This window comes from Arthrobacter sp. J156, assembly GCF_056172865.1.
In genome coordinates, this window is sequence record NZ_CM149650.1 from 1,020,158 (window position 1) to 1,476,046 (window position 455,889).

At 70.5% G+C, this 455,889-nt stretch carries 404 protein-coding genes, 8 tRNA genes, 3 rRNA genes, 1 other RNA gene and 2 pseudogenes (2 of these 418 only partly in view); 170 read left to right on the forward strand and 248 right to left on the reverse strand.

The features are described from left to right. The 9 genes from AC0QR5_RS04715 to gltX all read right to left on the reverse strand — a co-directional run. On the reverse strand, positions 1–954 hold the 5' portion of the coding sequence (locus tag AC0QR5_RS04715) for a hypothetical protein (RefSeq protein WP_430970709.1). It extends 162 nt beyond the left edge of the window; only the first 954 of its 1,116 coding nucleotides appear in the window; the start codon lies at positions 952–954; its stop codon lies off the left edge, out of view. 39 nt (positions 955–993) lie between these two features. Beyond that, positions 994–1,848, reverse strand: coding sequence for a polysaccharide pyruvyl transferase family protein (locus AC0QR5_RS04720; RefSeq protein ID WP_329860872.1), 855 nt, complete (start codon positions 1,846–1,848; stop codon positions 994–996). Further along, entirely contained in the window at positions 1,838–3,061 is a 1,224-nt protein-coding gene (locus AC0QR5_RS04725; protein ID WP_329860873.1) for a glycosyltransferase family protein, read from the reverse strand. The genes AC0QR5_RS04720 and AC0QR5_RS04725 overlap by 11 nt, the downstream gene beginning before the upstream one ends. A gap of 128 nt (positions 3,062–3,189) precedes the next feature. Continuing rightward, a complete protein-coding gene (locus tag AC0QR5_RS04730; RefSeq protein ID WP_329860874.1) occupies positions 3,190–3,813 on the reverse strand; it encodes a hypothetical protein in 624 nt (207 codons plus the stop codon). A gap of 1 nt (position 3,814) precedes the next feature. After that, entirely contained in the window at positions 3,815–5,827 is a 2,013-nt protein-coding gene (locus tag AC0QR5_RS04735; RefSeq protein ID WP_329860875.1) for a glycosyltransferase family 2 protein, read from the reverse strand. Between the two features lie 713 nt (positions 5,828–6,540). Continuing rightward, positions 6,541–6,613, reverse strand: a tRNA-Glu gene (locus tag AC0QR5_RS04740). Between the two features lie 50 nt (positions 6,614–6,663). After that, positions 6,664–6,736 (reverse strand) — tRNA-Glu (locus AC0QR5_RS04745). 62 nt (positions 6,737–6,798) lie between these two features. Beyond that, positions 6,799–6,870 (reverse strand) — tRNA-Gln (locus AC0QR5_RS04750). Positions 6,871–7,008: 138 nt separating this feature from the next. After that, complete coding sequence (gltX, locus tag AC0QR5_RS04755; protein WP_329860876.1) at positions 7,009–8,523, reverse strand: glutamate--tRNA ligase; 1,515 nt, start codon at positions 8,521–8,523, stop codon at positions 7,009–7,011. A 127-nt stretch (positions 8,524–8,650) separates the two neighbouring features. On the opposite strand from gltX, the gene AC0QR5_RS04760 reads away from it, so the two are divergent. Further along, positions 8,651–9,331, forward strand: a complete 681-nt coding sequence (locus tag AC0QR5_RS04760) for a hypothetical protein (RefSeq protein ID WP_329860878.1) — start codon at positions 8,651–8,653, stop codon at positions 9,329–9,331. Here AC0QR5_RS04760 and AC0QR5_RS04765 read toward each other — a convergent pair. The 7 genes from AC0QR5_RS04765 to AC0QR5_RS04795 all read right to left on the reverse strand — a co-directional run bounded on the left by AC0QR5_RS04765 (position 9,328) and on the right by AC0QR5_RS04795 (position 17,812). Further along, complete coding sequence (locus tag AC0QR5_RS04765; protein WP_329860880.1) at positions 9,328–9,606, reverse strand: hypothetical protein; 279 nt, start codon at positions 9,604–9,606, stop codon at positions 9,328–9,330. The genes AC0QR5_RS04760 and AC0QR5_RS04765 overlap by 4 nt on opposite strands. Position 9,607: 1 nt before the next feature. Continuing rightward, a complete protein-coding gene (locus AC0QR5_RS04770; protein ID WP_329860881.1) occupies positions 9,608–10,369 on the reverse strand; it encodes a fumarylacetoacetate hydrolase family protein in 762 nt (253 codons plus the stop codon). A gap of 3 nt (positions 10,370–10,372) precedes the next feature. Next, a complete protein-coding gene (gene galE / locus AC0QR5_RS04775; protein ID WP_329860882.1) occupies positions 10,373–11,503 on the reverse strand; it encodes a UDP-glucose 4-epimerase GalE in 1,131 nt (376 codons plus the stop codon). Between the two features lie 72 nt (positions 11,504–11,575). Then, a complete protein-coding gene (locus AC0QR5_RS04780; RefSeq protein ID WP_329860883.1) occupies positions 11,576–12,664 on the reverse strand; it encodes a branched-chain amino acid aminotransferase in 1,089 nt (362 codons plus the stop codon). Positions 12,665–12,728: 64 nt separating this feature from the next. Then, positions 12,729–14,417, reverse strand: coding sequence for a hypothetical protein (locus AC0QR5_RS04785; RefSeq protein ID WP_329860884.1), 1,689 nt, complete (start codon positions 14,415–14,417; stop codon positions 12,729–12,731). Positions 14,418–14,628: 211 nt separating this feature from the next. Further along, positions 14,629–15,687 (reverse strand): 3-isopropylmalate dehydrogenase, encoded by a 1,059-nt coding sequence (locus AC0QR5_RS04790; protein WP_329860886.1) that lies wholly within the window; start codon positions 15,685–15,687, stop codon positions 14,629–14,631. A 43-nt stretch (positions 15,688–15,730) separates the two neighbouring features. Then, complete coding sequence (locus AC0QR5_RS04795; protein ID WP_329860887.1) at positions 15,731–17,812, reverse strand: hypothetical protein; 2,082 nt, start codon at positions 17,810–17,812, stop codon at positions 15,731–15,733. 128 nt (positions 17,813–17,940) lie between these two features. Between AC0QR5_RS04795 and AC0QR5_RS04800 the strand changes: the two genes are divergently transcribed. The 4 genes from AC0QR5_RS04800 (at position 17,941) to AC0QR5_RS04815 (ending at position 23,205) form a co-directional block, all read left to right on the forward strand. Further along, on the forward strand, positions 17,941–19,128 hold the full coding sequence (locus tag AC0QR5_RS04800; RefSeq protein ID WP_329860888.1) for a sensor histidine kinase: 1,188 nt from the start codon (positions 17,941–17,943) through the stop codon (positions 19,126–19,128). Beyond that, on the forward strand, positions 19,128–19,814 hold the full coding sequence (locus tag AC0QR5_RS04805; RefSeq protein WP_329860889.1) for a response regulator transcription factor: 687 nt from the start codon (positions 19,128–19,130) through the stop codon (positions 19,812–19,814). The genes AC0QR5_RS04800 and AC0QR5_RS04805 overlap by 1 nt, the downstream gene beginning before the upstream one ends. 105 nt (positions 19,815–19,919) lie before the next feature. After that, positions 19,920–20,675, forward strand: a complete 756-nt coding sequence (locus tag AC0QR5_RS04810; protein WP_329860890.1) for an ABC transporter ATP-binding protein — start codon at positions 19,920–19,922, stop codon at positions 20,673–20,675. Position 20,676: 1 nt separating this feature from the next. Next, on the forward strand, positions 20,677–23,205 hold the full coding sequence (locus AC0QR5_RS04815; protein WP_329860891.1) for an FtsX-like permease family protein: 2,529 nt from the start codon (positions 20,677–20,679) through the stop codon (positions 23,203–23,205). A gap of 72 nt (positions 23,206–23,277) precedes the next feature. Here AC0QR5_RS04815 and AC0QR5_RS04820 read toward each other — a convergent pair whose 3' ends face one another. Genes AC0QR5_RS04820 through AC0QR5_RS04830 form a run of 3 tightly spaced genes read right to left on the reverse strand, consistent with a single transcriptional unit; the run spans position 23,278 to position 26,264 of the window. Continuing rightward, entirely contained in the window at positions 23,278–24,012 is a 735-nt protein-coding gene (locus AC0QR5_RS04820; RefSeq protein WP_329860893.1) for a DUF6270 domain-containing protein, read from the reverse strand. A gap of 37 nt (positions 24,013–24,049) precedes the next feature. Then, entirely contained in the window at positions 24,050–25,603 is a 1,554-nt protein-coding gene (metG, locus tag AC0QR5_RS04825; protein WP_329860922.1) for a methionine--tRNA ligase, read from the reverse strand. Further along, entirely contained in the window at positions 25,593–26,264 is a 672-nt protein-coding gene (locus AC0QR5_RS04830; protein ID WP_329860894.1) for a hypothetical protein, read from the reverse strand. The genes metG and AC0QR5_RS04830 overlap by 11 nt, the downstream gene beginning before the upstream one ends. Before the next feature lie 148 nt (positions 26,265–26,412). On the opposite strand from AC0QR5_RS04830, the gene AC0QR5_RS04835 reads away from it, so the two are divergent. Continuing rightward, complete coding sequence (locus AC0QR5_RS04835) at positions 26,413–28,488, forward strand: heparinase II/III domain-containing protein (protein ID WP_329860895.1); 2,076 nt, start codon at positions 26,413–26,415, stop codon at positions 28,486–28,488. Positions 28,489–28,575: 87 nt separating this feature from the next. Here AC0QR5_RS04835 and serA read toward each other — a convergent pair whose 3' ends face one another. From serA to ilvD, 5 genes are all read right to left on the reverse strand, one after another. Continuing rightward, complete coding sequence (gene serA / locus AC0QR5_RS04840) at positions 28,576–30,174, reverse strand: phosphoglycerate dehydrogenase (RefSeq protein WP_329860896.1); 1,599 nt, start codon at positions 30,172–30,174, stop codon at positions 28,576–28,578. A gap of 197 nt (positions 30,175–30,371) precedes the next feature. Continuing rightward, positions 30,372–31,397 (reverse strand): ketol-acid reductoisomerase, encoded by a 1,026-nt coding sequence (gene ilvC / locus AC0QR5_RS04845; RefSeq protein WP_329860897.1) that lies wholly within the window; start codon positions 31,395–31,397, stop codon positions 30,372–30,374. A gap of 26 nt (positions 31,398–31,423) precedes the next feature. Next, positions 31,424–31,942: an acetolactate synthase small subunit gene (gene ilvN / locus AC0QR5_RS04850; RefSeq protein ID WP_329860899.1), complete on the reverse strand. Its 519-nt coding sequence runs from the start codon at positions 31,940–31,942 to the stop codon at positions 31,424–31,426. 2 nt (positions 31,943–31,944) lie between these two features. Further along, on the reverse strand, positions 31,945–33,825 hold the full coding sequence (locus tag AC0QR5_RS04855) for an acetolactate synthase large subunit (RefSeq protein WP_329860900.1): 1,881 nt from the start codon (positions 33,823–33,825) through the stop codon (positions 31,945–31,947). 260 nt (positions 33,826–34,085) lie between these two features. Then, positions 34,086–35,789 (reverse strand): dihydroxy-acid dehydratase, encoded by a 1,704-nt coding sequence (gene ilvD / locus AC0QR5_RS04860; protein WP_329860901.1) that lies wholly within the window; start codon positions 35,787–35,789, stop codon positions 34,086–34,088. 101 nt (positions 35,790–35,890) lie between these two features. Between ilvD and AC0QR5_RS04865 the strand changes: the two genes are divergently transcribed. Both AC0QR5_RS04865 and AC0QR5_RS04870 read left to right on the forward strand, forming a co-directional pair. Continuing rightward, entirely contained in the window at positions 35,891–36,379 is a 489-nt protein-coding gene (locus tag AC0QR5_RS04865; RefSeq protein ID WP_329860902.1) for a hypothetical protein, read from the forward strand. A gap of 217 nt (positions 36,380–36,596) precedes the next feature. After that, the gene (locus AC0QR5_RS04870) at positions 36,597–37,559 is read left to right on the forward strand and encodes a hypothetical protein (RefSeq protein ID WP_329860904.1); all 963 of its coding nucleotides are present in this window, start codon (positions 36,597–36,599) and stop codon (positions 37,557–37,559) included. Positions 37,560–37,744: 185 nt separating this feature from the next. Here AC0QR5_RS04870 and AC0QR5_RS04875 read toward each other — a convergent pair whose 3' ends face one another. Then, positions 37,745–38,701 carry a 2-hydroxyacid dehydrogenase gene (locus AC0QR5_RS04875; protein WP_329860906.1) on the reverse strand — a complete coding sequence of 319 codons (957 nt, stop codon included), beginning with the start codon at positions 38,699–38,701 and terminating at the stop codon, positions 37,745–37,747. A gap of 150 nt (positions 38,702–38,851) precedes the next feature. On the opposite strand from AC0QR5_RS04875, the gene AC0QR5_RS04880 reads away from it, so the two are divergent. The 8 genes from AC0QR5_RS04880 to AC0QR5_RS04915 all read left to right on the forward strand — a co-directional run bounded on the left by AC0QR5_RS04880 (position 38,852) and on the right by AC0QR5_RS04915 (position 48,044). Next, positions 38,852–38,927, forward strand: a tRNA-Lys gene (locus AC0QR5_RS04880). A gap of 78 nt (positions 38,928–39,005) precedes the next feature. Then, the gene (bcp, locus tag AC0QR5_RS04885; RefSeq protein ID WP_329860907.1) at positions 39,006–39,491 is read left to right on the forward strand and encodes a thioredoxin-dependent thiol peroxidase; all 486 of its coding nucleotides are present in this window, start codon (positions 39,006–39,008) and stop codon (positions 39,489–39,491) included. A gap of 57 nt (positions 39,492–39,548) precedes the next feature. Next, positions 39,549–39,630, forward strand: a tRNA-Leu gene (locus AC0QR5_RS04890). 124 nt (positions 39,631–39,754) lie between these two features. Then, on the forward strand, positions 39,755–41,554 hold the full coding sequence (locus AC0QR5_RS04895; RefSeq protein ID WP_329860908.1) for an ABC transporter substrate-binding protein: 1,800 nt from the start codon (positions 39,755–39,757) through the stop codon (positions 41,552–41,554). 85 nt (positions 41,555–41,639) lie between these two features. Beyond that, a complete protein-coding gene (locus AC0QR5_RS04900) occupies positions 41,640–43,127 on the forward strand; it encodes a malate:quinone oxidoreductase (protein ID WP_329860910.1) in 1,488 nt (495 codons plus the stop codon). Positions 43,128–43,224: 97 nt separating this feature from the next. Then, positions 43,225–46,356, forward strand: a complete 3,132-nt coding sequence (locus tag AC0QR5_RS04905) for an efflux RND transporter permease subunit (RefSeq protein ID WP_329860912.1) — start codon at positions 43,225–43,227, stop codon at positions 46,354–46,356. Between the two features lie 103 nt (positions 46,357–46,459). Continuing rightward, positions 46,460–47,572, forward strand: coding sequence for an LLM class flavin-dependent oxidoreductase (locus AC0QR5_RS04910; protein ID WP_430632871.1), 1,113 nt, complete (start codon positions 46,460–46,462; stop codon positions 47,570–47,572). 1 nt (position 47,573) lies between these two features. After that, positions 47,574–48,044, forward strand: a complete 471-nt coding sequence (locus AC0QR5_RS04915) for a MarR family winged helix-turn-helix transcriptional regulator (RefSeq protein WP_329860924.1) — start codon at positions 47,574–47,576, stop codon at positions 48,042–48,044. A 115-nt stretch (positions 48,045–48,159) separates the two neighbouring features. On the opposite strand, the gene AC0QR5_RS04920 is transcribed toward AC0QR5_RS04915, so the two are convergent. The 7 genes from AC0QR5_RS04920 to AC0QR5_RS04950 form a co-directional block, all read right to left on the reverse strand. Continuing rightward, the gene (locus AC0QR5_RS04920; RefSeq protein ID WP_329860925.1) at positions 48,160–48,966 is read right to left on the reverse strand and encodes a transglutaminase-like domain-containing protein; all 807 of its coding nucleotides are present in this window, start codon (positions 48,964–48,966) and stop codon (positions 48,160–48,162) included. A gap of 87 nt (positions 48,967–49,053) precedes the next feature. Beyond that, positions 49,054–50,211, reverse strand: coding sequence for a cysteine desulfurase family protein (locus AC0QR5_RS04925; protein ID WP_329860927.1), 1,158 nt, complete (start codon positions 50,209–50,211; stop codon positions 49,054–49,056). Further along, positions 50,208–51,149 carry a carboxylating nicotinate-nucleotide diphosphorylase gene (gene nadC, locus AC0QR5_RS04930; RefSeq protein ID WP_329860929.1) on the reverse strand — a complete coding sequence of 314 codons (942 nt, stop codon included), beginning with the start codon at positions 51,147–51,149 and terminating at the stop codon, positions 50,208–50,210. Before nadC ends, AC0QR5_RS04925 begins: the two co-directional genes overlap by 4 nt. Further along, entirely contained in the window at positions 51,142–53,067 is a 1,926-nt protein-coding gene (locus tag AC0QR5_RS04935; protein WP_329860931.1) for an L-aspartate oxidase, read from the reverse strand. Before AC0QR5_RS04935 ends, nadC begins: the two co-directional genes overlap by 8 nt. After that, on the reverse strand, positions 53,064–54,353 hold the full coding sequence (nadA, locus tag AC0QR5_RS04940) for a quinolinate synthase NadA (RefSeq protein WP_329860933.1): 1,290 nt from the start codon (positions 54,351–54,353) through the stop codon (positions 53,064–53,066). The genes AC0QR5_RS04935 and nadA overlap by 4 nt, the downstream gene beginning before the upstream one ends. Positions 54,354–54,418: 65 nt before the next feature. Beyond that, positions 54,419–55,204: an NUDIX hydrolase gene (locus AC0QR5_RS04945; RefSeq protein ID WP_329860935.1), complete on the reverse strand. Its 786-nt coding sequence runs from the start codon at positions 55,202–55,204 to the stop codon at positions 54,419–54,421. A 104-nt stretch (positions 55,205–55,308) separates the two neighbouring features. Next, a complete protein-coding gene (locus AC0QR5_RS04950; protein WP_329860937.1) occupies positions 55,309–55,782 on the reverse strand; it encodes an Lrp/AsnC family transcriptional regulator in 474 nt (157 codons plus the stop codon). 234 nt (positions 55,783–56,016) lie between these two features. On the opposite strand from AC0QR5_RS04950, the gene AC0QR5_RS04955 reads away from it, so the two are divergent. From AC0QR5_RS04955 to AC0QR5_RS05000, 10 genes are all read left to right on the forward strand, one after another. Continuing rightward, a complete protein-coding gene (locus AC0QR5_RS04955; RefSeq protein ID WP_329861028.1) occupies positions 56,017–56,997 on the forward strand; it encodes a thiamine pyrophosphate-dependent enzyme in 981 nt (326 codons plus the stop codon). Continuing rightward, positions 56,990–58,027 carry an alpha-ketoacid dehydrogenase subunit beta gene (locus AC0QR5_RS04960; protein ID WP_430970708.1) on the forward strand — a complete coding sequence of 346 codons (1,038 nt, stop codon included), beginning with the start codon at positions 56,990–56,992 and terminating at the stop codon, positions 58,025–58,027. The genes AC0QR5_RS04955 and AC0QR5_RS04960 overlap by 8 nt, the downstream gene beginning before the upstream one ends. Continuing rightward, positions 58,020–58,349, forward strand: a complete 330-nt coding sequence (locus tag AC0QR5_RS04965) for a biotin/lipoyl-containing protein (protein WP_329860941.1) — start codon at positions 58,020–58,022, stop codon at positions 58,347–58,349. Before AC0QR5_RS04960 ends, AC0QR5_RS04965 begins: the two co-directional genes overlap by 8 nt. 3 nt (positions 58,350–58,352) lie before the next feature. Continuing rightward, on the forward strand, positions 58,353–59,168 hold the full coding sequence (locus AC0QR5_RS04970) for an alpha/beta fold hydrolase (RefSeq protein WP_329860943.1): 816 nt from the start codon (positions 58,353–58,355) through the stop codon (positions 59,166–59,168). Between the two features lie 138 nt (positions 59,169–59,306). Then, positions 59,307–59,978: an META domain-containing protein gene (locus tag AC0QR5_RS04975; RefSeq protein ID WP_329860944.1), complete on the forward strand. Its 672-nt coding sequence runs from the start codon at positions 59,307–59,309 to the stop codon at positions 59,976–59,978. A gap of 151 nt (positions 59,979–60,129) precedes the next feature. Continuing rightward, entirely contained in the window at positions 60,130–61,641 is a 1,512-nt protein-coding gene (locus AC0QR5_RS04980; protein WP_329860945.1) for a fumarylacetoacetate hydrolase family protein, read from the forward strand. Continuing rightward, positions 61,628–62,287 (forward strand): GntR family transcriptional regulator, encoded by a 660-nt coding sequence (locus tag AC0QR5_RS04985; protein WP_329860946.1) that lies wholly within the window; start codon positions 61,628–61,630, stop codon positions 62,285–62,287. Before AC0QR5_RS04980 ends, AC0QR5_RS04985 begins: the two co-directional genes overlap by 14 nt. A 24-nt stretch (positions 62,288–62,311) precedes the next feature. Then, entirely contained in the window at positions 62,312–63,817 is a 1,506-nt protein-coding gene (hpaE, locus tag AC0QR5_RS04990; protein ID WP_329860948.1) for a 5-carboxymethyl-2-hydroxymuconate semialdehyde dehydrogenase, read from the forward strand. A gap of 27 nt (positions 63,818–63,844) precedes the next feature. Next, on the forward strand, positions 63,845–64,942 hold the full coding sequence (gene hpaD, locus AC0QR5_RS04995; RefSeq protein ID WP_329860949.1) for a 3,4-dihydroxyphenylacetate 2,3-dioxygenase: 1,098 nt from the start codon (positions 63,845–63,847) through the stop codon (positions 64,940–64,942). A gap of 105 nt (positions 64,943–65,047) precedes the next feature. Further along, the gene (locus tag AC0QR5_RS05000) at positions 65,048–65,776 is read left to right on the forward strand and encodes a phosphoribosyltransferase family protein (RefSeq protein WP_329860950.1); all 729 of its coding nucleotides are present in this window, start codon (positions 65,048–65,050) and stop codon (positions 65,774–65,776) included. Between the two features lie 105 nt (positions 65,777–65,881). On the opposite strand, the gene AC0QR5_RS05005 is transcribed toward AC0QR5_RS05000, so the two are convergent. From AC0QR5_RS05005 to AC0QR5_RS05015, 3 genes are all read right to left on the reverse strand, one after another. Further along, entirely contained in the window at positions 65,882–67,222 is a 1,341-nt protein-coding gene (locus AC0QR5_RS05005; protein ID WP_329860951.1) for an MFS transporter, read from the reverse strand. 120 nt (positions 67,223–67,342) lie between these two features. Next, entirely contained in the window at positions 67,343–68,788 is a 1,446-nt protein-coding gene (hpaB, locus tag AC0QR5_RS05010) for a 4-hydroxyphenylacetate 3-monooxygenase, oxygenase component (protein ID WP_329860952.1), read from the reverse strand. Positions 68,789–68,841: 53 nt separating this feature from the next. Beyond that, positions 68,842–69,384 (reverse strand): flavin reductase family protein, encoded by a 543-nt coding sequence (locus tag AC0QR5_RS05015; RefSeq protein ID WP_329860953.1) that lies wholly within the window; start codon positions 69,382–69,384, stop codon positions 68,842–68,844. A 167-nt stretch (positions 69,385–69,551) separates the two neighbouring features. Here AC0QR5_RS05015 and AC0QR5_RS05020 point away from each other — a divergent pair, with 167 nt between their 5' ends. Next, positions 69,552–70,286 (forward strand): IclR family transcriptional regulator, encoded by a 735-nt coding sequence (locus AC0QR5_RS05020; RefSeq protein WP_329860955.1) that lies wholly within the window; start codon positions 69,552–69,554, stop codon positions 70,284–70,286. Between the two features lie 16 nt (positions 70,287–70,302). Here AC0QR5_RS05020 and AC0QR5_RS05025 read toward each other — a convergent pair whose 3' ends face one another. The 3 genes from AC0QR5_RS05025 to AC0QR5_RS05035 form a co-directional block, all read right to left on the reverse strand. After that, positions 70,303–71,571: an MFS transporter gene (locus AC0QR5_RS05025; protein WP_329860957.1), complete on the reverse strand. Its 1,269-nt coding sequence runs from the start codon at positions 71,569–71,571 to the stop codon at positions 70,303–70,305. 101 nt (positions 71,572–71,672) lie between these two features. Then, complete coding sequence (locus AC0QR5_RS05030) at positions 71,673–74,681, reverse strand: SMC family ATPase (RefSeq protein WP_329860958.1); 3,009 nt, start codon at positions 74,679–74,681, stop codon at positions 71,673–71,675. Next, positions 74,678–75,838 (reverse strand): exonuclease SbcCD subunit D, encoded by a 1,161-nt coding sequence (locus AC0QR5_RS05035; RefSeq protein ID WP_329860960.1) that lies wholly within the window; start codon positions 75,836–75,838, stop codon positions 74,678–74,680. The genes AC0QR5_RS05030 and AC0QR5_RS05035 overlap by 4 nt, the downstream gene beginning before the upstream one ends. 63 nt (positions 75,839–75,901) lie before the next feature. On the opposite strand from AC0QR5_RS05035, the gene AC0QR5_RS05040 reads away from it, so the two are divergent. Continuing rightward, entirely contained in the window at positions 75,902–76,801 is a 900-nt protein-coding gene (locus AC0QR5_RS05040; RefSeq protein ID WP_329860961.1) for an ADP-ribosylglycohydrolase family protein, read from the forward strand. 103 nt (positions 76,802–76,904) lie between these two features. On the opposite strand, the gene AC0QR5_RS05045 is transcribed toward AC0QR5_RS05040, so the two are convergent. From AC0QR5_RS05045 to clpS, 8 genes are all read right to left on the reverse strand, one after another. Beyond that, positions 76,905–77,909 carry a 3'-5' exonuclease gene (locus AC0QR5_RS05045; RefSeq protein ID WP_329860962.1) on the reverse strand — a complete coding sequence of 335 codons (1,005 nt, stop codon included), beginning with the start codon at positions 77,907–77,909 and terminating at the stop codon, positions 76,905–76,907. 10 nt (positions 77,910–77,919) lie between these two features. After that, positions 77,920–78,621 (reverse strand): DedA family protein, encoded by a 702-nt coding sequence (locus AC0QR5_RS05050; RefSeq protein ID WP_329860963.1) that lies wholly within the window; start codon positions 78,619–78,621, stop codon positions 77,920–77,922. A gap of 117 nt (positions 78,622–78,738) precedes the next feature. Beyond that, positions 78,739–79,386 (reverse strand): RdgB/HAM1 family non-canonical purine NTP pyrophosphatase, encoded by a 648-nt coding sequence (gene rdgB, locus AC0QR5_RS05055; protein WP_430970707.1) that lies wholly within the window; start codon positions 79,384–79,386, stop codon positions 78,739–78,741. Then, positions 79,383–80,144, reverse strand: a complete 762-nt coding sequence (gene rph / locus AC0QR5_RS05060; RefSeq protein WP_329860965.1) for a ribonuclease PH — start codon at positions 80,142–80,144, stop codon at positions 79,383–79,385. The genes rdgB and rph overlap by 4 nt, the downstream gene beginning before the upstream one ends. Positions 80,145–80,168: 24 nt before the next feature. Next, positions 80,169–81,029 (reverse strand): MBL fold metallo-hydrolase, encoded by an 861-nt coding sequence (locus AC0QR5_RS05065; protein ID WP_329860967.1) that lies wholly within the window; start codon positions 81,027–81,029, stop codon positions 80,169–80,171. Beyond that, the gene (gene murI / locus AC0QR5_RS05070) at positions 81,026–81,952 is read right to left on the reverse strand and encodes a glutamate racemase (protein WP_329860968.1); all 927 of its coding nucleotides are present in this window, start codon (positions 81,950–81,952) and stop codon (positions 81,026–81,028) included. Before murI ends, AC0QR5_RS05065 begins: the two co-directional genes overlap by 4 nt. Before the next feature lie 64 nt (positions 81,953–82,016). Beyond that, positions 82,017–82,595: a DUF2017 family protein gene (locus AC0QR5_RS05075; RefSeq protein ID WP_329860969.1), complete on the reverse strand. Its 579-nt coding sequence runs from the start codon at positions 82,593–82,595 to the stop codon at positions 82,017–82,019. 3 nt (positions 82,596–82,598) lie between these two features. Continuing rightward, positions 82,599–82,895: an ATP-dependent Clp protease adapter ClpS gene (gene clpS, locus AC0QR5_RS05080; protein ID WP_329861029.1), complete on the reverse strand. Its 297-nt coding sequence runs from the start codon at positions 82,893–82,895 to the stop codon at positions 82,599–82,601. A gap of 99 nt (positions 82,896–82,994) precedes the next feature. On the opposite strand from clpS, the gene AC0QR5_RS05085 reads away from it, so the two are divergent. After that, entirely contained in the window at positions 82,995–84,308 is a 1,314-nt protein-coding gene (locus AC0QR5_RS05085) for a nicotinate phosphoribosyltransferase (RefSeq protein ID WP_329860971.1), read from the forward strand. A gap of 9 nt (positions 84,309–84,317) precedes the next feature. Next, positions 84,318–85,010 carry an isochorismatase family protein gene (locus AC0QR5_RS05090; RefSeq protein WP_329860972.1) on the forward strand — a complete coding sequence of 231 codons (693 nt, stop codon included), beginning with the start codon at positions 84,318–84,320 and terminating at the stop codon, positions 85,008–85,010. A gap of 6 nt (positions 85,011–85,016) precedes the next feature. On the opposite strand, the gene AC0QR5_RS05095 is transcribed toward AC0QR5_RS05090, so the two are convergent. The 6 genes from AC0QR5_RS05095 to AC0QR5_RS05120 all read right to left on the reverse strand — a co-directional run bounded on the left by AC0QR5_RS05095 (position 85,017) and on the right by AC0QR5_RS05120 (position 92,464). Next, a complete protein-coding gene (locus AC0QR5_RS05095) occupies positions 85,017–86,798 on the reverse strand; it encodes a DEAD/DEAH box helicase (RefSeq protein WP_329860974.1) in 1,782 nt (593 codons plus the stop codon). Positions 86,799–86,910: 112 nt separating this feature from the next. Then, positions 86,911–87,213, reverse strand: coding sequence for a DUF3039 domain-containing protein (locus AC0QR5_RS05100; protein WP_430632849.1), 303 nt, complete (start codon positions 87,211–87,213; stop codon positions 86,911–86,913). Between the two features lie 48 nt (positions 87,214–87,261). Beyond that, positions 87,262–88,833, reverse strand: a complete 1,572-nt coding sequence (locus AC0QR5_RS05105) for a transporter (protein WP_329860976.1) — start codon at positions 88,831–88,833, stop codon at positions 87,262–87,264. Beyond that, positions 88,815–89,594, reverse strand: a complete 780-nt coding sequence (locus tag AC0QR5_RS05110; protein ID WP_329860977.1) for an ABC transporter ATP-binding protein — start codon at positions 89,592–89,594, stop codon at positions 88,815–88,817. The genes AC0QR5_RS05105 and AC0QR5_RS05110 overlap by 19 nt, the downstream gene beginning before the upstream one ends. Positions 89,595–89,707: 113 nt before the next feature. Continuing rightward, a complete protein-coding gene (locus AC0QR5_RS05115) occupies positions 89,708–90,613 on the reverse strand; it encodes a tetratricopeptide repeat protein (protein ID WP_329860978.1) in 906 nt (301 codons plus the stop codon). A 51-nt stretch (positions 90,614–90,664) separates the two neighbouring features. Next, positions 90,665–92,464 carry a hypothetical protein gene (locus tag AC0QR5_RS05120; RefSeq protein WP_430970706.1) on the reverse strand — a complete coding sequence of 600 codons (1,800 nt, stop codon included), beginning with the start codon at positions 92,462–92,464 and terminating at the stop codon, positions 90,665–90,667. A 163-nt stretch (positions 92,465–92,627) separates the two neighbouring features. Between AC0QR5_RS05120 and AC0QR5_RS05125 the strand changes: the two genes are divergently transcribed. From AC0QR5_RS05125 to AC0QR5_RS05140, 4 genes are all read left to right on the forward strand, one after another. Further along, positions 92,628–93,959, forward strand: a complete 1,332-nt coding sequence (locus tag AC0QR5_RS05125) for an AI-2E family transporter (protein ID WP_430632844.1) — start codon at positions 92,628–92,630, stop codon at positions 93,957–93,959. Positions 93,960–94,408: 449 nt separating this feature from the next. After that, positions 94,409–95,104: an endonuclease NucS gene (gene nucS / locus AC0QR5_RS05130; RefSeq protein WP_329860983.1), complete on the forward strand. Its 696-nt coding sequence runs from the start codon at positions 94,409–94,411 to the stop codon at positions 95,102–95,104. A 50-nt stretch (positions 95,105–95,154) separates the two neighbouring features. Beyond that, complete coding sequence (locus AC0QR5_RS05135; protein ID WP_329860984.1) at positions 95,155–96,390, forward strand: N-acetylglucosamine-6-phosphate deacetylase; 1,236 nt, start codon at positions 95,155–95,157, stop codon at positions 96,388–96,390. 233 nt (positions 96,391–96,623) lie between these two features. Continuing rightward, positions 96,624–96,827: a cold-shock protein gene (locus AC0QR5_RS05140; protein WP_329860985.1), complete on the forward strand. Its 204-nt coding sequence runs from the start codon at positions 96,624–96,626 to the stop codon at positions 96,825–96,827. Between the two features lie 63 nt (positions 96,828–96,890). Here AC0QR5_RS05140 and AC0QR5_RS05145 read toward each other — a convergent pair whose 3' ends face one another. The 21 genes from AC0QR5_RS05145 to argS form a co-directional block, all read right to left on the reverse strand. Beyond that, positions 96,891–97,322 carry a DUF2550 domain-containing protein gene (locus tag AC0QR5_RS05145; RefSeq protein ID WP_329860986.1) on the reverse strand — a complete coding sequence of 144 codons (432 nt, stop codon included), beginning with the start codon at positions 97,320–97,322 and terminating at the stop codon, positions 96,891–96,893. 7 nt (positions 97,323–97,329) lie between these two features. Next, positions 97,330–97,614 carry a F0F1 ATP synthase subunit epsilon gene (locus AC0QR5_RS05150; protein ID WP_329860988.1) on the reverse strand — a complete coding sequence of 95 codons (285 nt, stop codon included), beginning with the start codon at positions 97,612–97,614 and terminating at the stop codon, positions 97,330–97,332. 2 nt (positions 97,615–97,616) lie between these two features. Next, positions 97,617–99,077, reverse strand: a complete 1,461-nt coding sequence (atpD, locus tag AC0QR5_RS05155) for a F0F1 ATP synthase subunit beta (RefSeq protein ID WP_329860989.1) — start codon at positions 99,075–99,077, stop codon at positions 97,617–97,619. A gap of 51 nt (positions 99,078–99,128) precedes the next feature. Continuing rightward, the gene (locus tag AC0QR5_RS05160) at positions 99,129–100,019 is read right to left on the reverse strand and encodes a F0F1 ATP synthase subunit gamma (RefSeq protein WP_329860990.1); all 891 of its coding nucleotides are present in this window, start codon (positions 100,017–100,019) and stop codon (positions 99,129–99,131) included. Positions 100,020–100,088: 69 nt separating this feature from the next. After that, on the reverse strand, positions 100,089–101,726 hold the full coding sequence (gene atpA / locus AC0QR5_RS05165; RefSeq protein WP_329860991.1) for a F0F1 ATP synthase subunit alpha: 1,638 nt from the start codon (positions 101,724–101,726) through the stop codon (positions 100,089–100,091). 101 nt (positions 101,727–101,827) lie between these two features. Continuing rightward, positions 101,828–102,643: a F0F1 ATP synthase subunit delta gene (locus AC0QR5_RS05170; protein ID WP_329860992.1), complete on the reverse strand. Its 816-nt coding sequence runs from the start codon at positions 102,641–102,643 to the stop codon at positions 101,828–101,830. Then, positions 102,643–103,194, reverse strand: coding sequence for a F0F1 ATP synthase subunit B (locus AC0QR5_RS05175; RefSeq protein WP_329860993.1), 552 nt, complete (start codon positions 103,192–103,194; stop codon positions 102,643–102,645). Before AC0QR5_RS05175 ends, AC0QR5_RS05170 begins: the two co-directional genes overlap by 1 nt. Positions 103,195–103,245: 51 nt before the next feature. After that, complete coding sequence (locus tag AC0QR5_RS05180; protein ID WP_329860994.1) at positions 103,246–103,461, reverse strand: ATP synthase F0 subunit C; 216 nt, start codon at positions 103,459–103,461, stop codon at positions 103,246–103,248. Between the two features lie 91 nt (positions 103,462–103,552). Beyond that, positions 103,553–104,359 (reverse strand): F0F1 ATP synthase subunit A, encoded by an 807-nt coding sequence (gene atpB, locus AC0QR5_RS05185; RefSeq protein ID WP_329860995.1) that lies wholly within the window; start codon positions 104,357–104,359, stop codon positions 103,553–103,555. 93 nt (positions 104,360–104,452) lie between these two features. Beyond that, a complete protein-coding gene (locus AC0QR5_RS05190) occupies positions 104,453–104,686 on the reverse strand; it encodes an AtpZ/AtpI family protein (RefSeq protein WP_329860996.1) in 234 nt (77 codons plus the stop codon). Continuing rightward, positions 104,673–105,194: a Cg1360 family ATP-synthase-associated protein gene (locus AC0QR5_RS05195; RefSeq protein ID WP_329860997.1), complete on the reverse strand. Its 522-nt coding sequence runs from the start codon at positions 105,192–105,194 to the stop codon at positions 104,673–104,675. The genes AC0QR5_RS05190 and AC0QR5_RS05195 overlap by 14 nt, the downstream gene beginning before the upstream one ends. 49 nt (positions 105,195–105,243) lie before the next feature. Next, positions 105,244–106,347, reverse strand: a complete 1,104-nt coding sequence (locus AC0QR5_RS05200; RefSeq protein ID WP_329860998.1) for an MraY family glycosyltransferase — start codon at positions 106,345–106,347, stop codon at positions 105,244–105,246. Then, entirely contained in the window at positions 106,344–107,096 is a 753-nt protein-coding gene (locus tag AC0QR5_RS05205) for an L-threonylcarbamoyladenylate synthase (protein ID WP_430632839.1), read from the reverse strand. Before AC0QR5_RS05205 ends, AC0QR5_RS05200 begins: the two co-directional genes overlap by 4 nt. 21 nt (positions 107,097–107,117) lie before the next feature. Continuing rightward, complete coding sequence (prmC, locus tag AC0QR5_RS05210; RefSeq protein WP_329861000.1) at positions 107,118–107,981, reverse strand: peptide chain release factor N(5)-glutamine methyltransferase; 864 nt, start codon at positions 107,979–107,981, stop codon at positions 107,118–107,120. Between the two features lie 4 nt (positions 107,982–107,985). Beyond that, entirely contained in the window at positions 107,986–109,068 is a 1,083-nt protein-coding gene (gene prfA, locus AC0QR5_RS05215) for a peptide chain release factor 1 (RefSeq protein WP_329861001.1), read from the reverse strand. A gap of 145 nt (positions 109,069–109,213) precedes the next feature. After that, entirely contained in the window at positions 109,214–111,250 is a 2,037-nt protein-coding gene (gene rho, locus AC0QR5_RS05220) for a transcription termination factor Rho (RefSeq protein WP_329861002.1), read from the reverse strand. Between the two features lie 282 nt (positions 111,251–111,532). After that, positions 111,533–112,486 (reverse strand): homoserine kinase, encoded by a 954-nt coding sequence (gene thrB, locus AC0QR5_RS05225; protein WP_329861003.1) that lies wholly within the window; start codon positions 112,484–112,486, stop codon positions 111,533–111,535. A gap of 8 nt (positions 112,487–112,494) precedes the next feature. Then, positions 112,495–113,595 (reverse strand): threonine synthase, encoded by a 1,101-nt coding sequence (thrC, locus tag AC0QR5_RS05230; protein ID WP_329861004.1) that lies wholly within the window; start codon positions 113,593–113,595, stop codon positions 112,495–112,497. Next, positions 113,596–114,903 carry a homoserine dehydrogenase gene (locus tag AC0QR5_RS05235; RefSeq protein WP_329861006.1) on the reverse strand — a complete coding sequence of 436 codons (1,308 nt, stop codon included), beginning with the start codon at positions 114,901–114,903 and terminating at the stop codon, positions 113,596–113,598. 6 nt (positions 114,904–114,909) lie between these two features. Next, entirely contained in the window at positions 114,910–116,424 is a 1,515-nt protein-coding gene (locus AC0QR5_RS05240; RefSeq protein WP_329861008.1) for a diaminopimelate decarboxylase family protein, read from the reverse strand. A 1-nt stretch (position 116,425) separates the two neighbouring features. Further along, positions 116,426–118,069, reverse strand: a complete 1,644-nt coding sequence (gene argS / locus AC0QR5_RS05245; RefSeq protein ID WP_329861009.1) for an arginine--tRNA ligase — start codon at positions 118,067–118,069, stop codon at positions 116,426–116,428. Positions 118,070–118,187: 118 nt separating this feature from the next. Between argS and AC0QR5_RS05250 the strand changes: the two genes are divergently transcribed. The 12 genes from AC0QR5_RS05250 (at position 118,188) to AC0QR5_RS05305 (ending at position 127,367) form a co-directional block, all read left to right on the forward strand. Beyond that, positions 118,188–118,907, forward strand: coding sequence for a DUF4129 domain-containing protein (locus AC0QR5_RS05250; RefSeq protein ID WP_329861010.1), 720 nt, complete (start codon positions 118,188–118,190; stop codon positions 118,905–118,907). Next, positions 118,904–119,416, forward strand: coding sequence for a hypothetical protein (locus tag AC0QR5_RS05255; RefSeq protein WP_329861012.1), 513 nt, complete (start codon positions 118,904–118,906; stop codon positions 119,414–119,416). The genes AC0QR5_RS05250 and AC0QR5_RS05255 overlap by 4 nt, the downstream gene beginning before the upstream one ends. Continuing rightward, complete coding sequence (locus tag AC0QR5_RS05260; protein ID WP_329861013.1) at positions 119,413–120,447, forward strand: AAA family ATPase; 1,035 nt, start codon at positions 119,413–119,415, stop codon at positions 120,445–120,447. Before AC0QR5_RS05255 ends, AC0QR5_RS05260 begins: the two co-directional genes overlap by 4 nt. Positions 120,448–120,449: 2 nt before the next feature. Beyond that, a complete protein-coding gene (locus AC0QR5_RS05265) occupies positions 120,450–121,802 on the forward strand; it encodes a DUF58 domain-containing protein (RefSeq protein ID WP_329861014.1) in 1,353 nt (450 codons plus the stop codon). Beyond that, the gene (locus tag AC0QR5_RS05270; RefSeq protein ID WP_329861015.1) at positions 121,799–122,368 is read left to right on the forward strand and encodes a hypothetical protein; all 570 of its coding nucleotides are present in this window, start codon (positions 121,799–121,801) and stop codon (positions 122,366–122,368) included. The genes AC0QR5_RS05265 and AC0QR5_RS05270 overlap by 4 nt, the downstream gene beginning before the upstream one ends. A 206-nt stretch (positions 122,369–122,574) precedes the next feature. Beyond that, positions 122,575–122,647: transfer RNA gene (locus AC0QR5_RS05275), tRNA-Arg, on the forward strand. Positions 122,648–122,804: 157 nt separating this feature from the next. Continuing rightward, on the forward strand, positions 122,805–123,410 hold the full coding sequence (locus AC0QR5_RS05280) for a biotin transporter BioY (RefSeq protein WP_329861016.1): 606 nt from the start codon (positions 122,805–122,807) through the stop codon (positions 123,408–123,410). Beyond that, positions 123,407–124,624, forward strand: coding sequence for an ANL family adenylate-forming protein (locus AC0QR5_RS05285; protein WP_329861017.1), 1,218 nt, complete (start codon positions 123,407–123,409; stop codon positions 124,622–124,624). Before AC0QR5_RS05280 ends, AC0QR5_RS05285 begins: the two co-directional genes overlap by 4 nt. Beyond that, on the forward strand, positions 124,617–125,762 hold the full coding sequence (locus AC0QR5_RS05290) for a thiolase family protein (RefSeq protein ID WP_329861018.1): 1,146 nt from the start codon (positions 124,617–124,619) through the stop codon (positions 125,760–125,762). The genes AC0QR5_RS05285 and AC0QR5_RS05290 overlap by 8 nt, the downstream gene beginning before the upstream one ends. After that, complete coding sequence (locus AC0QR5_RS05295; RefSeq protein WP_329861019.1) at positions 125,759–126,445, forward strand: energy-coupling factor ABC transporter ATP-binding protein; 687 nt, start codon at positions 125,759–125,761, stop codon at positions 126,443–126,445. Before AC0QR5_RS05290 ends, AC0QR5_RS05295 begins: the two co-directional genes overlap by 4 nt. After that, positions 126,439–127,035 (forward strand): CbiQ family ECF transporter T component, encoded by a 597-nt coding sequence (locus AC0QR5_RS05300; RefSeq protein WP_329861020.1) that lies wholly within the window; start codon positions 126,439–126,441, stop codon positions 127,033–127,035. The genes AC0QR5_RS05295 and AC0QR5_RS05300 overlap by 7 nt, the downstream gene beginning before the upstream one ends. Next, positions 127,032–127,367 carry a CHY zinc finger protein gene (locus tag AC0QR5_RS05305; RefSeq protein ID WP_329861021.1) on the forward strand — a complete coding sequence of 112 codons (336 nt, stop codon included), beginning with the start codon at positions 127,032–127,034 and terminating at the stop codon, positions 127,365–127,367. The genes AC0QR5_RS05300 and AC0QR5_RS05305 overlap by 4 nt, the downstream gene beginning before the upstream one ends. 110 nt (positions 127,368–127,477) lie before the next feature. On the opposite strand, the gene AC0QR5_RS05310 is transcribed toward AC0QR5_RS05305, so the two are convergent. From AC0QR5_RS05310 to AC0QR5_RS05320, 3 genes are all read right to left on the reverse strand, one after another. Further along, entirely contained in the window at positions 127,478–128,269 is a 792-nt protein-coding gene (locus AC0QR5_RS05310; RefSeq protein ID WP_329861022.1) for an ABC transporter ATP-binding protein, read from the reverse strand. A 2-nt stretch (positions 128,270–128,271) separates the two neighbouring features. After that, positions 128,272–129,174: an ABC transporter permease gene (locus tag AC0QR5_RS05315; RefSeq protein WP_329861023.1), complete on the reverse strand. Its 903-nt coding sequence runs from the start codon at positions 129,172–129,174 to the stop codon at positions 128,272–128,274. Positions 129,175–129,257: 83 nt separating this feature from the next. Continuing rightward, positions 129,258–130,247, reverse strand: a complete 990-nt coding sequence (locus tag AC0QR5_RS05320; RefSeq protein WP_329861024.1) for an ABC transporter substrate-binding protein — start codon at positions 130,245–130,247, stop codon at positions 129,258–129,260. Positions 130,248–130,577: 330 nt separating this feature from the next. Between AC0QR5_RS05320 and hrpA the strand changes: the two genes are divergently transcribed. Next, positions 130,578–134,705, forward strand: a complete 4,128-nt coding sequence (hrpA, locus tag AC0QR5_RS05325) for an ATP-dependent RNA helicase HrpA (protein ID WP_329861025.1) — start codon at positions 130,578–130,580, stop codon at positions 134,703–134,705. On the opposite strand, the gene AC0QR5_RS05330 is transcribed toward hrpA, so the two are convergent. Both AC0QR5_RS05330 and AC0QR5_RS05335 read right to left on the reverse strand, forming a co-directional pair. Beyond that, positions 134,702–135,130, reverse strand: a complete 429-nt coding sequence (locus tag AC0QR5_RS05330; RefSeq protein ID WP_329861026.1) for an HIT family protein — start codon at positions 135,128–135,130, stop codon at positions 134,702–134,704. The genes hrpA and AC0QR5_RS05330 overlap by 4 nt on opposite strands. Before the next feature lie 9 nt (positions 135,131–135,139). Continuing rightward, the gene (locus AC0QR5_RS05335; protein ID WP_329861027.1) at positions 135,140–136,006 is read right to left on the reverse strand and encodes a sulfurtransferase; all 867 of its coding nucleotides are present in this window, start codon (positions 136,004–136,006) and stop codon (positions 135,140–135,142) included. A 91-nt stretch (positions 136,007–136,097) separates the two neighbouring features. Between AC0QR5_RS05335 and AC0QR5_RS05340 the strand changes: the two genes are divergently transcribed. Continuing rightward, on the forward strand, positions 136,098–137,201 hold the full coding sequence (locus tag AC0QR5_RS05340; protein ID WP_475372512.1) for a PLP-dependent cysteine synthase family protein: 1,104 nt from the start codon (positions 136,098–136,100) through the stop codon (positions 137,199–137,201). Here the strand turns inward: AC0QR5_RS05340 and AC0QR5_RS05345 are convergent. Beyond that, entirely contained in the window at positions 137,198–137,860 is a 663-nt protein-coding gene (locus AC0QR5_RS05345) for an MBL fold metallo-hydrolase (protein ID WP_329863077.1), read from the reverse strand. The two genes, AC0QR5_RS05340 and AC0QR5_RS05345, sit on opposite strands and share 4 nt — an antisense overlap. Before the next feature lie 120 nt (positions 137,861–137,980). Here AC0QR5_RS05345 and AC0QR5_RS05350 point away from each other — a divergent pair, with 120 nt between their 5' ends. Then, positions 137,981–138,409 (forward strand): Fur family transcriptional regulator, encoded by a 429-nt coding sequence (locus tag AC0QR5_RS05350; protein WP_329863075.1) that lies wholly within the window; start codon positions 137,981–137,983, stop codon positions 138,407–138,409. A gap of 144 nt (positions 138,410–138,553) precedes the next feature. Next, positions 138,554–139,267, forward strand: a complete 714-nt coding sequence (locus AC0QR5_RS05355; RefSeq protein ID WP_329863074.1) for a hypothetical protein — start codon at positions 138,554–138,556, stop codon at positions 139,265–139,267. Between the two features lie 12 nt (positions 139,268–139,279). Here AC0QR5_RS05355 and AC0QR5_RS05360 read toward each other — a convergent pair whose 3' ends face one another. Genes AC0QR5_RS05360 through AC0QR5_RS05380 form a run of 5 tightly spaced genes read right to left on the reverse strand, consistent with a single transcriptional unit; the run spans position 139,280 to position 144,420 of the window. Further along, the gene (locus AC0QR5_RS05360; protein ID WP_329863072.1) at positions 139,280–140,176 is read right to left on the reverse strand and encodes a metal ABC transporter permease; all 897 of its coding nucleotides are present in this window, start codon (positions 140,174–140,176) and stop codon (positions 139,280–139,282) included. After that, positions 140,163–140,996 carry a metal ABC transporter ATP-binding protein gene (locus AC0QR5_RS05365; protein ID WP_329863070.1) on the reverse strand — a complete coding sequence of 278 codons (834 nt, stop codon included), beginning with the start codon at positions 140,994–140,996 and terminating at the stop codon, positions 140,163–140,165. Before AC0QR5_RS05365 ends, AC0QR5_RS05360 begins: the two co-directional genes overlap by 14 nt. Beyond that, a complete protein-coding gene (locus AC0QR5_RS05370) occupies positions 140,986–141,960 on the reverse strand; it encodes a metal ABC transporter solute-binding protein, Zn/Mn family (RefSeq protein ID WP_329863068.1) in 975 nt (324 codons plus the stop codon). The genes AC0QR5_RS05365 and AC0QR5_RS05370 overlap by 11 nt, the downstream gene beginning before the upstream one ends. Positions 141,961–142,015: 55 nt before the next feature. After that, positions 142,016–143,107: a hemolysin family protein gene (locus AC0QR5_RS05375; RefSeq protein WP_329863066.1), complete on the reverse strand. Its 1,092-nt coding sequence runs from the start codon at positions 143,105–143,107 to the stop codon at positions 142,016–142,018. After that, complete coding sequence (locus AC0QR5_RS05380) at positions 143,104–144,420, reverse strand: hemolysin family protein (protein WP_329863064.1); 1,317 nt, start codon at positions 144,418–144,420, stop codon at positions 143,104–143,106. The genes AC0QR5_RS05375 and AC0QR5_RS05380 overlap by 4 nt, the downstream gene beginning before the upstream one ends. A gap of 454 nt (positions 144,421–144,874) precedes the next feature. On the opposite strand from AC0QR5_RS05380, the gene AC0QR5_RS05385 reads away from it, so the two are divergent. The 5 genes from AC0QR5_RS05385 to AC0QR5_RS05405 all read left to right on the forward strand — a co-directional run bounded on the left by AC0QR5_RS05385 (position 144,875) and on the right by AC0QR5_RS05405 (position 151,194). Next, the gene (locus tag AC0QR5_RS05385) at positions 144,875–148,696 is read left to right on the forward strand and encodes a multifunctional oxoglutarate decarboxylase/oxoglutarate dehydrogenase thiamine pyrophosphate-binding subunit/dihydrolipoyllysine-residue succinyltransferase subunit (RefSeq protein WP_329863062.1); all 3,822 of its coding nucleotides are present in this window, start codon (positions 144,875–144,877) and stop codon (positions 148,694–148,696) included. A 101-nt stretch (positions 148,697–148,797) separates the two neighbouring features. Beyond that, a complete protein-coding gene (locus AC0QR5_RS05390; protein WP_329863060.1) occupies positions 148,798–149,400 on the forward strand; it encodes a GDSL-type esterase/lipase family protein in 603 nt (200 codons plus the stop codon). A gap of 161 nt (positions 149,401–149,561) precedes the next feature. After that, positions 149,562–150,401 carry a DUF4097 family beta strand repeat-containing protein gene (locus AC0QR5_RS05395; RefSeq protein WP_329863058.1) on the forward strand — a complete coding sequence of 280 codons (840 nt, stop codon included), beginning with the start codon at positions 149,562–149,564 and terminating at the stop codon, positions 150,399–150,401. A 2-nt stretch (positions 150,402–150,403) separates the two neighbouring features. Beyond that, positions 150,404–151,054: a PadR family transcriptional regulator gene (locus AC0QR5_RS05400; protein ID WP_329863057.1), complete on the forward strand. Its 651-nt coding sequence runs from the start codon at positions 150,404–150,406 to the stop codon at positions 151,052–151,054. Between the two features lie 65 nt (positions 151,055–151,119). Continuing rightward, entirely contained in the window at positions 151,120–151,194 is a 75-nt protein-coding gene (locus AC0QR5_RS05405) for a 50S ribosomal protein bL37 (RefSeq protein ID WP_369299106.1), read from the forward strand. Positions 151,195–151,306: 112 nt separating this feature from the next. On the opposite strand, the gene rsrA is transcribed toward AC0QR5_RS05405, so the two are convergent. Then, entirely contained in the window at positions 151,307–151,573 is a 267-nt protein-coding gene (rsrA, locus tag AC0QR5_RS05410; protein ID WP_329863049.1) for a mycothiol system anti-sigma-R factor, read from the reverse strand. Beyond that, positions 151,573–152,229, reverse strand: coding sequence for a sigma-70 family RNA polymerase sigma factor (locus AC0QR5_RS05415; protein ID WP_430632817.1), 657 nt, complete (start codon positions 152,227–152,229; stop codon positions 151,573–151,575). Before AC0QR5_RS05415 ends, rsrA begins: the two co-directional genes overlap by 1 nt. Before the next feature lie 249 nt (positions 152,230–152,478). Between AC0QR5_RS05415 and AC0QR5_RS05420 the strand changes: the two genes are divergently transcribed. From AC0QR5_RS05420 to AC0QR5_RS05455, 8 genes are all read left to right on the forward strand, one after another. Next, entirely contained in the window at positions 152,479–152,997 is a 519-nt protein-coding gene (locus tag AC0QR5_RS05420) for a DoxX family protein (RefSeq protein ID WP_329863048.1), read from the forward strand. A 10-nt stretch (positions 152,998–153,007) separates the two neighbouring features. Beyond that, positions 153,008–154,318, forward strand: a complete 1,311-nt coding sequence (aroA, locus tag AC0QR5_RS05425) for a 3-phosphoshikimate 1-carboxyvinyltransferase (RefSeq protein ID WP_329863046.1) — start codon at positions 153,008–153,010, stop codon at positions 154,316–154,318. 3 nt (positions 154,319–154,321) lie between these two features. Continuing rightward, entirely contained in the window at positions 154,322–155,425 is a 1,104-nt protein-coding gene (gene rsgA / locus AC0QR5_RS05430; protein ID WP_329863045.1) for a ribosome small subunit-dependent GTPase A, read from the forward strand. 30 nt (positions 155,426–155,455) lie between these two features. Beyond that, positions 155,456–156,253, forward strand: coding sequence for a histidinol-phosphatase (gene hisN, locus AC0QR5_RS05435; protein ID WP_329863043.1), 798 nt, complete (start codon positions 155,456–155,458; stop codon positions 156,251–156,253). A 76-nt stretch (positions 156,254–156,329) separates the two neighbouring features. Next, complete coding sequence (locus tag AC0QR5_RS05440) at positions 156,330–157,277, forward strand: metal ABC transporter solute-binding protein, Zn/Mn family (RefSeq protein ID WP_329863041.1); 948 nt, start codon at positions 156,330–156,332, stop codon at positions 157,275–157,277. Next, a complete protein-coding gene (locus AC0QR5_RS05445) occupies positions 157,267–158,022 on the forward strand; it encodes a metal ABC transporter ATP-binding protein (RefSeq protein WP_329863040.1) in 756 nt (251 codons plus the stop codon). Before AC0QR5_RS05440 ends, AC0QR5_RS05445 begins: the two co-directional genes overlap by 11 nt. Continuing rightward, the gene (locus AC0QR5_RS05450; protein ID WP_329863038.1) at positions 158,019–158,876 is read left to right on the forward strand and encodes a metal ABC transporter permease; all 858 of its coding nucleotides are present in this window, start codon (positions 158,019–158,021) and stop codon (positions 158,874–158,876) included. The genes AC0QR5_RS05445 and AC0QR5_RS05450 overlap by 4 nt, the downstream gene beginning before the upstream one ends. After that, complete coding sequence (locus AC0QR5_RS05455; RefSeq protein ID WP_329863036.1) at positions 158,873–159,496, forward strand: metal-dependent transcriptional regulator; 624 nt, start codon at positions 158,873–158,875, stop codon at positions 159,494–159,496. The genes AC0QR5_RS05450 and AC0QR5_RS05455 overlap by 4 nt, the downstream gene beginning before the upstream one ends. A 58-nt stretch (positions 159,497–159,554) precedes the next feature. Here the strand turns inward: AC0QR5_RS05455 and AC0QR5_RS05460 are convergent, their stop codons facing one another. The 16 genes from AC0QR5_RS05460 to AC0QR5_RS05535 form a co-directional block, all read right to left on the reverse strand. Beyond that, positions 159,555–159,998 carry a YrdB family protein gene (locus tag AC0QR5_RS05460; RefSeq protein ID WP_329863034.1) on the reverse strand — a complete coding sequence of 148 codons (444 nt, stop codon included), beginning with the start codon at positions 159,996–159,998 and terminating at the stop codon, positions 159,555–159,557. Between the two features lie 161 nt (positions 159,999–160,159). Further along, positions 160,160–160,546, reverse strand: a transfer-messenger RNA (tmRNA) gene (gene ssrA / locus AC0QR5_RS05465). A 123-nt stretch (positions 160,547–160,669) separates the two neighbouring features. Continuing rightward, positions 160,670–161,146, reverse strand: coding sequence for an SsrA-binding protein SmpB (gene smpB / locus AC0QR5_RS05470; protein ID WP_329863032.1), 477 nt, complete (start codon positions 161,144–161,146; stop codon positions 160,670–160,672). Between the two features lie 55 nt (positions 161,147–161,201). Further along, entirely contained in the window at positions 161,202–162,662 is a 1,461-nt protein-coding gene (locus tag AC0QR5_RS05475) for a peptidoglycan DD-metalloendopeptidase family protein (RefSeq protein ID WP_329863030.1), read from the reverse strand. A gap of 70 nt (positions 162,663–162,732) precedes the next feature. Then, positions 162,733–163,647, reverse strand: coding sequence for a permease-like cell division protein FtsX (gene ftsX / locus AC0QR5_RS05480; protein ID WP_329863028.1), 915 nt, complete (start codon positions 163,645–163,647; stop codon positions 162,733–162,735). Then, positions 163,644–164,417, reverse strand: a complete 774-nt coding sequence (ftsE, locus tag AC0QR5_RS05485) for a cell division ATP-binding protein FtsE (RefSeq protein WP_329863026.1) — start codon at positions 164,415–164,417, stop codon at positions 163,644–163,646. The genes ftsX and ftsE overlap by 4 nt, the downstream gene beginning before the upstream one ends. Before the next feature lie 197 nt (positions 164,418–164,614). Next, positions 164,615–165,247 carry a CoA transferase subunit B gene (locus AC0QR5_RS05490; RefSeq protein WP_329863024.1) on the reverse strand — a complete coding sequence of 211 codons (633 nt, stop codon included), beginning with the start codon at positions 165,245–165,247 and terminating at the stop codon, positions 164,615–164,617. 2 nt (positions 165,248–165,249) lie between these two features. After that, a complete protein-coding gene (locus AC0QR5_RS05495; protein WP_329863022.1) occupies positions 165,250–166,029 on the reverse strand; it encodes a CoA transferase subunit A in 780 nt (259 codons plus the stop codon). Positions 166,030–166,193: 164 nt separating this feature from the next. Further along, entirely contained in the window at positions 166,194–167,309 is a 1,116-nt protein-coding gene (gene prfB / locus AC0QR5_RS05500) for a peptide chain release factor 2 (protein ID WP_329863021.1), read from the reverse strand. A 90-nt stretch (positions 167,310–167,399) separates the two neighbouring features. Then, the gene (locus AC0QR5_RS05505) at positions 167,400–167,855 is read right to left on the reverse strand and encodes a hypothetical protein (protein ID WP_329863019.1); all 456 of its coding nucleotides are present in this window, start codon (positions 167,853–167,855) and stop codon (positions 167,400–167,402) included. Further along, the gene (locus AC0QR5_RS05510; RefSeq protein ID WP_329863018.1) at positions 167,852–168,304 is read right to left on the reverse strand and encodes a hypothetical protein; all 453 of its coding nucleotides are present in this window, start codon (positions 168,302–168,304) and stop codon (positions 167,852–167,854) included. The genes AC0QR5_RS05505 and AC0QR5_RS05510 overlap by 4 nt, the downstream gene beginning before the upstream one ends. Beyond that, positions 168,297–168,695, reverse strand: coding sequence for a TadE family protein (locus AC0QR5_RS05515; RefSeq protein WP_329863017.1), 399 nt, complete (start codon positions 168,693–168,695; stop codon positions 168,297–168,299). Before AC0QR5_RS05515 ends, AC0QR5_RS05510 begins: the two co-directional genes overlap by 8 nt. Before the next feature lie 9 nt (positions 168,696–168,704). Then, entirely contained in the window at positions 168,705–168,884 is a 180-nt protein-coding gene (locus AC0QR5_RS05520; RefSeq protein ID WP_329863053.1) for a hypothetical protein, read from the reverse strand. Between the two features lie 122 nt (positions 168,885–169,006). After that, a complete protein-coding gene (locus AC0QR5_RS05525) occupies positions 169,007–169,951 on the reverse strand; it encodes a type II secretion system F family protein (protein ID WP_329863016.1) in 945 nt (314 codons plus the stop codon). Continuing rightward, positions 169,948–170,802 (reverse strand): type II secretion system F family protein, encoded by an 855-nt coding sequence (locus AC0QR5_RS05530; protein WP_329863014.1) that lies wholly within the window; start codon positions 170,800–170,802, stop codon positions 169,948–169,950. Before AC0QR5_RS05530 ends, AC0QR5_RS05525 begins: the two co-directional genes overlap by 4 nt. Then, positions 170,799–172,025, reverse strand: a complete 1,227-nt coding sequence (locus AC0QR5_RS05535; RefSeq protein ID WP_329863012.1) for a TadA family conjugal transfer-associated ATPase — start codon at positions 172,023–172,025, stop codon at positions 170,799–170,801. Before AC0QR5_RS05535 ends, AC0QR5_RS05530 begins: the two co-directional genes overlap by 4 nt. Before the next feature lie 225 nt (positions 172,026–172,250). Here AC0QR5_RS05535 and AC0QR5_RS05540 point away from each other — a divergent pair, with 225 nt between their 5' ends. Beyond that, the gene (locus AC0QR5_RS05540) at positions 172,251–176,018 is read left to right on the forward strand and encodes an FtsK/SpoIIIE domain-containing protein (protein ID WP_329863010.1); all 3,768 of its coding nucleotides are present in this window, start codon (positions 172,251–172,253) and stop codon (positions 176,016–176,018) included. Here AC0QR5_RS05540 and AC0QR5_RS05545 read toward each other — a convergent pair. Continuing rightward, positions 175,997–176,422 (reverse strand): hypothetical protein, encoded by a 426-nt coding sequence (locus AC0QR5_RS05545; protein ID WP_430970755.1) that lies wholly within the window; start codon positions 176,420–176,422, stop codon positions 175,997–175,999. The two genes, AC0QR5_RS05540 and AC0QR5_RS05545, sit on opposite strands and share 22 nt — an antisense overlap. A 316-nt stretch (positions 176,423–176,738) precedes the next feature. On the opposite strand from AC0QR5_RS05545, the gene AC0QR5_RS05550 reads away from it, so the two are divergent. Further along, a complete protein-coding gene (locus AC0QR5_RS05550; RefSeq protein ID WP_068738138.1) occupies positions 176,739–176,987 on the forward strand; it encodes a WhiB family transcriptional regulator in 249 nt (82 codons plus the stop codon). 248 nt (positions 176,988–177,235) lie between these two features. Further along, positions 177,236–179,491, forward strand: coding sequence for a Stk1 family PASTA domain-containing Ser/Thr kinase (locus AC0QR5_RS05555; RefSeq protein ID WP_329863004.1), 2,256 nt, complete (start codon positions 177,236–177,238; stop codon positions 179,489–179,491). A 160-nt stretch (positions 179,492–179,651) separates the two neighbouring features. Here AC0QR5_RS05555 and AC0QR5_RS05560 read toward each other — a convergent pair whose 3' ends face one another. Together AC0QR5_RS05560 and AC0QR5_RS05565 are read right to left on the reverse strand one after the other, a co-directional pair. Next, on the reverse strand, positions 179,652–181,049 hold the full coding sequence (locus AC0QR5_RS05560; RefSeq protein WP_430632807.1) for a class II 3-deoxy-7-phosphoheptulonate synthase: 1,398 nt from the start codon (positions 181,047–181,049) through the stop codon (positions 179,652–179,654). Between the two features lie 155 nt (positions 181,050–181,204). After that, positions 181,205–181,966, reverse strand: coding sequence for a lysophospholipid acyltransferase family protein (locus tag AC0QR5_RS05565; protein ID WP_329863002.1), 762 nt, complete (start codon positions 181,964–181,966; stop codon positions 181,205–181,207). 131 nt (positions 181,967–182,097) lie between these two features. Here AC0QR5_RS05565 and AC0QR5_RS05570 point away from each other — a divergent pair, with 131 nt between their 5' ends. Together AC0QR5_RS05570 and AC0QR5_RS05575 are read left to right on the forward strand one after the other, a co-directional pair. Next, positions 182,098–182,880 carry an alpha/beta hydrolase gene (locus AC0QR5_RS05570; protein WP_329863000.1) on the forward strand — a complete coding sequence of 261 codons (783 nt, stop codon included), beginning with the start codon at positions 182,098–182,100 and terminating at the stop codon, positions 182,878–182,880. Continuing rightward, positions 182,877–183,431, forward strand: coding sequence for a hypothetical protein (locus tag AC0QR5_RS05575; protein ID WP_329862999.1), 555 nt, complete (start codon positions 182,877–182,879; stop codon positions 183,429–183,431). Before AC0QR5_RS05570 ends, AC0QR5_RS05575 begins: the two co-directional genes overlap by 4 nt. Here the strand turns inward: AC0QR5_RS05575 and AC0QR5_RS05580 are convergent. Next, entirely contained in the window at positions 183,428–184,429 is a 1,002-nt protein-coding gene (locus AC0QR5_RS05580; RefSeq protein ID WP_329862997.1) for an ROK family protein, read from the reverse strand. The genes AC0QR5_RS05575 and AC0QR5_RS05580 overlap by 4 nt on opposite strands. A 143-nt stretch (positions 184,430–184,572) precedes the next feature. Here AC0QR5_RS05580 and AC0QR5_RS05585 point away from each other — a divergent pair, with 143 nt between their 5' ends. Next, positions 184,573–186,375, forward strand: a complete 1,803-nt coding sequence (locus AC0QR5_RS05585) for an AMP-dependent synthetase/ligase (protein ID WP_329862995.1) — start codon at positions 184,573–184,575, stop codon at positions 186,373–186,375. A gap of 93 nt (positions 186,376–186,468) precedes the next feature. Here the strand turns inward: AC0QR5_RS05585 and AC0QR5_RS05590 are convergent, their stop codons facing one another. The 3 genes from AC0QR5_RS05590 to AC0QR5_RS05600 all read right to left on the reverse strand — a co-directional run bounded on the left by AC0QR5_RS05590 (position 186,469) and on the right by AC0QR5_RS05600 (position 192,988). Further along, positions 186,469–187,890 carry a mycothione reductase gene (locus AC0QR5_RS05590; protein WP_329862993.1) on the reverse strand — a complete coding sequence of 474 codons (1,422 nt, stop codon included), beginning with the start codon at positions 187,888–187,890 and terminating at the stop codon, positions 186,469–186,471. Positions 187,891–187,893: 3 nt separating this feature from the next. Then, entirely contained in the window at positions 187,894–189,417 is a 1,524-nt protein-coding gene (locus tag AC0QR5_RS05595; RefSeq protein WP_329862990.1) for a MinD/ParA family ATP-binding protein, read from the reverse strand. Between the two features lie 121 nt (positions 189,418–189,538). Beyond that, a complete protein-coding gene (locus tag AC0QR5_RS05600; protein WP_430970754.1) occupies positions 189,539–192,988 on the reverse strand; it encodes a pyruvate carboxylase in 3,450 nt (1,149 codons plus the stop codon). A 386-nt stretch (positions 192,989–193,374) separates the two neighbouring features. Between AC0QR5_RS05600 and AC0QR5_RS05605 the strand changes: the two genes are divergently transcribed. After that, positions 193,375–194,193, forward strand: coding sequence for a ParA family protein (locus AC0QR5_RS05605; protein ID WP_329862980.1), 819 nt, complete (start codon positions 193,375–193,377; stop codon positions 194,191–194,193). 169 nt (positions 194,194–194,362) lie between these two features. On the opposite strand, the gene AC0QR5_RS05610 is transcribed toward AC0QR5_RS05605, so the two are convergent. From AC0QR5_RS05610 to AC0QR5_RS05665, 12 genes are all read right to left on the reverse strand, one after another. Next, entirely contained in the window at positions 194,363–194,902 is a 540-nt protein-coding gene (locus AC0QR5_RS05610; RefSeq protein ID WP_329862986.1) for a MerR family transcriptional regulator, read from the reverse strand. A 245-nt stretch (positions 194,903–195,147) separates the two neighbouring features. After that, positions 195,148–195,630, reverse strand: coding sequence for a bifunctional nuclease family protein (locus AC0QR5_RS05615; RefSeq protein ID WP_329862979.1), 483 nt, complete (start codon positions 195,628–195,630; stop codon positions 195,148–195,150). 121 nt (positions 195,631–195,751) lie between these two features. Beyond that, positions 195,752–196,501: a transcriptional regulator FtsR gene (gene ftsR, locus AC0QR5_RS05620; RefSeq protein WP_430632802.1), complete on the reverse strand. Its 750-nt coding sequence runs from the start codon at positions 196,499–196,501 to the stop codon at positions 195,752–195,754. A gap of 3 nt (positions 196,502–196,504) precedes the next feature. After that, on the reverse strand, positions 196,505–196,978 hold the full coding sequence (locus AC0QR5_RS05625; protein WP_329862977.1) for an FHA domain-containing protein: 474 nt from the start codon (positions 196,976–196,978) through the stop codon (positions 196,505–196,507). A 223-nt stretch (positions 196,979–197,201) separates the two neighbouring features. Continuing rightward, a tRNA-OTHER gene (locus tag AC0QR5_RS05630) sits at positions 197,202–197,272 on the reverse strand. Positions 197,273–197,407: 135 nt separating this feature from the next. Continuing rightward, positions 197,408–198,265 (reverse strand): reverse transcriptase family protein, encoded by an 858-nt coding sequence (locus tag AC0QR5_RS05635; RefSeq protein WP_245610974.1) that lies wholly within the window; start codon positions 198,263–198,265, stop codon positions 197,408–197,410. A 462-nt stretch (positions 198,266–198,727) separates the two neighbouring features. After that, positions 198,728–200,041 carry a phosphoribosyltransferase-like protein gene (locus AC0QR5_RS05640; RefSeq protein ID WP_048809062.1) on the reverse strand — a complete coding sequence of 438 codons (1,314 nt, stop codon included), beginning with the start codon at positions 200,039–200,041 and terminating at the stop codon, positions 198,728–198,730. Next, positions 199,983–201,968 carry an ATP-binding protein gene (locus tag AC0QR5_RS05645; protein WP_045247705.1) on the reverse strand — a complete coding sequence of 662 codons (1,986 nt, stop codon included), beginning with the start codon at positions 201,966–201,968 and terminating at the stop codon, positions 199,983–199,985. Before AC0QR5_RS05645 ends, AC0QR5_RS05640 begins: the two co-directional genes overlap by 59 nt. Then, positions 201,965–203,239: an SIR2 family protein gene (locus tag AC0QR5_RS05650; protein WP_045247704.1), complete on the reverse strand. Its 1,275-nt coding sequence runs from the start codon at positions 203,237–203,239 to the stop codon at positions 201,965–201,967. Before AC0QR5_RS05650 ends, AC0QR5_RS05645 begins: the two co-directional genes overlap by 4 nt. A 13-nt stretch (positions 203,240–203,252) precedes the next feature. Further along, positions 203,253–203,492 (reverse strand): DUF2188 domain-containing protein, encoded by a 240-nt coding sequence (locus AC0QR5_RS05655; protein ID WP_045247703.1) that lies wholly within the window; start codon positions 203,490–203,492, stop codon positions 203,253–203,255. Then, on the reverse strand, positions 203,485–204,726 hold the full coding sequence (locus tag AC0QR5_RS05660) for a helix-turn-helix domain-containing protein (RefSeq protein WP_048809061.1): 1,242 nt from the start codon (positions 204,724–204,726) through the stop codon (positions 203,485–203,487). The genes AC0QR5_RS05655 and AC0QR5_RS05660 overlap by 8 nt, the downstream gene beginning before the upstream one ends. After that, positions 204,723–205,523 carry a hypothetical protein gene (locus tag AC0QR5_RS05665; protein WP_045247702.1) on the reverse strand — a complete coding sequence of 267 codons (801 nt, stop codon included), beginning with the start codon at positions 205,521–205,523 and terminating at the stop codon, positions 204,723–204,725. The genes AC0QR5_RS05660 and AC0QR5_RS05665 overlap by 4 nt, the downstream gene beginning before the upstream one ends. A 219-nt stretch (positions 205,524–205,742) precedes the next feature. Between AC0QR5_RS05665 and AC0QR5_RS05670 the strand changes: the two genes are divergently transcribed. Both AC0QR5_RS05670 and AC0QR5_RS05675 read left to right on the forward strand, forming a co-directional pair. Then, positions 205,743–206,183: a helix-turn-helix domain-containing protein gene (locus tag AC0QR5_RS05670; RefSeq protein WP_045247701.1), complete on the forward strand. Its 441-nt coding sequence runs from the start codon at positions 205,743–205,745 to the stop codon at positions 206,181–206,183. Continuing rightward, positions 206,183–206,743, forward strand: coding sequence for a PIN domain-containing protein (locus AC0QR5_RS05675; protein ID WP_045247700.1), 561 nt, complete (start codon positions 206,183–206,185; stop codon positions 206,741–206,743). Before AC0QR5_RS05670 ends, AC0QR5_RS05675 begins: the two co-directional genes overlap by 1 nt. A gap of 148 nt (positions 206,744–206,891) precedes the next feature. Here the strand turns inward: AC0QR5_RS05675 and AC0QR5_RS05680 are convergent, their stop codons facing one another. The 3 genes from AC0QR5_RS05680 to mobF (AC0QR5_RS05690) form a co-directional block, all read right to left on the reverse strand. After that, positions 206,892–208,184: an IS256 family transposase gene (locus AC0QR5_RS05680; RefSeq protein ID WP_400588025.1), complete on the reverse strand. Its 1,293-nt coding sequence runs from the start codon at positions 208,182–208,184 to the stop codon at positions 206,892–206,894. A 76-nt stretch (positions 208,185–208,260) separates the two neighbouring features. Further along, a complete protein-coding gene (locus AC0QR5_RS05685) occupies positions 208,261–208,629 on the reverse strand; it encodes a hypothetical protein (RefSeq protein ID WP_045247699.1) in 369 nt (122 codons plus the stop codon). A 154-nt stretch (positions 208,630–208,783) separates the two neighbouring features. After that, positions 208,784–212,326 carry a MobF family relaxase gene (gene mobF, locus AC0QR5_RS05690; protein ID WP_045247720.1) on the reverse strand — a complete coding sequence of 1,181 codons (3,543 nt, stop codon included), beginning with the start codon at positions 212,324–212,326 and terminating at the stop codon, positions 208,784–208,786. Between the two features lie 229 nt (positions 212,327–212,555). On the opposite strand from mobF (AC0QR5_RS05690), the gene AC0QR5_RS05695 reads away from it, so the two are divergent. Next, positions 212,556–213,731 carry a DNA cytosine methyltransferase gene (locus AC0QR5_RS05695; RefSeq protein WP_245610973.1) on the forward strand — a complete coding sequence of 392 codons (1,176 nt, stop codon included), beginning with the start codon at positions 212,556–212,558 and terminating at the stop codon, positions 213,729–213,731. Between the two features lie 117 nt (positions 213,732–213,848). On the opposite strand, the gene AC0QR5_RS05700 is transcribed toward AC0QR5_RS05695, so the two are convergent. Then, complete coding sequence (locus tag AC0QR5_RS05700; RefSeq protein ID WP_045247697.1) at positions 213,849–214,670, reverse strand: helix-turn-helix transcriptional regulator; 822 nt, start codon at positions 214,668–214,670, stop codon at positions 213,849–213,851. A 167-nt stretch (positions 214,671–214,837) separates the two neighbouring features. Here AC0QR5_RS05700 and AC0QR5_RS05705 point away from each other — a divergent pair, with 167 nt between their 5' ends. Further along, positions 214,838–215,578 carry an SDR family oxidoreductase gene (locus AC0QR5_RS05705; protein ID WP_045247696.1) on the forward strand — a complete coding sequence of 247 codons (741 nt, stop codon included), beginning with the start codon at positions 214,838–214,840 and terminating at the stop codon, positions 215,576–215,578. Positions 215,579–215,600: 22 nt separating this feature from the next. Here AC0QR5_RS05705 and AC0QR5_RS05710 read toward each other — a convergent pair whose 3' ends face one another. Further along, positions 215,601–216,440, reverse strand: a complete 840-nt coding sequence (locus AC0QR5_RS05710; RefSeq protein WP_048809058.1) for an oxidoreductase — start codon at positions 216,438–216,440, stop codon at positions 215,601–215,603. Positions 216,441–216,544: 104 nt separating this feature from the next. On the opposite strand from AC0QR5_RS05710, the gene AC0QR5_RS05715 reads away from it, so the two are divergent. The 3 genes from AC0QR5_RS05715 to AC0QR5_RS05725 all read left to right on the forward strand — a co-directional run bounded on the left by AC0QR5_RS05715 (position 216,545) and on the right by AC0QR5_RS05725 (position 219,598). Then, entirely contained in the window at positions 216,545–217,429 is an 885-nt protein-coding gene (locus AC0QR5_RS05715) for a MurR/RpiR family transcriptional regulator (protein ID WP_045247694.1), read from the forward strand. Continuing rightward, the gene (locus AC0QR5_RS05720) at positions 217,429–218,289 is read left to right on the forward strand and encodes an EamA family transporter (RefSeq protein WP_045247693.1); all 861 of its coding nucleotides are present in this window, start codon (positions 217,429–217,431) and stop codon (positions 218,287–218,289) included. Before AC0QR5_RS05715 ends, AC0QR5_RS05720 begins: the two co-directional genes overlap by 1 nt. 161 nt (positions 218,290–218,450) lie before the next feature. Continuing rightward, a protein-coding gene (locus AC0QR5_RS05725) for an IS3 family transposase (protein ID WP_329863527.1) occupies positions 218,451–219,598 on the forward strand; the annotation gives its coding sequence in 2 pieces (ribosomal slippage) (positions 218,451–218,724 and positions 218,724–219,598; 1,149 coding nt in all). On the opposite strand, the gene AC0QR5_RS05730 is transcribed toward AC0QR5_RS05725, so the two are convergent. Together AC0QR5_RS05730 and AC0QR5_RS05735 are read right to left on the reverse strand one after the other, a co-directional pair. Beyond that, complete coding sequence (locus tag AC0QR5_RS05730) at positions 219,584–220,114, reverse strand: MaoC/PaaZ C-terminal domain-containing protein (protein WP_329863525.1); 531 nt, start codon at positions 220,112–220,114, stop codon at positions 219,584–219,586. The genes AC0QR5_RS05725 and AC0QR5_RS05730 overlap by 15 nt on opposite strands. Continuing rightward, positions 220,111–220,770: a CGNR zinc finger domain-containing protein gene (locus AC0QR5_RS05735; RefSeq protein ID WP_084603852.1), complete on the reverse strand. Its 660-nt coding sequence runs from the start codon at positions 220,768–220,770 to the stop codon at positions 220,111–220,113. Before AC0QR5_RS05735 ends, AC0QR5_RS05730 begins: the two co-directional genes overlap by 4 nt. A gap of 41 nt (positions 220,771–220,811) precedes the next feature. On the opposite strand from AC0QR5_RS05735, the gene AC0QR5_RS05740 reads away from it, so the two are divergent. The 11 genes and pseudogenes from AC0QR5_RS05740 to AC0QR5_RS05790 all read left to right on the forward strand — a co-directional run bounded on the left by AC0QR5_RS05740 (position 220,812) and on the right by AC0QR5_RS05790 (position 230,758). Continuing rightward, on the forward strand, positions 220,812–222,017 hold the full coding sequence (locus tag AC0QR5_RS05740; protein WP_045247691.1) for an MFS transporter: 1,206 nt from the start codon (positions 220,812–220,814) through the stop codon (positions 222,015–222,017). A 187-nt stretch (positions 222,018–222,204) separates the two neighbouring features. Further along, positions 222,205–223,173, forward strand: coding sequence for a helix-turn-helix domain-containing protein (locus AC0QR5_RS05745; protein ID WP_084603851.1), 969 nt, complete (start codon positions 222,205–222,207; stop codon positions 223,171–223,173). 274 nt (positions 223,174–223,447) lie between these two features. Beyond that, positions 223,448–224,536: an ArdC-like ssDNA-binding domain-containing protein gene (locus AC0QR5_RS05750; protein ID WP_425411864.1), complete on the forward strand. Its 1,089-nt coding sequence runs from the start codon at positions 223,448–223,450 to the stop codon at positions 224,534–224,536. Next, positions 224,533–225,471 carry a bifunctional DNA primase/polymerase gene (locus tag AC0QR5_RS05755; RefSeq protein WP_045247689.1) on the forward strand — a complete coding sequence of 313 codons (939 nt, stop codon included), beginning with the start codon at positions 224,533–224,535 and terminating at the stop codon, positions 225,469–225,471. The genes AC0QR5_RS05750 and AC0QR5_RS05755 overlap by 4 nt, the downstream gene beginning before the upstream one ends. 17 nt (positions 225,472–225,488) lie before the next feature. Next, on the forward strand, positions 225,489–226,163 hold the full coding sequence (locus tag AC0QR5_RS05760) for a DUF2637 domain-containing protein (protein ID WP_045247688.1): 675 nt from the start codon (positions 225,489–225,491) through the stop codon (positions 226,161–226,163). Beyond that, entirely contained in the window at positions 226,160–226,564 is a 405-nt protein-coding gene (locus AC0QR5_RS05765; RefSeq protein WP_048809052.1) for a hypothetical protein, read from the forward strand. The genes AC0QR5_RS05760 and AC0QR5_RS05765 overlap by 4 nt, the downstream gene beginning before the upstream one ends. A 91-nt stretch (positions 226,565–226,655) precedes the next feature. After that, positions 226,656–227,519, forward strand: a complete 864-nt coding sequence (locus AC0QR5_RS05770) for a hypothetical protein (RefSeq protein WP_045247687.1) — start codon at positions 226,656–226,658, stop codon at positions 227,517–227,519. Between the two features lie 6 nt (positions 227,520–227,525). Next, complete coding sequence (locus AC0QR5_RS05775; protein WP_045247686.1) at positions 227,526–228,554, forward strand: ParB N-terminal domain-containing protein; 1,029 nt, start codon at positions 227,526–227,528, stop codon at positions 228,552–228,554. A 41-nt stretch (positions 228,555–228,595) separates the two neighbouring features. Beyond that, positions 228,596–229,285 (forward strand): hypothetical protein, encoded by a 690-nt coding sequence (locus AC0QR5_RS05780; RefSeq protein ID WP_045247685.1) that lies wholly within the window; start codon positions 228,596–228,598, stop codon positions 229,283–229,285. A 13-nt stretch (positions 229,286–229,298) separates the two neighbouring features. Next, a pseudogene (locus tag AC0QR5_RS05785) lies at positions 229,299–230,477 on the forward strand (M23 family metallopeptidase); the annotation flags it as partial. A gap of 14 nt (positions 230,478–230,491) precedes the next feature. Further along, on the forward strand, positions 230,492–230,758 hold the full coding sequence (locus AC0QR5_RS05790; RefSeq protein ID WP_045247684.1) for a DUF6112 family protein: 267 nt from the start codon (positions 230,492–230,494) through the stop codon (positions 230,756–230,758). Positions 230,759–230,792: 34 nt separating this feature from the next. Here AC0QR5_RS05790 and AC0QR5_RS05795 read toward each other — a convergent pair whose 3' ends face one another. After that, positions 230,793–231,194, reverse strand: coding sequence for an NUDIX hydrolase (locus AC0QR5_RS05795; RefSeq protein WP_045247683.1), 402 nt, complete (start codon positions 231,192–231,194; stop codon positions 230,793–230,795). Positions 231,195–231,354: 160 nt separating this feature from the next. Between AC0QR5_RS05795 and AC0QR5_RS05800 the strand changes: the two genes are divergently transcribed. Genes AC0QR5_RS05800 through AC0QR5_RS05810 form a run of 3 tightly spaced genes read left to right on the forward strand, consistent with a single transcriptional unit; the run spans position 231,355 to position 234,501 of the window. Continuing rightward, positions 231,355–231,627 carry a DUF6112 family protein gene (locus AC0QR5_RS05800; RefSeq protein WP_411742250.1) on the forward strand — a complete coding sequence of 91 codons (273 nt, stop codon included), beginning with the start codon at positions 231,355–231,357 and terminating at the stop codon, positions 231,625–231,627. A 33-nt stretch (positions 231,628–231,660) separates the two neighbouring features. Next, positions 231,661–233,034 carry a hypothetical protein gene (locus AC0QR5_RS05805; RefSeq protein ID WP_045247681.1) on the forward strand — a complete coding sequence of 458 codons (1,374 nt, stop codon included), beginning with the start codon at positions 231,661–231,663 and terminating at the stop codon, positions 233,032–233,034. Positions 233,035–233,037: 3 nt separating this feature from the next. After that, positions 233,038–234,501 carry an SCO6880 family protein gene (locus tag AC0QR5_RS05810; RefSeq protein WP_045247680.1) on the forward strand — a complete coding sequence of 488 codons (1,464 nt, stop codon included), beginning with the start codon at positions 233,038–233,040 and terminating at the stop codon, positions 234,499–234,501. A 3-nt stretch (positions 234,502–234,504) separates the two neighbouring features. Here AC0QR5_RS05810 and AC0QR5_RS05815 read toward each other — a convergent pair whose 3' ends face one another. Next, the gene (locus tag AC0QR5_RS05815; RefSeq protein ID WP_045247679.1) at positions 234,505–235,362 is read right to left on the reverse strand and encodes a DUF4062 domain-containing protein; all 858 of its coding nucleotides are present in this window, start codon (positions 235,360–235,362) and stop codon (positions 234,505–234,507) included. 84 nt (positions 235,363–235,446) lie between these two features. Between AC0QR5_RS05815 and AC0QR5_RS05820 the strand changes: the two genes are divergently transcribed. Continuing rightward, positions 235,447–236,277: a hypothetical protein gene (locus tag AC0QR5_RS05820; protein ID WP_045247678.1), complete on the forward strand. Its 831-nt coding sequence runs from the start codon at positions 235,447–235,449 to the stop codon at positions 236,275–236,277. Next, entirely contained in the window at positions 236,274–237,755 is a 1,482-nt protein-coding gene (locus tag AC0QR5_RS05825) for an ATP-binding protein (protein WP_045247677.1), read from the forward strand. Before AC0QR5_RS05820 ends, AC0QR5_RS05825 begins: the two co-directional genes overlap by 4 nt. Before the next feature lie 52 nt (positions 237,756–237,807). Here AC0QR5_RS05825 and AC0QR5_RS05830 read toward each other — a convergent pair whose 3' ends face one another. Beyond that, a complete protein-coding gene (locus AC0QR5_RS05830) occupies positions 237,808–238,389 on the reverse strand; it encodes a hypothetical protein (protein WP_045247676.1) in 582 nt (193 codons plus the stop codon). Positions 238,390–238,430: 41 nt separating this feature from the next. Between AC0QR5_RS05830 and AC0QR5_RS05835 the strand changes: the two genes are divergently transcribed. From AC0QR5_RS05835 to AC0QR5_RS05860, 6 genes are all read left to right on the forward strand, one after another. Then, positions 238,431–238,967 (forward strand): hypothetical protein, encoded by a 537-nt coding sequence (locus AC0QR5_RS05835; RefSeq protein ID WP_045247675.1) that lies wholly within the window; start codon positions 238,431–238,433, stop codon positions 238,965–238,967. Between the two features lie 20 nt (positions 238,968–238,987). Beyond that, the gene (locus tag AC0QR5_RS05840; protein WP_084603854.1) at positions 238,988–240,742 is read left to right on the forward strand and encodes a type IV secretory system conjugative DNA transfer family protein; all 1,755 of its coding nucleotides are present in this window, start codon (positions 238,988–238,990) and stop codon (positions 240,740–240,742) included. Positions 240,743–240,823: 81 nt separating this feature from the next. Beyond that, positions 240,824–241,300 (forward strand): single-stranded DNA-binding protein, encoded by a 477-nt coding sequence (locus tag AC0QR5_RS05845; protein WP_045247673.1) that lies wholly within the window; start codon positions 240,824–240,826, stop codon positions 241,298–241,300. 12 nt (positions 241,301–241,312) lie between these two features. After that, positions 241,313–241,921 carry a hypothetical protein gene (locus AC0QR5_RS05850; protein ID WP_045247672.1) on the forward strand — a complete coding sequence of 203 codons (609 nt, stop codon included), beginning with the start codon at positions 241,313–241,315 and terminating at the stop codon, positions 241,919–241,921. Next, the gene (locus tag AC0QR5_RS05855) at positions 241,899–242,117 is read left to right on the forward strand and encodes a helix-turn-helix domain-containing protein (RefSeq protein ID WP_045247671.1); all 219 of its coding nucleotides are present in this window, start codon (positions 241,899–241,901) and stop codon (positions 242,115–242,117) included. Before AC0QR5_RS05850 ends, AC0QR5_RS05855 begins: the two co-directional genes overlap by 23 nt. Continuing rightward, on the forward strand, positions 242,110–243,300 hold the full coding sequence (locus AC0QR5_RS05860) for a tyrosine-type recombinase/integrase (RefSeq protein WP_045247670.1): 1,191 nt from the start codon (positions 242,110–242,112) through the stop codon (positions 243,298–243,300). Before AC0QR5_RS05855 ends, AC0QR5_RS05860 begins: the two co-directional genes overlap by 8 nt. Positions 243,301–243,700: 400 nt before the next feature. Here AC0QR5_RS05860 and AC0QR5_RS05865 read toward each other — a convergent pair whose 3' ends face one another. From AC0QR5_RS05865 to mobF (AC0QR5_RS05890), 6 genes are all read right to left on the reverse strand, one after another. Continuing rightward, complete coding sequence (locus AC0QR5_RS05865; RefSeq protein WP_292860825.1) at positions 243,701–244,798, reverse strand: hypothetical protein; 1,098 nt, start codon at positions 244,796–244,798, stop codon at positions 243,701–243,703. Then, positions 244,795–247,041: an ATP-binding protein gene (locus tag AC0QR5_RS05870; protein ID WP_329863509.1), complete on the reverse strand. Its 2,247-nt coding sequence runs from the start codon at positions 247,039–247,041 to the stop codon at positions 244,795–244,797. Before AC0QR5_RS05870 ends, AC0QR5_RS05865 begins: the two co-directional genes overlap by 4 nt. Next, complete coding sequence (locus AC0QR5_RS05875) at positions 247,038–248,867, reverse strand: DNA cytosine methyltransferase (protein WP_329863507.1); 1,830 nt, start codon at positions 248,865–248,867, stop codon at positions 247,038–247,040. The genes AC0QR5_RS05870 and AC0QR5_RS05875 overlap by 4 nt, the downstream gene beginning before the upstream one ends. Before the next feature lie 147 nt (positions 248,868–249,014). After that, positions 249,015–249,476, reverse strand: a complete 462-nt coding sequence (locus AC0QR5_RS05880; RefSeq protein ID WP_329863506.1) for a very short patch repair endonuclease — start codon at positions 249,474–249,476, stop codon at positions 249,015–249,017. Positions 249,477–249,508: 32 nt separating this feature from the next. Then, positions 249,509–249,859, reverse strand: coding sequence for a sulfate permease (locus AC0QR5_RS05885; protein WP_329863505.1), 351 nt, complete (start codon positions 249,857–249,859; stop codon positions 249,509–249,511). 155 nt (positions 249,860–250,014) lie between these two features. Next, positions 250,015–253,551, reverse strand: coding sequence for a MobF family relaxase (gene mobF / locus AC0QR5_RS05890; RefSeq protein ID WP_443089722.1), 3,537 nt, complete (start codon positions 253,549–253,551; stop codon positions 250,015–250,017). A 245-nt stretch (positions 253,552–253,796) separates the two neighbouring features. On the opposite strand from mobF (AC0QR5_RS05890), the gene AC0QR5_RS05895 reads away from it, so the two are divergent. Next, on the forward strand, positions 253,797–254,867 hold the full coding sequence (locus AC0QR5_RS05895) for a DNA cytosine methyltransferase (protein WP_329863501.1): 1,071 nt from the start codon (positions 253,797–253,799) through the stop codon (positions 254,865–254,867). 603 nt (positions 254,868–255,470) lie between these two features. Here AC0QR5_RS05895 and AC0QR5_RS05900 read toward each other — a convergent pair. Then, positions 255,471–256,763, reverse strand: a complete 1,293-nt coding sequence (locus AC0QR5_RS05900; RefSeq protein WP_400588025.1) for an IS256 family transposase — start codon at positions 256,761–256,763, stop codon at positions 255,471–255,473. Positions 256,764–256,904: 141 nt separating this feature from the next. On the opposite strand from AC0QR5_RS05900, the gene AC0QR5_RS05905 reads away from it, so the two are divergent. Further along, positions 256,905–257,324 carry a DUF6611 family protein gene (locus AC0QR5_RS05905; RefSeq protein WP_475372513.1) on the forward strand — a complete coding sequence of 140 codons (420 nt, stop codon included), beginning with the start codon at positions 256,905–256,907 and terminating at the stop codon, positions 257,322–257,324. 27 nt (positions 257,325–257,351) lie between these two features. Here the strand turns inward: AC0QR5_RS05905 and AC0QR5_RS05910 are convergent, their stop codons facing one another. The 3 genes from AC0QR5_RS05910 to AC0QR5_RS05920 all read right to left on the reverse strand — a co-directional run bounded on the left by AC0QR5_RS05910 (position 257,352) and on the right by AC0QR5_RS05920 (position 258,939). After that, the gene (locus AC0QR5_RS05910; RefSeq protein ID WP_329864301.1) at positions 257,352–257,705 is read right to left on the reverse strand and encodes a hypothetical protein; all 354 of its coding nucleotides are present in this window, start codon (positions 257,703–257,705) and stop codon (positions 257,352–257,354) included. Between the two features lie 236 nt (positions 257,706–257,941). Next, positions 257,942–258,487 carry a hypothetical protein gene (locus tag AC0QR5_RS05915; RefSeq protein ID WP_329864300.1) on the reverse strand — a complete coding sequence of 182 codons (546 nt, stop codon included), beginning with the start codon at positions 258,485–258,487 and terminating at the stop codon, positions 257,942–257,944. Further along, positions 258,484–258,939, reverse strand: a complete 456-nt coding sequence (locus AC0QR5_RS05920; protein WP_329864299.1) for a hypothetical protein — start codon at positions 258,937–258,939, stop codon at positions 258,484–258,486. Before AC0QR5_RS05920 ends, AC0QR5_RS05915 begins: the two co-directional genes overlap by 4 nt. 218 nt (positions 258,940–259,157) lie before the next feature. Between AC0QR5_RS05920 and AC0QR5_RS05925 the strand changes: the two genes are divergently transcribed. The 8 genes from AC0QR5_RS05925 (at position 259,158) to AC0QR5_RS05960 (ending at position 270,268) form a co-directional block, all read left to right on the forward strand. Beyond that, positions 259,158–260,558, forward strand: a complete 1,401-nt coding sequence (locus AC0QR5_RS05925; RefSeq protein ID WP_329864114.1) for an IS1380 family transposase — start codon at positions 259,158–259,160, stop codon at positions 260,556–260,558. Between the two features lie 204 nt (positions 260,559–260,762). Beyond that, positions 260,763–262,055 carry an IS256 family transposase gene (locus AC0QR5_RS05930; protein ID WP_400588025.1) on the forward strand — a complete coding sequence of 431 codons (1,293 nt, stop codon included), beginning with the start codon at positions 260,763–260,765 and terminating at the stop codon, positions 262,053–262,055. A gap of 494 nt (positions 262,056–262,549) precedes the next feature. Beyond that, complete coding sequence (locus AC0QR5_RS05935; protein ID WP_475372514.1) at positions 262,550–262,594, forward strand: potassium-transporting ATPase subunit F; 45 nt, start codon at positions 262,550–262,552, stop codon at positions 262,592–262,594. After that, positions 262,594–264,264 (forward strand): potassium-transporting ATPase subunit KdpA, encoded by a 1,671-nt coding sequence (kdpA, locus tag AC0QR5_RS05940; RefSeq protein ID WP_329864183.1) that lies wholly within the window; start codon positions 262,594–262,596, stop codon positions 264,262–264,264. The genes AC0QR5_RS05935 and kdpA overlap by 1 nt, the downstream gene beginning before the upstream one ends. Positions 264,265–264,266: 2 nt before the next feature. Next, entirely contained in the window at positions 264,267–266,423 is a 2,157-nt protein-coding gene (gene kdpB / locus AC0QR5_RS05945; RefSeq protein ID WP_329864181.1) for a potassium-transporting ATPase subunit KdpB, read from the forward strand. Positions 266,424–266,451: 28 nt separating this feature from the next. Further along, positions 266,452–267,066, forward strand: a complete 615-nt coding sequence (gene kdpC / locus AC0QR5_RS05950; RefSeq protein ID WP_329864179.1) for a potassium-transporting ATPase subunit KdpC — start codon at positions 266,452–266,454, stop codon at positions 267,064–267,066. Positions 267,067–267,068: 2 nt separating this feature from the next. Beyond that, positions 267,069–269,579 carry a sensor histidine kinase gene (locus AC0QR5_RS05955; protein WP_329864177.1) on the forward strand — a complete coding sequence of 837 codons (2,511 nt, stop codon included), beginning with the start codon at positions 267,069–267,071 and terminating at the stop codon, positions 269,577–269,579. Then, a complete protein-coding gene (locus AC0QR5_RS05960; protein WP_329864175.1) occupies positions 269,576–270,268 on the forward strand; it encodes a response regulator transcription factor in 693 nt (230 codons plus the stop codon). Before AC0QR5_RS05955 ends, AC0QR5_RS05960 begins: the two co-directional genes overlap by 4 nt. 58 nt (positions 270,269–270,326) lie before the next feature. Here AC0QR5_RS05960 and AC0QR5_RS05965 read toward each other — a convergent pair whose 3' ends face one another. Further along, positions 270,327–271,619, reverse strand: a complete 1,293-nt coding sequence (locus AC0QR5_RS05965) for an IS256 family transposase (RefSeq protein ID WP_400588025.1) — start codon at positions 271,617–271,619, stop codon at positions 270,327–270,329. 306 nt (positions 271,620–271,925) lie between these two features. Between AC0QR5_RS05965 and AC0QR5_RS05970 the strand changes: the two genes are divergently transcribed. After that, positions 271,926–273,395, forward strand: a complete 1,470-nt coding sequence (locus AC0QR5_RS05970) for an IS1182 family transposase (protein WP_430970734.1) — start codon at positions 271,926–271,928, stop codon at positions 273,393–273,395. Between the two features lie 246 nt (positions 273,396–273,641). Next, a complete protein-coding gene (locus tag AC0QR5_RS05975) occupies positions 273,642–274,934 on the forward strand; it encodes an IS256 family transposase (protein ID WP_400588025.1) in 1,293 nt (430 codons plus the stop codon). A 176-nt stretch (positions 274,935–275,110) separates the two neighbouring features. On the opposite strand, the gene istB (AC0QR5_RS05980) is transcribed toward AC0QR5_RS05975, so the two are convergent. Together istB (AC0QR5_RS05980) and istA (AC0QR5_RS05985) are read right to left on the reverse strand one after the other, a co-directional pair. Next, positions 275,111–275,899, reverse strand: a complete 789-nt coding sequence (gene istB / locus AC0QR5_RS05980) for an IS21-like element helper ATPase IstB (protein ID WP_237428195.1) — start codon at positions 275,897–275,899, stop codon at positions 275,111–275,113. After that, positions 275,896–277,425, reverse strand: coding sequence for an IS21 family transposase (gene istA / locus AC0QR5_RS05985; protein WP_237428196.1), 1,530 nt, complete (start codon positions 277,423–277,425; stop codon positions 275,896–275,898). The genes istB (AC0QR5_RS05980) and istA (AC0QR5_RS05985) overlap by 4 nt, the downstream gene beginning before the upstream one ends. Positions 277,426–277,656: 231 nt before the next feature. Between istA (AC0QR5_RS05985) and AC0QR5_RS05990 the strand changes: the two genes are divergently transcribed. From AC0QR5_RS05990 to AC0QR5_RS06035, 10 genes are all read left to right on the forward strand, one after another. Then, complete coding sequence (locus AC0QR5_RS05990) at positions 277,657–278,427, forward strand: helix-turn-helix transcriptional regulator (RefSeq protein ID WP_329863758.1); 771 nt, start codon at positions 277,657–277,659, stop codon at positions 278,425–278,427. Positions 278,428–278,689: 262 nt separating this feature from the next. Further along, positions 278,690–279,778, forward strand: a complete 1,089-nt coding sequence (locus tag AC0QR5_RS05995) for an ArdC-like ssDNA-binding domain-containing protein (RefSeq protein ID WP_430970756.1) — start codon at positions 278,690–278,692, stop codon at positions 279,776–279,778. After that, positions 279,778–280,671: a bifunctional DNA primase/polymerase gene (locus AC0QR5_RS06000; RefSeq protein ID WP_329863759.1), complete on the forward strand. Its 894-nt coding sequence runs from the start codon at positions 279,778–279,780 to the stop codon at positions 280,669–280,671. The genes AC0QR5_RS05995 and AC0QR5_RS06000 overlap by 1 nt, the downstream gene beginning before the upstream one ends. A gap of 35 nt (positions 280,672–280,706) precedes the next feature. After that, a complete protein-coding gene (locus AC0QR5_RS06005) occupies positions 280,707–281,315 on the forward strand; it encodes a DUF2637 domain-containing protein (RefSeq protein WP_329863800.1) in 609 nt (202 codons plus the stop codon). Beyond that, on the forward strand, positions 281,312–281,764 hold the full coding sequence (locus tag AC0QR5_RS06010) for a hypothetical protein (protein WP_329863762.1): 453 nt from the start codon (positions 281,312–281,314) through the stop codon (positions 281,762–281,764). The genes AC0QR5_RS06005 and AC0QR5_RS06010 overlap by 4 nt, the downstream gene beginning before the upstream one ends. 83 nt (positions 281,765–281,847) lie before the next feature. Continuing rightward, positions 281,848–282,717, forward strand: a complete 870-nt coding sequence (locus AC0QR5_RS06015) for a hypothetical protein (protein ID WP_329863764.1) — start codon at positions 281,848–281,850, stop codon at positions 282,715–282,717. Further along, on the forward strand, positions 282,714–283,802 hold the full coding sequence (locus AC0QR5_RS06020; RefSeq protein ID WP_329863766.1) for a ParB N-terminal domain-containing protein: 1,089 nt from the start codon (positions 282,714–282,716) through the stop codon (positions 283,800–283,802). The genes AC0QR5_RS06015 and AC0QR5_RS06020 overlap by 4 nt, the downstream gene beginning before the upstream one ends. A 71-nt stretch (positions 283,803–283,873) precedes the next feature. Continuing rightward, positions 283,874–284,572, forward strand: coding sequence for a hypothetical protein (locus AC0QR5_RS06025; protein WP_329863768.1), 699 nt, complete (start codon positions 283,874–283,876; stop codon positions 284,570–284,572). Positions 284,573–284,587: 15 nt separating this feature from the next. After that, entirely contained in the window at positions 284,588–285,760 is a 1,173-nt protein-coding gene (locus AC0QR5_RS06030; RefSeq protein WP_329863769.1) for a M23 family metallopeptidase, read from the forward strand. Continuing rightward, positions 285,760–286,026 (forward strand): DUF6112 family protein, encoded by a 267-nt coding sequence (locus tag AC0QR5_RS06035; protein WP_329863771.1) that lies wholly within the window; start codon positions 285,760–285,762, stop codon positions 286,024–286,026. Before AC0QR5_RS06030 ends, AC0QR5_RS06035 begins: the two co-directional genes overlap by 1 nt. Before the next feature lie 10 nt (positions 286,027–286,036). Here the strand turns inward: AC0QR5_RS06035 and AC0QR5_RS06040 are convergent, their stop codons facing one another. Then, positions 286,037–286,432: an NUDIX domain-containing protein gene (locus tag AC0QR5_RS06040; protein ID WP_329863773.1), complete on the reverse strand. Its 396-nt coding sequence runs from the start codon at positions 286,430–286,432 to the stop codon at positions 286,037–286,039. 85 nt (positions 286,433–286,517) lie between these two features. On the opposite strand from AC0QR5_RS06040, the gene AC0QR5_RS06045 reads away from it, so the two are divergent. Genes AC0QR5_RS06045 through AC0QR5_RS06095 form a run of 11 tightly spaced genes read left to right on the forward strand, consistent with a single transcriptional unit; the run spans position 286,518 to position 297,362 of the window. Next, the gene (locus AC0QR5_RS06045; protein WP_022883069.1) at positions 286,518–286,787 is read left to right on the forward strand and encodes a DUF6112 family protein; all 270 of its coding nucleotides are present in this window, start codon (positions 286,518–286,520) and stop codon (positions 286,785–286,787) included. 40 nt (positions 286,788–286,827) lie between these two features. Continuing rightward, positions 286,828–288,270, forward strand: coding sequence for a TrbL/VirB6 family protein (locus AC0QR5_RS06050; RefSeq protein WP_329863777.1), 1,443 nt, complete (start codon positions 286,828–286,830; stop codon positions 288,268–288,270). 4 nt (positions 288,271–288,274) lie between these two features. Then, positions 288,275–289,732, forward strand: a complete 1,458-nt coding sequence (locus tag AC0QR5_RS06055) for an SCO6880 family protein (RefSeq protein ID WP_329863778.1) — start codon at positions 288,275–288,277, stop codon at positions 289,730–289,732. Between the two features lie 42 nt (positions 289,733–289,774). Then, positions 289,775–290,944, forward strand: a complete 1,170-nt coding sequence (locus tag AC0QR5_RS06060) for a hypothetical protein (RefSeq protein WP_329863780.1) — start codon at positions 289,775–289,777, stop codon at positions 290,942–290,944. Beyond that, positions 290,941–292,488 carry an ATP-binding protein gene (locus AC0QR5_RS06065; protein WP_329863781.1) on the forward strand — a complete coding sequence of 516 codons (1,548 nt, stop codon included), beginning with the start codon at positions 290,941–290,943 and terminating at the stop codon, positions 292,486–292,488. The genes AC0QR5_RS06060 and AC0QR5_RS06065 overlap by 4 nt, the downstream gene beginning before the upstream one ends. Further along, the gene (locus AC0QR5_RS06070) at positions 292,488–293,030 is read left to right on the forward strand and encodes a hypothetical protein (RefSeq protein ID WP_329863782.1); all 543 of its coding nucleotides are present in this window, start codon (positions 292,488–292,490) and stop codon (positions 293,028–293,030) included. The genes AC0QR5_RS06065 and AC0QR5_RS06070 overlap by 1 nt, the downstream gene beginning before the upstream one ends. Continuing rightward, positions 293,027–294,823, forward strand: a complete 1,797-nt coding sequence (locus AC0QR5_RS06075) for a type IV secretory system conjugative DNA transfer family protein (protein WP_329863784.1) — start codon at positions 293,027–293,029, stop codon at positions 294,821–294,823. The genes AC0QR5_RS06070 and AC0QR5_RS06075 overlap by 4 nt, the downstream gene beginning before the upstream one ends. A 51-nt stretch (positions 294,824–294,874) precedes the next feature. Continuing rightward, positions 294,875–295,348 (forward strand): single-stranded DNA-binding protein, encoded by a 474-nt coding sequence (locus tag AC0QR5_RS06080; protein WP_329863786.1) that lies wholly within the window; start codon positions 294,875–294,877, stop codon positions 295,346–295,348. Positions 295,349–295,362: 14 nt separating this feature from the next. Further along, entirely contained in the window at positions 295,363–295,983 is a 621-nt protein-coding gene (locus AC0QR5_RS06085) for a hypothetical protein (protein ID WP_329863788.1), read from the forward strand. Next, complete coding sequence (locus AC0QR5_RS06090) at positions 295,964–296,179, forward strand: helix-turn-helix domain-containing protein (RefSeq protein WP_329863790.1); 216 nt, start codon at positions 295,964–295,966, stop codon at positions 296,177–296,179. The genes AC0QR5_RS06085 and AC0QR5_RS06090 overlap by 20 nt, the downstream gene beginning before the upstream one ends. Continuing rightward, positions 296,172–297,362 (forward strand): tyrosine-type recombinase/integrase, encoded by a 1,191-nt coding sequence (locus AC0QR5_RS06095; RefSeq protein ID WP_329863792.1) that lies wholly within the window; start codon positions 296,172–296,174, stop codon positions 297,360–297,362. The genes AC0QR5_RS06090 and AC0QR5_RS06095 overlap by 8 nt, the downstream gene beginning before the upstream one ends. Before the next feature lie 234 nt (positions 297,363–297,596). On the opposite strand, the gene AC0QR5_RS06100 is transcribed toward AC0QR5_RS06095, so the two are convergent. From AC0QR5_RS06100 to AC0QR5_RS06140, 9 genes are all read right to left on the reverse strand, one after another. Continuing rightward, positions 297,597–297,670 (reverse strand) — tRNA-Pro (locus AC0QR5_RS06100). A 167-nt stretch (positions 297,671–297,837) separates the two neighbouring features. Further along, positions 297,838–299,376, reverse strand: coding sequence for a ribosome biogenesis GTPase Der (der, locus tag AC0QR5_RS06105; RefSeq protein WP_329863794.1), 1,539 nt, complete (start codon positions 299,374–299,376; stop codon positions 297,838–297,840). Between the two features lie 100 nt (positions 299,377–299,476). Further along, on the reverse strand, positions 299,477–300,151 hold the full coding sequence (gene cmk / locus AC0QR5_RS06110; RefSeq protein WP_430970757.1) for a (d)CMP kinase: 675 nt from the start codon (positions 300,149–300,151) through the stop codon (positions 299,477–299,479). Next, entirely contained in the window at positions 300,148–301,248 is a 1,101-nt protein-coding gene (locus tag AC0QR5_RS06115; protein ID WP_329863796.1) for a prephenate dehydrogenase, read from the reverse strand. The genes cmk and AC0QR5_RS06115 overlap by 4 nt, the downstream gene beginning before the upstream one ends. 3 nt (positions 301,249–301,251) lie before the next feature. Next, positions 301,252–302,343, reverse strand: a complete 1,092-nt coding sequence (locus AC0QR5_RS06120; RefSeq protein WP_430970758.1) for a pseudouridine synthase — start codon at positions 302,341–302,343, stop codon at positions 301,252–301,254. Positions 302,344–302,453: 110 nt separating this feature from the next. After that, the gene (gene scpB / locus AC0QR5_RS06125; RefSeq protein ID WP_329863665.1) at positions 302,454–303,077 is read right to left on the reverse strand and encodes an SMC-Scp complex subunit ScpB; all 624 of its coding nucleotides are present in this window, start codon (positions 303,075–303,077) and stop codon (positions 302,454–302,456) included. Continuing rightward, the gene (locus AC0QR5_RS06130) at positions 303,074–303,994 is read right to left on the reverse strand and encodes a segregation and condensation protein A (RefSeq protein ID WP_329863664.1); all 921 of its coding nucleotides are present in this window, start codon (positions 303,992–303,994) and stop codon (positions 303,074–303,076) included. Before AC0QR5_RS06130 ends, scpB begins: the two co-directional genes overlap by 4 nt. After that, positions 303,994–304,890, reverse strand: a complete 897-nt coding sequence (locus AC0QR5_RS06135; protein WP_430633827.1) for a ParA family protein — start codon at positions 304,888–304,890, stop codon at positions 303,994–303,996. The genes AC0QR5_RS06130 and AC0QR5_RS06135 overlap by 1 nt, the downstream gene beginning before the upstream one ends. A 153-nt stretch (positions 304,891–305,043) precedes the next feature. Further along, positions 305,044–306,354 (reverse strand): cation:dicarboxylate symporter family transporter, encoded by a 1,311-nt coding sequence (locus AC0QR5_RS06140; protein WP_329863659.1) that lies wholly within the window; start codon positions 306,352–306,354, stop codon positions 305,044–305,046. A 118-nt stretch (positions 306,355–306,472) separates the two neighbouring features. Here AC0QR5_RS06140 and AC0QR5_RS06145 point away from each other — a divergent pair, with 118 nt between their 5' ends. Together AC0QR5_RS06145 and AC0QR5_RS06150 are read left to right on the forward strand one after the other, a co-directional pair. Then, positions 306,473–308,110, forward strand: coding sequence for a sensor histidine kinase (locus AC0QR5_RS06145; RefSeq protein WP_329863657.1), 1,638 nt, complete (start codon positions 306,473–306,475; stop codon positions 308,108–308,110). 38 nt (positions 308,111–308,148) lie between these two features. After that, positions 308,149–308,856: a response regulator gene (locus AC0QR5_RS06150; RefSeq protein WP_430633831.1), complete on the forward strand. Its 708-nt coding sequence runs from the start codon at positions 308,149–308,151 to the stop codon at positions 308,854–308,856. Between the two features lie 13 nt (positions 308,857–308,869). Here AC0QR5_RS06150 and AC0QR5_RS06155 read toward each other — a convergent pair whose 3' ends face one another. After that, entirely contained in the window at positions 308,870–310,774 is a 1,905-nt protein-coding gene (locus AC0QR5_RS06155; protein WP_329863654.1) for an AMP-binding protein, read from the reverse strand. 160 nt (positions 310,775–310,934) lie between these two features. Here AC0QR5_RS06155 and AC0QR5_RS06160 point away from each other — a divergent pair, with 160 nt between their 5' ends. The 5 genes from AC0QR5_RS06160 (at position 310,935) to AC0QR5_RS06180 (ending at position 315,467) form a co-directional block, all read left to right on the forward strand. Then, the gene (locus AC0QR5_RS06160) at positions 310,935–311,579 is read left to right on the forward strand and encodes a GntR family transcriptional regulator (protein WP_329863653.1); all 645 of its coding nucleotides are present in this window, start codon (positions 310,935–310,937) and stop codon (positions 311,577–311,579) included. Next, positions 311,576–313,093 carry an MmgE/PrpD family protein gene (locus AC0QR5_RS06165; RefSeq protein ID WP_329863651.1) on the forward strand — a complete coding sequence of 506 codons (1,518 nt, stop codon included), beginning with the start codon at positions 311,576–311,578 and terminating at the stop codon, positions 313,091–313,093. The genes AC0QR5_RS06160 and AC0QR5_RS06165 overlap by 4 nt, the downstream gene beginning before the upstream one ends. 2 nt (positions 313,094–313,095) lie before the next feature. Further along, complete coding sequence (gene prpB, locus AC0QR5_RS06170; protein ID WP_329863649.1) at positions 313,096–314,022, forward strand: methylisocitrate lyase; 927 nt, start codon at positions 313,096–313,098, stop codon at positions 314,020–314,022. Positions 314,023–314,034: 12 nt separating this feature from the next. Next, on the forward strand, positions 314,035–315,171 hold the full coding sequence (locus AC0QR5_RS06175; protein ID WP_329863648.1) for a bifunctional 2-methylcitrate synthase/citrate synthase: 1,137 nt from the start codon (positions 314,035–314,037) through the stop codon (positions 315,169–315,171). A gap of 152 nt (positions 315,172–315,323) precedes the next feature. Beyond that, positions 315,324–315,467, forward strand: coding sequence for a hypothetical protein (locus AC0QR5_RS06180; RefSeq protein ID WP_329863647.1), 144 nt, complete (start codon positions 315,324–315,326; stop codon positions 315,465–315,467). Between the two features lie 43 nt (positions 315,468–315,510). On the opposite strand, the pseudogene AC0QR5_RS06185 reads toward AC0QR5_RS06180, so the two are convergent. From AC0QR5_RS06185 to AC0QR5_RS06235, 11 genes and pseudogenes are all read right to left on the reverse strand, one after another. Continuing rightward, positions 315,511–316,185, reverse strand: a pseudogene (locus tag AC0QR5_RS06185) (CHAD domain-containing protein); the annotation flags it as partial. 54 nt (positions 316,186–316,239) lie between these two features. After that, complete coding sequence (locus tag AC0QR5_RS06190; RefSeq protein ID WP_329863646.1) at positions 316,240–316,722, reverse strand: 8-oxo-dGTP diphosphatase; 483 nt, start codon at positions 316,720–316,722, stop codon at positions 316,240–316,242. 9 nt (positions 316,723–316,731) lie between these two features. Then, positions 316,732–317,721 (reverse strand): site-specific tyrosine recombinase XerD, encoded by a 990-nt coding sequence (xerD, locus tag AC0QR5_RS06195; protein WP_430633829.1) that lies wholly within the window; start codon positions 317,719–317,721, stop codon positions 316,732–316,734. Next, positions 317,718–318,392: an NUDIX hydrolase gene (locus AC0QR5_RS06200; protein ID WP_329863645.1), complete on the reverse strand. Its 675-nt coding sequence runs from the start codon at positions 318,390–318,392 to the stop codon at positions 317,718–317,720. Before AC0QR5_RS06200 ends, xerD begins: the two co-directional genes overlap by 4 nt. Before the next feature lie 2 nt (positions 318,393–318,394). After that, positions 318,395–320,089 (reverse strand): CTP synthase, encoded by a 1,695-nt coding sequence (locus AC0QR5_RS06205; RefSeq protein ID WP_329863644.1) that lies wholly within the window; start codon positions 320,087–320,089, stop codon positions 318,395–318,397. A gap of 56 nt (positions 320,090–320,145) precedes the next feature. Then, entirely contained in the window at positions 320,146–321,882 is a 1,737-nt protein-coding gene (gene recN / locus AC0QR5_RS06210; RefSeq protein WP_329863642.1) for a DNA repair protein RecN, read from the reverse strand. Continuing rightward, entirely contained in the window at positions 321,879–322,886 is a 1,008-nt protein-coding gene (locus AC0QR5_RS06215) for an NAD kinase (RefSeq protein ID WP_329863640.1), read from the reverse strand. The genes recN and AC0QR5_RS06215 overlap by 4 nt, the downstream gene beginning before the upstream one ends. 51 nt (positions 322,887–322,937) lie before the next feature. After that, positions 322,938–323,735: a TlyA family RNA methyltransferase gene (locus tag AC0QR5_RS06220; RefSeq protein ID WP_329863639.1), complete on the reverse strand. Its 798-nt coding sequence runs from the start codon at positions 323,733–323,735 to the stop codon at positions 322,938–322,940. Beyond that, the gene (locus AC0QR5_RS06225) at positions 323,736–323,930 is read right to left on the reverse strand and encodes a hypothetical protein (RefSeq protein ID WP_329863637.1); all 195 of its coding nucleotides are present in this window, start codon (positions 323,928–323,930) and stop codon (positions 323,736–323,738) included. After that, positions 323,927–324,934, reverse strand: coding sequence for an HAD-IIA family hydrolase (locus AC0QR5_RS06230; RefSeq protein WP_329863635.1), 1,008 nt, complete (start codon positions 324,932–324,934; stop codon positions 323,927–323,929). The genes AC0QR5_RS06225 and AC0QR5_RS06230 overlap by 4 nt, the downstream gene beginning before the upstream one ends. Positions 324,935–324,940: 6 nt before the next feature. Continuing rightward, a complete protein-coding gene (locus AC0QR5_RS06235; protein WP_329863634.1) occupies positions 324,941–325,822 on the reverse strand; it encodes a hypothetical protein in 882 nt (293 codons plus the stop codon). Here AC0QR5_RS06235 and AC0QR5_RS06240 point away from each other — a divergent pair. Then, positions 325,775–326,998: a hypothetical protein gene (locus tag AC0QR5_RS06240; protein ID WP_329863633.1), complete on the forward strand. Its 1,224-nt coding sequence runs from the start codon at positions 325,775–325,777 to the stop codon at positions 326,996–326,998. The two genes, AC0QR5_RS06235 and AC0QR5_RS06240, sit on opposite strands and share 48 nt — an antisense overlap. A 122-nt stretch (positions 326,999–327,120) precedes the next feature. Here AC0QR5_RS06240 and rrf read toward each other — a convergent pair. The 15 genes from rrf to argC form a co-directional block, all read right to left on the reverse strand. Next, positions 327,121–327,237, reverse strand: a 5S ribosomal RNA gene (rrf, locus tag AC0QR5_RS06245). Positions 327,238–327,395: 158 nt separating this feature from the next. Continuing rightward, positions 327,396–330,529 (reverse strand): 23S ribosomal RNA (locus AC0QR5_RS06250). Between the two features lie 603 nt (positions 330,530–331,132). Then, positions 331,133–332,658 (reverse strand): 16S ribosomal RNA (locus tag AC0QR5_RS06255). The 16S, 23S and 5S rRNA genes sit together here, the layout of an rRNA operon. A 648-nt stretch (positions 332,659–333,306) precedes the next feature. After that, a complete protein-coding gene (gene tyrS, locus AC0QR5_RS06260; RefSeq protein WP_430970748.1) occupies positions 333,307–334,626 on the reverse strand; it encodes a tyrosine--tRNA ligase in 1,320 nt (439 codons plus the stop codon). Positions 334,627–334,660: 34 nt separating this feature from the next. Further along, the gene (locus AC0QR5_RS06265) at positions 334,661–336,970 is read right to left on the reverse strand and encodes a UvrD-helicase domain-containing protein (protein ID WP_329862744.1); all 2,310 of its coding nucleotides are present in this window, start codon (positions 336,968–336,970) and stop codon (positions 334,661–334,663) included. A gap of 48 nt (positions 336,971–337,018) precedes the next feature. After that, the gene (locus AC0QR5_RS06270) at positions 337,019–337,555 is read right to left on the reverse strand and encodes an adenine phosphoribosyltransferase (RefSeq protein ID WP_329862742.1); all 537 of its coding nucleotides are present in this window, start codon (positions 337,553–337,555) and stop codon (positions 337,019–337,021) included. A 4-nt stretch (positions 337,556–337,559) separates the two neighbouring features. Continuing rightward, positions 337,560–338,273: a DNA-3-methyladenine glycosylase gene (locus AC0QR5_RS06275; RefSeq protein WP_430970749.1), complete on the reverse strand. Its 714-nt coding sequence runs from the start codon at positions 338,271–338,273 to the stop codon at positions 337,560–337,562. A 27-nt stretch (positions 338,274–338,300) separates the two neighbouring features. Further along, on the reverse strand, positions 338,301–339,725 hold the full coding sequence (gene argH, locus AC0QR5_RS06280) for an argininosuccinate lyase (RefSeq protein ID WP_329862740.1): 1,425 nt from the start codon (positions 339,723–339,725) through the stop codon (positions 338,301–338,303). Then, a complete protein-coding gene (locus AC0QR5_RS06285; RefSeq protein WP_329862738.1) occupies positions 339,722–340,936 on the reverse strand; it encodes an argininosuccinate synthase in 1,215 nt (404 codons plus the stop codon). The genes argH and AC0QR5_RS06285 overlap by 4 nt, the downstream gene beginning before the upstream one ends. A 101-nt stretch (positions 340,937–341,037) precedes the next feature. Beyond that, entirely contained in the window at positions 341,038–341,550 is a 513-nt protein-coding gene (locus AC0QR5_RS06290) for an arginine repressor (RefSeq protein WP_329862736.1), read from the reverse strand. Then, positions 341,547–342,512 carry an ornithine carbamoyltransferase gene (argF, locus tag AC0QR5_RS06295; RefSeq protein ID WP_329862735.1) on the reverse strand — a complete coding sequence of 322 codons (966 nt, stop codon included), beginning with the start codon at positions 342,510–342,512 and terminating at the stop codon, positions 341,547–341,549. Before argF ends, AC0QR5_RS06290 begins: the two co-directional genes overlap by 4 nt. Next, the gene (locus AC0QR5_RS06300; protein WP_329862734.1) at positions 342,509–343,852 is read right to left on the reverse strand and encodes an acetylornithine transaminase; all 1,344 of its coding nucleotides are present in this window, start codon (positions 343,850–343,852) and stop codon (positions 342,509–342,511) included. Before AC0QR5_RS06300 ends, argF begins: the two co-directional genes overlap by 4 nt. Then, a complete protein-coding gene (gene argB, locus AC0QR5_RS06305; protein ID WP_329862732.1) occupies positions 343,849–344,766 on the reverse strand; it encodes an acetylglutamate kinase in 918 nt (305 codons plus the stop codon). Before argB ends, AC0QR5_RS06300 begins: the two co-directional genes overlap by 4 nt. A gap of 9 nt (positions 344,767–344,775) precedes the next feature. Beyond that, positions 344,776–345,984 carry a bifunctional glutamate N-acetyltransferase/amino-acid acetyltransferase ArgJ gene (gene argJ / locus AC0QR5_RS06310; RefSeq protein WP_329862730.1) on the reverse strand — a complete coding sequence of 403 codons (1,209 nt, stop codon included), beginning with the start codon at positions 345,982–345,984 and terminating at the stop codon, positions 344,776–344,778. Then, complete coding sequence (gene argC, locus AC0QR5_RS06315; protein ID WP_329862728.1) at positions 345,981–347,012, reverse strand: N-acetyl-gamma-glutamyl-phosphate reductase; 1,032 nt, start codon at positions 347,010–347,012, stop codon at positions 345,981–345,983. Before argC ends, argJ begins: the two co-directional genes overlap by 4 nt. A 143-nt stretch (positions 347,013–347,155) precedes the next feature. On the opposite strand from argC, the gene AC0QR5_RS06320 reads away from it, so the two are divergent. The 3 genes from AC0QR5_RS06320 to AC0QR5_RS06330 are packed head-to-tail and all read left to right on the forward strand — an operon-like array spanning position 347,156 to position 353,401. Continuing rightward, positions 347,156–348,142, forward strand: coding sequence for a quinone oxidoreductase family protein (locus tag AC0QR5_RS06320; RefSeq protein ID WP_329862726.1), 987 nt, complete (start codon positions 347,156–347,158; stop codon positions 348,140–348,142). 1 nt (position 348,143) lies between these two features. Next, complete coding sequence (locus AC0QR5_RS06325) at positions 348,144–352,007, forward strand: Pls/PosA family non-ribosomal peptide synthetase (RefSeq protein WP_329862724.1); 3,864 nt, start codon at positions 348,144–348,146, stop codon at positions 352,005–352,007. Beyond that, positions 352,004–353,401: a M1 family metallopeptidase gene (locus AC0QR5_RS06330; protein WP_329862722.1), complete on the forward strand. Its 1,398-nt coding sequence runs from the start codon at positions 352,004–352,006 to the stop codon at positions 353,399–353,401. Before AC0QR5_RS06325 ends, AC0QR5_RS06330 begins: the two co-directional genes overlap by 4 nt. Here the strand turns inward: AC0QR5_RS06330 and AC0QR5_RS06335 are convergent. Next, positions 353,352–354,092, reverse strand: a complete 741-nt coding sequence (locus AC0QR5_RS06335) for a 4'-phosphopantetheinyl transferase superfamily protein (RefSeq protein ID WP_329862720.1) — start codon at positions 354,090–354,092, stop codon at positions 353,352–353,354. The genes AC0QR5_RS06330 and AC0QR5_RS06335 overlap by 50 nt on opposite strands. A 58-nt stretch (positions 354,093–354,150) precedes the next feature. Between AC0QR5_RS06335 and ppk2 the strand changes: the two genes are divergently transcribed. Both ppk2 and AC0QR5_RS06345 read left to right on the forward strand, forming a co-directional pair. Then, positions 354,151–355,035 (forward strand): polyphosphate kinase 2, encoded by an 885-nt coding sequence (ppk2, locus tag AC0QR5_RS06340; protein ID WP_329862718.1) that lies wholly within the window; start codon positions 354,151–354,153, stop codon positions 355,033–355,035. A gap of 60 nt (positions 355,036–355,095) precedes the next feature. Beyond that, positions 355,096–356,220, forward strand: a complete 1,125-nt coding sequence (locus AC0QR5_RS06345; RefSeq protein WP_430633605.1) for a YbaK/EbsC family protein — start codon at positions 355,096–355,098, stop codon at positions 356,218–356,220. 43 nt (positions 356,221–356,263) lie between these two features. Here the strand turns inward: AC0QR5_RS06345 and pheT are convergent, their stop codons facing one another. From pheT to AC0QR5_RS06360, 3 genes are read right to left on the reverse strand one after another with little or no spacing between them, the layout of a single operon-like run. Next, complete coding sequence (gene pheT / locus AC0QR5_RS06350; protein ID WP_329862716.1) at positions 356,264–358,807, reverse strand: phenylalanine--tRNA ligase subunit beta; 2,544 nt, start codon at positions 358,805–358,807, stop codon at positions 356,264–356,266. A 3-nt stretch (positions 358,808–358,810) separates the two neighbouring features. Further along, on the reverse strand, positions 358,811–359,896 hold the full coding sequence (gene pheS / locus AC0QR5_RS06355) for a phenylalanine--tRNA ligase subunit alpha (RefSeq protein ID WP_329862714.1): 1,086 nt from the start codon (positions 359,894–359,896) through the stop codon (positions 358,811–358,813). A 49-nt stretch (positions 359,897–359,945) separates the two neighbouring features. Further along, positions 359,946–360,701 carry an LppM family (lipo)protein gene (locus AC0QR5_RS06360; RefSeq protein ID WP_329862712.1) on the reverse strand — a complete coding sequence of 252 codons (756 nt, stop codon included), beginning with the start codon at positions 360,699–360,701 and terminating at the stop codon, positions 359,946–359,948. 90 nt (positions 360,702–360,791) lie between these two features. Between AC0QR5_RS06360 and AC0QR5_RS06365 the strand changes: the two genes are divergently transcribed. Then, positions 360,792–361,235: a hypothetical protein gene (locus AC0QR5_RS06365; protein ID WP_329862710.1), complete on the forward strand. Its 444-nt coding sequence runs from the start codon at positions 360,792–360,794 to the stop codon at positions 361,233–361,235. On the opposite strand, the gene AC0QR5_RS06370 is transcribed toward AC0QR5_RS06365, so the two are convergent. Beyond that, positions 361,232–361,876 carry a pyroglutamyl-peptidase I gene (locus AC0QR5_RS06370; protein ID WP_329862708.1) on the reverse strand — a complete coding sequence of 215 codons (645 nt, stop codon included), beginning with the start codon at positions 361,874–361,876 and terminating at the stop codon, positions 361,232–361,234. The two genes, AC0QR5_RS06365 and AC0QR5_RS06370, sit on opposite strands and share 4 nt — an antisense overlap. A gap of 77 nt (positions 361,877–361,953) precedes the next feature. Here AC0QR5_RS06370 and AC0QR5_RS06375 point away from each other — a divergent pair, with 77 nt between their 5' ends. Together AC0QR5_RS06375 and AC0QR5_RS06380 are read left to right on the forward strand one after the other, a co-directional pair. Beyond that, positions 361,954–363,105, forward strand: a complete 1,152-nt coding sequence (locus AC0QR5_RS06375; RefSeq protein WP_329862706.1) for an Rv2578c family radical SAM protein — start codon at positions 361,954–361,956, stop codon at positions 363,103–363,105. A 121-nt stretch (positions 363,106–363,226) separates the two neighbouring features. Then, the gene (locus AC0QR5_RS06380; RefSeq protein ID WP_329862704.1) at positions 363,227–363,664 is read left to right on the forward strand and encodes a bleomycin resistance protein; all 438 of its coding nucleotides are present in this window, start codon (positions 363,227–363,229) and stop codon (positions 363,662–363,664) included. On the opposite strand, the gene AC0QR5_RS06385 is transcribed toward AC0QR5_RS06380, so the two are convergent. From AC0QR5_RS06385 to infC, 6 genes are all read right to left on the reverse strand, one after another. Continuing rightward, positions 363,661–364,104 carry a (deoxy)nucleoside triphosphate pyrophosphohydrolase gene (locus AC0QR5_RS06385; protein WP_329862702.1) on the reverse strand — a complete coding sequence of 148 codons (444 nt, stop codon included), beginning with the start codon at positions 364,102–364,104 and terminating at the stop codon, positions 363,661–363,663. The genes AC0QR5_RS06380 and AC0QR5_RS06385 overlap by 4 nt on opposite strands. Further along, positions 364,101–365,060, reverse strand: coding sequence for a cation diffusion facilitator family transporter (locus tag AC0QR5_RS06390; protein ID WP_329862700.1), 960 nt, complete (start codon positions 365,058–365,060; stop codon positions 364,101–364,103). The genes AC0QR5_RS06385 and AC0QR5_RS06390 overlap by 4 nt, the downstream gene beginning before the upstream one ends. Before the next feature lie 90 nt (positions 365,061–365,150). Then, positions 365,151–366,047, reverse strand: a complete 897-nt coding sequence (locus AC0QR5_RS06395; protein WP_329862698.1) for a TrmH family RNA methyltransferase — start codon at positions 366,045–366,047, stop codon at positions 365,151–365,153. An 85-nt stretch (positions 366,048–366,132) separates the two neighbouring features. Beyond that, positions 366,133–366,837, reverse strand: a complete 705-nt coding sequence (gene rplT, locus AC0QR5_RS06400; protein WP_329862696.1) for a 50S ribosomal protein L20, sunset domain variant — start codon at positions 366,835–366,837, stop codon at positions 366,133–366,135. A 104-nt stretch (positions 366,838–366,941) separates the two neighbouring features. Then, positions 366,942–367,136: a 50S ribosomal protein L35 gene (gene rpmI / locus AC0QR5_RS06405; RefSeq protein ID WP_329862694.1), complete on the reverse strand. Its 195-nt coding sequence runs from the start codon at positions 367,134–367,136 to the stop codon at positions 366,942–366,944. Positions 367,137–367,257: 121 nt separating this feature from the next. Further along, positions 367,258–368,235 (reverse strand): translation initiation factor IF-3, encoded by a 978-nt coding sequence (gene infC / locus AC0QR5_RS06410; protein ID WP_475372502.1) that lies wholly within the window; start codon positions 368,233–368,235, stop codon positions 367,258–367,260. 309 nt (positions 368,236–368,544) lie between these two features. Between infC and AC0QR5_RS06415 the strand changes: the two genes are divergently transcribed. Then, positions 368,545–368,913, forward strand: a complete 369-nt coding sequence (locus tag AC0QR5_RS06415; RefSeq protein WP_329862692.1) for a DUF1844 domain-containing protein — start codon at positions 368,545–368,547, stop codon at positions 368,911–368,913. A gap of 201 nt (positions 368,914–369,114) precedes the next feature. On the opposite strand, the gene AC0QR5_RS06420 is transcribed toward AC0QR5_RS06415, so the two are convergent. From AC0QR5_RS06420 to AC0QR5_RS06455, 8 genes are all read right to left on the reverse strand, one after another. Beyond that, a complete protein-coding gene (locus AC0QR5_RS06420; protein WP_329862690.1) occupies positions 369,115–370,446 on the reverse strand; it encodes an MFS transporter in 1,332 nt (443 codons plus the stop codon). Beyond that, on the reverse strand, positions 370,443–371,333 hold the full coding sequence (locus AC0QR5_RS06425) for an SseB family protein (RefSeq protein WP_329862688.1): 891 nt from the start codon (positions 371,331–371,333) through the stop codon (positions 370,443–370,445). The genes AC0QR5_RS06420 and AC0QR5_RS06425 overlap by 4 nt, the downstream gene beginning before the upstream one ends. A gap of 16 nt (positions 371,334–371,349) precedes the next feature. After that, on the reverse strand, positions 371,350–372,093 hold the full coding sequence (gene priA, locus AC0QR5_RS06430) for a bifunctional 1-(5-phosphoribosyl)-5-((5-phosphoribosylamino)methylideneamino)imidazole-4-carboxamide isomerase/phosphoribosylanthranilate isomerase PriA (RefSeq protein WP_329862686.1): 744 nt from the start codon (positions 372,091–372,093) through the stop codon (positions 371,350–371,352). Between the two features lie 60 nt (positions 372,094–372,153). After that, positions 372,154–372,303: a hypothetical protein gene (locus AC0QR5_RS06435; protein WP_329862684.1), complete on the reverse strand. Its 150-nt coding sequence runs from the start codon at positions 372,301–372,303 to the stop codon at positions 372,154–372,156. After that, positions 372,303–372,938 (reverse strand): imidazole glycerol phosphate synthase subunit HisH, encoded by a 636-nt coding sequence (hisH, locus tag AC0QR5_RS06440; RefSeq protein WP_329862682.1) that lies wholly within the window; start codon positions 372,936–372,938, stop codon positions 372,303–372,305. The genes AC0QR5_RS06435 and hisH overlap by 1 nt, the downstream gene beginning before the upstream one ends. Before the next feature lies 1 nt (position 372,939). Further along, a complete protein-coding gene (hisB, locus tag AC0QR5_RS06445; RefSeq protein WP_329862680.1) occupies positions 372,940–373,560 on the reverse strand; it encodes an imidazoleglycerol-phosphate dehydratase HisB in 621 nt (206 codons plus the stop codon). A gap of 68 nt (positions 373,561–373,628) precedes the next feature. Then, positions 373,629–374,774: a histidinol-phosphate transaminase gene (locus tag AC0QR5_RS06450; protein ID WP_329862678.1), complete on the reverse strand. Its 1,146-nt coding sequence runs from the start codon at positions 374,772–374,774 to the stop codon at positions 373,629–373,631. A gap of 104 nt (positions 374,775–374,878) precedes the next feature. Continuing rightward, complete coding sequence (locus AC0QR5_RS06455) at positions 374,879–375,280, reverse strand: LysM peptidoglycan-binding domain-containing protein (protein WP_329862676.1); 402 nt, start codon at positions 375,278–375,280, stop codon at positions 374,879–374,881. Between the two features lie 269 nt (positions 375,281–375,549). On the opposite strand from AC0QR5_RS06455, the gene lexA reads away from it, so the two are divergent. Beyond that, positions 375,550–376,272: a transcriptional repressor LexA gene (lexA, locus tag AC0QR5_RS06460; protein ID WP_329862674.1), complete on the forward strand. Its 723-nt coding sequence runs from the start codon at positions 375,550–375,552 to the stop codon at positions 376,270–376,272. Between the two features lie 141 nt (positions 376,273–376,413). Here lexA and AC0QR5_RS06465 read toward each other — a convergent pair whose 3' ends face one another. Together AC0QR5_RS06465 and hflX are read right to left on the reverse strand one after the other, a co-directional pair. Further along, entirely contained in the window at positions 376,414–378,426 is a 2,013-nt protein-coding gene (locus tag AC0QR5_RS06465; protein ID WP_329862672.1) for an ATP-dependent DNA helicase, read from the reverse strand. Beyond that, positions 378,419–379,999, reverse strand: a complete 1,581-nt coding sequence (hflX, locus tag AC0QR5_RS06470; protein WP_329862670.1) for a GTPase HflX — start codon at positions 379,997–379,999, stop codon at positions 378,419–378,421. The genes AC0QR5_RS06465 and hflX overlap by 8 nt, the downstream gene beginning before the upstream one ends. A gap of 306 nt (positions 380,000–380,305) precedes the next feature. Here hflX and AC0QR5_RS06475 point away from each other — a divergent pair, with 306 nt between their 5' ends. After that, on the forward strand, positions 380,306–380,926 hold the full coding sequence (locus AC0QR5_RS06475; protein WP_329862668.1) for a class I SAM-dependent methyltransferase: 621 nt from the start codon (positions 380,306–380,308) through the stop codon (positions 380,924–380,926). Positions 380,927–380,944: 18 nt separating this feature from the next. Here AC0QR5_RS06475 and dapF read toward each other — a convergent pair whose 3' ends face one another. From dapF to AC0QR5_RS06505, 6 genes are all read right to left on the reverse strand, one after another. Then, positions 380,945–381,880, reverse strand: coding sequence for a diaminopimelate epimerase (gene dapF, locus AC0QR5_RS06480; RefSeq protein WP_329862666.1), 936 nt, complete (start codon positions 381,878–381,880; stop codon positions 380,945–380,947). A gap of 9 nt (positions 381,881–381,889) precedes the next feature. Continuing rightward, positions 381,890–382,807, reverse strand: coding sequence for a tRNA (adenosine(37)-N6)-dimethylallyltransferase MiaA (gene miaA, locus AC0QR5_RS06485; protein ID WP_329862664.1), 918 nt, complete (start codon positions 382,805–382,807; stop codon positions 381,890–381,892). A 98-nt stretch (positions 382,808–382,905) separates the two neighbouring features. Beyond that, positions 382,906–384,432 (reverse strand): tRNA (N6-isopentenyl adenosine(37)-C2)-methylthiotransferase MiaB, encoded by a 1,527-nt coding sequence (miaB, locus tag AC0QR5_RS06490; RefSeq protein ID WP_329862662.1) that lies wholly within the window; start codon positions 384,430–384,432, stop codon positions 382,906–382,908. Positions 384,433–384,461: 29 nt separating this feature from the next. Further along, a complete protein-coding gene (locus AC0QR5_RS06495) occupies positions 384,462–385,097 on the reverse strand; it encodes a regulatory protein RecX (RefSeq protein ID WP_329862660.1) in 636 nt (211 codons plus the stop codon). Positions 385,098–385,102: 5 nt separating this feature from the next. Then, positions 385,103–386,155: a recombinase RecA gene (gene recA, locus AC0QR5_RS06500; protein WP_329862658.1), complete on the reverse strand. Its 1,053-nt coding sequence runs from the start codon at positions 386,153–386,155 to the stop codon at positions 385,103–385,105. A gap of 202 nt (positions 386,156–386,357) precedes the next feature. Further along, positions 386,358–386,579: a DUF3046 domain-containing protein gene (locus AC0QR5_RS06505; protein WP_329862656.1), complete on the reverse strand. Its 222-nt coding sequence runs from the start codon at positions 386,577–386,579 to the stop codon at positions 386,358–386,360. 60 nt (positions 386,580–386,639) lie between these two features. Here AC0QR5_RS06505 and AC0QR5_RS06510 point away from each other — a divergent pair, with 60 nt between their 5' ends. Further along, positions 386,640–387,131 (forward strand): MarR family winged helix-turn-helix transcriptional regulator, encoded by a 492-nt coding sequence (locus tag AC0QR5_RS06510; protein WP_329862654.1) that lies wholly within the window; start codon positions 386,640–386,642, stop codon positions 387,129–387,131. Between the two features lie 101 nt (positions 387,132–387,232). Here AC0QR5_RS06510 and AC0QR5_RS06515 read toward each other — a convergent pair whose 3' ends face one another. The 6 genes from AC0QR5_RS06515 to dapA form a co-directional block, all read right to left on the reverse strand. Then, a complete protein-coding gene (locus tag AC0QR5_RS06515) occupies positions 387,233–387,667 on the reverse strand; it encodes a helix-turn-helix domain-containing protein (RefSeq protein WP_329862652.1) in 435 nt (144 codons plus the stop codon). A 162-nt stretch (positions 387,668–387,829) separates the two neighbouring features. After that, entirely contained in the window at positions 387,830–388,321 is a 492-nt protein-coding gene (locus AC0QR5_RS06520; RefSeq protein ID WP_329862650.1) for a CinA family protein, read from the reverse strand. After that, entirely contained in the window at positions 388,318–388,923 is a 606-nt protein-coding gene (gene pgsA, locus AC0QR5_RS06525; RefSeq protein ID WP_329862648.1) for a CDP-diacylglycerol--glycerol-3-phosphate 3-phosphatidyltransferase, read from the reverse strand. The genes AC0QR5_RS06520 and pgsA overlap by 4 nt, the downstream gene beginning before the upstream one ends. A 9-nt stretch (positions 388,924–388,932) precedes the next feature. Beyond that, positions 388,933–391,839, reverse strand: a complete 2,907-nt coding sequence (locus tag AC0QR5_RS06530; protein WP_329862646.1) for an FtsK/SpoIIIE family DNA translocase — start codon at positions 391,837–391,839, stop codon at positions 388,933–388,935. Between the two features lie 61 nt (positions 391,840–391,900). Next, positions 391,901–393,601, reverse strand: a complete 1,701-nt coding sequence (locus tag AC0QR5_RS06535; RefSeq protein WP_329862748.1) for a ribonuclease J — start codon at positions 393,599–393,601, stop codon at positions 391,901–391,903. A gap of 19 nt (positions 393,602–393,620) precedes the next feature. Then, on the reverse strand, positions 393,621–394,538 hold the full coding sequence (gene dapA / locus AC0QR5_RS06540) for a 4-hydroxy-tetrahydrodipicolinate synthase (protein WP_329862644.1): 918 nt from the start codon (positions 394,536–394,538) through the stop codon (positions 393,621–393,623). A gap of 63 nt (positions 394,539–394,601) precedes the next feature. Between dapA and AC0QR5_RS06545 the strand changes: the two genes are divergently transcribed. Then, entirely contained in the window at positions 394,602–395,876 is a 1,275-nt protein-coding gene (locus AC0QR5_RS06545) for a heparan-alpha-glucosaminide N-acetyltransferase domain-containing protein (protein WP_329862642.1), read from the forward strand. A gap of 108 nt (positions 395,877–395,984) precedes the next feature. On the opposite strand, the gene AC0QR5_RS06550 is transcribed toward AC0QR5_RS06545, so the two are convergent. The 9 genes from AC0QR5_RS06550 to AC0QR5_RS06590 are packed head-to-tail and all read right to left on the reverse strand — an operon-like array spanning position 395,985 to position 402,094. After that, entirely contained in the window at positions 395,985–396,443 is a 459-nt protein-coding gene (locus AC0QR5_RS06550; protein WP_329862640.1) for a hypothetical protein, read from the reverse strand. After that, the gene (gene dapB / locus AC0QR5_RS06555) at positions 396,440–397,210 is read right to left on the reverse strand and encodes a 4-hydroxy-tetrahydrodipicolinate reductase (protein WP_329862638.1); all 771 of its coding nucleotides are present in this window, start codon (positions 397,208–397,210) and stop codon (positions 396,440–396,442) included. Before dapB ends, AC0QR5_RS06550 begins: the two co-directional genes overlap by 4 nt. Positions 397,211–397,220: 10 nt before the next feature. Further along, a complete protein-coding gene (locus AC0QR5_RS06560) occupies positions 397,221–397,682 on the reverse strand; it encodes a molybdenum cofactor biosynthesis protein MoaE (protein WP_329862636.1) in 462 nt (153 codons plus the stop codon). Beyond that, on the reverse strand, positions 397,672–398,235 hold the full coding sequence (locus AC0QR5_RS06565; RefSeq protein WP_329862634.1) for a MogA/MoaB family molybdenum cofactor biosynthesis protein: 564 nt from the start codon (positions 398,233–398,235) through the stop codon (positions 397,672–397,674). The genes AC0QR5_RS06560 and AC0QR5_RS06565 overlap by 11 nt, the downstream gene beginning before the upstream one ends. After that, positions 398,232–398,678, reverse strand: coding sequence for a cyclic pyranopterin monophosphate synthase MoaC (gene moaC, locus AC0QR5_RS06570; protein WP_475372515.1), 447 nt, complete (start codon positions 398,676–398,678; stop codon positions 398,232–398,234). The genes AC0QR5_RS06565 and moaC overlap by 4 nt, the downstream gene beginning before the upstream one ends. 56 nt (positions 398,679–398,734) lie before the next feature. Continuing rightward, on the reverse strand, positions 398,735–400,054 hold the full coding sequence (locus AC0QR5_RS06575) for a molybdopterin molybdotransferase MoeA (protein ID WP_329862630.1): 1,320 nt from the start codon (positions 400,052–400,054) through the stop codon (positions 398,735–398,737). A 47-nt stretch (positions 400,055–400,101) separates the two neighbouring features. Beyond that, positions 400,102–400,923 (reverse strand): ABC transporter permease, encoded by an 822-nt coding sequence (locus AC0QR5_RS06580; RefSeq protein ID WP_329862628.1) that lies wholly within the window; start codon positions 400,921–400,923, stop codon positions 400,102–400,104. Further along, a complete protein-coding gene (modA, locus tag AC0QR5_RS06585; RefSeq protein WP_329862626.1) occupies positions 400,920–401,696 on the reverse strand; it encodes a molybdate ABC transporter substrate-binding protein in 777 nt (258 codons plus the stop codon). The genes AC0QR5_RS06580 and modA overlap by 4 nt, the downstream gene beginning before the upstream one ends. After that, entirely contained in the window at positions 401,693–402,094 is a 402-nt protein-coding gene (locus AC0QR5_RS06590) for a TOBE domain-containing protein (protein ID WP_329862624.1), read from the reverse strand. The genes modA and AC0QR5_RS06590 overlap by 4 nt, the downstream gene beginning before the upstream one ends. Positions 402,095–402,253: 159 nt before the next feature. Between AC0QR5_RS06590 and moaA the strand changes: the two genes are divergently transcribed. Then, positions 402,254–403,414, forward strand: a complete 1,161-nt coding sequence (gene moaA, locus AC0QR5_RS06595) for a GTP 3',8-cyclase MoaA (protein ID WP_329862622.1) — start codon at positions 402,254–402,256, stop codon at positions 403,412–403,414. Further along, positions 403,415–403,798 (forward strand): MoaD/ThiS family protein, encoded by a 384-nt coding sequence (locus tag AC0QR5_RS06600; RefSeq protein WP_329862620.1) that lies wholly within the window; start codon positions 403,415–403,417, stop codon positions 403,796–403,798. A 19-nt stretch (positions 403,799–403,817) separates the two neighbouring features. Here the strand turns inward: AC0QR5_RS06600 and AC0QR5_RS06605 are convergent, their stop codons facing one another. The 5 genes from AC0QR5_RS06605 to AC0QR5_RS06625 all read right to left on the reverse strand — a co-directional run bounded on the left by AC0QR5_RS06605 (position 403,818) and on the right by AC0QR5_RS06625 (position 409,923). Continuing rightward, positions 403,818–405,230 carry a M16 family metallopeptidase gene (locus AC0QR5_RS06605; protein WP_329862618.1) on the reverse strand — a complete coding sequence of 471 codons (1,413 nt, stop codon included), beginning with the start codon at positions 405,228–405,230 and terminating at the stop codon, positions 403,818–403,820. A 13-nt stretch (positions 405,231–405,243) separates the two neighbouring features. Continuing rightward, on the reverse strand, positions 405,244–407,478 hold the full coding sequence (locus AC0QR5_RS06610) for a polyribonucleotide nucleotidyltransferase (RefSeq protein ID WP_329862616.1): 2,235 nt from the start codon (positions 407,476–407,478) through the stop codon (positions 405,244–405,246). Positions 407,479–407,742: 264 nt separating this feature from the next. Continuing rightward, positions 407,743–408,012, reverse strand: coding sequence for a 30S ribosomal protein S15 (gene rpsO, locus AC0QR5_RS06615; RefSeq protein WP_329862614.1), 270 nt, complete (start codon positions 408,010–408,012; stop codon positions 407,743–407,745). 149 nt (positions 408,013–408,161) lie between these two features. Beyond that, entirely contained in the window at positions 408,162–408,920 is a 759-nt protein-coding gene (locus tag AC0QR5_RS06620) for a class I SAM-dependent methyltransferase (RefSeq protein ID WP_430633618.1), read from the reverse strand. A 43-nt stretch (positions 408,921–408,963) separates the two neighbouring features. Next, a complete protein-coding gene (locus tag AC0QR5_RS06625) occupies positions 408,964–409,923 on the reverse strand; it encodes a bifunctional riboflavin kinase/FAD synthetase (RefSeq protein WP_329862610.1) in 960 nt (319 codons plus the stop codon). Positions 409,924–410,229: 306 nt separating this feature from the next. Between AC0QR5_RS06625 and AC0QR5_RS06630 the strand changes: the two genes are divergently transcribed. Continuing rightward, positions 410,230–412,932: a cation-translocating P-type ATPase gene (locus AC0QR5_RS06630; protein ID WP_329862608.1), complete on the forward strand. Its 2,703-nt coding sequence runs from the start codon at positions 410,230–410,232 to the stop codon at positions 412,930–412,932. Here the strand turns inward: AC0QR5_RS06630 and AC0QR5_RS06635 are convergent. From AC0QR5_RS06635 to AC0QR5_RS06670, 8 genes are all read right to left on the reverse strand, one after another. Beyond that, positions 412,872–413,300 carry a hypothetical protein gene (locus AC0QR5_RS06635; protein WP_329862607.1) on the reverse strand — a complete coding sequence of 143 codons (429 nt, stop codon included), beginning with the start codon at positions 413,298–413,300 and terminating at the stop codon, positions 412,872–412,874. The two genes, AC0QR5_RS06630 and AC0QR5_RS06635, sit on opposite strands and share 61 nt — an antisense overlap. Continuing rightward, positions 413,297–413,671 (reverse strand): hypothetical protein, encoded by a 375-nt coding sequence (locus tag AC0QR5_RS06640; RefSeq protein WP_329862605.1) that lies wholly within the window; start codon positions 413,669–413,671, stop codon positions 413,297–413,299. The genes AC0QR5_RS06635 and AC0QR5_RS06640 overlap by 4 nt, the downstream gene beginning before the upstream one ends. Before the next feature lie 144 nt (positions 413,672–413,815). After that, positions 413,816–414,712 (reverse strand): tRNA pseudouridine(55) synthase TruB, encoded by an 897-nt coding sequence (gene truB / locus AC0QR5_RS06645; protein WP_329862603.1) that lies wholly within the window; start codon positions 414,710–414,712, stop codon positions 413,816–413,818. After that, positions 414,696–415,184 carry a 30S ribosome-binding factor RbfA gene (gene rbfA, locus AC0QR5_RS06650; protein ID WP_329862601.1) on the reverse strand — a complete coding sequence of 163 codons (489 nt, stop codon included), beginning with the start codon at positions 415,182–415,184 and terminating at the stop codon, positions 414,696–414,698. Before rbfA ends, truB begins: the two co-directional genes overlap by 17 nt. A gap of 102 nt (positions 415,185–415,286) precedes the next feature. Beyond that, on the reverse strand, positions 415,287–418,097 hold the full coding sequence (gene infB, locus AC0QR5_RS06655) for a translation initiation factor IF-2 (protein ID WP_329862599.1): 2,811 nt from the start codon (positions 418,095–418,097) through the stop codon (positions 415,287–415,289). Positions 418,098–418,256: 159 nt separating this feature from the next. Further along, positions 418,257–418,586, reverse strand: coding sequence for a YlxR family protein (locus AC0QR5_RS06660; protein WP_329862597.1), 330 nt, complete (start codon positions 418,584–418,586; stop codon positions 418,257–418,259). 99 nt (positions 418,587–418,685) lie between these two features. Next, complete coding sequence (nusA, locus tag AC0QR5_RS06665; RefSeq protein ID WP_329862595.1) at positions 418,686–419,669, reverse strand: transcription termination factor NusA; 984 nt, start codon at positions 419,667–419,669, stop codon at positions 418,686–418,688. Between the two features lies 1 nt (position 419,670). Beyond that, positions 419,671–420,282, reverse strand: a complete 612-nt coding sequence (locus tag AC0QR5_RS06670) for a ribosome maturation factor RimP (protein WP_430633614.1) — start codon at positions 420,280–420,282, stop codon at positions 419,671–419,673. Between the two features lie 79 nt (positions 420,283–420,361). Here AC0QR5_RS06670 and AC0QR5_RS06675 point away from each other — a divergent pair, with 79 nt between their 5' ends. The 3 genes from AC0QR5_RS06675 (at position 420,362) to AC0QR5_RS06685 (ending at position 423,968) form a co-directional block, all read left to right on the forward strand. Further along, entirely contained in the window at positions 420,362–421,585 is a 1,224-nt protein-coding gene (locus AC0QR5_RS06675) for a hypothetical protein (RefSeq protein WP_329862591.1), read from the forward strand. After that, on the forward strand, positions 421,582–422,574 hold the full coding sequence (locus tag AC0QR5_RS06680; RefSeq protein WP_329862589.1) for an aminoglycoside phosphotransferase family protein: 993 nt from the start codon (positions 421,582–421,584) through the stop codon (positions 422,572–422,574). Before AC0QR5_RS06675 ends, AC0QR5_RS06680 begins: the two co-directional genes overlap by 4 nt. A 155-nt stretch (positions 422,575–422,729) precedes the next feature. Continuing rightward, positions 422,730–423,968, forward strand: a complete 1,239-nt coding sequence (locus AC0QR5_RS06685; RefSeq protein WP_475372516.1) for an IS256 family transposase — start codon at positions 422,730–422,732, stop codon at positions 423,966–423,968. 572 nt (positions 423,969–424,540) lie between these two features. On the opposite strand, the gene AC0QR5_RS06690 is transcribed toward AC0QR5_RS06685, so the two are convergent. Continuing rightward, on the reverse strand, positions 424,541–425,833 hold the full coding sequence (locus AC0QR5_RS06690; RefSeq protein ID WP_400588025.1) for an IS256 family transposase: 1,293 nt from the start codon (positions 425,831–425,833) through the stop codon (positions 424,541–424,543). 390 nt (positions 425,834–426,223) lie between these two features. Here AC0QR5_RS06690 and AC0QR5_RS06695 point away from each other — a divergent pair, with 390 nt between their 5' ends. The 4 genes from AC0QR5_RS06695 to AC0QR5_RS06710 all read left to right on the forward strand — a co-directional run bounded on the left by AC0QR5_RS06695 (position 426,224) and on the right by AC0QR5_RS06710 (position 429,280). Beyond that, entirely contained in the window at positions 426,224–426,433 is a 210-nt protein-coding gene (locus AC0QR5_RS06695) for a hypothetical protein (protein ID WP_329864325.1), read from the forward strand. A gap of 169 nt (positions 426,434–426,602) precedes the next feature. After that, positions 426,603–428,132, forward strand: coding sequence for an IS21 family transposase (gene istA, locus AC0QR5_RS06700; protein ID WP_237428196.1), 1,530 nt, complete (start codon positions 426,603–426,605; stop codon positions 428,130–428,132). Beyond that, positions 428,129–428,917 carry an IS21-like element helper ATPase IstB gene (gene istB, locus AC0QR5_RS06705; protein ID WP_237428195.1) on the forward strand — a complete coding sequence of 263 codons (789 nt, stop codon included), beginning with the start codon at positions 428,129–428,131 and terminating at the stop codon, positions 428,915–428,917. The genes istA (AC0QR5_RS06700) and istB (AC0QR5_RS06705) overlap by 4 nt, the downstream gene beginning before the upstream one ends. 120 nt (positions 428,918–429,037) lie before the next feature. Beyond that, positions 429,038–429,280, forward strand: a complete 243-nt coding sequence (locus AC0QR5_RS06710; protein WP_329860158.1) for a hypothetical protein — start codon at positions 429,038–429,040, stop codon at positions 429,278–429,280. Between the two features lie 111 nt (positions 429,281–429,391). Here the strand turns inward: AC0QR5_RS06710 and AC0QR5_RS06715 are convergent, their stop codons facing one another. From AC0QR5_RS06715 to AC0QR5_RS06725, 3 genes are read right to left on the reverse strand one after another with little or no spacing between them, the layout of a single operon-like run. Continuing rightward, complete coding sequence (locus tag AC0QR5_RS06715) at positions 429,392–430,567, reverse strand: alkaline phosphatase family protein (RefSeq protein ID WP_329860159.1); 1,176 nt, start codon at positions 430,565–430,567, stop codon at positions 429,392–429,394. Between the two features lie 3 nt (positions 430,568–430,570). Beyond that, a complete protein-coding gene (locus AC0QR5_RS06720; protein ID WP_329860161.1) occupies positions 430,571–431,242 on the reverse strand; it encodes a DUF5998 family protein in 672 nt (223 codons plus the stop codon). A gap of 56 nt (positions 431,243–431,298) precedes the next feature. Next, positions 431,299–433,971, reverse strand: coding sequence for a bifunctional acetate--CoA ligase family protein/GNAT family N-acetyltransferase (locus AC0QR5_RS06725; RefSeq protein ID WP_329860163.1), 2,673 nt, complete (start codon positions 433,969–433,971; stop codon positions 431,299–431,301). A 143-nt stretch (positions 433,972–434,114) separates the two neighbouring features. On the opposite strand from AC0QR5_RS06725, the gene AC0QR5_RS06730 reads away from it, so the two are divergent. After that, on the forward strand, positions 434,115–436,775 hold the full coding sequence (locus tag AC0QR5_RS06730; protein ID WP_329860164.1) for a DNA gyrase/topoisomerase IV subunit A: 2,661 nt from the start codon (positions 434,115–434,117) through the stop codon (positions 436,773–436,775). 9 nt (positions 436,776–436,784) lie between these two features. On the opposite strand, the gene cydC is transcribed toward AC0QR5_RS06730, so the two are convergent. Genes cydC through AC0QR5_RS06745 form a run of 3 tightly spaced genes read right to left on the reverse strand, consistent with a single transcriptional unit; the run spans position 436,785 to position 442,890 of the window. Further along, entirely contained in the window at positions 436,785–440,243 is a 3,459-nt protein-coding gene (cydC, locus tag AC0QR5_RS06735) for a thiol reductant ABC exporter subunit CydC (RefSeq protein WP_329860165.1), read from the reverse strand. Between the two features lie 9 nt (positions 440,244–440,252). Further along, complete coding sequence (gene cydB / locus AC0QR5_RS06740; RefSeq protein WP_329860166.1) at positions 440,253–441,275, reverse strand: cytochrome d ubiquinol oxidase subunit II; 1,023 nt, start codon at positions 441,273–441,275, stop codon at positions 440,253–440,255. A 37-nt stretch (positions 441,276–441,312) separates the two neighbouring features. Next, positions 441,313–442,890, reverse strand: coding sequence for a cytochrome ubiquinol oxidase subunit I (locus tag AC0QR5_RS06745; RefSeq protein WP_329860168.1), 1,578 nt, complete (start codon positions 442,888–442,890; stop codon positions 441,313–441,315). A 189-nt stretch (positions 442,891–443,079) separates the two neighbouring features. Between AC0QR5_RS06745 and AC0QR5_RS06750 the strand changes: the two genes are divergently transcribed. Both AC0QR5_RS06750 and AC0QR5_RS06755 read left to right on the forward strand, forming a co-directional pair. After that, positions 443,080–443,454: a BlaI/MecI/CopY family transcriptional regulator gene (locus tag AC0QR5_RS06750; RefSeq protein ID WP_329860169.1), complete on the forward strand. Its 375-nt coding sequence runs from the start codon at positions 443,080–443,082 to the stop codon at positions 443,452–443,454. 22 nt (positions 443,455–443,476) lie between these two features. After that, entirely contained in the window at positions 443,477–444,490 is a 1,014-nt protein-coding gene (locus AC0QR5_RS06755) for a M56 family metallopeptidase (protein ID WP_329860170.1), read from the forward strand. An 88-nt stretch (positions 444,491–444,578) separates the two neighbouring features. On the opposite strand, the gene AC0QR5_RS06760 is transcribed toward AC0QR5_RS06755, so the two are convergent. Next, positions 444,579–446,684 (reverse strand): DNA gyrase/topoisomerase IV subunit B, encoded by a 2,106-nt coding sequence (locus AC0QR5_RS06760; RefSeq protein WP_329860172.1) that lies wholly within the window; start codon positions 446,682–446,684, stop codon positions 444,579–444,581. Between the two features lie 227 nt (positions 446,685–446,911). Here AC0QR5_RS06760 and AC0QR5_RS06765 point away from each other — a divergent pair, with 227 nt between their 5' ends. Continuing rightward, positions 446,912–447,139 carry a DUF7455 domain-containing protein gene (locus tag AC0QR5_RS06765; RefSeq protein ID WP_329860173.1) on the forward strand — a complete coding sequence of 76 codons (228 nt, stop codon included), beginning with the start codon at positions 446,912–446,914 and terminating at the stop codon, positions 447,137–447,139. A gap of 87 nt (positions 447,140–447,226) precedes the next feature. Here the strand turns inward: AC0QR5_RS06765 and AC0QR5_RS06770 are convergent, their stop codons facing one another. The 4 genes from AC0QR5_RS06770 to AC0QR5_RS06785 all read right to left on the reverse strand — a co-directional run bounded on the left by AC0QR5_RS06770 (position 447,227) and on the right by AC0QR5_RS06785 (position 452,304). Next, positions 447,227–448,519, reverse strand: coding sequence for an RNA polymerase sigma factor (locus AC0QR5_RS06770; RefSeq protein ID WP_329860174.1), 1,293 nt, complete (start codon positions 448,517–448,519; stop codon positions 447,227–447,229). A 250-nt stretch (positions 448,520–448,769) separates the two neighbouring features. Continuing rightward, positions 448,770–449,864: a DUF4192 family protein gene (locus tag AC0QR5_RS06775; protein WP_329860175.1), complete on the reverse strand. Its 1,095-nt coding sequence runs from the start codon at positions 449,862–449,864 to the stop codon at positions 448,770–448,772. A 122-nt stretch (positions 449,865–449,986) separates the two neighbouring features. Then, entirely contained in the window at positions 449,987–451,351 is a 1,365-nt protein-coding gene (locus AC0QR5_RS06780) for an MFS transporter (RefSeq protein WP_329860208.1), read from the reverse strand. A gap of 17 nt (positions 451,352–451,368) precedes the next feature. Beyond that, positions 451,369–452,304 (reverse strand): PAC2 family protein, encoded by a 936-nt coding sequence (locus AC0QR5_RS06785; protein ID WP_329860176.1) that lies wholly within the window; start codon positions 452,302–452,304, stop codon positions 451,369–451,371. A 204-nt stretch (positions 452,305–452,508) separates the two neighbouring features. On the opposite strand from AC0QR5_RS06785, the gene AC0QR5_RS06790 reads away from it, so the two are divergent. The 3 genes from AC0QR5_RS06790 to sucB form a co-directional block, all read left to right on the forward strand. Then, positions 452,509–454,032 (forward strand): leucyl aminopeptidase, encoded by a 1,524-nt coding sequence (locus AC0QR5_RS06790; RefSeq protein WP_329860178.1) that lies wholly within the window; start codon positions 452,509–452,511, stop codon positions 454,030–454,032. A gap of 279 nt (positions 454,033–454,311) precedes the next feature. Further along, positions 454,312–455,691 carry a dihydrolipoyl dehydrogenase gene (gene lpdA / locus AC0QR5_RS06795; protein WP_329860179.1) on the forward strand — a complete coding sequence of 460 codons (1,380 nt, stop codon included), beginning with the start codon at positions 454,312–454,314 and terminating at the stop codon, positions 455,689–455,691. Between the two features lie 127 nt (positions 455,692–455,818). Beyond that, positions 455,819–455,889, forward strand: partial view of a 2-oxoglutarate dehydrogenase, E2 component, dihydrolipoamide succinyltransferase gene (sucB, locus tag AC0QR5_RS06800; protein ID WP_329860180.1) — the 5' portion only. It continues 1,693 nt past the right edge of the window; the window shows 71 of its 1,764 coding nt (coding positions 1–71); the start codon lies at positions 455,819–455,821; its stop codon lies beyond the right edge, outside the window.

The following is a 455,889-nucleotide window of genomic DNA, read 5'->3' on the forward strand; positions in this document are numbered from 1 at the left end:
GTGCGTCCTCCACTGGACGTTGCTGGGGAGGCGCCCCGGGAGACAACTCCACTTTGGTGTTGACAAAGCCTTCTGCGGATCAACGTAGCCAAAGTCCTGAAAACTAAAGTCTTCTTGATTGAAGTTCGTGTTCGTCGGCGTCCCTTCGACGACGGAGCCGTGGTATCGAAGGTATCCCGTCTTCGAATCATTCAAGTGTTCGAAGACACTCCTTCCGTCACCGGTCAGCACCAGTTCGTCGACGTCGGCGTGAATGACACCACTGGACGATCCCAAGAATCGCCTCTGAGCATCCGACCCCACAACGTACTCGAAGAAGTCGGAGTCGAAACGACCGCTCGGGCCGGCTTGCGGGCCAAACTTGTAGGGCCACGATACGACTACACCCGCCTCCAGTCCCTGGACACCGGTCATCAGGTCCAATACGTCCTCAGGCGCATAGTCTGTGGATCCGTTGTCGTAGATCAGCGCTGCGTTGACACCGTGCTCCTCGACGTGGAATGTCAACCAGTCACGGATCCATCTCAGGCGATTATTCTTGGATTTCGTGTAGATGGCCCGAAGACCATCGAAAGCTCCCACATATGACACCCCAATGGGGATAGTGACCTCGAATTCGGCCGATTTCACCTCAAGAGTCTTCCCCTGGACGCCGTCAACGTAAGACATTTGAGCATGTCCACGATCTTCAAGACAGACGCTGGAAGAAACGTCGACTCCGTCCACCAACCAGACCGCGGATGCCAAAGTTGGAAGGAGATTCAGGAGCGGTGGACCGGACAGCGAGATCCCAGTCGGAGTGTTGAACGCTTCGTACCAGAGCGTCCTGTAGTCGAACGCGTCGCGAAAGCCATCCTGCTGAAGTTCTTCGGGACGCGGTGGCAATCGGACAATCCCGGACGATTCTGGGATGGTCGCGCCAACGCTTTCGACGACGAAAAAGGGACTGGACACCTGGCTCCTGACTTCACACTGCTTCCTACTGCAGTTCTACTACTGATCTCGGCCAGTGTACTTGACGCTTGATTCGGCGAAGTACGACTCGAACGCTGCGGCTATATCTGCCTGACGTGCATGAATCTTAGATCGTTTCACTTCACTGACAACACCGAAAGCCGACGCTTCCGACAAGCTATTCTTGGCGTTGAGTCGCAGGTCGAAGTCCCTCCCCACTGAAGAGAAATAGTCGTAAAACTTGAACGAACCACCCATGTGAAGATCCCCGGCATCGACCCATGCGTTGGGAACACCAAGCGCGTCCGCAAGGATGAGCCCATGCAAGGACTGAGAGAGCACTACTTCACAGGAAGTGATCTCTTGCGCGATTCTGTCTATGTCGTCCGTTCTAAAGTCGATCAACGCAATGCCCGGCAGCGATTCGGCCCATCCGCGAAGCGCTTGATCTCCGATCCTGGAAACGTGAGGAATAAATCCGAATCGTCGGCTGGGCGCACTCTGCATATCCAGCACTCGCGGAATCAAGAGACCCGGATCGCCAATACTTACGTCGTCAGGCAGATCGGGGAGAAGCCCCATACTCAAGAAGCCGCGAAGCGAATAGATTCTTGCGTACGGCAACTTCGGGGCTCGAAGCAAAGGGTGCATGAAGCCGCTACCAACGACCGCGAGAGGCTTGGTCCGCGCCTTCATTTCAGCCCGGCCAAAGACCTGATTGAGGTTGCTTCCGACCGACACGAGATCCGCATCGTCGACCGACGACTGATGCGTGTGTCGTGCACCATAGAGTCGACTGAGGATCAGCGTCGTGAGTTCATCGCCAAGATTTGGCCAGCCCGAAGGCTTGTACCAATAAACGGACGGCACCAATTCCGGGCCCTCAGATGGCATCGCTTGACTCCTTGAAAGTTGGTTCGCTGCGAGCAACGGCGGTTGTGTCGCATGCCCCACCACGAGCGACTATGGCATCCATCAGCAAACTGCGGAGGCCGTCGATGTCGCCTGAGAGCAAGTGGTGGAGTCCTCGCTTCTTGGCCATCGCACTATTCGGCCAGATCATCGAGATGATCGGAACGCCTGCTCCTAGGTAGTCGCTGAGCTTCGACGGCAAGTAGGGGTTCTCCCTATAGGCTCCGCCTGGAAAGACATCATTGACGAACAAAAAGTCCACTCTCCTGAGCTCACGCAGAAAGGACATGAACGGCAGCGCCTCGTGGGCCTCAACACAGGATTCGATTCCATACTCGGAAGCAACTTGAAGCACCCGATCCGGGTTGCTCGTATATACGTCGGCTTGGATCTTCTGGCGAGTTTCAGGAGCCATCTGTGATAGCGCTGCGAAGAGATCTCCCAGACCTCGGTTCGGATAGAACTCGCCAAAGTAACCGACCCTCAAAGGCAGAGTTGCGACTGTCGTGCTTGAAGGTGGCCCATAGTAAGAATCTGGCAGCGTCGGATGCTCGTCGACAATGCTTCTGGCGAAGATCGCACGACGCATGGATTCGTCTTCCGCCGCTCGGATCATTTCATCGCGTTGGTGCTCATTCGTGAAGCCAATAACGTCGGCCAACGCATAGACCAGGTATTCACACCATTTGAAGACGCAGCCCTCTTTGGCTAGAACCGCCGCGTAGTCCGGAGCCACTCGTTCGAGGAAATCTACAGCAAACGGGTCAAGCGCAAACGTCCCACCACTACGCCGGCTTCCTTCCACAGTGTGCGCAATGGGATCCGAGAACTCTGCAATCCAGCGAATCTCCGGGTGCCTGGACTTGATGTATGCAGCCAAAACGTGTGATGCCGGAAACATGGATCGGCTGTACATGCGCAAGTAGCGCTTCTCAGACAATCGGTCGGCGATCGCCGCGTAGCCGACCTCGACGAAGTTTCGAATTCCTCGCCAGGCCCCGAAGGTTGGAGGTACATTGACACTCGTCAGATGCCGAACGTACGGCTTCACGAATCGTTCGAGCTGGGGATCGTGTGATCTGATGGCACTCATGTTCTGAGACACCACATCAACCGGGTTCGCTGCATCTCGAATGCGCTTGGCCACGGTAGCCGCGCTCGCGTCGGCAAAGGGCGGGAAGTTGTAGGAAATCACGAGAGTCGAGGCCTCCCGCAAAACGGGGAGTGCCTCATCGCCTAGACCGCCGATGGCCCATCTGTCCGCGGCCGACTGAAGCTCTTGATCAACGTGTTCAGTGCCCCGGATTTCGGCCGCCAATGACCTCATGCAGCACCTTCCACATTAAGACCGAGTCCGGTCGCGGACATCAGGCGTGACACTCGACGCAATGTCTCCCCGTCCGCGCCCATCAGTCCAGCGTCAACGTCAAAGATCGATGCGTCGAGATCCTCCGCGAGGATGGAGGCCATACCGATGGCCGCCATCCCCGACAGCCTCGAGTTCGCCGGTGCGACGGCATTTAGGTCGAGTGCATTGGTCGACACTGTGACGGCTTGGTCGCGCACCGAGATGCCGACGCTCTCAGACCTGTCGACAAGCCGAAGTGAGTGCTGGAGAACGTCTGGTTGGCCTCCCCACGTGAGTCTTCTTCTCTGCTTGCCTCGCGGGAGCGGAATGTTCGCCGGATGAAGGGGAGCCACATTGACCCAGATCGGGTCGAAAAGATCCTCGATCACTTGCGCGGTCAAGGCAGAGATCTGACGGTCAAGGACAATCTGACCACTTATGTATGGAGCAAAGGCAAGAATGGCACCGACTGCTAGACGATCCGGACTCAAGTTCCGCGGCACATAATCTAGGACCAGACTTGGAATGATCGGAGTCGCGTCCAGCTCGCCTGGCTTGGCAACGATCACCAGCTTTCGCTCGGAATCGTCCGCGGTCATGTCAAGCTTCAATTCTTGCTCCGTCCTCAGTGATCCATCGATGAGCCAGTTCAGAGCCTGCGGGCCCCGCGGCAGGAACGAAAAATCCTTGATTCCAGCCATCAGAGTACAGCTGACTAAGCAGATCTCGTGCAGACAGGGCTTCGTCTTGGGAGTAGCAAACCTCAGTCCAGAGGACGAACGCATTCTCTGACGATTCGACGCTTGACCATGTGCCCCGTTCCGCGAAGTCGCCATCAACGACGGGTTCAGGCAGGCCGTCTTTCCCGAGCTTGCGCCAGGCAACCGCGACGCATCTCTCGCCGCCTGGAAGGTGGCGCGTTGAGTTCCGCACTTCCCTCAGGATGGACTCACTCTCATCGAACCTCGACGCGAGCCCTTGTACGTTGCGTGCTGAGCCAATGCTGCGGCTGTACTCGATTTCGGCCGCCCAAGACTCATACTCATGGCACTCATCTGACGTCGCATCGAGAACGAGCGCAGTCAATCGGCGCTGACCTGTGACCAGATCCTTGCGAAGCTGCCAGTGAGCGGAACGAAGTATGAGGTCGTTGACGTCGCCAAGACCTTCGTTCTCTTCGATCGAGACGATAAGGTCCACCGTCTTGTAATCATCAGGTACGAGCGCCAACATCAGCTCGCGCGCGGACGCAGTTCCGCATGCTCTCCCAAGCTCCTCCGGCAACGAATACTCTGCCAACCCAAAATCCAGGGATTGATCAGCTGCGGTTTGAGACAGGTCACCGTTTTGAAGACGGATTCCCAAAGGCGACTCGATTCCTCGAACCGCAACACCAGCTACGGCTAGACGACGAATCAGGTCTAGTGAGCTGCCGCTCGCTTCCAGAACCGGGCGCGCGATGGAGAGGAGCCTAGCATCCAAAATAGTGACGAAATCGCGCTTGCTGGAACCGTCTTCCACCACTCTCGGCGCTGCCCCGTTCGAGACAATCACGTCCACGAGTGGGGCTACGGCAACTGGGGCATTCGCATCGACGGCACCGAGCAGTCGGTCAACGGCTCCAGCACTCAAGACAGTGTCACCAGGGACAAGGGCCACGTAGATGGCCCCACCATCGAAGCCCTCGCCGGCGACCGCCGCCCCAGTGGATTCGAAGTGTGTGGACGAGTCCGCTGACTGGCGACGAACACTCGTGGCACACGCAGAATCCCAAGCATCCGTGTTCGGTTGCAAGAGCTCGATCCGCACTACCGGACGGGCATAGGGTAGATTCCAATCTCCCGCGGCGCCATTCCGCTTCCATGTCATGTCTGTCGCAAGGATTGCCCGATTCGCAGCAACTGCTGCCGTGGCGGCAGCACTCTGCTCCACAGACTTGATGGTTGGCGGGTGCCAGATGTGGTACATACGAACTTTGGGATGCTCGATCCAGCGAATCGAAGTCCCGGAACGTCGCACGCGCTGAGCGAAGTCCAGATCCTCGCCACCGTATGTGTGCATCCGGTTGTCGTAGCCTCCGACACTCGCGACGGATTCTCTTGACGCAGCAAACATCCCGCCCATCCCCCAGCGCGGACGGATCTGACTCACGAGTTCTAGCTCTTGCCAACTGGGGCGTTCACGCCTCACGTATGCGTGGTCGTACTTTTCCGGAAGGTCTCGGCATTGAAGCACGACTGCTGTCCCAGGATCTGACGCGAGTGCGCGAAACACGTTCTCCATTGCGCCCGGGGCGAAGATCATGTCCGCATCCGTGGCCACCAAAACTCGCCCGCGAGCGACTCCGAATCCACGGTTGACGGCTCGGGACCGAGACCAATGACCATCAGTATCCGTTCGAACGTACACAGCACCGGCATCTTCGACCAGCCTGCGAAGATGGCCTTCCTCAAACTGCGTCGATCCGTAGTCTGAGACGACTACTTCTCCAGCTGCGGAACCGAAAGACTGTGTCAAAGACTCGAGCGACAGCTGAAGTCGTTCAAGACCCCAGTCCTTGAAGCCGATAACAACCGAGATGTCGACATTCGTTTCGCTAGATGTATTCGTCATGCTCGTTCCCCCCGTCCGCCGGTGAGGAAGGTGCCGCAGAGGGCACTTGCCTCAATCATTCCTTGAGCTTGGCACTCCAAGTAGACCTCGGAAACTCCTGCGCTGGGCGCAATTTGCGCATCTTTCGCCCAGCTTCGGATGACTACACGTGCAGTACGAAACGGGGCACCCGTCTCAACGATGCCGAGTGGGACCAACTTCCCTTCAGGCGAAGCAGGAACATAGAAGTACCAGGAATCGAGAAGCCTGGAGTGACGCGGACCGCCGGAGATTGGTACTGTCTCACCCTTCGCCGAGACCAAGTCAATGGTTGCAACGAAATCCCGGTCTCGCACTTCCGGAACGCTCCGAATCCATAGTGTTGCTAGTGACGTAGGACTCAATACTTCGAACTGAAACTTCGACATCGATTGTTCTTCGTCGGCCACGTCATCCCCTGAATCGAATCGTCCAGTTTTCCAGAAAAGAACACTATCGGAGACGACTCGAGAGGGCCAATACCGCCCCTTGCGCGACCGATACTCAGAGTGCGTTCGTTGCAACGTTCGCCTGCCTGAGACACAGGTGCATGACGCACTTGGGCCGTCGCTCGCTTCGCACGCTCTCGCAACAACTCAGCAAGAGAAGAACAATAGCCGAACCAGCAGTTGCCGAGAGGTAATCGGCGACGAACGGAAGGGCCCCGGAGCCTGAACTCCGGGACCCTTCAGATGTGACCCCAGCGGGATTCGAACCCGCGTTACCGCCGTGAGAGGGCGGCGTACTAGGCCGCTATACGATGGGGCCCTAGCACCGCAGCCGTCGATGAACTGACGTTCACCTGATGGCTGCGACCGTGACCCCAGCGGGATTCGAACCCGCGTTACCGCCGTGAGAGGGCGGCGTACTAGGCCGCTATACGATGGGGCCGGACGCTACTGCCTCGGGTCTCCCCTCGGCAGGATGGAGGTCCCGCTTGCGCGGAACCTTCGCTGGGATACCAGGACTCGAACCTAGAATGACGGTACCAGAAACCGTAGTGTTGCCAATTACACCATATCCCAATGGACCTCGGCCTCCAGAGCCTCCCTCGCGGGACTTTCTAGCGCCTCAGCACGAGTAAATACTCTACCGGAGACCTTTCCGAAATCCAAAACCGGACGCGGCGGCGCGGCCTGTGAGCCGCGCCACCCTCCGGCCGGCTAGAGGCTCTTGATGTCCTCGGCGAAGCGGCGCACGCGCTCAAGCGAGGACTCACGGCCCAGGATCACCATGGACTCAAAGAGCGGCGGCGAGATCCGCTTGCCCGAAACCGCCGTGCGGACCGGGCCGAACGCCAGGCGCGGCTTGAGCCCCAGACCCTCTATCAGCGCCTCGCGCAGCGCCGCCTCGATGGACTCCTTGCTCCACTCCCCCAGGCCTCCGAGCGCGGACTCCGCCGCGGCCAGGACCTCGTCCGTGTTGCCCGGCAGGCCCTTGAGCGCGTCCTGCGCGACGACGATCTCCTCGTCGGCACGGAAGAGGAACTCGAGCATCTCCGGCGCCTCGCCGAGCAGCGTGATGCGCTCCTGCACGAGCGGCGCCGCCTCCTCGAGCACCTCGCGCTCGCGCGCCGTCAGCTCGTCACCCACGAGGCCGGCGTGGCGCAGGTAGGGCACGAGCCGCTCCCGGAAGTCGCCCGCCTCCAGCCGGCGCACGTGCGTGCCGTTGATGGCCTCGGCCTTCTTCAGGTCGAACCGGGCCGGGTTGGACAGGACGTCGGCGACGTCGAAGGCCTCGACGAGCTGCGCGCGGTCGAACACGTCCTCGTCGGCGCTCAGCGACCAGCCGAGCAGCGCCAGGTAGTTCAGCAGCCCCTCGGGGATGAAGCCGCGCTCCCGGTGCAGGAAGAGGCTCGACTCCGGGTCGCGCTTGGAGAGCTTCTTGTTGCCCTGCCCCATGACGTAGGGCAGGTGGCCGAAGAGCGGCATGTCCTGCGCGACGCCGACGTCGACGAGCGCGCGGTAGAGCGCGATCTGCCGGGGCGTGGAGGAGAGCAGGTCCTCGCCGCGCAGCACGTGCGTGATGCCCATGAGCGCATCGTCGACCGGGTTCACGAGGGTGTAGAGCGGCTTGCCGTTGGCCCGCACGACGACGAAGTCCGGCACCGAGCCGGCCTTGAACGTGATCTCGCCGCGGACCAGGTCCGTGAACGTGATGTCCTCGTCGGGCATCCGCACGCGCAGCACCGGCTCGCGGCCCTCGGCACGGAACGCCGCGATCTCCTCGGCGCTCAGCGAGCGGTCGTGGTTGTCGTAGCCGAGCTTCGGGTCGCGGCCGGCGGCGAGGTGGCGGGCCTCCACCTCCTCGGGGGTCGAGAACGACTCGTAGAGGTGCCCCGCGGCGCGCAGCTTCTCGATCACCCCGGCGTAGATCTCCGAGCGCTGCGACTGCCGGTACGGCTCGTGCGGGCCGCCGACGTTGACGCCCTCGTCCCAGTCGATGCCGAGCCAGTCGAGGGCCTCGAGCAGCTGCTGGTAGCTCTCCTCGCTGTCGCGCTGGGCGTCGGTGTCCTCGATGCGGAAGATCATCTTGCCACCCGTGTGCCGGGCGAAGGCCCAGTTGAACAGGGCCGTGCGGATGAGCCCGACGTGCGGGGTCCCGGTCGGGGACGGGCAGAAGCGGACGCGGACGGGCGTCTCGGCGGTGACGGTGGGAAGGGAATTAGGCGCAGTCATGATGCAAGCGAGTCTAGCCGCCGGGCGCGGCACATGAGAAAGCTCTCACGGCCCTCTCATGCCCCGTTCACGCGGCCGGCGTTGGATCGGAGATGTCACCGCGAGCACCGAAAAAGGGATCAAGACCATGAAGAAGCAACTCACCACCCTCGCGCTCGCCGCGGGGCTCGCCGCGGGCGGCCTTCTCGCCGCCACCCCGGCCCAGGCCGCCGACCGGACCTGCCGCGGGACCATCGCCAACACGACCGTGTCCGGCAACGTCGTCGTCCCCGCCGGCGCGACGTGCAAGCTGAGCCGGGTCGTCGTCCGCGGCGACGTCAAGGTCGGCCGCGACTCCTCCCTCGGAACGTACTACGGCACGGTCCAGGGCAATATCCAGGGGACGACGGCGCCGCGCACCGTCCTCGTCTCCCGCACCCACGTCAAGGGCGACGTCCAGGCCAAGCAGGCCGGCTCCGTGCAGGTCCTCAACGCGCGCGTCTGGGGCAACGTCCAGGCCGAGCGCACCTCGGGCGCCACGCGCGTGCTCAATACGCGGATCGGCGGCGACCTGCAGACCAAGTACCAGGCCCTGCGGGCCGAGGGCAACGGCGTCAACGGGAACATCCAGCACGAGGAGGGCAAGACGGGCTGGATCGTGCGCAACTCCGTGCGCGGCGACGTCCAGGTCTTCAAGAACCGGGGCCAACAGCGGATCAGCTACAACACCGTCCGCGGGAACCTGCAGTGCAAGGAGAACAGCCCCCGGCCCGTCGGCGGCCAGAACAAGGTCTCCGGCAGCAAGGAGGACCAGTGCCGGACGCTCTAGCGTTCGGTCCGTCCGCCCGATCGCGCCCGTAACCCGGCGGTGATCCGCCTGACCAGGAGCACCACGGCCAGGGAGATCGCCGCCGCGAGCAGCACGCCCGTCGCCCAGTCCGGCCCGCCCAGATGGTGGTTGATCCGCGCCCCGACGCCCAGGCCAACGGCCAGGAACCAGAGCCGCGTCAACCGCTTCTGCCAGGCGGGCCGGGCCGCGCGCTGCTTGTAGACCTCCGTCATCGCGCCGCTGAACACGCGGCCGACGCGTCGCTGACCGTACACGTCAGCGCCGGAAGGTGTTCGACAGCGTGCCGATGCCCTCGACCTCGGCCTCGAAGCGCTGCCCCTCCTCGATGAGTCCGACGCCGGCCGGCGTCCCCGTAAGGATGACGTCGCCGGGCAGCAGGGTGAAGGCCTGCGAGGCGTAGGCGACGAGGTCGGCCACGCTCCAGATCAGCTGGGCCGTGCTGCCGGACTGCACGACCTCGCCATCGAGGCGGCCCGTGATGGCGGCATCGTCGACGTCGAGCTCCGTCTCGATCCACGGGCCCAAGGGGCAGGAGCCGTCCCAGCCCTTGGCGCGTGCCCACTGCCCGTCCGTGCGCTGGGCGTCGCGGGCGGTGAGGTCGTTGGCGACGGTGTAGCCGAAGACGACGTCCGAGGCCTTCTCGGCCGGGACGTCCTTGCAGATCCGCCCGATGACGACGGCGAGCTCGGCCTCGTAGGAGACCTCTTCCGAGAACGCGGGCAGCGTCACGGGGTCACCGGGTCCGACGATCGAGGTGTTCGGCTTGAGGAACATGAGCGGCGAGGCCGGGACCTCGTTGCCGAGCTCCCGGGCGTGGTCGGCGTACGTGCGGCCGAAGCACACGACCTTCGAGCGGGGGATTATGGGCGCGAGCAGGCGGACGTCCTCGAGGGCGTGCCGCTGCCCCGTGGGCTGGACACCCTGGAAGAAGGGATCGCCCGCGATGACGGCGACCTCGTCGCCCTCCACGAGTCCGTACTGGGGATCAGAGTCGATGACGAAACGTGCAATGCGCATGGACTACACCCTATCGGCGTCCGCGGACCCGGCCCCAGCCGGGCGTTCCGCGCCGTCCCCTGGCCTGGCCTCGGCGTCTTCCTCCTCCGCAGGATTCCCGCCGTGCGGGCCGTCGGGGCCGGCGTCGGCGTACCCGAAGGGGTTGGCGGACTGCCAGCGCCAGACGTCCTTGACCATGTCCTCGAGCCCGCGCTCGGCCTTCCAGCCGAGCTCCTCGCGCGCGAGGGCGGGGTCCGCGTAGCTCGCCGCGATGTCCCCGTCGCGGCGCGGGGCGATCGAGTACGGCAGCTCCCGGTCCGCGGCCCGCGAGAAGGCGCCGAGGACGTCGAGCACCGAGGATCCGTTCCCCGTGCCCAGGTTCCACACCCGCAGCCCGCCGTGCTCGGCCAGGTACTCGAGCGCGGCCAAGTGGCCCGCGGCGAGGTCGACGACGTGGATGTAGTCCCGCACGCCCGTCCCGTCCGGCGTCGGGTAGTCGTCGCCGAAGACCTTCAGCTCGTCGCGCCGGCCGACGGCCACCTGCGCGATGAACGGGACGAGGTTGTTCGGCACGCCCTGCGGGTCCTCCCCGATGCGTCCGGATTCGTGCGCGCCGACCGGGTTGAAGTAGCGCAGCTTCGCGATCGACCAGCGCGCATCGGCTGCGGCGAGGTCGTCGAGCATGAACTCGATGTGGAGCTTGGTGCGCCCGTACGGGTTGGTCGCCGATAGCGCGTTGTCCTCCCGCATCGGAAGCCGCTCCGGATCGCCGTAGACCGTGGCCGAGGAGCTGAACACGAAGGTGCGCACGTCGTGGCGGTCCATGGCCTCGAGCAGGTTCAGCGTCCCCGCGACGTTGTTGCGGTAGTAGCGCAGCGGCTGGGCCGCGGACTCCCCCACGGCCTTCAGGCCGCCGAAGTGGATGACCGCCGAGGGCCGCACCCCGGCCAGGACGGCGTCCACGGCCGGCCCGTCGACGAGGTCCGCGACGTGCAGCCGGGCCTCGCTTCCCGCGAGCACGGCGACGCGGCGCAGCGCCTCCGGCGAGGAGTTCGAGAGGTTGTCCAGGACGTGGACCTCGTGGCCGGCCTCGAGGAGCTGCAGGACCGTGTGGGAACCGATGTATCCGGCGCCGCCGGTGACGAGAATTCGCATGGGGCCAGTGTATGAGAAAGGGGAGCCGGCCCGGCGGCCGGCTCCCCTTCCCCGTCGTCGTATGACCCGGTGCTACGCGAGGCGCGTGAGCCAGCCGTGGGTGTCCTCGACCGTGCCGGTCTGGATGCCCAGGAGCTGCTCGCGGATCGCCATGGCGACCGAGTCCGGCCCGGGCGCCGGGGAGGTGATCGATCCGTCGGCGGTCTTGAGCTCGCCGATCGGCGTGATGACGGCGGCCGTGCCGCACGCAAAGACCTCGGCCAGGGTGCCGTCCTCGACGGAGCGGCGCCACTCCTCGAGGGTGATCTTGCGCTCCTCGACCGTCAGCCCGCGGTCCTGGGCGAGCTGGAGCACGGACGAGCGGGTGACACCGTGCAGGATGGTCCCGTTGAGCGCCGGGGTGACGATCCGGCCGTCCGTGAAGACGAAGAACACGTTCATGCCGCCGAGCTCCTCGACGGCGTCGTCGTTGAACGGGTCGAGGAACAGGACCTGCTTGCAGCCGTTCGCCTCGGCCTCGAGCTGCGCGGCGAGGGAGGCGGCGTAGTTGCCGCCGCACTTGGCCTCGCCCGTGCCGCCGCGGCCGGCCCGCGCGTAGTTGGTGGAGAGCCAGATCGAGACGGGCTTGAGCTCCCCGCCGAAGTAGTTGCCCGCCGGGGAGGCGATGACCCGGTAGGAGACCTCATGGGCCGGGCGGACGCCGAGGAACGCCTCCGTGGCGATCATGAACGGGCGCAGGTAGAGGGCCTCGCCGTCGCCCGAGGGGACCCACTCGCGGTCCACGGAGACGAGCTGGCGCAGGGACTCGACGAAGGCCTCGGGCGGCAGCTGCGGCAGGGCCAGGCGCTCGGCGGACTTGTTGAAGCGCGCCGCGTTGGCCTCCGGGCGGAACGTCCAGACGCTGCCGTCGGCGTGGCGGTAGGCCTTGAGGCCCTCGAAGATCTCCTGGCCGTAGTGCAGCACGGACGCGGCCGGATCCATCGCGATGGGCCCGTAGGGCTCGATGCGGGCGTCGTGCCACTGGCCCTGGCCGTCCTTGAGCGTCCAGTCGATGACGGCGGTGTGGTCCGTGAAGTGGTCGCCGAAGCCCGGGTTGGCCAGGATGGCGGCGCGGTCTTCGGCGCTCGTGGGGGTGGTGGAGAGCTGTTGTGAGAATTCCATGTGCCGGCGCACTTCCTCTACGACTGGGAGCCCTTCCGGGCTGCGTTAATGACCGTTAACCAGCTTAGGACACGTCCGGGCCCGGCGCACTGCCCGCGACGTCGAGGCCGGGGTCGGCGTAGTACCACCCCAGGATGTCGTTGAGGTAGTGGACCTGGCGGATGTGCACGCGGTTGCCGAGCGGCTTGTGCGTGAGGCGGCGCAGCACCGTCCAGTTGAAGTGTTCCTCCAGCGCGTCGCGGCCGATCCCGGCCATGAGCTTTCGGCACGATGCCTGCATCGACTCCATGCCGGCGACCTGGCCGGGGTTCGCCTTGATCCGGTTGGCGAACTCGATCTGTTCCCGGCTGGGGCTCGCGGCCGAGTCGGTCACCCGTCCCTGGAAGACGTGGCGGCGCGCGTCGCGGTCGATGGCACCCTCACGGGGCAGCTCGTTGACGGCTTGAGGGCCGCGGAGCGCGGTGTATCCGTCCTTGAAGCGGGGTGTGTCGAACTCCCACGACTTCAGCCCGGGCGCGAGCGCGTCCATGACGTCGAAGCCGAGCAGGTTCACGGCGCGCTCTTCCGCGGGGCCGCGCAGCGCCGCGTACGCCCCGAGGGGCGAGTAGAGGGGGTCGAAGCGCGGGACCGAGCGGCTGACCAGGCTCGAGGTGAGGCCGATGTAGTAGCGGTTCCGCACCGACATGAACATCGCGTCGAGCCAGGCCGATTCATCGAGTCCCTTGGCGCGCTGGGCGCGGACGGAGTCTTGGACGCGCGACGTCAGTGCGGCATTGAACTCCGGGCTCGTGATCCGCACGTCGTCGTCGCCGAAGGCCGTATTGCCCCAGAGGGCGCGCGTCAGCCCGCTTCCCACGGCTTCGGCGCCCTTCCTGTGCCCGTACTGCGACCGCAGGAGACCGCCGTAGCCGCCGCTCAGGATCAGCGAGCCGCCGTCGGGCTGGCGCATGCCGAGCGAGGGCGAAGCCGTCAGCATGCCGTGGGCGTCCTCGGTCATCGCCAAGCGCTGCGCGGCCAGGGTCCGGTCCGGGTTGACCGTGTCGAACCCGGGGTGGCCCGTCGACCGCAAGCCGTACTGGCGCATCAATCCGTCCGCGACGCACCGGTCAAGGGACGTGGGCGGGCCGCTGCAGAAGAACGCGACGTCGCCGGCCCGGCCTGTCGCGAGGAGGGCGGCGAGGACGAGCCGGCTGTCGAAGCCTCCCGTGAGGTGGGCGACGACGGGGCCGGCACCGCTCGCGACGGAGGCTTCGACGTTGTCGCACAGCTCGGCGGACAGGGCCTCACGCGCTGCGGCCGCCCCCAGATCTGCCGGCAGCCGATAGTCCCGCCGGGCCTCGCCCTCGGGTGAGAGTTCGAGCAGGCGACCCGGAGCGAGGACCTCGACGTCCTCGTAGCTGGCCGGGTAGTAGCCGCCGTTGCCCACGGCGAGGACCGACAGCAGGTACGGAAGCGATTTGCGCAGCCCGTGGCCACGGCGGGCCACGAGCCGACGCAGCAGGCCGAGGTCGTTGGAGTGGACGAACGCGTGGCCGTGGCGCCAGGAATAGACGAACGCGCTGCCGAGCGGATCGGGGACGAGGCTGACACGATGCGTCCGCGGTTCGTACAGCACCGCGCAGACGGCGCCGCGGAGCCGGGCCCCGAGGTCCACGGGCGTGGATCGCGGATTCGCCGCGAGCCACCGGGCGAGCTCGTCCGGGCTCGAGAGGAACGTGCGGCCGACCACCCCGGCGCCGGAGAGCCCGAGCACGTGCACCCTTGGCCCGAAGGGACGCGCCGGCCGCGGAGCCGACAAGCCGAGCCCAACGACGCCCGGCCACAACTCGACCGCACCGACCTCCGGCTCACGTCCCTGACTCGTCGAGGCAACCGCCCACGCCGACATGCGTCCCCCTGGATCCCGGATCGTCCTGTGTCCGGCCCCTCGCGGACCGACGACTCCCGATGCTAGCTGATGCGGCTCACGCCGGGAGCGCGGCGCACACTGCGTCGCCGATTTCCGCCGTGGTCCGTGGCCCCTCGAGCGCGGCCCGGCCGGCGACGTCGGCCTCGACCGCGGCCTCGATCCGCCGCGCCGCCTCCGGCAGTCCGACGTGGTCCAGGAGCAGCGCCGCGGAGAGGATCGCGGCCGTCGGGTCCGCCTTCTGCTGGCCCGCGATGTCCGGGGCGGAGCCGTGGACGGGCTCGAACATCGAGGGCGCCGTGCGCTCCATGTTGAGGTTCCCGGACGCCGCGAGGCCGATGCCGCCCGTCACGGCGCCGGCGAGGTCGGTGAGGATGTCGCCGAAGAGGTTGTCCGTGACGATGACGTCGAAGCGGGACGGGTCGGTGACCATGAAGATCGTCGCGGCGTCGACGTGCAGGTAGTCGTGCTCGATGCCCGGGTACTCAGCGGCGACGGCCTCGACCGTGCGGCGCCACAAGTGGCCGGCGTGGACGAGGACGTTGTGCTTGTGCACGAGCGTGACCTTCTTGCGCCGCTCGCCGGCCCGCTCGAACGCGTCGCGGACGACCCGCTCGACGCCGTGCGCCGTGTTGACGGAGACCTCCGTGGCGATCTCGTGCGGCGTGCCGACGCGCAGCGCGCCGCCGTTGCCGACGTAGGGTCCCTCCGTGCCCTCGCGGACGACGACGAAGTCCACGGCACCTGGATCGGCCAGCGGGCTCGGGACGCCCGGATAGAGCCTGGACGGGCGCAGGTTCACGAAGTGGTCGAGGCTGAAGCGCAACTTGAGCAGCAGCTCGCGCTCGATGAGGCCCGAGGGGATGCGCGTGTCACCCGGTGCCGCCCCTACAGCGCCGAAGAGGATTGCGTCGTGCCGGCGCAGGGCGTCCAGGGTCTCGTCGGTCAGCGTCTCGCCCGTCGCGAGCCAGTGCGCCGCGCCAAGCTGGTAGTCCGTCAGGGTCAGCCGGACGTCCTCGTCCTGCGTGGCCTTCTTGAGGACCTTGACGGCCTCGGCGATGACTTCCGGCCCGATGCCGTCGCCCGGGATGACTGCGAGATCGATCGTTGTGCTCATGCGAGAAGTCTAGGAAGTCCGTCCGCATGACGGGCAATCCGTCTCACTTTGTGGACGGGACGGCGATCTCGACGACGTCGGTCTCGCCGTGGACCGCGTACAGGCGGCCGCCGCCGACCGCGGGATACGAGTACCCGCCCGAGGCGAGGAGGCGGCGCGTGCCCGCGTCGATCCCCACCGCCACGAGGTCGCCGCCGCCGGCATGGACCAGCTGCCGGCTCGGTGCGTGCCACGCGATGCGGGTCGAGCGGTATCCGCGGGCATTGCGGGTCGCGTAGAGGCGGAACGTTCCCGAGGGACGGCCGTCGTCGGCCCGCAGCCGGACGATCCCGTTGGCGAGCGAACAATAGAGGTAGGCGCCGATCCTGATCGGGGACGTGACCTCCCCCTCCCCCGGCAGGGGCGTCCGCCACAGCGCGCGCCCGGACCCGACGTCGTACGCCAGCACCTGGGCCGGGCCCTCGGCGTCCGGCGCACCGTACGCGGCGCGCACCGTGCTCGTCACGTACAGCACGCCCTCGTGCGCGGCCAGTCCCACGATCGACTGCCCTCCGACGAGCCCCTCCACGGACCGTCGCACGTCGCCGCCCGTCGGGCCGACGAGCAGCAGCCCGCCGCCCTGGCGGCCCTGCGAGGGGACGGAGCCGATCGCGAGCAGCCCGTCGACGCGCGTCATGCCGAACGGACGGGAATGCCCATGGGTCCGTTCGTAGGCCGCAAGGGCCGTCGCGGTGCCCGCGTCGGTGTCCAGGACGCTAAGCGCGGCCCCCGGATAGGAGGCGAGCAGGACTCCCCCGGGCCCGTCCACCATGGACTCGGGCTGCACGTGCCCCACCGGTCCGCGGACGCTGCGGCGCCCGCCCAGATCGGCGTTGTAGAGGCCCAGGGTCGTGGCCTGGTAGCCGCCCGCGACGACGCTCCCGTCGCGGGCGGCGAAGACCGTCTGCACCTTCATCGCGGACGGGTGGACCTCGAGCCACGACGCCTCCGTGATGACTCCGTTGACCGGAGCGAGCTCCGCGTGCACGTAGCGGCCCGTGCCCCGGTGCCGGCCGACCGCGAGGATCCGCGCCCCGCCGTCGCCGGGGTGCATCTCGGCGGCCAGGAGGTCGCACCCCGTCCATGCGTGGTCCATGAGGCGCCGCTCCCGCCGCGTGGCGATCTCCACCTCCACGAGGGAGCGCCCGTCGAAGTAGTAGAGCATCCTGCCCTCGCGCATGACGTCGAATCGCCAGGCGTTGGAGTCGAGCTGCGTGTAGCGCCCGGTCTCCGGGTCAAGGAGCGCGGTCGCATTGGACCCGTCGCGGCGGCGGTAGCTCACGGCCACGACGTCCTCCCACGCCTGGACGCGCTGGACGTTGCCGGTCGCGGGTTCGGGCAGCGCGTGGATCGTGTAGCGGCCCGGCGCGTCGAGGGTCATCGACACAAGTGCCGGCTCCCGGCTGCCGATCCCGCCCCACACGGTGCCGCCGGCGATCGAGACCGATCGCACGTAGTCCGTCGCGTCGTCGATCGGCGGCAGGTACTCCACGGAGAGGTCCCGGGGGTCGATCCGAAGGAACCGCGCGTGCCCTCCCGGCCCGTAGCTGCCCGCCCACACGGAGCCGTCCGCCGCGGCCCGGGGCTCGTAGCCGTCCTCGACCCCCTCGGCGTAGTCGCCGTGGTGTGTGACCTCTCCGTTCTCGTCGACCACGTGCAGGCCGTGCCCGGACAGCACCAGGAAGCCTCCGCCGTCAGGCAGCCGCGCGAAGTCCTGCACTCCCTGCTGGGCGTCGGTCACGCGTTCGACGGTGCGCAGGTTCCTCCCCGTCGAAGGATCCAGGATCTGCAGCTGGCGGTCGAGGCCGATGCAGCCCAGGGCAAGGCGCGTCCCACCTCGTTCATCGGTGTAGTAGCGGGCCCGGACGGGCGAGAGCTCGCGGACGGCCCCATCCACGCGGCGCAGCGGACCCCCCACGGCGTCCGGAAGGCGTTCGAGCGGGACGTCCCGCCCGTGGACCGGTGCGCCCCGGGACGCCCAGGCCGCGGGGGCGCGCAGAAGGGACGCCGCGAAACCGGCACCGAGGGCCGCGAGCACCGGTCGGCGCCCGATGCGCCGCGGTTCCTGCGGGCCGGGACCGAACATGGGACTCCTCGGAAGGCGGTGGGGTGACAGTTCCACGCTATCAAGCTGCGGGACGCCCACGCCGCGGTTACCCCACACCGCCGGGCCGCCCGCCCGAGCCGCGGCTTCGACAACCTATGCTCTAGTCTATGAACCCGCACCGCTCGATCGACCGTTGGATCCGGGAGCACCCGGACGCGGTCGACCTGTGGCTTGCACTCACCCTGTGGTTCCTCTTCGGCCTGCTTCCCGGGATCGTCGCCGCCTTCACACCGGCCTTCGCCGTGCTCGCCGTCTCCTCGATCCAGCTGCTCGCCCTGATCTGGCGGCGCACGCGGCCCGGGGCGAGCGCCGCCGTCGTCGTCGCCGGCAGCCTCCTGCAGCTCGCCTTCGTCGACACGTTCCTGCCCTCGCAGGTCGCCGTCCCGATCACGCTCTACACGCTCGCCGCGTACGGCCGCCGCTGGCAGTCCCTCGCCGGCCTGGCGCTCGGCATCACCGGCGCCCTCATGGCGACCCTGCGCTTCGGCACCGTCGGCGGGGCCTTCAGCGTCGAGGGACTCGTCCTGAGCTTCCTGGGCATCAGCCTGATCGTCCTGCTCTCCTGGACGTTCGGGGACCTCGCCCGGAACCGGCGCCTGGCCCTGAAGGCCGTGACGGACCGGGCCCGCCGCCTCGAGGTCGAGCGGCAGCAGGAACGCGAGCTCGCCGCCGCCGACGAGCGGCACCGGATCGCCCGCGAGATGCACGACATCGTCGCCCACACCCTGTCCATCATCATCACGCAGGCCGACGGCGCCCGCTACGCCGCGGCGGACCGTCCCGGGCTCGCCGTCGAGACGCTCGGGACGATCGCCGACGAGGGGCGCAAGTCCCTGCGCGAGATGCGGCGCCTCCTCGGCGTGCTGCGCAGCGACGACGAGGCGTCGTCCGCTCCCCTGCCGACGCTCGAGGACATCCCCGAACTGGTGGAGGCCACGCGCACGTCGGGACTCGACGTCGTCCTCGGCGCCTCCGGCAACCGCCGCAGGAGCCTGCCGCCCGGGGCCGAGCTCGCCGCCTACCGCGCCGTCCAGGAGGGCCTGACCAACGTCATCCGCCACGCCGGGCCCGCGGTGACGGCGACGGTGAGGACCGACTGGGGCGCCGGCGGCCTGACCGTCTCCGTCGTGGACAATGGTCGGGGAGCCACGGCCTCGGAGGAGACCGCGGGCTCGCGCCAGGGCCTCGTCGGCATGGCCGAGCGCGTCCGGCTCTACGACGGCACCGTCCACGCCGGCCCCCGCCCCGCCGGCGGCTTCGAGGCCTCGGTGTTCATTCCCTATTCGGAGGACTGATGCACGACCCCCACGGCCCCATCCGCGTCGCCCTCGTGGACGACCAGCTCCTGGTCCGCAGCGGCTTCCGCATGCTGATCGACTCCCAGCCGGACCTCGATGTCGTCGCCGAGGCTGCCAACGGCCGCGAGGCGCTTGCCTCCCCGGCGGTCTCCCACGCCGACGTCGTCCTCATGGACGTGCGCATGCCCGAGCTCGACGGGATCGCCACGACGGAACGGCTCCTGGGCGGGGCCGAGGGCGAGGGCCCGCGGATCATCGTCCTGACCACGTTCGACCTCGACGAGTACGCGCTCGCGGCCATCCAGGCCGGCGCGAGCGGCTTCCTGCTCAAGGACGCCCCGCCCGAGGAGCTGCTCGAGGCGATCCGCACCGTCCACCGCGGCGACGCCGTGATCGCCCCGTCCACGACGCGGCGGCTCCTGGACCACGTCGCCCCCATGCTGCGGCGGCCGACGCCGGAGAGCAGCGAGCACGCCGCGGCCGTCGGCTCGCTCACGGCGCGGGAACGCGAGGTCTTCGAGCTCATCGCCGCGGGGCGCTCGAATCCGGAGATCGCCGCCGGATTGTTCCTCTCCGAGGCCACCGTGAAGACCCACGTGGGCCGGATCCTGGCCAAGCTCGGCGCCCGCGACCGCGTCCAGGCCGTGCTGATCGCCTACGCGACCGGCGTCGTCACGCCGTAGGACCGGGCGGGACCGCCGGCTCATACCTGGGGATGACGGCCGGCCCTGGGAGTCCGTCCGCCCGGTGGATGCCCCGCGGGCGCCGGCCTCCGTAGCGTGGAGGCCATGACCATCACCGACACCTCCCTCCCGACGTCCACCGCGGCCGTCGCGGCCCGCGGCCTGACCAAGCACTACGGATCCGGCGACACCCGGGTCGAGGCCCTGCGCGGCGTCGACGTCGCGTTCGAACGCGGCCGCTTCACCGCCATCATGGGCCCCTCGGGGTCCGGCAAGTCCACCCTCATGCACTGCCTCGCCGGCCTCGACACCGCCACCTCCGGCGAGATCCTCATCGCGGGGCAGGACATCACCCGCCTCGACGACAACCAGCTCACCCGCCTGCGCCGGGACACGATCGGGTTCGTCTTCCAGTCCTTCAACCTGGTCCCCACCCTCACCGCCGAGCAGAACATCGTCCTGCCGCTGCAGCTCGCCGGCCGCCGGCCCGACGCCGAGTGGCTCGCGACCGTCGTCGACACCCTCGGCCTGGGCGACCGCCTCGGCCACAAGCCCCACGAGCTCTCCGGCGGCCAGCAGCAGCGCGTCGCCGTGGCCCGGGCGCTCCTGACGCGGCCCGAGGTCGTCTTCGGGGACGAGCCCACGGGCAACCTCGACACCCGCACGGGGGCCGAGGTGCTCACGCTCCTGAAGGCCTCGGCCCGCGACATGGGCCAGACCATCATCATGGTCACCCACGACCCGGTGGCGGCCGGCTACGCGGACGAGGTCCTGCTCATGCGCGACGGGGAGATCGTCGGCCGGCTGCAGGATCCGACGCCGGAGAACGTCACCGCTGCGCTGGCCGGATTGGGGGCCTGACATGCTCGGGCTCGCCCTGGCCAACCTCAGGACGCACGCGCGGCGCTTCATCGCGGTGGTCCTGGCCGTGATGATCGGCACCGCGTTCCTCTCCGCGACCCTCATGGTCAACGCCTCCACCACCGCGTCCCTGGAGCGCAGCGTCGGCGAGGCCTACCAGCCGGCCGGGCTCGTCGCCGGCACCGAGCCCGGCGTCCCGGACGCCGGGCAGCTCGGCCCGGCCCAGCTCGACGCCGTGCAGGCGCTCGACGGCGTCGCCGCGGCGTCCCCCCTCTTCCGCGGCTTCGGCAGGCTCCAGGCCGGCGACGGCGAGCACAACGCCGTCGTCCTTCCCCTCGCCGACGACGCCGCGCTGCGCGGCACGGTCCTCGCCACGGGCGACTGGCCGGGCGACGACGGCTCCGTCCTCCTCGACGAGCGCAGCGCCGGGCGCCTCGGCGTGGGCGTCGGCGACCGGCTCGTCCTGTCCGGGGCGGACCCGGACGGGACGCCGTTCAGCCTCGACGTCGCCGTCGCGGGGCTGAGCGTGCCGAGCAGCGACCCCTTCGTCTCCGGCTTCCCGCAGCTCACCGCGGCGCCCGCGGTCGCGGAACGCCTCCTCGGCGGGGACACCGTCTACCAGGCCCTCCTGATGCGCCTCGACGCCGGGGCCGATCCCGTGGGGGTCGCCGCGGCGGCCGCCAAGGCGCTCGGGGACTCGGGGATCGCGGCGCCCATCGTGCAGACCCCGGCGGAGCGCACGACGCAGGACCTCGCCGGCTTCACGGGCGGACAGGACCAGCTGACCATCGTGCTCCTCGTGTTCGCGCTCGTGGCCCTCGTGGTCACCGGACTCGTCGTCATGAACACCTTCGCCGTCCTCGTGGCCCAGCGCACGCGCGAGCTCGCCCTGCTCCGGACGCTCGGCGCCGTCAAGCAGCAGATCCGCCGCTCGGTCCTCGTGGAGGCCCTCCTCGTCGGCCTCGTCGCCTCGGGCCTCGGCGTGCTGCTGGCCATCGGCGTCATGGCGGGCCTCGTGGCCTACGTGGGCACGCTTCCCGAGGCGTCCTTCGCCGTGCTGGCCGTCCCCGCGGGCGCCGTCCTGGCGGGGCTCGGCGTCGGAACGCTCATGACGCTGACCGCGGCGTGGCTCCCGGCCCGCCGGGCGATGCGCGTCGCCCCGCTGGCCGCCCTGCGGCCCGCGGAGGAGGCGACCGCGGGCAACCGGGCCGGACGGTTCCGGATCGTGGCCGGGACGGTGCTGCTGCTCGGCGGCGGCGCGCTCCTGGCGCTGGGCGCCGCGGCGGCGCAACTGCTCGTGGGCTTCGCGGGCGGCCTCGTGTCCTTCACGGGGCTCCTGCTCCTCGCCTCGGTCTTCCTGCCGCCCGCCGTGCGCCTGTGCGGCCTCGTCGGCGGGCGTGGGGTGCCGGCGCGCCTCGCCTCGCTCAACGCCGTGCGGAACCCCGCCCGGACCTCGACCACGGCGACCGCCCTGCTCATCGGCGTCACGCTCGTGGCGATGATGATGGTCGGAGCCCAGACCACCAAGGCGACCCTCGAGGCCGAACTCGGCAGCGAGTACCTCGTGGACCTCACCGTCTACGACTCCGGACCCGTGGACGGCGCCGCGCCCGGAACCCACACCGGCTACACGGCCGCGGACGCCGCCGCGCTGGAAGGGATCGACGGCGTCGCCTCCGCCGCCCTGCTCGTCCCCGTGGCCCATGGCCCGACGGGCACGCCCGTGTACGCGGCCGACGAGGCGGCCCTCGCCGCCGTCGTCAACGACCCGGCGATGGTCCCGGGGCCCGGCGAGATCGTCGTCCCACAGCACGTCGAGGAGTCCACGGTGACGGTCGAACCGCTCTCCGGGGCCGTCTCGGGGCCGCTCGCCACGCTGACGACGCGGGCCAACTACCTTGATCCGCTCGTGACGAGCGGGACCGCGGCCGGCTGGACCGCCGGCCTGGGTGCGGCCGAGCTCGCCGCCCAGGGCATGACGCCGCTGCTGTGGCTCAAGGCCGATCCGGGGCTCGACGCCGCCGCCCTCACCGAGCTGGCGGCCGCCGTGTCCGCGCAGCTGGGGGTGCCCGACTACGCCGTCTCCGGCGGGGCGCTCGAGCGGGCCATGTTCACCCAGGTGATCGACACGCTCCTGCTCGTGGTCAGCGGGCTGCTCGCCGTGGCGGTCTTCATCGCGCTCATCGGCGTCGCCAACACGCTGAGCCTCTCCGTGCTGGAACGCACGCGGGAGTCATCGCTGCTGCGCGCCCTCGGCCTGACCCGGGGACAGCTGCGCGGGATGCTCGCGCTCGAGGCGGTCCTCATCGCCGGCGTGGCAGCGGTCCTCGGCGCCGCCCTCGGCGCAGGCTACGGCATCCTGGGGGCGCAGTCCGCGATCGGCTCCTTCGCGTCGATCCACGTCTCCGTCCCGTGGGCCCAGCTGGCCCTCGTGCTGGCGGTCGCGGTCCTCGCCGCGCTCGCGGCCTCCGTGGTGCCGGGCCGGCGCGCGGCGCGGCTCTCCCCCGTCGAGGGCCTCGCGACGGAGTAGGGGCGACGCCGGGGCCCGCCGAGCACGCGGCGGGCGTCCCGCTCCCCTGGTCCCGGCGGACGACCGCCGGGATCAGGAGGCGGGGGGCGGAACCGAGCGGACCACCGACGCGATCCACTCGTACGCGGCGGGCACGTAGTGGTACGGGGCCACGCCCCACTGGTGGTCGTCGTCCGCGACGACGAACTCGTCCGGCAGGCGCTCGACCCGCACGCCGAGCTCGGCGAGATACGCGAAGTAGGGCCGGTAGAGCTCGTTCATGGCCTCCGACGGCCTGTTCCGGTAGCCGGCGACGGGCGCGCCGCTGTTCGAGTGCGTGGCCCAGGGCGTGTCGAGGACCACGGTGCGCTCCAGGGCGCCCCGGCGGGACAGCGTCTGCACCAGGCGGCGGGCCGAGTACTTCCACAAGCGCAGGTGGCGCGGCGTCGCGAACCGCACCACCTCGTGCTCAGGGGTCAGCAGGGCGTGGGCGGGGCTCTTGGACAACTCGTTGGAGCGCGTCAGGAACCCGTCGCCGAACTTGACCACGCCCAGCCGTTCGACGACGAGGTCCAGCACCACGGCGTCGACGGAGGCCGCCTGCGAGCGCAGGGCCGGCAGGAGGCTGGACTCGATGTCGCCCCGGAGCTGGGAGTTCTGGAAGCTGGACTCCAGCCGCGACTGCTCCGGCGCGATGTCCACGGGCGGATGCCCGGCGCTGATGAGCGACTGCCGTGCGACGTACTTGACGAGCCGGTACTCGTCCTCGATGTAGGCGAAGGAATCGCGCGTGACGCAGCCGCCGTACATGAAGATCGACTTCTTCACACGGCTCCCTTCCCGGTCCGGGCACGTTCCACGGCGGTTAACCGGCCTGTTCCTCGAACTTCGGGAAGACCGGCTGCGGGGCCGGCAGCGCGGTGCCCGGCTCGAGCGGCGTGCCGAAGGCGGCGAAGCTGCGCGCGGCCCCCTTGGGCTGGCCGAGCGCGTCCAGGAGCCGCCCGGCGGAACCCGGCATGACGGGCTGCGCGAGCAGGGCGACCTTCCGCACGACCTCGAGCGTCGTGTAGAGCACCGTCTCCATGCGCGCCGGGTCCGTCTTGCGCAGGACCCAGGGCTGCTGCTCGGCGAAGTAGGCGTTCGCGTCGCCCAGGACGTTCCAGGCGGCCTCGAGCGCGCGGCTGAACTCCTGCCTCGAGTAGTAGTCCCGGCTGGACTCGAGCAGGGCGTCGGCGGCCCCGAGCAGGGCGAGGTCGGCGTCGGAATGCCCGCCCGGCGCCGGGACGCTTGCGCCGCAGTTCTTGGCGACCATCGACAGCGAGCGCTGGGCGAGGTTGCCGAGGTTGTTGGCCAGGTCCGAGTTCATGCGCGAGACGATCGCCTCGTGGCTGTAGTTGCCGTCGGCGCCGAACGCGACCTCGCGGAGCAGGAAGAAGCGCGTCTGGTCCAGCCCGTAGACCTGCGTCCAGTCGGTCGGGGCGACGGTGTTGCCCAGCGACTTGGACATCTTCACGCCGTTGTTGTGCAGGTGGCCGTGGATCATGACCCGCTCGGGCAGCTCGAGTCCGGCGCTCATGAGGAACGCCGGCCAGTAGATGGCGTGGAAGCGGGAGATGTCCTTGCCGATGACGTGGACGTCCGCCGGCCAGTAGCGCCGGAAGGCGGGAGAGCCGGTCTCGGGGAAGCCGACGCCCGTGAGGTAGTTGGTCAGGGCGTCGACCCACACGTACATCACGTGCCTCGGGTTGCCCGGGACGGGCACGCCCCAGTCGAAGGTCGTGCGGGAGATGGACAGGTCCTCGAGGCCGCGCTCGACGAAGCGGATGACCTCGTTGAAGCGCGAGCGCGGGGCGCCGAAGGACGGCTGGTCCCGGTAGAGCGCCAGGAGCCGGTCCTGGTACGCGGAGAGCCGGAAGAAGTACGACTCCTCCTCGGTCCAGGTCACCTCGGTGTCCGTCTCCTTGGCGTAGCGCACGCCGTCCTCGCGGACCTCGGTGTCCTCTTCGGAGTGGAACGCCTCGTCGCGGACCGAGTACCAGCCGGAGTACTTGTCGAGGTAGATGTCCCCGTTGGCCTCCATGCGCCGCCAGATGGCCTGCGCGGCCTCGTAGTGGTCGGCGTCGGTCGTGCGGATGAAGCGGTCGTAGCTGATCGCGAGCTCGTCCTGCGTCTCCTGGAAGACGTCGGAGTTCCGCTGGGCCAGCTCCCGCGGGCTGATCCCCTCCTTCTCCGCCGTCTGCAGCATCTTCTGCCCGTGCTCGTCCGTGCCCGTGAGGAAGAAGACGTCGTAGCCGTCGAGGCGCTTGAAGCGCGCCATCGCGTCGGCCGCGATGAACTCGTAGGCGTGCCCGATGTGCGGGGTGCCGTTCGGGTAGGAGATGGCCGTGGTGATGTAGAACGGGGTGGGCTCAGCGTTGATGGTCACCCGAAGAATCTACCGCAGGCGGGGCGCCGGACGCAGACGGAGACGCGGCCGGGGGCGCCAACGGCAGCCAACGGGCCCGCAGGCCGCTGCCCGGGATCCTCTCGACGGCGGACGCCGACAGCGGCATGACGCACAGCACCCCGGCGCCGACGCACTCGAGGAACTCCTCGACGTGGTAGAGCGCGACGTAGAGCGGGGAACCGAGGCCGATCTGCGGCAGCAGGAGCCCGGTGAGCGCCTCCACGCCAATGGCCCCGGCGAAGAAGATGCCGAGCCCCCAGGCCAGCAGGACGCGGCTCGGCCGGGGCAGCGAGCGCGCGGCGAACCACGCGAAGAGCAGCACGGCGGCCGCGATCGGCACGCCGACGCAGAGGCTGAGGAATCCCGCGAGCATCAGGAGCCCCGAGTTCCACCACGTCGGGAGGTTGCGCTCGCCGGTCACGTCGAAGAAGACCCGGACCGGAGAGGTCCTGTCCCCCGCCGAGACGCCGACGACGAGCGGCATGAGCGCCGACGCCGCGACGACGGCCACGGTCACCCCCGTGAGCGTCCAGAAGAGGGGGCGCCACCAGCGGCCTCCGGGCGGCGCGACGGGCGGGCCGTCAACGGGCCGCGGGCCGCTGCGTTCGCTGGAGCGGCTTCCGGTACTGGACATGCGAACCAGTCAAGCAAACGGACAGGGGAAACGCGCGGGCGAAACACCGTGTCGACCGCATCGGGTCCGGGTGCGTTCCACGCGCTATCCTGACGGGAGCGCCGGAACCAATCGGGGGAACCGGGCAGGGGAATCCGGGGGAAGATCCATGGGAAGCACGCTCCATCGTTGGTCTGCCGCGCTGTTGGCGACGGCCTTGGTCATCGGGACGACGCCGGCCATCGCCGCCGCGCAGGAGGCCCCCCGGGGGGCCGGATCCGGCACCACGGAGCAGGGCGGGGCGGTTCCCGGCGAGTGGCCGTCCGCAGACGGCGAGGTCGGAGGCTTCTGGGAACCGGAGGACCTCGGCACCGTCCCGGGAGGCTACGTGCCGCCGGAGGTCCCCGCCCTGAGGGACATGGAATTCTCTTCACCCCTTCCCGCGCCGCAACGGAGCAAGGCCCGACAGTCCACGGCCGCCGCCGTGCCGGCCCAGTACCGCTGTCAGGGCTACGGCCTGGTGCCCCGCGACAACCCGGTGTCACAGGTCAATCAGGACATCTACGCCTGGCACATCTACGCGCCCGCCAAGGTCGGCGACGGCCGCGGAAACATCAACTGGGCCGCCAATCCCTACAAGGACCTGGGCTGGCGGTTGTGGTTCCACAGCCTCCGCTGGCTCGGCAACAACATCGAGGCCGGGCGTGCCGGCGATGCGGCCGCCCTGGCGCGCGCCGCGACCGTGGCCGAGGACTGGGTCAAGGACCACCAGGGAAGCTGGAAGGGCAACACCGACGTCGAGGAATCGAACACCCACCGGCTCAACACGCTGTTGTGCCTGCGGGAGGTCCTGATGGAGCAGAACGGCGGCGCCCTGCCGGCCAACGCCGCGTGGCTGCTGCCCGCCATCCACCGACATGCCGAGCAGAACGTGACCCGCTGGTCGGGAGCCCACAACCACGGCTCCATGGAGAACCTCGCGCTCCTGCGGACGGGCTGCCTGCTCGGGGAGCGGCGTTACCAGCAGACGGCCGTCGACCGGATCGCCCAGGCCTTCCCGACCCAGGTCAACGCCGAGGGCCTGAGCAACGAGGCCTCGCCGTCGTACGCCCTCTTCAACTACAGCCTCTTCGCGCAGATGCAGGAACTGATGACCGCCTGCGGTTGGAGCTCCGCCGCGTTCAACGAGCGCCTCGGGCTCCTCGGCACCTCGGTCGCGCACATGGTCAACTCCATCGGCCGCTACCACCAATACGGGGACAGCAAGCTCCTGAGCGCGTCGGCCACGGGCACCCCGCACATGCAGTACGCGGGCAGCAACGGGCGGCAGGGCACGGCGCCGAAGCACCGCATCGCCATCTACAAGAACGGCATGGCCTTCGGCCGCTCCTCGTGGGGATCCCGCGCGACGGGCTTCAGCAACGAGAACTCCTGGCTGTTCCGTGGGGGCACGGGACGCGAGAAGAAGGCGCATCGCGGCGACCTCCTCGAGTTCCTCTACACGGCGCGCGGGCGCGACGTGATCATCGAGGGCGGCCACCCCGGCATCGTCGGCACCACGTGGCGGGGCTGGGGCTTCAGCGAGGTCGCCCACAGCACCACGTTCATCCCGACGACCGTCATGAGCAAGGGCGGTCCCGCGACCGTGACGAGGAAGGCCTACTCCCCCCGGGGCGACCGCGACTTCGTCGAGATGACACAGGCCTTCAACACCAAGGGCCAGCGCACCCGCGGGATCCTCGTGATGAAGGATCCCGACATCGCGGTGGTCCTGGACCGCGTGAGGATCAACGACAAGGCGAAGACGCACACGGTCGAGACCCTGTGGAACCTCCCCTCGGACCAGACCTCCAAGGTCGTGAACCGGACGACGATCCAGTCCTCGGCCCCGGGCTCGGCCACGAAGACGACGATCGTCCAGGTGCCGTTCAGCGGCATCTCGAGCGTCCCCGCCGGTTCGACGCTCATCCACCGCAACGTGGCGCCCGGCGTCGTCAGCGCGGCACCGCGCGGGCACTACTACCCCACCGAACAGGTCAGGGTCCCCTCCGATCAGGTCGTCTTCAAGCACCAGTCCAACAACCTCGGGCTGTTCTCCGTGATCGTCCCGGCCCGTTCCACCGCGGCAGTCTCCGTGACGACCGGCAAGTACCCGAACGGCGCCACCAAGCTCACCATCAAGGTGGGCTCCACGACGACGGTCGTCCGTGTCACGGCGGGCGGCTACATGAGCCGGGAGTCCTAGCCGGACCTCGGCAGCAAGGCGAAAGGGTCCCCGGCCGACGGCCGGGGACCCTTTCGCTGCACCGCCGGCGCGGGGCGCCGGCGGCTTCTAATCGTCCTCGAGGTTCACCTCGCGGGCCACGCTCGCGCCGACGGACGCCTTCACCTCGTCGAGGATCCCGGCCGGAAGGGCCGAGTCGACGGCGAGCACGGCCAGCGCCGGCCCGCCCTCCTCCTTGCGCGCCACCTGCATGGCGGCGATGTTGATCCCGTGGGTTCCGAATGCCGTGCCGAGGGAGCCGATGACGCCCGGGCGGTCCTGGTAGAGCAGCACGATCAGGTGCTCGGCGATCGGGATCTCGAGCTCGTAGCCGTTGATCCCGACGAGCTTCTCGACCTGCTTGGGACCGGTCAGGGTGCCGGCGACGGAGAGCTGCGTGCCGTCGGACAGCGCTCCGTTCAGGGTCAGCACGTTGCGGTACTCGGGCGACTCGGACGTGGTCACGAGGCGCGTGGCGATCCCGCGCTGCTCCGCGAGCACGGGAGCGTTGACGTAGGAGACCTGCTCCGAGACGACGTCGCGGAAGACGCCCTTGAGCGCGGAGAGCTCGAGCGCCTTGACGTCGAGGGAGGCGATCTCGCCCGCGACGACGACGTCGATGGTGGTCAGCGAGTCGCTCGTCAGCGCGGTGAAGATGCGCCCGAGCTTCTCGATCAGCGGGATGCCGGGGCGGACGTTCTCGTCGATCACGCCGCCCGCGACGTTCACGGCGTCCGGGACGAGTTCGCCGGAGAGGGCCAGGCGCACTGACTTGGCCACCGAGATGCCGGCCTTCTCCTGCGCCTCGTCGGTGGAGGCGCCGAGGTGGGGCGTGACGGTGACGTTCTCGAACTCGAAGAACGGCAGCTCGGTGCTCGGCTCGCTGACGAAGACGTCGAGCCCGGCGCCGGCGATGGTCCCCTCCTTGAGGGCGGCGTAGAGCGCCTCCTCGTCGACGAGGCCGCCACGGGCCACGTTGACGACGTAGGCGGAGTCCTTCATCTTGGCGAAGGCCTCGGCACCGAGCATGCCGACCGTCTCGGGGGTCTTGGGCATGTGGATGGTGATGAAGTCCGACGTCTCGAGCAGCTCGTCGAGCTCGAGCAGGTGCACGCCGAGCTGCTGCGCGCGGGCCGAGGTGACGTAGGGGTCGTAGGCGACGACGTTCATGCCGAAGCCCTGCAGCCGCGCGGCGACGAGGGCGCCGATGCGGCCCAGCCCGATGATGCCGGCCGTCTTCTCGAACAGTTCGACGCCGGTGTACGCGGAGCGCTTCCAGGCACCGCCCTTGAGGGAGGCGTTGGCCGCGGGGATCCGGCGGGCGAGCGAGACGATGTGCCCAACGGTCAATTCCGCGGCGGAGATGATGTTGGAGGTCGGCGCGTTGACCACCATGACGCCGGCCTGCGTGGCGGCCTTGATGTCGACGTTGTCGAGGCCGACTCCGGCACGGGCGATGACCTTCAGGCGTCCGGCGGCGGCGATCGCCTCGGCGTCGACCTTGGTCGCCGAACGCACCAGGATCGCGTCGACGTCTGCGATCGCGGACAGCAGCTGGGCACGGTCGGCACCGTCCGTCCGGCGGATCTCGAAGTCCGGCCCGAGCGCCTCGACGGTCGCGGGGGAAAGCTCTTCGGCCAGCAGGACTACGGGCTTGGGATCTGACACTTCGGTGGCACCTTTGCTGTTGGATGCGGTGAACGTGGCGGCCGCCCACAGGGGCGCCCGTCCAAGGTTATCCCGCGCCCCCGCGGGCCATCGCGTTCGGGCTCCGGATGTTACGCCCAGGGCACGACGACGGACGGCGGCCCCCGCGCCGAAGCGCGGGAGCCGCCGTCGTACCCCGTGGGACGGGAACCGCGCCGTTAGCGCGCGGCGACGCCCTCGGTGTAGTCGTCGTTCGCGGCGACCCAGCTGAACATCTTGCGCAGCTCGCGCCCCGTGGACTCGATCGGGTGGTCCTCGCCCTTCTTGCGCAGCTCGAGGAACTCCTTGCCGCCCGCGGCCTGGTCGTCCATGAACCGCTGGGCGAAGGCGCCGGACTGGATGTCGGCCAGGACGGCCTTCATGTTCTCCTTCACCTCCGGGGTGATCACGCGCGGGCCGGAGACGTAGTCGCCGTACTCGGCCGTGTCGGAGACGGACCAGCGCTGCTTGGCGATGCCGCCCTCCCACATCAGGTCCACGATCAGCTTGAGCTCGTGGAGCACCTCGAAGTAGGCGATCTCCGGCTTGTAGCCGGCCTCGGTGAGGGTCTCGAAGCCGTACTGGATCAGCTGCGAGGCGCCTCCGCAGAGCACCGCCTGCTCGCCGAAGAGGTCGGTCTCCGTCTCCTCGGTGAAGGTGGTCTCGATGACGCCCGCGCGGGTTCCGCCGATGGCCTTGGCGTAGGACAGGGCCAGCTCGCGGGCGGCGCCCGAGTGGTCCTGCTCGATCGCGATCAGGTCCGGGATGCCGCGGCCGGCCTCGAACTCGCGGCGCACCGTGTGGCCCGGGGCCTTCGGGGCGACGAGCGCGACGTCGACGTCGGCCGGCGGCTGGATGAAGCCGAAGCGGATGTTGAAGCCGTGGCCGAAGAACAGGGCGTCGCCCGGCTGCAGCTTGTCGGCGATCTCCTCGGCGTAGACCTTCGCCTGGACCTGGTCCGGGGTCAGGATCATGATGACGTCGGCCTCGGCGGCGGCCTCGCCGACGGTGACGACGCGCAGGCCCTCGGCCTCGGCCTTGGCCCGGGACTTCGAGCCCTCCTTCAGGCCGACGCGCACGTCGACGCCGGAGTCGCGCAGGTTCAGCGCGTGGGCGTGGCCCTGGGAGCCGTAGCCGATGATGGCGACGGTGCGGCCCTGGATGATCGACAGGTCGGCGTCGTCGTCGTAGAACAGTTCGGTCACTTTGGTTACTCCTTAGAAGGGCGGTTTCAAGCGGAGACGGAGCGCAGGGCGCGGTCCGACATCGATTTGGAGCCCCGGCCGATGGCCAGGGTCCCTGACTGGACGATTTCACGGACGCCGAACGGCTCCAGCACGGACAGGAGCGCGTTCAGCTTCTCGGCGGTGCCCGTGGCCTCGATGATGAGCGAGTCGGTGGAGACGTCCACGACCGAGGCACGGAAGAGGTCGGCCGCCTGGGTTACCTGCAGCCGGGTCGCCGGATCCGCGCGCACCTTGACCAGGATGTGGTCCCGCTGCACGGACGAGTCGGGGGTGAGTTCGACGATCTTGATGACGTTGATGAGCTTGTTCAGCTGCTTGGTGACCTGCTCGAGCAGGTCACCCTCGGCGTCGACGACGACCGTGACCCGGGACATCCCGGAGACCTCGGTCGGTCCGACGGCGAGCGAGTGGATGTTGAACGCGCGGCGGGCGAAGAGCCCGGCCACGCGGGTCAGGACGCCCGGGACGTCCTCGACGAGCACGGACAGCGTGTGGCGTGCCATGGTCAGTCCTCCTCTTCCCAATCAGGGGTCATGCCGCGGGCGATCTGGATGGCGTCGTTGCTGACGCCCGAGGGCACCATCGGCCACACCATCGCGTCGCGGCTGACGACGAAGTCGACCACGACCGGGCGGTCGTTGATCGCGAGCGCCTGCTGGATGGTGGCGTCGATGTCCTCGTCCCGCTCGCAGCGCAGCCCGGCGCAGCCGTAGGCGTCGGCGAGCTTGACGAAGTCGGGCACGCGGGCCGTTCCGTGGCCCGTGTTCAGGTCGGTGTTGGAGTAGCGGGCCTCATAGAAGAGCGTCTGCCACTGCCTCACCATGCCGAGCGAGGAGTTGTTGATGACGGCGACCTTGATCGGGATGTTGTTGATGACGCACGTGGCCAGTTCCTGGTTGGTCATCTGGAAGCAGCCGTCGCCGTCGATCGCCCACACCACGCGGTCCGGGTTCCCGACCTTGGCCCCCATGGCCGCCGGCACCGAGTAGCCCATGGTGCCGAGGCCGCCCGAGTTCAGCCACTGGTGGGGCCGCTCGTACTTGACGAACTGGGCCGCCCACATCTGGTGCTGGCCGACGCCGGCGACGTAGACGCCTTCCGGACCGGTCAGCTCGCCGATCCGCTGGATCACGTTCTGCGGAGCGGACAGCCCGTCGTTCGTGTCCGTGTAGCCGATCGGGTAGGTCTCCCGCAGGCGGTTCAGGGTCGCCCACCACGGGGCGAGCTCCGGGGCGCCGTCCTCGGCGAAGCGCGTCCGGCAGGCCTCGAGCAGCTCCGGGATGATCTCCTTGACCGAGCCGACGATCGGGATGTCCGCGGCGCGGTTCTTGGAGATCTCGGCCGGGTCGATGTCGGCGTGGATCACCTTGGCGTGGGGCGCGAAGGTGGAGAGGACGCCGGTGACGCGGTCGTCGAAGCGGGCCCCGAGCGTGATCAGCAGGTCGGACTGCTGCAGCGCGGTCACCGCGGTGACGGAGCCGTGCATCCCGGGCATCCCGACGTGCTGCTCGTGCGAGTCCGGGAACGCGCCCCGGGCCTGGAGCGTGGTCACCACGGGGGCCCCCACGAGCTCGGCGAGCTCGCGCAGCTCCTGCGAGGCGTGCCCCTTGATGACGCCGCCACCGACGTAGAACACGGGACGGGACGAGGCCTGGATCAGCTTCGCCGCCTCGCGGACCTGCTTGGAGTGCCCGCGCACCACGGTGCGGTAGCCGGGCAGGTCGATCTGCGGCGGCCAGGAGAACTCCATCGTGGCCTGCTGGGCGTCCTTGGTGATGTCCACGAGCACGGGACCGGGGCGGCCCGTGCCGGCGATGTGGAACGCCTCGGCCATGACGCGCGGGATGTCCGCGGCGCGGGTGACGAGGAACGAGTGCTTGGTGATGGGCATCGTGATGCCCACGATGTCCGCCTCCTGGAAGGCGTCGCTGCCGATGAACGCGCTGCCGACCTGGCCGGTGATGGCCACCATCGGGACGGAGTCCATGTGGGCGTCGGCGATCGCCGTAACGAGGTTGGTGGCGCCCGGGCCGGAGGTGGCGATGCACACCCCGACTTCCCCGGTGACCATGGCGTAGCCCTGGGCGGCGTGCCCGGCTCCCTGTTCGTGGCGGACCAGGACGTGGTTGATCCTGGTCGAGTCCATCAGTGGGTCGTAGGTGGGGAGGATGGCCCCGCCCGGCAACCCGAAGACGTCGGTGACGCCCAGTTCTTCCAGTGCGCGGACGATGGCTTGTGAGCCAGTCATCTGCGTGGGTGCAACGGTGTTGTTGGGCCCCTGCACGGGACCCGGTGCATCCACGGCGGAAGAGACAGGAGCAGCATCCTTGGCACGGCCCGCGGCCTTGGCCACCAGCGAGGGGCTGATGGGTGTTCCGTTACTCATAGGATTCTTCCTTCTCTCCGTTGGTTCTGCGCATAAAAAAACCCCTCTGGCGGCCTCGAAGCCTCAGCGGGGTTGCGCGTCACCGGTCCGACGATGGGACCTAGGCGACGCGCCTGGTAACTCGTAGGACAACGGTGGTCTTGTGCATGTCCCCCAGTCTCCCCGCCTGTCGGGAACACTGTCAACACGCCGCCCGGCCGTCTCACTATGTGGACAAGGCGTCCGGTGGCTGGACACTTCCGACCACCGGACGCCTTGCGTCAGCCGCAGTAGGCGCCGACGCTCGCCGAGTTGACGAGCTTGACGTACTTGCCGAGGACGCCCGTCGTGAACTTGGCCGGGAGCGGCTCCCAGCCGACCTTGCGCGCCTCGAGCTCCGCCTCGTCGACGAGCAGGTCGAACGTCCGGGCGGCGATGTCCACGCGGATGCGGTCCCCGTCCTTGACGAAGGCGATCGGGCCGCCGTCGACGGCCTCGGGCGAGACGTGGCCGATGCACAGCCCCGTCGTCCCGCCGGAGAAGCGGCCGTCGGTGAGCAGCAGGACGTCCTTGCCCAGGCCGGCGCCCTTGATGGCACCGGTGATGGCGAGCATCTCCCGCATGCCGGGACCGCCCTTGGGTCCCTCGTAGCGGATGACGACGACGTCTCCGGCCTTGATCCCGCCGTGGTCGAGCGCGTCGAGCGCCCCCTGCTCGCGCTCGAAGACGCGCGCCGTGCCCTCGAAGACGTCGGCGTCGAAGCCGGCCGACTTCACGACCGCTCCCTCGGGGGCGAGCGAGCCGTGCAGCACCGTCACGCCGCCGGTGGCGTGGAGCGGGTTGTCGAGGGTGCGCAGGACCTTGCCGTCGAGGGACGGCGGATCGATCTCGGCCAGGTTCTCCGCGACGGTCTTGCCCGTGACGGTGAGCGCGTCGCCGTGCAGCAGGCCGGCGTCGAGGAGGGCCTTCATGACGACGGGCACGCCGCCGATCTTGTCGAGGTCGTACATGACGTAGCGGCCGAAGGGCTTCATGTCCGCGAGGTGCGGGACCTTCTGGCCGATGCGCGTGAAGTCGTCGAGGGTCAGCTCGACCTCGGCCTCGCGCGCGATCGCGAGCAGGTGGAGCACGGCGTTGGTGGAACCGCCGAACGCCATGGTGACGGCGATGGCGTTCTCGAAGGCCTTCTTGGTGAGGATCTGCCGGGCCGTGATGCCCTTGCGCAGCAGGTTCACGACCGCCTCGCCCGACTTGCGGGCGTACATGTCGCGTCGCCGGTCGGCGGACGGCGGGGCGGCGGAGCCGGGCAGGGACATGCCGAGCGCCTCGCCGACGGAGGCCATCGTGTTGGCGGTGTACATGCCGCCGCACGCGCCCTCGCCGGGACAGATGGCCCGCTCGATCGCGTCGAGGTCCTTGGCGCTCATGGTGCCCGCGGCGCACGCCCCGACGGCCTCGAAGGCGTCGATGAGCGTGACCTCCTTCTCCGTTCCGTCCTCGAGCTTGGCGAAGCCGGGCATGATGGTGCCGGCGTAGAGGAAGACGCTCGCGAGGTCCAGGCGGGCCGCCGCCATGAGCATGCCGGGAAGGGACTTGTCGCAGCCGGCCAGCAGGACGGAGCCGTCGATCCGCTCGGCCATCATGACCGTCTCGACCGAGTCGGCGATGACCTCGCGGGACACGAGGGAGAAGTGCATGCCCTCATGCCCCATGGAGATGCCGTCGGAGACGGAGATCGTGCCGAACTGCATGGGGAAGCCGCCACCGGCGTGGACGCCTTCCTTGGCACCTTGGGCGAGGCGGTTCAGGGAGAGGTTGCAGGGGGTGATCTCGTTCCAGGAGCTCGCGACGCCGATCTGCGGCTTGGCGAAGTCGTCGTCGCCCATGCCGACGGCGCGGAACATGCCGCGGGCCGGTGCGGCGTGGATGCCGTCGGTGACGGCGCGGCTGCGTGGCTTGATGTCTGGAGTGGTGTCCTGGCTCATGCTGGCGATTCTAGTGACGCTCCGGTATCGCAACGAACCCGTGACCGGCTCCCGCAACATTCCGGGGGACGCCGTCGGCGGCTGCGCCTATGCTGGTTGCCATGGGGAACGATACGAACGACGACGCACGCGACGCCGCGCTGAAGGCCCACCTCCATGGCGCCTTCGACGAGCAGATTCCCAACTTCGGCAGCTACAACCTGGTCTTCGGCGCCGGTCGTTCCGGCGGCGGGGGCAGCTTCGTGGTGGGCTACCGGAGGCAGCCGCTCGAGCTCATCGTGGCGCCCCTGCAGCCCCGCGACCTCTCCCCCCTGGACGATGCCGTGTCCATCAACCTCACGAACGTGTCCCACCTCGCCGAGGTCCGGGAGGGCGGCTACGAGGTCGGGACGACCACGGGCCGCGTCTACCGCTTCGACGTCGCGGACGCGCCGAGCGTTGCGCTCCCGCCGGCCGCATCTCCCGACGGCGGGTCCCTGGTCCGGCTGGACCAGGCGGCTGACGCGCTGGACTTCCGCGCCTTCATGGACGAGTTCATGACCCGCCTCGAGGACTTCTCCACCGAGCAGGAGCCGGCCCCGGCCGACTAGGCCCCTCCCACCTCGGCTTGGTCTGGTCTGGTCTGGTCTGGTCTGGTCTGGTCTGGTCTGGTCTGCAGATGATGTGGCTTCAGGGCCGCGAACCCCCCACGATCTGCAAGCGAAAGAAGGCAGGCCGGGCCGATCCTCGGCGTGGCGGCCCGCGGCGGGCGCCGTCGCCTGTGGATAACCCAGATCGCGCCGGCCTCATCCGGGCGACGATGGGTTCATGTCACGACGCAAGAGCCTGCCCGACGCCGCCCAGAAGGGCATCTTCACGGCCGAAGACGCCCTTGCCGGCGGAGTCACCCGGCATCAGTTGAGGCTGCCGGAGATGACGGTCCCCAGCCGCGGGCTCCGCATCAACTCGGCGTTCGAGTCGGATGCGCGGCAGGTCCTCGCGGTCTACTCGACGATCACACCGGACACGTACGTGAGCCACACGAGTGCCGCCCAGGCGTGGGGCATGTGGCTCGAACGGCGCCACGAATCGACCTGCCCGGTCCACCTGACCCGGGTCGCGGGACGGGGTGCGGCACCACGGCGCAAGGGCGTCGTCGGCCACACCGCTCCCCTCACGAAGGAGGACGTCCGGAGCTTCGACGCGCTGCGCCTGACGAGCGCGGAGTGGACGTGGACCGATCTGGCCGCCCTGGGCCTGGACGTCAGGGAGCTCGTGGTCGCCGGGGACTCCCTGCTCCAAAGAGGCGATGGCCCGAACCGGCGGTCAGGGCCCCTGGGCCGGCACCCGATCTCCTCCGTCGAGCGGCTTTCCGCCGTACTCGCCCGTCGCGGACGGATCCCGGGAGCCGTCGCCGCGCGCAAGGCCCTGGCCATGATGCGTCCCGGCGTCGATTCGCGGCCGGAGTCGATCCTGCGCCAGCTCATCGTGGAGGCGGGCTATCCCGAACCGCTCGTCAACCGACCCGTCAGCCGCCCCGGCGGAGCCACGATCCTGCCGGACCTGCAGTACAGGGAACTCCGCATCGCCATCCAGTACGAGGGTGCCCACCACTCCGAGCTGGTCCAGCTCGGAAAGGACATCAACCGGGACTTCGCCTACGAATCCCTGGGCTGGATCGTCGTGCGGGCCGACAAGGCCATCTTCACCGCCAACGGCCGCGCGAGGTTCCTGGACCGGCTCGAGCACGCCTTCGAAAAGCGCCGGCAGATCTCGGGCGAGTCCGCCTGAACCCTCGCAGGCGGTCTCCCCGAGTCTGCCCTGCAGATGATGTGGCTTCAGGGCCGCGAAGCCCCCACGATCTGCATTCCAGACCAGGGCAAAGCGTCGACACCCAGAACCAGCCCCCACGATCTGCATTCCAGACCAGGGCGATGCGTCGACGCTCCGAACCAGGCGTAAGGGATCCCGGGCGTCTACCGCCCGGCCAGCAGCCGGTCCCCCTCGTGGACCAGGTTCTCCGGCGTGCGCCCCTGCGCCAGCGCCGCGATCTGGCGCTTGAGCAGGGCCGTGATGCGCGGCGGAAAGGCGTCCGTGTTGCCGCCGTTGTGCGGCGTGATGAACGCTCCCGGAAGGGTCCACAGCGGGTGGTCCTCCGGCAGCGGTTCCGGATCCACGACGTCGAGGGCGCACTTCAGGCGCCCCGAGGCGACCTCCGCGGTGAGGGCGTCGGTGTCGACGACGGGGCCGCGGGCCACGTTGACCACGAGCGCGCCGTCGGGCAGCCGCGCGAGCAGGGCGGCGTCGACGAGGTGGTGCGTCGAGTCGTCCAGCGGAACGATCAGGACCAGGACCTCGAGCCCGCCGGCGAGCTCCGGGAGCTCGTCGATGCCGTGGATCCGGCCGTGGCCGTCCTCGCGCGCGCCGCGGCCGATCCGCACGAGGTCCACCTCGAACGGCTCCAGGCGGCGGCGGATCTCCTCGCCGATGCCGCCGACGCCCACGATGCCGACCCTGCGGTCGGCGAGACCGCGCCACCGGGCGGGCGCCCAGCGGCGCGCATGCTGGTCCCGGGCCGCCTCGTCGAGCCCGCGCAGGGAGGACAGGGCCAGGCCGACCGCGAGCTCCGCCGTCGCCGCGGCGTGCACCCCGGCGGCCGAGGCCACGGCGACGTGCCCTCCCACGCGCTCCGCCACGCCGTCGTACCCCGTGGACTGGGTCTGCACGATCCGCACGTTCGGGGCCCTGCGCACGGCGGAGAAGGAGCCTCCGGACATGATGTACGGAAGCACCACCGCCTCGATCTCCTCCAGGTCCACGCCGACCGGGTCGCCGTCGAGGTCCCAGACGCCCGCACGCACCCCCTCGGGCAGGGGCGAGCAGGCCTCGAGCAGCGCGGAATCGGGGAAGGTGAAGACGGTGACGGGTTCCATGCAAGCCAGCCTAGGCCCGGCCACGGCACGCGCGCAGGTGACGTCGATCTCATTGCCCCGTTCCGTTTTGCATCGGGCGGGGAGCGCTGGTAGTGTCTTATCCCGTTGCAGACGCGGTCGGTCGGAAACGAACCAGCCGCCCAGCATGATGCACCTCTAGCTCAATTGGCAGAGCAATTGACTCTTAATCAATGGGTTCCGGGTTCAAGTCCCGGGGGGTGCACCAGCCCGAAGGAGGCCGGCCGAACAGGCCGGCCTCCTTCTGCATCTGCACCCGAAACGCACGCGAACGTAAGGACCGACGATGACGCAGACCGCCGCCCGCCTGACCACCGGGGACCGCGCCCCGGCCTTCGCCCTGCCGGACTCCGAAGGCGCCACGCACACCCTCGACTCGTTCGCCGGCCGCAAGACCGTCCTCTACTTCTACCCCGCGGCCTCGACCCCGGCCTGCACGCAGCAGGCCTGCGACTTCAACGACACCCTCGGCTCCCTGGCCGCGGCCGGTTACCGGGTCGTCGGCCTCTCCCCCGACACCCCGGAGAAGCTCAAGGCCTTCGCCCGGAACCAGGACCTCGGCTTCACCCTGCTCGCCGACGAGGACCACGCCGTGGCCCTCGCCTACGGCGCGTGGGGCGAGAAGAAGAACTACGGCCGCACCTACGAGGGACTCATCCGCTCCACGATCGTCGTCGACGAGCACGGCGTCGTCGAACTGGCGCAATACAACGTCCGGGCCAAGGGACACGTCGCCAAGCTCCACCGCGACCTCGGGCTCGCCTCGGCCTGACCGGCCGCGCAGGGCCGTCGGCTACACTGAACGGGGCTTCGCGCAAGCCCGGTCCGCGCGAGCGTGGCGAAATTGGCAGACGCGCTGGATTTAGGTTCCAGTGTCTTCGGACGTGGGGGTTCAAGTCCCCCCGCTCGCACTTCTGCGCGGCCGCACCGGACGCGCCGCGCGGGGCCCCGTGGATCTTCCGCGGGGCCCCGTGCGTTGCACCAGGCACACCCCCGACCGCCGGGCCGTGCAGGCCCCGACCCCAAGGAGCACGCGTGGAGCGCAGCGCCGGACACGACGACGCACGCCTCGTGCGGCCCCGCCTTCTGGGACGCCGCGGCTTCCTGGGACTCGGCGCGGTGGCGGCCGCGGCCCTCGCCGGCTGCACCCCCGGCACCGTCGGGACCCCGGCCACCACTCCCGGTCCCACGGGGGATCCCGAGCCGCTCGTCTTCCGCTTCGGCACGGCCGCGGCGCCCGAGACCCTCGACCCCGCGCTCGCGGTCGACAACGAGTCGTTCCGCATCACGCGCCAGGTCTTCGAGACCCTCGTCGGCGTCGACCCCAACACCGGGGCGCCGACGCCCGCCCTGGCCACGGGCTGGACCGTCTCCGACGACGGCCTGCGCTACCGCTTCACGCTGCGCCAGGGCGTCCTCTTCCACGACGGCACCGCGTTCGACGCCGAGGCCTGCGTCGCCAACTTCCAGCGCTGGGCCTCCCTCCCGCCCGAGCTCGGGGCCCGCCCGGGACAGGCGTTCGACTCCGTCTTCCACCACCACCCGCAGCCCCCGGCCCCCGTCGTCGCCGACACCGGCGGCCAGGACACCCTGGCCGACCGGGCGGAGGCCCTCGAAGACGCCGAGGTCGAGGGCATCGTCGGGGAGGTCCTGGACGGGGCGAGCTACTTCGCCGGCTGCACCGCCGTGGACCCCATGACGTTCGAGCTGCGGCTCCGCGCCCCGCTGACCGGCCTGATCGAGGCCCTGACGATGGCCGGCTTCGGCATCGCCTCCCCCCGGGCGCTCGAGGAGCTCGCGGCCGACGAGGTCGAGCTCGACGAGAACGGCGCGCCCCGTTCCGCCTTCGGCGCGGCACCCGTCGGCACGGGCCCGTTCGCGTTCGCCCAGGTCGACGGCGACCGCGTCGTGCTCGAGTCCTTCGACGGCCACTGGCAGGACCGCGGCCAGGTGGACACGGTCGAGTTCGGCGTGCTGCGCGATGCCGGATCCCGCTTGCGCTCGCTGCGCCGCGGCGACATCGACGGCTACGACATGGTCACCCTCGACGAGCTGCGCGAGCTCGTCCGCGGCGGCCAGCAGCTGTTGCAGCGCGATCCGTTCTCCGTCTTCTTCCTCGGCATGAACCAGCAGAACGCCGTCCTGGCCGATGTCTCGGTCCGCCAGGCCGTGGCGCACGCCGTGGACCGGCAGCGGCTGATCGAGCGCTTCTTCATCTCCGGCACCAAGGAGGCGCGGAGCTTCCTGCCGCCGAGCCTCGGGGTGCCGAGCCCGGAGGGCTACTACGGCTACAACCCGGACGCGGCACGCGAGCTGCTGGCCGAGGCGGGGTACGACGGCGAACCGGTCCCCTTCACGTACCCGCTCGGCATCACGCGGGCGTACCTCCCCCTGCCCGAGCGGATCTACGCGGAACTGAGCCGCCAGCTCTCCGCCGTCGGAATCACGATCCGACCGGTCCCCGTGCCCTGGTCCGAGGGCTACCTCCAGCAGGTCCTCGGCGGCGAGCAGCCGGGCTTCAACCTCCTGGGCTGGTCCGGTTCCTACCGCGACCCGGACCACTTCCTCAGCTCGATCTTCGGCGCCTCGGCCCGCCAGTTCGGCTACGCGCCCACCGCGCTGCGCACGCAGATCACGACGGCGCGTTCCATGGCCCCGGGCGACGAGCGGACGGAGGCCTACCGGGCGATCGGCGAGCTGCTGGCCGCGGACCTGCCGGCCCTGCCGATCGCCTACCCGATCTCCGCCGTCGCCGTCGGCCAGTCCGTGACGAGCTATCCCTCGAGCCCCGTCCTCGACGAGGTGTTCGACCGCGTGAACGTCGTCACGGACTGACGCCCCGGGCCGGCGGGGATTTCATCCGCCTCGAGGCGCCGCGCTAACCTTGGCGTAAGCCACCCAGATCGTCCGATGATGGAGAATGCCTGTGTCCGCGACCACCCCCACCCAGAACCTCGACGTCGCGCTGATCGGCGGGGGCATCATGAGCGCCACGCTCGGCGCGCTCATCAAGCAGCTCGAGCCCGGGTGGACCATGGGATTGTTCGAGAACCTGGACCAGGCCGGGCTCGAGTCCTCCGGCCCGTGGAACAACGCCGGGACCGGGCACTCCGCGCTCTGCGAGCTGAACTACACGCCGGCCGCCAAGGACGGCAGCGTCGACCCCGCGAAGGCCGTCGGCATCAACGAGCAGTACCAGGTCTCCCGCCAGTTCTACGCCTACCTCGTCGAGCAGGGCCACGTCGGCGCGCCCGAGTCCTTCATCAACCCGCTCCCCCACATGAGCTTCGTCCTCGGCGACGCGCACGCCGACTACCTGCGCACCCGCTACGAGGCCCTCAAGGCGCAGCCCCTGTTCGAGGCCATCGAGCACACCGAGGACCTCGGCACCATCGGCGAGTGGGCGCCGCTCGTGGCCGAGGGCCGCGACGGCGCACACCGCGTCGCGGCGTCGCGCGTCGCGGGCGGCACCGACGTCGATTTCGGCTCGCTCACCCGCCAGCTGACCTCCCACCTCGGCTCCGCCGGCACCGAGCTGCACTTCGGGCACCGCGTCACGCGCCTCGAGCGCTCGGGCGGCGGCTGGACCCTGACGGTGAAGAACAACGCGACGGGGCAAAAGCACACCGTGCACGCCAAGTTCGTGTTCGTGGGTGCCGGCGGCGGGGCCCTGCACCTGCTCCAGCTCTCCGGCATCCCGGAGATCAAGGGCTTCGGCGGCTTCCCCGTCTCCGGCCAGTTCCTGCGCAACACCAACGACGCGACGATCGCCCGCCACCACGCCAAGGTCTACGGCCAGGCCTCGGTCGGCGCCCCGCCGATGTCCGTGCCGCACCTCGACACCCGCTTCGTGGACGGCAAGCGCTCCCTGATGTTCGGCCCGTACGCCGGGTTCTCGACGAACTTCCTCAAGACGGGCTCCTTCTGGGACCTTCCGCGCTCGCTGCGCCTGCACAACCTGCTCTCGATGCTCGCCGTCGGCAAGGACAACCTGGACCTCACGGCCTACCTGGTCAAGGAGGTGCTGAAGTCCCGCGGCAAGAAGGACGAGGCGCTGCGCGAGTACTTCCCGGGCGCCGTCTCCGGCGAGTGGGAGCTCATCACCGCCGGCCAGCGCGTCCAGGTGATCAAGAAGGATCCCCGGAAGGGCGGCGTCCTGCAGTTCGGCACCGAGGTCATCACGAGCGCCGACGGGACGATTTCCGGCCTGCTCGGCGCCTCCCCGGGCGCCTCCACCGCGGCCCCGATCATGATCGAGGTCCTGCGCCGCTGCTTCCCCGCCCAGTTCGGCGGCTGGGAGTCCAAGCTCACCGAGATCATCCCGAGCCACGGCACGCGGCTCAACGAGAACCCGGCGCTCCTGGCCGAGGTCACGGCCGCGACCGACTCCACCCTCAAGCTCGCCTGACGCCTCGGGCGGGCGTCCGGCACCGGCCGGACCGGAGCGGCCGCCCGCCGGACGCGCCGGCACCGGGACCGCGACGGGTCCGATCCGAAGGAGCACCATGCACCGCCTCGCCGAGCTGTCCCTGGGGAACCGGGCGCTGATCGCCCTCATCACCGTCTTCGCCTCGGTGTTCGGGGTCATCACCATGGGCTCGCTCAAGCAGGAGCTCATCCCCTCCCTCGAGTTCCCGCAGATCACGGTCGTGGCCGCGATGCCGGGCGCCTCCCCCGAGGTCGTGGACCGCCAGGTCGGCGAGCCCCTCGAGAACGCCCTCCAGGCGGTCGAGGGACTCGAGTCCTCCTCCGCCACGTCGCGCACGGGGCTGGCGACCATCAACCTCGCTTTCACCTATGGGACCAACCTGGACCGCGCCCGCAACCAGGTGGACCGGGCCGTCGCCAACGCCCGGCAGGTGCTCCCCGACGACGTCGAGCCGAGCTCCTTCGCCGGGTCCATCGCCGACTTCCCCGTGGTCTACCTCGCCGTCGCCGGCGGGGACTCACTCAACGGCCTCAAGGCCGACCTCGAGCGGCTCACGGTCCCCAAGCTGCGCAAGGTCGACGGGGTGCGCACCGTCGACGTCACGGGCGGCGCCACGCAGCACATCGCCGTCCTGCCACGCGCCGCGGACCTCGCGGCGGCGGGAGCGACCGTGGCCGACATCGCCACGGCGCTCGACGAGAACGCCGGGCTCTTCCCGATCGGCAGCGTCGGCCAGGAGGGGCTCACGCTGCCCGTGCAGGCCGGGACCGACATCGCCTCCCTCGACGACGTGCGCGGGCTTCCCCTGAGCATCGAGGGCCGCGACGACGTCTCCGTCATCGGCGACGTCGCGAGCGTGGAGATCGTCGACGACGAGCCGACGTCGGTCACCCGTACCAACGGTGAGGAGACCCTCGCGCTCGCGCTGACCAAGACGCCGGACGGGGACACCGTGGCGATCTCGCACGCGGTCGCCGAGCTCCTCCCCTCGCTGCAGGCCGAGCTGGGCGGCGACGCCGTCTTCACGACCGTGTTCGACCAGGCGCCCTTCATCGAGAAGTCCATCAAGGACCTCACGACGGAGGGACTGCTGGGGCTGGGCTTCGCCGTGCTCGTCATCCTGGTCTTCCTGCTCAGCGTCCGCTCGACTCTGGTCACCGCGGTCTCCATCCCGCTCTCCCTGCTCGTGACGTTCATCGGCCTGAACGCGTTCGGCTACTCGCTGAACATCCTGACCCTCGGCGCGCTGACGATCTCGATCGGGCGCGTGGTCGACGACTCGATCGTCGTGATCGAGAACATCAAGCGGCACCTGGCCTACGGCGAGGACAAGGTCACGGCCATCCGCACGGCCGTGCGGGAGGTCGCGACCGCGATCACGGCCGCCACCCTGACCACGGTCGCGGTCTTCCTCCCGGTCGCCTTTGTCGGCGACCTCGCCGGGGAGCTGTTCCGGCCGTTCGCGTTGACCATGACGCTCGCGCTCGTGGCCTCGCTGCTGGTCTCCCTGACGATCGTCCCCGTGCTCGCCTACTGGTTCCTGGGCCGTGGGCACGCCTCCCCCGCAGCGGACGACGCCGGTGCCCCCCGGGCCGCGGCGGCCGCCCGCGAGCGGGCCCTGGAGAGGGAACGGGGGAGCTGGCTCCAGCGCGGCTACTCCCCCGTGCTCGATTCCACCCAGCGCCACCCCGTCATCACCCTGACGGCCGCGGTGCTCCTGCTCGCCGGCACGGTCGCGATGGTGCCGCTCCTGCCGACCAACCTGCTCGGCTCGAGCGGCCAGAACAGCTTCAGCGTGGTCCAGGAACTACCCGCCGGTTCCTCGCTGCAGACCACCCTCGACGCGGCCCTGCCCGTGGAGGAGGCGCTGCGCGCCGGGGACGGGATCCGCGATGTGCAGCTGACGGTGGGCAATCCCTCGGGCGGCTTCGCGTCCTTCGGCGCCGGGACCGACCGGGCCCAGTTCACGGTCATCACGGAGGAGGGCCGGGACGTCGAGGAGCTCATCGACGCCGTCCGCCCCGCCGTCGAGGCGGCCGCCGGCGGGACCGCGCCGCGCTTCAGCACCCAGGAGGGCGGCTTCGGCACGAGCAGCACCGTCGACGTCGACATCACGGCCCCGACCCCGGAGCTCCTCGAGGAGGCGGCGGCCGTCGTCGAGGAGCGCCTGGCGGGCATCGAGGGCGCCCGCGGCGTCGAATCGGACCTCGTGGCCTCCCGCCCACAGGTCTCGGTCACCGTGGACCCGGCCGAGGCGGCCCGTCGCGGCCTGACCGATCAGCAGATCGGCGGGCTCGCCGCCTCGGCGCTCGCCCCGCTGCCGGCCGGGAGCGTCCGCCTCGGCTTCACCGAGTACCCCGTGGCCATCGGCGAGGGCGGCTCGGCCGGGACGGTGGAGGAGCTCCGTGCGCTGGCCATCCCGACGCCGCAGGGACCCGTGGAGCTGGGCGACATCGCCGCCGTCGAGGTCGTCGAGGCGCCCGCGAGCGTCTCGAGCGCCAACGGCGAACGCATCGCGACCGTCTCCGTGACGCCCGGGGAGAACGACCTCGGCGGGGTGGCCGCGGAGGTCACCGGGCGCATCGACGCCCTCGAGCTGCCCGAGGGTGCCGCGGCGACCGTCGGCGGCGCGGCGACGCAGCAGGCGGAGTCCTTCGAGCAGCTCTACCTCGCCCTCCTGGCGGCGGTCGCGATCGTCTACGTCATCATGGTCGCGACGTTCAAGTCGCTCGCGCAGCCGCTCATCCTCCTGGTCTCCGTTCCCTTCGCGGCCACGGGCGCGATCGGGCTGCTCCTCGTCACGGGCGTGCCGCTCGGGCTGCCCTCGCTCATCGGCATGCTCATGCTCGTGGGCATCGTGGTGACCAACGCGATCGTGTTGATCGACCTCATCAACCAGTACCGCAAGCCCGGTCCAGGACGGGCCGCGATGCCGCTCGACGACGCCATCCACCAGGGCGCGCGGCAGCGCCTGCGGCCCATCCTGATGACCGCGCTCGCCACGATCTTCGCGCTCACGCCCATGGCGCTGGGCATCACGGGCGAGGGCGGCTTCATCTCCCAGCCGCTCGCCGTCGTCGTCATCGGCGGCCTGGTCTCCTCCACGGCCCTCACGCTCGTGCTCGTCCCCGTGCTGTACCGCCTCCTCGAAGTGCGCCGGGAACGGCGGAACACGGCCCGGCGAGCCCCACGGCACGCCGCGGCCTGAGCCAGGCCATGGTGCGGGAATAGCCCGGCCACCCACTTCGTTTTGTATGCAAACGCATATAAGATGAATCGGCGGGACCACCGCACGGGACAGGAGCAGCACCATGCAGATCGGCGTCTTCAGCGTCAGCGACATCACCACCGACCCGGTCAACGGGACCACGCCGGGCGAGCACGAGAGGATCAAGGCCGCCGTCGCCATCGCGCAGAAGGTGGAGGAGATCGGGCTCGACGTCTTCGCCATCGGCGAGCACCACAACCGGCCGTTCTTCTCCTCCTCGCCGACCACGCTCCTGGCCAACATCGCGGCGCGGACCGAGCGGATCATCCTCTCCACGGCCACGACCCTGATCACCACCAACGACCCCGTGAAGATCGCGGAGGACTTCGCGATGCTGCAGCACCTCGCCGACGGCCGCGTCGACCTGGTCCTGGGCCGGGGCAACACGGCGCCCGTCTACCCGTGGTTCGGCAAGAGCGCGCAGGACTCCGTGGAGCTCACGGTCGAGAACTACCACTTGCTGCGCCGCCTCTGGGACGAGGACACCGTGACGTGGAGCGGCAAGCACCGCACCCCGCTGCAGAACTTCACCTCCACCCCGCGGCCCCTCGACGGCGTGGCGCCGTTCGTCTGGCATGGCTCGATCCGCACCCCGCAGGTCGCGGAGATCGCGGCCTACTACGGCGACGGCTTCTTCGCCAACAACATCTTCTGGCCCAAGGAGCACTACCAGCAGCTGATCGGGCTCTACCGCGAGCGCTACGAGCACTACGGCCACGGCCGGGCGGACCAGGCCGTCGTGGGGCTCGGCGGCCAGTTCTACCTCGCCCGGAATTCCCAGGACGCCGTCCGCCAGTTCCGGCCGTACTTCGACAACGCCCCCGTCTACGGGCACGGCCCCTCGCTCGAGGACTTCACCGCCCAGACCCCGCTCACCGTGGGCAGCCCGCAGGAGGTGCTCGAGAAGACCCTCTCATTCCAGGAGTTCTTCGGCGACTACCACCGCCAGCTGTTCCTGATCGACCACGCGGGACTGCCGCTCAAGACCGTCCTGAACCAGCTGGACCTCTTCGGCGAGACCGTGCTGCCCGGGCTGCGCGAGGAGTACGCCAAGCGGACGCCGGCGGACCACCCCGCTCCGCCGACGCACGCGGGCCGGGTCGCGGCCGCGACAGCGACCGCGACCGCGACAGCGCCCACGGGACGGGCGGGCTGACATGGCGCAGGATGATCCGGCACGCGACGATGCCGGGGTCCGGCTGTCCGCGGAGGCCTGGGAATCGCTCTTCCGGGCGCAAGTGGCCGTCATGCGCCGGCTCCAGCAGCTCGAGGAGTTCAAGGAGCTCTCGATGCGCGAGTACGACGTGCTCTTCAATCTGGCCCGCTGCCCCGAGGGCGGCCTGCGCCAAGGCGACCTGACACCGTTGCTGCTCATGAGCCAGCCGAGCCTGAGCCGCATGATCGACCGCCTCGAGACCCGCGGCTTCCTGCGGCGGGCGCCCGATCCCGCGGACCAGCGGGCCGTCCGCCTCACGCTCACCGAGGAGGGGGCCGCGGTGCAGCGCCGGATCGGGCGGGCGCACGTGCGCCACATCCGCGACCTCGTCTCCCCGGCGCTGGAACCCGCGGAGCTGCGCGAACTGGAACGGCTCACCGCCAAGCTGCGCGGAGCGGTCGAGGGCGGCTGACGCCGCTGCCAGGCGCGGTCGCCCGCGACCGGCGCGTTTCGTGTGCAGCTCCTGCGCGAATCCGGCCTCGGAAGCCGCAGGATCTGCAGGGCAAACCGGCGGGACCGCCCGCGGCTCAGCGGAGCTGGACGAGAGCCCGCGCGCCGGGGTCCTCGAGGGTCTCGTCCGAGCCGGCGTCGACCTTCATCGAGCGCAGCTGCAGCGAGCCGCCGACCGTCGAGAGGAAGGCGGTGTCCGAGGAGTCGGCGCCGGTCGAGATCCGCACGAGGCCCTGCCGCGGCGCGAGGCCGGTCGCGTCGACGACGTACCAGGCGCCGTCGACGTAGGCCTCGGCGACGGCGTGGAAGTCCATGGGCCGCAGCTGCGGGGCGTACGCCGCGGCCAGGCGGGCCGGCACGTCCTTGGCCCGCAGCAGGGAGACCACGAGGTGGGCGAAGTCCCGGCAGACACCGCGCCGGGCGAGCAGCGTGTCCACGGAGCCGTCGCTGCCGCGCGAGGAGCCGGAGACGTAGCCGAGCTGCTCGGTGACCCACGCCGAGACCTCCTGGACGAGCTCCACGCCGCGCAGGGTCCCGAACTGGGCGTAGGCCGTGGGAAGGAGCTTGTCCGATTCGCAATACCGGGACGGCCGGACGTAGCGGATCAGGTCGGCGGCGTCGATGGGTGCCGGGTCGGCCCGGCCCTCGACCCTCAGGGAATAGTCCAGGACGACCTCGGCGGCGTCGTCGGTCTCGACGACGTGCAGGCGGCCGCCGTGGTGGTCCGGGACCTCCTCGGGCTCGACCTCGCGGCCGTCGATCGTGACGACGAGGCGCTCCTCGAACGCGTCGTAGCCCGGGTCCCTGACGGCCGCGACGGCATAGACGAGGCGGGTACCGGGGGCTGCCTGGGAAACGATCCGGGCGGAAGCGGTGCGCGACATGGCGTGGGTGGTTCCTCTGCGGTGGTACCGGACGGGGGCGACGCGTCCCAGCGTAGCCGCTCCGGCCCCCGGGCGCAGACCGTCCGGCTACCCTCCCGCGACGGCGCGGACGGAGGCCACGGTCGCCCGCGCCGCCGTCGTCATCTCCGCCTCCTTGACCTGCCGCGTGAAGCTGAACCGGACGGCCGTGAGCGCCGTGTCGGCGTCGAAGCCCATGGCCAGCAGGACGGGCGAGGGCTCGTCGGAGCCGGCGTGGCACGCGGAGCCCGAGGAGCACTGCACGCCGCGGCGCTCGAGCTCCAGGAGCACGGCCTCCCCCGCCGTTCCGGGGAAGCAGAAGGAGACGATCCCGGGCACGCGGTCCACGGGATCGCCCGTCGCCACGGCGCGCACGGTGCCCGCGGACGCCCCGGACCCGAGCCCGTCGAGCACGGCGCGGCGCAGGTAGTCCCCATAGCCGTCCTCCGGCCCGCCGGACGCGGTCGCCTCCGCGGCGAGGCGCAGCGCCGTCGCCGTCGCAACGGCCCCCGCGACGTTCTCGGTGCCGCTGCGCCGCCCGCGCTCCTGCCCGCCGCCGTGCAGGATCGGCTCGGCGCCCAGACGGCCGCGCAGCATGAGCAGCCCCGCCCCCTTCATCCCCCCGGCCTTGTGCCCGGACAGGCTCAGGGCGTCGGCGACGGCGGCCAGCGGCGCGAGATCGAGCCACCCGGCGGCCTGGACGGCGTCCGTATGGAAGCGCGCCCCCGCGGAACGCGCCACGGCCGCGGCGGCCTGCACCGGCTGGACGGTGCCGACCTCGTTGTTGACGGCCATGACGGACACGAGCGTGGTGTCCGGGCGCACGGCCGCGGCCAGGGCCTGTTCGTCAACCCGTCCGAGACCGTCCACGGACACGACGTCCAGGGTGAAGCCGTGGTGCCGGACCAGGTAGTCCAGCGCGCCGCGCACGGAGGAGTGCTCGACCGCCGTGCTGACGAGGTGCCGGCCCCTGGGCTCGGCGAGGGCCAGGCCCTTGAGGGCGAGGTTGTTGGACTCGGTCCCGCCGGAGGTGAAGACGATGTCCCCGTCCCGCACGCCGAGCACCTCGGCCGCGGTCCGCCGCGCGTAGGCCAGCGCGCGCGCGGCCGACTCCCCCGCGCCGTGTCGGCTCGAGGGGTTGCCGAAGTCCGTCGTGAGCAGCGGCCAGACGGTCTCGAGGACCTCGGGCCGCACGGGCGTCGTCGCCGCCGCGTCGAGGTAGATCACGCCCCGCCCACCCAGTCCAGGCCGAGGTCCAGGGAGCGGACGCTGTGCGTGATGGATCCGGCCGAGATCACGTCGACCCCCGTCGCCGCGATGGCCGCGACCGTCTCGACGGAGACGTTCCCGGAGGCCTCGACGAGGCAGCGCCCGGCGACCCGGCGCACCCCCTCGGCGAGGTCCTCGAGGCCGAAGTTGTCGAGCATGACGGTGTCCACGCCGGCGGAGACGACCGGCTCGAGCTGCTCGAGGGAGTCGATCTCCACCTCGAGGTGCACCGTGTGCCCGAGCCGTGCGCGCGCCGCGCGCAGGGCCGCGGTGAGCTCCGCGCCCGTGCCGAGCAGGGCGAGGTGGTTGTCCTTGGCCATCACGGCCGAGGAGAGGTTGTCGCGGTGGTTGTGCCCGCCACCGCAGCGCACGGCATAGCGCTCGAGCACCCGCAGGCCCGGCGTGGTCTTGCGCGTGTCGGCGATCCGCACGTCGTCGCGGCCGGCGGCGTCGACGAGGGCCCGCGTCTGGGTCGCGACGCCGCACAGGCGCTGCAGGAGGTTCAGCCCGACGCGCTCGGCGGCGAGGACGGCGCGAGCCGGGCCGCTCGCCGTGGCGAGCACGTCGCCGGCGGCGAAGCGGGCCCCGTCGCGCATGGCCGGCCGGACAACCACGCCCGCCCCGCCCTGGCGCATGGCCTCCCGGAAGACCTCGATCCCCGCGCAGACCCCGGGCTCGCGGGCGATCACCGCGACGTGGGCCACGGCCGCGGCGGGCACGAGCACCTGGGCGGTGAGGTCGCCCTGGGGCAGGTCCTCGGCGAGGGCGTCGGCGACGATCCGGGTCACGGCCGCCGCGGGAACGGGCCACGTCACGCCGTCGTCGTGCGCGGCGGTGGACGGCACGGTGGCGTCCCCTGCGGTGCCGGGGATCCCGGTGGTGCTCTGCTCAGTCATGACGGGCCGTTCTGCCGGTGGCGGCGGGGATCGGGGACGGGGATGCGGCGCCGCGGACGTAGGCACGTCGCGGAGCGGGGACGACGCCGGACGCGCGCCCGGGTGCCGGGGCGTCGGTCCGGTGATGGGCGCCGAGGGACGCGGGCCGCTCGAGGGCGGCGCGGGCGATGACGCCGGCGAGCGCGATCAGGTGGGCCGCCTCGGTGCGGGCGCGGGACCCGCCGGTCTCCGGCGGCCCACCGGGGGTGCCGGCCGGGGTGGACGGCGTGGCGTTCGCCGAAGATCCCGCCACGGCCCCTGCCGCGCGCGCCGCGGAGAACGCTGCGGAGGAGGCCGCCTCCGACTGGAGTGCGTCGAGGCGCCCGATGGCGCGCGCCAGCCCGTCGGCGTCGCGTTCGACGCCGAGCCACGGGCCCGTCACGGCGTGCAGCGCGGCGAAGGGCTCCGCCGCGCCGTCGTGGACGGCGGGCGGCCGGACACCGGAGCCGACGTGTGCTCCGCCGACGTCCGCGCCGCCGATCTCCGCGCCGCCGGCCCGGCGCGCGCTCCCGGGCCCGGGAACTGCGGGCGCGGCGGGCCCGGGGAGCGGCGTCGCCTCGGCGAAGCCGGCGTCCGCGAGGACGCGCTCCGGAGTCCACCCGGCGTCGTCGAACGCGGCGCCGTCGAGCGCGGCGGCCGCGTTCCACGCGAAGACCATGGCCTCGAGGAGCGAGTTCGAGGCGAGCCGATTGGCGCCGTGCACGCCCGTGCAGGCGGTCTCCCCCGCGGCGAAGAGCCCCGGGAGGGTACTGCGGCCCTGGGCGTCGGTGAGGATCCCGCCCATCCAGTAGTGCTGGGCCTCGGACACCGGGACGGGCGCGGCGGCGAGGTCGTGGCCGAGCTCGGCCAGCCGGGCCGTGATGCCCGGGAAGCGGCGGGCCAGGAAGCCGCGGCCGCGGGTGCGCTCGACGCCGCTCGCGTCGAGGTGCACGGAGCCGGTCTCGCGGCGCGCGCGGTGGATGGCGCGGGCGACGACGTCGCGGGGGGCGAGCTCGGCGTCCGGGTGGACGGCGCCCATAAAGCGCCTCCCGGTTCCGTCGAGCAGGACGGCCCCCTCTCCGCGCACGGCCTCGGAGACCATAAACGGCCCGTCCGGGACGAGCGTCGGGTGGAACTGCACGAACTCGGCGTCGGCGAGCGCCGCGCCCGCGGCCCAGGCCATCGCCGCCCCGTCGCCCGTCGCGCCGGCCGGGTTGGTCGTCAGGGGGTAGAGGCGTCCGATCCCGCCCGTGGCCAGCAGCACGGCGTCTCCGCGTTCCACGGTCCCGTCGGCGAGGCGCACCCCGTCGACGGCTCCTTCGGCCACCTGCAGGCCCGCGGCGAGGGTGTGCTCGCGCAGCTCGATCCGTCCCTCGGCGGCGAGCCGGCGGACGACGCCGATGAGCGCCGCAGCCACGACGCGCCCGGTCGAGTCCCCTCCCGCGTGGAGGATGCGCGGGGCGCAGTGGGCCGCCTCGAGGCCCAGGGCCCACGCCCCGGTACCGTCCGCGCCCGGGCGTGGCCCCGGCGTCGTCCCCGAGGCCCGGCCGGACGGCACGGCGGGATCGAAGGCCGTTCCGTGGGCGGCGAGCGCCTCGATGTGTCCCCACGCGCTCGTGCACATCATCCGCACGGCGCGCGCGTCGCCCAGCCGTGCGCCGGCGCGGAGGGTGTCCTCGACGTGGGCAGCGGCGCTGTCCCCGGACGCCACGCCGGCGGGTCCCACGGCCGAGATCCCGCCCTGGGCGTACCACGTGTTGGAGTCCTGGAGGCGGTCCTTGGTCAGCAGGAGGGCCGTGTGGCCGCGCTCCGCGGCGGCGATGGCGCCGTAGAGGCCGGCGATGCCGGAACCGACGACGACGAGCCGGCGGCTCCGGCGCGCCCCCGGGCCCGTGCTCACGGCCGGGCCGCCAGCATCCGCTCGAGCGCGGTCTTCGCCTCGGCGGCCGTCTCCTCGCCGACCGAGATCCGGTTCACGACGCGCCCGGCCACGAGTTCCTCGAGGACCCACGCGAGGTAGCCCGGGTGGATCCGGTACATCGTCGAGCAGGGGCAGATCACGGGGTCCAGGCAGAAGATCGTGTGCTGCGGGTACTGGGCGGCCAGGCGGTTGACCATGTTGACCTCGGTGCCGATCGCGAACGTCGTGGGCTCCGTGGCGGCGGCGACGGCCTTCTGGATGAAGTCGGTCGAGCCGGCGGAGTCCGCGGCGTCGACGACCTCCATGGGGCACTCGGGGTGGACGATGACCTTGACGCCGGGATGCTCGGCGCGGGCCTTGTCGATCTGGGCGGTCGTGAACCGCTTGTGCACCGAGCAGAAGCCGTGCCAGAGCAGCACCCTGGCATCCTCGAGCGCGGCGGGGGTGTTGCCGCCGAGGGGCTTGCGCGGGTTCCACATCGGCATCCGCTCCAGGGGGACGCCCATCGCCTTGGCGGTGTTGCGGCCCAGGTGCTGGTCCGGGAAGAACAGCACGCGCTGGCCGCGCTCGAACGCCCACTCGAGCACCGTGGCCGCGTTGGAGGAGGTGCAGACGATCCCGCCGTGGCGGCCGACGAACGCCTTGAGCGCGGCGGAGCAGTTCATGTACGTGACCGGGATGACCGGGACCCGGCCCTCGGCGTCCGGCTCGGTGCCGTAGAGCTCGGTGAGCTGTTCCCAGCACTCCTCGACCGAGGACTCGTCGGCCATGTCGGCCATGGAGCACCCGGCGGCCAGGTTGGGCAGGATCACGGATTGCCGTTCCGTGGACAGGATGTCCGCCGTCTCGGCCATGAAGTGGACGCCGCAGAAGACGATGTATTCGGCGGTGTCCCGGGTCAGCGCCGCGTTGGCGAGCTGGAAGGAGTCGCCGATGAAGTCCGCGTACTGGACGATCTCGTCCCGCTGGTAGAAGTGCCCGAGGATCACGAGGCGTTCGCCGAGGGCGTCCTTCGCGGCGCGGATGCGCGCGTCGAGCTCCTCGTCGGTGGCCTCGCGGTAGGCGGACGGAATGCCGCCCTGGCGGGGGGTGTCCGCCGGCGCGGCGTCGCCCATCGAGGCGCCAGGCCCGTAGCCGGGCGACGCGTCGAAGTCCCACGGCGGGCTCGCGAGCGTGGTGGTGCAGGTACCCAAGGGGCGCGTCAACAGGGCCCCCTCGGCGGGGCGGCCGCTCAGGGCCTGGATCGTGACGTTGACACTGGTCATGGCGTGGTCCGTTTTCTTCGAGGGTGAGGGAGGGGAGGATGTGGCCGGTGGCGGTGCGGCCGGCGTCAGCCGGGGTCCGGGATGCCGGCCGGCTCCGGCTCGACGTAGCGGTAGAGGCGGGGCGGGCGGTGCTTGCCGCCCTGCAGGAACTCGCCGGTCTCGACGATCCCCGGCGAGGCGAGCAGCTGCCGACGGAAATTGGCGGGGTCGAGGCTGCGGCCCAGCACGGCCTCGTAGACCTCCCGGACCTGCGCGAGCGTAAAGCGCTCCCCGAGGAGGCGGTGGGCGATCGAGCCGTAGGCCACCTTGTTGCGCAGCCGCCACAAGGCGTAGCGGACGATGTCCGCGTGGTCGAAGGCGAGCCCGTCCAGGACGGCCTCGTCCCCCGCGGCGAACCAGGCGACGTTGGGGTCCTCGCGCAGCACCGACGTCGGCCCCGGTTCCCCGTCCGCTCCCGTCACCGGCCGGGTTCCGGCCTCCGGGCGCGCGGGGTGCGCACCGGCGTCGGACTCCCGGACGAGCGCCCAGTAGACGATCGAGACGACGCGGCGCGACGGGGAGCGGTCGAGGCCGCCGAACGCGTACAGCTGCTCGAGGTAGCGCGGCACGAGCCCCGTCGTCGAGCGCAGGTTGGCCGCCGCGGCGTCCTGGAGCGCCTGCGTGCCTCCGAGCGGGCCGCCCGGCAGGGCCCAGCGGCCCTTGAACGGCTCGCGCGTGCGGCGCACGAGCGGCAGCCAGAGTTCCTTGCGGCCCGCGTCGGAGACGTCCGCGTCGCGCAGCGCGAAGATCACGGTCGAGACCGCGAGCTCGGGGCTCAGGGCCATGCGCTCGGAGACGTTCGCGAACTCCATGGCGGCTCCCTCCCGGCGGACGAACAAGTTATTGTCACGACGACAATAACTCAGGATACCCCTCCGGGACTGGTCCTTCCAAGCATGTGTCGCCCGAAGCGGACTCAGTCGCGGCGGGCGGCCGCGCGGGCGAGCGGCAGGGTGCGCAGCGGCAGCGGGGTGTTCAGGACCACGAGCGAGGAGGAGCGCACGACGGTTCCCGTGGAGATGACGGCGTCCAGCACGCGCTGCAGGTCCGCGTTCGAGCGGGCGACGACGCAGGCCAGCAGGTCGCTCTCGCCCGAGACGGTGTGCAGCTCGAGCACCTCGGGAATGGCGGCGAGGGCCGCGGCGACGGCATCGTGGCCCGCGTCCTGGTGGATGGCCAGGGAGCAGTACGCCCGCACCGGGAAGCCGAGGCCCTCGGCCGAGATGCGGGGACCCCACCCCGTCACGACGCCGTCGCGCTGCATCTTGTCCAGGCGCGCCTGCACCGTCGCCCGGGCCACGCCCAGCACGCGCGAGGCCTCCAGTACCGACATCCGCGGATCGTCCGAGAACAGCTCCAGCACGCGCGCATCCAGTCCGTCGACCGCCATGGCCGCACACCCCCTCGTTCAAGATGACAATTTGTCTAGCCATCATGGCAGATCGCCGCACACTTCTGACAGTTTGCGCGGTCGTTTGCTGGCAGATTGCGCCACCGTCGGCGTGTGAGTACGGTCACCGTAGGCCTTCACACGCGGAGAGGATCCATCGTGAACGACACCACCACCCTCGTCCCGGACGGCGAACCGCTGTCCGGCGACGAGCTGCTCGAGCTGTACCGCCTCATGGCGACCGTCCGGCACCTCGACGTCTCCGCCATCGCGTGGCAGCGCCAGGGCATCCTGCCCGGCTACGCCCCCATGCAGGGCCAGGAGGCCGCGCAGGTCGGCAGCGTCTTCGCCCTGGACATGGCGCGCGACTTCGTCTTCCCCACCTACCGGGAGATGGGCGCCGCCCTCGCGGCCGGCGTGGACATGCCGGAGTTCATGGCCACGCACAAGGCGACGTGGAACGGCGGACTCTACGACGCGGCGAAGTACCGCTTCACGCCGATCCAGACCGTCATCGCCGGTTCCGCGCTGCACGCCGTCGGCTGGGGCCACGGGCAGAGACTCGACGCCCTCCGCGAGGGCCGCCCGGCCGAGGACCTGCCCACGGCGCTGATCTACCTCGGCGACGGGGCGTCGTCCCAGGGCGACATCCACGAGGCCATGAACTTCGCCGGGGTCTACCGCTCCCCCGTCGTCTTCTTCGTCCAGAACAACGGCTGGGCCATCTCGGTCCCCACCGAGCGCCAGGTCGCCGGCGGTTCCGTCGCGGCCCGCGGACCGGGCTACGGCATCGCCTCGATCCGGCTCGACGGCAACGACGTCGAGGCGGTCGTGCGCGGGATGCGCGCCGCCCTCGCGCACACCCGCTCCGGCGCGGGCCCCGTGATCGTGGAGGCCATGACCTACCGGCGCGGCCCCCACTCCACGTCCGATGACCCCGGCCGCTACCGGAGCCTCGAGGACGAGCGACGCGACGCCGGCGCCGACCCCGTCGCCTCGCTGGCCGAGCGCCTGCTGGCCGAGGGCCTGGCCGACGCCGCGGACCTCGACGCCGTCCGCGCCGGGGCCGAGGCCTTCGAAGAGGCGACCCGCGCCGCCGTCGCGGCCCAGGGCCCCCGCCCCGGGGCCGAGATGTTCGAGTTCGTCTACCAGGAGCAGACCGAGGCGCTGAAGCGCCAGGCCGCCCTGTGGCGCGAGGAGTCCGAGCATGTCTAGCCCAGCCGTTACCCGAGAGGAAGCCATGGCGCGAGTGAAGCGCACCGGGACCGAGCAGCTGTCCCTGAACAAGGCCATCAACGCGGCCCTCGCCGACGTCCTCGAAGAGGATCCGCGCGCCCTCGTCCTCGGCGAGGACGTGGGACGCCTCGGCGGCGTCTTCCGCATCACCGACGGGCTCCAGGAACGCTTCGGCGAGGAGCGCGTCTTCGACACCCCGCTCGCCGAGTCCGGCATCCTGGGCATGTCCGTGGGACTGGCCATGGCCGGATACCGTCCCATCCCGGAAGTGCAGTTCGACGGCTTCACCTACCCGGCCGTGAACCAGATCGTCACGCAGATCGCCCGGATGAACTTCCGCACCCGCGGCGCCCTGCCCATGCCGATCACGCTGCGCATGCCCAGCTTCGGCGGCATCCACTCCCCCGAGCTTCACTCCGAATCGCTCGAGTGGCTCTTCGCCCACGTCGCCGGGCTCAAGGTCGTCTCCCCCTCGAATCCACACCAGGCCTACCACCTGATGCGCCACGCGGCGACCCGGCCGGATCCCGTGATCTTCATGGAGCCCAAGTCCCGCTACTGGCAGAAGGACGCCGTCGACTTCGACGAGCCGGGCCCGCTCGAGGGCTCCGTCGTCGCCCGCCCCGGCCGCCACCTCACCCTCGTCGCCTGGGGCGGCATGGTGGCCCGCTGCCTGCAGGTCGCCGAGCTGGCCGCCGAGGACGGGATCGACGTCGAGGTCCTCGACCTGCGCTGGCTCAAGCCCATCGACGCCGACGGCCTCGCGGCCTCCGTGTCCAAGACGCGCCGCGCCGTCGTCGTCCACGAGGCCCCGCGCGCCGCGGGCCTCGGCGCCGAGGTCGCGCAGACCATCACCGAGGCGTGCTTCGGTACGCTCAAGGCGCCCGTGGAGCGCGTGACGGGCTTCGACGTCCCGTTCCCCTCCGGTAGCCTTGAGGCCGAGTACATGCCGAACATCGACCGCATCCTGTATGGGATCCAACGGGTATTGGAGTACCGCCGTGGCTGAAGTTTCCTTCCCCCTTCCCGACCTGGGCGAGGGCCTCATCGAGGCCACCGTGCTGGAGTGGCTCGTCGCCGAGGGCGAGCAGGTCGAGCGCAACCAGCCCATGGTGGAGGTCGAGACCACCAAAAGCTCGCTCGAGCTGCCGAGCCCGCAGTCCGGGAAGGTCGTGCGCACCTACGGCGGGCCCGGGGACACGATCAACGTGGGCGATCCGCTCATCGTCTTCGAGGTCCCGGACGACACCGCCGGCATCGTCGGCACCGTGCCGCAGGAGACCGCGCCGAAGCGCCGCGTCCGCCTGAGCGCCGCCCTGGACGAGGACTAGCCCGTGGCCGGCGCCGCGCACCTCGTCGAGGGAACGCCGAACGGGCTCGCGGTGCGGGTCTTCGAACCCGCCGAGGACGCCGGACTGCGGCCCGTCCTGCTGATCCACGGCTTCGCCTCGTCGACCGAGCTCAACTGGGTCGCGACGGGCTGGACGGCGTTCCTGAACGACGCCGGACGCCGGGCGATCGCCGTCGACCTCCCCGGGCACGGGGCCGCGTCCGCCCCGGAGGAGCTCGACGCCTACACGCCGAGCCGGATCCGGGCGGACCTCCTGCAGGTCCTCGAGGACCAGGGGGTCCTTCCCCTGGACGAGTCCGATCCGTCCTCGGGAGTCGACGTCGTCGGCTACTCGCTCGGCGCGCGCCTGGCCTGGGAGCTCGCGGCGACGCAGCCGGAGCTCGTGCGCCGGGCGGCGCTCGGCGGGCCGGCCGCGGTCGATCCCCTCGCCGCGTTCGACCTCGCCGCCGCCCAGCGCCACCTCGCCGACGGCACGCCGATCGCGGACGAGTCCACGGCCGAGCTGCTGCGGATGGCGCGGCTCGTGCCCTCCAACGACCTCTTCGCGCTCATGAGCCTCGTGGAGGCGGTCAAGTCGGAGCCCTTCGATCCCGGGCACGCCGTACCCCGGCAGCCGCTCCTGCTCGTCGCCGGCGACCGGGACGAGCTCGCCGAGACCATGCCGCGGCTCGCCGGCATGGCGCGCGACCGCGGCGGGGACGAGGCCGCGACGGAGCTCCTGCTGCCCGCCCGCACCCACGCGAACGCGGTCACCTCGCGCGCCTTCAAGAAGGCCGCGGTCGAGTTCCTCGCGTCCTGACGGTGCCGGCGCCCGGCCCCGTTGCCGGGCATGCCGCCCCTGACCGGACCCCGCCGCGGCCGGGTCCTGCCACGGGCAGCGGCACCTGCGACGCGCCAACCCTGTCCCTGCCCGGGCAGTCCGGCCTACCCTAGCGGTATGAAACCACGTCGTGCGCTCGCAGCGGCCGGGGCCGCGATCCTCTTGCTGACCGCCTGCGGGGACGGACCCGCGGGCACGGACGACGCCCACGGGACGGACGTCGTCGGGACGTGGGGCAACCCCACGGACTCCTCCCTCCCCACCCTCGAGTTCACGGACGACGGCTCCGTGACCGGGACCGATGGATGCAACCGGCTCATGGGCGGCTGGACGGTCGAGGGCGGGCAGGTGGTCTTCGACGCGCTCGCGGGCACGATGATGGCCTGCCCCGACGTCGACACCTGGCTCTCTACCGCCGCGCGGGCCGAGCGCGAGGAGGGCATCCTGCGTGTCTTCGGCCCCGATGGGGAGCAGATCGGCACCCTCGCCGCGGCCCGCGAGGGCTCCTCCGGCTCCGGTTCCGACGTCCTGACCGACGTCGAGTGCGCCCAGGACACCACGGGCCGGTGGAACGCGCGCGGCGTCCTGGCCAATCCCGGAACGGCCGCGAACAGCTACACGGTCCGCTTCACGGTCTCGGCCGCCGACGGTTCCGTCCTCGGTTCCGCCGAGGAGAGCTACGAGCTCGACGGCGGGGCGAGCCAGGACGTCCTCATCACGGGCATCCACACGGGCGACGAGGAGGGCGCCGAGTGCGCCCCGCTCGTGAGCGCGCAGCCGGCGGGCTGACGAGCGCACGGGCGCATGGACGGACCGGCGCACTGGCCAAGGGGCCCATGAGCGAGCGGCGGCCGCGGGGGCCTTGACGTAGCGCAGTTCACACGCGAGACTGGATCGTATACGATTTCGTACACAGTAACCGTCCAGCGCAGGAGGAACCGTGACCCAGGGCAACGCCGCCGCCAGCACCCGAGCCGTCGACGAGGAGGTGCTGCGGGCCGCGGGCAAGGTGCTCGCGGTGCACTTGAGCTACCGCTCACGGGCCGAGCAGCGCGGGCGGATCCCCGCGTTCCCCTCCTACTTCATGAAGGCCTCCTCCTCGCTGGCCCTGTCGGGTTCCACCGTGGAACGCCCTGCGGGCACGGAGCTGCTGGCGTTCGAGGGCGAGATCGCGCTCGTCATCGGCACCACGGCCCGGCGCGTGTCCCCCGAGGAGGCCTGGGCCCACGTCGGATGGGTCACGGCGTCCAACGACCTCGGCGTCTACGACCTCAAGTACGCGGACAAGGGCTCCAACGTCCGCTCCAAGTCCGGCGACGGCTACACGCCGCTCGGCCCGGCCCTGCTCCCCGCGTCCTCCGTGGATCCGGACGCCCTGCGCCTGCGCACGTGGGTCAACGGCAGCCTCGCCCAGGACGACTCGACGGCCGGGCTCATCTTCCCCTTCGCCCAGATCGTGGCGGACCTGTCGCAGCAGATGACCCTGCACCCGGGCGACATCGTCCTCACCGGGACCCCGGCCGGCTCCTCCGTGATCGTCCCCGGCGACGTCGTCGAGGTCCAGGTCGACGACGAGGCCTCCGGGCTCGGCACGGGCCGGCTGCGCACGGAGGTCGTCGAGGGCACCGTGGCCTTCGGCTCCTTCGGCAACGGCCCCAAGTCGAGCGAGGCGGACCGGATCGACGCCTACGGCTCCGAGGAGGCGGCCGGCGTCGTCCCCGCGGTCACCGGAACCTCCGCCCTGAGCGACGAGGTCAAGGCCAAGCTGCTCTCCGTGGCCACCGCGACGATCTCGGGCGCGCTGCGCAAGCGCGGGCTCAACAACGTCAGCGTCGACGGCCTCACCGCGACGAAGCCGGGCCGCAAGGCCATCGGCACCGCCCGCACGCTGCGCTACGTCCCCCACCGCGAGGACCTCTTCGCCTCCCACGGCGGCGGATACAACGCCCAGAAGCGCGTCGTCGACGCCGTCGGACCCGGCGAGATCCTCGTGATGGAGGCCCGCGGGGAAAAGGGCTCCGGGACGCTCGGCGACATCCTCGCGCTGCGGGCCCAGGTCAACGGCGCCGAGGCGATCATCACCGACGGCGGCGTCCGCGACCTGTCGGAGGTCGCGGCCCTGGACATCCCGACCTTCCACAATGGCGGCCACCCGGCCGTGCTCGGGCGCAAGCACGTGCCGTGGGAGCACGACGTGACGATCGGCTGCGGCGGGACCACGATCCAGCCCGGCGACATCGTCGTGGCCGACGACAACGGCATCCTCGTCATCCCCCCGGCGCTCGCCGCGGAGATCGCCGACGAGGTCGTCGAGCAGGAGCGCCAGGACGGCTTCGTCTTCAGGATGGTCCGGGCCGGGCACAAGGTGGACGGGCTCTTCCCGATGAACCGCGAGTGGAAGGCCCGCTACCAGGCGTGGGTCGACGCGGGGGAACCCGATGGCGCCGAGTAAGTCGGAACAGGCCTACGAGCTGCTCCAGCGCAAGATCGGCGACGGGAGCTTCGGCCCGGGATACCGCCTGGTCCTCGGGGCGATCGCCGCCGAGCTCGGCTGCAGCACGGTTCCCGTCCGCGAGGCCGTGCGGCGTCTGGAGGCCGAAGGGCTCGTGACGTTCGAGCGCAACGTGGGCGCGACGGTCGCCGCCGCCGACAACACGCTGTACCTGCACACGATGCAGACCCTGGCCGTCATCGAGGGCGCGGCCACGGCCCTCGCCGCTCCGCTCCTGGACCCCGCGCAGCTCGAGCGGGCCCGCCGGCTCAACCGCGAGCTGCGCGCGTGCCTCGAGGACTTCGACCCGCCCCGCTTCACGGCCCTGAACACCGAGTTCCACGAAGTGCTCTACGGGCCGTGCCCCAACCCGCACATCCTGGACCTCGTCCACCGCGGCTGGAACAGGATGCGCACGATGCGCTCCTCGAGCTTCACGCACATCCCCGGCCGCGCCCGGCTCTCCGTCCAGGAGCACGACGCCCTGCTGGACCTCATCGAGGCCGGCGCGCCCGCGGCCGAGGTCGAGTCCGCGGCGCGCCGCCACCGCACCAACACCCTCAACGCCTACCTCGAATCCGCCGGCATGGCACCGTCGGCCCTCTAGGAACCTCCCATCGAAAGGAACACCATGAGCAAGCACTTCGTCCCGGACGAGCTGCCCACGCACCTGCGGCACTACATCGGCGGTGAGTTCGTCGACTCCGTCGGCGGCGAGACGTTCGAGGTCCTCGACCCCGTCACGAACCAGCCCTACGCGACCGCCGCCTCCGGCATGAAGGCCGACGTCGACGCCGCCGTCGCCGCCGCCCGCGAGGCCTTCGTCAACGGGCCCTGGCCGCGGATGAAGCCGCGCGAACGCGCCAGGGTCCTCTATGCGATCGCCGACGCCGTCGTCGCCCAGGAGGACCGCCTCGCCGAGATGGAGACCTTCGACACCGGCCTGCCCATCACGCAGGCCCGCGGACAGGCCCAGCGGGCCGCCGAGAACTTCCGCTTCTTCGCCGACCTGATCGTCGCGCAGCACGACAACGCCTTCAAGGTCCCCGGTTCCCAGATCAACTACGTCAACCGCAAGCCGATCGGCGTCGCGGGCCTCATCACCCCGTGGAACACTCCCTTTATGCTCGAGTCCTGGAAGCTCGCGCCGTCGATCGCCTCCGGCTGCACCGTGGTCCTGAAGCCGGCGGAGTTCACGCCCCTTTCCGCCTCCCTGTGGGCGCGGATCTTCAAGGACGCGGGACTGCCCGACGGCGTCTTCAACCTCGTCAACGGCCTCGGCGAGAGCGCCGGCGACGCGCTCGTGAAGCACCCGGACGTCCCGCTGATCTCCTTCACCGGCGAGTCCTCGACGGGCCAGACGATCTTCCGCAACTGCGCCGAGGGGCTCAAGGGCATGAGCATGGAGCTCGGCGGCAAGTCCCCGGCAATCGTGTTCGACGACGCCGACTTCGACGCGGCGATCGACTCCACCCTCTTCGGCGTGTTCTCCCTCAACGGCGAGCGCTGCACGGCCGGGAGCCGGATCCTGGTCCAGCGCGGGATCTACGAGCGCTTCGTCGAGGCCTACGCGGAACGCGCCCGGAGAATCGTCGTCGGCGATCCGCACGATCCGAAGACCCAGGTCGGCGCCCTCGTGCACCCGGAGCACTACGAGAAGGTCATGTCCTACGTGGAGCTCGGCAAGGCCGAGGGCCGGCTCGTGGCCGGCGGCGGCCGCCCGGAGCACCTGCCCGAGGGCCAGGAGAACGGATCCTACGTGGCCCCGACGGTGTTCGTGGACGTCGCCCCCGACGCGCGGATCTTCCAGGAGGAGATCTTCGGCCCCGTCGTCGCCATCACGCCCTTCGACACGGACGAGGAGGCGCTGGAGCTCGCGAACAACACCAAGTACGGCCTGGCCGCCTACGTCTGGACCTCGGACCTGAAGCGCGCCCACAACTTCGCCCAGTCCGTGGAGGCCGGCATGGTCTGGCTCAACAGCCACAACGTCCGCGACCTGCGCTCCCCGTTCGGCGGCGTCAAGGCCTCGGGCCTCGGCCACGAGGGCGGCTACCGCTCGATCGACTTCTACACCGACCAGCAGGCCGTGCACATCACCCTCGGCGACGTCCACACCCCCAAGTTCGGCGCCTAGGCGCCCGCGTTTTCGAAGGAGAGAACCATGAGCAACCCCATCCCGAAGCCCTCCGTGCCCGCGCCGGACATCCTGCGCTGCGCCTACGCCGAGCTCGTCGTCACCGATCTGGAGGCCTCCCGGAGGTTCTACGTCGACGTGCTGGGCCTGCACGTGACCGAGGAGGACGAGGACCAGATCTACCTGCGCTCCTTCGAGGAGTTCATCCACCACAACCTGGTCCTGACGCGCAGCCCGGTCGCGGCCCTGAAGGCCATGGCCTTCCGGGTCCGCACTCCGCAGGACGTCGACGCCGCCGAGGCCTACTACCGCGAGCTCGGCTGCCGCACCGAACGCCGCGGCGAGGGCTTCGTCCAGGGGATCGGCGACGCCGTGCGCGTCGAGGATCCGCTGGGCTTCCCGTACGAGTTCTTCTTCGAGACGGAGCACGTCGAGCGCCTGCACATGCGCTACGACCTCTACTCCGCCGGCGAGCTCGTCCGCCTCGACCACTTCAACCAGGTCACCCCGGACGTCCCGCGCGGCCGGGCCTACCTCGAGGACCTGGGCTTCCGCGTCACGGAGGACATCAAGGACTCGGAGGGCACCACGTATGCCGCCTGGATGCACCGCAAGGGCACGGTCCACGACACGGCGCTGACCGGAGGCAATGGACCCCGGCTGCACCACATCGCGTTCTCGACCCACGAGAAGCACAACATCATCCAGATCTGCGACAAGATGGGCGCCCTGCGCATCTCGGACCGGATCGAGCGCGGCCCCGGACGCCACGGCGTCTCCAACGCGTTCTACCTGTACATCCTGGATCCGGACGGCCACCGGATCGAGATCTACACCCAGGACTACTACACGGGAGATCCCGACAACCCGGTCATCACGTGGGACGTCCACGACAATCAGCGCCGCGACTGGTGGGGCAACCCCGTGGTGCCCTCGTGGTACACCGAGGCTTCCCTCGTGCTCGACCTCGACGGCAACCCGCGCGAGGTCGTGGAACGGACCGACGATTCCGAGCTCGAGGTGACGATCGGCGCCGACGGCTTCTCCTACACGCGGGCCGGCGACGAGGACGGCAGCTACCACGGCGAGGCGGCCAAGGGCTTCAAGCTGGGCAACCAGGTCTAGTCCCCGGGAGGGTACGACGGCGGCCGGCACCTTCTAGTGCCGGCCGCCGCTTCGTTGCGCCCCCGTTCGTTGCGTGCCGGGTGGGGGCGGGGCAGACTGGGGCGCATGGACGCGCCGGCGCAGGACGGTCCCACCTACCGGGACCGCGCCCACGCCGCGCTGCTGCTCGGACGGGCCCTGCTCCCCCGGCTTCCCCGCCCGGAGGACCGCCCCGTCGTCGTCCTCGGTCTCGCCCGTGGCGGCGTCCCGATCGCCTGGGGCGTCGCCGGAGTGCTCGAGGCGGAGCCCGGGCGCGGACCGGTGGAACGCGACGTGCTCGTGGTGCGCAAGCTCGGCCTCCCGTCGAGCCCGGAGGTCGCGTTCGGGGCCGTGGCCGGACTGGCCGGCCGGCGCCACACCGAGTACGTTCCCGCGGTGCTCGCCGCCGAGATGGGCCGCCTCGGGGACCCGGCCGGTCGCCGCCGGCTCGACGACGCGCTGCGGGCCGTGGAGGAATACGAACACGAGGTGCTGGCCGCGCGGCTGCGCCGCTACCTCGGCGGGCGGGAGCAGGACGTCGCGGGCCGGGTGGTCGTGGTGTGCGACGACGGGATCGCCACCGGCGCGACGCTGCTCGCCGCCGTCGGGGTCCTCCGGGAGGCCGGGGCCGCGTACGTCGCCGCCGCCGCGCCCGTGGGCGCCCCCGGGGCGTGCCGGGCGATCGAGGCCCGCTCGGACCAGCTGATCTGCCCCCTCAGGCCCCCTCGCTTCCGCGCGGTGGGGGCACACTACGACGCCTTCGAACAGCTCGACGACGAGCGGGTCCTGGCCCTGCTGCGCGCCGGACACGGCTGAGCCGCGGGCGGGACCGGTCCGGGTGGACCGGCCGCGCCCGCGGCCCTGGCTTCCGGGACGGCCCGGCACGGCCGGCGGAGGCGCCTCGCCCCCGCCTGCGGCGTCCTACTTCGAGACGGGGGTGGGCTCGATGTCCTCGACGTGGAGGTTGTTGCCGCGCGTCTCTCCGGCCCACAGCACGCCCGCGATCGAGACCACGGTGATCACCATGATGTAGATCGAGATGGAGATCGAGCTGCCCGTGGCCTCCAGGAGGGCCTGGGCGATCGTCGCGGCGAACGCGCCGCCGAGGATCGCGCCGAGGGCGTAGCCGATCGAGATGCCCGAGTAGCGGATGTGCGCCGGGAACATCTCCGCGTACATCGCCGACTGCGGGCCGTAGGACAGGCCGAGGCCGATCGTGAGGACGAAGATCGCGAAGCCGTAGAGGAACAGGTTGCGCGTGTCGATCAGCATGAACATCGGGATCATCCAGACGAACACGATGCCGTAGCCGATGAGGAAGGTGTTGCGGCGCCCGAGGTAGTCGGAGATCCAGCCGCCGATGAGCGTGAAGATCAGCCAGCCGAACGAGCCGACCGTCGTGGCCAGCAGGACCGGGGTCACGGGCATCTCCAGGACGCGCGTCGTGTAGGCGATGAAGAACGCGATCAGCAGGTAGCCGGCGGCGTTGTTCGAGATGAAGATCAGCGCGGCCTTGACGACCTCCGCCGTGTTGGTCCGGAAGAGGTCGCGCAGCGGCGTGTGCTCGGAGGCCTTGCGCTGCTCGAGCTGCTTGAAGACCGGGGACTCCTCGACGGCACGGCGGATCATGTAGCCCACGACGATCAGGATGATCGAGAGCAGGAACGGAATGCGCCAGCCCCAGGCGTTGAACTCCTCGGGGGTCATCGACAGGCGCAGGACGAGGAGCAGGCCCGTGGCCAGGATCATGCCGATCGGGACGCCGATCTGCGGGAACGCGCCGAAGAGGCCGCGGCGGTGGTTGGGCGCGTGCTCGACGGCCATCAGGGCGGCACCGCCCCACTCGCCGCCGGCGGAGAAGCCCTGGACGATGCGCAGCAGCACCAGGAGGATGGGGGCCCACAGGCCGATCTGCGCGTAGGTGGGCAGCAGGCCGATGAGCGAGGTCGCGACGCCCATCAGGATGAGCGTGGCCACGAGGACGCGCTTGCGGCCGAACTTGTCGCCGAGGTGTCCCGCGATGACCGCTCCGAGCGGGCGGAAGAGGAAGGAGATGCCGATCATCGCGAACGCGAGGATCTGGCCCAGCCCGGGGTTGCTCTCGTTGAGCGGGGCGAGGAACAGGGGCGTCAGCAGGGTCGCCGTCAGCTGGGCGAAGATGAAGAAGTCGTACCACTCGATGGTGGTGCCGACCAGGGTGCCGGCGAGGACGCGGCGTTCCTCGTTCCGCTTCTTCGCGGGAGGCAGGTCGATGGTGCTCATGGATGCTCCGGTGGGTCGTCGTGACAGCGGTGGTGATTTACCGAACGTTCGTACGGTATATGTGATCTAGGACATGGTAGCGCGGATCACAGCCCGGGGCCACGTCTGTCCGCCGGCACCTCATCCCTCCAGCAGTCGGCGGACCCGTTCCCGCGCCGGGCCGCGGTCGTAGCCGTTGACGAGGGCGCCCGCCATCCGCACGGGATCACCGAAGAAGAAGTACTCGTAGAGCGCCTGGCGGGAGGAGAAGCCGCTGATCGAGGCGTCGTAGGCGAGCTTGAAGAGGCGGATCCGCTCGGGACCCGTCAGCCCCTTGGACTGGAGGTAGAGCTCGATGTCGTCCCGGGCGATCGCGAGGTCGGCCTCGCCGGGAAGGCCCATGAGCCCGGACGCGCAGAACGTGCGGATGATCTCCGGGAAGCGCTGGGAGGCCTTGGGATACCAGTTCCGGGCCGCGTTCAGCGTGGGCCAGTGGGGCAGGTAGACGCCGTCCGGGCTCGGGGCCGCCTGGGCCTCGGCGGCCACGGCGAGGGCCTTGCCGATCTCGACCGTGCGGACGAGCTCGGCCAGGTCCTCCTGGATGTGCTGGAAGCCGTCGATCCCGATCGCGTCCGCGATCTCCGAGGCGAGCCCCAGGAAGAACTCGCTCTTGGCCACCGTGCGCGTCAGGACCTGATGGGTCATCAGGGCCGCCGCGCCCGTGTCCTGGTACCACGCGTTGCACAGCTCCGGGCGGCCCAGCATAAAGACCCGCTCGTTCGGCACGAAGACCTCGTCGAAGACCACGACGGCGTCGACCTCGTCGTAGCGCGAGGCGAGGGGCTCGTCGTGCGCGCTCCCCCCGTGGTGCAGTCCGGTGCGGCACAGGTAGCGCAGTCCCGGCGCGTCGTTCCGGAGCGCGAAGGCGAAGGAGAAGGGCGCGTCGTCGGGCGAGCCGCGCAGGACGGTGGAGGGGAAGACGAGCAGCTCGTCGGCGATCGGGGCCACGGTGGCGAGCATGCGTGCTCCCGTGACCACGATCCCGTCCGGCCGCTCCTCGACCACGCGGGCGGCGAGCTGGCCGCCCAGCTGCTCCGAGCCGGAGACCGAGCGGTTCGCCTGTGGCGGGATGAGCGTGTGCGTCGCGAGCAGGTCGTGCTCCCGGGCGTAGGCCGTGTAGGCCTCGATGCGCTCCCCGAAGACGGGATCGGCGCGGGAGAAGAACGTCTTGGCGGAGGCCAGCGCCGTCAGGCAGGAGTTCATGTAGTCGCCCGTGCGCCCGAGGAAGCCGTTGCTGTGCCGGGCCCAGACGGTCGCGGCCTCGCGGCGCCGCGCCAGGTCCGCGGCCGAGCGTGGCACGAGGAACGACGTCGAGACCCGCTCCCCGGATTCCGGGTCAACGAAGCTCAGGACGTCGCGGTGGCGGGGATCGTGCTGGAGGTCGTAGAGCCCCGCGTAGCTGCGCGCGACGCCCGCGAAGGCCGGGTGGGCGGTGAGGCCTCCCGAGACCACCTCGCCGTCGATGACGAGATGCGGGCGCATCGCGTCGAGCTTGTCGAGGAACTCGCGTCCCGTCCTGATTCCCATGGTGGTCCCTTTCCTGTGGCGCCCGGGCGCGGAGGCGGTCCGGGCCGTGGTGGCTAGAGGAGTTCCTCCATCCCCAGCTGGCTTTCGGGGATCGTCGTGAAGGCGCCGTTGGCGAACGCGAGCGCGTCCCCGCGGCGGTAGTTGAAGTCGCGGACCTCGCCGAGGAAGAGGGTGTGGTCGCCGCCGTCGTACTCCGCCCAGGGCGCGCAGGAGAAGTAGGCGAGGACACGCGCGAGCCGCGGCGCGGTGCCGCCCTCGACCCACTCCGGGTCCCGGATCGGGCGTCCGGCGAAGTGGAGGGCCAGCGACTGCTGTTCCGCGCCGAGGATGTTGACCGTGAACGGCCGTCCCGCGAGTTCGTCGTGGGCGCGGGCGGTCCGGGCGATGCTGACCAGGACGAGCGGCGGATCCATGGAGACGGAGGTGAAGGAGTTCACGGTGATTCCGTGGCGCTTCGAGGCCCCGTCGAAGCTGACGATGGCGACGCCGGTGGCGAACCGGCCCAGGCTTCCGCGGAAGTGCTTCAGGTCCAGGGCCGGCGGCGTGGAGACCGGGCCCTCCGCCGCGTTGTCCGCCTCGCGTCGCGGAACGATCATCGGGGCCTCCTGGAGCTGCACGGGTACCGGGGCGCTGCCGACCCGGAACTGGTGTTCAATTATCGAACCCCATGTTCTAATAATGAACCACTACCGAAGCTATCGGAGCCGGCGCCGCGGCACAAGGCGTCCCGGACCCCCGGACACACGATGCAGCGAGGAACCGCATGCCCACCGAGCCCGCCAAGGCGCCCCACTCCCAGACGCTCTCGCGCGGCCTGCGCGCACTGGAGATCCTCGCCGACGCCGCCGGGCCGCTGACGATCGCCGAGCTCGCGGGACGCCTCGGCGTGCACCGTTCGATCGCCTACCGGATCCTGCGCACGCTCGAGGACCACTTCCTCGTGATGCGCGACGACTCGGGCCGCGTCCAGGGGGCACCCGGCCTGGCCGCGCTCGCCCGCGGCGTCCAGCGCGGGCTGCAGTCGGCGGCGCTGCCCGAACTCACGGACCTCGCCAATTCCCTGGGCATGTGCGCCTTCGTGGCGGTCTGGGACCCCCACGACTGCATCACCCTGGTCACGGTCGAGCCGCGGCACGGTCCCGGCGGCGTCATCCAGCAGCCGGGCTCCCGCCACCCCTTCGACCGGGGGGCGCCGGGCATCGCCATCCAGTCCGCCCACACGGCCCAGGAGTGGGCGCAGCGCTCCCCCGGCGAGCCGTACCGGCCGGAGGCCGCGGCCGCGCGGGCGCGCGGCTACGCGACGAGCCGCGACGAGGTCATCCACGGGGTCTCCTCCGTGGCGGCCCCGATCACCGCCCCGGGCCAGCTGCCGGCCGCGATCGCCGTCGTCTACGCGACCGCCGCGCACGCCGAGGACCAGGACACGCTCGGCGCCCGGGTGCGGAGCGCGGCCGGGGCGATCGAGCGCGCCCTCGGCGCGGCCGTCACGGGCGACTGAGGCCGCTCCCGGGCCGCTACGACGCCGCCGCGGAGCGGTGCTCGGCCCGGGCCGCCCGCCGGCGCCCCGGCCGGCCGACGCGCATGGCCACGCCGCACAGGAGCAGGAACCCGGCGGCCGCCGAGGCGACGCCCATCGCGCCGTGGTGGCCCAGGTCCTCGGCGAGCAGCCCGGCGAGCGTGTTGCCGATCGCGGTCCCAACGACGATGCCGCTCGCGAGCAGCGTCATGACCGTGCCGAGGCGGCCGCGCGGAGCGACGTCGCCGCCGAGCGTGAAGATCGCGACCATGACGGGGCCCACGGGCAGGCCCACGAGCATGAGCGCGGCGACCATCGCGGGCGTGGAGTCCGGAAGCTGCAGCAGCAGGGTCGCGGGAAGCAGGAGCGCGGCGCAGGCGATCCACCGGCCGTGCTGTGTCCAGGCCGTCGGCCAGACCGCCACGGACAGCGCGGCCGCGGCGGAGGTGAGGCCCAGCGCCGCGTAGAGCAGCCCTCCGGCATTGGAGTCGCCCTGGGCTCCGGCAAAGGCGACGGCTCCCGCGGAGAGGCTCCCGAAGATCGTGCCCATGCCGATCATCCCGGCGACGGCGGTTCCGACCCGCAGCGTCCGCCCGCGGTTCCAGGCGGCCGCGGACCGGGCGGCATCGGACTGGCCCGCCGCGGTGCCCCGGTGGGGACGGACGCTGGCCGCGGTGCGGTGCAGGGCGAACGCCGGCACCAGCACGAGCGTCAGGCCGGCTGCCAGGGCGAGCGGGAGCCAGGGGGCGATGGCCGCGGCGAGCAGGCCGACGAGCGCCGGACCGAGGACGAACGTGATCTCGTCGACCGTGGACTCGTAGCTCAGCGCGGTCTCGAGCTCCTTGCGCCCGTGGGGGCGTTCGGCGGTCAGCGCCATCCAGCGGACGCGGGCCATGGGGCCGACCTGCGGGCAGCTGGCGCCGGCCGCGACGGCGAGGGCCGCGACGAGGGCGGGAGCGGCCAGGCCGAGCGCGGCCGCGATGAGGGCGGCCACCGCCGCGGCGTGGACGATCGCGAGCGGCAACAGGACGGGGCGCTGTCCGACGCGGTCGGCCACGTAGCCGAAGGCGGGGGCCCCGAGGGCGGAGCCGACGCCGACCGCGCCGGCGGCGACGCCGCCGGAGGCGTAGGAACCGGTCGTGGCGGTGACGAGGGTGAGCGCGCCGATCGTCAGCATCGCCAACGGCAGGCGGGCGACGAGGGCCAAGGGGAAGAAGACCGTTCCGGCGAGCGAGCGCAGCGAACGGAAGGAGGAGCGGGCGGTCATGGGCAGGGTCCTTCTACGTGCGCACCGTCCCAGCCACCCGGTGCGCCCAACCCTTGGATTCCGCCGCGACGGCGGCGAACCACACCATCATACCGGGCGGTTCACGCATCGGCGACGTCGTGCTGGACGAGTTCGAGCCGCGAGCCCCGGCGCCCCTTGTGCACGTGCAGCTGCGTGGGGATGCGCAGCTTCATCTCCGGGACGTGGCTGACGAGTCCGACGACGCGGCCACCCTGGCGCAGCCCGTCGAGCGCGTTCATGACGAGCTCGAGCGCGCCCTCGTCGAGGGAGCCGAATCCCTCGTCGACGAAGAGGGTCTCCATGTCGATGCCGCCGGCCTCCTGCTGGACGACGTCCGCGAGCCCGAGTGCCAGGGCGAGCGAGGCCATGAACGACTCCCCGCCGGAGAGCGTGGCGGTGTCGCGCTGCTGCCCGGTCCACGCATCGACGACCTGGAGGCCGAGGCCGGACTTGTTGTTGCCGCGCGGACCGTCGTCGTGCACGAGCCGGTAGCGCCCGCTGCTCATCACGTCGAGGCGTTCCGTGGCCGCCGCGGCGACCGCCTCGAGCCGGGCGGCGAGGACGTAGGTGCTGAGCGTCATCTTCAAGCGGTTCTCCCCGGTGCCCCGGGCCAGCTCGGCCAGCGAGGAGACGAGATCGTACTCGGCCAGGAGCGGTCCCTGCCGGGCCTCCAACGCGGCCAGGCGGTCCCGGGCCACCGCGAAGCGCGCCGACTGCTGGGCCAGGACGGCCTGGGCGCTCAACGCCTCGTCGAGCCCGCGACGGGCCTCGGCGCTGCGGGCCGCCGCGGCCTCGAGCGCCTCGTCGTCGGGCGGCTGGACACCGGCGGCGCGGGCCCGGCGGGCCCGGGCCACCTCCTCGCTGGCGCCGAGCTCCTCGAGCCGGTGCAGCTCGGCGCGGTGCCGCTCGACGGTCTCGCGCTGCCGCGCTGCCTCGGCCTCGGGAAGCAGCGCCCCGGCCTGGTCTTCGGCCGTGTCGAAGCCGTGGTCCGCGAGGGCCCGCGCCCACTCCGCCTCCGCCTCGGTGTGGGCCCGGGCCGCGCGCGCACGGCCCTCGAGCGCTTCCGCCGCGCGGGAGAGCACGGCGGTCGCCGCGTCGAGGGCCCGGACGCGCTCGGCGACGCTCGGGTGTCCTCCGCGGGCCGCCTCCAGCGCCGTCTCGAGCCGGAGGCGCTGTTCAGCCAGGCCGTCGCGCGAGGCCACGGCGGCGGCCCGCTCCGCCGCGGCGGCCGAGGCCCCCGCGCGGGCCGTGGCCAGCGACGCCTCCGCTGCGACCACGGCCGCCTCGGCGGCCCGGTGGCCCTCGACGGCGCCCTCGGCCGCGGCGAGCGCCGCCTGGGCAGCCGCGAGCTCCTCGACGGCTTCGTCGTGACCGCGTTCCCCGAGCGCGCCCCGCAGGCGGTCTGCACGTCGGGCGGCCTCGTCCCGCCGGTCGCGTGCCCCGCTGGAGACGACGGCCAGGCGCTCGGCCTCCGCCACGGCCGCCTCGTGGTCCGCCTCCTGGACCAGCGATCCGTCGGGGGCGGCCGCGGGCCGCGGGTGCTCCGGTGCGCCGCAGACAGGGCAGGGCGATCCATCCTCGAGCCCGAGGGCGAGCGATGCCGCGGCCTGGGCCAAGCGGCGCCGTCCGAGCTCGACGGCCCGGCCCTGCGCCGTCAACCGGGCGTCCTCGGCCCTGATCCACGCCTCTTCGGCCGCCCGCAGCACCGGGAGCTGGCGTTCGAGTTCCTCCGCCGCCTCGGCCGTGGACCGCGCCGCCCGTTCGGCCGAGCGCAGCCCCTCGACGCGCCCCGCCGCTTCGGCCCCGGCGTCCCGCGCGGACCGCAGCTCCGGCAGCGTGTCCTCGAGCGCGGCGGCCTCGCGCTCGGAGGCGGCGCGGCGCTCCTCGGCCGCCTCGACGACACGGCCGGCCGCGGCGATCCGCTCGAGCGTCGCGGCGAGCTCGTCTTCCTGGGGCCGGGCCGCCCGGGCCACCGCGAGCTCTGCGGCGGCGAGCGAACGCGCGCCCTCCATCGACTCGGCGGCGTCGTGGTAGCCCGGGGCGAGTCCGTCCTCGTCCACGGCCCGGGTGGCCGATTCCGCGGTCCGGACGGCGTCCCGGTGCTCCGCGGCGGCGCGTTCCGCGGCCCGGCGCGCCGGTTGCGCGGCGGCGGCCTCCGCGTGCGCGGCGAGATGCCGCCCGGCGGCATCGGCCTGGGAGGTGGAGGCCTCGAGCGCCGCGTGGCGGCGCTCCCACGCGACGAGCTGTCCATGGTCCCGGGCAGCGCGGGTCAGTTCCTCCGCGTCGGCGATGGCTGCGGCGTGCGCCGTCGACGCCGCGTCGAGCCGGACGTCGACACGCCCCCGGGCCGCCTCGAGGCCGGCCTCGAAAGCCTCGACGAGGCCGGCGTCGTCCGTGTCCGGATCCCATCCATCGACCGCGTCGGCCGCATCGGCGCGCAGCTGATCCAGCGCGGCACGGCGCTGCGCCTCGGCGCCGGCGGCCCGTTCGCGCAGTGCCGCCGTCCGCTGCGCGAGCGCCTCTTCGACCCCCGCGTAGCCGCTCGTGTCGAAGAGCTTCTTCAAGAGCGCCTCGCGGTCCCGGTCCTTGGACCGGAGGAAGGCCGCGAACTCGCCCTGGGGCAGCATCGCGACGCGCGTGAACTGCTCCTTGCCGAGTCCGAGCACCGCGAGGATCTCCGAGGCCACTTCGTCGTTGCGCGTGGACTTCTCCACCCATGCCCCGTGAACGAGCTCGCGCAGCCGGCTCTGGGCCTGTTGCCGCGTGGTGCCCGTGCCCCGCGCCTTCGGGCGTTCCCAGGCCGGGGACCGCGTGACCTCGAAGCGGCGTCCGCCGGAGGAGAACTCCAGGACGACTTCCGGAACGGCGCCCGGCTCGGCATGGTCGCTGCGCAGGCGCGTCGTTCCCTCGCGTGCGCCCGGCAGCCCCGCGTAGAGCGCGAAGCAGATCGCGTCCAGGACGCTCGTCTTGCCCGCGCCCGTCTCCCCGTTCAGGAGGAACAGCCCGTCCGCGGACAGCGCGTCGACGTCGACGTCCTCCGTGCCGGCGAAGGGACCGAAGGCGCTCAGGCGCAAGCGGTGGATCCTCATGCGGAGACCTCCCGGCTCGCCGCGTCCGCCAGCGCGGCCGCGAGGACCTCCGTCTCCAGCTCCGACGGCGGCCGCTGGCGCACGTGGTCGACGAATCCGCTGCAGACCTCGAGCGTCGAGGCCGCCGCCGCGATCCGCTCCCCGTAGCTGCGCCCGCGTTCCTCCCGGCGGCCTTCCGGCTCGAAGGCGAGCACGAGGGTCTCGGGGAACCGCTCGCGCAGGCGCTGCATGGCCTGCGCCGGGCGGTCCGCGTCCGTGAGCGTCACCTGGCAGTACGCGGGCTCCGCCCACGCCAGCGCCTCGTCGGCGAGGAGCTCCTCGAGCCGGCCCCTGAGCACCGCGAGCGGACGCGGGCGCGACCACTCGACCTCCTCGACGTCGATCCCGTCGGCGCTGGTCTCGACGATGAACGAGCCCTTGACGTGGGCCGCCTCGGAGAAGGAGTACGGCAGCGGCGACCCGCTGTAGCGCACGCCGGGGCGCAGGGTCTGGCGGCCGTGTAGGTGGCCCAGGGCCAAGTAGTCGAATCCCTCGAAGACGTCCACGGGGACGATCTCGAGCCCGCCCACGCTCAGCTCCCGTTCGCTGTCGCTGCCGCTGCCGCCCGCGGCGAACACGTGGGCCATGACGATGGTGCGCAGCGGTAGGGTGCCGGCGCCACGTGCCTCGACGTCGTCCCGGATCCGCCCGACGGCCGCCGCCACGACGGGGCCGTGGCCGGGCGCCTCGACCCCCAGGGCGTCCGCCGTCATCCGCGGTTCCAGGTACGGCAGCGCATAGACGGCGACCCGGTGGTCGCCGGCGTCGAACTCCACGGGACGGTCCAGCTCCTCGAGTCGCGTCCGCACGTGGATCCCGGCCGATCCCAGGAGCCGTCCGCCGAAGCCCAGACGCGTCGCGGAGTCGTGGTTGCCGCTGCTCAGCACGACCTCGGCCCCGGCCGCGCGCAGGCGGACGAGGGCGTCGTCGAAGAGCCGCACGACGTCGACCCCGGGCAGCGCGCGGTCGTAGACGTCGCCCGCGATGAGCACGACGTCGATGCGCCGCTCCCGCACCGTGGCGACGAGCTCGTCGATGAACGCGGCCTGGGCATCGAGCATCCCGGCGCCGTGGAAGGAACGCCCGAGGTGCCAATCGGAGGTGTGGAGGAATCGCATGGAGCCACCCTACTGTCGGGCCCCGACGCTTCGGCCTCGGCCGCTCCTCACTAGACTGTCCGGGTGACCGCCTCCGCTGATCCCCGCCCCGTGTCCGATCCCGCCCTCTTCATGGACCGCGCGATCGCGGCCCTGGCCGCGCAGGCCTTCTCCCCCGTTCCCGACGCAGCGGGACTGCTGCCCCTGTACTTCGCCGACGGGCTGCTCGAGGCCCTCGAGTGGGCGCACGACGGCGTCGCGAGCGACGAGGCCGCCTGCCTGTGGCTCGCCGGACTGCGCTGGTACCGCCTCGCCACGGGCGCGTTCCCGGACGGGGCCCCGGAACCGCGGCCCCGCTGGATCGACGCCCTGCTCGAGGGCACCCCGGTCCGCATCGGTCCGGCGTCCGAGTCCCTGACAGCGGGGCTCGGCCACGAGGCCATGGGCACGGCCGCACGGCCGCACGACGCGTCCGCGGACTCCCCCGCCGTCCTGGCGCCGGCGGCCGTCAGCGCCTTCCTGCCCCACGTCACGCCCTCGACGGCGGCGCGCTTCGCCGCGGACGCGAGCCGCCTGACGCACGGCTCGCCCTCCGCGGCGGCCGCCGCGGCCTCCGCCGCGGAACTGCTCGCCCGGGCCCTGACGGGAGGTCCGGGCGCGCTGGAATCCGGCCTGGACCCGGCGGCCGCCTCCGCCGAGGCGGGCGCCGGCCCGGCCCACGACGCGCTGCACGAGGCCCGCGCGGCCGCCGCCGCGGGATGCTCCGCGTTCGACGCCGGACGGGGCGCCGTGGGCGCGTGGGACGCCGTCCGGGAAGCGTGCGCGCGCGGCGAGACGGACCCGGGGACGACGGCGATGGCCCGGATGCTGCTCGGCGGCGCCCTCGGCACGGCCGCGCTCCCGGACGGATGGGAAGCGCGGCTGCCCGTGGCCGCGGCCCTGCGCGAGTGGGCCCGGCGCTGGTCGCGCCTCGTGTTCTCCTAGTCCGGCACGGCGCGCCACGGCGCGCCCATCCCGTCCCCGCTCGCCGTCGTCGGGCCCGGCGGCCACCCGGCCCGGCGCGAGGACATCCCGGCGTCCGCCGGGCTCAGCGTCCGCTCGGCCAGGACCCGCCGACCATCTGCAGGAACTCGCCTTCGGAGAGCACCTCGATCCGCTGCCCGGCCTCTTGGAGCCGGAGCACGTGGCGCGCCTTGGACGTGAGGCGCCCGCCGCGCAGGTCCGCGGCCGTGAAGCCGTCGCCCACGACCAGCACGCTCGTGGAGCGCGTGACACGGCTCGCCGTCGTCGCCCCGGCCTGGGCGGCCCGGTTCTTCGCCTCGGGCCGGCTGATCCCCAGGTTGCCGGTGAAGACCACCGTCTGGCGGAACAGCGGATGAGCGGGATCGGCTGCGGGATTGGCGGGCGGGTTGGCGCCTTCCTGCGGCCACACCGCCCAGTCCGGCTGCTGCGGGACGGCGCCGCCGGCGGCGCGCCAGTTCAGGGCGTCCGCCGTGGCCTTGGAGACCGGGTCCCCCGGCGTGTAGGCGGGCGAGCGGCCGGAACCGGCGGAGACGCCGTCGAGCAGGACGGGGACGTCCGGGGCGCCGTGGATCCGCCCGATGTCGATCATGATCCCGGCGCACGCGCGGGCGTCCTCCACGGCGTCGTGGTGGTGGCGCAGCGGGACCCCCGCGGCCTCGGCCACGAAGGGCAGCGAGTAGGACGGCAGCTGGTAGCTGCGGCGCGAGAGGATCACGGTGCACGCGTAGTCGAAGGCCGGTCCCGGGAGCCGGGAGACCTCGAGCGCGGAGCGGATGACGCCGACGTCGAAGGCCGCGTTGTGGGCGACGAGCACGTCGGAGCCGATGAAGTCCGCGATGTCGCCGAAGAGCTCCCCGAACCGCGGCGCACTCGCGACCCGGTCCGCCGTGATGCCGTGGATCTGGACGTTGCGCGGATCGAAGTGGTCATAGCCCTCGGGCGGCCGCATGAGCCAGGAGGCCTCCTCGACGATCCTCCCGGCGCGCACCTTGCTCAGGCCGACGCTGCAGGCGGAGCCGCGGAAGCCGTTGGCGGTCTCGAAGTCGATGGACGTGAAATCGTAGGACATGGGGATCCGCTCAGAGCACGTCGTCCGGGCCGGACGCGGGCGTCGCCGACCGCCGTCGGCGCAGCCTGGCCACGATCCACGCGAGCACGAGCAGCGCGACGACGACGATGACGATCCGCTGGAAGACGGACGCGTACTGCTCCACGACGTGCCACTGCTCGCCGAGGTAGAAGCCGGCCATGACGAAGATCGTGTTCCAGATGAGGCTGCCGGCCGTGGTGAGCGCGATGAACTTCCACTGCGCCATGGACGTGACGCCGGCCGGGATCGAGATCAGGCTGCGGAAGATGGGGATCATGCGCCCGAAGAAGACGGCCTGGGGACCGTGCCGGTCGAACCACGCCTCCACCTTGTCGACGTCCTCGAGGTTCACGAGCGGGAGCCGGCCGAAGAGCCAGCGCGTCCGGTTCCGCCCCAGCGCGCGTCCCACCCAGTAGAGGGCGACCGCCCCGACGACGGAGCCGAGCGTGGTCCACAGCAGCGCCTCGAAGAGCGTGAACGAGCCCCGGCTCGCCGTGAACCCCGCCATGGGCAGGATCAGCTCGGACGGCAGCGGCGGGAAGAGGTTCTCGAGCGCGATCGCGAGTCCGGCGCCCGGCGCCCCGATGACCTCCATGAGGTGGACGGACCAGTCGGCGAGGTCGCTGAGCCAGCTTCCCGAGGACGGCGCGGCGGGCGCGGCTGTGGCGGCGGTGGGGGCAAGGAGGTTCATCACCTACCAGTGTGCCCTAGTTCCCCGCCCCTGCCGCCCAGCGCCGCCGGCCGTGTGGCGAAGTCCTCACCTCCGCGTGGCGGGCCGGGCGGGTGGCGGCCCGCCCGGCCCGGGGGCTCAGGGGCGGGCCTCGAGCGCCCCGACGACGGCGGGCAGCAGCGCGCGGAAGGCCTGTCCGCGGTGGCTGATGGCGTTCTTCTCGGCCGCCGTGAGCTCGGCGCAGCTGCGGTCCAGCCCGGCGGGCAGCAGGATCGGGTCGTAGCCGAATCCGCCGTCCCCGCGCGGCTCGGTCAGCAGGCTCCCCTCGAGCCGGCCGATCTCGACGGCGTCGCCGCCGCCGGGCACGGCGAGGGCTGCCGCGCAGACGAAGGCCGCCCCGCGGTGCGGCGCGTCGATGTCGGCGAGCTGGGCGAGGAGGAGTCCGAGGTTCGCGGCGTCGTCCCCGTGCCGGCCGGCCCAGCGCGCGGAGAAGATGCCGGGCGCTCCGCCGAGCACGTCGACCGCCAGGCCGGAATCGTCGGCGAGGGCCACGAGCCCCGTGGCCTCGGCCACGGCCCGGGCCTTGAGCAGCGCGTTCTCGGCGAACGTCGTGCCGGTCTCGGCGACGTCCGGGCCGCCGACCGCCGCGGCGTCGACGACCTGGGTCTCGACGTCGAGCCCGGGAACCTGGCCGCGCAGGAGCTCCCGCAGCTCCCTCAGCTTGCCCTGGTTGTGGGTCGCGAGGACGACGACGGGGCCCCCCGGCGCCCCGGGGGCGGCGCTCATGCGCGATCCCCGAGCGCCTCGCGCTGGATGAGGGCGAGCTCCGAGGTCCCCGCCAGGGCGAGGTCGAGCAGGCGGTCCAGCTCGTCCCGGTCGAACGGCGCGCCCTCGGCGGTGCCCTGGACCTCGATGAACCGCCCGTCGCCCGTGACGACGACGTTCATGTCCGTCTCGGCGCGCACGTCCTCCACATAGGGCAGGTCCAGCATCGGGACGCCGTCGATGATTCCGACGCTCACCGCGGCCACGGAGTCCTTGAGGACCTGTGCCTTGGCCGGGACGAGCTTCTCCGAGCGGGCCCAGGACACCGCGTCCGCGAGCGCGACGTAGGCGCCCGTGATGGCCGCCGTGCGCGTGCCGCCGTCGGCCTGGAGGACGTCGCAGTCCAGCACGATGGTGTTCTCGCCGAGGGCGGAGGTGTCGATGATCGAACGCAGCGAGCGGCCGATGAGGCGGGAGATCTCGTGCGTGCGCCCGCCGATCCGGCCCTTGACGGACTCGCGGTCGGAACGGGTGTTCGTGGCGCGGGGCAGCATGGCGTATTCGGCCGTGACCCAGCCGCGGCCCTCGCCCTTGAGCCAGCGCGGCACTCCGGCGGTGAAGGAGGCGGTGCACAGGACGCGCGTGTTGCCGAACTCGATCAGGGCCGATCCCTCGGCCTGCTGGGACCAGCCGCGCGTGATGGTGATGGGCCGCAGCTGTCCGGGCGTGCGGCCGTCGGCGCGCACGATGGTGGTGGTGTCCTGGGGGGATTCAGTCATGCCCCCAGTCTTTCACGGCGGGCGCTAGCGGTGGAGCGGGTCGCCGGCCTTCGGGCCGGCCTTCGGCTCGGCGAGCCGGTCGCCGGACCAGACGCCGTAGGTGACGCCCGAGACCGCGACGGCCAGTCCGCCGTCGTACGTCTCCCGGGCCTCGTCGACGACCGTGTTCACGCTCGTCCACACCGGGACGTGGGTCAGCAGCAGGCGGCGCGCCCCGGCCTCCGTGGCCATCAGGCCCGCCCGGCGCCCGGTGAGGTGCACGCCGTCGATCGCGTCGTCGCGGCCCTCCTCGAAGGCCGCCTCGCACAGGAACATATCGGCGTCGCGGGCCGCCTCGACAAGCCCCTCGCACGTGTCCGTGTCGCCCGAGTAGGCCAGGACCGAGGTCCGTACCGTGCCGTCGGAGAGCGGTTCGGAGGCCTCCACCCGGATGGCGTAGGCCTCGTCCACGGGGTGGCGCGCCTCGTGGGCCGTGATCGTGAACGGCCCGAGCCGCACGGGCTCGCGGGCCGTCCAGTGGCGGAAGTCGAAGTCCTCGTGCATGCCCGGGTCGAGTTCGAGCCCGTACGCGGTCGCCATCCGGTCCGCCGTGGCTTCCGGCCCCCACACCGTGATCCGCTCGCGGCCCCAGCCCGCGGGGTCCCAGTGGACGGCGACGTGCAGGCCGCAGAGGTCCATGCAGTGGTCCGGGTGGAGGTGGGAGAGGAAGACCGCGTCGATGTCCCTCAGGTCCATGTAGCGCTGCAGCACGCCGAGCGAGCCGCTGCCGAGGTCCAGGAGGACCCGCCACGGGCGCTGGCCGTCGTGGGCCGTGACGAGGTAGCAGGAGGCCGGGGACCCGGGGCCCGGGAACGAGCCCGTGCAGCCGACGATCGTGAGCTTCATCCGATCCCCCCGCGGGCGGCGGCCCGCTCGATCATCTCGGGGGTGATCCGGGCGATCGACCCCGTCGGGTAGCGCGCCGCCACGTGGTCGACGTGCTCGACGCCGAGCACCTCGGGCCCCAGGAAGCGGCGGGCCAGGACCTCGAAGGAGGCCGCGTCCCCCGTCGCGACGAAGTGGTGGCTCGGGGCCGTGCCGCCAGGCCGTGACAGGCCGTGGCGCATGAGCGCCGCATAGACGTCCTTGGCGGTCTCCTCGGCGCTCGAGACGAGCGTGACGTTGTCCCCCATGACATAGGACAATACGCCCGTCAGGAGGGGATAGTGCGTGCACCCCAGGACCAGCGTGTCGACGCCGGCCTCCTTGAGCGGGGCGAGGTACTCCTCCGCGGTCGCCAGGAGCTCCTCCCCCGTCGTGACGCCCCGCTCGACGAACTCCACGAAGCGCGGGCAGGCGGCCGAGTGGATCCGCAAGTGGGGAGCCGCGGCGAACGCGTCCTCGTAGGCGCGCGAGCCGACGGTGGCCTGCGTGCCGATCACCCCGATCCTGCCGTTGCGCGTCGCCGAGACGGCCCGGCGCACGGCGGGCTGGATGACCTCGACGACGGGGATCCCGTAGCGGTGGGTGTAGCGCTCCCGGGCATCGCGCAGCACGGCAGAGGAGGCCGAGTTGCACGCGATGACGAGGAGCTTGACCCCGGAGTCCACGAGCTCGTCCATGACGCCGAGCGCGTTGGCCCGCACCTCGGCGATGGGCAGCGGCCCGTACGGGCTGTTCGCGGTGTCCCCCACGTACAGGGTGGACTCGTTCGGCAGCTGGTCGATGACGGCGCGCGAGACCGTCAGGCCTCCGACGCCGGAGTCGAAGATGCCCAGGGGCGCCGATGCCTGCGGCCCGGCCGGTCTGATGCGGGGTTCGTCGGTCATGATCTACAGAGGATACTGCCTGCGCCCGCGGCCGGCAGCGGCCGCGGGCGGGGTGTGGCACGGCTCACAGGGTGTCGGCGAGCGCCTGCATGAGCGATTCCTGCAGCCACGTGGTGAAGTTGTAGACGAGCGCCAGGTACTCGTCCACCGTCTCGGCGGCGCTCCAGTCCTCCACCGCGTGGACCCGTTCGGCGTCCTCCTCCGTCTCGACGCCGAGGCGCTGGGCCAGCACGAGCCGGACGTCGTTCAGCGCCGCCGCGAAGCGGACGGCCGCCGCCTCGTCCAGGACGACGGTCGGCGACTCGAGCGCGAGCGCCGCGCCGCGCAGGGCGGCGGTCTTGGTCTCCCGCAGCCCCCGCTCGGTGAGGCGGCGGAACTCGAGGGCGGCCCCGTCGTCGTCCCTGATCGCGTCCGGGAGCAACCGCAGCTCGGCCCCGTCCCGCGGCGCGGCGGCCGGGACGGCATGGGCCGCCGGGTCCATCCCGGTCAGGGCCCACAGGGGGTCGGTGTCCGCGCCGGCCGCGGGCTGGTCCGGTTCGAGGATCGTCACGACGTCGTTGAAGAGGCCGCGCAGCAGCTCGCGTTCCGCCTTCTCGAGGTGGCAGCTGAGGCCCCGGGGCGTGTTCTTGAAGGCCTTCGCCACGCGTCAGGCCCCGTCCGCGCGGGTGAACGTGGCCCAGAGGCCGAACGCGTGCATCGCCGCGACGTCGGACTCGATCTTCTCCAGGGGGCCGGAGGCGACCACGGACCGGCCCTGCTCGTGGACCTCGAGCATCAGTGCGTCGGCCTTGGCCTTGCTGTAGCCGAAGTGGCTGCGGAACACGTAGCTGACGTAGCTCATGAGGTTCACCGGGTCGTTCCAGACGATCAGCACGTACGGGACGGCGAGGTCCCTCAGCTGCTCGGTCTCCTCGCGCGGGAGCACGTCGGTGGGGGCTGTCATCAGGGGCATGTCACCCATTCTACGGCGGGTGCGGGGAACTAGAGTGGTCGCTGAACGGCCCGTCGAGGGCCACGCCAGCCGTCCCCAGGAGATACGCCCATGTGGCAGCAGCCGACCTCGCTCTTCACCGACCACTACGAGCTCACGATGCTCCAGGCGGCCCTCCGCTCCGGCGCGGCGCACCGGCGCTCGGTGTTCGAGGCCTTCGCCCGCCGCCTGCCGGACGGCCGCCGCTACGGCGTCGTCGCGGGCACCGGGCGCATCCTGGAGGGGCTCGAGCACTTCCGCTTCGGCGCGGAGCAGATCGACTTCCTGCGCTCCACGCGCGTCGTCGACGAGGCGACGCTCGAGTACCTCGAGGGCTTCCGCTTCACGGGCGACATCTACGGCTACGCCGAGGGCGAGCTCTACTTCCCCAACTCGCCGATCCTCACGGTCGAGTCGACGTTCGCGGAGGCGTGCGTCCTGGAGACCTTCATCCTCTCCGTGCTCAACCACGACTCCGCGATCGCCTCCGCGGCGTCGCGCATGGTCGCCGCGGCCGGGAACCGCCCCTGCATCGAGATGGGCTCCCGGCGTACGCAGGAGGAGTCGGCCGTCGCCGCCGCCCGCGCCGCCGTGATCGCCGGCTTCGACAGCACGTCCAACCTCGAGGCCGGCCACCGCTACGGGCTCAAGACGGTCGGGACCGCGGCGCACTCGTTCACGCTCCTGCACGACTCGGAGCGGGCCGCCTTCGAGGCGCAGGTCGCCGCGCTCGGCCGGGGCACCTCGCTGCTCGTGGACACGTACGACGTCGAACAGGGCGTCCGCACGGCCGTCGACGTCGCGGGGCCGGAGCTGGGCGCCGTGCGGCTCGACTCCGGGGACCTCGTGGAGCAGGCGCGCTGGGTGCGCCGGCTGCTCGACGACCTCGGCAACGACCGCACCCGGATCATGGTCACCTCCGACCTGGACGAATACGCGATCGCCGCCCTGCAGTCCGCCCCCGTCGACGCCTACGGGGTCGGCACGGCGCTCGTGACCGGCTCCGGGGCGCCCACCGCCTCCATGGTCTACAAGCTCGTCAGCCGGACCAACGACGCGGGCGAGTACGTCGACGTCGCCAAGGCCGCCGAGAACAAGGCCAGCGTCGGCGGCCGCAAGAGCGCCGTGCGCCGGCTCAACGAGCGCGGCCGGGCGACGGCCGAGCTCGTCGGCATCGGGGAACGGCCGGACGCCGACGCCAACGACCGCGATCTGCTGTGCCGCTTCGTCACGGGCGGTGAGCTCCACGAGGGGTGGACGGGCGCCGAGGGCGTCCGCCGCGCGGCGCTGCGGCACCACGATTCGGTCCAGGAGCTGCCCGGCGTGGCCCGGCGGCTCCAGCGCGGCGAGCCCGTCATCCCGACGCGCTTCATCGACGAGGTCTAGGAGGAGCCCATGGACACGCGGGGACACGGGAGCGGCGGGGCGGCCGGCCCAGGGCAGCACGCGGAGGGTCCGGCGCGTCGCGCGCTCGTCGTCGTCGACGTGCAGAACGACTTCTGCGAGGGCGGATCGCTCGCCGTCGCGGGCGGGGCAGCCGTCGCGGAACGGATCGAGGCCTTCCTCGCGCAGAACCGCGGCGGCTACGACGCCGTGGCCGCGACCCAGGACTGGCACATCGACCCGGGATCCCACTTCTCGGCCACGCCCGACTTCCGCGACAGCTGGCCCGTCCACTGCGTCGCGGGCACCCCGGGCGCCGATCCCCACCCGGGGCTGGGCCCCGCCGTCGTCCGGGGCGCGATCGACGCGTTCTTCCGCAAGGGCCGCTTCGAGGCCGCCTATTCGGGGTTCGAGGGCCGGCTGGCCGCCGCCGGCGCGCCCGGGACGGACGAGGCGGGTGCCGGCGGTCCACTGCTGGGCGACTGGCTGCGCGCGGCGGGGATCGCCGCGGTGGACGTCGTGGGGATCGCGACCGACTTCTGCGTCCGCGCCACGGCCCTCGACGCCGCGACCGCGGGCTTCGCCGTCCGCGTCGTCATGCCGCTGACCGCGGCGGTCCACCCCGAGGGGATCGAAGCCGTCGCGGCCGAGTTGCGCGGCGCGGGCATCGAGGTCCTCGACGGGGTGCCGACGCCGCGGGGCTGATACCGCTCAGCGGCGCCCGACGAACCAGTCCTGCAGCTTCCCGAGCCGCTGCGTCAGCTGCTCGGCGCTCGCCTGGGCCACCGCTGGCCCGCCGCAGACCTCGCGCAGCTTGGTGTGGATGACACCGTGCGGCGTCCCGGTCCGCGCCGACCAGGCGGAGACGTTCTTCGCGAGCTGGTTGCGCAGGTCCATGAGCTGGCGGTGGTCCACGACCCCGGGCTCCTCGTGCGCGCCCTGCACGGCGGCCTTGCGGCCCCGCCGCGTGACCTGCTCCTGCTGGCGCTGCCGCAGCAGCGTGCCGACCTGCTCGGCGTCGAGCAGCCCCGGGATGCCGAGGAAGTCCTGCTCCTCCTCCGAGCCGACGAGTCCGCCCGTGCCGAACTCGCCCCCGTCGAACAGGACCCGGTCGAAGGAGGCCTGCGACTGGAGCGCTTCGAACTTCTGCTGGGTGAGGGAATCGGAGGCCTTCTCCTCGCGGTTGGCCTCGTCCATCATCGCCTCTTCCGGGATGAACTCCGGATCGTCCACGTGCTGCTCGGGGCGGTCCAGGGCATGGTCGCGCTCGAGCTCCATCTGGTTGGCGAGTTCCATGAGGACCGGGACCGAGGGCAGGAAGACGGAGGCCACCTCGCCGCGCTTGCGCGAGCGGACGAACCGGCCGACGGCTTGGGCGAAGAAGAGCGGGGTCGACGTCGAGGTGGCGTACACGCCGACCGCGAGCCGGGGCACGTCGACGCCCTCGGAGACCATGCGCACGGCGACCATCCAGCGGTCGCCGCCGGTGGAGAACGCCTCGATCTTCGAGGAGGCCTTCGCGTCGTCGGAGAGGATCGTCGTGACCTTCTCCCCCGTGATGCGGGCGAGCTGCGCGGCGTAGGCCCGGGCATCGTCGTGGTCGGTCGCGATCACGAGCCCGCCGGCGTCGGGCACCGTGCGCCGCACCTCGGTCAGCCGCCGGTCCGCGGCGGCGAGCACGGCGGGGATCCACTCGCCCTGCGGGTCGAGCGCCGTCCGCCACGCGTGGGCGGTGATGTCCTTGGTGAAGCCCGCGCCGAGCTGGGCCTCCATTTCCTCGCCCGCCGACGTCCGCCAGCGCATCTGCCCCGAGTAGGCCATGAACAGCACGGGGCGGACGACGTGATCCTTGAGGGCGTTGCCGTATCCGTAGGTGTAGTCCGCCTTGGAGCGCCGGATGCCCTCGCGGTCCTCGGCGTACTCGACGAACGGGATCGCGGCGGTGTCGGAGCGGAACGGCGTACCGGTGAGCGCCAGGCGCCGCGTCGCGGGCTCGAAGGCCTCGCGGATTCCGTCGCCCCAGCTCAGGGCGTCGCCTCCGTGGTGGATCTCGTCCAGGATCACGAGCGTGCGGGCGGCCTCGGTCTTGGCCCGGTGCAGGAGCGGCTTGCTCGCGACCTGCGCGTACGTCACGGCGACCCCGATGAAGCCCGCGCCGTGGCGCCCGTCGGCGTTCTTGAAGTTGGGGTCGATCGAGAGGCCGATCCTCGCCGCGGCGTCGGCCCACTGCCGCTTGAGGTGGTCGGTCGGCGCGACGACCGTGATGCGGTTGACCGTGCCGGCGTCCACGAGCATCGCAGCGATGCGCAGCGCGAAGGTCGTCTTGCCGGCGCCCGGCGTCGCCACCGCGAGGAAGTCCCGGGGAGCCCTCTCGATGTAGAGCTCGAGCGCCTCCTGCTGCCAATGGCGCAGCTTGGGCGCGGTGCCCCATGCCGCCCGTTCGGGGTACGCGGGCGGCATGCTTTCGCCCACGTGGAACAGGGCTTCGTCCACGGATCGGCTCCTTCAGGGGTACGACGTCGGATGGCGGAGTGGGCGCGCGGGTGCGGTTCCGCCCGGGGCGGCCCGGCGTCACCGGGGAAACGGGGCGGGCCCGGCGCTGCGGCTACTTGCCGCCGTCGTCCCCGCCGGCGCCGAAGCCCTCGTAGATCGCCTTGCAGTCGGGGCAGACCGGGAACTTCTGCGGGTCGCGACCCGGGACCCAGACCTTGCCGCACAACGCGATCACGGGCTCGCCGGTCAAGGCCGACTCCATGATCTTTTCCTTGCGGACGTAGTGCGCGAAGCGCTCGGCATCGCCGGGTTCGACGTGTTCGCGCAGCTGCTCGCGCTCGATCGTGGCGGTTCCGCCACCGGTTCCGGGGTCGCGCGGATCGTTCTCGAAGGGATCCGGGGGCAGGCTGCTCATGGACCCCAGTCTACCAAGACGGCGGGGCGCGCCCGCCGGATCACCACGCTACTTGTTGGCGACCGTGGCCTGCATGAGCTCGGGCAGCCTCGCCTCCCACCAGCGCCCGCCGACGCGCAGTCCGATGCCCAGGAACACGGCGCCCAGGACGAGCCCGGCCGCCAGGGCGAGCCAGCCGTACAGGGCCTGCCCGGTAACGAGGTAGGCGATCATCAAGCCGATCTCGGGCAGAAGGAGCACGCCCATGACGGCGAAGATGGCCAGCTGCACGACGGCCATCCTCACGCCGTTGCCGGGCGGGGTCTTGAAGGGGCTGTCGCCGGGCTGCGGCACGCCGTAGGTGAAGCGGGCCGAGGCGATCGAGGAGACCCCGAAGGCCGTCAGGAGTCCGCCGAGCGCCATCCCGAGGACGGCGGGGAGGATCTCCGCGCGGTCCAGCAGCAGGGCGGGGACCACCGCGGAGAGCAGGACGACGGGGAGCGCGACGACGGCGCAGGCGAGCACCCGGCCCAGCCGGTCGTCGAGGCCCTTCAGGCCCGTGGCGACGTGCAGCGCGAACGCCGTGCTGTCGTACGAGATGTCCGCGGAGATGCTGAAGCCCATGAGGACAGCGATGATCGGCGCCGCGAAGAAGAGCGCCGTGAAGTCCCCGGACTGCGCCGACCAGTACCAGAGCAGGAACGGGATCAGCGGCACCATAACGACGCTGACCGCGTAGCGCGGGTCCTTGAGCCAATAGGTCAGGCAGCGCGCGGCGACCGCGCCCCAGGGCGTCGCCGGGAAGAGGCGGAAGGCACCGGGGCCCTTGGCCGCCTGGCCGCCGCCGGTGGACTGGGCCGGAGACTCCATGGCCCGCAGCAGCAGGACCTTCCAGCCCCACACGATGACGGCGAGGTAGGCGAGCGAGACGGCGAAGCGCGCGGCCGCGAGCGCGGGCTGCCCGGCGGCCAGGTCCGAGGGGACGGCCGCGAAGGAGCCGAGGGGCGTCCAGCCGAGGACGCCGGTGATGGCCGGCAGCCAGTCCAGGGCGCTCTCGAAGCCGTCGCTGACGCGGTCGATGATGGGCCCGAGGAGCAGCAGCGGGACCATCAGGAGGACGACGGAGATCTCGCGGAAGCGGCGGTTGGCGGTGAGGGCGGTGGCGGCGGTGGTGGTGAGGCGCGCCAGCGCCATGCAGAGCAGGGTGGCGAGGATGCCGCAGAGCACCGCGGCCGCGGCCGCCCCGGGGTGCAGCCGCCAGGCGAGCCCCTGCCCCGCGAGCAGGATGAGCGTGATGGCTCCGGGCGTCCCGATGAGCCCGCTCAGGAGCAGTCCGGCCACGAGCTGCCGCGGCGGGATCGTGAAGGTCGTGAAACGTGCGGGATCGAGGGTCAGGTCGACGCCCGTGAGGAGCACGGGGATCAGGGCCCAGCCGAGGACGGCGAGGGAGACCCCGAGGACCAGGACCGTGCCGATGAGCTCTGGATCCTGCCCGCCCAGGAAGGCGAGGCCGATGAGCAGCATGACGGCGATGAACAGGCCGTAGAGGGCGCCGATGACGACGCCGACGAGTTGCCACGGGCTGCGCCTCAGCCCGTTGGCGAAGAGGCGCGCCTTGAGCTTCAGGAGCTGTGCAACCACGAGAGCCCCTCCCGGTCGGCGCGGCCGCCGACGAGCTCGACGAAGCGGTCCTCGAGGCTCGAGCCGGCCCGGACCTCGTCGACGGTGCCCGAGGCGAGCAGGTTGCCCTGGGCGATCACCGCGACGTGCGAACACATCCGCTGCACGAGGTCCATGACGTGGCTCGAGACGACCACGGTGCCGCCGTGGGCGACGTAGTCGGCGAGGATGTCGCGGATATTGGCCGCCGAGACGGGGTCGACGGCCTCGAAGGGCTCGTCCAGGACCAGGACGCGGGGCGAATGGATCAGGGCCGTGGCCAGCGCGATCTTCTTGGTCATGCCGGCGGAGTAGTCGACCACGAGCTTGGCGGAGGCCTCCTCGAGGTCGAGCACGCGCAGGAGGTCCTCCGTGCGCTGTTCCACGGTGGCCGCGTCCATGCCCCGCAGCAGCCCGGCGTAGGTGACGAGCTGGCGGCCGCTGAGCCGGTCGAAGAGGCGCACGCCGTCCGCCAGCACGCCGAGGAGGGACTTCGCCTTGAGCGTGTCGGCCCAGATGTCGACGCCGTGGATCCAGACCTGGCCCGCGTCGGGACGCAGCAGTCCGGTGGCCATGGACAGCGCCGTCGTCTTGCCCGCCCCGTTCGGGCCGACGAGTCCGTAGAAGGAACCGGAGGGGACGTCCAGGCTGATGCCGTTGACGGCCGTCTTGTCGCCGAAGCGCTTGCCGAGTCCGCGGATCGCCAGCGCCGGCGCGGCGGAGGTGCTCTGTTCCTGGGTCATGCCTCGAACCTAGCAGCGCCGGGATCCGACGGTCATCATCCCGACGGACGAACCGCGGACGTCCACCGGAAGGACTACGCCGCCGGTCCCGTGGATCCGCGGGACCGGCGGAGCTAGAAGAGCAGGCGCGCGAGCTTCTGCCGCGCCGCGCCCACACGCGGATCCTGGGCGCCGACGATCCCGAAGTGCTCGACGAGCCGAGCGCGCACCCGATCGCGCTCCTCGCCCGCGGTCCGCCCGACGGCGGAGAGCAGGCGGTTGAACGCGTCCTCGACGTGGCCGCCGACGAGATCGAGGTCCGCGACGGCCAGCTGCGCGTCGACGTCCCCGGGCGCCTCGGCTCCGGCCGCCCGCACGGCGGAGGCGTCCATGACGCTCGTGCGCTCGAGCAGCTCGACGTTGGCCAGCCCCGTGGCCGCCTCGGCGTCGTTCGGCTTCTCGGCCAGGGCCTTGCGGTAGGCCGCCGCGGCCCCCGCGTAGTCGCCCGCGTCGATCTTGTCGAGGGCCTCCTGGTGGGCCGGGGGCAACGGCGCCTCCTCGGCCGGGGCGCCGAACGGCGGCACGGTTCCGGCGGCCCCGTGCTGCGCGCCGAGCTGGAGGAGCTCGTCGAAGAGCTCGCGGAGCTGGGCCTCGGGCAGCGCCCCCTGGAACATCGGCACGGGCTGGCCCTTGACGAGTGCGACGACGGCCGGGACCTGCTGGACACGGAAGGCCTGGACGATGGCGGCCTCGCGGGAGGCGTCGACGGTCGCGAGGACCAGTCGACCGCCGTAGCCGTCCACGATCCGTCCCAGGAGGGCATCGAGCTCGCCCGAGGCGGGCGAGGCGCTGCTGCCGATCGACACGACGACGGGAACCTCGGAGGACAGCTGGACGACGTCCTGGAAGTCGGCCTGGCCGACGGCGCGGGTCCAGCCGCCTCCTGGCGCGCCGCCGGGGGCGGAGGGCTGTCCGGCGAACGCCGACAAGTCGACGGCGCCTCGGCTCGACGCGGCGGCGGGCTCGGGGGTGGTGCTCATGCGGAAGGACCTCTCTCTACCGTGGGGTGTTCTCGTCGAAACGGGCCGCGGTCAGCTGCCGACCTCGGCGCCCAGCTGGACGACGTCGCCGCCGATGAGCCGGACCTGCTCGTCGCTGCCCTCCGCCGGCACGTACATCACCAGCGACTCACCATACGTGATCACGGCCTGGTCCTTGGTGCTGGAGGCACCGGCGAGCTTGGCGCTGGCCTCGTCCAGCGACACCGTGCCGCCGTCCTCCTTGGGCTCGGCGGTCATCGTGCTCGTGACGTAGACGCTGACGATCGCCCCGCCGTCGGGAGTGGAGGAAGCCGTGATCGAGTCCCGGTCGACGCTGCGGGCGTACGTGATCCGGGCATCGTCGTTGTCCTCGGCCACCTCGGTCTGCGCCAGGTGCGTTGCGTCGATGAAGACGCTCTTGGCGAACGAGGGCGCGTGCTGGTTCTCCGCATTGTCCAGGACCCTGGCGATCCTGTCGGCCGTCTGGGCCGGGGTCATGACGAGGCCGGCGGCGTCCAGGGGAAGGGTCGCGATGGACGGATCGCCCACGGCGATGCCCGGGAACTCCGACCCCGGGAGCATGGACACGGCGGAGACGACCTTGTAGTTCTCGCGCGGCGACTCCTGCCGCAGGGTCAGCACCTGCGGGACCGTGGCGTCCTGGCCCTGCGTGACGACCGTGACCGTGCGCGGCCAATCCGTGCTCGTCGTGACCGCCGCCGAGAGGACGGGGCCGGCCGCCACCGGGACCGGCGCCGCAATGTCCACCCCGTCGGAGCGGTGCTCGTAGTTGGTCTTCCGCAGCTCCAGCGCCCGGCCCGCGAAGCGTCCCGAGAGGTCCTTGGAGTCCTGGGACTTGTCCCCGGTCGCGGCGGCTCCCTCCACGGACTCGAGGATGCGCTCGAGCTGCGTCTCCAGGAGCACGGCAGGGACGGCCGGTTCGCTCCCCGGATCGGCGGGGGTGGTTCCCTCCGGCGAGGCGTCGCCGTCCGTCGGCTCGGATGGATCGGCGCCTTCCGAGGCGGGGGCGCTCTCGGAGGCCGCTTCCGAGGGGCTCGGCGTGGCGGAGGCCGGCGCGGCCGGCAGCAGCGCCATCAGCGCGGCGGCCGCGACGGCGGCGAGGCGGCGCACGGGCCGTGCGGGGGCGGCGGCGGAGGTGCGTTCGGTCTGGGCCGTCGTTGCAGCCCCGGCCCGCTGCGGGGCCCCGCCCTGACCGGTCGGCGCGGTGGCCCGGGCCGGGCCACCCCGACCGCGTCCGCCCCGGCCGGCGCGGACGGCCAGCGCCAGCCCGAGCACGATCAGCAGGGCCCCGGCGATGATCGCCGGCACGGCGAAGGGCGTGCTCGCGTCGTTCGGCCACGTGACGGTGATGGTCGCCGGTGCGGGCTCCGTGCCGTCGGCGGACAGCAGGAGGGACCAGTCGCCCTCCGCGGGCTCGGTCCAGCGGTGGACCAGCTGGCCGTCGGCCGTTTCAGTGGCGACCCAGAGATCGGAGCCGGCGGGATTCGGGACCTCGGCCTCTCCGTCGACGTACTCGGCGTTGAGGATCCATTCCTCGGCGTCCACGCCGGAGACGACGTTGTGCCGCGCGTCCCCCACCCACGCCTCGACGTCGCCGCTGCGGCCCAGCGCCGCGGTGAACTCGCCGCTCGACTCGATGGTGATGTCCACCGCATCGGCGTGGACCTCGCCGACCGCGGGCTCGATGACCGTCAGCGGAGCGTCCTGCAACGGGGCGGAGAGGGTCGCTGTCGCGATTTCCGGCGGCGCCCAGAAGGTCTTCTGGCCGATGCCGACGAGGAGGGCGGCGGCACCCAGCAGGAGCGCCACCACGGCTGACAAAATACGCACTGAACTACACCTAACGGAAGGGGTCGATGAACGGCCACGACGCCGCGGTGGGCACACGGGTGCGCACCGCCGCTTCCCAATGATAACGAATTGGTTACCGCAGCGGTTCCCCGCTGTGTCCCGAACCACGGGGGAAGCCCCGGCGGGCCGGTAGGCTCGACCCGTGACGAAGGACGAGAAGGACAACTCCCCCGGGGCCTCCCTGCCGCCGGAGCCGGTCGCGGCCGGGGGCGGCGGCGAACCGGCCACGACCCACCAGCCCCCCGTCGAGCCGGCGCCGCAGGAGGCGCCCCTCCGGACGGCAAGCGGCACTCCGGCGACGCCCGCAGCCGTCGCGGCCGCGCCGGCGGGGCTGCGCGACCGCGTCCGCCGCCTCCTGGCGCTGCCACCGCGATACCCGCACTACGACATGCCCCCGGAGCCGGAGGGCGACGAACCGGAACGCCAACTGGGGTCCGCGACGCTCCGCCACCCGGTCCAGACGGGCTTCATGGGCACCGTCGGCGTGGGGCTCGCCCTGCTCGGGTACTTCGTCCTGACCAACGTCGGGCCGCTCCTCGTGTGGATCTCCCTCGCGCTCTTCATCGCCCTGGGCCTGGATCCGATCGTCCGCTGGCTCGAGAAGCGCGGCGCCCCCCGGCCGCTGGGCGTCGTCGCCGCCGTGCTGCTCCTGGCGGCGGCCTTCGCGGCCGTCTTCGCGACGCTCATCCCGACCATGGTCGACCAGACTGCCCAGTTCGTCGCCCGGGCCCCCGGATTCGTCGACGACTTCCTGAATTCCGAGTTCTTCCTCACCGCGGACCAGCAGTTCCAGGTCAGGGACCGGCTCGAGGAGGAGGTCAACAAGTTCTTCTCCAATCCGGACAACGTGGGCGGGCTCTTCGGCGGCGTCATCGGGGCCGGTACCGTCATCGCGCAGGGCATGTTCGGGGCGCTGACCGTCCTGGTCCTCGCCGTGTACTTCCTGGCCTCGCTCCCCGCGATCAAGGTCTGGGCCTACCGCCTCGCGCCGCGCTCGAAGCGGAACCGCGTCCAGGCCCTCTCGGAACAGATCACCAACAGCGTCGGCAACTACGTGATCGGCCAGGCGTTCGTGGCGCTCGCGAACGCCACCTACGCCTTCATCCTCATGAGCATCACGGACGTCCCGTTCTCGCTGCTGCTCGCCGTCGCCGTGGCCCTGCTGGCCTTCATCCCGCTCGTGGGAGCCGTCACGGCCGGGATCCTCGTCTCGCTCGTCGCCCTCACCGCGGGATGGCAGACCGCCGTGGTCTACGCCGTCTTCTACTTCGCCTACCTGCAGTTCGAGGCCTATTTCATCTCGCCGCGCGTCATGCAGAAGGCCGTCGCCGTTCCCGGAGCCGTTGCCGTCATCGCCGTCATCGCGGGCGGCGCGCTCATGGGAATCGTCGGGGCGCTCATGGCGATTCCCCTCGCGGCGGCGTCGATGCTCCTGCTGCGCGAGGTCTTCATCGCCCGGCAGGACCGCCTCTGATCCCGGGCCGCGCCACGGCGAACCCGCCGGCCCGGGCGCGGAAGCCCGGCTAGTAGCCGGCTCCCGTCTGGCGCGTCGCCCAACAATGCGTGTGCCAATGCCGCCGATCGGCCGCCGCGCGATCGTCGCCCCGCCAGTCGTCCGCACGCCAGGCGACCAGATGCGCCGTCCCGGGCGGGATGGCACGGTGGCACCCGGGACACGTGTAGTCCTTGCCGGCGCGCGCCGGAGCGATCGAGCGCACGTGCCACTGCCCGTCCCGTCCCGACTGGAGCTGCGGCAGGCCGTAGCGCGAGCGCTCGAGTGGCGCCCCGGCGTCGTCCTCCGCCCTGGCCCACTTGTTGCCCGCGCGTCCGGACGCGGAGCGGCGCGGTCGATTGGAGCGGGGCATGCCCCTATTGTGCAACACGGGTGCCGAAGCGCCCGCACCGAGCCGGTAGAGTGCTCGTGTGCGTTTAGTGATTGCCCGCTGCTCCGTGGACTACGAGGGCCGCCTCCGCGCCCACCTTCCCCTCGCGACCCGGCTCCTCATGGTCAAGGCCGACGGCTCCGTGCTCGTCCACTCCGACGGCGGCTCCTACAAGCCCCTGAACTGGATGAGCCCCCCGGCCTCCATGCGGTCCGTGCCCGCGGACGAGGAGGACGCCGCCGCCGGCGTCGCGGAGGTCTGGAACGTCCAGCACGCCAAGAGCGACGACCGCCTCGTCATCCGCATCCACGAGAAGATGCACGACTCGAGCCACGAGCTCGGGATCGATCCCGGGCTCATCAAGGACGGCGTCGAGGCGGACCTCCAGCGCCTCCTGGCCGAGCAGATCGAGACCCTCGGCGCCGGGTACACCCTGGTCCGGCGCGAATACATGACCGCGATCGGCCCCGTGGACATCCTGGCCCGTGACGCCGGCGGCGCCACGGTCGCCGTGGAGCTCAAGCGGCGCGGCGACATCGACGGCGTCGAGCAGCTCACGCGCTACCTCGAGCTGATGAACCGCGACCCCCTCCTCGCCCCCGTCCGCGGCGTCTTCGCGGCCCAGCAGATCAAGCCCCAGGCCCGCACCCTGGCCACGGACCGCGGCATCGAGTGCATCACCCTCGACTACGACGCGATGCGCGGGGTCGACGACTCCGCGTCACGCCTGTTCTAGGCCCGGTCCCCACCGTCAAGGCCACGGGGACCGGCCCCTATGATGGTTCCATGTACTCGGACGGAAGCGCCTCCCACCGCTGGATCCCCGGCCACATCATCGCCGACGGCCTCGACATCCCCGACGGCGTCCTGGCCCTCGAAGGGGACCGGATCGCCTTCACCGGAACGGCCGCGGAATTCGCCGAGTGGGAGGAGCGCGAGGACTTCGAACGCGTCGACGTGCCTGCCGGCTCCCTCCTGCTGCCCGGGCTCATCGACCTGCACTGCCACGGCGCCAACGGCGGCGACTTCCCCGCGGGCGACGAGGCGGCCGCCCGGCGGGCCGTTGACTTCCTGCACCGTTCCGGGACGACGACGCTGCTCGCGAGCCTCGTGACCGCCGACCGCGCCGCGATGCTCGATGCCGCCGGCGTGCTCGCGTCCCTCGCCGAGGAGGGGCTGCTCGCCGGCGTCCACTCCGAGGGCCCCTACGTCTCCACGGTCCGCTGCGGCGCCCAGGATCCCGCCCACATCTCCGAGCCGGAGCCGGACTTCGTGGACGAACTCGTCGAGGCGGCGCGCGGCCAGCTGCGGACCATGACGTACGCGCCCGAGCTCGACGGCGCCGATGCCCTCGTCGAGCAGCTCGCCTCCCACGGCGTCGTCCCCTCCCTCGGGCACACCGACGCCGATGCCGCGACGACGGCGGCGTCCCTGCGGCTCGCCGCCGAGGAGCTCTCCTCGGCGGGATTCGACGGCTACACCGAGAAGCCGACGGTGACCCACTTGTTCAACGGCATGCCGCCGCTGCACCACCGCTCCCCCGGCCCCGTCGCGGCGTGCCTCGAAGCAGCCGCGGCCGGGGGCGCCGTCGTCGAGCTCATCGCCGACGGCGTGCACCTGGCCCCGGACACGGTACGCACCGTGTTCTCCCTGCTCGGGGCCCAGAACATCGCGCTCGTGACCGACTCCATGTCCGCCGCCGGACTCCCGGACGGCGACTACGAGCTGGGTCCGCAGCAGGTCAGCGTCCGCGGCGGCGAGGCACGGCTGGGCGCCGGCGGCTCCCTCGCCGGCGGGACCGCCACGATGCTCGACGTCCTGCGCTCCACCGTGGCGGCCGGCGTCCCGCTGCAGGTCGCCGTCGTCTCCGCGACGTCCGTCCCGGCCGCCGTCCTGGGCCTGGCGGACGAGGCGGGCTCCCTCCACCAGGGATTCAGCGCCGACGTGCTGGTGCTCGATCCCGGACTCGGACTCCTGGGCGTCTACCGCCAGGGGCGCCGGCTCGACCCCCTCGGGGACTGACGCCCCGCACCGACGTGAAACCGGACATTCACGAAACGTTGGCCTAAAACCGTTGCCTAGCCAACGCCGGTATGTGATGCTGGACTCAGTCTTTGTGTTGGTGTTTGTCATACCCGCAAAGCAGGTTGCGGGTGTGGAAGCCGCGGCTCCGGCCGCCGGGTTCCTCGCATCGGTACCACCCGGCCGGAGTGAGGTGCTTCGGCCGTACGCGCTACACCGTAGGAGAAACACGCATGGCACAGGGAACCGTCAAGTGGTTCAATGCCGAAAAGGGCTTCGGATTCATCACGCCGGACGGCGCCAAGGACGACGTCTTTGTGCACTATTCGGAGATCCAGTCGAACGGCTTCCGCACGCTCGAGGAGAACCAGCGGGTCCAGTTCGAGATCGGCGAGGGCGCCAAGGGGCCGCAGGCCACCGGCGTCTCGGCGCTCTAGACCGGACCGCAGCTCCGCCAACGCCAAGGGGCGCCACCTGTGAAGGTGGCGCCCCTTGGTGCGTTAACGCCAGGTCCCGACCCCGACGACGGGACCGGCCTCGAGCCATGAACTGAGGCCCGTGTACGCGCCGTAGTCCATCGCCAGCAGGACGCTCTCGCCGCGGTAGTCGAGCGTGACGACGACGCTGCCAGGCTGGATCCGACCGGACTCCTCGTCCAGCGGATCGCGCCAGCCCCTGAGCTCCAGCGACGAACGGAGGAACCGGCGCCGCGGCACCGGGGAAACGGAGAAGAGCCGCAGGAACTCCAAGTGGTTCTCCCCGTAACGACAAACCCCCATCATCCACCGCCCGGAGGCGGTGGAGATGGAGGCGTCGAACGTGCCCAGGGCGCGCCGCAGCTGGAAGCGGCGCAGCCCCATGGCGCCGAGGGCCATCAGGATCAGCAGCAGGGCTGCGGCCAGGATGGCGAACGGGAGGCCGACGTCGTTCAAGGCAGGACTATCGGTTTCCTGCCGTGGCGGACTCGTCGATCTGCGCGTTGTCGGCGACGATCACCACGCGGTCCTTGTCGACGGAGAAGAATCCCCCGTCGGCGTTGACCACGATGCGGGCACCCTGGACGGGCTGGATCTCGAGGACCCCTTCCGCCAGGATCGCGAGCACCGGGGTGTGGCCCGGCAGCACGCCGATCTCGCCGTCGCTGGTGCGTGCCTTGACCATGGTCGCCGCCCCGGACCACACGAAGTGGTCCGCGGCGACGATTTCGACTTCGAGTTCGGCCATGGCTACTTGGTCTGTTCCTGGATCTTGGCCCAGGCCCGCTCGACGTCGTCGAGCCCGCCGATGTTGAAGAAGGCCTGTTCCGCGACGTGGTCGAGGTCGCCGTCGCAGATGGCCTTGAAGCCCTCGATCGTGTCCTTGATGGACACGGTCGAACCCTCGACGCCGGTGAACTGCTTGGCGGTGTAGGTGTTCTGCGACAGGAACTGCTGGATGCGGCGCGCACGGGCCACGACGATCTTGTCCTCCTCGGACAGCTCGTCGACGCCGAGGATCGCGATGATGTCCTGCAGCTCCTTGTTCTTCTGCAGGATCTGCTTGACGCGCACGGCCGTGTCGTAGTGGTCCTGGCCGATGTACTGCGGGTCCAGGATGCGGGACGTCGACGTCAGCGGATCGATCGCCGGGTAGAGGCCGCGCGAGGCGATCTCACGCGAGAGCTCGGTCGTGGCGTCCAGGTGGGCGAACGTCGTGGCCGGGGCCGGGTCGGTGTAGTCGTCGGCCGGGACGTAGATGGCCTGCATCGACGTGATCGAGTGGCCCTTGGTCGACGTGATGCGCTCCTGCAGGAGGCCCATCTCGTCGGCCAGGTTCGGCTGGTAGCCCACGGCGGACGGCATGCGGCCGAGCAGGGTGGAGACCTCGGAGCCGGCCTGCGTGAACCGGAAGATGTTGTCGATGAACAACAGCACGTCCTGGTTCTGCACATCGCGGAAGTACTCCGCCATGGTCAGGGCCGACAGGGCCACGCGCAGACGCGTGCCCGGCGGCTCGTCCATCTGGCCGAAGACGAGGGCGGTGTCCTTGAGGACGCCGGCCTCCTCCATCTCGACCCAGAGGTCGTTGCCCTCGCGGGTCCGCTCGCCCACGCCGGCGAACACCGAGGTGCCGCCGAAGTTCCGGGCCACGCGGGTGATCATCTCCTGGATGAGCACCGTCTTGCCCACGCCGGCGCCGCCGAACAGGCCGATCTTGCCGCCCTTGATGTACGGGGTCAGCAGGTCGATGGACTTGATGCCGGTCTCGAGCATCTCCGTGGAGCCCTCGAGGGTCGCGAAGGCCGGGGCCTTGCGGTGGATCGGCCAGCGCTCGGTGACCTGGAGCTCCGACTCCTCCACGTCCAGCGGCTTGCCGAGGACGTTGAAGATGTGGCCCTTGACGCCGTCGCCGACGGGGACGGAGATGGCGGAGCCCGTGTCCTGGACGACAGTGCCGCGGACGAGTCCGTCGGTGGCCTGCAGCGAGATCGCGCGGACCAGGTTGTCGCCGAGGTGCTGGCTGGTCTCGAAGGTGATGGTCTTGGTCTCACCGTTGAGCGTGATCTCGGTGGTGAGCGCGTTGTAGATTTCGGGAAGGGCGTCGGCCGGGAATTCGACGTCGACGACCGGGCCGATGACGCGCGCGATGCGGCCGGTGGCTCCCGGCGCCGCGGCGGCGGTTCCCTGCTCGTTGAGTTGGGCAGTCATCTCTCTCACTTCGCTTGGGTGTCTAGCGTTGGTTAGGTGTGTCGGCCGGGTCTAGGCGCTCAGGGCGTCGGCGCCGGCCACGATTTCGGACAGTTCCTGCGTGATCTCCGCCTGGCGCGCGTTGTTGCGCAGCCGGGTGTACTTCTTGATCAGCTCGCTGGCGTTGTCCCCCGCGGACTTCATCGCCCGCTGGCGGGCGGCGAGCTCGGAGGCGGCAGCCTGCAGGAGGGCCGCGAAGATCCGCGACTCGATGTAGCGGGGCAGCAGCGCGTCGAGGACCTGTTCGGGTTCCGGCTCGTACTCGTAGAGCGGCAGCAGGTCCGATTCCTGGACGACGTCCTCCTCCACGACCTCCAGCGGCAGCAGTCGGATGACCGCGGGCTCCTGGACGACCATGGACTTGAACTGCGTGTAGACCACGTGGATCTCGTCCACGCCGCCTTCCTCGTAGGGCGTGTTGAACGCCTCGAGCAGGGCGGCGCCGATCTCGCGGGCGGTCTCGAACTCCGGGGCGTCCGTACCGCCGGTCCACACCTGCACGTACTCGCGGTCGCGGAAGTCGAAGTACGCCTGCGCCTTGCGGCCGACCAGGTAGTTCTTCACTTCCTTGCCCTCGCCGCGCAGCAGCTCGGCCAGGGCCTCGGCCTGCTTCAGGACGCTGGCGGAGTACGATCCGGCGAGCCCGCGGTCGGACGTCAGCACGAGGACCGCCGAACGCCGGATGTGCTCCGGCTCGGTGGTCAGCGGGTGCTCGACCTCGGACTGCGATGCGACGGCGGAAACGGCACGGGTGATCGCATTGGCGTACGGCAGCGAGGCCGCGACGCGTCCACGCGCCTTGCCGATGCGGGAAGTGGCGATCAGTTCCATCGCCTTGAAGATCTTGCGCATCGACGACGTCGAGGAGATCTTCTGGCGGTAGACCCGAATCTGGGCTCCCATGTTTATCCTTTCCTTGCCCTGGGGCGGGGCGGCCGGCGGCTCACGCCGGCCACCCCGCCGTCAGGGGCGTCAGCGCTTCTGCCGGACGATCTTCTCTTGGTCCACGGACTCTTCGCCCAGGGCGTCGTGCTCCTCGTGGCCGGCGGCGACCAGCTTGTCGTCGCCCTCCCCGAAGAAGCCCTTCTTGAAGTCCTCGATCGACGCCTTCAGCGCATCGACGGTGGACTCCTCGAGCTTGTTCGTCTGTGCGATCGTGTTCAGCACGTCCGTGCGGTGGCGCAGGTACTCGATGAACTCGCCCTCGAAGCGGCGCACGTCCTCGACGGGCACGTTGTCGAGGTAGCCGTTGGTACCGGCCCACACGGAGACGACCTGGTCCTCGACGGCGAACGGGGCGTACTGCCCCTGCTTGAGCAGCTCCATGAGACGGGCGCCGCGGGTCAGCTGCTGGCGCGACGCGGCGTCCAGGTCGGACGCGAACATCGCGAACGCCTGCATGTCGCGGTACTGGGCCAGCTCGAGCTTCAGCGTGCCGGAGACCTGCTTCATGGCCTTGACCTGCGCGGCACCGCCGACGCGGGACACCGAGACGCCGACGTCGACCGCCGGGCGCTGGTTGGCGTTGAAGAGGTCCGACTGCAGGAAGATCTGCCCGTCGGTGATGGAGATGACGTTCGTCGGGATGTAGGCCGAGACATCGTTGGCCTTGGTCTCGATGATCGGCAGGCCGGTCATCGAACCCGCGCCGAGCTCGTCGGAGAGCTTGGCGCAACGCTCCAGGAGGCGGGAGTGCAGGTAGAACACGTCGCCCGGGTAGGCCTCGCGTCCCGGCGGACGGCGGAGCAGCAGGGAGACGGCACGGTAGGCCTCGGCCTGCTTGGACAGGTCGTCGAAGATGATGAGGACGTGCTTGCCCCCGTACATCCAGTGCTGGCCGATCGCGGAGCCCGCGTACGGTGCCAGGTACTTGAAGCCGGCCGGATCGGAGGCCGGGGAGGCGACGATCGTCGTGTACTCCAGGGCGCCGTGGTCCTCCAGCGTCTGGCGGACGGCCGCGATCGTGGAGGCCTTCTGGCCGATCGCGACGTAGACGCAGCGGACCTGCTTGGAGACATCGCCCGAAGCCCAGTTGGCCTTCTGGTTGATGATCGTGTCCACGGCGATGGCGGTCTTGCCGGTCTGGCGGTCGCCGATGATCAGCTGGCGCTGGCCGCGGCCGATCGGGATCATGGCGTCGATGGCCTTGAGCCCGGTCTGGAGCGGCTCGTGGACCGACTTGCGCTGGGTCACGCCCGGAGCCTGGAGCTCCAGCGCGCGGCGCCCCTCGGCCTGGATGTCGCCCAGGTCGTCGATGGGGGTGCCGAGCGGGTCGACCACGCGGCCGAGGAAGGCGTCGCCGACGGGAACGGAGAGGATCTCCCCCGTGCGGTGCACTTCCTGGCCCTCTTCGATGCCCGTGAAGTCACCCAGGACCACGACGCCGATTTCGCGGGTGTCGAGGTTCTGGGCCAGGCCCAGCGTTCCGTCTTCGAAACGCAGCAATTCGTTGGCCATGACGGAGGGGAGGCCCTCCACCTTGGCGATGCCGTCGCTTGCCGTGGTGACCCGGCCGACCTCGACGCGCTGCGCGGTGCCCGGTTCGTAGGACGCCGCGAAGTCGGTCAAGGCATTGCGGACGTCGTCGGCGTTGATGGTCAATTCGGCCATCTGCAGTCCCTGCTCTCCTGTGTTGTGATCACCGCGCGGTCCGCGCAGTGAACGATGTGTGGTTCAGTCTATGGTTCGGCCGGGCTGTTCCGCGGTGCGGATCAGCCGGCCAGCCTGCGGCGGAGTTCGCTGAGGCGGGTTGCCGCGCTCGCGTCGACGACCTCGTCGCCGACTTCCACGCGGATGCCCCCGACCAAGGTCGGATCGACGGTGACATTGATCTTCAGGTCGCGGCCGTAGAGCCGATTGAGGCCGGACTGCAGCCGTGCGACCTGTTCGCCGGTCAACGGACGGGTGACGCTGACGTTCGCGATCCACCGCTGCTGGCGCTTGGCCACCAGTTCAAGGAACCGCTGCACCAGGGCGCCGGGCTTGAGCCCGCGGGGGGCGGCCACCGCCTGCCGGATCAGCGTCTTCGCCGCGTCGGACGCGTGCGGGACGAGCTTGAGGGCCAGGGCCGTCTTGGCCTCCGCCCCCGCCTGCGGCTCGTCGAGCGCGCGCTGCAGCTCATGACTGGAACCGACGACCTGGGTGAACTGGAGCAGCTCACCCTCCAGGGCCTCCAGTCCCTCGGGACCGTTGCCCTGGCGTTCCGCATAGGAGACCGCGGCCGTCGCGGCCAGGATCTCCAGTGCGTCCCCGATGTCACGCGCCGAGCGCCAGCGCGATGCGGCGAGGTCCGCGGCGGTGGATTCGGCGAGAGCCGAGACCTTGCCGCCGACGAGCCGCGACACCAGCGCGGCCTTCTCCTTGCCGTCACGCGTCGGATCAGTCAGGGCACGGCGCAGGCCGGCGTTGCCGTCCAGCGTGCCCAGGATGCCAAAGAGGTCCTCCGCCAGGGACAGGTCCGCCGTTGCCAGCTTGGGCTCCAGCTCGGCCTGCGCCGCGGCCAGTGACTCGCTCGATACGCCTGCCATTAGTTCGATGCACCTGCACTCTGCTGGGACTCGAGGTCGGCCAGGAAGCGGTCGACCACGCGCGCGGAGCGTGCGTCGTCCTGCAGCGACTCGCCGACGATCTTGCCCGCGAGCTCGGTCGCCAGGGTGCCGACCTCGCTGCGGAGGGAAGCCACGGCGGCCGTGCGCTCGGCCTCGATCTGGACGTGGGCCTGCTCGGTGATGCGGGCCGACTCGGCGGCCGCCTTCTCCTTGAGCTCGGCCAGGATCTTGGCGCCTTCGGCACGGGCTTCCTCGCGGATGCGATTGGCCTCGGTGCGGGCGTCGGTCAGCTGCTGCTTGTACTCCTCGAGCGCGGCATTGGCCTCGGCCTGGGCGGCCTCCGCCTTCGCGATGCCGCCCTCGATCGCCGCGGAGCGCTCTTCGTACGTCTTCTCGAACGCCGGGACGACGAACTTGTTCACAATGAACAGCAGGATCGCGAAGCCGAGGACGGTGACCAGGATTTCCCACCAGTTCGGGACCAGCGGGTTGGCACCCTCAGCGGCCGCGAGAATGACTGCGTTGTTCATTTTTCACCCGTCTTTCTATTGCCAGTGCCTACGGAAACCGGTCAGCGGACGCTAGGCGCCGATGACGAAGGCGAAGACCAGGCCGAGGATGGCGAGTGCTTCGGTGAACGCGAGGCCCATGAAGGCCAGCGGCTGCAGGACGCGCTGGGCCTCCGGCTGGCGGGCGACGCCGTTGATGAAGGCCGCGAACACCAGGCCGACGCCGATGCCGCCGCCGATGGCGGAGAGACCGTAGCCGATGAGGTTGAGGGAACCGTGGATTTCCATTGTTTTCCTTTCAAGATGCCGGTGCGGTGCCCGACAGGTTGTGAGTTAATGTCGACCCCCCGGTGGCGTGGGGGGACAGCTGTGGTGGACCCTAGTGGGCCTCGGAGATGGAGCCCTGGATGTAGACCGCCGTGAGGAGGACGAACACGTACGCCTGCAGCAGCTGGATGAAGACCTCGAAGAGGAACATGCCGATGCCGCCGGCCATGGTCAGCACGCCGAGGACCGGCATCAGGCCGGAGGTCTGGGTCAGCAGGAAGGCCGATCCCGAGGCGGCGAGGGCGATGATCATGTGGCCCGAGAGCATGGTCGCGAAGAGACGGAGGCTGTGCGTGACCGGACGGACGAGGAACGTGGAGACGATCTCGATCAGCACGACGGGCAGCAGGAAGGCCTTCGGCACGCCCGACGGGACGACGGCGACCTTGAAGTAGCCGATGCCGTGGGTCTTGATGCCGAGGTAGATCCAGTAGAAGTAGACGATGCCGGCCAGCGCGTAGGCCGTGCCCACGTGGGAGGTGGTCGGCAGCTGGATGAACGGCACGGAGCCGAAGAAGTTGTTCACCAGGATGAAGAAGAACAGCGTCACGAGCAACGGGACGAAGGGCTTGAAGTCCCGTTCGCCGATCAGGTCCTTGCCGATCGAGTTGCGGACGAAGTTGTAGCTTCCCTCACCGAGGAACTGGAACTTCCCGGGGACCAGCTGGCGGCGGCGCGAGGCCGCGACGAGGAACCAGGAGATCAGGGCGACGGAGAGGAGGACCAGCAGCATCTGCTTGCCGAAGCCCGTCCCGTAATCCGCCCCCCACGGAAGGATGTCGGGAAGATGCAAGTCTTCGATGGCTGGCGGAACGAACCCGCCTTCTTGGGGGGCCGCCTGAAGCGCAAGCGCGATCAACGCGTTTCCTCTCTGCAGTGTCCGTCTTTGGGCATCTCGGCCGGGCCGCGTCGGCGGCGTCCTGCCGTATCAAGTTGTAGGGCTGTTACGGGGTCATTCGTCGGCCTGCCGGGAGGCATGGGCCTTGCGGTGTTGGTGGGCTAGGTAGAACCCGGAACCGGCACCCAGAACCGCGCCCGCGATCATGATCCAGTGGGCATGCAACAGGTAATCCAGCCCCCACCCTATCAAACCGAAGGCTATGATCCCGCCAAGGATGTAGTTGATGTACTCGCGGGTCCAGGAGCCGTTGACGGGCTCGCGGGACACCGGGTCAAGCCGCGCCACGGGAGCCTCCCGGGGACGTCTCGGGCTCGGGGTCCGCGTAGAGCTGGAAGCGCTGGCGCGAGAAGACCACCATTTCCGTGGCCTGCCAGACGACGACCATGGCCACGGCCGAGACGAGGAACCAGGTTCCGTCGATCCAGGACGGCACGCCGAGGCCGAAGACCAGCGCGCCGAATCCGACGACCTTGACGACGTAGCCGACGACGAAGGCCGAAAGGGCCGCCGAGGGATTGCGCCGCCCGACGACATGTCCGATCACCAGCGTGATGCCGAAGAAGACGACGACGAGTGCGGCGCCGGCGAGGACGCTCGGCACGGCGGCCGGCCCTGCGGCGATGGCCGCGACGACCGCCACGAGGACGGTCAGTGCGGCTCCGACGAGGGAGCAGCGGCGGAGCATCCCGAGCCAGGGCTGCGGGGTCTCCCCCGAGGCCCGGAGCATGTCCGGTCCCCCCTGCGTGCTGGCGTGCTGCGTCATCCGCGTCCCGTCGCTGTCGTGCTCTGGCATGTCCGTGGCTCCCGAGGGCCGTGTTGAATTCTACACGAGATAGAACGGGCTAGCGCGACCGCGTCCGCCGGATCCACGGATGCAGCGTGAGGTAGGCGGCGCCCAGCAGGAGCAGCCCCCAGACCGTGAGCAGGATCCCCGTGTGGAGCTGTTTGAAGATGAAGGACACGGAGCCGAAGGCGATGAGCGCGGACCACAGGTAGAGGAGGCAGACGGCCTGGCGCTGGGTGTAGCCGCCGTCGACGAGCTTGTGGTGCAGGTGCCCCCGGTCCGCCGAGAACGGGGAGCGTCCCCTCGCCGTCCTCCGGATGACGGCGAGGGCCAGGTCCAGGAGCGGAAGCATGATGACCGCCACGGGCAGCAGGATCGGCATGTAGGCGGGGACGTTGCGGAAGCGGTAGCCCTCCTGGGCCCCGACGTCGGCCGTGACGGCGATGGCCGCGACGGACATGAGCAGGCCGATGATGAGCGCCCCGGACTCCCCCATGAAGATCTTGGCCGGATGGAAGTTGTGCGGCAGGAAGCCCAGGCAGGCCCCCAGCAACAGGGCCATGAGCATGGCCGAGAAGTTGGAGTGGTCGAACTGGTTGATGGTCCTCGAGAGCGTGTAGCAGTAGACGAAGAACGCGGCCGCCCCGATCCCCGCCATCCCGGCGGCGAGCCCGTCGAGCCCGTCGACGAAGTTGATGGCGTTCATGGTCAGCACCACGAGCAGCACGGTGAGCGCGGTCTGCATCGGCCCGTCGGGGAGCCTGATCCAGCCCACTGGCATCGCCTCGAGCCGGATGCCCGAGCCCGCCACGACGAGCCCGATCGCCGTCTGCCCGGCGAGCTTGTAGTACCAGCGGAGGTCCCAGACGTCATCGGCCACGCCGAGCACGAGGACGAGCACGGCCGCCGTGGCCACCCCGAGCGCCGGCCCCGGATCGCGGAATGAGCCCGAGAGGAAATCGATCTGCGTGCCGGCACCGAGCCCGAGCAGGATCGCCGCGACCATGGCCACCCCGCCGAGCTTGGGGATGGGACGCTCGTGGACGTCGCGGTCACGCAACGGTGCCTCGACGAGGACCTTGAGGCCGATGCGGCGCATGAGCGGCGTCAGGAGGTACGACGTCGCGAAGGTGAGCCCCATCAGCAGAAGGTACATCCTCATGGCGTGCGGCCGGCCGCCTCTTCCGACGCGTCGTCGGCGTCGTCGCCTCCGGTCAGCCCGTCCCCGGCAGCCGCGTCGGGTCCGGACGCGGAGCGCACGGAGGCGACGACCGAGCGGAGCCGCTCGAGCGGCAGGGCGCCTTCGCGGACGACGACGGGTTCGGAGCCCGTGCAGTCGACGATGGTGGAGGGCAGCGCCTCGGCTCCCCCGGCGGGACGCTGCCCGTCCGAGAGGTAGACCTCGACCGATTCCCCGAGCTGCTCCTCGGCGTCGGCGGCGTCGACCGCGGCGGGGCGTCCGGACCGGTTCGCGGAGGAGACCGCGAGCGGTCCGACGGCGCGCAGCACCTCGAGCGCGAGCTCGTCGTCCGGCATGCGCAGGGCCACGGTGCCGCGGGTCTCGCCCAGGTCCCACGTCAGGGACGGCTGGGCCTGCAGGATCAGGGTCAGGGGTCCGGGCCAGAAGGCGCCCGCCAGGGCGCGCGCGTCGGCGCGCACGTCGACGGCCAACCCGTCGAGCGTCTCGGGGCGCGGGATCAGCACGGGCGGCGGCATCGAGCGCCCGCGGCCCTTGGCCGCCAGGAGCGTGGCCACGGCCTGGGGCGAGAAGGCGTCGGCGGCAATGCCGTAGACGGTGTCGGTCGGCAGCACGACGCATTGCCGGTCCTTCAGCGCCGTGGTCGCCGCCTCGATTCCAGCGGCGCGGTCGTCCGGGTCCTGGCAGTCAAAGCGTGAAGTCACGGTGTCCATTCTTCCATGTCGTCCCCCATGTCAGCGCAGAACCGCCGACGTCGCGCGCGCCCGTCCGGCCAGGTCCCGGTGGCCCAGGACGGACTCCCAGCAGCCGGCGTCCTCGAAGAGGGCCCGCGCGGAGAGGTCCTGCACCTCGGCGTGTTCCATGACCACGTAGCCGCCGGGCCGCAGGAGGCGGGCGGCCGATCGTTCGACGGCGGCCGGCAGCTCGAGCCCGGACGCGCCGCCGCCGTAGAGCGCCAGCTCGGGATCGTGGTCCCTGACCTCGGGGTCGACGGGGACCGCGCCGGCCGGGATGTAGGGGGGATTGCTGACGACGACGTCGACGGTCCCGTCCAGTTCCTCGAACGCCGTGCGCAGGTCCCCCTGCACGAGGTGGACGCCGTGCGGGGCGAGGTTCCGCTCGGCCCAGGCCAGGGCGAGCGGACTGAGCTCGACGGCGTGCACCTCCGCGCCGTCGACCTCGCTCGCGACCGCGGCGGCGAGGGCGCCCGAGCCGGTCCCGAGGTCCACGACGCGCACCACGCCGCCGGGGGCCCTCCGCTCGAGCGCGGCCTCGATCGCGAGCCGGGCGACCTCCTCGGTCTCCGGTCGGGGGACGAAGACGCCGGGGCCCACCGCGAGCTCGAGGTGGCGGAAGTACGCCGTTCCGGTCAGGTGCTGCAGGGGCACGCGCGAGCAGCGCTCGGCGACGAGCCCGGCGAAGCCCTCGGGCTCGGGCGCGCCGGCGAGGGCGAGCGCCTGGAGCCGGCCGCGGCCCACCCCGGCCGCGTGGGCGGCGAGGAGCTCGGCGTCGACGCGTGGGGTGGGGACGCCCGCGGCCCGCAGCCGCCTCACGGCGTCGGCGAGGGCGCCGGCCAGGTCCCGCTCCGTTGCTGCCACGGCCCTACTGCTGCTCGTCGCCGAGCGCCTCGAGGCGAGACTGCTCGTCCGCCTCGATGCAGGACTGGATGACCGCCTCGAGGTCCCCGTTCATCACGGCGTCGAGGTTGTAGGACTTGTAGCCCGTGCGGTGGTCGGCGATCCGGTTCTCCGGGTAGTTGTAGGTGCGGATGCGCTCGGAGCGGTCCATCGTGCGCACCTGCGACTTGCGGGCCTCGGAGTTCTCGGCGTCGATCTGCTCCTGCTGGTGGGCCAGGAGCCGGGAGCGGAGCACGCGCATGGCCGCTTCGCGGTTCTGCAGCTGGGACTTCTCGTTCTGCATGGCCACGACGATCCCCGTCGGCAGGTGCGTGATGCGCACGGCCGAGTCGGTCGTGTTCACGGACTGCCCGCCCGGCCCCGAGGAGCGGTAGACGTCGATCTTCAGGTCGTTGGCGTGGATCTCGACCTCCTCGGGCTCGTCGACCTCGGGCAGGACCAGGACGCCGGCGGCGGAGGTGTGGATGCGCCCCTGCGACTCGGTGACGGGCACGCGCTGGACGCGGTGCACGCCGCCCTCGAACTTCAAGTGCGCGAACACGCCGTCCGCAGGGTCGTTCGAGGATCCCTTGATCGCGACCTGGGCGTCCTTGTAGCCGCCGAGGTCGGACTCGTTGAAGGAGATCATCTCCGTCTTCCAGCCCTTGGACTCCGCATAGCGCGTGTACATCCGCAGCAGGTCCGCGGCGAAGAGCGCGGCCTCGTCGCCGCCCTCGCCGCCCTTGACCTCGAGGATCACGTTGCGCGCGTCGTTGGGGTCCCGCGGGATCAGGAGGCGGCGCAGCTTCTCCTGGGCGGCGGGCAGCTGGGCCTCGATCTCCTCGGCCTCCGCCGCGAACTCGGGGTCCTCGTCGGCCATGAGCCGGGCCGCCTCGAGGTCGTCGCTGAGCTGGCGCCAGCGCTTGTGGGCGTCGACGATCCCGCCGAGCTCGGCGCTGCGCCGGCCGAGCTTGCGGGCCATCGCCTGGTCCTGGTAGACGGCCGGATCGCTCAGCCGGGCCTGCAGCTCGGCGTATTCGTCGAGAAGGCCCTGGACGGACTCGAACATGGTGGTCAACTTCCTTCGCTACGGCTGCTTCAAGGGTAAGGGGAACGCCCGGCGGGGGCGTGGGGCGCCCGGAACCGGGCGTTAACGGCTCAACGCCCGGCCCGTCCCGCCGGGGAGGCGGTGACGGGTCCGGGCGTTGGGGCAGCTAGTTCTCCGACTTGGACGCGAGCGTCGTCTTGCCCACGAGCATGAGGAACTCCGCGTTGGACTGGGTCTCGCGGATCTTGCTGGTGAGCAGCTCGAGGGCCTGCTGCTGTTCGAGGCCGGAGAGCACGCGGCGCAGGCGCCACATGATCTTGACCTCGTCGGCCGAGAGCAGGTTCTCCTCGCGGCGCGTGCCGGAGCTGTTGACGTCCACGGCCGGGAAGATGCGCTTGTCCGCCAGCTGGCGGGACAGGCGCAGCTCCATGTTGCCCGTGCCCTTGAACTCCTCGAAGATGACCTCGTCCATCTTGGACCCGGTCTCGACGAGCGCGGTGGCCAGGATGGTCAGCGAGCCGCCGTTCTCGATGTTGCGGGCGGCGCCGAAGAAGCGCTTCGGCGGGTACAGGGCCGAGGAGTCGACGCCGCCGGAGAGGATGCGGCCCGACGCCGGCGCGCTGAGGTTGTAGGCGCGGCCCAGGCGGGTCATCGAGTCCAGCAGCACGACGACGTCCATGCCCATCTCCACGAGGCGCTTGGCGCGCTCGATCGCGAGCTCGGCGACCGTGGTGTGGTCGTCGGCCGGGCGGTCGAAGGTCGAGGCGATGACCTCGCCCTTGACCGTGCGCTGCATGTCGGTGACTTCCTCGGGACGCTCGTCCACGAGCACCATCATGAGGTGGACCTCGGGGTTGTTGATGGTGATCGCGTTGGCGATCGACTGGAGGATGAGCGTCTTGCCGGCCTTCGGGGGCGAGACGATCAGGCCGCGCTGGCCCTTGCCGATCGGGGCGACGAGGTCGATCACGCGCGGTCCGACCTTCTTCGGGTCGGTCTCGAGGCGCAGGCGCTCGGACGGGTAGAGCGGGACGAGCTTGTTGAACTCGACGCGGTCCCGGCCGTTCTCCTCGGCGGGCTTGCCGTTGATGGAGGTCAGCTTGACGAGGGCGTTGAACTTCTGGCGCTGGTTCGCAGTGCTCTCGCCGTCGCGCGGGGCGCGGATGGCGCCGACGACGGCGTCGCCCTTGCGCAGGTTGTGCTTCTTGACCTGGTTCAGGGACACGTAGACGTCGTTCGGGCCGGGCAGGTAGCCGGAGGTGCGCACGAACGCGTAGTTCTCGAGGACGTCGAGGATGCCGGCGACGGGCAGCAGCACGTCATCCTCGGTCACCTCGGTGTCGTCGACGTCCGGCTGGTTGCGGCCGCGGCGGTTGCGCCGCTCGTTGCGGTCGTTGCGGTTGCGCTCGTTGCGGTCGTTCCGGTTGCGGCGGTTGCGGCCCGAGCGGTCCTGCTGCTCGTTGTCCCGCTGGTTCTCGCGCTGGCCCTGCTGCTCGCGCTGGCCCTGCTCGCGCTGCTCGTTGCCGCCCTGCTCCTGCTGCTCGCCCTCGCCGCGGCGGTTGCGGTTGCGGCGGTTGCGTCCGCCGCGCTCCTGCTGCTCGTTCTCGCCGCGCGCGGACTCGTTCCGGCCCTGCTCGGAGCCGGAATCAGCCGGGGCGTCCTGGCCGGAGCCGGCGCCCTGCGCGTCGGAGGCGGGCTCGGCGGCCGGACCCTGCTGGGCCTCGGCGCGGCGTCCGCGGGAACGGCGCCCGGAGGGCTGCTCGCCGGAGCCGGAGTCCGCCGCCGGGGCCTCCTGCTGCGCGGGGGCCGCGTCCTGCTCGGCGGACCCGGCGGCGACGGAGTCGCTCGAGGCGCGGCGGTTGCGCGAACGCGTGCGCGGGGCCCGGGCCTCGCCCTGCTCCTTGCCACCCTGCTCGCGGGACGGCTGCTCCTGGGCGGGCTCGCCCTGGGACGCGGGCGCCGCGGCGGAGGCCACGGGGGCCTGCTCCTGATTGGCCTTGGCGCCGCGGTCGGCGACGGCGCCTCCACGCTGGTGGTTGGAGATGGCGGCGACGAGGTCGCCCTTGCGCATCCGCGACCCGCCGGTGATGCCGAGCTGGGAGGCGAGCGCCTGCAGCTGGGCCAGCTTGAGCCCGGACAATCCGGCGCTCTTGGGTGCGGTGCTGGTTTCCACGCCTGGATCCAGGCTGGTGGTTTCGGTCACGAAGGTTCCTTCCCCCTCGTCGGGCGGACCGGATTCAGAGCGGCCCGCGGACTATTGACAGCCGGTCCCGCGTCAGATGCGGGACGGCGACACGGTGATGCGGCCTCCTGCCCCATGGAACAGGGACGGCAGGATGGAAGGCCGCACGCGGCCACGATGATGCACGGCATACGGGGGACCACCTGGGTGGAAGCTCGATATGCACGATGTGCGGTGGACGGTGCCGGCCGCCGGGCGGGTGGAATGCCACCTCCGGTGTGCGGGCTCCGGCCGATATGGCCGCTAGTGCACCTCTACCTTAGCACCGTCGCGGTCCACGCCGGGCATCAGGACACGCCAGCGAACGGCTGATCCCGCCGTGGCCGCGGCGATGAGCCCGCCGATCCGCTCCGCGTCGCCCGGCCCGTCGGCGAAGGCCAGGACGGTCGGCCCGGCTCCGGAGACGACGGCGGCGGCGCCCTCGGCGCGCAACGCGGCGATGAGGCGGGCGCTGTCCGGCATGGCCTCGGCGCGGAAGCCCTGGTGGAGGTAGTCCTCGGTCGCGTCCAGCAGGAGCGACGGCCGGCCCCCCAGCGCGGCGACCAGGAGGCCGACGCGCGCGGAGTTCGCCGCCGCGTGGGAGTGCGGGACCGAGGCGGGCAACAGCGAGCGCGCGCGGTGGGTGGACAGCTCGACGTCGGGCACGGCGACGACGGGGACGATGCCGGCGGCCAGGTCCAGGTCCACGGCCCGGGCCGGCCCGCCCCCGGGCTCGTAGCTCAGCACGAGCCCGCCGTGCAGGGCGGGCGCGACGTTGTCGGGGTGGCCCTCGATCCGCGTCGCCTCGGCGAAGACCCCCGCGAGGCCTCCGGCGCGGGCGCGCAGCGGTTCGGGCAGGAGCGCGTCGGCCGCGAGCAGGCCGGACACGACGGCGGCGGCGGAGGAACCGAGTCCCCGCCCGTGCGGAATCCGGTTCACGGCACGCAGGCGCAGCCCGGACGGCTCGGCGCCGAGCGCCGCCCAGCGCCCGCGCAGGATCCTCGCGACGAGGTGCGTCTCGTCCCGGGGCAGAACGTCCTCGCCCTCGCCCGAGACCTCGACGACCGTGCGCGGCTCGTCCGTCGTCTCGACCTCGAGCGTGTCGAAGAGGCCAACGGCGAGCCCGAGGGCGTCGAAGCCCGGCCCGAGGTTGGCGCTCGTGGCCGGGACGGTGACGGTGATCCGCTGCCCCGGGGCGACCGCGGTCTGCTCCCCCACCGGGCCGCCTACGCCAGGCCGAGCGCGTCGGCGACGGCGACGACGTCGAATCCGACCTTCGTCGGCGTCACGTCGGAACCGTCGGCGTTGCGCAGGGCCCACTGCGGATCCTTGAGTCCGTGGCCCGTGACGGTGATGACGATCGTCTTGCCGCTCGGCGCCGTTCCGGCCGCGTGGTGCTTGAGCAGCCCGGCGACGCCGGCCGCCGAGGCGGGCTCGACGAAGACGCCCTCGCGGGAGGAGAGCCAGCGGTGGGCCTCGAGGATCTCCTCGTCGGTGACGGCCTCGATCAGCCCGCCGGACTCGTCGCGCGCGGCCTCGGCCTGCTGCCACGAGGCCGGGTTGCCGATCCGGATCGCGGTCGCGATGGTGTCCGGCTCGGTGATCGGGTGGCCCGCGACGATCGGCGCCGCGCCGGCCGCCTGGAAGCCCCACATGGCGGGACGCTTGGTCGACACGGGTCCCAGGGTGCCCGCCGTCGCTGACTCGTACGGCTCGGAGTACTCCTTGTATCCCTTCCAGTACGCCGTGATGTTCCCGGCGTTGCCGACGGGCAGGAGGTGGTAGTCGGGGGCGTCGCCGAGGAAGTCCACGACCTCGAACGCCCCCGTCTTCTGCCCCTCGATCCGCGCGGGGTTGACGGAGTTCACGAGGAACACCGGGTAGTTCTCGCTGAGCTTGCGGGCCACCTCGAGGCAGTTGTCGAAGTTCCCGTCGACCTGGAGCAGCTCGGCCCCGTGCGCGATCGCCTGGGACAGCTTGCCGAGGGCGATCTTGCCGTCCGGCACGAGGACGGCGCACTTGATGCCGGCCTGGGTCGCGTAGGCGGCGGCGGACGCCGAGGTGTTGCCGGTGGAGGCGCAGACGACGGCCTGCGCCCCGGCCTCCACGGCGGCCGTGATGGCCATGGTCATGCCGCGGTCCTTGAAGGAGCCGGTCGGGTTCATGCCCTCGACCTTGAGGTACACCTCGGAACCGGTCAGCGCCGACAGCGCCGGGGCGTGCACGAGCGGCGTGCCGCCCTCGCCGAGGGTGACCACCCGCGTCGATTCGGTGACGGGCAGGCGGGAAGCGTATTCGCGGATGACTCCGCGCCACTGATGGGCCACTTAGTTTCCTTCGACTCGCAGGACGGACGTGATCTTCTGGACGACGGGGAGCGCGGCGATGTCCTTCACGGTCGCCGCGAGGGCCGACTCGCGCCCGGTGTGCGTGACGAAGCGCAGCGTCGCGAAGCCCTTCTCGGCCGCGGTGTCCGGATGGGTCGACTGGCGCATGGTCTCGATGGACACGCCGTGCCGGGCGAAGATCGAGGCGATCGAGGCGAGGACGCCGGTCTCGTCCGAGACGTCCAGGCTGATCGCGTAGCTCGTCGTCGCCTGCTCGATCGGCAGCGCGGCCAGGGCGCCGGAGGTCGTCTCCGTGCGTCCCCTGCCGCCGACGACGACCCGGCGGGCGGCGCTCACGACGTCGCCGAGCACGGCCGAGGCGGTCGGCGAACCGCCGGCGCCCTGGCCGTAGAACATGAGCTCGCCGGCGTTCTCCGCCTCGACGAAGACGGCGTTGAACGCGCCGTGGACGGCGGCCAGCGGGTGGCTGCGCGGCAGCAGCGTGGGATGCACGCGGACCCCGATGCCCTCGTGGCCCGCCTCGTCCACGAGGCGCTCGGCGATCGCGAGGAGCTTGATGACCATGCCCGCGTCGGAGGCGGCGGCGACGTCGTCGGCGGTGACCGAGGTGATGCCCTCGCAGTGCACGGCGGAGAGGTCGAAGCGCGTGTGGAAGGACAGCGAGGCGAGGATGGCGGCCTTCGCCGCGGCGTCGTGCCCCTCGACGTCGGCCGTCGGGTCCGCCTCGGCGTAGCCGAGCCGCTGCGCCTCGGCCAGGACGTCGCCGAACTGGGCGCCCGTGGTGTCCATGGCATCGAGGATGAAGTTGGTGGTGCCGTTGACGATGCCCATCACCTTGGTGATGCGGTCGCCGGAGAGGCTGTCGCGGATAGGGCGCAGGATCGGGATGGCCCCGGCGACGGCGGCCTCGTAGGAGAGCTGGACGCCCGCCGCGTCGGCGAGCTCCGAGAGCTCGGGCAGCTGCGCGGCCAAGAGGGCCTTGTTGCCGCTGACGACGGTGGCCCCGGCGGCGATCGCCCGGCGGATCAGCGTCCCGGCCGGTTCGAGCCCGCCCATGAGCTCGATCACGATGTCGGCGGAGTCGACGAGCGCCTCCGCGTCCGTGGTGAGCAGCTCCCGGGGCAGTTCGACGGCGCGCGGCGCGTCGACGTCCCGCACGGCGATCCCCGCCAGCTCAAGGCGCGCGCCCGTGCGACCGGCGAGCTCCCCGGCGTCGTCCAGCAGGATCCGGGCCACTTGGGACCCGACGTTGCCGGCGCCGAGCAGCGCCACCTTGAGTGTCTTCACGAAGTACTACGCTCCCATGTCACGGGCCAACAGGTCGTCTTCCGTCTCCCGGCGGATGATGGTCCGCGCCGCGCCGCCGCGGACGGCGACCACGGCCGGCCGGCCCAGGTAGTTGTAGTTGCTGGACAACGCCCAGCAGTACGCCCCGGTGGCCGGCACCGCGAGCAGGTCGCCGGCGGCGACGTCCTCGGGCAGGTAGACGTTCCTGACGACTATGTCACCGCTTTCGCAGTGTTTTCCAACCACACGGGAAATAATCGGTTCCGCATCCGTCACACGCGAGGCGAGCACCGCGGTGTAGTCCGCGTCGTAGAGGACGGGCCGGGCGTTGTCGCTCATGCCGCCGTCGACGGAGACGTAGCGGCGCCGGGCCGTTCCGGAGTCCGTGTCCACCGTGACGGTCTTGCGCACCCCCGCCTCGTAGAGCGTGAACGTGCTCGGCCCGGCGATGGCCCGTCCGGGCTCGATCGAGATCCGCGGCACGGCGAGGCCGTGGCGTGCCGTGGCGGCGCGGACGACGTCGGCCATCGAGGCGGCGAGCTCGGCGGGCGGGCGCGGGGCGTCCTCCGCGGTGTAGGCGATCCCGTAGCCGCCGCCGAGGTCGAGCTCGCCCAGCTCGACGCCGTGGTGGGCGCGGACCGCGGCGAGGAAGCCGATGAGCCGCTCGGCGGCGAGGTTGAAGCCCTCGGCCTCGAAGATCTGCGAGCCGATGTGGCAATGGACCCCGAGGAGCTCGAGGGCGGGATCGGCCAGCGCGCGGGCCACGGCGGCGGCGGCCGGCGAGGCGTCGAAGGGGCCCCACGACGGCGGGGCGGAGCCGTCCGCTCCCGTCCCGGCTCCCCCGGCACCACCGGCCGGGGCACCCTCGCCGGCGGCGGCGTCGTCCGCTGCGCCCGCGGCGAGCGACAGGCCGAACTTCTGGTCCTCGTGGGCCGTCGCGATGAACTCGTGCGTGTGCGCGTGGACCCCGGGCGTCAGGCGCAGCATGACGGGGGCCGTGCGGCCCAGGCGCGCCGCGACGGCCGCGACGCGGCCCAGCTCGTCGAGGCTGTCGACGACGATGCGGCCGATGCCGAGCTCGAGGGCGGCCTCGATCTCCGCGACCGACTTGTTGTTGCCGTGCAGCCCGAGGTTGCGCGGCGGGACCCCGGCGCGCCGGGCCACCGCGAGCTCGCCGCCCGAGCACGTGTCGAGCCGCAGCCCCTCCTCCGTGACCCAGCGGGCCACCTCGATGGAGAGGAAGGCCTTGCCCGCGTAGTAGACGTCCACGCCCCCGCACAGCGGCGCGAACGCCTCGTCGAAGGCCTCCTTGAAACCGCGGGCCCGGGCGCGGAAGTCGTCCTCGTCCAGCACGAACAGCGGGGTCCCGAACTCCTTGGCCAGCGCCGTGACGGGCAGGCCCTGGACGGTCAGTTCGCCGTCACGGGCGCGGTCGACGCCGGCGGCCCACTCGGCGGGGCGCAGCGCGTTGACGTCGCCGGGGTAGGCGAGCCAGTCGGGGGCAAGCTCCGATGCCGCCACGCTACATCTTCTCCGGGGCCGAGACGCCCAGCAGGGCCAGGCCGTTGGCCAGCACCTGCGTCGTGGCGTCGTTGAGCCAGAGCCGCGTCCGGTTCAGGTCCGTGACCTCCTCGCCGGAGAGCGGGGCGACGCGCGTCGCGCCGTACCAGCGGTGGTAGGCGCCGGCCAGGGTCTCCAGGTAGCGGGCCACGCGGTGCGGCTCGCGGTGTTCCGCGGCCCCTGCGAGCTGGTGCGGGTACTGGGCGAGGACGGCGAGGAGCTCGTTCTCCGTCGCGTGCGTCAGCAGCGCGGCGTCGAAGCCGGAGCGGTCCACGCCGGCGGCCGCCGCGTTGCGCGCCGCGGCCCGGGAACGCGCGTGGGCGTACTGGACGTAGAAGACCGGGTTGTCGTTGGTCTTCTGCTGCAGCAGGTCCAGGTCGATGTCGATGTTCGAGTCCGAGGAGTAGCGGGTCAGCGCGTAGCGTGCGGCGTCGACGCCGACCGCGTCGACGAGGTCCTCGAGCGTGACGACGGTGCCCGCGCGCTTGGACATGCGCACCGGGACGCCGTCCTTGACGAGGTTCACCATCTGCCCGATCATCACCTCGACGCAGGCCGGATCGTGGCCCAGCGCGGCGGCGGCGGCCTTGAGCCGCGCCACGTAGCCGTGGTGGTCGGCGCCGAGCATGTAGATGTTCAGGTCGAACCCGCGCTCGCGCTTGTCCTGGATGTAGGCGATGTCGCCCGCGATGTAGGCGGCGTTGCCGTCGGACTTGATGACGACCCGGTCCTTGTCGTCCCCGTGGTCGGTGGAGCGCAGCCACCAGGCGCCCGCGTCGAAGTAGAGGCTACCGGAGGACTTGAGCTGCTCGAGCAGGGCCTCGACCTTGCCGCCCTGGTGCAGGGAGTCCTCGTGGAAGTAGACGTCGAAGTCCACGCCGAAGTCGTGCAGGGAGGCCTTGATCTCCCCGAACATCATCTCGACCCCGACGGCGCGGAAGCGCTCCTGCGGATCCGCGGCGGAGAGGATGTCCGGTTCGATCTCGAGCACGCGCGCGGTGATCTCGTCGATGTACTGCCCGGCGTAGCCGTCCTCGGGCGTCGGCTGCCCCTGGGCCTTGGCCAGGAGGGAGCGGGCGAAGCGGTCGATCTGCGCGCCGTGGTCGTTGAAGTAGTACTCGCGCGTGACCTCGGCGCCCTGGGCCTGGAAGATCCGGGCGAGGGAGTCGCCGACCGCGGCCCAGCGGGTCCCGCCGAGGTGGATCGGTCCCGTGGGATTGGCGGAGACGAACTCGAGGTTGATGTGGGTCCCGGCGAGCGCATCCCCCGTGCCGAACGCGGCGCCGGCCTGGACGATGTCGCGCGCGAGCCCGCCCGCGGCGGCGGCGTCGAGCCGGATGTTCAGGAAGCCGGGGCCCGCGATGTCGACGGAGTCCACCCCGGGGATCGCGCGCAGGCGCTCGGAGAGCAGCCGGGCCAGTTCCCGCGGGTTCATCCCGGCCCGCTTGCCGAGCTGGAGGGCGATGTTGGTCGCCCAGTCGCCGTGCTCGCGGCTCTTGGGGCGCTCGACGCGCACCGTGTCCGGCACCTCGACGCTGAGCTCGCCGGACGCGACGGCGTCCGAGAGGCAGGCGGAAATGGCGTGGGAAAGCTGTTCTGGAGTCACCCGTCAAGAATAGCGGTGCCCGCCCGGCCCCCGGCGCAGCATGACCCGCCTCACACAGGGCCCCGCCGCTTGGTATATTCGCACCCACGAGGCCGGTGCACCACCGAAGGGACGCCCCATGGAACCGCAGGCCGCGCGTCGACCGCGCCACGGTCCCCCGTGGGCCGCCCGGGCCGCCGTCCTCGCCGCCGGCGCGCTCCTCGTGGCGGCGGCGGGCATGCTGGGCCCGCTCACCCACTCCGCGCCGCAGCTGCCGCGGCTGCCGGCCTGGGACTGGATCCTCGGCGACTCCGCGGCACCCGATCCCGCCCCCGCCCCCTCCGAATCGACGGACCCCGCGCTCGTGTCCGGGCTCGGGGAAGGGATCGCCACCGCGCTGTTCGTGCTCCTGCTGCTCCTCGTCGCGGGCCTCGTGATGGCCTCGCGCGGCAGCGCGCAGGGCGGGACGGCCGGCACGGCGGAGCCCGACGAGCCCGACGAGGCCCGGGACCGCGCGGTCCGCGAGCGCGTCCTCGGGGGGCTGCGGGCCGCCTCGGCCGCGCTCGCCCCCGGTCCGCGCACCTCGACGGATGCCGTGGTCGCCGCCTGGCTCGCCGTCGAGGACGCCTCCGCGGCCCACGGCTCGGCGCGCGGTCCCGCGCAGACGCCGAGCGAGTACGCCGCGTCGCTCCTGCGCTCGCTCGACGTGCCTCCCGCCCCGTTGGCCCGCCTGCTCGCGCTCTACCAACGGGCGCGCTACGCCGGCTCGGCGCCGGAGGGAAGCATCTCGCCCGCCGAGCTGGCGCAGGCCCGCCGCGACGTGGCGGAGCTGACGGACCACGTGGGGCGGCAGCGGTGAGCCGGAGCGGCCGCCGCGGCGCGGAAGGAGACGGTGCCGGGCGCGTCGGGTGGGCGGCCCCGGCGTCGTTCTCCTTCCTCGCCCTCGCCTACTGCCTCTTCACCGGGATCGATCCCGGCCACACGGCCCTGATCACGGCCTCCGGGGCCTGTCTGGGCTTCGTCTACTCGCTCCTGGCGCTGTGGGCCGGCGCCGCGCGCGCTCCCCTGCACGCGGCCCGCCCCGCGTCCGGCAGCGAGGCCTTCCGCGGCGTGGCCTTCGCCCTGCTCTCCGGGCGGGTACGGTCCCATGGCGCGGCGGCGGAACCGCTGCGCCATGCCCTCGAGACGGCCGCGGGGCTCGCCGGGGACCCCGACGCGGTGGGGCCGGAGGCCGCCTGGGTGCTGCGGGTGCTCGCAGCGGACGGCGACGTCCCTGCGCGCCGGGCCCTCGCGGCCGCCCGGCAGGCGCGGTCCTGGCTGGCCGCCTACGACGCCGGGGCCCCGGCCCCGCTGGAAGGAACACGATGAACCACGAGGACCACCGGGCGGCGGACGACGGCGGGGCGCGCGGCCCGGATCGGCGCACCGGTGCTTCCGGGCAGCCGGGCAGCGTCTCCGAGGTGTCCCGCGCGGGACGGGCCGTCCTGGACCGGGCCGCCGAGGCCGTGGTCGGGGCCGACGCCGCCCTCTCGACGGCCCTCGCCGCCGTCCTCGCGGGCGGGCACGTGCTGTTCGAGGACATGCCCGGCCTCGGCAAGACCCTCGTCGCGCGGTCGCTGGCCCAGTCGCTCGGCCTGCCCTTCCGCCGCCTCCAGTGCACTCCCGACCTGCTGCCCTCCGACGTCACGGGATCCTCGCTCTACGACCCGGCCGCCCGGACCTTCGAGTTCCGGCGCGGACCGGTCTTCACGGGCCTCCTGCTCGCCGACGAGGTCAACCGCACCTCGCCGAAGACCCAATCGGCCCTCCTCGAGGCCATGGCGGAGGGCCAGGTCTCCGTCGAGGGCACCACCTACGCCCTCCCGCGGCCCTTCCATGTCTTCGCCACCTCCAACCCCGTGGAGTTCGAGGGGACCTATCCCCTCCCCGAGGCCCAGCTCGACCGCTTCCTCGTCCGGCTCTCGATCGGCTACCCGGACCCCGCCGCCGAGGCCGAGATCGTGGCCCGGCGCCTGGCCCGCGGCATCGACGAACCGGTGCTCGAACCGGTCCTGGACGCCCAGGGGCTCGCCCGCCTCCAGGACCTCCTGACCACGCTGCCCGTCGCGGCGGACATCGTGGACTACGCCGTGCGCCTGGCCGCCGCCACGCGCCGGCTCGACGCCGTCCAGCTCGGGGCCTCGCCGCGCGGGGCGCAGGCGCTCGTGCTCGTGGCGCGCGCGGCCGCCGCGCTGCAGGGCCGCGCCTACGTGCTGCCCGAGGACGTCAAGGGACTCGCCGTGCCCGTGCTCGCGCACCGGCTGGTCCTCTCGCCGTCGGCGTGGGCGCGGGGGCTGGACACCGCCGCCCTCGTCCGGGCCGCCGCCGAGGCGGTCCCCGTCCCCGCGACGGCGGGGTGATCATGGGCCTGCGACGGGTGCTGCGTCAGGCGGACCTGCCCGCCGAGCGTGGCCACGCCCCGGCCCGCCCCGTCACGGCGACCCTTTTGTCCGCCGAGCGCTCGCCGGCCTGGGGCGTGGGCGTCGTCGCCGCGATCGCGCTCGCCGTCGGGGGCGTCCTCGCGGGGCGTCCCGACGTCGCCGCCCTGGGCGGGCTGCTGGCGCTGATGTCCACCGGCCCCCTCGCCGGCCGGCCCCCCGGACGCCCGGAGCTCGGCTTCGGCTCCGACGCCGTCGACGACGCCGGCCGGCGGACCGCCGTGCTGCGCGATGCCGGCGACGGTTCGGGGCGCCTCATGGTGCTGCGGGGGCGGGGCCCGGGAGCCCGGCAGTCCTGCCTCGTCGCGGCCTCCACGGAACGGCTCGAGCTCCGGGTGCCGCTGCCCCTCTCGGGCCGGAGGGAGGTGCTGCGCTACGCCGTGTCCACGGCCTCGGCCGACCTCGTGGCGCTGCAGGACGAGGCGGCCGCCGGGTCCCTCGTCGCCGGGCTCCGTCCCCTGCCCGCGCGGGCACGCCGCCTGGCGCTGCCCCACCGTCTGCGTTCCCACGCCGGCGACCACCGGGGACCGCTCGCCGGCGGCGGGACGGACACCCTCGGTACCGGAACGTGGCAGGCGGGCGACGGGCTGCGCAGCATCGACTGGCGCGCGACGGCCCGCTCCACGGCCGCCGACGGCATGCCCGTCGTGCGCCGCTTCGCCGCCCCGGCCGATGCCGCAGTCGTCCTCGCCGTCGACGCCCGGGCCGACGTGCCGACGGATGCCGCCGCGTGGTCGAGGCCGCTCGCGGGGCGCCTGCGCATGGACTCCTCCCTGCACCGGGCCCGGAGCGCGGCGGCCACGATCGCCCACAGCTACCTCGCGGCGGGCGACCGGGTCGGGATGATGGACGCCTTCGGCTTCGCCGCGCCCCTGCCGCCCGCGGCCGGGCACCGGCAGTTCGAGTTGCTCCGGCGCCGCCTCACGACGCTCGCGGTCCCTCCCACGTCCCTGGGCCCCGAGCGTCCGCCGCAACCGCCGCCGGGCGCGCTCGTGTTCCTGCTGAGTCCGTTCCTCGAGCCGGACGCCTGCGAACGCGCGGCCGAGTGGGTCCGCACGGGCCACGTCGTCGCCGCCGTGGACACGCTGCCGGAGCTGGACCTCGGCGGTACGGCCGGGATGGAACGCGAGGCCTGGGAGCTGCTCCTGGCCTCCCGGGCGGCGTCCCATGCCCTCCTGGCGGAACGCGGGATCGCCCTCCTTCCCGCCGAGGGCGTCGAGGCCGCGCTGGACGCGTGGGCCGTGCGACGGATGCGCGCCCCGGGAGGCCCCCGGTGACGCGCAGGCCGGTGCCGGAATCGTTCGAGGCGGTCGGCGTCCGGACGGTGCCCTCGGCCGCGCTCGGTGCCGTGGCCGCCGCCCTCTTCCTCGCCGTGTGCGTCCCGGCCGCCCTGGCCCAGGCCTCGCGCTTCGGCGGGGCGAGCCTGGCGTTCTCGCTCGGGGCCGCCGGCACCGCCGCGGCGCTCGCGGTCTGGATCCCCCACCACCTCACGACCCTGCCGGTGCTCGCGCTCCTCGTCGCCGCGTACCTCGGGCTCGCTCCCGCGCCCGGCTGGCTGCTGCCCGTCGTCGTCCTGGTCCTGCACGCGGTGCTCGTGCTGCTCGGGGCCCGCTCGACGGCTCCGGCCTCGGCCCGCTTCACGACGGCCGCGCTGGCCGCCCTGCTGCGCGCGGCCTGGCCCGTGCAGGTGGGCGCCCAGGCCCTCGGCGCGCTAGCCCTCGCGGCCGGGACGCTACCCCGGGGCGGCATCGCCGGAACCGCGGCCGGGCTCGGCGCGGCGCTCGTCGCCGTGGGTGCCGCCTACGCGGCCGTGCGGATCGGGCGCCGCGCCGGCGGTCCGTGACACGCCGGTCTCCGCGGCCCGGCCGCGCGGCGTCCCCACCGGTGAGCCGTGCGGACCACGCGGCTTCCCCGGCCGGAACCGCGCAGGATCCGCGGACCAGACCGGCTGCTCGCCGCCGGAGCGGCGCCGCGGGCGCGTTGACGTCCGGGCTCGATTTGCTGCTAAGCTCTTTGAGGTTCCCCGCCGGATGCGCAAGCGCCCGGCACGCCCTCGTAGCTCAGGGGATAGAGCGTCCGCCTCCGGAGCGGAAGGTCGAAGGTTCGAATCCTTTCGAGGGCACCGATGCACAGAAGGCCCGGTCCATGGCGACCGGGCCTTCTTGCGTGTCCCCGCGTCACGCCGGCCTTGTGGAACACGGCCCGGACGGGGTAGCCTGAACGCCGTTCAAGTGAACGGTGTTCAACGTTCACGGCCCGCTCGTCCCCCAAGGAAACCGATGAACCGCCTCCGCCTCGATGCCACCGACATCGCCCGCATCGCCGTCTTCGCCGCCATCGTCGCCGTCCTCGGCCTTCCCGGGGGGCTGTCCGTCTTCGGTTCCGTGCCGATCACCGCCCAGACGCTCGGCGTGATGCTGGCCGGCGCGGTCCTCGGCCCGTGGCGCGGCGCCCTGTCGATGGTCGTCTTCCTGGCCCTCGTCGCCGTCGGGCTGCCGCTCCTCGCCGGAGGCCGCGGCGGGCTCGGCGTCTTCGTGGGCCCCTCGGCCGGTTACCTGGCCGGCTGGATCGCCGGCGCGTTCGTGATCGGGCTGATCGTCCACGGCGGCGCGCGGCTGACCGTGGCCCGCACGGCGCTGGGAGTCCTCGTCGGCGGCATTGCCGTGGTCTACGCCTTCGGCATCCCCGTGCAGGCGCTCGTCACCCGCCTTCCGCTCGAGGCCACGGCCCTGCAGAGCCTCGCCTTCCTCCCCGGCGACCTCGTCAAGGCCGTCCTCGCGACCCTGATCACCATGACGCTCGCCCGCGCCTACCCGCGCGCGTTCCGCGCCCGCACTGCGCACACCGCGGACGCGGCCGCCGTTCCGGCGGACAGCGCCCGATGACCGAAGCGTCCGGAGCGCGGCTCGTCCCGGTCCGGCCCGCGGACGCGTGCGAGGCGTCCGGAGGCCGGGCCGGCGACGGCGGCGCGGCCGCGCTCGCCGCCCGGCTGCGCTCGATCCGTTCCCGGGGCGGCGTCCCCCTCGTCGGCGACGACCGCTGGAGCCCCCGCCAATGGGACGACATCCTCCGCACCTGCGCCGACGCGTCACCGCCCGACGACGCGGCGTGGGCGGGACTGACCTCGGGAAGCGGCGGCTTCCCGCGCGTCGTGATGCGCAGCGCCGCCTCGTGGTCGGACTCGTTCGGCGCCGCCGAGCGGCTCCTCGGGGCCACCGGGGACGACGTCGTCCTGCTGCCCTCCCCTCCGGTCTCCTCCCTCACGCTCTTCTCCCTCGCCCACTCCCTCGAGGGCGGACCGCGGCCCGTCCTGGCCGAGGCGTGTGGCACGGGGACGGGCCCCGCGTCCACCGTCCCGGACGCCGCGGAGGCCACGCTCTTCCACGGCACGCCGCAGGCCCTGCGCCGGCTCATCGACGCCGGGGCCCCGCCGCGCCTGCGCGCGGCCCTCGTGGGCGGCAGCGGGCTCGACGCGCGCCTGCGCCGCGACGCCGCCTCCCGCGGCATCCGCGTCGTCTCCTACTACGGGGCCGCCGAGCTCTCCTTCGTCGCGGTCGACGACGACGGCGAGGGCTACCGCCCGTTCCCGGGCGTCGAGCTGCGCACCCGGGACGGCGAGCTGTGGGTCCGCTCGGCCTTCGTGGCCTCGGGATACCTGCCCGTCGCCGGCGGCCGGGGCCCGGGACCGCTCCGCTCCGAGAACGGCTGGCACACCGTCGGCGACCTCGCCGAGCTCGCCGCAGGACGGCTGCGCCTGCGCGGGCGCGGCGACGGGGCCATCCTCACCGCCTCGGCCACCGTGGTCCCCGAGGACGTCGAATCCGTCCTGCGCGGCCTTCCGGGCATCGCCGACGCGTTGGTGCTCGGCCTGCCACGGGCCGGGGTCGGCGCCCTCGTCGCGGCCGTCGTCGAACCGGCAGACCCCGCCTCCCCGCCGAGCGCAGCCGCGTTGCGCCGTGCCACCCGAGAGCTCCTGGCCCCCTCGCACCGCCCCCGCCGCTGGTTCGCCGCCGAACTGCCGCGCACCGCCAACGGCAAGCCGGCCCGTTCGGTCGCAGCGGGCCTCGTCGCCGCCGGGGAGGTGGCCCGCCTTGCGTGAGGAACACCCCGTCGTCGTCGCCGCGCGGCGGACCCCCATCGCGACCCGCGGCCGCGGCCTGGCGCGGACGGGCCTCGACGGCCTGGCCGCACCCGTGCTGCGGGCCGTCGCCGACGACGCCGCCGCGGTCCTCGGGACCGGGGCGCCGTTCGCCGACGTCGTGCTCGGCAACTGCATGGGACCGGGCGGGAACCCCGCCCGCGTCGCGGCCCTCGCCGCCGGGCTCGGGCACGCCGTCCCGGGCCTGACCGTGGACCGCCAGTGCGGAAGCGGCCTGGCCGCGGTGATCGCGGCGGCCGAGTCCATCCGCGCCGGCGACCACCGCCCCCGGCTCGCGGGCGGGGCCGAGAGCGCCTCGACGGCGCCCGTGCGTTCGATCGACGGCGTCCCCTACGACCGCGCCCCGTTCGTCCCGGCGGGCTTCCCCGACCCGGGCATGCCCGAGGCCGCCGAGGACCTGGCCCGGGCCGACGGAATCCCGCGGTCCCGGCTCGACGCCTACGCCATGCTCAGCCACGAACGGGCGGCGGCCGCGCACGCCCGCGGCGCCTTCAGCGCGGAGATCGTTCCCGTCGCCGGGCTGGACGACGACGGACTGCGCCCCGGGAGCGGACGCCTCGTGGCGCGCCACGTGCCCCTGTTTCCCGGCGGCGTCGTCACCGCCGGGAACTCGTGCCGGATCAGCGACGGCGCCGCCGCCGTCGCGCTCGTCCCGTCGGACTGGGAACGGGCCGGCGGCGCGGGACGCCCCGCCGGGCTCGCCCTCCGCGCCCACGCCGTGACCGGCAGCGATCCCTCGCTGCCGGGCGCCGGGGCCGCACCGGCCGTCCTCGAGGCCCTCGCCCGCTCCGGCGTCGGCACGGAGGCGCTCGCCGCCGTCGAACTCGTCGAGGCCTTCGCCGCGCAGACCCTCGCCGTCCTCGACAGGATCGGCGTGGCGGAGGACGACGAACGCGTCTGCCCCGACGGCGGAGCGCTGGCCTGGGGCCACCCCTGGGGGGCGAGCGGCGCCGTCGCCGTCGTGCGGCTCTTCAGCCGGCTCGTCCGCGGCGGGGCGCCCGCGGGGACCCTCGGCCTGGCCGCCGCGTCCGTCGGCGGCGGCCTCGGCGTCGCGGCGGTCTTCGAGGTGGTCCGGTGAGCGCGATCCGCCTCGAGTCCGTGACGGTGCGCCTCGGCGACACGACGCTCCTGGACGCCGTCGACCTGGCCACCGGGGCCCGCCGGATCGCCGTGGTCGGCGACAACGGCTCCGGCAAGTCGACCCTGGCCCGCGTCATCGGAGGCCTCGTGGTCCCCACGGCCGGGCGCGTCCTGGTCAACGGCGCGGATCCGGCCCGGCGGCGCAAGAACGGGCCCACGCCCGCGGCGTTCGTCTTCAGCAACCCCGACGCGCAGATCATCATGCCGACCGTGCGGGAGGACGTCGCGTTCTCGCTGCGCGCCGAGCGGCTCTCCCGGAGCGAATCGGCGGCCCGCACGGACGCGGCGCTCGAGGAGTTCGGCCTCGCGCACCTGGCCGCCCGCTCCGCCCACGAGCTCTCCGGCGGGCAGAAGCAGCTCCTCGCCCTCTGCGGCGCGTTCGTCCGGCGGCCCGAGCTCGTCGTCGCCGACGAGCCGACCGCGCTCCTCGACGCCCGCAACGGCCGCCGGGTCGCCGACCACCTGCTCGAGGGCCCCTCGCACCGGCTCGTCCTCGTGACGCACGACCTGGCCCTGGCCGGGCGCTGCGACGCCGCGGTGCTCGTGGACGGGGGGCGCATCCTCGCCGTCGACGACGCCGCCGCCGTGGTCCGGCACTACGAGCGCAGTTTGGCATGCTGAGCCACTACGTCTCCACCCCCGGGCCGCTGCACCGGATTCCCGCCGGCCCCAAGGTCCTCGGACTGGCCGCCGTGGTCCTCGCGCTCTCCTTCCTGCCCTCGGCCTGGTGGGCGGCGGGAGTGGCGTGGGGCGTCGCGTGCGCCGGCCACCTCGCGGCGGCCCTGGGCCCGCGCGTGTTCCTGGCCCAGTTGTGGTCCCTGCGCTGGATCGCGGCCATCACCGTGGGCATGCAGCTGCTCTTCCTCCCGGCGGAGGCGGCCGTGGCGAACTCCTCCCGCGTCCTCTCGGCGGTCCTGCTCGCCGGGCTGCTCGTGCTCACGACGCGGGTCACGGACCTGCTGGCCGCGCTCGAGCGCGGGCTGAGGCCCGCGGCGGCGCTCGGCATCGATCCGCAGCGCGTCTCGCTCCTGCTCACCGTGACCCTGACGACCCTGCCCGTCCTGGCCCGGATCGCGGCCGGCGTGCGGGAGGCCCAGCGCGCGCGGGGCGCCCGCGGAGGTCCCGCGACGTTCGTCGTGCCGTTCCTCGTCGTGGCGCTCAAGCACGCCGACGAGCTCGGCGAGGCGCTCACCGCGCGGGGCGTCCGGTGAGCCGTCCAGTGGTCCTCGGGGCCGTCGTGGACTCCCTGACCCGATGCGTGCACTACCGGACCGAGCTCGACATCGTGGCCATCCGCTTCCCCTGCTGCGACGCGTTCTACCCGTGCCGCTGGTGCCACGACGAGGTGCCGGGCCAGCACCCGACGCGGACGTGGCCGGCCGCGGACCGGGACGAGGCCGCGGTGCTGTGCGGGGCGTGCCGGAGGACGCTGCGGATCGACGAGTACACCGCCGCCGAATCCTGCCCGCATTGCACGGCCCCCTTCAACCCGCGCTGCAAGCTCCACGAGGAACTGTACTTCGAGCCCCTGCCCGCGCCCTGAACCGGCGTGGGGCGGGAGCCCGGCCCCGGGCCGCTCCCCGTCTCAGGCACACGCAAGGGGCCGGCCGTTGCCGGCCGGCCCCTTGCCGTCGGGACTCCGCGACGCCCGCGCTACTGCAGCATCGTGCGGTCGTCGAGCTGGGCGCCCTTGATCTTCTCGAACTCGTGCAGCAGGCCCTGGACGGTCTGCTTCTTCTTGGCCTCCGTGTCCAGGTCCAGGATGATCTGGCCGTCGTGCATCATGATCAGCCGGCTGCCCAGGCGCAGGGCCTGTTCCATGTTGTGCGTGACCATGAGGGTGGTCAGCCCGTGGCGCTCGACGATCTCGCCGGTGAGCCGGGAGACGAGCTCGGCGCGCTGCGGATCCAGCGCCGCGGTGTGCTCGTCCAACAGGAGCATCTTGGGCTCGCTGAACGTGGCCATGAGCAGGCTCAACGCCTGCCGCTGGCCGCCGGAGAGGAGCCCTACCTTGGTCTTGAGCCGGTTCTCGAGGCCCAGCTCGAGCGAGGCGAGCTCCTCGCGGAACCGCTCGCGCTTGGACCGGGTCACGCCCAGGGCCAGGCCGCGGCGGCGGCCCCGGCCGAGCGCCATGGCCATGTTCTCCTCGATGGTCATCGTCGGCGCGCTGCCGGCCATCGGATCCTGGAAGACGCGGCCCATGTAGCGGGCGCGCTGGTAGTCCGCGAGCCGCGTGACGTCGGTGCCGTCGATGTGGACCGTTCCGGTGTCCGGGCGCAGCTTCCCCGAGATGGTGTTCAGGATGGTCGACTTGCCGGCGCCGTTGGAGCCGATGACGGTGACGAACTCGCCGGTGGCCAGCTCCAGGTCGATGCCGCGCAGGGCCTTGCGCTCGTTGACGGTTCCCGGGAAGAACGTCTTGTTGACTTTGGTGATCTTCAGCATGGCTAGACCTCCGCTCCCTTGGCCGCGGCCTTGCGCGTGCCGATCCGGCCCGCGATCTTCTTGAAGCCGCTCCATTGCGGCAGGACGAGCGCCAGCACCACCAGGACGGCGGAGATGAGCTTCATGTCGTTCGGCTGCAGCCCCGCCTGGAGCGCCAGCTGGATGACGACGCGGTAGAGGACCGAGCCGAGGACCACGGCGAGCGTCGCGATCCAGATGAGCCGCGAGCCGAAGATGGCCTGGCCGATGATGACGGAGGCGAGGCCGGCCAGGATGAGGCCGATGCCCATGCCGATGTCGGCGAAGCCCTGGTACTGGGCGATGAACGCGCCACACGTGGCGACGAGGCCGTTGGAGAGCGCGAGCCCGAGGATCTTCTGGTTGTCGGTGCTGACGCCGAAGCTGCGGATCATCTGCTCGTTGTCGCCCGTGGCCTGCATGGCCAGCCCCACGTCGGTGTGGAGGAACCAGTCGAGGACGAGCTTCACGACGAGGGCCACGAGCAGGAAGAGCAGGATGCTGACGATCCCACCGAGCAGGCCGGCCTCGCGCAGCGGGGTGATGAGGGTCTCCTCGCGCAGCAGCGGCAGGTTCGCCTTGCCCATGATGCGCAGGTTGATCGAGTACAGGGCGATCATCGTCAGGATGCCGGCGAGCAGCCCGTTGATCCTGCCCTTGGTGTGGAGCAGTCCGGTGACGACGCCGGCCGCGAGTCCGGCGCCGAAGGCCATCGCCGTCGCGAGCAGGGGCGGCACGCCGTTGATGATGGAGACGGCGGCGACGGCGGCCCCGGTCGTGAAGCTGCCGTCGACCGTGAGGTCGGGGAAGTCGAGGATCTTGAAGGTCAGGTAGACCCCGAGGGCCATGATCGCGTAGATCAGGCCCAGTTCAACCGCGGTGATCATGGTGCGGAACCTGGGTTTTCTCTTGGGTCGGGAGCGCCGCCGGTGGGTGTTCCGACGACGCTCCCTGGGGTGGTCGGGGGGATCTACTCGACGACGTGGTCGGCCTGATCGGTGAAGCCGTCCGGCAGCGTCACGCCCATGCGCTCGGCCGCACCCGGGTTGACGTAGAGCTCGAGGTCGCTCTGGGTCTCGACCGCCATCGAGGCCGGCTCGGCCTCGCCCTTGAGGATCTTCACGGCCATTTCGCCGGTCTGGTAACCGAGCTGCTCATAGTTGATGCCGTAGGTGGCGACGGCGCCACGGGCGACCGAATCGCCCTCGCCAGCGACGATCGGCACCTTGCGGGTCTCGGCGACCTGGATCACGGATTCGAGGGCCGAGACGACGTTGTTGTCGGTCGGCACGTAGAAGGCGTCGACATCGAGCGACTGCGCGGCCTGCTGCACCTCGCCCGAGGTGCTGATGGCGGCTTCCTTCACTTCGAGGCCGAGCTCGGCCGCGGCCTCCTTGGCCAGCTCCACCTGGACGGTCGAGTTGGTCTCGCCGGAGGAGTAGACGATGCCGACGCTCTGTGCGTCCGGCGCCAGTTCCCTGATGAGGGCGATCTGCTCGGCGACCGGGTTCAGGTCGCTCGTTCCGGTCAGGTTGGAGCCGGGTGCCTCGAGGCTGTCGACGAGGTCGGCGGACACGGGATCGGTGACGGCGGTGAACAGCACGGGGATGTCCACGATGGCCTGGGCCGCCGCCTGGGCGCTCGGCGTGGCGATCGCGAGGACCAGGTCCTTGCCGTCGGAGGCGAATTTGCCGGCGATCGACGTGTTGGTCGCCGCATCCGCCTGGGCGTTCTGCTCGTCGAACACCACGGCGTCGCCCTCGTAGCCGGCGTCCGCGAGGGCCCGCTTGAACCCGGCGGCGGCGGCGTCGAGGGACGGGTGGGAGACGTACTGCACGATCCCGATCTCGACGGGGCCCTCGGCGCCCGGCGCGTCGCTGCCGCCGTCGCCGCAGGCGGTCAGGAGGAGGGCGGACGCCATCAGGGACGCGGCCAGCTTGGCCGACGTGGTGCTTTTCATGGGTTTCCTTTCATGGATCCGTCCGGGCGGCGGGCGCGTTCTTCGTCGGACGCGGCCCCGGCCGGGCGGCCGGTGGTTCTGCGGGTGGGAGTGCGGCGGGATCTTGACCGTCGTTTGACACCAACCACTAGATGGTACCTATGTCTCACGTCACAATGTCCACCTGTGACACGTCGCCGTGGACAAGCCGCGCCCATAGGACCCCACTTTCCAGACGAATCGTGTGAGGCGCCCCACAAGGGCAAGCTGCCGTCCACGAGTGCCGCTCCCCCTTGCCGGAGGGGCTGCCGGGCGGACGGCGGCGCCCGCCCCACTAGACTGGTGGGCACCATGGCCTTGACGATCACCTACCCGGAATTCCTGCCCGTCAGCTCCCGCCGCGAGGACATCATGGAGGCCATCCGCGGCCACCAGGTCGTCGTGGTGGCGGGCGAGACCGGCTCCGGAAAGACGACCCAGCTGCCGAAGATGCTCCTCGAGCTCGGCTTCGGCGAGAACGGCTCCATCGGCCACACCCAGCCGCGCCGCCTCGCGGCACGCACGGTCGCCGAGCGGCTCGCCGAGGAGCTCGGCGTCCGGATCGGCGACGAAGTGGGATTCCAGGTCCGCTTCACGGCGCAGACCTCGCGCTCCACGCGCGTCAAGGTCATGACCGACGGCATCCTCCTCGCCGAGATCCAGCACGATCCGATGCTGCGCCGCTACGACGCCATCATCATCGACGAGGCCCACGAGCGCAGCCTGAACATCGACTTCCTCCTCGGCTTCCTCAAGCGGCTGCTCCCCCGCCGCCCGGAGCTCAAGCTCGTCATCACGTCGGCGACGATCGACCCCGAGCGCTTCGCCCGGCACTTCGGCGCGCCCGCGTCCCCCGGGGACGACGGCGCCGTCGTCCCTCCCGAGGGCGGCCCCGCGGTCGTCCCCGCACCCGTCGTCGAGGTCTCGGGCCGCACCTACCCCGTCGAGATCCGGTACCGCCCACTGAACCCGGCCGAGGGCCTGGACCCCGACGAGCTCGACCCGGACGCCAGCGAGGAGGACCGCGACCCCCTCGACGCCGTGTGCGACGCCGTCGACGAGCTCTCCCGCGAGGCTCCCGGCGACATCCTCGTCTTCTTCTCGGGCGAGCGCGAGATCCGCGACGCCGCCGAGGCCCTGCGGGCGCGCGTGCAATCGAGCCGGCGGCTGGCCGGGACCGAGATCCTGCCCCTCTTCGCCCGCTTGTCCCTCGCCGAGCAGCACAAGGTCTTCCACCCGGGCGGGGCGCGGAGGATCGTCCTGGCGACGAACGTCGCCGAGACGTCGCTCACCGTCCCCGGTATCAAGTACGTCATCGACACCGGGACGGCCCGCATCTCCCGCTACTCGCACCGCACCAAGGTGCAGCGGCTGCCGATCGAGCGGATCTCGCAGGCCAGCGCCAACCAGCGCTCCGGCCGCTGCGGCCGCGTCTCGGACGGCATCGCGATCCGCCTCTACTCCGAGGAGGACTTCGCCTCCCGCCCCGAGTTCACCGATCCGGAGATCCTGCGCACCAACCTCGCCGCCGTCATCCTGCAGATGGCCGCGATGGGCGTCGTCGACTCGCCCCAGGACGTGGCCGGCTTCCCGTTCGTCGAGCCGCCGGACTCCAAGGCCGTGGCCGACGGCGTGGCCCTCCTGCGCGAGCTCGGGGCGTTGTCGACGGCGGGCGGGGCCGGCATCACGCCGACCGGACGCCAGCTCGCCCAGCTTCCCGTCGACGTGAGGCTGGGCCGGATGATCGTCGAGTCGGGCCGGCGAGGCTGCGCCAAGGAGGTCATGGTCCTCGCCGCCGCCCTGACGATCCAGGATCCCCGGGAGCGCCCCTCCCAGGAGACGGGCCAGCGGGAGCGGGCCCAGGAGCTGCACCGGCGCTTCGCCGATCCGAAGTCCGACTTCTCCGGCTACCTGAACCTCTGGCGCTACCTGCAGGAGCAGCAGAAGGAGCTCTCCTCCTCGGCCTTCCGCCGGCTGTGCCGCAACGAGTTCATCAACTACCTGCGCGTGCGCGAGTGGCAGGACCTGTTCGCGCAGCTGCGCCAGCTCGCCAAGCCGCTCGGCATCACGCTCAGCACCGGTCCCGTGGACCCGGCCGGGCTGGAGCGCCAGATCCACACGAGCCTGCTCGCCGGCCTCCTGAGCCACATCGGGTCCTACGACGAGCGCAAGCGGGAGTACGCCGGCGCGCGCGGGACCCGCTTCGCCGTCTTCCCCGGCTCGGCGCTGTTCAAGAAGTCCCCGGACTGGGTCATGGCCGCGGAGCTCGTCGAGACGAGCCGGCTGTGGGCCCGGACCGTGGCTGCCTTCGACCCCGCCTGGGTCGAGGAGGTCGCGCCGGAGCTGCTCAAGCGCAGCTACTCCGAACCGCACTGGTCCCGCCGCCTGGGCTCCGTCATGGGGTACGAGAAGGCGACCCTCTACGGGGTCCCGGTCATCCCGCACCGCAGGATCCAGTACGGCCGCGTGGACCCGGAGCTGAGCCGCGAGCTCTTCATCCGGCATGCGCTCGTCGAAGGTGATTGGAAGACGCACCACCCCTTCTTCCAGCGCAACCGCAAGCTGCTCGAGGACGTCGAGGAGCTCGAAACCCGCATGCGGCGGCGGGACCTGCGGATCTCCGACGAGGACCTGTTCGACTTCTACGACCGCCGGATCGGCCCCGGCGTGGTCTCCGAACGCCACTTCGACCGCTGGTGGAAGCGCACGCGGCAGAAGGACCCGGCCCTGCTGGACTTCGATCCGCAGGACGTCCTGCAGGCCGACGCCGAGGAGCTGGACCAGGACGCCTTCCCCCGCACCTGGCGCCACGGCTCGCTGGACCTGGAGCTCTCCTACGAGTTCAACCCCGGCGCCGCGCCCGGCGAATCCGACGGCGTGACGGTCCGCGTTCCCGTGCTCTTCCTCAATCAGCTGGACCCGGAGCGCTTCCGCTGGCAGATCCCCGGGCTGCGCACCGAGCTCGTCACCGCGCTGATCAAGTCCCTCCCCAAGGCCGTGCGGAAGAACTTCGTCCCCGCTCCCGATGTCGCCCGGCAGGCCGCGGCCGCCCTCGGCAGCGACTTCGACCCGGCCGTCGACGCGCTGGAGGCCTCGCTCGAGCTGGCGCTGCGCCGGCTCAAGGGGCACGTGGTGCCCCCGGGGCAGTGGAACTGGGACGCCGTCCCGGCGCATCTGCGGCCGGGCTTCGAGGTCGTCGACGCCTCGGGGCGGGTCCTCGACCGATCCAAGGACCTCGCGCTGCTCCAGGAGAGGCTCGCCGAGCAGAACCGCCGCGCGCTGGCGGCCTCGCTCGGCGGTGCCGGCGACCGGCTGCTGGCCTTGGCGCAGGCGGGCACGGCCGCCCCGGACTCCCGCGGCACCGGGCGGCAGCCGTCCCGTGGAGGCGCCGCTGCGGCGTCCGGCCGCGCGACGCCCCCGGACGGGAACGGGCAGGGCCAGGGAGCGGCCGGCGACGGCGGTCCGGGCCGCCACGGCGCGGCGCCCGCCGGGCGCGAACCGGGGCGCGGCGGCCCCTCGGCCGCTCCCGTGCCCGGGCGCGGCCGGACGGCGCCCGTCTGGGAACGGAGCGGCCTGACGGCCTGGGACGGGACCCTCGGCAACGCCGGCACGATCGAGGTGAAGGTCGCGACGAACGTCATGGGACAAGAGGTCACGGCGTACCCCGGCCTGCTGGACCGCGGCGCCTCGGTGGACCTGACGGTCTTCCGGGACCCGCTGGAGCAGGCCGCGGCGCACCGCTCGGGCGTCATCCGCCTCCTGCTGCTGCGCGTCCCGTCCCCCGCGCGGTACGTCCTGGACCACCTGAACAACCAGGAGAAGCTCGTCTTCACGCAGAATCCGCACGGCTCGGTCGCCACGCTCATCGACGACTGCACCTTCGCGGCCGTGGACAAGCTCGTCCCGGCCGCGCTGCCCTACACGCGCGCGGACTTCGACGCGCTCTTCGAAACGGTCCGCGCCGAGCTGATCGACACGGTGTTCTCCGTGACCGCCGTCGTGGAGAAGGTGCTCTCCTCGGCGCGCCGCATCGAGCGGCGCCTCGGGAAGGCCGCCTCACCGGCGCTCATCAACGCGTTCATGGACGTCCGCACGCAGCTGCAGCAGCTCGTCTTCCCCGGCTTCGTGGCCCGCACCGGCTACGCCCAGCTGGCCCACCTGCCGCGCTACCTCGCCGCGATCGAGCGGCGCCTGGACAAGCTCGAGGCCTCAGGAGCGGGCCGGGACACGCCCGCGATGCTGACGGTCCAGGGGCTCGAGGACGACTACGACGCCGCCCTCGACGCGCTCCCGGACGGCGTCCGCACGCCCGCGGCCCTCGCGGCGGTGAAGTGGATGATCGAGGAACTGCGCGTGAGCCTGTTCGCCCAGGAACTCGGGACCGCGCACTCGGTCTCCGAGAAGCGCGTCCGCACGGCACTGCGCGAGGCGGCCGCCTAACCCTGCGGGACGAACTCCGCGTGGCCGTCCTCGATGAGCGCCGCGCGGAGCTTCTCCGCGTTCGCGTCGAGTCGCGCGGGATCCGGGTTGGCGTCCGCGCGTGCCAGGTCGAAGTCGGCGAGGGAGCCCGTGGGCCAGACGTGCACGTGCAGGTGGGGCACCTCGAAACCGGCGACGAGCAGTCCGGCCCGCTGGGAGGAGAACGCACGCTTCTGAGCGCGGCCGACGGTCCGGGCCACGCGCAGCAGCTTGTCCAGCAGCTCCGGCTCCGCGTCCGTCCACTCGTCGACCTCCTCGCGCGGGACGACCAGCGCGTGTCCATCGGTCAGCGGGCCGATCGAGAGGAAGACGACGACGTCCGGATCCTTCCAGACGAAGCGGCCGGGGATCGCGCCGTCGATGATCTTCGTGAACAGGGTGCTCATGGATGCCTTTCAGTCGGTGGTGTGCGCCCGGGGATCCGGTGCGCCGCCTTCGGTGCCCGTGGCCGCCTCGCGCCTGGCATCGGCCGACCATTGTGACCAGGAACCGGGAAACAGGGACGCCTCTTCGCCGAGATGGTCCAGGACCGCCACGAGGAACGCCGCCGTGACGCCGGATCCACAGTAGGCGGCCGTGGGACCGCCCACGGCCCCGAGCCCGGCCACGCGCCCGCACAGCACGTCCCGCGGCAGCAGGCGTCCGGCGTCGTCCAGGCACTCCGCGGCCGGAAGGTTCAGCGCCCCGGGAATGTGTCCGCGGCGGGGATCGACGGGCTCGGCCTCTCCCCGGTAGCGTCCGCCCGCCCGGGCATCGAGGAGGACCCCGCGGCCCGGCCAGGCAGCGGCCTCGTCGATGTCGATCACGGGCATCACGCCCCATCCCGGGGCCGCGTTGCCCGCCTCCGGCCGCACGGCGCCGGCCTCGAGGGGGCGGCCCGCCTCGGTCCAGGCCCGCAGCCCGCCGTCGAGGACGGAGACGTCGGTGAAGCCGGCATGGCGCAAGAGCCACCAGGCGCGGGCCGCCGAGAGCCCGCCGACGGCGTCGTACGCGACGAGGGCATCGCCGTCGTGAACTCCCCAGCGCCGCACCGCACGGGCGAACTCCGCCGGATCCGGCAGCGGATGGCGTCCGGCCCCGGGCGTGCCGTGGGACGCGAGCTCGGACTCGAGGTCCACGTACACGGCGCCGGGCAGGTGCCCCTGGGCGAACGCTGCCCGGCCGTCCGGCGCGCCGAGCGCCCAGCGGACGTCGAGCAGCACGATCCGCTCCCCGGATTCCAGCCGTTCGGCGAGTCCGGCGGCGCTGATGAAGGTCTCCACCCTGCCAGCGTAGCGGCTGCCCGGTAGGGTGTCCTGCGTGGAGAGTCCCCTGCCGCCGCCCCGTCCCGCGTCCGTTGGTCCCCTGGCTTCGTTGCGGGGGCGTGAGTGGGTCGACGAGGCCGTGCGGGTGATCGAGGCGGAGAACAACCGCTCGGCGGACACGCACCTGCACCGGCTGCCGCTGCCCGGGCACTGGGGCGTGCAGCTCTACCTCAAGGACGAGTCCACCCACCGCACCGGGAGCCTGAAGCACCGCCTGGCCCGCTCCCTGTTCCTCTACGGGCTCGTCAACGGGTGGATCACCGATTCCACGCCGATCGTGGAGGCCTCCAGCGGCAGCACCGCGGTCTCCGAGGCCTACTACGCCCAGCTGCTCGGCCTGGACTTCACCGCCGTCATGGCCCGCGGCACGAGCGCCGAGAAGATCGCCCTGATCGAGCGCTTCGGCGGCCGCTGCCTGCTCGTGAAGGACGCCTCCGAGGTCTACGCCCGCGCCGAGGCCGTCGCCGCCGACTCCGGCGGACACTACATGGACCAGTTCACCTACGCCGAACGGGCCACCGACTGGCGCGGGAACAACAACATCGCCGAGTCCCTTCTGGGCCAGCTCGCCCGCGAACCCCACCCGGTCCCGGAATGGATCGTGGCCGGAGCCGGGACCGGCGGCACGAGCGCGACCATCGGCCGCTACCTGCGCTACCACCGCCTGCCCACCCGCCTGGCCGTCGCGGACCCGGAGGGCTCCGCGTTCGCGCCCGCCTGGGACGCCTGGCGCTCCGGGAAGGGCGCCGCGGCCGCCGCCGCCGCGACCGGGCGGGCCAGCCGGATCGAGGGCATCGGCCGGCCCCGCATGGAACCGAGCTTCATCCCCTCCGTCATCGACGAGATGCGCACCGTGCCCGACGGCGCCTCCGTGGCCGCGATGAACCACCTGGCCCGCTTCGCCCACCTCGAGGCCGGCCCCTCCACCGGCACCAACCTCTGGCTCGCCTGGCAGCTCGCCGCCGAGATGGTCGCCACGGGCCGCACCGGGAGCATCGTGACCCTGCTCTGCGACGGCGCCGAACGCTACCGGGGCACCCACCGCGACCCCGCCTGGCTTGCGGGCCAGGGCATCGACCCCGCCCCCTATGACGGCATGATCGACCGCTTCCTCGAAAGCGGTCGCTGGGACGGGGCGCCGGACGGCGGCTAGACCTCGAGCACCTCGCCGGGCTCCAGCCGGCGGAAGCCCAGGCCGTAGCGGGCGGCGATCCGGCCGACGTGGGCGTCGGCCAGCGCCAGGCCGCGCTCGTTCAGGAGGCCGTCGTGGATCGGGACCGCAAGCCCGGCACGCACCGCGACGACGAAGTCGAGCACCTCGGCCAGCTTGGACCACGGCGCGTGCAGTGGCACCAGCAGGATCCTGATTCCGGGGGCGTCGGGGACGATGAACGAATCGCCGGGGTGGTAGAGGACGCCGTCGACGACGTAGCCCAGGTTCGCCACGAGCGGGATGTGGGGGTGGATCAGCGCGTGCTGCCCACCCTGGGCCAGCACGTCGAAGCCCGCGGCCTCGAACCTCTCCCCCGGCCCGAGGGTCCGCAGGCGCCGCTCCACGGCCGGCCCGAGCGGATGTCCCCTCAAGGCGTCGACGACCGGCGAGGGTCCGTGGAGCAGGACGCCGTCGGCGCCGGCGAGCCACTCCAGGACCACGTCGGCATCGATGTGGTCGGCGTGCTCGTGGGTGACCAGGACGGCGTCGGCGCCCTCCAGCGCGGCCGGGAGGTCGCTGAACGAACCGGGGTCGATGACCAGGACGCGCCCGCCCTCTTCCAACCGCACGCAGGAGTGTCCGTGTCTGGTGAGCCGCATGCTCCCACAGTAGCCGCGGCCGCGGCCCCGCGCGAGGGCGCGCTGGTAGGCTGGAGGGCGACTCGACGGCCCCGGTCCGGCGGCCCGAGACCGCACCCAACCCGCCCAGGAGGGACCCCCATGGCCGACACCGGCGCACCCGCCCGCGGAGGCGAACAACGCGTCACCCGGCAGCGCCTTGCCGTGGGATCCGCCCTGGGCGAGCTCGAGGACTTCGTCACCGCCCAGGAGCTCCACCGCTGGCTCCAGGACCGCGGCGAAAAGGTCTCCCTCGCCACCGTGTACCGCATCCTCCAGTCGATGACCGATGACGGACTGCTGGACGTGCTGCGCGCCGTGGACGGCGAGGCCTCCTACCGGCGGTGCGCCGCCGAGCACCACCACCATCACCTGGTCTGCCGCTCGTGCGGCAAGGCCGTGGAGGTGGAGGCCCCGGCGGTCGAGGCCTGGGCCGCGCGCGTCGCCGCGGAGCACGGCTTCACCGAGCCCAGCCACACGGTCGAGATCTACGGGCTGTGCCCCGACTGCGGCACGAGCGCTTCCGCCTAGCCCTTCTTCGTCTCTGCTGCCGTGGCACCCGCACTGGCCGGGACCGCCGACCTGGCCCGTCCCACTCTCCCGCCAAAGCTGTGGATAACACGCTTCCGCGGCCCCGCCGGCTGACATGCTGGGGGCAACGGACAAGGAGATCCCATGGACACGACACCACTGACCGGACGCCACGGCTCGCCGTGGACCGACGCCGACTACGAGCTCCTGGCCCGCTCGGTGCGGGAGGGATGCACGCTGCCGGAGATCGAGCGGCGGCTCGACCGCACGGCGACGGCGATGGGGCCGCGGTTGCGGAGGATGATGCCCGTCGACCAGCGGAAGGCGCCCCTGGAGCTGGTCCTCCCCGCGTTGAGTGAGCGGCTCCAGGACCCGGACTACGACTGGCGGGCCATGATGCTCCAGGACACGCCGGTGGTCCGCCCGCCGGACATCGTCCTCTCTGGGATCGAGGGGCTCGACGACCAGGACCTGGTGGAGCTCGCCTTCCACCTCTTGAAGACCGAGGATCCGCCACCGCGGCTCGCGGATCGGCTGGTGCGCGAGGCCCAGTCCCGAGCGCACGTCATAGCCCGGCTCCACCGAAAGGTGGAGGCACTGCTGGTCTTCCGCGGCGCCGAAGAGGAGACCGCCGCCTACAGGGCGGGGCCGTGGATCAATGCCGCGCGGGCACGCCCCGCGTACGACGATGTCGCGCGCCCGGGCCCGTCGGCCGCCTCGTGGTACGGCGGCCCGTGGGGCCTTTCGGGCCGCGGCGACGACGGGCGCCAGTACAGCTCCGCGGGTGCCTGGGAGGACGACGATCCGCCACGTGGGACCGGTTCCGGCTACTCCTCCCCCGGCGAATCCCCCTACTGAGCCGGGGAGCGCTCAGGCCCGCACGGCCTCCGGCTGAGGACGGCGTGCCCCGCCCCGGGGGTGGCGGACCTTGCCACGCCGCCACGCGACGAGCCGGCAGACCAGGTAGATCAGGAAGGAGATCGTCGTGACATAGGGGCTGATGGGAAGCCGCCCGGCGAGGGCCAGCAGGATCCCGCCGACCACGCTCGTCACGGCGAAGGCGATGCTCAGGGCGACGGTGAACGCGGGCCGCGCCGTCACGCGCAGGGCGGCGGCGGCAGGGGTGATCAGCAGGCTCAGGACGAGCAGCGCGCCGACGACCTGGATGGACAGTGCCACCGCGAGCCCCAGCAGGAGCATAAAGGCGACCGACAGGCGTCCCGCGGGCACGCCGCGCGCCGCCGCCACCACGGGATCGGCGCTGACGAACGTCAGGGGGCGCCAGATCAGCAGCAGCCCCGCGACGACGACCACGGCGCACCCGGTGAGGAGTCCGAGCTGGACGTCGTCCACGGCCACGATCTGGCCCGTCAGCAGCCCGAACTTGTTGGCGCTGCGCCCCTCGTAGAGCGACAGGAAGAGGATGCCGAGCCCGAGCCCGAAGGGCATGAGCACGCCGATGATCGAGTTCCTGTCGCGCGCGTTGGCGCCCAGGATGCCCAGGACGACGGCGGCGAGGAGCGAACCGACCACGGACCCGAGCACGACGTTGGCGCCGATGAGCAGCGCGAAGGCCGCCCCGGCGAAGCTCAGCTCGGCGATGCCGTGGACGGCGAAGCCCATGTCCCGCATCATGACGAAGATCCCGATCAGGCCTCCGACAAGGCCCAGCACGGCTCCGGCGATGATCGAGTTCCGCACGAGCGGGAGCAGCTCGGCGTAGTTCTCGAAGCTGAAGATCGTCCCCAACAGCTCAGAAGCGTCCATCGTGCTCCTCCTCCCCGTGGTGGTGGGCGACGGCGTCGGGAATCCCGGCGACGATGATCCGCCCGTTGGCGTGGAAGACGTCGATCGGGCTGCCGTACAGGGCGCTGAGGACCTCCGACGTCATGACCTCGCGCGGCGTTCCGACGTGGAAGCGGCCTCCCGCGAGGTAGAGGACGCGGTCCACATAGTCCAGGACGGGGTTGATCTCGTGGGTCACGAACACGACGGCGCTGCCCTGCTCGCACGCCTGGCGGTGGATCAGGGAGGACACGGCCTGCTGGTGGTGCAGGTCGAGCGACAGCAGCGGCTCGTCGCACAGGAGCAGCCGCGGGTCGTCGGCGAGGGCCTGGGCCGCCCGCAGCCGCTGCTGCTCGCCGCCCGAGAGCTGGCCGACGGGGTGGTCCGCGTACCCGGTGGCGCCCACCAGTTCCAAGAGCTCGTCGACCCGGCGCTGCATCGCCCTGCGCCCTCCGAGGCGGACGCCCCAGCGGTGTCCGTCCAGGCCCAGCGCCACGAGGTCGCGCGCCCGCAGCGGCGTGTCGTCGGCGAAGTTCTTCTGCTGCGGAATCGTGCCGATCAGGCGGGAGCCGCGCGTAGCGGGGCGGCCCGAGACCTCGACGGTGCCCTCGCTCAGCTCCTGCAGCCCCAGCAGCACGCGCAGGAGGGTCGTCTTGCCGGAGCCGTTGGGGCCGAGCACGGCGAGGAATTCGCCGGGGGCGATGTCGAGGTCGAGTCCCTCCCACAGCGTCCTGCGTCCGAACGTCAGCCCGGCGCCGCGCAGGCGGACCGCGGGCGTCGTGCTGGCTGCCCTATCCGGCAAGCGCGGCCTCCAGAGCCTCGATGTTGCCCGTCATCCAGGACGCGAAGTCCTCCGAGTCAGGGATGGTCTCGGTGAACTCTACAACAGGAACGCCGGCCCGCTCGGCGGCCTGCCGGACGGCCTCGGTCTGGGCGCTCGAGGTCTGCTCGTTGTAGGCGAGCACGGCGACCGTCCCGTCCTCGAGGACGTCCAGCATGTGCCGCTGCAGCAGGGGGGAGACGTCCTCGCCGTGCTCGATCGCGGCGCTGTAGCCCTCCGGCGTGGCATCACGCAGGCCCGCTTCGACGAGGAGGTAGTAGGGCACGGGCTCGGTCATGGCGAAGGCGCGTCCGTCAGCCGCCGCGGAGAGCTCGGTGAGCTTGGCCTCGACGGGCGCGAGGGACTCCTCGAAGGCCGTGGCGTTGGCCCGGAAGGATTCGGCCTCGTCCGGCACCAGGGCGGCGAGTCGTTCGGCGACCGCGTGGGCCAGCGCGACGACGGTGTGGACGTCGTACCAGACGTGCTCGTTGTACGCGGCGTGCACGTGGCCGTCCTCCTCGGCGTGCTCCTCGTCCCCGTGTCCTTCTCCCTCGTGGTCATGGTCGCCGTCCTCTTCGGCGTGGGCGGCCTCCGAGAAGTCGACGGCGCGCAGCACCTGCTCCTCCTCGAGACCCAGGTCGTTGATCAGCACGTCGGCGAAGGCGTCGTAGCCTCCCCCGTTGGCGACGACGAGGTCCGCCTTGGAGAGCGCGAGCTTGTCCTGGGCCGTGGCCTCGTAGGAGTGCGGGTCCTGCGCGATGCGGTCGATGATGGACTCGACCTCGACGGCGTCTCCCCCGACGGTGCGGGCGATGTCCCCGTAGACGCTCGTCGAGGCGACGATCCGCGGCCCATCCGCTTCCGGATCAGGGGCCGCCGCTCCGGACGCGCAGCCCGTCGCGGCGAGAAGTGCCGCGAGGGCGAGGGGAAGGGCGGTTCGACGCATGGAGGGGCCTTTCAGCACAGAGTAAAGGGGTGCCCGTCAAGGACACCCCTTCACTCTAACTCAAATGAGATTCATTTGCATTATGGTCCATGCCGTTGAGCCGCCGGATGCCATGGCTCTGCGTCGCGTCCCGGATCTCGCCGACGAGTTGTTCCAGCACGTCCTCGAGGAACAGGATGCCCAGCGTCGTTCCGTCGGGTGCGTTGACGCGGGCCAGATGCGATCCGGTCCGCTGCATCACCGCGAGCGCGTCCTCGACCTCGTCCTCCGGGCGCAGGTTCGCCAGGCTGCGCAGGCGGGTGACCGGAATCGGGTCCTCGTAGCGCGCCTGGGGAATGCCCATGACGTCCTTGAGGTGCAGGTAGCCGCTGAGTTCGCCCTCGTCGTCGAGCATGACGAACCGGGAGAACCCCGTCCGGCCGACCGCGCGTTCGAACGTGGCCGGGGTGGTGGTCGAGGGCAGCGAGATGAGCTGCCCCACGGGGACCATGATCTTCTCCGCCGTGTAGTCGGAGAACTCGAGCGCCCCGGACAACAGGCCCGACTCGTCCTCGACGAGGCCGTGCCGCGTGGACTCCTCCACGATGCTCTGGACTTCCTCGAGGGTGAACGAGGAGGTCACCTCGTCCTTCGGCTCCACCTTCATCAAGCGGAGGGCGTGGTTCGCGATCCAGTTCAGGACCACCACGACGGGGTAGACCACCTTGGACAGCCAGAGCAGCGGCGGCGCAAGGACCAGGACGGCCTTGTCGGCCACGCTCACGGAGATGTTCTTGGGGACCATCTCGCCGAAGGTCACGTGCAGGAACGTCACGATCATCAGCGCGAGGATGAAGGCCGCGGTGTCGGCGGCCTCGTGCGGCAGGCCCAGCGCCTCCAGGGGCGCGGCGAAGAGGTGGTGGATCGCCGGCTCGGCCACGTTGAGGATCAACAGCGAGCAGACCGTGATGCCCAGCTGGCAGACGGCCAGCATGAGCGAGACGTTCTCCATGGCGCGCAACGCGGTCCGCGCCGATGCCCTGCCCTGCTCGGCCAGCGGCTCGATCTGGCTGCGTCGGGCCGTCATCACGGCGAACTCGGCGCCGACGAAGAAGGCGTTGCCGATGAGCAGGACCACCAGCCAGAAGATTCCAGCCCAGTCGTTCATCGCCCCTCCTCCTGCACCGCGGGTTCGGCGGGCCTGAAGCTCACCCGTTCGACCCGGCGCGCGTCCATGGCCTCCACGACGAGCCGTCCGTGGCCGGCCTCGACCGCGTCGCCCACGGACGGAATGCGCCCGAGCTCGCTCATGATGTAGCCGCCGACGGTCTCGTAGGCCGCGTCGTCGGGCACCTCGATGCCCGGGACCTGCTCGGTCACCTCGTCCGGCCTGAGCAGCCCCGGGAAGTACCAGATGCCCGTGGCGGACTGCAGCACGCCGGGCTTGACGCGGTCGTGCTCGTCAGAGACCTCGCCGACGATCTCCTCGACGAGGTCCTCGAGCGTGACCATGCCCGCCGTGCCGCCGTACTCGTCGAGCACCATGGCGACCTGGAGGTTCGCCTCGCGCAGCTCCGAGATCAGGGAGTTCAGGTGGACGGTCTCCGGGACGGAGATGATCTCCGTCATGATGTTCGCAGCCACGAGTTCGCCGCGGCGGTCGCGCGGCACGGCCACCGCCTTCTTGACGTGGCAGACGCCGAGGACGTCGTCGGCGGACTCGCCGATGACGGGGAAGCGGGAGTACCCCGTGCGCCGCGCCGTCTCGATGATGGCCGGGATCGGCTCGTCGGAGCGCACCGTCTCCATCCGGATGCGCGGCGTCATCACGTCGGCCGCCGAGCGGTCGGAGAAGCGCAGGGTCCGGGCCAGGAAGTTCGCCGTGTCGCGGTCCAAGGTGCCCATGTCGGCCGAACGGCGGACGAGGGAGGCGAGCTCGGCCGGGCTGCGCGCGCCCGAGATCTCCTCCTTCGCCTCGAGGCCGAAGAGGTGCAGGACCCGGTTGGAGAACCCGTTCAGGACGACGATGGCCGGCTTGAAGACCGCCGTGAAGACGAGCTGCGGCCGGGCGAGGATCCGCCCCACGGCGAACGCCTCGGCAATCGCGAGGTTCTTGGGGATGAGCTCGCCGATGACCATCGAGAAGAGCGTGGCCAGGACCATCGCGACGATGAGCGATATGGGGGCCGAGGCCTCGCCGAGGCCGGCGCCCTCGAGGACGGGGGTCAGCAGCCGGCCGACGGAGGGCTCCATGACGTAGCCCGTCAGGAGCGTCGTCAGGGTGATGCCCAGCTGGCACGAGGACAACTGGGTCGACAGCGACTTGAGGCACTTCATGAGGGTCGCCGCCTTCTTGTCGCCCGCGTCCACGGCGCGCTGCACCGTGGTCTGGTCAAGGGCGACGAGGGAGAACTCGACGGCGACGAAGAACCCGGTTCCGAGGATCAGCAGGACGCCGAAGGCCAGGAACAACCATTCCATCTAGCGCGCCACCGCCCCGGTGGCAGGAACTGGGCGCGGGGACCACGGTCCCCCGGCAAGGGTCAAGCCGCGTCTAGAAGGCTCCGAGGAGTCGGCGGCATCGGGAAGGCTGGGCGTGGAAATGCCGGCGCTGCGCGCGTACGCGACGGGCCGGCACGGTGAGTGACTGTCCATAAGGGCTCCAGTCTACAGAACCACGGGCCCGAGCCGCACGGCCCAGGCCCGTTCATCCCGCGTTCGCGGCGCGTTTGCCGCGTCGTCACCGCGACCACGGCGCCCCGCGCCGTGCCGGGGACGTGCCGTGCTTCACACCCGCCCGACGGCCGCGCGGTGATTCGCAACGGCGCGCCGAAAGTCATTAGACTGGCCGCAGGTCGAGGACTATGTCGTCGCAGACGTCCAGCACTGGCTGCACAGCACCGCGGCGAGGCAACCAAGGAAGAGGCGTATCACCGTGCCAGAGCAACCGCACCACCGTTTGACCGAGGAATTCGGAGGGAACGAGTGGCTCGTCGACGAGCTGTACCAGCAGTTCCTGCGGGACAAGGAATCCGTCGACAAGAAGTGGTGGGACATCTTCGAGTCGTTCTCCCAGGACGGCAGCGGCACGGGCTCCAACGGCGCGCCCGCGGCGGCCCCGGCGTCGTCCGCCCCGGCGCGGCCCGGCAGGGAACCGGCGACCCCGGCCGCTCCGCGCCCGGCCACGCACGCCCGCGTGGTCGACACGACCGGCACGACGGCCGGCTCCTCCTCCGAGTCCTCCACCGGGACCTCCAGCGAGCGGGTCCCGGCGGACCCCGAGAAGGACAAGACCAAGTCCCCCGCCAAGCCGGCCCCCAAGACCCAGCCCATCCCGGCCGAGCTGCCCAAGTCCGCATCGTCCCAGGACACGGCCGAAGAGGACAAGGTCTCCCCGTTGCGCGGCCCCGCCAAGGCGATCGCCACCAACATGGAGCAGAGCCTGGAGGTCCCGACCGCGACGACGGTGCGCGCCGTCCCCGCCAAGGCCCTGATCGACAACCGGATCGTCATCAACAGCCACCTGAAGCGCGCCCGCGGCGGCAAGGTCTCCTTCACCCACCTCATCGGCTTCGCCGTGGTCCGCGCCCTCAAGCTCTTCCCCTCGCAGAACGTCACCTACCAGGTCGTCGACGGCAAGCCGGTGGCCGTTCAGCCGGCGCACGTGAACTTCGGCATCGCGATCGACATGCCCAAGCCCGACGGCTCGCGCCTCCTCGTGGTCCCGAACATCAAGAAGGCCGAGACCATGAACTTCTCGGAGTTCTGGAACACCTACGAGGACCTCATCCGCCGCGCCCGCAACGGCAAGCTCACCGCGGACGACTACGCCGGCACGACGGTCTCGCTGACCAACCCCGGTGGCATCGGCACCGTGCACTCGGTCCCGCGCCTGTCCAAGGGCCAGGCCACGATCGTCGGCGTGGGCGCCCTCGAGTACCCTGCCGAGTTCCGCGGTGCGAGCGAGAAGACCATCGCCTCGCAGGGCGTGGGCAAGATCATCACGCTGACCTCCACCTACGACCACCGCGTCATCCAGGGCGCCGGCTCGGGCGAGTTCCTGCGCCTCGTCGAGTCCCTCCTGCTCGGCGAGCAGGGCTTCTACGACGAGATCTTCGAGGCCCTGCGCATCCCCTACGAGCCGGTCCGCTGGGTCGTCGACAACCAGGTCGACGTCGAGCTGCAGGTCAACAAGATCGCCCGGATCCAGCAGCTCATCCACGCCTACCGCGTGCGCGGCCACCTCATGGCCGACACCAACCCGCTCGAGTACGTCCAGCGCCGCCACCCGGACCTCGACATCCAGACCTACGGCCTGACGCTGTGGGACCTGGACCGTGAGTGGGTCACGGGCGGCTTCGGCGGCCAGCCCCGCCTTCCGCTGCGCAAGATCCTCGGCGTCCTGCGCGATGCCTACTGCCGCACCACCGGCATCGAGTACATGCACATCCAGGATCCGGTCGAGCGCGAGTGGTTCCAGTCCGAGCTCGAGCACGAGTACAGCAAGCCGACCCGCGAGGAGCAGCTGCGCATCCTCGGCACCCTCAACGCCGCAGAGGCGTTCGAGACGTTCCTGCAGACCAAGTTCGTGGGCCAGAAGCGCTTCTCCCTCGAAGGCGGCGAGTCCCTCATCCCGCTGCTCGACGGCATCATCTCCGACGCCGCCGACGCCGGCCTGGACGAGGTCGCGATCGGCATGGCCCACCGCGGACGCCTCAACGTCCTGACCAACATCGCCGGCAAGACCTACGCGCAGGTGTTCCGCGAGTTCGAGGGCACGCAGGACCCGCGCAGCGTCCAGGGCTCGGGCGACGTCAAGTACCACCTCGGCACCGAAGGGCGCTTCACCTCCGAGCACGGCAACGAGACCAAGGTCTACCTCGCCGCGAACCCCTCCCACCTCGAGGCGGTCGACCCCGTGCTCCAGGGCATCGTCCGCGCCAAGCAGGACCGGCTCGGCGAGGACGGCGAGGCCTTCAACGTCCTGCCGATCCTCGTGCACGGCGACGCGGCCTTCGCGGGCCAGGGCGTCGTCGCGGAGACTCTGAACCTCTCCCAGCTGCGCGGCTACCGGACGGGCGGCACGATCCACGTCGTCGTGAACAACCAGGTCGGCTTCACGACCTCGCCCACCGCCTCGCGCTCCTCCGTCTACTCGACCGACGTCGCCAAGATGGTCCAGGCGCCCGTCTTCCACGTCAACGGGGACGACCCCGAGGCCGTCGTGCGCGTCGCGCAGTTCGCGTTCAAGTACCGCCAGCGCTTCAACAAGGACGTCGTCATCGACCTGGTCTGCTACCGCCGCCGCGGACACAACGAGGGCGACGACCCCTCGATGACGCAGCCGATGATGTACAACCTCATCGAGGCCAAGCGGTCCACGCGCAAGCTCTACACCGAGGCCCTCGTCGGACGCGGCGACATCACGCAGGACGAGGCGGACCAGGCCCTGCGCGACTACCAGGAGCGCCTCGAGCGCGTCTTCTCCGAGACGCACGCGGCGCAGACCTCGCCGATCCCCGTGATCAGCAGCGACGGCCGCTCGGTGCACGACCTCGAGCTTCCGACCTCGCAGGTCGACGACGAGGCCACGCCGTCACGCAGCGAGACCGCGATCAGCGCCGAGACGCTGGCCCGGATCGGCTCCGCGCATGTCGACATCCCCGAGGGCTTCACGGTGCACCCGAAGCTCAAGGCGCTCCTGGAGCGCCGCGAGCAGATGTCGCGTGAAGGCGGCATCGACTGGGGCTTCGCCGAGATCGCGGCCTTCGGCTCGCTGTCCATGGAAGGCGTCCCGGTCCGGCTCGCCGGCCAGGACTCCCGCCGCGGCACGTTCGTCCAGCGCCACGCGGTGTTCCACGACCGCGCGAACGGCGCCGTGTGGATGCCGCTGCAGCACCTCTCCGAGGAGCAGGCGAACATCTGGATCTACGACTCGCTGCTCTCCGAGTACGCGGCCATGGGCTTCGAGTACGGCTACTCCGTCGAGCGGCCCGACGCGCTCGTGTTGTGGGAGGCGCAGTTCGGAGACTTCGTCAACGGCGCCCAGACGGTCATCGACGAGTTCATCTCCTCCGCCGAGCAGAAGTGGGGGCAGCGCTCCTCGCTCGTCCTGATGCTGCCGCACGGCTACGAGGGCCAGGGACCGGACCACTCCTCCGCCCGCATCGAGCGCTTCCTGCAGATGTGTGCCGAGGAGAACATGGTCGTGGCCAACCCGTCGACGGGCGCGAACCACTTCCACCTGCTCCGCCGCCAGGCGTACGCCCGCCCGCGCAAGCCGCTCGTGATCTTCACGCCGAAGCAGCTCCTGCGCCTCAAGGCCGCCGCCTGCTCGGTGTCCGACTTCACGCAGGGCGGCTTCCGCCCGGTGATCGGCGACACGGGCTCGCTCGACGCCAAGAAGGTCGAGCGCGTCCTGCTCGTCTCCGGGCGCCTGTACTACGACCTCGAGGCCGCGCGGAAGAAGGCCTCGGACCAGACCACGGCGATCGTCCGCGTCGAGCAGCTCTACCCGCTGCCGCTCGAGGAGATCAAGGCCGAACTGGCGAAGTACCCGAACGCCGAGGTCGTCTGGGCGCAGGACGAGCCCGCGAACCAGGGTCCGTGGCCGTTCATCGGCCTGAACCTGGCCCCGCAGCTCGACTCCGGGCTGGGCCTCGCGTCGCGTTCGGCCTCGGCGGCGACCTCGACCGGTTCGCACAAGCGCCACGAGGTGGAGCAGGCCGAGCTGCTCAAGCAGGCCTTCGGCCGCTGACGCGGAAGGTACGACGCCGGGGGGCGGGACGCGCTGTCGTCCCGCCCTCCGGCGTAGGGTCCCCTGTTAGTGTTGAATCCAGCCGCCTAGAAAGGTCTTTCGTGGAAGCACGCACACTCCGTATCGCCGCCGTCGGCAACGAGCTCCTGGCCGGTCACGGCGATCCCCGGGCGCTCGGCTGGTACGGCCGCGTCCTCGCCCGGACCACGGGCGAGAACCTGCGGGTCCAGAGCTACACCCTGGCCGCGCCCGGCGAAGGCACCGAGGCGCTGGCCCAGCGGTGGATCGAGGAGGCCGGTCGCCGCCTGTCCGAGGAGCACGAGAACCGCCTCGTGATCGGCCTCTCCGACGCGGATCTGGACCTCGGCCTCTCCACCGCGCGGTCGCGGCTGAACCTGGCGAACATCCTCGACGCCGCGTCCCAGATGAGCATCAAGGCCATGGTCGTCGGCCCCGTTCCGGGCCTCGACGCCGAACGCAACGCGCGCCTGGCCGAACTGTCGGCGGCCTACGCCGACGTGGCGAACCGCCGCCGCCACGCCTACGTGGACACGTTCACCCCGCTGCAGAACCACGAGCAGTGGCGCACGGATCTGGCGGCCAACGACGGGCTGCCCGGCCAAGCGGGACACGGCCTCATGGCGTGGCTCGTCCTCCACCGTGGCTGGTACACGTGGCTCGGACTCCCGGAGCCGTCCGCCTGACCAGCACGCGGCCGCGCCCCGCCGCGCTGCCCGCCGCGACCCGACGGCACCACTCAAGGCCCGGACGGCTTCCGTCCGGGCCTTGCGCGTCGCGGTATCGCGATATATCGTGAATGACAACGCGATATAACGCATCGCACCGAATCCAGCTGGAGGAACCCATGGAATCATCCACGCCACGGGACGGCGACTGGTCCGTCGAGGGCCCGCAGACGCTCGAGATCGAGGGAGTGCAGTCCCTCGATGCCGGCATCGTCGGCGGACGCATCGACGTCATCGTCCACCAGGAGCCCGTCGTCCGCGTCGAGGTCTCCGCCGTCCACGGCCCGCCCCTGACCCTGGAGCTGCGCGGCGGACGACTCAAGCTGCGCCATCGCGACGACGGCCCCCTCGGATCGGTCGGCGTGCTCATCCGCGGCATCGGCCGTCGCGGCGGGGCGCGCCACGAGGCCGTGCTGAGCATCGCCGTCCCCGCCGGCGTCCCGGTCCGTGCCGCCACGGTCGACGGCGACGGCCTCGTCTGCGGGGTCGACGCCGACGTCGAGCTCAAGACGGTCTCGGGCTCCATGATGGCCGACGACACACAGGGGCGGCTCCGCGCCGCGACCGTGAGCGGCGAGGTGATCGTGCGCCACCACAGCGGACCGCTGACCGCCGAGAGCGTCTCCGGCGAGGTCACGGCCTCCGGCTGGCTCGAGCATGTGCGGGCCAAGACGGTGAGCGGCGACGTCGCCGTCGACCTGCTCGGGGAACCGCGCAGCGTCGGCGTCTCCGCCGTGAGCGGCGACGTGACAGTGCGCGTCCCGGCGGCGAGCGGCGTGCACGTCTCCGCCCGTTCCACGAGCGGCTCCATCACCGTCGGCGAGCAGCGCTTCACGGGCCTGGCCGAGAAGGTCGACACGCACCTCGGCCCGTCGGGCGGCGCGCTCAAGCTCACCGCGACGACGGTCTCGGGTGCGCTGGCGGTGTTCCACCGCGACGAGGCGACGGCGGCGGGCTAGGCATGGCCGTCTTCGCCCACGGAGCGCTCCGCCTCTACCTCCTCTCGCTCCTCGCCGACGGCGACATGCACGGCTACGAGCTCATCCGCGCCCTGGAGGACCGCTTCGGCGGAACCTACAAGCCCAGCGCGGGCACCGTATATCCACGCCTCGCCAAGCTCGAACAGGAGGGGCTGGTCGCGACGGTGCCCGACGGGCGGCGGACCATCTACGGCATCACGGCCGCCGGCCGCCGGGAGCTCGCCGAGCGCGGGGACGAACTGCACGGGATCGAGGCCGACATCTCCGCCACGGTCCGCGAGCTCGCCGATACCCTGCGCGACGAGTTGCGCCAGTCGATGCGGGGACTGCGCGCGGACCTGGCGGCCTCCGCCGAGGAGGCCAGGGGCAGGGCCCGCTCCACTCCCGCCTCCGCGCGCGAGCGGCGGACGCGCCACGGCTCCCCCGCCGCCGGCGACTTCCAGACGGCCGCGCGCGAACTCGAGCGGCTTGTCGACGACTTCCGGACCGAGGCCAGGGTCCTCGTGCGGCGGGCCGGGCGGGAGGCGCTCGACGAGGTCGCCGCGGAGACCGTCCGCACCGTCCTGGACCAGGCCCTGGCCTCCATGCGCTCGGTCCTGCGGCGCGAGTCGAACACGGCCCCGCCTGGTTAGGAGGGGCCGGGGCGATGTGGGAGACTGGTACGCAGTCCCTGTACGGATCGACGTTAGGAGTCACCATGAGCAAGCGTGCACGTAAGCGCCGTGACCGTAAGCGTGGCGGAGCGAACCACGGTAAGCGCCCCAACACCTGAGCGGTAGCTGAGGAAACGGCGGAGGCCCGCACCCATCCGGGTGCGGGCCTCCGCTGCGTCCTGGGGGCCGCGCCGTCGACGACGCGCCGGAGAAGATCGGCGTCGTTCCGGATCAGCCGTGGCCGACCTCGATCCGGATCTCGCTGATCCGGGCCATGATCCGCCCCTTGAGCGCCTCCGGCGCCGCCTCCTGGCAGCTGCGCCGCACGACGGAGCGGATGATGCACTCGAGGTCGTATTCCTTGGCGCACTCGTCGCAGTGCTCCAGATGGTCCTTGACCTCGTTCAGGTCCTTGAGCGACAGCGCGCCGTCGAGGTACTCGTACAGCCTGACGATGCGGTTGTCGTCGCAGTCGCCCAGCGAATGACAGTCGCCCATTACTTCTTCTCCTGCCCCGCGGCGCGCCGGCCGCTCGTCCTTGTCGTCTCGATCCCCATGCCGCGCTCCGCCGCGTAGTCCGCCAGCAGCTCGCGCAGCTGCTTCCTGCCGCGGTGCAGCCGGGACATCACGGTGCCCATCGGGATGCCCAGGATTCCCGCGACTTCCTTGTAGGAGAACCCCTCCACGTCGGCGAAGTACACGGCGAGCCGGAACTCCTCCGGGATGGCCTGGAGCGCGTCCTTCACGTCCGAGTCGGGCAAGTGGTCCAGCGCCTCGGCCTCGGCCGACTTCAGCCCACCGGGGGTGTGCTCGGCCGCCTGCGCCATCTGCCAGTCCTCGACCTGGTCCGTACTGGAGCGCAGCGGTTCACGCTGCCTCTTGCGGTAGAGGTTGATGTAGGTGTTCGTCAGGATGCGGTAGAGCCAGGCCTTGAGGTTGGTGCCCGGCTTGTACTGGTGGAACGCCGAGTACGCCTTCGTGTAGGCCTCCTGGACCAGGTCCTCGGCGTCGCTGGGGTTGCGCGCCATGCGCATGGCGGCCGAATACAGCTGGTCCACGTACTGCAGCGCGTCGGCCTCGAACCGCGCACGCCGCTGGGCGTCGGTCTCCACGCCGTCGGGCATGGTGTCTGTGGTCTCGCTGGTCTCGCTCATCGCTGCCCAGTCTACGCGCGGCCCCTCCAGACCCGTCCGCGGTGCCTCGATCACCGGTGCCGCCATGCGTTCCCCTTCCCGTGCCGCCGGGCCGCGGCGTGCCCGGCCCTCGAAGCGGGACACGGCCCACGGCCGTCCCTTCAGGAGAACGCCGGACGACGCGGACCTATTCCCGGCGCGAATCCATCTCGCGCCCAAAAAGTGCAAGACTAGGGGCAGCCAACCGCAACCGATGATCCGGAGGAACCCATGTCTCCCGTGCGTGCGATCGCCCGCCCCCTGCTGGCTTCAAGCTTCATCTGGTCCGGCGTCGAACGCCTGCGCAAGCCCGAGGAGGCCGGAGAGCAGCTGCGTCCCACGCTGCGCCGCGCTTCGGCTGTCCTGCCGCAGCTGCGCGAGGCCGCCGAGAAGCCCGCGCTCGTGGCCCGCGTCATCGGCGGCGTGCAGGTCATCGCCGGCGTGCTGTTCGCCCTCGGCCGGTTCCCGCGCCTCTCCGCATCGCTCCTCGTCGGCTCCTCCCTCCTCGCCTCGGTCGACGGCTCCTCGCCGCACCGCACCGGGGACCGCCTGAAGAACGCCTCCCTCGCGGGCGGCGTCCTGCTCGCGAGCGTCGACACGGCCGGGCAGCCGTCGATCGCCTGGCGCGCCCAGCACCTCACGGCCGATGCGCGCAAGCAGCTGCACCGCACCAACAAGGAGCTCGGCCGCGCCGTCAAGCGCACGGCCGCGGATGCCCGCAAGTCCGCCGAGTCGGTGATCGGGCACTAACGCCGTCCCCATGAGCAGCACCGCCTCCTCCCCCGCACCCTGGCCGGCTCCCCACGTCACGGGCCCCGTGGACGCCGTCGTCCAGGTCCCCGCGTCGAAGTCCCTGACCAACCGCTACCTGGTCCTCGCGGCCGTCGCGGACGGGCCGAGCCGGCTGCGTTCCCCGCTCTTCTCGCGCGACTCGGAGCTCATGATCGCCGCGCTCGAGGCGCTGGGCGCACGGATCCGGCGCGTGCCGGGCGAGGGGCGCTTCGGCCCCGACCTCGTCGTGGAGCCCATCGGGGGGACGGTCCCGGACCGCGCCGTGGACTGCGGCCTCGCGGGGACGGTCATGCGCTTCGTCCCTCCCGTCGCGGCGCTCGTTCCCGGACGCACCTCCTTCGACGGCGACCCGCACGCCCGCGCGCGTCCCATGGGACCGGTCGTGGAGGCGCTCCGCCAGCTCGGGATCCAGGTCGACGACGCCGGGTCCGGCTCCCTGCCGTTCACGGTGGAGGGCGGCGGCCGCGTCCCGGGGGGACGCCTCGTCATCGACGCGAGCGGTTCCTCCCAGTTCGTCTCCGCCCTGCTGCTCGTGGGCGCGCGGTTCGAGGAAGGCCTCCACCTCGAGCACGTCGGCAAGCCCGTGCCGAGCCTGGACCACATCCGCATGACCATCGAGGTCCTGCGTGGCGCGGGCGTCGAGGTCGACGATTCCGTCCCGGACCACTGGGTCGTCTCCCCGGGCACGATCCGGGCGTTCGACGTCGTCATCGAGCAGGACCTCTCCAACGCCGGCCCGTTCCTGGCGGCCGCGCTGGCCACGGGGGGCACGGTGCGGATCCCGGGCTGGCCCGCGGAGACCACCCAGGTCGGCGACCTCTGGCGGGACATCCTCGAGCGCATGGGCGCCACGGTGGAGTACGACGGCGGGACGCTGACGGTGACGGGCAGCGGCAGCATCGCCGGCATCGACCTCGCGGACGCCTCGGAGCTGGCCCCCACGGTCGCGGCGCTCTGCGCGCTCGCCGAGTCCCCGTCGCGCTTGAGCGGGATCGCGCACCTACGCGGGCACGAGACCGACCGACTGGCCGCCCTCGTCGCCGAGATCAACCGGCTGGGCGGGGACGCCGAGGAGACGGCCGACGGGATCGTCGTCCGGCCTCGGCCCCTGACGGGGACCGTGGTCCGCAGCTACGCGGACCACCGCATGGCCACGGCGGGCGCCGTCATCGGCCTGCGCGTGCCGGGCGTCAGGGTCGAGGACATCGGCACGACGTCCAAGACCATGCCGGAGTTCCCCGGGCTCTGGGCGGACCTGGCCGCCACGGCGCGGGACTGAGCCGTGGGCCGGGACTTCTCCGCCTGGGACGAATCGGACGTCCGCGTCCGCCCGAACAAGAAGGGCAGCCGCCCCCGGACCAAGGACCGTCCGGCGCACGAGGACGCCGTCACGGGCCGGATCGTGACGGTCGACCGCGGCCGCTACACGGCGATCCTCGACGAGGACACGCCGCGGGAACGCCTCGTCGTCGCCGCCCGCGCCCGCGAGCTGCGCCGCTCCCCCGTGGTCCCCGGGGACTTCGTGGGCCTCGTGGGCGACACGAGCGGGGCCCCCGACTCCCTCGCCCGGCTCGTGCGGATCCAGGACCGCAGCACGGTGTTGCGGCGCAGCGCGGACGACACGGACCCGGTGGAACGCGTCGTGGTCGCCAACGCGGACCAGCTCGTCGTCGTCGTCGCGGCCGCCAATCCCGAGCCGCGCACGGGATTCATCGACCGCGCCCTGGTTGCCGCGTACGACGCCGGAATCCACCCGGTCCTGTGCGTCACCAAGGCCGACGTCCGCGACCCCGGCCCGCTCCTGGAGAACTACCGCCACCTCGACCTCGACATCGTCGTCAGCCGCAGCGCCTCGGCGTCCGCCGACGGCATCGACGCACGCAGCGCCGACGGCGCCTCCGCACGGCTCGACGCGGCCGCCGTCGAGGAGCTCTCCGGGCTCCTGGCCGGACAGGTCAGCGTGGTGATCGGGCACTCGGGCGTCGGCAAGTCCACCCTCGTCAACGCCCTGACGGGGGCCGAACGGGCCACGGGCGGCGTCAACGCGGTCACGGGCCGCGGGCGGCACACCTCCTCCTCGGCGCTCGCGCTCCGGGTCCAGGACGCCCCCGCCGGGACCTGGATCATCGACACGCCGGGCATCCGGTCCTTCGGCCTGGCCCTCGTGGAGCCCGGGAACATCCTCGGCGCGTTCGACGACCTCGAGCCCGCCGCGACCGCCTGCCCCCGCGGGTGCTCCCACGCCGAGGGCGAACCGGGCTGCGCCCTCGATGCGTGGGTCGCCGAGGGCCGCGCCGGAGCCCAGGGGGCCGCCCGGCTGGCCTCCTTCCGGCGCCTTCTGGGCTCGGAGGACGCCGCCGACACGAAGGAGCTCGGGAGCGTCTAGCCGCGGTGCCGCTGGGGTAGCTTGGAACCCATGACCCGCGACGTGATGAACTACAACGACGACCTGCGCCTGGCGCACGTCATCGCCGATTCGGTGGACTCCCTGACCCTGTCCCGCTTCAAGGCGCAGGACCTCGTGGTGGAGACGAAGCCCGACCTGACGCCCGTTTCCGACGCGGACAAGGCCGCCGAGGAGGCCATCCGCGGACAGCTCGCCCGGTCGCGTCCGCGGGACGCCGTGCTCGGCGAGGAGTTCGGCAGCAGCGGCCACGGTGCGCGCCGCTGGGTCATCGATCCGATCGATGGGACGAAGAACTTCGTCCGGGGCGTCCCCGTCTGGGCCACGCTCATCGCCCTCGTGGACGAGGGCCGCCCCGTCGTGGGCGTCGTCTCCGCGCCGGCGCTCGGCCGCCGCTGGTGGGCCGCCGAGGCGATGGGCGCCTACACCGGCAAGTCCCTGGCCGCCGCGAGCCGGCTCGGCGTCTCCCAGGTCTCCGCGCTCGGGGACGCGTCGCTGTCCTATTCGAGCCTCGGTGGCTGGCGGGAGCGCGGGCAGCTCGAGAACATGCTGCAGCTGCACGACTCGGTCTGGCGCACGCGCGCCTACGGGGACTTCTGGTCCTATTGCCTCGTCGCCGAGGGGGCCGTCGACATCGCGTGCGAGCCCGAGCTGAACCTCTACGACATGGCGGCCCTCGTCCCGATCGTGACGGAGGCCGGCGGCCGCTTCACCTCGCTCGAGGGCGAGGACGGATGCTTCGGCGGCAACGCGCTCGCCACCAACGGCCTGCTCCACGACCCGGTGCTGGACGTCTTCGCACGCGGCTGAGCCCCCCGTCACGCCCGCCGCCGCTCCCCTGCCGGCGCGAATTGCCAAGCCGCACGGCGGGATGCCATATTTAGGCATGGCTAAAAATTGGGTGGCGGGTCGGCGCGGACCCGGACGCGGACCCCGGTGCGGCGCGGCCGTCGTCGTACTGGCCCTTCTGGCCGCCCTCGCGGGATGCACCGCCCCCGCGGCGGGGGGCGGAGACGGCTCCCGGCCCGTCGTGCTGACCACGTTCAGCGTCCTGGCCGACCTCGTCGGCCGCGTGGGAGGCGACCGGGTCGAGGTCGTCTCCATCACCAAGCCGGGCGCGGAGATCCACGGCTACGAGCCGACGCCCTCGGACCTGGTCCGGATCCACGAGGCCGACCTCGTCCTCGACAACGGGCTGGGGCTCGAGCGCTGGTTCGAACGCTTCGTCCGCGGCCTCGACGTCCCCCACGCCGTCCTCTCCGAGGGGATCGAGCCCGTCGACATCGCCCTCGGCGCCTACGAGGGCCGTCCCAACCCCCACGCCTGGATGTCCCCCGTCCAGGCCAGGACCTACGTCGACAACGCCGAGCGGGCGCTCGCGGAGCTCAGCCCGGACGACGCGGCCTACTTCGCCGCCCGCGCCGACCGGCTGCGCGGGGAACTGCGCGGGCTCGAGGAACGGGTCCGGGAGGGCCTGCGGGCCAACCCCGGAGCCGCGCTCGTCAGCTGCGAAGGCGCGTTCTCCTACCTCGCGCGCGATCTGGGCCTGCGCGAGCATTTCCTCTGGCCCGTGAACTCCGACGCCGAGGGGACCCCCCGGCAGATCCGGGAGCAGATCGCCTTCGTGAAGGAACACCGGGTCCCCGCGGTCTACTGCGAGTCGACGGTGAGCGCGGACGCCCAGGAACGCGTCGCGGCGGAAACGGGAGCCCGGCTCCTCGGCCCGCTCTACGTCGACTCGCTCTCCGGGCCGGACGGCCCGGTCCCCGACTTCATCACCCTCCTGAACCACGACCTCGACCTCATCCTGGAAGGGCTCGACCATGCCCCGTGATCCCCGGCCGGGGCCGCCGGCCATCGACGTCTCCTCACTGACCGTCCGCTACGGGACCGTCGCCGCCCTGGAGTCCGTGGACTTCCGCCTGCCGGCCGGCGAGCTGTGCGGCCTCATCGGCGTCAACGGCAGCGGCAAGTCGACCCTCTTCAAGTCCCTCATGGGCCTCGTCGCGCCGTCGTCGGGAACCGTGCGCCTCTTCGGCGGCGGCCCCGGCGCCGCGCGCAAGGCCGGACGCATCAGCTACGTCCCCCAATCCGAGGCCGTGGACTGGGACTTCCCCGTGAGCGTGCACGACGTCGTGATGATGGGCCGCTATGGCCACATGGGTCTCTCCCGGCGGCCGGCCGCACGGGACAAGGCGGCCGTGGCCGAGGCGCTCGGGCGCGTGGACCTGGCCGGGCTCGCCGGGCGCCAGATCGGCGAGCTCTCCGGCGGGCAGCGCAAGCGGGCCTTCGTGGCCCGCGGTCTGGCCCAAGAGGCCGGGCTGCTCCTGCTCGACGAGCCGTTCGCCGGCGTCGACCGCGTCTCCGAGCGCATGATCTCCGCCGTGCTGGAGGAGCTGCGCGCCGAGGGACGGACGATCCTCATCTCGACGCACGACCTGGCCGGCGTCCCGTCGCTGTGCACGAGCGCGCTGCTCCTGCACCGCCGGGTGCTCGCCACCGGGGCGCCCTCCGAGGTGCTGACCGAGGCCAACCTCGCCCAGGCCTTCGGCACGAGTCACGAGGAGGCCGGCGCATGAGCCCCCTCGAATGGCTCGCCGAACCCTTCGGCTACGGTTTCATGGCCAACGCCTTCACCGTCACCCTCGCCGCCGCACTCGTCTGCTCCGTCCTCTCCTGCTGGCTCGTGCTCATGGGATGGGCACTCATGGGCGACGCGATCTCCCATGCCGTCCTGCCCGGCGTGGCGCTGTCCTACATCCTCGGGATCCCCTTCGCCATCGGGGCCCTCGCGTTCGGGCTCGGGGCCGTCTACCTGATCGGCGGCCTCCGCTCCACGACCCGGCTCAAGGCCGACACCGCGATCGGCGTCGTCTTCACGGCGCTGTTCGCGCTCGGCCTCGGCATCATCTCCCGGACGCCGAGCCAGGTCGACCTGGGGCACATCCTCTTCGGCAACGTCCTGGGCGCCGGCCCTGCCGAGGTCGCGCAAGTGGTCGGCCTCGGTGCCCTGACCCTCGGCGTCGTCCTCCTGCTGCGCAAGGACTTCACGCTCCTCGCCTTCGACCCCGTCCACGCGCACGCCATCGGCCTCAACGCCCGCATCCTCAACGCCGTCCTGCTCGGGCTGCTCGCCTTGACGGTCGTCACGAGCCTGCAGGCCATGGGCATCATCCTGGTCGTCGCGATGCTCATCATCCCGGGGGCGACCGCGTTCCTGCTGACCCGCCGCTTCGGACGCATGCTCGCGACCGCGGCGGCCCTCGGGGTCGTCTCGGCTGCCGTCGGGATCTACGCCAGCTACTACCTCGACGTCTCCACGAGCGCCGCCGTGGTCTTGTCCCAGGCCTCGATGTTCCTCCTCGCGTACCTCGGCGCGCCCCGCACGGGCCTCGTTCCGCAGGCGGTGCGGCGGCGTAGGCTGGTGGCATGAAGCTCTCGAGCAACGAGGAAGACTACCTCAAGGCGGTCTACGGGCTCGGCGAATGGGATCCCCGCCCCGTGACCACGGGCGCGATCGCCGCCCGCCTCGGCGTCGCGCCGGCCTCGGCGACGACGATGGTGTCCAAGCTGGCGGGCCGCGGCCTGCTTGAGCATCCACCGTACGGCGCCGTCACGCTGACGCCCGAAGGCCGGCTGGCCGCCTTGGGCGTGGTGCGCCGGCACCGCCTCCTGGAGACGTTCCTCGTCGGCGAACTCGGCTACCGCTGGGACGAGGTCCACGAAGAGGCAGAGCTCCTGGAGCACACGGTGTCGCGGCGGTTCATCGACCGCCTCGACGAGCGCCTCGGGTATCCGGCGGCGGATCCGCATGGAGACCCGATCCCCGCGGCCGACGGCACGCTGCGCCTGCCCGACGCCGTGCGGCTGGACCAATCCGATGCCGGGGGCAGCGCTGTCGTCGTCCGCGTCAGCGACGCCGACCCGGGCTTCCTCCGCCGGTGTGCCGAGGCCGGGATCGTTCCCGGAAACACCCTCGACGTGGCCGGCCATGGCTTCACCGGGGAACAGGCGGCCGCGATCTGGGTGCGCCCGCTCTCCCCCGCACGCTAGCCCGCCAGGGGCGCGGCACCGGCGTCGTGCTCCGTGCGGCCAGTCGTCCAGTAGCGCCTCAGCGCGCCGCGCGCCGGCCGCCGGGACGGCGTTGCCTGGACTCCCCTGCCTCGCGCAGGGCACGCGCCTCCTCGGCCCGCCGGCCGCGCTGGCGCCACGTCAGGAAGGCGCTGACTCCCGTCAGCAGGAGCATGACGGCGCCGGGCCAGACGCGCCCGATGCCGAACAACAGCCCCGATCCCAGCAGGAACAGTCCGTGGGCGACCATCGGATGGACGGGCCAGCCGATGCGGCGCTTGGCCTGGGGCGCCATGTAGAGGCCCCAGAAGACGATGAGCGGCGCCAGGGCGATCAGGACGGCCACGACCGGCGGCAACGGCAGGACCTCGATGGCCCACAATCCGGCCGCGCCCAGCAGGGCGACCTCAAGGATGAAGGCCAGGGCCCCAGCGGCGTCGACCGCGGGCGCCCGCCGGGAGTCCGCCCCAGGCTGCTCCTGCATGCGTCAACCTCTCCGTCGTCGGATTCGTCCACCGCGGCCGATGCGGACCGGCCACCGTCAACCATTGTATGCACCACCGCCGCCCGGGCGTGCAGGAGGGTCTTAACGACGCGATGCCGCGGAACCCGGGCCAATCCGGGTTCCGCGGCATCGCGGCTGAAAAGTGGAGATGGGGGGAATTGAACCCCCGTCCGATGTGGTGTTGCCAGGTCTTCTCCGGGCGCAGTCTGCCTCGGGGTTTCTCTGCCCCAGCAGCCTGCAGGCAAACAAGCGGCTGGACCCTCACGGGCTCCCCTGGGCACAGTCACCTAAAAGTCCCGGACACCCCGGTGACGAGGGTATCCAGCAGTGGCCATCTAAATGACGTCAGGATCAGGGCCGATGGCTATCCCTGGCTGACGGACCGTCCGGCTGCTTAGGCAGCGAGAGCGAAGTCAGTGCGCTTAGATTCGGCACTTATTGGTTTGCAGAGGGCGTTTCCGAGATAACTCTGCATCCTCGGCCCGCTTCTCCTGTCGCGACTCACATCGTCGAAACCGATCATCCCCGTATGTACTTCTCAAATCGCGGGCTGGCCCGCACCGTTCCCGCGGCGAACCGCGGGACATCCACTATAACCCAGGAACGCCCGGATGTATTCCACCTCCGGCCAGGACGCCGGACGGCGCCGTTCAGGCGCTGCGGCGGTTGCGTTCGCGCATGGCGCGCAGGGCCTCGCGGTTGTCCTGCTTCTCGCGCAGCGTCTGCCGCTTGTCGTACTCCTTCTTGCCCTTCGCAATGCCGATCTCGAGCTTGGCCCGGCCGTCCTTGAAGTACAACTGCAGGGGTACGATCGTGAAGCCGGATTCCTGGATCTTCCGCGCGATCTTGGTCAGCTCCTCGCGGTGGAGCAGGAGCTTGCGCCGGCGCCGTGCCGCGTGGTTGGTCCAGGACCCGTTGAGGTACTCCGGGATGTAGACGGCTTCGATGTACAGCTCGTCGCGGTAGAACTGGCCGAACCCGTCCACCAGCGAGGCCTTGCCTTCGCGCAGCGACTTGACCTCCGTGCCCGTCAGCATCAGACCGGCCTCGTAGGTCTCGAGCACGTGGTAGTCGTGCCGCGCCTTGCGGTTGGTCGCGACGACCTTCTGTTCCTTCTCACGGGGCATGGCGACCTCCTTCGCTGGTGATTGGTTCACGCCAATGGCAGGAGACCATCCTACGCTACAGCAGGCCCAGCGGGTTCACGGCCTGGCCGTCGAGGATCGTCTCGAAGTGGAGGTGGCATCCCGTGGAGTTGCCCGTGCTGCCCACGTAGCCGATGACCTGGCCCCGGCTCACGTTCTGGCCCGGCGCGACCGTGTAGTAGGACATGTGGTGGTAGTTCGTCGCGAGCGCGTGGCCGTTGACGACGCCGTGGCTGACGGTGACCTTGTTGCCCGAGCTGCCGGACCGCGAGGCGAACCAGACCTCTCCCGCCGCGGCCGCGTAGATCGGCGCACCGCACGAACCACCGAAGCCCCAGTCGACGCCGGCGTGCACGTAGCCGCCGCGGCCGCCGTAGTCGATGGTCCCGGCCGGGGTCGGCCGCCAGCCGAAGCCCGAGGTGATGTATCCGCCCGACGCGGCGGGGCTGCGCAGGCCCCACGAGCTGGACGACCCGGAGGAGGCCGCTTCCTTGTCCCGTGCGTCCTTCGCGCGGGCGGCCGCCGCATCCGCCTCGCGCTGCTTCTTCGCGGCGTCGGCGGCGCGCTCGCGGCGCGCACGGTCCGCCGCCTCCTGGCGGGCCTTCGCCTCGGCCTCGGCCTTCTTCCGGGCCTCGGCCTCGCGGCGACGGCGTTCCTCGGCCTCGCGCTTGAGGCGTTCCTGCCGTTCCTTGATCTCGGCGAGCACTTGCGCGTGCTCCGCCTCGTGGGCCTGGATCTGCTCCTGGATCTGGGGGCGCTTGGCCTGCAGCTCGCGGCTGATCGACTCCGCCTTGCTGATCAGGGAGTCGACGTGGCGCTTGGACTCCGCCGCCTCGTCGCGGGCCGCCTGCTCCTTGACGAGCGCGGCGTCCGCCTTGATCTTGAGGCCGCGGATCTCCTCCTCGACCGCCACGAGGCGGACCTGGGCGTTGCGGTCGGTGGCATGCTGCTGGCTGAGGCGGTCCAGGGCCGCGTTCTGGCTCCGCAGGGCCTGGTCCGCGAGGTCCATGCCGCTCGCGAGGTTCCCGTCCGCGGAGGCCTCGAGGAAGAGGCTGAGGTTGCTCGACATGCCGCCGCGCTTGTAGGCCTGCGTGGCGATCTGCCCGATGATCTTCCGGGTCTCCTCGAGCTTGTCGGCGTCGTCCGCGATCTGCCGGTTGATCTGGTCACGCGTCTGCTGCGCCGCGGCGACGCGCTGCCCCAGGGCGGCGACCTCGTCGCTCGCCGTCTGCACCCGCCCCTGCGCCTCGGCGAGGGCCTGCTGCGCCGCCGGGAGCTGGGCCTGATAGGACTTGAGCTCGGCCGCGGTCTTCTGGATGTCGGCGTCCAGGAACTCGAGATCGGACTCCAGGGAGTCGATGTTCTGCTCGATCTTGTCCTTGCGGTTGTCGAGCTCGTCGGCATGCGCCCCCGAGGATCCCAGGGCCAGGACCAGCAGGGTCGCGAGCGCACCGCTGAGGGCCCTCTGGGGTACCGGGCACCGCGGTGACTCTGCCACGCGTGGATCCTCTCGCTCGTTCCGGGCCCGGACCGCGCGGAAGCACGGATCGGGATCGTGGGTGGACTGGCTAAACCTTCAGGTAGCGCCTCAAGGTTAGCATCGACGATACACCAGCCAGGACCGCGCCCAGCAGAAGCAGGGCCGGCGACACGAGGAGGACCTCCCCCGTGGAGATGAACGCCGTGTCCGGATAGTCGCGCGCCAGGCGGCCGTCGATGAGGAAGTGGGCGACGGCCCACAGCGACGCGGAGGCCATCAGGGCGCCGATGAGGGCCGCGATGACGCCTTCGAGGACGAACGGCAGCTGGATCACCGCCTTCGACGCCCCGACGAGCCGCATGATCCCGGTTTCCCGCCGCCGGCTGAAGGCGGAGAGTCGGATGGTCGTGGCGATCAGGAGGACCGCGCAGACGATCATGATGCCGGCGATGCCCACGGCCACGAGCGAGGCGATGTTCATGATGGAGAAGATCTTCTCGAGCAGCTCCCGCTGGTCCACGACGACGTCGACGCCGGGCATCGAGGAGAACAGCTCGTTGATGACCTCGTACTTCTCCGGGTCCACGAGCCGCACGCGGAAGGACTCCGGAAGCTGTTCCGCGGTGACGGTGTCGACGATCGGCGAGTTCTCGAACTGCTCCCGGAAGTGGCCCAGGGCCTGTTCCTTGGTCTCGTGCTCGTAGCTGTCGATATAGGGCGTGACGGCGGCCGAGTTCATGAGCGACTCGATATCGTCGCGCTGGGCGTCCGTCACGGCCCCGTCGGCGCAGGTCTGGGAGCCGAAGTCGTCGCCGCACAGGAACACGGCGACCTGCACGCGGTCGTACCAGAAGCCCTTCATCTGGTTGATCTGCAGCTGCAGCAGGGCGGCCCCGCCGACGAAGGACAGCGAGATGAAGGTCACCAGCACTACGGAGACGACCATGGAGAGGTTGCGGCGCAGGCCGGAGCCGATCTCGCCGAGGATGAACGCGAGCCTCACGCCTCGTCCTCCTCGGTGTCGAAGGGTGCGATCGCCTGGTCCGCGGGCCGCAGCTCGCGGGAGCCGTCCTTGCGGATGACCGGGATCATCGCCGTGTACTCGCCGCCCGCCTCGTCGCGGACCACCTTGCCCGCCTCGAGCTCGATGACGCGGCGGCGCATTGAGTTCACGATGTCGTCGTCGTGCGTGGCCATGACCACCGTGGTCCCGTTCTGGTTGATCCGGTCCAGGACGTTCATGATGCCGACGCTCGTCGCCGGGTCCAGGTTGCCCGTCGGCTCGTCGGCCAGCAGGATGCCCGGCCGGTTGACGATGGCCCGGGCGATCGCGACGCGCTGCTGCTCGCCGCCGGAGAGCTCGTTGGGCATGCGCTTCTCCTTGCCCTCGAGCCCCACCATCTTGAGCATGTCGGGCACCGTCTCGCGGATCATTCCGCGGCTCTTGCCGATCACCTGCATCGCGAACGCCACGTTGCCGAACACGTCCTTGTTGGGCAGCAGGCGGAAGTCCTGGAAGACAACGCCGATGCCGCGCCGCAGGCGCGGGACGCGCCACGAGGGGATGCGGGCCACGTTCTGCCCGGCCACGTGGACGGAGCCCGAGGAGGCGCGGTCCTCGCGCAGCACGAGCCGCAGGAAGGTCGACTTGCCCGAGCCCGACGGGCCGACGAGGAACGCGAAGTCCCCCCGGTTGACTTCGAGGTCGATTCCGTCCAACGCGGGGCGCGAAGTGCGGTCGTAGACCTTGGTGACGTGCTCAAATCTGATCATGGCGGTTCCGCCCGCTCAGGCCGCCGGTCGTCGGCCGTGGGCGCGGGGCTTTGGCTGGGGGAAGGTACGGCACCGGCACTGAGCACTCTAACGGGGGCGCGGCTGGCGGCGGCTCAGGCGGGGACGCGTGTCGCCCGTTCCCCCGGAGGGTCCGGGGAAACGGGCGGGGGTACGACGCCGGAGTCCGGCTGGCGCGGTCAGCGGACGGCGAGCGGCGCGCCCGTCGCCGCGACGACGTCGTCGACGCCCACGCCCGGCGCGGTCTCGACGAGGACGAGGCCGTCCCCGGTCACGTCGATCACCGCCAGGTCGGTGATGATCCGGTGGACCACTCCTTTGCCCGTGAGCGGCAGCGAGCATTCCTGGACGATCTTCGGACTGCCGTCCTTGGCCACGTGCTCCATCAGGACGATGACGCGCGCGGCGCCGTGGACCAGGTCCATCGCCCCGCCGGGGCCCTTGACCATCTTCCCGGGGATCATCCAGTTGGCCAGGTCGCCGGCCGCGGAGACCTGCATGGCCCCCAGGATGGCCGCGTCGATCTTGCCGCCGCGGATCATGCCGAAGCTCGTCGCGGAATCGAAGTAGGAGGCGCCGGGGTTGACCGTGACGGTCTCCTTGCCGGCGTTGATCAGGTCGGGGTCAACGGCGTCCTCCGTGGGATACGGGCCGACGCCGAGGATGCCGTTCTCCGACTGCAGGACCACGGTGCGCTCCGCCGGCACGTAGTTCGGCACGAGGGTCGGCAGGCCGATGCCGAGGTTGACGTAGTCGCCGTCGTTCAGTTCCAGGGCCGCCCGCGCGGCCATCTGCTCCCGGGTGAGCGCCATGGTCAGGCACCTCCTTCGCCGCGCACGGTGCGCTTCTCGATGCGTTTTTCGATGCCGGTGCCGACCTCGACGATCCGGTGCACGTAGACGCCGGGCAGGTGGACGGCGTCAGGATCGATCTCGCCGGCCTCGACGAGCTCCTCGACCTGCGCGATGCAGACCCGGCCGGCCATCGCCGCCGGCGGAGAGAACTGGCGGGCGGCCTTGTTGAAGACCAGGTTCCCGTGGCGGTCCCCCTTGAGTGCGTGCACGAGGGCGAAATCGGTCACGATCGCCTCCTCGAGGACGTACTCCGCCTCCGTCCCGCCCGGCGCGAACGTCCGCACGTCCTTGGGCGAGGAGGCCTGCAGGACGTTCCCCTCGGCGTCGTACTTCTGCGGCAGCCCGCCGTCGGCGACCTGCGTTCCCACTCCCGAGCGCGTGTAGAAGGCGGCGATGCCGGCCCCGCCGGCCCGCAGCTTCTCGGCGAGCGTGCCCTGGGGGGTGAGTTCGAGCTCGAGCTCGCCGGAGAGGTACTGGCGGGCGAACTCCTTGTTCTCCCCCACATAGGACGAGGTCATCTTGCGGATGCGTCCGGCCTGCAGCAGGACGCCGAGCCCCCAGCCGTCGACTCCGCAGTTGTTCGAGACGACCGACAGGTCCGTGGCACCCTGGTCCAGCAGCGCCTCGATGAGCTGGATCGGATTCCCCGACAGCCCGAACCCGCCGACGGAAAGCGACGCCCCGTCGGGGATGTCGGCGACCGCCTCGGCCGCGGATGGATAGCTCTTGTCGATGGCCACGTGATACCTCCCGTTGCTGCGGCGCGGTGCGCCGGGGCCGCGCGGCGTTGCGCGGCGGTGTCCGCGTCGGAGCATCCCCTGGGGGGACGCCGACGTCCAGCTCCGATCGTATCGGGCGCCGTGGCGCGAGTCACACCGGGTGGCACCCGGCGCGCCGGCCGGGACTACTCCGCCTGGGTGCGGGCGTTGGCGCGCCAGCGGATGCCGGCGTCGATGAAGTCGTCGATGTCCCCGTCGAGCACCGCCCCCGTGTTGCCGACCTCGTGCTCGGTGCGGAGGTCCTTGACCATCTGGTAGGGGTTCAGGACGTAGGAGCGCATCTGGTCGCCCCACGAGGCCTTGACGTCGCCGGCGAGCTCCTTCTTCTTCGCGTCCTCCTGCTCCTTCTTCAGCAGCAGCAGGCGCGACTGCAGGACGCGCAGCGCGGCGGCGCGGTTCTGCAGCTGGGACTTCTCGTTCTGCATCGAGACCACGATCCCGGTGGGCAGGTGGGTCAGGCGCACCGCGGAGTCCGTGGTGTTCACGGACTGGCCGCCGGGGCCGGAGGACCGGAAGACGTCGACCTTGATCTCGGCCTCCGGGATCTCGATCGAGTCGGTCTGCTCGATGAGCGGGATGACCTCGACCGCCGCGAAGGAGGTCTGGCGGCGGCCCTGGTTGTCGAACGGGCTGATCCTCACGAGGCGGTGGGTGCCGGCCTCGACGGAGAGCGTCCCGAACGCGTAGGGGGCGTTGACCTCGAAGGTCGCCGACTTGAGCCCGGCCTCCTCTGCGTAGGAGGTGTCCATGACGGCCGTGGGGTAGCCCTTGCGTTCCGCCCACCGCAGGTACATGCGCATGAGCATCTCGGCGAAGTCCGCGGCATCAACGCCGCCGGCGCCGGCACGGATCGTGACGACGGCGGCGCGCTCGTCGTACTCGCCGGACAGGAGGGTGACGACCTCCAGCTCGGCGAGTGACTTGTGCAGGGCGACGAGCTCCTTCTCGGCCTCGGCGAGCGTGTCGGCGTCGTCCTCCTCCTCCGCGAGCTCGACCATCACCTCGAGGTCGTCGATGCGCCCGGCGAGCTTCTCGAGCCGGGCGAGGTCGGACTGCCGGTGGGAGAGCTTCGACGTGATCTTCTGCGCCTCGGCGGGGTCGTCCCAGAGGTCCGGGGCGCCGGCGAGCTCGGACAGGCGGGCGACGTCGGCCTTGATCGTCTCGATGTCGGTGACGGCCTCGATGGAGGCGTAGGTGGACCGGAGGTCGCGGATTTCCGCGGGAAAGTCAGTTGCAGCCATGGTGCGTCTAGCCTACGTCATGGGGCTCGGCCGCCCCGTGTCCACTCCGCCGCGACGGACTCGCGCCCGTGGGCGCGATAGGGCGGGGCGTCAGCGCGAGAGGACGGAGCGGGAACTCGACTCGACCGTGATGGGCACTCCCCCGGGGACGAACCAGCCGACGATGGGCGGGTCGGCGACCGCGGTGAGGCGGACGTACGCCGTCGTGCCGTCCCCGTGGGCCTCGGCCGCCCCGATGCCGAGACCGCGGAACCGGGCGGCGGCCCGGGTGTCGGTGAGATAGCCGCGGACGGTCGACTCGACGGCGGCGTCGGAGAGCCGGAGCGAGACGTCCTCGGCCGAGGGGTCCAGCGAGAAGTCGTCCGCCGCCGCGGTGGCCGCTCCGTCCGCGACGCTCAGGAGCCGGCGGGCCTCGAGGTTGACCGCGGTCGCCGCCAGCATGGCGCTGATGGTCAGCAGCGCGATCACGACGTAGCCGATGACGAGGATCATCGTCTGCCCCTCCTCGCCGGAGGGGGACGGCGGACGGGCGTCACGGCGGCTCATCCGAAGCGCTCCACGCGGTGGGTGGCCGTGGCGGAGGCCGAACCGATCCCGGCGTTGACCCCCGGAGGCAGGAGCGGCAGCTCGATGGCCACCTCGACCTCGACCGTGACGGTGGTTCCGGGTTCCAGGCAGGGACCGCTGCAGGAGTAGCTCAGCGTGGCCGACGAGGCCGGGAGTCCCATGGCAGAGGCCCCGCGGGCGGCGGCGTCCTGGGCCCGCGCGCGGGCCGTGGCCTCGTCGGGTGCACCGACGAAGACCTTGGCGGCGTGGTCCGCCGCGCCTACGGCCGCGTACGAGGCCGCCTGCACCTGCGACGCGGTGATGATGAGGTAAGCCAGCGGCACCAGCAGGACAACACCGAGGAACACGAACTCGATCACGGCCGATCCCTGCTCGCCGTCGCGCAGCCGCCGGGCGGCGCCGACCAGTCGCGCCGCGGGCTCACCCATAGCGGACAGCCTCGCCGTGGACCTCGAGGGTTCCGAACAGCGGAAGGAACCCGATGAGGGGCAGATGCGTGTCGACGGTGATGCGCAGGGACGGCTGTCCACCGCTCGTTCCTGTCTCGTGGCTGACGCCGTGGGCGAAGGCCGGGCTGAGGCTCGAGCCGATGATGTCCCGCGTGCGTTGCGCGCCCTCGGCCGGAGAGCGGTCCGCGAGCGTGCCGTAGCGCGCGCCGGCCGCGGCGGCGTCGACGAGCGTGTTGCGCACGTGCAGGACGAGGGCCAGCTGGACCACGGAGAGGAACACGGCCGTCAGGAGGGCGACGACCATGACGAATTCGGCGACGGCCGACCCGTCCTGGCCGGGCCCGGCCGCCTCTGGGGGTCCCTGGTGCACGGACGGTCCTCAGCCCAGGCCGGAGACCCTGTTGATGGCCTGCTCGAAGAGCTCGGCCAGGCGCGGACCGGCAATGGCCAGCAGCGCGGCGACCAAAACGGCGGACATGAGCGTGATCATCACCCAGCCCGGAACATCTCCCCTTTCGTCGCGCCGGAGCCTGTCTACACATCCTCCGAGGTGTGCCATCGCCCCGAGGAAGGCGCCCATCACGGCTTCCTGGGCCCGGCTCAGTGAGTGCTTCATCGTCGTGCCTTTCGTTGGTGGTTCAGTGGTTTTCGTCGGTGGCCCGCCGTCACGGCGGTGCCTGGTCACAGGTTCAGGTCCAGCAGTGAGAGGCCCGGATAGACGGCGAACACGATGGTCAGCGGCAGGATCCCGAAGACGACGGGCGCCAGCATGCCGATCTCCTTCTTGCCAGCGGTCTCCATCAGCTCGCGCTTGGCCGCGTCGCGGACGTCCTGGGCCTGGGCGCGCAAGACGCCGGCGATCGGCGTACCGCGTTCGGAGGCCACGTTGATTGCGTCGACGAAGCGCGTCATGGCGGGCAGCTCGACGCGGCCCTCGAGCCGCCGCAGCGCCTCTGCCAGCGGGACGCCGGCCCGGACCTCGGCCAGCGTGGCCGTGAACTCGTCGGCCAGATCGCCCTTCGAGGTCCGTCCGATCCGTTCGATCGCCCCGATTGTGCTCTCGCCGGCCCCGACGGCCAGCGCCATGAGCTCGGCGGTTCCCGGGAACTGCCCCAGGATCCTGCGGCCCCGCCGTTGGATCTGCTCGCCGAGGTACCACTCGCGCAGGAGGAACCCCCCTGCGGTTGCCCCGACGACCAGGACGACGGCCAAGGCCGGATTGAAGCGGCCCGCCACCGCGGAGAAGACGAGGTAGGCCGTCGAGGCCAGGAATCCGAGGCCGGCCCAGACGAGCTGCTGGGCCCGGAAGTCCGCCGCCCCGATCGACAGGCCGGCCTTCTTGAGTCGTTGATCGAGCGATTCGCCGAGCGGATTGATCCGGTTGAGCCACGCGACGGCGTCCAGCAGGATCGGGGCGAAGATCCGTCCGAGCGGGCCGAACGGGGATTCGCGCCCGACCTGGCTTCCGGCCAAGAGCCGCGAATCGGTCCGCCCCGAGCGCAGCTGCGGCGCGACCCGGTCGGCGAAGCTGGTCTGGCGCATGGCAGGAAGCCGTACGAAGGCGAGCCACAGTCCGCCTCCGAGTGCGAGGCCGGCGAAGACGGCCCAGGCCACGGGCGCGCTCACTTGATGATCCGTTCTTCCTGGGGCAGGGAGCCGATGCGGAGCATGATCCGGTAGCAGAGCACGGAGATGCCGAGCCCGGCCAGCAGGACGAGCGCGCCGGTGACGCTCGAGTAGGCGCGGACGGCCTGCGGTTGGCTGGCGAGGAGGAGCAGGATGACCCACGGGGCGGCCACGGCGAGCCGGGCCGCGTTGACGGTCCAGGATTGGCGGGCTTCGAGCTCGCCCCGGGTCCGGGCGCTGTCCCGCAGGAAGCTTCCGAGGGTCGCGAGCATTTCTCCCAGGTCCGATCCGCCGACCTCGCGCGTGATGCGCAGGGCGGCGATGACCTTGTCTGCCACCGGGTCCGCCAGTCGCTGGCGGAGCCGTTCCACGGACTCGTCGAACCGGGCGGTCGCGCGGTAGTCCAGGGCGAAGTCCGTGAAGGCCGGACGCAGCTGTTCCGGCCCCTTGGTTCCGAGCTGTCCGAGCGCCTCGGGCAGCGACAAACCGGCCCGGATGGCCGAGCGCAGGTGGTCCACGACGTCGGGCCACTGACCGCGCAGGGCCCGCGACCGCTGTCCCGCGCGCCACTTCACGGCCGCCCAGGGCACGGCCGCTCCGAAGGCCCCGAAGAGCAGCGCGATGACGGGCCCCGCGGTGAAGAGGAAGACGAGCAGCGCCACGACGACGCCGCAGACGGTGGAGGCCCAGACGAATCCCCCCTGGGTGACCTTTTCCATGCCCGCCTGCAGGAGCAGCAACTGGACGCGACCGGGACCGGAAGGCCGCGCGGAGCCGTGTGGTCGGGGCCAGAACGACCACCACACCATCATCGCCCCGATCCCGAGGACCAGTCCCAGCATCAGGCTCATGAGGCTGCCGCCAGCATCTCGTGGGGATCGAAGCCGGCCCGGGACAGCTTCTCGTGGCCCAGGTCGGCCGACGCATCCAGCCCGAGCTCGCCGTCGCGCCGCGAGAACAGCTGGGAGGACTCGATGACTCCGTTCTCCACGCGGCGCCCGAGCTTGACGATCTCGGCGATCTGGCGCCGGCCCGAGACCGCGCGCTCGCAGTGGACCACGAGGTCGATGCAGGAGGCGACGGTGGGGACCACGAAATGCGAGGAGATGTTCTCGCCCGCGAGCAGCGGCAGGGTGCAGATCTTGGTGATGGCGTCGCGCGCGCTGTTGGCATGGACCGAGGCCATGGCCGGAAGCCCTGCGTTCATGGCGATCAGCATGTCCAGTGCCTCCGCCTCGCGGACCTCGCCGACGATGATGCGGTCGGGCCGCATCCTCAGGGCCTCCTTGACGAGCCGGCGCATGTCGATCTCGCCGCCGCCTTCGAGGTTGGCCTGCCGGCACTGCATGGAGACCACATCGCGGAGCTTCACCTTGAGTTCGAAGATCTCCTCGATCGTGATGACGCGTTCACGGCTGCCGATCGAGGACGCGAGGCAGTTCAGCAACGTCGTCTTGCCGGCCTGCGTGGCGCCGGAAACCATGATGTTCATCCCCGCCGCGACGGCGGAATGCAGGTATCCCGCGGCCTGGGGAGTCAGGGATCCGAGCTCGACGAGGTGATCCAGGCGCACGGCCCGGGCGATGAACTTCCGGATGTTCACGGACCAGTGGCGCCGGGTGATGTCGGGGATGACGACGTGCAGGCGGGAGCCGTCGGGCAGCGCGGCGTCGACGAAGGGCGACGACAGGTCCAGGCGGCGCCCTGAGGACTTGAGCATCCTCTCCACGAGCAGCTCGACCTGGCCGGCGTCGAGGCGGATCGAGGTCAGCTCCGACGTGCCGCCGCGGGCCGCGAAGACCTCGGTGGGTGAATTGATCCAGATCTCCTCGACGGTTGGATCGTCCAGGAGCGGCTGAAGCGGACCGAACCCCGCGACGGCGTCGAAGACCGTCTTGGACGTGTCCTCCAAGGCGCCGAGCCGGGGCAGCGGCCCGACGAGGGATCGTGCGTCGTAGTCCCGCACCGCGTCCTCGACCAGCCGGCGCACTTCGGCCGACTGGCGTGCGGGATCCAGTCCGCGCCGACGGATCAGTTCGCGGACCTCGTCCTCGATGATGCGGACGCCGTCCATGCCGGACCTCCCCCCTTGGGCTTCCGCGCGACGCGTCGGCCATTTCGTCGATGTGATGGATTCTCCAGCTCCCCAGCGAGATTACCCACGCCGACACGACGTTCACAAGCGGGACCTCCGCGAGCTGTGGATTTCGCCGGGTTTTCCACAGCTGTCAATTACGGGCCCCGGCCGGGCCCTCCGCCCCGATAGCGTTCTGAAGGCCGGACCGTGCACAGGAGGAACATGACACTGCACCTGACCGTCTCCGTGGCCGTGGACGCGGGGCTCGAGACACGCCGTTTCGAGGTTCCCGGCCCCGGCCTGCCCACGGGAGCCGAACTCGGGGCCGCCTTGGAGCAGGCCGGATGCGCCGCACCGCACTACGTCGATGCGGATCCCCTGCCGGCGCTCGGACCGCTCCCGAGGCACGGCCACCTCCACGTCACCCCCTTTCCCCGCACGTCGCCGGGCACGGAGGGCCCGCCCCCGGTCTGGCTCGTCGTGGACTCCGGCCCCGACGCGGGCCAGGCACGCCCCTTGGCCCGTGGCACGCACACCCTCGGCCGCGGCGACGTGGACGCACGCGTCCTGGATCCGGCCCTGTCCAGGGAACACGCGCGGATCGTCGTCGACGGGACGTCGGTGACCTTGCGCCCTTCCACGTCCGGCGAGCGCCGGCTGGGCGTCGGCGATCGGTTCACGCTGGGCGGGACGGCGTTCCGCCTCGATGCCGCGCCACGGTCGGGCCCCGTTTCCGGGCGCCTCCCGGAGCCGGTTGATCCCGGCCCGCCACCGGGCCCCTCCCGCCCGTGGCTCATGCTCGTGGGCGCCCTGCTGCCGCTGCTCGTCGGCGTCGTGCTGGCCGTGACCCTGGGAACCTGGATCTTCCTGGCGTTCTGCGCGATCGGCTTGTTTACTGGCGGCATCCCGGCCGTGCTCGAGCTGCGGGCGCGGCGACGCAGGGGCCGCTCGCTCGGCGCGGCGTCCGCGGACTACGTCCGTCGGCTCGACGGGGCCGCGCCGGGGCTCGGGTCGCTGGCCCTGGCGGCGGCGTCCGGACGCGTGGCACCGGGCGACGGAGGAGGGCCGGCCGTCCTCCGTCTCGGCTCGGGAGGCATCGACGTCCCCTTCAGGGACCGGGGCACCGAGCCCGACCCCGCGCGCACGGCGCGGACGCATCGTGCCGAGGGTCCTGTCGTGGTGGGGCTGCGTCCGGGCGGGGTCGGCGTCGTGTCGGGTCGGGGTACGACGGCGGCGTCGGCCTTCCGCGCGCTCGTCGCCCAGCTCGCGGTCCGCGCCGCGGGCGGCGGCCCGCTCGTGTACCTCGCTGGAGACCTTCCGGAGCTGCCGGTCCAGCTCCGCCGCGTCCGCAACGTCTTCTGCATCGCGGCCCCGGAGGACTTCCCGGCCTCCGGAGTGCGGCGTCCGGCCACGATCGTCGCGGCCGGCGACGCGGCCGCCTGGCAGGAGGCCGTCCCCGGCCCGGGGGAATCCGGCCCGGCCTTCCTCCTCCACGGGTTCCCGGGCTCCACGGTCCCGGACTGGCATCTGGAGGCGACCGCGGCCCGCTGGCGCGGCGACGACGTCGCCGGACGATCGGGAGGGGGAACCCTGGACGTGGACGGCATGTCCTTCGACTCCCTGGCCCGGCTCGCCGAAGACCTGGCGGATGACACCGGAGCAGCGGACCACGGCGGAAGCGGCCCGTTGCCGCGGCACGTCGCCCTCGAGGAGCCCGCACGTGCATGGACCGGTTCGTGCGGTTCTTCCCTGCTCGTCCAGCTCGGAGCCACCGGCTCCGGCCCGCTGGTCCTGGACCTGGTCGCAGACGGTCCGCACGCCCTCGTGGCGGGGACGACGGGATCCGGCAAGTCCGAACTCGTCCGCTCGGTCGTCACGTCCCTGGCCATGCGGTACGGGCCCGACGAGCTGGCGTTCCTCCTGGTGGATTTCAAGGGGGGAGCCACGCTCGGCCCGTTCGCGTCCCTCCCCCATACGCAGGCCATCGTGACGGACCTCTCGGCCGCCACGGCGGAACGGACCCTGGAGTCCCTCGGGGTCGAGCTCAAGCGGCGGGAGTCGCTGCTCCAACGCGCCGGGGCCCCCGACTACGCCACGTACCGCTCGACGGCGGGGCCGGAAGGCGAGGCGCTGCCCCGCCTCGCCGTCGTCGTGGACGAGTTCCGCATCATGACCGACGAACTGCCCGGCGCCCTGCCCGAGCTCCTGCGGATCGCCGCTGTCGGACGATCCCTCGGCGTCCACCTGCTGCTGGCGACCCAGCGCCCCCAGGGCGTCGTCTCCGCCGACCTCCGGGCGAACATCAACGCCGTGGTCTGCCTGCGCCTCCTCAGCGCCTTCGATTCCAACGACCTGCTGGGATCGGCCGCGGCCGCGGCCATCGACCGCAGGCTCCCCGGGCGGGCCTACCTCCGGCGGGGCACCGAGGACGCCGTCGAGTTCCAGGCCGCCCACGCGGGTGGGACCCAGTCCCGATGGTCGCTGCTGCCCCTCCCTCCCACCGTGGGCCGGACGCCCGCCCCGCTGCGCTTCGACTCCCCCCGGACCCACGAGGAGCAACCCGTGGAACGGCTCTCGCGTCTCGGGTCGGGCCACGTCCGGCCCCGGCCCGTCGCCCGCGTCTTCGCCCCCGGGCTGCCGGCGGCCCTGTCCTCCGTCCCGAGGCGCTTCCGGCAGGACGCCCCGGCCGGGTCCGTACCCCTGGGGCTGCTGGACGACGTCCCCGGACAGCGCCTGCGCGCCTGGTGCTGGGATCCGTCCCGCGAGCGCCGGCTCGCGGCGACGGGCGGTCCCGACGGCGGGATCGCCGGTCTGGCCCGCCAGCTCGTCCAGGGCGCGGCCAGGAGGGAGCCCGAGTGCCACGTCTACGTCCTGGACGGGGCAGGCTTCGTCCCGGAGGCCCCGCTGCTGCCGCGCGTCGCAGGAGTCGTCACGCCACGCGACGCCGAACGGATGGAGGACGTCCTCGCCCTCGTGGAATCCGCCACCGACTCCGGGGCCGAACGCGTCCTCGTGGTCACCGGCCTGGCCGCCTGGGCCGCCGCCCTCGGAGGAGCGGGATTCGCCTCCTTCGACGACCGTCTGGCCGCACTGGCCCGCAGCGCTGAATCGCTGGGCCTCGCACTGGCGGTCCTCGGGGACCGCGACCTGACTTCCTCGCGCTACTTCTCCCTCGCGGAGCACCGCGTCTACTGCCCCCTCGGGCTCGGACCCGAGACCGTCCTCGGCTGGCCGCGCCTGCGCCCGGTCGACGCGGTACGGGGGCGGGGCGTCCTCACGGGTCCTGGCCGGCCCGAGAGCGGCACGGCCCTGCAGCTCATCGGCGCGGACCGCGATGCGGGCCACGCCGCCGTTCCGGCGCCGGAACCCGGCCTCCCGCCCGCCCGGTCGCTGCCCTTGCCGACGGCGGCCGTTCGGCACCCGACGGCCGGCGGCACGGTGGACGCCTTCGCCGTGACGGGACCCGACAACCGCCCCTGGGTTTGGGACCCCGGGCCCGTCGGGCTCCTCCTCGGCGGTTCCGGCAGCGGCAAGAGCACTGCGCTGAGGAGCCTGGCACAGCTGCTTCCGGGCCGGCCTGCGGTCCTGTCACCGGCCTCGGGCTGGCCCGATCCGGACGCCCCCGAGACTCCGGCCGCCGGACCGCGCTGGGTCCTCGTCGACGACGCGACCGACATCACCCCGGGACAGCGCGCCGTCCTCGAGGGCTGGCGTGCGGCCGGGGCACGCATCGTCATGGCCGCCGAGCCGTCGTCGCGCCTGTTCACCGAGCTGCCGCTGGCCCAGGCCGCCAGGGCCCCGGGCTCGGTCATCCTGCTCGATCCGCGGCATGCCTCCGACGGTGACTTCGCGGGATGGCGGGCGCCCGTGCTCCGTGAACGGATCCCGGGCCGCGCAGCGGCGTGGATCGACGGAAGGCTGCGCTGGATCCAGTGCCTGCTGCCCGACGACGGGCCGGCCCGGGCGGACTACGCGGAGCGCGCCTCGTAGAAGGAGAGGGTCTTCGTGTTGAAGAGCAGAAGCAAGGCGGCCGCGGCGGGAACCAGGAGCAGGACTCCGAGCCACAGCGTCTCGCCACCGACGAGGGGAACGGCCAGGATGACCTGGAAGACCTGCCAGACCAGCGCGGCGGCCCGCGTCCAGGAGCGGCCGCGGAACACGTTCAGCGCCACCCAGCCCTGCCAGGCCGCGGCACCCAGGATCAGGACCAGCAGGAAGACCCTGCCCGCGGGGGCGAGAGGTCCCGGTGCGGCGAGCTGGGCGGCGAAGACCACTCCCACCGCGATCATCCCCAGGGCCTCGAGCAGCACGATCAGTCCGACCGCGGCGGCCTGCCAGGGACGGTCGGCGCGCTGCGGCGCGGGAACAGGGGCGGAGGGGTTTCGGGACATCACGCCTTAGATCCTATCGGCGGCCGCACCGCAGCTCGTGCGGCCGCCGTCCTCCCACCGGGCAACGGCGAACCGGGTCCGGAGCGGCGCCTCCCCGGCGCCCCCTCCACGCCGGCGGCGTGTGATCAATGCCTCAGGGCCCCTGCGCGAATTCCTGCTCCCGATCCCTTGTTTACGTTTACGTAACATGAAAGCCTTGGTAGGCGGTTGTTCCGGAGCGTTGCTACGCTCCGTTTTCTTTCGGCCGCAGGTCCCGCCGGCCACCCGTGCCGGCCCGGACCGCCACCAGACACCTAGCTACCAAGGAGCATCAACAAGCATGGATTGGCGTAGTCGCGCAGCCTGCCTGGACAAGGACCCCGAGCTGTTCTTCCCCGTGGGGAACACGGGGCCGGCCCTGCTCCAGATCGAAGAGGCCAAGAGCGTCTGCCGTCGCTGTCCGGTTGTCGACACCTGCCTGCAGTGGGCGATCGAGTCCGGTCAGGACGCCGGCGTATGGGGCGGCATGAGCGAAGACGAGCGACGCGCCCTCAAGCGCCGCGCCGCCCGCGCCCGCCGCGCCTCCTAGCAAGGACCCGTACCGGGCCTGCGGCACCACCGCGAGGAGGAATGCCGCCGGGTCCGGAGTCCGGGACCCCGTTCCGGGACACGAGGGGCCGCACCCATCGGATGCGGCCCCTCGCGCATGCCACCCGCCACGCATCCCGCCGCCCCCTGCGCGGGCCAGCGGGCCCGTGGGCCCGTGGGCCGCAAGCGTGATGATTCCGTGCCGGCCAAATCCCGGATTCGCACAGCCCGGGTGGCTACGATCATGGGGTGACGGAACAAGGACGCGACCCCATGATCGGGCGCCTCATCGGTGGGCGCTACGACGTGCATACCCGCGTGGCCGCGGGTGGAATGGCCACCGTCTACGTCGCCACGGACGTCAAGCTCGAGCGCGAGACGGCCATCAAGGTCCTCCACCCGCACCTCTCCGTCCAGCCAGAGGTCCTCGCCCGCTTCCGGCAGGAGGCCGTCACGGCGGCGCGCGTGAGCGACGTCCATGTCGTCAACGTGCTCGACCACGGGGTGGAGGACGGCGTCGCGTACCTCGCCATGGAGTACGTCGAGGGACGCACGCTGCGCGAGATCCTGCGGAAGGAGGGGCCGCTGCCGCCCCGACAGGCCCTCGCCTACCTCTCCGCCATCGTCGCGGGCCTCGCCGCCGCGCACGGCCAGGGGCTCATCCACCGGGACATGAAGCCGGAGAACGTCCTGCTCTCGAACAGCGGCGCCATCAAGGTCGCCGACTTCGGCCTCGCCCGGCCCACCCACGAGTACACGGAGGCCTCCCTCGGGGCCCTGGCCACCGCCGCCTACGTGGCACCCGAGATCGTGAACAACCGTCCCGCCGACGGTCGGAGCGACATCTACTCCGTGGGCATCATGCTCTTCGAGCTGTTGACCGGGCGGCAGCCGTTCACGGGCGATCTGAACGCCGTGCTCTACCAGCACGTGACGGCCGACGTCCCCGCCCCCTCGGCGCTCCTTCCCGGCCTCGCCCTCGACCTCGACGAGCTCGTGCTGCTCTGCACGGCCCGGGACCCCGAAGACCGGCTGCAGGACGTCGTCGCGCTGCAGGAGGAGCTCCAGCACATCAGGACCACGCTCTCCGACGCGGAGCTCGACTACGGCTCCGGATCGCGGGCCGCGCAGCACACGGGCGGCACGCGCCCTGCCGGCGGGGCGGGCGTCCCGGGCGGACACCCGACGGCGGCGCTCGACCCGGATTCACCCCCCACCGAGGCCATCGGAGCCGCGGGCAATCCCACCGAGGCGATCGCCCCGGACGGCCACGCGACGCGGGCCTTCGACTCCTTCCACGACCGGACCACGGCCCTCCCGTCGCACCGCGACAGCACGAGGGCACTCCCCCGCTTCGCTCCCGGCGACGGAGGACCCGCGGCGGACGACGGCGGTGCGGAGCCCGGCGATGCCGACGGCGGCTACCCAGCCGACGACGGCCGCCCTGGCCACGGCAGCCCCGGCCGCGTCGGTCCGCACCGCCTCGGCTCCGGCTCCGCCGCCGGGACCGCCCCTCACCCCACCGCCCGGCAGCAGCGCAAGCAGGCCAAGCAGGAGCGGCGGGACTGGAAGCGCGAGGCGCAGACGCCCGTGGTCCAGCTCGGGCGGGGCACGGCGCGCCGCCGCGGTTGGATCTGGGCCGTCGTCGTCGTGCTCCTCGCGGCGCTTCTCGGCACGGCCGGATGGTTCTTCGGCGCGGGACCCGGGGCCGCCGTCGACGTGCCGCGCTTCGAGGGACGGCCGGTGGCCGACGCGGCCTCGGCCCTGGACGGGCTCGGCGTGGACCACTCGCAACGCGAGGTGTTCGACGAAGTCCTCGATTCCGGTCTCGTGGTCGGCAGCGAGCCGGTCGGCGGCACGCAGATCCGCCGCTTCCAGTCCGTCGAGCTCCTCGTGTCCAAGGGCCCCGAGCTGTTCACGGTCCCCAATCTCGTCGGCCGCGAATCGGCGCAGGCCGAGAAGGCCCTGGAGGACGGCCAGCTCGCGGCGGGCGATGTCTCGGAGCGCCACGACGAGTCCATGCCCGCCGGCCAGGTCGTCTCCCAGGACCCCGGCCCGGACGAGCAGGTCCGCCGCGGCACGGAGGTCTCCTTCGTCGTCTCCCAGGGCCCCGCTCCCGTGGACGTCCCGGACGTCACGGGACGCACCGCGGAGGACGCCGAGCAGATCCTCCGCTCCGCCGGGCTCGTCGGCGAGGACACGGGCGAGGAGTTCAGCCGCACGGTCCCGGAGGGGGCGGTGCTCTCCCAGCAGCCGGCGGAGGGCCGGCTCGAACGCGGATCGACGGTCGGCTATGTCCTCTCGAAGGGGCCGCGGATGGTGGAGGTCCCGAACGTGAGGGGACGGCAGCTGGGCGCGGCCCGCGCGGCCCTCGAGGAGCTGGGCTTCACGGTCGAGGTCACCGAGGGGACCTTCGGCATCATCTTCAACACCGTGGCCACGCAGGATCCCGCGGGCGGCACGGAGCTGCCGGAGGGCTCGACGGTCACCCTGGGCGTCGTCTAGCGCGGACCACGGGCCGGCGGCGTCGCTGACGGGCCCCACCCGGGGCGACACCGAACGTCGGGCACGGCAGGCACCGCCCACCGGTGCCCGGACAGTACGACGCCGGAGGGCGGGCCTCCGTACGGAAGCCCGCCCTCCGGCGTCGCACTGCGTGGGCTGATCAGCCCCGCTGCCCGCGCTGGGCCAACGCCCCGGCGACGAGGAAGGACATCTCGAGGGACTGGCGGTGGTTCAGCCGCGGGTCGCAGACCGACTCGTAGAGGTCGTCGAACTGCTCCTCGCGGATCGGATCCGCTCCACCGAGGCACTCGGCGACGTCGTCGCCCGTCATCTCCACGTGCAGTCCGCCCGGGAAGGTGCCGAGGGAGTCGTGGACCTCGAAGAAGCCGCGGACCTCGTCCATGACGTCGTCGAAGTTGCGGGTCTTGTAGCCGTTCTGGCTCGTGACCGTGTTGCCGTGCATGGGATCGGTGACCCACAGGACCTGCGCCCCGGAGGCCGTGACCTTCTCGACGAGGTTCGGGAGCTTCTCCCGGATGTTCTTCGCGCCCATGCGGGTGATGAAGGTCAGGCGGCCCGGCTCGCGCTCGGGGTCGAGCTTGTCGATGAGCGCGAGCGCGTCGTCGGGGCTCGTGCCCGGGCCGAGCTTGACGCCGATGGGGTTGCGGACGCGGGAGAGGAAGTCCACGTGCGCGCCGTCGAGCTGGCGCGTGCGTTCGCCGATCCACAGGAAGTGCCCCGAGGTGTCGTACGGCAGTCCCGTGCGCGAGTCGGTCCGGGTCAGCGCCCGCTCGTAGTCGAGCAGGAGCGCCTCGTGGGCCGCGAAGAACTCGGTGCGCTTGAGCGCCTCGAAGTCCGCCCCGCAGGCCTCCATGAACCGCACGGCGCGGTCGATCTCCGCGGCGAGCGACTCGTACTGGGAGTGCGCGGGGTTGGAGCGGAAGCCCTGGTTCCAGTTGTGGACCGAGCGCAGGTCGGCGAAGCCGCCCTGTGTGAAGGCGCGGATGAGGTTCAGCGTCGCGGAAGAGGTGTTGTAGGCCTTGACCAGGCGGGCCGGATCGTGGGCCCGCGACTCCTCGGTGAACTCGTAGCCGTTGACGATGTCGCCGCGGAACGCCGGCAGGGTCACGCCGTCGCGGGTCTCGGAGTCGGAAGAGCGCGGCTTGGCGAACTGCCCGGCCATGCGGCCCATCTTCACGACGGGCAGCGAGGCGCCGTAGGTCAGCACCACGGCCATCTGCAGGATCGTCTTGACGCGGGCGCTGATCTTGTCCGCCGTCGCGCCGTCGAAGGTCTCCGCGCAATCGCCGCCCTGGAGCAGGAAGGCCTTGCCCTGGGCCGCGTCGGCCAGGCGGGAACGGAGGATGTCCACTTCGCCGGCGAACACGAGCGGCGGGAGCGCCGAGAGCTCCGCCACGGCCCGGGCGTGCGCGTCGGTCCCGTGCCAGCTCGGCTGCTGCTGGATGGGCAGCGTGCGCCAGACATCCAGGCCGGGATCGGCGGCTGGGCCCGCGACGGGCTGGACGGGTGGGGTGGTTACGGCAGTCGATTCACTCACCCCTCAAGACTAGACCGCGGTCAAGCGGCGTCACATTCGGGCGTAAAGCTCGGCGGGGGCGCCGTTCACAGTGCACGCACCGCCCCTGCGTGCGCATACCGCACGGCCCCTGGCGCACGGCCGACGCGCGGGACCGGGCGGTTCCCGGCCAAGGATCAGGCCCCGTCCGGAGCACTTCCGGCGCCGGCGTCCGCGGCTCCACCGGCCTTCTTCTGCGGGTGCCGCGCCGCATGCTTCCTGGCGGCGAGCTCGGCCTTGACCGTCGCGGCGTAGACGTCGACGTACTCCTGCCCGGACAGGCGCATGATCGCGTACATGATCTCGTCGGCCACGGAACGCTGAACGAACCGGTCCTCCGACATCCCGGCATAGCGGGAGAAATCGAGCGGCTCGCCGACGATCATGCCGACGCGCCGGATGTTGGGGACCGTCTTGCCGATCGGCTGGACCTTGTCCGTGCCGATCATGGCGATGGGCACGACCGGCACGCCCGTCGCGAGCGCGAGCTTGGCGACGCCCAGCTTGCCGCGGTACAGGCGCCCGTCGGGGCTGCGCGTCCCCTCGGGGTAGATCCCCAGCAGCTGCCCCTGGGACAGGATGCGCTCCCCCGCGCCGAGCGAGTTCGCGGACGCGGCGCCGCCGGAGCGGTCCATGGGCAGCTGGTTGGTCAGCCGGAAGAACGTCGCCGTGAGCCGGCCCTTGAGTCCGGACCCCGTGAAGTACTCGCTCTTGGCCAGGAAGACCACGGGCCGGTCGACCGCGACCGGCATGAAGATGGAATCGGCGAACGAGAGGTGGTTGCTCGCGAGGATCGCTCCCCCCTCGGCGGGGATGTTGTCCAGCCCCTTGACCCAGGGACGGAACAGCACCGACACCAGCGGACCGATGAACAGCCGCTTCATGATCCAATAAAACACGCTGTGCCTTCCACGGGTCCGGGTCTTCTCGCTGCGCCGGCGGGATGCGTCACACCACCGTCGGCTAGGCTCTTACTCTAGGCACATCACCACCCGCAGGGCATCCTCCAGCGCAGCGTTTTGGGAGCAACATGGACGACGTGGACCAGGCACCGGCCGATCCGGCGGAGCCGTTCCGCCTGCACGGGCCGCGCCCGGATGCCGTGCTGCTGGTCCACGGCTTCACCTCGGGGCCGAAGAGCATGCGCGGGTGGGCCGATCATCTGGCCGCACGCGGCTACACGGTCTCGGTGCCGCTGCTGCCCGGGCACGGCACGAGGTGGCAGGACCTGGCGCGCACGCCGCACACGGCGTGGAGCCGCGCCGTGGCCGGCGAGTTCGACGTCCTGCAGCGCAACCACCGCTTCGTCTTCGTCTGCGGGCTCTCGATGGGCGGCGCGCTCGCCCTCCAGCTCGCCGCCGGCCGTTCCGTCGCCGGGCTCGCGCTCGTCAACCCGGGGCTGACGTTCGGGGACCGGACGGCTCACCTGGCCCCGGTGCTCAAGCACGCCCTCGCCTCCGTCCCGGCGATCGCGAACGACATCGCGCTGCCCGGGCAGGACGAGGGCGCGTACCCGCGGACCCCGGTGGCCGCGGTCCACCAGCTGGGACTGCTCTTCCGTGCGGCACGCTCGGGACTCGGCCGGGTGAGCGCGCCCGTGGCCGTGTTCCGTTCCGCCGTCGACCACGTCGTCCCCGACTCCAGCATCGCCGTCCTGCGCGCGGGGCTGCCCCGCCCGCCGCGCGTCGACGTGCTTGCCTCGAGCTACCACGTCGCCACCTTGGACTACGACGCCGAGGCCGCCTTCGCGCGCACCGCCGCGTTCTTCGACGGGCTGGCCGGAGCGCCGCGGCCGGCCGGGGCCCCGGCGTGAGCGGCGCGGCCCCGGACCGCGGTTCCCGCGACGAGGACGCCGCCTGGGCGGACCTCGTGCGCCGGCTCCAGGCCCCCGACGGCCCGGCAGCCGACACGACGGACGCCGACGCCGCGGGCACGGGCGCGGACACCGGCCTGTCCGGACCGGCCGGGACCGGCACCGCAGCACCGGGACCGCGTGCGGGGGATCCGGATCCCAGCGCCCCGGGCCGGCCCGCGCCTGCTCGGCCGCCACGTGACCCGCGGACCGCGACGCCGGGTGCGACGGCCGGTCCGCGGGACTACGCCCTGGACGAGGACGAGGACGACGGGGAGTTCATCCCGGAGGATCCACCGCCGCTGGGTACGGGTGATCCGTTGGCCGTGGTCTGCTGGAGCGGAGCCGTGGGCGCCCCCTTGGCACTCCTGCTGGCGGCCCTCTTCTGGCGCGACGCCCCGGCGATGGTGTGGCTGGGACTGTGCGCGGTGTTCCTCGCGGCGGTCGGGACGCTCCTGTGGCGCCTGCCGCGGCACCGCCGCGACGACTACGACGACGGATCGCGCGTCTAGCGAACACCACTGACCCGGGCCGCGTCGCTGCCCCCGCCGTGCCGGCGCGGATCGCTGCGGGCGAGGTCGGCAGCCCCCACGAGCCCCGCATCGGCCCCGAGCTCGGCACGGGCGACGCGGGCGAAGGGCCGGTATCCCCGCCCGGTGAGGTGGCGCCGGTATCCGGCCTCCGCGGCCTCCAGCAACAGCGGCGACGCCGCCCCGAGGCCGCCCCCGATCACGAACATCCCGGGATCAAGGGCGGCTGCGAGGTTGGCCATGCCGAGCCCGAGCCACTCACCCACCTCGACGACGAGCTCGCGGCTCGCGGGATCCCCGCCCCGGGCCATCCGGGTCACGACCTCGCCGTCGATCGCGTCGGGATTCCCACCCGCCGCCTCCACGAGGGTCTGCGCGACGGGCGAGCCCGCGCGGGCCAGCTCGCGCCCCTCCCGTCCCAGCGCGTTGCCGGACGCGTACTGCTCCCAGCATCCCCGGTTGCCGCATTCGCAGCGGTGGCCGCCCGGGACCATGATCTGATGGCCGAACTCGCCGGCCAGCCCGTAGCGGCCGCGCCGCAGTGTCCCGTCGGCGACCACGGCGCCGCCGATCCCCGTGCCGAGGGTGAGGCAGACCAGGTGCGACTCCCCCCGCCCCGCGCCGAAGCGCCACTCCGCCCATCCGGCGGCATCGGCGTCGTTCGCCACCGTCACGCGGGCGCCGAGGCGGTCCTCCAGCCGGTCCCGGAGCGGCTCGTTGCGCCACGCCAGGTGCGGACTGAAGAGCACCGTGCCGGTATCGGGGTTCATCCAGCCCGCCGCGCCGATCCCCACGGGCGCTCCCGGGGCCTCCCGGTGCAGCTCGCCGACCAGTTCGGCCACCGCCTCCTCGACCTCGATCCGGCTGTGCCCGGGCGTGCTGCGGACGGCCCGCGTTCCGACGCGTCCGGAGCGATCCACGATTCCGGCGGCGATCTTCGTCCCGCCGATGTCCAGGCCGATCGCGGTTTCCGGTGCCACGGGAATGCTCCTTGGGAAGGGATGTTATGGATTCGTATGTTACTAACTGGTAAAAGCTGTGATGCAAGCCACTAGGCTGGTACCAAGAGACGGATCACCACGGCACGCCCGGCCCGTCACAACTCGAGGAAGAGGAGCGAATCGTGCGCGAAATCAGCGTACCCCCACTGGTGGTCAGCCCACCGGAGACGAACATCACGGACTTCGTCGTGCGTCAGGCCGCCTCGGCGGACAATCCCGTGCTCTTCTCGCGGCCGGACGGCGCCGAGGGGTGGATCCACATCCGTGCCAAGGAGTTCGCCGCGGACGCCTCGGCCCTCGCCAAGGGCCTGATCGCGGAAGGGCTGGAGCCGGGGGCCCGCGTCGGCATCATGGCCCGCACGCGCTACGAGTGGTCCCTCGTGGACTTCGCCGTCTGGTTCGCCGGCTGCGTCTCGGTGCCCGTCTACGAGACCTCCTCCCCGAGCCAGGTCGCCTGGATCCTGGGCGACTCCGGCGCCGCCGCCGTCGTCGTGGAGGCCGGGCGCCATGAGAACGTGGTCCGCCAGGCAGCGACGCAGGAAGGGCTCGACGGACTGCGGCACGTCTGGCAGATGGAGGGCGACGGCCTCGACGCCCTGCGGGAGGCCGGAAGGGACGTCTCCGACGAGGACCTCGAGGAGCGCCGCCGTTCGGCCCGCCTCGACTCCCTCGCCACCATCATCTACACCTCCGGCACCACGGGACGCCCCAAGGGCTGCGAGCTGACGCACTCCAACTTCGTCGAGCTCAGCGAGAACGCGCGCTCCGCCCTCCCCGAGGCCGTCTACCCGGGCGCGGCGACGATCATGTTCCTGCCGCTCGCCCACGTCTTCGCCCGCTTCATCTCCGTGCTGTGCGTCGCCGCCGGCGCCACCGTGGCGCACACTCCGGACGTCAAGAACCTGCTCTCGGACCTGCAGAGCTTCAAGCCGACCTTCATCCTGGCCGTTCCCCGCGTCTTCGAGAAGGTCTACAACTCCTCGATGCTCAAGGCCGAGGACGGAGGAAAGGGCAAGATCTTCCACGCCGCCGCCGATACGGCGATCGCGTGGTCGCGCGCCGACGAGGCCGGGAAGGTGGGGCTGGGCCTCAAGCTCAAGCACGCCCTGTTCGACAAGCTCGTCTACCACAAGATCCGCGAGGCCATGGGCGGGCGCGTCGTCCACGCCGTCTCCGGGGGCGGGCCGCTCGGCGAGCGGCTCGGCCACTTCTTCCACGGCATCGGCCTGACGATCCTCGAGGGCTACGGCCTCACCGAGACCACGGCGCCGATCACGGTCAACACGCCCCAGCGGATCAAGATCGGCACCGTGGGCCGGCCCCTGCCCGGCAACGGCGTGCGGATCGAGGAGGACGGCGAGATCCTCGCAAGCGGTGTCTGCGTCATGCGCGGCTACTTCAACCGAGACGAGCTGCGCGAGGAGGCCTTCGACGGCGAGTGGCTGCGCACGGGCGACATCGGCGAGCTCGACGAGGACGGGTTCCTGCGGATCACCGGGCGTAAGAAGGAGATCATCGTGACCTCCTCGGGCAAGAACGTCGTCCCGGCCCAGCTGGAGGACCAGATCCGCTCCGCGGCGATCGTCTCCCAGTGCGTCGTGATCGGCGACCAGCGCCCGTTCATCTCGGCGCTCGTGACGATCGACGAGGAGGCGCTCCCCGGCTGGCTGCAGCGCCACCAGCAGGCGTCCATGTCCGTCGCCGAGGCCGCGAAGCTGCCCCAGCTGCGCCAGGAGATCCAGTCGCTCGTCGACCAGGCCAACGGCTCGGTCTCCCGCGCCGAGGCCATCAAGGAGTTCCGGATCGTGGAGAGCGACTTCACGGAGGCCTCCGGGCACCTGACCCCGTCGCTGAAGATCAAGCGCGCCCAGGTGCTCAAGGACTTCGACGCGGTGGTCGAGGAGATCTACGGCGCCGCGAAGTAGCCCGGGCCGCCGACCCCGGTGACCGGGAAGGCCCCCGGACTCCCGCTGGAGTCCGGGGGCCTTCCCGTGCCGCTGCCCCGGGGGGTCCGGCCGCTACAGCGCGGGTTCGGGCGGCGGGTCCACGCCGAGCCCGAGCAGGGCGTTCTCCACGACCTCGCTCAGCGCGGGATGGATCCAGTACTGGCCCCGGGCCATGGTGTGCACGTGCAGCCCCGTGGCGAGGGCCTGGATGAGCGGCTGGATCAGGATGGAGGCCTGCGCGCCCATCAGGTGGGCCCCGAGCAGGCGCCCGCTGCGGCGCTCGGCGACGAGCTTGACGAAGCCCTCCTCGTCCTCCATGGCCCACCCGTATGCGGTGGAGCCGTAGTCCTGGACGACGGTCGTGATCTCCTCGCCCTCGCCCGCCTGCTCCCGGGCCTGCTCCTCCGTCAGGCCGACGGCGGCGATCTGGGGCTCGGAGAAGACGGCGGCCGGAACGTGGCTCCGGTCCATGGCCCGCATCTCATGAGGGTGTTCGAGGTTGTGGGCCACGACGCGCGCCTCGCGGTTCGCCACGTGCTTGAGCTGGAATGGATTGGCGATGTCGCCGAGCGCGAAGACCCCGTCGACGGGCTTCCCACCGGAGAGCACACGCTGGTATGCGTCGACGGAGAGGATGCCTTCGTCGGTGGTGTCGAAGCCTGCGGCCCCGAGGCCGAGCCGGTCCGTGTTCGGCACGCGACCGGTGGCGGCGAGCACGACGTCCGCGTGCTCCGTGTGCACGGCGCCGTCGTCATCGCGGAAGGAGACCTCGACGCCGTCGCCGGCCTCGGTGATGCCCGTGACCGTCCAGCCGAGCCTGAGCGTCCAGCGCGCGGCCGCCGCGGTGGCGAAGCGTTCCGAGACGAGCGCGTCGTGGCTGCGCAGCAGCCGCGCGGAGCGGTTCGCCTGCACCACGTCCGTCCCGAGCGCCGAGAAGACGTGGGCGAACTCGGCGGCGATGAAGCCGCCGCCGAGAACCACGAGGCGCCCGGGGAGCTTCTCGAGCCGCATGACCGTGTCCGAGGTGTGGACCTGTGGCAGGTCGATGCCCGGGATGTCCGGGAGCACGGCGCGCGATCCCGCCGCGACGACGATCCGGTCCGCGCTCAGTTCCTTCCCGGACGCCGTCACGAGCGACGTCGGCCCCGTGAACTCGACGTGTTCCTGGTAGAGGTCCACGTGCTCGAGCTCGAGGTCGCGGTAGTCCCGGCCGGCGGCCGAGATCGCGTCGATGCGCCCGAAGATCCGGTCGCGGATTCCGGGCCAGTCGACGTCCTCGACGCGCAGCCCGACGCCGAGCCGCCGCGCGTGCGCGGCCGAGGCGGCGAGGCCGGCCGGGTAGACGAACATCTTGGTCGGGATGCAGCCGACGTTCAGGCACGTCCCGCCGAAGGTCCCGCCGTCGATGACCGCGACCCGGCGTCCGTCCCAGTGCTCCGTCAGGAGCGAGTTCCCTGAACCGGAGCCGATGACGGCGAGCTCGTAGTGCGGCACGGTTCAGCCCTTGAGCTCGGCCACGACGAGGGCGGCGAGCTCCATGGCCGCCTCGCGCGTGGCGGGGCGCAGCCTCTGCAGGTCAACGCGCGAGCCCTCGGCCAGGTGCGGGTCGTAGGGAAGCCGAACCACGGTCTGGACGCGGGTCTGGAAGTGCGCCTCGATCTCCTCGACGTTCACCCCGCGGCCCGGCCCGGCGGACTGGTTGATGACCACGATCGCGCGGCGTGCCAGGTCCTCGCGGCCGTGGGCCTCGAGCCAGGACAGCGTCTCGGAGGCCAGCCGGGCCTCGTCCACGCTCGCCCCGGAGACGAGGACGACGGCGTTGGCCTTCTCGAGCGTGCCCTTCATGACGGAGTGGACCATTCCGGTGCCGGAGTCCGTCAGGACGATCGAGTAGAAGCGGGACAAGAGGTCCGTGACCGCGCGGTAGTCCGCGTCGTCGAACGCCTCGGCGACGTGCGGATCGGTGTCGGAGGCGAGCACGTGGAGCCTGGATCCCTCGCGCGAGGCGTAGCTGGAGAGCTTGGAGAAGGAATCCACCATAAAGCGGTTCTGCACGAGTTGCCGCGCCGTGTAGCGGGCCCGGCCGGGCGAGCGGTCGCTGAGCGTCCCCCGGTCCGGATTGGCGTCGAGGGCGATGACGCGGTCCTCGCGGACATGGGCCAGCGCCATGCCGAGCAGGGTCGTCACGGTCGTCTTGCCGACGCCTCCCTTGCGGGAGAGCACGGGCACGTAGCGGGTGCCGCCCTCGAGCGGGGCGGCGATCTGGTGCTCGGTGATGCGGCGCAGGCGCACGGCGTCCGAGTCGCCGACGTTGACCCGGCCGAGCGTGGCCCGGTAGAGCCACAGCCGCCAACCGCCCACGGGCGCCCGGTTCCGCGGCTGCAGGAGCCGGTCGGCGGTCAGCGCGGCGGCCGGTTCGGGCTCCGGAGCGGGCGCCGGGGCCGGCTCCGCGGGAGAGGAGGCGGAGGCCCCCTGGGCTGCGGCTCCGGCGGCCCGGCGGGCCGGGAAGACCGAGGTCGACGCGTCGGCGGCGGCCCGGGCGGGAGCACCCGACGCGGTGGGCTGCCGTTCGTCCCCGCCGACCGGCTCCCAGTCCCCGAGGCCCTCCACGGCCTCCGGCGCGGTCCCGCGCGCGGAGGCCCGCCCCGGCGTCGGCTGCGCGGCGGCGTCGTCCTCATCCCCGGTCTCGAGCACGACGTCGGACGGCACCGGTCCGGGGACGTCCACCTCGGCGGCGGAATCGGGTGCCTCGCCGGCGTCGGTCCCTCCCCCGGCCACGGGATCCCCGTCCGCACCGGTGGCGGAGGCGCCCCCGGCCTCCAGGGGCGGGGTCCCGGCGTCGTCCTGGAAGGGAGCCACTGCGTCCGGGTCAGGGGCACCGCCTCCGTCGGCCGGCGCGGCGCCGTCCTGCGGCTCCCGGACCCCGTCCGCGGCGTCCCGGCCCTCGGCGACGCCCTCGGGGCCCGGTTCGGGCCGTGCCGCGTCCGGCGCCTCGTCGGGGATGCTGCTGTGCTGGGTCATCGTGTCCTCGGTGCGTCGGGGAGGGCCGCCAGGGCCCGGGTCAGCACTCACCTTAGCGCACCGCGGGGCGGCCGCACCGGAGTACGGCCGCCCCGTCGGCTGGCGCTGCGCGAGGAGTGCCTCAGGCGGGGTCGATGACCACCAGGAGGTCGCCGCCCTGGACCTGGGCGGTGCCGTCGATCGCGAGCCGGGCGACCTTGCCGCCGGCCGGGGAGGTGATCGCGGCCTCCATCTTCATGGCCTCGATCGTGGCGACCGTCCCGCCGGGCTCGACGGTGTCGCCGACCGCGACGACCGCGGTGACGGCGCCGGCGAACGGGGCGGGGACGTGGCCGGGGTTGGCCGGGTCGGCCTTCTCGGCCGACTTCACGGTGGATTCCACGTTCCTATCGCGGACGATGATCTGGCGCATCTGACCATTGAGCGTGCACATCACGGAGCGCATGCCCTTCTCGTCGGGCTCGCTGATGGCCTGCAGGGTGGCCAGCAGGCGCACGCCCTTGCCGAGGGAGATCACGTGCTCGTGGTGCAGGGTGAGCCCGTAGAGGTAGTCCCGGGTATGCAGCATCGACACGTCGCCGTACTCGCTGCGGGTCTTCTCGAAGTCCCGCGCCGGGCCGGGGAAGAGCAGGCGGTTCAGCGTCGCCCGGCGGGTCGCCGAATCGGCCCGCAGCCCCTTCTGGTCCTCGGCGTCGAGCTCCTCGACGCGGGTCTTCACGCTGCGCCCGGCCAACGCCTTGGAGCGGAACGGCTCGGGCCAGCCGCCCGGCGGGTCCCCGAGCTCCCCGGCGAGGAACTGGATGACCGATTCCGGGATGTCGAACGCGGCCGGGTCGGCCTCGAACGCCGCCGGGTCCACGTTCATGCCCACGAGCTGCAGGGCCAGGTCGCCCACGACCTTCGAGGACGGGGTGACCTTGACCAGGCGGCCCAGGATGTTGTTCGCCGCCGTGTACATGTCCTCGATGGCCTCGAAACGCTCGCCCAGGCCCAGCGCGATCGCCTGCTGGCGCAGGTTCGAGAGCTGCCCGCCCGGGATCTCGTGCCGGTAGACCCGCCCCGTCGGCCCGGCCAGGCCCGACTCGAACGGCGCGTACAACGCCCGCACCGATTCCCAGTACGGCTCCATCGCCGCGGCCGCGGCCAGCGGGATGCCCGTGTCCCGGGCGGTGTGCGCGAGGGCCGCGACGAGGGCCGAGGCCGGGGGCTGGGACGTGGTCCCGGCCATCGAGGCCGTCGCGACGTCCACGGCGTCCACGCCCGCGTCGATCGCGGCCATGAGCGTGGCGAGCTGCCCGCCCGCGGTGTCGTGGGTGTGCAGGTGCACTGGCAGCTCGAAGCGCTCGCGCAGCGCGGCGACGAGCTTCGCCGCGGCCGCCGGGCGCAGCAGGCCCGCCATGTCCTTGATCGCCAGGATGTGCGCGCCGGCGTCCACGATCCGCTGCGCCAGGTCCAGGTAGTAGTCCAGGGTGTAGAGGTCCTCGTCCGGGTCCAGCAGGTTGCCCGTGTAGCACAGGGCGACCTCGGCGACCGCCGTGCCCGTGGCCCGCACCGCGCGGATCGCCGGTTCCATCTGCGAGACGTCGTTCAGGGCGTCGAAGATCCGGAAGATGTCGATCCCGGTCTCCGCCGCCTCCTTCACGAACGCGTCCGTGACCTCGGTCGGGTACGGGGTGTAGCCGACCGTGTTGCGCCCGCGCAGCAGCATCTGCAGCGGGATGTTCGGCAGCTCCGCGCGCAGCAGCGCCAGGCGTTCCCACGGGTCCTCGCCGAGGAAGCGCAGCGCGACGTCGTACGTCGCCCCGCCCCAGACCTCCATCGAGAACAGCTGCGGCAGGGTATGCGCGAACGCCGGGGCCGCGGCCAGCAGGTCCCGGGTCCGCACGCGTGTGGCCAGCAGCGACTGGTGCGCGTCGCGGAACGTCGTGTCCGTCACCGCCACCGCCTCCTGGGCCCGCAGCGCCTTCGCGAAGCCCTCCGGGCCCAGCTCCAGCAAGCGCTGCCGCCAGCCCGGAGCGGGCTCGTGCGAGGACGGCCCGTCGAAGGGGGAACGGAACGGCTCCTCGGACTTGTCCCCCGGGTAGTACGGCAGCTTCTCCCGCGGATCGATGCCCTCCCGGCGTTCCCCGTGGGGCTTGTTCACCGTCACGTCCGCCAGGAACGTCAGCGCCTTCGTGCCCCGGTCCTGGGAACGGTTGCCCAGCAGCAGGTCCGGGCGCGAGTCGATGAAGTCCGTCGCGACGTCCCCGGCCACGAACTGCGGATCATCCAGCACGTTCATCAGGAACGGGATGTTCGTCGCGACCCCGCGCACCCGGAACTCCGCCAGCGCGCGCCGGGCCCGGCGCACCGCCATCTCGTAGTCCCGCCCGCGGCACGTCAGCTTCACCAGCATCGAATCGAAGTGCGGGGAGACCTCCGCCCCCGTGTAGATCGTCCCGCCGTCCAGGCGCACGCCGGACCCGCCCGCGGAACGGTAGACCGTGATGGTGCCCACGTCCGGACGGAAGCCGTTGGCCGGGTCCTCCGTGGTGATGCGGCACTGCAGCGCCGCGCCGCGGACCCGCAAGTCCTCCTGCCGGATGTCCAGGTCCTCCAGCGTCTCCCCCGCCGCGATGCGCATCTGGGCCGAGACGAGGTCGACGTCGGTGATCTCCTCGGTCACGGTGTGTTCGACCTGGATGCGCGGGTTCATCTCGATGAACACGTGCTGGCCGGCGCGTTCGCCGACCGTGTCGACCAGGAACTCCACCGTTCCCGCGTTCTGGTAGTCCAGGGCCTTGGCGAACTTCACCGCGTCGGCGAAGAGCGCCTGCCGGATCGAATCGTCCAGCTGCGGGGCCGGCGCGATCTCGATGACCTTCTGGTGCCGGCGCTGCAGCGAGCAGTCCCGCTCGAAGAGGTGCACCACGTTCCCCGCGCCATCGGCCAGGATCTGCACCTCGATATGGCGCGGACGCAGCACGGCCTGCTCGAGGAACACCGTCGGATCCCCGAACGCCGTCCCGGCCTCGCGCATCGCGGCCGAGAGCGCGTCCGGCAGCGCCTCACGGGTGTCGACGCGTCGCATGCCGCGCCCGCCGCCTCCCGCGACGGCCTTGACGAAGATCGGGAAGCCGATCTCGTCCGCCGCCCCGAGGAGGAACTCGACGTCGTCGCTCGGCTCCGAGGAACGCAGCACCGGAACGCCCGCCTCACGGGCGGCCTTCAGCGCGGCGACCTTGTTGCCCGCCAGCTCCAACACCTCCGGCGGAGGACCGACGAACGTGATCCCGGCCTCGCGCGCCGCGCGGGCCAGTTCCGGGTTCTCCGACAGGAAGCCATAGCCCGGGTAGATCGCGTCCGCCCCGGACTCCTTCGCCACCCGGATGATCTCCGGCACGTCCAGGTACGCCCGGACCGGATGGCCTTCCTCGCCGATCTGATAGGCCTCGTCGGCCTTCTGCCGGTGGATCGACCCCCGATCCTCATACGGGTATACGGCCACGGTCTTCGCGCCGAGCTCGTAACCGGCACGGAACGCACGAATCGCGATCTCGCCGCGGTTGGCCACCAGAACCTTCGAAAACATGGTGCTCCTGGAAACTCAAGGGATGGACGGTTCCTGCAGCCCTCCGGCCCGGCACGCCGTCATACTCGGGTCCAACGCCCGTGGGCCGGGAACTGATGTCACCCTACCGTGGCGCACGGCACACCCAGAAACATTGCTACGCGCCCCTCCGTCACGCACGGAAGGCCGCCGGCGACCCCGTCCGGGACGGGGCCCGGGCCCCGCTTCCGCTCCGGGACCGGGTCCGATCCGCCGTCGTACCTCCGGGCCGGGGAGACGGGCCAGCGGTCCGGGCGGCGGCGCGGCAGCGCGCGTCCCGCGCCTGTCCAGTGCCACTGCGGCGCAACCTTATGATGGACGGTGAGCCGAAACAGGGAAGCAACACAGAAGAGGTCGTGGTCCGTTCCGTGCAGGTAGTGAGCATCAGCAGTCTCAAGGGTGGCGTCGGCAAGACCTCCGTAACACTGGGCCTGGCCTCGGCGGCGCTCGCCGCGGGCACTCCCACCCTCGTGATCGACCTCGATCCGCACGCCGACGCGAGCACCGGCCTCGGCGTCCAGGCCGCACCCGGGACCGACATCGGACACCTGCTCAAGGCGGCGCGCAAGGCAGATCTGGGCGCGTCCGCCACGACAAGCCCCTGGGTGGCGCGGGCGGCGGCCGCCGATGCGGCGCGCACCCCGGTCCTGGACGTGGCCGTGGGCGGGGCCTTCGCCGGCATCTACGACCGCCCCGATCTACGCGTCCGCGACCTTCGCCGGCTCAAGACCCTGCTGTCCCGCGTCTCCGGCTACTCGCTCGTCCTGATCGACTGCCCGCCGTCGCTCAGCGGCCTGACCCGCATGGCCTGGACGGCCAGCAACTCCGTCCTGCTCGTCGCCGAGCCGAGCCTCTTCTCCGTGGCCGGTACCGAGCGGACGATGCGCGCGCTGAACCTCTTCCGCCGCGAGTTCGCGCCCGACGTCTCCACGGCCGGCGTCGTCGCCAACCGGTACCGTTCCTCCTCGGCCGAGCAGCGGTTCCGGCTCGAGGAGATGCGCTCGATGTTCGGCGGATCCCTGCTCTCCCCCGTCCTGCCCGAGCAGGCCAACTGGCAGCAGATCCAGGGTGCCGCCTACGCCGTGCACCAGTGGCCCGGGGACTCCGCGCGGCAGTCGGCCGGCTTGTTCGACGAGCTGCTCCGCAACGTCACCGACTCCGGCAGCCGCCGCAGCCGCAAGCGCTGACGCCGACTCCGTCGCGGCGACCGACGCCGAGGGACCGCCCTGGCCCAGGGGCCGCCGTCGGAGCATTCCGCACGAAAGGCCACGGCCCCACCGACTCGCGGTGGGGCCGTGGCCTCTTCTGGAAATCGGGGCGCGCCCGCGGCCCGGGGACCCAGGCGCCGTCCGGAGGCTAGCTGGCGGACTTCTTCGCGGCCCGGCGGACGCTGAGCTCATCCTGCGGGAAGGCCTCTTCCTCGGCGGCATGTTCGCTGGGGAGCTCGGACAGGCTCCCCTCGACCTCGCGCCAGACCCGTCCGACGGCGATGCCGAAGACGCCCTGCCCGCCCTGGACGAGGTCGATGACCTCATCCGCCGACGTGCATTCGTAGACGGACGCGCCGTCGCTCATGAGCGTGATCTGGGCCAGGTCCTCGACGCCGCGCTCGCGCAGGTGGGACACGGCGGTGCGGATCTGCTGGAGGGACACGCCCGTGTCGAGCAGCCGCTTGACGACCTTGAGCACGAGGATGTCGCGGAAGCTGTACAGGCGCTGCGAACCGGAGCCCTTGGCGCCGCGGACAGCGGGCTCCACGAGTCCGGTACGCGCCCAGTAGTCCAGCTGGCGGTAGGTGATCCCCGCCGCCTTACAGACGATCGGGCCGCGGTAGCCCGCGTCCTCGTCCAGCACGGGAAGGTCCTCGGAGAACAGCAGGCCCTGGGCCAGGCCCACGGGCGGCTGCCCCGCACCGCCGCCCGACGACGTGCGGTGATCACTGCTCCGGCTCACGTGAACCCTCCTTGTCGAGGCCTCCCGCGACGGGGAAGCTTGCCTGGCACGACCGTCCGACACCGGGACGCCTCCATCCTCGGTGCCGGCCGCAGGCGTCGGCCCGGCTGTCAAATCTCTATGCCTTGACGGTACGACCGAACGGCCGTCAGGTCAAAGACCTTCAAGCTTAACTTGAGGGCGTGTCGCTAGGTCTCGAAGTCCTCGGGTTCGACGTCGGCGAGGAACTCGCGGAACTCCCGCAGCTCGGCCTCCTCGCCCTCGCTCGAACGCCCGTCGTCGCTGACGAGGACGCCGGACTCCTCCAGCACGTCCTCGGCGCAGGTCAGTGGGCATCCCACCCGCAGGGCCAGTGCGACGGCGTCCGAGGCGCGGGAATCGACCTCGACTCCGCCGTCGAACGCCAGCTGGGCGTAGAACACGGTGTCCTTGACGGCCACGAGCCGGACCTCGAGGAGCTTGCGGCCCAGCGCTTCGACGACCGAGGCCAACAGGTCGTGCGTCATGGGGCGCGGGGTCTCGATGCCCTGCAGGCTCATGGCGATCGCGGAGGCCTCCGGGGCACCGATCCAGATCGGCAGGTGCCGCGGCCCCTGGGCCTCCTTGAGCAGGACGAGCGGCTGGTTGCTGGGCAGTTCGATCCTGACTCCGACGACTTCGATCTCCCGCATGTCCGGCCTCCTGGATCCTCGTGGCGGTGGCTTCGCTTGACGTCCAGCCTAGCGGTCCCCGGGCGCGATGCCAGTGGTCGGGTGAGGACTCCGTCCCGGTCCGGCGCAACGGAGTGGGGCCCTAGTGGTCCAGACGCGAGATGGCGCCCTGCACGAGCGCCGAGTGCAGGGCCAGGCAGGCGTCGCTGATCTCGCGGGCGGTCTCGGCCGCGCGGGCGCGGGAGGAGACGTCCCGGCGCGTCGTCAGGGGGGCGACGGCTCGTTCGACGAGGCCGAGTTCGCGGTCGGCGGCGGCCCGGAACGGGCGCAGGTGACGCGGCTCGATCCCGTGTGCGGCGAGCTTGACGCTGGCCGCGACGATCCGCACAGCGTGCTCGTCGAAGCGCTGGTCCTCCTCGGCGATGATGCCGTAGGCCAGGAGCTCGTCGATGAGCTCGGTGCCTGCCCCGGTGGCCCCTTGGAGCTCGGCCCGGGTGCGGTCGCGGGTGTGTCCCGCGAGCTCATGGGCCAACTGCTCGGTCACGGTCCGCGGGGCCAGCGTGATGCCGCCCGGCAGCTGCTCCGGACGCTCGCCCCGGTCCACGGTGTCGAGGTAGTCCTTGATGACCTTGAGCGGAAGGTACTGGTCCCGCTGCAACGCGAGGATGAAACGGAGCCGGTCGATGTCTCCCGGCGTGTACTTCCGGTAGCCCGCCGCGGTCCGCTGGGGCGTGATCAGCCCCTTCTCCTCGAGGAAGCGGATCTTCGACGCCGTCGTCTGGGGGAAGTCCGCCGACAACTCGGAGAGGACCTCGCCGATGTTCAGGACCGAGGGACGGGGGGCGTCGGCGGTCGACCCGGAGGTCCGCCGGGCGTGGGACGTGGAGGCCACGGGCTACCGCTGCCCCTGGCCGCTCGAGGAGGGGACGGTGCCGGCGTAGAAGGTCAGGCGGAACTTGCCGATCTGGACCTCGGATCCGGTGCGCAGGCCCACGGCGTCCATGCGGTCGTGGTTGACGTAGGTGCCGTTGAGGCTGCCGGCGTCGACGACTTGGAAGCCGCCCTCGCCCCGCCGGAACTCGGCGTGCTTGCGGGAGACGGTGACGTCGTCGAGGAAGATGTCGGCCTCGGGGTGCCGGCCGGCCGTCGTCAGCTCCTGGTCCAGGAGGAAGCGGGCACCTCGGTTGGGCCCGGAGTGGGCGATGAGCAGGGCGGATCCGACGGGCAGCGCCGACACGGCGGCCCGTTCCTCGGTGGACAGCGGGACGTCGGCGGCCGGCCCGTCGGCCAGGGGAGGCAGGCTGATGCTGGTGGTCTCCGCCACCGATTCGCCCGGTACCCGCCCGGCGTCTCCCAAGCTGTCGTCCACGGCCATCAAGGTTCCTCCCTCATCGCTCCCATATGGCACCCCGGAACCGTCCGGCGCAACGGGCGCCCATGACCCGTTTCCGGCGTTCCTGCTCATTCCAGCCTAGCCTACCTTCCGGTCCGCTGCTGCGGCAGACCGCCCCCGGAGCCGCGAGGCGTCCGGAGCGGTCGGCTGGACCAAAAAGGCCCCTGCCGGACCTTTCGGTTCCGGCAGGGGCCCTTGCTGGTCGGGCTAGCGGGATTCGAACCCACGACCTCCTGACCCCCAGGTGGTAGGAGTAGGGCTCATAGCCCACCTGACCTGGGGTTTTGTGTTTCAGGAGCGTGCTCTGGGCGTCACGTTTTGCAGGGTTTGCAGGCTGTTGGTCACCTAATTGGTCCACTTGCCGATGTCACCGCATACATGGCCTTCCGGGGAGCCGGTTCCGGTTCAGACCTCCAGTGGGTAGCCGCTCCTGGCTAAGGCGTCATTCCAAGCTCGCCGCGCGTGCTGTGCATACTCACGCTCCACACCTGCCGCGAACGCAATCAACCCGTCGACGTGGTTCACGAACGACAGAACCGACTCAAACCCACGGTGAGAAGCATGCTCTACCAGGCCGAACTTCCCCACGCCGCGAACGTGAACCTGAAGGCGGCGCTTGTACTCGGGTAGAAGCCGGACCCCCTGTGAGTCCACCAGCAGGCCGAGAACGACAGTCCTTGCACCTGGCGGGACCACGTGGGTCTTCTTCTCGTGCAGTACAAAATGTTGGTCCCGTACGATGTTTCGGACCTGGGCGATGAGAGCCGTAGCTTGCTTTCGATCGTAATCTGGGCCAGCTGAAAAGGTGAGATCGTCCGAGTACCTTGTGTAGCCCAACCCTCTTGACGCGGCCAGATCATGGAGCTTCGCGTCAAGATTGCTCGCCACAGTATTCGCTAGGGCACCGCTTGTTGGCGCGCCCTGCGGTAACACGCCTTGGCTGCCTACCACATAGGACGGGATCGCGTTGTACGCCCAGAAGTTCTGATACCCCTCGTACCGGGGGCCGCGAAGTCGAGTGCAAATGCGGGCGATCTCCAAGCTCACGAGCTTCGAATAGCCCAGCCGCAGAAGAAGATCAAATATGCGCTTCTCTTGGATGCTTCCAAAAAAGTCATGGAGGTCAAGCTTCACCAACCAGCGCGCTCCCACATGTTGCTCAGCGCATTGAACAATTGAACGGTCACGCTGATACGCGAAACTGGCGGGGTGCATCGGAACCGACGAGAACACGTTGTGGAGGAGCCAGCGCTGCACGTCCATGAGCACGGGCTCGGGGCTCGATATCTCGCGGATTCCGCCATCTCGCTTCCGCCGGTTGATATCAAGGTACGGGTCCCTGACTCTTCCGACTATTTCACGGAGATACCCATAGGAAACTCCGGTCAGTTGGGCTAGATGTCGCAAGCTCAAGATTGGAGGGACGCCATTTGCAAGCAATCGAGAGCGAACAATGCTCGCACGGGAGACGACCTCCGCAGCGTGTCCCTGCGCGAGGCCCTGTGCGATGTAGAGATGAGGGGAAGCGTCAGCCACTTACTTTGACCCCCGGTCCCGAAGGGTGGGGCGAACGCCTCCCCAGGCTCCGTAGGTAGGTGGCGTTTGCCCCACCACGCGTAGCCTGAGCTCGTCCGGTGAACGCGGTCAGCCGCGTCCTGGAGCCAGTCGACTCCACGAGCCGACACAACGTGCCGGCTGCATCACTAAGCAGACCAGTTCTTCCCCTCATCTCATACTCTCAGGATAGTACGGGGCGTCTGACCCCTCGATGCCCGCGGAGACATGGCGAGGAGCCCGCTTGCCCGTCGTCAGTTCCTTCTTGCCTGTCGAGGTGACGTTGCCCTGGTCATCGACCAGTCCAAGCGAGCGCAGAGCGCGCAGGAGCACGTCGACAGTCGCGACGGGTTTGCCGAGTTCCCGAGCAAGCTCGGAAGCAGAACGAGAACGATCGAGCAGCAAGGCCAACACGAGAAACATCTCGTCAGTGGCAGTCCTCATGTACTTCACACCCAGATTGCTCGACAGCCTGGGCTGGCCGATGCGCGTGGCAACATCCTTGAGGACCACATCCGGCGCATAGCTTCCTAGCTCCGTGAACAGATCGGGGGGCACAGTACGTCGTTCGAAGAATGGATGCCACCCGGAGTGTGCCTGCCTCAGAATTAGCGGGAGATTGTTAGGCACACTTGCATCAGTTGCGAAGAGCCCCGCACTTTCCTTGAATCCGAGCGCTCTCTTCCGATCCTTCCTGCGCACGTAGCGGGCGCATATGCCCTTGATCGCATCGCGCTGGTTCGCAGTCCAAGGCGCATCCTGAAACGAGGGAGCTGTTTCGACCGTCCACACCCCATCGAAGGGACCGTCTTCCCTCTGCAGGGTGGCGAGCGCTTGAGAAGAGCCTGCATACGAGAGCGCGTGTATGCGGAGAAGGCCGTATGATCGCCAGCTCCTTAGCGTCGGATGGCGGACGAGCGCCATCGCATAGTCTCGGAGTTGTGTGCCTGAGCCCGCGTAATCGGTGATGACCACGATCGACCGACATCGCTTGCCACGAAGCTCATTCAACTTCGTAGATGGCGCAAGTAGTGCATCTGCCCCAACTAGAGCCGGCGACACAAGGTCGCGAATCAAGTTGCCAACGAAACCTTCGCTGCCTGGAACGACGTTGATTGGGTCATCGAGCTGAAAACTCTCGAAAGCCACCGGAGGGACCGTCCGACCTTCGCCGAGGCGGAGATCTTCAATGGACAGTGCGGAGACCAGGAGTGCTGGGGCCTGAATCTTCCCTTGCGCGATCAGAGAGTGGAGCCGAACTTGCAGTCCAGCTCGAACGTCGCTGAGAGATACGAAACGCAGTGAGTCGAGCAGCTGACGAGCCGGACCTTCGTCTTCGGGAGAAAAGTTCGTCAACCATCCAAGACCTCTCCGGGTCTCACTTGGTCGAACTGCGCGATAGGTACTGGCCATTGAGTACTGCCGATCAAATCTCGATGATGTGATCGCGCTTCGTGAACCACACCTGACGGATCGGCGAATCATCGCTCTTCGGCTTGGGTGATGCGTCTCGCACTCGGAAGGTCGTGGGGATGCTAACGGAGTTGCCGAAAATGAGGGCATGCTGTTTCGGAAGAGACGGAAGTCGGCTCAGCACCGATTCGGAGATGAACGGCGTCATACGTCGAACGTGCTGCAAGTCTTCTGGGTTCTGGATTCTGTGTACAACAAAGTTCGAGCATTGTGACAGTACGGTTCGCGATAGTTCGCTGGGTCGTTGCGAGGCGAGAAGGATGAAGAGGCCGTATTTCCTTCCCTCTTTTGCGACTCGTTCGAATATCTTGGTCGCGTCAATCGCAAAGTCAGAAGGGCGCTCGGCGACGTAGCGATGCGCCTCCTCAAGAACGAGATTCACCGGGAAGGTGTTTCGAGCGTGTGAGCGTCGGAGCCGCTCGAAGATCATTCGAGTCACGACGGCTGAGACTACCTCGACCACCTCGTCCTCAACCTCGTTCATGTCAAAGATGGTGATTTGTGAGCGCTTCCGAAGTCCGCCACTCGGTTGCTCTTCGATGAGGCCGAGCCATTTGTCCACGAAGACCTTCGAGTCAGTCTCGTGGGGAGCCAGCGTGGTCGTATCCGGCCGCAAGAACGCGAACTCCGCACGATCGCGAATCGATTTGTATCTTGTCAGCATTGATGAGCTGTAGTCGCGGACGTGTCGGTTGCCGTGCGCCTCCTCGTAGAGAATGGCGAGATCGAGAGCTTGCTCCAGCAGGCCAAACTCGAATGGAGCGTACTTATAGTCCGGGAGCACAACGTCGTCTTGAATGTGCGGCCGCAATAAGTTGGGAAGTCCATTGGGAGCCACGAAGGCGCCAAAGTTGATAGCAAGGTGCGGGTGCACAGTCTGCCGATTGAGTTCCGGCGTGCTGAAAGAGAGCAATAGTCCCTGAATTCGGCCGACACTCGCCGTCGCGCTTTCAGAACTGGCCAGGATGGCGAGTATCGCGGACGCAAGAACATGGTTCTTAAGCGGCGCGAGAGTTGCGTCATTCGTCGCGAACAAGCTCGTCAGCCCTAACGCATTTCTCAAGATCGGCCGCTGCGCTCGGTCGCTAGCCCGGAGTAGCAGTTCCCACTCTTCCGGGGACAAGAACCAATGAGGCAGTCGGAACCCGACTACATCCTCCCTCTTGTCAGCGCTTGGCGGCGCCTGGGCCTCGCGCCCTGGAACAAGCGCATAGAGCCTTCTGATTGGCTTCGGCAAGTCGGCAAAAGCTTGCCTGTACTCGCCGTTTGTGTCGAAGAATACGAACGTCGCGCCGACGGCAGCGTGGGCATCATGTTTGGTGAAGATGGATTGAACCACTGATGCGACGGTGCAGGACTTTCCGCTTCCTGTGTTACCGAGGATCGCTGCGTGGCCACCGAAGAACTCGTCGACGGATACTTTAACGTCGTAGTCATCAAAGACGACCGATGTACCGATACTGAATGCGCGCAAACGGGTGGGTACTGGTTCAATCTCAGATGATTCGTCGGCCTCGATCGCGTTAGTCGAGTCGAAGATTCGATCGAGGTCCTGCGATTCGGCATACAGGACCTCGGTGTACAGCGCAGGAAAGACTGAGACGCCGAATCGGAACCGCTCCTCGGTGCGAAAGGAGAGAGTGCCGATGGGGACGACATCTAGGAACTTCAATGCTCGAAGTGCGTGTGTGTCTTGAAGCTCTGACTGGAGTTGCTCGCTAGCTGACAGCTCGCGTTCGCGGAGACCGACTACTTCGCCTACGACGTGCTCGGTCTGCAACGGGATCAGGACGAATGACCCGATTCGTGCGACATAGTGTTGGGCGTCGAACCCGACAAGCGTGAAGCTGTCGGAGCCCGCGTTGAGCTCTACGGTAAACCTCTCGGCGTTGACTGCGATGACTTTGCCGAGGGAGCGTCGGCGCTCGATGGCGCTCAACGGCGTGCACCGCTGTCAGGAGTCTTGTGCCCGCGCCCAAGAAGGTTCGTCAGAACGGAGTTGATTGCTTCTTCAGCGTTGTCGGAACCACCTGTCGCCAATATGTCCTCGACGAGCGTAGAGAAGTAGTGCGCCTTCCAGGTAGCTTGCTTGTCTTCCGTGCCGACTATCCAGATTCGCGGGTCATCGAGCTCTCTGAGCTTCGTCACCGTCTCATTGGCGAAAGGGTCGACGAATGCGACAAGTCGGAAGGTGGGGATCGTAAGAGCTTGGAAGATGATGTTGTTCACATGTTCATCTCCGAAGCTGTATCCCACGGTGACGAGGACGCTTTGGTCTCGGACGACTCGGGTTTGGAACTCACGGAACAGATCCGAGTACGGTGCGGCAAAGCTGGCGTTCTGTTTCGCTGGACTGGGATAGATGAGTAGTTGCTCACTCGATATCAGAGAGGGTGCCGTCTCGACGACCGGAAATAATCCGTCGCCACGAGACTCCCAGCTCACCGAACCGTGGAGCTTGGCAAAGTACATCAGGCTGTCGACGGAACTCCACTTCCGATTGCTGATGTCGAGTTGCTCGGAAAGGGCGTATCTGAACACCGACGGGTTGAAACGACGCTCGATTGATCCCAGGAAGCCGTTGATGTACGGGATGCCGAGCCGATCCATTGCGGTCTCGTTGAAGAGGTCGTAGTTCGTTGTGAAGACCCAAGGGCGCGGGAGTGCCCGGTCTCTCTGTGCCAGGCGACGATAAAACTGCATGTAGGTTCTGAGGACGGTTTCATCACCGCGAGAAAACTCACCGTCCGTGCAGGCGGAACGAACATACGCAGTCACTGAGCGAATGACTCGCTGAACGACGGCATGCACCTTTTGCATCGCCGGCCGCGTGCTCGCCCGAAGGGCAATTTCTTGCGCGAACAAGACTTCCAAGAGGCGCTCAAGATTGTTCCCGTAGTCCTTGTCATCGAGATTCAGTCCCAGGCTCGATTTCAGCCGCTGCCGATCCGTTGCTGTGATTCGATGCTTGCCTGTGGTGGCGTTCATGAACTTCTTTGCCATTGGTCCCATTGTGGGAATGCCAAGCTCTCGGCCGTCCTGCTGGAACGACGAACACCCTGACCCAAGCAGGAAAGCAAGATTCTTTGAGTTGAGCGCGTCCGCAATATCGCGACGTACAGTTGCGATGGTCTCGGATGACTCCGAGTCAACCGTGTTGGTCTTCCCCTTGTAGAACGCAACTGAGCGCTGGGGATCGTTCGTCGTCATCCTGTTTAGTCCCTCAGCCCTTGGACGAGCGTGGGTCGTTCCCACGAGGGATCGTGTCCTGCTCGCGGATAGTGCCCTTGAGTGAGCGCACCTGCAGTTCGCCCCCGCCGTCGTTGCGGAGGATGTCACGAGCTCGATTGATGCCCTCAGCCTGTGTGGGGGTGACGGCGCTCGCTCGGTCGGAGCCGGGTTTGCGTACTTCCCAGTTCCCGTCGTCTCGGCGCTGGACGACGCGCTTGTTCGGTTCAGTCATGGGTCTCTCCTTGTGTGAGTTGGGAGTCTTGTGCATCGTTCTCGTTCTCGTTCTCGGCGCGCGCGCTCAGTCGCGGCAGCAGAGATACAACTTTCTTGCTCTCGGGTAGCGAGTGGTCAGCATCAGCCTGATCCGGTTCTGGGGCATGAGGGGTGCGTGCTGTGACGAGGCGGAAGAGTTCTGCCGGTACACGGCATTGCTCGATGAGGCTGAGTTCTTCGATGCCTTCGTTTTCAAGTAGCTCGATCGCTCGTGGCAGCAGGGATGGCTGTTCGATAGCCGTGATGAGGCCGGGTTCGTTGCGTCGCCAGCCTCGCGTGGACAGGGTGACCATCGCATTGCGATAGGAGACGTCGCCGAGTCGTCCGAGGCGCCGTGCCCGGTAGAGGAGCGCCTGGATGCTCACTCCCCACTGTTCTTTGAGTTTGGCGAGGGTGACCCAAGCGCTCCGGTTCATTGCCGTTGGTAACAGGTCGGCTATCTCGGCTTCTGGCATCAGCAGCTCTGAGGCGAACCTGTGAGCCTGTTCCTCAACGATTCGTCCGCCGGGTTCTGCGTCGCTGTGCATAATGAGGTGGCCCAGCTCGTGGGCGACGTCGAAACGCTGTCGGTAGTAGTCGCGCTTCACGGGGTTGAGGATCACTACCGGACGCAGGTGGCTGTCGAAGGAGTAGGCGTCTACTGAGGCAGTCTGGTTCGGGCTGAAGACAACGAGGACTCCGTGGTTCTCCAAGGCGCGCACCAGGTGCCCGGCTGGTCCTGTACCGAGCGCCCATGCATCGCGTAGCTCCTGCGCGGCCCGCTCGGGACCGTCGCCTTCAAGGTCATCCAGTTCGACAGGCATGGATGGCAGGTCGACGTCTGGTAGCTCGACGTGACGCTCTAGGGATTCGGCGATGTCGAGGGCGATCTGTCCGTAGGCGAAGGCTTGGTCGCGTGCGAGCTGGCTCGTTGATCGCAGCGACCGGAAGTGTGGGAGGGCGCTGGCCTTGGCGACATCATTCGGGCGTGCGGCGAAGAACCCTGGATCGACTGAGAGTCCAAGAGCGAGCTGGGCGACGGTGGAGGGAGTCGGCGTTTTTGCGCCTGTCTCCCATGCCGATACTGCGGTTGGGCTTTTCTTGATCAGTGCCGCAAGATCGCTCTTGCGAAGCCCTGCCAGGTGACGCGCCATGGTCAGGCGCGCACCGTCGAAGAAGGCTGCTGCGGTCGCTGTCCGGTCGGTTCTGTTCACTGACCAACCTGTCCGTGGTTTGGCTGCTCAGCCGCCGGACGGCGGAGCTTGACCGGGGCGTCAGGCGTCGTGTCGGGACTGACAGGCATGGGCGCGCTCGGACGCAGGCGTCCACCATCCGCCGGAGGTGTCTGCAGAAGGTCGTGCTTCCAGTACCAGGCGGAGCCACCCCCGGAGTTCAGGCGAGGCTGGCCGATAACAAGTTCGCGACCGCCGCGCTCGGCATCCAGGGAGTGCCCTACGACCAGGGTGTGCAGGTCGAGCTTCGAGCCAGCCATCAGGGTTGCCAGGCCAGCCTGTTCGTCGCTTGTGAAGTGGTCGAACAACGTCGGCGGGTCAGGTTCGTCCGTCGGCTGCTGCGCGACGCGCTGCTTCGTGGTGCTCTTTTGCGGCCACGGCACCTCATCAAGTTTGCCGAACGCAGACGAGGCGAGGAGCCAACGAGTTCCCTCGTGCGACCAACCAGGACTTCCGCTGAGATCAGCGCGCCCAACGAGCTCAGGATCAAGTGCGGGAAGGGTCGTGATGTCGCGCTCGGTCAGTTCCGCGTGGAGAAGGTCGAGGCTCGTCTGCCCGTCCGTTCCTTCCGCGACGGCGTAGCGGCGGCATGAAAACACGCGATCGAGGCGATCGCGGAAGAGAGTGAACCGAGTCACGCCGACCCACGTCGCGTCGTGGCCCGCGGCCTCCGAATAGTCTTCCAGCACACGGTCCGCAGCCGACAGGAAGGCCCAGCGGATGCCCGCCAGCACACCAGCACGATCCAGCGCGCCTACCAGGTCATCTCGTTCACTCATATGACGAGAGTACACCCGGAGGTAGTAAATTACGCATCAAAGCAAACCGCGTGTCGTGCCGAGTGCCCAAAACTGTTCACCTTTGCCTTCTCCCCACACCATCCTGGGGCGACGAGCCGCTCGTCTTCCCTGTGGGCGGGCCGAACGCCACCTCTTCCAGGCCGCCTCGGGTACACTTATTGCGACTGCTTCGATTGTTTCGATTAGGAGGATGGGCTGATGAGCGACATCGCGACGCTGGTTCCTGAGCCGGCCGACACTGAGCTGGCGGTATCTGCTCTGCGCGGGCTCGACGCAGTGCTCGGCGCTGAGGGTCCGGTGCGATTGCATCTGGCTGGGCAGGTCGGCGATGTGGAGGTGCCCCGGTCTGCGCTGGCCGCACTGGCGCAGGTACTCGACAGCTTTGCGCACGGCGAGGGCGTGACCGTTCTTCCCTCGCAGGCAGAGCTGACGACCCAGCAAGCTGCCGATGCGCTGCGTGTATCGCGACCGTTCCTGATTGGGCTGCTCGACGACGGACAGATCGAGTACCGCACGGTAGGTACGCACCGTCGTGTCAAGGCGGCGTCGCTGATCCGCTACCTGCGTGAAGACGACGAGCGCCGCCAGTCTGCTGCTGACGCGCTGACCGCGGAGACCCGCGAGCTCGGATTCGCCTGATGCAGGTCGTCGTCTACGACGCCAACGTGCTCTACCCCTCCACCCTGCGGGATGTACTGATCCGGGCAGGGCTCGCAGGCCTGGTGCGGCCGAAGTGGACGGAGCAGATTCTCGATGAGGTGTTCCGAAACCTGCGCGTGAACCGCTCTGACCTCGACCCCACGCGACTGGATCGCACTCGCCGCCTGATGAATGAGGCGATCCGTGACGTAACGGTCACCGGCTACGAGCACCTGATCGACCAGCTCGATCTTCCCGATGCCGACGACCGGCATGTCCTGGCCGCTGCAATCCACGCTGGCGCTCAAGTGATCGTCACCCACAACCTCCGCGACTTCCCCGCCGACCGGTTGAGCTCGTGGGATGTGGAAGCGCAGCATCCCGACGGCTTCCTCACCGGTCTGTTTCAGGACCACCCGGACGCCCTCGGCAGGATCGTCGCCGCTATCACAGCGGTGTGGGGCGGCGAGACCAACTACGGGGATGTCCTTGACAGTCTCTCCATCGATGCGCCGGGCACCGCTGATCTCTTGCGCGAAACGTTTGGTGATCGCGGGTAGATCCCGGCCCGCCAGCGTCAATACCTTCACGCGACGCGAAGGTATTGACCGCTCCCAAAGAAGACAATCCTCGGTTCCGAGCAGGGGGCTGACGGCTGCGAGCGCACGGTCGGGACTATCTCATTAACGGTGTATCCGGCGGTTTCTTTTAGTAGCTTTCAGCGGCCGGGAATCGGTCGCTGAAAGTGATGGCGAAGGCGTTCAAAGCGGGCTTCCAACGCACGGCCCATCGGGTCTTGCCGGCACCGGTCGGATCGAGGGATCGGGTGACCAGATACAGGCACTTTAGCGCAGCCTGCTCGGTGGGGAAATGACCCCGGGCCTTCACGGCGCGCCGGTACCTGGCGTTGAGGGATTCGATCGCATTGGTCGAGCAGATCACGCGCCGGATTTCCACGTCATAGTCCAGGAACGGGATGAACTCCTCCCACGCGTTCTCCCACAGCCGCACGATGGCCCCGTATTTCTTGCCCCAGCGCTCGGTGAGCTCCTCGAACGCCGCCCTGGCGGCCGCAGCGTTCACGGCGGTGTAGATGGGCTTCACGTCCCGTTTGAGCGCGTCCCAGTCCTTCTTCGAGGCCAGGCGGAAGGTATTGCGGATCAGGTGGATGATGCAGGTCTGCACGGTTGTCAGCGGCCAGACGTTGGTGACGACTTCGGGCAGGCCTTTGAGGCCGTCGCAGACCAGGAAGAAGGTGTCTTTCACGCCGCGGTTCTTGATGTCGGTGAGCACGCTCATCCAGAACTTCGCGCCCTCACCGCCGGTGCCGGCCCACAGGCCGAGGATGTCCTTCTCACCCTCCAGCGTCACGCCGATCGCGGCGTAGACGGGCCGGTTGGCGACCTGCCCGTCGCGGACCTTGACGACGATGGCGTCGATGAAGATCGCCGCGTAGACCTCATCCAGCGGCCGGTTTTGCCACGCGGCCATCTCGTCGAGCACCCTGTCGGTGATCCGCGAGACGGTCTCCTTTGACACGGACGCACCGTAGATCTCGGCGAAGTGCGCGCTGATTTCCCCGGTGGTCAGGCCCTTGGCATAGAGCGACAGGACCATCTCATCGACACCGGTCAGGCGGCGCTGACGCTTCTTGACGATGACCGGTGAGAAGGTCCCTTCCCGGTCCCGCGGCACGTCCACCTCCACCGGGCCCGTGGTCTCCGTCAGCACCGTTTTTGGGCGCACGCCGTTGCGGGAATTCGCGGTCTGCTTCCCTGCCGTATCGTGCTTTTCATATCCGAGATGCTCGGTCATTTCCTCATCGAGCGCGGTCTCGATCACGGTCTTGGTCAGCTGCTTGAGCAGACCGTCCGGCCCGGTCAGGGACAGGCCCTGTTCCTTCGCCATTCTGACCAGCTCGCGCGCAGCGTCGCCCTCGGATACTTCTGTCTTCTTTTCAGCGGTTTTCGTACTCGGCACAGCCTCAAGTGTTGCGGCCATATCGGGCTCCTCCCCGCCAGGCTTACCGCCCGGCGTGTCGAGCCGGATACACCGTTATTTCCACAGTCCCGCACGGTCACGAGTGGAACTCGACGGATTCATGCGTCTCCACACGATCGATCTGAGACCCGCTCCGTCGGGCGGCAGCCTCTTGGATGCGGGCACGGATCAGGAGGATCAGGCTGACCGGCCCAATGATGGTCAGCTTCATCGCGTTCCAGATGAACAGGATGACCAGGAGGTGGAGCCATCCGGGGCCACCGTCTTCGATGAGTTCGCGGCACACGGCTGCGGCGAGGAGGTATGGGATGGCGAGGAGCATCGCAGGGATGCCCCACTTGAGGCCGCGCCGGGTGCGGATCGCGTCGAGGAGCCGGCTGGTTGGCATGTAGCGGCGCAAGTAGGTGCGGGTATGGACGCTGAGGGTCCAGAGGAGTCGGAGCATGGCGGAGTCCTGTCGTGGTCTCGGCGACAAGAACCTTGAAGGACTCACCCGCGAAGGTGGAGCCATACTGTCGCGACGAGCGACAGCGCATATTTAGAGGCCGCCTCGCCTTCCACTCTACGACGGACCCCGGACAGCCGGAAGGCCCCGCCGATCAGAGCGTGCGGCCTGTGCTCTCGCGCTCGGTCGTCCGACGCCCACGTTCCGGCTTCGGCTTTGTGATGCATTGTGCCTGCGCGAGTGCAGCTTGTGCACGCGCCTGGTCGATCCTCTGCGCCACCGACTCAGCAGAGACTGTGCCGAGTGGTGTCGCAGTGGTGATGGCGTATCGGTCGCGGTAGGCGGCAACCACTCTGGCCTGCTGCCTCCACACTCTCTCAGCGCGTGGATCTTTCGGGATCGGCCCGAGCGCTCGCACCCACGGCTGTCTGCCGTGGAAGGCAGCGTCGAGAATCGCATCTGCTCTGGTCTCGATGAGATCGCGTCGCTCGTCGAGGGCCTGCCGCATCTCCGGAGCCATCTGACCGTTTGCTTCGGGGATGAGGCCGGCGATCAACCGTGGAGCCTTACGGACTCGGCCAGACCCAGCAGGCCGCGCGCTGGCTCGTTCGATCCGGTGGTGGAGGACGGATGCGAGGTCATCGGCGTCGCCGAGCGGCCTGGCGTTGACGAGGCGCGGAAGCAGAGCGTCAACGTCGTGGTGGTTGGCTTCGGCGCGGCGAAGTTCAGCGGAGAGCGCACCGTAAGCGTCGGAGTTCACGATGTCGTCGACCTGCTCGTCGCTGAGGCCGGATGTGCGCATGAGCCTCGCCCAGCGGTCGTGTTGTGCTGCTTGGGCGATGGTTTCGTACTCGGCTGCGAGCTGCGCGATCGACCCCCACCGCTCCTGCTCGGCGGTGATGGCTTCGTGGGCGGAGGGTTCGGCTCCGACGTGTTGCAGGACTCCGTAGAGCACGGACCTCGCGGTGGCGTCGGTGTTGTCGCTGGGGTGCGGGTGGTGATGGTCGTGGTCGGGCTGGTCGGTGACGACGTAGGCGTGGTTGGCGTGGCGTCCGCGGGTCATGGCGACGTAGAAGTTCTCCCGCGTCGTCGTCACCGTCACCACGGTGTGGGCGGTGTCGGTGGTGACGCCTTGCGCCCTATGAGCGGTGACAGCGTAACCAAGATCAACGAATTCTGAGACGTAGGCGGCGGGCAGGATGATCGCTCCGCCGAACCGCTTACCGTGGGGTCGGATGGTGATGGAGCCGTCGTCACGGACGTTGGTGATCTGCCACCGGTCGCCGTTGCGAACCCAAGTGTGCCGGTTCCGCAGGCGCCGGTCATTGCGGCGGGTGATGATCGTGTCTCCGGCTGAGGCAGTGCTGCCGTCGTGCAGCTCGATCTCCTTTATCGGGGTGATGGTGCCGTCGATGATGAGGTCGGCGCGAGCCCGGTTGTTCAGGGCAGTGACATTCTCGTTCGTCTCTGCGATCAGGATCGACGCACGGCCTGCCTGGGTGTCGGCACGCCACGCGGCATAGGCGGCATCGGTCGAGGTGTCGGTGTCTCCGTCGTGGATGCGCTGGTGGGTGAGGTAGGTGTCGATGATCTCGGTGCGGCCGTGACGCAAGGACAGCGAGGCGGTCTTCTCCCACTCGTTCGTGAACCGGTGAATATCGACCAACTCGGGCGCATCGTCACGATCAGAGACCAGGAGGCTGAACGCGCCACCGGCATCAACGGATTGGAGCTGCGCGTAATCGCCGACCAGCAGCACCTTCGCCCCCGCCTGATCCGCGGCGTGCGTGATGCGATCGAGGGAGATCGTTCCGGCGAGTGAGGCTTCGTCCACGATGACGAGCTGCCCGGCGGTGAAGGTGGTGCCGTGGAGGGTGTGGTTGCTCCACCACTTCGCCGTGTTCTCCGTTGTGATCCCGAGGTCTTCGGCCAGCACCGCAGCAGCGACAGCGGAGGGTGCGAGGCCGACGACAGAACCCCTGCCGTGTTCGGCCTCCCATGCTTGCCGTAGCGCGGACATGGCGGTGGTCTTCCCCGCCCCAGCAGCGCCGACGAGAACGTCAATCTGGCGGCCGGAGACGGCGACAGCGGTGAGCGCCGCGGCCTGGTCATCGCTGAGCATCCTCCCCTGCCGATCAGGCCGGTTGGTGATCTTCTCCACCGTCTCCAACGCCACAGTCGGTGCAGTGGTGGCGCGGGAGCGTTCCAAGAGGCGGTCTTCTGCTTCGAGGATAGTTTTTGATGAGTAAACGTTGGCGTGCGCTGGCCTAAACCTGCTCGACCCATCCGCCCGCCGAAACAGCACCGGACTCGACGCCAGATCCAGCGGCGACAACCGCAGAGAAGCTTGTTCAGCGGCGTCGGCGACCATGCCGGTGATCGCCTCCCGATCCTGCATCGAGGCGAACCGCCACCCCATCAACTGCCGAGACGCCTCCGCGTGCAGATTCCACCGCTGCCACGTCGAACGCTTCTCACCGACCGTCTCCATCACCGCCTGCCCGATCTCGCCGATCAGATCGAGCGGTACATCGTCGGCACGCAGCACCAGCACGGGCGGATTCGCGGTGAGAGCACGAGCCCAGGCGGTTGCATCCTGTCCGAGGACCCGCCCCGCGCGGTCACGCCAATCGGCGGTGAGCTCGGCCAGAGAGTGGATCTCTTTCTCGGGGCGAGTGGCAAGAGTTGCTTGGGCTCGGAGCTTCAGGACGGTCCTGGCGGTGGGTTGCTTGCCGTGCTGGGCGACGTACTCGGCGATGAGGCGTTCCTTCTCCGCCTCAATGTGTCGGGTTCGGGTGGAGAACTCGTCCATCAGCTCTTGCGGAACTCCTGTGATCTCCCACCCGGGGCTCCGGTCGCGTCCGCGGTCTCGGGCTTCCCAGGTCAGGCCGAGGACGCGGGTGAGCTGGTCGGCGAGGACCGCGTTGTACATCTCCGAGATCGCCACCACCGCCTGATGCATCGGCCGCCCTGCCAGCGTCCGCCACTTCCCGTCCTGCACAGTGAAGACCTTGTTGCTCACCACGACATGGGTATGCAACTGCGGATCACCAGCCCGCGAGTCGTAGTGATCAAACGCTGCGGCGGCGACGCCTGCGACATCGACGTGTGCAACCGCTCCGTCGGGTCCGGTTGCGCCCACCCTGGTCGATGCAACCTCACGCTCCATAAACGCAACCAACTCCGCAACCGCCGCGTGATGAGCGTCTGCGATCAGCGCCTGCGTGCCCGCATCGGCGACAGCCCAGAGCGTTGAGACGGACTTCGGCACGCTGAACGTGTAATCAAACCCCGCCACCGCACGCCGCGTGCCACGCTCGGCCTCTTCGGCTTCGATCTGGACGATCTGCTCCGCCCGTGTGGACGGCCCCAGATCAGTAGGCAAGGCGTTGGTTCGGGCTTCGATGCGCTCGGTGACCGACGCGAACTGCTGATACGCCCGCCCCAACGGAGCCTTCGTGATGGGGTCGTGGCCCATCCCGATCAGAAGCTGAAGCTGCGCCTCACTCACCTGGGCACCGTCGGTGAGCTCCCCGTTCCCAAGCGTCGAGAGTCCGGCGCCGAGCCAGTGACCGGGCGGGTTCCCGGCCTCAGCGTAATACCGCGTCAACGGCGTCGAGAGGGAACGATCGCCATCACCGGCAGCGACGGATCGCAGGAGGTATTTGTAACCGTCGCCGGCGGACATGACACGCATCGAGACCGTCACCCGGCACCTCCTTCTGGACAAGAGGTGAGCGTCCGATGACCGCCAGCGATCGCGGCGCTCGCGGGGCGGCGCGCCTCTTCTGAAAGACGTGTGGCAGCTCAAAACGAGGGTCGGAAGCAGGAGTCCGAATCGTGGCTCTCGGGAGGTGATCCGCGCCAGCGGAGGCGGCGGCGTGAGCGCACCTGGCAGGTGACCTGAACGGCGACAGAACTCCGACGTGGAGCCCGGCCAAGGTCATCGACCAGGCGGAGCCACGCTGCACGAGGAGCAGGCGACCAACCCGGACCGGCTGATGCGTGTCGGTTCGCTGTTCTCCGGGTACGGGGGTCTCGATCTCGCGGTCGAACACGTCTTTGGTGCTGAGACGGTCTGGTTTTCCGAGATCAATGAACCCGTCGCCCGCGTCTTCGCCCACCACTGGACAGACGCCCCCAACCTCGGCGACATCACATCGATCAACTGGCATGACGTGCCATCGGTGGACATTCTCTGCGGAGGTTTTCCTTGTCAGGACGTGAGCACGGTAGGCAAGCGTGCTGGCCTCGCACCTGGCACTCGCTCCGGCTTGTGGGCGCAGATGGCGACAGCGATCGAGATCCTGCAACCACAGTTCGTCGTGATCGAGAATGTCCGCGGCCTGCTCTCTACCAAAGCGATCCGCCCCACCCAGCAAGGAGCATCCCCCGATGCACGCAACCCCAACGACGCAACCGGCACCGATGCCACCGCAGCCCTTCGCGACCTCGAACCCGACCCGTGGGGTCTGGGAGACCAGCCAGCCCGACCTCTACGGGCGCTTGGTGCCGTACTCGGAGACCTGGCCGACCTCCGGTATGACGCGCGGTGGCTCGGCATACCCGCTTCCCTCGTCGGCGCGCCGCATCCACGGTTTCGCATCTTCGTCCTCGCGCGACGCGCTGTTCCGAACCCCTCTGGCCTCGGACTCGGCCAGGGGTGGGGAGACGCTAGATCAGGTGAAAGCGCGCCGCGGGACGATCGCTCTCAGCCATCAGGTGATCGACCTGATGACCCGGCGTGGTCGGCACCCGATATCGGACACAACGTTCGCGCTGATCGAGGAGTTCTTCGACGCTGGGGACGTTACGCCCCCGCCATTTCCCGATGGGAACGCATCATCGGACGGCCAGCGCCATCCCCGGCGATTCTGAACCAAGCTGGCGTCTGGCGTCCTGCACCCGATTTCGTGGAATGGCTTATGGGGCTACCCGATGGATGGGTCACCGCTCCGCACCTCGGCCTGACCAGTGCACAGCAGCTTGCTGCGCTTGGCAACGGCGTAGCACCGCGACAGGCGTCGATAGCTCTTCAAACCCTGCTTCGCTGTGAGGGGCAGCCGAGCGTGCACTGCCATTCGGGGACGTCGGCGAACTGAGCGATTGGACGGCGCGATACAGGCGGGATCCGACCGCGTGCGACCCGCGAGATACCAGCCATTACAGGAGAGAGATCTGCCTGAACTGAGCACTGTCGGTTCCCAAGGCCCGCGCTCCTACTCAGCGGTGAGGGATGCGAGCAGGTCAAGTTTCTCGGCGTCTGCGCTGTGCTCAGCCGGGTAGTAGACGACAAGGACAAGGTCGTCGATCGGCATCTTCTCGCGGTGGAGGCGCAGCGCGCCGAGACTCGGATGATTGACAACCGCGGTGCCACCCGCGAGCTGCCGGATATCATGCCGAGCCCACAGTGTGCGGAAACGTGCGCTGGCGAGCGAGAGCTCGCCGACGAGTTCGATGGCGCGCGGGTCATCGGTCTCGTCGCCGAGAGAACGACGGAAAGCAGCGATGAAATCGTCGACGGCCGTCTCCCAGTCCTCGTGGAAGTCGCGCTCGGCGGGGTCCAGCATCAACGAGCGCAGTCGGTTGTTCCCTGGCTCCAGGCGGGGGTTGAAGGCGATCGCGAACGGATTGGCAGCGAGGACGTCGAAGTAGCGGTTCTCGATGAACGCGGGCATGTTCAGCGCTGCGAGCATGTCGCGCAGCCGGGCAGGCACCCGCTCAGCGCGCCCGGAGGCTTTCGCGCGGCGGACACGGGGGCGCGGGCCGCCGAGGCTCATCAGGTGGTCGGCTTCGATCTCGTCGAGGCGCAGCACCCGGGCGAGCGATTCCAGTACCTGGCGCGAGGGGTTCTTGTCGCGGCCACGTTCGAGCCTGAAGTAGTAGTCAGCGCTAATACCGGCGAGGAGCGCAACCTCCTCACGCCGAAGACCGGGGACTCTGCGCCCCGATCCAGCAGGGATGCCCGCCTGCTCGGGAGTGACCAGCGCACGGCGTGCGCTCAGGTACTCCCCGAGCCGGTTGTCGTTGTTGCCGTCCATGCGATCAACGGTAGCCATTCCCCACCGATCGAAAGGTGCCCTGTCAGGACGCGGATCAGCGGGGTCCTTCCTCGGCTTCGACCATCGGCCGAGCATGGATGCATGCCGGCGATCGAGCCGGGGAGACCATCCGGCCCATAGTCGGAGACGGACAAGTGAGGAAGCACATGGATATCAGCGGACGTACCGTCCTGATCGTCGGAGGTACCACGGGAATCGGACGTGCCCTCGCCCAGCGATTCGTTGACGCGGGCAGCACGGTCGTTGTCGGCGGGCGCAACATCGAGCAGGTCGACGGCGTCGAGACGGTGCGCATCGACGTCACCGATGCGGCGTCGGTCGCTCAGGCGCGCGATGAGGTGCTGGCGAAGCACCCCGAGCTCGACGTCGTCGTGACGATGTCGGGGGTCATGCTCACTGAGGACCTGCGCGACCCGGACCACATCGCCCAGGCCGAGACCACGATCTCGGTGAACCTGCTCGGCACGATCCGCGTGATCGATGCGTTCACCCCGCACCTGCTCGGCCGTGGCGCCGGTGACATCATCACCGTTTCCTCGGGCATCGGCTTCCTGCCGTTCCCGCTCATGGCGACGTACGGCGCCTCGAAGGCGGCCGTGCACTCGTACACCGAATCGCTACGCGCGCACCTCGCTGGAACTGGTATCGCTGTGACCGAGCTGATCCCGCCGGCCGTCGCTAACGCCGGCCAGGAGAAGCTCAACCCGAATGCTCTGCCTATGGGCGACTTCCTCGACGAGATCATCGGGCTGCTCACCCAGAACCCGACTCCGAAGGAGATCGTCGTCGAGCGCGCCAAGCCCCTCCGCTGGGCTGAGCACGACGACACCTACGAGGAGCTCCTCGCCGCTCGGTCCCAGTCGCTCAGTAATCTCTCCGGACGCTGAGCCGGAGCAGCAGCGTCCCGGGTCATCCGGGGCCGTCGCTTGTGGCGGCGAGGAGCGCAGTGATGGCGTCGCTGATCGGCGTGTGGATGTCGTGTCTGCGCGCGAGACGCGAGATGACGCCGTTGCGGATACCCCATTCGAGCGGCCGGCCGGCTTCTCGGTCGGTGAGGATCGACGTGCTCATATCAGCCGGGAAGGCCTGGAAGCGGGCCAGGATGGCAGCGGGCACGTCATCGCTCAGGGTTACTCCTTCCGCATGCGAAACGGCCAGGCACTCTTTCAGATAGTCGAGAGTGAGATCCGCGAAGTCAGGGCGGGTGAACACGCCGGCACGCCGACCGGTGAGCGCCATCAGCCCGGCAGCGGCATTCTGGAGAAGCTTGCGCCAGGCGAGAGCGGTGAAGTCGCCCGCGAGTTCGACCTGGCAGCGCGTGTCGCGCAGGACATCCGCGATGCGCTCCGCCTCCGGTGATGCGGGAAGCGTCAGCCAGGGCTCGCCCCGCAGGAGGATGGTGCCGTCTTCCTGCGACTGCGCCGGGAACCAGACGACCGCGGGGACGACCTCTACTCCCTCAGGAACATGGGGTCGAACGGCAGCGATCTGCTCGACGCCGTTCTGCAACACGCAGACCACGGTCCCGGGGGCGCACAAAGCACGCAGCCAGGGGGCTGCCGCCGCGGTCTGGGTGGCCTTGACCGCCAAGAAGAGCACATCCGCCTTCTCAGGCTGCGCAGCAGGATCGGTGCGCACGGGGCCGGGAACGACGATCCGGCGGTCGCCGTCGATCAGGGTGAGCTCTGTTCGCGGCGTGCGACCGTAGAGCGTCGGTGTGTTGCCTGCCTCATGGAGCAGTGCGGACACCGTCGTCCCTATGGCTCCCGGGCCCACGACTCCAACGCGCTTGCGCTCCCTGAAAGAACTCGGTTGCTGCTCTGTCACCATGCCCCAATGTTACGCTATTACCTATGGCAAGATCATCAAGTAACTCCGTTTCTGCCGCCGAGGATCCGCTGCGCCGCTGGCTCGGAACGGTTCAGGCGCGGAGTGCGGGGCTGGTGGCAAGCGAGGCAAAGGTTGTCGACCTCGTGCTGGAGGACCCGTTGTTCGTGGGAAGGAGCACGACGGCGCAAGTCGCCGAGCGAGCAGGGGTCTCGGCGCCGAGCGTGGTCCGTGCCGCCCGCGCAATCGGTTTCTCAGGCTTCGCCGAACTGAAGCTGGAGATCGCCCGCGCTCGCGGAACAGCGGAGTTCTTCGCCCCGCCACACACGCTCACGAGCACCGATTCGACACGCACGATCATCGACACGACAGCGCGCACAGGGATCGACGCGCTCACCGCCCTCAGCGGCGCGATCGACCCGGACGCTCTCGACCAAGCGGTCTCCGCGATTTGTGGCGCGGGGCAGCTCCTCGCCTATGGTGCGGGCCCATCGGCGACGGTCGCGGCCGATGTCGTGTTCCGGCTGCGGTCGCTGGGCGTGCGGACATCGGGCGTCGTCGATCACGAGTCCGCGATGATCGCGGCACGCCTGCTCGACCCCGGCGACGTCGTCGTCGCCGTCAGCTCGACCGGTCGCACCGACATGACCGTCGCGATCGCCGACGCCGCCGCGACCGCCGACGCGACCGTCATCGCCATCACCAACCAGTACGGCACACCACTCACCGATGTCTCCGCCGTCGCACTCGTCGTGGGCGGCGCGCCGCTGACGACGCAGATGGCTGCTGCCGGGAGCCGTCTGGCGCAGCTTGTCGTCGTCGACGCTCTCGCGGCAGCACTGGCACTGCGCGATCCCGACCGTGTCTCGCGCGCCGAGCGGGCCGGGATCGACCTGCCCGACATCACCTGATGCCACCAGTCACCGTTGCGATCGTCCTCATCGCCGCAGTCGCCCACGCTGGCTGGAACCTCGTATCGAAGTACAAGAAGGGCGACACGCTGCTGTTCGTGGGCGCCTACACGACCGCTTCCGCGATCCTGTGTCTCCCTCTCGCGATCGGTGCCGCCGCCACCGGTTCGCAACCGATCACCTGGACCCTGGTCGCCGCTGCGGCCGTGTCCGCCGCCCTGCACCTGACGTACTCGCTCACCCTGCAGGCGGGCTACGACCGAGCCGACCTCGGAGTCGTCTACCCGATCGCTCGCGGCGTCGGACCGCTGCTCACCATCGTGATCGCTATCTTCCTGCTCGGAGAACGCCCCACGGCACTGGCGATCATCGGAGCGCTCGTCATCCTCGCAGGCATCCTCGTCGTCACGGGCAACCCCTTCCAGAGAACGGGCAACCGCCCCCTCCGCGGCATCGCATGGGGTACTACCACCGGAGCCACGATCGCCGCCTACACGCTGTGGGACGCGTTCGCGATCGGCTCCATCGGGCTCGCACCCGTCAGCTACTACGCCGGCACGCTCGTCGTCCAGGTCGCATTCCTGGCCCCAGCCATCATCAGACGCCGCACAGCGTTCGCGAACACCCTCCGCGTCAATCGCGCGCCTATCGCCGCGGTCGCCGTGCTGTCCCCGCTCGCGTACATCCTTGTGCTGACCGCAATGCAAACCTCACCCGTGGCACTCGTCGCGCCACTGCGGGAGGCATCCATCGTGATCGGCGCGCTCCTCGCCTGGCGTCTCTTCGGCGAAGGACACCTCGCCCGGCGTCTGATCGGCGCCGTGATCGTACTTGCCGGCATTGCCGGCATCAGCCTGTAGTCGCAATGCCAGACCAGGTACGACTCAGCGACTTTCTCCGCGTTTGATCGCCTTTTCGCCGCTCTCAGCACCCGGTGCTGCTGGTTGGGTCCCCGGGTAGGAGTCCGGTGACTGTGTGAGTTTCGCATCCGATAATGGGTGCAGGAGGAAATTCACAGATTATGGCACGTAGGCATACCCCGGATCAGGTCGTCGCGAAGGTCCGGCAGGGGCAGAAGATGCTCAATGACGGCAAGCCGATGATCGAGGTCATCAAGGAGCTGCAGGTCACCGAGGCAACCTGGTATCGGTGGCTGCAGCAGTACGGTTCCGAGCAGAACGCAGCCCAAACCAAAGCGGTCAAGGACTTGGAGAAGGAAAACGCCCGGCTGAAGCGGTTGCTGGCCGAGAAGGAACTGGCCATCGACATCCTGAACGAGGTGGCTAAGGGAAAATTCTGAGCCCCGAACCTCGCCGCCGGGCAGTGCGCATGGCGGTGGAGAAATTCGGGGCGTCCGAGAGATTCGCGTGCAAGGTGCTGGGGCAGAACCGTTCCGCGCTGCGCAAGTCACGCCCAGCGGTCAGCTTTGAGGAAGCCCGGCTACGCGCGGCGTTGCGGGCCATCGCCGGGGAGCATCCGGCGTGGGGGTGGCGGAAGGCCCGCTGGCGCCTGCTGGCCCAGCCGGAGTGGGCTGGCGTGGTGCTCAACGCTAAGCGGGTGCGCCGGCTCTGGCGGGCCGAGGGACTGACGTGCAAGCCGAAGGCGCGTAAGCGTCGCCGCACCGGGCCCGGCGCCGGGGAGCAGAAGCGGCTGAAGGCCGAATACCCGATGCACGTGATCAGCTTCGACTTCCAATCCGATGTGACCTCCTGTGGGCGGCATGTCCGGTTCTTCAACGTCATTGACGAGTACACCCGCACCGCCCTGGCGATCGTTCCGCGCAGGTCCTTCACCGCCACCGATGTGGTCGCCGTCCTGGAGGACATCATCGCCGAAACCGGTGTCACGCCAACCTATGTGCGCTCCGATAACGGGCCGGAATTCACCGCCGCAGCGCTGGTCAACTGGTGCGCCACTGCCGGGGTAGATACGGCGTTCATCGACCCGGGATCCCCGTGGCAGAACGGGTTCGCCGAATCATTCAACGCCCAATTCAGAAGGGAACAACTCACTGGGGAAATCATCGACACCATGGCCGAAGCGAAGTACTTGGCCGACGAGTGGAAGGACATCTACAATCATGAACGGCCCCACGGATCCCTCGACGGCATGACGCCGAAACAATACTGGGACACCTGGACGCAGAAAAATCAACTAGCTATCGCATAGCCACTGGACTGCTAACCGGGACCCAATCACTGCGGCCTGAGCTCCAACGTCGCGTCTCCAGCCTATGAGCGTGATTCGCGCGCGCTGCCGGATGTCGCCGTTCTGGTTCAGAGTTTGGTAGCCCACGGTGATCGATCCGCGACCGGGCCGGCTCTTCGACGGCGTGATCGTGTCGATTCGGGCAACAACCCCGAGTTCGTCATTCGGTCGTGTCGGGCTTGGCCACTCGATCTCCACGCCTTTGCCGATGATTCCTGTAGCCAAGGGCAAAGCCTGCGCGAGCAGTTTCATCGACAACGCAGCAGTATGCCATCCGCTCGCAGCGAGTCCTGCGAAGAAGCTGTCTCGGGCCGCCGTGACAGAGAGATGGAATGTCTGCGGGTCAAACTGTTCGGCGAAGGCAATGATGTCTTCCTCGCGCAGGAGCACAACTGGCGAATGGAACCGCATTCCGACTGCGAGGTCGTCAAGCCAGAAGCCGTCCGGATTCGCAACATGCAAGCCGGGTGAAGTCATCTTCCCAATTCCTTGATCGAGCGATCGTCCGTCACGTCAACGTCGGCGGTGTGCTCTCTCGGTTGGCGCGAACGTGCGCGGTGCGCGGCGGCTTTCGCTCGGTTACCGCACTGGCTCATTGAGCACCAGCGACGCTCTCTCGAACCGGACGGGAGCACGTAGATCATGCGGCATTCCTCGCTCGCGCACTCCCGGAGTCGATGACGCACGTCAGGGCTTGCGAGGATGTCCAGCAGGTCCCGAGCCGCGCGGGCGCACATCGCGCTTTGGCTGAGTGCCACCATCCGAGCTTGCGGTCCATGCAATGTGTTCGCCAAGCGGGGCGGGGGAACATCGGCGCTGGCCCACCGCTCTATCCGCTGCACGGCGAACGATGACACGGGTCGCTCGTGTACGACCCCAGACAGCACTTCCCAGGCATCCTCGCGAAGCTCACGCAACTCCGTCAGCAGCGCTCCCCGATCCACGCTCGCATCGACCTCGATACCTACACCGACGAGCCACTGTTCCAGGGCCCCCTCGCCGTCGAGGCGCTCGACGCGATGCTCTTCGCCAGCGCCCCGCCGCCCGACGGTTGCGGTGAGATTGAGAACGAGGGAACCACCGTCGAAACGAAGCTTCCGCAGTGCCGTGCTGGTTCGAAGGTCGGTAGCCATGCAACTATAGTAACCGATAGAACGGTTACTTAGGAGAGTACATGGGAACTCGATTGCCTGGTTGGGCACGCGTCGCGACCGGTATCACCGTCGTGGGGTGGGGAGCGAACCAGTTCGCTGCTCTGCTACCGGTGTACCGGGAGACCGCCGGCCTGCCGGACTCGTTCATCGCCCTCGCGTTCGCTACCTACATCGTGGGTCTCATCCCGGTGCTCTTCGTCGCCGCCGAGATCGCGGACCGAGTTGACCGACGGTGGCCGGTCCGGGTTGCGGTCATCCTGTCCGCTGTCGCCTCTATCGTGCTGTGCCTCGGCTCGCAGGAGGCCTGGCTTCTCCTTCTGGGCAGGTTCTTCTCCGGTGCGGCCGCTGGCGCGGTTCTCGGTCCAGGCACGGCATGGGTAACCGACCTGTCTGCGGATGACCGCTCCGCTGCTCCGAAGCGGGTGGCGGTCGCGCTCTCCGTCGGATTTGGTGGCGGCCCGCTCGCAGCAGGACTCGTCGCGCAATGGGCACCCCTGCCGGAAGTCCTGCCCTACGCCCTCCATCTGCTCATCTCGGCCATCGCGGCTGCGCTGCTGTGGCGGGCCCCAGATACTTCCCTCGACAACGAAGAACTCGTCGAGCAGGCTGAGGTCTCCGCCACAGAACTCGTATCGAGACGCCGAGCGAGTTTCTGGAGCGCGATCACGACACGGCCCTTCCTCTGGACCATTCCGCTCACGGCACCGTGGGTCTTTAGCGCTGCGACGATGAGCTTCGCCGTGATCCCGTCGGTCATCCATGTCCAAGGATTCGAGGCCGCCACAGCGGGGATCATCACGGGACTCACCATGGGCACCGGAGCACTCATCCAGCCTTTGGCGCAACGCATCGAGCGTGGGAGGGCCGGACGAGCCTTCCCTCTAGGAATGGGAATCGCCGCTCTAGGGATGCTCCTGGCCGCAGGAACCTTCGCGGCTCGGCTCACCGTCCTGATGCTCCCCAGCGCTATCGCCCTCGGCGCCGCATACGGCTTAGTGCTCGTCGCAGGTCTTCGTCGCATGGAGGAGATCGGTCACCCGAAAGATCGCGCACGGCTCAACGCCGCGTTCTACTCGCTCTCCTATATCGGCTTCGCCCAGCCACTCGTCTTTGCACTCGTCGCAGTGACGCCGAACGCCCAAACTCTCTCCGCGGTCCTCGGTGCCATCGTGGCCACGGTAACCACGATCGGCATCGCGATCAGATCCAGAGAGTCCCATGCATAGTGGCGACCACACCATATGTGTTCGACGTCGAGCAGGCCGATATCACCTTTGCTCGCGCATCGACCTGCTCTGTGAACCGGCAGCCTCTCGGTCGTCGGATCATGGACATACGCGCAATCTCCTTCTCGCTGTTACAACGAGTCCGGCCAGCCCACGCCACCAATTGGGCTGAGGAAGCGGATGGGACGTGTCCGCCGAACCGGCCGGCGAGAGCAGACTTCGTGAGGCGAGCGACCCTGCGATAGACGCGTCGCCCGGAGAACAGTTCGGGCTCATGTCAGCGATCGAGATACTGCGCTGCGTCCCGACGCAGGAGTTGACGTTTCCGGTCGTCACGCTCATCCACGTACTGTCCGGAAAGATCGATCTTTGTACGGATGTGGCGATACAGCGCTTGGCGCCCGGGTCAGCGGTGGCGCTCGGCTCGCACAAGCGGCATCAACTGTTGCCACTGTCGCCATCACGGTTGTGGGTGATCTATGCGGACGAACCCTTCATTAGGGCGCAGATGCGCTGGCTCTTGCGGTCACGGCAGCGCGTTCGTCGAGGCGTGCATCCTGATGACTGGGACGGCAACTCCCTTGTACTTACCCCAGGAATCGAGTCCTTTCGGCGGCTGGAACCGATCTGGCGACAGCTGAGCATGCTTCCAGATACGTGTTCATCGCCCGAAGAGACATCGATTCGCACAATCGAGCTTCTAGCGAGGTGGGTTGGCACAGTCGCACCGGTCTTCCTTACCGAAGACAGCCGCTCTCTCCACGTGCCCACCCGGAATCAAGTGCCGGCTTCGAGGCGGCAGGCAGATCCGGCAATGATTGGGCACGTCGGGCGGGCTGCGCGGCTGCTTCGGGAGCGCATGGGCGAGCCGTGGACTGTTACTTCACTGGCCCAAGAACTCGCGCTGTCTCGTACGCACTTAACACGGCTGTTCTCGACGCACATGGGGGCCAGCCCAATGCGATTTCTTACCGAAGTTCGCTTGACCGAGTTCAGCCGCCTGATTGATGAGACTGATCTCTCAGTTCATCAAGCGTCACAAGCCGTCGGCTGGGCCGATCCGCGTGTCGCCTCCGCATGGTTCTCACGACGATTCGGAGTAACGCCGACACGCTACCGACATCGTCTGCCCGCGACCCGCAGCGAAACTGCGTAGCGGCGAGTTCCCTCGCGCTCGACGGGCGTGAGGCCCACTCGAACTCGTCGTATGAACCGCGTTACTCATCACGTGACCCGGACAGGCCCCAAAGGCTCGACATCGCTGCGAGCCAGGAGATAGACCAGATCGAACTCGTCGGGTCTGGTCAGATCCCTGGCGGTCACGCACCTCGTTTCGTTCCTGCCAGTGCTCGCGCACGTCCCGGCGCACCTCATGGTCGCAAGGGCTCTCGGCTGTCATGTCATGGGCCTCGCCGAAAGGAGGTCCGATGATGGCGACGAAAGAGGAAATCCGAGCGGCACGGGATGCGAAGCTCGACGAACTCCACGAGCGCCTGACCGGTGCCGTCGAGACGCTGGTCTCCGGTAAGGACTGGGGGCGCGCTCTAGCGTTCGCGGCCAGGTTCAGGTCACGGAGCTTCAACAACACGCTGCTGATCTGGTTCCAACACGAAGCGAACTACTCGGCGGGGCGGGTGCCTGAGCCGTTTCCGTCGTTGGTGGCTGGGTATCGGCAGTGGCAGCAGCTCGGCCGCCAAGTTCAGAAGGGCCAGCCGGGGTTGCAGATTTTCGCCCCTGTCACGGGCCGGTTCGCTTCGGCGACGCCGGCAGTTGCGGATTCGTGGCGGCGGTTGGAGCGGGGTGAGAAGCCTCGTCCGGGTGAGGTGGTGCGATCCCGGATGATCGCCGCCCGCCCTGCGTACGTCTGGGATGCCTCCCAAACCGATGGCGATCCGATACCGGAACCTCCGGCACCGAAACTCCTCGAAGGTGAAGCACCAACCGGGCTCTGGGAGGGCCTGTCGGCGCAGGTCGTCGCTGCGGGGTTCCGTGTGCTGCGGGTGCCGCATGAGGGTATGATCCACGGCGCCAACGGCATGACCGACTGGGATGCCAAGTCGGTGGCGGTGCGGGAGAACATGGACCCCGCTGCCCAAGTAAAAACCCTCGCGCACGAACTCGGGCACGTGCTGCTGCACAACCCCGATGACGAGGACGCTCGGCACCATCGCGGGATCGGTGAGGTCGAGGCGGAATCCGTCGCCCTCATGGTGGGTGCGGCGCACGGGATGGACACCAGCGGGTACACGATCCCGTACGTCTCGACCTGGGCCGCCCGTGTCGATGGGAAGGAGCCTGTTGAGGTGGTGAAGGCCACCGGCGAACGCGTCCGCAAGGCCGCGCTCGGGATTCTCGATCAGCTCGACACAGTGGTGGTCGCCGACGGCACCCCACCAGGTCTGGAACGCGACGCTGCGCAGCAGGAGAAGCCGCAACGTGCGGCGGCCCGGCCGGTGAAGCCAGTGTCGGAGCGTAGTGAGCCCGTGCGGGCTGCGGCAACGGTGGGGCGGGGGCTGTGATGGCTACTCACGATGCGTTCTCGGAGGTGTTGTTGCGGCTGAATGGGCGCTGGCCGGTCTCGGCTGCTGCTCGCGAGTTCGCCACGGCCGGGGTGCCGGTGTTTCCGTGTGTGTCGGGGGCGAAGCGTCCGCTGACCGAGCACGGCTTCTACGACGCCAGCACCGACCCGGCCTTGGTGGATGCGTGGTGGCGGCAGCATCCAGGAGCGAACGTCGGCCTCCCCACCGGCGCCTCTTCCGGGGTCGTGGTCGTCGATGTCGATGTTCACGGCTCGGTCAACGGATTCGAAGCGATGAACCGCGCACACCGTGCCGGGCTCATCGATGGGTGGATGTTCACCGTCACGAGCCCGTCGGGTGGCCTGCACGCCTACTACCCAGCCACACCGGACACGGCGCAACCTTCGTGGCAGGCGGCTCGGGCGGGGATCGACTTCCGCGGTGACGGCGGGTACATCATCATCCCGCCCTCCTCCGTCGTCATCCACGGAGCCTCTGTGCCGTATGCGCTGCGACAGATCAACACCGGCCCCGCATCCACCATCGACTCGGGCGGGCTGCGTGACTTCCTCGACCCCAGACCAACATCGCGGCCGGTGTCGCGTGGGATCTCCCCATCGGGTGCGGTACGTGATCGGGATGTGTCGCGCATCGCAGCGTGGGTCGCCACCCGCGGCGAAGGCGAACGCAACCGCGGCCTGTTCTGGGCCGCCTGCCGCCTCGCTGAAAACGGGGTCGCACCGTCTGATGCGCTCGACGTGCTCACCGCGGCCGCCGGACACGCCGGGCTGAGCGAGCGGGAAGTCACCACGACCGTGCGGTCGGCCTACCGCGCCGTCCACCCACCGCCGAGAACATCCAGCACGTCACGGTCTGATGGTTTCGCCCGCCCGAGGCATGCAGCCTCACGTCCAGCGGGTCGGGGGTTGTCGTGAATACGCGGCGGTGGGCGGTGCGCACCGCGGTGGCAGGAACGGTGTTCATCGCGTCCGGCGCGTTCTGGCTGTCTTACACCGCCCTCGCTGACCTCGCCCGTCGCTCCGGGATCGGGGTCGGGCAGGCGTGGGCATGGCCTCTGATCGTGGACGGCATCATCGTCGTCGCGACCGTCGCCGTCGTCGCCCTCGCGGGGCTCCGGGCTGCGTGGTATCCGTGGGCGCTGCTGATTGGTGGTGCGGCGGTGTCGGTGACGGCGAATGCGATCCACGCGATCCTAACCGCGGACACCGACGTGCCCCCAATACTTGCTGCGTCTGTGGCTGCGGTGCCGCCGGTGGTGCTGCTGGCGATCACGCATCTGACCGTGATCCTCACCCGCTCCCCGCAATCCGAACCGGCAATCGAAGCCGATCAGGCCGAGCCGGAACCGTCGAACAGTCCCGACGCTGTTCCTCTCTCCTTCTCCGTGATCGAGCCCGCCCCGGAGATGCCTGATCGTCGTGAGTATGCGGCGGAGCTGCGGTTGTCGGGGTGGTCGAACAAGCGCATCGCTCGGCAGCTCGGGGTGCATCCCTCAACCGTGGGCCGCTGGTTCACCCACCCAGAACGTAAAGACGAGCAAGAACCCCCAGAAGAAGAAACCGAAAACGATTCGCCCGTGTGGGTGGAGGAAGAGAGAACACGATGAACAACGAGAACCCCTGGAACGACGACCGCTCGATGACCACCGAGCACACGTCGGCCATCAAGCGAAACGAGCCGACCAAGAACCCCGCCGAGGATCTGACCCCGGATGCGATCGAGGCCGAAGCAACCCGTCAGCAGGCCATGCAGCTCGCGCAGGAGCAGCATCGGGCACGAGGAGTCGATTGGGTACGCCCCACCGATCTCATGGCCCGCCACTCAGCCACCGTGGCCCGGCGCGGCATCGACTTCCACGCCAACCTCGCCCGCCAAACCCGCACAGGGATCGCAAACGCCTCAACCAAGATCGGAAAGCGAATCGGTCAACTGCCGCCGCTGTCCGCGTTCGGCCGCCGCAGCTCGTCGCGTGAGCCGGTCACTCGTGGTTCGGTCGGGAAGAGCTAGGCCGGTGAGAAGCGATGGACACGAAGGCACTGACACCAGCTCCACTAGGTACAGGTTGTGCACCTGACTGCGGAAGAGGAGGTGTCCGACCATGACCACCAGAACAGCGACCGCGATGCCGGATCGGCCCGAGGACTTCCGCACCGGCGAAGGCCTCCGCACCCTCCTCGTCCGACTCCATGAAGCAGGCCCTGGTGCGTGGGAGCACGATCCGGTCGTTGCGGAACTCATGGCGTATGCCGCCGAGAAGTATGCACCCCTCGCCAGTAAGCACGGCCTGGACCCGTGGGAAGCGGCATCGGCGGCGTTCGATGTCATGCGCACCAGGGCGGCACGCACGGCGGAGAATCCGTGGGGTGTGATCACGCATGCGGTGCGGATCACCTGCATCTTCGAAGAACGCGCCCAAGGACTCCTCTGCTCCGTCCACCAAGCCCGCCGCCCCCACATCTCTTCCTTCCACGATCCCGAGCGGTTCAGCGATCGGGAGAACCCGCTGACGGACTACCATCCGGCGTTTCGGATCATCGACAGCATCGAACTCGGCAAGTACGCCCCAACCGGCGAAGAGGAATCGGACAGTGCGACGCAGTTGGCGATGTCGGCTGCGGAAGACGCAATCGCGTTCCTCGCCATGCTCGGCTGGACACCAGAGACCGCGCGCTCTGGGGTCGAGCACGTGTGCGGGGCTCTCATCAAAGCCGGCTCACGTGCGACAGCGTTCGAAGCATTGCGCCGTGACAAGCAAGTTCGCGTGCTGCTGGATATCCCGTCCGGGTCGTGGCATGCGTTGCTGCGGGCGATGCTCGGCAACCCCGACACCGATCACGCCACGACGGGCGCTGGCCGCGGTGTGCTGCTGCGGCTGCTGATCGGCGAGACGATCCCGCTGCTGCTGCGCGATGACGACCTCGTCCTCGCACTCTCTCTGGCGGCTCCCGGAGCCAGGGAGTGATGGGTGATGAGCGAGCAACCAGTGGGGAGTGTGCAGGTCGAGCGGACCGTCGCCTCGATCCGTGTCGGCAACCGGCACCGTGCTGAACTCGGCGACATCGACGTCCTTGCCGCGTCGATCAAGCGTGACGGGCTGCTGCAACCCATCACCGTGACCCCGGACGGGTTTCTCGTTTGCGGGGCTCGACGTTTGGCGGCGTTGAAGATGCTCGGCATCAAGACCGTGAACGTGTGGGTGCGATCCGGGCTGTCGGATCGGCTCGGGCAGCTGCTCGCGGAGCAGGACGACAACGTGCTCCACAAGCCCCTCACCGCGCTGGAAGCGGCAGCGTTGTATCGGGAGCTCAAGGCGATCATGAGCGAGGAAGCCGCGCTGCGGGAGCAATCCACGCAGTTCCAGAAAGGCCATGCGCCCGGTGAGCATGGGGGTGGACATCTTCCACCCCCACCCGGTCAAGCCGGGAAGACGCGCGAGCAGGCTGCGGCAATGATTCCGGGTGGGGCGTCGTATCGGACCTACGACAAGATCGGCTACGTCGAACAGGTCGCCACCGACCGCAAATACCCCGAGCATGTCCGAGTCGCTGCACAGGCGGCGTTGGATCAGATCCAGGACGGCGGCCCCGTCGACCCGGAATACACGCGCGTCCGCGCCCTCGCCACCAGCATGACCGAGCAAGCCCGCGCGGCCCGGGATGCGGAACTACATCAGATGGCCGAAGAAGCCGTGGCCCGCGTCCAAGCCGAAGCAAAAGCCAAGAAGAAAGAACAGGCGCGGAAGACCCGCCCGGTGTCGCCGGTCGAAGAGGGGATCACGCTGCTGGGGGTGCGGGCATTTGTGCTCACGTGGACCGATCTCGATTCCTGGTGGATCAAGTACGACCTCACCCGGCTCGCCACCGACCTCACCGACGAACAAGCCGACGCCTTTTATACCGTCGTCGAAGGCACGGTGACGTTCGCTGAAGACCTCCGCACCGCCCGCACCGCCACTCGGTCAGCGGCTGAGGACGTAGCACTGGCACCTCTCCGCTAACTGCCCCGCGCGTTGGTGAAGCTGGGGCGCACCTGGGGGTTATGAGAACTCTCGATGTGTCCGACCCTCGCATCCGTCGCCGCCTGATCGCCGCCGCTGCGAGCGGGGTGGTGTTCCTGATCCTCGCCGGGATCGGCATCTACGGCCTCATCACCGGCCCCCGCAACGCCACCGGCACGGATTACCCGACCGGTTCGGAACCGTCATCGATCGCACCCGAAACTCCGGGGCCGACCACTTCGCCGCGGTTGCCGGTGGTGTCGAGGTCGGATGATCCGGAGACCTTCGCCCGGAACGTCGCCGAAGCCCTCTTCACCTGGGATACCGCGTCGGGCTTCTTCCCGTTGGACTACACATCAGTGATCCTCGATGTCGGCGATCCCTACGGTGCTGAGCAGGCGGGCCTCGCGGCCGATGTTGCCGCCTATCTACCAGCGAGAGAGGCGTGGCTCGAGTTGCGGAAGTACCTCACCACCCAGCACCTCACCATCGACAACGCTTATGTGCCGGAGGCGTGGGATACGGCCGTCGAGCAGGCACAGCCGGGCCAGCTCGCAGAGGGAACAACGGCGTACACGATCGACGGCACCCGGCACCGCTCCGGTGTCTGGAACGAGGACCCTGTCGCCAGTGAGCATGCGGTGTCGTTCACGGTGTTCATCGTCTGCCCGCCTGACGGCGACGACTGCCACCTGTTGCGGCTCTCCCAACTCGACACCCCCCTGAAGTAGCAGGGGGTGGATCGTGTTCAAGAAACTCGCCATCGCAGGGATCGCCCTGCTGTTCCTCGCACCCTCGATCATGCTCGTCTCGATCGGGGCGCTCATCAACCCCGCACAGGCCGCGAACGCCACCTGCCTGTCCACCGGCCTGACCGTCGGCACGATCCCGGACGAACTCGACGTGACGGATGCTTCCGGGTACTCGTTCACGCTGAACCATCAGCAGCTCACCCACGCCGCGACGATCATCACCACCGGCTCCGCGATCGAGGGTGTGAATCGTGACGGTGTGCAGATCGCGCTCATGGCCGCGCTGACGGAGTCGACGTTGCGGATGCTGTCGAACACCAGCCACTACCCGGACTCGGCGGACTACCCGAACGACGGCAACGGGTCCGACAACGACAGCCTGGGCTTGTTCCAGATGCGCCCACAATCCGGGTGGGGCACGGTCGCTGATCTCATGGACCCGAACTACCAAGTCCGCGCCTTCTTCGGCGGACCCGCTGGGCCGAACTATCCGTCGCCGCGGGGATTGCTGGATATTGCGGGGCGGGAGTCGATGGACAAGGGCGAGGCCGCCCAATCCGTCGAAGTCTCCGCCTACCCCGACCGGTATCGGAACTATGAGTCGGTCGCAGAGCAGATCCTCCAAGCCCTCACCACCAACACCACAGCACAGCCCGCTGGTGGTGGTGCGGTGTTGGGGCCGGTGCCGGAGACCTCCCGTGTGGTATTCCCGATGCCGGAGGGCACCTGGGTGATGACCAGCCCTTACGGGATGCGCGAACATCCCATCACCGGGGAATACAAGCTCCACTCCGGCACTGACTTCGCCGGCCCCGACGGCACCCCGATCCTCGCCGCCGCTGATGGTGTTGTCACCGTTGCCGAATACTCCGGCGGCTACGGCGGCCTGGTCGTCATTGAGCACACCGTGGACGGGAAGACGGTCGCGACGGCGTATGCGCACTCTTGGGAGACCGGCATCCGCGTCACGGCGGGTGATCGTGTGACCGCGGGGCAGCACATCGCTGATGTCGGCTCCTCGGGCAACAGCACTGGCCCGCACCTGCATTTCGAGGTCAGGATCGGCGGCACCAACGGCGAATACACCGACCCCGCCGTCTGGCTGGAACAGCACGGTGCCGCAGACCTCGACGCTGGCGAGATCACCGATCCGGGCGGCTGCACCACCAGTGAAGGGAACGAGTCATGAATGTGTTCCCGGATTTCGATGGTCTCGGTGGTATCGGTGACCTCAAAGAAGTCATCGGCGCCCTGCTCACCTTTGTCCTCGTCATCGCGGTGCTCATGTTGATCGTGTCCGCGATCGTCTGGGCCGTCGCCTCCGCGCACGGCAACCACGCCACCGCATCGAAATCCCGCACCGGCCTCCTCGTCGCCCTCGGCACCGCCGCGCTTGCTGGCGGTGGGGTGGCGTGGATGAACTGGCTCATCGCGGTCGGTGACCAGCTCTGAGGTTCACGTCAGCTCGTGGACGGCTGCGGTAGCGCTATCTGGCGGGCACGATGCCTGCGAGGGCGAGGTAGTCCAGCAGGCTCGTCGTCAGTGGTACCTGAGTGAGCTCGTCCGGGGTGAACCAGCGTGCGTCGTCGGCATCGTCGCCCGGCGTGAGGTTTCCTGCGGTGACGGTGGCTGCAAAGTCATGGATCTCGAACACGCGCCCGTCGCCGGTCGGCACATCTACCGTCCACAGCTCCTGACCGATCTCGACATGTAGGCCGGTCTCTTCCCATGCCTCCCGGCGGGCGGTCTGCGCGGGGGTTTCACCGGGTTCAGCAGACCCTCCGGGCACCGACCAGCATCCCTTCTCGGGCTCCTCGCCCCGTAGCACGAGCAGCACGCGGCCCGCGTCGTCGGTGATGACCGCGCTGGCGGCGAGAACACGCTCCACGCCTCCCACGCTAGTCGCCTTCTCCGCGGTGGTTGTCCTGGCGCACCTGAGGTCAGAACCCTTCCGCTGCCCACGCTTGTGGGCCTTGTTCGTGTCAGGAGACCCCACCGTGTTCGACCTCATCACCACCGCTGTATCCGTGATCCCGGCGCTCGTGCCGATGGACATCGACATCAACCCCAACGACTCCGGCCTGCCCGGTATCGCGCAGCTGCGCACGATCGTGGGCGCGGTCATGACCGTCGGCCTCATCCTCTCCGTTCTCGCCTTGATCATCTCGGCGATCGTGTGGGGCTTCGGTGCGAACAGCAGCAACCCGCACCTGGCGGGCAGGGGAAAGATCGGCGTCCTGGTCTCCTGCGGCGCCGCGGTCATCTGTGGTGCTGCGGTCACGTTGATCAATTTCTTCTGGAACGTCGGCCAGCAGGTCTAACCCCATCCCCCGCTCGATCTGAGGAGGTTTGTGATGGGGGTTTGCGATGTTCCTGTCATCTCCACCGTCTGCGATGTCGCAGGCGACGCCGCCGGAGCCTTGATCTCCGCCCCGTTCGATTGGCTCGCCCAGGCAATGGGTGCGGCCGCGGGCTGGTTGTTCGAGGCCGTCTGGAACGTGTTCGACACCACCACGCTCGTCGACGTCACATCCGACGGGTACGTCAGCGTCTACAACCTGGTGTTCGGGATCGCCGTGTTCATCATGCTGATCTTCTTCTGTCTCCAACTCATCACCGGCCTGATCAAACGAGACCCCGGCGCCCTTTCCAGGGCCGCGCTCGGCCTCGCGAAGAGCGTGCTTGGCAGTTTCGTGGTGATCACGTTGACCGGGCTGGCGTTGGAGATCGTGGATCAGCTCTGCACCGGCATCATCCAAGCCGGCGGGGAGACCACGGAGACGATGGGTGACAAGATCACCCTCCTCGTCGCAGGCCTCACCGGCATCAGCATCGCCGCGCCCGGCGTCGGGGCGATCATCACCATTTTCCTCGCCGGGCTCGCGATCACCTCCGCCGCAATCGTGTGGCTGTCGCTCCTGGTGCGGAAGGCGTTGCTGTTGGTGGCGATCGTGATGGCGCCCCTCGCGTTCTCCGGTTCGTCGTGGGATGCGTCACGGAGTTGGGTGTCGAAGTGGGCCATGTTCGTCATCGCGCTGATCGCGTCGAAGTTGGTGCTGGTGGTGATGTTCCTCGTCGCCGTCACCCAGGTCAGCGCACCCATCGAGGCCGACCTCGCCTCCGTGTCTGACCCGATCGCGGGTGTGGTGCTGATGGCGATGGCCGGATTCGCCCCATACCTGACCTACAAGTTCATCTCGTTCGTGGGATTCGATATGTATCACGCGATCGGCTCCGAACAGGACGCCAAGCAGTCGTTGAACCGGCCGATGCCGGTGCCGTCCAAGCCGCAGGGTGGTGACCCACAGAAGGTCCTCGACGGCACCGGCAGCGGCGGAGGCAAATCGGGCGGTGGGTCGGCTGCGGCCGCACCGAAACCGACCCCCGCCGCATCCAGTGGTGGCGCAGGCGCCGGAGCCGGCGCAGGTGCCGGTGCGGGTGCGGGGGCTGGCGGATCCGGTGCGGCTGCCGGTGGTGCGGCCGTTGCGGCACCGATCGCAGCGGGCCTGATTGCGGCGAAGATCGCCAAGGACTCCTTCGAGGCCGGACCGAAGGCCGCAGGTCACCTCGCCAACGAGGCAGACGCCGCTGCGGACGGTGCGGGCCAGCCCGGAAACGCGGGCGCTCCGGCAGCGCCGTCTACGCCGGTGCCGAAGAACCCGATCCCGCCGTCTGACCTGCCGCCGTCGAATCCGAAGCCACCTGCCCCGAAGCCCGGCAAGGAGTAACCGATGAACAACACGAACACAACCAGCGGCGGCGAGTTGGTGCCGGTGAAGTTCTCCCGCCTCGCACGCCGCGGCATCCTCCTCGGCCTCTCCCTCTCACAGCTCGTCACCCTGGCCATCGGCATCCTCGCCTTCGTCGGAGCCCTCTACGCAGGCGGCGGCATACTCATGGCGTACACCGCACCCATCTGGGCCATGTCGATTGCGTTGACGTGGATACCGGTCGCGGGGCGGCCGATGGTCGAATGGCTCCCCGTCGCCTGCTGGTGGCTCTACCGCACCACCATCGGACAACTGCTCTACCGCCGCCGGGTGGTGGTTCCGCGCCCGGTCGGCACCCTCGCCCTGCCCGGTGACATGGCGCGGCTGCGGGAGTACACCGACCCGGAGACTGAGGCGGGGATGATCCACGACCCCCACGCCTCGACACTGACGGTCGTGGTGGAGGTGACGCATCCCGCGTTCGTGCTCCTCGATCCGGGAGAGCAGGAACGCCGCGTTACCTCCTGGGGCCGTGTGCTCGCCACTGTCTGCCGATCCGGACGGGTCGCGACCCTCCAAGTCCTTGAACGCACCCTTCCAGATTCGGGTACGGGGTTGGCAGAGTGGTGGGCCTCGCATGGCACCCACGACGACTCCTGGGCATCCACCACTTACGCGGAGCTGATCGACCGGGCGGGGCCTGCCGGGGAACGGCACGCGACCACGCTCTCGCTCGCACTGGACATGCGAGCAGCAGCCCGGCAGATCCGCACCGCCGGCGGCGGCATCCGCGGAGCCGCCGCCGTGTTGCGACAGGAGATGGCAACCCTGGTAGCGGCGCTGCGTTCCGCCGACCTCAATCCCGGCGGGTGGCTGACCGCGGGGCAGATCGCTGTCATCCTCCGTAGCGCTTACGACCCGGCGATCGCCGCGACCTTGGAGCGTCAAGGCCAGATCGGACAATCGCTTGCTACGGCGGGGCCGTTGGCGGTGAACGAGTCGTGGTCGCGGATTCGTACCGACTCCGCCCACCACGCCACCCTGTGGATCAGTGAGTGGCCGCGGTCGATGGTGTTCCCCGGATTCCTCTCACCCGTCCTGCTCTCCACCGGGATACAGCGCTCGTTCTCCCTGATCTGCACCCCGATGCGATCGGACCAGGCGGCACGGGATATCAGGAAGAAGAAGGTCGAGCACATCAGTGATGCGGCGCAACGGCAACGGATCGGGCAGATCGAAGACGCCTCCCAGACGGCGGAGTACCAGGACGTGTTGCAGCAGGAGGCAGACCTGACTGCCGGGCACGGCATCCTCCGCTACACCGGCCTCATCACCATCACCGCACCCACCGTGAACGAGCTCGATGCCGCGGTCGCCGCGATCGAACAGGCCGCGATCCAAGCCTCGTGCGAGACCCGGTTGCTGGTCGGGCAGCAGGCGGCGGCGTTCACGGCGGCGGCATTGCCGCTGTGCCGGAAGGTGTAGTCGTCAGCCGACGTGGAACTCGCGTTCCTTCTGTTCGTCGTCCTCGCTCCAGCGGATGCGAATGATGTCGGGATCGCCGCCACCCATGTGATGAAGCACATGCAGGCGGCGAGTCTGGCCGGCATGGATGACGGTGGGTTCATCGCCGCTAGTCAGGATCATGCTGGAGTTTTCTCCGACGACCTCGAATCGCACATCAGTGGCGTCTTGGTCACCCGTGTTGGTGATGTCGATCCAGTGCCGAGTGGAGTAGCGAGGCTTTCCCTTGCTGTCGTATGACGTCAGTTCTCGTTCTTGCTGAGGCTGAGCCGCGAACCGCACACCAGATTTAGTTGCAGGGAGTTGCGGGGCTGACAGTTCTAACGAAGCGATGTCGTACTCGATGGCCTTCCAGACCTCGTGGCCGAGCTGGCCAGTGTTGGCGAACTCGCCAAGCAAACCTCGCTCGCTGATTGCAGCACGAAATTCCCGGAGACCGTCGAGCTGCTGGGTGTCCACGTCGTGAGGAAGCGGTGCAGTTGAGAAATAGAGGTGAACAGGCTTTCCGCTATCCACGGCGCGTTCGATCTCTTCAACGGTGCCGGATACCGCGTCGGGCGTTGGGGAGCCAAGCCGGCTGCCAAACAGAGCGAAGACGATGTCGCATTGGTCAACGCCTTGCGAGTTGATCAGTGACTGCGGATGACCTCCGAGGACAGGAACGGACGAGGTCTCCCATCTCCACGGCAGTAGCGCTACCTGCTTGGTTGCAGCGTTGGCGTTGTTCCAGTCATTGATCGCGGCTTCTACTGCATCGCGAGCATCGGGAATGTCTGACGGGGAAGCGATCATCACCCGAAGCACGGAAGCGGAAAAACTCATGCTTCAAGGGTATCCGGAGCGTCTGACACGCATGGAATAGCTGACGCACCTGGCTGGCGACATCCATCGTCAGGGAGGACTCTCATGCCCACTTTCACCGATCCGAGAACCGATGCTGCCGAAGCATCCGAAGCGCTGCGGGGTCTTGCGCACGCGACAATCCGTATTGACCAGCCGGCGCAGATGTATCCGGTGCTCGGGGATCTCCTCGCAGGTGTCCGGTCGCTGCGGCAGGTACTCGACCAGCTCGCCGCCGCTCATGTCACCGGCCAACCCCGCGCGTTCGACGACCAAGGTGACGCCGCGATTGGTGCGAAGGATGCGCTGGCTGCGGCGGATGAGCTGCATCAGGCCGCGACCCTGATCGATGCCGCACATGACCGGCTCGATGCGGCCATGAACGCAGCGGGCCGGATCGCCTGGCGCCCCGACCCCGAAACCGCGCGGCGGTGGGTCAGCGTTGTGTTCTTCGATGGTGAGGAAGCTGACCGGGTACTCGATCTCATTCAGCGTGACGGCACGACCGCCGGGATCGAGCACCTGAGTCAGTGGGATTACGGGGAAGAGACCACCGATGCTGCCCTTACCAACGGGTACGTCTACGACACCCCACCGGTCGGGAACCTCGACCGCACCACCACCGAGGGCAACTACACGTTGACCTACAATCCATTCCTCAGCCACGTCTCCCTACTCCGCGCTTACGATGCTCCGGCCGATTTCGCTCTCGCCGAGCCCGCGCCCGCACCGGCGGTTGCTGCGGTCGGCCTGGGTGAAGGAGCCGGCAGAGCCGCCCCCAGCACGGATACCGTCGCCTCCGCCACTACCCGGAAGACACCCGCGGTTGCGGGTAAGGACTGGTTCGCGGCTACGCCTCGCCCGGCGCAGCATGCGGGGCGGGGGCTCGGACGATGAACTCTGAGCCCGAGCGCCTGCACACCTCCGTCCTCGTCGCACCCGCATCCGAACGCCGCAAGCTCCGCAAACAGCGCAGGCAGGCCGCCGCGCGGATCACCGCCGAACAACGCAAGACGGAGAAGGCGGTCGCGGTCGCGAAAGCAGAAGCCGAGCGCGCGGAACGTCGCGCGACCACCTACCTGCCCGCTGCCGGAGAACCAGGGGCCGCAACCTTGCGGACGCCGGGCAGGTTCAAGTTGCCCCGCCACCAAGACACGTCCGCGACCCTCGCCGGGGCGTATCCGTTTGTCGCCGAAGGCGGGCTCGGCTCTGACGGTGTCTTCGTCGGCCAGGACCTCTACTCCGGCGGGAGCTTCGTTTACGACCCCTGGGTGCTCTACGCACGCGGGGTCATCACCGCCCCGAACGTCGTCCTCGCCGGCATAGTCGGTAGCGGGAAATCGAGCCTGGCGAAGTCGCTCTACACGCGATCGCTTCCGTTCGGGCGGCGAGTCTACGTTCCCGGTGATCCGAAGGGCGAGCACACGGCCGTCGCTGAGGCGGTCGGTGGGCGGGCGATTGTCCTTGGCCACGGCCTCAACACCCGCCTCAATCCCCTCGATGAAGGGCACCGACCATCAGGGCTGTCGGATGAGCAATGGGCCGCGACCGTCGCATCGCGCCGCCGGGATCTCATCGGCGCTCTCGCGGAGACGGTGCTCGCGCGTGGGCTGACGCCGTTGGAGCACACTGCGATCGATCTGGCGTTGACGGCTGCGGTGCGGGAGAACGATGTGCCGATCCTGCCGATGGTCGTCGACCACGTCCTGAACCCCACCGACGACACCGACAGACGCCTCGCCGAAGACGGCCGACTGGTCGGGCACGCACTGCGGCGCCTCGTGGCCGGCGACCTCGCCGGACTCTTCGACGGACCATCCACCGTCAGGTTTGATCCGTCACTGCCGATGATCTCCCTTGACCTCTCCCGCGTCACCGAAAACAGCACCCTGATCTCGGTGCTGATGACGTGCTCCAGCGCGTGGATGGAATCCGCCTTGCTCGACCCGAACGGTGGGCAGCGGTGGGTGATCTACGACGAAGCATGGCGCCTCATGAGCCACCCCGCACTCTTGAAGCGGATGGATGCGCATTGGCGTCTCGCGAGGCATTACGGGATCGCGAACATGCTGATCTTTCACAAGTTGACCGACCTGGACAACGTCGGCGACCAAGGCTCCGCCATGCGATCCCTCGCCAACTCCCTGCTCGCGAACGCGGAAACCCGGATCGTCTACCGGCAAGAATCCGACCAGCTCGGAGCCACCGCATCCGCACTCGGGCTCACTGGCACCGAGCAGAAACTCCTACCCGGATTAGGTGTCGGGCAGGGGCTGTGGCGGATCAAAGACCGGTCTTTCGTCACTCAACACCAACTGCACCCTGCTGAATATTCGCTCTTCGACACAAGCTTGCGGCTCAAGCAGAACGTCTAGAAGTTCGCGTGAATATTGACGGTTCTCGCGGGAACTTCCCGGTCCATGACGCCTACGGTTCGACGCCGGTTTCGGTGTTGGTGTTCATCTCGGCGATGAGCGAGGCGACCTGAGGGGCCGCGTAGCCGGGTGCCAAGCCCGCGGTGACGTGCCTGCGGATGCGTGAGCGCGCCAAGCGAGCCTCGCTCAGATCCGTCACGTCACGGATCGCGGTGGCGAAAGCTGCGAACGATCTCAGATCCCCGGCCAGCTCCTCCACCCTGGACTCCGGATCGGCGCTCCGCCGGAACCGGTAGGCGCCATCACGGGTGAAGGTTGATCCCCAAGCCCGCAGCGGAGCCATCAGCGTCGCCGCGTCCGGGTGCCGTTGCCCGTCCTCATGCAGCCGCTGCTCCACCTGATCGAGATAGATCGCCCCGTAAGCCTGAACATCCACGCCATCACGGACGTTCCTCGGCGTCATCTCCGACAACAGAACCGCCGCCCGCACGGTCGGTGATGTCGGCTTCACCCATTCCCACCTGCGCTCACCAGAAGACGCCTGCTGGCTGAATCCCTCGTCCTCGGCAGTAGCGGCGATACGCGGCATGGACTCCTCGGCGAAGCGCCGCCGGTCATCCGCCCGTGAACCCATGTCACCAGTTTCCCATCGGCGTCGCGGCGCACCTAGCGCGCATGAGAGCCCGCCCCGCAGCAAAGACGATCGCCGAAGACATACAGGCTGTCCTCCCGCACGTCCGCGTCGCAGTCACCGAAACCGGTGTGCTCGACGTGACCGTCGACGGCGCCGAGTACCCGCCACCAGCCAGGGGTGAGTGGACGCGCGGCACCTTCGCCGACCTGCTCGATGCGGTCACCGAGAACCGCAGCATCGGGGTTCGGATCGAAGTCCGAGAAGTCGACGGATCGGTATTCACCGACCTCATCCAACCCCGCACCCGCACCCGTCCTGCCGAGCCCGAACCAGCCCAAGAACCCGCACGGCCTGCCCGAAAGAAGAAGGGGCCGGCGCTGGTCGAGGTCACCGCTGACGGGTTCCTTGCCGGTGAGGACGTGGCCGTGGCGATCATCGTCTCCCACACCGACGCCACCAACGGGCGAGCCCGTGCGTTGCTGGATCTCAACCAGCTCCCACCCGCACACGGTGGGCGGCGCGATGTGCTGCTGCTGGGTCGGATCTCGGGCACCACCCATATCGAGGCGTTGTCGTGAACGAGCGGCAGTCCGGCTCGATGGGTGACGAACTCACCAACGCCGCCCTCATCGCCCTCATCAGTGTCTTCGCCCTCGGCCTCGTCCTCCGCGGTGCCGGGTCGGTCGCCGCGTTCCTCACCGGCACGGCTCAACCCACCTCGGGGCCGGCCGGTGGGCTGGGTGTGCTGTTCAGCCCCGGCGACCCCGGTACAGCGCTCGGAGCCGAGGGGCTGAACCCGGTCGTCTATTGGATCGTCACAACCTTGCTCCTCGCGTTGGTGACGGTCGGGTTGGGGTGGTGCTGGATGAAATGGCGCCGCCACAGCCACAAGGTCGAGACCGACCCGCGCCACCTGGCCGGGGTCGCCACCACGCACGAAGTCACCCAGGCAGCCTCACCGAAGGCGCTGCTGCGGCGGGCAGCCTCGTTGCGCCCGTCACTGGATGCCCCGTCACCGGAGGATGTGGGTTATCTACTCGGAACCTCACGCGGCAAACAGGTGTGGGCGTCAGTTGAAGACTCCATCCTGCTCATTGGGCCGCCCCGCTCCGGCAAAGGCCTGCACGTCGTGATCAACGCCGTCTTGGACGCGCCCGGCGCGGTGGTCACCACGAGCACGCGGCCGGACAACCTCACTGCGACGTTGCGTGCCCGCCGACGTGACGGTCGTCCGGTTGCGGTGTTCGATCCGCAGCATCTCGCCGAAGGACTCCCTGCGGGGTTGCGGTGGTCGCCGGTTCGGGGGTGTGAAGACCCGCTGACGGCGATGATCCGCGCGACCGGTCTCGCCTCCGCCACCGGGCTCTCCGCTGGTGGGGTCGAATCCGGTGGGTTCTGGGAAGGCAAAACCAGAACAGCACTCCAAGCTCTGCTCCACGCGGCAGCGTTGGATCATCGGCAGCCTGCCGAGCTGTTCCGTTGGACGCTTGATCCGTCGGCGGCTGCGGATGCGGCCGCGATCCTGACGAATCATCCGAATGCGGCTGCGGGGTGGGCGGATTCGTTGGGGGCGATGATCGACTCCGACCCTCGTACCCGTGACTCCATCTGGCAGGGCGTCGCCCTCGCGCTGGGGGCGCTTGCCGATCCGAGGGTGCTTGATGCCGTCTCACCCGCCGAGGGTGAGTCGTTCGATCCGGAGGCGTTCATCCGGAACCGTGGAACGCTCTACCTCCTTGCCACCGGCGCGGGCGCAGGGGCGTCGGCTGCGTTGGTGGCGGCGTTCGTGGAAGACCTCGTCGAAACCGCCCGTCGCATCGCCGCGCGCTCACCCGGCGCACGCCTCGACCCACCCCTGCTGCTCGCACTGGACGAGATCGGCAACCTGGCCCCCTTGCCGTCTCTGCCGACGCTCATGGCGGAGGGAGGCGGTACGGGGATCACGACGATGCCGGTGTTGCAGTCGCTTGCGCAGGCGCGGGATAAGTGGTCGGAGAATCAGGCTGGGGCGATCTGGGATGCCTCGATCGTGAAGATCATTCTCGGCGGGGCGTCGAACTCGAAAGACCTCCAAGACCTCTCCACCCTGATCGGCGAACGCGACGAGTACACCGATTCGGTGACTCTCGGCGACCACGGCACCAGGTCAAACCAGCGCTCGGTGCGGCGGGTGCCGATCCTGCCACCCGACCGGATCAGAACCCTGCCGTTCGGCACCGGCGTCACTCTACTGCGCGCCGCACCACCGATCGTCACCGACCTGCGCGCCTGGCCAAACCGTAGCGATGCCGGGCAGTTGAAGACCGACCGCACCGAACTCGAAGCCCTCTTGCAACGCCCCGCCGACTCGTGAGGGTTGCTGTGTCGTTGTAGTGCACCTGACTTTCACGGATGACCCCGCAGCGGGGTCTGGTGATCGTGAAGGAGCAGTGCAATGGATATTCATACCCAGCAGTCGATTTCGGGGTTCATCGCCTCGACCCCGCAGCTCGGTTTCAACGACAAGGGGCAGGCGAGGTTCTATGCCCGGTTCGGGCAGGAACACTTCGACCGGAACCTCGATGGCAGCTTCACGCAGTTGGAGTCCACGTTCCACGACCTGGTGATGTTCCGGGCCACCGCGGCGCGGGCGCACGAGCGGTTCAGGAAGGGCGACAACTTCATCGCCGAGGGGTACGTGCGTGAGTACGAGGCCACTCGTGACGGTGAGCAGGTACAGACCGAGCAGTTCGTCGCGAAGAAGATCGGCCACGATCTCGCCCGCACCCGCTACGACGTCGACCGCACGCCTCGCAACACGCCTTCCCTCGACCAGGACGGCCCTGCACGGGAGGCACCGACAAGGCCGGCCCCAGAGTTCCAGGCACCGGACCGGCCCAGCACGCAGGCACCTCCCGTACCTGGACTGTGAGGAGGGAAAGCCATGAGCACCATCGTTGCTGAGGACGCCCCGGAGTTCGACGAACCCGAGCCCGAACCCGCACTCCACGACGCGGAGGAGACGGGGAAGCGGCCGGCGTTGTCTGATCCGGACTCACTGCCGGGGCCACCGCATCCGGTGAACTGGAACCTACTCACCGCAGATGAGGCCGGGGCCGAGTGGCTCGAACTCGACCGGTGGGTGAACTGGCTCCGACGCACATACGGCCTGCCCGCGAGTGTGGTGCCGCCGTTCTGGTACCGACACCCCGAGCTGTTGTGGGAACTGTCCGCGCTGCACCTGCACTGGCTGTGCGCCTACGACCCCGATCAGAACGGATCCGCACCCAACGGGTGGCATCGCGACTTCGCCGACACCCGGCAGCGACTCCGCGACTGGGTCGCCGCGAGCAGCACCCGACTGGATCGCGACCGCCCCACCCGGCAGACCACCTGGCCCGGCGAAGCCCCTGCACCGACGGTAGATGACATCGTGATCGCCGATCGGGCCGAAGACTTCGATGCCTTCGTTGAAGCCGATCTTGCCCAACGGCAGGCGGCCGAAGACGCCTTCTACGCGAGTCTCGACGATGAACGCCCCGACCGTCGTTGACCACGGTGCGGGTCCGGTCGAGACGTTGTGGTGTGCGCGGGATGTCGCGGAGTTCTTGAACGTCTCCCAAGCCACCCTCTCGCGCTGGCGACGGGAAAAGATCGGGCCGCCGTTCCTGCGCGTCGGCGGCGTCTCTCGCTACACCCCAGCCACAGTGCGCGCCTGGGTCACCGAGCAGGAGAACGATCATGGCTGACCCTCGCAACAGGCGGATGCCGCCAGTCGGGGTGAAGCTCACCACCGATGTCGAACGCCGCACCGACGGATTCCGTGCCCGCGTGCGATGGACCGACCCTTCCACGCATAAGCGCGTCGGCCGCGTCGCCCACGTCCGCAGCCACGAGGAGGTCGAGGAGTTCTACGATCAGATGCGGGCAGCGACCGAAACCGGTGCGGACACCACCATCACCCTCACCGACTACGCCACTTCCATCGGGGATCGGTGGCAGCGAGGCCTGGACCCGACCTCCACCGCCGAGCTCTACGACACCGGACTGCGACTGCGGGTGTTGCCAGCGCTCGGGCACGTTCGGGTTGCGAAGATCACCGCGGGGATGATCGACCGCACCATCGACACGTGGGAGGCCGAGCACTCGGCCTCGACGATCAAGAACTCCATCGCCCCACTCGTCCGGGTGCTTGATGAAGCGGTGCGCGACGACATCATCTCCATCAACCCCGCCAAGCACCGCGCACGCCGTAACCTCGGCAAACACGTCACCCAGACCACCGGCGCGCTACGACAGTACGCGCTTCCGGATTTGGCGACGCTGCGGAAGCTCGCGACTGAGTGCGGGGAGGTGCATCAGTCGTATTCCGATCACGTCATGCTCGCCGCGCTCCTGGCCGCCAGGGGTTCAGAGGTCGCAGGGCTGCGGGTCGGGGATGTGGACTGGGAGAACCACATCGTGTGGATCAGACGCCAGCACTATCCCGGCAAAGGCGGCCTCGTCATCAAACAGACCAAAGGCCGGCGCGATCGCCCGGTGCCGATGCTCGACGCACTCGAACCCGTCCTCGAACGCCTCACCACCGACAAGAAAGACGACGACCCGCTCTTACGCGGGCCACGCGGAGGCGTCCTCACCACCGCCACCGTCAGAGACGCCACCCGCTGGGATGACCTCGTCGCGGGCCTCAACCTCACCGGCCTCACCCGGCATGGGCTCCGGCACACCGGAGCGACCTGGATGGCCGACGCCGGCATCGCCCTGCATGTCCTCCAAGAGATCCTCGGGCATCAGTCGATCGAGACGACCAAGGGGTATCTGCACCCCGACCACCGCCACCTCGCCGAAGCTGCCAGGCAGGCCAACCAGTTCCTCTCCAAGACCCCCACGAGGAAGGATGCGAGCCGCCGCGACGGACCCCGTCTGTGACCACGAATGGAACCACGCTCCGACCCTCCCAGAAGGGGGCCGGAGCACCGTCGCGCCCGCGATTTGGTGCACCTCTCGGGCACCTTTTGGTGCACTCCACAGCCGAAGTCACTGAATGGAAGTGGACCAATGCGCGAACGAGCAGCACAGGCAAATGAGGGAAGTGGACCAGCCAGTGACCACCCTCAGAAACGACGAAGCCCTGGTGAAAATTGCTTCTCACCAGGGCTTTTTGTCGGGATGACAGGATTTGAACCTGCGACCCCTTGACCCCCAGGTGCCAGGAGTAGGGCTCATAACCCACCTGACCTGGGGTTTTGTGTTTCAGGATCGCGCTTCGCACGTCACGTTTTGCAGGGTTTGCACGCGGTTGGTCACTTGATTGGTCCACTCAGCCGAGTCAGCTGGCCGCCGGCTGACCGCCCAATAGGCGCTGCTTGACACGTTCAGAATCGAGGTCGGGCACTCCAATGCGTCCACGGACGTGGCTATGCTGCACTAGCAATGCCTCAGCAAACGGACTGACGAGTGATGCAACCCAGGCGAAGTGGTCCAGCGCGTCAACCTCGACCGCCCTCACGTTCTCTAGGTCGATCACCAAATCTGGGATCTCGCGGAACGCAGGGAGGAAGTGGAACCTCCCGTGCGTCGCCCTGAGGACATCCTGATCCAGGCTCTTCCAACGGTCCTTCTCGTTATTACTGCCAGCGTTCGCGCTCGCCCACCTCTGATACTTCGGGTGCTCCGCAAGTGGGCTGGCCTTGGCGAGAAGAACGTAATCGACCTTGTCCTGCTCGAAGTCACATGCAGGCGTAAGAACTACCCACCAGGTCTGGTCCGTTGCGCGAAGTACGTCACCGGGTGATCGGCGGTCCGATGCGGGTGGATACACGTAGCGATGGCTCGGGTGAGTCGTGAACGTCTGGTCACGATCCTCGTCAAGGATTCGAGCGAGCCTACTGAGTAGCACTTGAGTGATGCCCGCGGAGTCAGTGTCTCCGGTGTACTCCGCCCAGTTCGGGGCAAGTTCCGTCCACATGTGCTTTCGGAGCACGTCCGCGGCATGCTGTTCAATATCGCTGATCGTGGTCAGCGCTCCGCTTGCAACGGCTGCTTGAATAGCGGCCGGAAGCTTGACCGTCTCCTCTTTGGTAACCACCGTCACCAAGGGACTCATCTGCTCATGATTTACCTTTTCGGGTAGAGCCGTCCAGAACACAACCGGCGCGAAACAGGCTTCCTTGATGTCCCGATAGACAGCTTGCCCAGCAGTGTCGTCCTCTGTCACAGACTCAGAGGCGTCGCGACGGACATCCAACACGACCACGTCGCTTTCACGCGCACGGACGCGTGCGAATCCCCTGTCGAAATCTGTCTCTACCGAGACTTCAACTTCGATCTCGTCGCTCTCTTCGAAAGCGTCTTCAATCTCGCGCCTCGCGTCTGCGGCGAGGTCAGCCTTGTCCTCGATGATGAGGACACGTACCTTCTTCTTCATTGGACCCGCCTCCTGAAGGTGGCCTCGAAAGTCGCGCCGTCGAGAGGACCTTCGTCAACAAGAATGAGCTGGCCTTCGTAGATGTCCTCGACGAGGTTTCCTACGATGCTCAGGCCGAGCCCCACGCCTTCCGGCTTGCTGGAGAAGTAGGGGTCGAAAATGTGCCCACGGACCCCCTCCGCCACCCCGGGTCCAGAGTCGCTCACAACGAGGCTCAATGAGGAGTCATCGTTCAGTCGGGCGGCTGCGATCACCTTCCGCTCGGTCCCCTTTGGCTGAGTTGAGGTCCAGTAGATGGCGTTCTGGATGAGATTGATGAGGACTGTCAACATTTCAGCTTCATCGAGTTTTACGGCGACTGGGTCACCCTCTCGAACCAAGTCAACGCCGCGATCGTCGGCTTCCTGCTGGAGGATTGAGATTGCCTTGTCGATGACGTCGCTGGTGCTGATTTCCTTGGGTCGTCCGCGCTTGCGGCCGCCGAAGGGTTCGATCTGCTTAAAGAGAGAGGAGAGCAGATCGGCTTGGGTCGTCGTGTCCGACATGGCTGTCGCAGCGATCGTGACTTTCTCGCTGTCGGTGAGGTTCTTCTTGTCGAGGTCGCGAGCACCAAATCGCGCGATGTTCTTGAGTCGTGTCACCACGGTTCGGCCATCGTGGAGGACTCGATCAATAAGTGCCCCGAGAGTGGCAAGTCGGGAGTATCGCGACAAGACGTTCTGAACCTCGGTTACTCCTTCTTGGATGTCGCGGTTCTTGTCGTCGATGAGTCCGATGAGACGCTTGTCGCCAGGGTAGCTCTGGGCCAAGGCGGTGCGAATCTCCCCAAGGTCGAACCGTTCGAATAGGCCACCCTTGCTCTCCCCGGGCTCCTTCTTGGGGTGGCGCGCGGCATAGCGTCGCGTCTCAAGCTCAACGAGAGCAGCTTTCACCAGCGTCTGGAGGTCCGAGTAGGCGGTGCCAGCAAGTATGCCCTCGCGGTTCGACTGGTCCTTGAGTCCTTCGTTCGTGTCGGCACCGATGAAGACGTGACCGATGATCTGGTTGTTCGACACCCGACGGGTCGGCGTCTGGACGCGTCGCAGGTCGAGCCCGAGCCAGTCATCGCCGCTTTCACCGAATGGAAGGACTCGAAAGCCATCTCGATAGATGCTGACACCGGCAACCTCGCTAAGCGTGTCACGGAAGCCCTTCAAGTCCTTCGCGCTGGGCGCTGCACTCTCGGCACCGGTCTCCTGGAGGGTCCGCTGGATGGCTGTCTTGTCTCGGTCCCAGACATTGATCTCGAAGTCGAAGGGTCCTGCATGTGGGGAGCGCTTCTCATCGGTCCACAACTGTTTGACGCCGATATCCTCCTCCAGCGGAGGGTCCTGTTGTGCGTAGCGAAGCGTGGCGGACCCCTGGGCATCCACGAAGCCGGTGAGGCTGTAGTGAGGGGTCTGGAGTTCAGACGATGGCTCGATCGGACCAGCGAGGTCTTCTAGTCCCTCCTCGACGTCAACCAGTTCCAGGATCACCTGGAAATCGGGCTCGGCATCTTCTGTACTCGCGAGGCTTGACACTGTGCCAGGACGGGGCCGTATCAGCCGCGTCAGCGCCGTGCGCAGTTCAAGAAGGTCCTCGCGATCCCACGCACGAGAAAGGCGGTCAATCTGGACTACGGTCCCGCGGCCGTGGTGCCAGGTCTCGTTTTCGGCTGCGGAGAAGGTGTCAATGGCTGCGCCGGAGTCAGAGAAGACGTCGGGTGCTCCGACTTCCCAGGCGACCTCGATCTGATCGAGGTACGCGTCCTCGCGATCGAAGTCCGTCCAGTCGATCAGGAGCTTGACCTCGTCAGCATTGGTCATCCTGGTGACGAGCATCATCTCGTGCCCGAGCCGGGCCGCGGCGAGTCGACCGATGCCCTTCTCGCCGAGCACTCGTCGACCTCTGTCGCTGCGAGGGCGTCGTCTCTTGGTGTCGGTCGCGATGTCGAGCCACGAGCGTTGGAGTGTGGCGACGTCCATGCCGTGGCCGTCATCCCATACCTCGATGCGACCCTTCCCTTCCTCCAGCGGGCCGTGGAAGCGAATGAGAACGACGCTGGCGTCGGCATCGTAGGAGTTCTTGACCAGTTCGATCAGAGCGACCTTGTCGCTGCTGATCAGGTCGCTGCCAAGTGTCCGGAGCAGCCGCGCCTTGGGACGGAGCGCGCCACTGCCCGAGGGTTCATGGCTGACGGCCTGCTGGACATCGGCACTCATGAGACTCGCTCTCCCCTGGACTCTGCTGGGTGTGGAGTGGCGGGGTCGAGGATTCGGGCGCGCGCCTCGGAGACAGTGATCGCACGGATCGCGCACATCCTCAATGCAGCTTCGTCGCCGCCGGAGACCAGTTGTGCGAGCGCAACCTTGATGTCAGTCCGCAGACCGGTGTGCCCTTCGGGGAGCTCCATCAGGAGGGTCACGACTTTGCTGACGTGCTCGTTGACAAGAAGTTCGTTGCCACCGCGCAATAGCGAGAACACGCGGTGCTGTGCGTCGCCGAGCATGGCTGCAACGCGCGGTGTCCAGTCCACAGACGGGCTCTCGCGGACGATGCCTCGAAGCTGCCTTACAGCGTCCCTGCGGGTCTTGCTGAGCGTGTGCACTTCGATGTGCTGGAGCGACTCGATGGAGAGGTCCGGAACGCCTCGGAGCGGTTCCATGAGCGACGCGGCGGTTGCAGCAGGAAGTCGGTGCATGTCAAGCAGGGCGGCGAACGCGGCAGCAGCGGCCGTCATGTCCGGCCCAGGGTAGAGCCACCATGCCGTCTGTCTCTGCTCGACGGCCCACAGCGACAGCCTCCGGCGCAGATCGGGAAGTCTGGGCTGCTCCTCGTGCGGCTCCGCGAGGGGCAGGATCGCCTCTGCGACGGTCCGGCCCAGTGCTGGCGGGACTGCGTTGCCGATCTGTCGAAATGCGTCACTGCGGGTCCCTGCGAAGCGGAAGCTGTCTGGAAAGGTCTGGATACGTGCCGCTTCGCGGACGGTGAGTGTGCGGTGTTCCTGTGGATGGATGTACCAGTAGCCGTCTTTGGCGATGTGAGCCGTGATCGTCCTACTCAGGTCGTCCCAGTCGAGGCGCTTGTACTTGTCGTTGAAGGTGTCGGAACGATATCGGCGCAGGTGCTCAGGGAGGTCCGAGTACAGGGTTGAGGAGGTCATGAGCTGGAACGCCTCGCGGTCATCGTCCCGCACCGGACGTGTCATGTGGTCGTAGATGATGTCCGCGTCGTCGTCATGGAGGGTCTTGGCCAGCGCGCTGAATGGTTGGCCCATGTAGGGCAGTTCGCGCGCACCGGTGGTTTCGTCGAGCGAAGGAAGATCCTCGATCGCATCGCGGACGGTCGGGCGGTGCTCCATAGGTGTGGGCCAAGCCGGCAGAGCCCCATCATTGCGTGCCTGGAGGATGAAGCGCTTGCGATGCTGCGGGACTCCGTGACGCCATGCGTCAAGGAGCCGATAGTCGACAACGTATCCGGCGCTTTCGAGGATGTCGGCGATCGCCCTGATGACGACGAGGTCATCGCCGATCGCCATGTCGGGGACGTTCTCCATGAGAACTGCGCGCGGTTTCAGTGCCAAGACAACATCGATGAACGACCGCCACAGTTCCTTCCGGGCGTCGATCTCGTCGCGCACGCCGTCGTTGATGAGGCTGCGAATCTTCGCCCGTCCAGCACGGCTGAAAGGCTGACATGGGGGGCCTCCGGCTACGAGGTCAATCCCAAGCGGGCGGAGGTTCTCGATGAGCGCGGCCACCTGGGATGGCTCAGCCATGTCGACTTCGAGTGCTTTGCCCCGGAAGTTGGCTCGGTGTGTCTCCAGTGCCGCCGTATCATGATCGACCGCAGCTACGACCGTCCACCCTGCGGCCTCGACGCCCGCTCCAAGACCTCCCGCGCCAGAGAAGAGGTCAACGGCGAGGGGACGCCCGGAGGACTTCTCTCGCCGACACCACTCCTCGAAGCTGTCGTCGCCTGGTGCGTCCGGGTGCCTCGGGAGGACGAGCGGCACTGAACGCTCCAGCTTTACTGCGTATGTCGCCAAGCTCCAGCGCTCCTTCCCGTCTAGACGTCCACCTCCAGGAGAACACGACCAACGTCGTCGTGGCGCGCGACTCGCCGAGCCGACACGCCACCTCCCACTACCTTACCGGTGCGTGAACAGAGGCACGACTGACCGCGCCACGGTGGATCACTGGTTAGCCACGCCTGGGCGGAGGGCAGTCTGGGCGTACCGGTGGGGTCGGTCTCGTATCTCTCTGACGATACGATCCGCCACCGACACCGGGTCCTCATGCTCCCAAAAACGCAGTACGAGCCATCCACGATCCTCCAGCAGGGTCGTCGTTTGTCTGTCTCGTTGCTCGTTACCGTCGATCTTCTCGCGCCAGAACTCCTGGTTTGTGACTGGCATCGAGAAGTGGGTCGGACACTTGTGCCAGAAGCAGCCGTCGATGAAGACGACCACGCGCATACGAGTGAAGAGCAGATCGGCGGTCCGTCGGATTCCGATCTCTGGTCGCGCGTTGACGCGGTAACGCAGCCCTTGTGCGTGCACAAGATGCCGCACAGCGAGCCCAGGCTTGGTATCGCGACCGCGGTTTCCCAGCATCGTCTTGCGTGCCGCGAGACTAGACGCCCAGGAGTCGCCCATGTCTCAAGGTTATGTCCGTTCTGCTGTTCTCTCTATGCGGCGAGACGAGCCACACGTTCAGCCTGGCATGCGCGGCGAAGCCTGGCACGCTCACGGATCTTGGTGCGGATGAGCAGGACCGCGGTGATCGGTCCGTTCAGGATCAGCTTGATCGAGTTCCACCCGCACAACAGCACCAGAAGGTTGAGCCACCCAGGCCCACCGGCCTCGATGGTCGTGACGCACCAGTGGGCGGCGAGCAGGTATGGGATTGCGAGGAGCATCGCTGGGATGCCCCAGCGCAGTCCGCGGCGGGTGCGGGTGACGGCGAGCAGGAGGTTGGTGGGCGCGTAGCTGAGGATGCTGTGGGTGCGTACGCTGGCCGCCCAAATGAGTCGGAACATGTGCATAGTCCTCTCAGGAGTTCGACGACAAGAACCTGAAAGGACCACCCACTGCTGCGGGGGGTCATACCGTCGCGGGGAGCGACAGCGCCAATATAGAGGCCGCCTCGTCATCCACTGTACGGCTCGGCCCTGACATCGGGAAGCGCACTCGTTCACAGAGAGCGGCGCACCGGCTCCCGCCCGTGCCGCCGCTGCGGCTCCTCCCCCGGCCCTCGCACGAGGTCGCGTGCCCGATCAAGGGCGGCGCGGGCGCGGGCGGCCTCGATCTTCTGTGCATCGTTCTCGGCCGGCGCCCCGAGTGGCGCCGGGTCCGCGATGCCGTAGCGGTCGCGGTACGCGGCGACCGTGCGGGCCAGGCGGCGCCAGGTCGCGGCGGTCTTGGCGTCCTTCGGCGGGATGCCGAGTGCCTTCGTCCACCCCTGCTGTTCGGTGAGCGCGGCGTCGAGGATTGCGTCGGCGCGGGTCTCGATGAGGTCGCGTCGTTCGGTGAGTGCCTGCCGGAACTCGCCGCTCATGGTGCCGGTGGCTTCGGGGATGAGTCCGGCGATCAGCTGGGGCGTCATACGGGCGCGGCCGGACCCGGCGGGGCGGGCGGTGGCGCGAGTCACGCGGTGGTGGAGGACAGCGGCGATGTCGTCGGCATCCGTGAATCCGCGCGCTCGTACGAGTCGCGGTAGCAGAGTTTCGATGTCATGGTGGTTGGCCTCGGCACGGCGAAGCTCGGCAGTCAAGGCGCCGAACGCTGGGGAGCTGATCGCGGCGTCCGCGTCGTCGTCGGTGAGCCCTGATGCGCGCACGAGGCTCGCCCACCTGTCGTGTTGGGCTGCGGCGGCGATCGTCTCGTACTCCGCGGCGAGTTGGCCGATGTTCGCCCAGGCGTCCTGTTCGGCGGTGATGGTCTCGTGGGCGGAGAGCTCGGCGCCGCCGTGCTGGAGCACCCCGAACAGCATCGACCTCGCGGTGGCTTCGGTGTTGTCGCCGGGGTGCGGGCCGTGGTGGGAGTCGTCGGGCTTGTCGGTTGCGACGTAGGCGAGGTTGGCGTCCCGGCCGCGGGTGAGCGCGACGTACAGGTTCTCCCGCGTCATAGATGGGTCGACCAGGACGTGCGAGGTGTTCACCGTGATGCCCTGCGCCCGGTAGGACGTCACCGCGTAGCCGAGGTCTAGGTGTTCGGCCGCGTAGTCGGCCGGGAGCACGACCGACCCGCCCCATCTGTGCCCGGCGCGGCGGAGGGTAACCGAGCCGTCGTCGCGGATGTCGGTGACGCTCCACCTGTCGCCGTTGCGGACCCAGGATCGGCCGGCACGCAGGCGGCGGTCGTTACGGCGGGTGATGACCGTGTCCCCGGTCGCGGCGCGCGTGCCGTCGTGCAGCTCGACCTCGCGCAGCGCGTTCACCGTGCCGTCGAGGATCAGGTCTGTGCGGGCGCGTTGGTTGAGCGCGAGGACGGATTCGTTCGAGTCGCTGACCAGCACGCTCGCCCTCCCCGCGAGCCGGTCGGCGCGCCAGGCCGCGTACGCGGCGTCGATCATCGCCTCCGTCTCCCCGCCGCTCACCCGGCCGTGCTCCATGTAGGTGTCGATGACCTCGGTGTGACCGTGCCGCAGGCCGAGGGATGCGGTCTTCTCCCACGGGTTGGTGAACCTGTGGATGTCGACCAGCTCGGGCGCGTCGTCCCGATCGTGGACCAGCAGCGAGAACGCGCCGCCGGCGTCGACGGACTGGAGCTGCGCGTAGTCGCCCACGAGCAGCACCTTCGCTCCCGCCTCGGCCGCCAGCGCGGTGATCCGGTCCAGGGAGAGCGTGCCGGCGAGGGACGCTTCGTCCACGATCACGAGCTGATCCGTACGGAACGACTGGCCGGTGCGTTGATGGACCTCCCACCACTTCGCGGTGTTCTCCGTCGCGATCCCCAGGTCGTCAGCGAGGACCTGCGCGGCGACCGCAGACGGCGCCAGCCCGACCACGCTGCCGGGTCCGTGCTCGTGCTCCCATGACCGCCGCAACGCGGACATCGCCGTGGTCTTGCCCGCGCCGGCCGGGCCGACCAGGACATCGACGACGCGACCAGACACGGCGACCGACGCGAGCGCGGCGGCTTGGTCGTCGCCGAGCACTCGCCCGTCCCGGTCGGGCCTGGCGGCGATCCGCTCCACCGTCGCCAGCGGCACGGTCGGGCCGGTCCTCATGCGGGCGCGCTCGAGGAGACGGTCTTCGGCGGCCAGCAGGACTTCGGAGGAGAACACCGTCGAGTGCTTCGGCCGGAACACTGACATGCCATCCGGCCGGCGGAACGCCACCGGGCTCGTCGCGAGCTCCGGCGGCGTGAGCCGCAGCGACGCGGCTTCGGCGGCCTCCACGACCAGGCCGACGATCGCCTCCCGATCCACAGTGGACGCGAACCGGTAACCCATCGTCTGCCGAGCCGCCTCAGCGGTGAGGTTCCACCGCCGCCAGGTCGACCGCTTCTCGCCCACCACCTCCACGACCGACTGGCCAAGGGACGCGATAACGTCCAGCGGGAGGTCGTCGGCGCGCAGCAACAGCGGTGCGCCGTTCGCCGCGACCGTGCGCGCCCATGAGGTCGCATCCGCGCCGAGGATGCGACCGGCACGCGCCCGCCACTCGGTAGTCAGATCGACGAGGGATCGGACCTGCTTCTCGGGGCGGGTGGTGAGGGTGGCTTGGGCGCGGAGCTTGATGATCGTCGCCGTCGAGGGCTGCCGTCCGTGCTTGTCGACGTACTCGGCGAGGAGCCGGTTCTTCTCCGCGTCGATGTGCCGGGATCGGGAGGAGAACTCGACCACCAGCTCCTCCGGCACGCTGGCGACCGCCCACGCGGGATTGCGGTCGCGGCCCATGTCCCGCGCCTCCCACTCGACCCCGAACGCGCGAGTGAGGTGGTCGGCGAACACGGCCTTGTGCAGCTCGGAGAGCGCGACGGTCGCGGCGTGCATGGGCCGGCCGTCGAGGGAGCGCCACTTGCCGTCCAGGACGGTCTGCACCTTGTTGCTGATAACGACGTGCGTGTGCAAGTGCGGGTCGCCCGCGCGGGAGTCGTAGTGGTCGAACGCCGTGGCGACCAGACCCCGCACATCGACCTGCGCAACGGCTCCATCGCGGGCGGTTGCGCCGGTGCGCGTGGCTGCAACCTCCCGCTCCATGAACGCAACCACCTCCGCAACCGCCGCATGGTGCGCGTCCGCGATCAACGCCTGCGTCCCCGCATCCGCAACCGCCCAGAACACCGAGGCTGACTTCGGGATCGAGAACGTGAAGTCATACCCGGCGACGGCGCGCCGCGTCCCCCGCCCCGCTTCTTTGGCCTCGATCTGCGCGACCGCCTCGGCACGCGAGGCCGGCCCAAGGTGGCGATCGAGGGCCGCGGTGCGCTCCTCGACGCGCTCCGCCGCGGTCTTGTACGCGGGATACGCCAGTCCGAGCGGGTCGCCGGTGACGGGGTTCCGGCCCATCCCGACAAGGAGCTGGAGCTGGGACTCGGAGACCTGATCGCCTTCCACGATCACCCCGCCCAGCGCTGCGACGCCCGCGCCGAGCCAGCGACCCGGCGGACTGCCCTCCTCGGCGTAGTACCTCGTCAGCGGCGTGGACAGAGAGCGGTCGCCGTCGCCTGCGGCGACGGTGCGGAGCAGGTACTTGTAGCCATCGCCTGCCGACATGACGCGCATCGAGACCGTCACCCGCTCACCTCCCATCGCTCAACGAGGAGGTGAGCGACCGCCGCCGGAAGGCGGCCCGAGGACCTGCAAGACGCGTGGTAACTCCGAGGGGCGGTCGGAACGACCTGCATGAGCGGTGACGGTTCGACCGGCTCAGGATGGTCGATGGGGGGCGAGCACCTGGCAGGTGACCAGCCTGGTGTCGAGTTCGCGAGTGGACCACGGCCAGGGATCACGAACCTGTCGGAGTCCTGATGCGCCAGCCGAACAACGATCACCGTCTGCGGGTCGGGTCACTGTTCTCCGGGTATGGCGGTCTCGACCTCGCCGTCGAGGAAGTCTTCGACGCCCGCACGATCTGGTTCTCCGAAATCAACGAACCTGTTGCCCGTGTCTTCGCCCACCATTGGCCCGACGCTCCGAACCTCGGCGACATCACCACGATCGACTGGCAGACCGTCGAGCCAGTCGATGTGCTCTGCGGCGGGTTCCCTTGTCAGGACGTCTCCACGGTTGGCAAGATGGCCGGCCTTGCCCCCGGTACCCGATCCGGTCTCTGGGCACACATGGCGACCGCGATCGAGAAGCTGCAACCAGAGTGGGTCGTCATCGAGAACGTACGCGGCCTGCTTACCGCAACCGCGTCCCGCCCGGCCCCGGAAGGAGACGACGATGGACGACGCAACCCCGAACCTGAAACCCCCGCAGGTGCAACCCTTCGCGGTGTGGAGCCCGACCCGTGGGGTCTGGGAGACCAGCCAGCCCGACCTCTACGGGCACTTGGCGCCGTACTCGGAGACCTGGCCGACCTCCGGTATGATGCGAGATGGATCGGCCTACCCGCGTCCGCAATCGGCGCACCACACCCCCGGTTCCGCATCTTCATCCTCGCGAACCGTACTGTTCCGAACGCCGCTCGCCTCCGACTCCGCCAGGGGCGGGGAGACTCTGGATCTGGTGAAGGCCAGGCGTGGCACGATCACCCTAAGCCATCAGGTGATAGACCTCGCGACCAGGCGCAGTCGTCGGTCGTCGGAGGCAACCTTCGCGCTGATCGCCGAGTTTTTCGGCAGTGGGGACGATACGGCCCAGCCATCTTCCGATGGGAACGAATCATGGGACGAGTAGCGCCGGCGCCGACAGTACTGAACGACAGAACCGGACCACGCCCCGCCCCAGCGTTTGTGGAGTGGATCATGGGCCTGGACGCTGGTTGGGTGACCGACCCCGCGCTTGCGCTCACGCAATCGCAGCAACTTGCGGCGTTAGGTAATGGCGTCTTGCCAAAGCAGGCCGAAGCTGCCCTCCGAGCGCTGATCGGATGACAGCAGGGCGAATTGTCAAAGCAGCATGTATGCCTTGGTCGGAAATGGCGCGACGATGGGTCGGCGGTAGGTGGCGACGATCACAGTCTGGGACCATACAACGACAAGTTCCGAGCGGTGGTGGGCGGGCCTCGACTGCGGGCTCATTCGGAGCGCGTGGTGGCCTGTCGTCGCAGCAGTGACCCACACGGCAATCGGTGGGGTTGCTTCGCGATTCGTCGTGGCGATCGTCGTTACCGCCATCGTTGCGGCGTTGCTCGTTGCGCTTCGCGCGCAAGCCTCCGACACTGCCTCTCAAGTAGCCGAGAAGTGGGCTGAGTTGTGCTCCATTGACCGACTCGCGGATCTGTGAAGCGAGACTTGATCGACGACTGCCATCAGCGCCACAGAGACACCTAATGGTGTCAGCAGCGCGTGTGGAAAACCGCCGATCAGGCGGGAGGCTTGTATGAGTTCCGTTTGGAGTGCTATACCGCGGCGAAAGCCTCAGCGACGATCACCGTGTGACTCCTGCAGATTCCTCCGCTCCTCCTCGTCCCTTTCATACCTCAAGGGCCGTTGACAAGGGGACTATCTCATTAACGGTGTATCCGGCGGTTTCTTTTAGTAGCTTTCAGCGGCCGGGAATCGGTCGCTGAAAGTGATGGCGAAGGCGTTCAAAGCGGGCTTCCAACGCACGGCCCATCGGGTCTTGCCGGCACCGGTCGGATCGAGGGATCGGGTGACCAGATACAGGCACTTTAGCGCAGCCTGCTCGGTGGGGAAATGACCCCGGGCCTTCACGGCGCGCCGGTACCTGGCGTTGAGGGATTCGATCGCATTGGTCGAGCAGATCACGCGCCGGATTTCCACGTCATAGTCCAGGAACGGGATGAACTCCTCCCACGCGTTCTCCCACAGCCGCACGATGGCCCCGTATTTCTTGCCCCAGCGCTCGGTGAGCTCCTCGAACGCCGCCCTGGCGGCCGCAGCGTTCACGGCGGTGTAGATGGGCTTCACGTCCCGTTTGAGCGCGTCCCAGTCCTTCTTCGAGGCCAGGCGGAAGGTATTGCGGATCAGGTGGATGATGCAGGTCTGCACGGTTGTCAGCGGCCAGACGTTGGTGACGACTTCGGGCAGGCCTTTGAGGCCGTCGCAGACCAGGAAGAAGGTGTCTTTCACGCCGCGGTTCTTGATGTCGGTGAGCACGCTCATCCAGAACTTCGCGCCCTCACCGCCGGTGCCGGCCCACAGGCCGAGGATGTCCTTCTCACCCTCCAGCGTCACGCCGATCGCGGCGTAGACGGGCCGGTTGGCGACCTGCCCGTCGCGGACCTTGACGACGATGGCGTCGATGAAGATCGCCGCGTAGACCTCATCCAGCGGCCGGTTTTGCCACGCGGCCATCTCGTCGAGCACCCTGTCGGTGATCCGCGAGACGGTCTCCTTTGACACGGACGCACCGTAGATCTCGGCGAAGTGCGCGCTGATTTCCCCGGTGGTCAGGCCCTTGGCATAGAGCGACAGGACCATCTCATCGACACCGGTCAGGCGGCGCTGACGCTTCTTGACGATGACCGGTGAGAAGGTCCCTTCCCGGTCCCGCGGCACGTCCACCTCCACCGGGCCCGTGGTCTCCGTCAGCACCGTTTTTGGGCGCACGCCGTTGCGGGAATTCGCGGTCTGCTTCCCTGCCGTATCGTGCTTTTCATATCCGAGATGCTCGGTCATTTCCTCATCGAGCGCGGTCTCGATCACGGTCTTGGTCAGCTGCTTGAGCAGACCGTCCGGCCCGGTCAGGGACAGGCCCTGTTCCTTCGCCATTCTGACCAGCTCGCGCGCAGCGTCGCCCTCGGATACTTCTGTCTTCTTTTCAGCGGTTTTCGTACTCGGCACAGCCTCAAGTGTTGCGGCCATATCGGGCTCCTCCCCGCCAGGCTTACCGCCCGGCGTGTCGAGCCGGATACACCGTTATTTCCACAGTCCCTTGACAAGGTTCCTCGCTGGGGATATGTGTCGCACGCGGTCGGCCGGTACGGTGCATCGTACTCGCGGCTGGTGGTTTATCCACCGAATGCGGACGAACGAACGCGACGGTTCGCGGAGGCTTGTCGTCTTTTCGTGCCGATTGCCGCTGGCGGCGGCCTGGTGGTGGGGCTTCTGCTGGCAGGAGTAGGCGCCCCCTTGGGGGCTAGTGCGTTGCTAATCGCAGGTGTCCTGCTCCCAGTGGGCGGCTATCTCGCTCTTCGTTCAGCTCCGGTGCGCCGATGCTCCGTCATGCTCTGGTCCTCGTGCTTTGCTTTTCACCCTGACGCGCGGGACGCGGAACGAGAAGAGGGTCTGTTGCTTTTTTCGCGGGTGCTCGAGGGCGCATCGCGATCGTTACGCCGTGGCGAGATGTCATCGGCGTCTTTCTACCGCGTATGGCAGGCGATCTACGATGAAGTAGCCGAGATGAACGCTTCCCGGATCGAGTAGGCCGAAGAGGCACGCGCATGGATACGTTTAGCTGAGAGCTTCGGATACGACGTCGCGGATCGAGCTTTGCACGATCTCTGACCACTTCAGAAGGAAGCTTCCCTCGATTGGGTTGTCGCGGAGTCTTTCGCAGATGCGATCTCGCAGCACAGTGGGGTCTGCTGTCCTATCGAGGACGATCGCGGTGACGCACACTGACCGGCCCGCGGTCATCTCGATGTCTGCGTGGATGCGGGTGATCGCAGATGACGCCAGCCTGGCCAGGCGTTGGGTGTGCTGGGGTGCGCCCGTGTCGAGGACGAAGAGCAGGTGGCTCAGACGGGGGAGCTGCTCGCCGAGGATGCGCGCGAGGTTCCGCTCATCCTTGAGCCGGCTGCGCATCTTCGCTGGAGATGCCGTGTCCGCCGTGGGGAGGTGGATGCATCCGACTACACCGCGTATCCGTTCGGGTACGAAGTTCGCTTGCGATGCGGGTGGGTGATTGAGCGTGCCGGTGGTCGCGATGAGGTCGTGCAGAGCAGGGTGCTCGTCGCCGCGGACGAGTATCGTCGGTACCGATCGAGCACTCTCAGCCGTGTTGGCGTCGGCCTCCGTGTGCCTGTCACATGGGGGCCGTGTTATTTCATGCACCGCGCGCCCCATGTGGTGTCGTCGACATCTCCGGTTCGGGCCGTCGAGGCGTGCGGTCGCACTTGACTCAAAGCGACTGTCGACGCGCATCGGAACGCGATCACGGCCCCGGGTTCCGTGCCGGCTGGGATCCGAACATCAATGGACACCTGGTCTGCGCCGGTGACAGTGACGGTTCGCGTCTTCTTCGGTGGACGGGCGCCCACGATGTGGGTCTGCGTGATCACGGAGGCGATCTCCTGGAGGCTCGCGTCGATGGTGATCTCCCGGCGATGTCCGTGTGGTTCGCCGGAAACGGCCGTGACGCGCGTGAGTACCCATGTGAAGTGAGTATCGCGCTGTCTGATGTCCACGGCGGACGTGACGAGCACGCTGGGGGTTCCACGCGATGACGCCAGTTGTGCCAACGACCGGCCGGTGACCACCACATCATCTGCAGTGACGACGGCTCTCCTGTCTCGGCGGTGGATGTCTCGCGCTTGCGCTGCGTGGCGAAGTGCGCGAGCACTCAGGATGCTGTGAAGGAGGCTCATGAAAGCTCTTCTCCAGTCTCCGAGACGGTGCCGCTGCTTCGAAGCTCTGTTGCGTGGCTGGGGCGGAGCTGGGCGAGGGAGATCGAGCTGCGGGATGGGACGGCGAGGAGGTCACCGGCATGGAGGTCGCTCGGCAGTGCAGCAACCGGGTAGGGCAACGCCGGCGCGCCGAGCTCTCCCGGGATGAGTTCGAACGATTGCAGACGTGCGATGGATACCCGCCCGATCAGACGGCACTCGCTCCAGCAGGCGTCAAGGTTAGTGCCCCAGGAATCCGTCAGCGCGATCGCGCGATGCTCCGGCGTGTCGACGATGACCGTGATCTTCATGGCCACCACAGTCCTGGTTCCCGTCAACTCCGGGTGACGCGAGTCCAGGATGGGATCGTCGCCAGTGAGCACGCACGGCGTTCCGCAGAGGTCGACGTACTGGCGCAGCGAGATTCCACTCACAGTGACATCGTCGGTGGTTGCTTCGGTGTGCGCGGGCCACTCGGCAAGAGCTATCGGGGTGGGAAGGCTTCGCCGGAGGGTCGGGAGTATCTCAGCCTTGATCCACCGATGAGCATGCTTGGTACTGGTACGTAATTAAGAACGAAATGCCCGTCTGACCGGGAAGAATGGCACTTGTCTAAGGTTCCGTTCCACCGCGATGAGAGGGCATCTCGCAGATGCAAGTTTCCCACACCCGTTCCGCACTGTCAGCTTCCTTCGACGAGCCGAACCTCATCGGCTCCGCCGGACTGGTGCCGATGATGGAGCTGGCCGCCGAGGCCGGCCTGCACCAGCTGGCCAAGGGGCGATTGACGGTGCCGACCGACAAGGGCGCCAACGCCGGGGCCAAGATCGCGGCCCTGGTGGCCGGCATGTGCGCCGGAGCCGACTCGATCGACGACATGGCCATCCTGCGCCACGGGGCGATGAAACGACTCTTCAACGCCTGCTACGCGCCCTCGACCCTGGGTTCGTTCCTGCGTGCGTTCACCTTCGGGCACGTCCGCCAGCTCGACGCGGTCGCCTCCCGACTGTTGGCCAACCTCTCCGTCAGGGCATCGGTGCTGGGAAGCCCCGGCGCCGGACAGTTCGTCTATGTGGATGTGGACGACACGATCATCGAGGTCCACGGCTATCAGAAGCAGGGCTCCGGGTACGGATACTCGGGCGTGCGTGGACTCAACGCCTTGCTGGCCACGGCGAGCACCGAGACTGCGGCCCCGGTGATCTTGGGTCAGCGTCTGCGTCGCGGAGCGGTGGGCTCCCCACGCGGGGCCTGCCGGTTGATCGCCGACGCGCTGGCCACGCTCAAGCGACTGCCTCCGGACTCTGGCGCCCGGATGTTGGTCCGTGCCGACTCAGCTTTCTACGGGCACGCCACCGTGGCCACCGCGTTGAAAGCCGGTGCCGACGTCTCGGTCACCGTGCGGATGAATCTGGCGGTCAAGGCCGCCATCGCCACCATCGCCGACGATGCCTGGACCGGCATCGAATACCCCGAGGCGATCTACGACGAGACCACCGGCACCTGGACCTCCAAAGCCGAGGTCGCCGAGGTGTCCTTCACCGCGTTCACCTCGAGGAAGAAAGCCGAACGCATCCCCGGACGCCTGGTGGTGCGCCGCATCCCAGAACTGAACCCCAGGCAGGACGACGGGCAGCCGACGTTGTTCGACACCCACCGGTTCCACGCCTTCTTCACCACCGTGGATCCGGAAGTGTTGGACACGGTGGCCGCGGACCAGACCCACCGGCAACACGCGATCATCGAGCAAGTCAACGCGGATCTGAAGGACAGCGCCCTGGCCCACCTGCCCTCCGGCCACTTCGGGGCCAACAGCGCCTGGCTGGTCTGCGCGGTGATGGCCTACAACCTCACCCGCACCGCCGGGATCCTCGCCGCCGGCACCTTCACCAAAGCCCGCACCGGCACCATCCGGGCCAGACTCGTGAACATCCCGGCCCGCATCGCCTCCAGCGCCCGCAAAATTCGAATCAGACTGCCCGAGGCCTGGCCCTGGCAACAGGGACTCGAACGGCTCTTCACCGCCATCCACCCGCCACCACAATCGGCATAGCCAACCGACCGAACGCCGCGCCCCGGCACGACCGAAGGACCAACAGTGGAACACCACCGGCAGCGAGGCCGGTTACTTCCTCACGCCCAAAATCGATTCACCCGGTGCTTCCGGAATCACACTCCGGCCTGAACGGGACTGTGGAAATAACGGTGTATCCGGCTCGACACGCCGGGCGGTAAGCCTGGCGGGGAGGAGCCCGATATGGCCGCAACACTTGAGGCTGTGCCGAGTACGAAAACCGCTGAAAAGAAGACAGAAGTATCCGAGGGCGACGCTGCGCGCGAGCTGGTCAGAATGGCGAAGGAACAGGGCCTGTCCCTGACCGGGCCGGACGGTCTGCTCAAGCAGCTGACCAAGACCGTGATCGAGACCGCGCTCGATGAGGAAATGACCGAGCATCTCGGATATGAAAAGCACGATACGGCAGGGAAGCAGACCGCGAATTCCCGCAACGGCGTGCGCCCAAAAACGGTGCTGACGGAGACCACGGGCCCGGTGGAGGTGGACGTGCCGCGGGACCGGGAAGGGACCTTCTCACCGGTCATCGTCAAGAAGCGTCAGCGCCGCCTGACCGGTGTCGATGAGATGGTCCTGTCGCTCTATGCCAAGGGCCTGACCACCGGGGAAATCAGCGCGCACTTCGCCGAGATCTACGGTGCGTCCGTGTCAAAGGAGACCGTCTCGCGGATCACCGACAGGGTGCTCGACGAGATGGCCGCGTGGCAAAACCGGCCGCTGGATGAGGTCTACGCGGCGATCTTCATCGACGCCATCGTCGTCAAGGTCCGCGACGGGCAGGTCGCCAACCGGCCCGTCTACGCCGCGATCGGCGTGACGCTGGAGGGTGAGAAGGACATCCTCGGCCTGTGGGCCGGCACCGGCGGTGAGGGCGCGAAGTTCTGGATGAGCGTGCTCACCGACATCAAGAACCGCGGCGTGAAAGACACCTTCTTCCTGGTCTGCGACGGCCTCAAAGGCCTGCCCGAAGTCGTCACCAACGTCTGGCCGCTGACAACCGTGCAGACCTGCATCATCCACCTGATCCGCAATACCTTCCGCCTGGCCTCGAAGAAGGACTGGGACGCGCTCAAACGGGACGTGAAGCCCATCTACACCGCCGTGAACGCTGCGGCCGCCAGGGCGGCGTTCGAGGAGCTCACCGAGCGCTGGGGCAAGAAATACGGGGCCATCGTGCGGCTGTGGGAGAACGCGTGGGAGGAGTTCATCCCGTTCCTGGACTATGACGTGGAAATCCGGCGCGTGATCTGCTCGACCAATGCGATCGAATCCCTCAACGCCAGGTACCGGCGCGCCGTGAAGGCCCGGGGTCATTTCCCCACCGAGCAGGCTGCGCTAAAGTGCCTGTATCTGGTCACCCGATCCCTCGATCCGACCGGTGCCGGCAAGACCCGATGGGCCGTGCGTTGGAAGCCCGCTTTGAACGCCTTCGCCATCACTTTCAGCGACCGATTCCCGGCCGCTGAAAGCTACTAAAAGAAACCGCCGGATACACCGTTAATGAGATAGTCCCGCCTGAACCCGCGTCGGTGGATCGAGGCTCAGTCAGGGTCACTCTTCCGTCTTAGGACGCGTAGGGGGTTGTGCGGAAGGAGCGTAAACGGAACCCATACGGCGATCGCCCAAATCCTTACGGTCACCGCCGCCGGCCCGGGTACACAACGGTGACGGCCCTGCTTCTGGACGCCCTGGTGTAAGGGGAGCGTTAGGTTCCCGTGCCTTCCTGTATGGGTTCCGTTAGGGCCCCGTTTTTGCGGTGTCAGGAGGTGTTTGATCGGGAGTTGCGCTTGGAATTGGGCGTGCGGCTGCGGTCTTGCTGTCGCTGTTCTCCGAATGGAGTTTGTTGTGCTTGACATTGTCTACGTGCTGGGCGTGATCGTCCTGTTCGTAGTCGTTGGCTTGGTCGGGAAGGCGGTGGAGAAGCTGTGATCGTGTTCGAGTTTCTTGCTGCTGCTCTCGGGGTCGCGGCTGTGTTCTATCTCGTGTTCGCTCTCGTGAAGCCGGAGCGTTTCTGATGGAGTGGGGTTTGCTTATCGCGAGCGTCGCCACGCTCGTCCTCGCCCTGGGGTTGCTGTACCGGCCTGTGGGCGACTATATGGCTTGGGTGTTCACGACCCGGAAGGACTGGAAAGTCGAACGGGGAATCTACAAAGTCATCGGGGTCGATCCGTCTCAGGAGCAGTCCTGGCAGGCGTATCTGCGTTCTGTCCTGTACTTCTCGATCGTCGGCGTTCTGCTGCTGTTCTTGATGCAGCGCACGCAGCAGTGGCTGCCGTACTCCCTCGGTAACGAGAACGTCGAGCCGGGTGTTGCGTTCAACACCGCGATCTCCTTCGTGACGAACACGAACTGGCAGGCGTATTCGGGTGAGGACCTCGCCTACACGGTTCAGTTCGCTGGCCTTGCCGTACAGAACTTCGTCTCCGCTGCGACGGGTATCGCTGTCGCCGTGGCGCTCGTTCGCGGGTTCGCGTACCGCAGATCGGGAACGATCGGGAACTTCTGGGTCGACCTCATCCGCGGCACGTTCCGCATCCTCCTGCCGATCTCGATCGTCGGCGCGATCGTACTAATCGCGGGCGGCGTCGTGCAGAACTTCAACGGCTACGTCGATGTGACCACCATCACCGGTGGAACGCAGACCATCCCGGGTGGCCCCGTTGCCTCTCAGGAGGTCATCAAGGAGCTCGGCACGAACGGTGGCGGTTTCTACAACGCGAACGCTTCGCATCCGTTCGAGAACCCGACGGGGTGGACGAGCCTGTTCCAGGCGTTCCTGATCCTGCTGATCCCGTTCTCGCTTCCGCGCACGTTCGGGAAGATGGTTGGCGACAATCGTCAGGGATACGCGATCCTCGCCGCGATGGGCACCCTGTATCTGGTCTCGGTGAGCGCGCTGGCAGCATTCGAGTTCGCCGGACAGGGTACTGCGCCGGAACTGGCCGGGGCCGCGATGGAAGGGAAGGAAGCCCGATTCGGACTCGTGCAATCTGTTCTCTATGCGGCGACGACCACGTTGACCTCGACCGGGTCGGTGAACTCGATGCACGACTCGTACACCGGGCTGGGCGGGATGATCCCGATGGTCAACATGCTGCTGGGCGAGATCGCTCCCGGTGGTGTCGGAGCCGGCCTGTACGGGATGCTGATCATCGCGGTGATCGCCGTGTTCGTTGCGGGGCTGCTCGTTGGCCGCACCCCTGAATACCTCGGGAAGAAGATCGGGCCGCGGGAGATGAAGCTTGCGAGCATGTACATCCTCGTCATGCCGATCCTCGTCCTCGGTGGTGTCGCATTGAGCTTCGCCATCCCGGCCCTTCGAGACAGCATCGTGAACGAATCGCTCACGAACACCGGCTCGCACGGCCTGTCCGAAGTGATCTACGCCTTCGCATCGGGCGCGAACAACAACGGCTCCGCATTCGCAGGGTTGACCGCCAGCACCCCGTGGCTGACCGCCGCGATCGGTGTCGCGATGCTGTTCGGCCGGTTCATCCCGATCGCTCTCGTCCTCGCGCTGGCCGGTTCCCTCGCCGCACAGGACAAGGTTCCCGCAACGGCCGGAACCTTGCCTACACACCGTCCGTTGTTCGTCGGTCTGACCGTCGGTACCGCGGTTCTGGTGACTGCTCTCGTTTTCTTCCCCGTTCTCACGCTGGGTCCCCTGGCGGAAGGGCTGCTGTAAACATGTCCACCATTACCCCAACCCCTCTGGCCGAAGCGCCGCACGCGACCACTCGCGCGCCACGCAAGACGCTCACCTGGGCACAGATCCGCACCGCCCTCCCGGGAGCGCTCCGCAAGCTCAATCCGCGCGCGCAGTGGCGAAACCCCGTGATGTTTATCGTGTGGGTGGGCGCCGCCCTCACCACCCTCCTCGCTGTCGCCGAACCTTTCCTGGGCGGACCCGCCGAGTCGGGCGGGACGAGTGTTCCTTGGTCGTTCACCTGGATCATCGCCGTATGGCTCTGGCTCACGGTCCTGTTCGCGAATCTCGCCGAGTCGATCGCCGAAGGTCGCGGTAAGGCCCAGGCCGACACATTACGCAAAACCCGCACCAGCACCACCGCACACCATGTCGCCGACTACCAACCTGGTGCAGATCCAGCCGCCGAGCGAGCCGCCATAAAGGACCTATCCTCGGCAGACCTGCGATTGGGCGACACGGTTGTTGTGTCCGCTGGTGAGCTGATCCCCGGCGATGGCGACATCGTGTGGGGCATCGCAAGCGTGGACGAATCGGCTATCACCGGTGAATCCGCACCCGTTATTCGCGAGTCCGGTGGCGACCGATCCGCCGTCACCGGCGGTACCCGCGTGCTGTCCGACCGTATCGTCGTGCGAATCACTTCCAAGCCGGGCGAAACGTTCGTAGACCGGATGATCGCGCTCGTCGAAGGCGCCGCCCGTCAGCGCACCCCGAACGAGATCGCGCTGAACATCCTGCTCGCGTCGTTGTCGATCGTCTTCGTCGTCGTCGCGCTCACGCTCAACCCGATCGCGTCCTATCCGGCGAGCCCCGCCAGCATCACCGTCCTCGTCGCCCTTCTGGTGTGCCTCATTCCGACGACGATCGGCGCGTTGCTGTCCGCGATCGGTATCGCGGGGATGGACCGGCTCGTTCAGCGCAATGTGCTGGCCATGTCTGGACGTGCGGTGGAAGCTGCCGGTGACGTGACCACGCTATTGCTGGATAAGACAGGAACCATCACCTACGGCAACCGTCGAGCGACAGCCTTCGTTCGCCTGGACGGTGTCCGCGAGCAGGAACTCATCGAAACGGCCGCGCTGTCTTCGCTCGCCGACCCGACTCCAGAAGGGAAGTCGATCGTTGACCTTGCCCGCGCGGAGGGCGTCGACGTGGGTGCTGCACCGCGCGGAGAGATCGTCCCGTTCACCGCTCAAACGCGGATGTCCGGGCTCGACGTGCCCGACGGCACCCAGATCCGCAAGGGAGCCGGTTCCGCGATCACCGCGTGGCTGGAAGAAGACGGGACGCGGCTTCCCAGCAGCGAACTGGCAGAGCTCGATGAGCATGTCGAACACATCTCCCGATCCGGCGGCACCCCCCTCGTTGTCGCCGTCAAAGCGGCGACTGGCGAACGTCGAGTCCTCGGCGTGATCCACCTCAAGGACATCGTCAAGGAGGGCCTGACCGAGCGGTTCGCCGAGTTGCGTGCAATGGGCATCCGGACCGTGATGGTCACCGGGGACAACCCGTTGACCGCGGCGGCGATCGCGAAGGAAGCCGGCGTCGACGACTTCCTTGCCGAAGCGACACCGGAACAGAAGCTCGCCTATATCCGCAAGGAGCAGGAGGGCGGCAACCTCGTCGCGATGACCGGTGACGGCACCAACGACGCCCCCGCGCTCGCGCAGGCTGACGTCGGTGTCGCGATGAATACGGGGACCTCGGCAGCCAAAGAGGCCGGCAACATGGTCGATCTCGACTCCGACCCGACCAAGCTCATCGACATCGTCGCCATCGGCAAGCAGCTGCTCATCACCCGGGGCGCGCTGACCACGTTCTCGATCGCGAACGACATCGCGAAGTACTTCGCGATCATCCCCGCAATCTTCATGGGTGTGTTCCCCGGCCTTGCGGTGTTGAACATCATGGGTCTGCACTCACCTGCATCTGCAGTGCTGTCCGCAGTGATCTTCAACGCGATCGTGATCGTGTTCCTCGTGCCCCTCGCGCTGCGCGGAGTCAAATACCGGCCGATGAACGCATCGAAGATCCTCGGCCGCAACCTCGCCATCTATGGGCTCGGCGGCATCATCGCCCCCTTTATCGGGATCTGGCTCATCGACCTGTTCGTGCGCCTCATCCCCGGCTTCTGACACTCTCAACCAAAGGAATGAAATCATCATGAATGCTGCCACGCGCAGCAGCGGACGGACACTGTGGGTCGCCACACGTGCGCTGCTCATGTTCACCGTCGTCCTCGGGGTCGGCTACACGCTTCTGATCACCGGAATCGGACAACTTGCCTTCCCCTCTCAAGCGAACGGATCACCGCTCAGCAACAGTGACGGCGAGGCCGTTGGTTCATCCCTCATCGGCCAGTCCTTCACAGACGCGGAAGGCGATCCGCTGCCGGAGTATTTCCAGTCGCGACCCTCGGCCGCCGGCGACGGCTACGACGGCACCTCCTCCTCGGGAACGAACTGGGGGCCCGAGAACGAGGAACTGATCGGCGCGATCACCGAACGCAAGGCCGAGATCGCAGCGTTCAACGGTGTCGACCCGGATCAGGTGCCCGCAGACGCGGTCACCGCTTCCAGTTCCGGTCTCGATCCCCACATTAGTCCCGCCTACGCGGCGATCCAGATCCAGCGCGTCGCCGACGCGCGCGGCCTGCCCCTGGGACAAGTTCAGGAACTCGTGGCTGAATGGACAAAGGAACCTGATCTGGGATACCTCGGCGACCGCGTCGTGAACGTGGTGGAGCTGAACCTGGCGCTGGACGAGCTGGAGGACTGACCATGACGACACGGGGGCGGTTACGCGTGCTGCTCGGCGCCGCCCCCGGCGTCGGCAAAACCTACACCATGCTCGAAGAAGGCCGACGGCTCCTGGGCGAAGGACGCGACGTCGTGATCGGGATCGTCGAAACACACGGCCGCGCAGCCACGGCACGCATGACCGACGGTATCCCGTCGACCCCGCGGGCAATGATCGCTCACCGTGGCGTCGAGCTGGAGGAGATGGACCTCGACACAGTCCTGCAACGCGCCCCCGAAATCGTGCTGGTCGACGAACTCGCGCATACGAACGCTCCCGGCTCCCGGAACGAGAAGCGCTGGGAGGACGTGGATGCGCTCTTAAAGGCCGGAATCGACGTCATCTCGACGGTCAATATCCAACACATCGAGTCCCTCAACGATGTCGTCGAGCAGATCACCGGTGTTCCGCAACGAGAGACCGTGCCCGACAGTTTCCTCCGCCAATCAGACCAGATCGAAGTCATCGATCTGGCCCCTCAAGCGCTGCGTGACCGCCTCACCGGCGGCTTCGTCTATCCTGCCGAGCGCATCGACGCGGCATTGTCCAACTACTTCCGACTCGGGAACCTCACCGCACTGCGCGAACTCGCCCTGTTATGGCTCGCAGACGAAGTCGACCAAGCGTTGAAGAGCTACCGTCAAGAACACGACATCGATAGCAAATGGGAAGCCCGCGAACGCGTCGTCGTCGCACTTACAGGTGGCCCCGAAGGAGAGACTCTCCTCCGACGAGGCGCACGAGTTGCCGCACGATCCGCAGGCGGCGAGCTCATCGCCGTGCACGTCACCAGCCAAGACGGCCTCCGTGCAGGGAACCCCGTAGCTCTGGCACAACAACGAGCCCTTGTGGAGAAGCTCGGCGGGACGTACCACCAGGTGGTCGGCGCCGACATCCCTGCCGCTCTGGTCGAATTCGCGCGATCCCTCAACGCCACCCAACTCGTTCTCGGCGTCAGCCGACGCGGACGACTCGCCGCAGCTCTCACCGGCCCCGGCATCGGTGCCACGACTATTCGAGAATCAGGCGACATCGACGTCCACATCGTCACCCACTTCGCTGCTGGCGGACGATTCACCCTGCCCCCTATCGGCGGCGCGCTCACCCTCAAACGCCGTCTTCTCGGATTTCTGCTCGCGTTCCTGGGCGGCCCCGCACTCACCGCCCTTCTCGTCACCCTCCGATCTGATGAGTCGATCACGAGCGACGTCCTCAGCTACCAACTCCTCGTTGTTGTCGTCGCACTCGTCGGCGGCATCTGGCCCGCCCTGTTCGCCGCGGTACTTTCCGGCATCACACTCGACTTCTTCTTCATTGAGCCGTTCCACACCATCACCATCGCCGACCCTCTGCACGCCTTGGCGCTCCTCCTCTACGTCACCATCGCCGCGTTGGTGAGCTTCGTCGTCGACCGGGCAGCCCGGCGCACCCGAGCTGCCCGCCGCGCCGCCGCAGAATCCGAGCTCATCCAGACCATCGCTGGAAGTGTGCTCCGCGGAGACAACGCAATCCAGGCACTCGTCGACCGCACCCGCGAGGCATTCCACCTCCCCGGCGTCCGCGTCACACTCGCAGACCGCGTCATCGCCACGGCCGGAGAACCTGTCGCCGACGGCAATCACACCGTCATCCTGCTCTCTGAAGGCGGCAGTCTCGAACTCCACGGCGCCGACCTTCCCGCCTCCGAACGTCGACTCCTCACCGTCGTCGCCGCCCAGATCAGCGCCGCTCTCGAACATCAAAGACTCACCGCCACCGCGGAGGAGATCGAGCCGATTGCCGCCTCCGACCGCGTCCGCGGCGCACTCCTATCTGCATTGAGTCACGACCTGCGGCGCCCCCTGGCCGCCGCATCCGCCGCGGTCGGTGGGCTCCGCGCGGCTGGAAAGAAGCTCTCCTCCGAAGACAAGCGCGAACTCCTGGACACCGCGGACGACAGCCTCACCGCACTTGCCGCGCTCGTCAGCGACCTCCTCGATGTGAGTCGCCTCCAGGCTGGCGCTCTCACCCTCACCACAATGCCCACCGACCCCGCCGAAGCGATCGCGCCCGCTCTCGACGAGTTGAAACTCGGCCCGTCAGACGTCCGCCTCGCGCTCGGCCACGAAAACAGCACCGCAGAAGCGGACCCCGTCCTGTTGCAGCGCGTCATCGTCAATCTGCTCGCCAACGCCACCAGGTACTCGCCACCGGACCAGCCGGTAACTGTCACCACCAGCACCTTCGACCAACGGCTGGAGATCCGGATCATCGATCACGGCCCAGGAGTCACACCCGACAGGCACGACGACATCTTCCTGCCCTTCCAACGGCTCGGAGACACTGACAACACCAGTGGCCTCGGCCTCGGCCTCGCCCTCTCCCGAGGATTCATCGAAGCCATGCACGGCACACTCACTCCCGAAGACACACCCGGCGGCGGCCTGACCATGGTGATCTCCATCCCGATCCACCTCACGACATCATCCCCGTCACAGGAGGAACAGGCTTGAAGATCCTCATCGCCGACGACGACCCCCAGATCCTTCGCGCGCTCCGCATCACCCTGAGCGCAAAGGGGTACGAGATCGTGACCGCCACAGACGGCGCTCAAGCCGTCAGAGCGGCCATCGACGAGCACCCCGACGTTTATCTTCTCGACCTTGGCATGCCACAACTCAATGGCATCGAAGTCATCCAGGGCATCCGGGGCTGGTCTCAAGCACCCATTCTCGTCGTCTCCGGCCGTGCGGGAGCACCTGACAAAGTCGAAGCACTCGACGCAGGCGCCGACGACTACGTCACCAAACCTTTCTCCGTGGACGAACTTCTCGCCCGTATTCGCGCGCTCACCCGCCGCGTCCCTCAAGAAGAAGCGCTGCCGTCTGTCCGGCTCGGCAACGTCACCATCGACCTTGCTGCACGAAGCGTCACCAAGGAGTCACCCGCCGGACGACGACAAATCCGCCTCACGCCCACCGAATGGCAAGTGATCGAGATCCTCATCCGAAACACCGGCAAGCTCGTCACGCGACAAACACTCCTCACCAGTATTTGGGGCACCGAGCACGCGGAAGACACCGGCTACCTTCGCCTCTACGTCTCACAACTCCGCAGGAAAATCGAAACAGACCCCTCCAAGCCGAACCACATCATTACTGAACCAGGCATGGGATACCGCCTCGACAACGTGGAAGGCTGAGCCGTGCATGCACGGCTCACAGGGACTATCTCATTAACGGTGTATCCGGCGGTTTCTTTTAGTAGCTTTCAGCGGCCGGGAATCGGTCGCTGAAAGTGATGGCGAAGGCGTTCAAAGCGGGCTTCCAACGCACGGCCCATCGGGTCTTGCCGGCACCGGTCGGATCGAGGGATCGGGTGACCAGATACAGGCACTTTAGCGCAGCCTGCTCGGTGGGGAAATGACCCCGGGCCTTCACGGCGCGCCGGTACCTGGCGTTGAGGGATTCGATCGCATTGGTCGAGCAGATCACGCGCCGGATTTCCACGTCATAGTCCAGGAACGGGATGAACTCCTCCCACGCGTTCTCCCACAGCCGCACGATGGCCCCGTATTTCTTGCCCCAGCGCTCGGTGAGCTCCTCGAACGCCGCCCTGGCGGCCGCAGCGTTCACGGCGGTGTAGATGGGCTTCACGTCCCGTTTGAGCGCGTCCCAGTCCTTCTTCGAGGCCAGGCGGAAGGTATTGCGGATCAGGTGGATGATGCAGGTCTGCACGGTTGTCAGCGGCCAGACGTTGGTGACGACTTCGGGCAGGCCTTTGAGGCCGTCGCAGACCAGGAAGAAGGTGTCTTTCACGCCGCGGTTCTTGATGTCGGTGAGCACGCTCATCCAGAACTTCGCGCCCTCACCGCCGGTGCCGGCCCACAGGCCGAGGATGTCCTTCTCACCCTCCAGCGTCACGCCGATCGCGGCGTAGACGGGCCGGTTGGCGACCTGCCCGTCGCGGACCTTGACGACGATGGCGTCGATGAAGATCGCCGCGTAGACCTCATCCAGCGGCCGGTTTTGCCACGCGGCCATCTCGTCGAGCACCCTGTCGGTGATCCGCGAGACGGTCTCCTTTGACACGGACGCACCGTAGATCTCGGCGAAGTGCGCGCTGATTTCCCCGGTGGTCAGGCCCTTGGCATAGAGCGACAGGACCATCTCATCGACACCGGTCAGGCGGCGCTGACGCTTCTTGACGATGACCGGTGAGAAGGTCCCTTCCCGGTCCCGCGGCACGTCCACCTCCACCGGGCCCGTGGTCTCCGTCAGCACCGTTTTTGGGCGCACGCCGTTGCGGGAATTCGCGGTCTGCTTCCCTGCCGTATCGTGCTTTTCATATCCGAGATGCTCGGTCATTTCCTCATCGAGCGCGGTCTCGATCACGGTCTTGGTCAGCTGCTTGAGCAGACCGTCCGGCCCGGTCAGGGACAGGCCCTGTTCCTTCGCCATTCTGACCAGCTCGCGCGCAGCGTCGCCCTCGGATACTTCTGTCTTCTTTTCAGCGGTTTTCGTACTCGGCACAGCCTCAAGTGTTGCGGCCATATCGGGCTCCTCCCCGCCAGGCTTACCGCCCGGCGTGTCGAGCCGGATACACCGTTATTTCCACAGTCCCGGCTCACACAGTTGCCGCCGGGGTTGGCGAGCAGCATCTAGATGAGAACGGTCGATGCCCGCGCCAGCGGGCAGAGTTCTTGTGCGCTCGGATATCCGATGGCGCGGGTTTCAGTGCGGGATGCGCTCTTCGATGCGCCGACGCGCTTCGGCCCCCTAGGTGCGTGGGTCAGATCCTTCCGTTAACGCGCCGGGGTGAATCCGGTGGATAGCGCGTGGCGCTGGGAGAATCGATTCATGAAGGCAGTTGTTGGCCCGGAGGGCCTGTTCGACATTGAGCCGGGTGAGGCGCGGGCGCCGGGCTCGGTGGCGCGGGCTGGCGCGGTGAAGACGTTCCGTGGGTATGACCAGGGGCAGTGTTTCCTGCTCCCGCCGAGTCTGGATGACTGGCTGGACGAGGATGATGAGGCCCGGTTCATCTCCGAGGTCGTCGAAGAGCTCTTGGATCTGACGCCGGTCTACGCGTCGTACGCGTCCGCCTCGGGTGCGCCTCCGTATGACCCGCGGATGATGTTGAAGCTGCTGCTGTTCGCGTACGCGACGGGCGCGACCTCGTCTCGTGAGTTGGAGCGGCGCTGCAAGCGCGACATCGCCTTCCGGTGGCTGTCGGGCAACCAGGCGCCCGACTACCGGTCGCTGGCCCGGTTTCGTCGGCGTCACCTGGATGCCCTGCCGGGGTTGTTCCTGCAGGTGCTGCGGGTCTGCGCGGAGGCGGGGCTGGTGCGGTTGGGGCGTGTCGCGCTGGATGGCACGAAGCTGGCTGCGAACGCGTCGCGGCATAAGGCGATGAGCTATGACCGGATCGTGCCGAAGATCGATCAGCTCCAAGCCGAGGTCGCTGCGCTGCTCGCCGAGGCGGAGGCGGTCGATGAGGCCGAGGATCAGCAGTTCGGCCAGGACCGGCGCGGGGACGAGGTCGCCCCGGAGCTGGCCCGCCGTGAGGGGCGCCTGGTAAAACTACGTGCCGCGAAGGACGCGATCGAGGCCGACGCCGCCGAGAAGGCGGCAGCCGTGGCGCGGAAGAAGGCCGACGCCGCCGGTCAGCCCCCTGAGCAGGCCGACGCGGCCGTCGCGACTGCGGTGGACACGGCGGCGCCGAAGCCGAAAGCGCAACGCAATTTCACCGATCCTGAGGCGCGGATGATGAAGACGGTCCGCGGCTTCGATTACGCGTTCAACGCGCAGGCCGTTGTCGATGAGGGCCACCAGATCGTGTTGAGCGCCGAGGTCACCCAGCAGGCTACCGATATCCAGCAGTTCGTCCCGATGGCCGAGCAGACCCTACGGAACCTTGATGCGGCAGGGGTCGAGCGTTCCCCGGAGGTCGTCCTCGCTGACGCGGGCTACTGCTCGGAAGCTAACCTCGAAGCCGCCGACGATCTGGACGCACAGGTGTTGATCGCGACGGGACGGCAACGTCACGGCGAGAGCTTCCCTACCGCCGGCGCCCCGGACCCGGCCCCAGAGGACGCGAGCCGGCGGGAGCGGATGGCGCACGCGCTGCGCACCGAGCAGGGCCGCACCGACTACGCGCGCCGCAAAGCCATCGTTGAACCCGCGTTCGGGCAGATGAAGACCCGGCAAAACGCCGGACAGCTCCGGCTACGCGGACTCGCCGGCGCCCAAGGCGAATGGCTACTCCACACGATCTGCCACAACCTCCGCAAGCTCCGCGTCGCTACAGCCGCCGGGCTGGCGCCCGCATAGGCCTCCCCAGGGGTCCCGGGGCGTCACAGCACGCACCGACAGTCGCCACGAGCCCCTCGCCGTGCGATCCCGCACGCTCTCACACCGCAACGGCCCGCCCGTTCCCGTTCGCGACCGTCAGCGCGCGATGCCAGAGTCAACGCCGCGCGCCACGCCACCCGATTCTGACCCGCGTGGGGACTGTGGAAATAACGGTGTATCCGGCTCGACACGCCGGGCGGTAAGCCTGGCGGGGAGGAGCCCGATATGGCCGCAACACTTGAGGCTGTGCCGAGTACGAAAACCGCTGAAAAGAAGACAGAAGTATCCGAGGGCGACGCTGCGCGCGAGCTGGTCAGAATGGCGAAGGAACAGGGCCTGTCCCTGACCGGGCCGGACGGTCTGCTCAAGCAGCTGACCAAGACCGTGATCGAGACCGCGCTCGATGAGGAAATGACCGAGCATCTCGGATATGAAAAGCACGATACGGCAGGGAAGCAGACCGCGAATTCCCGCAACGGCGTGCGCCCAAAAACGGTGCTGACGGAGACCACGGGCCCGGTGGAGGTGGACGTGCCGCGGGACCGGGAAGGGACCTTCTCACCGGTCATCGTCAAGAAGCGTCAGCGCCGCCTGACCGGTGTCGATGAGATGGTCCTGTCGCTCTATGCCAAGGGCCTGACCACCGGGGAAATCAGCGCGCACTTCGCCGAGATCTACGGTGCGTCCGTGTCAAAGGAGACCGTCTCGCGGATCACCGACAGGGTGCTCGACGAGATGGCCGCGTGGCAAAACCGGCCGCTGGATGAGGTCTACGCGGCGATCTTCATCGACGCCATCGTCGTCAAGGTCCGCGACGGGCAGGTCGCCAACCGGCCCGTCTACGCCGCGATCGGCGTGACGCTGGAGGGTGAGAAGGACATCCTCGGCCTGTGGGCCGGCACCGGCGGTGAGGGCGCGAAGTTCTGGATGAGCGTGCTCACCGACATCAAGAACCGCGGCGTGAAAGACACCTTCTTCCTGGTCTGCGACGGCCTCAAAGGCCTGCCCGAAGTCGTCACCAACGTCTGGCCGCTGACAACCGTGCAGACCTGCATCATCCACCTGATCCGCAATACCTTCCGCCTGGCCTCGAAGAAGGACTGGGACGCGCTCAAACGGGACGTGAAGCCCATCTACACCGCCGTGAACGCTGCGGCCGCCAGGGCGGCGTTCGAGGAGCTCACCGAGCGCTGGGGCAAGAAATACGGGGCCATCGTGCGGCTGTGGGAGAACGCGTGGGAGGAGTTCATCCCGTTCCTGGACTATGACGTGGAAATCCGGCGCGTGATCTGCTCGACCAATGCGATCGAATCCCTCAACGCCAGGTACCGGCGCGCCGTGAAGGCCCGGGGTCATTTCCCCACCGAGCAGGCTGCGCTAAAGTGCCTGTATCTGGTCACCCGATCCCTCGATCCGACCGGTGCCGGCAAGACCCGATGGGCCGTGCGTTGGAAGCCCGCTTTGAACGCCTTCGCCATCACTTTCAGCGACCGATTCCCGGCCGCTGAAAGCTACTAAAAGAAACCGCCGGATACACCGTTAATGAGATAGTCCCCCCGCGTGTCAATGGCCATTACGTTCTGCCCATGGGCGGCCAGTTGATGTGCCCGCTGGTGGCCAGTAAAACTGCCCGGTTATGGCCAACAGATCTGCCCACTGATTCGTTTCGGCGGGGTCGGCCATCGTTGGGTTGGTCAGTTCAAGCGGGTCACTCCTTTTCCGGCGAGGGCCTGGGTAAGACGGACGGAATCGCCGCTGGTCTGGCAGACGTGGGCGTGGTGCAGCAGTCGGTCAACGGTGGCGGTGGCGAGGGTTTTGGGCATGAGCTCATCGAACCCGGCGGGGTGGAGGTTGGAGCTGATCGCGACGGAGCGTTTTTCGTAGGCTGCGTCCACGACCCGGTAGAGGCCTTCGGCGGCGTCCGTGGCCACGGGCAACAGACCAATATCATCGATGACCACGAGCTCGGCGCGCAGGATCCGGGCAACGGCCCGGGTGACGCTGTCATCGGTTCGGTGGGCGCGGATGAGGACGCCGAGGTCCTCGAGCCTGAACCAAGCGACCCGCATTCCGGCTTCGACGGCCTGCTGGCCGAGGGCTTCGAGGAAGAACGTCTTCCCCGTCCCCGAGGGCCCGCAGACGACCAAGTTTTCCCTGCGGGTGATCCATTCCAGGGTCCGCAGTGCCTGCTGGGTCGGGCCCGGGATGGAGGACGCTGCAGGGTCCCACGCCTCGAAGGTCTTCCCGGTCGGGAACCCGGCTGCTTTGCGGCGGGAAGCGAGCATGGACCGGGCCCGGCCGGCGGCTTCCTCCGTGAAGAGGGCCTTGATGACCTCGGCCGGTTCCCACCGCTGGGCGCGGGCGGTCGCGATCAGGTCCGGGGCCAGCGCCCGGGCGTGGGGCATTTTCAGGGACCGCATCAGGGCCTCCAGGTCCGCCGGTAGCGGCGGAGCCACGGTATTGGTCGTGGTGACGGGGCTCATCGGGCCTCCTCCGGCGTGGTGATGGTTGCGGGGTTGCCGATCGCGGCCCACGCCCCTGTTCCTTGGGTGAGGGAGGTGGCTTCGTTGGCGGCGTGGGTGGTAGTGCGGCGGATGTTGGCGTTCAAGATCGAGGCGAGGTCCGGGTGCGCGAACCGGCCGTGCAGGGCGGCGTCGCCCAGGGCCCGGTCGACCTGATCAGTGCCGGCGATTTTGGCCAGCGTAACGGCTTCGGCCATTTTCACGTTCATCCTTGCGGTCCCGGCCGCGGCGGCCTCGACGAGCCAGGTTCTGGCGCCTTCGCCGATGGCCAGGAACGCGGCCTCGTCCGCGCTGCGGGCCCTCACCTCGTAGTCGCCGGGGAGCTTCGCCCGGGTTCCGGGGAAGTGTTCGTCGTTGATGGCGGGGCTGCCGGGCCGTGCCCGTTCGTGGCGGGCGACTTCGACGGGCCCGGTCGTGCCGTGGTGGACGATGATGACCTGCTCGCCGGGCCCGGTGCCGTGGGTGCGGACGAACACCCGGGCTCCGAGCAGGTGGGCCGGGACGGAGTACTGGGCGTTTTCGAAGGTGACCATTGGGGTGTTCTCCGGAACGCCGCGGGCCAGGCCGAACGCGACCGTGTGGGCGGTGTCCGGGATCCGGTGCAGCCGCGGGGCTTCCTCGGCGAGCATGGCCGCGGGTTTCCGCCGCGTCGTCCGGTGCTCACGGTGATTGACCTCGTCCATGAACGCCGTGCAGGCGGCCTCGAGCTCGGCGAAGGTGCGGTAGTCATCGCGGAGGTTGGTGTCTTTGGGCACGAGGTCGGCCTTGGCGAGTTTCACGGACGCTTCGACTCCGCCTTTGGTGGCCGGGTCCGCCGGTTGGCAGGTCAGCACGGTCACCCCGTAGTGCCGGGCGAAGTCCAGGGTCTGCTGGTTGCGCACCGGGACCCCGGCGACGTGGGCGGTGGTGACGGTCTTCTCGTTGTCCGTGAGGACATAGGTCGGCGCCCCTCCGAGGATCCGGAAGCACCGGTCCAGGGCCGCGAACACGCTCGGCGCGGTCCTGTCCCTGAGCGGGATCACGATGCGGAAGCGTGAGAACGCCAGCCAGGCCACGAAAAGGATGGTCTTCACCCCGCCGATCCGGGGCCCGTCGCCGAAGTCGTACTGCAACCACATCCCCGGTTCTGTGATCCACGGCCGGTGGACGCGGGTGTGGCCCAGCCGCCACGCGGCTTTGACCTGCGCGATCGCCCGGCGGGTAGACCGTTCCGAACCGGTGTAGCCCAGAGCGAGGAGCTTTTCGTGGGCCTTGTCGGCCCGGATCCGGCCCTTGGAGGCTTCGATCCATTCCTCGATCTTGGGCAGGAACGCGTCGGTGACCCGGCCGCGGGCCGCGGGTTCCCCGATCGGCCGGCCCGCGTCACGGGCGGTGACGTGTTTAGCAACGGTGTGGTGCGAGCAGCCCGTGAGCTCCGCGGTGGCGCGCAACGATCCGGTCAGATCGTAGGCAGCAAGAATTTCCATGATTTCTCCGTCAGACTTCATACAGGGCCTCTTCCTGGTTCGCTTTTGGTGCGCTTAGACACCGTCATCAAACCGCAGGGAGAGGCCCCCACCGCTTAAAGACGCGGCAGGAACAAGTAAGGAAGTGGGCAGATCTCATGGCCACCGGCGGGCAGTTCTGCTGGCCGCCAGCGGGCACTTTCGTGGCCGCCTATGGGCAGTTTTTCATGGCCGCTAACACCCGCGCACCTAGAGACTGCGAAGATCATCCTGGTGAAACGCGGCAGCGGATATATTCAAACTTCATCAAAGACGATCACTGTGTGGGCAGGCCAGGCCATCGCGCTCGGCGAGCGCCAGACGTATCTCTTATCTCCACATGTCCCGCTTGCGACCCTGATCGTTCGAATGAGCGAGAGATTTCTTCGAAGCCAGATGTCGTGGCAGCTTCCCGACATCGAGCGCGTCCGGCCAGGAGCGCATCCGTCAAACTGGGACGGTTCAGCGCTAGTACTAGATCTAGGTCAAGGCATAGTCCACGAGACTTCCGTCATCTGGCGAGAAGTTGGACGGTTGTGGGATCATCAGCCTCACTCGGTGGAAGTGGCAGCCGTCCGGACCGTCGCCGGTCTGGCAAGGATCACAGAGCTCACGCTTCCCGCGCTCCTAGCCAACTACAAACCCTCTGACTTGGGTGCGCAGAGAATAGCGCTTCCAGGCGCGGCCACCGACCGTGTCATGTCCTTGCTACGGGCGATGGCGGATGCACCGCAAGAACCATGGACATTAGCGGATCTGGCGCGTCGCGCGCACCTCTCACGTTCTCAGTTGTGCCGCCTGTTCTCCGGTGGGGGTCTGGATTCACCCATGCGTACATTGAACCAAATACGTACCGAGAAGTTCGCTCAGTTTTTGCTTCATTCCGAACTCGGCGTTCGCGAGATTGCTCAGCGCTGCGGGTGGAATGATCCACGTGTCGCGGCGCGGTGGTTTCGAGCCAGATACAGCATGAGTCCATCGGAATATCGCGTCGCGCATCGCTGATCACTTCTCGGCGACGCCCAGAATCGACGCTAACGTGCGCTGTTCGTCGCGCAATGGGGGGCTGATCGTTGCAAGAGAAGGCGTGAGGGTCCAGCGGCCACTCGAACCTGGTAGTGAGTAGACCCATACGCAAGGCTCACCGTGGAGCCGTCCTTGTTGACGGGATTTCCCGAAGCTCGGCTGACTCTCATGAAGATCCCGGCGCACCTCATGGTCGCAAGGGTCACCGGCACGCGCCGTGGGCCCCGCCGGGAGGAGATTCATGATGGCGACGGACGAGGAGAGACGGGCCACACGCGACGCGAAGCTCGAACAGCTCCACGAGCGGCTGTCGACTGCGGTCAACCAGCTCGTCTCCGGTGAGGACTGGAAGCGCGCTCTGGAGTTCGCTGCCCGGTTCCGGGCGCGCTCGTTCCGCAACACGCTAATGATCTTCGCCCAGCACCTCGACGCCTTCGAGCAGGGGCGCGTGCAAGCGGCGGAGCCGTCGTATATCGCAGGGTACAAGCAATGGCAGACGCTCGGCAGGCAGGTGGAGAAGGGCCAGCCGGGGTACATGATCTTCGCTCCGGTGATGGGCAGGTTTGCGTCCTCGACTCCGCAGGATGTGTTGTCGTGGCGGCGGCTGGGCCGGTTCGAGAAGCCGAAGCCGGGTGAGTTGATGCGCTCCCGGATGGTCGGCGGGAAGTCCGCCTATGTGTGGGATGTCTCCCAGACTGCCGGCGCTCCGGTCCCGGAGCGTCCGTCGGCGGTCCTGCTGGAGGGCGATGCCCCCGCGGGTCTCTGGGACGGGCTGGCGGGCCTGGTGGAGGCGGAGGGGTTCGCGGTGTTGCGGGTCGAGCACGAGAGCGAGATCGGTGGCGCGAACGGCCTGACCGACTACACCAATCGGACGGTCGCGGTGCGGACGAACATGGGTGATGCCGCGCAGGTGAAGACTCTCGTTCACGAGCTCGCGCATGTGAGGCTGCACGGCCCCAATAACCCGGACGCGACAAGGCATCGCGGCGTAGGTGAAGTGGAGGCGGAGTCGGTGGCGTTGATGATCGGTGCCGCACATGGCATGGACACCACCGCCTACACGATCCCCTATGTCTCCGGCTGGGCGGGCACGGTGAAGGACAAGGACCCGGCCGAGGTAGTGCAGGCCACTGGGGAGCGTGTCCGCAAGATCGCCGGGGCGATCCTCGACGCTCTCCCGACGGCCCAGGTCGGTACCGGTGACCCACCCGGCCTCACCCGTGACACTGCCAGAGCCGAATACATCCCGCGAGCAGAACGCACTACGCCGCCACCGGTGGAGCCGTCGCGGGCATCTCGCTCGGCGGATGCCGCGGTGAGGAGTCTGTGATGAGCCCGGCAGAGTTGTTCGCCCAGGTCGCCGGCCTCCCGCCGGCGATTGCTGCGGCACGGTTCGCGGAGGCGGGGGTGCCGGTGTTCCCGTGCGTGCCGGGCGGTAAGCGGCCCCGGATCGAGCACGGTTTCCGCGACGCGACTACTGACGCCGGCCGGGTTGCGGGGTGGTGGCGGCGGTGGCCGTCCGCGAACATCGGTGTTCCGACCGGTGCCGTGTCTGGGGTGGATGTCGTCGATGTGGATCGGAAGGCAGAGGGGCACGGGTTCGGTGCGTTCGGTCGCGCCCGCCGTGCCGGCCTGGTCGAGGGGTGGGTGGCGTTGGTGCGGACTCCTTCGGGTGGGATGCACGCCTACTATCCGGCCGATCCGGACCGTCCGCAGCCCTCGTGGCAGGCCGCGCGGGCACGAGTCGACTTCCGCGGTGACGGCGGCTATGTCATTGTCCCGCCCTCCGTGATCGCCACCGGTGATCGGCGCGTCTCGTATGCGCTGGTCGGCGGCTCGCAAGAGCTTCCGTGCCCGGTGGACGCGGGAGCGTTGCGGGACTTCCTGGACCCGCGCCCTGATCCACGACACGTCGGGCGCACCGGACCGGCTCCAAGGGATGCCAGCCGGCTGGCGGCCTGGGTCGCGCAACGCGGCGAAGGCGAACGCAACCGGGGCCTGTTCTGGGCATCCTGCCGCCTCGCAGAAGCCGGCATGTCCTTGCCTGAGATGGTCGACGCCCTCGCCCCGGCTGCCGAGCACTCTGGGTTGTCGCCGCGGGAAGTCACGACCACGATTCGCTCCGCCTACCGCGCCACCCACATCCACCCCGCCTCCGCGCCGGCAATACAGCGCGAAGTGCCGCGCCAGACGATGCGGCTCGAGAGTCGGGTGCTCTCGTGAACCCGGCGACGACAACGTGGGGTGGCCGGGTCGCAGTGGCGACCGCGGTGGCCGGGACGGTGCTCATCGCCGCTGGCGCGTTCTGGCTCTCGTTCACCGCTCTCGCTGATCTTGCCCGCCGCTCTGGGGTGGATGCGGGGCAGGCGTGGGCGTGGCCATTCATCGTGGACGGCATCATCGTCGTCTCAACGGTCTCCGTTGTCGCGCTCGCGGGGCAACGTTCCGCCTGGTATCCGTGGGCGCTGCTGGCCGCCGGTGCGGTGGTGTCGGTGACCGCGAACGCGATCCATGCCGTCGTCGCCGCCGACGCCGACGTGCCCGGTGTGCTCGCCGCGTCGGTGGCGGCGGTGCCGCCGCTGGTGCTACTGGCGATCACCCACCTCACCGTGATCCTCACCCGCCCCCTCCCCGCACCCGAGCCCGAGCCGTCGCGCGAGTCAGGCGAGGAGACGTCGACGGTTGCCGCGTCACCGATCCCGATGGGGCCCGCACCGGTGGGTCGTGAGGTGGCGGTGGTGCTGCGGGAGGAGGAGGGCTGGTCGAACAAGCAGATCGCCCGCCACCTCGGAGTGCACCCGTCCACGGTCGGACGCTGGTTCGCCCGGCCCGTCCTGACCGGCCCCGACACGGAGGAAACGACATGAACGACGACGAACAACGCACCGCCCGGCTCGCAGAGCATCCCGCAAGCCGCCGGGAGGAATCCGAGGCGCCCGACGAGGCACATCCGAGCGGTGACGGGGAGGTGTCTGAACTGGCTCGCCACGGCGACCCGTCCGCGGCGACGCAAAAGATGCCCGATGCGGCGGAGGCGGGGAAGCGTAGGTCGGGGGTGGTGTGGGTGCGCCCGTCCGATCTGCTGGCCTCGCGGATGGGCAGGGTCGCCGGGCAAGGCATCGACTTCCAAGCCGAGCTCGCCCGCCGCACCCGCCGCGCGCCCGGTCAGACATACCGGGGCACCCGCACGATCGCGCGCTCGGGCGTGCGGGTTGTGAGCGAGCGGGCACGGAAGTTGTTGCCGGTGACCGCGTTCGGCCGCGGGGCTGGTGAGCGGCATTCGTGGGTGTCACGGTCCGGGATCGGGTTGGGGTGACCTGAGCCATGCGCGTCCCTCATGCACCGGCGAGCCCCACGGCTGGGGGACGTGTGCGCACCTGCTGTTCAGGAGGTGCCGGAATGACAAAGGCAAGCACCGGCGACCAGGAGCGGGCTTGGTTCGAGGACTCGGAGGCGCTACGCGCGCTCCTCAACAGACTCCATGAGGCCGGCAAGGGCGCGTGGCGGAACGACCCGGAGGCTGCCGCGCTGATGCGGCACGCGGCCGACAAGTACGCCGCCCTGGCTCGCAAGCACGGCCTGGACCCGTGGGAGGCTGCCTCTGCGGCGTTCGAGGCGATGCGGGGAGCTGCGACTCGTCGGGCGGATGACCCGTGGGCGGTGGTGACCCGTGCGGTGCAGGTGACCTGCATCGGTGAGGAGCGCGGCAACGGCCTACTGTGCTCCGTGCACCAGGCGCGCCGGCCCCGCTATTCGGTGTTCCATGACGCGGAGCGGTTCAGCGACCGGGAGAACCCGCTGCCCGACTACCACCCCGCGTTCCACGTCGACCCCTTCACCGACGACGAGGAGGACGTGCTCGGCGAGGACGAGGAGCTGCTGCTGGAGCGGACGATGAACGTGGGCTCGGCGGTGGAGGACACGATCGCGTTCCTCAGCCGCGTCGGTTGGGCGCCGGAGACCGCGCGGGCCGGGGTGGAGTACATCACCGGGCGGCTTGCCGAATCCGTGTCGCGAGCGTCGGCCTTCGAGGTCCTGCGCCGCGACCGGCAAGCCCGCGCCCTCCTGGACCTGCCCGGAACCTCCTGGACGACGCTGCTGCGGGTTGTGCTCGGCAACCCCGACCCCTCCCTTGCACACACCAACGCCGGGCGTGGCCTGGTGGTGCGGCTTCTGATCGGCGAGCCGTTGCGAGCGCTATGGCGTGACAATGACCTCGTGCTGACCGCGGGCCTTGCCGCCCCCGATAGCGGAGCTGATCACCCGTGAGCACTCCGCAGGATGGGCACATCGAGCTGGAGCGGGCTGTGGACTCCATCGGTGTCGGACGCCGGCACCGGCAGGACTACGGCGACCTGACCGCGATGGTCGAGTCGATCCGGCGCAACGGCCTGCTGCAACCGATCACGATCACCCTCGACGGGCACCTCATCTGCGGTGCTCGCCGCCTGGCGGCGATCAAGCTGCTCGGGTGGAAGACCGTCAAGGTGTGGGTCCGCAGTGGTGTCTCGGACCGGCTCGGGCAGCTCCTCGCGGAGCAGGACGACAACCTGCTGCACAAGCCACTGACCCAGTTCGAGGCCGCCGGCCTCTACCGCGAACTCAAGACCCTGCTCGCCGAAGACGCGGCACGCCGCCAGGAGGCCACCCGCTTCCACGCCGCCGACGAGGCCGGAGAAGACGGTCCCGTTAAGTTAACGGCACCGTGGGAAACCACCCCCGGTGAGGCCGCCGTGCAGGCTGCGCAGATGGTCACCGGCCGCGACTCGCACACCACGTTGGAGCGCATCGGCCGACTCGAACACCTCGCCGCCGACGAATCCCAGCCCGAGTCCGTGCGCACTCGCGCGGCGGAGGAGGTCGAGCGGATCAAGGCCGGCGGAGGCGTCTACCCCTCCCACCTGCGCGTCAACGCCGAACTCTCCCTCGCCGAGCTCGACCAGGTCGCCGCCGACCCCACCCTGCCCGCTGATGTGCGCGAGCAGGCCCGCGCCGAGGCCGTCCAGGTGCGGGCGGCGGAGCGTGAGGCGCGGGCGGTGGAGCTGGACGAGTTGGCGCAGGCCGCGCTCGCCCGCGTGAAGGCCGCGAAGAAGACCGGCCGGAAACCCCCGCGCCCCGCGCTGACCGCGGTCGAGGATCAGGGTGAGCCGGTGCCGTTCCCGCTGACCGTGTTCGTCGCGATCTGGGACGACATGGCCGGATGGTGGCTGCACCATGACCCGGACGAGGTTGGCCCGGCGTTGACCGAGGAGCAATGGTCACGGTTCGAGCAGACCGTCACCGGCACGATCGCGTTCGCCGATACCGCCCGCGCTGCCCGCCGGGCGCAGGAACGCAGCGAGCACATCGCCTGACCACCGCTTCGTGGGGGCGTGTGTGCACCTTCCCGGCGACCACCTACCTGTCGCCTCTTGGGAGGACCCGCATGGACCCCGCCACCCTCGCTGATCGCGGCCGTCGTCGTCTGCTGATCGCCACGATCGCGGGCGGGCTCGTGCTGCTCCTGCTGGTCGGTGTCGGCATCTACGGGCTGCTGCGCGGCCCCGCACCCCGCACCGACTCCACTCCCGCCGACACACCGAGTTCCACCGTGACCGCCCCGCCGGCCGGGCCGTCCGGTGAGGGGCCGGTGGCGGTGCCGCAGGTCGGCGGCCCGGAGGCGTTCGCCCGCGCGGTCGCCAGCGCGCTGTTCACCTGGGACACCACTACCGGTGATGGCCCGATGGACTACGCGCAGATGCTTGCGGATGTCGCCGCAGATGAGGAGGCTGCCGCGCTGGCGGGGGATGTGCGGGCGTATCTGCCGAGTGTGGAGGCGTGGGGGCAGCTCCGTCAGTACCAGACCCGCCAATGGCTCATCGTCGATACCGCGGTCATCCCGGAAGCGTGGGAGACCGCGGTCGCGCAGGCCGCACCAGGCCAGATTCCCGCAGGCACCGTCGCGTACACCATTGACGGCACCCGGCACCGGGACGGCACCTGGGACACCGAACCTGTGGAGGCGTCCCGGCCGGTGTCGTTCACGGTGTTCATCGTCTGCACCCCGGCGGTCACAGGCCGCGGCATCACCGGCACGACCTGTGAGCTACTGCGCCTGTCCCAACTCGACAACCCCCTCCGTTGAGAGCAGGTGGTTGTTGTGTGGAAGAAGCTCGCCGCTCTCGCGGTCGCCCTGCTGTTCTTCGCCCCCTCGGTCGTGCTTGTCGGGGTGGCGGCCGTGGTCAATCCTGCGATGACCGCATGCGCACCGGGCTCCCTCGCTGTGGGGCCGATCCCGGAGTCGCTGACCGCGACGACGCGCAACGGGCAGACGGTCACGCTGAACCGGACCCAGCTCACCCACGCCGCGACGATCATCACGGTCGGCGGGCAGACCAGCGGTGTCGGCCGTCCCGGCGTGGTGATCGCGCTCATGGCCGCCCTCACGGAGTCCACGCTGCGGATGCTCGCCAACACCGGCACTTACCCGGAGTCCGGCGACTTCCCGAACGATGGCAACGGGTCCGATCACGACTCCTTGGGCCTGTTCCAGATGCGTCCCGCCGCTGGGTGGGGCACCGTCGCCGAGCTGATGGACTCGACCTATCAGGCCAGAGCGTTCTACGGCGGCGAGACCGGCCCGAACCACCCCTCCCCGCGGGGGCTGCTGGACATTCCCGGCTGGCAGCAGATGGACCCCGGCGAAGCCGCCCAGGCCGTCGAGGTATCCGCCTACCCGGACCGCTACCAGAACTACCAGCCGGTGGCCGAGGCGATCCTCGCCGCCCTAACCCGCCCTGCGCCCACCGGCGGAGGAGGCGGCGGGGCGCCGATCGTGCCGGAGACGACGCGCATCGTGTTCCCGCTTCCCGAAGGGACGTGGGTGGACACCGACAGCTTCGGGTGGCGCACCGACCCGTTCACCGGGGAACGCGCCTTCCACGCAGGGTCCGACCTTGCCGCCGCGGACGGCACCCCGATCCTCGCCATCGCGGACGGGGTGGTCGTGCACGCCGGCTACAGCGGCGGCTTCGGCGGGCTGGTCATCATCGAGCACACCGTCCGGGGCGAGCGGGTCGCGTCGTACTACGCGCATATGTGGGAGACCGGCATCCACGTCACCGAAGGGCAGACCGTGACCGCGGGCCAGCACATCGGAGATGTAGGCTCGTCCGGCCGCTCCACCGGACCCCACCTGCACCTGGAAATCCACCCCGGCGGGCAAGGGCAGCCCGCCGTCGACGCCACCGCCTGGCTCGCCGACCACAATGCGGAAGGCGTCACCGGCGGGGACACCACCCTCGCGACCTGCACCGCGGGCGGTGGGGCCTGATGGACGTGTTTCCCGACTTCGGCGGCGTCGGCGGTGCCGCAGAGCTGCGCTCCATCGTCGGGGCGCTGCTGATGTTCGTCCTCATCATCGCCGCGCTCATGCTCATCGTCTGCGCGATCGTGTGGGCGGTCGCCTCATCCAGCGGCAACTACCAGGCCGCGACAAAGGCCCGCACCGGCTTGCTCGTCTCGGTCGGCGCCGCCGCGCTCGCCGGCGCCGGCGTGGCCTGGGCGAACTTCCTCCTCGGCGTCGGCGAACAGCTCTGACCAGCCGGAGTCAGGTGAGGATGCCGGCGCCGCGCAGATAGTCGGCAAGGTTCGCCGTCACCGGGAGCTGGTCGAGCTCGGCGGCGGCGACCCAGCGGGCATCGTCCGCGTCGTCGCCCGATGCCAGCTCGCCGCCGGTGACGGTGGCGGCGAAGTCGTGCACCTCGAACACCCGCCCCTCGCCGGCCGGGATCGTCACGCACCACAGCTCACGCCCCACCGACACCCGCAGCCCAGTCTCCTCGAACGCCTCCCGCGCGGCCGCCTCAGCCAGGGTTTCGCCGGGCTCGACGCTGCCGCCGGGGATCGACCAGCGGCCCTTCTCCGGCTCGGTGCCACGCAGCACGAGCAGCACACGTCCCGCGTCGTCGGTGATGACGGCGCTGGCGGCCAGAACGATTTCCACCAGCCCAGGCTATCCGCCTGTCGCTGGGTGGCGGGGTGCACCTGACAGCCGAGAACACGTCTCGCGAACAGTCAGGAGCATCCCCGTGATCGACATCGACCCCAACAGCTCTGGTCTTCCCGGCATCGAGCAGCTACGCATCATCGTCGGCGCCGTCATGACCGTCGGCCTGATCCTCTCGGTCCTTGCCCTCATCATCTCGGCGATCGTATGGGGGTTCGGCGCGAACTCCTCCAACCCGCACCTCGCCAGCCGCGGCAAAGTCGGCGTGCTCGTGTCCTGCGGTGCGGCGATCATCTGTGGTGCCGCGGTGACGCTCATCAACTTCTTCTGGGGCGTCGGGCAGGCCGTCTGATGACCACCCCGGCAACGCGCCTCCCGTGGGGGTGGGTGCGGTGAGCGTGTGCGATGTCCCGGTCATCTCCGCCGTGTGCGACGCCGTGGGCGAGGGCACGGCGTCGTTGATCGCGGCCCCGTTCGACTGGCTGGGCCAGGCGATGGCCGGCGCGGCTGCCTGGTTGTTCGAGGCGGTCTGGACCGTGTTCGACACCACCACCCTGGTCGACGTCACCAGTCCTGAGTATGTCGGCGTCTACAACGTTCTGTTCGGCGTCGCGGTCTTTGTGATGCTCGTGTTCTTCTGCCTCCAACTCATCACCGGCCTCATCCATCGCGACCCCACCGCCCTGTCCCGCGCCGCCCTGGGACTTGCCAAGTCCGTCCTCGGGTCGTTCCTCGTCATCACCCTGACCGCGCTGCTGCTGGAAGTGACCGATCAGCTCTGCGTGGGGATCGTGCAGGCCACCGGCAACACGATGGAAGGAATGGGGACCCAGATCGGGCTCCTCGCCACGGGACTTGCCGGGATCAACATCGCTGCTCCCGGTGTCGGCGCGATCCTGACCATCTTCCTCGCCGGGCTCGCCATCAGTGCGGCCGCGATCGTCTGGTTCAGCCTCCTCATCCGCAAGGCGCTGCTGCTGGTCGCGATCGTGTTTGGCCCCGTCGCCCTGGCCGGGGCGACATGGGATGCGACCAAGGGCTGGTTCGCCAAGTGGGCGGCGTTCGTGATCGCCCTCATCTTCTCCAAGCTCGTCCTCGTCGTGATCTTCCTCGTCGCGATCGGGCAAGTCTCCGCCCCCATCGAAGCGGACCTCGCCTCTATCAGCGACCCGATTGCCGGGGTGGTGCTGATGTTCGTCGCCGCGTTCGCGCCGTACATCACCTACAAGTTCCTGTCCTTCGTCGGGTTCGATATGTACCACGCCATGTCCAGCGAGCAGGAGGCGAAGTCCGCATTGAATCGCCCGGTTCCGGTGCCGTCCGCACCCAAGGGTGACAGTGCGAAGAAGGTCCTCGACGGCGGTAGTGATACCGGCGGCAAGCCCAGGGGCGGAAGCGTCGGAGGGGGTGGGTCGATGCCGCCGCCTGCGGGTGGCCCGGCGGCATCGGGCGGTGCCGGGGCGACCGGAACTGCCGGGGGCGCTGCCGCGTCATCCGGCGGAGCAGGCGCCGGAGCCGGAGCGGGGGCGGGGGCGGGGGCCAGCGCGGGTGCTGGTGCGGCCGCGGGGCCTGTCGGTACGGCGGTGGTCGTCGGCGGTGCGGTGGTCAAGGGTGCCGCGACCGCCGGACCGAAGGCCGGTGCCGCTGTCGGCGGTGCCGCGGAGAACCATGCCGGGGCTGCGGCCGAGCAGAGCACTCCGCCGCCGGTCCCGCCCGCGCAAGGCACACCGTCGTCACGTCCGGCACCTTCGACGCCGCCCGCTGCGCCCTCGTCGCCATCGCGGGGGTCGGACCCGCCGCCGCCTCCGTCCTCGAAGCCGTCCAGGAAGGAATGAGCCAATGGCCTCCACGCACACCGAGTACCCGTTATCGCCGGTGCAGTTCTCCCGCCTCACCCGACGGGGCATCCTGTTGGGCTTGTCGTTGCCGCAACTGATCGTCCTCGGCATCGCGATCCTCACCGTCGTCGCCTCCCTCTACACCAGCGGTGGCATGGGTCTGGCCTGGACGTCCCCGGTCTGGGCTGGCGCCGCCCTCCTCGCCGTGATCCCGGCAGGGGGCAGGAAGCTGATCGAGTGGGTGCCGATCCTGACCCGCTGGGCCGCCCGCACCTACCTCGGCCAGCTCATCTACCGGCGCCGCGTCATCAAGCCCCGGCCGGCCGGCACCCTCGCCCTGCCCGGGGACGCGGCGCCGCTGCGTGAATGGGAAGACCCGGAGACGGGGGCGGCGATGGTCCACGACCCCCACGCGCAGACCCTCACCGTCATCCTCGGCGTCTCCCACCCGGCGTTCGTGCTCCTGGACCCCGGCGAGCAGCAACGCCGCGTCGCAGGGTGGGGCCGCGTGCTCGCCGCCGCGTGCCGGTCCGGGCGGATCGCGCGGATTCAGGTGTCTGAGCGGACGTTGCCGGATTCGGGGACGGGGTTGGCGGAGTGGTGGCGCACCCACGGCACCGACGACGGCTCCTGGGCCGCGACCACCTACCAGGAGCTCATCGACCGTGCCGGCCCCGCCGGGGAACGCCACGCGACCACGATCAGCCTCGCCCTGGACATGAAGAACAGCGCCCGGCAGATCAGAACCTCCGGCGGCGGCATACGCGGCGCTGCGGCCGTGCTGCGGCAGGAGATGACCACCCTGAGCACGGCGCTCCGCGCGGCAGAGCTCACCTCGACCGGGTGGCTCACCCCTGGCGAGGTCGCCGTCATCCTCCGCGGAGTGTACGACCCGGCGGCAGCCCCCGCCCTGGAACGCCACGGCGACCTCGGCCGCGATCTTGCCACCGCCGGGCCGGTGGCGGTCACCGAGACCTGGGACCGCCTGCGATCCGACAGTGCCTTCCATGCGGTGTTGTGGATCACTGAATGGCCCCGCTCCCAGGTCTACCCAGGGTTCTTTGCCTCGCTCGTGCTGTCCAACGGCATCCTCCGCACCCTCGCCCTGCACTACACCCCGGTACGCGCCGACCAGGCCGCGAGGGACCTGCGGAAGAAGAAGACCGAACTCATCTCCGACGCCGCCCAACGCCGCAAGATCGGACAGATCGAGGACGCCGCCTCCAGCGCGGAGCTCGACGACGTGCTGCAACAGGAGGCGGACCTGACCGCCGGGCACGGCGTCCTCCGTGTCTCCGGCCTCGTCTCCGTCTCCGCACCGACCGTGGACGAGCTCGACGCCGCGGTGGCCGCAGTCGAGCAGGCCGCGATCCAAGCCTCCTGCGAGACCCGCCGCCTCGTCGGCCAGCAAGCCCAGGCGTTCACCGCGACCGCGTTACCGCTGTGCCGCCCGGTCTGACCCATCCCGCCATCAACCGTTCCCTTGTGAGGAGTCCCGATCATGCCGACCTTCGACAACCCCGTGGAGGACGCGATGGAGGCATCCGCTGCGCTCCGCGGCCTCGCCCACGCCACCCGCACCTTCGACGACCCCGCCGAGACGTACCCGGTGCTCGGGGAACTGCTGGCCGGGGTGCGGTCGCTGCGGCAGGTGCTCGACCAGCTCGCCGCCGCCCACATCGAGGCCCGGTCCCGCGCGCACACCGACGCGGGCAGCCAGCCCGCCGGGGCGACGGCGGCGCTTGCGGCGGCGGATGAGCTGCACCAGGCCGGCACCCTGCTGGACACGGTCCATGACCGGGTCGATGCGGCGATGTCGCAGTCCGGGCGAATCGCCTGGCACCCCGCACCCGAACCCCTCGACACGACCGGCGCGACGCGCACCACGGTGCAGGCGGGTGAGCTGAGGTTGACGGTGTGGCCGGACGAACCATTGGGCGAGCATCAGCGGTACGCGTACCGCATCGAGAACCCGGCCACCGGGCAGTCGATCGAGGGACGGGACCTGTTCACCGGCACGGGCGCCCCCGTCTCACCCGAGCGGGCGCTGCGCGAGCTCGCGGTGTTCCTCTCCGCCGCAGGCGACGCACGCCAGTTCGCGATCGACCATCCCGGCCAGCGCACCGACAACGACGGGGCGTTCCCGGACTGGGTGACCGATGCCGCCCGTCAGCACCCCGACACCCTAATCGAGCTGATCGACCGCGACCCGGACCTCCCCGAGAAGCAGGGCGGCAGGCGGTGGGTCAGTGTCGTGTTCCTCCAAGGCGAGGAAGCAGACCCGGTGCTGGACATCATCGAACGAGACGGGACGGACGCGGCGATCGAGCATCTGGCGCAGTGGGATTTCGGGGTGGAGACGACCCAGGCTGCGCTCGAGAACGGGTACGTCTACGACCAGCCCCCGACCGGCGCCCTGGACCGCACCGCCACCGGGGACGTCTACACCCTCACGTACAGTCCCTTCCTCGGCCACGTCTCGCTGCTTCGCATCCACGACGCCGTACGGGACCCAGCGCTACTGAACATCGACACGGCCGCGCCCACTCCGGCTCCGGCACGGCGGACGGTCGAACGGGCGCCGGTGCGGGCGGCGCGTTCGGAGGCGACGGATTGGTTCGCCCGCCGGCCGGGCGCATCCGCCTCGCACGGGCGGGGGTTGGCGCTGTGACCGGAAAGGATGAGGGCCGTCTGCACACGGCGGTGCTGGTCGGCCCGGAAGGTGAGCGGCGACGGAACCGCAAAGCTCGCCAGCAGGCCGCTACCCGGATAGAGACCACCGCCCGCGACACACGGAAGGCGGAGGCGAAAGCCAGATGGGAAGCCGAGCAAGCAGAAAAGCGCGCAACGACGTACCTGCCGGCCGCCGGCGAGTCCGGTCCTGCCGCGTTGCGGACACCGGGGCGGTTGCGGCTTCCGAAGCACCAGGACACCTCCGCGACCCTCGCCGGGCAATATCCATTCCTCGCCGAAGGGGGCCTCGGCTCGGCGGGCGTATTCGTCGGCCAGGACCTCTACTCCGGTGGGTCGTTCGTCTACGACCCGTGGGTGCTCTACCAGCAAGGCCTCATCACCGCCCCCAACGTCGTTCTCGCAGGGATTGTCGGCTCCGGCAAGTCCTCCCTGGCGAAGTCCCTCTACACCCGCTCGCTCCCGTTCGGGCGGCGCGTCTACGTCCCCGGCGACCCCAAGGGCGAGCACACCGCCGTCGCCGAAGCGGTCGGCGGGAAAGCGATCGTTCTCGGCCACGGGCTATCGAACCGGCTCAACCCGCTGGACGAGGGACACCGGCCCTCCGCCGTCTCCGACGCGGAGTGGGCGATGCAGGTTGCCTCCCGCCGCCGCGACCTCATCGGGGCGCTGGCGGAGACGGTGCTGGATCGTGTGCTGTCGCCGTTGGAGCACACCGCGATCGACCTCGCCCTGCGGGATGCGGTGCGGTCGGCGGAGGTGCCGATCCTGCCGATGGTTGTCGACCGTATCCTGGCCCCCAGCCCCGCCGATGATGAGGACCGACGTCTTGCCGAGGACGGCCGCCTGGTCGGCCACGCGCTGCGCCGCCTCGTCGCCGGTGACCTCCAGGGACTGTTCGACGGTCCCTCCACGGTGAGGTTCGATCCGTCGCTGCCGATGGTGTCGTTGGATCTGTCCCGTGTCGCGGAGAACTCCACGCTCATCTCCGTGCTGATGACCTGCTCCAGTGCGTGGATGGAATCGGCGCTGTCGGACCCGAACGGCGGGCAACGGTGGGTGATCTACGACGAAGCGTGGCGCCTGATGGCCTACCCCAGCCTCTTGCGGCGGATGGACGCGCAATGGCGGCTCGCCCGCCATTTCGGCATCGCGAACATGCTGATCTTCCACAAGTTCTCCGACCTCGACAACGTCGGCGATCAAGGTTCCGCGATGAGGGCTCTCGCATCGAGTCTGCTGGCGAACGCGGAGACCCGGATCGTCTACCGGCAGGAAGCCGATCAGCTCGGCTCCACCGCCACCGCCCTCGGCCTGACCGGCACCGAACAGAAGCTCCTACCCGGCCTCGGCACCGGGCAAGGACTCTGGCGGATCAAGGACCGCTCCTTCGTCGTACAGCACCAGCTCCACCCTGCCGAGCTCGCCGCATTCGACACCACCACCCGCATGACCGCAGATTCCCGCGAGTTCACGAATCTCGACGGTTCTTCGGGATTCTCGAACGATCGGCAGGAATCCTGATGACCCGCCCCCGCTACAAGCGCACCACCGGCGAACCCGAACACCGAGACGACGCCGTGCCTGTGGTGTTGCCGCACGTCGTCATGGACATTGCCTCTGACGGAAGGATGACGGTCACCGTCGACGGGGCACCGTATGAGCCGGAGCCGTTCGCACCCGCGTGGCGGCGGGAGGACTTCGCCCGCGTCCTCGATCAACTCACCGACCAGCGCCGGTCGCCAGTGCGGGTCGAGGTGCGTGAGGCGGACGGGACCGTGTTCACCGACATCATCACCCCCAGCACACGCCGCCGCCCCCAACCAGCCCTTGCCCAGGAATCGCCCGCACGACAAGCGATGCCGGAGCTGGTCACGTTGCACGGGGAGGGGTTCGTGCCTGGCGAGGATGTCGCCGTCGCCATCGTCATTGTCCACGGTGACGCAGCCCCAGACGGGACCATGCGTGCCCTGCTCACCGCCGAACAAGCAGCATCGAGTCCGACCCGTGAGGTCATCTTGCTCGGCCGCGTCTCCGGCACCCTCACCATCGGGCACCCCGAATGAGCACTCCGCGCCCGGCCGGGTCGCTCGGAGACGAGCTCAGCAACCTCGGCATTGCCCTCCTCATCGGCGCCGCGCTCCTGGCCGGCATCCTCCGCGGCGCCGGGTCGGTCGCCGCCTGGATCACCGGCACATCCCCACCCGCCGGCGGTGTCGAAGCCGGCCTGGGCGTGCTGCTGAACCCTGGCGACCCGGCGGGCGCTCTCGATGCGCCAGGGCTGAACGTCGTCGCGTACTGGACAACCGCCGCCGTCCTCATCCTGGGAGCCGGGGCGGTGGGTTGGTGGGTGTGGCGGCTGCTGCGCGACCACGGCCGCCAGGTCAAGGCCGACCCGTACCGGATCGCCGGGATCGCCACCCGCAGCGAAGTCGCCAAAGCCGCCTCCGAGACCGCGCTGCTGCGGCGGGGCGGGCACCTGCGGCCCTCGCTCGACAAGCCCTGCGCGGAGGACATCGGTTACCGGATCGGCGCCTCACGCGGCAAAAGCGTCTGGGCCTCGGTCGAGGACTCCATCCTCCTCATCGGGCCGCCGCGCTCTGGGAAGGGCGCCCACATCGTCATCAACGCCATCCTCGACGCGCCCGGCGCGGTCGTCACCACCAGCACCCGGCCGGACAACCTCACCGCGACCCTCCGTGCCCGTGAACGCATCGGCCCGGTTGCGGTGTTCGACCCGCAGCACCTCGCCGAGGGTGTCCCGGCGGGGCTGCGCTGGTCGCCGATCCGGGGGTGCGAGGACCCGCTGACCGCGATGATCCGTGCCACCGGCCTTGCCGCCGGCACCGGCCTGTCCGCCGGCGGTGTCGAAGGCGGCGGGTTCTGGGAAGGCAAAACCCGCACCGCGCTCCAATCGCTCCTGCACGCCGCCGCGCTCGATCACCGACCGCCCGGCGAGCTGTTCCGCTGGACCCTCGACCCGTCCGCTGCCGCGGATGCGGTGGCGATCCTAACCGCCAACCAGAACGCGGCTGTCGGGTGGTCGGAGTCGTTACAGGCGATGATCGACTCCGACCCCCGCACCCGCGACTCCATCTGGCAAGGCGTCTCCCTCGCTCTCGCCGCCCTCGCCGACCCTCGCGTACTCGATGCCGTCTCGCCGCGAGCCGGTGAGAACTTCGACCCCGAAGCATTCCTCCGAGCCAAAGGAACCCTCTACCTGCTGGCGACCGGGGCCGGGGCGAACAACTCCGCAGCATTGGTCGCGGCGTTCGTGGAAGACCTCGTGGAAGCCGCCCGCCGCATCGCCGCCCACAGCCCCGGTGCACGCCTCGACCCGCCGCTGCTACTTGCGCTCGATGAGGTCGGCAATCTCGCACCCCTGCCGTCCTTGCCGACGCTGATGGCTGAGGGAGGCGGCACCGGGATCACGACGATGCCGGTGCTCCAGTCGCTCGCCCAAGCGCGGGAGAAGTGGTCGGAGAACGCGGCCGGCGCGATCTGGGACGCCAGCATCGTCAAGATCATCCTCGGCGGGGCCTCCAACTCGAAAGACCTCCACGACCTGACCACGCTCACCGGCGAACGGGACGAGGTGATCGACTCCACCACGGTCGGCGATCACGGGTCCCGCTCCGCGCAACGCTCGATCCGGCGGGTGCCGGTCATGCCGCCCGACGCGATCCGCACCCTGCCGTTCGGGACCGCGCTCGTGCTGCTGCGCTCCGCGCCGCCCATCGTCACCCGGATGCGGACATGGACCGACCGGCCCGACGCCACCCGGCTCCGCGCCGACCGCACCGGGATCGAGGAACGGCTGCGGCGGCGACCGCAGGAGAGCCCTGACGCACCTGACTGACAAGAGCGGCCCCGCCCTGGGGGCCGCCGATGCCAGGAAGGGACCATCGTCATGACGATTCACACGCAGGAGTCGTTCACGGGATTCATCGCCTCGGACCCCCAGCTCAGCCACACCGGCAAAGGCGAGGCAAGGTTCTACGCCCGTGTCGGGCAGGAGCACTACCGCAAAGAGCCCGACGGCTCTTTCACGGAGCTGGAGACCACGTTCCACGACCTCGTGGCGTATCGGGCGACCGCCGAGCGGGCGCACGAGCGGTTCGCCAAGGGCGACAGCTTCGTCGCCGAGGGCTACACGCACCCGTTCGAGTACGAGCGCGACGGACAGACCGTGCAGGGCGAGGAGTTCGTCGCCAAGAAGATCGGCCACGACCTCGCCCGCACCAACTACGACGTCGACCGCGGCCCGCGCAGCGCTCTTGCCGCCGAGCGAGAAGCGCCGGCGCCCGCCGCAGACAGGGAGCCCGTGCGCAGCGAGGGGCCGCGTCGCCCCTCTCCGTCCGCCGCATCGGCGGTCGGGCTGTGACTGAGGAGACGCTGATGGCCGAGGTCGATGACATCCCTGAGCCCGACGAGCCCGAACCCGCTCCGCTGCACGACGACACCGACACGGAGGCGTCGGAGGGGGACGCCGAACTGCTCGCAGAGCCGCCGCATCCGGTCAACTGGAACCTCCTCACCGCCGAGGAGGCCGCCGGCGAGTGGGTCGAGCTCGACAAGTGGGTGACCTGGCTGCGCCACACCTACGGGCTCCCCGCCAGCGTGGTCCCGCCGTTCTGGCACCGCCACCCCGAGCTGGTCTGGGAGCTCAGCGCCCTGCACCTCCACTGGCTGTGCGCCTACGACCCGGAGGAGAACGGGTCAGCACCCAACGGCTGGCACCGGGACTTCGCCGACGCCCGCCAGCGCCTTCGCGACTGGGTGGCCGCCTGCGGCACCCGCTTGGACCGCGACCGCGCCACCCGGCAGACCGCCTGGCCCGGCGAGACCCCCACGGAGGCGATCGAGGACATCGTAATCCCTGACCGGACGGCGGACTTCCGGGAGTTCGTCAAGGCCGACGTCGCCCACCGCCAGGCCGCCGAGGACGCCTTCTACGCCAGCCTCGGCGCCGACCCGGAAACCGGCGAGGTGTCCGACGATGACGAGCCTGCCCAGTGACCGCGGCATCGGCACGGTCGAGCCGCTGTGGTGCCCCAAGGAGGCATCGGAGTTCCTGACCGTCTCCCAAGCCACACTGTCCCGGTGGCGTCGGGAAAAGGTCGGCCCGCCGTTCGTGCAGGTCGGCGGCGTCTACCGCTACAACCCCGTCACGGTGCGCATTTGGGTGCGCGAACAGGAGGCGGCACGTGGCTGATCCCCGCAATCGCCGTATGCCTCCGGTCGGCGTGAAGCTCACCACCGACGTCGAACGCCGCGTCGACGGGTTCCGTGCCCGTGTCCGATGGACCGATCCGGCAACCCATAAACGCGTCGGCCGAGTCAGCCACGTGCGCACCGCCGAGGAGGTCGAGGAGTTCTTCGAGCAGATGCGCGCCACGACCGAGACCGGCAACGACACCACCGTGACCCTGGCCGACTACGCCGCCTCGATTGGGGACCGTTGGCAACGAGGCCTGGACCCGACCTCCACCGCCGAGCTCTATGACACCGGGCTCCGGCTCCGTGTCTTGCCCGCGCTCGGCCACATCCGCGTCGCGAAGATCACTGCCGGGATGATCGACCGCACCATCGACGCCTGGGAAGCCGAGCACTCCGCCTCCACGATCAAGAACTCCATCGCCCCACTCGTCCGCGTCCTGGACGAAGCCGTCCGCGACGACGTCATCTCCATCAACCCCGCCAAGCACCGCGCCCGCCGGAACCTCGGCAAGCACGTCACCCACACCACCGGAGCACTCCGCCAGTACGCCCTCCCAGACCTTCCGACATTGCAGAAGCTCGCCACCGCGTGCGGGAAGGTCCACCAGTCCTACTCCGATCACGTCATGCTCGCCGCCCTCCTCGCCGCCCGCGGCTCCGAAGTCGCAGGACTGCAGGCCGGGGACGTGGACTGGGACAACCGCATCGTGTGGATCAGACGCCAGCACTACCCCGGCAAAGGCGGCCTCGTCATCAAACAGACCAAAGGCCGCAGAGACCGCCCCGTCCCGATGCTCGACGCGCTCGAACCCATCCTCGAACGCCTCACCGACGGCAAGGAGCCCGACACTCCGCTCCTGCGCGGGCCGCGCGGCGGCGTCCTCACCACCGCCACCGTCCGCGACGCCACCCACTGGGACGACCTCGTGAAGGAGCTCGGCTTCAACAACCTCACCCGCCACGGGCTCCGCCACACCGGAGCGACCTGGATGGCCGACGCCGGCATCGCGCTGCACGTGCTCCAGGAGATCCTCGGACACCAATCGATCGAGACCACCAAGGGCTACCTGCATCCCGACCACCGGCACCTCGCCGAAGCCGCCAGACAGGCCAACCAGTTCCTCTCCGCAGCCCCCACCAGAAGGGACACCACTCGCCGCGCCGGACCCCGCCTGTGACCATTGCTGGACCCACGCTCCGACCCCTTCAGAAGGGGCCGGAGCATCGCCCTGCGCGGATTCTGGTCCACTCGATGGGCACCTTTTGGTGCACTCCACGGGCATCGAGGTCGAACGGGATTGGTCCACTTCAGCAGCGGGCGGCTCGAGTGGATCGAGCAAGTGGACCAGCCGGTGACCACCCCCGGAAACGACGAAGCCCTGGTGAAAGTTGCCTCTCACCAGGGCTTTTTGTCGGGATGACAGGATTTGAACCTGCGACCCCTTGACCCCCAGTCAAGTGCGCTACCAAGCTGCGCCACATCCCGTTGTTTAGTTTTCGGACAGTCCCGCCGCTCTAACTCACCTGACCCCCAGTCAGGCGCGCTACCAAGCTGCGCCATAGCCCGATGGTTTTCGCAGCCGTTCTCCCCGGGGTTTCCCCCGCGGTTCCGTCTGCGAAAAGCTCCTCAGCTACTCTACCCCATCCGCGGGACTACTTTTGACGCCCCCGCCGTTCGCGCACGCGCATGCTGACCTCGATGGGCGTTCCCTCGAACCCGAACGTCTCGCGCAGGCGGCGCGTGATGAAGCGGCGGTAGCCGGGATCGAGGAATCCGGTGGTGAACAGCACGAACCGCGGCGGCCGGGCCGAGGCCTGCGTGCCGAAGAGGATGCGCGGCTGCTTGCCGCCCCGGACCGGGTGCGGGTGAGCGGCCACGAGCTCGCCGAGGAAGGCGTTGAGCTTGCCAGTCGGGATCCGCTTGTCCCACGACTCGAGCGCGCGGTCCAGCGCCGGGACGAGCTTGTCCTTGTGCCATCCGGTCCGGGCAGAGAGGTTCACGCGGGGCGCCCAGTCGACGTGGGCGAGGTCCTGCTCGATCTCGCGCTCCAGGTAGCGGCGGCGCTCGTCGTCGAGCAGGTCCCACTTGTTGAACGCGAGGACCAGGGACCGGCCCGAGTCGATCGTCATCTGCAGGATGCGCACGTCCTGTTCGCTGAGCACCTCGTCGACGGCCAGCAGGACGACGGCCACCTCGGCCTTGTCCAGGGCGCTCTGCGTCCGCAGCGACGCGTAGTAGTCGGAACCGTGGGCCATGTGCTGCCGTCGGCGGATCCCGGCCGTGTCGACGAAGCGCCACGTCCGGCCGCCGAGCTCGACGAGCTCGTCGACCGGGTCGCGCGTCGTCCCGGCGAGGTTGTCGACGACGACGCGCTCGGAGCCGGCGAGCTTGTTCAGCAGCGAGGACTTGCCGACGTTCGGCCGGCCGATCAGTGCCACGCGCCGCGGTCCGCCGCGCGGGACGAGACCGCCGTGGGCGGAGAATTCGGGAAGCTTGTCCACGATGTCGTCCAGCAGGTCCGCGGTGCCGCGCCCGTGGAGGGCGGAGACGGGGTAGGGCTGGCCGAACCCCAGGCCCCACAGCGTGGCCGACTCGGCCTCCTGCGAGGCGTCGTCGACCTTGTTGGCCACGAGGAAGACGGGCTTCTTCAGCCGGCGCAGCATGCGCACGACGCCCTCGTCGGTCGCCGTGGCGCCGACGGCGGAGTCCACCACGAACACGACCGCGTCGGCGAGCTCGGCGGCCACCTCCGCCTGCTCGGCCACGCGCGCGTGGATCCCCTTCGCGTCGTGCTCCCAGCCCCCGGTGTCGACGAGGGTGAAGTCGCGTCCGCCCCACTCGGCCGGGTAGGCCACGCGGTCGCGGGTGACTCCCGGCACGTCCTCGACGACGGCCTCCCGGCGTCCGATGATGCGGTTCACGAGCGTGGACTTGCCCACGTTCGGGCGGCCGATGATGGCCACGACGGGGGCGACGCGGTCGTCGTCCTCGTCCTCGTCGTCATCCTCGAGGCGGGCGAGCAGTGCCGCGTCCTCGTCGTCGAGCTCGTAGTCGTCCAGGCCCGCGCGGAGGGAGGCGGCCCGGAGCTCTGCCTCCTCGTCGCTCAGTTCCCCGAGCCGTTCCGCGATGTGGTCCTCGCCCGTGGGCACGTACTCATCGCCGTCGGAGGGAAGGGCGGCGTTCTCGGTCATGGTGCGGGGTTCCTTTGTTTGCTGCCTCCGCGGGTCGCGGACGCACCTTCCATTTTCGCATGCCCGGCGCCGGCGTCCGGCCGGGCCCCTCCCGCCGGGGTCAGAGGGCCGCGCCGCGGCCGGCGACGATGCCGAGGACGGTCCGGACGGTCTGCTCGAAGTCCAGATCGGAGGAGTCAAGGGTCACGACGCCGTCGGAGGCCGTGGTGAAGTCCACGACCGTGGCGTCCTTGGCGTCGCGGGCCAGGACCTGCCGCTCGAGGTCGGCGGCGGACTGCGTGCCGCCGAGCTGGAGGCCGCGCCGGCGCAGGCGCGCCTCTTCGCTCGCGGTGAGCAGGATGCGGGCCTCGGCCTGGGGTGCGACGACGGTCGTGATGTCCCGGCCCTCGGCCACGACGCGCGCGTGGGCCGCGATGAGCCCGCGCTGGCGCCGGACCAGTTCGGCGCGGGCGTCCAGGTTGGTGGCGACCGCGGAGACCGCCTCGGAGACCCGTGGTTCGCGGATGGCGGCGGTGACGTCGGTGCCGTGGATGAGCACGCGTTCGACGTCTGGATCCGTGCTGATGTCCAGGTCCGCTGCCTCGACTGCCGCCGCGACCGCGGCGGCGTCCGCGAGGTCGGTCCCGGCGTCCAGGCAGTGCCACGTCACCGCACGGTACATCGCGCCCGTGTCCAGGTAGGCGGCGCCGAGCCGGCGGGCCGCCTCCTTCGCCACGGAGGACTTTCCGCTGCCCGAAGGGCCGTCGATGGCGACGACGAGCTTCTCCACGATCACTGCACCACCTTCCAGTCGAGCCCGGTCAGGACCTCGACGAGTTCATTGCTCCGTCCGGGCAGGACGGAGAGCTCCACCATGCCGACCTGGTGTCCCGCCGAGTGGTCCATGCGCAGGTCCTCGACGTTGATGCCGGCCGTGCCGACGTCGGCCAGGAGCCGGGCGATCTGTCCCGGCTTGTCGTCCACGATGACCGTGACGACGGCGAACGCGTGCGGCGGGGACCCGTGCTTGCCCGGAATCCGGGCCTGCCCGGCGTTCCCCTCCCCCATCAGCTCCGCCAGGTCCAGGAGCGAGCCGGGCGCGTCCGGGTGCTCCAGGGTGTTGATGAGCCGGTTCAGGTCCTCGCGCAGGCCGTGCAGGATGGCGACGATCCGAGGCGCGTTGTGGCTCAGGATCTGGATCCACAGCCGCGGGTCCGAGGCCGCGATGCGGGTCGTGTCGCGCAGCCCGTTCCCGGCCAGGGCCAGGGTGTGGTCCGGGGCGTTGAGGAGCCGGGAGGCCAGGAGGGAGGCCGCGAGCTGCGGGAAGTGGGAGACGAGTGCGACGGCGGCGTCGTGCTCGCCCGCGTCGAGCCGGACGACGCTCGCGCCGAGGTCGATCGCGAGGGACTCGGCCGCCTTGACCGCGCCGGGGTCCGATCCCCCGTGCGCGCAGACCACCCAGGGCATCGCCGTGAAGAGCTCGCCGCGCGCGGCGGCGGGACCGGACTTCTCCCGCCCGGCCATGGGGTGCGTTCCGACGTAGCGCGCGAGCTCGGAGCGGCCCAGGCGGGTGTCGGCCCGGAGCGCGGCGAGGACGGAGGACTTCACGCTCGCGATGTCCACCACGACGGCCTCCCGGTGGCGCAGGAGCGCCTCGGCGACGACGGCCGCCGTGACGTCCGGGGGCGCGGCGACGACGACGAGCCGCGGCTCGGGATCCCCGGGCGCGGCGATGCGGCCCGCGCCGATGTCCTGTGCCACGGCCTGCGCGGTCGGGGAGGTGTCCGAGAGCAGCACCTCGAGGCCCCGGCGGCTCAGCCCCAGCCCGACGCTGGCGCCGAGCAGTCCCGTGCCGACGACGAGGACGGGCCCGGTCACGTGGTTCGGGGACACGTGCTACAGCCCCACGGCGGCGAGCAGGTGGCCGACTTCCTGGTGCCCGAGCGGGCGGATGGTGCCCTGCTTCTGGTCGCCGAGGCGGATGGGACCGAGCTGGACGCGGACGAGACGCTTGACGGGGTGGCCGACGGCGTCGAAGAGGCGCCGGACGATCCGGTTGCGTCCGGAGTGCAGCACGACCTCGACGAGCAGCTTGCCCGGCGTCGAATCGACGAGCTTGAAGGAGTCGACGTTGGCCCAGCCGTCCTCCAGCTGGAGGCCCTCCTTCATCTGCGCCCCGACGCCCTGGGCCATGGGCCCGGGGACCTGGACCAGGTAGGTCTTGGGGATCTCGTAGGACGGATGCGTGAGCCGGTTGGCGAGCTCTCCGTCGTTGGTCAGCAGGAGCAGGCCCTCGGTGTTGACGTCGAGGCGGCCGACGTGGAAGAGGCGTTCGCCCTTCTTCTTGAGGTAGTCGGAGACGCACGGGCGGCCCTCGGGGTCCTCCATGGTGGAGACGACGCCGCGGGGCTTGTTGAAGACGAAGTACTTGAGCGTCTCGTTGAGCTGGATGCGCATGCCGTCGACGTGGATCACGACCGTCTCCGGATCCACGCGCAGCCCGAGCTCGGTCACGATCGCGCCGTCGACCTCGACGCGGCCCTGCGCGATCATCTCCTCGCTGACGCGCCGCGAGGCCACCCCGGCGTTCGCCAGGACCTTCTGCAGGCGGACGCCCTCGAGCTCGGAGGTCCCGCCGCGCGGGGCGGCGGCCGGCTTCTGGGCGGGACGGGGGCGCTGCTTCACGGGACCGAGGTTGCGGCCGAAGCGCTCGTTGCCGTACGGCCGCGGCCCCTTGCCGGAGGGTGCCCCGCCCTTGCCGCCGGCGCCCTTCGCGCCGGCCCCCTTGCCGCCGGCGCCCTTCTGCCCCGCTCCGGAGGACGCGCCGCCGGCGCCGGGGCGTCCCTGCGCGGAGCCCGACCGGCCGGCCGCGGCGGGCCCTCCGCGGCCGGTGCCCTGGCCCTTGCCGGAGCCGGACTGGCCGCGCTGCGGCTGGCCCGAGCGGCGGGGTTCGCCGCGGCCCGATCCTGAACGGGGTCCCTGGGTCATGTGAAGTCCTTCGATGCTGCTGTCGTGGTGGTGGAGGCGATGGCGGTGTCTGCCAGTCTCGCCTACGGTGCTGCCGTGCTCAAGCCCGGCACCCGTGCCGGGCGCCGCGGCTAGGCGGACCCGTCGTCGAACTCGCCGAGCTGGTCGAGCCCGGGCAGGTGCGGCGAGAGCCGCGGCAGCTCGGAAACGCTGCCGATCCCCAATCTTTCCAGAAAATGCGAGGTGGTCTGGTACAGCAGCGCCCCGGTCTCCGGATCCGTGGACGCCTCCTCGATGAGTCCGCGGGACGAGAGCGTGCGGACGACCGAGTCCACGTTGACCCCGCGGATCGCCGCGATCCGGGCCCGGGAGACGGGTTGGCGGTACGCGACGACGGCCAGGGTCTCGAGCGCGGCCTGGGTCAGGCGCGCGGTCTGGCCATCGACCACGAAGCGGGAGACGACGGGAGCAAGATCACGCCGCGAGAAGATCCTCCAGCCGCCGGCGAGCTCGCGCAGCTCGAATCCGCGGCCGTCGGCGTACTCGGTCCGCAACGCCTCCAGCTCGTCGAGCACCTCCTGGGCGGGGACCTGCAGGACGCTGGCGAGCCGCAGCACGGACACCGGCTCGTCCACCACCATCAGGACCGCCTCGACGCCGGCCCGCACCCCGCCTGGGACGTCCCGGACGTCGAACTCCTCTTCCCCGGTGCCGGCCGTGGTTTTCGTTCCGGTCCTCGTCCCTTCCGCGCTCATCGCGTCCCTTCCCGTTCCGCGGACGCGGGCCGCGCCCCGGCGTCGTACTCCTCGACCGCGTCCGCCGGCGTCCATCCGCTGCCGTCCCCGCTCCAGCGCACGAGGAGTTCAGCGAGCGGCGCCGCCTGCTCGAAGGCGACCACCTGGTCCCGGAACATCTCGAGCAGCGCGAGGAAGCGGGCGACGACGACGAGCGTCCCCCCGGCGTCCCGCGTGAGCGAGCGGAAGCTGCGGGCCCCGCCGCCGCGGAGCATTCCCGCGAGGAGCTCCGCCTGTTCGCGCACGCTCACGGGCGGCGCGTGGAGGTGCTCGAGCCCCACCTCGGTCGCGCGCACCGGCTTGGGCGCGAGGGCCTTCTCCGCGATCGCCGCGAACTCGGCCGGGCTCGTCCTCCACAGCAGCTCGGGCAGCAGGGCCGCGAACTCCGGCTCGAGCGTGGTCTGCCGCGGGTACCGGCCGGCCTCCGCGTCGAGGCGCCGGCCCAGCTCGGCGGCCACGGCCTTGAACGCCTTGTACTGCAGCAGGCGGGCGAAGAGCAGGTCGCGGGCCTCGAGCACCGCGATGTCCTCTTCCGACTCGACCTCGCCCGAAGGCAGCAGGCGGGCGGCCTTGAGGTCCAACAGGGTGGCCGCGACGACGAGGAAATGCGTCGTCTCGTCCAGGGCCTTGTCGCCGATGCGCTCCCGCAGCCCCCGCAGGTACGCGATGAACTCGTCGGTGACCTCGGCGAGCGCGATCTCCGTGATGTCCAGCTGCCGCTTGCCGATGAGGTTCAGCAGCACCTCGAAGGGGCCGGAGAAGTTGTCCAGGACGACGGCGAATCCCGCCCCGGGCGCGTCGGGTCCCGTTCGCGCCGGCTCGGCCGCGTCCTGCGGGCCGGGCTCGGCGCGGGCGGACCGCACCCGGGCCGGGGTCATTACGGGGCGCCCCCGCGGCTGATGAGCTCCTTGGCCAGGGTGCGGTAGGACTCCGCCCCCGGGTGGTTGCTCGCGTAGCTCGTGATCGGCTCGGCGGCGACGTTGGCGTCGGCGAACTTGATGGTCCGCTTGATGACGGTCTCGAAGACCTTGTCGCCGAAGGCCTCGAGGAGCCGGCCCACGACCTCGCGGCTGTGGAGGGTGCGGGCGTCGTACATCGTGGCGAGCACCCCGTCGATCTGCAGCGAGGGGTTGAGCCGGTCCTGGACCTTCTCGATGGTCTCGACGAGCAGGGCGACGGCGCGCAGGGCGAAGAACTCGGCCGTGAGCGGGATGATCACGCCGTGTGCGGCGGTCAGCGCGTTGACCGTGAGCAGCCCCAGCGAGGGCTGGCAGTCGATGAGGATGACGTCGTAGTCGTCGGAGACCTTGCGCAGGGCGCGGTCCAGGACCTGCTCGCGGGCGACCTCGTTGACGAGCTGGACCTCCGCGGCCGACAGGTCGATGTTCGCCGGCAGGAGGTCGATGCCGTCGACCTCGGTGGTCATGATGGCGTCGCGGATGTCCGTCTTGCGTTCCATCAGGACGTTGTAGACGGTGGTGTCGAGCTCGTGCGGGCTCGTCCCGAACCCGGCGCTCAGGGCCCCCTGGGGGTCGAAGTCGACGAGCAGCACCTTGCGTCCGTACTCGGCGAGCGCGGCGGCCAGGTTGATGGTCGAGGTGGTCTTGCCGACCCCGCCCTTCTGGTTCACCATCGCGATGATGCGTGCGGGCCCGTGGCCGGCCAGCGGCGCCGGCTCCGGGAACTGTGTCAGCGGGCGGCCCGTCGCTCCCATGACCGGCGGTTCCTTCAACAGGCCTGCCGTCCGGGTACGCGAACCCTTTTCCTCGCTCACGGTGATAACCACGCTTCCGTTCGTTGATTGTGGGTGTACTGCCTGCCTCCTAGGTTAAGCCCCGGCCGGGCCGCCGCCGCGCACCACGCGCCTCCCACGGCGAGCCTTGACCTTGAACCTGAACTGGAGGGTTTCCGCGGATTGCCGGGGCCGTCAGTGGGCGTCGGGCTCGAGCGAGAGCTCGTCGAAGGGGCGGTTCCCCGCGAGCACCTCGCGGGCCTGCTCCTTGTCGATCTCCCGCGTCCACGTGCCGATCAGGAGCGTCGCGACGGCATTGCCCGTGAAGTTGGTCAGCGCGCGGGCCTCGGACATGAACTTGTCGATGCCCACGATCACGCCCATGCCGTCGAGCAGATCCGGCCGGTGGGCCTGCAGCCCCGCGGCGAGGGTGGCGAGCCCGGCGCCCGTGACGCCGGCAGCGCCCTTGGAGGCGATGATCATGAACACGAGCAGCCCGATCTGCTCGCCGAGGTTCATCGGCAGTCCCATCGCGGTGGAGACGAAGAGGGCGGCCATGGTCAGGTAGATCGCGGTCCCGTCCAGGTTGAAGGAGTAGCCCGTGGGGACCGTGATGCCGACGACGGGCTTCGAGACCCCCGCGTGCTCCATCTTGGCGATGAGCCGCGGCAGCGCCGACTCGGAGGAGGAGGTGGAGAAGATCAGCAGGTACTCGCGGGCCAGGTACTTCAGCAGCGCGAAGATGTTCAGGCCCGTGACGGCCTTCAGGATGCCGCCGAGGACGACGACGATGAACAGGGCGCAGGTGAGGTAGAACGCACCCATCAGGACGGCCATGGAACCGATCGCCGCCCATCCCGTCGCGCCGACGACGGCCGCGATCGCGCCGAAGGCGCCGACCGGCGCGGCCCACATGATCATCATCATGAGCTTGAAGACGACGCCCTGGAGGTGCTTGATGCCGGTCAGGACCGGCTCTCCGGCCTTGCCCATCGACTGCAGGGCGAAGCCCACGAGGAGCGCGAGCACGAGCGTCGGCAGCACCGGGATGTCTCCGGGGATGAGCTCGAGGAGGAACTTCACCGTGGCGCTCTCCTCGCCGCCCGCGGCGGCCTCGTAGGGCTGGAGCCGCAGCCCCTCGCCCGGGTGGATGAGGTTGCCCACGAGCAATCCGATCGCGAGGGCGAACGTCGACATCGCGATGAAGTAGAACAGCGCCAGGCCGCCGACCTTGCCGACCGTGGCCGCCTTGGCGATCGATCCGACGCCGAGGACGATCGTGCAGAAGATGACGGGCGCGATGATCATCTTGATCAGGGCGATGAAGGCCGTGCCGAGGGGCTTGAGGGCCTTTCCCGCCTCGGGGAAGACCAGGCCGATGGCCGCGCCGAGCACGACGGCCACGATGACCATAATGTAGAGCCAGTGCGTGCGGTCCTTCTTGCGGGCCGGCGCGGCGTCCGGCGTGCCGGGACGGCCGGCGGCTTCGGTGGGCGTCGTTGCCATGGGAATGCTCCTTGGTGGGGTGTGATGTCCTGCATCACATCCTCGCCCGCGCCGTGACGCCGCTCACGATTGCGTTCATACTGAACACGGCCCGGAGGGCCGGCGGAAGGGAGGTGCCATGAGCCTGGCGGCACGCCTGTTCCTGTGGCAGCTCGTCCTCGTCACGGCGGTCGCCGCGGCCCTGAGCATGGCCAGCTACGCCACGGCGGAGCGGCAGCTGCACGACGCCTCCGCAGACCGCTCGCTCAGCATCGCAGCGACGCTCGCCCACGACCCGTTCGTCATCGACGCCGTCCAGGGACCGGACCCCTCCGCGCTCCTGCAGCCTTACGCCCTGGAGCTGCTCGATTCCGCCGACGTCGACTTCGTCACCATCATGGACACCGACCGCAGGCGCTACACGCATCCGCTGCCGGGGAACATCGGCCGTGAATACATCGGCAGCATCGAGCAGGCCCTGGCCGGGCGGACCCACACGGAGGACTACGCCGGGACCCTCGGCCCCTCCGTCCGCGCGATCGTCCCGGTCCGGGGCGACGGCGGTGGGGTCGTCGCCCTCGTCGCCGTCGGCGTGACGCTGCAGTCGCTCTCGATCGCCCAGGCGGCCTCGATCCCGCAGATCGCCGGGGTCGCCGCCGCCTCGATCGCCCTCGGCGGCGTGTTCTCCCTCGCGGTCAGCGGCTACCTGCGCCGCACGACCCTGGGCTTGGGCCCGGAGGAGCTGCGACGGCTCTTCTCCTACTACGACTCGGCGCTGCACTCGGTGCGCGAGGGCCTCCTGCTCGTCTCCCCCGAGGGCCGGCTCGTGCTCTACAACGACCACGCGGCCGTCCTGCTCGGCCTGCCGCCCGTGGGGAGCCTCAAGCCCACGCCCGTCGCCGAGCTCGGCCTGCCCGGTACGATCGACGAGCTCCTCCGCAGCGGGCGCCGGGTCCGGGACGAGATCCACGTCGGCAACGGCCGGATCCTCGTCGTCGGCCAGCAGCCGGCGAGCGCGCCGGACGGGCCCGGGCGCTTCGGCCTGCCCTTCGGCCTCGCGCGCGGGGGCCGGCCGCCCGGCCCGGGAACGATCGCGACGCTGCGGGACCACACGGAGATCGAATCGCTCAGCGGCGAGCTGGAGAGCATGCGCACGCTCACCGAGGCCCTGCGCGCCCAGGCCCACGAGCATGCCAACCGCCTGCACACGGTGGCCTCGCTCATCGAGCTCGGGCGCGAGCGGGAGGCGCTGGATTTCGCCGTGCAGGACCGGCAGGCCTCACAGCGGCTCACCGACGGCGTGGTCCGCTCCATCGACGAGCCGTTCCTCTCCGCCCTGCTCGTCGGCAAGGCCGCGCAGGCGCACGAACGCGGCATCGAGCTCACGTTGACCGCCTCCGGGGACCTGCCGGCCGACGTCCTCGACGCCCGCGACCTCGTCACCGTGACGGGGAACCTCCTGGACAACGCCTTCGACGCCGCCGCCGGCTCCGCCGCCCGCCGTGTGTGGGCCGACTTCTCCGTGGGCGACGGGCTGCTGTCGATCTCCGTCGCGGACTCCGGCCCGGGGATCGATCCCGACTACATCGAGGAGTTCCTCCGGCTCGGCGTCTCGGGCAAGGGCCCCGCGTCCGGCGGGGCGCCGCGCGGCCTCGGGCTCGCCCTCGTCCGCCAGGCCGTCCACCGGCTCGGAGGGACGCTCGAGATCGAGAACGACGGCGGGGCCATCTTCACCGCGACGCTCCCCGTCGGCGTCCCGGGACGGGGGACGCCGTGAACCCGGGGCCGGCCCCGGCGGGCGGCGGCACGCCCGGCATCGGGGACGGGACCGCACCGCTGCGCGTCCTCGTCGCCGACGACGAGCCCATCGCCGCGGCCGCTCACGCTGACTACGTCGGCCGGGTCGCCGGCTTCGCGGTGGCCGGGATCGCGCACACCGGAGGCGAGGTGCTCGAGCTGTTGCGGCGGGAGGCGGAATCCGGGCGGGCCGTGGACCTGGTGCTGCTGGACATGAACCTCCCGGACCTCCACGGCCTCGACGTGGCACGGCGGATCCGCGGGCGCGGCGACACGGTGGACATCATCGCCATCACGGCGGTGCGCGAGCTGGCCGTCGTGCGCACGGCCGTCGCCGCCGGCATCACCCAGTACCTCATCAAGCCGTTCACGTTCGCCGCGTTCCGGGACAAGCTCGAGAACTTCCGCGGCTACCGGCTCAACCTCGCGGACAGCGGGTCCGCGGCGACGCAGGACTCGATCGACAGCGCCTTCGCGGCGCTGCGCACGGCCGCTCCCCCGGTGCTGCCCAAGGGCCTCATCAACGAGACCCTGGGGGCCGTCGCGGGACTGCTGAGGCAGGACGGTTCACCGCTCTCGGCCACGGAGGTCGCGGACCGGCTCCAGATGTCCCGGGTGACGGCGCGGCGCTACCTCGAGCACCTGGCCGCGGACGGGCGGGCGGACAAGCAGCCGCGCCATGGGACCCGGGGGCGCCCCGAATTCGAGTACCTCTGGCTGCGCTGAGGCCCCCGGGCGCCTACGGACGTCCGCCGCGCAGCAGCTCGACGAGCCCGCCGACGACCGCCGGGTCCTCGATCGTGGACGGTACGGTGTACTCGTCGCCGTCGGCGATCTGCCGGATCGTCTTGCGCAGGATCTTGCCCGAGCGCGTCTTGGGCAGGGCCTCGACGATCCGCACCTCCTTGAACGCGGCCACGGCCCCGATCTCCGAACGCACGCGGGCGATCAGCTCCCCGGCGATCAGCTCCGGATCAGCCCGGACGCCGTGCTTGAGCACCACGAAGCCGCTGGGCCGCTGCCCCGTGAGCGCGTCCCGGATACCGACGACGGCGCACTCGGCGACGGCGGGGTGTCCCCCGAGCGCCTGCTCCATGGCGCCCGTGGAGAGCCGGTGGCCCGAGACGTTGATGACGTCGTCGGTGCGCCCCATGACGTAGAGGTATCCGTCCGCGTCGAGGTAGCCCGAGTCCCCCGTGGCGTAGTAGCCCGGGAACTGGGAGAGGTAGGAGTCGACGAAGCGGTCGTCGTCGCGCCACAGCGTCGCCAGCGTGCCCGGCGGCAGCGGGAGGCGCAGCGCGATGTTCCCCTCACGCCCCGGCCCCACCGGCCGGCCGCCGGGATCCAGGACCTCGACGGAGTACCCCGGGACGGGGACCCCGGGCGAACCGGGTCGGCGCGCGATCAGCTCGAGGCCCGCGGGAGTGGCCGCGATCGGCCACCCTGTCTCGGTCTGCCACCAGTTGTCGATCACGGGCACGCCCAGGATCCCGAGGGCCCACTCATAGGTACCGGGGTCGAGGCGCTCGCCGGCGACGAAGAGCCGCTGGAGCGTCGCCGTGTCTTCAGGCGAGAGCAGGGCCGCCTCCGGATCGGCCTTGCGGATGGCCCGCAGGGCGGTGGGGGCGGTGAACAGGACGTCGACGGCGTGGTCGCGGACCACGCGCCAGAAGGCGCCGGCGTCCGGGGTGCCCACGGGCTTGCCTTCGTAGAGCACGGTCGTGGCGCCGGCGATGAGCGGTCCGTAGACGATGTAGGAGTGGCCGACGACCCAGCCGACGTCGGACGCCGTGAACATCGTGCTCCCCCGGCCGACTCCGTAGATGTTGCGCATGGACCAGTCCATGGCCACGGCGTAGCCGCCGCTGTCGCGGACGATTCCCTTGGGCGCTCCCGTGGTGCCGGAGGTGTAGAGGATGTAGAGCGGGTGGGATGCGTCGACGGGCACGGGGTCGGCCGGGGCGGCCTCCGCGGCGAGCGCCTCCCAGTCCATCCAGTCGGCGCCGGCACCCCCGAAGTCGCCGAGCTCGTGGGCGAATCCCGGGCGCTGGTGGACGACGACCGTGGACACTGCGTGCCGGGCCAGCCGCAGCGCCTCGTCGACGGCGGGCAGGTACTCCACCCGGCGGGACGGTTCGATCCCGCCGGAAGCGGTGACGACGACGTCCGGCTGTGCGTCGTCGATGCGGGCGGCGAGCTCCTTGGGCGCGAAGCCGCCGAAGACGACCGAGTGCACCGCGCCGAGCCGAGCACAGGCGAGCATCGCGATGACCGCCTGCGGGATCATGGGCAGGTAGAGCAGGACGCGGTCCCCGGGGCCGACCCCGCGCCCGGCGAGGACGCCGGCGAAGCGGGCGACCTCCTCGAGCAGCTGGGCGTAGCTGAAGCGCCGGGCCGTGCCGAGTACCGCCGAGTCGTAGACGAGGGCGGTCTCCCCGCCCCGGCCGGCGGCCACGTGGCGGTCGAGCGCGTTGGCGCAGACGTTGAGCCGGCCCTCCGGAAACCACCGGTAGATCGGCGCGCGCGCATCGTCCAGGGCCCGCGCCGGGACCCGGTCCCAGTCGATCCCTGCGGCCGCCTCGAACCAGAACCCCTCGGGGTCCTCGGCGGCGCGGCGGTGGACGTCGGCGTAGCTCGGGGTCATGGTGCGGCCTCCTTGATGCGGTCCGTGAGGATTCCAGACTATGACGCACGCCACACCCGACACCATCTTTTGTATACACATTTCGCCGAATGGCCGCCTAAACGCGCCGAACGGAGCGGTTTGGTGGAGCAGGAGTCGAGGATATGTATACACTGGCGGCATGAAGGCGAGCGATCGGGCCTACAGTGCCCTCCGGGAGGAGATCGTCGAGTGGCGGCTGCGCCCCGGCGACGTCCTCGGGGAGGTCGAGCAGGCGGCGCGCCTCGGGGTCTCCCGCACGCCGCTGCGCGAGGCGCTGGCGCGCCTCGTCGCCGACGGGCTGGCCGTCCAGCAGCGCGGGCGCGCGACGGTCGTCTCCGACGTGTCGCTCGACCACGTCGACCACCTCTTCGAGCTGCGCCGCGCCCTCGAGGTCGCCGCGGCCCGGGCGGCCGCCCGCGGCACGCAGCGCGCGCGGTTCGCCGAGCTCGCGACGGAGTTCTCCGGCGTCGCGCTGGACGGCCCGGACGCCGTCGAAAGGTACTACGGGCTGGCCGCGGCGCTCGACGAGGCGCTCGACGAGGCGGCGGCGAACCCCTATCTGCTGCAGGCCCTGCGCGCGCTGCGCGTCCACCTCGCCCGGCTGCGGAGGCTCGCGTTCGACGACCCGGCCCGGCTGCGGGCCTCGGCCCACGAGCACGCCGTGATCGCCCGCGCCGTCGCCGCCGGCGACCCGGAACTGGCCGCCTCGGCGACCCACCTGCACCTCCACCACAGCCTCGACCACATCAAGACCCATTCCATCCCCCGGAAGGACACCCCATGATCAACCACCCCGTCCGCGTCTACCGCTCCGAAGAGCAGCTGCCCCGCGAACACCAGCTGGCGCACAAGATCGCCGTCGTCGCCGCGGATCCCGTCGCCGTCGACGCCGACGTCGTCGAGATGGTGGTCAACCGCGTCATCGACAACGCCTCGGTCGCCGTCGCCTCGCTCAACCGCGCCCCCATCGTCGCCGCGCGCGCCCAGGCCCTCGCCCATGCCCCCAGCACGGGCGGTTCCGGCTCCGCCGTCTTCGGCATCGAGGGCACGGCCTCCCCCGAGTGGGCCGCGTGGGCCAACGGCGTCGCGGTCCGCGAACTCGACTACCACGACACCTTCCTGGCCGCCGACTACTCGCACCCGGGAGACAACATCCCCCCGATCCTCGCCGTCGCCCAGCACGTCGGGGCCTCGGGCGCGGACCTGGTGCGGGGCATCGCGACCGGCTACGAGATCCAGGTCGACCTGGTCAAGGCGATCTGCCTGCACCGGCACAAGATCGACCATGTGGCCCACCTCGGCCCGTCGGCGGCGGCCGGGATCGGCACCCTGCTGGGCCTCGACGTCGAGACCATCTTCCAGGCCGTCGGGCAGGGCCTGCATACGACGACGGCGACGCGGCAGTCGCGTAAGGGCGAGATCTCGACGTGGAAGGCCCATGCGCCCGCCTTCGCGGGCAAGATGGCCGTCGAGGCCGCCGACCGGGCCATGCGCGGGCAGACCTCGCCCGTTCCGATCTACGAAGGCGAGGACGGCGTCATCGCCTGGCTCCTCGACGGCCCGGACGCCGCCTACGAGGTCCCGCTGCCGGCGCCCGGCGAGCCGAAGCGGGCGATCCTGGACACCTACACCAAGGAGCACTCGGCCGAATACCAGGCCCAGGCCTGGATCGACCTGGCCCGCAAGCTGCACCGCGAGCACCCGGAGGCCGCCGACCCGGCCAACGTGGCCTCCGTCCTGATCAAGACGAGCCACCATACCCACTACGTCATCGGCTCGGGCGCGAACGACCCGCAGAAGTACGACCCCACCGCCTCGCGCGAGACGCTGGACCACTCGATTCCGTACATCTTCACCGTGGCCCTGCAGGACGGCGCGTGGCACCACGTGGACTCCTACGCCCCGGAGCGGGCCGGGCGGCCCGACACGGTCGAGCTGTGGGGCAAGGTCGCCACGCAGGAGGATCCCGAGTGGACCCGCCGCTACCACTCGCTCGACATCGCCGAGAAGGCCTTCGGCGGCTCCGTGGAGATCACGCTGAAGGACGGGACGGTCCTGGCGGACGAGATCGCGGTCGCCGATGCCCACCCGCTCGGCGCCCGTCCGTTCGGCCGCGAGCAGTACATCCAGAAGTTCCGTACGCTGGCCGCCGGGCTCGTCGAGGAGGCGGAGATCGAACGCTTCCTGGCCGCGGCCGAGAACCTGCCGAACCTCGCCGCCGGCGAGCTCGGCCAGCTCAACGTCGTCGCCGCACCCGGCGTGGTCGACCTCGCCGCCGCGCCGAAGGGGCTGTTCTAGCCATGTTGTATTCCACCACCACGCCCCAGGCCAAGCGGGCGGCCCTGCGCGAGGCGCTCGTCCCGGGCGCGGGGCTGCAGTTCCCGGGGGCCTTCAATCCCCTCTCGGCCCGGCTCATCGGGGAGAAGGGCTTCGACGGCGTCTACATCTCGGGCGCCGTCCTCGCCAACGACCTCGGCCTGCCGGACATCGGATTGACGACCCTCACCGAGGTCGCGCAGCGCGCCGGACAGATCGCGCGGATGACGGACCTGCCGGCGATCGTGGACGCGGACACGGGCTTCGGCGAGCCCATGAACGTGGCCCGCACGGTCCAGGAGCTGGAGAACGCGGGCCTGGCCGGGTTGCACATCGAGGACCAGGTCAACCCCAAGCGTTGCGGCCACCTCGACGGCAAGGGCGTCGTCGATCTGGACACGGCCCTCAAGCGCGTCGCAGCGGCGGCCGACGCGCGCCGCGACCCGGACTTCCTCATCATGGCCCGGACGGACATCCGCGCCGTCGACGGGCTCGAGGCCGCGATCGACCGGGCCCGGGCCCTCGTGGACGCGGGCGCGGACGCCATCTTCCCGGAGGCGATGCGCAGCGTCGACGAGTTCGAGGCCGTCTGCCGTGCCGTCGACGTCCCCGTCCTGGCCAACATGACCGAGTTCGGCAAGAGCGCCCTGTTCCGCCGCGAGGAGCTGGCCGATGCCGGCGTCGCGATCGTGATCTACCCCGTCACCCTGCTCCGCTCAGCGATGGGCGCGGCGGAGCGGGTCCTCGAGGCCATCCGCGCCGACGGGACCCAGGAGGCCGAGGTCGGGAAGATGTTGACCCGCGCCCGGCTGTATGAGCTAGTGGACTACGAGGGCTACAACGGCTTCGACGCGGGGATCTTCAACTTCCGGGTCCCCGGCCTCGACACCGACGGCACGACCAACGCCTAGAAGGAGCACAGCATGACCGAGCCAGACATCAAGAAGGGCCTCGCCGGTGTCGTCGTGGACTACACGGCCGTGTCCAAGGTCAATCCGGACACCAACTCCCTGCTCTACCGCGGCTATCCGGTGCAGGAGCTCGCCGCCTCGAAGGGCTTCGAGGACGTCGCGCTGCTCCTGTGGACGGGCGAGCTGCCGGACGCCGCGGAGCTGGCGGACTTCACGGAGTTCGAGCGTTCACACCGCTCCCTCGACGCGAACGTCAAGGCGGCGATCGACCTGCTGCCGTTGGACTGCCACCCGATGGACGTGGGGCGGACCGCCGTCTCCGTCCTCGGCGCCAACCACCCGCTCGCGCCGGACTCCTCCCCGGAGGCCGAGCTGGCCAAGGCGAAGTCGCTTCTGGCGAAGTTCCCGGCCGTCGTCGCCTACGACCAGCGCCGCCGCCGGGGACTGGACCCCGTGGAGCCCCGCGCCGACCTGGACTACTCGCAGAACTTCCTCTGGATGACCTTCGGCCAGGAGGCCGCCCCCGAGGTCGTCGACGCCTTCCGGGTCTCGATGATCCTCTACGCGGAGCACTCCTTCAACGCCTCCACCTTCACCGCCCGCGTCGTCACCTCGACGCTCTCGGACCTGCACTCCGCCGTGACCGCGGCGATCGGCGCCCTCAAGGGGCCGCTGCACGGCGGCGCGAACGAGGCCGTGATGCACACCTTCGAGGAGATCGGCATCCGCCAGGACGAGCCGCGCGAGGAGGCGGCCGCCCGGGCGCGTGCCTGGATGGAGGACGCGCTGGCGCAGAAGAAGAAGGTCATGGGCTTCGGCCACCGCGTCTACAAGAACGGCGACTCCCGGGTCCCGACGATGAAGGCCGCGCTCGACGCCATGATCGCCCACTACGGCCGGGATGAGATCCTCGGGCTCTACGACGGCCTGGAGCAGGCGATGGGCGAGGCGAAGGACATCAAGCCGAACCTCGACTACCCGGCCGGCCCGACGTACCACCTCATGGGCTTCGACACGGAGATGTTCACGCCGCTGTTCATCGCGGCGAGGATCACCGGGTGGACGGCCCACATCATGGAGCAGCGGGCCTCCAACTCGTTGATCCGGCCGCTCTCGGCCTACAACGGACCGGATCAGCGCTCGGTCTGATCCCCCGGCTCCTCCCCGGGCGTCTTCCTCCCCTCGGGCGAGGACAGGCGCCCGAGGGCTTTCCGGTAGCGCTTCAGCGCGTCCCGGCCGAGGGCCTCCTCCCGGGTCCTGATCCAGCGGACGACGCCGGTGCCGCCGCCTTCCGCTGCCAGGTGGGCCAGGAGGGCGCGACCGTCGAGGTGGTCCCCCAGCGCTTCCTGGATCGCGTGCGCCGCCCGTTCCTGCCGGGCGGCGGAGGGGACCGCGCCGGGACCCGCGGCCTGCAGGGCGTAGCGCAGGGCGCGCGGCCTTCCTGACCGCGTGGAGCGCCTCCTCCCGGGCCCCTTCGGCTGCGTCCCGGTCGGGGCCGGTGCCCTCGGCGGCCTTCCAGCCGGGGCCGGAGCGGACGCTGGAGCGGACGGGCGCCGCGGCCAGCGCCTCGGCCTCCTCCGCCAGGCGCAGCACGAGGGCCCGCTGCCGCTCGAGCGCCGCGGCCACGTCCGGGGAGCCCGTCCCGGGCCCGCGCTGCCCGGCCTCCTCCCCCGGGCCGTCGACGGCGGATCCGCCGGGGTCGGCGGCCGCACGAACCGTGGAGCGCCCCTCGGCGGTGGCCAGCCAGGCGGCGAAGGCCCCGCGGGCTCCGGCGCGGGCGGGAGCGGACGGCACGGCGCCTGCGACGCCCGCCTCGGCGGCCTCGGCCACCCGCTGGGACAGCCGCGCGGCGAGTACCTCGGCGTCGCGGGGACCGGCGAGCGCGCGGCCGAGGAGCTTCAGGGCCGTCAGGCGCCTCCCGGCCTCGGCGGGGCCGAGGACCTCGAGCGCACTGCGGATCCGGCGGACGGCCGAGCGGGCGTCGTGGACGGATTCCGTTCCGCCGCCGGCCGAGGCCGCGTCCTCCACGAGCCGCTGCAGCCGCGAGGCGTCGGCGCGCACTGCATCGGCCACGCGGTCGACCAGGCCGTCGGCCGGTCGATCGGCGGGGTGGCCCGGCGGGTCGGCCGCCCGCCGCCGGCCCGCGTGCCGCTGCTCATGCATGCACCCATTCTCCCCTCTGGGGCCCGCCGGAACCGTCGCCCGGTGGCACGACGGCTAGGGGCGCTCGACGGCGGTGTAGGCGGCCACGGATTCGTTGTCCTCGGCGAGCACGACGTGGACGTCGAGGCGCCGGCCGGCGATGAGCGGGCCGAGCCAGCGGGCGGAGTCCTCCCACATCCGCGCTGCCGGCAGCCCGTCCACGGCATACCAGGCGGGGCGCAGTTCGGCGGAGTCCCGCAGCGTCCCGCGCGTGCGGAGGGCCAGGAGCACGGTGCAGCGCATGTCCGAGGCGGGGCGGGAGGGGAACTCGAAGCGGATCGTGGCCACGTCGGTGAGCTCGTCCGGGTCCGCCTCGAGGCCCGTTTCCTCGGCGAGTTCCCGGGCCGCCGCGTGGGCCGGGGTCTCCCCGGCTTCGATCTTGCCGCCCGGCAGCACGGTCTTGCCGCTGCCGAAGCCGCGGAGCTTGTCCCCGAGCAGGACCTCGGGGCCCCCGTCGCCGCGGCGCAGCGCGAGGCAGAGGACGACGTCGGTGCTCATCGGCCCAGTCTAGGTCCCGGAGCGCAGGGCCCGGGGATGCGCGGCCGCGTAGACCTCGCGCAGGGTGTCGGCCGTGACAAGGGTGTAGACCTGGGTCGTGGTGACGGAGGCGTGGCCGAGGAGCTCCTGGACGACGCGGACGTCCGCGCCGCCCTCCAGCAGGTGCGTCGCGAAGGAGTGGCGCAGGGTGTGCGGGGAGACGTCGCGGGTGATGCCCGCCCGTTCCGCGGCGGCCTTGAGGATGCTCCACGCGGACTGGCGGCTGAGCCGGCCCCCGCGCAGGTTGAGGAACAGGGCGGGCGTCCCCTGGCCCTTGGCGGCCAGGCCGGGCCGGCCGCGGACGAGGTACCCCTCGAGCGCGGAGGCGGCGTAGGACCCGAGCGGGACGATCCGCTCCTTGGATCCCTTGCCGAAGAGGCGGACGACGGCGGGGCCGTCGTCCGGGCGCTCGAGGTGCAGGTCGTCGACGTCGAGCCCGACGGCCTCGCTGATGCGGGCGCCGGTCGAGTAGAGGAACTCGAGCAGGGCGCGGTCGCGGAGGCCGCCCGGGGTCTCGGTGGGCACGGACTCGAGGATCGCGGCGACGTCGGCGGCGCTGATCGCCTTCGGCAGGCGCCGCCCGGCGGCGGGCGGGTGGAGTTCTGCCGCGGCGTTGTCCGGGGTCGTCCCCTCGAGCGCCCAGAAGCGGTGCAGCCCGCGGACGGCCACCACGCAGCGGGCCGCCGAACGCGGACCGAGGGGCGTGCCGCCGTCGGAGCCGTCCCGGAGCGCCTGGGCGAAGCCCGTCAGGAGCCCTTCCGTCACCGCGGACGCGTCCCGGATCCCCTGGGCCTCGAGGTAGGAGGCGTAGCGGACCAGGTCGCGCCGGTAGGCGGCGACGGTGTTCACGGCCATGCCCCGCTCGACGGCGAGGTGCTGCAGGTAGGCGGCCATCTGCCGTCCGGGGCCGGTCGAACCCAGCTCGAAGCGGGGGGCGGCGGGCGCCCCGGCCGTGCTCACGGTGCCGCCGGCGCGCCGGTCTCCGGCGTGCGCCGGCGCGGGTGCGCCTCCCACGGCGCGTCGGCCGGGCGCAGCGAGGCGTAGCCGTCGGCGGACGCTGCGCGGCAGGCCAGGATTCCGGCGACGGCCGAGGGATTGTGCACGCGGCCGTCGAGGACGGCGCGCACGGCGTCGTCGAGGGGGACCCAGGCGGTGTCCATGTCCGCTTCCTCGTCGGTGCGGACGTGGCGCTGCTCGAGGGGCACCTCCGACGCGCCGCGGGCCAGGAAGATCCGGATGGCCTCGGAGGAGGATCCCGGCGAGTTGAAGACGTCCACGAGCACGTCCCACCGGGCCGCGGTCAGGTCCGCCTCTTCCGCGAGCTCGCGCGCCGCGGCGGCCTGCGGGTCCTCCCCGTCCACGTCGAGCAGGCCCGCGGGAACCTCCCACAGCGTCATGCCGACGGGGTGCCGGTACTGGCTGATGAGCAGCACGCGGTCCTGCTCGTCCAGGACGACGACGGCGACGGCGCCGGGGTGGTCGATGTAGTCGCGGACGAGCGGCACGGCGGCGGCCGGGTACTCGAAGCTGTCCTGCACGACGTCCCAGACCCGCCCCGTGTAGACGGTGCGGGAGGACAGCACGCGGCGGGGCGTGACCTCGTCACGGACCCCGCCGCTGCCGGACGCCATGGCTACCGCCCGGCCTTCTGGTGGGCGAGGGCGGCCTTGACGAGGCCCGAGAAGAGCGGGTGCGGCCGCGTCGGACGGGAGCTCAGCTCGGGGTGCGCCTGCGTCGAGACGTAGTACGGGTGGACGGACTCCGGAAGCTCGACGAACTCGACGAGCCCGCCGTCCGGCGACGTCCCGGAGAACACGAGCCCGTGCTCCTCGAGCTGGGCGCGGAACGCGTTGTTGACCTCGTAGCGGTGGCGGTGGCGCTCGGCGACCTTGGCCTTGCCGTAGGTCCTGGCCGTGACCGAGCCGTCCGCAAGGACGGCGTCGTAGAGTCCCAGGCGCATCGTGCCGCCGAGGTCGCCCTTGCCGTCGACGATCTCCAGCTGCTCCTCCATGGTGGCGATCACGGGGAACTCGGTCTCCGGCTCGAACTCCGTGGACGAGGCCCCGGCGAGTCCGGCGACGTTGCGGGCGTACTCGATGACCATGCTCTGCAGGCCCAGGCACAGGCCGAGCGTCGGCAGCCCGTTCTCGCGGGCGAACCGCAGGGCGCCGAGCTTGCCCTCGAGGCCGCGGATGCCGAAGCCGCCGGGGACGCAGATCGCGTCGACGCCCGCCAGCGCCGCCGCCGCGCCCTCCTGGGTCGCGCAGTCGTCCGACGGGACCCAGCGGATCGCGACCTTGGCCTTGTTGGCGAAGCCGCCCGCGCGCAGCGCCTCGGTCACGGAGAGGTAGGCGTCGGGGAGGTCGATGTACTTGCCGACGAGCGCGACCTCCACGTGGTGCTTGGGGTGGTGGACCGCGTCGAGGAGCTTGTTCCACTTGGACCAGTTCACGTCCTTGAACTTCAGTCCGAGCGACTGGACGATGTACGCGTCGAGTCCCTGTTCGTGGATCTTGACCGGGATGTCGTAGATGCTCGGCGCGTCGGCGCAGTTGATGACCGCTTCCGGATCGACGTCGCACGTGCGGCCGAGCTTCTCGCGCATATCCGCGGGGATCTCGCGGTCGGAGCGGATGACGAGGGCCTCGGGCTGGATGCCGATGGAGCGCAGGGCGGCGACCGAGTGCTGGGTCGGCTTGGTCTTCAGCTCCTGCGACGGGCCGATGTAGGGCACGAGGGAGACGTGGACGAAGAAGACGTTGCCGCGGCCGACGTCCTGGCGGACCTGGCGGGCGGCCTCGAGGAACGGCTGCGACTCGATGTCGCCCACCGTGCCGCCGATCTCGGTGATGATGACGTCGGGGGCCTTCTTGGACTCCGCCGGGAGGCGCATGCGGCGCTTGATCTCGTCGGTGATGTGCGGGATGACCTGCACGGTGTCGCCGAGGTAGTCGCCGCGGCGTTCCTTCTCGATGACCGCGGAGTAGACCTGGCCGGTCGTCACGTTCGCGGAGCCATCGAGGTTCTCGTCGAGGAACCGCTCGTAGTGGCCGATGTCGAGATCCGTCTCGGCGCCGTCGTCCGTGACGAAGACCTCGCCGTGCTGGAACGGGTTCATGGTCCCTGGATCGACGTTCAGGTAGGGGTCGAGCTTCTGCATGGTGACGGAGAGGCCGCGCGCCCGGAGCAGGTGACCGAGGCTCGAGGCCGTCAGTCCCTTGCCCAGGGAGGAGGCCACGCCACCGGTGACGAAGATCTGCTTGGTAGTTTCGGAGGACCGGGAATTACGGGAAAAAGTTCGCTGCACCACGGAATTCGAGCCTATCATCATTTCGCCGGACGGGGGTTGGGGACACTCTACTGGAGGGGTACGACGCCGGGGCCTCACCCGAGCGCGGAGACGGCCTGCCGGGCCTCCTCCAGGAGCTCGCCCGCGTGGGCCTGGGCCGTGTCCGATTCCTCCTGGCCCGCGAGCATCCTGGCCAGTTCGCGGATCCGCTCCGGTTCGTCGAGCAGGACCACGTCGCTCGCCGTGAATCCCGCTCCCCCGTCGGCGGCCGCATCCGAGCTCTTGATCACGCGGATGTGGCGGTCGGCATAGGCGGCGACCTGCGGCAAGTGGGTGACGACGATGACCTGGACATGCCGTGCGAGCATGGCCAGCCGCTTGCCGATCTGTACGGCCGCCTTGCCGCCGACGCCGGCGTCCACCTCGTCGAAGACGAACGTGGGGACGGGATCCACGGCGGCCAGGACCACCTCGATCGCGAGCATCACACGGGAGAGCTCGCCACCGGAGGCGCCCTTGCCGAGGGGCCGGGGCGCGCTGCCCGCATGGGGCTGCAGGAGCATGCGCACCTCGTCGGCCCCGTGGCGCGCCGCCTGGGCCGCGGGCAGGACCTCCACGACGAAGCGGGCGTCCGGCATGGCCAGGGCGGCGAGCTCGGCCGTGACCCGGTCCGCGAGCTCGGCCGCCGCGCTCGTCCGCAGCCCGGTGAGGGTGGCGCCGAGCGCCGCGAGCTCGGCCCGCAGCCGCTCCTCCTCGGCCGTGAGCGCCTCGATGCGCCCGGAGTCGTCCTGCAGTTCGCCCAGGCGGGCGCGCGCCTGCGCCGCCCACTCGAGGACCTCGTCGATGCCCGGAGCGTACTTCCGCACCAGCACGGACAGCGCGGCGCGGCGCTCCTCCACCTCCGCGAGCCGGCCGGGCCCATCGGCGTCGAGCCCGGCCGCGTAGCTCGAGAGCTCGGCCGAGACATCGGCCAAGAGGTAGCCGACCTCCTTCAACCGCCCGGAGAGGGCGGCCAGCTCGGGATCGTCCCCGCCCGCCTGCTCGAGGGATCGTTGGGCCGCCTCCACGAGCACCGTGGCCGCCGGCGCGTCGGCGTAGTCGTCTCCCGAGACGGCCGCCTGCGCCGTGAGCGCCGCGGAGCGCAGGCCCTCAAGGTTCGTGAGCTTCATGGACTCCGCCTTGAGCGCCTCGTCCTCCCCCGGCCCGGGGTCCACGGCGTCGATTTCCTCGAGCGAGAGCTGCAGCGCCTCCGCCTCGCGCAGCCGTTCGCGCTGGCGGCCCGTCAGCTCCCCGAGCTCGGCCTGGACATCGCGCCACCGGTCGAAGGCCGTGCCGTAGTCCTCCACGGCGCGGGCGAGCTCCCGCCCGCCGAACTTGTCGAGGGCTCCCCGTTGCGCGGCGGCCTCCTTGAGCCGCAACTGGTCCGTCTGCCCGTGGACCACCACGAGCTCGGCTCCGAGCTCCGCGAGGAGGCCGACAGGCGCCGCCCGTCCGCCGACGGCGGCCTTGCTGCGTCCCTCGGCACCCACGGTGCGGCTGATGATCAGTCCCGCTTCGTCGTCGTCCTCGTCGACCAGCGCCCCGGCCTCCTCCGCCCGGCGGACCACGGACCCGCCGGCGGGAAGGCGCAGGCTCGCCTCGGCGACCGCCTGGCGGGCGCCGTGGCGCACGGATCCGGCGTCGGCCCGGGCGCCTAGGAGGAGCCCCAGGGCCGTGACGACCATGGTCTTCCCGGCCCCGGTCTCCCCCGTGACCACGCTCAGGCCCGCGCCGAGGGGCAGGCTGGCGCCGGTGATGACGCCGAGGTCCGAGATGCGGATCTCCTCGATCATGGGTGCTGTTCCTCCGTCCGCGGCTGGTGGTAGCGGGGTTCGACGACGTGCAGGGGGGCCGGGACGAGCGGCAGGGCCGTCGTGTCGGCCTCGCGGTCCTTGTCCGGGACGGGACCGCGCCAGCCGCTCGTGGGCAGCTCGAACTTGCGGACGAGGCGCTCACTGAAGGGCGTCTTGTTCACCCGTGCCAGCCGCACGGGCTTCGGCGACCTCGTCACCTCGACGCGGGAGCCGGGTGGAAGGTCCACGGTGCGCCGGCCGTCGCACCAGAGCACCGCCTGGGCGTCGGTGCGGGTCAGCAGCTCGAGGGCCATGGTCGAGGTCGGGGCGACGACGAGCGGCTTCGCGAAGAGCGCGTGGGCGCTGATGGGGACCATGACGAGCGCCTCCACCTCCGGCCACACCACGGGGCCGCCGGCGGAGAAGGCGTAGGCGGTGGAGCCGGTGGGCGTGGCCATGACCATGCCGTCGCAGCCGAACGTGCTGATGGGGCGCCCGTCGATCTCCATGACGACCTCGATCATGCGTTCGCGGTTGGCCTTCTCGACCGCGGCCTCGTTGAGCGCCCAGGTGTGGGCGATGCGGCGGTTGCCGAACCAGACCTGGACGTCGATCGCCATGCGTTCCTCGACCGTGTACTCGCGGTTGACGACCCATTCGACCGTCTGCTGCAGGTCGGTCCGCTCGCTCTCCGCGAGGAAGCCGACGTGGCCGAGGTTCACGCCGAGCAGGGGGACGTTCGAGTTGCGCACGAGTTCGGCCGAGCGCAGGACCGTGCCGTCGCCGCCGAGCACCATGCCGAGGTCGATCTCGTCGAGCTGGACGTCCTCGCCCAGGACGGAGACCTCGAGCTGCTCCGCCTCGAGGGAATTGCGCAGATTCTGCAGCTCCAGCCGGCGCATGACCGGGACCAGCCCGTGGGCCCTCAGGCTCAGGCACGTGTCGAGGGTGGCCTGCAGGGAGTCTTCGCGTCCGGTGTGGGCCAGGACGAGGATCCTTCTCATGAGTTCCTTCCGTCGGCGTTCCGGGCGTGGCCCGGATGCCCGGGCCCGTGATCAAGAATAGTCAACCTCGTCGAGAACGGCGGGGAAGGCGTCCGGCTGTGGAGGGCCGCCGGGGTCCGGGACACGGAGGCGGAGGAAGAACTCGGCGTTGCCGTCCTGCCCCGGCAAGGGGCTGCGCGCGAGCCCGCGGAGGGCCAGGCCCGCGCTCCGGGCCGAGTCGATCACCGCTTCGACGGCTCGGCGGCGCCAGCCCGGGTCGGTGACGACGCCGGTGCGGGAGAGGTTCTCGCGGCCCACCTCGAACTGCGGCTTGACCATGAGGACGAGGTCGCCGCCCGGGCGCGTCGCGGCGGCCAGGGGCGCCATGACCAGGGTGAGGGAAATGAAGGAGAGGTCGGCCACGACGAGGTCGACCGGGCCACCGAGGTCGGCGGCCTCGAGATGGCGCACGTTGTAGCCCTCGCGGACGTCGACCCGCGGGTCCCGGCGCAGCTCGTCCACGAGCTGGCCGTGGCCGACGTCGACGGCGGCCACGGATGCCGCCCCGCGCAGCAGCAGCACCTGGGTGAATCCGCCCGTCGAGGCGCCGGCGTCGAGGCAGCGGCGGCCCCGGACGACGACGTCGTCGAAGGCGTCGAGCGCGCCGGCGAGCTTGTGGCCCGCGCGGCTCACGTACTCGGCGCCCTCCGCCGGCAGGACCTCGAGGCGTTGGCCCTCGGCGACGGGACGGGACGCCTTGGCCGCCGGGGCCCCGTCGAGGAGGACCCGTCCCCCGGCGACGAGCGCGGCGGCCTGCGTCCGGGACCGCGCCAGGCCGCGCGCGACGAGTTCGGCGTCCAGCCGGGCCACCTAGCGCTCCCCGTCCGCGTCCAGGGCGGCCCGCAGGGCGTCGTGGACGGCTTCGAAGACCTCCTGATGCGCCCCCACGGGCAGCCCCGGCAGCCGGCCCAGCTCGCCCAGGGCCGCGTCGACATCGGCGTTGCCGGTCGGGGCGGGCACCTCGGGCCAGTCGACCTCGGGCACCTCGGGCCGGTCGGACGTCATCGGCTTCCCCCGGACGCCCCCGAGAACACGAGGTCCGGACGCGTGCGCGAGGCCGCCTCGGGGGTGGCCGCCCACCACGCCGCGCACGCGGCGCGCCACGCGTCAAGGTCGTCCTCGACGCCCGCGACCGTCACGGTCCCATCGACGACGCGGGCCGACGCCCCGCCGCAGCGGTGGGCTCCGGCGTCGTGCTCCAAGGCCGGGTAGGGCTCGTAGAGCCCGGCCAGGTTGCCGAGGATGTATCTCGGGCGTTCTGCGGCCGCGGCGCCCAGGATCTCGGCGGTGCCGTCGATGCCCGTGAGGATGGAAGCCGTCGCGAAGCCCGCGCGGTTGCCACCCAGGATGTCGGTGTCCAGACGGTCGCCCACGACGAGCGGGCGGTCCGCGCCGAGGGTCCGCGCGGCGCGTTCGAACAGGAGCGGCTCGGGCTTGCCGGCGACGAGCGGCACGGCCCCCGTCGCGTTGGCGACGGCATCGACGAGCGAGCCGTTGCCGGGGGCGATGCCCTCCGCGCGCGGAATCGTCAGGTCCGTATTGGTCGCGACCCACGCCGCCCCGCGCTGGATCGCGTACGCGGCCTCGGCCAGGTCCGTCCAGCCGAGAGTGGGATCGAAGCCCTGGATGACGGCGGCCGGCGCATCCGCCGCCGAGTCCACCACGCGGAAGCCCCGCGACTCGACGCAGGAACGCAGGTATCCGCTCCCGACCACGAGGACGGGCGCGCCCGGTGCGATCAATCCGGCCAGGAGCTCGCTGCCCGCGGCCGCGGAGCCGAAGACCTGGCCGGCCGTCGCGGGCGCGCCCAGGCCGCACAAGTGCTCCGCGACCTGTTCGGGCGAGCGGGACGCGTTGTTGGTGATGTAGGCGAGCGCGACGCCGTGCCCGTGCAGTCCGCGCAGCGCAGGCACCGCTTCGGGCACGGCGCCCGCGCCGGCGTAGACCACTCCGTCGAGGTCGGAGAGGACCGCGTCGTAGGAGGAAATCAGCAGGGGCGTCGTCGTCATCGGGCGCTACTGCTCCGATCCGTCGCGGGCAGCGGCATCCTGCGTCTCGTCACCGGTGTCCAGCGCCTCGGCCTCGTCGGCGCTGCCGTCGACGTCGAGCTCGCTGCCGGCGTCGAGGAAGTCGTCCGACTCCACGTCGTCCGCGTCCGTGTCGGGGTCAGCGGCATCGCCGGGGATGTCCCCGGAGTTGTCCTGGTCCGCGCCGTCCGCGCCCTCACCGGCGTCCTGCTCGTCAGCGCCCTCGTACAGGCCGTCCTCGGCGTCGATGCCCTCTTCCTGGCCGGCCGGAAGGACGACGTCCTTGGCGCGGGGCTTCTCGACGGGCTCGTCGTCGTCCTCCCCGAGGTCCATGATCTCGGGATCCGCGAACTCGCCCACGCCGAGCGCGCTCTCGGCGATGACGATCTGCCGGCGCCACAAGGCCGCCTCCTCGTCCTTGCCGACGGCCTCGAGGGCGTCGGCGTAGACCGCGAAGAGCCGCGGGCTGAAGGAGAAGGCGCGGTTGATGTCGAGTTGCGGGATGCGCAGCTCCTCGAGGGCCTCCTCGAGATGGCCGAGATCGGTCTGCGCACCCGAGGCGACGATCGCCATCTCGACGCGGGCCGGAACGTCGAGGGCCGCGGCCTCCTCGCTCCGCGCCGTCTCGAGGGCCTTCTCCGGCTTGCCGAGGCCGCGCTCGCAATCGGCCATGATCGGCAAGTGGATGTTCGATCCGCTGATGCGGCGGAAGGTCCGGAACTCCCGCAGGGCATCCGCGTACTTGCCGGCCGCGTAGGCGGTCAGGCCGACGGCCTCGCGCACGACGGCCACGCGGCCTCCGCGGCGGCTGGCCGCCAGGGCGTGGTCGTAGGCGAGCTCTGGGTCGAGGTCGATCAGGCGCCCGGCCATCACCAGGTGCTTGGAGACCCATTCGTTGTTCTTGTCGTCCAGGTAGCGCAGCTCGGCCTTCGTGATGCGGTCGAGCTCCTTGCCCGTGACGTCGTCGTCGATCTCGGGCGAACGTCCGCGGTCACCGCGGTTGGCGATGCGCAGATCCGCCGGGTTGTGCGGGCGAGCCTCGTCGCGGTCCGGCCGGGGGAAGGACTGCTCGCGATCGGCAGGGCGCCCGCCACGGGGCTTGTCGCCCGCGCCACGGGAGGGCGCGCTCCGGCGTTCGTCGCCGCCGCGGTATCCGCCTTCACGACGCTGGCCGCCCTGGTAGCCACCTTCACGTCGATCATTGCCACCGCGGTATCCACCTTCGCGGCGGTCGTTGCCACCGCGGAAACCACCTTCACGGCGGTCGTTGCCACCGCGGAAGCCACCTTCACGGCGCTCACCACCCTGGTAGCCGCCCTCACGACGCTGGCCGCCCTGGTAGCCGCCCTCACGGCGATCGTTGCCACCACGGAAACCACCCTCGCGACGCGCACCACCCTGGGAGCCACCCTCACGGCGATCGTTGCCACCACGGAAACCACCCTCGCGGCGGTCCCCACCCTGGTAGCCACCCTCGCGGCCGTCGTTACCACCGCGGAAACCACCTTCACGGCGCTCACCACCCTGGTAGCCACCCTCACGACGCTGGCCGCCCTGGTAGCCGCCCTCACGACGCTGGCCGCCCTGGTAGCCGCCCTCACGGCGGTCGTTGCCACCACGGAAACCACCTTCACGGCGCTCACCACCCTGGTAGCCGCCCTCACGGCGGTCGTTGCCACCACGGAAACCACCCTCGCGGCGCTCACCACCCTGGTAGCCGCCCTCACGGCGATCGTTCCCACCACGGAAACCACCCTCGCGGCGCTCACCACCCTGGTAGCCGCCCTCACGGCGATCGTTCCCACCGCGGAAACCACCTTCACGGCGCTCACCACCCTGGTAGCCGCCCTCACGACGCTGGCCGCCCTGGTAGCCACCTTCGCGGCGATCGTTGCCACCACGGAAACCACCCTCGCGGCGCTCGCCGCCCTTCTCGTGGTTGTTGTGCTTGCGGGGTCGATCTCCGCGGGAAGACTGCTGCTCGTCAGCCACTGTGGCCGTTCCTCTCTGAGACGCGCGGATGGCACGCCTGGGTGGTGTTACTGATGGGGCCGAGCCGTCGGCCCGTTCTGCGACTCATTCAATCTTAGTCGAGCGGAGCTCCGCCCGATTCTGACGCTTAAACGTCAGGACCCCCAGCCGTGAGGTTGGGGGTCCTGGTAATGGTTGTCCGGCGGTGTCCTACTCTCCCACACCCTCCCGAGTGCAGTACCATCGGCGCTGTGGGTCTTAGCTTCCGGGTTCGGTATGGGACCGGGCGTTTCCCCCACGCTATGACCGCCGTAACCCTTGCTCCGCGACCCCCGTGGTGGGGGTGGGAAATCTTGTGGGTCACGTGGTTGTTTCCGTGACAGTGGTTCTATTTGATTGTAGCGAAACTGGTTGTTGTTTCGGTACCGCATAGTGGACGCAGCATGCTTGCCACACACGTGGTGTGGTGTTTGTGGTGTAAGTTGTCGGCCTATTAGTACGGGTCGGCTTCACGAGTCTTTGGTCCTCGCTTCCACGTCCCGCCTATCAACCCAGTGGTCTGGCTGGGGGCCTCTCACCAACAAGTGGTATGGAAATCTCATCTTGAAGCGGGCTTCCCGCTTAGATGCTTTCAGCGGTTATCCCATCCGAACGTAGCCAATCAGCGGTGCACTTGGCAGTACAACTGACACACCAGAGGTTCGTCCGTCCCGGTCCTCTCGTACTAAGGACAGCCCTTCTCAAATTTCCTGCGCGCGCAGCGGATAGGGACCGAACTGTCTCACGACGTTCTAAACCCAGCTCGCGTACCGCTTTAATGGGCGAACAGCCCAACCCTTGGGACCTACTCCAGCCCCAGGATGCGACGAGCCGACATCGAGGTGCCAAACCATGCCGTCGATATGGACTCTTGGGCAAGATCAGCCTGTTATCCCCGAGGTACCTTTTATCCGTTGAGCGACGGCCCTTCCACGAGGTGCCGCCGGATCACTAGTCCCGACTTTCGTCCCTGCTCGAGCTGTCGCTCTCACAGTCAAGCTCCCTTGTGCACTTACACTCGACACCTGATTGCCAACCAGGCTGAGGGAACCTTTGGGCGCCTCCGTTACTTTTTGGGAGGCAACCGCCCCAGTTAAACTACCCATCAGGCACTGTCCCTGACCCAGATCATGGGCCGAAGTTAGGAATCCGGTACGGCCAGAGTGGTATTTCAACGACGACTCCACGGCCACTGGCGTGTCCGCTTCACAGTCTCCCACCTATCCTACACAAGCCGCACCGAACACCAATACCAAACTATAGTAAAGGTCTCGGGGTCTTTCCGTCCTGCTGCGCGTAACGAGCATCTTTACTCGTAGTGCAATTTCGCCGAGTTCATGGTTGAGACAGCGGGGAAGTCGTTACTCCATTCGTGCAGGTCGGAACTTACCCGACAAGGAATTTCGCTACCTTAGGATGGTTATAGTTACCACCGCCGTTTACTGGGGCTTGAATTCCCGGCTTCGCCTTGCGGCTGACCGGTCCTCTTAACCTTCCAGCACCGGGCAGGAGTCAGTCCGTATACATCGTCTTGCGACTTCGCACGGACCTGTGTTTTTAGTAAACAGTCGCTTCCCCCTGGTCTCTGCGGCCCCGATCCCCTCACACACGCGTGGCGTGCTCAGGGTTGGGGCCCCCCTTCTCCCGAAGTTACGGGGGCATTTTGCCGAGTTCCTTAACCATGATTCTCTCGATCGCCTTGGTATTCTCTACCTGATCACCTGTGTCGGTTTGGGGTACGGGCGGTTGGAACCTCGCGCCGATGCTTTTCTTGGCAGCATAGGATCACCGGATCACCCACCAACGTGGGCGCCTATCGGGTCTGAGCCATGTAACGGGGAACGGATTTGCCTATTCCCCGGCCTACGCCCTTGGACCAGGTCGATTCCATTGCCTGGCCCGGCTACCTTCCTGCGTCACACCTGTTAATACGCTGACCTCGCCGGCTCGGTTCCCGCGCCGCCCACCCGGTGGGAGCCCCGAAGGGATCCCGGTGGATGGTTGGGGCGGTTAGCATCGCCGGTCCGGTAGGGACGGTTCTTCACCGGTACGGGAATATCAACCCGTTGTCCATCGACTACGCCTGTCGGCCTCGCCTTAGGTCCCGACTTACCCAGGGCAGATTAGCTTGACCCTGGAACCCTTGATCATTCGGCGGACGGGTTTCCCACCCGTCTTTCGCTACTCATGCCTGCATTCTCACTCGTGCCGGCTCCACCACTGGTTTCCACCGCGGCTTCACTGCCGGCACGACGCTCCCCTACCCACCCGGACGGCTGGACCACGAAGGCCTGCCTGGTATCCGGATGACGCGACTTCGGCGGTGTGCTTGAGCCCCGCTACATTGTCGGCGCGGAATCACTTGACCAGTGAGCTATTACGCACTCTTTCAAGGGTGGCTGCTTCTAAGCCAACCTCCTGGTTGTCTGGGCAACTCCACATCCTTTCCCACTTAGCACACGCTTGGGGGCCTTAGTCGGCGTTCTGGGCTGTTTCCCTCTCGACCATGAAGCTTATCCCCCACGGTCTCACTGCTGCGCTCTGACTTACCGGCATTCGGAGTTTGGCTGACGTCAGTAACCTGGTCGGGCCCATCGGCCATCCAGTAGCTCTACCTCCGGCAAGAAACACGCAACGCTGCACCTAAATGCATTTCGGGGAGAACCAGCTATCACGGAGTTTGATTGGCCTTTCACCCCTACCCACAGCTCATCCCCTCCATTTTCAACTGAAGTGGGTTCGGTCCTCCACGCGCTCTTACACGCGCTTCAACCTGGCCATGGGTAGATCACTCCGCTTCGGGTCTAGACCGTGCCACTGAATCGCCCTATTCAGACTCGCTTTCGCTACGGCTCCCCCACACGGGTTAACCTCGCGACACAGCACTAACTCGCAGGCTCATTCTTCAAAAGGCACGCCGTCACCCCAACAAGGAGGCTCCGACGGATTGTAGGCACACGGTTTCAGGTACTGTTTCACTCCCCTCCCGGGGTACTTTTCACCTTTCCCTCACGGTACTTGTCCGCTATCGGTCATTGGGTAGTATTCAGGCTTACCAGGTGGTCCTGGCGGATTCGCACGGGATTTCTCGGGCCCCGTACTACTTGGGATGCCACCACAGGACGGCGGAACGCATTACGGCTACGGGACTCACACCCCCTCTGGTCCGGCCTTCAAACCGGTTCGCCTATACGCCCGCACCTCGCCCCACCAGCCCGGCAGAACTGGTATGGATGGTCCCACGACCCCGGCCATGCAACGCCCGCCGGCTATCACACATGGACCGGTTTAGCCCCATCCGCTTTCGCTCGCCACTACTCACGGAATCACTGTTGTTTTCTCTTCCTGCGGGTACTGAGATGTTTCACTTCCCCGCGTTCCCCCCGGACAGCCTATGTGTTCAGCTGCCGGTCACACAGACACTCGCGCGCTGTGCGGGGTTTCCCCATTCGGAAATCCTGGCCTCAACGTCCGGTTATCGACTCCACCAGGCTTATCGCAGATTCCCACGTCCTTCTTCGGCTCCCAATGCCAAGGCATCCACCGTGCGCCCTTGAAAACTTGACCACAAACAGGCCAAGCAAGAGCACTTACTTACGAACAATCGAGAAAACCACGCCCACCCACACCGGGGCGGACAGGGTCTTCCATCATCAAAGAAATTGCTATTGCACTCCACCACCCACAGGGACAAAACCCCGAAGGCGATGGCATACAAGATGCTCGCGTCCACTATGCAGTTCCCAAACAACAACCCCCATCACACCCACCACCAACCCCCCACCCCCGCAACACCAGCACAACACTGGGAAACAAGGACGATACGGGGCCGGCTTAGGCCATGCGCGGGAAAACAACAACCACCCACCCCCCGGCACGAACACCGGCTCAGGCAGGGCGCCTGTTGCTTCAGGGCCCAACAGTGTGCCATGGACCCGAGACCACCAACCCCCCACCGCTTTCCCACCCCACCCACACACCCCACAAAAAGGGGGCACACGGACCAGGCGTACTCACGAACAGGGGACCAGCAAGATCCCAGGCCACGATTCATCGACATTCCACCCATGAGCGCCCGCCCACCAACATCCGTGGCGGCAACGGGCAAACACTGAACACCACCACCAAAGGACATGCATCCCCGGCGGACAAGTGCTAGCTGCTCCTTAGAAAGGAGGTGATCCAGCCGCACCTTCCGGTACGGCTACCTTGTTACGACTTAGTCCCAATCGCCGGTCCCACCTTCGACGGCTCCCTCCCACAAGGGGTTGGGCCACCGGCTTCGGGTGTTACCAACTTTCGTGACTTGACGGGCGGTGTGTACAAGGCCCGGGAACGTATTCACCGCAGCGTTGCTGATCTGCGATTACTAGCGACTCCGACTTCATGGGGTCGAGTTGCAGACCCCAATCCGAACTGAGACCGGCTTTTTGGGATTAGCTCCACCTCACAGTATCGCAACCCTTTGTACCGGCCATTGTAGCATGCGTGAAGCCCAAGACATAAGGGGCATGATGATTTGACGTCGTCCCCACCTTCCTCCGAGTTGACCCCGGCAGTCTCCCATGAGTCCCCGGCATAACCCGCTGGCAACATGGAACGAGGGTTGCGCTCGTTGCGGGACTTAACCCAACATCTCACGACACGAGCTGACGACAACCATGCACCACCTGTGAACCGGCCCCAAAGGGGAAGGACTGTTTCCAGCCCGGTCCGGCCCATGTCAAGCCTTGGTAAGGTTCTTCGCGTTGCATCGAATTAATCCGCATGCTCCGCCGCTTGTGCGGGCCCCCGTCAATTCCTTTGAGTTTTAGCCTTGCGGCCGTACTCCCCAGGCGGGGCACTTAATGCGTTAGCTACGACGCGGAAAACGTGGAATGTCCCCCACATCTAGTGCCCAACGTTTACGGCATGGACTACCAGGGTATCTAATCCTGTTCGCTCCCCATGCTTTCGCTCCTCAGCGTCAGTTACTGCCCAGAGACCTGCCTTCGCCATCGGTGTTCCTCCTGATATCTGCGCATTTCACCGCTACACCAGGAATTCCAGTCTCCCCTACAGCACTCTAGCCTGCCCGTACCCACCGCAGATCCGGGGTTGAGCCCCGGACTTTCACGGCAGACGCGACAAACCGCCTACGAGCTCTTTACGCCCAATAATTCCGGATAACGCTCGCGCCCTACGTATTACCGCGGCTGCTGGCACGTAGTTAGCCGGCGCTTCTTCTGCAGGTACCGTCACTTGCGCTTCTTCCCTACTGAAAGAGGTTTACAACCCGAAGGCCGTCATCCCTCACGCGGCGTCGCTGCATCAGGCTTGCGCCCATTGTGCAATATTCCCCACTGCTGCCTCCCGTAGGAGTCTGGGCCGTGTCTCAGTCCCAGTGTGGCCGGTCACCCTCTCAGGCCGGCTACCCGTCGTCGCCTTGGTAGGCCATTACCCCACCAACAAGCTGATAGGCCGCGAGCCCATCCCCAACCAATGAATCTTTCCACCAACACACCATGCGGTGGCCGGTCATATCCGGTATTAGACCCAGTTTCCCAGGCTTATCCCAGAGTCGGGGGCAGGTTGCTCACGTGTTACTCACCCGTTCGCCACTAATCCACCCAGCAAGCTGGGCATCATCGTTCGACTTGCATGTGTTAAGCACGCCGCCAGCGTTCATCCTGAGCCAGGATCAAACTCTCCGTAAAAAAATACAGACACAACCAAACCCACAGGAAAATGCGGACCCAGCTGCACCAAGTCAAAAAATCCCGGCAAAAAACCCTCCCAGCACCACGGGGGTGGCACCAGAAAAGCCATTCACCAATACAAAAATCGGTGTCAACAAACATGGCACACTATTGAGTTCTCAAACAACAGGCTGCTTACGGTTCCGAGCGATTGAATCCTGAAAGAATTCGTATTCTTTCGCTTTTCTTCCGTAGCGATATTCCTAATTTATTCTCCCTTTTCCTCGGTGTCAAATCGGTGTTTACTCGATCTGGCCCGGGAACCGGGATCCTCCCGCTCGTCGTCGCCGGGCGCTTCAAAGCGTCCGGATTCTGTCCGAGTGGAAGGGGGTTGGCCGCCTCGCGATCTTCAGCGTTTCCGCTGTCCTCGTCCCGGCGACTCAGAAAACAATACACGGGACGGAGCGGCCCCACAAATCGACGATGACGCCCGGGCGTGTCGCGCCCGCGATCCCCACCACGACGCTGATCCAGGGGGTAACGGCCGGCGCCATAGGGCCGCATCCGGCGCTGCTCCGACGGTCCACGTGAGGCCCCCACGAAGAAGGGCCCGGTCCAGGTGGCTCACACCTGGACCGGGCCCTTGGCCTCGGATCGCGTCCCGACTCAGCCGGCGACCTCGACCATGGCCAGGTTCTTCTTGCCACGACGCAGCAGAAGGTAGCGGCCATGGAGCAGCTCGTCCGCAGTGATCACGGCCTCGGTGTCGTCGATCTTGCGGTTGTTGACGTACGCCCCGCCCTCGCCGACGGTGCGGCGGGCAGCGGACTTGGACTCGGAGAGCCCCGACGCCAAGAGCAGGTCGACGATGCCGAGCCCGCCGGCAGCGACCTCGGCGCTCGGGAGTTCGGACGTGGCAGCCCGCAGGGTCGCCTCGTCGAGTTCGGAGAGCACGCCCTGGCCGAACAGGGCAGCGGATGCGGCGATGACCTTCTCCGTCGCCTCGACACCGTGGACGAGGGAGGTGACGTTGTAGGCCAGCTCCTTCTGGGCCTTGCGGGCGAACGGCCGCTCGGCGACCTCGGCGGCGAGCGCCTCGATCTCCGCCCGGTCCAGGAAGGTGAAGACCTTCAAGCGGTCGACCACGTCGGCGTCGGCCGTGTTGAGCCAGAACTGGTAGAACGCGTAGGGACTGCACATCTCCGGGTCGAGCCAGATGGCGTTGCCCTCGCTCTTGCCGAACTTCGAGCCGTCGGAGTTGGTGATCAGCGGAGTGCCGTAGGCGTGCACCGACGTGGCCTCGACCTTCCGGATCAGGTCCGTGCCGCTGGTCAGGTTTCCCCACTGGTCCGAGCCGCCGGTCTGCAGGACGCAGCCGTAGTCGCGGTGCAGCTGCAGGTAGTCGTAGCCCTGCAGGACCTGGTAGCTGAACTCGGTGTAGCTGATGCCCTCGTCCGAGTTCAGGCGAGCGGCGACCGTCTCCTTCTTGATCATCGTGCCGACGCGGAAGAACTTCCCGATGTCGCGCAGGAAGTCGATGGCGGACAGCCGCGCGGTCCAGTCGAGGTTGTTGACCATCCGCGCCGCGTTGTCCCCCTCGAAGGAGAGGAAGGCCGAGACCTGGTCCTGGAGCTTGGCGACCCACTCGGCGACCGTCTCCTTGGTGTTCAGCACGCGCTCGGCGGTCTGCCGGGGGTCACCGATCAGTCCGGTCGATCCGCCGACCAGCCCGAGCGGCCGGTGCCCGGCCAGCTGCAGCCGGCGCATGTTCAGCAACTGGACCAGGTTCCCGAGGTGCAGCGACGGCGCCGTCGGGTCGAAGCCGCAGTAATAGGTGATGGGATCCCCCGCGAGCAGTTCCTCCAGCGCGGCCTCGTCCGTGGACACGTGGACCAGGCCACGCCACTTCAGCTCCTGCCAGATGTTGGGGAAGGCGGGATCGTTCTTCTGCCCCGCGAGGGCGGGGTTCTGCTCGCTCAATGACACGCCCTTAAACCTAGCAGCAGGGAGGGCCCGGCCGTCAGTCCGCGACGATGCCGTCGGGGACGCGCCCCTCGGCGAGGATCCGCAGCCGCTGCGTGGCGCGGGTCATCGCGACGTAGAGGTCGCCGAACCCTCCGTCGGCCTCGGCGATCAGCTCGTCCGGTTCCAGCAGCAGGACGACGTCGAACTCGAGCCCCTTCGCCTCCTGCGCCGTCGTGACGACGATGTCCTGTTCGAGCCCCCCGGAGCCCGTGCCCACGCGGCGGCCGTAGAGTTCGACGGCGGTCGCACGGGCCCCGCGCAAGCGGGACGCCGGCGCGATGACGGCCGTGAGCCCGCCCTCGGCGAAGCCGACCTCCTCGGGCAGCGCCGCCGCGAGCGCGGCGCGCAGGCCGTCTGCGGGGACCCGGTCGACGACCGGCGCCCAGCGCCCTTCGCGCACCGCCTTGGGCGTCGAGACGACGAGGCCGGCCGCCTGGGCCATCCGTGCCGCGGCCTCGGCGATCTGCGTGGGCGTCCGGTAGTTCACGGTCAGCTCCTCGAGCGTGAACCGCTCCCCCACGAACGGCGCCATGGCCTGCGCCCAGCTCGTGGCGCTCGCGGCGGAGGACGCCTGGGCGATGTCGCCGACGACGGTGAACGACTTGAGCGGGCAACGGCGCATCAGCAGGCGCCACTGCATGGGCGAGAGCTCCTGCGCCTCGTCGACCACGACGTGTCCGTAGGCCCAGTTGCGGTCCTGGGAGGCGCGCTCCGCCGCGGTCAGCACGGTCTCGCCCTCCTGGTTCATCGCGGCGAGGTCCTCGGCGTCGAGGATGCCGTCCACGCCGATCTCGCGCAGGGCTGAGTCGACGTTCTCGAGGGCCTGGGTCGCGTTCGCCACGTCGCGCTGGTGCTCGGCCTCGCGCTGGGCGGCGTCGCGCCCGGCCGAGGCGTCCAGCTCACCGAGCAGCTCGGCGGCCTCGTCGAGCAGGGGCACGTCGGCCTCGGTCCACGGCGCGCCGGGGTCCCGGCGCAGCGCGGCGCGCTCGGTCGCCGAGAGCTCCGGTGCGACGGCGGCGAGCAGCTCCGGCTTGGCGTACAGCTCGGCGATGAGCTTCTCGGGCGTCATGGGGAGCCAGCACAGGTTCAGGGCGATGCGCACGTCGCGGGAGGAGCGGACGTCCTCGGACAGGTACGCGCGGTCGACGGAGTTGCCCGTCCCCGAGGACTCCTCGAGCTTGTCCCGCAGCTGCTCGGCGAGCTCTCGGACCAGGATCTTCACGAACGTCGTGCGAGCCTCGTTGTGGGGCTTGTGCGTGGCCCGCGCCTTGTCCCGGGCCCGCCGGACCTGCCGCGGCGTGAGGACGAGCGGCGTCCCTTCGACGACGACCCGGCGGTCGCCGTCGGGCAGCCGCTGCCGGTTGGCCACGGCGCGCGCGACGACGTCGGCCATCCCGATCCGCCCCTTGATCCGCGCGGCCTCGCGGCCCGGCTCGGGCACGGCCCGGATGCCGGGCATGAGCCGCCCCAGGCTCGCCATGACGACGCCGGTCTCGCCCAGGGAGGGCAGCACGCGCTCGATGTAGCGCATGAAGGACGACGACGGACCCACGAGGAGCACGCCCGCGGACTTGAGCCGCTCCCGGTGCTGGTACAGCAGGAACGCGGCGCGGTGCAGCGCGACGGCGGTCTTGCCCGTTCCCGGCCCGCCCTGGACCACGAGGACCCCGGCCAGCTCCGAGCGGATGATGCGGTCCTGTTCCGCCTGGATGGTGGAGACGATGTCGGCCATCCGGCCCGTGCGCTTGGAGCGCAGGGCGGCCAGCAGGGCCCCCTCCCCCTGGTGCTCGGCCTGCTCGCTCAGCAGTTCCGGGTCGAGGACGTCGTCCTCGAGGGCGACGACGTTGCGTCCCTTGAGGATCAGGTGGCGCCGGCGGCGCACTCCATGGCGCTCGAACGCCGTCGCCTGGTAGAAGGCGCCGGCCTCGGGCGCGCGCCAGTCGATCATGAGCCGTGACTGCTCGCGGTCGGTCAGGCCGATCCTGCCGATATAGCGCGTCGTGGCCGAGGCGCCGGCGTCGTCGCCGTTGCCATGGCCGGAGGCCCCGTTGGCGCCCTCGAGGTCGAGCCGGCCGAAGACCAGCCGGTCCTCGACGGCGTTGAGCTGGGCGAGGCGGTCCTCGTACATCGTCGCGAAGGCGTCCCGTTCGGACACGTTCTGCAGTGATCCGACCGCCCCGCCGCGGCGGACGCGGGCCAGTTGGCGCGTCTTCTCCTCGCGCAGCTCGTCGAGGCGCTCGTAGAGCCCGGCGACATAGCTGCGCTCGAGTTCCAGCTCCGTCACGGGGGACGGTGACTCTGGCATGGATGCTCCTCCAGCGGTTCGGCGGACAGACAAGTCTACTCCGTGTTCTCAGGCCTGCTGCAGCGCGTGGATGCGGCGGCCGGCCAGGGCCCGCCGCCCGCCGAGCGCGGGCAGCTCGAGGACGACCCCGACGCCCGCGACGGTTCCCCCGGCGCGTTCGACGAGCCGGCAGGCGGAGCCGACGGTTCCGCCCGTGGCCAGGACGTCGTCGAGGACCAGGACGCGGCTGCCGGGGGCCAGGTCGCCGCGGTGGATCTCGAGCGTCGCGCTGCCGTACTCGAGCGTGTAGTCGTCGGAGTAGACGGCCCGCGGGAGCCTGCCCTTCTTGCGGATGGTGATCATGCCGGTCCCCTGCGCATAGGCGGCCGCGGCGGCCAGGATGAAGCCGCGGGCCTCGAGCCCAGCCACGACGTCGTACGAGCCGGCGAAGGGGGCGACGACCTCGTCGACGACCCGGCGCAGGCCGTGGGGGTCTGCGAAGACGGGGGTCAGGTCCTTGAAGGAGACCCCGGGAACGGGGTGGTCCGGGACGACGGCGCTCAGACGGTCCAGGAGCGATTCGATGGGCTCTGGGCTCGGATTCACCCCACTACTCTATCGGCCCCGTGGCCCGTCCCCCGACCGTCCCGGCGGCGCCCCGGGAGGCCTTCGCCGCCCGGTAGCGGGAGACCGTGGGCTCGCCGTCGAGCCAGAAGCGCCACGGGTACGCGTCGGTGCCCCCGGCCCCGGAGACCCCGACCCTCGGTCCCGTGCGCAAACGGTCCGGAGGGGCGTCGGCGACGCCGGAGAGGAGCAACCGCCGTCCGGACTCGGCAGGACCGGGCCGCAGGCTCCGCCGCCCTGCTTCCCGCCCCGGGTCGGCTGCGGGTTCGGGCCGCGCGAGGTCCACGGGCGCGCCGTCCCAGGCCAGGTCGAGCCCCAGGGCCTGCGCGAGCTTCGCGGGCCCGTTCGCGAGTCCCGGGCCCTCCGCAACACCGCCACGGCGCCGTCGGGCGGCTCGGATCCCGTCCAGCACCTCGCCGCCGCGCAGGAGCACGGCCGAGGCGGCGCCGTCGTCCCCGCAGACCAGGTTCGCGCAGAAGTGCATCCCGTAGCTGAGGTAGACGTACAGCGTGCCCGGCGGGCCGAAGAGGGACCGGTTCCGCTCCGTGCGCCCGCGGTAGCCGTGGGATCCGGGATCAGCGGCGCCCTCGTAGGCCTCCACTTCCGTGATCCGCAGGCGCACGGCCCGGGCGCCCCGGCCCGTCTGGAGCTCCGCCCCGAGCAGGAGCGGAGCCAGGACGACGGCGGGGCGCGCCAGCAGTTGCGCGGCGGTTCCGGGAAGCGTGGCTCAGCCCGCGTAGTCCCGGGCGGCCGCCAGCTGGACGCGCAGGGCCCCGAGCTGGCGGGCCACCGCTTCCGGCGCCGTGCCGCCCTGGGCGTTGCGCGAGGCGAGGGAACCGGCCGTGCTCAGGACGCTGCGGACCTCGGGGGTCAGCGCGGGCGAGATGCCAGCGAAGTCCTCGTCGCCCAGGTCCCACAGCTCGACGCCGCGGGACTCCGCGAGCTTCACGGCCGCCCCCGAGAGCTCGTGCGCGTCGCGGAACGGCACGCCCTGGCGGACGAGCCACTCGGCGATGTCCGTGGCCAGGGCGAAGCCGAGCGGTGCGAGCTCCGCCATCCGATCCGTGTTGAACTTCAGCGTCGCGACCATCCCCGCGACCGCGGGCAGCAGCAGCTCGAGGGTGTCGACGGCGTCGAACACCGGTTCCTTGTCCTCCTGCAGGTCGCGGTTGTAGGCGAGCGGGAGCCCCTTGAGCGTGGCCAGGAGCCCGGTCAGGTCGCCGATGAGGCGCCCCGCCTTGCCGCGGGCGAGCTCGGCGACATCGGGGTTCTTCTTCTGCGGCATGATCGAGGAGCCCGTCGAATAGGCGTCATCGAGGGTGACGAAGGAGAACTCCTTCGTGGCCCAGAGGATGACCTCCTCGGAGATCCGGGAGAGGTCGACGCCGATCATCGCCGCGACCCATGCGAACTCGGCGAACACGTCCCGGCTCGCGGTGCCGTCGATCGAGTTCCAGACGGCCGAGTCGAATCCGAGCTCGGCGGCGACGGCCTCCGGATCCAGCCCGAGCGACGAGCCGGCGAGGGCGCCGGACCCGTAGGGGGAGACGGCGGCGCGCCGGTCCCAGTCGGCGAGCCGCTGCACGTCGCGCAGCAGCGCCCAGGCGTGGGCCAGCAGGTGGTGGGAGAGGAGCACGGGCTGGGCGTGCTGCAGGTGCGTGCGGCCCGGCATCGCGGCCTCCGGGTGGGCCTGGGCCTGGGCGACGAGCGCGTCGACGACGGACAGCACGCCGCGGGCGATGAGCCGGGCGTTCTCGCGCAGGAACATCCGGCCCAGGGTCGCGATCTGGTCGTTGCGGGAGCGCCCCGCGCGCAACTTGCCTCCCAGCTCCGGTCCGGCGCGTTCGATCAACCCGCGCTCGAGGGATCCGTGCACGTCCTCATCCGAGGGCGCGGCCGTGTAGGCGCCGGAGACGACGTCCTCCTCGAGCCGCCCGAGCGCCGCGAGCATGTCCCGCAGCTCCGCCTCGTCGAGGAGGCCCGCCGTGTGCAGGACGCGGGCGTGGGCCCTGGAGCCGGCGATGTCGTAGCGGGCCAGCCGCCAGTCGAAGTGCGTCGACTTGCTCAGGGCCGCGAGCGCGTCGGCGGGACCGCCTGCGAAGCGGCCGCCCCAGAGCGAGCCCTCGTTGGTTGCGGAGTCCTTGGCGCTCATCGGGCGACCTCCAGGTTCAGGCGCTCGTCGCGCTCGGTGGCGACCTTGGACGTCAGGCCGAAGATGTCGATGAAGCCGCGGGCGCTCGACTGGTCGAACGCGTCCCCCGTGTCATAGGTGGCCAGGTCGAAGCGGTAGAGCCCCGCGTCGCCGCGGCGCCCCGTGACCGTGGCGCGCCCGGCGTGCAGCTCCATGCGGATGTCGCCGGAGACGTGGCGCTGGGTGTCGTCGATGAAGGCGTCGAGCGAGCGCTTCAGCGGGGAGAACCACTGGCCGTCGTAGACCAGCTCGCTCCAGCGCTGCGAGACCGTGGCCTTGAACCGGGCCTGCTCCCGCTCCACCGTGACGTTCTCGAGGTGCTTGTGCGCCTCCATGAGCGCCATGGCCCCGGGCGCCTCGTAGATCTCGCGGGACTTGATGCCGACGAGCCGGTCCTCGACGACGTCGATGCGGCCGACGCCCTGCGCGCCGGCGCGGCGGTTGAGCTGCTCGATGGCCTGGAGCGGGGTGACGGGGACGCCGTCGAGGGAGACGGGGATGCCCTCCCGGAAGCTGATCAGCACCTCGTCGGGGGCGGGCGGGAACTCCGGGGAGTCGGTGTAGGCGTAGATGTCCTTGGTGGGCGCGTTCCAGAGGTCCTCGAGGTATCCGGTCTCGATGGCCCGGCCCCAGACGTTCTGGTCGATCGAGTACGGGTTCTTCTTGGTGGTCTCGATCGGCAGGCCCTTGGCCTCCGCGTAGGCGATGGCCTTGTCGCGCGTCAGGGCCAGGTCCCGCACGGGCGCGATGCACTTCAGCTCCGGGCCCAGGGTCTGGATGCCGACCTCGAAGCGGACCTGGTCGTTGCCCTTGCCCGTGCAGCCGTGGGCGACGGTGCCCGCGCCGAAGCGCCGTGCCGCCGCCACGAGGTGCCTGGCGATGACGGGGCGGGAGATCGCCGAGATCAGCGGGTAGTGGTTCTGGTACAGCGCCCCGGCCTTGAGCGTGGGCATGCAGTACTCGTCCGCGAACTCGTCGCGCGCGTCCACGACGTGGGCCTCGACGGCGCCGCAGCCGAGCGCCCGCTCGCGGATCGTCTCGAGCGATTCCCCGCCCTGGCCCACGTCGACGGCGACGGCGACGACCTCTGCGCCGGTGGCGTCGGCGATCCAGCCGATCGCGACGGAGGTGTCCAGGCCGCCCGAGTAGGCGAGGACGATGCGTTCGGTCACGGTGTGCTCCTTGGGTGCCGGATACGCCGGCGCGGCGGAATCGGGGAGTGAATGTTATTCACAAGTCTACATACTTATGCATGACGTGCAAGGCGGCCGCCCTACTGCGGGTCCGCGAGCTCCAGGAAGCGCGCGGCGACCTCCTCGCCTCCGGCGGGGTCCCGGGTCACGAGCACGACGGTGTCGTCGCCGGCGATCGTCCCGAGCACGTCGGGCAGGACGGAATGGTCGATCGCCAGGGCCAGGAAGTTCGCCGCTCCGGGCGGCGTGCGCAGGACGACGAGGTTGCCCGAGGCCTCCGCGGTGACGAGCAGCTCGGCGCAGAGCTTGGCCAGCCGCGCATCCAGCACCTCCTGGCTCAGCCCGGTCCTCGGCGTCGGGTCCCCTCCCTCCGCCCGCACGGCGTAGACGAGCCCCCCGTCGACGCCGCGGACCCGGATGGCCCCCAGCTCGACGAGGTCCCGGGACAGCGTCGCCTGGGTCACCTGGACGCCCTCGCCGGCCAGCAGCACGGCGAGCTCCGCCTGCGAGCGCACGGACTCCGTGCCCAGGATCGCCTTGATCCGGGCCTGGCGCGCCGTCTTCGTCGAGGGCTGCGACGCCTGGGTGCTCATCGGACCCGGCCCGCGCCGTCGGCCAGCCCGGAGCGTTCCATGAGCCAGGCCATGAGGGCCTTCTGGGCGTGGAGCCGGTTCTCCGCCTCGTCGAAGACGACGGACTGCGGCCCGTCGATGACCTCGGCGGAGACCTCGTAGCCCCGGTAGGCCGGCAGGCAGTGCAGGAACACGGCGTCGGGCGCCGCCAGGGCCATGGCCGCCGCGTCGACCGCGTAGTCGCGGAACAGGAGCTGGCGCTGCGCCTTCTCCTCTTCCTGCCCCATGGACACCCAGGTGTCGGTGACCACGACGTCCGCGCCGGCGAGCGCGGCCCCGGCGTCGGCCGTGACGAGGACCGAGCCGCCCGTGGCGGCGGCGCGCTCCTCGGCGGCGGCCACCACGGCCGGATCCGGCTGGTAGCCCTCGGGCCCGGCAACGCGCACGTGCATGCCGGCGGTCGCACAGGCGAGCAGGTAGGAGTTCGCCATGTTGTTCGCCGCGTCGCCGAGGTACGCCAGGACGAGCCCCTCGGTGCGCCCCTTGTGCTCGCGGATCGTCAGCAGGTCGGCCAGCAGCTGGCAGGGGTGGTAGTCGTCGGAGAGCGCGTTGACCACGGGAACGCGGGAGTTCGCGGCCATCTCCTCCAGCCCGGACTGCGCGTAGGTCCGCCAGACGATCGTGGAGACCATGCGCTCGAGGACCCGCGCGGAGTCGGCGACCGATTCCTTGTGGCCCAGCTGGGACTCCCCCGGGTTGACGATGAGCGCCGTGCCGCCCAGCTCGGCGATGCCCGCGGCGAAGGAGACGCGCGTGCGGGTCGAGGTCTTGTCGAAGAAGACCGCGACGGTCTGCGGGCCCGCGTAGGGGCGCCAGCCGTAGCGGTCGGCCTTCATCGCGGCGGCCAGGTCGAGGACCTCGGCCTGCTCGGCCGGGCTCAGGTCGGTGTCGGCGAGGAAGTGGCGGACGGTCGGGGTGCTCATGCGTTCTCCTCCTGGAGTGCGGCGGCGTGGATGGCGGGGAGCGCGTCGGCGAAGCGGCCGAGCTGCTCCTCGGTCACGACAAGGGGCGGGGCCAGGCGCAGGGTCCGCTCGCCGGGCGCGTTGACGATGAATCCGGCCTCGAGGGCGTGGCGGACGACGGCGGGAGCGGAGCCCGAGGCCAGGTCGAAGCCGATCAGCAGGCCGTGGGCTCGCACGGACTCGACGCAGTCGAGCGCGCCGAGCATCCGGGCCGTGGCCCGTCCCGTCCGCTCCACGTGCTCGAGGATCCCCTGCGACTCGATGACGTGCAGGGTCGCGAGGGCGGCGGCGGTGGCGGCGGGGTTCCCGCCGAACGTCGTCCCGTGCTGGCCCGGCCCGAGCAGCGAGGAGGCGTGCTCGCCGAAGGTGATCAGGGCGCCGATCGGGAACCCGCCGCCGAGGCCCTTGGCCAGGCTCATCGCGTCCGGGAGCACGCCCTCGGAGGCGAACCAGCGTCCCGTGCGGCCGATCCCCGTCTGGACCTCGTCGAAGACCAGGAGCGCGCCGGCCTCGCGCGTGATGGCGCGCGCCTGCTCAAGGTAACCGGGCGGGAAGCCGTGGACGCCGGCCTCGCCCTGCACGGGCTCGATGAACACGGCGGCCACCGTCTCGTCGACGGCGGCGCGCAGCGCCTCGACGTCGCCGGCCGGAACCCATTCCACGCCGCCGGGCAACGGCTCGAAGGGCTCGCGGTAGGCCTTTTTCCAAGTCAGGGCGAGGGCACCGAGGCTGCGCCCGTGGAAGGCGTTCTCGAGCGCGATGATCCGGGTCCGGCTCCCTCCCGCTCCCCCGCCGTTGCGCCGGGCCAGCTTGAAGGCGGCCTCGTTGGCCTCGGTCCCGGAGTTCGCGAAGAACACGCGCGAGCCCGCCGGCGCCTGGGCGAGTTCGAGGAGCTTCTCGGCGAGCGCGATCTGGGGCGGGCTCGTGAAGAAGTTGGAGACGTGGCCGAGCGTGGCGAGCTGGCTCGAGACGACGCTCGTCAGCAACGGGTGCGCGTGCCCGAGCGCGTTGACGGCGATGCCCCCGAGCAGGTCGAGGTACTCCTTGCCGTCGGCGTCCCAGACGGTACAGCCCGAGCCGCGGACGAGCACGCGCTGCGGCGTGCCGAAGACCCCCAGCAGCGAGCCCTCGTAGCGCCCCAGGAGCTCCGCGTTGCGCAGCCCCTCGAGGGTGCCCGCCAGCCCGTCGGCCGCACCCGCGGTCCCTGCCCGGGCCGGTCCCCCGGCCTCCCCCGGGGCACCCACGGCGCCCTGCGCGCCGGCGTCCCGCCCCGGCGTCGTTCCCTCCGTGCCCGCGCTCATGCCGCGCCTCCCGGAACCACCTGGGTGCCGACGCCGGCGGAGGTGAAGACCTCCAGGAGCATCGAGTGCGGCTGGCGCCCGTCGACGATGTGGGCGCGCTCGACACCCGCGTCGACCGCGGCGAGGCACGCCGCCATCTTGGGGATCATCCCGGACTCGAGGGAGCCGAGCATGGCGCGCAGCTCGTCGGCCGTGAGCGAGGAGATGAGCGAGGACTTGTCCGGCCAGTCGGCGTAGAGCCCCTCGACGTCGGTGAGGATGACGAGCTTGGAGGCGCCCAGCGCGGCCGCGAGGGCGGCGGCCGCGGTGTCGGCGTTGACGTTCAGGACGACGCCGGTCGGCTCGCCTCCGGGGCCGACCTCCGGGGCGACCGTGGAGATCACGGGGATCCGCCCGGCGCCGATGAGGTCCAGGATGGCCCGCGGCTCGACGCCCGTCACCTCTCCGACGAGCCCGAGGTCGACTTCCTCGCCGTCGACCACGGTCCCGGTGCGCTCGGCGCGCAGCAGCCCCGCGTCCTCGCCGGAGAGGCCGACGGCGTAGGGGCCGTGCGAGTTCACGAGGCCGACGAGCTCGCGCCCCACCTGGCCCGTGAGCACCATGCGGACGATGTCCATGGCCTCGGGGGTCGTCACGCGCAGCCCGCCCCGGAACTCCGACTCGATCCCCAGCCGGGCGAGCATCCCGTTGATCTGCGGCCCGCCGCCGTGCACGACGACGGGGTGGATCCCGGCGTGGTGGAGGAAGACGATGTCCTCGGCGAACGCGCGGCGCAGCTCCTCGTTCACCATGGCGTTGCCGCCGTACTTGACCACCATCGTGGTGCCGGCGAAGCGCTGGATCCAGGGCAGGGCCTCGATGAGGGCCTCCGCCTTGCGTTGGGCGTCGGCCCGGGTCGTTTCCGCAGTGTCCATCAGGGCGTCCTAGCTGCTGTAGGCGGAGTTCTCGTGCACGTAGTCGTGCGTGAGGTCGTTGGTCCAGAGGCTCGCCTCGGCGTCCCCGGCGGCGAGGTCGATCTCGACCAGGACCGCGCGGTCCTCGAGGGAGACGAGCGAGCGGTCCTCGCCGATCCCGCCGTTCCGGCAGATCTGCACGCCGTTGATGGCGACGTTGAGCCGGTCCGCCTCGAAGGCCGCCTGAGTGGTGCCGACCGCGGAGAGGACGCGGCCCCAATTGGGGTCCCTGCCGAAGATCGCGGCCTTGAAGAGGTTCGAGCGGGCCACGGCCCGGCCGACCTCCTCGGCGTCCTCCTCGCTCGCGGCGTTGAACGTGCGGATCGTGATGGTGTGCTCGGCCCCCTCGGCGTCGTGGATGAGCTGGAGCGCCAGATCGGTGCACACGGCCGTGAGCCCGGCCGTGAACTCCTCCGGATCCGGCGCCGTCCCGGAGGCCCCGGAGGCCAGGAGGACGACCGTGTCGTTGGTGGACATGCAGCCGTCCGAGTCGGCGCGGTCGAAGCTGACGCGCGTCGCGGCGCGCAGGGCGGCATCGAGCATGGCGGGCTCCATCACGGCGTCGGTCGTGACGACGACGAGCATCGTCGCGAGGCCGGGCGCGAGCATTCCCGCCCCCTTGGCCATCCCGCCGATGACGTAGCCCGATCCGGCGAACCCGGACTCCTTCGGGACCGAGTCGGTCGTCATGATGGCCTCGGCGGCGCCGGCCCCGGCCCCGCGCCCGTCGCCGAGCGCGGCCACGGCCGCGTCGACGCCCGGCAGGAGGCGGTCCATGGGCAGCTGCACCCCGATCAGTCCCGTGGAGCAGACGACGACGTCGCCCGCGGAGACGCCGAGAAGGCCGGCCGTGTGCTCCGCGCTCGCGTGCGTGTTCTGGAAGCCCTCCGGCCCGGTGCAGGCGTTGGCCCCTCCCGAGTTGAGCAGGACGGCGTCGGCCCGGCCGTCGGAGACGATCTGGCGGGACCAGTGCACGGGGGCGGCGGCCACGCGGTTGGACGTGAAGACCGCGGCGGCGTCGTGCCGCGGGCCGTCGTTGACGACGAGCGCGACGTCGGGACGGCCCGTGGACTTCAGGCCGGCGGCGACGCCGGAGGCCCGGAATCCACGGGCGGCGGTGACTCCCGCGGGGCTGGTGCCGGGGCTCCCGGCCGCGGGGTCGTTCTCGTGGGTGCTCATGGTGCCATCCCTTCGATCCGCAGGCCCGTGTGCTCGGGCAGGCCCAGGGCGATGTTCATGGACTGGACGGCACCCCCGGCGGTGCCCTTGGCGAGGTTGTCGATGGCGCAGACCACGATGACGCGTCCGGCGTGCCGGTCGTAGGCCAGCTGGAGGTGGACGTGGTTGGAACCGAGGACGTGCTTGGTGTGCGGCCACTGGCCCTCGGGCAGGAGGTGGACGAACTCCTCGCCCGCGTAGGCCTCCTCCCACGCGCGGCGCAATGCCGCCGGTTCCGTCCCGGGGACGACGCGCGCCGTCGCCGTGGTGAGGATGCCGCGGGCCATGGGGGCCAGCGTGGGCGTGAAGGAGACCGTGACGGGGCGGCCGGCGGCGCGGGAGAAGCCCTGCTCCATCTCCGGGGTGTGGCGGTGTCCGCCGCCGACGCCGTAGGGGCTCATGCCGCCCATGACCTCGGAGCCGATGAGGTGGGTCTTGGCGGACTTGCCCGCGCCGGAGGTCCCCGAGGCGGCGACGATCACGACGTCGTCCGGCTCGAGCAGGCCGGCGGAGAACCCCGGGACCAGGGCGAGCTGCGCGCTCGTCGGGTAGCAACCGGGCACGGCGATGCGGCGGGCTCCGGCGAGCGCCGCGCGGGCTCCGGGCAGCTCCGGCAGGCCGTACGGCCAGGTTCCCGCGTGCGGGGAACCGTAGAAGCGCTCCCATTCCGCGGCCGATTCGAGGCGGTGGTCGGCGCCGGCGTCGATCACGAGCGTCTCCTCGGGCAGGCGCGCGGCGATCGCCGCGCTGGCTCCGTGCGGGAGGGCGAGGAAGACGACGTCGTGCCCGGCCAGGTTCTCGACGCTCGTCTCGACGAGGACCCGGTCCGCGAGGGACCTCAAGTGGGGCTGCAGGGCGCCGAGCGCCTGTCCCGCGTTGCTGTGCGCCGTGATGGCGCCGATCTCCACGCCGGGGTGGTGGGCCAGGAGGCGCAGGACCTCGCCGCCCGCGTAGCCGCTGGCCCCGGATACCGCTACCGAAACTGTCATGGGACCAGCCTAGTCTCCTTTATGCACAATGGCTAATAATTATTCATGGCGCGATGCGTCTCCGCCCAGGACGGCCGACCCCTTCCGTTTACCAGCACGCACTAGGCTGGCATGCGAGCATTTCCGCACCGAAGGAGCACGCCATGCCGATCGCCGTCCACACCACCCGGGCCGGGGGCCCGGAGGTCCTCACTGCCGTCGACGTCCCCCGCCCCGCGCCGGGTCCAGGGAAGCTCCTCGTGGAGGTCGCCGCCGTCGGGGTCAACTTCATCGAGACGTACCAGCGATCCGGCGTCTACCCCGTCGAGCACCCGTTCGTCCCGGGGTCCGAGGCCTCCGGGACGGTCGTCGAGCTCGGTCCCGGCGTCGAGGACTTCGCCGTCGGCGACCGCGTCGCCACGACGGAGGGCACGGGCACCTACGCCGAGTACACGGTGTTGTCCGCGGAGAAGGCCCTCCGGGTCCCCGACGGCGTGCCCCTCGACGTGGCCGGAGCCCTGCCGCTCCAGGGGATGACCGCGCACTACCTGGTCAATTCCAGCTATGCCGTCCAGGCCGGCGACACGGCCCTCTGCTACGCCGGCGCCGGCGGAGTCGGACTGCTGCTCATCCAGCTCCTCAAGCTCAAGGGAGCCACCGTCATCACGACGACGTCGACGCCCGGGAAGGCCGCGCTCGCCCGCGCGGCCGGCGCCGACCACGTGCTGGACTACGACGACGTCCCGCACCGCGTGCGCGAACTCACCGGGGGCCGCGGCGTCGACGTCGTCTACGACGGGATCGGCAAGGACACGTTCGAGCACTCCCTCGACGCGCTGCGGATCCGCGGCACGCTCGTGCTCTTCGGCGGCGCCTCGGGCCAGGTGCCGCCGTTCGACCTGCAGCAGCTCAACGCCCACGGCTCGCTCACGGTCACCCGACCCAAGCTGAACGACTTCCTGCTCGACGCCGAGGAGCGGGCATGGCGCTCCGGCGAGCTGTTCTCACTCGTCGCCGAGGGCCGGCTCGACGTGCGCATCGGCGGGCGCTTCCCGCTCGCGGACGCGGGCCTCGCCCACACGGAGCTCGAATCCCGCCGCACCACGGGAAAGCTCGTCCTCGAACCCTCCGCCGCCGGCCAGGACGGCTAAGGTGACGCACTACCTCCCGCAGTACCCGGCCGGGGAACACGCCCCGGCACCGCGGACCCTCGTCGACATCCTGCGCGCGAGCGCCGAGGCCCACCCCGACGCCCCGGCCCTCGACGACGGCCACGACGTCCTGAGCTACGCCGAACTGCTCGACGCGGTGAAGCAGCAGGCCGTCGTCCTGCACACCGCGGGACTCGGCGCGGGCGACCGCGTCGGGGTGAGGATCCCCTCCGGCACCAACGAGCTCTACATCGCGATCCTCGCCGCGCTCATGATCGGGGCCGCGTACGTCCCCGTCGACGCCGACGACCCCGACGAGCGCGCCCGCGTGGTGTTCTCCGAGGCCCGCGTGGCCGGGATCCTGCGCGGCGACGGAAAGATGGTGCTGGAGAAGGGGCGGCCGGCCCCGTTCCCCTCGCCGCGGGAGGCCGCGGGCGGGGACGATGCCTGGATCATCTTCACGTCCGGGTCCACCGGGACCCCGAAAGGCGTCGCGGTGACCCACCGCTCGGCCGCCGCGTTCGTCGACGCCGAGGCCCGCATCTTCCTCTCCGCCGAACCGCTCGGCCCGCAGGACCGCGTCCTGGCGGGACTCTCCGTGGCCTTCGACGCCTCGTGCGAGGAGATGTGGCTCGCGTGGCGGCACGGCGCCTGCCTCGTGCCGGCCCCGCGCTCCCTCGTCCGCTCCGGCATGGACCTCGGTCCGTGGCTCGTCACGCGCGGAATCACCGCCGTCTCCACGGTCCCGACGCTGGCCGCCCTATGGCCCGCCGAGGCCCTGGAGAACGTCCGCCTGCTGATCTTCGGCGGCGAGGCCTGCCCGCCCGAGCTCGCCGCGCGGCTCGCCGTCCCGGGCCGCGAGGTCTGGAACACCTACGGCCCGACGGAGGCGACCGTGGTCGCCTGCGCCGCGCGGATGGACGGGCGGGGACCGGTGCGGATCGGCCTGCCGCTCGACGGCTGGGACCTCGCCGTCGTGGACGACGCCGGCGTGCCCGTCGGCGACGGAGAGACGGGTCAGCTCATCATCGGCGGCGTCGGCCTGGCCCGCTACCTCGATCCCGCCAAGGACGCCGAGAAGTACGCGCCCATGGACACCCTCGGCTGGGAGCGCGCCTACCGTTCCGGGGACCTCGTCGTCGCCGACCCGGAGGGCCTGCTGTTCGTGGGCCGGGCGGACGAGCAGGTCAAGCTCGGCGGGCGCCGGATCGAGCTCGGCGAGGTCGACGCGGCCCTCCAGGCCCTTCCCGGCGTCTCCGGTGCGGCGGCCGCGGTCAAGACGACGGCGGCGGGCAACCAGGTCCTCGTCGGCTACCTCGCCGCGGCGCCGGAGCACGACCTCGACGCCGCGCGCGCACACCTCGCCCAAGAGCTCCCGGCAGCACTCGTCCCGCTCCTCGCCGTCGTCGCGGACCTCCCGACCAAGACGAGCGGCAAGGTGGACCGCGACGCGCTCCCCTGGCCGCTCCCCGGGGTGGGGGACGCCGAGGGCTCCCTCCCTGAGCTCGACGAGGATGCCCGCTGGATCGTCGAGCAGTGGGGTGCCGTCCTCGGCGCGCCCGCGACGAGCCTCGACGCCGACTTTTTCGCGAGCGGCGGCGGATCGCTCTCCGCGGCCCAGCTCGTCTCCGCGCTGCGGGCCCGCTATCCATCCGTGACGGTCGGCGACGTCTACTCGCATCCCCGCGTGGGGGCCCTCATCGAGTCCCTCGGCGGCCATGTCGCCGCGGCGCCCGTCGACCCGCGCACCGTGCGCCGCACGACGCGCAAGGCCCAGGTCTTCCAGACCCTCATGGGCATCCCCCTGTTCATCCTCGTCGGCATGCGCTGGCTGACCTACGCCATGGCGGCGAACAACCTCCTGTCGGCGTGGGGCGGCTTCACCGCCGCGCCCACCGTGTCCTGGTGGTGGGTCCTCGCCTGCTGGCTGGTCTTCGTCAGCCCGCCGGGCCGGATGGCGCTCACCGTGGTGGCCGCGCGCATCCTGCTCCGCGGGCTCGAGCCGGGCTCCTACCCGCGCTCCGGCAAGGTGCACCTGCGCTTGTGGCTCGCGCAGCAGATCTCCGACCTCGTCGATCCCGTCAGCCTCGCGAGCGCCACGTGGGTCCCCTACTACGCGCGGGCACTCGGCGCCAGGATCGGCCGCGACACCACCCTGCACTCGGTCCCCCCGGTGACGGGCATGCTGACCCTCGGCCGCGGGGCCGCGATCGAGCCGGAGGTCGACCTGTCGGGCTACTGGCTCGACGGCGACCGCATCCACGTCGGGCACGTCAAGGTCGGAGCGGGAGCGACCGTCGGGGCGCGGAGCACGCTGCTTCCCGGCGCGGTCGTCGCCGACGACGCCGAGATCGCCCCCGGCTCCGCGGTGGCCGGCACCACGCGCCCCGGGCTGGCCTACTCGGGCTCCCCCGCCACGCGCACCGGCAAGGCCAAGCCCGGCTGGCCCGACGAGCGGCGGCGTCAGCGCGCGGCGGCCACGGTGGGCTTCGGCATCGCCTCGGCCTCGCTGTCCCTCGTTCCCTATGCCGGCGTTGCCGCCGCCGCGGCCGCCGCCGCGCTCATGATGCGCGGCGCCCCCGGCCTGTCCGCGGCGCTGCCGCAGCTGCTGGCCGCGGTCCCCCTCGCGGCGGCCGTCTGGTTCGCCGTAAACATGGTCCTCATCGCCGGCGCCGTCCGGCTGCTCTCGATCGGCATCACCGAGGGCTGGCATCCCGTCCGCAGCCGGGTCGGCTGGCAGGTGTGGGCCACCGAGCGCCTCCTGGACATGGCCCGGGACCTCCTCTTCCCTTTGTATGCGAGCCTCTTCACCCCGGCCTGGCTCCGGATCCTCGGCGCCAAGGTCGGCCGCGACGTCGAGGCGTCCACCGTCCTGCTGCTGCCCAAGATGACCACGATCGGCTCCGGCGCCTTCCTGGCCGATGACACGATGGTCGCCTCCTACGAGCTCGGGGGCGGATGGATGCGGATCGCGCCGGCGAAGATCGGCAAGCGGGCGTTCCTCGGCAATTCGGGCATGGCCGGCGCGGGGCGGCGCGTCCCGAAGAACGGACTCGTCGCCGTCCTCTCGGCCACCCCGCCCAAGGCCAAGGCCGGATCCTCGTGGCTCGGCAGCCCGCCCGTCAGGCTGCGCCGCACCGCCGTCGCCTCCGACGAGTCCCGGACCTTCAATCCCCCTGCACGGCTCAAGGTGGCCCGCGCCGTCTGGGAGCTCTGCCGGTTCGTGCCCGTCGTCGTGACCGTCGGCGTCGCGGCCTTGGTGCTCGCGGCCCTCGACGCCCTGGCCCTGTGGGCCGGATACGCCACGGCGGCGGCCCTGAGCGGCGCGGTCATGCTCGCCGCGGGCGCCCTCGCGGCCGGCTCCGCCGTCGTCGCCAAGTGGGTCCTGGTCGGCCCCATCCGTGCCGGCGAGCACCCGCTGTGGAGCTCGTTCATCTGGCGCAACGAGGTCGTCGACACCTTCATCGAGATGGTCTGCGCCCCGTGGTTCGCCCGCTCCGCGGCGGGCACGCCCGCCCTGGTCTGGTTCCTCAGGGCGCTGGGGGCCCGGATCGGCCACGGCGTCTGGTGCGAGAGCTACTGGCTGCCGGAGGCCGACCTCGTCTCGCTCGGCGACTCCTCGACCGTGAACCGGGGCTGCGTCGTGCAGACCCACTTGTTCCACGACCGCGTCATGGCGATCGACACGGTGTCCCTCGGTGCCGGTTCGACCATGGGCCCGCACGGCGTCATCCTGCCCGCGGCCTCGCTCTCCGACGGCGCGACGGTCGGCCCGGCGTCGCTCGTCATGCGTGGAGAAAACGTCCCTCCGTCCAGCTACTGGATGGGCAACCCCGTCAAGCCCTGGAGCCGTCCCGCCACATGAGCCCCAAGACCAAGAAGAACGACGACGCGACCGCCCTGCCGGACCCGTACGCGCCCGGCTCGGGCAGCCCGGGCTACCGCGTGCTCCGCTACGTCCTGGACCTCGAGTGCAAGCTCGCCGGCAACCGGCTCGACGGCCGGGCCAGGGTCTCCGCCACGGCGCTGGCGGAGCTGGATCGGATCGAGCTGGACCTCGTGGGCCTGACGGCCTCGAAGATCCTCGTCGATGCCCGCAAGCCCGCCCGGTTCGCGCACCGCAACGGGCGCCTCGTCATCACGCCGGCCGCACCGCTGCCCGAGGGCTCGCGGTTCGAGCTGGACATCCGCTACGGCGGCAATCCCCGGCCCCGCCGCGGCCCGTGGGGCGAGATCGGCTGGGAGGAACTCGAGGACGGCGTCCTCGTCGCCGGCCAGCCGACGGGCGCGGCGACCTGGTTCCCGTGCAACGACCACCCGAGCCAGAAGGCCCCGTTCGAGGTCCGCGTCAGCACCGACGCCGGCTACCGGGCCGTCTGCAACGGCACGCTCGTGGGTCACGGGCGCAAGGCGAGCCGCGAGTCGTGGCACTACGTCCAGGAAGAGCCCATGGCCACCTACCTGGCCACGCTGCAGATCGGGCGCTACGGGCTGGAATCCCTGGCCGAGGCCGGAACGGGGACCGGACACGCCCGGCACGTGGCCGCCGAGCCCCTGCCGCGGCAGGACCTCGCCGCCCCCGCGCCCCTGGTCCCCGCGGCCCGCCGGGCCCTCGCCCGGCAGCCGGAGATGATGGCCGCGTTCAGCGAGGCCTTCGGCCCGTATCCCTTCGGTGCCTACACCGTGGTGGTGACCGAGGACGAGCTGGAGATCCCGCTCGAGGCCCAGGGGATCTCGATCCTGGGGCGCAACCACCTGGCCCCGGGCTGGGAGCAGCAGCGCCTGATCGCCCACGAGCTCTCCCACCAGTGGTTCGGCAATTCGCTCACTGCCGGCGCGTGGCGCGACATCTGGATGCACGAGGGATTCGCCTGCTACGCCGAGTGGATCTGGTCCGAGGCCTCGGGCGGCCCCGACTGCACCGCGCGCGCCCGCGACGCGTGGTCGATGCTGTCCCGGCTGCCCCAGGACCTCCGGGTCGGGGATCCCGGTCCGGAGGACATGTTCGACGACCGCGTCTACAAGCGCGGCGCCCTCGCCGTCCACGCCCTGCGCGCCTCGCTCGGGGACCACGTCTTCTTCGCCATGCTGCGGGCCTGGACGGGCTCGCGGCGCCACGGGACCGTGGACCATGCGTGCTTCGTGCGGCATGTCGACGACCACGCTCCGGAAGGGTTCTCCGCCGAGGCCGTCCTGGCTCCGTGGCTGTTCAGCGAGTCGCTGCCGCCGTTCCCGGCAGCAGCACCAGCGCGGCCGTAAGCCCGGCGGGGGCCTCCCAGGACAGACCGGGGTGGGCCAGCAGGGCGCCGTCGAGCCCGAGGGCCGGATGCCTCCCCGCGCCCTCGACCGCGGGCGGCCCGCCGGGGCCGGTGATGCCCTCCCCGAGGGCCTTGCCCAGGGCCTCCTTGGCGGCCCACCACCGGGCGCGCCGTGCCGGGCGTCCGGCCGCGGGAAGCGCCGCGAGCAGGGCGCGTTCGGCGGCGGAGAGGACGACGGCGTCGAGCGCCGGCTCCGCGAACGCCGGGTCCGCTGGATCGGCGAGGTCCACGCCCAGGCGCGCCCCGGCGTCGTCCTCGAGTCCGGCCAGCAGGAGCCAGCCCGCGCAGCGCGAGTAGCTCAGCGCCCACGGCAGCTCCCGTCCACCCCGCGTCAGCACCGGCCGGCCGTGGCCGCCGCTCCCGCAGCGCGGACACCGCTGCTCCAGGGCCAGCCCGGCCGGCGCGCCGAGTCCCCAGGCGGCGGAGGCGAGCTGCCGGACCAGGAGCCGGCCCGCGGTGAAGCGGTCCCGCGGCGCTCCGGCGAGGTGGGCCGCCGCGCGCGCCGCCTCCATCCCGCCCAGCCACGCGCGCGGCAGGCCGGAACCTGCCGCGAGCGGGGCGGCCGCGAGCAGCACGGATCGGCCCGCGGCGGGCACGGGCACGCTGCCCGCGAGGAAGGACACGTCGGTCACCACCCGGGGACCTCCTCCCGTTCACCGCTCGTTCACGCCCCCAGACTAGCTTGGGCCCATGAACCAGCTCGACCTGAACGGCCTCGGCTACACCGTCCTCGACGAGGACGACGACGACCCCGTGCTCCTGGCCTCCGACGGCTCCCCCGTCGACACCTGGCGGCAGGACTACCCCTACGGCGAGCGCATGGACCGCGACGCCTACGAGCTCGAGAAGCGCCTCCTGCAGATCGAGCTGCTCAAGCTGCAGAACTGGGTGAAGTCGACGGGCCGGCGCCTCCTGCTCGTCTTCGAGGGGCGCGACGCCGCAGGCAAGGGCGGCACGATCAAGCGCTTCACGGAGCACCTGAATCCCCGCGGCGCGCACGTCGTCGCGCTCGAGAAGCCGAGCGAGCGGGAGGAGTCCCAGTGGTACTACCAGCGCTACGTGCAGCACTTCCCCGCCGCCGGCGAGATCGTGATGTTCGACCGCAGCTGGTACAACAGGACCGGCGTCGAGCGCGTCATGGGCTTCTGTTCGCGCCAGGAGTACGAGCGATTCATCGCCCAGACGCCCGCGTTCGAGAAGCTCCTCGTGGACGACGGGATCGACCTCGTGAAGTTCTGGTTCTCCGTCTCCCGGGCGGAGCAGCTCACGCGCTTCACGATCCGCCAGATCGACCCCGTGCGGCAGTGGAAGCTCTCCCCCATGGACCTCGCCTCCCTCGACAAGTGGGAGGCCTATACCGAGGCCAAGGAGGCCATGTTCAAGGAAACGGACACCGCGTGGGCGCCGTGGACCGTGGTGAAGTCCAACGACAAGAAGCGTGCCCGCGTCGCCGCGATGCGCCACGTCCTGAGCCTCTTCGAGTACGAGGGCAAGGACCACGCGCTCGTCGGCGTGCCCGATCCCCTGCTCGTGGGGCCGGCCGCCGCGGTCATCGCCGACGGCGAGGAGTTCTAGCGCTCGCGCCCCGGGACTAGGCTGGTGCACCACGGCAGACGCGAAGGGACGGTGGCCGGCATGGGTTCCCCACAGGAGGGCGCGGAACGCGCCCGCGAGGCCTGGCGGCCGATGCTCGCCGCCCTGGCCAACACCGAACAGCGGATCCTCCTGGCGGAGCTCGTGGCCGAGGAGGCCCGGCGCACGGGCGCCACCGTGTCCGGGTCCCGCCGCCCGCAGGCGCTGCGCCGGCTCGCCGCCTCGGGGCTGCTCGTGGAGGACGCCGGCGGCTGGCGCGTGGACGCCGGGGCCCTCAAGGCCGCGCTCGCCGCGCCGCGGGCAGAGGCGGGATCCGGATCCGCGACGGGCGACGAGGTGATCGACCGCTTCGTCGAGGACGGGAGGATCGGCACCTACCCGGCCCGGCCGTCCCAGCGCCTCCGGCTCCTGGCATGGGCGGCGTCGCGCGCCCTGTCCCCCGGCGAGCGCCTCGACGAGGCGGCCGTGAACCGCCGCCTCGAAGCGATGACGGACGACGTGGTCACCCTCCGCCGCTACCTCGTCGACGCGGGGCTCGTGGAGCGCACGGCCGACGGTTCGGCCTACACCCTGGCCGGAGACCAGCCGGACGCGCCGGACGCACCGCAGGGCCCGGAAGACGGTCCGACGCCGGGCGGAGCCGCCGGGCGTGGGGCGGGGCACCGCGGAGCGGACGCCCCCGCCGGGGCTGAGGCCGCGGACGACGGGGCCGCGCGGGCGCTCGCGGCCGCCCGCGCCGCCGGGCTGGAGGTGGAGCAGACCCGCCACGGGCGGGTCTCGAGCCTCGAGGAGGCAGCGGCCGCGCGCGGGATCGAGCCGCGCGACCTCGCCAAGACGCTCGTCGTCCGCCGCGGCGAAGACGACTACCTGATGGTCCTGGTCCCCGGGGACCGGACGTTCTCGTGGGCCAAGCTCCGCGCCGTGCTCGGCACCAACCGGCTCTCCATGCCGGATGCCGCGACCGCGCGCTCGGTCACGGGCTACGAGCGCGGCACCATCACGCCGTTCGGGGCGCAGCGCCCCCTTCCCGTGGTCGCGGACCTCGAGCTGTCCGGGCGCCGGATCTCGATCGGCGGTGGGGCCCACGGCGTCGGGCTGAGCCTCGACGCCGACGCGGCGCTCTCCGCGCTCGCCGCGACGCTCGCTGACATCTCCGACGCCGGATAGCACCGTTCGTCCGGCCCCGGCGTCGTACCGTCCGGTGGTTCCGTCAGCGCTGGACGGCCCCGAACCGCTCGACCGCTGCGGAGACGGCCGCCGCACGGGCCTCGGAGGCCTCGTCGGCGGTCAGGGTGCGGTCGGCGGCGCGGAAGCGCAGGCCGAAGGCGAGCGACTTGGATCCCTCCTCGATCCCGGGCCCCGCGTAGACGTCGAAGAGCGCGATGTCCTCGAGCAGCCCACCGGCGCCCTCGCGCAGCGTCTCGAGCACGTCCGCCGCGACGACTCCGGCATCGACGACGAGCGCGACGTCCTGCGTGCTGACGGGGTAGGTGGAGATCGGCCGGGCCACGATGACGTCGGCCGCGGCGTCGAAGACCGCCTGGGCGTTGAGCTCGAAGGCCACCGTGCGCACCGGAAGGTCGAGCTCCTTGAGCAGCTTCGGGTGCAGCTCGCCCGCGTAGCCGAGGTGCTCGCCCGTGCGCAGCGACAGCGCTGCCGTGCGGCCCGGGTGGAACGCCTGGTGGCTGCCCTGGGCGACGACGATCTCGACGCCGAGCACCTCGCCGACGCTCAAGGCGGCGTCGATCGCGTCGGCGTGGTCCCACGCCCGGGGCGCGTGCCCGGCGGCGGGGGCCGACTCGTGGCCCGTCAGGACCCCGGCCAGGTGCCACGGCTGCTCCGGGATGCCGGCCAGAAGCCCGTCGAGGACCTCCTGGGACGGCAGCTCGCCGAGCGGCGGCAGGACCGGGGAGCCCAGCGTGTCTCCCGGCAGGAAGACGAGGCCGCCCTCGTAGAGCGCCAGGTCGCGGAAACCGCGCCCGTGGTTGCGGCGGGCCGTCTCGAGCAGCCCCGGCAGCAGGGAGGTGCGCAGGTAGCCGAACTCGGAGGAGATCGGGTTGGCGAGCCTGACCGCGGCGACCTCGGCGCCGGCCTCGGCCGCGCCGAACAGGGCGTTCTGCGCGGCGGAGGCGAACGGATAGCTCAGCACCTCGGTCAGCCCGGCGTCGGCGAGCCCCTGCAGGACGCGGCGGCGCTGCTGCTGGGCCCGGGTCAGGCCGCGCCCCGGCGGGGCCACGGGCAGCGTCGCGGGGATCTGGTCGTAGCCGACGAGGCGGGCGACCTCCTCCACGAGGTCCTCCTTGACGGCCAGGTCGGGACGCCAGCTCGGGGCCGTGACCCGCAGGCCGCCGTCATACTCCTCGACCCGGGCGCCGATCCCCTCGAGGGAGGCGCGCAGCTGGTCCGGCGTGTAGTCGATCCCGACCAGTCCCGCGGCGAAGCCGTCCGGGAGCTCGATGACCACGGGGGCGGGACGCGTTCCGACGTCCGTCGCCGTGGTGTCCGCCGCGCCGCCGGCGAGCTCGACGAGCAGGTCCACGGCGCGCTGGGCCGCCTCGTCGGCGACTTCCCAGTCGACGCCGCGCTCGTTGCGCTTGGAGGCCTCGGAGGGCAGCTTGTGGCGCCGGCGCGTGCGGCCCATCGAGATCGCGTCGAAGTGCGCGGACTCGATGAGGACGTCCACCGTTGCGTCGCCGACCTCGGTCTCGGCCCCGCCCATGACGCCGGCCAGGCCGATCGGGCCGCGGTCGTCGGTGATCAGGAGGTCCTCCGTGGACAGCGCGCGGTCCTTGCCGTCGAGCGTCGTCAGCCGCTCGCCCTCGTGGGCGCGGCGCACCACGATCGCCCCGCGCAGCGCGGCGGCGTCGTAGAAGTGCAGCGGCTGTCCGAGCTCGAGCATGACGTAGTTGGAGATGTCCACGGGCAGCGAGATCGAGCGGATCCCGGCGAGCCGCAGGCGCGAGGCCATCCAAGGCGGCGTCGGTCGGGCGGGGTCGATCCCGCGCACGGTGCGGGCGACGAAGCGGTCGCAGCCCGGCGTGCCGTAGATCGGGGCCTGGTCCTCGAGGCGGACCTCGTGCCCGGGCCCGGTGGCGGGGTGAACGGCCACGGCGGCCGCGGGATCGGTGAAGCCGGTCCCCGTGGCCAGCGCGTACTCGCGGGCGACCCCGCGCAGCGAGAAGCAGTAGCCGCGGTCCGGGGTCACGTTGATCTCGGCGGCCTCGTCGGTCAGGCCGAGCAGCTCCAGGGCGTCGGTCCCGGGCTCCGGGTCCAGGCCCAGCCGGGACAGGACGATGATCCCGTCGTGGTCGTCGCCGATCCCGAGCTCGCGCGAGGAGGCGATCATGCCGGCCGAGACGTGGCCGTAGGTCTTGCGGGGGCTGATCCTGAAGTCCCCGGGCAGCACGGCGCCGGGCAGGGTCACGACGACCTTGTCGCCGGCCTCGAAGTTGTGGGCACCGCAGACGATCCCCTGCACGCCGGAGGGGTCGATCCCGTCGCCGGCGAGCGTCTGGGGGGCTCCCTCGGGCACGACGCGGACCTGGCACCAGTTGATCGTCTTGCCGTTGGACTGCGGCTCCTTGACGACCTCGAGCACCTGCCCGACGACGACGGGGCCGCTGATCTGGTCGGCGGGACGGTGGACGTCCTCTTCCTCGAGGCCGACCTTCACGAGCTCGGCCATGACGTCTTCCGCGGTCGCGTCCGCGGGGAGCTGCGTGTACTCGCGCAGCCAGGAAAGGGGAATACGCATGCCTTAGATCTCCATCCCGAAGTGCTGGCTGAAACGGACGTCGCCCTCGATCATGTCGTGCATGTCGGCGACGTCGTTGCGGAACATGAGGGTGCGCTCGACGCCCATGCCGAACGCGAACCCGGTGTAGGCCTCCGGGTCGATCCCGGCGGCGCGCAGCACGTTCGGGTTGACCATGCCGCAGCCGCCCCACTCGATCCAGCGCGGCCCGCCCTTGGCGCCGGGGTGCCAGATGTCGAGCTCGGCGGACGGCTCGGTGAAGGGGAAATAGGCCGGGCGCAGCCGGATCTCGGCCTCCGCGCCGAACATCTGCCGGGCGAAGTGCTCGAGGGTGCCGCGCAGGTCGGCCATGGTCAGGCCCTTGTCCACGGCGAGGCCCTCGAACTGGTGGAAGACGGGGGTGTGCGTGGCGTCGAGCTCGTCGGTGCGGAAGGTGCGCCCCGGGCACAGCACGTAGACCGGCAGCTCCCGCTCGAGCAGCGAGCGGACCTGGACGGGCGAGGTGTGCGTGCGCAGCACGAGGTGGGCCTCGGGCGGCTCGACGAAGAACGTGTCCTGCATTTCGCGGGCGGGATGGTCCGGCTTGAAGTTCAGGGCGTCGAAGTTGAACCACTCGGACTCGACCTCGGGCCCCTCGGCGATCTCCCAGCCCATGCCGACGAAGATGTCGGCGACGCGGTCCTGCAGCACGGACAGCGGGTGGCGGGCACCCGCGCGGCGGCGCCGCGGGGCGGCGGTGACGTCGACGGACTCCTCGACGAGGATGCGGGCGGCGTCCTCCTCCTCGAGGACCGCCGTGCGGGCGGCGAGGGCCTGGTTCAGGCGGCCGCGGGCGGCGCCGACGATCTTGCCCGCGACGGCCTTCTGCGACTTGTCGAGCGTGCCGATCCCGCGGTTGGCCAGGCTCAGCGGGGACTTCTCGCCGGTGTGGGCGAGGCGGGCCTGCTTGAGCTGCTCGAGGTCGGCGGCCTCGGCGAAGGCGGCGAGGGCGCGTTCGACGGCGGCGCCGACGGCGGCCTCGTCGGTCGGGTGGGGGACGCCGGTGTCCGTGGCGGTGGCGCCGACGGAAGGCGACGAGACGTCAGACATGGAGGTGCACGGCCTTTTCGCTGGAGGATCGTGGATTCTGCCCTCCAGTCTAGAACAGGCCGCCGCCGCGCCCCGACCGGGCCTCCGGGCGCGGCCCGTCATCGGCCGCCGGTTGCGACTCGCCGCCGCGCGGCGGAAGGCCCCCGCGGCGTCGGCGGCGCTCGGCGGCGAGCTTGAGCGCAGCGAATCCCGCGAGCCCGGCGAGCACGGCGGCGCCCACGCCGGCGAGGACGCCCCCGGGGATCCCGCGGCCGGTGTCCTCGGCGACGGCGTGGAGGGCGCCTCCCGCCGTGAGGTCGAAGACAACGATGTTGCCCTCGACGGCGGCGCCGTCGCTCGCCTCGAGAACGCGTCCGGGGAAGGTGCTCGAGAGCCTCGCCTCGTTGAACACGGCCCTGGCCTGCTCGAGCTCCGCCCCGCTGGCGGCCGTGGTGGCCGTGAAGCGGAACCGGCCGTCGCGGTGCTCCAGCCGCGCGCCCTCCAGCGCGCCGCCGTCCACCGCGGCCGCCTCGGCGAGGGAAAAGCCCTCCGCCGTGAACCGGTACCCGGTGTAGCCGTCCTCCTCGTGGGCCTCCCGGACGGCGTCGGCCGGCAGGCCCTGGAACGGGTCGCTGCCCCCGGGCAGCTGCCCGAGGAGGTCCTCCACGGATTGCCCGTCGAGCACGTCGCGGTTCACGGCGAACACGAGCGAGGCATCGGCGGAAGCGGGGTCATGGACCACGAGGTCGATCCCGAGCCGGACGCAGCCGCTGAGCACGAACACGGCCGCCAGCAGCGGGATCAGGATGCGGAGCTTCCTGGACATGTGGCTTCCCTCGGTGCGGGCGGCCCGTCCGCCGCCGTGTGCAGAACACTACCGGCGGCGGCGGTGCCGTGCCATCGCTAGGCTTGGCCCATGGTCGATGTCAAGCGCGTCCGCACGATCGCGAACTGGGCCAACCTGAGCACGCCGCTGGGCCTGGGCCTCGCGGCGGCAGCGGGCTGCCCCGTGCGCCCGTACCGCGACGGGATCCTCGTGGCCTCGGGGTACCGCCCGCGCCTGCCCGTCGCGGGGGCGTTCACGATCGGCAGCGTCGTGTTCCTGCGCGCGCACCTGGCCCCCGCGGAGCGGCATCCGGGGCTCATGGCGCACGAGGAGCGCCACGCGTCCCAGTACGCGGCGTGCCTCGGCCTTCCCTTCCTCCCGCTGTACTTCGCCGCCGCTGCCTGGTCCCTCCTGCGCACCGGGGATCCAGCATCCAGGAACGTGTTCGAGCGCCGCGCCGGGCTGTCGGCGGGCGGGTACCGGGAACGTCCCGTGCGCCCGATCGCCGCGGTCCTGCGCAGGACGCCGGGCTAGTGCTCGGCTCCCGCCGCGAGCGCGACGTCGGGGGCACCGCTGAGGGCCTCGAGCGCGGCGATCTCAAGGGCCCGGGCCAGGAGGGGGACCGTGATCCCGGTTCCCCCGTCCGCGGCGTCGACGGCCGGGACGTGGACGAAGCCGCCCGCGGGAGGCCCGTCCCCCGCGGCCGTCCGTGATTCCAGGGCGTGCATCAGGTGATAGAAGACCTGGTTGCAGACGTAGGTCCCCGCGGTCTGCGAGACCTCGGCGGGGATGCCCGCGGCGCGCAGGGCGGCGAGGGTGCGCTTGAGAGGCAACCGGGTGAAGTAGGCCGCGGGACCGCCGTCGACGACGGGGACGTCGACGGGCCGGGCGCCCTCGTTGTCCGGGATGCGGGCGTCGATGACGTTCAGCGCCGCCCGCTCGAGCGAGACGGCGCCTCGCCCGGCGGCGAGCCCCGTGCAGAGGACGACGTCGGGGCGGAACCGCTCGAGCGCCTCCTCCAGCCGTTGCCCGGACCGGGAGAACACGCAGGGAAGCTCGACGGCCTCGGCGTCGTGGCCCGCGGCCCGCAGCACCCCGGCCGCGGCGCGTGCCGCGAGGATGGAGGGGTTCTCGGCGGCGCCGTCGAAGGGCTCGAAGCCGGTCAGCAGGATCATGGGCCCATCGTATCCGGCACGGTCCTGCCGCGTTCGAAGGACTCGACATTGCTTCGAATCTATGTTCTACTCAAGGTGTGAGATGGGAAGCTCAGCTGATCCGGCAGCCAGCCGGATCGCCGGAAGCGGGGACCGCCGGCCAGGTCGGCGCCCCGCTTCCGCTCCGCGGGATCCTCCGCAGCGTCACGACGCCCGCCTTCGACGGAATCACCTTTCACGAGGTCCTCTCCAAGAGCGCGCTGAACCGGGTTCCCGAGGCCTCCGGCATGCCCTTCCGCTGGACCGTGAACCCGTACCGCGGGTGCAGCCACGCGTGCGTCTACTGCTTCGCCCGCAAGACCCACAGCTACCTGGATCTCGACACGGGAGCCGATTTCGACGCCCAGCTCGTCGTGAAGGTCAACATCGCCGAGGTCCTCGCCGCGGAGCTGCGCCGTCCGTCGTGGGCCGGCGAGCACGTGGCCCTGGGCACCAATACCGACCCCTACCAGCGGGCGGAAGGGCGCTACCGGCTGATGCCGGGGATCATCCGCGCCCTCGCCGGATCGGGGACGCCGTTCTCCATCCTGACCAAGGGCACGCTCCTGGCCCGCGACCTCGAGCTGCTCACCTGGGCCGCCCGGCGGGTGCCCGTCGGCGTCGGCCTGTCGATCGCCATGACCGACGATTCCCTCAGCGCCCGGATCGAACCGGGCACCCCCTCGCCCACGGCGCGGTTGCGCCTCCTGCGGCGGCTCGTCGACGCGGGCGTCGACGCGTCCGTGATGGCCATGCCCGTGCTCCCGTGGCTCAGCGACTCTGACGAGTGCCTCGACGCGCTCTGCGGCTCGCTCGCCGCGGCCGGAGCCTCGAGCGTCACCGCGGGCCCGCTCCACCTGCGCCCCGGGGCCCGGGAGTGGTACTTCGCGTGGCTGCGCACCCACCGCCCGGACCTGCTTCCGGGCTACTCCCGCCTCTTCGCGCGCGGGTCGACGGCGGATCCGCAGTACCGTTCCTGGCTCGCGGGCCGCATCCGGCACTTCCGCACCCGCCACGGGCTCGCGGCCGGCGGCGGCGCCTTTCGCGAGGCGCAGGAGAGGGCGCGGGAGCTGCGTGCCTCCCACGGCCACGCGGACGCAGCGGCCGGACGGGGCCACGCAGCGGCGGGGCCGGGAAGCCGTTCCCGGTCCAGGGCGGCCGCGTCGGGCCGGGCGCCGGCGGGGCAGGACGCGCTGTTCACGCTGCCGTGAGTCCCCGGCGGCCGGGCCGGGTCAGGACGCGTGCCCCACGGCAGGGCGCCGCCGTCCGTGCCGCGAACCCGCCAGCGGCCGGGGCGTTGTCCCGCGCCACGGGCTTGGATAGGCTCGCGGTATGGCCACCCTGGAAGCAGCAGCGACCGTGTTCCCCGTCATCGACATCGAGCGGGCCATGTCCCACTACGCGAGCCTCGGCTTCGACGTCACCGGCTACGACGGCGACGAGGCCTACGCCTACGCCCGGCGCGACAACGTCCGTATCCACTTGTGGGAGGCACCCACCCTGGATCCGGCCGAGAACTTCGCCTCGGCCTTCGTCTACGTGGACGACGCCGACGAACTGGCCACCGAATGGCGCCGGGCCACGGACGGGCGGGGCTACGACTCCCCCACGAGCGATCCCGTGGACACGGAGTACGGGCTGCGGGAAGGCGCGCACGTGGATCCCGACGGCAACCTGATCCGCTTCGCCCATCCGCTGGGCGGCCGGCGCGACGCGGCGGCCTCCGGAGGCGCCGCGGCCGGGGCGTTCACTCCGGCCGAGTCGAACTAGGGCCGCGCCGAATCAGGTCCGGCCACGGCCTCCTCCAGGAGCGCCCGCACGATCGGCAGGTCGGCCGGGATCCAGTCCAGGGCCAGGGCCTCGTCCCCGAGCCGCACCCAGCGCAGCTCGTCGTGGTCCTCGAGGGGCGCGGCCACGCCGTCGGACACCTCGGTGAACCAGACGCGCATCGCGGCCGTGCCCGCGAGCGGCCAGCCACGGGGCGTCGGTCCGACGAGCTCCGCGCCGAGGACCGCGCCGATCCCGAGCTCCTCACGGAGCTCGCGCAACAGCGCTTCGCGGCAGTCCTCCCCCGGCTCCACCTTCCCGCCGGGGAACTCCCACAACCCGGCCAGGTGCTCGGGGCTGGAGCGGCGCGCCGCCAGCAGCCGCGACGGCTCCGCGAGGGAGTCGACGATCGCGGCCCCGACGATCTGCCGTCCCGCGGTCACGGGGTCCCGTCCAGCCCGGCGCCGGACGGGGCCGGCCGGGACGCGGCGTCCCGATCGAGGTCCGGCTCGAGGTAGATGACGGTCCGCAGGGGAACGGCCGCGCGGATGCGCGACTCCGCGGCGTCGATGCCGGCGGCGATCTCGGCCCCGCTCGCGCCGGCTCCCACGGAGATCTTGGCGGCGACGAGGATCTCCTCGGGCCCCAGGTGCAGCGTCTTGAGGTGGATGATGCCCGTGCCGTCGGAGGTGATGGCCTGCTCGATCGCGGCGACGTGCTCGCGCGTCGCGGACTCGCCGAGCAGGAGGGACCGGGTCTCGACCGCCAGGATCGCGGCGATGACCACGAGCAGCAGGCCGATCATCGCCGTTCCGAGGGCGTCGTAGACCCCGTTGCCGGTGATGAGCGTCAGCGAGACGCCCAGCAGCGCGAACACGAGGCCGCACAGGGCGCCGAGGTCCTCGAGGAGGATGACGGGCAGCTCGGGCGACTTGGCGCGGCGGACGAACTGCACCCAGCCGCTGCGTCCGCGCACGTGGTTCGACTCGATGACCGCGGTGCGGAAGGACAACGACTCGGCGATGATCGCGCCGACCAGGACCACGAGGGGGACCCACCACCAGCGTCCCTCGATGCCGTGGGGGTGCAGGAACTTCTGGTAGGCCTCGTACAGCGCGAACAGCCCGCCGACGCTGAAGAGCACGATCGAGACGATGAAGGAGTAGATGTAGCGTTCCCGGCCGTAGCCGAAGGGGTGCTCGGGGCTCGCCTGACGCGTCGCCTTCTTGCCTCCGATGAGGAGCAGGACCTGGTTCCCGGAGTCGGCGACGGAGTGGATGGCCTCGGCGAGCATCGACGAGGACTGCGTCACGAGCCACGCCACGAACTTGAAGACCGCGATGGTCAGGTTGGCCGCGAGTGCGGCGACGACGGCCTTGGTGCCACCGGATGCTGCCATGGAGTCAACCTCTTTTCCCCCGGACGCGGGGAGCCTGGGCCTCCCCCGGCGCGACGGGGCCGCGGCCGGGCGGACCGGACGGCGGCCTGCCTAGCCGCGCGTGCCTCCGCGCCGCTGGGCCCGTGCCGAGGCGTACAGGCATACGGTAGCGGCAGTTCCGACGTTGAGCGATTCAGCCACACCGTAGAGCGGCACCGCCACGCGGCGCGAGGCCAGCCTCAGCTCCTCCTGGGCGAGGCCGGCGCCCTCGTTGCCGAAGAGCCAGGCGGTGGGACCGGCGAGCACGCCGGGTTCCTCCCCGCCCAGGTGGCGGCGGACGGCGTCGTCCTGCAGTCCATCGAGGTCGTCGCTGCCGTAGCCGTCGGCGGCCAGCACGGAGAGCCCGGCCTCCCGCAGCGCCCCGGCGGCCGCCTCGAGGGGCACGCCCGTGACGACGGGCAGGTGGAAGAGGGAACCGACCGTGGAGCGGACGGCCTTGGGGTTGTAGATGTCGACGCTGCCCTCGGTCAGCAGCACGGCATCGGCGCCCGCGGCGTCGGCCGCGCGCAGGATCGTCCCCGCATTGCCGGGGTCCTGGACGCGGCACAGCACGGCGACGAGCCGCGGGCGCGCCTCGAGGACGTCCTCGAGGCGGGTGCGGGGCAGGCGGCACACCGCCACGACGCCCTGCGGCGTGACCGTGTCCGCCATCGCCGCGACGACCTCCGGCTCCGCCAGGCGCAGTTCGACGCCGGCCGACTCCGCGGCGAGCTCCGGGTGGCGCCGCAGGCACTCCCCGGTCGCGTAGACCTGTTCGACGACGGCATCGCCGCCATCGCGCGCACGTTGGCCCTGCAGGCGCAGGGCCTCGCGCACGGCCTGCGGCCCCTCGGCCAGGAACAGCCCGGTCTTCTGCCGTCCCTGGCGCGTGGCCAGACGGGCGACCTCGCGGACCCGGTCGGCCCGCGGATTGGACAGGACGGGAGGAGGCGACGCGGGGCGGATCATGGGAAGACTCTATCGGGGAACGCCGCAGGGGGCGGAACCACGATGGGTTCCGCCCCCTGCGGGGTGCTGCCGTCGGTGCGGGGACCTAGGCGTCCTTGATCTGCTGACGGGCCTCGCCGCCGGCCGGCTCGAAGCCGGCGGCCTTGGCGGACTCGATCGAGTCGAACCAGTACTCGGCGACGGTCTGCTCGTACCAGGTCGAGCCGGGCACGTGGTACTTGTTGGACTGCGCGTTGCCCTTGATGACGAAGCCCTCCGGGGCGGCCTCGCCCTCGACGGCCTTGCGGGCGCCGGCGGCCTCGGCCTTGGCGGCCGGGGTGGCGGCGTCGGCGTCGGTGGCGGCGGGAGCCTCGACCTTGGCCGCCTTCGGCGCGGCCTTGGCGGCCTTCGGTGCGGCCGGAGCGGCAGCGGCCGGCTTCGGTGCGTTGACGTCGGCCGGCAGGGCCTCCTTGGCGACCTTGACCAGCGCGGCGAAGGCGTTGGCATCGGAGACGGCCAGCTCGGCGAGCATGCGGCGGTCGACCTCGACCTCGGCGGCCTTCAGGCCCTGGATGAGGCGGTTGTAGGTCAGGCCGTTGGCGCGGGCAGCGGCGTTGATGCGCTGGATCCACAGGCGGCGGAAGTCGCCCTTGCGCTTGCGGCGGTCGCCGTAGCTGTACACGAACGAGTGCAGCAGCTGCTCCTTGGCCTTGCGGTAGAGGCGCGAACGCTGACCACGGTAGCCCTTGGCCCGATCGAGGACGACCCGGCGCTTCTTGTGGGCGTTGACTGCCCGCTTCACACGTGCCACGTGTGTACTCCTTAATATCTGGCCCCCGGTGCGCCGATCATGCGGCGGCGAGCCCGGAGGGAACTGCGTGAATGGATGGGAGCGGGGGCTCCCGGTGCGTCTGCTTAGAGGCCCAGCATCCGCTTGATGGTCTTGGTGTCGGCCTTGGAGACGATCAGGTCGCCCTTGAGCCGGCGGGTCAGCGTGGAGGGCTTGTGCTCCAGGTAGTGGCGGCGGTTGGCCTGCTGGCGCTTGAGCTTGCCGCTGCCGGTGAGCTTGAAGCGCTTCTTGGCACCGCTGTGGGTCTTGAACTTCGGCATGTCCGCCGTTCTCCTTACGTGCTCCCGTGTCCGCTGGCGGACCGGGGATCTTGCGGGCTTCCGGATCCGGAAGCCCGTGGGTGGGTGTGCATCCCGGTGGGGATGTGCCAGCCCGGTCCGCCTACTTGGCGGGACCCGGCTTGGCAGAGCTGCGGGGCGCCGGCTTCGGGGCCGGCCTGGGTGCCGCTGCGGCCGGCTTCGGGGCCGGCTTGGCCGCTGGCTTCGGCGCCGCCACGGCGGGCTTCGCCGCAGCAGGCTTGGCCTCAGCGGCCGGCTTGGCCACCGGCTTGACCTCCGCGGCCGGCTTGGCCGCCGCCCGGGGCTGGACCGGCGCGGTCTCCACCGGCTGGGCCGGCTTCTCCTCGGCGGGCTCGGCCGCCACCGGGACGTCCTCGGCGGCCGGGGCCTCAGCAGCTGCCGGCTCGGCCACTGCCTCGTCGACCACTGCCTCGTCGGCCGCCGCCTCGTTGGCGGCCAACTGCGCCTTCAGGCCTTCCGGCAGGGCGTCGCCCAGCGACTGCGACATCGCCGGCCGGTCCGCGTCGGTGTCGACCCGTTCCTTGCCCGCGGCCGCCTTCGCCTTGTCCTGCTCGCGCTGCGCCTGGCGGCGCGCCTCGGCCTTGGCCTCCGCCTTGTTCTTCAGGGGGCCGACGACCATGACCATGTTGCGCCCGTCGATCCGCGGCGTGGACTCGACGATGCCGACCGAGGCGACGTCCTCGGCGAACTTGTTCAGCAGGCGGATGCCCATTTCCGGACGCTGCTGTTCGCGGCCGCGGAACTGGATCATCGCCTTGACCTTGTCGCCGGCGGAGAGGAAGCGCAGGGCGTGGCCCGTCTTCGTCTCGTAGTCGTGCTTGTCGATCTTCAGGCGGAAGCGGATTTCCTTGAGAACCGTGTTGGTCTGGTTCTTCCGGGCCTCGCGCGCCTTCACGGCGGCTTCGTACTTGTACTTGCCGAAGTCCATCAGCTTGCACACGGGAGGCTTGGCCGTAGGCGCCACCTCGACGAGATCAAGATCGGACTCGGCGGCCAGACGCAAGGCGTCCTCGATGCGGACTACGCCCACCTGTTCGCCGTTGGGTCCAACCAACCGCACCTCCGGGACGCGGATTCGATCGTTAATGCGTGGATCGCTGATGTGTCACTCCTGCTGTTCGTGGTCCGAAGCCGCCCGCAACAGGAAAAGGCCTCCGGCTGCGGGGCAGGCGGAGGCCTTGGAATTCGTTGACGGACGGGCCGCCGGGTGGAGGTTGGACCTCCACCGCCGAATTGACCCGGCAGCCTCTGCGGCTATCGCGGGTGGGAGTCAGGCCTCCACTTGCATGCCTGCTTCGAACGGAAGGGGGCCACGTCACGGCGCCCCCCGAATGCACGAATCAGGTCGGTCTGTGGAAAGCTTAGCAGTATGAGCACCCCCGAATCGAATCCGGAGTCCGTCGCGCCCGAGGCCGGAGCCGTCCGAGACATCGCCGAAGTACCCGCCGTCGAGATCATCACGACGGCCGCCGTCCACTTGATGAGCGCCGCCGCGGTGAAGTGCGGCCTCGCCGCCGGCGACGACGCCGAGGACCTCAAGGACCTCGACGAGGCCCGCAAGCTGATCACCGCCCTCGCGGGCCTCATCACCGCCGCCGCCCCGGAGATCGGCAGCCAGCACGCCGCCCCGCTCCGCGACGGGCTGCGCTCGCTCCAGCTCGCCTTCCGCGAGGCGTCGACGATCCAGGACGCGCCGGGCCAGGGCCCGGGAGAGAAGTTCACCGGACCGGTGAACTGACCCCACGCCGGGAACCCACGGGGCCCCGTCGACCCGCCGTGACGACGGCGGGACGGCGGGGCCCCGCCGCGTCCGTCGACAAGAAGGGGCCGGGCGGCCCCGACGGGCCTCCCGCCCTCTGATGGTTCGGCGCCGGTGGGGCGGGCATCCCCGGCAGGCCTCCTGCCTGCTGGCGGTGGGGCGCGGTGGCGCCGGCCGGGATCAGGCGAGGATCCGCTGACCCCGGCCGCGACGGCGGCGCCGCAGGAGCTGGGCGGTCAACGCCGCCAGGCTCAGCAGGGATCCCGCAACACCGATCAGCACGAAGGCTGCGGCCGTCGAGCCGTTGTCGATCGCGAGGCCGACGAGCGGCGAGCCCAGCGCCGTGCCTCCCGTGAGCGCCGAGCCGTACCAGCCCATGGCCTCTCCGCGCCGCTCCTCGCGGACGAGCTCGGTCAGCCGCTCCGAGGCGGAGGCCAGGACCGGGGCGCACAGCAGGCCCGGGCCGACGGTGAGCAGCGCGAGCGTCAAGGTGTCCTGCGCGAACAACAGCGGGACGCTGAGCACGGACATCGCCAGGAGCAGGACGAGCGGCGGCAGCCTGAATGGCAGGGCGCCGTAGACGAGTCCGCCCACGAGCGACGCGCCGCACCAGAAGACGAACACGATCCCGAGCTCCGCCACGCGGTCCATGCCCTGCAGGACGGCGACCACGGCGACCTCGGATCCTGCGAGGACGAGCCCCGCCCCGGACGCTGCCAGGAAGACGCCCACCACGCCCGCCGTCACCCACGCGAAGCGGTGTCGGAAGCCCCGGCCGCGCTGCTGGATCCGACGCCGCGTCTCCTTGAGGCCGGCCGGGATCAGCTCGGCCTCCGCCTCGGCGAGGTGGAGGGGCGCCGCGGCGACGACGGACGCCTCGGCCCCCTTGCGTTCCTCGGCCGGTTCGCTCGGGACGACGGCGCCCGGTTGCCCCGAGCGCGTCGGCGGATTGAGCCACATGAGCACGAGTCCGCTCAGGGCCGCCGCGATCCCTACGCCGGTCAGCCCGAGCCGGGTCGACGCGCTCGTGGCGATGACGGCGGCGAGCGCGGGACCGCACATGAACACGAGCTCCGTGGCGATCGAGTCGAGGGCGAAGGCCGAGCGCCGCGTATCGCCCGCGGTCATCACCCCGAGCGCCTGGCGCACGACGCTGAAGACCGGAACCGCGAACACGCCCCCGACGAAGGCGAGCAGGAGGAGCCATTCGTAGGACACGTGTGGCGCGGCCGTCCATACCGCCCCCTCCACGAGGACCGAGGGCAGCAGGGCCCGGCGGAGCCCGTGGGTATCGACCTGACGGCCCCGCCACGGGGCACCGAGCGCGATGCCGACGGTCATCAGCGCCGCGACCGTCCCGGCGGCGGTCCACTCGCGGCCGAGCGTCTGCACGACGTGCAGCGTCAGCAGGATCCCGGCCGCGGAGTGCGGGAAACGGGCCACCATCCCGGCGGCGAGAAGCCAGGCGACGCCCGGTTGCCGCAGCAAGTGGGCGTATCGGACGAAGTTCACCTCTGGCCGGCTCCCGGCGCCCGGGTCGTGAGCGCCAGTTCGAGCGAGTCCACGCCCTCGCTGAAGGCGGTGTCGCCGCGCAACCGCTCCTGGATCCGGGCGACGGCCGCCCGGGCGCGCTCCGGCGTCGTACCCTGGGCGAACGCGATCTCCAGCCGCACTTCCGGACCGGATCCCCCGCCGGCGACGACGGCGCCGGAGGCCGTGCGCGAGGCGACCCCGCGCCCCGGCGCGGCGGTCAACCCGATGACGTCGGGCTCCTGGTCGACGAGGCCCTCGAAGAGCGCGGCGTGGCGCCCGTCGGCGTAGCCCGGGACCCAGGGCCGCTGCTTCGCGAGGGACCAGACGGCCGGACGCCGGACCACGAACGTGACGTCCGATCCCGGGTCCACCACCAGCAGCTGGGCCCCCTCGGACACCGCGGACAGGGCGGCGCGGGGTGCGAACACGGCCACGGGGCGGGCCTGGGGGTGCCAGGCGCGCAGCCGGTCCACGCCGGAGAACACGGGCAGGGCGGCGCGTCCGTCCGGGGCCGTGATGGTCACGAGCGCCATGTCCGCCTCCTTGTCCTCGGCGAAGCCGTGCTCGCCGAGCCCGCCCTCGGCCAGCGATGCGAGGACCGGGACGAAGACGCGGGCGGTCGCGAGGGAGGAGACGACGCCGGCCTCGTCGCCGGTGCCGGCCACGAGCGCGGCGACCGCCGCCTCGTAGCCGGCGTCCGGGAGTCCGTCGTCGGCGTCGAAGGCGTGCAGCGGATTGCCCTCCCCGGCCAGGTCGCGCCCGGACCACGGCTGTCCGGCGGAGTCGGCGGCCCCGCCCGCGCGGCGCAGCGCGGCCTCGATGTGCCCGGGCAGGTGCCGCCCCGGCGTCGTCCCCTCGGCGTCCATCGGCGCGGCCGCGCCCCTAGCGGCGGCCGGCGACGTCGAGCGCCTCCGGCAGGGTGAAGCGGCCGGCGTACAGGGCCTTGCCGACGATCGCGCCCTCGACGCCGGCGGGCACCAGGGTGCGCAGCACGCGCAGGTCCTCGAGGCTCGAGATGCCGCCCGAGGCGACGACGGGCTTGTCCGTGCGCTCGCACAACTGCGCCAGGAGCTCGACGTTGGGTCCGCGCAGCGTTCCGTCCTTGGTCACGTCCGTCACGACGTACCGCGCGCAGCCGGCGTCCTCGAGCCGGGCCAGGACCTCCCAGAGGTCCCCGCCCTCCTGCGTCCAGCCCCGGGCGGCCAGCGTGGTGCCGCGGACGTCGAGCCCGACGGCGATCTTGTCGCCGTGGCGGGCGATTGCGCGCGCCGTCCACTCGGGGTCCTCGAGCGCCGCGGTGCCCAGGTTCACGCGGGCGGCGCCGAACTCGAGCGCGCGCTCGAGGGAGGCGTCGTCGCGGATGCCGCCGGAGAGCTCGACCTTGATGGACAGCTGGTCGGAGACGCGGCGCAGCACCTCCGTGTTCTGTCCGCGCCCGAACGCGGCGTCGAGGTCGACGAGGTGGACCCACTCGGCGCCGTCGTTCTGCCACGCGAGTGCGGCCTCGAGGGGGTCGCCGTAGCCGGTCTCGCTGCCGGCCTCGCCCTGCACGAGGCGTACGGCCTGGCCGTCGGCGACGTCGACGGCGGGGAGGAGTTCAAGGATGGGCTCGTGGGGGGTGCTCATGGTCGGTGGCTTTCGTTCGGTGGCGGTTCGGTCGGAGGCGGCCGCGGGTGCGGCCGCAGCTCACAGGGTCAGGGCGTAGGCGGCGCCGAGCGCGAGGGCGGCGAGAAGCCAGCAGGCGGCGATCCAGGACACGTGCGCCTTCTGGCTCCGCAGCGACAAGGCGCCGCCGATCAGGAGGCCGCCGAGCGCCATCAGCAGGATGCTCCACATCAGAGCGTGCCCAGCCAGTTGCGCAGCAGCCGGGCGCCGGCGTCGCCGGACTTCTCCGGGTGGAACTGCACGGCCGAGAGCGGTCCGTTCTCGACGGCCGCGATGAACGGCACGCCGTGCTCGGCCCAGGTCACGGCCGGCGGCGTCATGCGCGGCTGCAGCACCTCGAACTCCCACCGCTGCACGCCGTAGGAGTGGACGAAGTAGAAGCGCTCGTCCTCGATGCCCTCGAACAACCGCGACCCCGCCGGCGGGGCCACCGTGTTCCACCCCATGTGCGGGACGACGGGCGCCTTCAGGAGCTCGACCGTTCCCGGCCACTCCCCCATGCCCTGGGTGCGGACGCCGTGCTCGACGCCCTCCTCGAAGAACACCTGGTGGCCGACGCAGATCCCCAGCACCGGGCGGCCGCCCGCGATGCGGCGGCCGATCTGCTGCACGGCGCCGACGTCCTTGAGCGCCTTCATGACGGCCGCGAACGCGCCGACGCCGGGCACCACGAGACCGACCGCCGTCGAGACGTCGCGGGGATCGCGGCTGAGCACGACCTCGGCGCCGGCCCGCTCGAGCGCCCGGACCGCGGAGCGGACGTTGCCCGAGCCGTAGTCGAGGACGGTGACGGAGGGGCGGGCCATCCTAAAGCGCGCCCTTGGTCGAGGGGATGGCCCCGCCAAGGCGGGCGTCCGGCTCGACGGCCGCGCGCAGCGCCCGGGCGAAGGCCTTGAACTGGGCCTCGACGATGTGGTGCGGATCCCGGCCGGCGACGACGTTCAGGTGGAGGCAGATCTGCGCGTGAAGCGTCAGGGCCTCGAAGACATGGCGCGTGAGCGAGCCGGTGAAGTGCCCGCCGATGAGGTGGTATTCCTGCCCGGCCGGCTCGCCACCGTGGACCAGGTAGGGGCGTCCGGAGATGTCGACGACGGCGTGGGCCAGCGCCTCGTCGAGGGGGACCGTGGCCTCCCCGAAGCGGCGGATGCCGGCCTTGTCGCCGAGTGCGGTCCGCAGGACCTCGCCGATCGTGATCGCGACGTCCTCGACGGTGTGGTGCACGTCGATGTGGGTGTCGCCCGTGGCCTCGACCGTGAGGTCGATCAGGGAGTGCTTCGCGAGGGCCGTGAGCATGTGGTCGTAGAACGGCACGGTCGTGCTGATGGTCGATTGCCCGGTCCCGTCGAGGTCCAGCTCGACGGAGACGGTCGACTCGCTGGTCTTCCGGCTCATCCGGGCGCGGCGGCCGCTCAGCAGTTCTGCAGTCATGGTGTTCCTCGTTCGGGCGTGGGTGGTGGCGGTGTGGTGCCGGTGGGCCGGCGTACAGTCTATCCGCGCTACGGGGCGTCGGGGGCGTGGCCGTCCGCGGTGGCCAGGGCCCCGGGCTCGGCCACCAGCAGGCGGAGGCGGTCCAGGAAGACCGTGGTCTCCTCGGGGGTTCCCGCGGTGACCCGGAGGTGGCCGGGGATGCCGACGTCGCGGATGATCACCCCGGCGTCGAGCAGGCCCTGCCAGACGCGCGAGGGGTGCGCGAGCCCTCCGAAGAAGACGAAGTTGGAGTCGCTCGGGGCGGGCGAGAGGCCCATCTGGGTCAAGGCCGCCACGATCCGGTCCCGCTGCTCCTTGATCGCCTCGACGTTGGCCAGCAGGGCGGCGACGTGCTTGAGCGCGGCGTTCGCGGTGGCCTGGGTGACGGCGGAGAGGTGGTAGGGCAGGCGCACGAGCCGGAGGGCGTCGGCGACCTCCGGAGCGGCGGCGAGGTAGCCGAGCCGGGCACCGGCGAGGGCGAAGGCCTTGCTCATGGTGCGGGAGACGATCAGGCGCTCGCGCCCCGGAAGGAGCGTGAGGGCGGAACGCGTTCCGGTCTGGGCGAACTCGGCGTAGGCCTCGTCGACGACGACGACGGTGCGGCTCGGCGTCCCCGCCTCGTAGACGGCTTCGACGACGTCGAGCCCCAGCGCCGTGCCGGTGGGGTTGTTCGGGGAACAGAGGATGACGACGTCGGGAGCGGCCTCGGCGACCTGCGCGGCGGCCGAGGCCGCGGTGAGCGCGAAGTCGTCCTCCCGGCGGCCGGCCACGTAGCCCGTGTCCGTGCCGCTCGCGAGCAGCGGGTACATCGAATAGGTGGGAGGGAATCCCATGACGGTGCGCCCCGGCCCTCCGAAGGCCTGGAGGATCTGCTGCAGCACCTCGTTGGAACCGTTGCCGGCCCAGATGTTCTCCGCGTCGAGTCCGTGGCCCAGGTAGGCGGCAAGACGAGTCCGGAGCTCGGTGAATTCCCGGTCGGGGTAGCGGTTGAGCCCGGCGGCGGCCGCTGCGACGTCGGCCGCGATGGCGGCCTGGACCTCGGCGGGGACCGGATGGGTGTTCTCGTTGACGTTGAGCTGGATGGGAACGTGCAGCTGCGGGGCCCCGTAGGGCTGCAGGCCGCGAAGGTTCTCCCGCAGCGGCAGGTTGGCGAGTCGCTCCAGCTGTTCAGTCACCGATTCAGTCTATTCTCCGCGGCCACGGCCCCGGGAATCGGCGGCGCCGGCCGGTAACAATGCCGCCGCGGATCGTCCCGTGACGCGCCCTGGCGGACCGGGCCCTATCCGCCGGTGGGGACGTAGAGCTGCTGCCCCGGGAGGATGGTCTGGCTCGTGAGGCCGTTGAGCTCCGTGATCTCGCGGATGACGGAGCGCGGGTCTCGCTCCGGGGCGAACTCGGAGGCGAGCCCCCACAGGGTGTCGCCCGCCATCGTCGTGACCAGTTCGGCCCGGAGCGGCTCTCCCGTGGAGCCGTCGGCGGCCATGGCGGGCGCCGTGAAGACGCCGGCGACGACGAGCAGCACGGCCGCCACGAGCAGGACGGGCAGGCCGATGAGCACGAAGCGTCCGCGCCGGGTCAGGCGCAATCCACCGGAGGGCGCCGTACGGGCGCCGGGCGTGCCCGTCGAGGCGACGTGGATCATGGGGGTTCCTGCAGCGGCGGCGAGGGCGGGCTGTGCCATGGTCGTGCCTTTCTCGAGGAGGTCTTCGAATCTTCGCCCTGGGATCAGCGATCTAGAACATAGCTTCGAAAGTGATTGATACCTGTTTAGCACCCTTGACCGACGCTTGTCGAGACACGTTCGAACAAATCTTTGAAATGGGCCTCGGGCTCCACTAGCGTTGGGATAGGTGGTTCACGGGAACCACTGCACCAGCCGCTACCGACGCTTTGGGTCCGACGCCGACGAGTGGCACCGCCGTGAACGAGGTCAACAGGATGGGGCACACCATGAACGCAGCAGAGTCGCCGGCACCCAGGAGCGCGCGGAAGAGCCTCACGATCCGGCAGAAGAAGATCCTCGAGACCATCCAGCGCGCCGTCGGCGCGCACGGCTATCCGCCCTCGATGCGCGAGATCGGCGACACGGTGGGCCTCGCGAGCCTCTCGAGCGTCACCCACCAGCTCGCCCAGCTCGAGAAGATGGGCTACATCCGCCGGGACCCCCGCCGGCCGCGCGCCATGGAGATCCTGGTCCCCCTCACCCTCACCGATGCGGACGCCGAGGGCCCGGCGCCGGAGCAGCCGGACCTGCGGGCGGCCAACGGGATGCCCGTCTCGGAGCTCGCCTCGGCCGCCGACACGGCGTTCGTTCCGCTCGTCGGGCGCATCGCCGCGGGCGGTCCGATCCTCGCCGACCAGACGGTGGAGGACGTCATGGCACTGCCCCGGCAGCTCGTGGGCCACGGCGAGCTCTTTATGCTCAAGGTCAGCGGCGATTCGATGGTCGAGGCCGCGATCTGCGACGGCGACTGGGTGGTCGTGCGGAGGCAGAACACCGCGGACAACGGCGACATCGTCGCGGCGCTGCTCGACGACGAGGCGACGGTGAAGACCTTCAGGCAGCGCGACGGCCACACGTGGCTGCTGCCGCAGAACCGGCAGTACGAGCCCATCCTGGGTGACCACGCGACCATCATGGGCAAGGTCGTCTCGGTGATGCGCTCCCTCTAACCAGGGCCGGGCGGCACCGGACGCCGGGCTGCCTTCTCAACGCGGACCACGCCACGCCGGGCCGGCACGACCGGACCGGTGTGTCGCGTTGGCCCCGCTCCGGCGCGCCGCCGGCCACGGCTGTTCCGGACGGTGCGTCCGCTACGACGCGTCCGGCGCGAGGCGGCGGAGCGCGCCGAGGACGGTGTCCTTCTCCGTGGTCGCCCACATCGGCGGGAGCGAGGCGCGCAGGAACGCCCCGTAGCGCTCGGTGGCCAGGCGCGGATCGAGCATGGCGACGACGCCCCGGTCGCCGGTCGAGCGGATGAGGCGACCGGCACCCTGCGCCAGCCGCACGGCCGCATGGCTCGCGGACACGGCCATGAAGCCGTTGCCTCCCCGCCGGGCGACGTCGCGGCTCCGCGCCGTCGAGAGCGGATCGTCCGGTCGCGGAAACGGGATCCGGTCGATGACGACGAGCCGGCAGGACGGCCCGGGCACGTCGACCCCCTGCCACAACGTCATCGTGCCGAAGAGGCACGTGTCCTCTTCCTCGGCGAACCGGCGGACGAGGGAGGCCATGCCGGACTCCCCCTGGCACAGGATCTCCTGGTCGAGCCGCGGGCGCAAGGCCTCGGCGGCCTCCTCGGCGGCGCGCCGCGAGGAGAAGAGGGCGAGCGCCCCTCCCCCCGAGGCGCGGATGAGGTCCTCGAGCTCGTCCAGGAGTTCCGGGGCGAGGGAGCGTGAGGGCCGGGGCAGGTGCCGGGCCACATAGAGCACGCCCTGCTTGGGGTAGTCGAAGGGGCTTCCGACGTCGATTCCGGTCCAGGACGGGGCCCCCTCGCCGAGCAGGCCGAGCGATCCGGCCACGGGCTCGAACGCGGAACCCACCGCCAGCGTGGCCGAGGTCAGCACGACGGTGCGCCCGTCGAAGAGGCCCTCCCGCAGGCGGCCGCCGACGCCCAGCGGGGCGATGTTCAGCGTCGCGGGGCTCGATTCGTCGGGCTGGACGTAGCCCTGGCCGGGGACGAAGCCGCCCTGGCGCGAGGCCCAGAGGACCTCCCTGGCGTCCTGGGCGGACGCCATCCGCTCGCAGATCTCCAGGAGGTAGAGCAGCTGCGAGCGGGCCTGCTGCTTGCCTCCGTCGACGGCCTCCCCCTGCTGCGGCTTGGAGTCGGACAGCGCGACCCGCGCCGCCTCGCGGACCAGGTCCACGGCGGCGGCCTGCTCGTCGTTCAGTCCGAGCGGCATGAGCCCGCTGGGAATGCCCTCGAGGCTGCGCTGCAGCGCCTCCGAGGCCCGGTTGAGTGGCTCCACGACGACGTGGCAGTGCTTGCGCGCGGCGGAGGCCGCCGCGCCGACCAGCCCGGCCGAGAGCTGGCGGGTGACCGAGCTCGTGACCCTGTCCTGGAGCTCGTGGGCCTCATCGATGATGACGGTCTCGAACTCCGGCAGCACCGCGAGCCCCTCGAACGCGGACACGGCCAGCATGGCGTGGTTGGTGATGACGATGTCGGCCTCGGCCGCGCGCTTCCGGGCCAGCTCGCTGAAGCATTCCTCCGCCATGGGGCACTTCTGCGCCCCGATGCAGTCCATCGCGGTGACGGAGACCTGGCGCCACGCACGGTCGCTGACTCCGGGCACCAGGTCGTCGCGGTCCCCCGTCTCCGTGTCCTCGGCCCATTCGCGCAGGCGCACGACCTCCTGGCCGAGGGCGCTCGTGGGACCCTGTCCGGTGGCGGGGCGTGCGCTGCCGTCCTCGCCGAGCGAGAAGAGGGCCCCCTCGTCCTCGTCCGGGTAGCCGCCGCCGAGCTTGTAGCGGCAGACGTAGTTGCCGCGCCCCTTGGCGAGGGCCACGTCCACGGGACGCGGCAGCTGCCCGGCGAGGTTCTCGAGCAGCCGCGGCACGTCACGTCCGACGATCTGGGACTGGAGCGCGAGCGTGGCCGTCGAGACGACGACGGGATGCTCGGACTCGAGGGCGTGGGCGATCGCGGGCACAAGGTAGGCCAGCGACTTGCCGGTGCCGGTGCCGGCCTGGACCAGGAGGTGGCGCCCCTCGTCGAGGGACTCGACGACGTGCCTTACCATCTCGTGCTGGCCGGGCCTGCTCTGGCCGCCCATCTTCGCGACGGCCGTGTCCAGGAGGGCGACGACCTCCTCCAGCTCAGCCATGGAGGACGAACTGCTCCAGGTCCTGCGCCAGCCCCTCGCGCACCTTGACCGTCATCAGGGTGCCGTCGCCGCGGTGCTCGGTGGAGAGGATCTCGGCGTCGGTTCCGTGGAGCCGGCTGACGACGTCGCCGCGGTCGTAGGGGATGAGCACGTCGAGCTGGACGCTGGGCCGCGGGATGCCCGCGCTGATCAGCTCGAGCAGCTCGGGGATCCCGGCGCCGGTCCGCGCCGAGACGACGATGTGCCGCGGCTCGCGCTGGCGCACGCGCTCGACGACGAAGGGATCGGCGGCATCTGCCTTGTTCAGCACGATGATCTCCGGGACCTCCTGGGCGTCGACCTCGCGGAAGACCTCGCGGACCGCCCGGATCTGCCCCTCGGGGTCCGGGTGGGACGCGTCGACGACGTGCAGGATCAGATCCGCGTCGGCGACCTCCTCGAGCGTCGAGCGGAACGCCTCGACGAGCTGCGTCGGGAGGGAACGGACGAACCCGACGGTGTCGGCGAGCGTGTATCCGACGCCGTCCGGCGTCTGTGCCCGGCGGACGGTCGGGTCGAGCGTCGCGAAGAGCGCGTTCTCCACGAGCACGCCGGCGTCGGTGAGCCGGTTGAGCAGGGAGGACTTGCCGGCGTTGGTGTACCCGGCGATGGCCACGGACGGGACGGTGTTGCGCTTGCGGTTGGCGCGCTTGGCCTCGCGCGCGGGCTTCATGGCGGCGATGTCCCGACGCAGCTTGGCCATGCGGTTGCGGATGCGTCGCCGGTCGAGCTCGATCTTCGTCTCACCGGGACCGCGGGAGCCGATGCCGCCGCCGGCCGCGCCGACGCGGCCACCGGCCTGGCGCGACATGGACTCGCCCCAGCCGCGCAGGCGCGGCAGGAGGTATTCGAGCTGCGCGAGCTCGACCTGGGCCTTGCCTTCGCGGCTCTTGGCGTGCTGGGCGAAGATGTCCAGGATCAGGGCGGTCCGGTCGATCACCTTCACCTTGACGATGTCCTCCAGCCCGCGCCGTTGCGACGGGGCGAGCTCGGAGTCGACGACGACGGTGTCGGCACCCGTGGCCGCGACGATGTCCTTGAGCTCGACCGCCTTGCCGGAACCGAGGAACGTGCCGGGGTCCGGCTTCAGCCGGCGCTGGATGACGCCGTCGAGGACCTCGGAGCCCGCGGTCTCGGCCAGCGCCGCGAGCTCGCGCAGGGAGTTCTCGGCGTCCTGGACGGTCCCCTCGCTCCAGATGCCGGCGAGGACGACCCGCTCGAGGCGCAGCTGCCGGTATTCGACCTCGGTGACGTCTTCGAGCTCGGTGGAGAGCCCGGCGACGCGGCGCAGGGCGCGCCGCTCGGCGAGGTCCTGCTGCTCGCCGTCGTACTCGGAGTGCCCGTCCCCGCCGCTGGCGAGCTCCTGGGCCCGGCCCACGCGGCCGAACCCCGAGAAGGACGGCTGCGCCCCGGAGCGGACGGTCGAGGCCTCCCCGGCGGCCTTGTCGGCCGCCAGGATGCGCTCGATGACGGAGTGGATCTCCTCTTCGCTGAGGTCGTGGTCCTGAGGGTTGGGCTGGCTGTCGTTGGTCATGTTCCCCTTTGACGGATAGTGCTTCCAGAATAGTCCCCGCGGGCGCGGAACGCCCCCTGCCTGTGGATCGGGGCCGGGCTCAGCGGCCGGTGTGGCGAAGCTGCGCGGAGAAGACCAGCACGGAGGACTCCCGGGGTCGGCGCCCGCCGGGGGGCGGACGGCTCGTGGGGCCGGTGCGGAGAAGCCGCGCCGGCGAAGTGATAGGGAAAACTCTATCACTTCGCCGGCGCGCTGTCCCGGCTCCGCCGGCGCCACGCACGGCCGCGCCGATTCGCCACCCGCCGCGGGGCCGGTTAACCTGCCTGCATGGGTTCGGACCACTACTTCAGCGCGCAGCCCTCCGCTCCGGAGCGCCGCAGGGCCATCACCGTCCACCTCGGCGGCTCGGACCGGACGGTCCAGACCTCGGGCGGGATCTTCAGCCCGGACGGCATCGACAAGGGGACGGCCGTCCTGCTCGACGGGGTGCCCGCACCGTCCGCGGTCGGCGAGCTGCTGGACATCGGCTGCGGATGGGGGCCCATCGCCCTGTCCCTGGCCCTCGCCTCGCCCGGTGCGCGCGTCCACGCCGTGGACGTCAACGAGCGCTCGATCGCCTTGACCCGGGACAACGCCGCCGCGCTGGGCCTGTCCAACGTCGTGGCGGGCACGCCGGAGTCCGTGCCCGGCGAGCTGCTCTTCGACACGATCTGGTCCAATCCACCCATCCGCATCGGCAAGGAGCCCCTGCACGCGCTGCTGCTGACGTGGCTTCCCCGTCTGGCCCCCGGCGGCGAGGCGTGGCTCGTGGTGCAGAAGAACCTCGGCGCGGACTCGCTGCGGGCCTGGCTCGCGCGCGAGCTGCCGGCGGGCTGGACGGTCGACCGTGCGTCGACGGAGAAGTCCTTCAGGATCCTGCGCGTCGCCAGGCCGGCCGCGGGGGCCTGACCCCCGGGCGCGCCGCCGCTACGCGAGGACCGCGCGGGCGACGAGGCGCGCGGGGCCGCTGAGTTCGACGTGCTCCCGGCCGTCGGCCCCGGGGACGAAGCGGACGGAGACCGTCCCTCCGGGCACCTCGACGTCCCAGCGCGCCGCCAGGGCGCCGCCGGCCCAGTGCCGCGTGGCGACGACCGCGGCGCACGCGCCCGTGCCGCAGGAACGGGTCTCCCCCACCCCGCGCTCGTGCACGCGCATGCGGATCCTGCCCACGCCGTCGACGACGAGCGGATCCGCGGGCACGACGTATTCGACGTTGGTTCCATGCGGCGGGACGGGGTCGACGCGCGGCGCGGTGAACAGCACGGCCTGCTCGAGTTCGCTCTCCTCGGAGAGGGCGACGACGGTGTGGGGGTTGCCCATCGAGACGCTCAGGGCCGGCCGGTCGACGTCAAGGCCGTCGGTCTCCACCATGGAGTCCAGGGCGCGTTCCTCGGCCTGCGCGGGGAAGGCGAACTCCCAGGGGCCCATGTCGACGGCGTAGCCGTCGCCCGCGCGGGTGACCGTCTTCACGCCGGCCCGGGTGCCGATCGGCAGGGCGGCGCCCTCCTCGAGACGTGCGAGGCCCTCCTCGAGGAGGAAGTGGACGAACACCCGCACGCCGTTGCCGCACATCTCGGACACGGAGCCGTCGGCGTTGCGGTAGTCCATGAACCACTCGGCTCCGGGAGTCCCGCGCAGGAGCGCCTCCCCCTCGGGCAGGAACCGCGAGGGAACGGCGCGGATGAGCCCGTCGCCGCCGAGCCCGTGGTGCCGGTCGCACAAGGCGGCCACGTCCTCGGGCGCGAGGTGGCGGGTGCCGTCCGGGTCCGCCACGAGGACGAAGTCGTTGCCCGTGCCGTGGCCCTTGGCCACGGCGAGTCCGGAGAGGGCGTCGAGTGGGTCGTTCAGCTGCGCGGGGCTCATGGGTCCAGACTAGGCGGGCGGGGCTCCGGTGGGCGAATGAGGGAAGGGTACGACGGCGGACGCGGCCCGGGCGGGCAGCTCCGGGTCGGTGGCGTCGAGCCAGTGCACGCGCGGATCGGCGGTGAACCACGTGATCTGGCGGCGGGCGAAGCGGCGGGTGGCCGTGGCGGTCTCCTCGACCGCGGCGCGCACGTCGAGGGTCCCGTCCAGCACGGCGAGGAACTGGGCGTAGCCGATGGCCCGTGAGGCGGTACGGCCCCCGCGGAGGCCGGCGGCGTCGAGCCGGCGGACCTCCTCGAGGAGGCCGGCGTCGACCATGTGCTCCACGCGCGCTCCGAGCCGTTCGTGGAGGGCGGCGCGCTCCATCCTCAGGCCCAGCTGGACGGCGGGACGGGCATAGTTGCGCGTCGGCATAAAGGCGCTGAACGGGCGGCCGGTGAGCTCGTGGACCTCGAGCGCGCGGACGAGCCGGCGTGCGTCGCCGATCCGCGCGGCGGAGTCCGGGTCCACGGCCGCGAGCCGGGCGCGCAGCACGGCCTCGCCCCGGGCATCGAGCTCCCCCTCGATCCGCCGGCGCACGGCGGGATCCGTGGGCGGGAACTCGATGACGTCGAGCGCGGCGCGGACGTAGAGCCCGGAGCCGCCGACGAGGACGGGGTGCAGGCCGCGGGACTGGATGTCGTCGAAGGCGGCGCGCGCATGGTCCTGGAAGGCCGCCACGCTGGCCTCCTCGTGGATGTCGAGGACGTCGAGCAGGTGGTGCGGGACGCCGCGGCGCTCGGAGGGGGCGAGCTTGGCGGTACCGATGTCGAGCCCCCGGTAGAACTGGAGCGCGTCGGCGTTGACGACCTCGCCGCCGAGCCGGAGCGCCAGCTCGATGGCGAGGTCGGACTTCCCGGTGCCCGTGGGCCCTACGACGGCGATCACGACGGGTCGTTCATCCGGTTCCGCGGGCCGGGACGGCCCGCCGGGGGCGGCCGAGGGACCCGCGGCCCCTTCCGCGGACCGGGACGGCCGGTTTCCGCTCAACGACGCGGCGGGAGGGCAGGCATGCCCAGTGACACGCCGCCGCTTCCGGACCCGGCGGGCGCGGGGACGCCGCAGGACTCGGCCTGGGCGCGGTCCCAGGCGTCGCCGGCGCGGGAGCGGCGCAGTCGGTAGTCGGCGGGGCCGGCGGGATCGGCAAGGAGCTGGAAGGACCCGGCGTCCGTGACGGGGACGGTGACCAGGTCGCCCGGCCGCGGTACCCCGGCCCCCTCGGGCACGCTGAAGTGGACGAGCCGCGCATCGCGGGCGCGGCCGCTGAGCCGGTGGGTCTGCTCGGCCTTGCGGCCGGACTGGGCGGCGACGAGGACCTCGACCTCGCGGCCGACCTGCTGCTGGTTCTCCTCGGCGCTGATCCGGTCCTGCAGGGCGACGAGGCGCTCGTAGCGTTCCTGCACCACGGCCTTCGGCAGCTGCCCGGGCAGGCTCGCCGCCGGGGTTCCGGGGCGCTGCGAGTACTGGAAGGTGAAGGCGCTCGCGAAGCGGGAACGCTCGACGACGTCGAGCGTGGCCTGGAAGTCCTCCTCCGTCTCGCCGGGGAAGCCCACGATGATGTCGGTGGAGATCGCGGCGCCCGGGATGCGCTCGCGGACGCGGTCCAGGATGCCGAGGAACCGGGAGGAGCGGTAAGAGCGGCGCATGGCCTTGAGCAGGCGGTCCGAACCCGACTGGAGGGGCATGTGCAGTTGCGGCATGACGTTGTCCGTCTCGGCCATGGCGTCGATGACGTCGTCGGTGAAGGCCGCGGGGTGCGGGCTCGTGAACCGGACGCGCTCGAGGCCGTCGATGCCGCCGCAGGCCCGCAGCAGCTTGCCGAACGCGAGCCGGTCGCCGAACTCGACGCCGTAGGAGTTGACGTTCTGTCCGAGCAGGGTGACCTCGATCGCCCCGTCGTCGACGAGGGCCTCGATCTCGGCCAGGACGTCGCCGGGACGGCGGTCCCGCTCCTTGCCGCGCAGGGAGGGCACGATGCAGAAGGTGCAGGTGTTGTTGCAGCCCACGGAGATCGAGACCCAGCCCGAGTGCACTGACTCGCGGCGCGTCGGCAGGGTCGAGGGGAAGACCTCGAGGGACTCCAGGATCTCCAGCTGGGCCTCGTTGTTGTGCCGGGCGCGCTCGAGCAGGGCGGGGAGGGAGCCGACGTTGTGGGTGCCGAAGACGACGTCGACCCAGGGCGCCTTGCGCAGGATCGTCTCACGGTCCTTCTGGGCGAGGCATCCGCCGACGGCGATCTGCAGGTCCGGCCGGCGCTCCTTGACGGGGGCCAGCCGGCCGAGGTTGCCGTAGAGCTTGTTGTCGGCGTTCTCGCGGACCGCGCAGGTGTTGAAGACCACGACGTCGGCCGGTTCGTCCGCGTCCTCGCTGCGCACGAGCCCTGCACCCTCGAGGAGGCCGGCGAGCCGTTCGGAGTCGTGCACGTTCATCTGGCAGCCGAACGTGCGCACTTCGTAGGTGCGCGCGTCGCTGCCGGTGCGGCCGGGGTCGGTATCGGGAATCGTCAAACTCACCCCTCAAGGGTACCCAACCGGGCCCCCGCTCAGGATTCGTCGAGGACCTCGCTCGCGACCCGGTAGGCGCGGCCCGGCGCGTGGCCCTTGCGGGCCAGCATGCCGACCAGCCGCCGGAGCTGCGTGTCCCGGTCGCCGCCGGCGCTGCCGGTGCGCAGCCGCTTTCGCACGAGTTCGCGTGCCTGCTCGTCCTCGTCCTCGTCGTCGAGCTGCTCCAGGGCGGCCTCGGCGAGTTCCGGGTCGATGCCCTTCTCGGCGAGCTCGCGCCGCAGCGCCGTCCGCGCCAGGCCGCGGCTGCGGGAGCGCCCGGCGACCCAGGACGCGGCGAACGTCGCATCGTCGACCAGTCCGAGCTCCTCGAAGCGGTCCAGGACGCCGCCGGCGACCGCCGGGGAGATCCCGCGCGCGGCGAGCTTGTCCTCCAGTTGGCGTCTACTCTTCGCCGAACCGGTCAGCTGGCGCAGGACGATGGCCCTGGCCTGCGCCTCGGGATCGGCCGCGGCACCGGAGCGGTCGTGGGCGTCTGGCCCGCGCCGGTCGCCGCTACGGTCATGGACGCCGGGCCCGCGCCGGTCGCCGGGGAGGTCGCGGTCCCGGGGCGTCCCGGACGGATCCGTTCCGTCGCCTTCCGTTCCGAGCCCGCCCCAGTCGAGTCCGCGGCCCACTGCCGCTAGTCGTCGCCGCCGACGGCGCGCAGCTGCAGATCACCCGAACCGGACTCCGGCGCCTTGCCGATGCCGAGCTTCTCCTTGATCCGGCGCTCGAGCTCGTCCGCGAGGTCCGGGTTGTCGCGCAGGAACCGGCGCGCGTTCTCCTTGCCCTGGCCGAGCTGGTCTCCGTCGTAGGTGAACCAGGCACCGGACTTCTTCACGAAGCCCTCCTCCACGCCCATGTCGATCAGGCCGCCCTCGCGGGAGATGCCGTGCCCGTAGACGATGTCGAACTCCGCCTGCTTGAACGGCGGCGCCATCTTGTTCTTGACGATCTTGGCCCGGGTCCGGTTGGCCACCGCGTTGGTGCCCTCCTTGAGCGTCTCGATGCGGCGGACGTCGATGCGCACGGAAGCGTAGAACTTGAGCGCCTTGCCGCCCGTCGTCGTCTCCGGGCTACCGAAGAACACGCCGATCTTCTCGCGGAGCTGGTTGATGAAGATCGCGGTCGTCTTGGTCTGGTTGAGCCGGCCGGTGATCTTGCGCAGCGCCTGGCTCATGAGCCGCGCCTGCAGGCCGACGTGGCTGTCGCCCATGTCGCCCTCGATCTCCGCGCGGGGAACGAGCGCCGCGACGGAGTCGATGACGATGATGTCGAGCGAGCCCGAGCCCACGAGCATGTCCATGATCTCGAGGGCCTGCTCGCCGGTATCCGGCTGGGAGACCAGGAGGGCGTCGGTGTCGACGCCGAGCTTCTTGGCGTAGTCCGGGTCCAGCGCGTGCTCCGCGTCGATGAACGCGGCGATGCCGCCGTTCTTCTGCGCGTTCGCCACGGCGTGCAGCGCGACGGTCGTCTTGCCGGACGACTCCGGCCCGTAGATCTCCACGACCCTGCCCCGCGGCAGGCCGCCGATCCCGAGGGCCACGTCCAGGGCGATCGAGCTCGTGGAGATCGTCTCGATCGGCGCGCGCGTGTCGTCGCCCAGGCGCATCACCGACCCCTTGCCGAACTGCTTGTCGATCTGGGCGAGAGCTGCCTCCAGGGCCTTCTCGCGATCCGTTCCTGCGGCCATTGTTCACCTCGGTTGTCTCGTGGCCTGCCGGCCTGCTTGATGTCACGACCCACGCTACGGTCCGCCCCGGACGATTTGGGTCCACGGGATCCACTTGTGGATGGGGCGGGCAGTCTGCGTGGCCTTCGCTTCCCTGTGAGGAGCCTATCGTTGATCCGAACACATCTTCGATCAAGGGCTCCGGCGTGTCGCCGCCGGCCCGTTACGGCTTGGGCGCGACGTCCCGCCCAAGGCGCCGTTCCTCGGGCACGTCCTGCTTCTCGCACACGGCGCGCCAGACGTTCTTCGGTGCCGTCCCCGCGGCCAGCGCCTCCATCGGGGTCCTCCCGCCCAGGGACGACAACACGAGCGACTCCGCCAGGAGGCGGGAGTACCCGGCCCCGAACTCGTCGTCCATCAACCGCCAGAAGTCACTATTGCGCACGCCTCCATTCTCCCACGGAGCCGCTGTGACATCCCCGGCACCGGCCCTAAGATGGTCGCTATGACCGATACAGCGTTGCCGTCACCCACGGCCCCCGCGCCGGGGCCGGAACGCCTCCAGGCCGTGCACGACATGGAAGAGCAGCTGAGCATGCTGTGGCGGAGGGCCCGCGCCAACGGAAACAAGGTCGCCCGGCAGGTCCACCCCGACATGGAACCCGGCGCCTACGGCCTGCTCCGGACCCTCCAGCGCCGTGGGAGCCTGAGGCTCACGGACCTCGCCGCGGAGATCGGTGTCGGCAAGCCGTCGGTGAGCCGGCAGGTCGCGATGCTCGAGCAGCTCGGCGTGGTGCGCAAGGACGCCGATCCCGCCGACGGCCGGGCCCAGGCGATCACGCTCACCGAGGCCGGGGCCCGTCAGCTGGAGGCGGCGCAGGCCGCTCGGCGGCTCGTCTTCCTGCAGCAGCTCGCCGAGTGGGACGTCGACGACCTCAGCCGCCTCGCTGCCCTCCTGACGCGCCTGAACGAGTCCTACCTCAAGGACCCCCAGTAGGCGCTTCCCCGGGGCGCCGGCCGCGGGGCGGCATGCGAAAGGGCCCGCCGATGGCGGGCCCTTTGCGGTTGCGGCCGTCCTCCGCGGAGGCGGCCGGCCGGTCAGCGGCTGGAGGCGAGGCCGTTGGCCACCCCGTCGGCCCACTCGCGCGGCAGCGTGCCGAACTCGGAGGACAGCTCGGAGGGCACGGTGTCCGGGACCTCGACGCCTTCCGCGAGGGCGACACGGTCACTGACCTCGCGGAGCATCAGGGACAGCGGGACGTCGAGCGCCCCGCAGATCGAGGAGAGCAGCTCGGACGAGGCCTCCTTCTGGCCGCGCTCGACCTCGGAGAGGTAGCCGAGGGACACGCGGGCGTCGTGCGAGACTTCGCGCAGGGTGCGGCCCTGGCGCTGGCGGACATCACGGAGGACGTCGCCGATTTCGTGGCGTAGGACAACCATCTTGCGCTCCTTCTGGTCGCGACGGGCATCTTCTGTCAATCCCACATCCTGCCAGCGGACGACGCCGTTGACTGTGACGGGCTGCTTGACCATGTGTTAAGCCTTACTCCTTCGGTCCTCACGCCTACTTGACGATCAGTTCGGGGGCCGCATCCGGTTGCGGCCCTCGATCCATTCAACTGACGAAGGACGGGTTTTGTTCCCGCGCCTTCCACCCTATCCATAGCCGCGCGCCCCGTGCCAGCGTCCAGGACATCATGTGGACGGCGGAGCCTGCGGCAGCAGCGAGCCCAGGAGCGCGAGCGCCGCGTCGCGGGCTGCCGCGCGGATCTCCTGCCTCCCGCCGTCGAGACGAAGCTCCCGGCTCCCCGAGCCGCCCGGCCCGGCATGGCCCAGGTACACCGTGCCGACCTCGCGCCCATCGTGCGCCGCCGGGCCGGCGACTCCCGTCGTCGCGACCGCGTAGTCGGCACCGCAGGCGCGCCGGGCCCCGCTGGCCATCTGCTCCGCGACCACGGGGTCCACGGATCCGCGCTCGGCCAGGAGCCGCTCGTCGACGCCGAGCAGCCCGTGCTTGACGTCGTTGTGGTAGGAGACGACTCCCCCGCGCAGCACCGCCGAGGAACCGGGGACGTCGGCGATCGCGGCGGCCACCATGCCCGCCGTCAGGGACTCGGCGGTGGCCACGGTCAGCCCGAGGGCGGCCGCCCGCTCCACGAGCCCCTGGGCCGCCGGCCGCGTGGTCACGGCGCCGCCTTCCGCGCCGCGGCGCGCAGCCTGAGCGCCTGGACGACGTACTCGACGCCTGTGTAGAGCGTGATGGCGGCCGCCGCGAGCATGGCCGCGAGCGCGATGACACCGAGCCACTCCAGCGTGTGCGTGAAGGGCAGCAGGTAGAGGAAGATCGCCACCGTCTGCGCGACCGTCTTGATCTTGCCGCCCTTCGACGCGGGGATGACCCCGTAGCGGATCACGACGATCCTCAGCGCGGTGATGCCCCATTCCCGGACGAGGACGAGGATGGTCACCCACCACGAGAGCTCTCCCAGCAGCGAGAACACCACGAGCGCCGAGCCCGTCAGGAGCTTGTCGGCGATGGGGTCGGCGATCTTGCCGAAGTCGGTGATGAGGCCGCGGCTGCGCGCGAGGTCGCCGTCGAGCTTGTCCGTGTACATCGCGAGGGCGAACACGGCCACGGCGAGCCAGCGCCACAGGCCGTACTCCTGGCCGTCGAGGACGAGGAACCAGACGAAGAGCGGGACCATGAGGATCCGCAGCGTCGTCAGGACGTTGGCGATGTTCAGGGTCGGGACGGGTGCCGGCGCCTCGTCCGGGGTCGATGGGCTCACGGAATCAGGCTACCTGCCGGTGAGGTCCCAGGCGTCCTCGGAATCGCCGTCGTCGCCGTCGTAGTAGTCCACGGCCTGGGTGCGCTGCTCGAGGTCCTCGGCCACGAGGTCGGTCCCGTAGTGGTTGGCATTGGCGTTTTCCGCCAGCGCGGCCTCGCGGGCCGGGGCGTCGTCGGACGACGCCGGGGCCTCCTCCCCGCGCATCGTCGCCAGGACCCCGGGCAGGTCGTCGGGCTTGACGAGCACGTCGCGGGCCTTGGACCCCTCCGAGGGCCCGACGACGCCGCGGGACTCGAGCAGGTCCATGAGGCGCCCGGCCTTGGCAAAGCCGACGCGGAGCTTGCGCTGGAGCATCGAGGTCGAGCCGAACTGGGTCGTGACGACGAGCTCCGTGGCCTGCAGCAGCAGCTCGAGGTCGTCGCCGATGTCCTCGTCGATCTCCTTCTTGGGTGCCTCGACGGCGACGTCCTCGCGGTAGACGGCCTGCAGCTGGCCCTTGACGTGCTCGACGACCCGGTGGATCTCCGATTCCGTGACCCAGGCGCCCTGGACGCGCATGGGCTTCGAGGCCCCCATGGGCAGGAAGAGGGCGTCGCCCTGGCCGAGCAGCTTCTCGGCGCCGGGCTGGTCCAGGACCACGCGCGAGTCGGTGACGGAGGAGGTCGCGAACGCCATGCGCGAGGGCACGTTGGCCTTGATCAGGCCCGTCACGACGTCGACCGAGGGGCGCTGGGTGGCCAGGACCAGGTGGATGCCCGCGGCGCGGGCGAGCTGGGTGATGCGCACGATCGAGTCCTCGACGTCGCGCGGCGCGACCATCATCAGGTCGGCGAGCTCGTCGACGATGACCAGGAGGTAGGGGTAGGGCTTCACGATGCGCTTGGAGCCCTCGGGCGGGACGATCTTGCCGTTGCGGACGGCCTTGTTGAAGTCGTCGATGTGCTTGTAGCCGTAGTTGGCGAGGTCGTCGTAGCGCGTGTCCATCTCCCGCACCACCCACTGCAGGGCCTCGGCGGCCTTCTTGGGGTTGGTGATGATCGGGGTGATGAGGTGCGGGACGCCCTCGTAGGCCGTGAGCTCGACGCGCTTGGGATCCACCATGACCATGCGGACCTCGTCCGGGGTCGCGCGCATGAGGATCGAGGTGATCATCGAGTTCACGAACGAGGACTTGCCGGCACCGGTCGCGCCGGCGACGAGCATGTGCGGCATCTTCGCGAGGTTGGCGACGACGAAGCCGCCCTCGACGTCCTTGCCGACGCCCATCACCATCGGGTGGTCCGTCTTGCGGGCGGCGTTGGAGCGCAGGACGTCGCCGAGGGCCACGACCTCCTTGTCGGCGTTGGGGATCTCGATGCCGATCGCGCTCTTGCCCGGAATGGGAGAGAGGATGCGCACGTCGGATGAGGCCACGGCGTAGGAGATGTTCTTGCTCAAGGCCGTCACGCGCTCGACCTTGGTTCCCGGCGAGAGCTCGATCTCGTAGCGGGTCACCGTGGGGCCGCGGCTGAATCCGGTCACCTGGGCGTCGACCTTGAACTGGTCGAGCGTCTCCGTGAGCGCCGCCACCACGGCGTCGTTGGCCTCCGAGCGCTCCTTGGCGGGCGGCCCCGAGGGCAGGAACCCGGACTCGGGCAGGGTGTAGGCGACGTCGCCCGAGAGCTGGAGCTGCTCCGTGCGCTGCGGGATGGGCGCCAGGGGCGCCGGCTGGGCGACCGGGGTCGACGGGACCGCCGGCACGGCGTCGCCGGCGCGGTTCAGTGCGGAGAGCGCGACGGTGTCGATGGCCTCGGTGACGGGCTCGCCGCCCGTTTCCCGGGGCGCGATGCCGACGTCCTGCTTGACCTTCTCCATGGCCTTCTCTGCGGCCGTGGGCCGCTTGACGCCGGGCCGCACGGCGGGCGCGGCCGCCTCGGCGGCGACGGGGTCGAGGCGCGTCGTCGCCGCGGCCTCCGCCCGCTCGTCCTCCTCGCGGATCACGGCGTGGTCGTAGGCCTCGTCGCCCGCGTAGCCGTCGTCGTCCGCGGCCTCGTCCGCGCCGCGGCCGAAGATCCCGCGCTTGCGCCGCGTCTTCTTCGGCTTCTTCGAGCCGTCGCGCTCGTAGAGGTAGCTCTGGTCGTGCCCGTCGGCGGATCCGTCGCCGGCATCGTGGCCGCCGCCCGCGGGCTGGCCCATGAGCCACTCGTAGCCCTGGCGCAGCCGCGAGGGGATGTGGCGGAACGGCGTGGCGGTGACGATCATCAGGCTCAGGAACGCCAACGCGATCATCACCGCGAGGGCGCCCCAGCGCGTCGCGACCGCGGCGATGGGAGAGGTCATGAGGAATCCGACGATGCCGCCGCCGGCCCACAACTGGTCGAGGGCGTCGCTCAGCGAGGGCACGCCGGCCACGACGTGGGCGATCCCGGAGCCGGAGGCCATCGCGAGGGACAGGCCGATGCCCACGCGTCCGTTCGTGCGGTCGTCCTCCGGGTAGCGGAAGAGCCGGAAGGCGCCGATGAGCAGGACGAAGGGCAGCACGACGGCGAAGTAGCCGAAGGTCCCGCCGAAGACGTTGTGCACGGTGGTCCCGTACCAGCCGACGCCGCGCAGCCCCCACCATTCGACGCTCGCGACGACGACCGCCACGATCACGAGGAACAGTCCCGTCCCGTCGCGCCGGACGTCGCGCTCTGGCCGCACGTCGCGGCCGATCTTGCGGAAGGCGCCGCCGACGATCCGGGCGAGGCTCATCCACGAGGCGCGCACGGCGCGCAAGGGCAGCGGGAGGTCGTGTTCTACGGGGTCCGGGGCGGCCGGGGTGCGCTGCCGGCCGGAGCGCGCGGACGTGCCCTTCGACGTGCTGCGCGCCCCGGTCTTGCCGGTTCCGGAGCGGCTCGAGGCCGCCGACCGGCTGGGGGAAGTACGGGTCGCCATAGGGCCACCGTACCGAATCGGCGCGGAAATCCGGGGATCCACACGCCGCCGGCGCCCGTTTTCAGGCCTCCAGGACCACGGGGACGATCATCGGCTTGCGGCGCAGCCTGCGGCTGACCCAGGACCCGATCACCCGGCGCACCACTTGCTGCAGCTGGTAGGTCGTGTGGTCCGGATTGGAGCGCACGGCCTCCTCGAGCGCCGCCGCGATCCGCGGCTTGATCTCCTCGAAGACGGACTCGTCCTCCGCGACGCCGCGGGCGTGGATGTCCGGACCGGAGACGATCGATCCGGTCTGGCGGTTGACGACCGAGACGACGGAGATGAAGCCCTCCTCCCCGAGGATGCGGCGGTCCTTGAGGTCGTCGTCGGTCACGTCGCCGACGCTGGAGCCGTCGACGTAGACGAATCCGCAGTCGACGCGGCCGACGATCCGCGCCCGCCCGTCCCGGAGGTCGACGACGGAGCCGTCCTCGGTCAGGAGGACGTTCTCCGCGGCGACCCCGGACTGCTCGGCGAGGCGGCCGTTGGCGATGAGGTGCCGCGTCTCGCCGTGCACCGGCATGACGTTGCGCGGCCGCAGGATGTTGTAGCAGTAGAGCAGCTCGCCCGCCGAGGCGTGGCCGGAGACGTGGACGCGGGCGTTGCCCTTGTGGACCACGTCGGCCCCGAGCCGCATGAGCCCGTTGATGATGCGGAAGACGGCGTTCTCGTTGCCCGGGATGAGCGACGACGCCAGGATCACGGTGTCCCCCGGGCCCACGGCGATGCGGTGGTCGCCGTTCGCCATCCGCGACAGGGCGGCCATCGGCTCGCCCTGGGAGCCCGTGGACATCAGGACGACGCGGTCGTCGGGGAGCTTCTCGACCTCCTTGACGTCGACGAGGATGCCCTCGGGAACCTCGAGGTAGCCGAGCCGGGCGGCGATCGCCATGTTGCGCACCATCGAGCGCCCCACGAAGGCGACCTTGCGCCCGTGCCGGGCCGCGGCGTCGAGCACCTGCTGGACGCGGTGGACGTGGGAGGAGAAGGAGGCGACGACGATGCGCCGCGAGGCGCGGCCGAAGAGCGACTGCAGGACGGGGCCGATCTCCCGTTCGGCCGTCGTGAAGCCGGGGACGTCGGCGTTGGTGGAATCGGGCATGAACAGGTCCACGCCCTCCTCGCCGAGGCGCGCGAACGCGCGCAGGTCGGTGATGCGGCCGTCGAGCGGCAACTGGTCCATCTTGAAGTCGCCCGTGTGCAGCACGGTGCCGGCGGCCGTGCGGATGAACACGGCCAGGGCATCGGGGATCGAGTGGTTCACGGCCACGAACTCGCACTCGAACGGCCCCAGCCGCTCGCGGTCGCCTTCGGCGACGGCGAGCGCGAGCGGGGTGATGCGGTGCTCGGCGAGCTTCGCCTCGACGAGCGCCAGGGTCAGCTGCGAGCCGATGAGCGGGATGTCCGGCTTGAGCCGGAGCAGGTACGGGACGGCGCCGATGTGGTCTTCGTGGCCGTGCGTCAGGACGAGCCCGACGACGTCGTCGAGCCGGTCCCGGAGGTAGCCGAAGTCGGGCAGGATCAGGTCCACGCCCGGCTGGAACTCCTCGGGGAAGAGCACGCCGCAGTCGACGATGAGCAGCTTCGAGTCGATCTCGAAGACGGCCATGTTGCGGCCGATCTCGCCGAGCCCGCCGAGCGGGACGATCCGCAGCGTGCCGTCCTCGAGCGGCGGCGGCGCCCCCTCGCTGGCGTCCTGGAACCGGGCCGCGGAATCCATGCTCATCGTCCGCCTCCTCCTAGAAGTCCCACCCGGCCTCGGCGAGGTCGGCGCGGACGGGCGCGAGCTCGGCCTCGTCCGGCTCCACGAGCGGCAGGCGGACCACGGAGTTGGGCAGGACGGACTGCCACTTGAGGATCGTCTTCGCGGCGACGGCACCCTGGACGTGGGTCATCACGGCGCGCTGGACCGGGTCCAGCTCGAAGTGCAGGCGGCGCGCGGTCTCGAGGTCGCCGGCGAGCATCGCGTCGACGAGGCGGCGGTAGGCGCGCGTCGCGACGTGCGCCGTGACGGAAATGACGCCCTTCGCCCCGGCCGCCATGAGCGGCAGGGTCAGTCCGTCGTCGCCCGAGTAGACGTGGAGGTCGGTCTTCGCGAGGACGCGCGTCGTCGACTGGTAGTCGGCCTTGGCGTCCTTGAGCGCGACGATGCGAGGGTGTTCCGCGAGCCGGATGAGGGTCTCGGCGGTGATCTCGATCCCGGCGCGGCCGGGGATGTCGTAGACCATGACGGGCAGCTCGGTCGCGTCGGCGACGGCGAGCACGTGGGCCCGGACGCCGGCCTGGCTGGGCTTGTTGTAGTACGGCGCCGTGACGAGCAGTCCGTCGACGCCGAGCGCGGCCGCTTCGCGGGAGAGGCGGACCGAGTGGGCGGTGTCGTTGGTGGTGGACCCGGCGATGACCTTCGCGCGCCCGCCGACGGCCTCGACGACCGTGCGGAACATGCCGAGGTTCTCCTCGTCCGTCAGCGTCGAGGTCTCCCCCGTGGTGCCCGTGACGACGAGGCTGTCGCAGCCGTCGTCGACGAGGCGTCCGGCCAGCCGGGCGGCCTCGGCGTAGTCGACGGCTCCGTCGACGGTGAACGGCGTGACCATGGCGGTGCCGAGGGTGCCGAAGGGGTAGTCGTGGCGCGGGGTCCCGGATGCGGAATCAGACATGATTCCCACGTTACACTTCCGGGCCCGCCCGGCGCCCTCCGCGGCCGCGCTTAGGCTGTGAACATGACGAAGAGCACGACGCCGGACGCGGCTGGATCGCGCAGCGGTGCCCGGGCGCGCATCCCCGGGGTCGACGCGGCCCGCGGCCTGGCCCTGCTGGGCATGATGGCCACGCACATCGTCCCGCTGTCCGCCCCGGACTTCGCGGGGACGGGCGCGGGCGGCATCCCGGGGGCGTCGACGGACGGCTCGCTCGAGCCGACGTGGGCCGCGGTCCTCTTCGCCGGCCGGGCGTCGGCCCTCTTCGCCGTGCTCGCGGGCGTCGGCCTCGCGCTCCTGACCGGTGGGGCGGCGGGACGGCGCGGGCCGCGGCTCGCGGCGACGCGCCGGGGCGTGGCCGTGCGCGCGCTCCTCATCGCCGTGCTCGGCTTCGGAACGGGGATGCTGGACACCCACATCGCCGTGATCCTGGTCCACTACGGGCTCCTGTTCCTCCTGGCGATCCCGTTCCTGGGGCTTTCCGCGAGGGCCCTGTCCGCCTGGGCGGCCGGGTGGCTCGTCCTCTCCCCCGTCCTCCTGTTCGTGCTGCTGCCGCTCGTCCGGGCCGCCGTCTCGCCGCCGGATGTCGGCGGCTCGCCCGTGTTCGCCGACCTGCTGCGCCCCGCGACGCTTGCCGCGGACCTGCTCGTGACGGGCTACTACCCCGTGGTGGTGTGGACCGGATTCGTGCTCCTCGGGCTCGCGGTGGGACGCCTGGAGCTCAACCGTCCTCCCGTGGCGCTCGGCCTGCTCGTTGCGGGCGCGGCGGCCGCGCTGGGTGCGCGGGCGGCGTCGGCTGTCCTGACCGCGTCGGCGGCGGCGCAGGAGTCGCTGCGTGGCGCGGCCGGGATCGACGCGGCAGGGCTGCGCCTGGGGCTGGCGACGGGCCAGGGCCTCGGCGGCATCGAGGACAGCCCCTGGTGGTTCGCCGTCGCCGCACCCCACACGGGTTCGCCCCTCGACGTCCTCCACGTCGCGGGAACCGCCGTGGCCGTGCTCGGGGCGTGCCAGCTGGCCTGCCTGGCGCTCTCGGCGCTGCTGGGCGGCGTCGGCGAGGCCCTCCTGTGGCCGCTGACGGGGGCCGGTGCGGCGACGCTGACCCTGTACTCGGCCCACCTCGTGGCCCTGGACGTCTTCAGCGGCGCGACGGCGGCCATGCCCCGCGTCGAGCTGTACGCGTGGTACGCCGTCGTGGCCCTTCTAGCCGGCATCGCGGTCAAGTGGGCCGGGACCCGCGGTCCCCTCGAGGCGGCCGTGCACGCGGCCGCGCGGGCGGCGGCGGGGTCCGGACGGAGCTGAGCGCCCGGCCGTCCGCCCACCGGACAACGTCCGGGCGGCATCGGGCGGCGCGTGGCCAACGGCCGGCATCGGGCGGCGCGTGGCCTCCGGCCGGCTCCGGTTCGCGGGCTACTTCCGGGCGGCGTCGGGCGAGGCGAGGAAGCGCCCGACCGCGCCCTTCATGGTCTGCCGGGCCCGGCCGCGGTCTCCCGCCGCGTCGTAGGCCAGGGCCAGCCGGTGCAGGGAGCGCCAGCTCGTCGGATTCGCCTCGGCCTCCTGCCGGTACTGGACGAAGTCGGCGTCGGCCGCCTCCTGGACGATCCGGCCGGACGGACGGCGGGGCAGGTCGTCGACGGGCAGGAGCCCCTCGGCCTCCAGGATCCGGGCCATGCGCTGCGTCCGGGCACCGAAGAGCACCTCCCGGATGAGGATCCAGACGCCGATGACCGGCAGCACGAGGGCGCCGGCGCCGATGGCCTTGGCGACGGGTTCCTCGGCCTGCAGGAAGCGCACGGCGGACGTGAAGCTGGCCACGAGGTACAGGACGAACAGGGCCAGGATGGCCGCGACCCAGAGGCGGACCCTCATGCCCCGGGTCCGCCGAGGTCCAGGTAGCCGTCGAGGCCGTAGGTGAGCCCCGGGCGGGAGGCCACGGTGCGCAGCCCGAGCAGCACTCCGGGCATGAACGAGGCGCGGTCGAACGAGTCGTGGCGCAGGACCAGCTGCTCCCCGGGCCCGCCGAGGAGGACCTCCTGGTGGGCCACGAGCCCGCTGAGCCGCACGGAGTGCACGTGGACGCCGTCGATGTCGGCCCCGCGGGCGCCGTCGCGTTCCGTCTCGGTCGCGTCGGGGCTCGCGGGCACCCCGGCCTCGGCCCGGGAGCGGGCGATCAGCTCGGCGGTCCTCACGGCGGTGCCGGAGGGGGCGTCGACCTTGTGGGGGTGGTGCAGTTCGATGATCTCGACGGACTCGAAGTAGCGGGCCGCCTGGGCCGCGAAGGCGCTCGCGAGGACGGAGCCGAGCGCGAAGTTCGGGGCGATCAGCACGCCGGTCTCCGGATGGGCGGCCAGCGCCTCCGCGAGCGCGGCGCGGCGGGCCTGCGTCCAGCCGGTCGTGCCGACGACGGCGTGGAGCCCGTGTTCGATGGCGAAGCGGACGTTGGCCTCGGTGCTGTCCGGGACGGTGAGGTCCACGACGTGGCTCGCGCCGGCGTCGAGCACGGCCTGGAGCGGGTCCTTGCGCCCGAGGGCCGCGACGAGCTCGAGGTCGGGGGCGGCCTCGACGGCGCGGACGGCCTCGGCGCCCATCCGGCCGGAGGCACCGAGGACGGCGACGGCGATGCGGGGGGAAGTCATGCCCCCTAGGCTATCGCCGATCCTCGAGCCCCACCCACTCCGTGGCGCCGTCGTCGAAGAACTGCTCCTTCCAGATCGGCGCGCCGTGCTTGACGGCCTCGACGAGGTCGCGGCACGCCTCGAAGGCCTCGGCGCGGTGCGCGGAGGCGGCCGCGGCGACGAGCGCGGCGTCCCCGACGGCCAGTTCGCCGACGCGGTGGGCGGCCCAGAGCCGGGTGCCGGGATGGCGTGCCGCGACGTCGCGGGCGAGGTCCCGCAGGCGCTCGTCGACGTCGGGGTGGGCCGTGTAGCTCAGCTTCAGGACGCCGCGCCCGTGGTCGTGGTTGCGCACCACTCCCCCGAAGACGACGACGGCGCCGCTCGCCTCGGTCTCGACCGCGGCCCAGGCCGTTTCCGTGTCGATCGGCTCCGCGCTGCTTCCGGCGAAGACGACGGTTCCGGGCGCTGGCCCGGTGCCGGTTTCAGTGTCCATGGATGCCCTCCAGTTGATCGCATAGGTGCCCGATGAGCGGGTCGAGGACGGCCAGCGCGTCGGTGACGCCGCGCGGCGATCCGGGGAGGTTGACGATGAACGTCGACCCCGCGGTTCCGGCGAGGCCCCGGCCGAGGGCGGCGTGCGGGGTCTTCTCCCGGCCGGCGGCCCGCACGGCCTCCATGATTCCCGGCACCTCCCGCTCGAGCAGCGGACGGGTCATCTCCGGCGTGGCGTCGTCGGGGCCGACACCCGTGCCGCCGCTCGTGAGGACGACGCGGGGTCCATCGGCCAGGAGCCGGCGCAGGGCCGTCCGGACGGGTTCGCCGTCGGCCACGACGACGGGGTCGGCGACCTCGAAGCCGTGCCCGCGCAGCCACGCGGTGACGATGGGGGCCGTCCGGTCCTCGTAGATCCCGGCGGCGGCGCGTGTGGAGGCGATGAGCACCGCGGCCCGCCGCGGTACCCGGCCCGTCGTGTCCGGCGTCCGCCCGGCCCCGCCGGGCGAGGGCGCGGTTCCCCCGGAGGACGGTGCGGGTCGGGGGGCGCTCATTCCGGGCCCTCCCCCGGCAGTTCCCAGTCGCCGCTCTTGCCGCCGGACTTGGCCAGGACCCTGATCCCGTCGATGACGGCGTGCTTGTCGACGGCCTTGATCATGTCGTAGAGCGTCAGCGCGGCGACGGACGCGGCGGTCAGGGCCTCCATCTCGACCCCCGTGACCCCGCGGGTCTTCACCTCCGCGGTGATGAGGACGGTTCCGTCCGGGCGCGGATCGAGCTCGACCGACGCCTTGGAAAGGGGCAGCGGATGGCACAGCGGCACGAGCTCCGGGGTCTTCTTGGCGGCCATGATCCCGGCGATCCGCGCCGTGGCCAGCGCGTCTCCCTTGGGCAGGGCGCCGTCGGCGATGAGCGCGACGACGTCGGGCCGGGTGCGCAGCACGGCGCGGGCCCGCGCGGTGCGCGAGGAGGACGCCTTGTCCGAGACATCGACCATGTGGGCGCTGCCGTCCGCGCGGACGTGGCTCAGCGCCGGGTCCGGGAGGGGTTCGTTCACGGGTTCTCTCCGATCAGGAGGGTCTGGACGGTCCGGCCGGCGTCGACGCCGCTTGCGTCCGCGGGGACCAGGACGAGGGCGTTCGCCTGGGAGAGCGGGTGGAGCAGATGGGACCCGGGCCCGCCGACCGGTGCCACGCATCCGGCGTCGTAGCGGGCGCGGCGGGCCTGCAGCTTGCCGGACGGCGAACCCGTCAGGGCCTGGGTCAGGACGGCGTCGACGAGGGGCCGGCCGGGGAGGCCGAGGTGGTGCACGAGCGCGGGCCGCAGGAAGAGCTCGAAGCTGAGGTAGGTGCTCACGGGATTGCCGGGGAAGGCCAGGAGCGGGACGGGTTCCCGGCCCGGGAGCCGCAGAAGGCCCGCGCCCTGGGGTCCTCCGGGTTGCAGGGCGACGGAGCCGAAGGCGATCCCGTGGCCGGCCAGGGCCTGCTTGACCACCTCGTAGGCGCCCTGGCTGATGCCGCCGCTCGTGATCACCAGATCGGCCCCGTCCACGGCCCGGGCGAGGTGCCCGGTGAAGGACTCCGGGTCGTCGGCGTGCAGGCCGGCCCCGGCCACGTCCCACCCGGCGGCCTGCAGGGAGGCCGCCAACAGCGTCGTGTTGGCGTCGTGGATCTGCCCCGCGGCCAGGGGGGCCCCGGGGCGGACGACCTCGTCCCCCGTCGACAGCAGCACCGCGCGGGGCCGGCGCAGCACGCGCACCCCGTCCACGCCGAGCGCTGCCAGCAGCCCCAGTCGGGCCGCGCTGAGGTAGGAGCCCGCGGGCAGGGCCTCGGCGCCCTCGCCGATGTCGGATCCGGCGCGGCGGATGAACTGCCCCGCCGGGACATCGGCCGGGAGCAGGACCCTGGCCCCGCCGTCGTCCTCGCGGACCACCGGCGCGGAGGCGGCGGCTCCGGCCCCTCCCGTGCCGCAAGCCGCGGACGGGGCGCGGCGGATCGAGGCGGGAAAGCGGGGCGGGTCGGCGGCCTCGACGGGGACGACGGCGTCCGCGCCACGGGGGACCATGGCGCCGGTCATGATCGGGGCCGTCGTGCCCGGCGCAAGCGGTGGGGCAGCGGCACCGGCGGGGATCGGCGCCGCGACCGGCAGGGCGCGGCCGGAGGCGAGGTCGGCGGTCCGGACGGCGTATCCGTCCATCTGGGAGTTGTCGAAGCCCGGCAGGGCGCGCGGTGCCGCGACCGCGGCGGCCAGGGTGCGTCCCAACGCGTGCCCGAGGGGCACGGTCTCGCTTCCCAGGGACGCCGGCAGCCCGTCCAGCAGCCGTTCGACGGCGGCGCGGTGTTCGGCGGCCGAGCGCCGGAAGGTGGCTTCCATGGCCACCATCCTACGGTCGGGCCCGGCGCCCCGGGACCCGGCGGCGCTCAGCGCCTGAAGACGCGGTTGACCCCGGCCCCCGCGAGGACGAGGACGATGAGGTAGAAGCCGATCAGCAGCAGGGCGATGCCGAGCGCGGCCTCGGGATCGTTGGAGTTCAGGGCGAGTTCGATCTGCAGCGGCAGGGTCCGGGTGCGTCCGGCGACGGACCCGGCGAAGGTGATGGTCGCCCCGTACTCCCCCAGCGAGCGCGCGAACGCGAGCAGCGTGCCCACGATGATGCCGGGGGCGGCAAGCGGCAGGGTGATGTGCGACAGGACCTGGCCGGCCGAGGCCCCCGCGTTCGCCGCCGAGAGCTCCAGGTCGCTGTCCACCGACTCGATGCTGCCGAGCGCGGCGACCACGAAGAACGGGAGCGAGACGAAGACCTGCACCACCACGACGGCCGCCGGGGTGAAGCCCACCGCGAGTCCGGCGGCGTCGAGCCAGGAACCCAGCAGGCCCTGGCGGCCCCAGAAGTAGAGCAGGGCGAGCCCGGAGACCACGGGCGAGAGCACGAGGGGGACCACGAGGATCCCGCGGAACAGCTGCAGCAGCGCGCCGGACAACCGCGAGAGCAGCACGGCGAGCGGGAGCCCGAGCAGGACGCAGAGCACCGTGGAGAGCCCCGCCGTCGTCAGCGAGAGCCGCAGCGCAGTACGGGACGCTGGCCGGGCGAGCAGCTCGGGCAGGCCCGGCCAGTCGGCGGCGAGGAAGAGCGCCACGAGCGGCCCCGAGAGCAGCAGCAGCGAGGCGGCCGCGGGCAGCCAGATCCAGCCGGGCGTCGTGGCCCGGCGCAAGCGTGGCGAGAAGGTGCGGCGTGCGCTCACGGGCGCTCGAAGCCCGCTACCTCGAAGAGCGCGCCCGCGGAGTCGCCGAGCAGCCAGTCGGCGAACGCGGAAGCCTGCTCCGGCGCGTCGTGGGAGACCAGGAGCGGGTAGACGTTGGGCTCGAACTCGAGGTCCAACGCGAGGGCGGTGATGTCTCCCCCGGCCGCCGCGGCGTCCGTGGCGTAGACGAATCCGGCGTCGACCTGGCCTCCCGTCACCTTGGCCAGGACGGCCCGGACGTTGTCCTCCTCCGAGACGGACCCGAGCTCGAGGCCCTTCTGCCCGAGGTAGGCGTTGGCGGCGCGTCCGCACGGGACGCTCGGGGCGCACAGCGCCACCGCGTCCGCGTCGGCGAGCCCGGCGGCGGAGGTGATGCCCGAGCCGGACGGGACGGCGATGACGAGCCGGTTCAGGGCCGCGTCGTCGAGCCGCCGGTAGTCCTCGGGGCGCTCGAGCGCGTCGATGGCGGGGGTGTCCGCGGTGACGAGGACGTCCGGCACCTCACCGGCATTGGCCTGCTGGACCAGCTGAGCGGAGGACGCGAGGTTGATGACGACCTCGCTGGGGTCGCCGGTCTCCTCGGCGTAGGCCGCGGCCAGCTCGGGCGCGAGGTCCGTCATGGACGCCGGGGCGAAGAAGTCGATGGACGCGGCGGGCGCGGCCGTGCCGCTCCCGTCCGCGCCACCCGTGCCCGCGCCGGGGCCCGAGCAGGCGGAGAGGACAAGCACCGCGGCGGCGAGCACGGCGGCGGAGGAGGTGCGGAGCGATTTCATGGCCTGGCCTCGGTTTCGATGATGACGTTGGTGGACTTGACGACGGCCGTGGCGACGGACCCGGGCACGAGGCCCAGGTCCCGCACGGCCTCGGTGCTCATGAGGGACACGATCCGGAAGGGCCCGCATTGCAGCTCCACCTGGGACATGACGGTGTCGCTGACGACGGAGGTGACGAGGCCGGCGAGCCGGTTCCGGGCCGAGCTCGCGACGCGTGTGCGGTCCTGGGGCGCCGTGGAGCTCGCCCTGATGTGGGCCGCGAGCTCGGCACCGTCGACCACGGCGCGGCCCGCGGCGTCCAGCGATGAGGACAAGCGGCCCGCGTCGATGAGCCGACGCACAGTATCGTCGCTGACGCCCATAAAGCCCGCGGCCTCGGAGATCCGCAATTGAGTCATGAATCGACCCTATAACACGCAGTTGCGGATCAAAGCGGTTGTTTTCACCGCAATCGCGACGTGACATGGGGAGGGTCGGGGCCGCGTGGCGTGCGACGGGGCCCCGGGCCGCTGCCCGCTTCCCTGCCGATCCCCGGCCCGGTGGACTACGCTCGATGCATGACGTCAACCCGGCAGGACACCCCGCGGCGCGCCGTGGAAACGGTGGCGCTGGGCCTGCCGACGGTCCGCCCCGGAGCGGGATCGGCCCGGCCCGGCCAGGCCGCCGCCCACGGACCGGGCACCGCGCCACGGGTCGCGCCCGGGCTCGTGGACCGCTTCGGGCGCGTGGCGACCGACCTGCGGATCTCCCTCATCGACAAGTGCAACCTGCGCTGCACGTACTGCATGCCGGCCGACGGCCTGGCCTGGCTGCCCAGGTCCCGCCTCCTGACCGGAGCGGAGGTGCGCCGGCTGGTCCGCATCGGCGTCGAGGACCTCGGCGTCCGCGAGCTGCGGCTGACGGGCGGCGAGCCGCTCGTGCGCGTGGACCTGCCCGACATCATCGCCGCGGTCCGCGGCGACCACCCGGAACTGCCGGTCTCCCTGACCACGAACGGCGTCGGCCTGGCCAAGCGCGCCCGCGAGCTCGCCGCGGCGGGACTGAGCCGCATCAACGTCTCCCTCGACACCCTCCATGCCGGCACGTTCGAGCGCCTGGCCCGCCGCGACCACCTCGACGAGGTGCTGGCGGGCATCGACGCCGCCGCGGACGCCGGCCTGCGCCCGCTGAAGATCAACGCCGTGCTCATGCGCGGCGTCAACGACCACGAGGCCCCGGAGCTGCTCGAGTGGGCCCTCGGGCGCGGCTTCGAGCTGCGCTTCATCGAGCAGATGCCGCTCGACGCCGACCACGGCTGGCGCAAGGACGACATGGTCACGGCCCGTGAGGTGCGCGAGCGGCTGCGGACGCGCTTCCGGATCGAGGCCGACCGCGCCGCACGCGATGGGGCGCCCGCCGAACGCCATCGGGTCTTCCCCCTGGGCGGCGGGGAGCAGCTCGGGACGGTCGGGATCATCGCCTCCGTCACGGAGCCCTTCTGCGCCGATTGCCGCAGGACGCGGATCACCGCCGAGGGGCGGGTCATGAGCTGCCTGTTCTCCCGCGAGGAGACCGACCTCTCGGCGCTGCTGCGCTCGGGAGCCGACGACGCGGAGGTCGCCGACACCTGGCGGGCGGCGATGTGGGGCAAGCCCCGCGCCCACGGCATGGACCACACGGGGCTCGGCGACGAGGACTTCGTCCAGCCGGACCGCTCGATGAGCGCGATCGGGGGCTGAATGCTGATCCGCTACTTCGCCGCGGCGGCGGCCGCCGCTTCGGTGCCCGAGGAGACGGTGCCCCGGGCCGCGATCGAGGACGACGGCGCCACGCTCGGCGCGCTCCTGGCCCACCTCGGGGGCGCCCATCCGGGACCGGCGCCGGGCCCCGGCGAGCCTGCTCGCGACCGCGCGGGGCACGGAAGCGGGCCGGCGGCCCGGAGCGCCGTGGACGCGGCCGGCGCGGGGCAGGGCGCATTGCGCACCGCCTCCGCGCCGCCGTCGTTGTCCCGCGTGCTGTCCCGCTCGAGCTTCCTCGTCAACGGCACGAGCGAGCGCTCCCTGGACCGGGTGCTGGCCGAATCCGACGTCGTGGACGTCCTGCCGCCGTTCGCCGGCGGTTGAGCACTAGGCCGGTTGAGCCCTAGGGCCGGGTGAAGCCGAAGTCCTCCGGTGCGTCGAACGGACCGACGACGGTCACCGTGCGCCGGCGCCCGGCCAGCTCGCGGGCCAGGTCCTGGACGTCCTGCCGCGTCACGGCGCGGATCCGCGCGAGCGACTCGTCGATGTCCTGGAAGACGCCCGTGACGAGCTCGGCGCGGCCGAGCCGCGACATGCGCGAACCCGGGTCCTCGAGCGCGAGGACCATCCCACCGGAGAGCTGGCCGACCGCCTTGCGCAGCTCCTCCTCCGTGATGCCGTCCGCGGCGAGCTGGTCCAGCTCCTGGGCGAGCAGCGCGATGACCTGTCCCGTCTTGGCCGGGGAACAGCCCGCGTACATCCCGAAGTACCCGGCGTCGGAGTACGCCGCCGAGAAGGAGTAGGTCGAGTAGACGAGTCCGCGCTTCTCCCGGATCTCCTGGAACAGGCGCGAGGACATGCCGCCGCCGAGGACGGCGTTGAGCACGCTCATCGTGTGACGGCGGTCGTCGGTCGCGACGATGCCCGGGCAGCCCATGATGATGTTGGCCTGCTCCACGGGGCGGCGGATCACGTCGATCGTGTGCTGTCCCTGGATCTCGGCCGGCTCGGTGGAGCGGCGCGGCGCGGGAATGGCCGCCCCGTCCAGGTCCCAGCCGGCCTCGCGCAGGGCCTCGAGGACGCGTGCGCAGACGGCGTCGTGGTCGAGGGAGCCGGCGGCGGTGATGACGAGCTCGTCCGGCGTGTAGTAGCGCCGGTAGTGGTCGACGACGGCGTCGCGGCCGATCGCGAGGATCGCCTCGGGCGTGCCGCCGATGGGCCGGCCGAGCGCGTGCTCGCCGAGCACGGCGGCGACGAACTTCTCGTGCGCGACGTCGGCCGGGTCGTCGCCGTCCATGGCGATCTCCTCGAGGATGACCGAGCGCTCCTGTTCGAGCTCGTCCTCATCGAGGACGGCCGAGGTGACCATGTCGGCGATCACGTCGATCGCCAGGTCGAGGTCCGAGTCGAGGACCCGGGCGAAGTAGCAGGTGTTCTCCTTCGCCGTGGCGGCGTTGGACTCGCCGCCGACCTCGTCGAAGGCGGAGGCGATCTCCAGCGCGGTGCGGCGCCGGGTGCCCTTGAAGAGCAGGTGCTCCAGGAAGTGGGTGGAGCCGTGCTGGCCGGCGGCCTCGTCGCGCGAGCCGACGCCGATCCAGAATCCGATCGTGGCCGAGCGCTGACCGGGCATCGCCTCGGTCAGCACACGGACCCCGCCGGGGAGGACGGAGCGGCGCACGAGCGCGCCTCCGGCCTCCCCGTGCAGGATGGTGGGGTCCCCGTCCTCGATGGGGGCGTGGGCGTCCTGTGCGGACGCGCCACGCCACCCGTCGGGGCGGTGGTCCGAGCCGTGCAACGGCAGGGGAACCAGTGCCATGTGGTGGACTGCGCTACTCGGCGGAGTCCTGCGAGCCGGCCTGCTCCTCGGCGACGACCGGGGCGAGCGACAGCTTTCCGCGGTCGTCGACCTTGGTGATCTCCACCTGGAGCTTCTGGCCCACGGAGACGACGTCCTCGACGTCGTCGACGCGCTTGCCGCCCGCGAGCTTGCGCAGCTCGGAGATGTGCAGCAGGCCGTCCTTGCCGGGGGTCAGGGACACGAACGCGCCGAAGGTGGTCAGCTTCACCACGGTGCCGAGGTAGCGCTCGCCGACCTCGGGGACCATCGGGTTGGCGATGGCGTTGATCGCGGAGCGGGCGGCCTCGGCGGACTCGCCGTTGGTCGCGCCGATCAGCACGGTGCCGTCGTCCTCGATGGAGATGTCCGCGCCGGTGTCCTCCTGGATCTGGTTGATCATCTTGCCCTTGGGGCCGATGACCTCGCCGATCTTGTCCACGGGGATCTTCACCGAGATGATCCGCGGGGCGAACTCGCTCATCTCGTCCGGGGCGTCGATCGCGGCGTTGATGACGGAGAGGATGTGCAGGCGGGCCTCGCGGGCCTGGGTCAGCGCGGCGGCGAGCACGGAGGCGGGAATGCCGTCGAGCTTGGTGTCGAGCTGGATGGCCGTGACGAACTCGGAGGTTCCGGCGACCTTGAAGTCCATGTCGCCGAACGCGTCCTCGGCGCCCAGGATGTCGGTCAGCGCCGCGTAGCGGGTCTGGCCGTCGACCTGGTCGGAGACGAGGCCCATGGCGATGCCGGCCACCGGTGCGCGCAGCGGCACGCCGGCGTTCAGCAGCGACAGGGTGGAGGCGCAGACGGAGCCCATCGACGTCGAGCCATTGGACCCGAGTGCCTCGGAGACCTGGCGGATCGCGTACGGGAACTCCTCGCGGCTCGGCAGCACGGGCACGATCGCGCGCTCGGCGAGGGCGCCGTGGCCGATCTCACGGCGCTTCGGCGAACCGACGCGGCCGGTCTCGCCGGTGGAGTACGGCGGGAAGTTGTAGTTGTGCATGTAGCGCTTGCGCGTCACGGGCGAGAGCGAGTCGATCTGCTGCTCCATCTTGAGCATGTTGAGCGTGGTGACGCCCATGATCTGGGTCTCGCCGCGCTCGAAGATCGCGGAACCGTGCACGCGGGGCAGGACCTCGACCTCGGCGGTGAGCTGGCGGATGTCCGTCAGCCCGCGGCCGTCGATGCGGACCTGGTCCTTGAGGATGCGCTGGCGCACGACCTGCTTGGTGAGCGAGCCGAAGGCCTTGGCGACCTCGCCGGCGCGCTCGGCGAAGGGCTTGCCCTCGCCCGCGAGCAGCTCGACGACCTCGTCGCGGTACGCGGAGGAGGCGTTGTCGCGCTCCTGCTTGTCGGCGATCGTGAAGATGCCGGTCAGCTTCTCGGTGGCCTCGGCCTCGACGGCGGCGAAGACGTCGTCCTCGTAGTCGCGGAAGACCGGGAACTCGACGCTCGGCTTCGCGGCGCGCGAGGCGAGGTCGGACTGCGCGTCGCACAGGGCCTTGATGAACGGCTTCGCGGCCTCGAGGCCCTCGGCGACGACCTCTTCGGTCGGGGCGGTCGCCCCGCGCTCCTTGATGAGCGTCCAGGCGTTGTCGGTGGCCTCGGCTTCGACCATCATGATCGCGACGTCGTCGCCGGCGATGCGGCCGGCCACGACCATCGAGAAGACGGCGTCCTGGAGCTGCGAGTGCTTCGGGAAGGCGACCCACTGGGCGCCGCTGCCGTCGTCGACGAGCGCCACGCGGACGCCGCCGATCGGGCCCGAGAAGGGCAGGCCGGAGAGCTGCGTGGACATCGAGGAGGCGTTGATCGCCACGACGTCGTAGAGGTCGTCCGGGTTGATGGACAGGATCGTGACGACGACCTGGACCTCGTTGCGCAGGCCCTTGACGAAGGCCGGGCGCAGCGGGCGGTCCATGAGCCGGCACGCGAGGATGGCCTCGGTGGACGGGCGGCCCTCGCGGCGGAAGAAGCTGCCGGGGATGCGCCCGGCGGCGTACATGCGCTCTTCGACGTCGACCGTCAGCGGGAAGAAGTCGAAGCCCTCGCGGGGGTGCTTGCCCGCGGTGGTCGCGGACAGCATCGACGTGTCGTCGTCGATGTAGACCATCGCCGAGCCGGCGGCCTGCTGGGCCAGCCGGCCGGTCTCGAAGCGGATGGTGCGCTTGCCGTGGCGGCCGTTGTCGATGACGGCTTCGGCGAACTTGATTTCGGGACCCTCCATGGAGAGCCACCTCCGTTCTACGTGGCGGAGGCAACCGGCACCCGTTCCGGCCTGGCCGGGATCGGCACCCGGTCTTCGATCGAGGCCCACGGGCCCGGCTGCTGCCGGCTGTCCCGTAGACCACTACCGAGGACCGCGAATGCCCGTGGCGTGGTTGGCTCCTGAGTGTGTTCTTCGTGGGTGGGGCGCGGTCGCCCCGTACCAGACTAGAGGCGGCCCGGCGCGCCGGGGTTCATTCCGGCGCGGGGCCGCCTCCGTGTCCGGTTATCGACGCAGGCCGAGGCGCTCGATGAGCGAGCGGTAGCGTTCGATGTCGGTGTCCTTCAGGTACCCGAGCATGCGGCGGCGGCGACCGACCAGGGCCATGAGGCCGCGGCGCGTGTGGTGGTCGTGCTTGTGCATCTTCAGGTGCTCGGTCAGGTCGAGGATCCGACGCGACATCACGGCGATCTGCACCTCGGGCGAACCGGTGTCGCCCTCGTGGGTTGCGTATTCCTTGATGATCTGCGTCTTCACAGCGGCGTCGAGGGCCACATTAACTCCTAGAGTTGTACCGCGAACAAGTACCGTGCCTTCCGGCACGCGGCGCCGCGCAACCGCGGACTGCAGCGGGCACCATCGACCAGTCTAGCATCCGGGCCGCGGCGGCGGCCGCCCGGGGCCCTCGGCGGACCGATGGGCGGCTACGCGGCCCGGCCCCGCCAGGCGTGCGTGTAGTACGGCAGCAGCAGGGGCTGCCCCGGCGCGTGGCCGAGGTGCTCGTGCAGGTACCACTCGAGGTTCGCCTCGACCTTGGCGCGGACCGCTTCCGAGGCGCGCAGGTAGTAGCTGCGGCTCCGGGCCAGGTCGATGAGCCCCTCCGGGGTGGCCGGGGCCTCCCACCGCGTCTGCAGGGACTCGAGCCCGGCCAGCCCGGGACCCGTCACGGGGACGAAGTCCGGGCGGTGGACGTCGCCCGCGTGCATGATCCGGCTGAGCCGGTGCACCCACGGGACCGTGACGTCGAGCTGGTTCCACACGAGCGCGAGCGTCCCTCCGGGACGCAGCAGCCGCAGGGCCTCGCGCGTGGCGGCGTCCGGTTCCAGCCAGTGCCAGGCCTGGGCGCAGAGCACGACGTCGGTGCTGGCGGAGGGCAGTCCCGTCGCCTCGGCGCGGGCCTCGACGATGCGGACGCCGGGGAGCTTCTCCGCGAGCCGGGCGAGCATGTCGGCCGACGTGTCCACGGCGGTCAACGTCAGTCCGCGGGCCGCGGCCTGGGCCGTGAGGATCCCGGTCCCCGCCCCGAGGTCGACCCCGTCGCGGGCCCCCGGCGGGATCATGAAGTTCACGGCCTGTTCCGGGTAGGCGGGGCGGACGGCGTCGTAACGGGCCCCTCCGGAGGCGAACGCGCCGCCCAGGGTGCGCCGTGCGTCGTCGTCCAGCGCGGGGGCGCGCCGGGGCAGCGGCGGGACGGACGCCCGGCCGCCGCTCGCGGGAAGGCGCCGCTCAGGCTCCGGCCCGGTCACCGGCGAGGATCCCGCGCGCGTGCGCGACGTCGTCGTTCATCTGCTGCACGAGCGCCTCGATCCCCCGGTAGGCCACCATGGGGCGCAGTCGGGCGGTGAACTCGACGACGACCTGCTGGCCGTAGAGGTCGAACTCCTCGACGGGCTCCTCCGGCCGGTCGATGACGTGGGCCTCCACCTGGCGGCTCACGCCCTCGAAGGTCGGGTTCGAGCCGACCGAGATCGCGGCGGGCCAGCGCACGCCGGCCTCGTCCACGAGCCACCCGGCGTAGACCCCGTCGGACGGGATGATGCCCTGGGCGTCGGTGGCGAGGTTGGCGGTCGGGAAGCCGAGCTCGCGGCCGCGCGCGGCGCCGTGGACGACCTCGCCGCGCATCCGGTGCGGGCGGCCCAGGATGGCATTGGCCGTCGACACGTCGCCGTTGAGCAGCGCCTCGCGGATCCACGTCGAGGACCAGCGGCGCTCGCCGCCGACGTCGTCGACGCCGACGACCTCGAAGCCGTGGCGCTCCCCGAGCCGGACCATGGTCTCGAAGTCCCCCTTGTTGTCCCGGCCGAAGCGCACGTCGTGGCCGACAACGACGCCCTTGGCGCCGAGGCGGTCCACGATGACGTCCTTGACGAACTCCTCGGCCGTGGCGCGCGCGAACTCCAGGGTGTAGTGGACCATGAGCAGGGCGTCGATCCCCGTCGCCTCGAGCGCGTCGATCCGGTCCGGCAGGCCCATGATGAGCTCGGGGGCCGCCTCTGGGCGGTGCACATGGGCCGGGTGCGGGTCGAAGCTGATGGCGACGGCCTCCGCACCGAGCGAGGCGCCCATCGCGACGAGCGTGTCCAGGACCTTGCGGTGGCCGCGGTGGACGCCGTCGAAGTTGCCGATCGTGGCGACGGTGGGGCCGGTGCCAGGTGGCACGGCCTCGAGGCCTCTCCAGTAGTGCACTGTGCTCCTTCGTGTCTCCGCGCCCGTTCGGCGGGCGGCTCGGCGCCGACGCCCGTTCCATTATGTCCGAAGTGGCGCCGGCGCCCCATTCGGCGCGAGCGCGACGTCATCCCGGGCGCCCGTGGCCGTCCCTGCAGCGGGGCCGGCGGGGACCCCGGTCCGGGCGCCGCGTGCGGCCGGTCTCGGTCCCGTCACGGTTCGGCCCCGCCCTGCCGCGCCCGCGGCGGCGTCGTTACCATGGGAGAACGGCCACGAGCCTCCCGCATCCGGCGGGTCGATGCCCGCCCCGTCCCGTCAGGGGGGACCATGAGCGCAGCCCCACCGCAGGCGCAGCGCCGCCTGGCATGGCATGCGCTCGACGCGCAGGCCGTCGCCCGCGCCGTGGACGGCCCGGCCGACGGGCTCACGGAGGTCCGGGCCCGCGAGCGGCTCGCCCTCTACGGCCCCAACGAGTTGGCCGCCGCCGGCCCGCGGCCGCCGTGGCAGGTCCTGGCCCGCCAGTTCGCCTCGCCCCTGATCCTGCTGCTCGTCGTGGCCGCCGCCGTCACCGCGGTGCAGCGTCACTGGATCGACGTCGCGGCGATCAGCCTCGTCGTCGCCCTGAACGCGGCGATCGGCTATTGGCAGGAGCGCAAGGCGGAGAAGGACGTGCGCGCCCTGGCCTCGCTCGCCGTGCCGACCGCCCGCGTCCTGCGCTCCGGGACGGCCTCGCTCCTGCCCTCGGCGCGGCTCGTGCCCGGGGACCTCGTGCTGCTCGAGTCCGGCGACAAGGTGCCGGCCGACCTGCGCCTCGTCGAGGGCAACGGGCTGCGCGTCGACGAATCGATGCTCACGGGGGAATCCGAGGCCGTGGACAAGGACGCCGCAGCGGTCGGAGCGGACGCGTCCCTGGGCGAGCGGCGCTGCATGGCCTACACGGGGACGCTCGTGGTCTCCGGCCGGGCCCGCGGCGTCGTCGTCGCCACGGGGACCGCGACCGAGCTCGGGGCCATCAGCGGGCTCGTGTCCTCGGTCGTGGACAAGACGCCACTGCAGATCCTGACCGCCACGCTCGAGCGCCGGATCGGCTGGGTCGTCTCCCTCGCCGCCGCCCTCGTCTTCGCGGCGGGCCTGCTGCAGGGCAAGGGCGCCGCCGAGATGTTCCGTACCGCCGTGGCCCTGGCGGTCTCCGCGATCCCGGAGTCCCTGCCCGTGGGCCTGACGATCGCGCTCAGCATCGGCGTCTCCCGCATGGCCCGGCACCGGGCGATCGTCCGCTCGCTGCCGGCCGTGGAGACCCTCGGCTCGACCGACGTCATCGGCTCGGACAAGACGGGCACGCTGACGGTGAACCGGATGACGGTCGAGCGCCTCTGGACCCCGGAGGGCGTGTGGGACGCCACGCGGCCCGAGGACCCCGGAGGGCCTCCCCGGGTGGCCCGCCTCGCGCTGCGCGCCGGCGCGCTGAGCAACGAGGCGCTCCCGGATCCCACGGACCCGGGCGGATTCCTCGGGGATCCCGTGGACGCCGCGATGGCGCGCATCGCCGTCGTCTCCGGGGCCGCCTCCCCCGCCGAGCGCGCCGCCGCTCCCCTGCACCACGTGCCCTACGAGCCCCGGCTGCGCCTGTGCCGCACCGTGCGGGACGACGGCGCCGGGGGCCGCATCGCCTACGCCAAGGGCGCCCCGGATGCGATCGCCGCGCTGTGCGGCGCCATGGAGGGCCCGGACGGCCCGCTGCCGCTGGACCCGGAGCTCATCGACGCGGCCAACGAGCAGTTCGCCCGCGACGGGCTGCGCGTCATCGCCACGGCGCACGGGGTGCTGCGGGACGGCGAACCCGTCGACGGGCCTCCGGCCGGCGGCATGGTCTTCCTGGGCCTCGAGGCCATGGCCGACCCGCCGCGCGAGGGCGTGGCCGAGGCCGTGGCGGCCTGCCGGGACGCCGGAATCCGCGTCGCCATGATCACGGGCGACCAGCCGGCCACCGCGGCAGCGATCGGTCGCCGCCTCGGGATCGAGCCCGGGGACTCCCCCGTCACGGGCGCGGAGATGGCGGCGCTCGACGACGAGGCCCTGGCCCTGCGGCTGCGGCACACCTCGATCGCCGCCCGCGTGTCCCCGGAGGACAAGCTGCGCATCGTCCAGGTCCTCCAGGCCGAGGGCCACACGGTGGCCGTGACCGGGGACGGCGTCAACGACGCCCCGGCGCTGCGGGCCGCGTCGATCGGCGTGGCGATGGGCCGCGGCGGCACCGACGTCGCGCGGGAGGCCGCCGACGTCGTCCTCACCGACGACGACTTCGTGACGATCGTGGAGGCCGTGCGGCAGGGGCGCGTGACGTTCTCGGCGATCCGGAAGGTGACGTTCTTCCTGCTCGCCTCCGCCGTCGCCTCGCTCCTGGCCGTCTCCGTCAACGTCTTCACTGACCACCCGCTGATCTTCCTGCCGGTGCAGATCCTCTGGATCAACCTCGTCACGAACGGCATCCAGGACATCGCGCTCGCGTTCGAACCCGAGGAGGGCAACCAGCTCGAGCGCGCGCCCCGGCCGCCGACGGAGGGCCTGCTGACCGGCGTCCTGTGGTGGCGGACCATCCTCACGGGGGCGTTCATGGCGACGGCCGTCCTGCTGATGTTCGGCTGGGCCGTCGAGCACCACGAGCTGCCGCACGCGCGCACGCTCGCCCTGACCCTGTTCGCGGTGCTGCACTTCTTCGTCGCGATGACGGCGCGCAGCGAGCGGTTGGGGTTCCACCAGGTGCCCTTCTTCGGCAACCCGTGGCTCCTCGCGGCGGCAGCGGCCTCCCTCGGCCTGCATGCGGGCGTCATGAACTGGACCCCCATCGCCACGGCGATGGGCATGACGGCCCTCTCGCCCGGCGAGTGGCTCGTGTGCCTGGGGCTCGGCTCGACGGTGTTCGTCGTCGTGGAGATCGAGAAGGCCCTCCGGCGGAGGGTCCCCGGGGCTCAGGGACGGTGGCGGAACAGCCACCACAGGCCCACGAGCGGCAGGACGAGCGGCACGTAGCCGTAGCCCTGTCCGAAGTGGGACCACACGGCCGGGTGGGAGAAGTGCTCGGGCAGCGCGTAGCTGAGCGCGCCGACGACGAGGACGCCGACGAGCTCGACGAGCACGGCGACGAGAGACAGGCGCCAGCTGCCCGGGCGCCGCGAGGCGAGGGCCAGGGTCGCGACAACGTAGACGACGGCGGCGAGGGCGCTGAGCGAGTAGGCGAGCGGCGCCTCCTCGAACTTCGTGGCGATCTGGTAGCCGGCGCGCGCGGTGGAGGAGAGCGCGAAGACCCCGTAGACGGCGATGATGATGCGGCCCAGGCCGCTCTGGCGCCGGCCCTGGGTGGCCGGGCTGCCGGCGGCGGCCGGCGGCGTGTTGCTCATGCGGGGAGTACTCCGTCCCATATCTGTTCCATTCTGAAGAGCATGACGAAGACCGTGGCTCCGGCCGCGGCGAGGACCACGTTGGACCACCGCGTCTTGTCGCTCACGGCCCACCAGAAGGCGATCACGGGGATGAGCAGCGCCGTGGCGATGTAGCCCCAGAACTCCCACGCCTCCCCGGCGATGGCCTCTCCCCCCGCCTGGCGGACGGCGGCGGCGACCGCGTAGACCACGAGGAACAGCTCGACGAGGCCGAGGGAGACGATCGCGTAGTCGTCCGGGTGGTCCCGGATGACGGCGGCGACGATTCCGAGGACCACGGTGAGCGCGCACACGATGGTGCCGGCGATGAAGAATCCGTCGACGATCACGGCGGGCCGTGCCCCTTTCCTGTGCCCGCGGGTTTCCTCCCGCGGCCTGTTGTGGTGGCCGCCGCGCGGCGGCCGGCCCCGGGACGGCGTGCGCCGTTCCGGGGAGCAAGTGCGTGCCGGCTGGCGTGCCGGTCCGGGTCGCGCCTAGGCGGTGGCGAAGACCAGCTCGGGCTTCGCCCGGTCCCCCTTGTTCCCGAGCAGGGCCACGAGGGTCCCGTCCGGCGCGAAGGCCGCCGTGAGCGCGTCGCTCCCGTTGGGGTCGATGCGGCGCCCGAAGGAGAGCTCCCCGGCCTCGTGCGCGGTGAGCTCGCGGTGCGGGAAGAGCGCCCGCGCGGCCTCCTCGAGGGACAGGACGCGCAGGTCCCGGGCGAGCTCGTCCATCGTGGACGCCTGGCCGATCCCGTAGGGTCCGACCTGGGTGCGGCGCAGGGCCGTCAGGTGGCCGCCGACGTCGAGCGCCTCCCCGAGGTCGCGGGCCAGGGCGCGGACGTACGTCCCGGAGGAGCACTCCACGGTGACGTCCACGTCGAGGACCTTGCCCGCGCGCTCGCGGCGCACCTCGTGCACCTCGAAGCGTTCCACGGTCACCGGCCGGGCCGGAAGCGCGACGTCCTCGCCCTTGCGGACCCGGGCGTAGGAGCGCTCGCCGCCGACCTTGATGGCGCTCACGCTGGAGGGGACCTGCTGGATCGTCCCGGTGAGCCGTGCCGTTTCGGCGAGGATCATCTCCTCGGTCACGGCGGCCGCGATGCGGCGCTCGAGCACCTCGCCCTCGGCGTCGTCGGTCAGGGTGCGTTCGCCGAGCCGGATGGTGGCCGTGTAGGTCTTGCCGGTGCCGACGATGTACGTCAGCAGCCGCGTGGCCTTGTTGATCCCGACGACGAGCACGCCCGTGGCCAGGGGATCCAGGGTCCCGGCGTGGCCGACTTTGCGCGTGCCGGCGAGGCGGCGCATGCGCCCGACGACGTCGTGGCTCGTCCAGCCCTGGGGCTTGTCGACCACGACGAGGCCGGACGCGGTGCCGTCAGCGTCCGGTGCCATCGGCCCCGTCCGCGTCCTCGTCCCAGTCCTCGTCGTCCTCGTCCTCGTCCTCGTCCTCGGGCCGCTTGTACGGGTCGGCGTCCCCGGCCGGCTGGGCCTGCCGTGCGAGCTCGGCCACCTCGGCGTCCCTGGCCTTCGCGGCGCGCAGCAGCTCCTCGAGGTGGGAGACGTTGACGGGGACCTCGTCGGGGACGAACTCGAGGGTCGGGGTGAGCCGGATGGTCAGGTTGCGGCCGACCTCCTTGCGGAGCACGCCCTTGGCCTTCTCGAGGGCGGCGCGGGCGCCGGCCTTGGCCTCGTCGTCGCCGAACACGGTGTAGTACACCGTGGCCTGCTGCAGGTCGTTGGTGACGCGGGCGTCGGTGATCGTCACGGCCTCGACGCGCGGGTCCTTGACGACCTTGCCGAGCGCCTGCGCGACGACGACCTTGATGCGTTGCGCGAGCCGTGCCGCGCGGGCCGGATCGGCCATGATGCCTCCTTGGGACTGCCTGTTCACAAACTATCAGGGGGACACGGACGACGGCGGACCCCACCGGGGCGGGGTCCGCCGTCGTTCCGTGCGGTGGCGCTGCTAGGCGCGTTCCTTCTCACGCATCTCGAAGGTCTCGATGATGTCGCCTTCCTTGATGTCGTTGAAGGAGCCCAGGCCGATGCCGCACTCGAAGTCCGTGCGGACCTCAGTGGCGTCGTCCTTGAAGCGGCGCAGCGACTCGATCGACAGGTTGCCGTTGACGACCGTGCCGTCGCGGACGAGCCGCGCCTTCGAGTTTCGGCGGATCGTGCCGGAACGGACGATCGAGCCGGCGATGGCGCCCCACTTGGAGGAGCGGAAGACCTCGCGGACCTCCGCGGTGCCCAGCTGGGCCTCCTCGTACTCGGGCTTCAGCATGCCCTTCAGGGCCGCCTCGATGTCGTCGATCGCCGAGTAGATGACCGAGTAGAAGCGCATGTCCACGCCCTCGCGGTCCGCCAGCTCGGCGACGCGCTCGGCCGGACGGACGTTGAAGCCGATGATGATCGCGTTGTCCACGGTCGCCAGGTTGACGTCGTTCTGCGTGATCGCGCCCACGCCGCGGTGGATGACGCGCAGCTGCACGCCCTCGCCCACGTCGATCTTGAGCAGCGAGTCCTCGAGCGCCTCGACGGCGCCGGAGACGTCGCCCTTGAGGATGAGGTTGAGGGTGTCGATCTTGCCCTCGGCCACGGCCTGGTCGAAGTCCTCCAGCGTGATGCGCTTGCGGCGCTTGGCGAGCTGCGCGTTGCGGTCGGCCGCCTCGCGCTTCTCGGCGATCTGGCGGGCGGTGCGCTCGTCGGAGGTGACGAGGAACGTGTCGCCGGCGCGCGGCACCGAGGACAGGCCGAGGACCTGGACCGGGCGCGAAGGCCCGGCGGCCGCGATCGTCTCGCCGTTCTCGTTGAACATCGCGCGGACGCGTCCGTGCGCCTGGCCGGCGACGATCGTGTCGCCGACGTTGAGCGTTCCGGACTGCACCAGGACGGTCGCGACGGCGCCGCGGCCCTTGTCCAGGTTGGCCTCGATCGCGATGCCGCGGGCGTCCTTGTCGGGGTTGGCCCGCAGGTCCAGCGCCGCGTCGGCGGTGAGCAGGACGGCCTCGAGCAGCTCGTCGATGCCCTCGCCGCGGAGCGCGGAGACGTGCACGAACATCGTGTCGCCGCCGTACTCCTCCGGCACCAGGCCGTACTCGGTGAGCTGGCCCTTGACCTTGTCCGGGTTGGCGCCTTCCTTGTCCACCTTGTTCACGGCGACGACGACCGGCACGCCGGCGGCCTGGGCGTGGTTGAGCGCCTCGACCGTCTGCGGCATCACGCCGTCGTCCGCGGCCACGACGAGCACGGCGATGTCGGTCACCTTGGCACCGCGGGCACGCATGGCGGTGAACGCCTCGTGGCCCGGGGTGTCGATGAACGTGACCGCGCGGTCGTTGCCCTCGTGCTCGTGGTGGATCTGGTAGGCACCGATGTGCTGGGTGATGCCGCCGGCCTCGCCCTCGATGACGTTGGTCTTGCGGATCGCGTCGAGCAGGCGTGTCTTGCCGTGGTCGACGTGGCCCATGACGGTGACCACCGGAGGACGCGCCTCCAGCTCGTCGTCGCCCTCGTCCTCGGCCTCCTGGTCCAGGTCGATGTCGAAGGACTCGAGCAGCTCGCGCTCCTCGTCCTCCGGGGAGACGACCTGCACCTTGTAGCCGAGCTCGGTGCCCAGCACCTCGAACGTGGCCTCGTCGAGCGACTGCGTGGCCGTGGCCATCTCACCGAGGTGGAAGAGCACGGTCACGAGCGCCGCCGGGTTGGCGTCGATCTTGTCGGCGAAGTCCGTGATGGAGGCACCGCGGCGCAGCCGGACGACGGTCTCTCCATCGCCGCGGGGCACGCTCACGCCGCCCAGCGACGGTGCGCTCATCTGCTCCAGTTCCTGGCGCTTGGCGCGCTTGGACTTGCGCTGCTTGCCGCGGCCGGCGCCTCCCTTGCCGAAGGCGCCCTGCGTGCCGCCGCGACCGCGGCCGGCTCCGCCCTTGAAGCCGCCGCCACCGCCGGCGCCGCCGGGACCGCCGCCCGGGCGGGCCGGGCCGCGCCCGGGGGCACCGGGGCGCCCGCCGGCCGCGGGGGCCGAGCGGTCGATGCTCTTGGGCATCATGCCGGGGGTCGGACGCGGGCCGCCGGGACGCGGACCACCCGCGCCGGCACCGGCCGGACGCGGACCACCCGGACGCGGGGCGCCGGGACGGGGGCCGCCTGCGCCGGCCGGCGGACGGGGACCGCCGGCACCCGGGGCGCCGCCCGGACGGGGCGCGCCGGAGCGCATGCCCTGCTGCGGGGCGAAGGGGTTGTTGCCCGGACGGGGACCGCCGGGACGCGCGCCCGGACGGGGGCCGCCCGGACGGGATCCACCGCGTTCGCCGTCGGAGGAGCGCATGCCCTGCTGCGAGGAGAACGGGTTGTTGCCCGGACGGGGTCCGCCGGGCTTGGGTCCGGCTGCGGGCCGCGCGCCGGGGCGCGGAGCCTGGGACGACTGCGGCGCGGCGGGCGCCTGGGGCGCCTCCGGCTGCGCCGCGGGCGCCTCCGGCTGGACGGCCGGCTTCGGGGCGGGCTTCTCGGCCGGTGCTGCGGGAGCCTGCTGCGCGGCTGCGGCCGGCTTCGCCGGCGCGGGGCGCGGGGACGAGGCGGGCTTCTGCGCGGCGGACTTGGAACCCGCGGCGGAACCGCCGGTGGGGAAGGCGTCCCTCAGTTTCCTGACGACGGGCGCCTCGATGGTCGAAGAGGCGGAACGGACGAACTCGCCCAGTTCCTGCAGTTTCGCAACTGCGTCCTTCGAAGTGATGCCGAGCTCTTTGGCGAGCTCGTGTACGCGGACCTTGGCCACATTTCTCCTGTCTCGGTCCGCCCTGCGATCACTTCTGCAAGGTGCGGACCGTCTTTTGCTGTTCTGCGAGGCCGCGGTCACGGGACCGCGCGCCGATTGCTGCGCCAGACTGCTGGTTCATAGCTAGGCGCTCATCGCTTGACACTCATCGGGTTTCCATCAGATTTCTGACCCGCTTTCACGTTGGACGGTGTGGACGGCCTCTCCCCCGGACGGGGACAGGCCGATGGCGGCCAGTAGTTCGTCGAGCTCGACGGCTCCCACGTTGGCCCTGAAGGCACGCGGGAACGCCCGGCGCTTGACGGCACGGGCCGCGCATTCCGGGTCCGGGTGCAACCAGGCACCCCGACCGGACTTGCGGCGACGCGGATCGGGGACGACGGCGGGGCCGTCGCCACGGGGATCCAACACCCACCGCAGCAGCTGGTCCTGCCCCGCGGTCAGCCGGCACCCGATGCACGTCCGCAGCGGCGTCTTCTGCGCGCTCACGATCGCTCGATCTCCTGGTGCTGGCTTCCCGGTCCTGGGCGGACCACGGTCAAGTCTACCGCCTTTGACGGCGGCGGTCGCGCAGGACCCCGCCCGGCGTCAGCCCCGCTCGGGGCCCTTGACGCCGTCGGAGACGATGTCGATCCGCCAGCCGGTCAGCTTCGCGGCCAGGCGGGCGTTCTGCCCCTCCTTGCCGATCGCGAGCGAGAGCTGGTAGTCCGGCACGACGACCCGGGCCTGGCGGGCCGCGGCGTCGACGATCGTGACCGAGTTCACCTTCGACGGCGAAAGCGCGCTCGCGATGAAGCGGGCCGGGTCCTCGTTGTAGTCGACGATGTCGATCTTCTCGTCGCTGAGCTCGTTCATCACGGCCCGCACGCGGGATCCCATCTCGCCGATGCACGCGCCCTTCGCGTTGATCCCGGCGACCTTGGCGCGGACGGCGATCTTCGAGCGGTGACCGGCCTCGCGGGCCAGGGAGACGATCTCCACCGAACGGTCGGCGATCTCGGGGACCTCCAGCTCGAAGAGCTTGCGGACCAGGTTCGGGTGGGAGCGCGAGAGCGTGATCGAGGGCCCCTTGGGTCCCTTGTGCACGTCGGTGACGTAGGCGCGGATGCGCGAACCATGCTCGTAGCGCTCGCCCGGGACCTGCTCGGGCGGCGGCAGGACGGCCTCGATGGTGCCGAGGTTGACCTGGATCATGTGGGGGTTGCTCCCCTGCTGGATCTGGCCGGAGACCAGCTCGCCCTCCTTGCCGCGGAACTCGCCGAGGATGTTGTCGTCCTCGGCGTCGCGCAGCCGCTGCAGGATGATCTGCCGGGCCGTGGAGGCGGCGATGCGGCCGAAGCCGTCCGGGGTGTCGTCGAACTCGCCGACGTCGTTGCCGTCCTCGTCGACCTCGGTCGCCCAGATCGTCACGTGTCCGCTCTTGCGATCCACCTCGGCGCGGGCCTTGTCGATCGCTCCGGGCGACTTGTGGTACGCCATCAGCAGGGCCTGCTCGATGGTGGGGATGAGCAGTTCCAGGGGGATCTCGCGCTCGCGTTCCAGCAGCCGCAGCGCGCTCATGTCGATGTCCACGTCAGGCCTCCTCTTCCTCGTCGGTGGTGTCCAGGACGTCCACGGCGGGGTCCTGGGAGCGTGTGAAGTCGACGTCGACGGTTCCGCGGCGGATGGCCGCGTACGGGACCGTGACGGGGTCGCCCTGCTTGGGCTTCATGCCCTTCTTGACGGGCAGGTCGGGGACCACGGTGATGGAGTCCCCGCCGGCCTCGGTGAGCCGGCCGGCCAGGTTCTCGCCCTCGCGGACGTTGACCTTGACGAGCCGGCCGACGTTGCGGCGCCAGTGGCGCGGCTGGGTCAGCGGGCGGCCGACGCCGAAGGAGGAGACCTCGAGGTCGTAGGCCGTCCCGTCGTCGTGCGGGTCGCGGTCCATGGCCTCGGAGAGCGAGCGGGAGACCTCGGCGATCGTGTCGAGGTCCACGGGGTCGGTGCCCTCGAGGTGGTCGACCACGACGTGGACGGTGCGGTGGCTGCCGGTGGTGCGCACCTCGACGTCCTCCAGATGGAGCCGGTGGGAGGCGACGGCCGGCTCCAGGTACTCCTTGAGGCGGTCCGCCTCGGGTCGGGCGTCGGGCTGGCCGGACATTGCTTCCTCCCACGTATTCGATGTTGTGCAGTCAAGATTATCCATGATCGGCGCCGACGCGTGTTCCGGGCCGCGCGTCGGTGCGGCACGGGGTACGGCCCGCCTCCGTGGGATGATCGGAGGGATGTCCCGCCGCACCAGACCCCGTCCCGCCGTCCGCCGCGCCTCCCGGATGAGCCGCGCGGGCCGCTGGTTCGGCCGTTTCGCGGCCCTGCTCCTCGTCGCCGCGCTCGTCGTGGGGCTCGGGACGGTCGCGTCGGGGACGGGGAACGACGCACCCGTGGACGCCGCCCCCAGTGTCGAAGAACACGTGGGCCTGCTGTGGGAGCAGCTCGAATCGCTGGCCGCCGGCACCACGGACCCCGCGGTGCCGGACGCCGCCGCGGACGGCCAGGGCGCCCGGGGGTCCGCCGCGGAGGACGACGCCGGAGCCACCCTTGCGCCTGCGGGCTGGAGCGCCGCGGAGCTCGCCTCGGCCCGCGCCGTCCTGGCCCGGCACGTCGAGCTCCTGCTGCCCGGCTACCGGGCGGCCCGCGAGGCCGCCGCCGAGGACGCCGAACAGGACGCTCCGGCGTCCCGCCCGGGATCGACGGGACCGCGCACCTCCGCGGCCTATGCGACGCCGGCTGCCGGTTCCCCTCCGGCAGGCGGAGTCGGCGGGCAGGACGGCCCTGACGGCTCGCCCCCGGAACCGCCGGACGCGGCCGGGTTCGCGCTCGAGCTGGCGGCCTCCTCCGACCGCCTCGCGGACCTCGCCGTCGCATCCTCCGGGGATTCGGCCCGCTCGCTCCTGACGGCCGCGATCGAACAGGGCCTGCTGGCCCGGCGGCTGGCGGGGGACGCGGAGCTTGCCGAGCCGGTCCTCGCCGGGGACGCCTACCGGACCACGCCGGGCGGCGCCCTCCCCGGTGCCCGGTGCACGGCGGAGCCGGCCGGGGACGCCGGCGCCGCGGCGGGGCCGGACGAGGCCGCGCTGAGCCACCTCGCCGCCGCCGATGCGGCCTACCGGCTCGCCTACGCCTACGCCTACACGGCGGACCGTTCCACCACCGTGGACCGGGCCCGGTGGCGGGCCGACGCCGCGGAGTATGCGGAGCTCGGACGCCGGATCGAGTCCGCGCTACCCGGTGACTGCCCGGCCCAGCGCCGTCCCGCCTATGCCGTTCCCGCCGCCGGTGCCGGGGCCGGGATGCTCTCCAGCGCCTCGCTCGAGCTCGCCGCGGCCCTGCGGGACGCCTCCTCCCACGCCCCGGACGGCTGGCGGGCCGCCCTCGCCCACGAGGCCTGGTCCGCGGCGGCCGCCGGTGCCGCCCTCGCCGGGGACGACGCCGTCGTCCTCCTCCCATGAGCGCCCCGCCTCCCCTCCCGGACCCGCACGCGCTGCCCGCCGTGCTGCGCCGCAACGCGCTGCGGCTGCGCGGCGGCCGGTCCTGGCTCGACGCCCTGCCGGACCACTTCCGCGCGCTCCTGGAGCGCTGGCGGCTCGTGCACGATCCCGCCGACGCCCCGTGGTGGGCGGGGCACGCAGGCGTCGTCGTCCCGGTGCGGGACGCGGCGGGGACGCCGCTGGCCCTCAAGGTCTCGCTGCCGGAAGAGGATCTGCGCGCCGAGGCGTGGGCCCTGCGGGCCTGGGGCGGCCGCGGCGCGGTCGGGCTGGTCCAGGACGACGGCGGCTTCTCCCTCCTGCTCGAGCGCCTCGTCCCCGGTCCCGGGCTCGGGCTGCTCCCGGTCGAGGAATCCGTGCCGGTCTGGGGAGGGATCGTGCGGACGCTCGCGGTGGGCGAAGAGGACGGGTGGCCGCGCTTCGAGCGCACGTCCGACGTCGCCGAACGCCTCGGCGACGGGCTTCCACAGGACTGGTTCGAGCTGGACCGGCCCGTTCCCCGGGCGCTGCTCCAGGCCGCGCTCGAGCGCTGCCAGGAACGCGGAACGCTCGCGCTGCGCGGCGGGCGGCCCGTGCTCGTCCACGGGGACCTCCACTACTTCAACGTCCTCGCGCGTCCGGCGGGCGGCTTCGCGGCCATCGACCCGCAGCCGTACCTCGGCGATGCCGAGTTCTCGGTCCTGCCCATGCTCCACAACCGCCTCGCCGAGCTGCCGGCGCGGAACCAGGGGCCGGCCCTCGAGGCCCGGATGCGCGCGCTGTGCGCCGCGGCCGGCCTCGACGTCGAACGCGCCCGGGGGTGGTCGATCGCCCGCGCAGTCGAGGACGTCCACTGGTTCACCCGGCACGGCCTGCCGGGCGACGCCGAACGCTCGCTCTGGGTCGCCACCGCGCTCGCCGGGCTGCCGTTGGACACCCTGCCGCGCGCGGAGCAGCTGGCGCCGCTCGCCTAGCCGGGATGGTCGGCCCGGGGCCAGGCGGCGACGGCGGGCCGGCCGCTCCGCGGCCGTGCGTCCAGGCTCCCTGCCGGCGGTCGGGGAGTGTCAGACGAACGGTGTATCTGGTCCTGGCCTGACCGAAAGGAAAGGCGATGACCGATGTCATCGAGATGATTGATCCTGTGACGGGAGAGATCATCGATCAGCAGCAGATCGCGGAGCAGCTGCTCGCGGAAGCGAAGGAGAAGGGCGTCAGCCTGGTCGGCCCGGACGGGCTGCTCGCCGGGCTAACGAAGCGGGTGCTGGAGACTGCGCTCGAGGTCGAGATGACCGAGCACCTCGGTTATGACAAGCACCAGCCCAGCACCGGCGAGAATGCCCGTAAGGGGACGCGGGCGAAGACCGTGATGACCGAGGTCGGTGCAGTGCAGATCGACGTTCCCCGGGATCGTGAGGGGTCGTTCCAGCCGAGGATCGTGCGCAAGCGGCAGCGTCGGCTGGACGGGATCGACGAGATCGTGCTGTCATTGACCGCGCGCGGGCTCACGACCGGTGAGGTCGCGGCGCACTTCGACGATGTCTACGGAGCCAGCGTCTCGAAGGACACGATCTCGAAGATCACCGACAAGGTGATCGAGGAGATGACCGAGTGGCAGAACCGTCCGTTGGACCGCGTCTACCCGGTGGTGTTCATCGACGCGATCGTCGTGAAGGTGCGGGACGGGCAGGTGCGCAACAAACCGTTCTACGTCGCCGTCGGCGTCACCACGGGCGGGGAACGCGACATCCTCGGGATCTGGGCCGGCGACGGTGGTGAGGGCGCGAAGTTCTGGCTCGGCGTGCTCACCGAGATCAAGAACCGCGGCGTCGAGGACGTCTGCATCGTCGTCTGCGACGGGCTGAAAGGCCTCCCGGACGCGATCAACACGACGTGGGAGCTGACGACGGTGCAGACATGCATCATCCACCTGATCCGCAACACGTTCAAATACGCGTCGCGGAAGTACTGGGACCAGATCGCCCGCGACCTCAAGCCGGTCTATACCGCCGTCAACGAAGCTGTCGCGAGGGCCAGGTTCGAGGAGTTCGCCGAGAAGTGGTGCACCATGTATCCCGCGATCCGGCAGCTCTGGGAGAACGCATGGGCGGAATTCATCCCGTTTCTGGACTACGACGTCGAGATCCGCCGCATCATCTGCTCCACGAACGCGATCGAGTCGCTCAACGCCCGCTACCGGCGCGCCGTCCGTGCCCGCGGGCACTTCCCCAACGACGCTGCCGCGCTGAAATGCCTGTATCTCGTGACCCGGTCGCTTGACCCGACGGGGCGAGGTCGGGCACGGTGGGTCACGAGGTGGAAGCCCGCGCTCAACGCCTTCGCTATCACCTTCGAAGGCCGAATCAACTGACAATGCGCCAGGCCAGATCCACCGCTAATCTGACAGACCCTCGGGAGATGCTCGTGCAGCCAGGAACGCAGCGATCGGCTTCATCCCGGGAGCCAAGCTGGCGGCGAAGCTCATTTCGAACGGCGGGCGCATTGGAAAGTTGATGCAACGCAACCTCAATTGGCAGGCCAACAACCGCTACCTTGGCACACAAAGTCGACTCTTCTCAGGAAAACTAAAGACGAAGGGTGGCCACCGAATCGGTTGGGCAAAGGGCGTAGCAGCCAAGGGGCCGGCCCCGGTGGTTTGGAGAGCCGGAGCAAGGGGGGCTCACAAGCACTACTTCAGCCAAAAGACGACCATCAATTACTACAAGAGAAAGTCTCGGTAGGAACTTCATGCGGCGAAGCATTAACACCGACACCCTCCGAGGTTTGGCTAACCGCCTAGAAGCAGTTTCGGGGATCTCGGTCGAACTGCGAGAACTCGATCGTGAACTCGTGATACGCCATCTCCAAGGACCCGAAGTGAACTGGCTCATGATCTCGGTAGACACGGGACTATCTCATTAACGGTGTATCCGGCGGTTTCTTTTAGTAGCTTTCAGCGGCCGGGAATCGGTCGCTGAAAGTGATGGCGAAGGCGTTCAAAGCGGGCTTCCAACGCACGGCCCATCGGGTCTTGCCGGCACCGGTCGGATCGAGGGATCGGGTGACCAGATACAGGCACTTTAGCGCAGCCTGCTCGGTGGGGAAATGACCCCGGGCCTTCACGGCGCGCCGGTACCTGGCGTTGAGGGATTCGATCGCATTGGTCGAGCAGATCACGCGCCGGATTTCCACGTCATAGTCCAGGAACGGGATGAACTCCTCCCACGCGTTCTCCCACAGCCGCACGATGGCCCCGTATTTCTTGCCCCAGCGCTCGGTGAGCTCCTCGAACGCCGCCCTGGCGGCCGCAGCGTTCACGGCGGTGTAGATGGGCTTCACGTCCCGTTTGAGCGCGTCCCAGTCCTTCTTCGAGGCCAGGCGGAAGGTATTGCGGATCAGGTGGATGATGCAGGTCTGCACGGTTGTCAGCGGCCAGACGTTGGTGACGACTTCGGGCAGGCCTTTGAGGCCGTCGCAGACCAGGAAGAAGGTGTCTTTCACGCCGCGGTTCTTGATGTCGGTGAGCACGCTCATCCAGAACTTCGCGCCCTCACCGCCGGTGCCGGCCCACAGGCCGAGGATGTCCTTCTCACCCTCCAGCGTCACGCCGATCGCGGCGTAGACGGGCCGGTTGGCGACCTGCCCGTCGCGGACCTTGACGACGATGGCGTCGATGAAGATCGCCGCGTAGACCTCATCCAGCGGCCGGTTTTGCCACGCGGCCATCTCGTCGAGCACCCTGTCGGTGATCCGCGAGACGGTCTCCTTTGACACGGACGCACCGTAGATCTCGGCGAAGTGCGCGCTGATTTCCCCGGTGGTCAGGCCCTTGGCATAGAGCGACAGGACCATCTCATCGACACCGGTCAGGCGGCGCTGACGCTTCTTGACGATGACCGGTGAGAAGGTCCCTTCCCGGTCCCGCGGCACGTCCACCTCCACCGGGCCCGTGGTCTCCGTCAGCACCGTTTTTGGGCGCACGCCGTTGCGGGAATTCGCGGTCTGCTTCCCTGCCGTATCGTGCTTTTCATATCCGAGATGCTCGGTCATTTCCTCATCGAGCGCGGTCTCGATCACGGTCTTGGTCAGCTGCTTGAGCAGACCGTCCGGCCCGGTCAGGGACAGGCCCTGTTCCTTCGCCATTCTGACCAGCTCGCGCGCAGCGTCGCCCTCGGATACTTCTGTCTTCTTTTCAGCGGTTTTCGTACTCGGCACAGCCTCAAGTGTTGCGGCCATATCGGGCTCCTCCCCGCCAGGCTTACCGCCCGGCGTGTCGAGCCGGATACACCGTTATTTCCACAGTCCCGTAGACACCGATCCGAGCGATTGGCTTTGGTTCCAATGGAATGTCGGCGGCACCGAAGGCTTTTTGGAGTTCATGCTTGAGGCCCCTTCACATGCCCGTCAGGCCGAGGAACTCGTAGAACGGGTCGGAGTCGACGCGTTATACCTTGAGAAGCTGGCACACCAGAGGTGGCAGTTGTGGTTCGGTGGCTCGGCGTTCCTTCCCAGTAGCAAGAAGACTGGTGGGCCTGTGACGAAGAACTTGATCAAGCTGATTCCGTCCACTGTCGATCGTTGAGCGGATCGCGATCCAGCGTGAGCGCGTCACACACCGTCCTTCGCTTGGTCATCCGCAAGGAAGAAGGCCGTAAGTGGCGCGATGAGATCGACTTATTCGACGATAGTGCGGAACTCGTGTCGCTAGCCTTTCTGGCTTTCGCTGGCTGGTCTATGTACTTCGGGATCGCTTACATCCTTGGCCAAGTAGCGGCGGCATTAATTTGGGAGGTGGAGATTCCGCACCTGTTAGCGGCCATGAAAAACTGCCCATAGGCGGCCACGAAAGTGCCCGCTGGCGGCCAGCAGAACTGCCCGCCGGTGGCCATGAGATCTGCCCACTTCCTTACTTGTTCCTGCCGCGTCTTTAAGCGGTGGGGGCCTCTCCCTGCGGTTTGATGACGGTGTCTAAGCGCACCAAAAGCGAACCAGGAAGAGGCCCTGTATGAAGTCTGACGGAGAAATCATGGAAATTCTTGCTGCCTACGATCTGACCGGATCGTTGCGCGCCACCGCGGAGCTCACGGGCTGCTCGCACCACACCGTTGCTAAACACGTCACCGCCCGTGACGCGGGCCGGCCGATCGGGGAACCCGCGGCCCGCGGCCGGGTCACCGACGCGTTCCTGCCCAAGATCGAGGAATGGATCGAAGCCTCCAAGGGCCGGATCCGGGCCGACAAGGCCCACGAAAAGCTCCTCGCTCTGGGCTACACCGGTTCGGAACGGTCTACCCGCCGGGCGATCGCGCAGGTCAAAGCCGCGTGGCGGCTGGGCCACACCCGCGTCCACCGGCCGTGGATCACAGAACCGGGGATGTGGTTGCAGTACGACTTCGGCGACGGGCCCCGGATCGGCGGGGTGAAGACCATCCTTTTCGTGGCCTGGCTGGCGTTCTCACGCTTCCGCATCGTGATCCCGCTCAGGGACAGGACCGCGCCGAGCGTGTTCGCGGCCCTGGACCGGTGCTTCCGGATCCTCGGAGGGGCGCCGACCTATGTCCTCACGGACAACGAGAAGACCGTCACCACCGCCCACGTCGCCGGGGTCCCGGTGCGCAACCAGCAGACCCTGGACTTCGCCCGGCACTACGGGGTGACCGTGCTGACCTGCCAACCGGCGGACCCGGCCACCAAAGGCGGAGTCGAAGCGTCCGTGAAACTCGCCAAGGCCGACCTCGTGCCCAAAGACACCAACCTCCGCGATGACTACCGCACCTTCGCCGAGCTCGAGGCCGCCTGCACGGCGTTCATGGACGAGGTCAATCACCGTGAGCACCGGACGACGCGGCGGAAACCCGCGGCCATGCTCGCCGAGGAAGCCCCGCGGCTGCACCGGATCCCGGACACCGCCCACACGGTCGCGTTCGGCCTGGCCCGCGGCGTTCCGGAGAACACCCCAATGGTCACCTTCGAAAACGCCCAGTACTCCGTCCCGGCCCACCTGCTCGGAGCCCGGGTGTTCGTCCGCACCCACGGCACCGGGCCCGGCGAGCAGGTCATCATCGTCCACCACGGCACGACCGGGCCCGTCGAAGTCGCCCGCCACGAACGGGCACGGCCCGGCAGCCCCGCCATCAACGACGAACACTTCCCCGGAACCCGGGCGAAGCTCCCCGGCGACTACGAGGTGAGGGCCCGCAGCGCGGACGAGGCCGCGTTCCTGGCCATCGGCGAAGGCGCCAGAACCTGGCTCGTCGAGGCCGCCGCGGCCGGGACCGCAAGGATGAACGTGAAAATGGCCGAAGCCGTTACGCTGGCCAAAATCGCCGGCACTGATCAGGTCGACCGGGCCCTGGGCGACGCCGCCCTGCACGGCCGGTTCGCGCACCCGGACCTCGCCTCGATCTTGAACGCCAACATCCGCCGCACTACCACCCACGCCGCCAACGAAGCCACCTCCCTCACCCAAGGAACAGGGGCGTGGGCCGCGATCGGCAACCCCGCAACCATCACCACGCCGGAGGAGGCCCGATGAGCCCCGTCACCACGACCAATACCGTGGCTCCGCCGCTACCGGCGGACCTGGAGGCCCTGATGCGGTCCCTGAAAATGCCCCACGCCCGGGCGCTGGCCCCGGACCTGATCGCGACCGCCCGCGCCCAGCGGTGGGAACCGGCCGAGGTCATCAAGGCCCTCTTCACGGAGGAAGCCGCCGGCCGGGCCCGGTCCATGCTCGCTTCCCGCCGCAAAGCAGCCGGGTTCCCGACCGGGAAGACCTTCGAGGCGTGGGACCCTGCAGCGTCCTCCATCCCGGGCCCGACCCAGCAGGCACTGCGGACCCTGGAATGGATCACCCGCAGGGAAAACTTGGTCGTCTGCGGGCCCTCGGGGACGGGGAAGACGTTCTTCCTCGAAGCCCTCGGCCAGCAGGCCGTCGAAGCCGGAATGCGGGTCGCTTGGTTCAGGCTCGAGGACCTCGGCGTCCTCATCCGCGCCCACCGAACCGATGACAGCGTCACCCGGGCCGTTGCCCGGATCCTGCGCGCCGAGCTCGTGGTCATCGATGATATTGGTCTGTTGCCCGTGGCCACGGACGCCGCCGAAGGCCTCTACCGGGTCGTGGACGCAGCCTACGAAAAACGCTCCGTCGCGATCAGCTCCAACCTCCACCCCGCCGGGTTCGATGAGCTCATGCCCAAAACCCTCGCCACCGCCACCGTTGACCGACTGCTGCACCACGCCCACGTCTGCCAGACCAGCGGCGATTCCGTCCGTCTTACCCAGGCCCTCGCCGGAAAAGGAGTGACCCGCTTGAACTGACCAACCCAACGATGGCCGACCCCGCCGAAACGAATCAGTGGGCAGATCTGTTGGCCATAACCGGGCAGTTTTACTGGCCACCAGCGGGCACATCAACTGGCCGCCCATGGGCAGAACGTAATGGCCATTGACACGCACCCTTGGCGGGGCCTTCCCCTTGCCTTCATTTTCAGCGGAGTTGCCCTAGGGTTCCTCAACTGCCTTGCGATCAGAATCATGGAGCGCGTGACAGGACGACCTGATGGATGGTTCTGGTGGCCCAAGAGCGTGAAGGCCGTGACGGCGGCATGCGAGGTCGTGGCGGTACTGCTGGTTTCTGCTCTCTTCATCTTCGCCTACGGAGCACTCGCGTGGTTTCAGTAGAAGAACGAGTGCCGCGTCAGCTATTGGGCAGGCGCGAATAGCAAGCTAGTTTGGGCATCAAGCACCGAGTTTCACGGGGGCCTTCCTTTTTGGCGTCAAGGACGGATGCGGTCAGCCCGTCCGGGCCAGGGTCAGGAGGGGGACGACGCGTTCGGCGCGCGTCACCGAACCGTGCTGGCCCACCATCTCGAAGGCCCGCGGGGCCACGCGCCGGCCGTCGTAGAGCGCCAGTTCGGGCACCGACGGGAGCACCAGGAGGTCGCCGATGCGTGGGAGCACGTCCGCGTCGACGTCGCCGAAGAAGCCGTGGGCCACCGCCTCGTGGCGTTCCAGGATCCAGGCGCGGGGACCAAGGGCCGCCCGCCAGGCCCCCACGAGGCGCTCCCGCCCCCCGGCGGAGAGTCCGGGCTCCACGTGCAGCTGGACGCAGCGCGGCTCCCCCGCGGTCAGGGCGACGCCGTCGACCAGCTCCGGGGTCAACGAGTAGTCGATCCGGTGCCGCTCGGGGACATCGACCATGCCGTGGTCGGCGGTCAGCAACAACAGCGTTCCGGCGGGCAGGCGCGCCGCGAGCGTGCGCATCGCCGCGTCGAGCTCCTCGAGCTGCTCCCCCCATTCGAGGGACGCGCTGCCGTGGCGGTGGCCCGCCTTGTCCAGCTCGTTCCAGTAGCAGTACATCAGCACGCGCTCGTGGGCCGCGAGGATCTCCGAGGCCCGGCGGACGCGGGCCTGGGCCGTCTTCGCCGCCGCGAACTCCCCGCCGCGCAGGGCGGCCCGGGTCAGGGAGGAGCCGTCGAACTGCGGCAGGCTCACGGTCGCGACGTGCACGTGCCCGGCCGCGTCCTCGAGCACCGTGCGGTGCGGCTGCCACGCGGCGGGATCGAGGTCCGACGGCCAGCCGCCGAGCATGTTGACCACGCGCGGCCCGGCCGGGTCGAGGACGTCATAGCCCACGATCCCGTGCCGTCCCGGCGGCAGCCCCGTCCCGAGCGTGGCGAGCGAGGCCGCCGTCGTCGTCGGGAACGCGGCGTCCAGGTGCCGCCCCGTCTCGAGGTGCCGGCGCAGGAACGGCGCGTGCCCGCCCCGCGACTTCAGCAGGGCCGAGCCCAGGCCGTCCGCCATGACCACGCAGACCCGGCGGGCGGGCGGCAGTCCGAGCGTGTTGGCGTACCCCGGCACGCCGAGGACGGCGGCCGCGCTGGGCAGCACCTCCCCCAGGCTCGCGCTCCCATAGCGGGGCGGCGCCGGAAGGCGCGCCGCACCGGCGTCGTTCGCTGTCTGCGGCACGGATCAGGCCTGGTGGTGCCCGCGGACCAGCCGGCTGCCCACCCACCCGGGGCGCGGCTCGGACACGACCGCGGCGCGCGGCTGGACGGCGGTGGCCGTCGCCGTGCTGATCTTCCGCAGGGCGCGCGCGAAGGTCCTGGCGTCCTCGACGGCCTGCAGCCCGTCCGCCTCGGCGCTCACGCGCAGCACGAGGTCCTCGTGCTGGAGGCTGCCGGTGTAGCCGTGGTCGGCGTCGCACTGCGGGTCGGCGCAGCCGGCCGGGGCCAGGTCGACGCGCTGCCCGCCCGTCCAGGCGATGCCGAGCGTCAGCTCGCGGACCTTGTCCGTCGAGGAGTAGTCCTGCGGCTGGTGGTACATCGAGGACAGCACCACGGAACCGATCCGGGACACGGCGACCGTCTCCGTCGAGGCCTGGGCCACGGCCGTGTCGCCGAGCTCGTCGAGCTGCTGGTCGTCCACGTGGACGACGACCATGACCTCCTGGGCGAGCACGAGCGCGGTCACGTGGCGGTGCACCTCGCCGTGTTCGATGTGCGTCTCCAGGTGCACCAGGTGCGCCACGGGCTCCATCCCGTCGAGGGCGTCGTCGATGACGTCGGCGACGAGCCGCGGGTAGAAGCCGGCCCGTTCCAGGGCGCTGTGGAGGTCGCGGGCGGCAGGGGTGCGGGAGATCATGTCCTCCAGTCTATCCGGGGGCCCGCCAGGGCTCCGGGGAGCGGGCGCGGTCCCGTCTACCCGGACAGGGCGCGCCGGGCGCTGTCCGTTCGCTGGCCGGGATGGCCGATCCGCAGATCGGCCGAGAGCACGGTCACGCCCGCGGCGGAGACGAGGACGGGGTTGAACTCGAGCAGCGCGACCTCGGGGTGGTTGTCCTTGAGCGCGGCGACGCGGTTGAGCAGCTCCTCGAGGCTGCGCACGTCGACGGCGGGCAGGCCCTGGTAGCCGAACAGCTTGCGGGCGGCGCGCGGGGAGCGGACGAGCTCGGCCAGGTCCGTCGTCGTCAGCGGCGGGATGGCATGGGCCCAGTCGTCGAGGAGGTTCACCGCGTCGCCGGCGAGGCCGAAGGAGACGAGGGGGCCGAGGAGCGGATCCTCGAGGGCGCGCACGATGCAGCCCTGGCCGGAGGGGGCCATCGACTGCAGCTCGAGCCCGGGGGCCCCGAACGGCTCGAGCATCTGGCGCATGTGGCGGATGTTCCCGCGCAGGCTCGCCTCGTCGAAGATGTTCAGGCGCACCCCGCCGAGGTCCAGGCGGTGCCGCAAGTGCTCGTCCGTCGCCTTCAGCGCCACGGGCCAGCCGAGCCACGCGGCCGCCGCGACGGCCTCGTCCTCCGTCTCGAAGCCGCGCGAGGCCAGGACGTCGATCCCGTAGCAGGCGAGCAGCTCCGCCGCCTGGTCCGGGCCGAGCCGGAGCAGCTCGGTGCCGCGCACGCGTTGAACGTGGGCGGCGACGAGGTCCTCCGCCCGGTCGACGTCGGTCCCCTCCAGGGGCATCGGCTCGCCGAAGTCGCGGGCGCGCCACTCGGTGTAGCGGACGACGGCGGCGAGGGCCGCGGTCGCGTCGCCCGGGTTGGCGTAGCACGGCAGCCCGCCCAGGAGCCCCTCGGCCGGGCCCGAGGCGTCGAGACGGCCCGTGAACGCGGCGACGACGGGCTTGCCCGCCTCCCGCGAGCAATCGGACAACGTCCGCGCGACGGCGTCGGTATCGACGCCCCGGGCGGGCAGGAGCGCGACGATCGCCGTGTGCACTTCGGCGCCGGACAGCGCGTCGAGGACCGCCTTCTTGAGCCGCGGGAGGGCCCGCGACTGGCCGTCGTCGAGGGGCACGGCCCCTGCGGTGGCGGCGATCTCGAGCCCGTGCTGCAGGGCGCTGTCGGCGACGACGGCGGCGAGGGCCTCGGAGTTGGAGACGACGGCGGTTCCCCGACCGGCCGGGAGCGGCTGCGCGGCCACGAGCTGGGCGACGTCCATGAGCTCCTCGGTCGTCCCGACCCGGATGACCCCGGACTGGCGCAGCATCGCGTCCACGGCGCCGAGCGGCGCCTGCGTCGTCCGCACCGCGTGGCCGGGCGGAAGGCGCAGGCCCATGACGTCCGACTTGGCCACGATGACGGGCTTGCTGCGGGCGAGCCGGCGGGCGATCCGGGAGAACTTGCGCGGGTTGCCGAAGCTCTCGAGGTAGAGGCCGACCGCCGAGGAGCGCTCGTCGTCCTCCCAGAACTGCATCGCGTCGTTGCCCGAGACATCGGCGCGGTTGCCTGCGGAGACGATGCTCGAGACGCCGAGCGCCCGGCGGCTCGCGGCGGCGTAGAGGAGCACCCCCATCGCGGCCGACTGGCTGAAGAACCCGAACGCGCCCTCCTGCGGCATCCCCGGCGCGAGCGAGGCGTTGAGACGCACCTCGGGATCGGTGTTGACGACCCCGAGCGATGCGGGGCCGATGAGGCGCATGCCGTTGGACCGGGCCGAGCGGACGAGCGCCCGCTGCCGCGCGAGCGTGGCCCCCGGGTCGGCGTCGGCGAGGTCGGTGACGACGAGCAGGCCCTTGACCCCTGCCGCCCCGCACTCGGCGACGACCGCGTCGACCTGGTCCGCCGGCACGGCGACGACGGCGAGGTCCACCGGACCGGGGACCTCCGCGATCGAACCGTGGGAGACCATCCCCGCGACCTCGAAGGCCTCGGGGTTCACGCCCGCCACGGTACCCGTGAACCCGCCCTCCACGATGTTCTCCAGGAGCGTGTAGCCGATCGAGCCCCACGCCCGGCTCGCGCCGATCACGGCCACGGAGCGCGGCGCGAGCAGCTCGCCGAGGCTCCTGGCCTCGGCCCGGTGCTCCCGCGACTCCATGACGGCCCGGGAGCGGTCGGTGGGGTCGATGGGGAACTCGAGCATCACGACGCCGTCGTCGAATCGCCGCTTGACCTCGTAGCCGGCCTCGGCGAAGACGGTGAGCATCTTGCGGTTCTCCGGCAGCACCTCCGCGCTGAAGCGCTCGATCCCGTTCTCGCGGGCCGCGGCGGCGAGGTGCTCGAGCAGGATGGAGCCGACGCCCTTGCCCTGCGAGGCGTCCGCGATGTTGAAGGCGACCTCCGCCTCCTCGGGGTCGTCGAGCCGGTCGTAGCGGCCCACGCCGATGATCACGCCGCCGCGCAGGACCACGAGGGCGACGCGGTCGCGGTGGTCCACCTCGGTGAAGCGGGCCAGCTCCTTCGCGGTCAGCTTGGACTTGTAGGTGAAGAAGCGCAGGTAGATCGAGGCCTCCGACTGGCCCGTGTGCAGGGCCTGCAGCGCGTCGGCGTCGGACGGGGCGATGGGCCTCAGGTGGGCGGTGGACCCGTCCCTCAGGACGACATCGGCTTCCCAGTGGGCCGGATATTCCCGGCTTTTGCTCGCTGCACCCATAGGCTTAGCCTACGGCTTCCACGCCGGGGCCGGTCCGCCGTGCGCGGGACCGGCCACCGGTGCCGCCCGTGGACCGGACCGCCGGCACCGGGCGGCCGGCGGGGCGCCGGAGCAGCAGCCCAGGAAAGAGGACCCGCACGAGCATGGCCCGACGCCAGAAGACAGCTCCCGAAGAGGACTTCACGGAGACCATCGTCGACATCGACGTCACGAGCGAGATGGAGGGCTCGTTCCTCGAGTACGCCTACTCGGTGATCTACTCGCGCGCCCTCCCGGACGCCCGCGACGGCCTCAAGCCGGTGCAGCGGCGCATCCTCTACATGATGACCCAGATGGGCCTGCGCCCCGACCGCGGGCACGTCAAGAGCGCACGCGTGGTCGGCGAGGTCATGGGCAAGCTCCACCCCCACGGCGACGCGGCGATCTACGACGCGATGGTGCGCATGGCACAGGGCTTCGCCTTGAGGCTTCCGCTCATCGACGGGCACGGGAACTTCGGCTCCCTCGACGACGGCCCCGCGGCCCCCCGCTACACCGAGGCCCGGATGGCCTCCCCCGCGGTCGCGATGACCGACTTCCTCGACGAGGACGTCGTGGACTTCATCCCGAACTACGACAACCAGCTCCTGCAGCCGGAGGTCCTCCCGGCGGCCTTCCCGAACCTGCTCGTCAACGGCACCACGGGCATCGCCGTCGGCATGGCCACCAACATGGCCCCGCACAACCTCGGCGAGGTCGTCGCGGCGGCCCGGCACCTCGTGGACCACCCGGACGCGACGCTCGCCGACGTCATGCGGTTCATCCCGGGCCCGGACCTGCCCACGGGCGGGATCATCGTGGGCCTGGACGGCATCAAGGACGCCTACGCCACGGGGCGCGGCTCGTTCAAGACGCGGGCGAAGGTCGAGCTCGAGCAGATCACGCCGCGCCGCAGCGGGCTCGTCGTCACGGAGCTGCCGTACATGGTGGGCCCGGAGAAGGTGATCGAGAAGATCAAGGACGCCGTGACGTCCAAGAAGCTCGCCGGCATCGCCGACGTCGTGGACCTCACGGACCGCAAGCACGGGCTGCGGCTCGTGATCGAGCTCAAGAACGGCTTCAACCCCAACGCCGTCCTGCAGCAGCTGTACAAGCTCACGCCGATGGAGGACTCCTTCGGCATCAACAACGTCGCCCTCGTCGACGGCCAGCCACGGACCCTGGGCCTGCTGGAGCTGCTGCAGGTGTACGTGGGCCACCGGCTCGACGTCGTCCGCCGCCGCACCGCCTTCCGGCTGGGGCGGAAAAAGGACCGGCTGCACCTCGTCGAGGGCCTGCTGATCGCGATCGTAGACATCGACGAGGTCATCCAGATCATCCGCACCTCGGACGAGACGGCGGCCGCCCGGCAGCGCCTCATGGCGGTCTACGACCTGACGGAGGTCCAGGCCAACCACATCCTGGAACTGCGCCTGCGCCAGCTGACCCGCTTCTCCCGGATCGAGCTCGAGAAGGAGCAGGACGAGCTCAAGCGCGAGATCGACCGGCTCGAGGCCATCCTGGCCTCCGACGCCCTGCTTCGCGAGGTCGTCTCCGGGGAGCTCGCCGAGGCCGGTGAGCGCTTCGCGACCCCGCGCCGCACGGTGCTGCTCAAGGCGGAGGGGACGACGCCGCTCAAGGGCACCGTGATGCCCGCTCCGGCCGCCGCGGGCGGGGCCAAGGCCCCGTTGTCCCTCGAGATCGCGGACGATCCGTGCTGGGTCCTGCTCTCGGCCACGGGGCAGCTGGCCCGCACCGCGGACGCGTCGCCCCTGAACGATTCCGGACCCCGGGCCAAGCACGACGTCCTCGCGTCGGTGGTCCGCACGACGGCCCGCGGCGAGCTCGGCGCCGTGACCTCCGCGGGCCGGATGCTGCGCCTGCAGGTCGTGGACATGCCCGTGGTCCCGTCGACGGCCGGGCTCCCGCAGCTGGCCGGCGGCGTCCCGGCGAAGGATTTCGCGCCCTTGGCGAAGGGCGAGCGCGTCGTGGCGGTGGTCCCGATGAACACCGTGGTCGCCCTGGGCACGCTGCAGGGCGTGGTCAAGCGCGTCACCCCGGACTACCCGCTGAACCGCGACGAGTTCGAGGCCGTGACGCTCAAGCCCGGCGACGCCGTCGTGGGGGCCGCCCCGGCGGCGGACGACGACGAGCTCGTCTTCATCACGCGCGGCGCGCAACTGCTGCGCTATCCGGCCTCGGCGGTGCGCCCGCAGGGCCGGACGGCAGGCGGCATGGCCGGCATCAAGCTCGGCGGCGGGGACGCGGTGGCCTCGTTCGGCGTCGTTGCGGCGGATGATCCGCAGGCCGTCGTCGTGACGATCGCGACGGGTTCCGGCACGCTTCCGGGCACGGGCGCGGGGACCGTCAAGGTGACGCCGCTGGCGGAGTATCCCGCGAAGGGCCGGGCGACCGGGGGCGTGCGCGCCCACCGCTTCCTCAAGGGCGAGGACACGTTGTCCCTGGCCTGGACGGGGCACGGCCCCGCGCGGGCGGCGTCGGCGGCCGGCGTCGCCCGCGCCCTGCCCACGGAACACGGGCGCCGCGACGGATCCGGCGTTCCCCTCGCCCAGTCCGTCGAGCTGCTCGGCGGTTCGCTTCCCCCGCAGGACGACGCCGTGGCCCCGGCCCCGGGGTCCGGCGGCGGCCCGGGCGCGCACGAGGGGCGTGACGCGCCGCCGACGCTGCCGGGCCTGCCCGAGCCGGAACCGGCGCGCGCCTCCCTGCGCGCCCCGGAAGAGGATTCCGTCCCGTTCGGGGACGCGGGAGTCGTCCAGACGGATTGAACCGGGGCCTCAGGAGGCGGCCGGGGAGGCCGCTCCGAGCGCGGTCACGGCGTCGCCGGGAGCGGCGAGGCGGGGATCGTGGGTCACGAGGACGACCGACCGTCCCGAGAGTCCGCGCCGCAGGTCGGCGATGAGGTCCGCGGCCTCGTCCTGCCCCAGGTGGGCGGTCGGCTCGTCGAGGAGGACGACGTCGGAGCGGGCCACGAGCGCGCGGGCCGCGGCGAGGCGCTGGCGCTGGCCGCCCGAGAGGTGGTGGCCACCGGATCCGATCCGCGTCGCGAGGCCCTCGGGCTGGCGCGAGAACCAGGAGCCCAGACCGACGGCCCCGAGCGCGTCGACGAGCTCGGCGTCCGTGGGGGCGTCGTGCTCCGGCCGCCCCAGGCCGAGGTTGGAGCGCACGCTCGAGTCGAAGAGGTGGGCCTCCTGGGGGCACCACGCCACGCGGGCGAAGTCGTCCGCGGCCGCGGCCCGCCACGGGCCCGTCCCCGTCCGGGCCTCGAGGCGGCCGGAGCGCAGGGGCAGGGCCCCGAGCAGGACGGCGAGCAGCGTGGACTTGCCGGTCCCGGAGGGCCCCGTGACGAGGGTCCACCGCCCCGGAGCGGCCTCGAGGTCCAGGTCCGCGAACACGTCCGGCCCGTCGCCCCAGCCGCCGGCTCCCCCGCTCAACCGGAACCGGAGGGGGCCGCCCGCGGCGGCGAGGGCGCGCGGGGGAGCCCCGTCCGCCGTCGTCGGGCCCTGAAGGGGACGGCCGGCCGCGGCGTGCGGGTCGTCGAGGACCCCGGCGACGCGGCGCAGCCCGTCGCCGAGCTGCGGGAGCTGCCGCGCGGCCGCCGCCGTGGAAGCCACCGGCTCGCCGAGCGCGAGGAGGGTCAGCGCGGCGATCGCGGCCGCCTCCGCCGTCCCGGCGACGCCGCCGACGGAGCAGAGCGCGGCGACGGCGGCCGCCGAGGCCAGGAGGACGGCTCCGCCCTGGCCGATCCCGTCGGCGCGTCCGGCGCGCTTGAGCTTCGAGGTCGCCGCGGCGTCCTCGCGCGCGAAGCGTTCCACGGCGTGCCGCGCGGCCCCGTTGCCGCCGAGGTCCACGGCGGCGGCGAGCAACGTGGGGACGCGGGTGCCGAGGGCGATCCGGTGCCCGGCGAGCGCCCTGCCGGAACGCCGTTCGACGGCGATGACGAGCACGGGCAGCAGGACCCAGCCGGCCACGCCGAGCGCCACCGCGGCGCCGAGGCCCGCCGGCGCCCAGAGCGCGATCGCCGTGGCGGCGAGTGCCCAGGTGGCGATCCCGGCGAGCGGGGGCACGAGGACGCGGGGAACGGTGTCGCGGACCTCGTCGACCTCCGCGACGAGGTGTCCCAGCGCCGCGCCGGAGCGCGTGATGCGCCCCCAGTGCCGGGGCTGGGAGACGAGGGCGTCCCAGAGCCGCTCGCGCACCGTTCCGGCCCAGCGCAGGAGGGCGTTGTGCACGGCGAGCTGTTCGAGGTAGCGCAGCACGGCCCGTCCCATGCCGAAGAAGCGGACGCCGACGATGGCGACCATGAGATGCAGCATGGGCGGCTGGTGGCTCGCCGTGACGATCAGCCATCCCGACACCGCGGTGAGCGCCGCGGCGAAGGCCAGGGCCAGGGTCCCGTAGCCGATGCCGAGGGCGAGCCCGCCCCGGCCCCAGGGCAGGCCGCCGACGAGCGAGAAGGCCCTCCCCGCCGTGCCGCGGGGACCGTCGTCGTCGGCCCAGCCGGCGGTGGAGGAGGTCTCCGCGGCCGCGGCAGGAGCCGGCAGGGCGGTGGACGCCCCGGGGCCCGCCGCCTGAACGGCGTCGAACGGCCGCGCGGTGCCCCGGGGGGAAGCCCCCCGGGACGCCCGCGGATCGGCCGAACGGAGCTCGGCGGCCAGGACGCGGTCGTGCGTGGCCACGAGGACGGCCCGTCCCGGCAGCGCCCGGACCATGGCGGCCCGGACAGCGGCCGCGGACTCCGGGTCCAGGTGCGCCGTCGGCTCGTCCGCGATGAGGAGGGCGCACGGGGCCCCATAGGCGATCCTGGCCAGCGCACGCGCGACCGCCAGGCGGCGCAGCTCGCCCGGGCTGCACTCGTCGGGGCGCCGCCCGGCCAGACCGGTCAGCGCGGTCTCGGCGAGGAGTCCGCGCACCTCGTCCTCCCCGAGCGGGCGGCCCGCATGCAGGGCCAGCTCGGCGGCGACCGTCTCCTCCGTGAAGCGGGGGTGCTGCGGGATCCAGGCCGTGGCCGAGCGGTCCACGGCGAGGGCGCCATCCACGACGGCGGAGGCCGGGAGCCGTCCGAGGACCGCATGGAGCAGCGTCGACTTGCCGCTTCCGCTCGCGGTGTCGAGGACCTCCACGCCCCCGGCGGGCAGGACGAGGTCCCGGGCCTGGAGCGCCGGGGGCGCCCCGGCGCCGAAGCGCACGGCGAGCCCCTCGAGGCACAGCGCCGTGCCCGGAGCCGGCGGCTCCGCCGACGGATGGGAGGCCCCGGCCGTCCCCGTCCCGGACCGCCCGCCGCCGTCGTCCGTTCCCTCTGCCGCGCCGGTGCCCGCGAGCACGGCCTTCGAGCGCTCCATCGCCTCGACCCCGTCCTCGGAGGCGTGGAAGGCCGCGCCGACCTCGCGCAGCGGGGCGAAGCACTCCGGGGCGAGGATCAGGGCCAGCAGGCCCGTCTCGAGCCCGATGCCCCCGTGCACGAGCCGGACGCCGATGAAGACGGCGACGACGGCCACGGAGATCGTCGCGATGAGCTCGAGCGCCAACCCGGACAGGAACGCCGTGCGCAGCGTGCCGAGGGTCGTCGCGCGGTAGTCCTCCGAGGCGCGGGCCACGGCGCGTCCACGGCCGCCGGCCCGGCGCACGCCGATGAGGGCGGGCAGGCCCTGGGCGAGCTCGAGGAGGTGCCCGGAGATCCGTTCCAGCCCGTCGGCCGCCTCCCGCACCCGGTCCTGGGTGTGCAGGCCGATGAGGGCCATGAAGAGCGGCACGAGCGGCAGCGTCAGGAGCACGACGAGGGCCGAGACCCAGTCGGCGAAGAGGATCCTGGCCCCCACGAGCGCGGGGACGACGGCCGCGGCGACGAGCGCGGGGAGGTAGCGCGTGTAGTAGTTGTCCAGCCCGTCGAGCCCCCTCCCGGCGAGCGCCGCGATCGCGCCCGGTCCCTGGGGGTTCCGGACTCCGGCGACTCCCGCCCCGACGAGCCGGGCCCGCAGCCGCTCCTTGGCCCCGAGGCCCGCGCGCAGCGCTGCGTGCTGGGTGGCCCAGGCCGCTCCCCCGCGCAGGAGCGCGCCGGAGAGCCCGAACGCGAGGGCGCGGGGCGCGTCGAGCTCCCCGCCCGCGGCGAGCTGGGCGATCCCGGTGGCGAGCGCGTCGGCGAGCAGCACGAGCCCGGCGGCCTTGGCGGCGGCGAGCACGGCGAGGACGGCCAGGGCGCGGCGCGTCCCGGGGTCCTCGGGCAGGGAGGGCTTCACGGGCGGGTCCTAGGCGATCGGGGTGACGCGGTGGGCCTGCGGGATGTGCGCCTCGCTGATGCGCCGGCGGAAGACCCAGTAGGTCCATCCCTGGTAGGCCAGGACGAGCGGGATCCCGAAGGCGGCGACGATGCTCATGAGGCCCAGCGTGTAGGGGCTCGACGACGCGTTGCCGACCGTGAGGTCGAACGCGGCGTCCAGCGTGGACGGGAGCACCACGGGGTAGGCGGCGGTGAAGACCGCCGCGACCCCCGCGAGGAGGAAGCCGCCGAGGGCGAGGAACGCCCGGCCTTCCCGTCCCGCGCGGGCGGACGCCCAGGCGGCGATCGCGAGGGCGAGCCCCACGGCGATCAGGAGGAACGGAACGGTCCCTCCCCCGCGCAGCGCGACGACGAGGGCCCACGCGGCCATCGGCGCGATCGCGAGCGGCAGCCAGCGCACCACCGCCCGGCGGGCGCGGGCGCGGAGGTCGCCGTCGGTCTTCAGGCAGAGGAAGGCGAGGGCCTGGACCAGGCTGAACCCGACGACGGCGAGGCCCCCGAGCACGGCGTAGCCGTTGAGCCAGGCGAACGCCCCGCCCACGCGGTCGCCGTTGGCGTCGAGCGGCAGGCCCGTCGTGGTCAGCGCGAGCATGGCGCCCACGCCGAAGGCCGCGGTGAAGCTTCCGAGGCACAGCGCCCAGTCCCACAGCTCCCGCGCCCTCCGGGTGTGCGCCTTGCCCCGGTATTCGAAGGCCACCGCGCGGAAGATCAGCGCCAGCAGGACGACCACGAGCGGAAGGTAGAGCGCGGAGAAGAGCGAGGCGTACCAGTACGGGAACGCGGCGAACGTGGCGCCGCCGGCGGTCAGCAGCCAGACCTCGTTGCCGTCCCAGACGGGGCCGACGGTGTTGATCAGGACGCGGCGCTGGGTGTCCCCGCGCGCGAACGTGCGCAGCAGCATGCCGACGCCGAGGTCGAATCCCTCGAGGAAGAGGTATCCGCTCCAGAGGACGGCGATGAGGATGAACCAGAGGGTGGGCAGGAAGTCCATGGGGTGTTCCTTGGTCTCTCGCGGGGGTCGGTGCGGGCTAGTAGGCGAAGGACAGGACGTCGTCGTCGCGCTGCGGGCCATCGCCTGGACGGTGGTTCAGCTCGGGCATCGCGGAGCCGGCGCCGCCGCGCACGAACCGCGTGAGCAGCACGAGCTCGACGACGAGCAGCACGGCGTAGACGAGCGTGAGGGCCACGAGGGAGAAGAGCATCTCCCCCGCCGAGACGCCGGGCGAGACGGCGGCTGCCGTGAACATGAAGACCTGGTCGATGCCCTCGAAGCTCGGGTTGGGGACGACGACGAACGGCTGGCGGCCCATCTCGGTGAAGATCCAGCCGGCCGAGTTCGCCCCGAAGGGGGCGAGGATGCCCAGCACGGCCAGCCGGGAGATCCAGCGGTTGTCCGGGACGGTGCCCTTGCGGGTCATCCACAGGGCCACGAGCGCGGCGAACGCCGCGAGGCCGCCGAAGGTGATCATGAGCCGGAAGCCCCAGTAGGTGACCTCCATGAGCGGCAGGTAGTTGATCTCCTGGCCGGCGCGGTCCCCGTAGATCGAGTCGTGGGGCAGGTGGGTGCCGTACTTCTCCTGGTACTCGGGCAGCAGCGTGTTCACGCCCTTGACCTCGGTCGTGAAGTCGTCGTTGGCGAGGAAGGACAGCAGCCCGGGGATCTCGTAGACGGCCACGACGTCGTCGCACGTCGTGGCGCCGTCGGCGCCGAGGTTGCCGATCGTCAGGACGGAGAAGCCCGTGCCGTCGTGGCAGGCCGCCTCGGCGGCGGCCATCTTCATGGGCTGCTGCTCGAACATCAGCTGGGCCTGCGCGTGCCCGGAGAAGGCGACGCCGGCGAAGGAGACCATCGCGACGACGGCGCCGAGGCGCAGGGACTTGAGCCACACGGCGTGGTCGGTGCGGTCGCGGTTGCGGCCGAGCTCCGGGTCCTCTCCGACCACGACCCGCCCCTGGGCGTCGACCGTGTCGATGCCGGCGGAGCGGCGCTTGTAGAGGTGGTACCAGGAGATGCCCAGCAGGAAGCCGCCGGCGACGGCGAACGCGCCGAAGATGGTGTGGGGGAAGGTGACCATGGCGGTGTTGTTGGTGAAGACCGCCCAGGCGTCGGTCATGACGGCCCGGCCGTCGACGATCTCGGTGCCCACGGGGTGCTGCATCCAGGAGTTGGCGACGAGGATGAAGTAGGCGGAGAGGATCGTGGCGAGGGAGGCGCACCAGATGCAGGCGAGGTGGATCCGCTTCGGCAGGCGGTCCCAGCCGAAGATCCACAGGCCGAGGAACGTGGACTCGACGAAGAAGGCCAGGAGGGCCTCCATGGCCAGCGGGGCGCCGAAGACGTCCCCGACGAAGCGGCTGTACTCGCTCCAGGCCATGCCGAACTGGAACTCCTGGACGATCCCCGTGGCCACGCCCATGATGAAGTTGATCAGGAAGAGCTTGCCCCAGAACTTGGTCATCCGCAGGTATTCCTCGCGGCCCGTGCGGTGCCAGGCCGTCTGCAGCACGGCGACGAGGAGGCCGAGGCCGATCGTCAGGGGCACCATGAGGAAGTGGTAGACGGTCGTGATGCCGAACTGCCAGCGGGCGATCTCCAAGGGATCCACTGCGGGTCCTTCCCATCCGTGGCGCGGGCTGTCCCGACACCGTGGGGCCAACTTCTACGACTCGTAGAATACTCCGGTTCTACTGCATGTAGAAATCTGGGGCGAATCGGAGTAGATTGATACACCGGATGGGGTCCCGGCGACGGCCGGAGCAGGACCCGTGGACGTCGTGATCGAAGGAAACCGCACTTGGCCTCACTTGGCGAACTTGAGCGATCCGTCATGGACCTCTTGTGGGACAGCGATGGCGCGCGCACCGCGAACGAACTGCGCGACGACCTGGCGCAGGCCGGCGGCGACGACGGCAAGGAGCTCGCGGTCACCACCGTGCTCACGGTACTGGCCCGGCTCGAGAAGAAGCACCTCGTGGCCCGCGAACGGGACACGCGTCCCCACCGCTACCGCGCCGTCACGAGCCGCGAGGAGCACACCGTCGAGCTCATGAACGAGGCCCTCGGCAACGTCATGGACCGCGAGGCCGTGCTGGCCCGCTTCGTCGGCGGCATCTCGGCCGAGGAGGCGGAGGCGCTGCGCCGGATCCTGGGCGACGGCCGGCCGGCCTGACGTTTCCGGTAGGGTCCTGACCGTGTGGACCACTTCCTACCTCCTGGCCGGGCTGGCCCTGCTGCTGGCCTGGCCTGTTCCCGTGTGGCTCTCCAGGTCCGCCTGGACGGCCCGCTCCCCCTTCGCGTCCCTCGTGCTCTGGCAGGCCATCGCCCTCGCGGGCGGCCTGTCGATGATCGGTTCGATGCTCATCTGGGGACTCGAACCGCTCGGGGACAACCTGCTCGCCGCCGTCGGCTCCTTCTGGCAGCTCTTGCTGGGACGGACGGCGAACACGCTCGATCCCGTCCATGTCTTCGCTCTGTCCGCGGCCCTGCTCCTGGGCGCCCACCTGGTCTTCACGCTCCTGCTCACGGCCGTCCGGGTCGGACGGCAGCGCACGCGCCACCGCCGGCTGCTCGCCCTGCTCGGCGATCCCTCCCCCGCCAGGCCGGGCACCGTCGTCGTCCAGCACGACATCCCCGTGGCGTACTGCCTGCCCGGTTTCAACGGCTCCGTGACGGTCCTCTCGCGCGGACTGCTCGAGACGCTCGACGAGGCCGGCCTGCAGGCCGTCGTCGCCCACGAGCGCGCGCATCTGGACCAGCGCCACGACGTCCTGGTCCTGGCCTTCGCCTCGTGGCATCAGGCACTGCCGTGGCTCCCGACCTCGAAGCTGGCCCAGAGCGCGGTGCAGGAGCTCATCGAGATGCTGGCCGACGACGCCGCCCTCAAGGAGGTCCCGCGGGAGGTCCTGTTGCGCTCACTCGTCTCCGTGGCCGCCGCCTCCGGGGGCCTGGATCCGGCGTCCGACGCCGAGCCGGACGGCGCGCGGGAAGCCGGCGCGCCCACCGGGGGCGGTTCCGGCGGGTCCGTCGAGGCAGCGCGCGCCGCCTCCGGGGTCCCCGCGGCCGGGCTGTCCTCGCGCCGGCTCAAGCGCCTCCTGCACGCCGCGGACCCGCTGCCCAGGGCCTCGCTGGCGGGCCTCCTGGCGGCGTCGGCGCTGCTCATCGGCGTCCCCACCGCGCTCCTGGTCGCGCCCGGCCTGCTGGGCTGACCCGGTCCGCGGCCCGACGGCTCGGGCCCGACGGACTGGGCCTGGGGCGCCGCCGGCGCGTGCTGCCGGCGGCGGGCCGCCGAGGGGCTCAGGCGTCGATCTGCTCGCGGTCGAGCCGCTCCGCGCCGGAGACGATGAACTCCTTGCGCGGAGCCACGTCGCTGCCCATGAGCAGCTCGAAGATCCGTTCCGCCTGCTCGGCGTGGGCGATGTTCACGCGCCGCAGCGTCCGGTGCCGGGGATCCATGGTCGTCTCCGCGAGCTGTTCGGCATCCATCTCGCCGAGGCCCTTGTAGCGTTGGATGGGCTCCTTGTACCGGCGCCCGTCGGCCTCGAGGCCCTTGAGCACGCGGTGCAGCTCCGCCTCGGAGTACGTGTAGACCATCTCGTTCGCCTGGGCGCCGGGATTGACCACCTCGACGCGGTGCAGCGGGGGCACGGCGGCGTAGACGCGGCCCGCCTCGACCATGGGCCGCATGTAGCGGAAGAACAGCGTCAGCAACAGGGTGCGGATGTGCGCGCCGTCGACGTCGGCGTCCGTCATCAGCACGACCTTGCCATAGCGGGCCGCGGCGAGGTCGAAGCTGCGCCCGGACCCCGCGCCGACGACCTGGATCAGGGCGGCGCACTCTGCGTTGGAGAGCATGTCGCCGACCGAGGCCTTCTGCACGTTCAGGATCTTGCCGCGGATGGGCAACAGGGCCTGGAAGTCGGAGCTGCGGGCGAGCTTCGCGGTGCCGAGGGCGCTGTCGCCCTCGACGATGAACAGCTCGGAGCGTTCGACGTCGTCGCTGCGGCAATCGGCGAGCTTGGTGGGCAGGGACGACCCTTCGAGGGCCGTCTTGCGGCGCTGGGTCTCCTTGTGGACGCGGGCCGAGATGCGCGACTTCATCTCGCTGACGACCTTCTCCAGCAGCTGGCCGGACTGGGCCTTGTCGGCGCGCGACGTGGAGGACAACCTGGCGCCGAGCTCCTTCTCCACGACGCGGGAGACGATCTGGCGCACCGCCGAGGTACCGAGGATCTCCTTCGTCTGGCCCTCGAACTGGGGCTCCGCCAGGCGGACGGTGAGGACCGCGGTGAGTCCCGCGGCGACGTCGTCCTTCTCGATCTTGTCGTTGCCCGCCTTGAGCTTGCGGGCGTTCGACTCGACGGCCTTGCGGAAGGACTTCAGCAGCGCCTGCTCGAAGCCCGTCTGGTGCGTCCCGCCCTTCGGCGTGGCGATGATGTTCACGAAGCTGCGCACCGAGGTGTCGTAGCCGATCCCCCAGCGCAGGGCGATGTCGACCTCGCACACGCGCTCCACGTCGGCGATGCGGCTGTGCCCGGACTCGTCGAGGACGGGGACGGATTCCTTGAACGTCCCGGAGCCCTGGATCCGCCAGATGTCCGTCACGGCGGGGTCGTTGGAGAGGTAGTCGACGAACTCGGAGATGCCGCCGTCGTGGTGGAAGACCTCCTCGACGGGGCCGTCCTCGCCGGCCGTGCCCTTCAGCTTGCGCTCGTCGTGCAGCTCGATCCGCAGCCCGGGAACTAGGAACGAGGTCTGCCGGGCCCTGGCCTCGAGCTCCTCATAGGAGAAGCGGGCGTCGGGGGTGAAGATCTGGCGGTCCGACCAGTAGCGGATCCGCGTCCCGGTCACTCCCCGCTTGGCCTTGCCGACGACGTCGAGCACCGAGTCCTCGACGAACGGTTCGAAGGGCGCGTCGGGCTTGGGCCTGCCGGTGTCCTTGAAGCGGCCGGGCTCGCCACGCCGGAACTGCATCCGGTACGTCTTGCCGCCGCGGTCGACCTCGACGTCGAGCCGGGAGGAAAGGGCGTTGACGACGCTGGCGCCGACGCCGTGGAGGCCCCCCGACGCCGTGTACGAGCCGCCGCCGAACTTGCCGCCGGCGTGGAGCTTTGTGAAGACGACCTCGACGCCCGTCAGGCCCGTCTTGGGTTCGACGTCCACGGGGATGCCGCGGCCGTCGTCGTGGATCTCCACCGAACCGTCGGGATGCAGCCTGACCCTGATGTTCTGGCCGTGGCCGGCCAGCGCCTCGTCGACCGAGTTGTCGATGATCTCCCAGAGGCAGTGCATGAGCCCGCGCGAGTCGGTGGAGCCGATGTACATGCCGGGGCGCTTGCGGACGGCCTCGAGGCCCTCGAGGACGGAGAGGTGCCTGGCGTTGTACTCAGAACTCGGTGCCACGAGCGGTGTTCTCCTTGTGTTTCGTTCCAGCGGAAACCGGCCGTTCCTACGCTAGTGCCCCGCACCGTCAAATGCCGCCCGGCTCGCCGCCGGGGCATCCGGCCGAGGCTTCGAGAGCCATCCGTGACCGAAGCGATGCTAAGCGGTAAGCGAAAGTGGGCCCCGAATGCGAAGAATCCGGGGCCGCTGCTGGTTGTATTAGGTACACACGTACTAAGGAGGTCGTCATGACAGCAACCACGGTCGCTACCCGTGGCCTTACGAGTCTGGACCGTTGCGACCGCTGCGGCGCCCAGGCCTACGTCCGCGCAGTCCTGGAGACCTCGGGCGGGGAGCTGCTCTTCTGCGGCCACCACGCCCGCGCGGTCGAGTCCAAGCTCCGTCCGATGACCACCCGTTGGCAGGATGAGACGAGCAGGCTCCACGAGAAGCCGAGCTTCGCCGACGAGGACTGAGGTCCCGGCCGGCAGGAACAGGAGAAGGGGGCGGCACCGGTTCACCGGTGCCGCCCCCTTCGCCGTGGGCCCGGAGGCCCGGACGTCCTAGTCCAGGTAGTCCCGCAGGACCTGCGAGCGCGACGGGTGGCGCAGCTTGGACATCGTCTTGGATTCGATCTGGCGGATGCGCTCGCGCGTCACGCCGTAGACCTTGCCGATTTCGTCTAAAGTCTTCGGCTGTCCGTCGGTCAGGCCGAAGCGCATGGCCACGACGCCGGCCTCGCGCTCGGAGAGGGTGTCCAGCACCGAGTGCAGCTGCTCCTGGAGGAGCGTGAAGCTCACGGCGTCGGCCGGGACGACGGCCTCGGAGTCCTCGATGAGGTCGCCAAACTCGGAGTCGCCGTCCTCGCCGAGCGGGGTGTGCAACGAGATCGGCTCGCGGCCGTACTTCTGCACTTCGACGACCTTTTCCGGGGTCATGTCCAATTCGGCGGCCAGCTCGTCCGGGGTGGGTTCGCGGCCGAGGTCCTGCAGCATCTGCCGCTGGACGCGGGCGAGCTTGTTGATGACCTCGACCATGTGCACCGGGATGCGGATGGTGCGGGCCTGGTCGGCCATGGCGCGCGTGATGGCCTGGCGGATCCACCAGGTCGCGTACGTCGAGAACTTGAAGCCCTTGGTGTAGTCGAACTTCTCCACGGCGCGGATCAGGCCCAGGTTGCCCTCCTGGATGAGGTCCAGGAACAGCATGCCGCGACCCGTGTAGCGCTTGGCGAGCGAGACCACGAGGCGCAGGTTGGCCTCGAGCAGGTGGTTCTTGGCGATCTTGCCGTCATGGATGACCTGCTCCAGGTCCCAGCGCAGGCGCTTGTCCATGGAGTCGTCGGCCGCCGCGAGCTTCTCCACCGCGTAGAGGCCGGCCTCGATCCGCAGGGCGAGGTCCACTTCCTGCTCGGCGTTGAGCAGGGCGACCTTGCCGATCTGCTTGAGGTAGTCCTTCACGGGGTCGGCCGTCGCGCCCGCGACCATGACCTGCTGCTGGGGGGCGTCGTCCTCGTCGCTGGTCAGCACGAATCCGCGCGTCTCGTCCTCGCCCGTCGCGGCCGCGGGGGCCGCCTCGGCCTCCGGTTCGGCGGCCTCGGCCAGCTCGGTCGGCTCGGGCTCGACGGCGTCGTCGTCGGGATCCCCGGCCGGGTCATCGGCCTCGACGGCGCCCTTGGCGGCCGCCTTCGCGGTCGGCTTCTTGGCCGCCGGGCCGCCGGCGGCCTTCGCGGCCTTGTTCCTCGCCCGGGTCCGCGCGGCCTTCTGCTGCGGAGTCAGCTCCTCCGTCTCCTCGGTGTCGTTGCCGGCGGCGGAGCCGCCCTGGGTCTTCGGAGGGCTTGTCTGGGAAGCGGACACGAAATACCTTTCTCGCGGTTCGTCCGTGGCGCCGCCTTGGGGGCAACACCACTATGACCCTGTCAAGTCCGGGTCCCGCCGCACGGCGGATCCAGACGCAGGGTCCACCTCAGTGAACGCCTGCGACCGGCCTTTTGTTCCCAGCCGTCGCCGGGCGGGAACGGGGCCGCGATGCGGCCCAAGGACACGGACCCAACCGGGTCTGCGGTATCAAGTCTCTCATGTTTCGGGCACCTCCCCGTGCCACCGCCTACCAGGACCGCGGAGCCGCCTCCTTCCAGGCCGCCGAGGGATCCTGGGCCCAGGGCGGAAGGACGCCCCGCTGCAACATCACGTCGAGGAGGGTGGCGAGGCGGTCGGGCCGTCCCGCGTCCGGGCGGGACAGCAGCGCGTCCGCCGCGGAGCTGCGCCCTCGCGCCCACTCGATCCAGGCCACGAGCGTCAACACGGCCTCCCGGTCCGTGTCCCGCGCGGCGTCGGCCAGTCCCCGGCCGATCTCCCACAAGCGGTCCAGGAGCGCCCAGTCCGGAGGGGACTCGACGAAGCCGGAGAGCATTTCGGCCACCTCGGAGCAGTCGTGTCCCGTTTCGAGTCGGCCGGTGGCCGCGCAGTACAGGAGGCGGTCCCTCACGTCGGGGTCCGCAAGCGCCGCGAGGTGCCGTGCGGTGGCGACGGGCTCCGCCCTCAGATCGGCCAGGACGGCCGCGGGTTCGCTCTTCAGCAGTCGGCACCAGGCCAGCAGCTGGAGGTCGGGATCGGGGCGCCCATACGTCCCGGCGAGGATCGAGTCCACGGCCTCGCGGACGGTCTCGAGGGCCGGCCACGGCCCCGCCTCACCGGACCACCAGGCCCGGAGCGGGGCGCTGCCGCCGAAGACGAGCCGCGCATTGGCCTCCGAGTCCACGATCGAGCTGAGCGGGCGGCCCCGGGGAGGGCAGCAGTCCGCGTCCGTGCACCCGTAGCCGCGGTAGCCCTGGGCACCCACGTGCCAGGCTTCCGGCAGCTCGATGCCGCGGCGCGCGAGTTCCCCGCCGACGGCGTCCACGAGGGCCCGGTGGGGAGGCCCGCCGGCGTCGTCCGGCCCGCTGCTGTAGACCACGGCGAAGACCCTGTCGAGGGCCGGGATGCGGTCAAGGTAGCCGACGGCCCGCCGGGCGGTCGCGGCCACGCCGTGCGGCACGGGGCCACCGCGGGGCAGGTCGACGCGGAGGGTCGCGATGAGGCGGCCCGCGCCCACCGGCAGCAGGACGAGGCATTCTTGCGGTTGGACGCCGAGCTGGTGCGGCACGATGGCCAGGAGCGAGGCGGAGTCCGTGACGGTCAGGGGCTTCTTGATGGCGTTCATGGACCCACTGTCCCGGCCCACCGGGCCGCCCGCACCCACCGCGCGGGCGCTTGTGGACGGGACCGTCCCCCTCCCCCGTGGACGCCCTCCTGTGCGGGGCCTTTTCGGGCGCCCGGGCCGGCTCAGTCCGGTTCCGGGCCGGCCGCTCCCGCGGTCGGTCCACCGGCGCCGGGTCCTCGGCGGGAGCGGCGGCGCTCCGCCACGGCCTGCAGGATCGGGCGGACGACGACACCTTCGCGCGCCAGCGCCGCCCGCACCTTGCGCCGGGCGCCGAGGATGCCCACGGCGCCCATCACGAGCGGGACGAGCTGGAAGGCGAGGGCCCACCGGAAGGCCTCGAGCGTGTAGAGCGCGCCGGTGCCTCCGCCGAGGACGTGGATGGCATCGAGGATGGCGCCGACGGCGTACACCGACACGAGGGCGGCGAGGAACCCGCCGACGTTGACGATGCCGGTCGCCGTGCCGATGACGTGCGGAGGATTGAACGTGCGGGCGAAGTCGAAGCCGATCATCGAGCCGGGCCCGCCGATGGCGACGACCACGAGCAGCACCACGAGGACGGGGACCGGAGCGGGGCCCGGCCAGAGCAGGACGACGGCCCAGCCAGCGGCGATCGAGGCGATGATGGCGAGGGCGAGCGTCGAGCGCCGCAGCGGATGGCGGGAGACGGCCGAGCCGAAGACGGGTCCGAACAGGAGCGCGACGGCCACGAAGATCGACATGAGCGCCGAGGCGGTCGCGGGGGCGAGGCCCTGGCCGGAGACGAGGAAGGGGTAGCCCCAGGAGAGCAGGAAGAGGTTGGCGGAGAACTGGGTGCCGAAATGCGTCCAGAAGCCCAGCCGCGTCCCGGGCTGGCGCCAGGCCGCGGCGAGCATCGCGAGGGTCTTGGGCCGTCCGCCCACGGGCGGGGCCTCGCGGGCTCCGGCGGGCTCGTTGCGGATCACGACGACGGCGAGGACGACGGCGAGCCCGCCGAGCGCTGCGAGGGACAGGAACGCGTTGGTCCACCCGGCCCATTTCAGCACCGCGACGAAGGGGACGAGGCTCAGGAGCTGGCCGAGCTGGCCGACCATGCCCGTGAACTGGGTCAGCATGGGGATCCGGTAGCCGGAGAACCAGGCCGGCAGGAGCCGGATCACGGACACGAAGGTCATGGCGTCCCCGGCGCCGACGAAGAAGCGTCCCAGCAGGCCGGCGGCGACCGAATCGGCGAGCGCGAGCAGCGCCTGCCCCACGACCATCAACAGGGCGCCACCGGTGATCATGGCCCGCGCGCCGAGGCGGTCCACGAGCAGCCCGACGGGGATCTGCAGCCCGGCATAGACGATGAGCTGGACGACGGAGAAGGTCGCGAGGATGGAGGCGGTCGCGTCGAACCGCTCGGTGGCCTGCAGCCCCGCCACGCCGAAGCTCGTGCGCTGGGTGACGGCGATGAGGTAGGCGGACACGCCCGCGCCCCAGACGAGCCAGGACCTCGCCGAGTCCAGGCCCCGGGCGCGTGGGGTCACTGCCCTCCCTCGCCGGGGGCGGCCTCGGGACCGTGCGTGGAGAGGAAGGCCTCGACGGCGTCGGCCAGGTCCTCGGCGTCGGGCAGGGCGTCGTGCTCGTCCAGCAGGAGCGAGCGGCGCCCGGCCGCCGGGACGAACTCGTCGAAGCGCTCCTCGAAGGCGGAGACCATCTTCTGGATGTCGGGCGAGTCGGCGACCTGCGCGTCGATCTCCTCGCCGGTCCGGCGCGCGGCCTCGCGCAGCCGGTCCGTGGGCAGCCCGAGCCCCAGCGCGGCGCCGAGGAACTCGAGCGCGGACACGGCGACCTGCGGGTACCGGCCGTCGGCGAGGTAATGCGGTACGTGGAGCGAGTAGCCGACGGCGTCGCGCCCGGCCTCGATGAGCCGCATCTCGATGAGGTGCGCCGCGGCCGCGGGGATCTCGGCGGTCGGGTTCCAGGTCGAGATCCCCTCCCGCAGCTCGGGGCGGTTCCCGTGGACGGTCACGCCCATCTGCCGCGTGTGCGGGACGGGCATCGGCACACCGCCGAAGGAAGCGGTCAGGGTGACGTTGAGCGCGGCGGCGACGAGGACGACGGCGGACGCGAACCTCTCCCACTGCAGGTCCGGTTCCGGTCCGGTCAGGAGGAGGAAGTCGGTGCCGAGGCCGTCCGTGAGCCGGTACAGCTCGATCCGCGGCCGCTGGTAGGCGGTGAAGCGGTCGCCGAGGAAGGTGATCTGCGGCCGGCGTTCGCGGTAGTCGAGGAGCTGGTCGGCGTCGAACGCGGCGACGAGCTCGTGGTCGAGGGAGTCGAGCAGCTCGCTGCGGACCTGGCGGACGACATCGCCCGCGTCCGCGTGCCCGTGGAGCGCGACGATCATCCCCAGGCCCTGGAGCCGGACGTCGTCGACCACCGCATCGTTGAGCTTGACGAGGGACTGGGGGTCGAGCACGGGACTCCTTCCGGCGGCTGGGACTGGCATGGGATGTCAACCCGGGGCCCGGCCGTTTTCTTCCCGGGCACCGTTGCAGTCTAGCCGCGCCCCGGCCACCACGGCCGTGATGGACGCTACGATCGATACCACCGAAAGCACCCGCCGCGGGCAGCACCCGTGCCCCCGGCCCGCCCACCGCCGCAGACCGAAGGAACAGATCACGTGATCAACGCCAGCGAGCTCAAGCTGACCGCCGTCTCCACCGACATCAAGCGCGTGGCCGCCGACGCCGTCGTCGTCGGCGTCGCACCCGCAGCGGAAGGCGGCAACGGCTCCGCGCCGCGCCTCGTCGACGCGCCGCTGCCCGCCGCGCAGGCCGCCGCGCTGGAGGCCTCGCTGTCCGGACTCGGCGCGACGGGCGCCGCGGACGAGCTGCTGCGCCTGCCCGCCCCCGAGGGTCTGAAGGCCCCGGTCCTGGTCCTGGCCGGGCTCGGCCGGGAGGGCGCCGCGGGCGGAGCCGAGGCGCTGCGCCGTGCCGCCGGCTCGGCCGCCCGTCAGCTCGCGGGCCTCGGCAAGGTCGTCTTCGCCCTGCCCGCTCCGACGGCCGAGGCCGCCGCTGCGGTGGCCGAGGGCGCCGCGATGGGCGCCTACGGCTTCTCGAGCCACCGCTCCGAGGCCCCGGGGAAGTCCCCGCTCACGGAGGCCGTCATCGCCACCGCCGCGTCCGCCGACAAGTCGCTCCCCGCGGCCCTGAAGCGCGCCGCGGTGCTCGGGCGGGCCGTGCGCGCCGTCCGCGACCTGGTCAATACGGCCCCCAACGTCCTCTACCCGGAGTCGTTCGCCCAGGCGGCCGTCGAGGCCGCCAGGTCCCTCAAGCTCAAGGTCACCGTCCTGGACGAGAAGCGGCTCGAGAAGGACGGCTACGGGGGGCTGATCGGCGTCGGGCGCGGCTCGGCCCGCCCGCCGCGCCTCGTCAAGGTCGAGTACGCCCCCGCCAAGGCGGCCGCGCACGTGGCCTTCGTCGGCAAGGGGATCACGTTCGACACGGGCGGCATCTCCCTCAAGCCGCCGGCCAGCATGTTCACGATGAAGTCGGACATGGCGGGCGCGGCGACCGTGCTGCAGGCCGTCCTGGCGATCGCCGAGCTCGGGCTGCCCGTCAAGGCCACCGCGTGGCTGTGCCTCGCGGAGAACATGCCCTCCGGCACCGCGACCCGTCCCGGCGACGTCGTGACGATGTTCGGCGGGAAGACGGTGGAGATCCTCAACACCGACGCCGAGGGCCGGCTCGTCATGGCGGACGGCCTCGTCGCGGCGAGCGCCGAGAAGCCGGACGCGCTCATCGACGTCGCGACGCTGACCGGCGCCCAGCTCATCGCCCTCGGCAACCGCACGACGGGCATCATGGGCGAGGATGGGCTGCGCGACGCCCTCAAGGCCGCCGCGGACCGCTCCGGCGAGACCGCCTGGCCGATGCCGTTGCCCGAGGAGCTCCGCCCCTCGATCGACTCCCAGGTGGCGGACCTGGCCAACATCGGAGAACGCCACGGCGGCATGATGACGGCCGCCGTCTTCCTGCGGGAGTTCGTGGGCGAGGTCGACGGCACCCCCATCCCGTGGGCCCACCTCGACATCGCCGGGCCGTCCTTCAACGAGGGTTCGCCCTACGGATACACCCCGAAGAACGCGACCGGCGCCTCGCTGCGCACGCTCGTCGCCTACGCCGAGTCCCTCGCGGCCCGCTAGGACACGTCCACGCCCCCGGGAGCCGCTGACGGCAGCTCGCGGGGGCGTCGTGCGTCCCGCCACAGGGCTCCCCCTGCGGAGGGCAGCGGACCCCTTGCGTGAAGGCCGTCACGCACGGGTGGGCGGTCGGTCACGGCGTGTGCATCGGGGCGCGTGCACCCGCTAAGGTAAAGCTGACACATCACCATGAAGCACCGGCGCGGACCACAGCCGTGGCCGGACCACCCAACGGACGGCTCCCGGAGGACGGGGGTCCATCACACGCGAGGGAGCGTTCACGTGGCCGATACGGCAACAACGCAAGAATTCGACGTCCTGATCCTCGGCGGCGGCAGCGCCGGCTACTCGGCCGCGCTGCGCGCGGTCCAGCTCGGCTTCACCGTGGGCCTCATCGAGAAGGCCAAGCTCGGCGGCACCTGCCTGCACACGGGCTGCATCCCGACGAAGGCCTACCTGCACTCCGCCGAGCTCGCCGAGAACGCCCGCGAAGGCGCCAAGTACGGCATCAACACGACCCTCGAGTCCATCGACCTGGGCAAGGTCCGCGACTACAAGGACGGCATCGTCGCCGGCAAGTTCAAGGGCCTCTCGGGTCTGCTGAAGATGAAGAAGGTCACGGTCATCGAGGGCGACGGTCGCCTCGTGGGCCCGGATGCCATCGACGTCGACGGGGTCCGGTACACGGGCAAGAACATCATCCTCGCCACGGGTTCCACGTCCAAGACCATGGGCATCGAGATCGGCGGCCGCGTGCTGACCTCCACCGAGGCGCTGAACATGGACACCCTGCCGAAGAGCGCGATCGTGCTCGGCGGCGGCGTCATCGGCGTCGAGTTCGCCTCCGTCTGGAACTCCTTCGGCGTCGACGTGACGATCATCGAGGGCCTGCCGAGCCTGGTCCCCAACGAGGACCCGTCCATCATCAAGAACCTGGAGCGCGCCTTCAAGAAGCGCGGCATCAAGTTCAACACGGGCACCTTCTTCGAGAAGGTCGAGCAGTCCGGCGACGCCGCCAAGGTCACCCTCGCCGACGGCAAGACCTTCGAGGCCGACATCGTCCTCGTCGCCGTCGGCCGCGGCCCCGTGACCGAGGGCCTGGGCTTCGAGGAGCAGGGCATCACGATCGACCGCGGATTCGTCATCACCAACGAGCGCCAGCACACGGGCGTCGGCAACCTCTACGCGATCGGCGACATCGTCCCGGGCGTGCAGCTGGCCCACCGCGGCTACCAGCACGGCATCTTCGTCGCCGAGGAGATCGCGGGCCAGAACCCCGTCGTCGTCGAGGACATCAACATTCCGAAGGTCACCTTCTGCGAGCCGGAGATCGCCTCCGTCGGCTACTCCGAGCCCAAGGCGAAGGAGAAGTTCGGCGAGGACCAGATCGAGGTCCAGGAGTACAACCTCGCCGGCAACGGCAAGTCCTCCATCCTCGGAACCTCGGGTCTCATCAAGATGGTCCGCGTCAAGAACGGCCCGATCGTCGGCGTCCACGGCATCGGCGGCCGCATCGGCGAGCAGATCGGCGAGGCCCAGCTCATCGTGAACTGGGAGGCCTACCCGGAGGATGTCGCGCAGCTCATCCACGCCCACCCGACGCAGAACGAGTCCCTCGGCGAGGCGGCCCTCGCCCTCGCCGGCAAGCCGCTGCACGGCTGAGCCCCCCATGGCACCCCGGCGTCCCGCCGGGGTGCACTAAGCTCGAACGCAACGCCTCCACGGCCGCTCCGATCCATCGCCGGCCGCCACGAACCAAGTTGAAAGTATTGAGGAGAACGGGGACAAAATGTCTGAAACCGTGAACTTGCCGGCCCTCGGCGAAAGCGTCACCGAAGGCACCGTGACGCGCTGGCTCAA

Excerpts from the sequence above, each read along its gene's own strand:
- AC0QR5_RS06600 (WP_329862620.1), top strand. The coding sequence starts at position 403,415 with ATGCTGATCCGCTACTTCGCCGCGGCGGCGGCCGCCGCTTCGGTGCCC.
- AC0QR5_RS06545 (WP_329862642.1), top strand. The coding sequence starts at position 394,602 with ATGACGAAGAGCACGACGCCGGACGCGGCTGGATCGCGCAGCGGTGCC.
- argJ (WP_329862730.1), bottom strand. The coding sequence starts at position 345,984 with ATGAGCACCCACGAGAACGACCCCGCGGCCGGGAGCCCCGGCACCAGC.
- AC0QR5_RS04770 (WP_329860881.1), bottom strand. The coding sequence starts at position 10,369 with ATGCGCATTGCACGTTTCGTCATCGACTCTGATCCCCAGTACGGACTC.
- AC0QR5_RS05810 (WP_045247680.1), top strand. The coding sequence starts at position 233,038 with ATGAACAACACGAACACAACCAGCGGCGGCGAGTTGGTGCCGGTGAAG.
- hisB (WP_329862680.1), bottom strand. The coding sequence starts at position 373,560 with ATGACTGCAGAACTGCTGAGCGGCCGCCGCGCCCGGATGAGCCGGAAG.
- AC0QR5_RS05400 (WP_329863057.1), top strand. The coding sequence starts at position 150,404 with ATGGCCGTCTTCGCCCACGGAGCGCTCCGCCTCTACCTCCTCTCGCTC.
- AC0QR5_RS05720 (WP_045247693.1), top strand. The coding sequence starts at position 217,429 with ATGCCACCAGTCACCGTTGCGATCGTCCTCATCGCCGCAGTCGCCCAC.
- AC0QR5_RS06575 (WP_329862630.1), bottom strand. The coding sequence starts at position 400,054 with ATGGAAGCCACCTTCCGGCGCTCGGCCGCCGAACACCGCGCCGCCGTC.
- AC0QR5_RS05615 (WP_329862979.1), bottom strand. The coding sequence starts at position 195,630 with ATGCGGGAGATCGAAGTCGTCGGAGTCAGGATCGAACTGCCCAGCAAC.
- AC0QR5_RS05995 (WP_430970756.1), top strand. The coding sequence starts at position 278,690 with ATGATGGCGACGGACGAGGAGAGACGGGCCACACGCGACGCGAAGCTC.
- galE (WP_329860882.1), bottom strand. The coding sequence starts at position 11,503 with ATGCGAATTCTCGTCACCGGCGGCGCCGGATACATCGGTTCCCACACG.
- AC0QR5_RS05160 (WP_329860990.1), bottom strand. The coding sequence starts at position 100,019 with ATGGGAGCCCAGATTCGGGTCTACCGCCAGAAGATCTCCTCGACGTCG.
- AC0QR5_RS06380 (WP_329862704.1), top strand. The coding sequence starts at position 363,227 with ATGGCCACCCTGGAAGCAGCAGCGACCGTGTTCCCCGTCATCGACATC.
- aroA (WP_329863046.1), top strand. The coding sequence starts at position 153,008 with ATGAGCAGCACCGCCTCCTCCCCCGCACCCTGGCCGGCTCCCCACGTC.
- AC0QR5_RS05170 (WP_329860992.1), bottom strand. The coding sequence starts at position 102,643 with ATGGCAGGCGTATCGAGCGAGTCACTGGCCGCGGCGCAGGCCGAGCTG.
- ftsE (WP_329863026.1), bottom strand. The coding sequence starts at position 164,417 with ATGATCAGATTTGAGCACGTCACCAAGGTCTACGACCGCACTTCGCGC.
- AC0QR5_RS05595 (WP_329862990.1), bottom strand. The coding sequence starts at position 189,417 with ATGACCCAGCACAGCAGCATCCCCGACGAGGCGCCGGACGCGGCACGG.
- istB (WP_237428195.1), bottom strand. The coding sequence starts at position 275,899 with ATGAGCCCCGTCACCACGACCAATACCGTGGCTCCGCCGCTACCGGCG.
- AC0QR5_RS05925 (WP_329864114.1), top strand. The coding sequence starts at position 259,158 with ATGCAAGTTTCCCACACCCGTTCCGCACTGTCAGCTTCCTTCGACGAG.
- lexA (WP_329862674.1), top strand. The coding sequence starts at position 375,550 with ATGAACGCAGCAGAGTCGCCGGCACCCAGGAGCGCGCGGAAGAGCCTC.
- AC0QR5_RS06070 (WP_329863782.1), top strand. The coding sequence starts at position 292,488 with ATGACCCGCCCCCGCTACAAGCGCACCACCGGCGAACCCGAACACCGA.
- mobF (WP_443089722.1), bottom strand. The coding sequence starts at position 253,551 with ATGCGCGTCATGTCGGCAGGCGATGGCTACAAGTACCTGCTCCGCACC.
- AC0QR5_RS06560 (WP_329862636.1), bottom strand. The coding sequence starts at position 397,682 with ATGGACACTGAAACCGGCACCGGGCCAGCGCCCGGAACCGTCGTCTTC.
- modA (WP_329862626.1), bottom strand. The coding sequence starts at position 401,696 with ATGAAATCGCTCCGCACCTCCTCCGCCGCCGTGCTCGCCGCCGCGGTG.
- AC0QR5_RS05975 (WP_400588025.1), top strand. The coding sequence starts at position 273,642 with ATGGCCGCAACACTTGAGGCTGTGCCGAGTACGAAAACCGCTGAAAAG.
- AC0QR5_RS05350 (WP_329863075.1), top strand. The coding sequence starts at position 137,981 with ATGGCCGACACCGGCGCACCCGCCCGCGGAGGCGAACAACGCGTCACC.
- AC0QR5_RS05740 (WP_045247691.1), top strand. The coding sequence starts at position 220,812 with ATGGGAACTCGATTGCCTGGTTGGGCACGCGTCGCGACCGGTATCACC.
- AC0QR5_RS05675 (WP_045247700.1), top strand. The coding sequence starts at position 206,183 with ATGCAGGTCGTCGTCTACGACGCCAACGTGCTCTACCCCTCCACCCTG.
- AC0QR5_RS05900 (WP_400588025.1), bottom strand. The coding sequence starts at position 256,763 with ATGGCCGCAACACTTGAGGCTGTGCCGAGTACGAAAACCGCTGAAAAG.
- AC0QR5_RS06075 (WP_329863784.1), top strand. The coding sequence starts at position 293,027 with ATGAGCACTCCGCGCCCGGCCGGGTCGCTCGGAGACGAGCTCAGCAAC.
- AC0QR5_RS05110 (WP_329860977.1), bottom strand. The coding sequence starts at position 89,594 with ATGACCCAGGAACAGAGCACCTCCGCCGCGCCGGCGCTGGCGATCCGC.
- kdpB (WP_329864181.1), top strand. The coding sequence starts at position 264,267 with ATGTCCACCATTACCCCAACCCCTCTGGCCGAAGCGCCGCACGCGACC.
- AC0QR5_RS06060 (WP_329863780.1), top strand. The coding sequence starts at position 289,775 with ATGCCGACCTTCGACAACCCCGTGGAGGACGCGATGGAGGCATCCGCT.
- AC0QR5_RS05855 (WP_045247671.1), top strand. The coding sequence starts at position 241,899 with ATGAACGCCCCGACCGTCGTTGACCACGGTGCGGGTCCGGTCGAGACG.
- gltX (WP_329860876.1), bottom strand. The coding sequence starts at position 8,523 with ATGACTGCGCCTAATTCCCTTCCCACCGTCACCGCCGAGACGCCCGTC.
- AC0QR5_RS05530 (WP_329863014.1), bottom strand. The coding sequence starts at position 170,802 with ATGAGCCTGATGCTGGGACTGGTCCTCGGGATCGGGGCGATGATGGTG.
- AC0QR5_RS06145 (WP_329863657.1), top strand. The coding sequence starts at position 306,473 with ATGAGCCTGGCGGCACGCCTGTTCCTGTGGCAGCTCGTCCTCGTCACG.
- AC0QR5_RS04910 (WP_430632871.1), top strand. The coding sequence starts at position 46,460 with ATGCAGATCGGCGTCTTCAGCGTCAGCGACATCACCACCGACCCGGTC.
- AC0QR5_RS06155 (WP_329863654.1), bottom strand. The coding sequence starts at position 310,774 with ATGACCCCGAGCTACGCCGACGTCCACCGCCGCGCCGCCGAGGACCCC.
- moaC (WP_475372515.1), bottom strand. The coding sequence starts at position 398,678 with ATGGTCGATGTCTCGGACAAGGCGTCCTCCTCGCGCACCGCGCGGGCC.
- AC0QR5_RS05815 (WP_045247679.1), bottom strand. The coding sequence starts at position 235,362 with ATGAGTTTTTCCGCTTCCGTGCTTCGGGTGATGATCGCTTCCCCGTCA.
- AC0QR5_RS06765 (WP_329860173.1), top strand. The coding sequence starts at position 446,912 with ATGACAGCAACCACGGTCGCTACCCGTGGCCTTACGAGTCTGGACCGT.
- AC0QR5_RS06720 (WP_329860161.1), bottom strand. The coding sequence starts at position 431,242 with ATGATCTCCCGCACCCCTGCCGCCCGCGACCTCCACAGCGCCCTGGAA.
- AC0QR5_RS05315 (WP_329861023.1), bottom strand. The coding sequence starts at position 129,174 with ATGATCACCGCGGTTGAACTGGGCCTGATCTACGCGATCATGGCCCTC.
- AC0QR5_RS05445 (WP_329863040.1), top strand. The coding sequence starts at position 157,267 with ATGCCCCGTGATCCCCGGCCGGGGCCGCCGGCCATCGACGTCTCCTCA.
- AC0QR5_RS05460 (WP_329863034.1), bottom strand. The coding sequence starts at position 159,998 with ATGCAGGAGCAGCCTGGGGCGGACTCCCGGCGGGCGCCCGCGGTCGAC.
- AC0QR5_RS05310 (WP_329861022.1), bottom strand. The coding sequence starts at position 128,269 with ATGCTGAAGATCACCAAAGTCAACAAGACGTTCTTCCCGGGAACCGTC.
- AC0QR5_RS05150 (WP_329860988.1), bottom strand. The coding sequence starts at position 97,614 with ATGGCCGAACTCGAAGTCGAAATCGTCGCCGCGGACCACTTCGTGTGG.
- AC0QR5_RS05395 (WP_329863058.1), top strand. The coding sequence starts at position 149,562 with ATGGAATCATCCACGCCACGGGACGGCGACTGGTCCGTCGAGGGCCCG.
- AC0QR5_RS05030 (WP_329860958.1), bottom strand. The coding sequence starts at position 74,681 with ATGAGGATCCACCGCTTGCGCCTGAGCGCCTTCGGTCCCTTCGCCGGC.
- AC0QR5_RS06015 (WP_329863764.1), top strand. The coding sequence starts at position 281,848 with ATGACAAAGGCAAGCACCGGCGACCAGGAGCGGGCTTGGTTCGAGGAC.
- AC0QR5_RS06605 (WP_329862618.1), bottom strand. The coding sequence starts at position 405,230 with ATGGCACTGGTTCCCCTGCCGTTGCACGGCTCGGACCACCGCCCCGAC.
- AC0QR5_RS06140 (WP_329863659.1), bottom strand. The coding sequence starts at position 306,354 with ATGGCAACGACGCCCACCGAAGCCGCCGGCCGTCCCGGCACGCCGGAC.
- AC0QR5_RS05370 (WP_329863068.1), bottom strand. The coding sequence starts at position 141,960 with ATGCGTCGAACCGCCCTTCCCCTCGCCCTCGCGGCACTTCTCGCCGCG.
- AC0QR5_RS05140 (WP_329860985.1), top strand. The coding sequence starts at position 96,624 with ATGGCACAGGGAACCGTCAAGTGGTTCAATGCCGAAAAGGGCTTCGGA.
- AC0QR5_RS04835 (WP_329860895.1), top strand. The coding sequence starts at position 26,413 with ATGGGAAGCACGCTCCATCGTTGGTCTGCCGCGCTGTTGGCGACGGCC.
- AC0QR5_RS05195 (WP_329860997.1), bottom strand. The coding sequence starts at position 105,194 with ATGCCAGAGCACGACAGCGACGGGACGCGGATGACGCAGCACGCCAGC.
- AC0QR5_RS06120 (WP_430970758.1), bottom strand. The coding sequence starts at position 302,343 with ATGACCCAGGGACCCCGTTCAGGATCGGGCCGCGGCGAACCCCGCCGC.
- AC0QR5_RS05025 (WP_329860957.1), bottom strand. The coding sequence starts at position 71,571 with ATGACCGCCCGCTCCTCCTTCCGTTCGCTGCGCTCGCTCGCCGGAACG.
- AC0QR5_RS04900 (WP_329860910.1), top strand. The coding sequence starts at position 41,640 with ATGCCTGTGTCCGCGACCACCCCCACCCAGAACCTCGACGTCGCGCTG.
- nadC (WP_329860929.1), bottom strand. The coding sequence starts at position 51,149 with ATGACTGAGCAGAGCACCACCGGGATCCCCGGCACCGCAGGGGACGCC.
- AC0QR5_RS06435 (WP_329862684.1), bottom strand. The coding sequence starts at position 372,303 with ATGTGGAGCATCCTGCTGATGGCGCTCGGCGGCCTCCTGATCGGCGGC.
- rph (WP_329860965.1), bottom strand. The coding sequence starts at position 80,144 with ATGACTGAATCCCCCCAGGACACCACCACCATCGTGCGCGCCGACGGC.
- AC0QR5_RS05830 (WP_045247676.1), bottom strand. The coding sequence starts at position 238,389 with ATGGGTTCACGGGCGGATGACCGGCGGCGCTTCGCCGAGGAGTCCATG.
- moaA (WP_329862622.1), top strand. The coding sequence starts at position 402,254 with ATGACGTCAACCCGGCAGGACACCCCGCGGCGCGCCGTGGAAACGGTG.
- AC0QR5_RS06370 (WP_329862708.1), bottom strand. The coding sequence starts at position 361,876 with ATGATCCTGCTGACCGGCTTCGAGCCCTTCGACGGCGCCGCCGAGAAC.
- AC0QR5_RS05765 (WP_048809052.1), top strand. The coding sequence starts at position 226,160 with ATGAACAACGAGAACCCCTGGAACGACGACCGCTCGATGACCACCGAG.
- AC0QR5_RS05455 (WP_329863036.1), top strand. The coding sequence starts at position 158,873 with ATGAAGCTCTCGAGCAACGAGGAAGACTACCTCAAGGCGGTCTACGGG.
- AC0QR5_RS05005 (WP_329860951.1), bottom strand. The coding sequence starts at position 67,222 with ATGAGCACCATCGACCTGCCTCCCGCGAAGAAGCGGAACGAGGAACGC.
- atpA (WP_329860991.1), bottom strand. The coding sequence starts at position 101,726 with ATGGCCGAATTGACCATCAACGCCGACGACGTCCGCAATGCCTTGACC.
- AC0QR5_RS06165 (WP_329863651.1), top strand. The coding sequence starts at position 311,576 with ATGATCAACCACCCCGTCCGCGTCTACCGCTCCGAAGAGCAGCTGCCC.
- AC0QR5_RS05820 (WP_045247678.1), top strand. The coding sequence starts at position 235,447 with ATGCCCACTTTCACCGATCCGAGAACCGATGCTGCCGAAGCATCCGAA.
- AC0QR5_RS05345 (WP_329863077.1), bottom strand. The coding sequence starts at position 137,860 with ATGCGGCTCACCAGACACGGACACTCCTGCGTGCGGTTGGAAGAGGGC.
- AC0QR5_RS06320 (WP_329862726.1), top strand. The coding sequence starts at position 347,156 with ATGCCGATCGCCGTCCACACCACCCGGGCCGGGGGCCCGGAGGTCCTC.
- AC0QR5_RS06550 (WP_329862640.1), bottom strand. The coding sequence starts at position 396,443 with ATGAGGGTCCGCCTCTGGGTCGCGGCCATCCTGGCCCTGTTCGTCCTG.
- AC0QR5_RS06085 (WP_329863788.1), top strand. The coding sequence starts at position 295,363 with ATGGCCGAGGTCGATGACATCCCTGAGCCCGACGAGCCCGAACCCGCT.
- AC0QR5_RS04720 (WP_329860872.1), bottom strand. The coding sequence starts at position 1,848 with ATGCCATCTGAGGGCCCGGAATTGGTGCCGTCCGTTTATTGGTACAAG.
- AC0QR5_RS05355 (WP_329863074.1), top strand. The coding sequence starts at position 138,554 with ATGGACACGACACCACTGACCGGACGCCACGGCTCGCCGTGGACCGAC.
- AC0QR5_RS06515 (WP_329862652.1), bottom strand. The coding sequence starts at position 387,667 with ATGGTCAAGCAGCCCGTCACAGTCAACGGCGTCGTCCGCTGGCAGGAT.
- ilvD (WP_329860901.1), bottom strand. The coding sequence starts at position 35,789 with ATGAGCCAGGACACCACTCCAGACATCAAGCCACGCAGCCGCGCCGTC.
- AC0QR5_RS06425 (WP_329862688.1), bottom strand. The coding sequence starts at position 371,333 with ATGGACGCCGAGGGGACGACGCCGGGGCGGCACCTGCCCGGGCACATC.
- AC0QR5_RS05250 (WP_329861010.1), top strand. The coding sequence starts at position 118,188 with ATGGAACCGCAGGCCGCGCGTCGACCGCGCCACGGTCCCCCGTGGGCC.
- argB (WP_329862732.1), bottom strand. The coding sequence starts at position 344,766 with ATGGACACTGCGGAAACGACCCGGGCCGACGCCCAACGCAAGGCGGAG.
- AC0QR5_RS05035 (WP_329860960.1), bottom strand. The coding sequence starts at position 75,838 with ATGCGATTCCTCCACACCTCCGATTGGCACCTCGGGCGTTCCTTCCAC.
- AC0QR5_RS05570 (WP_329863000.1), top strand. The coding sequence starts at position 182,098 with ATGGACGACGTGGACCAGGCACCGGCCGATCCGGCGGAGCCGTTCCGC.
- AC0QR5_RS06345 (WP_430633605.1), top strand. The coding sequence starts at position 355,096 with ATGGGTTCCCCACAGGAGGGCGCGGAACGCGCCCGCGAGGCCTGGCGG.
- AC0QR5_RS05205 (WP_430632839.1), bottom strand. The coding sequence starts at position 107,096 with ATGGACACCGTGACTTCACGCTTTGACTGCCAGGACCCGGACGACCGC.
- AC0QR5_RS05285 (WP_329861017.1), top strand. The coding sequence starts at position 123,407 with ATGACCGAAGCGTCCGGAGCGCGGCTCGTCCCGGTCCGGCCCGCGGAC.
- rpmI (WP_329862694.1), bottom strand. The coding sequence starts at position 367,136 with ATGCCGAAGTTCAAGACCCACAGCGGTGCCAAGAAGCGCTTCAAGCTC.
- ilvN (WP_329860899.1), bottom strand. The coding sequence starts at position 31,942 with ATGGCACGCCACACGCTGTCCGTGCTCGTCGAGGACGTCCCGGGCGTC.
- AC0QR5_RS06025 (WP_329863768.1), top strand. The coding sequence starts at position 283,874 with ATGGACCCCGCCACCCTCGCTGATCGCGGCCGTCGTCGTCTGCTGATC.
- AC0QR5_RS05415 (WP_430632817.1), bottom strand. The coding sequence starts at position 152,229 with ATGAGCGAGACCAGCGAGACCACAGACACCATGCCCGACGGCGTGGAG.
- AC0QR5_RS05265 (WP_329861014.1), top strand. The coding sequence starts at position 120,450 with ATGGGCCTGCGACGGGTGCTGCGTCAGGCGGACCTGCCCGCCGAGCGT.
- AC0QR5_RS06395 (WP_329862698.1), bottom strand. The coding sequence starts at position 366,047 with ATGATCCGCCCCGCGTCGCCTCCTCCCGTCCTGTCCAATCCGCGGGCC.
- AC0QR5_RS05020 (WP_329860955.1), top strand. The coding sequence starts at position 69,552 with ATGCCCACCGAGCCCGCCAAGGCGCCCCACTCCCAGACGCTCTCGCGC.
- dapF (WP_329862666.1), bottom strand. The coding sequence starts at position 381,880 with ATGAGCCCCGCGCAGCTGAACGACCCACTCGACGCCCTCTCCGGACTC.
- AC0QR5_RS06230 (WP_329863635.1), bottom strand. The coding sequence starts at position 324,934 with ATGACGACGACGCCCCTGCTGATTTCCTCCTACGACGCGGTCCTCTCC.
- AC0QR5_RS06510 (WP_329862654.1), top strand. The coding sequence starts at position 386,640 with ATGACCGATACAGCGTTGCCGTCACCCACGGCCCCCGCGCCGGGGCCG.
- AC0QR5_RS06710 (WP_329860158.1), top strand. The coding sequence starts at position 429,038 with ATGGCCATTGACACGCACCCTTGGCGGGGCCTTCCCCTTGCCTTCATT.
- AC0QR5_RS04790 (WP_329860886.1), bottom strand. The coding sequence starts at position 15,687 with ATGAGCACAACGATCGATCTCGCAGTCATCCCGGGCGACGGCATCGGG.
- AC0QR5_RS06225 (WP_329863637.1), bottom strand. The coding sequence starts at position 323,930 with ATGACGTCCGACCGGCCCGAGGTGCCCGAGGTCGACTGGCCCGAGGTG.
- AC0QR5_RS05870 (WP_329863509.1), bottom strand. The coding sequence starts at position 247,041 with ATGAGTGCCGATGTCCAGCAGGCCGTCAGCCATGAACCCTCGGGCAGT.
- AC0QR5_RS05780 (WP_045247685.1), top strand. The coding sequence starts at position 228,596 with ATGAGAACTCTCGATGTGTCCGACCCTCGCATCCGTCGCCGCCTGATC.
- AC0QR5_RS06000 (WP_329863759.1), top strand. The coding sequence starts at position 279,778 with ATGAGCCCGGCAGAGTTGTTCGCCCAGGTCGCCGGCCTCCCGCCGGCG.
- AC0QR5_RS06535 (WP_329862748.1), bottom strand. The coding sequence starts at position 393,601 with ATGGATTCCGCGGCCCGGTTCCAGGACGCCAGCGAGGGGGCGCCGCCG.
- AC0QR5_RS06235 (WP_329863634.1), bottom strand. The coding sequence starts at position 325,822 with ATGGCCGGGCGCCTGATCGACCTCGACCCAGAGCTCGCCTACGACCAC.
- AC0QR5_RS04905 (WP_329860912.1), top strand. The coding sequence starts at position 43,225 with ATGCACCGCCTCGCCGAGCTGTCCCTGGGGAACCGGGCGCTGATCGCC.
- AC0QR5_RS06190 (WP_329863646.1), bottom strand. The coding sequence starts at position 316,722 with ATGAGCACCGACGTCGTCCTCTGCCTCGCGCTGCGCCGCGGCGACGGG.
- AC0QR5_RS05065 (WP_329860967.1), bottom strand. The coding sequence starts at position 81,029 with ATGAAGCTCACGATCGTCGGCTGCACGGGCTCGTTCCCGGGCCCCGGG.
- AC0QR5_RS05330 (WP_329861026.1), bottom strand. The coding sequence starts at position 135,130 with ATGAGCACCCTGTTCACGAAGATCATCGACGGCGCGATCCCCGGCCGC.
- AC0QR5_RS04960 (WP_430970708.1), top strand. The coding sequence starts at position 56,990 with ATGTCTAGCCCAGCCGTTACCCGAGAGGAAGCCATGGCGCGAGTGAAG.
- AC0QR5_RS05685 (WP_045247699.1), bottom strand. The coding sequence starts at position 208,629 with ATGCTCCGACTCCTCTGGACCCTCAGCGTCCATACCCGCACCTACTTG.
- AC0QR5_RS06055 (WP_329863778.1), top strand. The coding sequence starts at position 288,275 with ATGGCCTCCACGCACACCGAGTACCCGTTATCGCCGGTGCAGTTCTCC.
- AC0QR5_RS05300 (WP_329861020.1), top strand. The coding sequence starts at position 126,439 with ATGCTGAGCCACTACGTCTCCACCCCCGGGCCGCTGCACCGGATTCCC.
- AC0QR5_RS05200 (WP_329860998.1), bottom strand. The coding sequence starts at position 106,347 with ATGAGGATGTACCTTCTGCTGATGGGGCTCACCTTCGCGACGTCGTAC.
- AC0QR5_RS05970 (WP_430970734.1), top strand. The coding sequence starts at position 271,926 with ATGAAGGCAGTTGTTGGCCCGGAGGGCCTGTTCGACATTGAGCCGGGT.
- AC0QR5_RS05865 (WP_292860825.1), bottom strand. The coding sequence starts at position 244,798 with ATGAAGAAGAAGGTACGTGTCCTCATCATCGAGGACAAGGCTGACCTC.
- AC0QR5_RS04730 (WP_329860874.1), bottom strand. The coding sequence starts at position 3,813 with ATGACCGCGGACGATTCCGAGCGAAAGCTGGTGATCGTTGCCAAGCCA.
- AC0QR5_RS05850 (WP_045247672.1), top strand. The coding sequence starts at position 241,313 with ATGAGCACCATCGTTGCTGAGGACGCCCCGGAGTTCGACGAACCCGAG.
- AC0QR5_RS06455 (WP_329862676.1), bottom strand. The coding sequence starts at position 375,280 with ATGGCACAGCCCGCCCTCGCCGCCGCTGCAGGAACCCCCATGATCCAC.
- AC0QR5_RS06200 (WP_329863645.1), bottom strand. The coding sequence starts at position 318,392 with ATGGCGTCCGGCAGCGGCGGGGTCCGTGACGAGGTCACGCCCCGCCGC.
- AC0QR5_RS04915 (WP_329860924.1), top strand. The coding sequence starts at position 47,574 with ATGGCGCAGGATGATCCGGCACGCGACGATGCCGGGGTCCGGCTGTCC.
- AC0QR5_RS05000 (WP_329860950.1), top strand. The coding sequence starts at position 65,048 with ATGGACGCGCCGGCGCAGGACGGTCCCACCTACCGGGACCGCGCCCAC.
- AC0QR5_RS04760 (WP_329860878.1), top strand. The coding sequence starts at position 8,651 with ATGAAGAAGCAACTCACCACCCTCGCGCTCGCCGCGGGGCTCGCCGCG.
- AC0QR5_RS04875 (WP_329860906.1), bottom strand. The coding sequence starts at position 38,701 with ATGGAACCCGTCACCGTCTTCACCTTCCCCGATTCCGCGCTGCTCGAG.
- AC0QR5_RS05360 (WP_329863072.1), bottom strand. The coding sequence starts at position 140,176 with ATGGACGCTTCTGAGCTGTTGGGGACGATCTTCAGCTTCGAGAACTAC.
- hpaD (WP_329860949.1), top strand. The coding sequence starts at position 63,845 with ATGAGCAACCCCATCCCGAAGCCCTCCGTGCCCGCGCCGGACATCCTG.
- AC0QR5_RS05635 (WP_245610974.1), bottom strand. The coding sequence starts at position 198,265 with ATGGACGTGCAGCGCTGGCTCCTCCACAACGTGTTCTCGTCGGTTCCG.
- recN (WP_329863642.1), bottom strand. The coding sequence starts at position 321,882 with ATGATCGAGGAGATCCGCATCTCGGACCTCGGCGTCATCACCGGCGCC.
- hpaE (WP_329860948.1), top strand. The coding sequence starts at position 62,312 with ATGAGCAAGCACTTCGTCCCGGACGAGCTGCCCACGCACCTGCGGCAC.
- AC0QR5_RS05930 (WP_400588025.1), top strand. The coding sequence starts at position 260,763 with ATGGCCGCAACACTTGAGGCTGTGCCGAGTACGAAAACCGCTGAAAAG.
- AC0QR5_RS05915 (WP_329864300.1), bottom strand. The coding sequence starts at position 258,487 with ATGAGCCTCCTTCACAGCATCCTGAGTGCTCGCGCACTTCGCCACGCA.
- AC0QR5_RS06080 (WP_329863786.1), top strand. The coding sequence starts at position 294,875 with ATGACGATTCACACGCAGGAGTCGTTCACGGGATTCATCGCCTCGGAC.
- murI (WP_329860968.1), bottom strand. The coding sequence starts at position 81,952 with ATGACCGACGAACCCCGCATCAGACCGGCCGGGCCGCAGGCATCGGCG.
- AC0QR5_RS05670 (WP_045247701.1), top strand. The coding sequence starts at position 205,743 with ATGAGCGACATCGCGACGCTGGTTCCTGAGCCGGCCGACACTGAGCTG.
- AC0QR5_RS05100 (WP_430632849.1), bottom strand. The coding sequence starts at position 87,213 with ATGAGCAGCCTGCCCCCGGATCCCTTCGAGAACGATCCGCGCGACCCC.
- hisH (WP_329862682.1), bottom strand. The coding sequence starts at position 372,938 with ATGGCCCGCCCCTCCGTCACCGTCCTCGACTACGGCTCGGGCAACGTC.
- AC0QR5_RS06475 (WP_329862668.1), top strand. The coding sequence starts at position 380,306 with ATGGGTTCGGACCACTACTTCAGCGCGCAGCCCTCCGCTCCGGAGCGC.
- AC0QR5_RS06530 (WP_329862646.1), bottom strand. The coding sequence starts at position 391,839 with ATGGCGACCCGTACTTCCCCCAGCCGGTCGGCGGCCTCGAGCCGCTCC.
- AC0QR5_RS05770 (WP_045247687.1), top strand. The coding sequence starts at position 226,656 with ATGACCACCAGAACAGCGACCGCGATGCCGGATCGGCCCGAGGACTTC.
- AC0QR5_RS06670 (WP_430633614.1), bottom strand. The coding sequence starts at position 420,282 with ATGGATAATCTTGACTGCACAACATCGAATACGTGGGAGGAAGCAATG.
- AC0QR5_RS05840 (WP_084603854.1), top strand. The coding sequence starts at position 238,988 with ATGGGTGACGAACTCACCAACGCCGCCCTCATCGCCCTCATCAGTGTC.
- AC0QR5_RS06205 (WP_329863644.1), bottom strand. The coding sequence starts at position 320,089 with ATGATAGGCTCGAATTCCGTGGTGCAGCGAACTTTTTCCCGTAATTCC.
- clpS (WP_329861029.1), bottom strand. The coding sequence starts at position 82,895 with ATGACAGCCCCCACCGACGTGCTCCCGCGCGAGGAGACCGAGCAGCTG.
- AC0QR5_RS05750 (WP_425411864.1), top strand. The coding sequence starts at position 223,448 with ATGGCGACGAAAGAGGAAATCCGAGCGGCACGGGATGCGAAGCTCGAC.
- AC0QR5_RS04805 (WP_329860889.1), top strand. The coding sequence starts at position 19,128 with ATGCACGACCCCCACGGCCCCATCCGCGTCGCCCTCGTGGACGACCAG.
- nadA (WP_329860933.1), bottom strand. The coding sequence starts at position 54,353 with ATGACCAGTGTCAACGTCACGATCCAGGCCCTGAGCGGCCGCCCCGCC.
- prpB (WP_329863649.1), top strand. The coding sequence starts at position 313,096 with ATGTTGTATTCCACCACCACGCCCCAGGCCAAGCGGGCGGCCCTGCGC.
- AC0QR5_RS04985 (WP_329860946.1), top strand. The coding sequence starts at position 61,628 with ATGGCGCCGAGTAAGTCGGAACAGGCCTACGAGCTGCTCCAGCGCAAG.
- AC0QR5_RS06290 (WP_329862736.1), bottom strand. The coding sequence starts at position 341,550 with ATGAGCACCCAGGCGTCGCAGCCCTCGACGAAGACGGCGCGCCAGGCC.
- AC0QR5_RS06160 (WP_329863653.1), top strand. The coding sequence starts at position 310,935 with ATGAAGGCGAGCGATCGGGCCTACAGTGCCCTCCGGGAGGAGATCGTC.
- AC0QR5_RS06565 (WP_329862634.1), bottom strand. The coding sequence starts at position 398,235 with ATGAGCGCCCCCCGACCCGCACCGTCCTCCGGGGGAACCGCGCCCTCG.
- cydB (WP_329860166.1), bottom strand. The coding sequence starts at position 441,275 with ATGGACTTCCTGCCCACCCTCTGGTTCATCCTCATCGCCGTCCTCTGG.
- AC0QR5_RS06090 (WP_329863790.1), top strand. The coding sequence starts at position 295,964 with ATGACGAGCCTGCCCAGTGACCGCGGCATCGGCACGGTCGAGCCGCTG.
- AC0QR5_RS05885 (WP_329863505.1), bottom strand. The coding sequence starts at position 249,859 with ATGTTCCGACTCATTTGGGCGGCCAGCGTACGCACCCACAGCATCCTC.
- AC0QR5_RS06630 (WP_329862608.1), top strand. The coding sequence starts at position 410,230 with ATGAGCGCAGCCCCACCGCAGGCGCAGCGCCGCCTGGCATGGCATGCG.
- AC0QR5_RS05535 (WP_329863012.1), bottom strand. The coding sequence starts at position 172,025 with ATGGACGGCGTCCGCATCATCGAGGACGAGGTCCGCGAACTGATCCGT.
- AC0QR5_RS06610 (WP_329862616.1), bottom strand. The coding sequence starts at position 407,478 with ATGGAGGGTCCCGAAATCAAGTTCGCCGAAGCCGTCATCGACAACGGC.
- AC0QR5_RS04955 (WP_329861028.1), top strand. The coding sequence starts at position 56,017 with ATGGCGACCGTCCGGCACCTCGACGTCTCCGCCATCGCGTGGCAGCGC.
- AC0QR5_RS05705 (WP_045247696.1), top strand. The coding sequence starts at position 214,838 with ATGGATATCAGCGGACGTACCGTCCTGATCGTCGGAGGTACCACGGGA.
- AC0QR5_RS06415 (WP_329862692.1), top strand. The coding sequence starts at position 368,545 with ATGAGCACCCCCGAATCGAATCCGGAGTCCGTCGCGCCCGAGGCCGGA.
- AC0QR5_RS04810 (WP_329860890.1), top strand. The coding sequence starts at position 19,920 with ATGACCATCACCGACACCTCCCTCCCGACGTCCACCGCGGCCGTCGCG.
- AC0QR5_RS05440 (WP_329863041.1), top strand. The coding sequence starts at position 156,330 with ATGGCTAAAAATTGGGTGGCGGGTCGGCGCGGACCCGGACGCGGACCC.
- AC0QR5_RS06730 (WP_329860164.1), top strand. The coding sequence starts at position 434,115 with ATGGCCCGACGCCAGAAGACAGCTCCCGAAGAGGACTTCACGGAGACC.
- AC0QR5_RS06010 (WP_329863762.1), top strand. The coding sequence starts at position 281,312 with ATGAACGACGACGAACAACGCACCGCCCGGCTCGCAGAGCATCCCGCA.
- AC0QR5_RS06360 (WP_329862712.1), bottom strand. The coding sequence starts at position 360,701 with ATGTCCAGGAAGCTCCGCATCCTGATCCCGCTGCTGGCGGCCGTGTTC.
- AC0QR5_RS05895 (WP_329863501.1), top strand. The coding sequence starts at position 253,797 with ATGCGCCAGCCGAACAACGATCACCGTCTGCGGGTCGGGTCACTGTTC.
- AC0QR5_RS05490 (WP_329863024.1), bottom strand. The coding sequence starts at position 165,247 with ATGGCGCTCACCCGGGAGCAGATGGCCGCGCGGGCGGCCCTGGAACTG.
- AC0QR5_RS06300 (WP_329862734.1), bottom strand. The coding sequence starts at position 343,852 with ATGAGCGCGGGCACGGAGGGAACGACGCCGGGGCGGGACGCCGGCGCG.
- AC0QR5_RS06330 (WP_329862722.1), top strand. The coding sequence starts at position 352,004 with ATGAGCCCCAAGACCAAGAAGAACGACGACGCGACCGCCCTGCCGGAC.
- AC0QR5_RS05730 (WP_329863525.1), bottom strand. The coding sequence starts at position 220,114 with ATGACTTCACCCGGCTTGCATGTTGCGAATCCGGACGGCTTCTGGCTT.
- argF (WP_329862735.1), bottom strand. The coding sequence starts at position 342,512 with ATGAGCACCCCGACCGTCCGCCACTTCCTCGCCGACACCGACCTGAGC.
- AC0QR5_RS04870 (WP_329860904.1), top strand. The coding sequence starts at position 36,597 with ATGTCACGACGCAAGAGCCTGCCCGACGCCGCCCAGAAGGGCATCTTC.
- AC0QR5_RS06035 (WP_329863771.1), top strand. The coding sequence starts at position 285,760 with ATGGACGTGTTTCCCGACTTCGGCGGCGTCGGCGGTGCCGCAGAGCTG.
- argH (WP_329862740.1), bottom strand. The coding sequence starts at position 339,725 with ATGAGCGCCAAGGACTCCGCAACCAACGAGGGCTCGCTCTGGGGCGGC.
- AC0QR5_RS04735 (WP_329860875.1), bottom strand. The coding sequence starts at position 5,827 with ATGACGAATACATCTAGCGAAACGAATGTCGACATCTCGGTTGTTATC.
- AC0QR5_RS05180 (WP_329860994.1), bottom strand. The coding sequence starts at position 103,461 with ATGGAAATCCACGGTTCCCTCAACCTCATCGGCTACGGTCTCTCCGCC.
- AC0QR5_RS05280 (WP_329861016.1), top strand. The coding sequence starts at position 122,805 with ATGAACCGCCTCCGCCTCGATGCCACCGACATCGCCCGCATCGCCGTC.
- AC0QR5_RS05375 (WP_329863066.1), bottom strand. The coding sequence starts at position 143,107 with ATGAACGACTGGGCTGGAATCTTCTGGCTGGTGGTCCTGCTCATCGGC.
- pheT (WP_329862716.1), bottom strand. The coding sequence starts at position 358,807 with ATGCGTATTCCCCTTTCCTGGCTGCGCGAGTACACGCAGCTCCCCGCG.
- atpD (WP_329860989.1), bottom strand. The coding sequence starts at position 99,077 with ATGACTGCCCAACTCAACGAGCAGGGAACCGCCGCCGCGGCGCCGGGA.
- kdpA (WP_329864183.1), top strand. The coding sequence starts at position 262,594 with ATGGAGTGGGGTTTGCTTATCGCGAGCGTCGCCACGCTCGTCCTCGCC.
- AC0QR5_RS06130 (WP_329863664.1), bottom strand. The coding sequence starts at position 303,994 with ATGACCCCGGCCCGGGTGCGGTCCGCCCGCGCCGAGCCCGGCCCGCAG.
- AC0QR5_RS06465 (WP_329862672.1), bottom strand. The coding sequence starts at position 378,426 with ATGGCTGAGCTGGAGGAGGTCGTCGCCCTCCTGGACACGGCCGTCGCG.
- mobF (WP_045247720.1), bottom strand. The coding sequence starts at position 212,326 with ATGCGTGTCATGTCCGCCGGCGACGGTTACAAATACCTCCTGCGATCC.
- AC0QR5_RS05835 (WP_045247675.1), top strand. The coding sequence starts at position 238,431 with ATGAGAGCCCGCCCCGCAGCAAAGACGATCGCCGAAGACATACAGGCT.
- AC0QR5_RS05955 (WP_329864177.1), top strand. The coding sequence starts at position 267,069 with ATGACGACACGGGGGCGGTTACGCGTGCTGCTCGGCGCCGCCCCCGGC.
- AC0QR5_RS05520 (WP_329863053.1), bottom strand. The coding sequence starts at position 168,884 with ATGGCACACCTCGGAGGATGTGTAGACAGGCTCCGGCGCGACGAAAGG.
- priA (WP_329862686.1), bottom strand. The coding sequence starts at position 372,093 with ATGAGCACCCCCCACGAGCCCATCCTTGAACTCCTCCCCGCCGTCGAC.
- prfA (WP_329861001.1), bottom strand. The coding sequence starts at position 109,068 with ATGTTCGAGTCCGTCCAGGGCCTTCTCGACGAATACGCCGAGCTGCAG.
- AC0QR5_RS05600 (WP_430970754.1), bottom strand. The coding sequence starts at position 192,988 with ATGTTTTCGAAGGTTCTGGTGGCCAACCGCGGCGAGATCGCGATTCGT.
- rbfA (WP_329862601.1), bottom strand. The coding sequence starts at position 415,184 with ATGGCCGATCCGGCCCGCGCGGCACGGCTCGCGCAACGCATCAAGGTC.
- AC0QR5_RS05735 (WP_084603852.1), bottom strand. The coding sequence starts at position 220,770 with ATGGCTACCGACCTTCGAACCAGCACGGCACTGCGGAAGCTTCGTTTC.
- AC0QR5_RS06685 (WP_475372516.1), top strand. The coding sequence starts at position 422,730 with ATGATTGATCCTGTGACGGGAGAGATCATCGATCAGCAGCAGATCGCG.
- ppk2 (WP_329862718.1), top strand. The coding sequence starts at position 354,151 with ATGAACCAGCTCGACCTGAACGGCCTCGGCTACACCGTCCTCGACGAG.
- AC0QR5_RS05135 (WP_329860984.1), top strand. The coding sequence starts at position 95,155 with ATGTACTCGGACGGAAGCGCCTCCCACCGCTGGATCCCCGGCCACATC.
- AC0QR5_RS05965 (WP_400588025.1), bottom strand. The coding sequence starts at position 271,619 with ATGGCCGCAACACTTGAGGCTGTGCCGAGTACGAAAACCGCTGAAAAG.
- AC0QR5_RS05085 (WP_329860971.1), top strand. The coding sequence starts at position 82,995 with ATGTGGCAGCAGCCGACCTCGCTCTTCACCGACCACTACGAGCTCACG.
- AC0QR5_RS05910 (WP_329864301.1), bottom strand. The coding sequence starts at position 257,705 with ATGCGCAGCCGGCTCAAGGATGAGCGGAACCTCGCGCGCATCCTCGGC.
- AC0QR5_RS05790 (WP_045247684.1), top strand. The coding sequence starts at position 230,492 with ATGAATGTGTTCCCGGATTTCGATGGTCTCGGTGGTATCGGTGACCTC.
- AC0QR5_RS05045 (WP_329860962.1), bottom strand. The coding sequence starts at position 77,909 with ATGTCCTACGATTTCACGTCCATCGACTTCGAGACCGCCAACGGCTTC.
- AC0QR5_RS05860 (WP_045247670.1), top strand. The coding sequence starts at position 242,110 with ATGGCTGACCCTCGCAACAGGCGGATGCCGCCAGTCGGGGTGAAGCTC.
- AC0QR5_RS05320 (WP_329861024.1), bottom strand. The coding sequence starts at position 130,247 with ATGAAAAGCACCACGTCGGCCAAGCTGGCCGCGTCCCTGATGGCGTCC.
- AC0QR5_RS05015 (WP_329860953.1), bottom strand. The coding sequence starts at position 69,384 with ATGATCGTTCCGCGACGCGAGGCGGACAACGCGGCGGAGGGCCCGGTC.
- AC0QR5_RS05775 (WP_045247686.1), top strand. The coding sequence starts at position 227,526 with ATGAGCGAGCAACCAGTGGGGAGTGTGCAGGTCGAGCGGACCGTCGCC.
- AC0QR5_RS06680 (WP_329862589.1), top strand. The coding sequence starts at position 421,582 with ATGAGCGCCCCGCCTCCCCTCCCGGACCCGCACGCGCTGCCCGCCGTG.
- AC0QR5_RS05805 (WP_045247681.1), top strand. The coding sequence starts at position 231,661 with ATGGGGGTTTGCGATGTTCCTGTCATCTCCACCGTCTGCGATGTCGCA.
- AC0QR5_RS05090 (WP_329860972.1), top strand. The coding sequence starts at position 84,318 with ATGGACACGCGGGGACACGGGAGCGGCGGGGCGGCCGGCCCAGGGCAG.
- AC0QR5_RS06265 (WP_329862744.1), bottom strand. The coding sequence starts at position 336,970 with ATGCCAGAGTCACCGTCCCCCGTGACGGAGCTGGAACTCGAGCGCAGC.
- AC0QR5_RS04830 (WP_329860894.1), bottom strand. The coding sequence starts at position 26,264 with ATGTCCAGTACCGGAAGCCGCTCCAGCGAACGCAGCGGCCCGCGGCCC.
- AC0QR5_RS06775 (WP_329860175.1), bottom strand. The coding sequence starts at position 449,864 with ATGAACGCCATCAAGAAGCCCCTGACCGTCACGGACTCCGCCTCGCTC.
- AC0QR5_RS06590 (WP_329862624.1), bottom strand. The coding sequence starts at position 402,094 with ATGACTCAATTGCGGATCTCCGAGGCCGCGGGCTTTATGGGCGTCAGC.
- smpB (WP_329863032.1), bottom strand. The coding sequence starts at position 161,146 with ATGCCCCGTGAGAAGGAACAGAAGGTCGTCGCGACCAACCGCAAGGCG.
- der (WP_329863794.1), bottom strand. The coding sequence starts at position 299,376 with ATGACCGAGAACGCCGCCCTTCCCTCCGACGGCGATGAGTACGTGCCC.
- AC0QR5_RS05680 (WP_400588025.1), bottom strand. The coding sequence starts at position 208,184 with ATGGCCGCAACACTTGAGGCTGTGCCGAGTACGAAAACCGCTGAAAAG.
- AC0QR5_RS06675 (WP_329862591.1), top strand. The coding sequence starts at position 420,362 with ATGTCCCGCCGCACCAGACCCCGTCCCGCCGTCCGCCGCGCCTCCCGG.
- AC0QR5_RS05715 (WP_045247694.1), top strand. The coding sequence starts at position 216,545 with ATGGCAAGATCATCAAGTAACTCCGTTTCTGCCGCCGAGGATCCGCTG.
- AC0QR5_RS05260 (WP_329861013.1), top strand. The coding sequence starts at position 119,413 with ATGAACCACGAGGACCACCGGGCGGCGGACGACGGCGGGGCGCGCGGC.
- AC0QR5_RS05050 (WP_329860963.1), bottom strand. The coding sequence starts at position 78,621 with ATGAACCTCCTTGCCCCCACCGCCGCCACAGCCGCGCCCGCCGCGCCG.
- AC0QR5_RS05700 (WP_045247697.1), bottom strand. The coding sequence starts at position 214,670 with ATGGACGGCAACAACGACAACCGGCTCGGGGAGTACCTGAGCGCACGC.
- AC0QR5_RS06175 (WP_329863648.1), top strand. The coding sequence starts at position 314,035 with ATGACCGAGCCAGACATCAAGAAGGGCCTCGCCGGTGTCGTCGTGGAC.
- AC0QR5_RS05640 (WP_048809062.1), bottom strand. The coding sequence starts at position 200,041 with ATGATTCGCCGATCCGTCAGGTGTGGTTCACGAAGCGCGATCACATCA.
- istA (WP_237428196.1), top strand. The coding sequence starts at position 426,603 with ATGAAGTCTGACGGAGAAATCATGGAAATTCTTGCTGCCTACGATCTG.
- AC0QR5_RS05800 (WP_411742250.1), top strand. The coding sequence starts at position 231,355 with ATGGACATCGACATCAACCCCAACGACTCCGGCCTGCCCGGTATCGCG.
- AC0QR5_RS05175 (WP_329860993.1), bottom strand. The coding sequence starts at position 103,194 with ATGAACAACGCAGTCATTCTCGCGGCCGCTGAGGGTGCCAACCCGCTG.
- prfB (WP_329863021.1), bottom strand. The coding sequence starts at position 167,309 with ATGGCTGCAACTGACTTTCCCGCGGAAATCCGCGACCTCCGGTCCACC.
- rdgB (WP_430970707.1), bottom strand. The coding sequence starts at position 79,386 with ATGAGCGCCGCCCCCGGGGCGCCGGGGGGCCCCGTCGTCGTCCTCGCG.
- AC0QR5_RS04865 (WP_329860902.1), top strand. The coding sequence starts at position 35,891 with ATGGGGAACGATACGAACGACGACGCACGCGACGCCGCGCTGAAGGCC.
- AC0QR5_RS05650 (WP_045247704.1), bottom strand. The coding sequence starts at position 203,239 with ATGACGACGAACGATCCCCAGCGCTCAGTTGCGTTCTACAAGGGGAAG.
- AC0QR5_RS06725 (WP_329860163.1), bottom strand. The coding sequence starts at position 433,971 with ATGGGTGCAGCGAGCAAAAGCCGGGAATATCCGGCCCACTGGGAAGCC.
- AC0QR5_RS05420 (WP_329863048.1), top strand. The coding sequence starts at position 152,479 with ATGTCTCCCGTGCGTGCGATCGCCCGCCCCCTGCTGGCTTCAAGCTTC.
- AC0QR5_RS04815 (WP_329860891.1), top strand. The coding sequence starts at position 20,677 with ATGCTCGGGCTCGCCCTGGCCAACCTCAGGACGCACGCGCGGCGCTTC.
- AC0QR5_RS05505 (WP_329863019.1), bottom strand. The coding sequence starts at position 167,855 with ATGAGCCGCCGTGACGCCCGTCCGCCGTCCCCCTCCGGCGAGGAGGGG.
- hrpA (WP_329861025.1), top strand. The coding sequence starts at position 130,578 with ATGGCCTTGACGATCACCTACCCGGAATTCCTGCCCGTCAGCTCCCGC.
- AC0QR5_RS04945 (WP_329860935.1), bottom strand. The coding sequence starts at position 55,204 with ATGGAGTTCGCGAACGTCTCCGAGCGCATGGCCCTGAGCCCCGAGCTC.
- AC0QR5_RS04920 (WP_329860925.1), bottom strand. The coding sequence starts at position 48,966 with ATGTCGCGCACCGCTTCCGCCCGGATCGTTTCCCAGGCAGCCCCCGGT.
- hpaB (WP_329860952.1), bottom strand. The coding sequence starts at position 68,788 with ATGGGAATCAGGACGGGACGCGAGTTCCTCGACAAGCTCGACGCGATG.
- AC0QR5_RS05825 (WP_045247677.1), top strand. The coding sequence starts at position 236,274 with ATGAACTCTGAGCCCGAGCGCCTGCACACCTCCGTCCTCGTCGCACCC.
- truB (WP_329862603.1), bottom strand. The coding sequence starts at position 414,712 with ATGGCACCGGACGCTGACGGCACCGCGTCCGGCCTCGTCGTGGTCGAC.
- AC0QR5_RS06635 (WP_329862607.1), bottom strand. The coding sequence starts at position 413,300 with ATGAGCAACACGCCGCCGGCCGCCGCCGGCAGCCCGGCCACCCAGGGC.
- AC0QR5_RS04855 (WP_329860900.1), bottom strand. The coding sequence starts at position 33,825 with ATGAGTAACGGAACACCCATCAGCCCCTCGCTGGTGGCCAAGGCCGCG.
- scpB (WP_329863665.1), bottom strand. The coding sequence starts at position 303,077 with ATGAGCGCGGAAGGGACGAGGACCGGAACGAAAACCACGGCCGGCACC.
- AC0QR5_RS05845 (WP_045247673.1), top strand. The coding sequence starts at position 240,824 with ATGGATATTCATACCCAGCAGTCGATTTCGGGGTTCATCGCCTCGACC.
- AC0QR5_RS05550 (WP_068738138.1), top strand. The coding sequence starts at position 176,739 with ATGGATTGGCGTAGTCGCGCAGCCTGCCTGGACAAGGACCCCGAGCTG.
- AC0QR5_RS05880 (WP_329863506.1), bottom strand. The coding sequence starts at position 249,476 with ATGGGCGACTCCTGGGCGTCTAGTCTCGCGGCACGCAAGACGATGCTG.
- AC0QR5_RS05450 (WP_329863038.1), top strand. The coding sequence starts at position 158,019 with ATGAGCCCCCTCGAATGGCTCGCCGAACCCTTCGGCTACGGTTTCATG.
- hflX (WP_329862670.1), bottom strand. The coding sequence starts at position 379,999 with ATGACCAACGACAGCCAGCCCAACCCTCAGGACCACGACCTCAGCGAA.
- AC0QR5_RS06365 (WP_329862710.1), top strand. The coding sequence starts at position 360,792 with ATGGTCGATGTCAAGCGCGTCCGCACGATCGCGAACTGGGCCAACCTG.
- AC0QR5_RS05540 (WP_329863010.1), top strand. The coding sequence starts at position 172,251 with ATGACACTGCACCTGACCGTCTCCGTGGCCGTGGACGCGGGGCTCGAG.
- AC0QR5_RS05510 (WP_329863018.1), bottom strand. The coding sequence starts at position 168,304 with ATGGGTGAGCCCGCGGCGCGACTGGTCGGCGCCGCCCGGCGGCTGCGC.
- AC0QR5_RS04975 (WP_329860944.1), top strand. The coding sequence starts at position 59,307 with ATGAAACCACGTCGTGCGCTCGCAGCGGCCGGGGCCGCGATCCTCTTG.
- AC0QR5_RS05115 (WP_329860978.1), bottom strand. The coding sequence starts at position 90,613 with ATGAGCACCACCCCCGAGCCCGCCGCCGCGTCGAGCCGAGGCGCCGTC.
- argC (WP_329862728.1), bottom strand. The coding sequence starts at position 347,012 with ATGACAGTTTCGGTAGCGGTATCCGGGGCCAGCGGCTACGCGGGCGGC.
- dapA (WP_329862644.1), bottom strand. The coding sequence starts at position 394,538 with ATGTCTGATTCCGCATCCGGGACCCCGCGCCACGACTACCCCTTCGGC.
- istA (WP_237428196.1), bottom strand. The coding sequence starts at position 277,425 with ATGAAGTCTGACGGAGAAATCATGGAAATTCTTGCTGCCTACGATCTG.
- AC0QR5_RS05380 (WP_329863064.1), bottom strand. The coding sequence starts at position 144,420 with ATGGAATGGTTGTTCCTGGCCTTCGGCGTCCTGCTGATCCTCGGAACC.
- istB (WP_237428195.1), top strand. The coding sequence starts at position 428,129 with ATGAGCCCCGTCACCACGACCAATACCGTGGCTCCGCCGCTACCGGCG.
- dapB (WP_329862638.1), bottom strand. The coding sequence starts at position 397,210 with ATGACTTCCCCCCGCATCGCCGTCGCCGTCCTCGGTGCCTCCGGCCGG.
- AC0QR5_RS04800 (WP_329860888.1), top strand. The coding sequence starts at position 17,941 with ATGAACCCGCACCGCTCGATCGACCGTTGGATCCGGGAGCACCCGGAC.
- AC0QR5_RS04950 (WP_329860937.1), bottom strand. The coding sequence starts at position 55,782 with ATGGCGGTCGACGGACTGGATGCGCGCGTGCTGGAGCTGTTCTCGGAC.
- bcp (WP_329860907.1), top strand. The coding sequence starts at position 39,006 with ATGACGCAGACCGCCGCCCGCCTGACCACCGGGGACCGCGCCCCGGCC.
- AC0QR5_RS06690 (WP_400588025.1), bottom strand. The coding sequence starts at position 425,833 with ATGGCCGCAACACTTGAGGCTGTGCCGAGTACGAAAACCGCTGAAAAG.
- hisN (WP_329863043.1), top strand. The coding sequence starts at position 155,456 with ATGACCCGCGACGTGATGAACTACAACGACGACCTGCGCCTGGCGCAC.
- recA (WP_329862658.1), bottom strand. The coding sequence starts at position 386,155 with ATGGCCGCAGGAACGGATCGCGAGAAGGCCCTGGAGGCAGCTCTCGCC.
- AC0QR5_RS04795 (WP_329860887.1), bottom strand. The coding sequence starts at position 17,812 with ATGTTCGGTCCCGGCCCGCAGGAACCGCGGCGCATCGGGCGCCGACCG.
- AC0QR5_RS06390 (WP_329862700.1), bottom strand. The coding sequence starts at position 365,060 with ATGGCAGCATCCGGTGGCACCAAGGCCGTCGTCGCCGCACTCGCGGCC.
- kdpC (WP_329864179.1), top strand. The coding sequence starts at position 266,452 with ATGAATGCTGCCACGCGCAGCAGCGGACGGACACTGTGGGTCGCCACA.
- AC0QR5_RS04780 (WP_329860883.1), bottom strand. The coding sequence starts at position 12,664 with ATGGAATTCTCACAACAGCTCTCCACCACCCCCACGAGCGCCGAAGAC.
- AC0QR5_RS06215 (WP_329863640.1), bottom strand. The coding sequence starts at position 322,886 with ATGAGAAGGATCCTCGTCCTGGCCCACACCGGACGCGAAGACTCCCTG.
- AC0QR5_RS05665 (WP_045247702.1), bottom strand. The coding sequence starts at position 205,523 with ATGAGTGAACGAGATGACCTGGTAGGCGCGCTGGATCGTGCTGGTGTG.
- rsrA (WP_329863049.1), bottom strand. The coding sequence starts at position 151,573 with ATGGGCGACTGTCATTCGCTGGGCGACTGCGACGACAACCGCATCGTC.
- AC0QR5_RS05655 (WP_045247703.1), bottom strand. The coding sequence starts at position 203,492 with ATGACTGAACCGAACAAGCGCGTCGTCCAGCGCCGAGACGACGGGAAC.
- pheS (WP_329862714.1), bottom strand. The coding sequence starts at position 359,896 with ATGTCTGACGTCTCGTCGCCTTCCGTCGGCGCCACCGCCACGGACACC.